The 441,233-nt window shown below is 57.3% G+C and carries 458 protein-coding genes, 7 tRNA genes, 1 other RNA gene, 113 pseudogenes and 2 riboswitches (1 of these 581 running past the window's edge); of the genes and pseudogenes, 327 read left to right on the forward strand and 252 right to left on the reverse strand.

Going from position 1 to position 441,233, the window contains the following annotated elements; translation table 11 throughout:
• Positions 1–44 precede the first annotated feature (44 nt).
• The 21 genes and pseudogenes from aceE (at position 45) to tolQ (ending at position 21,896) form a co-directional block, all read left to right on the forward strand.
• Positions 45–2,710 (forward strand): annotated as a pseudogene (aceE, locus tag GKE73_RS10575) (pyruvate dehydrogenase (acetyl-transferring), homodimeric type).
• Positions 2,711–2,822: 112 nt separating this feature from the next.
• Positions 2,823–4,457: pseudogene (aceF, locus tag GKE73_RS10580) on the forward strand (dihydrolipoyllysine-residue acetyltransferase).
• A 111-nt stretch (positions 4,458–4,568) separates the two neighbouring features.
• Positions 4,569–6,352: pseudogene (gene lpdA / locus GKE73_RS10585) on the forward strand (dihydrolipoyl dehydrogenase).
• 361 nt (positions 6,353–6,713) lie between these two features.
• Positions 6,714–7,340 carry an MCP four helix bundle domain-containing protein gene (locus GKE73_RS10590; RefSeq protein ID WP_230370005.1) on the forward strand — a complete coding sequence of 209 codons (627 nt, stop codon included), beginning with the start codon at positions 6,714–6,716 and terminating at the stop codon, positions 7,338–7,340.
• Entirely contained in the window at positions 7,337–7,678 is a 342-nt protein-coding gene (locus GKE73_RS10595; RefSeq protein ID WP_230370006.1) for a methyl-accepting chemotaxis protein, read from the forward strand. Before GKE73_RS10590 ends, GKE73_RS10595 begins: the two co-directional genes overlap by 4 nt.
• Positions 7,566–8,333: a methyl-accepting chemotaxis protein gene (locus GKE73_RS10600; protein ID WP_230370007.1), complete on the forward strand. Its 768-nt coding sequence runs from the start codon at positions 7,566–7,568 to the stop codon at positions 8,331–8,333. The genes GKE73_RS10595 and GKE73_RS10600 overlap by 113 nt, the downstream gene beginning before the upstream one ends.
• Positions 8,334–8,448: 115 nt before the next feature.
• Positions 8,449–10,197, forward strand: a complete 1,749-nt coding sequence (locus GKE73_RS10605) for an autotransporter assembly complex protein TamA (protein WP_230370008.1) — start codon at positions 8,449–8,451, stop codon at positions 10,195–10,197.
• Entirely contained in the window at positions 10,197–10,931 is a 735-nt protein-coding gene (locus tag GKE73_RS10610) for a hypothetical protein (RefSeq protein WP_230370009.1), read from the forward strand. The genes GKE73_RS10605 and GKE73_RS10610 overlap by 1 nt, the downstream gene beginning before the upstream one ends.
• Positions 10,932–11,102: 171 nt before the next feature.
• Positions 11,103–11,657 (forward strand): hypothetical protein, encoded by a 555-nt coding sequence (locus GKE73_RS10615; RefSeq protein ID WP_230370010.1) that lies wholly within the window; start codon positions 11,103–11,105, stop codon positions 11,655–11,657.
• Positions 11,645–12,052 (forward strand): hypothetical protein, encoded by a 408-nt coding sequence (locus tag GKE73_RS25735; RefSeq protein ID WP_376767332.1) that lies wholly within the window; start codon positions 11,645–11,647, stop codon positions 12,050–12,052. Before GKE73_RS10615 ends, GKE73_RS25735 begins: the two co-directional genes overlap by 13 nt.
• Positions 11,973–13,744, forward strand: a pseudogene (locus tag GKE73_RS27005) (translocation/assembly module TamB domain-containing protein). The gene GKE73_RS25735 and the pseudogene GKE73_RS27005 overlap by 80 nt, the downstream one beginning before the upstream one ends.
• On the forward strand, positions 13,741–14,028 hold the full coding sequence (locus GKE73_RS23315; protein WP_280954881.1) for a translocation/assembly module TamB domain-containing protein: 288 nt from the start codon (positions 13,741–13,743) through the stop codon (positions 14,026–14,028). Before GKE73_RS27005 ends, GKE73_RS23315 begins: the two are co-directional and overlap by 4 nt.
• A gap of 54 nt (positions 14,029–14,082) precedes the next feature.
• An RNA gene (gene rnpB, locus GKE73_RS10630) (RNase P RNA component class A) lies at positions 14,083–14,439 on the forward strand.
• 207 nt (positions 14,440–14,646) lie between these two features.
• Positions 14,647–15,654: a tRNA dihydrouridine synthase DusB gene (gene dusB, locus GKE73_RS10635; RefSeq protein WP_230371464.1), complete on the forward strand. Its 1,008-nt coding sequence runs from the start codon at positions 14,647–14,649 to the stop codon at positions 15,652–15,654.
• Positions 15,655–15,666: 12 nt separating this feature from the next.
• Entirely contained in the window at positions 15,667–15,903 is a 237-nt protein-coding gene (locus GKE73_RS10640) for a helix-turn-helix domain-containing protein (RefSeq protein ID WP_230370012.1), read from the forward strand.
• Between the two features lie 71 nt (positions 15,904–15,974).
• Positions 15,975–17,545 (forward strand): annotated as a pseudogene (purH, locus tag GKE73_RS10645) (bifunctional phosphoribosylaminoimidazolecarboxamide formyltransferase/IMP cyclohydrolase).
• Between the two features lie 366 nt (positions 17,546–17,911).
• Positions 17,912–18,184: pseudogene (locus GKE73_RS10650) on the forward strand (lipid IV(A) palmitoyltransferase PagP); the annotation flags it as partial.
• A 152-nt stretch (positions 18,185–18,336) separates the two neighbouring features.
• A complete protein-coding gene (locus GKE73_RS10655) occupies positions 18,337–19,122 on the forward strand; it encodes a hypothetical protein (protein ID WP_230371560.1) in 786 nt (261 codons plus the stop codon).
• Positions 19,123–19,210: 88 nt separating this feature from the next.
• Positions 19,211–20,493 (forward strand): annotated as a pseudogene (gene purD, locus GKE73_RS10660) (phosphoribosylamine--glycine ligase).
• Positions 20,494–20,610: 117 nt separating this feature from the next.
• A pseudogene (locus GKE73_RS27010) lies at positions 20,611–21,202 on the forward strand (L-threonylcarbamoyladenylate synthase).
• A gap of 124 nt (positions 21,203–21,326) precedes the next feature.
• The gene (tolQ, locus tag GKE73_RS10670) at positions 21,327–21,896 is read left to right on the forward strand and encodes a protein TolQ (protein WP_446686329.1); all 570 of its coding nucleotides are present in this window, start codon (positions 21,327–21,329) and stop codon (positions 21,894–21,896) included.
• Between the two features lie 44 nt (positions 21,897–21,940).
• On the opposite strand, the gene GKE73_RS10675 is transcribed toward tolQ, so the two are convergent.
• Both GKE73_RS10675 and GKE73_RS10680 read right to left on the reverse strand, forming a co-directional pair.
• The gene (locus GKE73_RS10675; protein ID WP_230370013.1) at positions 21,941–22,204 is read right to left on the reverse strand and encodes an Lrp/AsnC ligand binding domain-containing protein; all 264 of its coding nucleotides are present in this window, start codon (positions 22,202–22,204) and stop codon (positions 21,941–21,943) included.
• Positions 22,186–22,383 (reverse strand): Lrp/AsnC family transcriptional regulator, encoded by a 198-nt coding sequence (locus GKE73_RS10680; protein WP_230370014.1) that lies wholly within the window; start codon positions 22,381–22,383, stop codon positions 22,186–22,188. Before GKE73_RS10680 ends, GKE73_RS10675 begins: the two co-directional genes overlap by 19 nt.
• Positions 22,384–22,864: 481 nt before the next feature.
• On the opposite strand from GKE73_RS10680, the gene phoB reads away from it, so the two are divergent.
• The 4 genes and pseudogenes from phoB to tal all read left to right on the forward strand — a co-directional run bounded on the left by phoB (position 22,865) and on the right by tal (position 26,038).
• Positions 22,865–23,554, forward strand: coding sequence for a phosphate regulon transcriptional regulator PhoB (gene phoB / locus GKE73_RS10685; protein WP_230370015.1), 690 nt, complete (start codon positions 22,865–22,867; stop codon positions 23,552–23,554).
• Positions 23,555–23,561: 7 nt separating this feature from the next.
• Positions 23,562–24,065: a phosphate regulon sensor protein PhoR gene (locus tag GKE73_RS10690; protein WP_230370016.1), complete on the forward strand. Its 504-nt coding sequence runs from the start codon at positions 23,562–23,564 to the stop codon at positions 24,063–24,065.
• Positions 24,028–24,882 (forward strand): phosphate regulon sensor histidine kinase PhoR, encoded by an 855-nt coding sequence (phoR, locus tag GKE73_RS10695; protein WP_230370017.1) that lies wholly within the window; start codon positions 24,028–24,030, stop codon positions 24,880–24,882. Before GKE73_RS10690 ends, phoR begins: the two co-directional genes overlap by 38 nt.
• Positions 24,883–24,972: 90 nt before the next feature.
• Positions 24,973–26,038 (forward strand): annotated as a pseudogene (gene tal, locus GKE73_RS10700) (transaldolase).
• A 90-nt stretch (positions 26,039–26,128) separates the two neighbouring features.
• Here the strand turns inward: tal and GKE73_RS10705 are convergent.
• The 3 genes from GKE73_RS10705 to GKE73_RS10715 form a co-directional block, all read right to left on the reverse strand.
• Positions 26,129–27,148: a sodium:calcium antiporter gene (locus tag GKE73_RS10705; RefSeq protein WP_230370018.1), complete on the reverse strand. Its 1,020-nt coding sequence runs from the start codon at positions 27,146–27,148 to the stop codon at positions 26,129–26,131.
• Between the two features lie 96 nt (positions 27,149–27,244).
• Positions 27,245–27,391 (reverse strand): hypothetical protein, encoded by a 147-nt coding sequence (locus GKE73_RS10710; protein ID WP_230370019.1) that lies wholly within the window; start codon positions 27,389–27,391, stop codon positions 27,245–27,247.
• Between the two features lie 31 nt (positions 27,392–27,422).
• A complete protein-coding gene (locus GKE73_RS10715) occupies positions 27,423–27,770 on the reverse strand; it encodes a hypothetical protein (RefSeq protein ID WP_230370020.1) in 348 nt (115 codons plus the stop codon).
• 317 nt (positions 27,771–28,087) lie between these two features.
• Here GKE73_RS10715 and GKE73_RS10720 point away from each other — a divergent pair.
• Both GKE73_RS10720 and ampD read left to right on the forward strand, forming a co-directional pair.
• Positions 28,088–28,318: pseudogene (locus GKE73_RS10720) on the forward strand (GNAT family N-acetyltransferase); the annotation flags it as partial.
• An 84-nt stretch (positions 28,319–28,402) separates the two neighbouring features.
• Complete coding sequence (gene ampD, locus GKE73_RS10725; protein WP_376767425.1) at positions 28,403–28,957, forward strand: 1,6-anhydro-N-acetylmuramyl-L-alanine amidase AmpD; 555 nt, start codon at positions 28,403–28,405, stop codon at positions 28,955–28,957.
• A gap of 91 nt (positions 28,958–29,048) precedes the next feature.
• Here the strand turns inward: ampD and GKE73_RS10730 are convergent, their stop codons facing one another.
• The 6 genes from GKE73_RS10730 to GKE73_RS10750 all read right to left on the reverse strand — a co-directional run bounded on the left by GKE73_RS10730 (position 29,049) and on the right by GKE73_RS10750 (position 32,578).
• Entirely contained in the window at positions 29,049–29,198 is a 150-nt protein-coding gene (locus GKE73_RS10730; protein WP_230370021.1) for a hypothetical protein, read from the reverse strand.
• Entirely contained in the window at positions 29,195–29,443 is a 249-nt protein-coding gene (locus tag GKE73_RS10735; RefSeq protein ID WP_312854562.1) for a methyl-accepting chemotaxis protein, read from the reverse strand. The genes GKE73_RS10730 and GKE73_RS10735 overlap by 4 nt, the downstream gene beginning before the upstream one ends.
• Positions 29,418–29,798: a PAS domain-containing protein gene (locus tag GKE73_RS23330; RefSeq protein WP_280954882.1), complete on the reverse strand. Its 381-nt coding sequence runs from the start codon at positions 29,796–29,798 to the stop codon at positions 29,418–29,420. Before GKE73_RS23330 ends, GKE73_RS10735 begins: the two co-directional genes overlap by 26 nt.
• Complete coding sequence (locus GKE73_RS10745) at positions 29,785–30,372, reverse strand: PAS domain-containing protein (RefSeq protein WP_230370022.1); 588 nt, start codon at positions 30,370–30,372, stop codon at positions 29,785–29,787. Before GKE73_RS10745 ends, GKE73_RS23330 begins: the two co-directional genes overlap by 14 nt.
• A gap of 342 nt (positions 30,373–30,714) precedes the next feature.
• A complete protein-coding gene (locus GKE73_RS25745) occupies positions 30,715–31,242 on the reverse strand; it encodes a KUP/HAK/KT family potassium transporter (protein WP_376767334.1) in 528 nt (175 codons plus the stop codon).
• A complete protein-coding gene (locus tag GKE73_RS10750) occupies positions 31,226–32,578 on the reverse strand; it encodes a potassium transporter Kup (RefSeq protein ID WP_376767335.1) in 1,353 nt (450 codons plus the stop codon). Before GKE73_RS10750 ends, GKE73_RS25745 begins: the two co-directional genes overlap by 17 nt.
• 367 nt (positions 32,579–32,945) lie before the next feature.
• Between GKE73_RS10750 and GKE73_RS10755 the strand changes: the two are divergent.
• Positions 32,946–34,650, forward strand: a pseudogene (locus GKE73_RS10755) (proline--tRNA ligase).
• Positions 34,651–34,655: 5 nt separating this feature from the next.
• Positions 34,656–35,240 (forward strand): annotated as a pseudogene (locus tag GKE73_RS10760) (transglycosylase SLT domain-containing protein); the annotation flags it as partial.
• A gap of 127 nt (positions 35,241–35,367) precedes the next feature.
• Here GKE73_RS10760 and GKE73_RS10765 read toward each other — a convergent pair.
• Complete coding sequence (locus GKE73_RS10765) at positions 35,368–35,703, reverse strand: MarR family winged helix-turn-helix transcriptional regulator (RefSeq protein ID WP_230370023.1); 336 nt, start codon at positions 35,701–35,703, stop codon at positions 35,368–35,370.
• 14 nt (positions 35,704–35,717) lie between these two features.
• On the opposite strand from GKE73_RS10765, the gene GKE73_RS10770 reads away from it, so the two are divergent.
• A complete protein-coding gene (locus GKE73_RS10770) occupies positions 35,718–35,885 on the forward strand; it encodes a hypothetical protein (RefSeq protein ID WP_230370024.1) in 168 nt (55 codons plus the stop codon).
• 262 nt (positions 35,886–36,147) lie between these two features.
• Here GKE73_RS10770 and GKE73_RS10775 read toward each other — a convergent pair whose 3' ends face one another.
• The 4 genes from GKE73_RS10775 to GKE73_RS10790 form a co-directional block, all read right to left on the reverse strand.
• Complete coding sequence (locus GKE73_RS10775; RefSeq protein WP_230370025.1) at positions 36,148–36,678, reverse strand: RDD family protein; 531 nt, start codon at positions 36,676–36,678, stop codon at positions 36,148–36,150.
• Positions 36,679–36,833: 155 nt separating this feature from the next.
• A complete protein-coding gene (locus GKE73_RS10780) occupies positions 36,834–37,163 on the reverse strand; it encodes a DUF3106 domain-containing protein (RefSeq protein ID WP_230370026.1) in 330 nt (109 codons plus the stop codon).
• Positions 37,156–37,497, reverse strand: a complete 342-nt coding sequence (locus tag GKE73_RS10785) for a DUF3619 family protein (RefSeq protein WP_230370027.1) — start codon at positions 37,495–37,497, stop codon at positions 37,156–37,158. The genes GKE73_RS10780 and GKE73_RS10785 overlap by 8 nt, the downstream gene beginning before the upstream one ends.
• Positions 37,494–38,057 (reverse strand): RNA polymerase sigma factor, encoded by a 564-nt coding sequence (locus GKE73_RS10790; RefSeq protein WP_230370028.1) that lies wholly within the window; start codon positions 38,055–38,057, stop codon positions 37,494–37,496. Before GKE73_RS10790 ends, GKE73_RS10785 begins: the two co-directional genes overlap by 4 nt.
• 222 nt (positions 38,058–38,279) lie before the next feature.
• On the opposite strand from GKE73_RS10790, the pseudogene ilvB reads away from it, so the two are divergent.
• From ilvB to ilvC, 3 genes and pseudogenes are all read left to right on the forward strand, one after another.
• A pseudogene (gene ilvB / locus GKE73_RS10795) lies at positions 38,280–40,045 on the forward strand (biosynthetic-type acetolactate synthase large subunit).
• An 11-nt stretch (positions 40,046–40,056) separates the two neighbouring features.
• Positions 40,057–40,547, forward strand: a pseudogene (gene ilvN / locus GKE73_RS10800) (acetolactate synthase small subunit).
• Positions 40,548–40,603: 56 nt separating this feature from the next.
• Positions 40,604–41,620 (forward strand): ketol-acid reductoisomerase, encoded by a 1,017-nt coding sequence (gene ilvC / locus GKE73_RS10805; protein WP_230370029.1) that lies wholly within the window; start codon positions 40,604–40,606, stop codon positions 41,618–41,620.
• Positions 41,621–41,695: 75 nt separating this feature from the next.
• On the opposite strand, the gene asd is transcribed toward ilvC, so the two are convergent.
• Complete coding sequence (asd, locus tag GKE73_RS10810; protein WP_230370030.1) at positions 41,696–42,535, reverse strand: archaetidylserine decarboxylase; 840 nt, start codon at positions 42,533–42,535, stop codon at positions 41,696–41,698.
• A 165-nt stretch (positions 42,536–42,700) separates the two neighbouring features.
• Here asd and pssA point away from each other — a divergent pair.
• The 18 genes and pseudogenes from pssA to GKE73_RS10910 all read left to right on the forward strand — a co-directional run bounded on the left by pssA (position 42,701) and on the right by GKE73_RS10910 (position 56,055).
• Positions 42,701–43,463, forward strand: a pseudogene (gene pssA / locus GKE73_RS10815) (CDP-diacylglycerol--serine O-phosphatidyltransferase).
• Positions 43,464–43,657: 194 nt separating this feature from the next.
• Positions 43,658–45,456: pseudogene (locus GKE73_RS25750) on the forward strand (2-isopropylmalate synthase).
• 339 nt (positions 45,457–45,795) lie between these two features.
• Positions 45,796–46,428: a dethiobiotin synthase gene (bioD, locus tag GKE73_RS10835; protein ID WP_230370032.1), complete on the forward strand. Its 633-nt coding sequence runs from the start codon at positions 45,796–45,798 to the stop codon at positions 46,426–46,428.
• An 80-nt stretch (positions 46,429–46,508) separates the two neighbouring features.
• Positions 46,509–47,132 (forward strand): SCO family protein, encoded by a 624-nt coding sequence (locus tag GKE73_RS10840; protein ID WP_230370033.1) that lies wholly within the window; start codon positions 46,509–46,511, stop codon positions 47,130–47,132.
• Positions 47,133–47,181: 49 nt separating this feature from the next.
• A complete protein-coding gene (locus GKE73_RS10845; RefSeq protein ID WP_230370034.1) occupies positions 47,182–47,781 on the forward strand; it encodes a flagellar brake protein in 600 nt (199 codons plus the stop codon).
• Between the two features lie 205 nt (positions 47,782–47,986).
• Positions 47,987–48,628 carry an ATP phosphoribosyltransferase gene (gene hisG, locus GKE73_RS10850; protein WP_230370035.1) on the forward strand — a complete coding sequence of 214 codons (642 nt, stop codon included), beginning with the start codon at positions 47,987–47,989 and terminating at the stop codon, positions 48,626–48,628.
• A 16-nt stretch (positions 48,629–48,644) separates the two neighbouring features.
• Positions 48,645–49,950, forward strand: a pseudogene (gene hisD, locus GKE73_RS10855) (histidinol dehydrogenase).
• A gap of 194 nt (positions 49,951–50,144) precedes the next feature.
• Positions 50,145–50,738 carry an imidazoleglycerol-phosphate dehydratase HisB gene (gene hisB / locus GKE73_RS10860; RefSeq protein WP_230371467.1) on the forward strand — a complete coding sequence of 198 codons (594 nt, stop codon included), beginning with the start codon at positions 50,145–50,147 and terminating at the stop codon, positions 50,736–50,738.
• Positions 50,735–51,388: pseudogene (gene hisH, locus GKE73_RS10865) on the forward strand (imidazole glycerol phosphate synthase subunit HisH). Before hisB ends, hisH begins: the two are co-directional and overlap by 4 nt.
• Before the next feature lie 12 nt (positions 51,389–51,400).
• Positions 51,401–52,116 (forward strand): annotated as a pseudogene (gene hisA, locus GKE73_RS10870) (1-(5-phosphoribosyl)-5-[(5-phosphoribosylamino)methylideneamino]imidazole-4-carboxamide isomerase); the annotation flags it as partial.
• An 89-nt stretch (positions 52,117–52,205) separates the two neighbouring features.
• Positions 52,206–52,973, forward strand: coding sequence for an imidazole glycerol phosphate synthase subunit HisF (gene hisF / locus GKE73_RS10875; protein WP_230370036.1), 768 nt, complete (start codon positions 52,206–52,208; stop codon positions 52,971–52,973).
• Between the two features lie 77 nt (positions 52,974–53,050).
• Positions 53,051–53,413, forward strand: a pseudogene (hisI, locus tag GKE73_RS10880) (phosphoribosyl-AMP cyclohydrolase).
• A gap of 145 nt (positions 53,414–53,558) precedes the next feature.
• On the forward strand, positions 53,559–53,885 hold the full coding sequence (locus GKE73_RS10885; RefSeq protein WP_230370037.1) for a phosphoribosyl-ATP diphosphatase: 327 nt from the start codon (positions 53,559–53,561) through the stop codon (positions 53,883–53,885).
• A gap of 19 nt (positions 53,886–53,904) precedes the next feature.
• Positions 53,905–54,231, forward strand: a complete 327-nt coding sequence (locus GKE73_RS10890) for a histidine triad nucleotide-binding protein (RefSeq protein WP_230370038.1) — start codon at positions 53,905–53,907, stop codon at positions 54,229–54,231.
• Positions 54,232–54,282: 51 nt separating this feature from the next.
• Complete coding sequence (gene tatA / locus GKE73_RS10895; protein WP_230370039.1) at positions 54,283–54,489, forward strand: Sec-independent protein translocase subunit TatA; 207 nt, start codon at positions 54,283–54,285, stop codon at positions 54,487–54,489.
• Positions 54,490–54,504: 15 nt separating this feature from the next.
• Positions 54,505–54,987: a Sec-independent protein translocase protein TatB gene (gene tatB / locus GKE73_RS25755; protein ID WP_376767336.1), complete on the forward strand. Its 483-nt coding sequence runs from the start codon at positions 54,505–54,507 to the stop codon at positions 54,985–54,987.
• Positions 54,984–55,714: pseudogene (gene tatC, locus GKE73_RS10905) on the forward strand (twin-arginine translocase subunit TatC). Before tatB ends, tatC begins: the two are co-directional and overlap by 4 nt.
• Positions 55,711–56,055: a DUF2069 domain-containing protein gene (locus tag GKE73_RS10910; protein ID WP_230370040.1), complete on the forward strand. Its 345-nt coding sequence runs from the start codon at positions 55,711–55,713 to the stop codon at positions 56,053–56,055. Before tatC ends, GKE73_RS10910 begins: the two are co-directional and overlap by 4 nt.
• 59 nt (positions 56,056–56,114) lie before the next feature.
• On the opposite strand, the gene GKE73_RS10915 is transcribed toward GKE73_RS10910, so the two are convergent.
• From GKE73_RS10915 to GKE73_RS10965, 11 genes and pseudogenes are all read right to left on the reverse strand, one after another.
• A complete protein-coding gene (locus GKE73_RS10915; protein WP_230370041.1) occupies positions 56,115–57,407 on the reverse strand; it encodes a methyl-accepting chemotaxis protein in 1,293 nt (430 codons plus the stop codon).
• A 7-nt stretch (positions 57,408–57,414) separates the two neighbouring features.
• On the reverse strand, positions 57,415–57,747 hold the full coding sequence (locus tag GKE73_RS10920) for an MCP four helix bundle domain-containing protein (protein ID WP_230370042.1): 333 nt from the start codon (positions 57,745–57,747) through the stop codon (positions 57,415–57,417).
• 60 nt (positions 57,748–57,807) lie between these two features.
• Positions 57,808–58,605 carry a TatD family hydrolase gene (locus GKE73_RS10925; RefSeq protein ID WP_230370043.1) on the reverse strand — a complete coding sequence of 266 codons (798 nt, stop codon included), beginning with the start codon at positions 58,603–58,605 and terminating at the stop codon, positions 57,808–57,810.
• Positions 58,606–58,618: 13 nt separating this feature from the next.
• The gene (locus tag GKE73_RS10930; RefSeq protein WP_230370044.1) at positions 58,619–59,290 is read right to left on the reverse strand and encodes a hypothetical protein; all 672 of its coding nucleotides are present in this window, start codon (positions 59,288–59,290) and stop codon (positions 58,619–58,621) included.
• Between the two features lie 186 nt (positions 59,291–59,476).
• Positions 59,477–60,100, reverse strand: coding sequence for a hypothetical protein (locus GKE73_RS10935; protein WP_230370045.1), 624 nt, complete (start codon positions 60,098–60,100; stop codon positions 59,477–59,479).
• The gene (locus tag GKE73_RS10940; RefSeq protein WP_230370046.1) at positions 60,090–60,962 is read right to left on the reverse strand and encodes a hypothetical protein; all 873 of its coding nucleotides are present in this window, start codon (positions 60,960–60,962) and stop codon (positions 60,090–60,092) included. Before GKE73_RS10940 ends, GKE73_RS10935 begins: the two co-directional genes overlap by 11 nt.
• Before the next feature lie 15 nt (positions 60,963–60,977).
• Positions 60,978–61,628 carry a PilW family protein gene (locus tag GKE73_RS10945; RefSeq protein ID WP_230370047.1) on the reverse strand — a complete coding sequence of 217 codons (651 nt, stop codon included), beginning with the start codon at positions 61,626–61,628 and terminating at the stop codon, positions 60,978–60,980.
• Positions 61,625–62,056: a prepilin-type N-terminal cleavage/methylation domain-containing protein gene (locus GKE73_RS10950; RefSeq protein WP_230370048.1), complete on the reverse strand. Its 432-nt coding sequence runs from the start codon at positions 62,054–62,056 to the stop codon at positions 61,625–61,627. Before GKE73_RS10950 ends, GKE73_RS10945 begins: the two co-directional genes overlap by 4 nt.
• Entirely contained in the window at positions 62,034–62,498 is a 465-nt protein-coding gene (locus tag GKE73_RS10955) for a type II secretion system protein (protein ID WP_230370049.1), read from the reverse strand. The genes GKE73_RS10950 and GKE73_RS10955 overlap by 23 nt, the downstream gene beginning before the upstream one ends.
• Entirely contained in the window at positions 62,492–62,782 is a 291-nt protein-coding gene (locus tag GKE73_RS10960) for a hypothetical protein (RefSeq protein WP_230371468.1), read from the reverse strand. The genes GKE73_RS10955 and GKE73_RS10960 overlap by 7 nt, the downstream gene beginning before the upstream one ends.
• A gap of 35 nt (positions 62,783–62,817) precedes the next feature.
• Positions 62,818–62,922, reverse strand: a pseudogene (locus GKE73_RS10965) (prepilin-type N-terminal cleavage/methylation domain-containing protein); the annotation flags it as partial.
• 276 nt (positions 62,923–63,198) lie between these two features.
• Positions 63,199–63,263, forward strand: a riboswitch (Fluoride riboswitch).
• 89 nt (positions 63,264–63,352) lie between these two features.
• Here GKE73_RS10965 and GKE73_RS10970 point away from each other — a divergent pair.
• Entirely contained in the window at positions 63,353–64,627 is a 1,275-nt protein-coding gene (locus tag GKE73_RS10970) for a voltage-gated chloride channel family protein (protein WP_230370050.1), read from the forward strand.
• A gap of 105 nt (positions 64,628–64,732) precedes the next feature.
• On the opposite strand, the pseudogene GKE73_RS25760 reads toward GKE73_RS10970, so the two are convergent.
• Positions 64,733–66,136, reverse strand: a pseudogene (locus GKE73_RS25760) (L-serine ammonia-lyase).
• Positions 66,137–67,332: 1,196 nt separating this feature from the next.
• Here GKE73_RS25760 and GKE73_RS10980 point away from each other — a divergent pair.
• The gene (locus GKE73_RS10980) at positions 67,333–68,262 is read left to right on the forward strand and encodes a J domain-containing protein (RefSeq protein ID WP_230370051.1); all 930 of its coding nucleotides are present in this window, start codon (positions 67,333–67,335) and stop codon (positions 68,260–68,262) included.
• Positions 68,263–68,338: 76 nt separating this feature from the next.
• Here the strand turns inward: GKE73_RS10980 and GKE73_RS10985 are convergent, their stop codons facing one another.
• The 14 genes and pseudogenes from GKE73_RS10985 to rsmI all read right to left on the reverse strand — a co-directional run bounded on the left by GKE73_RS10985 (position 68,339) and on the right by rsmI (position 79,864).
• Positions 68,339–68,818, reverse strand: coding sequence for a hypothetical protein (locus GKE73_RS10985; RefSeq protein WP_230370052.1), 480 nt, complete (start codon positions 68,816–68,818; stop codon positions 68,339–68,341).
• On the reverse strand, positions 68,819–71,737 hold the full coding sequence (locus tag GKE73_RS21695; RefSeq protein ID WP_230370053.1) for a DUF927 domain-containing protein: 2,919 nt from the start codon (positions 71,735–71,737) through the stop codon (positions 68,819–68,821).
• A gap of 1 nt (position 71,738) precedes the next feature.
• Positions 71,739–72,095 (reverse strand): hypothetical protein, encoded by a 357-nt coding sequence (locus GKE73_RS10995; RefSeq protein ID WP_230370054.1) that lies wholly within the window; start codon positions 72,093–72,095, stop codon positions 71,739–71,741.
• Between the two features lie 10 nt (positions 72,096–72,105).
• On the reverse strand, positions 72,106–72,348 hold the full coding sequence (locus GKE73_RS11000) for a hypothetical protein (protein WP_230370055.1): 243 nt from the start codon (positions 72,346–72,348) through the stop codon (positions 72,106–72,108).
• Positions 72,341–72,718: a hypothetical protein gene (locus GKE73_RS11005; RefSeq protein WP_230370056.1), complete on the reverse strand. Its 378-nt coding sequence runs from the start codon at positions 72,716–72,718 to the stop codon at positions 72,341–72,343. The genes GKE73_RS11000 and GKE73_RS11005 overlap by 8 nt, the downstream gene beginning before the upstream one ends.
• A 660-nt stretch (positions 72,719–73,378) precedes the next feature.
• The gene (locus tag GKE73_RS11010) at positions 73,379–73,810 is read right to left on the reverse strand and encodes a helix-turn-helix transcriptional regulator (protein WP_230370057.1); all 432 of its coding nucleotides are present in this window, start codon (positions 73,808–73,810) and stop codon (positions 73,379–73,381) included.
• A 54-nt stretch (positions 73,811–73,864) separates the two neighbouring features.
• The gene (locus GKE73_RS11015) at positions 73,865–74,857 is read right to left on the reverse strand and encodes a hypothetical protein (RefSeq protein WP_230370058.1); all 993 of its coding nucleotides are present in this window, start codon (positions 74,855–74,857) and stop codon (positions 73,865–73,867) included.
• Positions 74,858–74,982: 125 nt separating this feature from the next.
• Positions 74,983–75,552: a recombinase family protein gene (locus tag GKE73_RS11020; protein ID WP_230370059.1), complete on the reverse strand. Its 570-nt coding sequence runs from the start codon at positions 75,550–75,552 to the stop codon at positions 74,983–74,985.
• Positions 75,553–75,879: 327 nt separating this feature from the next.
• Positions 75,880–76,344 carry a hypothetical protein gene (locus GKE73_RS11025; RefSeq protein ID WP_230370060.1) on the reverse strand — a complete coding sequence of 155 codons (465 nt, stop codon included), beginning with the start codon at positions 76,342–76,344 and terminating at the stop codon, positions 75,880–75,882.
• Complete coding sequence (locus GKE73_RS11030) at positions 76,344–76,823, reverse strand: ImmA/IrrE family metallo-endopeptidase (RefSeq protein ID WP_230370061.1); 480 nt, start codon at positions 76,821–76,823, stop codon at positions 76,344–76,346. The genes GKE73_RS11025 and GKE73_RS11030 overlap by 1 nt, the downstream gene beginning before the upstream one ends.
• Before the next feature lie 252 nt (positions 76,824–77,075).
• Positions 77,076–78,002 carry a tyrosine-type recombinase/integrase gene (locus GKE73_RS24790; RefSeq protein WP_376767338.1) on the reverse strand — a complete coding sequence of 309 codons (927 nt, stop codon included), beginning with the start codon at positions 78,000–78,002 and terminating at the stop codon, positions 77,076–77,078.
• Positions 77,936–78,304, reverse strand: a complete 369-nt coding sequence (locus GKE73_RS23360; RefSeq protein ID WP_280954887.1) for an Arm DNA-binding domain-containing protein — start codon at positions 78,302–78,304, stop codon at positions 77,936–77,938. The genes GKE73_RS24790 and GKE73_RS23360 overlap by 67 nt, the downstream gene beginning before the upstream one ends.
• Before the next feature lie 526 nt (positions 78,305–78,830).
• A tRNA-Leu gene (locus GKE73_RS11040) sits at positions 78,831–78,915 on the reverse strand.
• Positions 78,916–78,968: 53 nt separating this feature from the next.
• Positions 78,969–79,864 (reverse strand): annotated as a pseudogene (rsmI, locus tag GKE73_RS11045) (16S rRNA (cytidine(1402)-2'-O)-methyltransferase).
• On the opposite strand from rsmI, the gene GKE73_RS11050 reads away from it, so the two are divergent.
• The 6 genes and pseudogenes from GKE73_RS11050 to GKE73_RS11070 all read left to right on the forward strand — a co-directional run bounded on the left by GKE73_RS11050 (position 79,859) and on the right by GKE73_RS11070 (position 82,518).
• Positions 79,859–80,710, forward strand: coding sequence for a penicillin-binding protein activator (locus GKE73_RS11050; RefSeq protein WP_280954888.1), 852 nt, complete (start codon positions 79,859–79,861; stop codon positions 80,708–80,710). The pseudogene rsmI and the gene GKE73_RS11050 sit on opposite strands and share 6 nt — an antisense overlap.
• A 17-nt stretch (positions 80,711–80,727) precedes the next feature.
• Positions 80,728–80,976 (forward strand): penicillin-binding protein activator, encoded by a 249-nt coding sequence (locus tag GKE73_RS23365; RefSeq protein WP_280954889.1) that lies wholly within the window; start codon positions 80,728–80,730, stop codon positions 80,974–80,976.
• A gap of 2 nt (positions 80,977–80,978) precedes the next feature.
• Complete coding sequence (locus tag GKE73_RS11055) at positions 80,979–81,314, forward strand: YraN family protein (RefSeq protein ID WP_230370062.1); 336 nt, start codon at positions 80,979–80,981, stop codon at positions 81,312–81,314.
• A gap of 26 nt (positions 81,315–81,340) precedes the next feature.
• Positions 81,341–81,929, forward strand: a pseudogene (locus GKE73_RS11060) (phosphoheptose isomerase).
• Positions 81,929–82,333 (forward strand): BON domain-containing protein, encoded by a 405-nt coding sequence (locus tag GKE73_RS11065; protein WP_230370063.1) that lies wholly within the window; start codon positions 81,929–81,931, stop codon positions 82,331–82,333. Before GKE73_RS11060 ends, GKE73_RS11065 begins: the two are co-directional and overlap by 1 nt.
• On the forward strand, positions 82,333–82,518 hold the full coding sequence (locus tag GKE73_RS11070; RefSeq protein ID WP_230370064.1) for a BON domain-containing protein: 186 nt from the start codon (positions 82,333–82,335) through the stop codon (positions 82,516–82,518). Before GKE73_RS11065 ends, GKE73_RS11070 begins: the two co-directional genes overlap by 1 nt.
• Positions 82,519–82,591: 73 nt before the next feature.
• Here the strand turns inward: GKE73_RS11070 and GKE73_RS11075 are convergent, their stop codons facing one another.
• The 6 genes and pseudogenes from GKE73_RS11075 to GKE73_RS11095 form a co-directional block, all read right to left on the reverse strand.
• A complete protein-coding gene (locus GKE73_RS11075) occupies positions 82,592–83,836 on the reverse strand; it encodes a sensor domain-containing phosphodiesterase (protein ID WP_230370065.1) in 1,245 nt (414 codons plus the stop codon).
• A 166-nt stretch (positions 83,837–84,002) separates the two neighbouring features.
• A complete protein-coding gene (locus tag GKE73_RS23370) occupies positions 84,003–84,131 on the reverse strand; it encodes a Tim44 domain-containing protein (RefSeq protein ID WP_280954890.1) in 129 nt (42 codons plus the stop codon).
• On the reverse strand, positions 84,110–84,577 hold the full coding sequence (locus GKE73_RS11080; RefSeq protein ID WP_230370066.1) for a Tim44 domain-containing protein: 468 nt from the start codon (positions 84,575–84,577) through the stop codon (positions 84,110–84,112). Before GKE73_RS11080 ends, GKE73_RS23370 begins: the two co-directional genes overlap by 22 nt.
• A gap of 7 nt (positions 84,578–84,584) precedes the next feature.
• Positions 84,585–84,899: a hypothetical protein gene (locus GKE73_RS11085; protein ID WP_230370067.1), complete on the reverse strand. Its 315-nt coding sequence runs from the start codon at positions 84,897–84,899 to the stop codon at positions 84,585–84,587.
• Positions 84,900–84,958: 59 nt separating this feature from the next.
• A pseudogene (gene tsaA / locus GKE73_RS11090) lies at positions 84,959–85,660 on the reverse strand (tRNA (N6-threonylcarbamoyladenosine(37)-N6)-methyltransferase TrmO).
• A 202-nt stretch (positions 85,661–85,862) separates the two neighbouring features.
• On the reverse strand, positions 85,863–86,474 hold the full coding sequence (locus tag GKE73_RS11095; protein WP_280954891.1) for a GNAT family N-acetyltransferase: 612 nt from the start codon (positions 86,472–86,474) through the stop codon (positions 85,863–85,865).
• Between the two features lie 193 nt (positions 86,475–86,667).
• Between GKE73_RS11095 and mnmG the strand changes: the two are divergent.
• The 15 genes and pseudogenes from mnmG to glmS all read left to right on the forward strand — a co-directional run bounded on the left by mnmG (position 86,668) and on the right by glmS (position 101,274).
• A pseudogene (mnmG, locus tag GKE73_RS11100) lies at positions 86,668–88,559 on the forward strand (tRNA uridine-5-carboxymethylaminomethyl(34) synthesis enzyme MnmG).
• A complete protein-coding gene (rsmG, locus tag GKE73_RS11105; RefSeq protein ID WP_230370068.1) occupies positions 88,556–89,182 on the forward strand; it encodes a 16S rRNA (guanine(527)-N(7))-methyltransferase RsmG in 627 nt (208 codons plus the stop codon). The pseudogene mnmG and the gene rsmG overlap by 4 nt, the downstream one beginning before the upstream one ends.
• Positions 89,179–89,968 (forward strand): annotated as a pseudogene (locus tag GKE73_RS11110) (ParA family protein). Before rsmG ends, GKE73_RS11110 begins: the two are co-directional and overlap by 4 nt.
• A 4-nt stretch (positions 89,969–89,972) precedes the next feature.
• Positions 89,973–90,831 (forward strand): annotated as a pseudogene (locus tag GKE73_RS11115) (ParB/RepB/Spo0J family partition protein).
• Between the two features lie 243 nt (positions 90,832–91,074).
• Positions 91,075–91,287: a hypothetical protein gene (locus GKE73_RS11120; RefSeq protein ID WP_230370069.1), complete on the forward strand. Its 213-nt coding sequence runs from the start codon at positions 91,075–91,077 to the stop codon at positions 91,285–91,287.
• Positions 91,288–91,297: 10 nt separating this feature from the next.
• Positions 91,298–92,107 (forward strand): F0F1 ATP synthase subunit A, encoded by an 810-nt coding sequence (atpB, locus tag GKE73_RS11125; RefSeq protein ID WP_230370070.1) that lies wholly within the window; start codon positions 91,298–91,300, stop codon positions 92,105–92,107.
• 63 nt (positions 92,108–92,170) lie between these two features.
• Complete coding sequence (atpE, locus tag GKE73_RS11130) at positions 92,171–92,458, forward strand: F0F1 ATP synthase subunit C (protein WP_230370071.1); 288 nt, start codon at positions 92,171–92,173, stop codon at positions 92,456–92,458.
• 51 nt (positions 92,459–92,509) lie between these two features.
• Positions 92,510–92,980, forward strand: a complete 471-nt coding sequence (locus GKE73_RS11135; RefSeq protein WP_230370072.1) for a F0F1 ATP synthase subunit B — start codon at positions 92,510–92,512, stop codon at positions 92,978–92,980.
• Between the two features lie 7 nt (positions 92,981–92,987).
• Positions 92,988–93,524: a F0F1 ATP synthase subunit delta gene (locus GKE73_RS11140; RefSeq protein ID WP_230370073.1), complete on the forward strand. Its 537-nt coding sequence runs from the start codon at positions 92,988–92,990 to the stop codon at positions 93,522–93,524.
• Positions 93,525–93,532: 8 nt separating this feature from the next.
• Positions 93,533–95,076 (forward strand): annotated as a pseudogene (gene atpA, locus GKE73_RS11145) (F0F1 ATP synthase subunit alpha).
• 41 nt (positions 95,077–95,117) lie between these two features.
• A pseudogene (atpG, locus tag GKE73_RS11150) lies at positions 95,118–95,985 on the forward strand (F0F1 ATP synthase subunit gamma).
• Positions 95,986–96,027: 42 nt separating this feature from the next.
• A complete protein-coding gene (gene atpD, locus GKE73_RS11155; protein ID WP_230370074.1) occupies positions 96,028–97,422 on the forward strand; it encodes a F0F1 ATP synthase subunit beta in 1,395 nt (464 codons plus the stop codon).
• 15 nt (positions 97,423–97,437) lie between these two features.
• A complete protein-coding gene (locus GKE73_RS11160; protein ID WP_230370075.1) occupies positions 97,438–97,860 on the forward strand; it encodes a F0F1 ATP synthase subunit epsilon in 423 nt (140 codons plus the stop codon).
• Positions 97,861–97,942: 82 nt separating this feature from the next.
• Positions 97,943–99,315, forward strand: a pseudogene (glmU, locus tag GKE73_RS11165) (bifunctional UDP-N-acetylglucosamine diphosphorylase/glucosamine-1-phosphate N-acetyltransferase GlmU).
• Positions 99,316–99,449: 134 nt separating this feature from the next.
• A pseudogene (glmS, locus tag GKE73_RS11170) lies at positions 99,450–101,274 on the forward strand (glutamine--fructose-6-phosphate transaminase (isomerizing)).
• 291 nt (positions 101,275–101,565) lie between these two features.
• Here the strand turns inward: glmS and GKE73_RS11175 are convergent.
• The gene (locus GKE73_RS11175) at positions 101,566–101,730 is read right to left on the reverse strand and encodes an RNA polymerase sigma factor (RefSeq protein WP_230370076.1); all 165 of its coding nucleotides are present in this window, start codon (positions 101,728–101,730) and stop codon (positions 101,566–101,568) included.
• Positions 101,731–101,879: 149 nt separating this feature from the next.
• Between GKE73_RS11175 and GKE73_RS11180 the strand changes: the two genes are divergently transcribed.
• Positions 101,880–102,773, forward strand: coding sequence for a 2-hydroxyacid dehydrogenase (locus GKE73_RS11180; protein WP_230371469.1), 894 nt, complete (start codon positions 101,880–101,882; stop codon positions 102,771–102,773).
• Positions 102,774–102,844: 71 nt separating this feature from the next.
• Here GKE73_RS11180 and GKE73_RS11185 read toward each other — a convergent pair whose 3' ends face one another.
• Positions 102,845–103,411, reverse strand: a complete 567-nt coding sequence (locus GKE73_RS11185; RefSeq protein ID WP_230370077.1) for a TetR/AcrR family transcriptional regulator — start codon at positions 103,409–103,411, stop codon at positions 102,845–102,847.
• 105 nt (positions 103,412–103,516) lie between these two features.
• On the opposite strand from GKE73_RS11185, the gene GKE73_RS11190 reads away from it, so the two are divergent.
• The 8 genes and pseudogenes from GKE73_RS11190 to GKE73_RS11215 all read left to right on the forward strand — a co-directional run bounded on the left by GKE73_RS11190 (position 103,517) and on the right by GKE73_RS11215 (position 108,427).
• Positions 103,517–104,017, forward strand: coding sequence for an HPP family protein (locus tag GKE73_RS11190; protein WP_230370078.1), 501 nt, complete (start codon positions 103,517–103,519; stop codon positions 104,015–104,017).
• Positions 104,018–104,272: 255 nt separating this feature from the next.
• Positions 104,273–104,737 (forward strand): contractile injection system protein, VgrG/Pvc8 family, encoded by a 465-nt coding sequence (locus GKE73_RS23375; RefSeq protein ID WP_280954786.1) that lies wholly within the window; start codon positions 104,273–104,275, stop codon positions 104,735–104,737.
• Positions 104,725–104,796 (forward strand): annotated as a pseudogene (locus GKE73_RS24795) (hypothetical protein); the annotation flags it as partial. The gene GKE73_RS23375 and the pseudogene GKE73_RS24795, both read left to right, overlap by 13 nt.
• A gap of 37 nt (positions 104,797–104,833) precedes the next feature.
• On the forward strand, positions 104,834–105,772 hold the full coding sequence (locus GKE73_RS23380) for a type VI secretion system Vgr family protein (RefSeq protein ID WP_280954892.1): 939 nt from the start codon (positions 104,834–104,836) through the stop codon (positions 105,770–105,772).
• Complete coding sequence (locus GKE73_RS11200) at positions 105,730–106,320, forward strand: type VI secretion system Vgr family protein (protein ID WP_230370079.1); 591 nt, start codon at positions 105,730–105,732, stop codon at positions 106,318–106,320. The genes GKE73_RS23380 and GKE73_RS11200 overlap by 43 nt, the downstream gene beginning before the upstream one ends.
• A gap of 184 nt (positions 106,321–106,504) precedes the next feature.
• Positions 106,505–106,768, forward strand: a complete 264-nt coding sequence (locus GKE73_RS11205; protein ID WP_230371470.1) for a DUF2345 domain-containing protein — start codon at positions 106,505–106,507, stop codon at positions 106,766–106,768.
• A 261-nt stretch (positions 106,769–107,029) separates the two neighbouring features.
• The gene (locus tag GKE73_RS11210) at positions 107,030–107,971 is read left to right on the forward strand and encodes a hypothetical protein (protein WP_230370080.1); all 942 of its coding nucleotides are present in this window, start codon (positions 107,030–107,032) and stop codon (positions 107,969–107,971) included.
• Positions 107,972–107,974: 3 nt separating this feature from the next.
• Positions 107,975–108,427, forward strand: a complete 453-nt coding sequence (locus GKE73_RS11215; protein WP_230370081.1) for a hypothetical protein — start codon at positions 107,975–107,977, stop codon at positions 108,425–108,427.
• A gap of 215 nt (positions 108,428–108,642) precedes the next feature.
• Here GKE73_RS11215 and GKE73_RS11220 read toward each other — a convergent pair.
• The 3 genes and pseudogenes from GKE73_RS11220 to GKE73_RS11230 form a co-directional block, all read right to left on the reverse strand.
• Positions 108,643–110,045: pseudogene (locus tag GKE73_RS11220) on the reverse strand (transposase).
• Between the two features lie 200 nt (positions 110,046–110,245).
• Entirely contained in the window at positions 110,246–110,650 is a 405-nt protein-coding gene (locus GKE73_RS11225; protein WP_230370082.1) for a hypothetical protein, read from the reverse strand.
• A gap of 82 nt (positions 110,651–110,732) precedes the next feature.
• Positions 110,733–110,891 (reverse strand): hypothetical protein, encoded by a 159-nt coding sequence (locus GKE73_RS11230; RefSeq protein WP_230370083.1) that lies wholly within the window; start codon positions 110,889–110,891, stop codon positions 110,733–110,735.
• Between GKE73_RS11230 and GKE73_RS11235 the strand changes: the two genes are divergently transcribed.
• On the forward strand, positions 110,884–111,165 hold the full coding sequence (locus GKE73_RS11235; protein WP_230370084.1) for a hypothetical protein: 282 nt from the start codon (positions 110,884–110,886) through the stop codon (positions 111,163–111,165). The two genes, GKE73_RS11230 and GKE73_RS11235, sit on opposite strands and share 8 nt — an antisense overlap.
• Before the next feature lie 4 nt (positions 111,166–111,169).
• Here the strand turns inward: GKE73_RS11235 and GKE73_RS11240 are convergent, their stop codons facing one another.
• Positions 111,170–111,562 carry a hypothetical protein gene (locus tag GKE73_RS11240; RefSeq protein ID WP_230370085.1) on the reverse strand — a complete coding sequence of 131 codons (393 nt, stop codon included), beginning with the start codon at positions 111,560–111,562 and terminating at the stop codon, positions 111,170–111,172.
• Between the two features lie 829 nt (positions 111,563–112,391).
• On the opposite strand from GKE73_RS11240, the gene istA reads away from it, so the two are divergent.
• The 12 genes from istA to GKE73_RS11295 all read left to right on the forward strand — a co-directional run bounded on the left by istA (position 112,392) and on the right by GKE73_RS11295 (position 121,311).
• On the forward strand, positions 112,392–113,009 hold the full coding sequence (gene istA / locus GKE73_RS11245; RefSeq protein WP_230369460.1) for an IS21 family transposase: 618 nt from the start codon (positions 112,392–112,394) through the stop codon (positions 113,007–113,009).
• Between the two features lie 107 nt (positions 113,010–113,116).
• Entirely contained in the window at positions 113,117–113,620 is a 504-nt protein-coding gene (locus tag GKE73_RS11250) for a Mu transposase domain-containing protein (RefSeq protein ID WP_230370086.1), read from the forward strand.
• Positions 113,621–113,660: 40 nt separating this feature from the next.
• Positions 113,661–113,879 carry a hypothetical protein gene (locus GKE73_RS11255; RefSeq protein WP_230370087.1) on the forward strand — a complete coding sequence of 73 codons (219 nt, stop codon included), beginning with the start codon at positions 113,661–113,663 and terminating at the stop codon, positions 113,877–113,879.
• Entirely contained in the window at positions 113,872–114,276 is a 405-nt protein-coding gene (locus GKE73_RS25765; protein ID WP_376767339.1) for an ATP-binding protein, read from the forward strand. Before GKE73_RS11255 ends, GKE73_RS25765 begins: the two co-directional genes overlap by 8 nt.
• Positions 114,255–114,608, forward strand: a complete 354-nt coding sequence (locus GKE73_RS25770) for an ATP-binding protein (RefSeq protein ID WP_376767340.1) — start codon at positions 114,255–114,257, stop codon at positions 114,606–114,608. The genes GKE73_RS25765 and GKE73_RS25770 overlap by 22 nt, the downstream gene beginning before the upstream one ends.
• A gap of 174 nt (positions 114,609–114,782) precedes the next feature.
• Positions 114,783–115,487, forward strand: coding sequence for a DUF6791 domain-containing protein (locus GKE73_RS11265; RefSeq protein WP_312854430.1), 705 nt, complete (start codon positions 114,783–114,785; stop codon positions 115,485–115,487).
• Entirely contained in the window at positions 115,487–115,984 is a 498-nt protein-coding gene (locus GKE73_RS11270) for a hypothetical protein (protein WP_230370089.1), read from the forward strand. The genes GKE73_RS11265 and GKE73_RS11270 overlap by 1 nt, the downstream gene beginning before the upstream one ends.
• Positions 115,981–116,523 carry a ubiquitination-like system serine protease family protein gene (locus GKE73_RS11275; RefSeq protein WP_230370090.1) on the forward strand — a complete coding sequence of 181 codons (543 nt, stop codon included), beginning with the start codon at positions 115,981–115,983 and terminating at the stop codon, positions 116,521–116,523. Before GKE73_RS11270 ends, GKE73_RS11275 begins: the two co-directional genes overlap by 4 nt.
• A 2,527-nt stretch (positions 116,524–119,050) precedes the next feature.
• Positions 119,051–119,509: a TonB-dependent receptor plug domain-containing protein gene (locus GKE73_RS21700; RefSeq protein ID WP_230370091.1), complete on the forward strand. Its 459-nt coding sequence runs from the start codon at positions 119,051–119,053 to the stop codon at positions 119,507–119,509.
• Positions 119,510–119,529: 20 nt separating this feature from the next.
• Positions 119,530–119,676: a hypothetical protein gene (locus tag GKE73_RS11285; RefSeq protein ID WP_230370092.1), complete on the forward strand. Its 147-nt coding sequence runs from the start codon at positions 119,530–119,532 to the stop codon at positions 119,674–119,676.
• A 140-nt stretch (positions 119,677–119,816) separates the two neighbouring features.
• On the forward strand, positions 119,817–120,479 hold the full coding sequence (locus GKE73_RS11290; protein WP_230370093.1) for a TonB-dependent receptor domain-containing protein: 663 nt from the start codon (positions 119,817–119,819) through the stop codon (positions 120,477–120,479).
• A gap of 19 nt (positions 120,480–120,498) precedes the next feature.
• The gene (locus GKE73_RS11295) at positions 120,499–121,311 is read left to right on the forward strand and encodes a porin family protein (RefSeq protein ID WP_230370094.1); all 813 of its coding nucleotides are present in this window, start codon (positions 120,499–120,501) and stop codon (positions 121,309–121,311) included.
• Between the two features lie 30 nt (positions 121,312–121,341).
• Here GKE73_RS11295 and GKE73_RS11300 read toward each other — a convergent pair whose 3' ends face one another.
• The 4 genes from GKE73_RS11300 to GKE73_RS11315 are packed head-to-tail and all read right to left on the reverse strand — an operon-like array spanning position 121,342 to position 122,887.
• Positions 121,342–121,590 carry a hypothetical protein gene (locus GKE73_RS11300; RefSeq protein ID WP_230370095.1) on the reverse strand — a complete coding sequence of 83 codons (249 nt, stop codon included), beginning with the start codon at positions 121,588–121,590 and terminating at the stop codon, positions 121,342–121,344.
• A gap of 49 nt (positions 121,591–121,639) precedes the next feature.
• Positions 121,640–121,894 (reverse strand): hypothetical protein, encoded by a 255-nt coding sequence (locus GKE73_RS11305; protein WP_230370096.1) that lies wholly within the window; start codon positions 121,892–121,894, stop codon positions 121,640–121,642.
• A gap of 35 nt (positions 121,895–121,929) precedes the next feature.
• Positions 121,930–122,181: a hypothetical protein gene (locus GKE73_RS11310; RefSeq protein ID WP_230370097.1), complete on the reverse strand. Its 252-nt coding sequence runs from the start codon at positions 122,179–122,181 to the stop codon at positions 121,930–121,932.
• Positions 122,182–122,188: 7 nt separating this feature from the next.
• Positions 122,189–122,887, reverse strand: a complete 699-nt coding sequence (locus tag GKE73_RS11315; RefSeq protein WP_230370098.1) for a glycosyltransferase family 87 protein — start codon at positions 122,885–122,887, stop codon at positions 122,189–122,191.
• Positions 122,888–123,277: 390 nt separating this feature from the next.
• On the opposite strand from GKE73_RS11315, the gene GKE73_RS11320 reads away from it, so the two are divergent.
• The 7 genes and pseudogenes from GKE73_RS11320 (at position 123,278) to GKE73_RS11345 (ending at position 128,501) form a co-directional block, all read left to right on the forward strand.
• Positions 123,278–123,454: a hypothetical protein gene (locus GKE73_RS11320; protein WP_230370099.1), complete on the forward strand. Its 177-nt coding sequence runs from the start codon at positions 123,278–123,280 to the stop codon at positions 123,452–123,454.
• Positions 123,451–124,116 carry an FtsH protease activity modulator HflK gene (gene hflK, locus GKE73_RS11325; RefSeq protein WP_230370100.1) on the forward strand — a complete coding sequence of 222 codons (666 nt, stop codon included), beginning with the start codon at positions 123,451–123,453 and terminating at the stop codon, positions 124,114–124,116. The genes GKE73_RS11320 and hflK overlap by 4 nt, the downstream gene beginning before the upstream one ends.
• Before the next feature lie 97 nt (positions 124,117–124,213).
• Positions 124,214–124,342, forward strand: coding sequence for a hypothetical protein (locus tag GKE73_RS23385; protein ID WP_280954893.1), 129 nt, complete (start codon positions 124,214–124,216; stop codon positions 124,340–124,342).
• Positions 124,343–125,221: a protease modulator HflC gene (gene hflC, locus GKE73_RS11330; protein WP_230370101.1), complete on the forward strand. Its 879-nt coding sequence runs from the start codon at positions 124,343–124,345 to the stop codon at positions 125,219–125,221.
• Positions 125,222–125,332: 111 nt separating this feature from the next.
• Positions 125,333–126,582 (forward strand): annotated as a pseudogene (locus tag GKE73_RS11335) (NRAMP family divalent metal transporter).
• Positions 126,506–127,591 (forward strand): TerC family protein, encoded by a 1,086-nt coding sequence (locus tag GKE73_RS11340; protein WP_230370102.1) that lies wholly within the window; start codon positions 126,506–126,508, stop codon positions 127,589–127,591. Before GKE73_RS11335 ends, GKE73_RS11340 begins: the two are co-directional and overlap by 77 nt.
• Positions 127,592–127,661: 70 nt before the next feature.
• A complete protein-coding gene (locus GKE73_RS11345) occupies positions 127,662–128,501 on the forward strand; it encodes an undecaprenyl-diphosphate phosphatase (protein WP_230370103.1) in 840 nt (279 codons plus the stop codon).
• A 78-nt stretch (positions 128,502–128,579) separates the two neighbouring features.
• Here GKE73_RS11345 and arsB read toward each other — a convergent pair whose 3' ends face one another.
• From arsB to GKE73_RS11380, 9 genes and pseudogenes are all read right to left on the reverse strand, one after another.
• Positions 128,580–129,647 carry an ACR3 family arsenite efflux transporter gene (arsB, locus tag GKE73_RS11350; protein WP_230370104.1) on the reverse strand — a complete coding sequence of 356 codons (1,068 nt, stop codon included), beginning with the start codon at positions 129,645–129,647 and terminating at the stop codon, positions 128,580–128,582.
• 136 nt (positions 129,648–129,783) lie between these two features.
• Positions 129,784–130,545: an ArsA-related P-loop ATPase gene (locus tag GKE73_RS26555; RefSeq protein WP_446686350.1), complete on the reverse strand. Its 762-nt coding sequence runs from the start codon at positions 130,543–130,545 to the stop codon at positions 129,784–129,786.
• Between the two features lie 171 nt (positions 130,546–130,716).
• Positions 130,717–131,531: pseudogene (locus GKE73_RS26560) on the reverse strand (TRC40/GET3/ArsA family transport-energizing ATPase); the annotation flags it as partial.
• A gap of 131 nt (positions 131,532–131,662) precedes the next feature.
• Entirely contained in the window at positions 131,663–131,827 is a 165-nt protein-coding gene (locus GKE73_RS26565) for an arsenic metallochaperone ArsD family protein (RefSeq protein WP_446686330.1), read from the reverse strand.
• Between the two features lie 107 nt (positions 131,828–131,934).
• Positions 131,935–132,222, reverse strand: a complete 288-nt coding sequence (locus GKE73_RS25780) for a low molecular weight phosphatase family protein (protein ID WP_376767341.1) — start codon at positions 132,220–132,222, stop codon at positions 131,935–131,937.
• Positions 132,207–132,398 (reverse strand): arsenate reductase/protein-tyrosine-phosphatase family protein, encoded by a 192-nt coding sequence (locus tag GKE73_RS25785; RefSeq protein ID WP_376767342.1) that lies wholly within the window; start codon positions 132,396–132,398, stop codon positions 132,207–132,209. Before GKE73_RS25785 ends, GKE73_RS25780 begins: the two co-directional genes overlap by 16 nt.
• An 18-nt stretch (positions 132,399–132,416) precedes the next feature.
• A complete protein-coding gene (locus tag GKE73_RS11370; protein WP_230370105.1) occupies positions 132,417–132,620 on the reverse strand; it encodes an ArsR/SmtB family transcription factor in 204 nt (67 codons plus the stop codon).
• Positions 132,602–132,784 carry a helix-turn-helix domain-containing protein gene (locus GKE73_RS11375; RefSeq protein ID WP_230370106.1) on the reverse strand — a complete coding sequence of 61 codons (183 nt, stop codon included), beginning with the start codon at positions 132,782–132,784 and terminating at the stop codon, positions 132,602–132,604. The genes GKE73_RS11370 and GKE73_RS11375 overlap by 19 nt, the downstream gene beginning before the upstream one ends.
• Before the next feature lie 89 nt (positions 132,785–132,873).
• Positions 132,874–133,260 carry a winged helix-turn-helix transcriptional regulator gene (locus tag GKE73_RS11380; protein ID WP_230370107.1) on the reverse strand — a complete coding sequence of 129 codons (387 nt, stop codon included), beginning with the start codon at positions 133,258–133,260 and terminating at the stop codon, positions 132,874–132,876.
• Between the two features lie 270 nt (positions 133,261–133,530).
• Here GKE73_RS11380 and GKE73_RS11385 point away from each other — a divergent pair, with 270 nt between their 5' ends.
• A complete protein-coding gene (locus tag GKE73_RS11385; protein ID WP_230370108.1) occupies positions 133,531–134,022 on the forward strand; it encodes a flavodoxin family protein in 492 nt (163 codons plus the stop codon).
• A gap of 88 nt (positions 134,023–134,110) precedes the next feature.
• Here the strand turns inward: GKE73_RS11385 and mnmH are convergent, their stop codons facing one another.
• Positions 134,111–135,175 carry a tRNA 2-selenouridine(34) synthase MnmH gene (gene mnmH, locus GKE73_RS11390; protein ID WP_230370109.1) on the reverse strand — a complete coding sequence of 355 codons (1,065 nt, stop codon included), beginning with the start codon at positions 135,173–135,175 and terminating at the stop codon, positions 134,111–134,113.
• Positions 135,176–135,228: 53 nt separating this feature from the next.
• Between mnmH and selD the strand changes: the two genes are divergently transcribed.
• Positions 135,229–135,984, forward strand: coding sequence for a selenide, water dikinase SelD (gene selD / locus GKE73_RS11395; RefSeq protein WP_280954894.1), 756 nt, complete (start codon positions 135,229–135,231; stop codon positions 135,982–135,984).
• A gap of 1 nt (position 135,985) precedes the next feature.
• Positions 135,986–136,273 (forward strand): AIR synthase-related protein, encoded by a 288-nt coding sequence (locus GKE73_RS23390; RefSeq protein ID WP_312854432.1) that lies wholly within the window; start codon positions 135,986–135,988, stop codon positions 136,271–136,273.
• Positions 136,274–136,346: 73 nt separating this feature from the next.
• Here the strand turns inward: GKE73_RS23390 and GKE73_RS11400 are convergent, their stop codons facing one another.
• The 4 genes from GKE73_RS11400 to GKE73_RS11415 form a co-directional block, all read right to left on the reverse strand.
• Positions 136,347–136,964 carry a cation transporting ATPase C-terminal domain-containing protein gene (locus tag GKE73_RS11400; protein ID WP_230370110.1) on the reverse strand — a complete coding sequence of 206 codons (618 nt, stop codon included), beginning with the start codon at positions 136,962–136,964 and terminating at the stop codon, positions 136,347–136,349.
• Positions 136,961–137,251 carry an HAD-IC family P-type ATPase gene (locus tag GKE73_RS11405; protein WP_230370111.1) on the reverse strand — a complete coding sequence of 97 codons (291 nt, stop codon included), beginning with the start codon at positions 137,249–137,251 and terminating at the stop codon, positions 136,961–136,963. The genes GKE73_RS11400 and GKE73_RS11405 overlap by 4 nt, the downstream gene beginning before the upstream one ends.
• Before the next feature lie 140 nt (positions 137,252–137,391).
• Entirely contained in the window at positions 137,392–137,712 is a 321-nt protein-coding gene (locus GKE73_RS11410) for a hypothetical protein (protein WP_230370112.1), read from the reverse strand.
• Between the two features lie 47 nt (positions 137,713–137,759).
• Positions 137,760–138,878 carry an HAD-IC family P-type ATPase gene (locus GKE73_RS11415; RefSeq protein WP_230370113.1) on the reverse strand — a complete coding sequence of 373 codons (1,119 nt, stop codon included), beginning with the start codon at positions 138,876–138,878 and terminating at the stop codon, positions 137,760–137,762.
• A 174-nt stretch (positions 138,879–139,052) separates the two neighbouring features.
• On the opposite strand from GKE73_RS11415, the gene GKE73_RS11420 reads away from it, so the two are divergent.
• Positions 139,053–140,066, forward strand: a complete 1,014-nt coding sequence (locus GKE73_RS11420; RefSeq protein WP_230370114.1) for a nucleoid-associated protein — start codon at positions 139,053–139,055, stop codon at positions 140,064–140,066.
• Here GKE73_RS11420 and GKE73_RS11425 read toward each other — a convergent pair.
• Both GKE73_RS11425 and GKE73_RS11430 read right to left on the reverse strand, forming a co-directional pair.
• Positions 140,026–140,358 (reverse strand): type 2 periplasmic-binding domain-containing protein, encoded by a 333-nt coding sequence (locus tag GKE73_RS11425; protein WP_230370115.1) that lies wholly within the window; start codon positions 140,356–140,358, stop codon positions 140,026–140,028. The two genes, GKE73_RS11420 and GKE73_RS11425, sit on opposite strands and share 41 nt — an antisense overlap.
• 59 nt (positions 140,359–140,417) lie before the next feature.
• A complete protein-coding gene (locus GKE73_RS11430) occupies positions 140,418–141,029 on the reverse strand; it encodes a LysR family transcriptional regulator (RefSeq protein WP_230370116.1) in 612 nt (203 codons plus the stop codon).
• A gap of 110 nt (positions 141,030–141,139) precedes the next feature.
• Between GKE73_RS11430 and GKE73_RS23395 the strand changes: the two genes are divergently transcribed.
• The 3 genes from GKE73_RS23395 (at position 141,140) to GKE73_RS11440 (ending at position 142,266) form a co-directional block, all read left to right on the forward strand.
• Positions 141,140–141,364 carry a hypothetical protein gene (locus GKE73_RS23395; protein ID WP_280954895.1) on the forward strand — a complete coding sequence of 75 codons (225 nt, stop codon included), beginning with the start codon at positions 141,140–141,142 and terminating at the stop codon, positions 141,362–141,364.
• A gap of 34 nt (positions 141,365–141,398) precedes the next feature.
• Positions 141,399–141,746, forward strand: a complete 348-nt coding sequence (locus GKE73_RS23400; protein ID WP_312854433.1) for an FMN-dependent NADH-azoreductase — start codon at positions 141,399–141,401, stop codon at positions 141,744–141,746.
• Between the two features lie 112 nt (positions 141,747–141,858).
• Positions 141,859–142,266: a DnaJ family domain-containing protein gene (locus tag GKE73_RS11440; RefSeq protein WP_230370117.1), complete on the forward strand. Its 408-nt coding sequence runs from the start codon at positions 141,859–141,861 to the stop codon at positions 142,264–142,266.
• 32 nt (positions 142,267–142,298) lie between these two features.
• Here the strand turns inward: GKE73_RS11440 and hemF are convergent.
• Positions 142,299–143,208, reverse strand: a pseudogene (gene hemF, locus GKE73_RS11445) (oxygen-dependent coproporphyrinogen oxidase).
• A 164-nt stretch (positions 143,209–143,372) separates the two neighbouring features.
• On the opposite strand from hemF, the gene GKE73_RS11450 reads away from it, so the two are divergent.
• Entirely contained in the window at positions 143,373–143,936 is a 564-nt protein-coding gene (locus GKE73_RS11450) for a glutathione S-transferase family protein (RefSeq protein WP_230370118.1), read from the forward strand.
• Positions 143,937–143,940: 4 nt separating this feature from the next.
• Here the strand turns inward: GKE73_RS11450 and GKE73_RS11455 are convergent, their stop codons facing one another.
• The 9 genes from GKE73_RS11455 to GKE73_RS11490 form a co-directional block, all read right to left on the reverse strand.
• Positions 143,941–144,921, reverse strand: coding sequence for a patatin-like phospholipase family protein (locus GKE73_RS11455; protein ID WP_230370119.1), 981 nt, complete (start codon positions 144,919–144,921; stop codon positions 143,941–143,943).
• Positions 144,861–144,998, reverse strand: coding sequence for a hypothetical protein (locus tag GKE73_RS11460; protein ID WP_230370120.1), 138 nt, complete (start codon positions 144,996–144,998; stop codon positions 144,861–144,863). The genes GKE73_RS11455 and GKE73_RS11460 overlap by 61 nt, the downstream gene beginning before the upstream one ends.
• A 13-nt stretch (positions 144,999–145,011) precedes the next feature.
• On the reverse strand, positions 145,012–145,248 hold the full coding sequence (locus tag GKE73_RS11465) for a DUF2789 domain-containing protein (RefSeq protein WP_230370121.1): 237 nt from the start codon (positions 145,246–145,248) through the stop codon (positions 145,012–145,014).
• 102 nt (positions 145,249–145,350) lie between these two features.
• A complete protein-coding gene (locus tag GKE73_RS26570; protein ID WP_280954896.1) occupies positions 145,351–146,007 on the reverse strand; it encodes a VIT1/CCC1 transporter family protein in 657 nt (218 codons plus the stop codon).
• The gene (locus GKE73_RS23405) at positions 145,938–146,522 is read right to left on the reverse strand and encodes a VIT1/CCC1 transporter family protein (protein WP_280954897.1); all 585 of its coding nucleotides are present in this window, start codon (positions 146,520–146,522) and stop codon (positions 145,938–145,940) included. The genes GKE73_RS26570 and GKE73_RS23405 overlap by 70 nt, the downstream gene beginning before the upstream one ends.
• 89 nt (positions 146,523–146,611) lie before the next feature.
• Positions 146,612–147,346 (reverse strand): alpha/beta hydrolase, encoded by a 735-nt coding sequence (locus GKE73_RS11475; protein ID WP_230370122.1) that lies wholly within the window; start codon positions 147,344–147,346, stop codon positions 146,612–146,614.
• 184 nt (positions 147,347–147,530) lie between these two features.
• The gene (locus tag GKE73_RS11480; RefSeq protein ID WP_230370123.1) at positions 147,531–148,406 is read right to left on the reverse strand and encodes an ATP-binding protein; all 876 of its coding nucleotides are present in this window, start codon (positions 148,404–148,406) and stop codon (positions 147,531–147,533) included.
• A complete protein-coding gene (locus GKE73_RS11485; protein WP_230370124.1) occupies positions 148,376–148,879 on the reverse strand; it encodes a hypothetical protein in 504 nt (167 codons plus the stop codon). The genes GKE73_RS11480 and GKE73_RS11485 overlap by 31 nt, the downstream gene beginning before the upstream one ends.
• Positions 148,876–149,583, reverse strand: coding sequence for a response regulator (locus tag GKE73_RS11490; RefSeq protein ID WP_230370125.1), 708 nt, complete (start codon positions 149,581–149,583; stop codon positions 148,876–148,878). Before GKE73_RS11490 ends, GKE73_RS11485 begins: the two co-directional genes overlap by 4 nt.
• 173 nt (positions 149,584–149,756) lie before the next feature.
• On the opposite strand from GKE73_RS11490, the pseudogene GKE73_RS11495 reads away from it, so the two are divergent.
• A pseudogene (locus tag GKE73_RS11495) lies at positions 149,757–151,825 on the forward strand (carbon starvation CstA family protein).
• Positions 151,818–152,006 (forward strand): YbdD/YjiX family protein, encoded by a 189-nt coding sequence (locus GKE73_RS11500; protein WP_230370126.1) that lies wholly within the window; start codon positions 151,818–151,820, stop codon positions 152,004–152,006. The pseudogene GKE73_RS11495 and the gene GKE73_RS11500 overlap by 8 nt, the downstream one beginning before the upstream one ends.
• Before the next feature lie 163 nt (positions 152,007–152,169).
• Here GKE73_RS11500 and GKE73_RS11510 read toward each other — a convergent pair.
• From GKE73_RS11510 to GKE73_RS11520, 3 genes and pseudogenes are all read right to left on the reverse strand, one after another.
• Positions 152,170–153,106 (reverse strand): annotated as a pseudogene (locus GKE73_RS11510) (homoserine kinase).
• A gap of 12 nt (positions 153,107–153,118) precedes the next feature.
• Entirely contained in the window at positions 153,119–153,445 is a 327-nt protein-coding gene (locus tag GKE73_RS11515; RefSeq protein ID WP_230370128.1) for a DUF2782 domain-containing protein, read from the reverse strand.
• Positions 153,446–153,472: 27 nt separating this feature from the next.
• Positions 153,473–154,197, reverse strand: a pseudogene (locus GKE73_RS11520) (LOG family protein).
• A gap of 17 nt (positions 154,198–154,214) precedes the next feature.
• On the opposite strand from GKE73_RS11520, the pseudogene polA reads away from it, so the two are divergent.
• Positions 154,215–156,979: pseudogene (gene polA, locus GKE73_RS11525) on the forward strand (DNA polymerase I).
• 69 nt (positions 156,980–157,048) lie between these two features.
• Here the strand turns inward: polA and GKE73_RS11530 are convergent.
• The 8 genes and pseudogenes from GKE73_RS11530 to arsC form a co-directional block, all read right to left on the reverse strand.
• Positions 157,049–158,584, reverse strand: coding sequence for a DHA2 family efflux MFS transporter permease subunit (locus GKE73_RS11530; RefSeq protein ID WP_230370129.1), 1,536 nt, complete (start codon positions 158,582–158,584; stop codon positions 157,049–157,051).
• Positions 158,585–158,618: 34 nt separating this feature from the next.
• Positions 158,619–159,766, reverse strand: a pseudogene (locus GKE73_RS11535) (HlyD family secretion protein).
• A gap of 14 nt (positions 159,767–159,780) precedes the next feature.
• Positions 159,781–160,080, reverse strand: a complete 300-nt coding sequence (locus GKE73_RS11540) for a TolC family protein (RefSeq protein WP_230370130.1) — start codon at positions 160,078–160,080, stop codon at positions 159,781–159,783.
• The gene (locus GKE73_RS11545; protein WP_230370131.1) at positions 160,028–160,360 is read right to left on the reverse strand and encodes a TolC family protein; all 333 of its coding nucleotides are present in this window, start codon (positions 160,358–160,360) and stop codon (positions 160,028–160,030) included. The genes GKE73_RS11540 and GKE73_RS11545 overlap by 53 nt, the downstream gene beginning before the upstream one ends.
• Before the next feature lie 130 nt (positions 160,361–160,490).
• A complete protein-coding gene (locus tag GKE73_RS11550; protein ID WP_230370132.1) occupies positions 160,491–161,039 on the reverse strand; it encodes a TolC family protein in 549 nt (182 codons plus the stop codon).
• On the reverse strand, positions 161,021–161,212 hold the full coding sequence (locus GKE73_RS11555; protein WP_230370133.1) for a hypothetical protein: 192 nt from the start codon (positions 161,210–161,212) through the stop codon (positions 161,021–161,023). The genes GKE73_RS11550 and GKE73_RS11555 overlap by 19 nt, the downstream gene beginning before the upstream one ends.
• A 97-nt stretch (positions 161,213–161,309) precedes the next feature.
• The gene (locus GKE73_RS11560) at positions 161,310–161,804 is read right to left on the reverse strand and encodes a MarR family transcriptional regulator (protein WP_230370134.1); all 495 of its coding nucleotides are present in this window, start codon (positions 161,802–161,804) and stop codon (positions 161,310–161,312) included.
• Between the two features lie 116 nt (positions 161,805–161,920).
• Positions 161,921–162,271: an arsenate reductase (glutaredoxin) gene (gene arsC, locus GKE73_RS11565; RefSeq protein WP_230370135.1), complete on the reverse strand. Its 351-nt coding sequence runs from the start codon at positions 162,269–162,271 to the stop codon at positions 161,921–161,923.
• Positions 162,272–162,445: 174 nt separating this feature from the next.
• On the opposite strand from arsC, the gene GKE73_RS11570 reads away from it, so the two are divergent.
• The 6 genes from GKE73_RS11570 to GKE73_RS11595 all read left to right on the forward strand — a co-directional run bounded on the left by GKE73_RS11570 (position 162,446) and on the right by GKE73_RS11595 (position 166,979).
• Complete coding sequence (locus GKE73_RS11570) at positions 162,446–163,711, forward strand: multidrug effflux MFS transporter (protein WP_230370136.1); 1,266 nt, start codon at positions 162,446–162,448, stop codon at positions 163,709–163,711.
• A gap of 77 nt (positions 163,712–163,788) precedes the next feature.
• Entirely contained in the window at positions 163,789–164,331 is a 543-nt protein-coding gene (locus GKE73_RS11575) for an iron transporter (RefSeq protein ID WP_230370137.1), read from the forward strand.
• Between the two features lie 81 nt (positions 164,332–164,412).
• Positions 164,413–164,727 (forward strand): cupredoxin domain-containing protein, encoded by a 315-nt coding sequence (locus GKE73_RS11580; protein ID WP_230370138.1) that lies wholly within the window; start codon positions 164,413–164,415, stop codon positions 164,725–164,727.
• 283 nt (positions 164,728–165,010) lie between these two features.
• Positions 165,011–165,607, forward strand: coding sequence for an FTR1 family iron permease (locus tag GKE73_RS11585; RefSeq protein ID WP_376767429.1), 597 nt, complete (start codon positions 165,011–165,013; stop codon positions 165,605–165,607).
• 2 nt (positions 165,608–165,609) lie between these two features.
• Positions 165,610–166,767 (forward strand): 4Fe-4S binding protein, encoded by a 1,158-nt coding sequence (locus GKE73_RS11590; protein ID WP_230370139.1) that lies wholly within the window; start codon positions 165,610–165,612, stop codon positions 166,765–166,767.
• Entirely contained in the window at positions 166,737–166,979 is a 243-nt protein-coding gene (locus GKE73_RS11595; protein ID WP_230370140.1) for a hypothetical protein, read from the forward strand. Before GKE73_RS11590 ends, GKE73_RS11595 begins: the two co-directional genes overlap by 31 nt.
• Before the next feature lie 16 nt (positions 166,980–166,995).
• On the opposite strand, the gene ybaK is transcribed toward GKE73_RS11595, so the two are convergent.
• Positions 166,996–167,478, reverse strand: a complete 483-nt coding sequence (ybaK, locus tag GKE73_RS11600) for a Cys-tRNA(Pro) deacylase (RefSeq protein ID WP_230370141.1) — start codon at positions 167,476–167,478, stop codon at positions 166,996–166,998.
• 174 nt (positions 167,479–167,652) lie between these two features.
• On the opposite strand from ybaK, the gene GKE73_RS11605 reads away from it, so the two are divergent.
• Complete coding sequence (locus GKE73_RS11605) at positions 167,653–168,081, forward strand: Hsp20/alpha crystallin family protein (RefSeq protein WP_230370142.1); 429 nt, start codon at positions 167,653–167,655, stop codon at positions 168,079–168,081.
• A gap of 255 nt (positions 168,082–168,336) precedes the next feature.
• Complete coding sequence (locus tag GKE73_RS11610) at positions 168,337–168,894, forward strand: hypothetical protein (protein WP_230370143.1); 558 nt, start codon at positions 168,337–168,339, stop codon at positions 168,892–168,894.
• Between the two features lie 318 nt (positions 168,895–169,212).
• Here the strand turns inward: GKE73_RS11610 and GKE73_RS11615 are convergent, their stop codons facing one another.
• The gene (locus GKE73_RS11615; protein ID WP_230370144.1) at positions 169,213–169,935 is read right to left on the reverse strand and encodes a hypothetical protein; all 723 of its coding nucleotides are present in this window, start codon (positions 169,933–169,935) and stop codon (positions 169,213–169,215) included.
• Between the two features lie 720 nt (positions 169,936–170,655).
• On the opposite strand from GKE73_RS11615, the pseudogene metX reads away from it, so the two are divergent.
• The 5 genes and pseudogenes from metX (at position 170,656) to GKE73_RS25810 (ending at position 173,764) form a co-directional block, all read left to right on the forward strand.
• Positions 170,656–171,799 (forward strand): annotated as a pseudogene (gene metX / locus GKE73_RS11620) (homoserine O-succinyltransferase MetX).
• Complete coding sequence (gene metW, locus GKE73_RS11625; RefSeq protein ID WP_230370145.1) at positions 171,796–172,401, forward strand: methionine biosynthesis protein MetW; 606 nt, start codon at positions 171,796–171,798, stop codon at positions 172,399–172,401. The pseudogene metX and the gene metW overlap by 4 nt, the downstream one beginning before the upstream one ends.
• A gap of 75 nt (positions 172,402–172,476) precedes the next feature.
• Positions 172,477–172,623: a hypothetical protein gene (locus GKE73_RS25800; RefSeq protein WP_376767343.1), complete on the forward strand. Its 147-nt coding sequence runs from the start codon at positions 172,477–172,479 to the stop codon at positions 172,621–172,623.
• A 64-nt stretch (positions 172,624–172,687) separates the two neighbouring features.
• Positions 172,688–173,299 (forward strand): MFS transporter, encoded by a 612-nt coding sequence (locus tag GKE73_RS25805; RefSeq protein ID WP_376767344.1) that lies wholly within the window; start codon positions 172,688–172,690, stop codon positions 173,297–173,299.
• Between the two features lie 3 nt (positions 173,300–173,302).
• Positions 173,303–173,764, forward strand: a complete 462-nt coding sequence (locus GKE73_RS25810; RefSeq protein ID WP_376767345.1) for an MFS transporter — start codon at positions 173,303–173,305, stop codon at positions 173,762–173,764.
• Here the strand turns inward: GKE73_RS25810 and wrbA are convergent.
• On the reverse strand, positions 173,739–174,341 hold the full coding sequence (gene wrbA / locus GKE73_RS11635) for an NAD(P)H:quinone oxidoreductase (protein ID WP_230370146.1): 603 nt from the start codon (positions 174,339–174,341) through the stop codon (positions 173,739–173,741). The two genes, GKE73_RS25810 and wrbA, sit on opposite strands and share 26 nt — an antisense overlap.
• 89 nt (positions 174,342–174,430) lie before the next feature.
• Between wrbA and GKE73_RS11640 the strand changes: the two genes are divergently transcribed.
• Genes GKE73_RS11640 through GKE73_RS23410 form a run of 3 tightly spaced genes read left to right on the forward strand, consistent with a single transcriptional unit; the run spans position 174,431 to position 175,642 of the window.
• The gene (locus GKE73_RS11640) at positions 174,431–174,667 is read left to right on the forward strand and encodes a YhjD/YihY/BrkB family envelope integrity protein (RefSeq protein ID WP_376767430.1); all 237 of its coding nucleotides are present in this window, start codon (positions 174,431–174,433) and stop codon (positions 174,665–174,667) included.
• 5 nt (positions 174,668–174,672) lie between these two features.
• Positions 174,673–175,467 carry a YihY family inner membrane protein gene (locus tag GKE73_RS11645; protein WP_230370148.1) on the forward strand — a complete coding sequence of 265 codons (795 nt, stop codon included), beginning with the start codon at positions 174,673–174,675 and terminating at the stop codon, positions 175,465–175,467.
• A gap of 40 nt (positions 175,468–175,507) precedes the next feature.
• Positions 175,508–175,642, forward strand: a complete 135-nt coding sequence (locus GKE73_RS23410) for a hypothetical protein (protein ID WP_280954898.1) — start codon at positions 175,508–175,510, stop codon at positions 175,640–175,642.
• Here GKE73_RS23410 and GKE73_RS11650 read toward each other — a convergent pair.
• The 3 genes and pseudogenes from GKE73_RS11650 to GKE73_RS11660 all read right to left on the reverse strand — a co-directional run bounded on the left by GKE73_RS11650 (position 175,594) and on the right by GKE73_RS11660 (position 178,749).
• Positions 175,594–176,445: pseudogene (locus tag GKE73_RS11650) on the reverse strand (DUF3025 domain-containing protein). The gene GKE73_RS23410 and the pseudogene GKE73_RS11650 sit on opposite strands and share 49 nt — an antisense overlap.
• A complete protein-coding gene (locus GKE73_RS11655) occupies positions 176,397–178,055 on the reverse strand; it encodes a sensor domain-containing diguanylate cyclase (RefSeq protein ID WP_230370149.1) in 1,659 nt (552 codons plus the stop codon). Before GKE73_RS11655 ends, GKE73_RS11650 begins: the two are co-directional and overlap by 49 nt.
• The gene (locus tag GKE73_RS11660) at positions 178,045–178,749 is read right to left on the reverse strand and encodes a hypothetical protein (RefSeq protein WP_230370150.1); all 705 of its coding nucleotides are present in this window, start codon (positions 178,747–178,749) and stop codon (positions 178,045–178,047) included. Before GKE73_RS11660 ends, GKE73_RS11655 begins: the two co-directional genes overlap by 11 nt.
• A gap of 136 nt (positions 178,750–178,885) precedes the next feature.
• Between GKE73_RS11660 and cysG the strand changes: the two genes are divergently transcribed.
• The 15 genes and pseudogenes from cysG to GKE73_RS11735 all read left to right on the forward strand — a co-directional run bounded on the left by cysG (position 178,886) and on the right by GKE73_RS11735 (position 191,927).
• A complete protein-coding gene (gene cysG, locus GKE73_RS11665; protein WP_230370151.1) occupies positions 178,886–180,316 on the forward strand; it encodes a siroheme synthase CysG in 1,431 nt (476 codons plus the stop codon).
• 134 nt (positions 180,317–180,450) lie between these two features.
• Positions 180,451–180,759, forward strand: a complete 309-nt coding sequence (locus GKE73_RS11670) for a PTS sugar transporter subunit IIA (RefSeq protein ID WP_230370152.1) — start codon at positions 180,451–180,453, stop codon at positions 180,757–180,759.
• Positions 180,746–181,015, forward strand: coding sequence for an HPr family phosphocarrier protein (locus GKE73_RS11675; protein WP_230370153.1), 270 nt, complete (start codon positions 180,746–180,748; stop codon positions 181,013–181,015). The genes GKE73_RS11670 and GKE73_RS11675 overlap by 14 nt, the downstream gene beginning before the upstream one ends.
• 23 nt (positions 181,016–181,038) lie before the next feature.
• A pseudogene (ptsP, locus tag GKE73_RS11680) lies at positions 181,039–182,781 on the forward strand (phosphoenolpyruvate--protein phosphotransferase).
• 62 nt (positions 182,782–182,843) lie between these two features.
• Positions 182,844–183,968, forward strand: coding sequence for a glycosyltransferase family 4 protein (locus GKE73_RS11685; RefSeq protein ID WP_230370154.1), 1,125 nt, complete (start codon positions 182,844–182,846; stop codon positions 183,966–183,968).
• Between the two features lie 51 nt (positions 183,969–184,019).
• Positions 184,020–185,771 carry a lipid A export permease/ATP-binding protein MsbA gene (msbA, locus tag GKE73_RS11690; protein ID WP_230370155.1) on the forward strand — a complete coding sequence of 584 codons (1,752 nt, stop codon included), beginning with the start codon at positions 184,020–184,022 and terminating at the stop codon, positions 185,769–185,771.
• Positions 185,772–185,866: 95 nt separating this feature from the next.
• Positions 185,867–186,328: a hypothetical protein gene (locus GKE73_RS11695; RefSeq protein ID WP_230370156.1), complete on the forward strand. Its 462-nt coding sequence runs from the start codon at positions 185,867–185,869 to the stop codon at positions 186,326–186,328.
• Entirely contained in the window at positions 186,310–186,648 is a 339-nt protein-coding gene (locus GKE73_RS11700; protein WP_230370157.1) for a hypothetical protein, read from the forward strand. The genes GKE73_RS11695 and GKE73_RS11700 overlap by 19 nt, the downstream gene beginning before the upstream one ends.
• 127 nt (positions 186,649–186,775) lie before the next feature.
• Positions 186,776–187,135: an O-antigen ligase family protein gene (locus tag GKE73_RS11705; RefSeq protein WP_230370158.1), complete on the forward strand. Its 360-nt coding sequence runs from the start codon at positions 186,776–186,778 to the stop codon at positions 187,133–187,135.
• 144 nt (positions 187,136–187,279) lie between these two features.
• Positions 187,280–187,891 (forward strand): hypothetical protein, encoded by a 612-nt coding sequence (locus GKE73_RS11710; RefSeq protein ID WP_230370159.1) that lies wholly within the window; start codon positions 187,280–187,282, stop codon positions 187,889–187,891.
• Positions 187,879–188,505 carry a glycosyltransferase gene (locus GKE73_RS11715; RefSeq protein WP_230370160.1) on the forward strand — a complete coding sequence of 209 codons (627 nt, stop codon included), beginning with the start codon at positions 187,879–187,881 and terminating at the stop codon, positions 188,503–188,505. Before GKE73_RS11710 ends, GKE73_RS11715 begins: the two co-directional genes overlap by 13 nt.
• A 165-nt stretch (positions 188,506–188,670) precedes the next feature.
• Positions 188,671–189,738 carry a glycosyltransferase family 4 protein gene (locus GKE73_RS11720; protein WP_230370161.1) on the forward strand — a complete coding sequence of 356 codons (1,068 nt, stop codon included), beginning with the start codon at positions 188,671–188,673 and terminating at the stop codon, positions 189,736–189,738.
• Positions 189,726–190,415: a glycosyltransferase gene (locus GKE73_RS11725; protein ID WP_230370162.1), complete on the forward strand. Its 690-nt coding sequence runs from the start codon at positions 189,726–189,728 to the stop codon at positions 190,413–190,415. The genes GKE73_RS11720 and GKE73_RS11725 overlap by 13 nt, the downstream gene beginning before the upstream one ends.
• Positions 190,409–190,936 (forward strand): glycosyltransferase, encoded by a 528-nt coding sequence (locus GKE73_RS11730; RefSeq protein ID WP_280954899.1) that lies wholly within the window; start codon positions 190,409–190,411, stop codon positions 190,934–190,936. The genes GKE73_RS11725 and GKE73_RS11730 overlap by 7 nt, the downstream gene beginning before the upstream one ends.
• A 163-nt stretch (positions 190,937–191,099) precedes the next feature.
• Complete coding sequence (locus tag GKE73_RS11735) at positions 191,100–191,927, forward strand: hypothetical protein (protein ID WP_230370164.1); 828 nt, start codon at positions 191,100–191,102, stop codon at positions 191,925–191,927.
• A gap of 2 nt (positions 191,928–191,929) precedes the next feature.
• On the opposite strand, the gene GKE73_RS11740 is transcribed toward GKE73_RS11735, so the two are convergent.
• From GKE73_RS11740 to GKE73_RS11805, 15 genes are all read right to left on the reverse strand, one after another.
• Positions 191,930–192,328, reverse strand: a complete 399-nt coding sequence (locus GKE73_RS11740) for a polysaccharide deacetylase family protein (RefSeq protein ID WP_230370165.1) — start codon at positions 192,326–192,328, stop codon at positions 191,930–191,932.
• Positions 192,310–192,888 (reverse strand): polysaccharide deacetylase family protein, encoded by a 579-nt coding sequence (locus GKE73_RS11745; protein ID WP_230370166.1) that lies wholly within the window; start codon positions 192,886–192,888, stop codon positions 192,310–192,312. Before GKE73_RS11745 ends, GKE73_RS11740 begins: the two co-directional genes overlap by 19 nt.
• Positions 192,889–192,953: 65 nt before the next feature.
• On the reverse strand, positions 192,954–194,009 hold the full coding sequence (locus GKE73_RS11750; protein WP_230370167.1) for a glycosyltransferase: 1,056 nt from the start codon (positions 194,007–194,009) through the stop codon (positions 192,954–192,956).
• Positions 194,002–194,367, reverse strand: coding sequence for a glycosyltransferase family 9 protein (locus GKE73_RS23415; RefSeq protein ID WP_312854434.1), 366 nt, complete (start codon positions 194,365–194,367; stop codon positions 194,002–194,004). Before GKE73_RS23415 ends, GKE73_RS11750 begins: the two co-directional genes overlap by 8 nt.
• Positions 194,367–195,083 (reverse strand): putative lipopolysaccharide heptosyltransferase III, encoded by a 717-nt coding sequence (gene rfaQ, locus GKE73_RS23420; protein WP_312854435.1) that lies wholly within the window; start codon positions 195,081–195,083, stop codon positions 194,367–194,369. Before rfaQ ends, GKE73_RS23415 begins: the two co-directional genes overlap by 1 nt.
• A 410-nt stretch (positions 195,084–195,493) precedes the next feature.
• Entirely contained in the window at positions 195,494–195,670 is a 177-nt protein-coding gene (locus GKE73_RS11760; RefSeq protein ID WP_230370168.1) for a hypothetical protein, read from the reverse strand.
• A 112-nt stretch (positions 195,671–195,782) separates the two neighbouring features.
• Complete coding sequence (gene aroB, locus GKE73_RS11765) at positions 195,783–196,895, reverse strand: 3-dehydroquinate synthase (protein ID WP_230370169.1); 1,113 nt, start codon at positions 196,893–196,895, stop codon at positions 195,783–195,785.
• A gap of 4 nt (positions 196,896–196,899) precedes the next feature.
• Positions 196,900–197,448, reverse strand: a complete 549-nt coding sequence (aroK, locus tag GKE73_RS11770; RefSeq protein ID WP_230370170.1) for a shikimate kinase AroK — start codon at positions 197,446–197,448, stop codon at positions 196,900–196,902.
• A gap of 36 nt (positions 197,449–197,484) precedes the next feature.
• Positions 197,485–198,504, reverse strand: a complete 1,020-nt coding sequence (locus tag GKE73_RS11775; RefSeq protein WP_312854565.1) for a type IV pilus secretin PilQ — start codon at positions 198,502–198,504, stop codon at positions 197,485–197,487.
• On the reverse strand, positions 198,458–198,994 hold the full coding sequence (locus tag GKE73_RS11780; protein WP_376767346.1) for an AMIN domain-containing protein: 537 nt from the start codon (positions 198,992–198,994) through the stop codon (positions 198,458–198,460). Before GKE73_RS11780 ends, GKE73_RS11775 begins: the two co-directional genes overlap by 47 nt.
• Entirely contained in the window at positions 198,949–199,587 is a 639-nt protein-coding gene (locus GKE73_RS11785) for an AMIN domain-containing protein (protein WP_230370172.1), read from the reverse strand. The genes GKE73_RS11780 and GKE73_RS11785 overlap by 46 nt, the downstream gene beginning before the upstream one ends.
• A complete protein-coding gene (locus GKE73_RS11790; RefSeq protein ID WP_230370173.1) occupies positions 199,584–200,102 on the reverse strand; it encodes a pilus assembly protein PilP in 519 nt (172 codons plus the stop codon). Before GKE73_RS11790 ends, GKE73_RS11785 begins: the two co-directional genes overlap by 4 nt.
• A gap of 10 nt (positions 200,103–200,112) precedes the next feature.
• The gene (locus tag GKE73_RS11795; RefSeq protein ID WP_230370174.1) at positions 200,113–200,733 is read right to left on the reverse strand and encodes a type IV pilus inner membrane component PilO; all 621 of its coding nucleotides are present in this window, start codon (positions 200,731–200,733) and stop codon (positions 200,113–200,115) included.
• Positions 200,730–201,326: a PilN domain-containing protein gene (locus tag GKE73_RS11800; RefSeq protein ID WP_230370175.1), complete on the reverse strand. Its 597-nt coding sequence runs from the start codon at positions 201,324–201,326 to the stop codon at positions 200,730–200,732. The genes GKE73_RS11795 and GKE73_RS11800 overlap by 4 nt, the downstream gene beginning before the upstream one ends.
• Positions 201,326–202,438 (reverse strand): pilus assembly protein PilM, encoded by a 1,113-nt coding sequence (locus tag GKE73_RS11805; protein WP_230370176.1) that lies wholly within the window; start codon positions 202,436–202,438, stop codon positions 201,326–201,328. The genes GKE73_RS11800 and GKE73_RS11805 overlap by 1 nt, the downstream gene beginning before the upstream one ends.
• Before the next feature lie 260 nt (positions 202,439–202,698).
• Here GKE73_RS11805 and GKE73_RS23425 point away from each other — a divergent pair, with 260 nt between their 5' ends.
• The gene (locus GKE73_RS23425) at positions 202,699–204,084 is read left to right on the forward strand and encodes a penicillin-binding protein 1A (protein ID WP_280954900.1); all 1,386 of its coding nucleotides are present in this window, start codon (positions 202,699–202,701) and stop codon (positions 204,082–204,084) included.
• Positions 204,085–204,086: 2 nt separating this feature from the next.
• Entirely contained in the window at positions 204,087–204,833 is a 747-nt protein-coding gene (locus GKE73_RS23430; protein WP_280954901.1) for a penicillin-binding transpeptidase domain-containing protein, read from the forward strand.
• Positions 204,834–205,232: 399 nt separating this feature from the next.
• Here GKE73_RS23430 and GKE73_RS11815 read toward each other — a convergent pair.
• Both GKE73_RS11815 and GKE73_RS11820 read right to left on the reverse strand, forming a co-directional pair.
• Positions 205,233–205,307, reverse strand: a tRNA-Arg gene (locus GKE73_RS11815).
• A 14-nt stretch (positions 205,308–205,321) separates the two neighbouring features.
• Positions 205,322–206,251, reverse strand: a pseudogene (locus GKE73_RS11820) (polyprenyl synthetase family protein).
• Between the two features lie 247 nt (positions 206,252–206,498).
• Here GKE73_RS11820 and rplU point away from each other — a divergent pair.
• From rplU to tpx, 10 genes and pseudogenes are all read left to right on the forward strand, one after another.
• Positions 206,499–206,810 carry a 50S ribosomal protein L21 gene (gene rplU, locus GKE73_RS11825; RefSeq protein WP_230370177.1) on the forward strand — a complete coding sequence of 104 codons (312 nt, stop codon included), beginning with the start codon at positions 206,499–206,501 and terminating at the stop codon, positions 206,808–206,810.
• Between the two features lie 13 nt (positions 206,811–206,823).
• Entirely contained in the window at positions 206,824–207,099 is a 276-nt protein-coding gene (gene rpmA, locus GKE73_RS11830) for a 50S ribosomal protein L27 (protein ID WP_230370178.1), read from the forward strand.
• A 145-nt stretch (positions 207,100–207,244) separates the two neighbouring features.
• Positions 207,245–208,392: pseudogene (gene obgE, locus GKE73_RS11835) on the forward strand (GTPase ObgE).
• 195 nt (positions 208,393–208,587) lie between these two features.
• Positions 208,588–209,646, forward strand: coding sequence for a hypothetical protein (locus tag GKE73_RS11840; RefSeq protein ID WP_230370179.1), 1,059 nt, complete (start codon positions 208,588–208,590; stop codon positions 209,644–209,646).
• Between the two features lie 320 nt (positions 209,647–209,966).
• Positions 209,967–210,686 (forward strand): DMT family transporter, encoded by a 720-nt coding sequence (locus GKE73_RS11845; RefSeq protein ID WP_230370180.1) that lies wholly within the window; start codon positions 209,967–209,969, stop codon positions 210,684–210,686.
• A gap of 179 nt (positions 210,687–210,865) precedes the next feature.
• Positions 210,866–211,366 carry a pyridoxal phosphate-dependent aminotransferase gene (locus GKE73_RS23435; RefSeq protein ID WP_280954902.1) on the forward strand — a complete coding sequence of 167 codons (501 nt, stop codon included), beginning with the start codon at positions 210,866–210,868 and terminating at the stop codon, positions 211,364–211,366.
• On the forward strand, positions 211,353–211,724 hold the full coding sequence (locus GKE73_RS23440; RefSeq protein WP_280954903.1) for an aminotransferase class I/II-fold pyridoxal phosphate-dependent enzyme: 372 nt from the start codon (positions 211,353–211,355) through the stop codon (positions 211,722–211,724). The genes GKE73_RS23435 and GKE73_RS23440 overlap by 14 nt, the downstream gene beginning before the upstream one ends.
• The gene (locus GKE73_RS23445; protein ID WP_312854436.1) at positions 211,672–211,929 is read left to right on the forward strand and encodes an aminotransferase class I/II-fold pyridoxal phosphate-dependent enzyme; all 258 of its coding nucleotides are present in this window, start codon (positions 211,672–211,674) and stop codon (positions 211,927–211,929) included. Before GKE73_RS23440 ends, GKE73_RS23445 begins: the two co-directional genes overlap by 53 nt.
• Positions 211,930–212,076: 147 nt before the next feature.
• Positions 212,077–212,343: a carboxymuconolactone decarboxylase family protein gene (locus tag GKE73_RS11855; RefSeq protein WP_230370181.1), complete on the forward strand. Its 267-nt coding sequence runs from the start codon at positions 212,077–212,079 to the stop codon at positions 212,341–212,343.
• 123 nt (positions 212,344–212,466) lie between these two features.
• Positions 212,467–212,966: pseudogene (gene tpx / locus GKE73_RS11860) on the forward strand (thiol peroxidase).
• A gap of 66 nt (positions 212,967–213,032) precedes the next feature.
• Here tpx and GKE73_RS11865 read toward each other — a convergent pair.
• A complete protein-coding gene (locus GKE73_RS11865; RefSeq protein WP_230370182.1) occupies positions 213,033–215,228 on the reverse strand; it encodes a methyl-accepting chemotaxis protein in 2,196 nt (731 codons plus the stop codon).
• On the opposite strand from GKE73_RS11865, the gene GKE73_RS11870 reads away from it, so the two are divergent.
• The gene (locus GKE73_RS11870; RefSeq protein WP_230370183.1) at positions 215,227–215,772 is read left to right on the forward strand and encodes a hypothetical protein; all 546 of its coding nucleotides are present in this window, start codon (positions 215,227–215,229) and stop codon (positions 215,770–215,772) included. The genes GKE73_RS11865 and GKE73_RS11870 overlap by 2 nt on opposite strands.
• Before the next feature lie 198 nt (positions 215,773–215,970).
• Here the strand turns inward: GKE73_RS11870 and GKE73_RS11875 are convergent.
• Positions 215,971–216,514, reverse strand: a pseudogene (locus GKE73_RS11875) (gamma carbonic anhydrase family protein).
• 160 nt (positions 216,515–216,674) lie between these two features.
• Here GKE73_RS11875 and GKE73_RS11880 point away from each other — a divergent pair.
• Positions 216,675–218,710 (forward strand): annotated as a pseudogene (locus tag GKE73_RS11880) (M3 family metallopeptidase).
• 232 nt (positions 218,711–218,942) lie between these two features.
• Here the strand turns inward: GKE73_RS11880 and GKE73_RS11885 are convergent.
• The gene (locus GKE73_RS11885) at positions 218,943–219,116 is read right to left on the reverse strand and encodes a hypothetical protein (protein WP_230370184.1); all 174 of its coding nucleotides are present in this window, start codon (positions 219,114–219,116) and stop codon (positions 218,943–218,945) included.
• 484 nt (positions 219,117–219,600) lie between these two features.
• Between GKE73_RS11885 and GKE73_RS11890 the strand changes: the two genes are divergently transcribed.
• The 4 genes and pseudogenes from GKE73_RS11890 (at position 219,601) to GKE73_RS23455 (ending at position 222,943) form a co-directional block, all read left to right on the forward strand.
• Positions 219,601–221,226 carry a phosphoethanolamine transferase gene (locus GKE73_RS11890; RefSeq protein ID WP_230370185.1) on the forward strand — a complete coding sequence of 542 codons (1,626 nt, stop codon included), beginning with the start codon at positions 219,601–219,603 and terminating at the stop codon, positions 221,224–221,226.
• Between the two features lie 82 nt (positions 221,227–221,308).
• Positions 221,309–222,112 (forward strand): annotated as a pseudogene (xth, locus tag GKE73_RS11895) (exodeoxyribonuclease III).
• A gap of 233 nt (positions 222,113–222,345) precedes the next feature.
• Complete coding sequence (locus GKE73_RS23450) at positions 222,346–222,699, forward strand: acid-shock protein (protein WP_280954905.1); 354 nt, start codon at positions 222,346–222,348, stop codon at positions 222,697–222,699.
• Between the two features lie 37 nt (positions 222,700–222,736).
• Positions 222,737–222,943: a hypothetical protein gene (locus tag GKE73_RS23455; protein ID WP_280954906.1), complete on the forward strand. Its 207-nt coding sequence runs from the start codon at positions 222,737–222,739 to the stop codon at positions 222,941–222,943.
• Positions 222,944–223,105: 162 nt separating this feature from the next.
• Here GKE73_RS23455 and GKE73_RS11905 read toward each other — a convergent pair whose 3' ends face one another.
• The gene (locus tag GKE73_RS11905) at positions 223,106–223,894 is read right to left on the reverse strand and encodes a ferredoxin--NADP reductase (protein WP_230370186.1); all 789 of its coding nucleotides are present in this window, start codon (positions 223,892–223,894) and stop codon (positions 223,106–223,108) included.
• Between the two features lie 419 nt (positions 223,895–224,313).
• On the opposite strand from GKE73_RS11905, the gene GKE73_RS23460 reads away from it, so the two are divergent.
• Positions 224,314–224,640, forward strand: a complete 327-nt coding sequence (locus GKE73_RS23460; protein WP_280954907.1) for an isocitrate/isopropylmalate family dehydrogenase — start codon at positions 224,314–224,316, stop codon at positions 224,638–224,640.
• Position 224,641: 1 nt separating this feature from the next.
• Positions 224,642–225,316: an isocitrate/isopropylmalate family dehydrogenase gene (locus GKE73_RS11910; RefSeq protein ID WP_312854437.1), complete on the forward strand. Its 675-nt coding sequence runs from the start codon at positions 224,642–224,644 to the stop codon at positions 225,314–225,316.
• Positions 225,317–226,068: 752 nt separating this feature from the next.
• Here GKE73_RS11910 and GKE73_RS11915 read toward each other — a convergent pair.
• The 3 genes from GKE73_RS11915 to GKE73_RS11925 form a co-directional block, all read right to left on the reverse strand.
• Complete coding sequence (locus tag GKE73_RS11915; protein ID WP_312854566.1) at positions 226,069–226,884, reverse strand: glycosyltransferase family 4 protein; 816 nt, start codon at positions 226,882–226,884, stop codon at positions 226,069–226,071.
• A 48-nt stretch (positions 226,885–226,932) separates the two neighbouring features.
• Positions 226,933–227,154: a hypothetical protein gene (locus GKE73_RS11920; RefSeq protein ID WP_230370187.1), complete on the reverse strand. Its 222-nt coding sequence runs from the start codon at positions 227,152–227,154 to the stop codon at positions 226,933–226,935.
• A gap of 247 nt (positions 227,155–227,401) precedes the next feature.
• Positions 227,402–227,770: a UDP-2,3-diacylglucosamine diphosphatase gene (locus tag GKE73_RS11925; RefSeq protein ID WP_230370188.1), complete on the reverse strand. Its 369-nt coding sequence runs from the start codon at positions 227,768–227,770 to the stop codon at positions 227,402–227,404.
• 201 nt (positions 227,771–227,971) lie between these two features.
• On the opposite strand from GKE73_RS11925, the gene GKE73_RS11930 reads away from it, so the two are divergent.
• The 6 genes from GKE73_RS11930 to GKE73_RS11955 all read left to right on the forward strand — a co-directional run bounded on the left by GKE73_RS11930 (position 227,972) and on the right by GKE73_RS11955 (position 230,975).
• On the forward strand, positions 227,972–228,241 hold the full coding sequence (locus GKE73_RS11930; RefSeq protein WP_230370189.1) for a PepSY domain-containing protein: 270 nt from the start codon (positions 227,972–227,974) through the stop codon (positions 228,239–228,241).
• 97 nt (positions 228,242–228,338) lie between these two features.
• Positions 228,339–228,587 (forward strand): cytochrome b/b6 domain-containing protein, encoded by a 249-nt coding sequence (locus tag GKE73_RS11935; RefSeq protein WP_230370190.1) that lies wholly within the window; start codon positions 228,339–228,341, stop codon positions 228,585–228,587.
• The gene (locus GKE73_RS11940; RefSeq protein ID WP_230370191.1) at positions 228,584–228,883 is read left to right on the forward strand and encodes a cytochrome b/b6 domain-containing protein; all 300 of its coding nucleotides are present in this window, start codon (positions 228,584–228,586) and stop codon (positions 228,881–228,883) included. Before GKE73_RS11935 ends, GKE73_RS11940 begins: the two co-directional genes overlap by 4 nt.
• A gap of 72 nt (positions 228,884–228,955) precedes the next feature.
• Entirely contained in the window at positions 228,956–229,618 is a 663-nt protein-coding gene (locus GKE73_RS11945) for a response regulator (RefSeq protein WP_230370192.1), read from the forward strand.
• Positions 229,615–230,151, forward strand: a complete 537-nt coding sequence (locus tag GKE73_RS11950) for a sensor histidine kinase family protein (RefSeq protein WP_230370193.1) — start codon at positions 229,615–229,617, stop codon at positions 230,149–230,151. Before GKE73_RS11945 ends, GKE73_RS11950 begins: the two co-directional genes overlap by 4 nt.
• On the forward strand, positions 230,082–230,975 hold the full coding sequence (locus tag GKE73_RS11955) for an ATP-binding protein (RefSeq protein ID WP_230370194.1): 894 nt from the start codon (positions 230,082–230,084) through the stop codon (positions 230,973–230,975). Before GKE73_RS11950 ends, GKE73_RS11955 begins: the two co-directional genes overlap by 70 nt.
• 140 nt (positions 230,976–231,115) lie before the next feature.
• Here GKE73_RS11955 and GKE73_RS26575 read toward each other — a convergent pair whose 3' ends face one another.
• From GKE73_RS26575 to GKE73_RS11975, 4 genes are read right to left on the reverse strand one after another with little or no spacing between them, the layout of a single operon-like run.
• Positions 231,116–231,313, reverse strand: coding sequence for a hypothetical protein (locus GKE73_RS26575; RefSeq protein ID WP_230370195.1), 198 nt, complete (start codon positions 231,311–231,313; stop codon positions 231,116–231,118).
• 20 nt (positions 231,314–231,333) lie between these two features.
• Entirely contained in the window at positions 231,334–231,501 is a 168-nt protein-coding gene (locus GKE73_RS11965) for an AAA-type ATPase lid domain-containing protein (RefSeq protein ID WP_230370196.1), read from the reverse strand.
• A 22-nt stretch (positions 231,502–231,523) separates the two neighbouring features.
• Entirely contained in the window at positions 231,524–231,754 is a 231-nt protein-coding gene (locus GKE73_RS11970) for a sigma 54-interacting transcriptional regulator (RefSeq protein ID WP_230370197.1), read from the reverse strand.
• On the reverse strand, positions 231,724–232,269 hold the full coding sequence (locus GKE73_RS11975; RefSeq protein ID WP_230370198.1) for a sigma 54-interacting transcriptional regulator: 546 nt from the start codon (positions 232,267–232,269) through the stop codon (positions 231,724–231,726). The genes GKE73_RS11970 and GKE73_RS11975 overlap by 31 nt, the downstream gene beginning before the upstream one ends.
• 364 nt (positions 232,270–232,633) lie before the next feature.
• Here GKE73_RS11975 and cydP point away from each other — a divergent pair, with 364 nt between their 5' ends.
• From cydP to GKE73_RS12035, 14 genes and pseudogenes are all read left to right on the forward strand, one after another.
• Complete coding sequence (cydP, locus tag GKE73_RS11980; protein ID WP_230370199.1) at positions 232,634–232,816, forward strand: cytochrome oxidase putative small subunit CydP; 183 nt, start codon at positions 232,634–232,636, stop codon at positions 232,814–232,816.
• A complete protein-coding gene (locus GKE73_RS11985) occupies positions 232,809–233,846 on the forward strand; it encodes a cytochrome ubiquinol oxidase subunit I (protein ID WP_230370200.1) in 1,038 nt (345 codons plus the stop codon). Before cydP ends, GKE73_RS11985 begins: the two co-directional genes overlap by 8 nt.
• Positions 233,803–234,384 carry a cytochrome ubiquinol oxidase subunit I gene (locus tag GKE73_RS11990; protein WP_230370201.1) on the forward strand — a complete coding sequence of 194 codons (582 nt, stop codon included), beginning with the start codon at positions 233,803–233,805 and terminating at the stop codon, positions 234,382–234,384. The genes GKE73_RS11985 and GKE73_RS11990 overlap by 44 nt, the downstream gene beginning before the upstream one ends.
• Positions 234,384–235,124, forward strand: a pseudogene (gene cydB, locus GKE73_RS11995) (cytochrome d ubiquinol oxidase subunit II); the annotation flags it as partial. The gene GKE73_RS11990 and the pseudogene cydB, both read left to right, overlap by 1 nt.
• Positions 235,125–235,218: 94 nt before the next feature.
• Entirely contained in the window at positions 235,219–235,521 is a 303-nt protein-coding gene (locus tag GKE73_RS23465) for a cytochrome d ubiquinol oxidase subunit II (protein WP_312854438.1), read from the forward strand.
• Between the two features lie 10 nt (positions 235,522–235,531).
• The gene (locus GKE73_RS12000) at positions 235,532–235,918 is read left to right on the forward strand and encodes a NifB/NifX family molybdenum-iron cluster-binding protein (RefSeq protein ID WP_230370202.1); all 387 of its coding nucleotides are present in this window, start codon (positions 235,532–235,534) and stop codon (positions 235,916–235,918) included.
• A gap of 20 nt (positions 235,919–235,938) precedes the next feature.
• Complete coding sequence (cydX, locus tag GKE73_RS12005; protein ID WP_230370203.1) at positions 235,939–236,046, forward strand: cytochrome bd-I oxidase subunit CydX; 108 nt, start codon at positions 235,939–235,941, stop codon at positions 236,044–236,046.
• Between the two features lie 297 nt (positions 236,047–236,343).
• Positions 236,344–236,916, forward strand: coding sequence for a hypothetical protein (locus tag GKE73_RS25820; RefSeq protein WP_376767347.1), 573 nt, complete (start codon positions 236,344–236,346; stop codon positions 236,914–236,916).
• 342 nt (positions 236,917–237,258) lie between these two features.
• Positions 237,259–237,486 (forward strand): ATP-binding protein, encoded by a 228-nt coding sequence (locus GKE73_RS25825; RefSeq protein ID WP_376767348.1) that lies wholly within the window; start codon positions 237,259–237,261, stop codon positions 237,484–237,486.
• A gap of 7 nt (positions 237,487–237,493) precedes the next feature.
• Complete coding sequence (locus tag GKE73_RS26580; protein ID WP_230370205.1) at positions 237,494–237,796, forward strand: response regulator; 303 nt, start codon at positions 237,494–237,496, stop codon at positions 237,794–237,796.
• Positions 237,797–237,802: 6 nt separating this feature from the next.
• Complete coding sequence (locus GKE73_RS26585) at positions 237,803–238,015, forward strand: response regulator transcription factor (protein WP_230370206.1); 213 nt, start codon at positions 237,803–237,805, stop codon at positions 238,013–238,015.
• Between the two features lie 277 nt (positions 238,016–238,292).
• Positions 238,293–239,465: pseudogene (locus GKE73_RS12025) on the forward strand (AMP-binding protein); the annotation flags it as partial.
• A 93-nt stretch (positions 239,466–239,558) separates the two neighbouring features.
• On the forward strand, positions 239,559–239,903 hold the full coding sequence (locus GKE73_RS12030) for an AMP-binding enzyme (protein ID WP_230371474.1): 345 nt from the start codon (positions 239,559–239,561) through the stop codon (positions 239,901–239,903).
• 358 nt (positions 239,904–240,261) lie between these two features.
• On the forward strand, positions 240,262–241,500 hold the full coding sequence (locus GKE73_RS12035) for a phosphoribosyltransferase family protein (protein WP_230370207.1): 1,239 nt from the start codon (positions 240,262–240,264) through the stop codon (positions 241,498–241,500).
• Positions 241,501–241,504: 4 nt separating this feature from the next.
• Here GKE73_RS12035 and GKE73_RS23470 read toward each other — a convergent pair whose 3' ends face one another.
• Together GKE73_RS23470 and GKE73_RS12040 are read right to left on the reverse strand one after the other, a co-directional pair.
• Complete coding sequence (locus tag GKE73_RS23470) at positions 241,505–241,645, reverse strand: FAD-binding oxidoreductase (RefSeq protein WP_312854567.1); 141 nt, start codon at positions 241,643–241,645, stop codon at positions 241,505–241,507.
• 5 nt (positions 241,646–241,650) lie between these two features.
• Complete coding sequence (locus GKE73_RS12040; protein ID WP_280954909.1) at positions 241,651–242,019, reverse strand: FAD-binding oxidoreductase; 369 nt, start codon at positions 242,017–242,019, stop codon at positions 241,651–241,653.
• 65 nt (positions 242,020–242,084) lie between these two features.
• Here GKE73_RS12040 and GKE73_RS12045 point away from each other — a divergent pair, with 65 nt between their 5' ends.
• On the forward strand, positions 242,085–242,348 hold the full coding sequence (locus tag GKE73_RS12045) for a hypothetical protein (RefSeq protein WP_230370208.1): 264 nt from the start codon (positions 242,085–242,087) through the stop codon (positions 242,346–242,348).
• A 63-nt stretch (positions 242,349–242,411) separates the two neighbouring features.
• Here the strand turns inward: GKE73_RS12045 and GKE73_RS12050 are convergent.
• The 8 genes and pseudogenes from GKE73_RS12050 to GKE73_RS12080 all read right to left on the reverse strand — a co-directional run.
• A pseudogene (locus tag GKE73_RS12050) lies at positions 242,412–242,735 on the reverse strand (FAD-binding oxidoreductase); the annotation flags it as partial.
• Positions 242,736–242,885: 150 nt separating this feature from the next.
• Positions 242,886–244,817 carry a sodium:solute symporter family transporter gene (locus tag GKE73_RS12055; protein WP_230370209.1) on the reverse strand — a complete coding sequence of 644 codons (1,932 nt, stop codon included), beginning with the start codon at positions 244,815–244,817 and terminating at the stop codon, positions 242,886–242,888.
• A 2-nt stretch (positions 244,818–244,819) separates the two neighbouring features.
• Positions 244,820–245,008: a hypothetical protein gene (locus GKE73_RS12060; RefSeq protein ID WP_230370210.1), complete on the reverse strand. Its 189-nt coding sequence runs from the start codon at positions 245,006–245,008 to the stop codon at positions 244,820–244,822.
• Complete coding sequence (locus GKE73_RS12065) at positions 245,001–245,285, reverse strand: DUF485 domain-containing protein (RefSeq protein WP_230370211.1); 285 nt, start codon at positions 245,283–245,285, stop codon at positions 245,001–245,003. The genes GKE73_RS12060 and GKE73_RS12065 overlap by 8 nt, the downstream gene beginning before the upstream one ends.
• Positions 245,273–245,407, reverse strand: a complete 135-nt coding sequence (locus tag GKE73_RS12070; protein WP_230370212.1) for an aldehyde dehydrogenase family protein — start codon at positions 245,405–245,407, stop codon at positions 245,273–245,275. Before GKE73_RS12070 ends, GKE73_RS12065 begins: the two co-directional genes overlap by 13 nt.
• A gap of 5 nt (positions 245,408–245,412) precedes the next feature.
• Entirely contained in the window at positions 245,413–245,835 is a 423-nt protein-coding gene (locus GKE73_RS25845) for an aldehyde dehydrogenase family protein (protein ID WP_376767349.1), read from the reverse strand.
• Positions 245,832–246,536: an aldehyde dehydrogenase family protein gene (locus tag GKE73_RS25850; protein ID WP_376767350.1), complete on the reverse strand. Its 705-nt coding sequence runs from the start codon at positions 246,534–246,536 to the stop codon at positions 245,832–245,834. Before GKE73_RS25850 ends, GKE73_RS25845 begins: the two co-directional genes overlap by 4 nt.
• A 212-nt stretch (positions 246,537–246,748) precedes the next feature.
• Positions 246,749–247,924 (reverse strand): annotated as a pseudogene (locus tag GKE73_RS12080) (NAD(P)H-dependent flavin oxidoreductase).
• A 307-nt stretch (positions 247,925–248,231) separates the two neighbouring features.
• Between GKE73_RS12080 and GKE73_RS12085 the strand changes: the two are divergent.
• The 6 genes from GKE73_RS12085 (at position 248,232) to GKE73_RS12100 (ending at position 251,134) form a co-directional block, all read left to right on the forward strand.
• Positions 248,232–248,399: a LysR family transcriptional regulator gene (locus GKE73_RS12085; RefSeq protein WP_230370213.1), complete on the forward strand. Its 168-nt coding sequence runs from the start codon at positions 248,232–248,234 to the stop codon at positions 248,397–248,399.
• Between the two features lie 140 nt (positions 248,400–248,539).
• A complete protein-coding gene (locus GKE73_RS23475; RefSeq protein WP_280954910.1) occupies positions 248,540–248,860 on the forward strand; it encodes a LysR substrate-binding domain-containing protein in 321 nt (106 codons plus the stop codon).
• On the forward strand, positions 248,761–249,180 hold the full coding sequence (locus GKE73_RS12090) for a LysR substrate-binding domain-containing protein (protein WP_280954911.1): 420 nt from the start codon (positions 248,761–248,763) through the stop codon (positions 249,178–249,180). Before GKE73_RS23475 ends, GKE73_RS12090 begins: the two co-directional genes overlap by 100 nt.
• A gap of 157 nt (positions 249,181–249,337) precedes the next feature.
• Complete coding sequence (locus GKE73_RS25855; RefSeq protein WP_376767351.1) at positions 249,338–250,048, forward strand: NAD(P)/FAD-dependent oxidoreductase; 711 nt, start codon at positions 249,338–249,340, stop codon at positions 250,046–250,048.
• 23 nt (positions 250,049–250,071) lie between these two features.
• Positions 250,072–250,626 carry an NAD(P)/FAD-dependent oxidoreductase gene (locus GKE73_RS25860; RefSeq protein ID WP_376767352.1) on the forward strand — a complete coding sequence of 185 codons (555 nt, stop codon included), beginning with the start codon at positions 250,072–250,074 and terminating at the stop codon, positions 250,624–250,626.
• Between the two features lie 202 nt (positions 250,627–250,828).
• Positions 250,829–251,134 carry a hypothetical protein gene (locus GKE73_RS12100; protein ID WP_230370214.1) on the forward strand — a complete coding sequence of 102 codons (306 nt, stop codon included), beginning with the start codon at positions 250,829–250,831 and terminating at the stop codon, positions 251,132–251,134.
• 61 nt (positions 251,135–251,195) lie between these two features.
• Here the strand turns inward: GKE73_RS12100 and ubiT are convergent.
• The 4 genes and pseudogenes from ubiT to GKE73_RS12125 form a co-directional block, all read right to left on the reverse strand.
• A pseudogene (gene ubiT, locus GKE73_RS24815) lies at positions 251,196–251,632 on the reverse strand (ubiquinone anaerobic biosynthesis accessory factor UbiT).
• Positions 251,633–251,657: 25 nt separating this feature from the next.
• Positions 251,658–252,557: pseudogene (locus tag GKE73_RS12115) on the reverse strand (U32 family peptidase).
• Positions 252,558–252,589: 32 nt separating this feature from the next.
• Positions 252,590–253,605: pseudogene (ubiU, locus tag GKE73_RS12120) on the reverse strand (ubiquinone anaerobic biosynthesis protein UbiU).
• Between the two features lie 117 nt (positions 253,606–253,722).
• Positions 253,723–254,103: a SirB2 family protein gene (locus GKE73_RS12125; RefSeq protein WP_230370216.1), complete on the reverse strand. Its 381-nt coding sequence runs from the start codon at positions 254,101–254,103 to the stop codon at positions 253,723–253,725.
• 161 nt (positions 254,104–254,264) lie between these two features.
• On the opposite strand from GKE73_RS12125, the pseudogene GKE73_RS27015 reads away from it, so the two are divergent.
• From GKE73_RS27015 to GKE73_RS12160, 8 genes and pseudogenes are all read left to right on the forward strand, one after another.
• A pseudogene (locus GKE73_RS27015) lies at positions 254,265–255,059 on the forward strand (exodeoxyribonuclease V subunit gamma); the annotation flags it as partial.
• A gap of 138 nt (positions 255,060–255,197) precedes the next feature.
• Positions 255,198–255,785, forward strand: coding sequence for a hypothetical protein (locus GKE73_RS27020; protein WP_512698925.1), 588 nt, complete (start codon positions 255,198–255,200; stop codon positions 255,783–255,785).
• Positions 255,773–255,934 carry a hypothetical protein gene (locus tag GKE73_RS12135; RefSeq protein ID WP_230370217.1) on the forward strand — a complete coding sequence of 54 codons (162 nt, stop codon included), beginning with the start codon at positions 255,773–255,775 and terminating at the stop codon, positions 255,932–255,934. Before GKE73_RS27020 ends, GKE73_RS12135 begins: the two co-directional genes overlap by 13 nt.
• Positions 255,909–257,384, forward strand: coding sequence for an exodeoxyribonuclease V subunit gamma (locus GKE73_RS12140; protein ID WP_230370218.1), 1,476 nt, complete (start codon positions 255,909–255,911; stop codon positions 257,382–257,384). The genes GKE73_RS12135 and GKE73_RS12140 overlap by 26 nt, the downstream gene beginning before the upstream one ends.
• Positions 257,385–257,394: 10 nt before the next feature.
• On the forward strand, positions 257,395–257,664 hold the full coding sequence (locus tag GKE73_RS12145; RefSeq protein WP_230370219.1) for a UvrD-helicase domain-containing protein: 270 nt from the start codon (positions 257,395–257,397) through the stop codon (positions 257,662–257,664).
• Between the two features lie 11 nt (positions 257,665–257,675).
• Positions 257,676–258,245, forward strand: coding sequence for a hypothetical protein (locus tag GKE73_RS12150; RefSeq protein WP_230370220.1), 570 nt, complete (start codon positions 257,676–257,678; stop codon positions 258,243–258,245).
• Between the two features lie 46 nt (positions 258,246–258,291).
• Positions 258,292–259,278: a UvrD-helicase domain-containing protein gene (locus tag GKE73_RS12155; protein WP_230371475.1), complete on the forward strand. Its 987-nt coding sequence runs from the start codon at positions 258,292–258,294 to the stop codon at positions 259,276–259,278.
• Between the two features lie 5 nt (positions 259,279–259,283).
• Positions 259,284–259,766, forward strand: a complete 483-nt coding sequence (locus GKE73_RS12160; RefSeq protein ID WP_230370221.1) for a hypothetical protein — start codon at positions 259,284–259,286, stop codon at positions 259,764–259,766.
• 212 nt (positions 259,767–259,978) lie between these two features.
• Here GKE73_RS12160 and GKE73_RS12165 read toward each other — a convergent pair whose 3' ends face one another.
• Complete coding sequence (locus GKE73_RS12165; RefSeq protein ID WP_230370222.1) at positions 259,979–260,404, reverse strand: hypothetical protein; 426 nt, start codon at positions 260,402–260,404, stop codon at positions 259,979–259,981.
• Positions 260,405–260,558: 154 nt separating this feature from the next.
• Between GKE73_RS12165 and GKE73_RS12170 the strand changes: the two genes are divergently transcribed.
• The 11 genes and pseudogenes from GKE73_RS12170 (at position 260,559) to GKE73_RS12215 (ending at position 265,970) form a co-directional block, all read left to right on the forward strand.
• Positions 260,559–261,026, forward strand: coding sequence for a PD-(D/E)XK nuclease family protein (locus GKE73_RS12170; protein WP_230371476.1), 468 nt, complete (start codon positions 260,559–260,561; stop codon positions 261,024–261,026).
• Entirely contained in the window at positions 260,993–261,358 is a 366-nt protein-coding gene (locus GKE73_RS23480; RefSeq protein ID WP_280954912.1) for a hypothetical protein, read from the forward strand. Before GKE73_RS12170 ends, GKE73_RS23480 begins: the two co-directional genes overlap by 34 nt.
• Positions 261,300–261,635, forward strand: a pseudogene (locus GKE73_RS23485) (polyphosphate:AMP phosphotransferase); the annotation flags it as partial. The gene GKE73_RS23480 and the pseudogene GKE73_RS23485, both read left to right, overlap by 59 nt.
• Before the next feature lie 326 nt (positions 261,636–261,961).
• Positions 261,962–262,480, forward strand: a complete 519-nt coding sequence (locus GKE73_RS12180) for a hypothetical protein (RefSeq protein WP_446686331.1) — start codon at positions 261,962–261,964, stop codon at positions 262,478–262,480.
• Positions 262,481–262,521: 41 nt separating this feature from the next.
• Positions 262,522–263,049, forward strand: a complete 528-nt coding sequence (locus GKE73_RS12185; RefSeq protein ID WP_230370223.1) for a transporter substrate-binding domain-containing protein — start codon at positions 262,522–262,524, stop codon at positions 263,047–263,049.
• Between the two features lie 22 nt (positions 263,050–263,071).
• The gene (locus GKE73_RS12190) at positions 263,072–263,209 is read left to right on the forward strand and encodes a hypothetical protein (RefSeq protein ID WP_230370224.1); all 138 of its coding nucleotides are present in this window, start codon (positions 263,072–263,074) and stop codon (positions 263,207–263,209) included.
• On the forward strand, positions 263,166–263,351 hold the full coding sequence (locus tag GKE73_RS12195) for a hypothetical protein (protein ID WP_230370225.1): 186 nt from the start codon (positions 263,166–263,168) through the stop codon (positions 263,349–263,351). Before GKE73_RS12190 ends, GKE73_RS12195 begins: the two co-directional genes overlap by 44 nt.
• 198 nt (positions 263,352–263,549) lie before the next feature.
• Positions 263,550–264,209 (forward strand): AAA family ATPase, encoded by a 660-nt coding sequence (locus GKE73_RS12200; RefSeq protein ID WP_230370226.1) that lies wholly within the window; start codon positions 263,550–263,552, stop codon positions 264,207–264,209.
• On the forward strand, positions 264,197–264,601 hold the full coding sequence (locus GKE73_RS12205) for an exodeoxyribonuclease V subunit alpha family protein (RefSeq protein ID WP_230370227.1): 405 nt from the start codon (positions 264,197–264,199) through the stop codon (positions 264,599–264,601). Before GKE73_RS12200 ends, GKE73_RS12205 begins: the two co-directional genes overlap by 13 nt.
• The gene (locus GKE73_RS12210; protein ID WP_230371477.1) at positions 264,558–264,947 is read left to right on the forward strand and encodes an ATP-binding domain-containing protein; all 390 of its coding nucleotides are present in this window, start codon (positions 264,558–264,560) and stop codon (positions 264,945–264,947) included. Before GKE73_RS12205 ends, GKE73_RS12210 begins: the two co-directional genes overlap by 44 nt.
• A gap of 123 nt (positions 264,948–265,070) precedes the next feature.
• On the forward strand, positions 265,071–265,970 hold the full coding sequence (locus GKE73_RS12215; RefSeq protein WP_230370228.1) for an NUDIX hydrolase: 900 nt from the start codon (positions 265,071–265,073) through the stop codon (positions 265,968–265,970).
• A 197-nt stretch (positions 265,971–266,167) separates the two neighbouring features.
• Here GKE73_RS12215 and GKE73_RS12220 read toward each other — a convergent pair whose 3' ends face one another.
• The 5 genes from GKE73_RS12220 to GKE73_RS12235 all read right to left on the reverse strand — a co-directional run bounded on the left by GKE73_RS12220 (position 266,168) and on the right by GKE73_RS12235 (position 269,191).
• Positions 266,168–266,992 carry a GGDEF domain-containing protein gene (locus tag GKE73_RS12220; protein ID WP_230370229.1) on the reverse strand — a complete coding sequence of 275 codons (825 nt, stop codon included), beginning with the start codon at positions 266,990–266,992 and terminating at the stop codon, positions 266,168–266,170.
• 44 nt (positions 266,993–267,036) lie between these two features.
• On the reverse strand, positions 267,037–267,792 hold the full coding sequence (locus tag GKE73_RS12225; RefSeq protein WP_230370230.1) for a cache domain-containing protein: 756 nt from the start codon (positions 267,790–267,792) through the stop codon (positions 267,037–267,039).
• Positions 267,793–267,999: 207 nt separating this feature from the next.
• Positions 268,000–268,566 (reverse strand): extracellular solute-binding protein, encoded by a 567-nt coding sequence (locus GKE73_RS12230; RefSeq protein ID WP_280954913.1) that lies wholly within the window; start codon positions 268,564–268,566, stop codon positions 268,000–268,002.
• Positions 268,566–268,850, reverse strand: coding sequence for an extracellular solute-binding protein (locus tag GKE73_RS23495; protein ID WP_280954914.1), 285 nt, complete (start codon positions 268,848–268,850; stop codon positions 268,566–268,568). The genes GKE73_RS12230 and GKE73_RS23495 overlap by 1 nt, the downstream gene beginning before the upstream one ends.
• Before the next feature lie 264 nt (positions 268,851–269,114).
• Positions 269,115–269,191, reverse strand: a tRNA-Arg gene (locus GKE73_RS12235).
• A gap of 140 nt (positions 269,192–269,331) precedes the next feature.
• Here GKE73_RS12235 and GKE73_RS25865 point away from each other — a divergent pair.
• Positions 269,332–269,664 (forward strand): hypothetical protein, encoded by a 333-nt coding sequence (locus tag GKE73_RS25865; RefSeq protein ID WP_376767353.1) that lies wholly within the window; start codon positions 269,332–269,334, stop codon positions 269,662–269,664.
• 65 nt (positions 269,665–269,729) lie between these two features.
• Positions 269,730–270,074 (forward strand): c-type cytochrome, encoded by a 345-nt coding sequence (locus tag GKE73_RS25870; protein ID WP_376767354.1) that lies wholly within the window; start codon positions 269,730–269,732, stop codon positions 270,072–270,074.
• A gap of 193 nt (positions 270,075–270,267) precedes the next feature.
• Here the strand turns inward: GKE73_RS25870 and GKE73_RS12245 are convergent, their stop codons facing one another.
• Together GKE73_RS12245 and GKE73_RS12250 are read right to left on the reverse strand one after the other, a co-directional pair.
• The gene (locus tag GKE73_RS12245; RefSeq protein ID WP_230370231.1) at positions 270,268–270,723 is read right to left on the reverse strand and encodes an Ivy family c-type lysozyme inhibitor; all 456 of its coding nucleotides are present in this window, start codon (positions 270,721–270,723) and stop codon (positions 270,268–270,270) included.
• Between the two features lie 43 nt (positions 270,724–270,766).
• Positions 270,767–272,739: pseudogene (locus GKE73_RS12250) on the reverse strand (UvrD-helicase domain-containing protein).
• A 148-nt stretch (positions 272,740–272,887) separates the two neighbouring features.
• On the opposite strand from GKE73_RS12250, the pseudogene GKE73_RS12255 reads away from it, so the two are divergent.
• Positions 272,888–273,710 (forward strand): annotated as a pseudogene (locus GKE73_RS12255) (symmetrical bis(5'-nucleosyl)-tetraphosphatase).
• On the opposite strand, the gene GKE73_RS12260 reads toward GKE73_RS12255, so the two are convergent.
• Both GKE73_RS12260 and mutM read right to left on the reverse strand, forming a co-directional pair.
• Complete coding sequence (locus GKE73_RS12260) at positions 273,683–274,465, reverse strand: lysophospholipid acyltransferase family protein (RefSeq protein WP_230370232.1); 783 nt, start codon at positions 274,463–274,465, stop codon at positions 273,683–273,685. The pseudogene GKE73_RS12255 and the gene GKE73_RS12260 overlap by 28 nt on opposite strands.
• Before the next feature lie 40 nt (positions 274,466–274,505).
• Positions 274,506–275,319, reverse strand: a pseudogene (gene mutM, locus GKE73_RS12265) (bifunctional DNA-formamidopyrimidine glycosylase/DNA-(apurinic or apyrimidinic site) lyase).
• 226 nt (positions 275,320–275,545) lie between these two features.
• Here mutM and GKE73_RS12270 point away from each other — a divergent pair.
• The 12 genes and pseudogenes from GKE73_RS12270 to ychF all read left to right on the forward strand — a co-directional run bounded on the left by GKE73_RS12270 (position 275,546) and on the right by ychF (position 282,396).
• On the forward strand, positions 275,546–275,824 hold the full coding sequence (locus GKE73_RS12270) for a hypothetical protein (protein WP_230370233.1): 279 nt from the start codon (positions 275,546–275,548) through the stop codon (positions 275,822–275,824).
• 7 nt (positions 275,825–275,831) lie between these two features.
• Positions 275,832–276,347, forward strand: a complete 516-nt coding sequence (locus GKE73_RS12275) for a tetratricopeptide repeat protein (RefSeq protein WP_230370234.1) — start codon at positions 275,832–275,834, stop codon at positions 276,345–276,347.
• Positions 276,348–276,349: 2 nt separating this feature from the next.
• Positions 276,350–276,844, forward strand: a complete 495-nt coding sequence (locus GKE73_RS12280) for a tetratricopeptide repeat protein (RefSeq protein ID WP_230370235.1) — start codon at positions 276,350–276,352, stop codon at positions 276,842–276,844.
• Complete coding sequence (locus tag GKE73_RS12285; RefSeq protein WP_230370236.1) at positions 276,807–277,289, forward strand: tetratricopeptide repeat protein; 483 nt, start codon at positions 276,807–276,809, stop codon at positions 277,287–277,289. The genes GKE73_RS12280 and GKE73_RS12285 overlap by 38 nt, the downstream gene beginning before the upstream one ends.
• A pseudogene (locus tag GKE73_RS23500) lies at positions 277,246–277,599 on the forward strand (lipoprotein insertase outer membrane protein LolB); the annotation flags it as partial. The gene GKE73_RS12285 and the pseudogene GKE73_RS23500, both read left to right, overlap by 44 nt.
• A gap of 49 nt (positions 277,600–277,648) precedes the next feature.
• Positions 277,649–277,825, forward strand: coding sequence for a lipoprotein insertase outer membrane protein LolB (locus GKE73_RS24820; RefSeq protein WP_230370237.1), 177 nt, complete (start codon positions 277,649–277,651; stop codon positions 277,823–277,825).
• A gap of 57 nt (positions 277,826–277,882) precedes the next feature.
• A pseudogene (gene ispE / locus GKE73_RS12295) lies at positions 277,883–278,735 on the forward strand (4-(cytidine 5'-diphospho)-2-C-methyl-D-erythritol kinase).
• Between the two features lie 11 nt (positions 278,736–278,746).
• Positions 278,747–278,821, forward strand: a tRNA-Gln gene (locus GKE73_RS12300).
• Positions 278,822–278,909: 88 nt separating this feature from the next.
• A pseudogene (locus tag GKE73_RS12305) lies at positions 278,910–279,894 on the forward strand (ribose-phosphate pyrophosphokinase).
• A 58-nt stretch (positions 279,895–279,952) separates the two neighbouring features.
• Positions 279,953–280,579 carry a 50S ribosomal protein L25/general stress protein Ctc gene (locus tag GKE73_RS12310; RefSeq protein ID WP_230370238.1) on the forward strand — a complete coding sequence of 209 codons (627 nt, stop codon included), beginning with the start codon at positions 279,953–279,955 and terminating at the stop codon, positions 280,577–280,579.
• A 69-nt stretch (positions 280,580–280,648) separates the two neighbouring features.
• Positions 280,649–281,238: pseudogene (gene pth / locus GKE73_RS12315) on the forward strand (aminoacyl-tRNA hydrolase).
• A gap of 67 nt (positions 281,239–281,305) precedes the next feature.
• Positions 281,306–282,396 (forward strand): annotated as a pseudogene (gene ychF / locus GKE73_RS12320) (redox-regulated ATPase YchF).
• 119 nt (positions 282,397–282,515) lie between these two features.
• Here the strand turns inward: ychF and GKE73_RS12325 are convergent.
• Positions 282,516–282,947, reverse strand: coding sequence for an acyl-CoA thioesterase (locus tag GKE73_RS12325; RefSeq protein ID WP_230370239.1), 432 nt, complete (start codon positions 282,945–282,947; stop codon positions 282,516–282,518).
• A gap of 259 nt (positions 282,948–283,206) precedes the next feature.
• On the opposite strand from GKE73_RS12325, the gene GKE73_RS12330 reads away from it, so the two are divergent.
• The 5 genes and pseudogenes from GKE73_RS12330 (at position 283,207) to GKE73_RS12345 (ending at position 286,733) form a co-directional block, all read left to right on the forward strand.
• Positions 283,207–283,986, forward strand: a complete 780-nt coding sequence (locus tag GKE73_RS12330; RefSeq protein WP_230370240.1) for a transporter substrate-binding domain-containing protein — start codon at positions 283,207–283,209, stop codon at positions 283,984–283,986.
• Positions 283,987–284,053: 67 nt separating this feature from the next.
• On the forward strand, positions 284,054–284,509 hold the full coding sequence (locus GKE73_RS12335; RefSeq protein ID WP_245393843.1) for an amino acid ABC transporter permease: 456 nt from the start codon (positions 284,054–284,056) through the stop codon (positions 284,507–284,509).
• A 5-nt stretch (positions 284,510–284,514) separates the two neighbouring features.
• Entirely contained in the window at positions 284,515–284,712 is a 198-nt protein-coding gene (locus GKE73_RS21705; protein ID WP_245393844.1) for an ABC transporter permease family protein, read from the forward strand.
• 16 nt (positions 284,713–284,728) lie between these two features.
• Positions 284,729–285,876, forward strand: a pseudogene (locus tag GKE73_RS12340) (trans-sulfuration enzyme family protein).
• 77 nt (positions 285,877–285,953) lie between these two features.
• Positions 285,954–286,733: a ferredoxin--NADP reductase gene (locus GKE73_RS12345; RefSeq protein ID WP_230370241.1), complete on the forward strand. Its 780-nt coding sequence runs from the start codon at positions 285,954–285,956 to the stop codon at positions 286,731–286,733.
• Between the two features lie 5 nt (positions 286,734–286,738).
• On the opposite strand, the gene GKE73_RS12350 is transcribed toward GKE73_RS12345, so the two are convergent.
• From GKE73_RS12350 to GKE73_RS12380, 7 genes and pseudogenes are all read right to left on the reverse strand, one after another.
• Positions 286,739–287,749, reverse strand: a complete 1,011-nt coding sequence (locus tag GKE73_RS12350; RefSeq protein WP_230370242.1) for a Wzz/FepE/Etk N-terminal domain-containing protein — start codon at positions 287,747–287,749, stop codon at positions 286,739–286,741.
• A gap of 121 nt (positions 287,750–287,870) precedes the next feature.
• A complete protein-coding gene (locus GKE73_RS12355) occupies positions 287,871–288,395 on the reverse strand; it encodes an Orn/Lys/Arg family decarboxylase (protein WP_376767434.1) in 525 nt (174 codons plus the stop codon).
• Between the two features lie 36 nt (positions 288,396–288,431).
• Positions 288,432–289,072, reverse strand: a pseudogene (locus tag GKE73_RS12360) (lysine decarboxylase); the annotation flags it as partial.
• Positions 289,073–289,079: 7 nt separating this feature from the next.
• Positions 289,080–289,442: pseudogene (locus GKE73_RS12365) on the reverse strand (hypothetical protein); the annotation flags it as partial.
• Positions 289,363–289,755, reverse strand: a complete 393-nt coding sequence (locus GKE73_RS12370) for a PLP-dependent aminotransferase family protein (RefSeq protein ID WP_230370245.1) — start codon at positions 289,753–289,755, stop codon at positions 289,363–289,365. The gene GKE73_RS12370 and the pseudogene GKE73_RS12365, both read right to left, overlap by 80 nt.
• A 31-nt stretch (positions 289,756–289,786) precedes the next feature.
• Positions 289,787–290,122, reverse strand: a complete 336-nt coding sequence (locus GKE73_RS12375; RefSeq protein WP_230370246.1) for an Orn/Lys/Arg decarboxylase N-terminal domain-containing protein — start codon at positions 290,120–290,122, stop codon at positions 289,787–289,789.
• Between the two features lie 501 nt (positions 290,123–290,623).
• On the reverse strand, positions 290,624–292,033 hold the full coding sequence (locus tag GKE73_RS12380; RefSeq protein WP_230370247.1) for a phospholipase D-like domain-containing protein: 1,410 nt from the start codon (positions 292,031–292,033) through the stop codon (positions 290,624–290,626).
• 405 nt (positions 292,034–292,438) lie between these two features.
• On the opposite strand from GKE73_RS12380, the pseudogene GKE73_RS12385 reads away from it, so the two are divergent.
• From GKE73_RS12385 to GKE73_RS25875, 5 genes and pseudogenes are all read left to right on the forward strand, one after another.
• A pseudogene (locus tag GKE73_RS12385) lies at positions 292,439–293,683 on the forward strand (hypothetical protein).
• Positions 293,683–294,600 (forward strand): annotated as a pseudogene (locus GKE73_RS12390) (glutamate synthase central domain-containing protein); the annotation flags it as partial. The pseudogenes GKE73_RS12385 and GKE73_RS12390, both read left to right, overlap by 1 nt.
• A gap of 250 nt (positions 294,601–294,850) precedes the next feature.
• Positions 294,851–296,620 (forward strand): glutamate synthase large subunit, encoded by a 1,770-nt coding sequence (gltB, locus tag GKE73_RS12395; RefSeq protein ID WP_230370248.1) that lies wholly within the window; start codon positions 294,851–294,853, stop codon positions 296,618–296,620.
• A 2-nt stretch (positions 296,621–296,622) separates the two neighbouring features.
• Complete coding sequence (locus GKE73_RS12400) at positions 296,623–296,886, forward strand: GltB/FmdC/FwdC-like GXGXG domain-containing protein (protein ID WP_230370249.1); 264 nt, start codon at positions 296,623–296,625, stop codon at positions 296,884–296,886.
• 90 nt (positions 296,887–296,976) lie between these two features.
• Positions 296,977–298,392 (forward strand): annotated as a pseudogene (locus tag GKE73_RS25875) (glutamate synthase subunit beta).
• 201 nt (positions 298,393–298,593) lie between these two features.
• Here GKE73_RS25875 and GKE73_RS12410 read toward each other — a convergent pair.
• From GKE73_RS12410 to rfbB, 20 genes and pseudogenes are all read right to left on the reverse strand, one after another.
• The gene (locus GKE73_RS12410) at positions 298,594–300,009 is read right to left on the reverse strand and encodes a mannose-1-phosphate guanylyltransferase/mannose-6-phosphate isomerase (protein ID WP_230370250.1); all 1,416 of its coding nucleotides are present in this window, start codon (positions 300,007–300,009) and stop codon (positions 298,594–298,596) included.
• Positions 300,010–300,285: 276 nt separating this feature from the next.
• A complete protein-coding gene (locus tag GKE73_RS12415; RefSeq protein ID WP_280955193.1) occupies positions 300,286–300,561 on the reverse strand; it encodes an SIS domain-containing protein in 276 nt (91 codons plus the stop codon).
• Between the two features lie 419 nt (positions 300,562–300,980).
• Positions 300,981–301,604 (reverse strand): glycosyltransferase, encoded by a 624-nt coding sequence (locus GKE73_RS12420; RefSeq protein ID WP_230370252.1) that lies wholly within the window; start codon positions 301,602–301,604, stop codon positions 300,981–300,983.
• Positions 301,585–302,208 carry a glycosyltransferase family 4 protein gene (locus GKE73_RS12425; RefSeq protein ID WP_230370253.1) on the reverse strand — a complete coding sequence of 208 codons (624 nt, stop codon included), beginning with the start codon at positions 302,206–302,208 and terminating at the stop codon, positions 301,585–301,587. Before GKE73_RS12425 ends, GKE73_RS12420 begins: the two co-directional genes overlap by 20 nt.
• Positions 302,209–302,786: 578 nt before the next feature.
• On the reverse strand, positions 302,787–303,608 hold the full coding sequence (locus GKE73_RS12430; protein ID WP_376767355.1) for a glycosyltransferase: 822 nt from the start codon (positions 303,606–303,608) through the stop codon (positions 302,787–302,789).
• Between the two features lie 331 nt (positions 303,609–303,939).
• Positions 303,940–304,914, reverse strand: a complete 975-nt coding sequence (locus tag GKE73_RS12435) for an EpsG family protein (protein ID WP_230370255.1) — start codon at positions 304,912–304,914, stop codon at positions 303,940–303,942.
• Between the two features lie 79 nt (positions 304,915–304,993).
• Positions 304,994–305,644 (reverse strand): hypothetical protein, encoded by a 651-nt coding sequence (locus tag GKE73_RS12440; protein WP_230370256.1) that lies wholly within the window; start codon positions 305,642–305,644, stop codon positions 304,994–304,996.
• Positions 305,645–305,649: 5 nt separating this feature from the next.
• Complete coding sequence (locus tag GKE73_RS12445) at positions 305,650–306,096, reverse strand: hypothetical protein (RefSeq protein WP_230370257.1); 447 nt, start codon at positions 306,094–306,096, stop codon at positions 305,650–305,652.
• A 105-nt stretch (positions 306,097–306,201) separates the two neighbouring features.
• Entirely contained in the window at positions 306,202–306,669 is a 468-nt protein-coding gene (locus tag GKE73_RS12450) for an acyltransferase (protein ID WP_230370258.1), read from the reverse strand.
• Positions 306,666–308,135, reverse strand: coding sequence for a hypothetical protein (locus tag GKE73_RS12455; protein WP_230370259.1), 1,470 nt, complete (start codon positions 308,133–308,135; stop codon positions 306,666–306,668). Before GKE73_RS12455 ends, GKE73_RS12450 begins: the two co-directional genes overlap by 4 nt.
• Positions 308,136–308,219: 84 nt before the next feature.
• On the reverse strand, positions 308,220–308,945 hold the full coding sequence (locus GKE73_RS12460; protein WP_230370260.1) for a glycosyltransferase family 2 protein: 726 nt from the start codon (positions 308,943–308,945) through the stop codon (positions 308,220–308,222).
• Positions 308,938–309,270 carry a cupin domain-containing protein gene (locus GKE73_RS12465; protein ID WP_230370261.1) on the reverse strand — a complete coding sequence of 111 codons (333 nt, stop codon included), beginning with the start codon at positions 309,268–309,270 and terminating at the stop codon, positions 308,938–308,940. Before GKE73_RS12465 ends, GKE73_RS12460 begins: the two co-directional genes overlap by 8 nt.
• Positions 309,267–309,551, reverse strand: coding sequence for a glycosyltransferase family protein (locus tag GKE73_RS12470; RefSeq protein WP_230370262.1), 285 nt, complete (start codon positions 309,549–309,551; stop codon positions 309,267–309,269). The genes GKE73_RS12465 and GKE73_RS12470 overlap by 4 nt, the downstream gene beginning before the upstream one ends.
• A 62-nt stretch (positions 309,552–309,613) precedes the next feature.
• Positions 309,614–310,009, reverse strand: a complete 396-nt coding sequence (locus GKE73_RS12475) for a sugar phosphate nucleotidyltransferase (protein WP_230370263.1) — start codon at positions 310,007–310,009, stop codon at positions 309,614–309,616.
• Entirely contained in the window at positions 310,002–310,640 is a 639-nt protein-coding gene (locus tag GKE73_RS12480; RefSeq protein ID WP_230370264.1) for an HAD family hydrolase, read from the reverse strand. Before GKE73_RS12480 ends, GKE73_RS12475 begins: the two co-directional genes overlap by 8 nt.
• Positions 310,633–311,265 (reverse strand): PI-PLC domain-containing protein, encoded by a 633-nt coding sequence (locus GKE73_RS12485; protein WP_230370265.1) that lies wholly within the window; start codon positions 311,263–311,265, stop codon positions 310,633–310,635. The genes GKE73_RS12480 and GKE73_RS12485 overlap by 8 nt, the downstream gene beginning before the upstream one ends.
• Positions 311,266–311,859: 594 nt before the next feature.
• Positions 311,860–312,405 carry a dTDP-4-dehydrorhamnose 3,5-epimerase gene (gene rfbC / locus GKE73_RS12490; RefSeq protein ID WP_230370266.1) on the reverse strand — a complete coding sequence of 182 codons (546 nt, stop codon included), beginning with the start codon at positions 312,403–312,405 and terminating at the stop codon, positions 311,860–311,862.
• 15 nt (positions 312,406–312,420) lie between these two features.
• Positions 312,421–313,291, reverse strand: a pseudogene (gene rfbA, locus GKE73_RS12495) (glucose-1-phosphate thymidylyltransferase RfbA).
• A pseudogene (rfbD, locus tag GKE73_RS25880) lies at positions 313,281–314,230 on the reverse strand (dTDP-4-dehydrorhamnose reductase). Before rfbD ends, rfbA begins: the two co-directional pseudogenes overlap by 11 nt.
• Positions 314,197–315,261 (reverse strand): annotated as a pseudogene (gene rfbB / locus GKE73_RS12510) (dTDP-glucose 4,6-dehydratase). Before rfbB ends, rfbD begins: the two co-directional pseudogenes overlap by 34 nt.
• A 522-nt stretch (positions 315,262–315,783) precedes the next feature.
• On the opposite strand from rfbB, the gene GKE73_RS12515 reads away from it, so the two are divergent.
• The 9 genes and pseudogenes from GKE73_RS12515 to GKE73_RS12560 all read left to right on the forward strand — a co-directional run bounded on the left by GKE73_RS12515 (position 315,784) and on the right by GKE73_RS12560 (position 323,839).
• Positions 315,784–316,758, forward strand: a complete 975-nt coding sequence (locus GKE73_RS12515) for an MraY family glycosyltransferase (RefSeq protein ID WP_230370268.1) — start codon at positions 315,784–315,786, stop codon at positions 316,756–316,758.
• 172 nt (positions 316,759–316,930) lie between these two features.
• Positions 316,931–317,218, forward strand: coding sequence for a co-chaperone GroES (gene groES / locus GKE73_RS12520; RefSeq protein ID WP_230370269.1), 288 nt, complete (start codon positions 316,931–316,933; stop codon positions 317,216–317,218).
• A gap of 43 nt (positions 317,219–317,261) precedes the next feature.
• Positions 317,262–318,908, forward strand: a pseudogene (gene groL, locus GKE73_RS12525) (chaperonin GroEL).
• A 147-nt stretch (positions 318,909–319,055) separates the two neighbouring features.
• Positions 319,056–319,803, forward strand: a pseudogene (locus GKE73_RS12530) (Nif3-like dinuclear metal center hexameric protein).
• Positions 319,804–319,926: 123 nt separating this feature from the next.
• Positions 319,927–320,513, forward strand: a pseudogene (gene petA, locus GKE73_RS12535) (ubiquinol-cytochrome c reductase iron-sulfur subunit).
• A 14-nt stretch (positions 320,514–320,527) separates the two neighbouring features.
• A pseudogene (locus tag GKE73_RS12540) lies at positions 320,528–321,867 on the forward strand (cytochrome b).
• An 18-nt stretch (positions 321,868–321,885) separates the two neighbouring features.
• Positions 321,886–322,640: pseudogene (locus tag GKE73_RS12550) on the forward strand (cytochrome c1).
• Between the two features lie 147 nt (positions 322,641–322,787).
• Positions 322,788–323,387: a glutathione S-transferase N-terminal domain-containing protein gene (locus GKE73_RS12555; protein ID WP_230370272.1), complete on the forward strand. Its 600-nt coding sequence runs from the start codon at positions 322,788–322,790 to the stop codon at positions 323,385–323,387.
• An 8-nt stretch (positions 323,388–323,395) separates the two neighbouring features.
• Positions 323,396–323,839 carry a ClpXP protease specificity-enhancing factor gene (locus tag GKE73_RS12560; RefSeq protein WP_230370273.1) on the forward strand — a complete coding sequence of 148 codons (444 nt, stop codon included), beginning with the start codon at positions 323,396–323,398 and terminating at the stop codon, positions 323,837–323,839.
• 138 nt (positions 323,840–323,977) lie between these two features.
• Here the strand turns inward: GKE73_RS12560 and GKE73_RS12565 are convergent, their stop codons facing one another.
• The 3 genes from GKE73_RS12565 to glnK are packed head-to-tail and all read right to left on the reverse strand — an operon-like array spanning position 323,978 to position 325,659.
• Complete coding sequence (locus GKE73_RS12565; protein ID WP_312854441.1) at positions 323,978–324,913, reverse strand: ammonium transporter; 936 nt, start codon at positions 324,911–324,913, stop codon at positions 323,978–323,980.
• An 11-nt stretch (positions 324,914–324,924) separates the two neighbouring features.
• Entirely contained in the window at positions 324,925–325,293 is a 369-nt protein-coding gene (locus GKE73_RS23520) for a hypothetical protein (protein ID WP_280954919.1), read from the reverse strand.
• Between the two features lie 27 nt (positions 325,294–325,320).
• Positions 325,321–325,659: a P-II family nitrogen regulator gene (gene glnK / locus GKE73_RS12570; protein ID WP_230370274.1), complete on the reverse strand. Its 339-nt coding sequence runs from the start codon at positions 325,657–325,659 to the stop codon at positions 325,321–325,323.
• A 264-nt stretch (positions 325,660–325,923) separates the two neighbouring features.
• On the opposite strand from glnK, the gene GKE73_RS12575 reads away from it, so the two are divergent.
• The 8 genes and pseudogenes from GKE73_RS12575 to GKE73_RS12610 all read left to right on the forward strand — a co-directional run bounded on the left by GKE73_RS12575 (position 325,924) and on the right by GKE73_RS12610 (position 330,232).
• A complete protein-coding gene (locus GKE73_RS12575) occupies positions 325,924–326,211 on the forward strand; it encodes an accessory factor UbiK family protein (protein ID WP_230370275.1) in 288 nt (95 codons plus the stop codon).
• A gap of 6 nt (positions 326,212–326,217) precedes the next feature.
• A pseudogene (locus tag GKE73_RS12580) lies at positions 326,218–327,721 on the forward strand (YifB family Mg chelatase-like AAA ATPase).
• Positions 327,722–327,874: 153 nt separating this feature from the next.
• Positions 327,875–328,213 (forward strand): hypothetical protein, encoded by a 339-nt coding sequence (locus GKE73_RS12585; protein ID WP_230370276.1) that lies wholly within the window; start codon positions 327,875–327,877, stop codon positions 328,211–328,213.
• Positions 328,214–328,336: 123 nt separating this feature from the next.
• Positions 328,337–328,564 (forward strand): SPOR domain-containing protein, encoded by a 228-nt coding sequence (locus tag GKE73_RS12590; RefSeq protein WP_312854568.1) that lies wholly within the window; start codon positions 328,337–328,339, stop codon positions 328,562–328,564.
• Positions 328,565–328,588: 24 nt separating this feature from the next.
• Positions 328,589–328,816 carry a hypothetical protein gene (locus tag GKE73_RS12595; RefSeq protein ID WP_230370278.1) on the forward strand — a complete coding sequence of 76 codons (228 nt, stop codon included), beginning with the start codon at positions 328,589–328,591 and terminating at the stop codon, positions 328,814–328,816.
• A gap of 25 nt (positions 328,817–328,841) precedes the next feature.
• Complete coding sequence (locus tag GKE73_RS12600) at positions 328,842–329,201, forward strand: DsbA family protein (protein ID WP_230370279.1); 360 nt, start codon at positions 328,842–328,844, stop codon at positions 329,199–329,201.
• A gap of 82 nt (positions 329,202–329,283) precedes the next feature.
• Positions 329,284–330,106 (forward strand): annotated as a pseudogene (locus GKE73_RS12605) (undecaprenyl-diphosphate phosphatase).
• 49 nt (positions 330,107–330,155) lie between these two features.
• Positions 330,156–330,232: transfer RNA gene (locus tag GKE73_RS12610), tRNA-Met, on the forward strand.
• Between the two features lie 217 nt (positions 330,233–330,449).
• Here the strand turns inward: GKE73_RS12610 and purB are convergent.
• The 3 genes and pseudogenes from purB to ffh form a co-directional block, all read right to left on the reverse strand.
• A pseudogene (gene purB / locus GKE73_RS12615) lies at positions 330,450–331,820 on the reverse strand (adenylosuccinate lyase).
• Between the two features lie 71 nt (positions 331,821–331,891).
• A complete protein-coding gene (locus GKE73_RS12620) occupies positions 331,892–332,791 on the reverse strand; it encodes an ATP-grasp domain-containing protein (RefSeq protein WP_230370280.1) in 900 nt (299 codons plus the stop codon).
• Positions 332,792–332,841: 50 nt separating this feature from the next.
• Positions 332,842–334,195, reverse strand: a pseudogene (ffh, locus tag GKE73_RS12625) (signal recognition particle protein).
• 204 nt (positions 334,196–334,399) lie between these two features.
• Between ffh and GKE73_RS12630 the strand changes: the two are divergent.
• Together GKE73_RS12630 and GKE73_RS12635 are read left to right on the forward strand one after the other, a co-directional pair.
• Positions 334,400–335,125 (forward strand): cytochrome C assembly family protein, encoded by a 726-nt coding sequence (locus GKE73_RS12630; RefSeq protein WP_230370281.1) that lies wholly within the window; start codon positions 334,400–334,402, stop codon positions 335,123–335,125.
• Between the two features lie 52 nt (positions 335,126–335,177).
• A complete protein-coding gene (locus GKE73_RS12635) occupies positions 335,178–335,552 on the forward strand; it encodes a ComEA family DNA-binding protein (RefSeq protein ID WP_230370282.1) in 375 nt (124 codons plus the stop codon).
• Positions 335,553–335,638: 86 nt separating this feature from the next.
• Here GKE73_RS12635 and GKE73_RS12640 read toward each other — a convergent pair whose 3' ends face one another.
• Both GKE73_RS12640 and GKE73_RS12645 read right to left on the reverse strand, forming a co-directional pair.
• Entirely contained in the window at positions 335,639–335,950 is a 312-nt protein-coding gene (locus tag GKE73_RS12640) for an FAD-binding domain-containing protein (RefSeq protein WP_312854569.1), read from the reverse strand.
• 4 nt (positions 335,951–335,954) lie between these two features.
• Positions 335,955–337,046, reverse strand: coding sequence for a cryptochrome/photolyase family protein (locus GKE73_RS12645; protein ID WP_230370283.1), 1,092 nt, complete (start codon positions 337,044–337,046; stop codon positions 335,955–335,957).
• On the opposite strand from GKE73_RS12645, the gene GKE73_RS12650 reads away from it, so the two are divergent.
• The 8 genes and pseudogenes from GKE73_RS12650 to yacG all read left to right on the forward strand — a co-directional run.
• Complete coding sequence (locus tag GKE73_RS12650) at positions 337,045–337,221, forward strand: hypothetical protein (RefSeq protein WP_230370284.1); 177 nt, start codon at positions 337,045–337,047, stop codon at positions 337,219–337,221. The genes GKE73_RS12645 and GKE73_RS12650 overlap by 2 nt on opposite strands.
• Before the next feature lie 243 nt (positions 337,222–337,464).
• The gene (locus GKE73_RS12655) at positions 337,465–338,496 is read left to right on the forward strand and encodes a porin (protein ID WP_230370285.1); all 1,032 of its coding nucleotides are present in this window, start codon (positions 337,465–337,467) and stop codon (positions 338,494–338,496) included.
• Positions 338,497–338,742: 246 nt separating this feature from the next.
• Positions 338,743–340,459 (forward strand): annotated as a pseudogene (pilB, locus tag GKE73_RS12660) (type IV-A pilus assembly ATPase PilB).
• A gap of 16 nt (positions 340,460–340,475) precedes the next feature.
• Positions 340,476–341,702 (forward strand): annotated as a pseudogene (locus GKE73_RS12665) (type II secretion system F family protein).
• A 17-nt stretch (positions 341,703–341,719) separates the two neighbouring features.
• Positions 341,720–342,568: a prepilin peptidase gene (locus tag GKE73_RS12670; protein WP_280955195.1), complete on the forward strand. Its 849-nt coding sequence runs from the start codon at positions 341,720–341,722 to the stop codon at positions 342,566–342,568.
• On the forward strand, positions 342,558–343,166 hold the full coding sequence (gene coaE, locus GKE73_RS12675; RefSeq protein ID WP_230370287.1) for a dephospho-CoA kinase: 609 nt from the start codon (positions 342,558–342,560) through the stop codon (positions 343,164–343,166). Before GKE73_RS12670 ends, coaE begins: the two co-directional genes overlap by 11 nt.
• Positions 343,167–343,208: 42 nt before the next feature.
• Positions 343,209–343,967 carry a cell division protein ZapD gene (zapD, locus tag GKE73_RS12680; protein WP_312854442.1) on the forward strand — a complete coding sequence of 253 codons (759 nt, stop codon included), beginning with the start codon at positions 343,209–343,211 and terminating at the stop codon, positions 343,965–343,967.
• A gap of 5 nt (positions 343,968–343,972) precedes the next feature.
• Positions 343,973–344,145, forward strand: a pseudogene (gene yacG / locus GKE73_RS12685) (DNA gyrase inhibitor YacG); the annotation flags it as partial.
• Positions 344,146–344,237: 92 nt separating this feature from the next.
• Here the strand turns inward: yacG and GKE73_RS12690 are convergent.
• From GKE73_RS12690 to tsaE, 3 genes and pseudogenes are all read right to left on the reverse strand, one after another.
• Positions 344,238–345,140, reverse strand: a complete 903-nt coding sequence (locus GKE73_RS12690; protein ID WP_312854443.1) for an N-acetylmuramoyl-L-alanine amidase — start codon at positions 345,138–345,140, stop codon at positions 344,238–344,240.
• Entirely contained in the window at positions 345,070–345,372 is a 303-nt protein-coding gene (locus GKE73_RS23525) for an AMIN domain-containing protein (RefSeq protein ID WP_312854444.1), read from the reverse strand. Before GKE73_RS23525 ends, GKE73_RS12690 begins: the two co-directional genes overlap by 71 nt.
• Before the next feature lie 66 nt (positions 345,373–345,438).
• Positions 345,439–345,918: pseudogene (gene tsaE / locus GKE73_RS12695) on the reverse strand (tRNA (adenosine(37)-N6)-threonylcarbamoyltransferase complex ATPase subunit type 1 TsaE).
• A 104-nt stretch (positions 345,919–346,022) separates the two neighbouring features.
• Here tsaE and GKE73_RS12700 point away from each other — a divergent pair.
• Positions 346,023–346,265, forward strand: a complete 243-nt coding sequence (locus tag GKE73_RS12700; RefSeq protein ID WP_230370290.1) for a hypothetical protein — start codon at positions 346,023–346,025, stop codon at positions 346,263–346,265.
• A complete protein-coding gene (gene queG, locus GKE73_RS12705; RefSeq protein WP_230370291.1) occupies positions 346,255–347,004 on the forward strand; it encodes a tRNA epoxyqueuosine(34) reductase QueG in 750 nt (249 codons plus the stop codon). Before GKE73_RS12700 ends, queG begins: the two co-directional genes overlap by 11 nt.
• A 48-nt stretch (positions 347,005–347,052) precedes the next feature.
• Here queG and GKE73_RS12710 read toward each other — a convergent pair whose 3' ends face one another.
• Complete coding sequence (locus GKE73_RS12710; RefSeq protein ID WP_230370292.1) at positions 347,053–347,514, reverse strand: GNAT family N-acetyltransferase; 462 nt, start codon at positions 347,512–347,514, stop codon at positions 347,053–347,055.
• Between the two features lie 4 nt (positions 347,515–347,518).
• Entirely contained in the window at positions 347,519–347,935 is a 417-nt protein-coding gene (locus tag GKE73_RS12715) for a MaoC family dehydratase (RefSeq protein ID WP_230370293.1), read from the reverse strand.
• A 251-nt stretch (positions 347,936–348,186) separates the two neighbouring features.
• On the opposite strand from GKE73_RS12715, the pseudogene GKE73_RS12720 reads away from it, so the two are divergent.
• From GKE73_RS12720 to GKE73_RS23545, 11 genes and pseudogenes are all read left to right on the forward strand, one after another.
• Positions 348,187–348,935 (forward strand): annotated as a pseudogene (locus GKE73_RS12720) (electron transfer flavoprotein subunit beta/FixA family protein).
• A gap of 3 nt (positions 348,936–348,938) precedes the next feature.
• A pseudogene (locus GKE73_RS12725) lies at positions 348,939–349,872 on the forward strand (electron transfer flavoprotein subunit alpha/FixB family protein).
• 219 nt (positions 349,873–350,091) lie between these two features.
• Positions 350,092–351,875 (forward strand): annotated as a pseudogene (locus tag GKE73_RS23530) (acyl-CoA dehydrogenase).
• A 349-nt stretch (positions 351,876–352,224) separates the two neighbouring features.
• Positions 352,225–353,357, forward strand: a pseudogene (carA, locus tag GKE73_RS12750) (glutamine-hydrolyzing carbamoyl-phosphate synthase small subunit).
• 25 nt (positions 353,358–353,382) lie between these two features.
• Positions 353,383–353,547, forward strand: coding sequence for a LysE family translocator (locus tag GKE73_RS12755; RefSeq protein ID WP_230370296.1), 165 nt, complete (start codon positions 353,383–353,385; stop codon positions 353,545–353,547).
• Positions 353,523–353,621, forward strand: a pseudogene (locus GKE73_RS23535) (leucine efflux protein LeuE); the annotation flags it as partial. The gene GKE73_RS12755 and the pseudogene GKE73_RS23535, both read left to right, overlap by 25 nt.
• Positions 353,622–353,724: 103 nt before the next feature.
• Complete coding sequence (locus GKE73_RS23540; RefSeq protein WP_280954922.1) at positions 353,725–354,033, forward strand: LysE family transporter; 309 nt, start codon at positions 353,725–353,727, stop codon at positions 354,031–354,033.
• A gap of 27 nt (positions 354,034–354,060) precedes the next feature.
• A pseudogene (carB, locus tag GKE73_RS12765) lies at positions 354,061–357,275 on the forward strand (carbamoyl-phosphate synthase large subunit).
• Positions 357,276–357,434: 159 nt separating this feature from the next.
• Positions 357,435–357,911: a transcription elongation factor GreA gene (gene greA / locus GKE73_RS12770; protein ID WP_230370297.1), complete on the forward strand. Its 477-nt coding sequence runs from the start codon at positions 357,435–357,437 to the stop codon at positions 357,909–357,911.
• A gap of 53 nt (positions 357,912–357,964) precedes the next feature.
• Positions 357,965–358,135 carry a DUF4149 domain-containing protein gene (locus GKE73_RS12775; protein WP_230370298.1) on the forward strand — a complete coding sequence of 57 codons (171 nt, stop codon included), beginning with the start codon at positions 357,965–357,967 and terminating at the stop codon, positions 358,133–358,135.
• A gap of 70 nt (positions 358,136–358,205) precedes the next feature.
• On the forward strand, positions 358,206–358,337 hold the full coding sequence (locus tag GKE73_RS23545; RefSeq protein ID WP_280954923.1) for a hypothetical protein: 132 nt from the start codon (positions 358,206–358,208) through the stop codon (positions 358,335–358,337).
• A 109-nt stretch (positions 358,338–358,446) separates the two neighbouring features.
• Here GKE73_RS23545 and yhbY read toward each other — a convergent pair whose 3' ends face one another.
• A complete protein-coding gene (gene yhbY / locus GKE73_RS12780) occupies positions 358,447–358,773 on the reverse strand; it encodes a ribosome assembly RNA-binding protein YhbY (RefSeq protein WP_245393846.1) in 327 nt (108 codons plus the stop codon).
• A 150-nt stretch (positions 358,774–358,923) separates the two neighbouring features.
• Between yhbY and GKE73_RS12785 the strand changes: the two genes are divergently transcribed.
• From GKE73_RS12785 to glmM, 4 genes and pseudogenes are all read left to right on the forward strand, one after another.
• A complete protein-coding gene (locus tag GKE73_RS12785) occupies positions 358,924–359,541 on the forward strand; it encodes an RlmE family RNA methyltransferase (RefSeq protein WP_230370299.1) in 618 nt (205 codons plus the stop codon).
• 79 nt (positions 359,542–359,620) lie between these two features.
• Positions 359,621–361,528 (forward strand): annotated as a pseudogene (gene ftsH, locus GKE73_RS23550) (ATP-dependent zinc metalloprotease FtsH).
• 103 nt (positions 361,529–361,631) lie between these two features.
• Positions 361,632–362,479, forward strand: a pseudogene (folP, locus tag GKE73_RS12800) (dihydropteroate synthase).
• Positions 362,480–362,595: 116 nt separating this feature from the next.
• Positions 362,596–363,934: pseudogene (glmM, locus tag GKE73_RS12805) on the forward strand (phosphoglucosamine mutase).
• A 71-nt stretch (positions 363,935–364,005) separates the two neighbouring features.
• On the opposite strand, the pseudogene alr reads toward glmM, so the two are convergent.
• A pseudogene (alr, locus tag GKE73_RS12810) lies at positions 364,006–365,080 on the reverse strand (alanine racemase).
• Positions 365,081–365,188: 108 nt separating this feature from the next.
• Here alr and GKE73_RS12815 point away from each other — a divergent pair.
• Positions 365,189–365,821, forward strand: coding sequence for a DedA family protein (locus tag GKE73_RS12815; RefSeq protein WP_230370301.1), 633 nt, complete (start codon positions 365,189–365,191; stop codon positions 365,819–365,821).
• 83 nt (positions 365,822–365,904) lie between these two features.
• Here GKE73_RS12815 and GKE73_RS12820 read toward each other — a convergent pair whose 3' ends face one another.
• Positions 365,905–366,231, reverse strand: a complete 327-nt coding sequence (locus GKE73_RS12820; protein ID WP_230370302.1) for an FKBP-type peptidyl-prolyl cis-trans isomerase — start codon at positions 366,229–366,231, stop codon at positions 365,905–365,907.
• 343 nt (positions 366,232–366,574) lie between these two features.
• On the opposite strand from GKE73_RS12820, the pseudogene GKE73_RS12825 reads away from it, so the two are divergent.
• Positions 366,575–367,192 (forward strand): annotated as a pseudogene (locus GKE73_RS12825) (DUF2189 domain-containing protein).
• Between the two features lie 26 nt (positions 367,193–367,218).
• Entirely contained in the window at positions 367,219–368,169 is a 951-nt protein-coding gene (locus GKE73_RS12830) for a D-2-hydroxyacid dehydrogenase (RefSeq protein WP_230370303.1), read from the forward strand.
• A 56-nt stretch (positions 368,170–368,225) separates the two neighbouring features.
• Here GKE73_RS12830 and GKE73_RS12835 read toward each other — a convergent pair whose 3' ends face one another.
• Positions 368,226–368,705, reverse strand: coding sequence for a DUF1841 family protein (locus tag GKE73_RS12835; RefSeq protein WP_230370304.1), 480 nt, complete (start codon positions 368,703–368,705; stop codon positions 368,226–368,228).
• 124 nt (positions 368,706–368,829) lie between these two features.
• Here GKE73_RS12835 and GKE73_RS12840 point away from each other — a divergent pair, with 124 nt between their 5' ends.
• A complete protein-coding gene (locus GKE73_RS12840; protein WP_230370305.1) occupies positions 368,830–369,324 on the forward strand; it encodes a glutathione peroxidase in 495 nt (164 codons plus the stop codon).
• Between the two features lie 71 nt (positions 369,325–369,395).
• Here the strand turns inward: GKE73_RS12840 and trmB are convergent.
• From trmB to GKE73_RS12855, 3 genes and pseudogenes are all read right to left on the reverse strand, one after another.
• Positions 369,396–370,076, reverse strand: a pseudogene (trmB, locus tag GKE73_RS12845) (tRNA (guanosine(46)-N7)-methyltransferase TrmB).
• 35 nt (positions 370,077–370,111) lie between these two features.
• Positions 370,112–370,615, reverse strand: coding sequence for a Rossmann-fold NAD(P)-binding domain-containing protein (locus GKE73_RS12850; protein ID WP_230370306.1), 504 nt, complete (start codon positions 370,613–370,615; stop codon positions 370,112–370,114).
• Positions 370,519–371,016: a Rossmann-fold NAD(P)-binding domain-containing protein gene (locus GKE73_RS12855; protein ID WP_230370307.1), complete on the reverse strand. Its 498-nt coding sequence runs from the start codon at positions 371,014–371,016 to the stop codon at positions 370,519–370,521. Before GKE73_RS12855 ends, GKE73_RS12850 begins: the two co-directional genes overlap by 97 nt.
• A gap of 49 nt (positions 371,017–371,065) precedes the next feature.
• On the opposite strand from GKE73_RS12855, the gene GKE73_RS12860 reads away from it, so the two are divergent.
• The 4 genes and pseudogenes from GKE73_RS12860 to GKE73_RS12870 all read left to right on the forward strand — a co-directional run bounded on the left by GKE73_RS12860 (position 371,066) and on the right by GKE73_RS12870 (position 373,830).
• Entirely contained in the window at positions 371,066–372,094 is a 1,029-nt protein-coding gene (locus GKE73_RS12860; protein WP_230370308.1) for a CDP-6-deoxy-delta-3,4-glucoseen reductase, read from the forward strand.
• A gap of 178 nt (positions 372,095–372,272) precedes the next feature.
• On the forward strand, positions 372,273–372,410 hold the full coding sequence (locus tag GKE73_RS12865; RefSeq protein WP_230370309.1) for a DUF3149 domain-containing protein: 138 nt from the start codon (positions 372,273–372,275) through the stop codon (positions 372,408–372,410).
• A gap of 156 nt (positions 372,411–372,566) precedes the next feature.
• Entirely contained in the window at positions 372,567–372,992 is a 426-nt protein-coding gene (locus GKE73_RS23555; protein ID WP_280954924.1) for an arginine deiminase family protein, read from the forward strand.
• Positions 372,940–373,830: pseudogene (locus GKE73_RS12870) on the forward strand (arginine deiminase family protein). The gene GKE73_RS23555 and the pseudogene GKE73_RS12870 overlap by 53 nt, the downstream one beginning before the upstream one ends.
• 48 nt (positions 373,831–373,878) lie before the next feature.
• Here the strand turns inward: GKE73_RS12870 and GKE73_RS12875 are convergent.
• Together GKE73_RS12875 and GKE73_RS12880 are read right to left on the reverse strand one after the other, a co-directional pair.
• Positions 373,879–374,438 (reverse strand): annotated as a pseudogene (locus GKE73_RS12875) (adenine phosphoribosyltransferase).
• A gap of 87 nt (positions 374,439–374,525) precedes the next feature.
• A pseudogene (locus GKE73_RS12880) lies at positions 374,526–375,821 on the reverse strand (NCS2 family permease).
• 165 nt (positions 375,822–375,986) lie between these two features.
• Here GKE73_RS12880 and gmk point away from each other — a divergent pair.
• The 11 genes and pseudogenes from gmk to GKE73_RS12940 all read left to right on the forward strand — a co-directional run bounded on the left by gmk (position 375,987) and on the right by GKE73_RS12940 (position 385,555).
• The gene (gmk, locus tag GKE73_RS12885; protein ID WP_230370310.1) at positions 375,987–376,613 is read left to right on the forward strand and encodes a guanylate kinase; all 627 of its coding nucleotides are present in this window, start codon (positions 375,987–375,989) and stop codon (positions 376,611–376,613) included.
• 65 nt (positions 376,614–376,678) lie between these two features.
• Entirely contained in the window at positions 376,679–376,885 is a 207-nt protein-coding gene (gene rpoZ, locus GKE73_RS12890; RefSeq protein ID WP_230370311.1) for a DNA-directed RNA polymerase subunit omega, read from the forward strand.
• Positions 376,886–376,908: 23 nt separating this feature from the next.
• A pseudogene (locus tag GKE73_RS12895) lies at positions 376,909–379,064 on the forward strand (RelA/SpoT family protein).
• 5 nt (positions 379,065–379,069) lie between these two features.
• Positions 379,070–379,273 (forward strand): sulfur carrier protein ThiS, encoded by a 204-nt coding sequence (gene thiS / locus GKE73_RS12905; RefSeq protein ID WP_230370314.1) that lies wholly within the window; start codon positions 379,070–379,072, stop codon positions 379,271–379,273.
• On the forward strand, positions 379,273–380,085 hold the full coding sequence (locus GKE73_RS12910; RefSeq protein ID WP_230370315.1) for a thiazole synthase: 813 nt from the start codon (positions 379,273–379,275) through the stop codon (positions 380,083–380,085). The genes thiS and GKE73_RS12910 overlap by 1 nt, the downstream gene beginning before the upstream one ends.
• A 136-nt stretch (positions 380,086–380,221) precedes the next feature.
• Entirely contained in the window at positions 380,222–380,434 is a 213-nt protein-coding gene (rpsU, locus tag GKE73_RS12915; protein ID WP_045845443.1) for a 30S ribosomal protein S21, read from the forward strand.
• A 118-nt stretch (positions 380,435–380,552) separates the two neighbouring features.
• Positions 380,553–380,999 carry a GatB/YqeY domain-containing protein gene (locus tag GKE73_RS12920; RefSeq protein ID WP_230370316.1) on the forward strand — a complete coding sequence of 149 codons (447 nt, stop codon included), beginning with the start codon at positions 380,553–380,555 and terminating at the stop codon, positions 380,997–380,999.
• Between the two features lie 67 nt (positions 381,000–381,066).
• A pseudogene (gene dnaG / locus GKE73_RS12925) lies at positions 381,067–382,820 on the forward strand (DNA primase); the annotation flags it as partial.
• A gap of 99 nt (positions 382,821–382,919) precedes the next feature.
• Positions 382,920–384,838, forward strand: a pseudogene (gene rpoD, locus GKE73_RS12930) (RNA polymerase sigma factor RpoD).
• Positions 384,839–384,869: 31 nt separating this feature from the next.
• Positions 384,870–384,945, forward strand: a tRNA-Ile gene (locus tag GKE73_RS12935).
• Positions 384,946–385,066: 121 nt separating this feature from the next.
• Positions 385,067–385,555: a site-specific integrase gene (locus tag GKE73_RS12940; RefSeq protein WP_230370318.1), complete on the forward strand. Its 489-nt coding sequence runs from the start codon at positions 385,067–385,069 to the stop codon at positions 385,553–385,555.
• Here the strand turns inward: GKE73_RS12940 and GKE73_RS25890 are convergent.
• The 5 genes and pseudogenes from GKE73_RS25890 to GKE73_RS12970 all read right to left on the reverse strand — a co-directional run bounded on the left by GKE73_RS25890 (position 385,542) and on the right by GKE73_RS12970 (position 388,109).
• Positions 385,542–385,939 (reverse strand): annotated as a pseudogene (locus GKE73_RS25890) (very short patch repair endonuclease). The gene GKE73_RS12940 and the pseudogene GKE73_RS25890 sit on opposite strands and share 14 nt — an antisense overlap.
• A gap of 27 nt (positions 385,940–385,966) precedes the next feature.
• Positions 385,967–386,829, reverse strand: a pseudogene (locus GKE73_RS25895) (NgoMIV family type II restriction endonuclease).
• Positions 386,829–387,665 (reverse strand): annotated as a pseudogene (locus GKE73_RS25900) (DNA cytosine methyltransferase); the annotation flags it as partial. The pseudogenes GKE73_RS25900 and GKE73_RS25895, both read right to left, overlap by 1 nt.
• 12 nt (positions 387,666–387,677) lie before the next feature.
• Entirely contained in the window at positions 387,678–387,800 is a 123-nt protein-coding gene (locus GKE73_RS12965; RefSeq protein ID WP_230370321.1) for a DNA cytosine methyltransferase, read from the reverse strand.
• Positions 387,801–387,812: 12 nt separating this feature from the next.
• Positions 387,813–388,109, reverse strand: a complete 297-nt coding sequence (locus GKE73_RS12970) for a hypothetical protein (RefSeq protein ID WP_230370322.1) — start codon at positions 388,107–388,109, stop codon at positions 387,813–387,815.
• A 157-nt stretch (positions 388,110–388,266) separates the two neighbouring features.
• Here GKE73_RS12970 and GKE73_RS12975 point away from each other — a divergent pair.
• Positions 388,267–389,274 (forward strand): annotated as a pseudogene (locus tag GKE73_RS12975) (IS1595 family transposase).
• Here the strand turns inward: GKE73_RS12975 and GKE73_RS12980 are convergent.
• Positions 389,268–389,705 (reverse strand): hypothetical protein, encoded by a 438-nt coding sequence (locus tag GKE73_RS12980; RefSeq protein WP_230370323.1) that lies wholly within the window; start codon positions 389,703–389,705, stop codon positions 389,268–389,270. The pseudogene GKE73_RS12975 and the gene GKE73_RS12980 sit on opposite strands and share 7 nt — an antisense overlap.
• Positions 389,706–389,865: 160 nt before the next feature.
• Here GKE73_RS12980 and GKE73_RS12985 point away from each other — a divergent pair, with 160 nt between their 5' ends.
• Positions 389,866–390,546, forward strand: coding sequence for a tyrosine-type recombinase/integrase (locus GKE73_RS12985; RefSeq protein WP_312854571.1), 681 nt, complete (start codon positions 389,866–389,868; stop codon positions 390,544–390,546).
• 785 nt (positions 390,547–391,331) lie between these two features.
• Here GKE73_RS12985 and GKE73_RS12990 read toward each other — a convergent pair.
• Positions 391,332–391,556: a hypothetical protein gene (locus tag GKE73_RS12990; RefSeq protein WP_230370325.1), complete on the reverse strand. Its 225-nt coding sequence runs from the start codon at positions 391,554–391,556 to the stop codon at positions 391,332–391,334.
• A gap of 226 nt (positions 391,557–391,782) precedes the next feature.
• On the opposite strand from GKE73_RS12990, the gene GKE73_RS12995 reads away from it, so the two are divergent.
• The 3 genes from GKE73_RS12995 to GKE73_RS13005 all read left to right on the forward strand — a co-directional run bounded on the left by GKE73_RS12995 (position 391,783) and on the right by GKE73_RS13005 (position 393,500).
• Positions 391,783–392,415 carry a hypothetical protein gene (locus tag GKE73_RS12995; RefSeq protein WP_230370326.1) on the forward strand — a complete coding sequence of 211 codons (633 nt, stop codon included), beginning with the start codon at positions 391,783–391,785 and terminating at the stop codon, positions 392,413–392,415.
• Between the two features lie 216 nt (positions 392,416–392,631).
• Positions 392,632–392,859, forward strand: a complete 228-nt coding sequence (locus tag GKE73_RS13000; protein WP_230370327.1) for a hypothetical protein — start codon at positions 392,632–392,634, stop codon at positions 392,857–392,859.
• Positions 392,844–393,500, forward strand: a complete 657-nt coding sequence (locus GKE73_RS13005) for a hypothetical protein (protein WP_230370328.1) — start codon at positions 392,844–392,846, stop codon at positions 393,498–393,500. The genes GKE73_RS13000 and GKE73_RS13005 overlap by 16 nt, the downstream gene beginning before the upstream one ends.
• A gap of 584 nt (positions 393,501–394,084) precedes the next feature.
• On the opposite strand, the gene GKE73_RS13010 is transcribed toward GKE73_RS13005, so the two are convergent.
• Positions 394,085–394,255, reverse strand: a complete 171-nt coding sequence (locus GKE73_RS13010; protein WP_230370329.1) for a hypothetical protein — start codon at positions 394,253–394,255, stop codon at positions 394,085–394,087.
• 171 nt (positions 394,256–394,426) lie between these two features.
• Between GKE73_RS13010 and GKE73_RS13015 the strand changes: the two genes are divergently transcribed.
• Positions 394,427–394,759 (forward strand): helix-turn-helix domain-containing protein, encoded by a 333-nt coding sequence (locus GKE73_RS13015; protein WP_230370330.1) that lies wholly within the window; start codon positions 394,427–394,429, stop codon positions 394,757–394,759.
• Between the two features lie 212 nt (positions 394,760–394,971).
• Here the strand turns inward: GKE73_RS13015 and GKE73_RS13020 are convergent, their stop codons facing one another.
• Positions 394,972–395,244: a helix-turn-helix domain-containing protein gene (locus GKE73_RS13020; protein WP_230370331.1), complete on the reverse strand. Its 273-nt coding sequence runs from the start codon at positions 395,242–395,244 to the stop codon at positions 394,972–394,974.
• A gap of 550 nt (positions 395,245–395,794) precedes the next feature.
• On the opposite strand from GKE73_RS13020, the gene GKE73_RS13025 reads away from it, so the two are divergent.
• Both GKE73_RS13025 and GKE73_RS13030 read left to right on the forward strand, forming a co-directional pair.
• Positions 395,795–396,106, forward strand: a complete 312-nt coding sequence (locus GKE73_RS13025) for a hypothetical protein (RefSeq protein ID WP_230370332.1) — start codon at positions 395,795–395,797, stop codon at positions 396,104–396,106.
• Between the two features lie 14 nt (positions 396,107–396,120).
• Entirely contained in the window at positions 396,121–396,627 is a 507-nt protein-coding gene (locus GKE73_RS13030) for a hypothetical protein (protein ID WP_230370333.1), read from the forward strand.
• Positions 396,628–397,171: 544 nt separating this feature from the next.
• On the opposite strand, the gene GKE73_RS13035 is transcribed toward GKE73_RS13030, so the two are convergent.
• From GKE73_RS13035 to GKE73_RS13080, 10 genes are all read right to left on the reverse strand, one after another.
• Complete coding sequence (locus GKE73_RS13035; protein WP_230370334.1) at positions 397,172–398,026, reverse strand: hypothetical protein; 855 nt, start codon at positions 398,024–398,026, stop codon at positions 397,172–397,174.
• 1,123 nt (positions 398,027–399,149) lie between these two features.
• Positions 399,150–399,470, reverse strand: coding sequence for a hypothetical protein (locus tag GKE73_RS13040; RefSeq protein WP_230370335.1), 321 nt, complete (start codon positions 399,468–399,470; stop codon positions 399,150–399,152).
• On the reverse strand, positions 399,467–399,799 hold the full coding sequence (locus tag GKE73_RS13045; RefSeq protein ID WP_230370336.1) for a hypothetical protein: 333 nt from the start codon (positions 399,797–399,799) through the stop codon (positions 399,467–399,469). The genes GKE73_RS13040 and GKE73_RS13045 overlap by 4 nt, the downstream gene beginning before the upstream one ends.
• A gap of 195 nt (positions 399,800–399,994) precedes the next feature.
• A complete protein-coding gene (locus tag GKE73_RS13050) occupies positions 399,995–401,281 on the reverse strand; it encodes a DEAD/DEAH box helicase family protein (protein ID WP_230370337.1) in 1,287 nt (428 codons plus the stop codon).
• Positions 401,282–401,332: 51 nt separating this feature from the next.
• Positions 401,333–402,262: a type I restriction endonuclease gene (locus tag GKE73_RS13055; RefSeq protein ID WP_230370338.1), complete on the reverse strand. Its 930-nt coding sequence runs from the start codon at positions 402,260–402,262 to the stop codon at positions 401,333–401,335.
• Positions 402,259–403,602: a restriction endonuclease subunit S domain-containing protein gene (locus GKE73_RS13060; RefSeq protein ID WP_230370339.1), complete on the reverse strand. Its 1,344-nt coding sequence runs from the start codon at positions 403,600–403,602 to the stop codon at positions 402,259–402,261. Before GKE73_RS13060 ends, GKE73_RS13055 begins: the two co-directional genes overlap by 4 nt.
• Positions 403,599–403,889, reverse strand: coding sequence for a hypothetical protein (locus tag GKE73_RS13065; protein ID WP_230370340.1), 291 nt, complete (start codon positions 403,887–403,889; stop codon positions 403,599–403,601). The genes GKE73_RS13060 and GKE73_RS13065 overlap by 4 nt, the downstream gene beginning before the upstream one ends.
• Before the next feature lie 8 nt (positions 403,890–403,897).
• On the reverse strand, positions 403,898–404,830 hold the full coding sequence (locus GKE73_RS13070; RefSeq protein WP_230370341.1) for an HsdM family class I SAM-dependent methyltransferase: 933 nt from the start codon (positions 404,828–404,830) through the stop codon (positions 403,898–403,900).
• Positions 404,776–404,997, reverse strand: coding sequence for an N-6 DNA methylase (locus tag GKE73_RS13075; RefSeq protein ID WP_230370342.1), 222 nt, complete (start codon positions 404,995–404,997; stop codon positions 404,776–404,778). Before GKE73_RS13075 ends, GKE73_RS13070 begins: the two co-directional genes overlap by 55 nt.
• Positions 404,998–405,114: 117 nt before the next feature.
• Entirely contained in the window at positions 405,115–405,435 is a 321-nt protein-coding gene (locus GKE73_RS13080; protein ID WP_230370343.1) for a type I restriction-modification system subunit M N-terminal domain-containing protein, read from the reverse strand.
• Between the two features lie 475 nt (positions 405,436–405,910).
• Between GKE73_RS13080 and GKE73_RS13085 the strand changes: the two genes are divergently transcribed.
• On the forward strand, positions 405,911–406,471 hold the full coding sequence (locus GKE73_RS13085; RefSeq protein ID WP_230370344.1) for a recombinase family protein: 561 nt from the start codon (positions 405,911–405,913) through the stop codon (positions 406,469–406,471).
• 260 nt (positions 406,472–406,731) lie between these two features.
• On the opposite strand, the gene GKE73_RS13090 is transcribed toward GKE73_RS13085, so the two are convergent.
• From GKE73_RS13090 to GKE73_RS13125, 8 genes are all read right to left on the reverse strand, one after another.
• The gene (locus GKE73_RS13090; protein ID WP_230370345.1) at positions 406,732–407,565 is read right to left on the reverse strand and encodes a hypothetical protein; all 834 of its coding nucleotides are present in this window, start codon (positions 407,563–407,565) and stop codon (positions 406,732–406,734) included.
• Positions 407,566–407,568: 3 nt separating this feature from the next.
• A complete protein-coding gene (locus tag GKE73_RS13095) occupies positions 407,569–408,480 on the reverse strand; it encodes a hypothetical protein (RefSeq protein WP_230370346.1) in 912 nt (303 codons plus the stop codon).
• Between the two features lie 982 nt (positions 408,481–409,462).
• On the reverse strand, positions 409,463–410,176 hold the full coding sequence (locus GKE73_RS13100) for a hypothetical protein (RefSeq protein WP_230370347.1): 714 nt from the start codon (positions 410,174–410,176) through the stop codon (positions 409,463–409,465).
• 358 nt (positions 410,177–410,534) lie between these two features.
• On the reverse strand, positions 410,535–410,900 hold the full coding sequence (locus GKE73_RS13105; protein ID WP_230370348.1) for a hypothetical protein: 366 nt from the start codon (positions 410,898–410,900) through the stop codon (positions 410,535–410,537).
• 47 nt (positions 410,901–410,947) lie between these two features.
• A riboswitch (cyclic di-GMP riboswitch) is annotated at positions 410,948–411,031 on the reverse strand.
• 511 nt (positions 411,032–411,542) lie between these two features.
• Positions 411,543–411,968, reverse strand: coding sequence for a phasin family protein (locus GKE73_RS13110; protein WP_230370349.1), 426 nt, complete (start codon positions 411,966–411,968; stop codon positions 411,543–411,545).
• Between the two features lie 165 nt (positions 411,969–412,133).
• Positions 412,134–412,289 carry a lipoprotein gene (locus tag GKE73_RS13115; RefSeq protein ID WP_230370350.1) on the reverse strand — a complete coding sequence of 52 codons (156 nt, stop codon included), beginning with the start codon at positions 412,287–412,289 and terminating at the stop codon, positions 412,134–412,136.
• Positions 412,290–412,423: 134 nt separating this feature from the next.
• Positions 412,424–412,813 (reverse strand): gamma-glutamylcyclotransferase family protein, encoded by a 390-nt coding sequence (locus GKE73_RS13120; protein WP_312854572.1) that lies wholly within the window; start codon positions 412,811–412,813, stop codon positions 412,424–412,426.
• 9 nt (positions 412,814–412,822) lie between these two features.
• Positions 412,823–413,512, reverse strand: a complete 690-nt coding sequence (locus GKE73_RS13125; RefSeq protein ID WP_230370352.1) for a M24 family metallopeptidase — start codon at positions 413,510–413,512, stop codon at positions 412,823–412,825.
• A gap of 752 nt (positions 413,513–414,264) precedes the next feature.
• On the opposite strand from GKE73_RS13125, the gene GKE73_RS13130 reads away from it, so the two are divergent.
• Genes GKE73_RS13130 through GKE73_RS23565 form a run of 5 tightly spaced genes read left to right on the forward strand, consistent with a single transcriptional unit; the run spans position 414,265 to position 416,337 of the window.
• Positions 414,265–414,531, forward strand: a complete 267-nt coding sequence (locus GKE73_RS13130) for a hypothetical protein (RefSeq protein WP_230370353.1) — start codon at positions 414,265–414,267, stop codon at positions 414,529–414,531.
• 57 nt (positions 414,532–414,588) lie between these two features.
• Positions 414,589–414,762, forward strand: a complete 174-nt coding sequence (locus GKE73_RS13135) for a hypothetical protein (protein ID WP_230370354.1) — start codon at positions 414,589–414,591, stop codon at positions 414,760–414,762.
• A gap of 8 nt (positions 414,763–414,770) precedes the next feature.
• Positions 414,771–415,133 carry a PDC sensor domain-containing protein gene (locus tag GKE73_RS13140; RefSeq protein ID WP_230370355.1) on the forward strand — a complete coding sequence of 121 codons (363 nt, stop codon included), beginning with the start codon at positions 414,771–414,773 and terminating at the stop codon, positions 415,131–415,133.
• On the forward strand, positions 415,130–415,420 hold the full coding sequence (locus GKE73_RS23560) for a hypothetical protein (RefSeq protein ID WP_280954925.1): 291 nt from the start codon (positions 415,130–415,132) through the stop codon (positions 415,418–415,420). The genes GKE73_RS13140 and GKE73_RS23560 overlap by 4 nt, the downstream gene beginning before the upstream one ends.
• Positions 415,330–416,337 carry a methyl-accepting chemotaxis protein gene (locus GKE73_RS23565; RefSeq protein WP_280954926.1) on the forward strand — a complete coding sequence of 336 codons (1,008 nt, stop codon included), beginning with the start codon at positions 415,330–415,332 and terminating at the stop codon, positions 416,335–416,337. Before GKE73_RS23560 ends, GKE73_RS23565 begins: the two co-directional genes overlap by 91 nt.
• A 12-nt stretch (positions 416,338–416,349) precedes the next feature.
• Here the strand turns inward: GKE73_RS23565 and GKE73_RS13155 are convergent, their stop codons facing one another.
• Complete coding sequence (locus GKE73_RS13155) at positions 416,350–416,616, reverse strand: hypothetical protein (protein ID WP_230370356.1); 267 nt, start codon at positions 416,614–416,616, stop codon at positions 416,350–416,352.
• A gap of 261 nt (positions 416,617–416,877) precedes the next feature.
• On the opposite strand from GKE73_RS13155, the gene GKE73_RS13160 reads away from it, so the two are divergent.
• Entirely contained in the window at positions 416,878–418,146 is a 1,269-nt protein-coding gene (locus GKE73_RS13160; protein WP_230370357.1) for a tyrosine-type recombinase/integrase, read from the forward strand.
• Between the two features lie 545 nt (positions 418,147–418,691).
• Here the strand turns inward: GKE73_RS13160 and GKE73_RS13165 are convergent.
• Positions 418,692–418,910, reverse strand: coding sequence for a hypothetical protein (locus tag GKE73_RS13165; RefSeq protein ID WP_230370358.1), 219 nt, complete (start codon positions 418,908–418,910; stop codon positions 418,692–418,694).
• A 237-nt stretch (positions 418,911–419,147) separates the two neighbouring features.
• On the opposite strand from GKE73_RS13165, the gene GKE73_RS13170 reads away from it, so the two are divergent.
• On the forward strand, positions 419,148–419,753 hold the full coding sequence (locus GKE73_RS13170; protein ID WP_230370359.1) for a recombinase family protein: 606 nt from the start codon (positions 419,148–419,150) through the stop codon (positions 419,751–419,753).
• Between the two features lie 107 nt (positions 419,754–419,860).
• On the opposite strand, the gene GKE73_RS13175 is transcribed toward GKE73_RS13170, so the two are convergent.
• Positions 419,861–420,220: a hypothetical protein gene (locus tag GKE73_RS13175; protein ID WP_230370360.1), complete on the reverse strand. Its 360-nt coding sequence runs from the start codon at positions 420,218–420,220 to the stop codon at positions 419,861–419,863.
• A gap of 311 nt (positions 420,221–420,531) precedes the next feature.
• On the opposite strand from GKE73_RS13175, the gene GKE73_RS13180 reads away from it, so the two are divergent.
• The 8 genes from GKE73_RS13180 to GKE73_RS13215 all read left to right on the forward strand — a co-directional run bounded on the left by GKE73_RS13180 (position 420,532) and on the right by GKE73_RS13215 (position 426,677).
• Positions 420,532–421,035 carry a KilA-N domain-containing protein gene (locus tag GKE73_RS13180; protein ID WP_230370361.1) on the forward strand — a complete coding sequence of 168 codons (504 nt, stop codon included), beginning with the start codon at positions 420,532–420,534 and terminating at the stop codon, positions 421,033–421,035.
• The gene (locus GKE73_RS13185) at positions 421,032–421,355 is read left to right on the forward strand and encodes a hypothetical protein (protein ID WP_230370362.1); all 324 of its coding nucleotides are present in this window, start codon (positions 421,032–421,034) and stop codon (positions 421,353–421,355) included. Before GKE73_RS13180 ends, GKE73_RS13185 begins: the two co-directional genes overlap by 4 nt.
• Positions 421,276–421,884, forward strand: a complete 609-nt coding sequence (locus GKE73_RS13190) for a KilA-N domain-containing protein (protein WP_230370363.1) — start codon at positions 421,276–421,278, stop codon at positions 421,882–421,884. The genes GKE73_RS13185 and GKE73_RS13190 overlap by 80 nt, the downstream gene beginning before the upstream one ends.
• 481 nt (positions 421,885–422,365) lie before the next feature.
• Positions 422,366–422,509, forward strand: coding sequence for a hypothetical protein (locus tag GKE73_RS13195; protein WP_230370364.1), 144 nt, complete (start codon positions 422,366–422,368; stop codon positions 422,507–422,509).
• On the forward strand, positions 422,506–423,096 hold the full coding sequence (locus GKE73_RS13200; protein ID WP_230370365.1) for a BRO-N domain-containing protein: 591 nt from the start codon (positions 422,506–422,508) through the stop codon (positions 423,094–423,096). Before GKE73_RS13195 ends, GKE73_RS13200 begins: the two co-directional genes overlap by 4 nt.
• A 26-nt stretch (positions 423,097–423,122) precedes the next feature.
• Positions 423,123–423,551 (forward strand): hypothetical protein, encoded by a 429-nt coding sequence (locus tag GKE73_RS13205; RefSeq protein WP_230370366.1) that lies wholly within the window; start codon positions 423,123–423,125, stop codon positions 423,549–423,551.
• Between the two features lie 1,338 nt (positions 423,552–424,889).
• Positions 424,890–425,978, forward strand: coding sequence for a DUF262 domain-containing protein (locus tag GKE73_RS13210; RefSeq protein WP_230370367.1), 1,089 nt, complete (start codon positions 424,890–424,892; stop codon positions 425,976–425,978).
• A complete protein-coding gene (locus GKE73_RS13215; RefSeq protein ID WP_230370368.1) occupies positions 425,979–426,677 on the forward strand; it encodes an MAE_28990/MAE_18760 family HEPN-like nuclease in 699 nt (232 codons plus the stop codon). It begins immediately after the preceding gene.
• 689 nt (positions 426,678–427,366) lie between these two features.
• Here GKE73_RS13215 and GKE73_RS13220 read toward each other — a convergent pair.
• From GKE73_RS13220 to GKE73_RS13285, 14 genes are all read right to left on the reverse strand, one after another.
• Entirely contained in the window at positions 427,367–428,926 is a 1,560-nt protein-coding gene (locus GKE73_RS13220) for a T6SS phospholipase effector Tle1-like catalytic domain-containing protein (RefSeq protein ID WP_230370369.1), read from the reverse strand.
• A 15-nt stretch (positions 428,927–428,941) separates the two neighbouring features.
• The gene (locus GKE73_RS13225) at positions 428,942–429,283 is read right to left on the reverse strand and encodes a hypothetical protein (RefSeq protein ID WP_230370370.1); all 342 of its coding nucleotides are present in this window, start codon (positions 429,281–429,283) and stop codon (positions 428,942–428,944) included.
• Positions 429,284–429,595: 312 nt separating this feature from the next.
• Positions 429,596–430,243 (reverse strand): hypothetical protein, encoded by a 648-nt coding sequence (locus tag GKE73_RS13230; protein WP_230370371.1) that lies wholly within the window; start codon positions 430,241–430,243, stop codon positions 429,596–429,598.
• A gap of 2 nt (positions 430,244–430,245) precedes the next feature.
• A complete protein-coding gene (locus GKE73_RS13235; protein WP_230370372.1) occupies positions 430,246–430,524 on the reverse strand; it encodes a hypothetical protein in 279 nt (92 codons plus the stop codon).
• A complete protein-coding gene (locus tag GKE73_RS13240; protein WP_230370373.1) occupies positions 430,506–430,796 on the reverse strand; it encodes a hypothetical protein in 291 nt (96 codons plus the stop codon). Before GKE73_RS13240 ends, GKE73_RS13235 begins: the two co-directional genes overlap by 19 nt.
• Positions 430,793–433,120, reverse strand: a complete 2,328-nt coding sequence (locus tag GKE73_RS13245; protein WP_230370374.1) for a DUF927 domain-containing protein — start codon at positions 433,118–433,120, stop codon at positions 430,793–430,795. The genes GKE73_RS13240 and GKE73_RS13245 overlap by 4 nt, the downstream gene beginning before the upstream one ends.
• Positions 433,121–433,202: 82 nt before the next feature.
• Positions 433,203–433,478, reverse strand: a complete 276-nt coding sequence (locus GKE73_RS13250) for a hypothetical protein (protein WP_230370375.1) — start codon at positions 433,476–433,478, stop codon at positions 433,203–433,205.
• Positions 433,472–433,837: a hypothetical protein gene (locus GKE73_RS13255; RefSeq protein ID WP_230370376.1), complete on the reverse strand. Its 366-nt coding sequence runs from the start codon at positions 433,835–433,837 to the stop codon at positions 433,472–433,474. Before GKE73_RS13255 ends, GKE73_RS13250 begins: the two co-directional genes overlap by 7 nt.
• Positions 433,837–434,289, reverse strand: a complete 453-nt coding sequence (locus GKE73_RS13260; protein WP_230370377.1) for a hypothetical protein — start codon at positions 434,287–434,289, stop codon at positions 433,837–433,839. Before GKE73_RS13260 ends, GKE73_RS13255 begins: the two co-directional genes overlap by 1 nt.
• Entirely contained in the window at positions 434,286–434,525 is a 240-nt protein-coding gene (locus tag GKE73_RS13265; RefSeq protein WP_230370378.1) for a helix-turn-helix transcriptional regulator, read from the reverse strand. Before GKE73_RS13265 ends, GKE73_RS13260 begins: the two co-directional genes overlap by 4 nt.
• Before the next feature lie 184 nt (positions 434,526–434,709).
• On the reverse strand, positions 434,710–435,465 hold the full coding sequence (locus GKE73_RS13270; protein ID WP_230370379.1) for a hypothetical protein: 756 nt from the start codon (positions 435,463–435,465) through the stop codon (positions 434,710–434,712).
• Positions 435,466–435,514: 49 nt separating this feature from the next.
• Positions 435,515–436,726, reverse strand: a complete 1,212-nt coding sequence (locus tag GKE73_RS13275; RefSeq protein ID WP_230370380.1) for a tyrosine-type recombinase/integrase — start codon at positions 436,724–436,726, stop codon at positions 435,515–435,517.
• A gap of 177 nt (positions 436,727–436,903) precedes the next feature.
• A tRNA-Ser gene (locus GKE73_RS13280) sits at positions 436,904–436,992 on the reverse strand.
• 80 nt (positions 436,993–437,072) lie between these two features.
• Positions 437,073–438,326, reverse strand: coding sequence for a dicarboxylate/amino acid:cation symporter (locus tag GKE73_RS13285; protein ID WP_230370381.1), 1,254 nt, complete (start codon positions 438,324–438,326; stop codon positions 437,073–437,075).
• A gap of 341 nt (positions 438,327–438,667) precedes the next feature.
• Between GKE73_RS13285 and GKE73_RS13290 the strand changes: the two genes are divergently transcribed.
• From GKE73_RS13290 to GKE73_RS13300, 4 genes are all read left to right on the forward strand, one after another.
• The gene (locus tag GKE73_RS13290; protein ID WP_230370382.1) at positions 438,668–438,862 is read left to right on the forward strand and encodes a hypothetical protein; all 195 of its coding nucleotides are present in this window, start codon (positions 438,668–438,670) and stop codon (positions 438,860–438,862) included.
• The gene (locus GKE73_RS23570; RefSeq protein ID WP_280954927.1) at positions 438,855–439,178 is read left to right on the forward strand and encodes an aminotransferase class I/II-fold pyridoxal phosphate-dependent enzyme; all 324 of its coding nucleotides are present in this window, start codon (positions 438,855–438,857) and stop codon (positions 439,176–439,178) included. Before GKE73_RS13290 ends, GKE73_RS23570 begins: the two co-directional genes overlap by 8 nt.
• A gap of 14 nt (positions 439,179–439,192) precedes the next feature.
• Positions 439,193–439,684 (forward strand): aminotransferase class I/II-fold pyridoxal phosphate-dependent enzyme, encoded by a 492-nt coding sequence (locus GKE73_RS23575; protein WP_280954928.1) that lies wholly within the window; start codon positions 439,193–439,195, stop codon positions 439,682–439,684.
• A gap of 134 nt (positions 439,685–439,818) precedes the next feature.
• Positions 439,819–439,995, forward strand: coding sequence for a hypothetical protein (locus GKE73_RS13300; protein ID WP_230370383.1), 177 nt, complete (start codon positions 439,819–439,821; stop codon positions 439,993–439,995).
• A 76-nt stretch (positions 439,996–440,071) separates the two neighbouring features.
• Here the strand turns inward: GKE73_RS13300 and GKE73_RS13305 are convergent, their stop codons facing one another.
• The 4 genes in view from GKE73_RS13305 to GKE73_RS13320 are tightly spaced (at most 51 nt apart) and all read right to left on the reverse strand, a layout consistent with a single transcriptional unit that may run on beyond the window.
• On the reverse strand, positions 440,072–440,350 hold the full coding sequence (locus tag GKE73_RS13305; protein ID WP_230370384.1) for a barstar family protein: 279 nt from the start codon (positions 440,348–440,350) through the stop codon (positions 440,072–440,074).
• Positions 440,341–440,790: a ribonuclease domain-containing protein gene (locus GKE73_RS13310; protein ID WP_230370385.1), complete on the reverse strand. Its 450-nt coding sequence runs from the start codon at positions 440,788–440,790 to the stop codon at positions 440,341–440,343. Before GKE73_RS13310 ends, GKE73_RS13305 begins: the two co-directional genes overlap by 10 nt.
• Before the next feature lie 51 nt (positions 440,791–440,841).
• Positions 440,842–441,087 (reverse strand): aspartate/glutamate racemase family protein, encoded by a 246-nt coding sequence (locus tag GKE73_RS13315; RefSeq protein WP_230370386.1) that lies wholly within the window; start codon positions 441,085–441,087, stop codon positions 440,842–440,844.
• 40 nt (positions 441,088–441,127) lie between these two features.
• Positions 441,128–441,233: the final stretch of a glutamate racemase gene (locus tag GKE73_RS13320; protein ID WP_230370387.1), read on the reverse strand. It continues 290 nt past the right edge of the window; the window shows 106 of its 396 coding nt (coding positions 291–396); its start codon lies off the right edge, out of view — the gene reads right to left on this strand; it ends in the stop codon at positions 441,128–441,130.

Genomic DNA, 441,233 nt, shown 5'->3' on the forward strand with positions numbered 1-441,233 from the left:
GTTACGTCCGGTGACCCGAGGTCACATTGATGTGAGGATGAGAGATGGCTGCAACCTTCCCTGACGATATTGATCCGCTGGAAACCCGGGAATGGACCGAAGCACTGGAATCGGTGCTGGACGCCGAAGGGGCCGAACGTGCCCACTTCCTGCTGGATACCCCGGTTGAGCGCACGCGCCGTCGTGGTGCCTATCTGCCGTTTGATGCCACCACCGCTTACGTCAACACCATTCCGGTGGGCAAGGAGAAAAAATCTCCGGGCAACCACGAAATGGAACATCGCATCCGTTCCATCAACCGCTGGAACGCCGCGGCCATGGTGTTGCGCGCCTAAAGCAAGAAAAACCGGAGCTGGGCGGCCATATCGCCAGTTACCAGTCGTCGGCGACGCTGTACGACGTTGGCTTCAACCATTTCTGGCGTGCGCCGACCGACGAACAGGATGGCGATCTGCTTTATCTGCAGGGCCACATCGCGCCGGGGATTTATGCTCGCGCCTTCCTCGAAGGCCGTCTGAGCGAAGATCAGCTGGACAGTTTCCGTCAGGAAGTGGCCGGTAATGGCCTGTCGTCTTATCCGCACCCGTGGCTGATGCCGGACTTCTGGCAGTTCCCGACCGTATCCATGGGCCTTGGCCCGCTGATGGCCATCTATCAGGCCCGTTTCCTCAAGTATCTGGAAAGCCGTGGTCTGGCACGCACGCCGGGCCGCAAGGTGTGGTGCTTCTGCGGCGATGGCGAGATGGACGAACCGGAATCGCTGGGCGCCATCTCCATGGCGGCCCGTGAAGGTCTGGACAACCTGATTTTCGTGATCAACTGCAACCTGCAGCGTCTGGATGGCCCGGTGCGCGGCAACGGCAAGATCATTCAGGAACTGGAAGGCGATTTCCGCGGTTCCGGCTGGAACGTCATCAAGGTGATCTGGGGCAGTCGCTGGGATTCGTTGCTGGCGATGGATAGCAAGGGCCTGTTGAAGAAACGCATGGAAGAATGCGTGGACGGCGATTACCAGACTTTCAAATCCAAGAACGGTGCCTACGTGCGCGAGCATTTCTTCGGCAAGTATCCGGAGTTGCTCGAGATGGTGGCGCACATGTCGGACGACGACATCTGGGCGCTGAACCGTGGCGGCCACGATCCGCACAAGGTCTACGCCGCCTACCATGAGGCCACGACCAACGCCAACGGCCGTCCGACCGTGATTCTGGCCAAGACCATCAAGGGTTATGGCATGGGCTTGTCCGGTGAGGCGCAGAACATCGCCCACCAGGCCAAGAAGATGGATATGGACAGCCTGCGCAAATTCCGCGACCGCTTCGGTATCCCCATCTCGGATGAAGACCTGCCAAACGTGCCGTTCTATCGTCCGGCCGAAGACAGCCCGGAAATGCAGTACATGCGGGCGCGACGCAGCGCGCTGGGCGGCTACATGCCATCGCGTCGGCCGATCAAGGCACCGCTGGCGGTGCCGGGCCTGCACGTGTTCGACAGCCAGCTGGGCGATTCCGGCGAGCGCGAGTTCTCCACCACCATGGCGTTTGTGCGCATGCTGGGGTTGTTGCTGAAAGACAAGAACATCGGCAAGCAGATCGTGCCGATTGTGCCGGATGAATCGCGTACCTTCGGCATGGAAGGCATGTTCCGCCAGTATGGTATCTGGTCTACCCAAGGCCAGAACTACGTACCGCAGGACGCCGACCAGCTGATGTTCTACAAGGAATCCAAAGACGGCCAGATGCTGCAGGAAGGCATCAACGAGCCGGGCGCCATGTCGAGCTGGATTGCCGCGGCCACCAGCTACGCCAACAACGGCATCCCGATGATTCCGTTCTACATCTACTACTCGATGTTCGGCTTCCAGCGCATTGGCGATCTGGCCCGGGCGGCGGGCGACATGCGTGCGCGCGGCTTCATGCTGGGCGGCACCGCTGGCCGCACCACGCTGAACGGCGAGGGTCTGCAACACGAGGATGGTCATAGCCACATTCAGGCCGGGCTGATCCCCAACTGCCTGACCTACGACCCGACCTTTGCCTACGAACTGGCGGTGATCCTGCAGGATGGCCTGAAGCGCATGTATATGGAACAGGAAGACGTGTTCTATTACATCACGCTGATGAACGAAAACTACCACCACCCGGCCATGCCGCAAGGTGCCGAGGAAGGCATCCTCAAGGGCATGTACCTGTTGCAGGATGGCGGTGAGGCTGCCGTCAAAGTACAGCTGCTGGGTTCCGGCACCATCTTGCGCGAGGTGATGGCGGCGGCCGACCTGCTGCGTAACGACTTTGGCATTGCCTCCGATATCTGGAGCGTTACCTCCTTCAACCAGTTGCGCCGCGACGGCATGGAAACCGCGCGTTACAACCTGCTGCATCCGACTGAAGCGGCACGTCCGTCGTTTGTCGAGCAGCAACTGGCGGGGCGCAGTGGCCCGTTTGTGGCCGCAACCGATTACGTGCGCAATTACGCCGACCAGATCCGCGAATACGTGCCGGGCCGTTACGTGGTGCTGGGCACCGACGGTTTTGGCCGCTCGGACAGCCGCAGCAACTTGCGTTCGTTCTTCGAGGTGGACCGTTACCACGTGGCCGTCGCCGCGTTGTCGGCATTGGCACGCGAGGGCAAGCTGGACGCCGCGCGGGTGCAGGAAGCGATTAGCAAATACGGCATCAACGTCGACACGCTGCCGTCCCGGAAAGCCTGATCGGGCCGGGCGTTCGGCCAACCCCGTTACGCACGGGTTGGCCGAAGCCGGGTTTCCTAGCCAATAGCATGAACGGTGGCCGCACAACGGCGACCGTAAGGGATGCACAGATATGAGTAATGTGATCGAACTGAAAGTGCCCGATATCGGCGGGCACCACAATGTGGACGTGATCGAAGTGTTTATCCAGCCGGGCCAGACCGTGGCGCTGGACGATAGCCTGATCACGCTGGAAACCGACAAGGCCACCATGGAAGTGCTTACCGAGCAGGCGGGTGTGGTCAAGGAAGTGAAAATTGCCGTTGGCAGCAAGGTGTCGGAAGGCGATGTCATTGCCCTGATCGAAGTGGGTGCGCAGGTACAGGCGGCTCCGCAGGCCGCCGCTGCCCCGGTCGCCGCTGCCGTGGCGGAAGTGGCAGTGGCTGCGTCGCCTGCCCCGGTGGCAACCGGCCGGGTGGAAGTGCATGTGCCGGATATCGGCGGCCATCACGATGTGGATGTGATCGAAGTGGCGGTCAAGGTGGGCGACGAGATCAAGCTGGACGACAGCCTGATCACGCTGGAAACCGACAAGGCCACCATGGAAGTCGCTAAGCGACGGCGGCCGGGCGTGTACTGGAAGTCAAAACCAAGGTGGGCGACAAGGTCAGCGAAGGTGATCTGATCGTAGTGCTGGAAGCGACTGGCGCGGCCGTTTCGGCCAACCCTGCCGCTGTGGCCGCCCCGGTCAGCGCGGCACCTGCTGTCGTGGCAGCACCGGTTCCGCCGTCTGCCCCGGCACCGGTGGTGGCTCCGGCCCCGGCGGCTGCAGTCATTAACGAAGCTTTGCCAAGGCCCATGCTTAGGCCCGTCGGTGCGCAAGCTGGCGCGCGAATTGGGCGTCGATCTGGGGCGTGTGTCCGGCACCGGGCGCAAGGGCCGCATTACCGAAAGCGACGTCAAGGCCTTTGTCAAAGGTGCGTTGCAGAACCCGGCAGTGGTGGCGCCTGCCGCCGCAAGCGGTTCTGGCATTGGGCTGGACCTGCTGCCGTGGCCGAAGGTGGATTTCGCCAAGTTTGGTCCGATCGAGAGCCAGCCGCTGTCGCGCATCAAGAAGATTTCCGGTGCCAATCTGGCGCGCAACTGGGTGATGATGCCGCATGTCACGCAGTTTGACGAAGCCGACATCACCGAGATGGAAGCGTTCCGCAAGAGCATGGCGGAGGAACTCAAGGCCGAGGGCGTCAAGCTCACCCCGCTGGCGTTCCTGATCAAGGCGGCCGTCAAGGCGCTGCAAAAGTATCCGGAATTCAACGCCAGTCTGGATGGCGACAATCTGGTGCTCAAGCATTACTTCCATATCGGTTTTGCCGCCGATACGCCAAACGGGCTGGTGGTGCCGGTGGTGAAGGATGCGGACAAAAAGTCGCTGACCGAAATTGCCGCCGAAACCGCCGCGCTGGCCAAGAAGGCCCGCGACGGCAAACTGCTGCCGACTGACATGCAGGGCGGCTGCTTCAGTATTTCCAGCCTGGGCGGCATTGGCGGCACGGCCTTTACGCCGATCATCAATGCGCCGGAAGTGGCCATCCTCGGGGTTTCCAAGTCCTCCATCAAGCCGGTGTGGAACGGCAAGGAATTTGCCCCGCGCCTGATGATGCCGCTGTCGCTGTCCTACGATCACCGCGTCATCGACGGCGCCTCTGCCGCGCGCTTCACCGTCTATCTGGGCACGCTGCTGTCCGATGTGCGTCGTTTGATGCTGTGACGGGGTTGTCCGGCCTGTCTGGTCAGCTTCAGACGGGCCGGTTGCCTGCGCAACAGAGCCGAATTTTGGCGGAGGGTCGTTGAGGCCGCCCGCCCTACATGGATGTGAGCCATGAGTAATCTGATTGAACTGAAAGTCCCGGACATTGGCGGTCATAGCAATGTGGACGTGATCGAAGTGTTCGTCAAAGCCGGGGATGTCATCGCCAAGGACGACAGCCTGATCACGCTGGAAACCGACAAAGCTACCATGGAAGTTCCGGCCGAAGCGGCTGGCGTGGTACAGGAAGTGAAAATTGCCGTGGGTGGCAAGGTGTCAGAAGGTGACGTGATCGTGGTGATCGACGCCGCCACCGCGGCAACGGCCAGCCCGGTTTCGGCCAACCCTGCCCCCGCGCCGCAGCCAGTTTCTGCGCCACCCGTAGCGGCACCGACCGCCGCCAGCCATAGCGGCAGTGCCGATCTGGAGTGTGACGTGCTGGTGCTGGGCGGTGGCCCCGGTGGCTATTCCGCCGCCTTCCGTGCGGCCGACCTCGGCCTGAAGGTGGTGATTGTCGAACGCTACGCCACGCTGGGTGGCGTGTGCCTGAATGTGGGCTGCATTCCGTCCAAGGCGCTGCTGCACAACGCGGCGGTGATCGACGAAGTGAAGCATCTGGCCGCCAACGGCATTACCTTTGGCGCGCCGCAGATCGATATCAACCAGCTGCGCGGTTACAAGGAAAAGGTGATCGCCAAGCTGACCGGTGGTCTGGCTGGCATGGCCAAGGCACGCAAGGTGCAGATCGTGCGCGGTATCGGCCAGTTCCCGGACCCGCACCATGTTGAAGTGCAGCTGACTCAGGGCGATGGCAAGGACGTGAGCGGCGACAAGCAAGTGGTCAAGTTTGCCCAAGCCATCATTGCGGCTTAAGCAGCCGCGTGGTGAACCTGCCGTTTATTCCGCAGGACCCGCGCATTGTCGATTCCACCGGCGCGCTGCAACTCAAAGCCGTGCCGCAAAAGATGTTGATCATCGGTGGTGGCATCATCGGGCTGGAAATGGGCACGGTGTACTCCACGCTGGGCGCCCGTCTGGACGTGGTGGAAATGATGGACGGTCTGATGCAGGGCGCCGACCGCGATCTGGTCAAGGTATGGCAGAAGATGAACGAACACCGCTTCGACCGCATCATGCTCAAGACCAAAACCGTGGCGGTGGAGGCCAAGGACGATGGCATTTATGTCAGCTTTGAAGGCGAAAACGCCCCGACCGAGCCGCAACGTTATGATCTGGTGCTGGTGGCGGCCGGACGTGCGCCCAACGGCAAGCTGATTGCCGCCGAACGGGCTGGCGTGGCGGTGGGCGAGCGCGGTTTTATCGACGTGGACAAGCAGCAGCGTACCAACGTGCCGCACATCTATGCCATTGGCGATATCGTGGGTCAGCCGATGCTGGCGCACAAGGCGGTGCATGAAGGCCATGTGGCGGCAGAAAACTGCGCTGGCGAGAAGGCCTATTTCGATGCGCGGGTGATTCCGGGCGTGGCCTATACCGATCCGGAAGTGGCGTGGGTGGGCGTGACGGAAGAAAGCGCCAAACGCGACGGCATCAAGATCGAAAAGTCGGTCTTCCCGTGGGCCGCGTCTGGCCGTGCCATTGCCAATGGCCGCGACGAAGGCTTTACCAAGCTGATTTTCGATGCCGAATCGCACCGCATCATCGGTGGTGCCATGGTCGGTACCCACGCTGGCGACATGATCGGCGAGCTGTGTCTGGCGATTGAAATGGGTTGTGATGCCACGGATATCGGCAAGACCATTCACCCCCATCCGACGTTGGGTGAATCAATCGGCATGGCGGCAGAAGTGGCGCACGGTAGCTGCACGGATTTGCCACCGCAGCGCAAGAAATAACCTCGCGCCTTTTCCCGGCAGCATGACATCGGCCCTCCCGCTATGGAGGGCCGATTTTTTTTGTTCGGTCTGCGTGGACCGGTTGGCCTGACCTGCTCTGGTAAGCCGGTTTGAGTGGCTCGTTACCGGCTACATAGCCCAAATTTTCAAATTTTTCATTAAAAAATCACATTCATTGATAACAATCAATGCTGAAATTTGATATGGTAACGCACCTCGCATTATCCGATGCGAATAAAAACCAAGATAGTTATCTAAAAAATAATAAATTGTTACGAATCGCGGTCTGGACGGTACTAAGTACCGTGTCATGGCAGGCCGCACTGGGGTTGCAACGTTCACTTGCTAGTTAGGAGAGGGTATGTCTATTGCTCACCGCATTACGCTGACGCTGTTGATTGCGTTGCTCGCATTGGTGGGGATTGGTGGCTATGGTATCTGGGCCATTGGGGCGGCACAGGACCGGTTCGAGTTTCTGCAGAGTAATGTTACGCCCAGCATCAAGCTGCTGATTGACGCGCGTTCGGCGGTGAGTAATACCCGCGTGCAAGTGCGTAACCATCTGATTGTCAGCAGCCCGGCCGACAAGGAAAAGCTGAAGCAAAGCATAGCCGAATTGAAAGCCAAGTTTGACAAGAAAACGGCGGAATACGAGCCGCTGGTGATGAGCCCGGAAGACAAGCGGCTGTTGGAGCAGGAAAAGGCCAACATGAAGCTGTTTGAGCAGAGGGTTGATGCTCTGTTGGCCAAGTCCTACGCCAACGATACGGAAGGCGCCCGGGCCTTGCTGATGAGCGATGACTTCAATGCCACGGCCAAGGCGCTGACCAAGGGGCTGAATGATCATATCGACTACAATTTCCAGCTGGGCGAGCAGTTGCGCAAGGAAAACGCCGCGTCGTACCAGCGCGCCAAATGGACTCTGATCAGCGCGGTGATTGTGTTGCTGCTGATTGTGGCGGGCCGGGCTACAAGCTGGCGACCATGATTTCCCATCGTATGGAACGTTTCTCCGCGCTGATGACAGAGATCAGCCAGTCGCTGGATTTTACCCAGCGCATGAAAATCACCACCTTGGACGAACTGGGCCGCTCGGCCGATGCGTTCAACAAATTGCTGGATAAACTGCAGACCAACCTGAAGGCCATTTACGACGAGGCGCAGCAGGTGGGCTTAAAGCGCATCGCAGGCGCTGTCGCAAACGGCAGATCAGGTGTCGACCGCTGCTGCGGCGCAAAGCGAGGCTTCGGCCAACATGGCCGCCACGGTGGAACAGATGACGGTGAGCGTCAACCACGTGGCCGACCAGACCCGGCAAACGCATGATCTGTCGGCCGAAGCCGGTCAGCTGGCCAAGGAAGGCTCGGAGATCATCAATCAGACCATTCAGGACATGCACGAGATTGCCCAGTCGGTGACTGTTTCGGCCAAGAGCATTCAGGAGCTGGAAGCCTTTAGCGGGCAGGTGACTACCGTTGTCGGCATCATCGGCGAAATTGCCGACCAGACCAACTTGCTGGCGCTGAATGCAGCGATTGAGGCCGCGCGTGCCGGTGAGCAGGGCCGCGGCTTTGCCGTGGTGGCCGACGAGGTACGCAAGTTGGCCGAACGCACCACCAAATCGACGCAGGAAATTTCCGGCATCATCTCGACCATGCTGGAGCGCTCGCATCAGGCGGCCGAGCAGATGCAGGCGGCGTCCGAACGCGCCACCTCCGGCGTGAGCCGTACCGATGCGGCCAACGATGCCATGCGTCGCATCGGCATGACGTCGGACGATACCGCGCACCGCGTCAGCGAGATCAGCGCCGCCATCAGCCAGCAGGGCGAGGCCAGCAACAATATCTCGGTGCAGGTGGAAAAGATTGCGCAGATGTCGGAAGAATCCAGCGCCGCTGCCCAGCACACGGCCGCCAGCGCGGTGCGATTGGACGAATTGGCACAACGCCAGATTGCCGAGTTGTCCAATTACAAGTTGTAAGAGGTTGTTCCGGTAGTTCGATCGGAGTTTGTCGGCGGGAGTTTCTCCCGCCGTTTTTTATGACACCCTGCCTCGTCAGGCTGAACGAGTTTCTATAACATCGGTCCGAAGCCTGATGAAACGGATCATGTCACCCCGCCATTTCTTTTTCCCTTTACTGCTGCTCATTGCCACCGCGCCCGCCCGGGGCAAGGTGAGCTATGAGGTGCGCATCGACGCGCCCGCCGCGCTGGCGTCACTACTGCAGGATCAACTCGACCTGCTGAATAACCGTGACGACCCGGAGCTGGACGAGGGGCAGCTGCAGGCGTTGCTGCACGATACGCCGGACGAGGCGCGCAAGCTGCTGGAAACCGAGGGCTATTTCCATGCCGAGGTGACGGTGCAGACCGAGTCGGCCCATCATTATCTGGTGACGGTACGGCCGGGCGAGCCGGTGCTGGTGGACGACGTGACGGTGCGGCTGCTGGGGCCGATCCGTGACGAGGAGGATTACCAGACCCGGCTGGCGGCGGTGCTGGAAGCCCGGGATCTGCCGATGGGCGCGCCGTTCCGCCAGAGTGACTGGGACAGCAGCAAGCGCCGGGTGTTGCGTCTGCTGACGGTTGACCGTTTTCCGCTGGCGAAGTTGGCCGTGCATCAGGCCAATATCGACCCGCAGACCGGCCGTGCGCAATTGAGTGTGGATATCGACAGCGGACCGCGCATCGAGTTCGGCCAACTTAGCGTGCAGGGCATGCGCCGTTATCCGGTCAAGGTGGCCAGCGGGTTGGCGGACTTTCATGAGGGCGACGGCTATTCGCTGCAAAAGCTGGCCGATTACCAGTCGGCGCTGGAGCAGGCGCCGCATTTCTCCTCGGCCATCGTCAATGCCGACATGAGCAAGATCGAAAACAACCGCGTGCCGGTGGAGGTGGAAGTGACCGAGTTCCCGCGCCAGAAGCTGGAGCTGGGCCTGACTTACGACTCCGAGGAAGGGCCGGGGGTGCGGCTGGGTTACGACTACTACAACATCTTTCGCCGTGGTCTGACCGGTTCGGTACTGCTGGACTGGAAGCAGAACGAACAGAACGTCTCGTTTGGCCTTGCCTTGCCGCGTCAGGCCGATGGCTATGGCCATTCCGTCACGCTGGCGCTGAAGGATACCGATGTGCAGGGCGTGCAGACCCGTGCGCTGGATACCGGGATCTGGCGCGTGCGCACGCGCGGCAAGATCGAGGCGCGCGTCGGGCTGGAATACCTGCAGGAACGCGAACAGGTGGATGGTGTCATCGACAACAACACCCGCGCGCTGGTGGGGGTATTCGGCTGGACGCGGCGTGACGTGGACGATGTGCTGCGTCCGCGCAGCGGCACCTTGCTGGACGTCAACCTGTCCGGCACGCTGGGCAATGCGCTGTCCAATACCAGCTACGTGCGCGGTTACAGCCGGGCGGCGGCGTACTGGACGCCGGTGCCGCGCTGGGGGACCCGGGTCGGGCGGCTGGAGCTGGGGCAGGTGTGGGCCAAGGATGTGGATCAGGTGCCCTCCACCCGGTTGTTCCGCGCCGGTGGCGCCAACAGCGTGCGCGGCTACGATTACCAGAGTCTGGGCGTGGCCGGGCCAAATGGCTCGGTGCTGGGCGGCCGGGTGTTGGCCACCGCCAGCGTGGAATACCAGATACCGGTGGCGCGTGACTGGGCGCTGGCGTTGTTCAGCGATGCCGGTAATGCCGCGCGTAACTGGAACAGCTTTCAACTGGAACGCGCCAACGGTATCGGCGCGCGCTGGATGAGCCCGCTGGCGCCGCTCTCGTTTGATCTGGCCAAGAGCGAGCGCGATCACAAAATCCGCTGGCACATGAGCCCGGGGCTGGTGTTCTGATGACGACGTTACCCGATTCGGCCAACCCCGGGAACGCCAGCCCGGCACCGGGCGACGCGCCGCCCCCGGCGCCGACGGCCAAACCGCGCCGCTGGCGCCGTTATGTGCTGCTTGCCGCCATGCTGTTGTTGGTGTGCAGCCTCACGCTGGCCTGGCTTACCGCTAGCCGCGCCGGTTTCGTCCGGCTGTGGCAAGGCATTGGCCGCTTGTCTGGGCAGGCGCTGACGGTGCAGACGGTACACGGCACCCTGTGGTCCGGCTTTCGTCTGGATGGCGTGCGCTGGCGCAGCCAGTTTACCGATGTCGATATCGAAAACCTGACGCTCAACTGGCAGCCGTCGGCCCTGTGGCATGGTGAGCTGTGGCTGCGCGAGCTGAATGTCGGCCATGTGCGGCTGACCAGCCGCAGTGATCCGAATGCCCCGCCGCTGACGGCCCCCAGCTCACTGGCCTTGCCGCTGACCGTACGGCTGGAGCGCTGGCGGGTGGCCAGCCTGACGCTGCAACCCACCGATGTCAGCCTGTATGACTTGCAAGGCCGCTACCGTTACGACGGCCAGCAGCATGATGTGCAACTGACCCGGCTGGGCTCGCCCGGGGGCAGGCCAGTGGCCGCTGGCAACTGGGCGCCGCCACACCGTTTGCCACTCATGGCGCGTTGCGCCTGCAGGGTGAACTGGAAGGCGTGGCGCTGTCGGCGCAACTGGGCGTGTCCGGTTCGTTGCTGGCTCTGACCACCAACGGCCAGCTGCAAGGCCGTGGCATGCTGGCCACGGTACAGGGGCAATGGCAGCCGTTTGCCCCGCTGCTGTTTCACAAGTTTTCCCGACTGGATGTGCGTGTTGGTGGCATCAACCCGCAAGCCATCCTGCCAAGTTGGCCGAAAGGCCGCCTGAGCCCTGGCTTTGCAGGCGCAACCGGCGGCGGGCGACCGGCTCAAGGGCGGGCTGGCGTTGCTCAACGCCGAGCCGGGCGATCTGGGCAGTGGCCAACTGCCACTGTCGTTACTAGTCGGCGATTTTCAGGCCGATAGCCAGACGCTGCGCTGGCAGAACCTGCGTGCCACGCTGGCGGGCGGCAGCGTGGCGCTCTCCGGCGAACTGACCGGGCGGCGCCTCAACCTGCAAGCGCTGATCAGTCGGCTGAGTTTGCCCGCGCTGCACCGCGCTGCACCGGCGGATACGGTCAGTGGCCAGTTGCATGTGGCTGGCCCGCTGAACGCGCCGCAACTGGAAGCCAGATTGCAAGGCAGCCGTTTGCAGGCGCAGGCGCGTGTCGGATTGGTGCGTAGCGGGCGCGAGCCGCACTTGCGGGTTTCGCTGCTGGAACTGCGCGACGGCCCGGGCAGCCTGAGCGTCAACGGCGAGCTGGGTTTGGCCGGTACGCGTCGCTTCAGCGTGCAAGGCTGGCGCATCTCAGCCCGGCGCGCTGGCAGTCCAATTTGCCCGTGGGCGACCTGAACGCCACGCTGGTGGGCAGCGGCCAGTTGGCCGAACCGCTGGCCGCCAAACTGGCGCTGCAATTTACGCCCAGTCGCTTGTCCGGCGCGCCACTGGCCGGGCAGGCGCGGCTGGTGCTGACACCGGGACGCTTGCAGCAATTGAATGCCGATCTGCATCTGGCCAGTAACCGGTTGCAGGCCAATGGCGCTTACGGCAAGGCTGGCGACCGCTTGCGGCTGCTGATCGATGCGCCAGCGCTGGGGTTGTTGGGCCCGGGTTTTGCTAGGCGTGGTCAAAGGTCAGGCCGAGCTGGCCGGTACGCCAGCCCTGCCGCTGGTTTCGGCCAACCTGCGCGCCAGCCAGTTACGCTTGCCGGGGCAACTGGCGGTGGCGTCGCTGGCGCTGCGCGGTGAACTCAAGGCCGATGCCGCCAGCCCGTTCCAGTTGCTGCTGGATGCCAGCGGCGTGCAGAGTGGCCGTCTGGCGGTGGAGCAGCTGCACGCCCGGGCGGATGGTCAGCGGCTGCATCATCGCCTGCAACTGGATGGCCGCTTCCGTCTGGATGCTCATGCCTACACGCTGGCGCTGGCGGCCAGTGGCGGCCTGCCGGCGGCGTCGAGCCAATGGCGCGGCACGCTGGAAAAACTGACGCTGACGGGTACGCCGGGGGTGCGCTTGCTGGCCCCGGCGGCGCTGGAAATTGGCCCGGCGCGGCAGCGTCTGGCCAATGCCCGTTGGGTGGCGCTGGGTGGCAGCGTGCAGTTGGCCGAATGGCTGCGCAGCGCCAACGGCAATGTCTCCAGCCGTGGTCAGGCCAATGGCCTGCATCTGGCGGAACTGGCGGCGTGGTGGCCGCTGCCGCTGCAACAGTCGCTGGTGCTGGATGGCGACTGGTCGTTTGGCTACGGCCCGCTCGGCCACCTGCAGCTGCGCCGCAGCGCCGGGGATGTGTGGCTGCCGGGCCAGTCGAATCACCCGTTGGCGCTGGGGTTGAAGCAGGCCGCGCTGGCACTGCAACTGGGCAACGGCCGCGCGGCGGCCACACTGGCGCTGGATAGCCAGTACGGTACGCTGGCGGCCAACGGCTCCCTGCCATGGCGCGGCACGTTGCCCGATGGTCGCACCCCGCTGGCCGGTACGTTGCAGCTCAATCTGCCGTCGCTGGCGGTGCTGGCGGTGCTGGCGCCGTTGGCCGGACCATCGTTGCAACTGGGCGGCCAGCTTTCGGCCAACCTTGCCTTCTCCGGCCCGCTGGCCCAGCCACAATTGCAAGGGCTGAGTGGGCAGCAGCTGCTGTTGGCCGATCACAAGACCGGCATTCGGCTGGGCGATGGCCAATTGCAGGGGCGGCTGGATGGCCGCTTACTGATTCTGGAACGCCTGCGTTTTGGCGGCGGCAAGGGCGAGGTGGTGGCCAACGGCGTGCTCGATCTCAAGGACAACGTGCCGGACGCCACTGTGCGCGTCACGCTGACACGCTTTAGCGTGTTCGATCGGCCCAACCGCCTACTGGTGGTCTCCGGCGTAACCGATCTGGCCTTCGTCAACCGCAAGATTTCCCTGAGCGGCCACCTGCGCGCTGATCAGGGCCGCGTGGATCTGCCCAAGCAGGGCACGCCGACGCTGGGTGATGATGTCATCGTCAAAGGTCGTGTGGCGGCCGAGCCTTCGGCGTTTGCCAGCCTGCCAATCACCGTGGCGCTGGATCTCGATCTGGGCGATCGTTTCCGCTTTACCGGCCGGGGCTGGATGTGGAACTGACCGGCATGGTGCGCGTCACCTCCAGCCCGGGGCAGGCACCGGCGGCCCGCGGTCAGGTCAAGGTGGTGAAGGGGCGCTACAAGGCTTATGGTCAGGAGCTGGACATCCAGACCGGGGTGATCACCTTTGCCGGGCCGCTGGATAACCCGACGCTCAACGTGCGCGCCAACCGGCGCTTGTCGGCGGTGGGCGCCGGGGTGGAAGTGACCGGCTCGGTTTCGTCGCCGCGCGTGCGGCTGGTGGCGGACGAAGCCATGTCGGACAAGGACAAACTGGCCTATCTGGTGCTGGGCCACGCTGCCAGCAGCCAGCGTGACGACAACGCGCTGGCGGCCTCGGCATGATGCTGGCCGGTTCGCTCAACGAGCAAATCGGCCTGTTCGATGATCTGGGCGTGGCCAGCCGCAAGGAGCGCACGCTGGCCAATGGCACGGTCAGTCCGGCCGAGCAGGTGGTGACAGTCGGGCGGCAGCTGACCCGCGAACTGTATCTGGGCTACGAATACGGCGTTACCAGTGCGCATCAGGCCGTGAAGCTGGCTTATCAGTTGAGCAAGAGCTGGTCGCTGGTGCTGCGCGCGGGCACGGTGGGGTCGGCGGAAACGCGTTATACCCTGCGTTTTGACTGAGCAAGGCGTAATCGCTTGCCGCGCCTCGGCCCGAATAGGGTAGAATCGCGCCGGGAAGTCAGCCAGACAGTCGCCGCGCCTTCGGGCGGGGAGGAAAGTCCGGGCTCCGCAGAGCAGGATCTTGGGCCTTAACAGCCGGGCGCCGTGAGGCGACGGAAAGTGGAACAGAGAGCTGAACCGCCGATGGCTCCTTCGGGAGATCAGGTAAGGGTGAAAAGGTGCGGTAAGAGCGCACCGCGTCCGTGGTAACACGCGACGGCAGGCTAAACCCCATCCGGAGCAAGACCAAATAGGGGGGCGCTAACGTGGCTCGCGTTGTCCCCGGGTAGGTTGCTTGAGCCTGTCGGTAACGGCAGGACTAGAGGAATGACTGTCCAACGACAAAACCCGGCTTATCGACTGACTTCCCACCCCTTTCCCACGGCCGCTGATGCGGCCGTTTTGCATGGCTGAGCGGCTGATTTCTTTCAGCTATCGACCCTGCTCAAAAAATAAGCAAAAAGTTTTTTACCCCCCGCGCAAAAAGCTATACAATGGCGGCCCTTTCTTGCGCTATGCCCCTGACTCAAAATGCGAATTGGTCCGTACACGCTTAAAAACCGGCTGATCGTGGCACCCATGGCCGGGGTAACGGATCGGCCGTTTCGCATGCTCTGCAAGAAGATGGGAGCAGCCATGGCGGTGTCGGAAATGATCACCTCCAACAAGGCGTTGTGGACCACGGCCAAGACCTTGCGGCGGGCCGACCACAGCGGCGAAGTGGAGCCGATTTCGGTGCAGATTGCCGGTGCCGATCCGGCGCAGATGGCCGAGGCGGCGCGCCTGAACGTCGAGCAGGGCGCGCAGATCATCGACATCAACATGGGCTGCCCGGCCAAGAAAGTCTGCAATGTGGCCGCCGGTTCGGCGCTGCTGCGTGACGAGGCGCTGGTGGCGCGCATTCTGGAAGCGGTGGTCAAGGCCGTGGATGTGCCGGTCACGCTGAAAACCCGCACCGGCTGGTGCCGCGAGCACAAGAACGCGCTGCGTGTGGCAAGGTTGGCCGAAGACTGCGGCATTGCCGCGCTGGCCTTGCATGGCCGCACACGGGAAGACCTGTATCACGGCGAGGCAGAGTACGACACCCTGCGCGCGGTGAAACATAGCATCGGCATACCGCTGATCGCCAATGGCGACATCGATACGCCGGAAAAAGCTAGGTATGTGCTGGACTACACCGGCGCCGACGCCATCATGATCGGTCGCGCCGCGCAGGGCCTACCATGGATATTTCGTGAAATTCAGCATTATCTCGATACCGGCGAGCGCTTGCCGTCGCCCGCGGTAGAGGACATCCGCCATGTACTGCTGGAACATCTGGACGATCTGTACGGGTTTTATGGCGAATACTCTGGTTGCCGCATCGCGCGCAAACATATCGCCTGGTACACCAAGGGACTGCGCGGTTCCAACGAGTTCCGTCAGGCGATGTACCAGCTGGAAAGCACCGCCGATCAGCGTCAGGCGGTAGCTATTTCGACCGGCTGGCCGCGCAATCGGAGCGGCTGGAATACGTGGAAGGGCACCACGCCATGGCGCAGGGTGTCAGTGCAGTCTGACGAGGTGGGGCGCCAAGGCGCCGGATAAAGAACAATAACCATGCAGAATAACGAACATATCTCGCAGTCGGTTCGACTGGCGATGGAGCAGTATTTCCGTGATTTGGATGGCGAATTGCCATCTGCCATTTACGACATGGTATTGGCGTGTGTGGAAAAGCCGCTGCTGGAAGTGGTCCTGACGCACACGCAGGGTAACCAGACCCGGGCGGCCGAGTTATTAGGGCTTAACCGCAATACCCTGCGTAAAAAAATGAAGTCTTATGATTTGATATGAAGATAAATGGGCCGCCCCACAAGGACGGCCCGTTTTTTGTTTTTGAACTTTGTGACGAGCGGTAGAAAAACATGACCAAGATCGAACGTGCGCTGATCAGCGTATCCGACAAGACCGGTGTTCTGGAATTTGCCCGGTGCACTGGCCGGCTTCGGCGTAGAAATCCTTTCCACCGGCGGCACCGCCAAGATGCTGGCGGAAGCGTTCCGGTGACCGAGGTCTCCGACTACACCGGTTTCCCGGAAATGCTGGATGGCCGCGTCAAGACCCTGCACCCGAAAGTGCATGGCGGCATTCTGGGCCGTCGCGATCTGCCGGAGCATGTCGCCAAGATGGCCGAACACGGCATCGGCAACATCGATCTGGTTTGCGTCAACCTCTACCCGTTTGAAGCCACCATCGCCAACCCGGACTGCACGCTGGAAGACGCCATCGAGAACATCGACATTGGCGGCCCGACCATGGTGCGTTCCGCAGCCAAGAACTGGGCGCACGTAGCCATCGTGACCGATGCAGCCGATTACCCGACGTTGGCCGAAGAGCTGAAAGCCAACGGCGGCAAGCTGTCCAAGGCCACGCGCTTTAGCCGGCCAAGAAAGCCTTTACCCATACCGCTGCCTACGATGGTGCCATCTCCAACTACCTGACCAGCCGGCCGAAGGCACGCTGTCCGGCAAGCCGGAACGCGTGGCGTTCCCGAACCGCCTGAACGCCCAGTTCGTCAAGGTGCAGGACATGCGCTACGGCGAAAACCCGCACCAGTCCGCCGCGTTCTACCGCGATCTGGACCCGGCGGCTGGTTCCATTTCCGGCTACCGCCAGCTGCAGGGCAAGGAGCTGTCGTACAACAACATCGCTGACTCCGATGCCGCCCGGGAAGCCGTCAAGACCTTCGACGCCCCGGCCTGTGTCATCGTCAAGCACGCCAACCCGTGTGGCGTGGCCGTAGCCGCCGATACGCTGTCGGCCTACAAGCTGGCTTTTGCCACCGATACCACCAGCGCCTTTGGCGGCATCATCGCCTTCAACCGCCCGGTAGATGCCGCGACGGTTGAAGCCGTGACCGGCCAGTTCTTGGAAGTGCTGATTGCCCCGTCCTTCACTGAAGAAGCCAAGGCCATCATCGCTGCCAAGAAAAACGTGCGCGTGCTGGAAATCCCGCTGGAAAGCGGCGCCAATCGCTACGAGCTGAAGCGCGTGGGCGGCGGCGTACTGGTACAAACGCCGGATATCCGCAATGTCAGCCTGGACGAACTGCGCGTGGTCACCAAGCGTCAGCCGACCGAACAGGAACTGAGCGACCTGCTGTTTGCCCGGCGCGTGGCCAAGTACGTCAAGTCCAACGCCATCGTGTTCTGCAAGAATGGCCAGACCGCCGGTATCGGCGCCTACCAGATGAGCCGCGTGGATTCCACCCGTATCGCCGCCCGCAAGGCGCAGGATGCCCTTGAGCCTGCAAGGCGCGGTTGCCTCCAGTGATGCCTTCTTCCCGTTCCGCGACGGTATCGACGTCATCGCCGAACAGGGCATCAAGGCCATCATCCAGCCGGGTGGCTCCATGCGTGACGAAGAAGTGTTTGCTGCCGCCGACGAACATGGCATCGCCATGGTGCTGACTGGCGTGCGCCATTTCCGTCACTAAGTCGTCGGTTATCGGCCGCCGCTGTGGCGGCCAGAATGTGAACAGCCGTGTTGGCGGCCTCGTGCAGAGGCCGCCAACGGCAGTTTGGCAGCATGGTTTTTGCAAGGTGGGGAAACTCTTGGCAACCTATTGCCGTATCAATCTGACGCTGGCCGCTGCGCTGGCCATGACCGCCAGTAGCCCGGCAAGGGCAGAGGGCGACACCGCCTCGGCGCCGGTAGCGCAACAGTCGTCGATGGTCAGCACCGCCAGCAGCTGGTGGGATGGCCTGCGTGACACCGCGCGGACAACCTGGCGTTCCGAGCAGTACGAACTGTATGTGCCGCTGCATACCGGCACAACCGCTCGGCCTACACGCGCGAGAAGATCGACAGTTACAACGAAAACCCGTGGGGTCTCGGGGCGGGCAAGTACCGCTTTGACGACAACGGCAACTGGCATGCCCGGTATGCCATGGTGTTTGCCGATTCGCACCACAAGATGGAACCGATCGCCGGTTATGGCTACCAGAAAATCTGGCGCCCCGGCGGCGACTGGCGGCTGGGTCTCGGCTTTACCGCCGGCGTGACCGCCCGTCAGGATTATAGCTATGCGCCGATTCCGGTGATCCTGCCGCTGGTGTCGATCGAATATGGCCGGGCGGCGTTGCAGTCCACCTATGTACCGGGTGGCAAGGGCAACGGCAACGTGCTGTTTACCGGCTGCGCTGGCAGTTCTGAATCAGGCGCTGCTGACCGATGCCTCGCCCACGACTCAAATCCAGACTGTGGTGGGCGGCGTGTTTCGCGCTGGTGGCGGGGCTGGTCGGCTATCTGTACTGGATGCCGCCGATGGTCCCGGCCATGGCGGCTCCGAGCCCGACAAGGTTGGCCGAACAGGCGCAGCGGGCCTATCGGCAGCAGCACGCCATGCGCGCGGCCTCGGCTCCCGGCGAATGGCAACTGGCCGCGCTGGATAGCCAAAGCGGCGAACAGCTGCGCTATCTCGGCCGTTTTGCCCCGCCGCTGCCGGTAACGGACGCGCAGGGCGGACAATGGCTGCTGGGCAGTTTCAGCGCCAATACCGAGGCTTCGGCCAACGCCGGGGAAGACAGCTTTGCCACCCCCGGTGTCAGCCGTCTGCTGCTGTGGCAGTTGCAGGGCGGGCGCTATGTGCTGCGCTCCGAGCGGCAACGCCAGTCAGGCAGCCAGGGCATGGCCCCGGCGGTGCGGATGCTGCAACTGGGGTCGCATGCCCGGGGCTGGGTGGTGGAAAGCCGCTATCTGCACATGGGCTATCAGTGGGCACAGGCAGAATTTTTCCTCGCCGCTGGCGGCGCCATCTTGCCTATGGGGCAGCTGGTAACGCGGGCGGATAACCGTGGTGCCTGTGTCGACGGCGCCGTGGAGTGTGCGCCGCCGACTGACCTGCAGGCACAGTGGCGGCTGGCCACACGGCCGGGCCTGCCGTTTTATCCGCTGGAAGTGCAGTGGTCCGGCATGCTTAACGGGCAGCGCATCGCGCGCCACCTGTCGCTGTTGCCGGAGCGCCACAGCCGACGCTATCCGTTTCCGGAAGCGTTGAATGTCAGTTTTTAGCCCGTACCCGCAGGGGTGCGGCAGATTAGAATAATCGCTTAGCTGTTCGCTCTGGCGGACACGGCAAACTCAACAAGGAACAAGCAACATGAAAGTTCTGGTAATCGGATCCGGTGGTCGTGAACATGCCCGGCCGGCGTATTGCCAAGTCGCCGCGTGTTTCCAAGGTTTTTGTCGCGCCCGGTAATGCCGCGACTGAGCTTGACCCCAATCTGACCAACGTGCCGATCACGGCAATTCCCGAGCTGATCGAGTTTGTCCGCACCGAAAAAGTGGAACTCACCGTGGTTGGCCCGGAAGCCCCGCTGGCTGCTTAAGCGTGGTGGACGCCTTCCGCGCCGCCGGGCTGAACATCTTCGGGCCGACGCAGTACGCCGCCCAGCTGGAAAGCTCCAAGGATTTTGCCAAAGCCTTCATGCAGCGCCACGGCATCCCCACGGCCGGTTATGAAACCTTTACCGATGCCGCCGCCGCCCATGACTACGTTGGCCGAAAAGGCGCGCCGATCGTGATCAAGGCCGATGGCACGGCCGCTTAGAGGGCGTGGTGGTGGCGATGACGCTGGACGAAGCACATGCCGCCATCGACGACATGCTGGTGGGCAACAAGATGGGCGATGCTTAAGCGCGCGCGTGGTGATCGAAGACTTCCTGCAAGGCGAGGAAGCCAGCTTCATCGTCATGGTGGACGGCGAACATGTGCTGCCGATGGCCACCAGCCAGGACCACAAACGCCTGCTGGACGACGATCAGGGCCCCAATACCGGCGGCATGGGTGCCTACAGCCCGGCACCGGTGGTGACACCGGACGTGCACAACCGCGTGATGCGCGACATCATCCTGCCAACCGTGCAGGGCATGAAAAAGGATGGCCATCCTTACACCGGTTTCCTCTATGCTTACTTGATGATCGATCAGGACGGCAATCCGTTCACCATCGAATTCAACTGCCGCTTTGGCGACCCGGAAACCCAGCCAATCATGGCGCGCCTGAAATCCGACTTCACCGTGCTGCTGGAAGCCGGCGTAAACGGCACGCTGGATCAGGTGGAAGCCGATTGGGATCGCCGCGTGGCGCTGGGCGTGGTGCTGGCTGCGGCTGGTTATCCGGAAGCGCCGAAAAAGGGCGACGTGATCAGCCATCTGCCCAAGGAAACCGAAGAAACCGTGGTATTCCATGCTTCGGCACGACCTTCAACGCCGACAAGCAGCTCATCACCAATGGCGGCCGCGTGCTGTGTGTGGTGGGCCCGGGCGACAGCGTGAAAATGGCACAGGGCAAAGCCTATGCCGTGGCTGACCACATCGAGTTTGCTTAAACAAGCAGCTGCGCCGCGATATCGGCAACAAGGCACTGCACCGCGCCAAGTAAGGCGGACGGCACTGGCCCGCTGGACCATGCCTGCGCCGGTTTTTTACCGCGCCGGGCGTGATGGCCGTGCCGGGGAGGGGCTACAATAGCCCCTTTATTTTTGCTTGTGATGATCCGATGACGTCCGTGCGGCCCACTCCACTTTCCCGCCAGCGCCTGCCCAAGGCCGGGTTACAGCAGCAATTGCGTGGGCAGTTGCAGGCCGGAGGAGTGATTGCCTATTCCACCGAATCCTGCTTTGGCCCGGGCTGCGATCCGCTCAATGTGCAGGCCATTCGCCGCGTGCTGGCGATCAAGGCGCGCCCCAATTACAAGGGGCTGATCGTGATTGCCGCCAGCATCGAACAAATCCGCCACCTGATCCAGCCGTTGTCGGCGGCACAGTATGCGGAACTTGCCCGCTACTGGCCCGGTCCTTATACCTTTCTGCTGCTTAGCGGCGCGGCGGGTGCCGCCCGCACTGCGTGGCCGACACCACAAAATTGCCGTGCGCGTGACGGCGCATGGCGAGGCGGCGGCGTTGTGTCGCTGTGTTGGCATGGCGCTGGTGTCCACGTCGGCCAACCGTGCCGGGCAGAAATCGCTGAAGACGGCGCGGGCTTGCCAACGCGAGTTCGGCCAACGTGTGCTGACTTTGCCGGGGCGCATTGGCAAGCGGCGCAAGCCGTCCAGCATTATCGATTTTGAAACCGGCCGCGTGCTGCGCTAGGCCGCCTCATTCAACAAGGACATATCGTGCAACAGATTTCAATCCTGAGCCTGATCCTGAACGCCAGCGTGGTGGTGCAGATCGTCATGGCCGGGCTGGCTTTGGTTTCCGTGCTTTCCGGGCGTTGATCTTCAACAAGATCGTGGTGTTGCGCGCGGCGCGGCACGGCAGCGATGAGTTTGAACGGCGTTTCTGGAGCGGAGTGGACCTCAACCGGCTGTACGAGGACGCCAACCGGCGTAACGATACGCTGGGCATGGAGCGCATCTTCCAGTCCGGCTTTGCCGAATTCCTCAAACTGCGCGGCCGCTCCGGGGCCGAGCTGTCCGACATCATGGACGGCTCCCGCCGCGCCATGCGTGCCGCCGCCCAGCGCGAACTGGACGAGCTGGACAGCCACACGCCGTTTCTCGCCACGGTTGGCTCGGTCAGCCCGTATGTCGGCCTGTTTGGCACGGTGTGGGGCATCATGCACGCCTTCATCGGGCTGGGTAACGCCGGGCAGGCCACCTTGTCCACGGTGGCACCGGGGATTGCCGAAGCGCTGATCGCCACGGCCATCGGCCTGTTTGCCGCCATCCCGGCGGTGGTGGCCTACAACCGCTTTGCCAGCGATGTCGACCGCATGACTTCGCGCTTCGATACCTTCATGGAAGAGTTTTCCAACATCCTGCAGCGTCTGGCCACGCGTTAAGCGCCTGACGCGCAGCTAAAGGTTGGCCGAATTCGGCCAACCTTTCAGTCGTGTTCCGGCAGGGTCGGCAGCCGGGCCGGTACCGGCATGTCGATAATGATCGACGTCTGGGTGTCGCCATACTGCATCAGCCGCGCAATCAGCGCCTGCAGCGACGACATGGTATCCACTGCCACGCGAATCATCAGCCCGCTGCTGCCTGTGATCGACGCACACTCCACCACCTCCGGCATATTGCGGATCTGCTCCACCACCGCGTAGTACTCCGGGTTCTTCACCGTCAACTCGATCAGGCAACGAATCGGCAAGCCCACCCGGCGGTATCGATTGCCGCGTGGTAGCCGGTAATCACCCCGGCGCGCTCCAGTTTTTCCACCCGCTCGGCCACCGCCGGGGCAGAAAGGTTCACTTGCCGTGCCAGTTCGGCAAAGCGCATGCGGGCGTTGGCGTGCAGCGCCAGCAGGATTTTACGGTCGTACTTGTCCATGCCTTCGTTTCAAAAGTTATTAGTGGTTACAACCGTTGAAAATAAGGTAATGATGGCAAAAATACAATGTTTATACATTAAACAATCGCCCCTCACGCCGTAGAATCTCGCCCTATCAAGACGGCGGACGGCACTGTCCGGCTGCTCGCTGTTTTCCACTTGGAATGGTTGTCGCGCCTTCATCCCGTTGATGACCGCGCACACTGTCCTGGTGATCTCTTTGTCCCCGGTCTCACGTCAGATCAATACATTGACTACGACCCTTAAGGGCCTGTCCATTGGACAGGCCCTCTTTTCTTTGTCCTTGCTCCATCCCGTTTTCCTGCTGCTGCCGTTACACTGTGAGCGTGGCCTTGTCCGTGCTAGCCAGCGCACCCATCACGGCATCAATGACAGAAACTTGGAAATTTCCAAGAACTGTCATATTTATGTAATCGCCCGTTTTTATCCTTGCCACAATTGCGAACGGGAATGGACCCTTATGGCTGCAAACATTTTGCTTGTAGAAGACGAACCGGCGATTCAGGAACTGATTGCGTTCAACCTGACTCAGGCTGGGCACCATGTGCTGCGTGCCAGTACCGCCGAGGCAGCGCTCACCCCGGTGAAAAACGCCTTGCCCGACCTGGTATTGCTGGACTGGATGCTGCCGGGCGCCTCCGGTGTGGATATTGCCAAGCGCCTGCGTAACGACGAGCGCACCAAACATATCCCGATCATCATGCTGACCGCCCGCTCCGACGAGCAGGACAAAGTCACCGGGCTGGAAAGCGGTGCCGACGATTACATCACCAAGCCGTTTTCCCCGCGTGAGTTGCTGGCGCGCATCAAGGCGGTGTTGCGCCGTCGCGCCCCGCAGATGACGGATGACGCCGTGGAAGTGCGCGGCCTGCGGCTGGACCCGATCACCCACCGCGTGACCGGCCACGATGGCACCGTGGAACTGGGGCCGACCGAATTCCGCCTGCTGCATTTCTTCATGACGCACCCGGAGCGCGTGCATTCGCGCGCCCAATTGCTGGACCAGGTGTGGGGCGATCACGTGTTCGTGGAAGAGCGCACCGTCGACGTGCATATCCGCCGTCTGCGCAGCGCGCTGGAACCGACCGGCCACGACGAACTGATCCAGACGGTACGGGGAACCGGTTACCGTTTCTCCATTCAACAGTGAGACGGCTTTGCGCGAATTTCTGCAAAATTCGGTAGGGTGGCTGGTGGGCATCATCCTGCTGGGGCTGGGCTTCTGGGCCGGTTCCGGCGCGGTCAATGCCCTGCTGGTGGTGGTGCTGTGCCCGGCGGCGTGGCTGACCTTTCACCTGTACCACATCGCCCTGATGCTGCGCTGGCTGCAAAACCCGGTGGCCGAACGCGTGCCGGACGGTTTCGGCTCGTGGCATACCGTGTTCATGACGCTGTATCGCATGATGCGCAGCCAGAGTCAGAGCCAGCGCAAGCTGACCAATGTGCTGGAACGCTTCATCAACGCCGGTGAAGCCATGCCGGACGGCGTGGTGGTGCTGGACGAGAACGACCGCATCGAGTGGATCAACCCAATGGCGGTGGAACATCTGGGCCTCAACCGCAAGGAAGACATCGGCAACCAGATTCTCAACCTGATCCGCCAGCTAGGCGTTTCACACCTACATGAAAACCGGCAGTTTCAGTCAGCCGCTGCTGCTTAACTTCCTGCAACCGCGCGAAATGCTGATTTCCATTCAGCTGGTGCCGTTTGATTCCACGCGCAAACTGCTGCTGTCGCGTGACATCACCCAGCTGGAACGGGTGCAGACGGTGCATCGCGACTTCGTGGCCAACGTGTCGCACGAATTGCGCACTCCGCTGACCGTGGTGGGCGGCTTTCTGGAAACGCTGATGGACATGCCGCAGGTGGATGAATCCACGCTGCGCCAGTTTCTGCCGATGATGATGGAGCAGTCGCGGCGCATGCAGAGCTTGGTGGAAGACCTGCTCACCCTGTCCAAGCTGGAAAACAGCCCCAAGGCGGTGGCTTCGGAAAAGGTCAACATGCAGGAGATGCTGGATACCTTGATGGTCGAAGCCGAAGGCTTGTCGCAGGGGCGTCATCAGATTCGGCTGGAGAAGCTCAGCGCGCAGTGGCTGTGGGGTAGCAGTCAGGAGCTGCATTCCGCCTTTGGCAATCTGGTGTCCAACGCGGTGCGTTATACGCCGGAAGGCGGCACAGTGACGATCAGCTGGCAGGAGGAGGGCGACAAGTTGCGCTTCTCGGTGAGCGATACCGGCATCGGCATTCCGCGCGAGCACATTCCGCGCCTGACCGAACGCTTCTATCGCGTCGATCGTGGCCGTTCACGCGGGAATGGCGGCACCGGGCTGGGGCTGGCCATCGTCAAGCACGTGGTGGCGCGCCATAACGCCCGGCTGGACATCAAGAGCGAACCGGACAAGGGCAGCACCTTCAGCGTGATCTTCCAGAACGAACGCAAGGCCGAACCGGACACCGTGGCCGCCGACGATTAAGCCACCGTACCAACGCACATCTTGGCGGGCCGGTTCCGGCACGTTAGGATGTGCGATTATGTTTTTGTCGTAGCCTACCCGGATTCCTCCATGACCCGACTTCTTTCCATTCGTCCGTTCGGCCAACGTGTCTGGCTGGACAACCTGTCGCGCGAACTGTTGTCCTCCGGCGCGCTGGCGCGCCTGCTCGAGCAAGACGGCATTGCTTAAGCGTGACCTCCAACCCGGCCATTTTCTACAAGGCCATCCGGTCCGATAGCAGCTACCAGCAGGATCTGACCCGCCTGAAAGCGGATGCCTCGCTCAGCGCCGAGGCGCGCTACGAAGCGCTGGTGGTGCCGGACATTCAGGCCGCGTGCGATCTGCTGGCGCCGCAGTACCAGCAAAGTGGCGGCGACGATGGCTATGTCAGTCTGGAAGTTTCGCCGGAACTGGCGCATGACGAAGACGGCACACTGGCCGCCGCGCGCCGCTTGTGGCGCGAGATCGACCGGCCCAATGCCATGATCAAGATTCCGGCCACGCCTGCCGGTATCCGCGCCTTCCGCCAGCTGACGCGCGAGGGGATCAACGTCAACATCACGCTGCTGTTCAGCCTGCCGCAGGTGGAAGCGGTGTGGGACGCTTATCTTGCTTAAGCCTGCAGGCGCGTCTGGCCGATGGCCAGCCGTTGGTCGGCATCAAGGCGGTGGCCAGCTTCTTCCTGTCGCGCATCGACAGCCTGCTGGATGGCAAGTTGGCCGAAGCGTTGCAAGGCCAGACGGCCATCGCACTGGCCAAGACGGCGTATGGCCGCTATCTGGCGCGTTTCCATGGCGAGGAGTTTGCCGCCCTGCGTGCCGCTGGCGCGCGGCCGCAATACCTGCTGTGGGCTTCCACCGGCACCAAGAATCCGGCCTATTCGGATGTGTTGTATGTTGCCAGCCTGATTGGTGCCGAGACGGTGAACACCGTGCCGGATGCCACGCTGGCGGCATTCCGCGACCATGGCGAGGCGGCGGCGACGCTGGCGCAAGACATGGAGCAGGCCCCGGCGTTATTGGCGCAGGTGGAAGCAGCCGGTATCAATCTGGCGCAAGTGGGTGACGAGTTGCAGCGCGATGGCCTGCGCCAGTTTGAAGTGGCATTTGCCGACCTGCTCAAATTGACGGCGTGAGCCGACGTCGCACACTAAATAAAAAAGGGAGGCCAATGCCTCCCTTTTTTGCGTGTTGCGCCGCTTCGGCCAACCCTGTCCGGGGTGTGATCAGGCGTGCAATGCAATGCTCAGGTAGAGCAGATACAGCGCGCCGTTGACCAGCACATGCCACACGCGCACGCCACCGGCGCGGCTGGCGACAATACGCAGCCAGATCGTGGCGGCGAGCGTGATCATCAGGCTTAAGCAAACACTTCGGTGCGCGGCACCCACGGTGTCAGCGCAATGCCGATGGCATAGCAGCGTGCCCTGAAACACCATGGCGCCGGTGATATTGCCAAAGGCCAGCGTATCCTTGCCCTTGCGAATCCACAAAATGGAGTTGATCTTTTCCGGCAGCTCGGTGGCGATCGGAATGATCATCAGCGACAGCAGCAGCGGCGAGATGCCCAACAGGCCGGATGCGTTTTCCACCCCGGCGATGAAGCCCTCCGCACCGCCTACCAGCAGGCCAAGGCCCAGCGCCAGTTGGGCAATGATGGTGAACCAGTTCACCGGCAGGCCGATTTTCTGCAGGAACATGTCGTGATCGGCTTCGGTGGCGTGGCCTTGTTCCACCAGCTGGCTGGACGCGCGCAGCGTCACCAGCACATACACGAAGTAGGTCAGCACCAGCAGCACGCTGATGGCACCGCGCAGCATGGCGAGCGGGCCTTCATGTGGCACGAACATGGCGAGCGCGGACAGGCTGTAGGAGGCGAGGAAGAAGTGCAGGTCGCGCAGAAACCCGGTGCGTTCCGGACGGATATGACCCGCGGCCTTGCGGCGGCGGAACACGGCCATGCCCATCATGAAGGTGGTCAGCGTGGACAGCATCAACGGCGCGCCCAGAATTGCGCCGACGCCGATTTCCTGATTGACCTGCGCGTTGGCCGAACTGCCCATGATGGCGAGAATCGGCACCAGCGTTTCCGGCATGGCGGTGCCCACGGCGGCAAACAGCGAGCCGGTAACGCCTTCGGAAATATTCAATTTCTGCCCAAGGTGTTCCGGGGCATTGGTAAAGCATTCTGCTGCGATCAGGATGACCAGCAGCATGACTAACAATTCGCCAAAGGTAAAAAGCATGGTGGGTGCGGTGGAGAGGACAAAGGTCTATTCTACCGCACCTGACCGGCATCTCGCTGATCTGCCCGCCGGGCAGCAGCGCGTGGCGAGCGGGCGTTAGCTGGCCGGTTGCTGGCGCCGGGCGGCCATGCGTGCGCCAGCGGCCTGTTTTTCCTCGTCGTTGAGCAGGCGTTCAGCGGTGGGGATCAGCCAGGCTTCTTCCGAGGCGGCGTGTTCGCGGTATTGGCGCACGAACTCTTCCACCTCGTTGGCGTTCAGGCTGGTGATCTGCTCGTCACGCAGGGCCAGCAGGTCGTCGCGGATGGCGTTCCAGCAGGAGTGCAGGTAGCCGTGCTCGGCCGCCAGTTGTTCCAGTCGCGGTGCGCCAGCTCACGCGCCAGCAGCAGGGGAAACAGTTCTTCTTCCTCATCCAGGTGATGTGCCGGGCTACGTCGAAATAGCGGATGGCGCCATCGATGGTGTTCTTGGCGGCTTCGTCAACGCCATGCTGGGCCACATAGCCGGGCAACTTGTCGAGTTGGTCGCAAAATCGGCGGATCTTGTCATGACACGCCAGCAGCATCTCCAGCGGTTGCTCGAACGAGACAGCGGCGGTGTTGCCAAGGTTGTGCAAAGTCAGCATGGGAAGCTCCTGCGCAAGGGGGGATGCGGCAAGCTTGACGCATCGCCATATCAAAAACCATGATACCGCTCAAATAAATTGGCGACGTCACCTTAAGTGTAGCCGCTGCCCGTGGCTGAGGCCGGGATTGGGCAAGGCATGTTTTCAGGAAAGGATTAACGGCAATGGAGTTGCCCTTCACCGTCCGCGAATTGGATCTCACGGACGCACAGTTGGCCGAACCGGCCTGGCGCATCCAACTGGCGGCGCATCAGGTCGAAGCCGACTGGCTGGCTTACCCGGCACTGCCGGTACTGTGGCCGACACTCAACGACGCCATGGCTTGCCATCAGCGCGTATTGGGGGCTTTTGAAGGCACCGACTTGCGTGGCGTACTGGTGGTCAGCGAGCGGCCGGAAGGTGGCTGGCACATTGAGCGCACAGTGGTGGACCCGCAACATTTTCATGCTGGCTGGGGTTACCGGCTGCTGAATGTGTTGTTGGCCGACGCGGACGAGGTGACGGTGGACACCGGTGCGGCCAATAGCGCCGCGCTGGGGCTGTATCACAAGGCCGGTTTCGAGCCGGAACAGCGCTGGCATGGACCGGATGGGCTGGTGCTGTGGCGCCTGCATTACCGTCGGCCCACCACATTGCCCAGCCTGACCCTGCTGCCGGATGGCTGGATTCAGCAGGCGCGCTGCGTGCCGTCGCCCAATTGTGACGAGCGCAGCGAAGGCGTGCAGCCGGAACTGCTGGTCATCCACAACATCAGCCTGCCGCCGTACCGCTATGGCGGCAAAGGCGTGGAGCAACTGTTTACCAATCGGCTCAACCCGGCCGAACACCCGTTCTACGCCACCATCGACGGCTTGCGCGTGTCCTCGCATTTTTTCATCCGGCGTAATGGCGAGTTGGTGCAGTGCGTGTCGGTGCACCGCCGCGCCTGGCATGCCGGTGTTTCCAGCTGGCAGGGGCGTGAGCGCTGCAACGATTTTTCCATTGGGGTGGAGCTGGAAGGCTGCGATTTCGAGCCGTTTTCAGCCGCCCAGTACGGCATGTTGACGGCGCTGGCCAACACGCTCAAGGCGGCGTTACCACTACGCGCCATGACCGGCCATGAACACATCGCGCCCGGTCGCAAGACCGACCCCGGCCCGTTCTTTGATTGGCCACGGGCACGGCGCGCCATTGATTTGCCGGGCTAAGCCCGGTCAAAGGTTGGCCGAACGCCGTGCGTCGCCACCCAAGACACGGCTGGCGGAACCGAAACGGCGCGGCCTAGGTGGCGGGCAGTCGTTACTGCTTGATGGTCTTGGAGAGTTCCTGCACCACATCCACCACCTTGTGGGCGCCTTCACGGATCTTGTGGATGGCGGCGTCGGCATTATTCGCCAGCTGCACCCCTTCTTCCACTTCGGCCAGACTCTGCTCCATGCTGTGGATCACCGCCGGCTTTCTGCCCGGATGGTGCCGATCATCTGGGAAATTTCCGACGTGGAGTTGGCGGTTCGCTCCGCCAGTTTCCTCACTTCATCCGCCACCACGGCAAATCCGCGGCCCGTTTCACCGGCGCGAGCCGCTTCGATGGCAGCATTCAAGGCCAGCAGGTTGGTCTGGTCGGCAATCTCGCGAATGGTGTTGACGATCGAGGTGATCTGATTGGTTTTATCGCCCAGTGCTTTGCACCTGATTGGAGGACGTGGTGACGTGTTCTTCCAGAAAACGCATTTTGCTGATGGCCTGCAAAATCACCTCCTGTCCGCTGGCGGACAGGTTTTCGGTTTCCATCGAAATCTGGTAAGCCGTCTGGGCCGTGTGTTGCTCGGCCTGGAAGCGTTGCATCTGCGCGGTCACGTCCGAGGCGAACTTGATCACCCGATAAGGCTTGCCGTCCTTGCCAATCACCGGGTTATAGGTGGCTTCCAGCCAGACGGTGCGCCCGCCGTTACCGACGCGCTGGAACTGGCCGGAAAAGAAGTCGCCATGATTCAGGCGGCTCCAGAATTCGCGGTAGTCATTGCTTTGCGTGTATTCAGCCGAACACAACTTGCTGTGATGGCACCCCTTGAGCTCTGCCGAGGGAATAACCCACCACCTTGAGGAAGTTGTCGTTGGCGTTCAGGATGTTGCCGTTCATGTCGAACTCGATCACGGCCATCGAGCGATTAATGGCTTCCACCAGACTCTCGGTCTGTGCGGCCGCTTCCACGCTCGCGGTTACGTCACTGGCAATTTGCACGATGCGGCTGACGGCGCCGTTGCCGCCTTTCACTGGCGCAAAGCTGGTGTCCAGCCACAGGTTTGTCCCGGATTTGGTCAGGTGCTGGATACGGGCGCTACAGGCTTGCCCCAAACGTAGCTGTTGCCACACTTGCTGGTAAGCGCTGCCTTGGGCGTATTGCGGCGCGCACAGGCGGCTGTGCGCCATGCCGCGCAGCTCGGTTTCGGCATAGCCCATGAGCTGGCTGAAGTTGGAGTTGGCCGAAACCAGAGTACCGTCAGTCGACCATTCCGCCACAATCATGCAGTGCTGCAAGCTTTGCCACAGCGCTTGCTGGGCGTGCAGCTCACTTGTGGTGGTTGCCAGTTGTTCTTTCAATGCCTTGGTTGCGCCAAACATTTCGGTGTTCCTTGGTGATAAACGGCTGAACTAAGCAGTAAACGGTGAGTTTACGCCGTCTGCTCCGGCCATATTTGGCCAACTGTCGTTGCCATGATCTGCGTCAGGGAGGCGGCGGGCGCGTGAACCATGGCGCACGGCCTCGCGGTGTAGCAGCGGCCAGCGTTGTTCCGGGCTAAACAGACGGGGTGTGGTGATACGACTTGGCTGCTCGGGTAAAGTTTTTCAAGACACGGCCTGTCAGTTCTGCCCGTTGGCAGCGTAGTGCGCGTCGGCATGAAAAAACCCGCCGGGCGAATACCTGACGGGTTTCTTGCTAACAGCTTAAAGACGCGTGTGGCGTTACAGCTCGATCTGGGCGCCCAGTTCCACCACGCGGTTGGTAGGGATCTGGAAGAAATCGGTGGCGCGCAAGGCGTTCTTGCTCATCCACACAAAAATCTTCTCGCGCCACTGCGCCATGCCTTTGCGTTCGGTCGAGACCAGTGTTTCGCGCGACAGGAAGAATGACGTATCCATCAGCTCGAACGACAGCCGTTCGGCGGCACAGTAGGCCAGTACGTCCGGAATGCTCGGGTCTTCCTTGAAGCCGTAACGGGCAATCACTCGCCAGAACGAGGGCGACAGCTGCACCACTTCCACCCGTTCCTCGCGCGCCACGTACGGGACATCCTCGGTGCGTACCGTCAGCAGTACGATGCGTTCGTGCAGCACCTTGTTGTGCTTCAGGTTATGCAGCAGCGCATGCGGTACGCCTTGCAACGTGCTGGTGAGGAACACCGCCGTGCCTTGCACCCGGGTCGGCGGATAGGCTTCCAGATTTTCGATGAAGCTTTCCAGCGGCAGCGCCTGTTCATGCAGCCGTGCCATCAGCACTTCCCGGCCTTTTTCCGGTGGTCATCAACACGAAGATCCCCAGCCCGATAACCAGCGGCAGCCAGCCACCGGAGAACAGCTTGAGCACGTTGGCGCTGAAGAACACCATGTCGATCAGGCCAAACAGCGTTGCCACACCCAGCGCCATCGGCATCGACCAGTGCCAGTTAGCCCGCGCCACCACATAAAACAGCACGGTGGTAATCAGCATGGTGCCGGTCACGGCAATGCCGTAGGCCGAGGCCAGCGCATCGGACGATTTGAACAGCACCACCACCACCAGCACGGCAACCAGCAGCCCCCAGTTGATGAAGGGCATGTAAATCTGGCCGATTTCCTTTTCCGAGGTGTGCAGGATCGCCATGCGCGGGCAGTAGCCCAGCTGAATGGCCCGGCGGGTAAGCGAATAGGCACCGGAAATCACCGCCTGCGAGGCAATCACCGTGGCCAGTGTGGCGACGATGACCAGCGGGAACAGCGCCCAGTCCGGCGCCAGCAGGAAGAACGGGTTCTTGATGGCTTCCGGCCGGGCGATCAGCAGCGCCCCCTGACCAAAGTAATTGAGCACCAGCGGCTTAAGCACCAGACTGAACCAGGCCAGCCGGATCGGTTTTTTGCCAAAGTGGCCCATGTCGGCATACAACGCCTCGGCCCCGGTCAGCGCCAGCACCACCGACCCCATGGTGAGGAAAGCTCCCAAACCATGATGGTGGACAAAGTTGATGGCACAGTACGGATTCAGTGCGGCGAGGACGGCCGGGTTCTGGGCGATATGCAGCAGCCCGAGCAGCGCCAGAATGGTGAACCAGGTCAGCATCACCGGGCCAAACAGCGCGCCGACACTGGCCGTGCCAAAGCGTTGCAGCATGAACAGCCCCATCAGCACGCCAATCGACATGGGCAATACCCACATCTTCAGTTCCGGCGTGATCACTTCCAGCCCTTCGGTGGCGGACAGCACGGAAATGGCCGGGGTGATGATGGCATCGCCATAGAACAGCGCCGCGCCAAACAGCCCGAGCATCACCACCTTCCAGCGCGCGGCATGGGAAGAATAATGCCGTGCCAGCGCCATCAGCGACATGATGCCGCCTTCGCCGCGGTTGTCGGCGCGCAGGATGAAGGCGACGTACTTGAGCGATACGACGAAGATGAGCGACCAGAAAATCAGCGAAAGAATGCCCAGAATGTTTTCTGGAGTGGTGGCAATGCCGTGCCCGGTGAAGCACTCGCGCAAGGTATAAAGCGGACTGGTGCCAATATCGCCGTAAACCACGCCTAGGGCGGCCGGGGTTAGCCCGGCCATTGCCTGCTTGTTGTGATCTTGCATGGTGTATCTGCTGTATTCGGTTTGTATGACTGAAGCAGCCTGCCGCATGGCAACCGTGTATTGCCGCGGGGTTATGGTGCGTTGCACCGGGCGGGCTGACGAGCGCGAAGCTTACTCCTCTCCTTTGACGTGAGCCAAGGAAAAGCAGGTGCCGCCGGACCATTGTAGCCGTGCTGTCGGCGGAAAACGACAGCCGCTCAATAACTTGCTTGCCAAAATCCGGCGCTTTGGTTAAGCCTCCGGCATGGTGCTGGCCGCCCTTTATCCGGGCGGATCAGGGCCGCGAACTGGCACCTTGCTGCACCGCCGGGCCGGAAACGTTACAATCATGGGTATTTACCCGCTGAATTGACCAAGGATGTTTTCCATGCGCGCTTCGCAGTTTTTCATCTCCACCCTGAAAGAAGCTCCCGCCGATGCCGATATCGTCAGCCAGAAACTGATGTTGCGCGCCGGTTTTATCCGTAAAGTGGCTGCCGGGGTGTATTCCTGGATGCCCATGGGACTGCGGGCATTGCGCAAGGTGGAAAACATCGTGCGGGAAGAAATGAACCGGGCCGGTGCCATTGAACTGTCGCTGCCGGTGGTGCAGCTTAGCCGGGCTGTGGCAGGAAACCGGGCGTTGGGACAAGATGGGCGAGGAGCTGTTGCGCTTCAAGGACCGTCACGACCGCGACTTCGTGATCCAGCCGACCTCGGAAGAAGTGATCACCGACGTGGTGCGTGGCGAACTGCGCAGCTACCGTCAGTTGCCCAAGAACTTCTACCAGATCCAGACCAAGTTCCGCGACGAACGCCGTCCGCGTTTTGGCGTGATGCGTGGCCGCGAATTCATCATGAAGGACGCCTACTCCTTCGACCGTGATGTCGAGGCCGCTTACCGCAGCTACGACAACATGTTCGCCGCCTATCGCCGTATCTTCGACCGTCTGGGCCTGACCTACCGCGCGGTGGCGGCAGATACCGGTGCCATCGGTGGCGACCGGTCGCACGAATTCCGGTGATTGCCGATACCGGCGAAGACGCCATCGTTTACTGCCCGGCATCCGACTACGCCGCCAATATCGAGTTGGCCGAAGCCCGGCTCCGGCTGGCGAGCGCCCGGCGCCTTCGGCCAACCTGCAAAAAATCCACACGCCCAAGGTCAAGACCATTGCCGAGCTGGTGGATTTCCTCAAGGTGGATATCCGCCAGACCGTCAAGGCGGTGGTGGTGGAAGGCGATGAAGACGAAGCAGTGCTGATGCTGCTGCGTGGCGACCACGAACTGAACGAAGTGAAGGCCGAGAAGATCGCCGGTATCAAGTCCCCGCTGACTTTTGCCAGCCCGGCCGCCATCAAGGATGCGTTTGGCGCCAACCCGGGCTCGCTCGGCCCGGTCGGCTTCAAGGGCCGTATCATTGCCGACCGCACCGTGGCCAAGATGGCCGACATGGTGGTCGGTGCCAACGAGGATGATCATCATCTCACCGGCGTGAACTTTGGCCGCGATTGTCCGGAACCGGAAGTGCTGGACATCCGCAACGTGCTGGAAGGCGATGCCAGCCCGGACGGCAAGGGCACGCTGGCCATTCAGCGTGGTATTGAAGTTGGCCACGTGTTCTATCTGGGCACCAAGTATTCGGCTGCCATGAATGCCACCTTCCGGATGAAGACGGCAAGCCCAAACCGTTTGAAATGGGCTGCTACGGCATTGGCGTGTCGCGTATTCTGGGTGCCGCTATCGAACAGAACCATGACGACAAAGGCATTATCTGGCCGGATGCACTGGCACCGTTTACCGTGGTCATCTGCCCGGTGGGCTATGACCGCTCGGCCGAGGTGAAAGTGGCCGCCGATGCGCTCTACGCCGGGTTGGCCGAACGTGGTGTGGACGTGATTCTGGACGACCGTGGCGAGCGTCCGGGCGCCATGTTTGCCGACTGGGAACTGATCGGCGTACCGCACCGTGTCACCATTGGTGACCGTGGCCTGAAAGAAGGCAAGGTGGAATACCAGACCCGTCGTGCCGGTGAAGCCACGGCGGTGGCGGCTGACGCCGTTCTGGATCATGTACTGGCACAACTGGGGTAAACATCATGCGACGCGGATTAGCCATCTTGCTGTTGGGGCTGCTGGCGAGCAGCCCGGTCTGGGCCGGTGCCCAGCGGGAAGAAGCGCTGTCTGCGAATGTGGCGTCCGCCATGTCGCGCAGTATTGCCGACGTGAACGCGCCACGGCTGGTGTTTGACGACCCGCGCGAAGGCCGGGCATGGTTGGCCGAAATGTCGCGCCGACTGGAAAAACGCCTGCCGGATAGCTGGATGCGCGAGCGGCTGCTTACCGCCATTCATTACGAGGCCACCCGCGCGGGCCTCGACCCGCAGCTGGTGTTGGGGCTGATTCAGGTGGAAAGCGGTTTCAAGAAGTACGCGTTGTCCGGTGCTTAGGCGCGCGTGGCCTGATGCAGGTAATGCCGTTCTGGGTGCGCCAGATCGGCACCCCGCAGCAAAACCTGTTCGATCTGACCACCAACTTGCGCTACGGCTGTACCATCCTGCGCCATTATCTGGACATGGAGCATGGCAACCTGTTTCGGGCGCTGGGGCGTTACAACGGCAGTCTGGGGCGGGCGGAATACCCCAATCTGGTAATCGGCGCCCTGGAAGCGCCAGTGGAACTGGAATGCCGGAGCGTCACTGAAAACTGCCGAAGCGGCAACAGCCCGTACAACTGAGCAGCCTCCTGCCATTGCCCATAAAAAAACCACCGTATCAGCGGTGGTTTTTTTGTCTCTGCTGTATGTGCTACTTAGTCTTCGTGAGCCTGCAGCAGTTTTTTCAGAAGACCGGCCAGTTGCGCACGTTCTTCCGCGTCCAGTGTCTCGATCAGCTCTGCTTCGGCCGCCAGATGATGGACGACGGCATCTTCAATCACGGCCAGCCCCTTGTCGGTAAGCGTCACGATCACGCCACGACGGTCTTCCGGATCGGGTGATCGGGTCACCAACGCGGCTTCTTCCAGTCGGTTGATACGGTTGGTCAGGGCGCCGGAGGAGATCAGCACCATGCTTTGCAGCTGGTTGGGCGAGAGCTGGTACGGCGGGCCCTTGCGTCGCAGGGCAGCCAGTACGTCGAATTCACCCACGTTGAGGTGATGACGTGCCGGTCTTGCAGCACGCGGCGCGTAATGAAGTATTCCAGACGCACGATACGGCCGACGACTTCAGTCGAAGAGGCATCAAGGTCTGGGCGCACGTCACGCCAAAGGGCAACGATGCGGTCTATCTGGTCCGGTTGTTCTTGCATGCGGTGTGGTGTCCCTGCTGAATCAATAACAAAATGGTTATTTTTTTCAGAGAGTAGCACAGCCTTTTTATTTTTTTTGTTTGATGTAAAGAATGTTCTGCGGAATATAAGTTGATTCCGCCCAGCGGAAAAGGCGGGAAGCCGCCTGTTCGCTTCACATATTTGTAAAATGTATGCCTGAACGGCGATTTTCTGCCAATTTAAACAAACTGGCAGAAAAAGGCGGTGTTTTTACAACACTTTGGCTAAATTCTGGTTTGCCACCTGTCCTGCCCGACGCTGTTCAGTGCGATTCAACGCGCCGCACGCGGACGCTTGGGGAGCAATATCTGGCGGGTACCGGCCAGCCGGTCATGCAAGAACAGGCCATCCTTGTCCGGTACGCGGCAGCAAACGGCATCAAGCACCACAAGGCGGATAACCACAACGTCACCGGTTGGTGGCCGTAACTGCGTGCCCAGCTCAGGTAGGACACAACCGGCAGGCCGATAAACAAGGCCAGCGCCACGCCATAACGCACGGCAGCCTGACGCCAGCCGATCAAGGCACCGTGCTGATCAACCAGTTTCAGTCGCCAGGCTTTCATCGCTACGGTTTGGCCATTTTTTACCCAGCAATAACCAAAATAGCCGAACAGGGTTGTTACCAGCACCAACTGGAACAGGATATCGAGCCAGGCCGATTTGCCGAGTCCTGCCTGCACCGCGGTGAGTACGGCAGAAACGGTCAGCAGCAGGGCGCCAACCAGCAACAGTTCGTATAACAGGCTGGCCAAGCGGCGAGCCAGACTGGGCGTTACGTAAGAATCAGTCATGCCTAAACAGGGTCGAGTTAGGGGAGGGCGGACCGCGCTAGCAAGCGGCGCTGGCGCAGCATAGTAGCCTTGTCGGCCGATGTGCAAGTACGGCGTGTGGCAACCGGCCTATCGCGCCGTGCCAGCGGTGGCGTAACGTGTTTTCAGCCGCTCAATCACCTTGAGCCGTTGTGGTGCTTAAGCAGACTTTGCAGTTTTTTCCAGTTTTGCCGGATCTGTTCGCGTTGGGCAGCGCTCAGGTTGGACCACGCTTTCAGGCGTTGGCGAAACCGGGGCTGTTCTTCCGGGCTGAGTTTGGCATAGCCTTTGGCCAGTTGCAGCAGCCAGTCTTGCTGGCTCGCCGGATAGCTGGACCATTCTTGCTCCAGCGGTGCCATGGCGCTGCGTTGGTTGCTGTTCAGCTGTGCCCATGGCGTATTGGCATAAAGGTTGGCCGAAAGCAGCAGCAAACCGCTGACGATAGGCCAGCAGAACCGTTTATTCACGCAGGCCATCAGAGAACTGGGGGTCCAGAAACGCATCCAGCGGTAGCTCCTGTGACAGCACGCGCGTGTCCACCGACTCTTCCAGCAGCAAGGATTCACTCAACCAGAACCCCATGCCGGTGAGTAGCGCCAGACTCAGCGCCACGGTCCCGCGTCGAACCAGCAAGGTATGGCGCAGAACCCAGAGCGAAACTTTCTCGGCCAACGCCGCTGGCTGCTCATGACGTTGCTCGAACTGCTGCATTGCACGTTGCCGTGCCGCGGCCAGACGGTCTTGCTGGCGCTGGCTCAGTGGCAGCGAATCGTCCTGCGACGAAGGCATTGAACGTGTCATAGCGTGATTCCCTTTTCGGCCAACATGGCAGCCAAAGCGTGCGTGGCACGAAAGCAGTGGGTTTTCACGCTCCCTTGCGAACATCCCATGATCTGGGCGGTGGCTGCCACATCCAGACCTTCCCAATAACGCAGCAAGAACGCTTCACGTTGACGTGGTGGTAGCAGCTGTAGCGACGCCTCGATTAGCGTGGCCACTTCCTTGCGCGCGAGCCAGGTCTCGGGATTGCTGCCCTCGTCGCGCGCGCCCTCCAGCGACTCCAGCGGGTCCACTGTTTCGCCATCGTCGTGCAAGGGAACGAGAGAAGACAGCAGCGTGGTCCAGAAGCGGCGAACCTTGCTGCGGCGATAGTAATCGCGGATGGTGTTTTGCAGGATGCGCTGGAAAATGAGGGGCAGTTCTGCCGCCGGGGCATGAGGATAGCGGTCCGCCAGCTTGAGCATGGCATCCTGAACAATGTCCAGAGCATTGTCTTCCTGCTGAACGGCATATAACGCCTGTTTGAACGCGCGTTTTTCCACCGACGCAAGAAAGTCGGCCATTTCTTTATGGTTTGCCATGTGCGCATTTCGAGAAAATGCCAACACAAGATGTTAGCAGAGCGGCAAATCTTCGACCAGTCTGTCAAATTTTCCTGTTTTTACCGTGGTTTATGGCCTTTTTGCACCTGCACAAAATCACTTGACCTGACTCTTGCCTATACGCTAAGGTCAATGATTACAACGGGATGAAACGAAGCTGACACTAATGTTGGCTTCAAATGAAAAGACAAAGAGGCAAAGATGCAGATATCGGGCGCGGAAATCGTAGTCCGTAGCCTGCAGGAAGAAGGAGTCGAATTCGTATTCGGCTACCCCGGCGGCGCGGTTCTCGACATTTATGATGCCATCTTCCGGCAGGACAAATTCAAACACGTACTGGTGCGTCACGAACAGGCCGCCGTCCATGCGGCGGACGCCTATTCGCGTTCCAGTAACAAGGTGGGCGTGGCGCTGGTTACCTCCGGGCCAGTGCAACCAATGCCGTCACCGGTATTGCCACGGCCCACATGGACTCCATCCCGCTGGTGGTGCTGTCCGGTCAGGTGGGAACCCCGGCGATTGGCCGGATGCTTTCCGAGAAGTCGACATGGTGGGTATCACCCGTCCCTGTGTTAAGCATAATTTCCGGTGAAAGATGTCAACCAATTGGCATCGACCATCAAAAAAGCGTTTTACATCGCGCAAACCGGCCGTCCCGGCCCGGTGGTCGTAGACATCCCTAAAGATGTTGCACAGGCTTTGACCGAGTTTTCCTATCCGGAAAGCGTACAGATCCGCTCCTACGTGCCCGCTACCCGCGGCCATCCGGGGCAGATCAAGAAAGCCGTCAATCTGCTGACCAGCGCCAAGCGTCCGTTCATCTATATCGGTGGCGGCGCGGTACAAGGTAATGCCTCGGCCGAAGTGACCGAACTGGTCCGCATGCTGGGTGTGCCCTGTACCAATACCCTGATGGGCCTTGGCGCCTATCCGGGGTCGGACAAGCAATTCCTCGGCATGCTGGGCATGCACGGCACTTACGAAGCCAACATGGCCATGCAGTACGCTGACGTGGTGTTGGCGGTCGGTGCGCGCTTTGATGACCGCGTGATCAGCGTGCCGTCACACTTCCCGGCTCAGCCGAAAAAAGTTATCCACATCGATGTCGATCCGTCCTCCATCTCCAAGCGGGTGAAGGCCGATGTGCCGATCGTGGGCGACGTCAAATACGTGCTGCGGGAAATGATCGACTTGCTCAATCAGTCGGGACACAAGCCTAATCCGCGTTCGCTGGCAGCTTGGTGGAAACAGGTCGAAGAATGGCGTAGCCACAATTCGCTGCTGTACACGCCGTCCACCGAACTGATCAAACCGCAGTTCGTGGTAGAAAAACTGTACGAAATCACGGGTGGCAAGGCTATCATCGCCTCCGACGTGGGCCAGCACCAGATGTGGGCGGCGCAGTACTACAAGTTTGACAATCCGAAACAGTGGCTCAATTCCGGCGGTCTCGGTACCATGGGCTTTGGTTTGCTTAAGCAGCCATGGGCGCGCAACTGGCCAATCCGGATGCAACCGTTGCCTGTATCACCGGCGAAGGCTCCATTCAGATGAACATCCGGGAGCTGTCCACTTGCAAGCAGTACCACACACCGGTCAAGGTGTTGTCGCTGAATAACCGCTATCTGGGCATGGTGCGCCAGTGGCAGGAATTCTTCTACGGCACGCGTTACTCGGAATCCTATATGGATGCACTGCCGGACTTCGTGAAGATTGCCGAGGCTTATGGTCATGTCGGCTTCAAGATCGAAAATCCGTCCGATGTAGAGCCGGTGCTGCGTGAAGCCTTTAGTGCCAAGTTGAAAGAACGTCTGGTATTCATGGACTTCCGTACCGACCAGTCAGAAAACGTGTTCCCGATGGTGCAGAACGGCAAGGGTCTGGACCAAATGGATCTGCCTGCGCATATGCAGAATATCCAGCTGACTCCTTTCGAGAATAATCGCGACTACGGCAATATGTGCTGAGGTTGGGCGGCATGAGACATATACTTTCTATTCTTCTGGAAAACGAAGCGGGCGCATTATCCCGCGTGGTGGGCCTGTTTTCGGCCCGGGCTTACAACATTGACTCACTGACAGTGTCGACAACTGAGGACCCGACGCTGTCGCGCATGACGATCGTTACCCACGGTTCCGAAGAAGTCGTCGAGCAGATCACCAAGCAGCTCAACAAGCTGATCGAGGTGGTCAAGGTGATAGACCTCAATGAATCCGAGCACATCGAACGAGAGATGATGCTGATCAAGGTGCGCGCTACCGGTAAGGACCGGGAAGAAATGAAGCGCATGGCGGATATCTTCCGTGGTCGCATCATCGATGTAACGGAAAAGACTTACACCATCGAGCTGACTGGTACGAGCGACAAGCTCAATGCCTTTATCGAGGCAATTGACCGCACAGTGATCCGGAGACGGTCCGTACCGGCGCATCCGGCATCGGTCGCGGTGAGCGGATTCTGAAAATCTGAAAGTGAAATCCAGCCGGACTGCCTGCGAGGTGGTCCGGACAACAGGGGACAACCAAATGAAAGTGTTTTACGACAAGGACGCTGATCTTTCCATTATCAAGGGCAAGAAAGTGGCCATTATTGGCTATGGCTCACAAGGTCATGCCCATGCTCAGAACCTGAAAGAGTCCGGTGTGGACGTCATCGTGGGTCTGCGTAAGGATGGTGCGTCCTGGAAAAAGGCAGAAGCTGCTTACCACAAGGTCAAGGAAGTTGCTGAAGCAGTCAAGAAAGCCGATGTCGTGATGATCCTGCTGCCGGACGAGTCCCAGCCGGAGGTTTACCACAAAGAGATCGAGCCGAACATCAAGAAGGGTGCTGCACTGGCCTTCGCTCACGGCTTTAACGTGCATTACAACCAGATCGTTCCGCGCGAAGACCTGGATGTGATCATGATCGCTCCGAAAGGCCCGGGTCATACCGTTCGTTCCGAATTCGTGAAGGGTGGCGGTGTACCGTCGCTGATCGCTGTGTATCAGGATAAATCCGGTAAGGCACGTGACGTGGCCCTGTCTTATGCGGCAGCCAATGGCGGCACCAAAGGTGGCGTGATTGAAACCAGCTTCCGTGAAGAGACCGAAACCGATTTGTTCGGTGAACAGGCTGTTCTGTGTGGTGGCGCAGTAGAACTGGTGAAAGCCGGTTTCGAAACCCTGACCGAAGCCGGTTATGCTCCGGAAATGGCTTACTTCGAATGTCTGCACGAACTGAAATTGATCGTGGACCTGATGTACGAAGGCGGTATCGCCAACATGAACTACTCCATCTCCAATAACGCGGAGTATGGCGAGTACGTGACTGGCCCGGAAGTGATCACTGCTGCTTCCAAGGAAGCGATGAAAAAGGCTCTGTATCGCATCCAGTCTGGTGAATACGCCAAGATGTTCATCCTCGAAGGCAAAACCAACTACCCGGCCATGACTGCGCGTCGTCGTCTGACTGCCGATCATCCGATCGAAAAAGTCGGTGCCGAGCTGCGTGCGATGATGCCGTGGATCGCCAAGAACAAACTGGTTGACCAGTCCAAGAACTGATCGCTAGTGTGGCAATGCAAAAAGCCGGGAGTTTCTCCCGGCTTTTTTTATGTCATCAAGGCTCAGAAATCTGTTTCAGTTAGCCATTGCTTCGCCCATGCGTACCGCGCGGGCCGGTGCCCAGTCGGGATTGAATTGCAATGACCCTTGCGGGAACAGTAGTACCACGGTTGAGCCGAGCAGGAAACGCCCCATCTCTTCCCCTTGTCTGAGCGTGATATTCTGCGTTCGATAATCCCAGTGACGCACGCTGGTGCTGCGTGGCGGGTTGATGACGCCGTGCCATACGGTTTCCATGCTACCGACAATGGTGGCGCCCACCATGACCAGTGCGAATGGCCCTTGTGCGGAGTCAAAATGACAGACGACGCGTTCATTGCGGGCGAACAGGTTGTCCACGCCACGGGCGGTGGCAGGGTTAACCGAGTACAACTCGCCGGGTACATAACTCATTTCCAGCAGGCGTCCATCGCACGGCATGTGAATGCGGTGGTAGTCCCGCGGGCTGAGGTAAATGGTGGCGAACAGGCCGTTGTCGAATTGCCGCGCCATGGCCGAGTCGCCAGCGAGCAAGGTGGTGCTGCTGTAGTGTTTGCCTTTGGCCTGGAACAGCTGGTCGTGCTCAATGCGTCCGAACTGGCTGATGGCGCCATCCACCGGGCAAGTCAGTTGCGCCGCAGACAACGGGCGTGCGCCTGGTCGCAGGGCGCGGGTAAAGAAGTCATTGAAGCTGGCGTAGGCGCTGGGGTCGGTGTTGGCTGCCTCCGTCATGTTGACATCGTAGCGGGCGATGAAGCGGCGGATCATCCATTGTGTCAGCGCTCCGGCCTGTTGGCGCGCCATGAAACCGAATAGGCGCGTGATGAGCCGCTTGGGCAGCACGTGCTGCAGCTGGACGAAAAGTCGCTCGGACACGAGTCGTTCCCCATAATCAATCAAACGAGCAAGTATAGCGGATTCGCCGCGCGGTCGCGGGGTGAGGTGTTGCCCGCGAGATCAGTCGCTCGCGTTACAATAGCGTTCTTGTTGAGATCAACCGCAATGGTGCGCTGGTGCCATTGCCTGGTGCGGAAAGTAACGATGCAGACTCCCGACTCCCATGGGTCAGAAAAGCCGACGCTACGCCGTCAGAGCATTTATCTGTTGCCCAACCTGTTTACCCCCGGCCGCGTTGTTTGCTTATTTTTATGCTGTGGTTCAGGGGATGAACCACAATTTTGAGTATGCCGCCGTGGCGATTTTCATTGCCATGATTTTTGATGGCATGGATGGCCGGGTGGCGCGCCTGACGCACAGTCAGAGTGCCTTTGGTGCCGAGTTCGATAGCTTGTCCGATATGGTGAGCTTTGGTGTGGCGCCGTCACTGGTGGCTTATGAATGGATGTTGCGTGGTCTGGGCAAGCTGGGCTGGATGGCGGCGTTTGTTTATTGTGCTGGGGCCGCTTTGCGTCTGGCGCGCTTCAACACCATGATCGGGATTGCCGACAAGCGCTGGTTTATCGGTATTCCCAGCCCGGCGGCGGCGGCTCTGGTGGCTGGGTTGGTATGGATTTGCCATGAGTACGGTTATAACGATCTGCAAATCCTGCCGTGGGTTGCCTTGGCGTTTACCGCCTTTGCCGGTGTCAGCATGGTGACCAATATCAAGTTCTGGAGCTTCAAGGATCTGCATGTGCGCCGGAAGGTGCCTTTCATTGCACTGCTTTTGGTGGTGGTGCTGATCCTGCTGTTCGTTTCCAAGCCGCCGTTGGTGTTGTTTGGCTTTTTTGTCTGCTATGCCCTGTCTGGTTATCTGATGGCATTATGGCGCAAACTGCACAAGCCTGCCGTGGTTGCTCAGTAGTCGTTGGCGTAGAGGATACGAAAAGCGGCGAGCAGCCGCTTTTTTTATGTTCGCTGTCTTTTATTAGACATAATGTCTAATAAAATTGATGTGGACATGCTGCTTTGGCTAATTTCTAATTATTTTATTTGATTTGTTTGACAACTTGTCGCTGATTTGGGTAGTCTGACATCAATACGCAGCAGGAGACCGGTATGCAATTGGACATTGAACGACTGATCGAAGACTTTGGTGGCCCGGGTACGTTGGCCGAAGCCCTGAGTCGCTCGTTTCCCGATGAGCCGGTGTCCCGTGCAGCAATCTACAAGTGGAGAGAGCGTGGCAGTCTGCCGCTTGTCCAGCTCAACAAATTAGCCCAGTTGGCGGCCAGCCGGGCAAGAAGTTTGATTTCAACGACTATCTGACCGGTGCTTCGGCATCGCGGGCCGGGGACAAGAGAGGATTATTGACATGGGCGATCGTCTGTTTATTTTTGATACCACCTTGCGCGATGGCGAGCAGTCGCCGGGCGCTGCGATGACCAAAGAAGAAAAAATCCGCATTGCCCGCCAGCTGGAACGTCTGGGGGTGGATATCATCGAAGCTGGCTTTGCGGCGGCCAGCCCGGGCGATGCCGATGCAATCCGTACCATTGCCGGTGTGGTCAAGAACTCCACTATTTGTAGTCTGGCGCGTGCCAACGAACGCGATATCCGCGCGGCCGGTGAGGCGATTTCCCCGGCGGCACGTGGCCGTATTCACACTTTTATCGCCACCAGCCCGATCCACATGGAAAAGAAGCTGCGGATGAGCCCGGAGCAGGTGGTGGAAGCGGCGGTCAAGGCGGTGAAGTTTGCCCGTGAATTTACCGATGATGTCGAGTTTTCCGCCGAAGATGCGCTGCGTTCCGAGCTAAGCATTCCTCAAGCAGATTTTTGCCGAGGTGATCAAGGCCGGTGCTACCACGATCAACGTGCCGGATACCGTCGGTTACTCCTTGCCGCGTCTGACCGAAGCGTTCTTCCGCGATTTGATTACTCATACGGCGGGTGGCGATCAGGTGATCTGGTCGGCGCATTGCCACAATGACTTGGGCATGGCCGTGGCCAACTCGCTGGCTGCTGTAATGGGTGGCGCGCGCCAAGTCGAGTGCACCATTAATGGCTTGGGTGAACGTGCCGGGAACGCCGCGCTGGAAGAAATCGTCATGGCGGTGAAGACCCGTCACGACGTATTCGGCGTGGAAACCGGCGTGGATGCCACGCAGATTGTGCCGTCGTCCAAGTTGGTGTCTACCATTACGGGCTATCCGGTGCAGCCGAACAAGGCCATTGTTGGCGCCAACGCCTTCTCGCATGAATCCGGTATCCATCAGGATGGCGTGCTCAAACACCGCGAAACCTACGAAATCATGTCGGCCGAAAGTGTCGGCTGGGCGGCGAACCGCCTGACGCTGGGCAAGCTGTCCGGCCGCAATGCCTTCAAGACCAAGTTGGCCGAACTGGGTATCGTGCTCGATAGCGAAGAAGCGCTGAATGCCGCGTTTGCCCGCTTCAAGGACCTGGCTGACCGCAAGCGCGAGATTTTTGACGAAGACTTGCACGCGCTGTTGTCCGAAGGGACTGGCGCCGTCGATCACGATCACTACAAGTTTGTCTCGCTCAAGGTGTGCACCGAAACCGGTGAACAGCCGGTGGCCACCATCGTGTTTGCCGAAAACGGTGCGGAAAAGCAGGCCGAATCCAATGGCTCCGGCCCGGTCGACGCGGCCTTCAAGGCTATTGAACAGGTCGCCAATAGCGGCGCCGAGCTGGAACTGTATTCGGTTAACGCCATCACCAAGGGCACCGAATCGCAAGGCGAAGTGACGGTACGTTTGTCGCGCGATGGTCGCATCGTCAATGGTCAGGGCGCTGATACTGACATCATCGTGGCTTCGGCCAAGGCTTATCTGTCGGCCTTGAACAAGCTCGCCAGCAAGGAGGAGCGCGTCAAGGCGCAGGGTGACGTTTGATTTACCGTGGATAAAGAGGCTGGCAGGCGGGAGCGTTGACGGAATTTTCCATCCCGGTTCCGTAACCAACTGATCTGGCTAGCTTCTTTGTCGACAACAAGGTTTCAGGCATACCGTCTGTTGAAACCAGCTGCCCACAAGGCCGCCCATATTTTGCCCCGGCTCACAAGGCCTGCGAGGCTGACAGCCGACCCAAGAGGCTTCGTCGCAGGTTGCCGGAACAGGAAAAGCGGGGAACGATACCCCGCTTTTTGTTTTTTTCGTCCACAACGGACGTGTCATGCCGTGTGGTTGCAGGGTGATCACCGCGGTGTGGCAAGAGAAGGAAAGCACCAGTTTATGGCACAAGGTTTTTTCGTTACCGGAACCGATACCGAAATCGGTAAAACGCATGCATCGGTGCAGTTGATTCAGCAATGGCGCCAGCAAGGCAAGCATGTGCTGGCGATGAAGCCGGTGGCTTCTGGTTGCGAGATCATGGCCGACGGCCGCTGGCAGAATGATGATGTGGAACGACTGGTGGCCGCGAGTGGGCAGACCGATCGCGATGCCATGAATCCGTATCGTTTTCTGCCGCCGATTTCACCGCATATCGCCGCCCGTGAGGCTGGCGTGGAAATTTCACTGGAGCGCATTGTCCAGCACTATCAACAGTTGGCCGAACAGGCTGACATCGTGTTGGTGGAAGCAGCCGGTGGCTGGCTGGCGCCGTTGTCCGATAGCCTGCGTATGCAGGACATGGCCCGCGCATTGGGCCTGCCGGTGATTCTGGTGGTGGGCATGAAGCTGGGGGCGATCAACCATGCCCTGCTGACGGCTCAGGCCATTCGGGCTGCCGGGCTACCGCTGGCTGGCTGGGTGGCCAATCGCGTGGTGCCGGATCAACTGGCCTACGAGGCCAATCTCGCCACGCTCAAGGCGCAGATTGCCGAGCCCTTGTTGCTGGAAATTCCGTATCAGCCCGTTGTCTGAGCGATGCGGTTTGGCCATCCGGTGGTTGGCCGAACCGTAGCGTCACTGCACTGTGCTTGCCGCTGGACAAGGTCGCCAGTATGCTGACGCCCCATCGCATTGTTGCTCGATTGGTGTTTGCCGTGCTCGCTAAACTGTTGCGTTATCTGGCCGCTGTGCTGCTGTCCCTGTCGTTGCTGGCGTGTACGCCGTCACTTGACCTCAAGGGCATGGATATTTCCGACAAGGCCATGGGGGGCGATTTCACCCTGACCGATCACACCGGGCAGGCGCGCAGCCTGGCTGGCTTCAAGGGCAAAGCCGTCGCCCTGTTTTTTGGCTATACTCACTGCCCCGACGTTTGTCCAACCACCATGTTGGAATACGCGGAAGCAATGAAAGTGCTGGGTGCCGAGGCCGATAAAGTGCAGGTGTTGTTTGTCTCGGTCGACCCGCAACGTGACACCCGCCAGGTTTTGGCCGGTTATGTGCCGCATTTTGACCCGCGCTTTCTCGGGCTGACCGGATCGGCCGCCGCCATCGACAAGGTCAAGGCGCAGTATCAGATCGTGGCGCAAAAAGTGCCAGCCAGTGGCGGGAGCTATACTGTAGACCACAGCGCCGGTTCGTATCTGTTTGATCGACAGGGCAAACTGCGGGTATATGAGGCGTACGGTACGCCGTCTACCGTATTGGCTCATGATCTTCGTGAGTTATTACGATAAACTTGGTGCAATCGCATTTGCAGCAGACATTAGGGAAAGTTGGACCACCGTGAGTGCAGACCCGATCACCGGCAGTTCATCCGGCGCGAACCAGTCGCTGGATTTGAGCCAATACACGCTTTCGACGCCGGTTGAAGTTGCGCATCATCTTTCCACCATCGCCAAGTCCGGGCAGATGGTGACGGTGTTTTCCAATAAAGGTAAAACCTTCATCCTGACCCGCCTGCTGGAAGTCAACCTCAAGGAGGGCACGCTGGTGCTCGACTGGGGTGGCGATCCGGCCACTAACGAACAGTTGCTGGCTAGTGATCGCAACGTTGTGGTCTGCTCGCCCGACGGCGTCAAAACCCAGTTTGTTACCGGGCAGGCGCGGCGCGTGCAACTGGACAGCGGCCCCGCTTTTGAAGTGGACCTACCGGATCAGGTCATCAAACTGCAGCGCCGCGAATTTTTCCGTATCCAGACTCCGGTCGCCAATCCGGTGATCTGCCGTATCGCCGATTATCCGACCCAGCCTCTGGATCTCCCCCTGTTTGACATTAGCCTTGGCGGCATGAGCCTGTGGCTGCCTTCCACCTCCACGCCGGGTTTTGACCGGGGCAGCAGTATTTCCAGTGCTCGGTCGATCTGCCGACAGTGGGTACGCTGAGCATCGGGCTGGAAGTGCGCCACCATGTGCATACCCGTTTGCGTTCCGGGCAGGATGCCACGCGCGCCGGTTGTGCCTTTTTGCGCTTGCGGTTTAGCAATGGAAACGCTGGTTCAGCGTTATGTCGGCATACTGGAGCGCGAACGGCGGGCTCTGGTGGGCTGATGTGGCATTAAACGATTTCCAATTTTTCTAGAAGTAAATCATGAAGCTGACTATTGCCCTGTCCAAGGGGCGTATCTTTGAAGAAACCCTGCCACTCCCGGCCGCCGCTGGCATTACCCCGGCAGAAGACCCGGAGTCCTCCCGCAAACTGATTATTGGCACCAACCACGAAAATGTCCGGTTGGTGATTGTGCGGGCGTCGGATGTCCCCACCTATGTGCAGTACGGCGCGGCGGATTTGGGCATTGCCGGGCGCGATGTGTTGATCGAGCATGGCGGCACCGGCCTGTACCAGCCGCTGGACCTGAATATCGCCAAATGCCGGATGATGGTGGCCACCGAAAACGGTTTTGATTACGACGCAGCGGTGAAACGCGGTGCCCGTCTCAAGATCGCCACCAAATACCCCAAGATTGCGCGTGAGCATTTCGCGGCCAAAGGCGTACACGTTGACATCATCAAGCTGTATGGCTCGATGGAACTGGCCCCGCTGGTCGGTCTGGCCGATGCCATCGTCGATCTGGTGTCAACCGGCGGTACGCTGCGGGCGAACAATCTGGTCGCGGTGGAACACATCATCGACATCAGCTCGCGGCTGGTAGTGAATCAGGCAGCGCTGAAACTCAAATACGACTCCATCCAGCCGGTGCTGGAGGCGTTTGCCTCCGCCATCCCGGCGTAAGGCAACGGACCCCGTCATGCTGAAACTGTCTTCTTCCCAAGCCGATTTCGACTCCCGTCTCAAGGCGCTGCTTGCCTTTGAGACCGCGCAGAATCCGGCGATTGATGCGGCCGTGGCGGCCATTTGTGACGACGTCAAAGCCCGTGGCGATGCGGCGGTGGTGGACTATACCAACCGTTTCGACCACATGCAGGCGGCAAGCATGGCCGACCTGACGTTGTCGCGTGAGCAGTTGCAGGCCGCTTATGAGCGTCTTTCGGCCAACGTGCGCGAGGCGCTGGTGGCAGCAGGCGAACGTGTGCGTCGCTACCATGAAAAGCAGCTGGCACATTCCCTGGAGCTACGAAGACGAAGACGGCACGCTGCTGGGTCAGCAGGTGACGGCCCTGGACCGTGTCGGCATCTACGTGCCGGGCGGCAAGGCTTCCTATCCCAGCTCGGTGTTGATGAATGCCATGCTAAGCCAAAGTGGCGTGGGCGAAATCATCATGGTGGTGCCGACGCCAAGTGGCGAGCGCAATGATCTGGTGTTGGCCGCCGCCTACATTGCCGGTGTGGACAAGGTGTTTACCGTGGGCGGCGCCCAAGCGATTGCCGCGCTGGCTTACGGTACCGAGAGCATCCCGCAGGTCGACAAGATCACCGGGCCGGGCAATGCCTATGTGGCCGCCGCCAAGCGCCGGGTGTTTGGCGTGGTGGGGATCGATATGGTGGCCGGGCCATCGGAGATTCTGGTTGTGTGTGACGGTTCGACGCCTACCGACTGGATCGCCATGGACCTGTTCAGTCAAGCCGAACACGACGAGATCGCCCGAGCCATTCTGCTGTGCCCGTCGGCCGAATTCATTGCCGAAGTGGAACAAAGCATTGCCCGCCTGCTGCCGGACATGCCGCGTCGCGCCATCATCGAGGCCAGCCTGGGTAATCGCGGTGCCTTGATTCAGGTGCGTGATTTGCAGGAAGCCTGTGCCATCGCCAACTATATTGCACCGGAGCATCTGGAGCTGTCGGTGGCCGATCCGGATTCCTGCCCGGGGCAACTCAAACATGCTTAAGCGCCATCTTCATGGGGCGCTTTACCTCGGAATCGCTGGGTGACTACTGTGCTAAGCCCGAACCATGTGTTGCCAACCAGCCGCACGGCGCGTTTTGCCAGCCCGCTGGGTGTGTATGACTTCCAGAAACGTACCAGCCTGATCCGTGTCTCGCATGCCGGGGCGCAGAAACTGGGTCGTATTGCCAGCGTTTTGGCGCATGGCGAGGGGCTGACGGCACATGCGCGCGCTGCCGAACTGCGTCTGGACGACGGAAGTCAGCACTAAAATTGCTTGGGCCGGACAGGGTGCTTAAGCCATTAGCTTACACCGTTGCCTCATGCTGGGCGGTAGCCCAAAAGTTGTTTACAGGGTACGATTGGGGCCTGTTAGCCCTGCCGGGCGTGGCCGATGTGCTGAGCCGATGACCCGGACAAGAACGTCGGCGTTCCTGTCGCCCCGCAACCTATTTGTCTGAAATCATGCGTACCGCTACTGTTACCCGTAATACGCTGGAAACCCAGATCACCGTCACCATTAATCTTGATGGCAGTGGCAAAAGCCATTTTGATACCGGTGTGCCTTTTCTCGAACACATGCTGGATCAGATTGCCCGTCACGGGCTGATCGATCTGGAGATCGTGGCCAAGGGTGATCTGCATATCGATGCCCACCACACGGTGGAAGACATCGGCATTACGCTGGGGCAGGCGTTTGCCAGTGCCGTGGGCGACAAAAAAGGTATCCGCCGCTATGGCCATGCCTATGTGCCGCTGGACGAAGCGTTGTCGCGCGTGGTGATCGACCTGTCCGGGCGTCCGGGGCTGGTGTACAACGTGGCGTTTACCCGTGCCGCGATCGGCCAGTTCGACGTTGACCTGTTTGGCGAATTTTTCCATGGCTTCGTCAATCACAGCATGACCACCTTGCACATCGATAACCTACGTGGGGTCAACAGCCACCATCAGGCAGAAACCGTTTTCAAGGCGATGGGCCGTGCGCTGCGCATGGCTTGTGAGCACGATGAACGCATGGCGGGCGTGACGCCATCCACCAAAGGGACGCTGACCGCATGAAAGTCGCTGTCATCGACTATGGCATGGGTAACCTGCACTCGGTGCTGAAATCGGCGCAGTACGTCAACGATATTGGTGCCGAGATTTTCCTGAGCCGCGACCCGGAAGCCATCGTCAAGGCCGACAAGGTCATCTTCCCCGGTCAGGGCGCCATGCCGGACTGTATGCGCGAACTCAACGCCTATGGTTTGGCAGATGCCGTGCGCGAAACCACCCGCACCAAACCGTTCTTTGGTATCTGTGTGGGGGCGCAGCTGTTGTTTGAACACAGCGAAGAAGGCAACACGCCGGGCCTTGGCCTGTTTCCGGGCAATGTGGTGCGTTTTGCCGATAATCTGCGTGATGCCCATGGTGACCGGCTGAAAGTGCCGCACATGGGCTGGAATCGCGTCTATCAGGTGGCACCGCACCCGTTGTTTGCTTAAGCATCGCCGATGGCGAACGCTTCTATTTTGTTCATAGTTACCACTTCGCGCTAAGCCAACCCTGAGCTGACGTTGGCCGAAAGCGAGTACCCCGATCGGTTTTCCTGTATCGTCGGGCGTGAGAACATCTTTGCAACCCAGTTCCACACCGAAAAGAGCCACTCAGCCGGTCTTCAGATGATGAAGAATTTCCGGCCCGGGATGGCAGTGTTTAACTCCAAGTGATCTCATAGCACCATGCTGCTCATACCTGCTATCGACCTCAAGGATGGTCAATGCGTGCGCCTCAAACAGGGCGTGATGGACGATGCCACCGTTTTTTCCGATAACCCGGTGCAAGTGGCGGCCCACTGGCGTGATCAGGGTGCCCGTTAGGCTGCATCTGGTGGACCTGAACGGCGCCTTTGCTTAAGCAAGCCCAAGAACCGGCGGTAATCCGCGACATCCTGGCCGAAGTTGGTGAGGACATGCCGGTGCAGCTGGGTGGTGGCATTCGCGATCTGGATACCATCGAGAAATATCTCGACATGGGCCTGTCCTACGTCATCATCGGTACCGCCGCGGTGAAAACCCCCGGCTTCCTGCACGACGCCTGTGATGCTTTCCCCGGTCAGGTGATCGTCGGTCTGGATGCCAAGGATGGCATGGTGGCGATTGATGGCTGGGCCAAAATCACCAACCACAAGGTGGTGGATCTGGCCAAGCGTTTTGAAGACTATGGCGTCAACTCCGTCATTTACACCGATATCGGCCGTGACGGCATGATGTCTGGCGTCAACATTGACGCCACGGTGACGCTGGCGCAGGCGCTGACAATCCCGGTCATCGCCTCCGGTGGCCTGACCAATCTGGATGACGTGCGCCAGCTGTGCGCCGTCGAGGCGGAAGGTGTGGCCGGTGCTATTACCGGCCGCGCCATCTACGAAGGCAGCATTGATTTTGCCGCCGCACAAACCCGGCCGACGAACTGTCCGAGGTTTGATTCCACAACCCTCAAGGTTGGCCGAACAGCGTTTCGGCCAACCTTTTTCTGTTTTCTGACATGACTCTGGCTAAACGCATCATCCCTTGTCTCGACGTGACCGCCGGTCGCGTGGTGAAAGGCGTCAACTTTGTCGGCCTGCGCGATGCCGGTGACCCGGTGGAAATTGCCCGGCGTTACAACGAGCAGGGCGCCGATGAGCTGACTTTTCTCGACATCACCGCCAGTTCCGACGCGCGCGACATCATCTTGCACGTGATCGAATCGGTGGCCGAGCAGGTATTCATCCCGCTGACGGTGGGTGGCGGCGTGCGCAAGGTGGAGGATATTCGCCGTCTGCTGAATGCCGGGGCCGACAAGGTCAGCATCAATACGGCGGCCGTGACCAATCCTGATCTGGTCAAGGAAGCGGCCGACAAGTTTGGCAGCCAGTGCATTGTCGTCGCGGTGGACGCCAAGGCGGTCACGCCGGAAAACGATCGCTGGGAAGTGTTCACCCACGGCGGGCGTAACCGCACCGGCATTGATGCCGTCGAGTGGGCGCAGAAGATGCAGGAGCTGGGGGCGGGTGAGATCCTGCTGACCAGCATGGACCGTGATGGCACCAAGATCGGCTTCAACCTGCCGCTCACCCGTGCCGTTTCCGAAGCCGTTGGCATTCCGGTGATCGCCTCTGGTGGTGTTGGCAACCTGCAGCACTTGGTGGACGGGGTCAAGGAAGGCAAGGCCGATGCCGTGCTGGCGGCCAGTATTTTCCACTTTGGTGAATACACGGTGCGTCAGGCCAAAGAAGCCATGCGCGACGCCGGTATCGAAGTACGCTTGTAACGGTTGATTGCGCCGTGTCGGCGGCGTGGCGATGACCAGGGATGGATGAATGAATTGGCTTGATGAAGTGAAATGGGATAGCCTTAAGCTTGGTTCCGGCCATTGCGCAGGACGCCAGCAGCGGCCGCGTGTTGATGGTGGCCTGGATGGATCGCGAGGCGCTGGAAAAAACCGCTGAAACCGGTTTTGCCCATTATTTTTCCCGTTCACGCGGGCGCCAGTGGCAAAAAGGCGAAGAATCCGGCCATGTGCAAAAGGTCTCGGAGCTGCGCCCTGGACTGCGACGGCGACGTGATCGTCATGCAGATCGAACAAGTGGGCGGCATTGCCTGTCATACCGGACGGGAGAGCTGCTTTTATCGTAGTTACTGGAACAAGGCCAGTGGCGTACTGTGGATGCTGTACTCAAGGACCCGTCCGACATTTACCACACACATTGAATTGAGAACCGTCAACGCAGGAGTGGGGAAGCACGTTAAAATGGCCACCGGTATGCATGGCCCGTGCTATGGTGCCACCATCGGCGGCTGACGCCTGCTGTAATTGCCCTATATTTCAGTGGCTTGACGGCCAGAAGGATTAATCATGACACCTGATGTGCTCAAAACTCTTGCCGATACGCTGGAAGCCCGACGTGAGGCCAGCCCGCATTCGTCTTATGTGGCGTCGCTGTTTCACAAGGGTGAAGATGCCATTCTGAAAAAAGTGGCTGAAGAAGCCGCTGAAACCATCATGGCCTCCAAGGACAAGGACAAACTGCATCTGGTGCGGGAAACCGCCGACTTGTGGTTCCACTCGATGGTTCTGCTGGCGTTCCATGGCCTGCGTCCGGAAGACGTGATCATGGAGCTGCACCGCCGTGAGGGCATTTCCGGTATCGATGAAAAAGCCTCCCGTCCGACTGCGGACTGATCTACGGGACGTACTAAAGATGAGTGATTGCATTTTTTGCAAGATCGCCGCGGGCGAAATTCCGGCCAACAAGGTGTACGAAGACGAGCACGTGTTTGCTTTTCACGACATTCGGCCAATCGCCCCGGTACATTTCCTGATCATTCCCAAGCAGCACGTCGAGTCGCTGGCGCACTGCGGCCCGCAAGACGAAGCCATGCTGGGCAAGATCATGGGACTGGTCCCGCGTTTGGCCAAGGAACAGGGCTTGGGGCACGGTTTCAAGACCGGCATCAACACCGGCAAGGGCGGCGGTCAGGAAGTGTTCCACCTGCACGTCCATGTCTTCGGCCATCAGGCCGATTGACCGATTCGCGGGCCATGGTGCCCATGAACGTATCAAGCAAAGGAAGTTAGCATGGGTTCTTTCAGCATCTGGCATTGGCTGATTGTTCTGGTGGTGGTGGCCATGATCTTTGGCACCAAGAAGCTGCGTAACATCGGTGAAGATCTGGGTAGCGCGGTCAAAGGCTTCAAGGACGGCATGAAGGGTGAAACCGAAAAGCCGCAAGACAAGCCAGCGGAAAACGGTCGCATCATCGACGTCGATCACGACAAGAAATAAGCCACAGGTTACCGCGTGTTTGAAATCAGCTTTGGCGAATTGCTCCTGATCGGTGTCGTGGCGCTGGTCGTGCTGGGGCCGGAACGTCTGCCGACGGTGGCCCGTACGTTAGGCGCTCTGGTGGGGCGCGCGCAGCGCTTTGTCGCCAGCGTCAAGGCCGACATCAGCCAGCAAGCCAATCTGCAAGGGCTGGAGTCGTTGCGTAGCGATATTCAGGAGGTGGCAACCAGTTTCAAGACCCAGCTGGAAGGCGAAGTACACGAAGTGCGCGAGGCCATGGTGCAAAATGCCATGACGACAGCGCCAGCCACCAGCCCGACCGCAGAAGCTGCTGTGGCAGCACCTCAGCCCGAGCCGTTGCCTGAGGCGGTGGATGTTGCCATCGCTGGCGACACGTTGGCCGAAACGCCTGCGCCGGGCAAAGACGACAATCAGCTGGATCTGTTTGATTCCCCGGCATCCACTGCCACAACGCCTCCGGTTCCTCCCCGCGCATGAATGAACAACCCTTGCTGGAGCACCTGATCGAGTTGCGTACCCGGCTGGTGCGCGCCCGGCGGGCATGATCATTGTGTTCCTCGCCCTGTTCCACTGGTCGGGCGATATTTATCATTTGCTTGCCAAACCGCTGCTGGATGCCCTCCCCAAGGGCACCAACATGATTGCCACCGATGTTACCGCGCCGTTTTTTGTGCCGGTCAAGGTGACGATGCTGGTGGCGTTCCTGATTTCCTTACCCAATAGCCTGTATCAAATCTGGGCGTTTGTTGCTCCCGGCCTGTATCAGCATGAAAAAAGGCTGATCTTGCCGCTGGTGGTGTCCAGCGTGCTGTTGTTCATCACCGGCATGGCCTTTGCCTATTTTCTGGTGTTTCCAGTGGTGTTTGGTTTCATGTCGGCGGTGACGCCGTCTGGCGTCAGCATGATGACCGATATCGACAAATACCTGTCGTTTGTCCTCGGCATGTTTGTCGCCTTTGGCATGACCTTCGAGGTACCGGTGGTGGTGATCTTGCTGGTGCGCATGGGCGTGGTTTCCATCGAAAAACTGCGTCAGGCGCGGCCGTATGTGATTGTCGGTTCCTTTGTAGTGGCTGCCATCGTGACGCCGCCCGATGTGTTGTCGCAAATCATGCTGGCCGTGCCGCTCTGGCTGTTGTACGAGTGCGGCGTTTTCACGGCGGCCTTGCTTGGCCGTTCAGCATCACGAATTGAGTCTAAATGAGTCGAAAACTGTTTCATTACGGTGCCGTTGCCAGCCTGATTGCCCTGATTCTGCTGACCTTGCTGTGGGAGCTATGGCTGGCGCCGCTGCGGCCGGGTGGTTCCCTGATGGCGCTCAAGGCGGTGGTGTTGTTGGCGCCGTTGATGGGTATCCTCAAGGAGCGTGTTTACACCTATCAATGGTCCAGCATGTTCATTTTGGCGTTCTTCATGGAAGGCGTGATGCGGACTTGGGCCGACCATGGTCTGTCGCACTGGTTGGCGGCGGGCGAAATCGCGCTGACGACCTTGTTCTTTGTCTGCGTGTTGGGATTTGTTCGTTCGTTCCGTCAGGCCGCCTGATTCTCGTAGCCATGAAAAAACCCGCCAATGGCGGGTTTTTTGTTGTCTGGCTGTGACGTTCAGGTGCGGAAACGATTCAGGCTGTTATCCAGTTCCGATGACAGTTGTTTCAACTGTTGCACCAGCTCGCCGGTTTGCTGGATGGCCGAATGGGTATCAACACTCATCTGGCTGATACGTTCCATGTTTTGGGCGACGCCATGGCTGGACTGGTTTTGTTGCTGCATGGCCTGTGCCATATCCACCACCTTGGCCATTGAGTGGCGTGACAGTTCGCTAAGTGCCCGCAAGGCCTCGGCTACCTGTTGCGTGCTGTGTACGCCAGTGTCTATGCGGCCATTGGCTTGTTGCATGCTCTGATACGCTTGCTGGGTTTCATCCTGTACATCCTGAATGCGCGAGGCGATTTCTGTCGTGGCCTTGCTGGTCCGTTCGGCCAACTTACGCACCTCATCGGCTACCACGGCAAACCCACGCCCTGCTTCTCCGGCGCGAGCGGCTTCAATGGCGGCATTGAGCGCCAGCAGATTGGTCTGGTCAGCGATATCGTGGATCACCTTGACGATGTCGCCAATTTCACTGGAGCGCTGGTTCAGTTGGCCGATAGCCTGCGAGGTTTCTGCCAGGCTGGCGGCAATTTGCTGGATTTCGCCAGCGGCCTTACCGGCCAGCTCGGCACCATGGGTTGCATCCTGCATCGCATCGCGCACTTGGCTTTCCACGTTCTGGGCGGTGTCTGCCATGGTGTGCAGACTGCTGCTCATGTCCTGAATGGCGTGTGTGCTGGTGGCGGCTGCTTGTGCCTGCTGCTCCGCCGCGGTGGCCACCTGACCGTTAAGGCGGGTGAGCTGGTCGGTGGCTTGTACCAGACGGGCTGAATGGCCATGCGATTCGTGCACCAGCGAGCGCACGGTATCCACCAGCGTGGCAAGTGAATGACCCATGCTGCCCAGCTCATTGCGGCCATAGTCGGGGATCGACAACGTCAGGTCGCGGGTTTCGGCCAACCTCTGGCTGGTGGCCCGCATGTTGGAGAGCGGTGCCTGGATGGAACGGGTGATCCAGCTTGCCAGTGCCAGGCTGGCCAGTAGTGCCAGAATGCCACTGAGCCACAGCTCGTGTTCAACCTGGCTCGAGGCCTCATCGATCTGCGTTTGCAGATGTTGAATGGCCTGATTGCCCGCCTTGAGCAGATCCTTGAGCACGGTTTCCATGTGATGCACGTGCTCCTTGTAACTATTCAAGGCCGTATTGGCCTCGGCGGTAGAGGTAATCCGGCCGCTTTCCACTTGCGACGATACGGCATTAAAGCCAGCGCTGTAGCGTGCCAGCAGCAATTTCAGCTCGGTCATTTGCTGGTTAAGCAGTGCCCGTCAGAGTATGTTGCTGTGCCTCGTCCAGTGCCTGTTGTGCCTGCGTCAGGGTGTGCTGCCATTTGCGCAGATACTCCGCGCGTTTATCCGGGCTGGCGATGTTGATGAAATAGTCTTTTTCGTAACGGCGCAGATTGCTGACGTGGGTTTGCAGCTCGACGGTATGGCTGAAGAACGCCAGATCCTGCGACACCACTCTGGTGACGCGCTGATCAATATGGTTAAGCCCGAACTGGGCAATACCGCCGGTAATGGCCAAGGCGGCGATGATCAGGGCGAAGCCGAGGGTGATTCGTGCCGCGATCGAGAGGTTACGCATGATGGGGTCCGTGGTAGGTGACCGCGATATTTAAATACGGTCTTTATAATTGAAGCGAAATTATCGACCAGTCAGCTGCAATGCTTCAAGAGTGTTACAGTATGTCGCGTGACAAATTACGTCCAATGGCAGCTGCCGCCAGTCAGCCAATAACTGGGCAAATCGCCGCAGATTGGCCGGTTCATTCGGTTGTTGCTGTGCCCGGCTTAGCCGGATGTCCGGCGCGTCGGTTTCCAGCACGATGCTGGTGAGCGGCAAGTTGACGGCCAACTGTTGCAGGCGGGTGGAGCCACGGTAAGTCATCGCCCCGCCAAAGCCCAGTTTGAAGCCCAGCTTGATAAAGGCATCGGCTTGTTGACGACTGCCATTGAACGCGTGGGCAATGCCGCCCGACACCGGAATCTGGCGCAGGTATTTGAGAATACGGTCCTGAGCGCGGCGCACGTGCAGCAGTACCGGCAGATCGTAGCGGCGCGCCAGTTTCAGTTGTTCCACAAACAGGGCCTCCTGCCGCACCGGATCCAGCTCCGGCAGATAGAAATCGAGACCAATCTCGCCAACCGCCACCGGCGCGTGTTCGGCCAACCTGTGTTCCAGTTCGGCTAGATGATCATCCAGATGGTATTCAATATAGATGGGGTGCAGGCCAAACGCCAGCCAGCAACCGTAGCGTTCACGCATCTGCAAGGTGCTGGCAAAGTTGCTTTGCGCTACCGCCGGGACCACGATCTGGCCGATACCGGCCGCCTGTGCGCGTGCCACTACGGCATCGCGCTCGCCATCAAATTCAGCGGCGTCCAGATGGCAGTGCGAGTCGATCAGGCTCGGCACCTCCAACCGGCTGGCAAATGCTGTCATGGCATTTGCCACGTTACCCCCAGCAGGGTCTGCCAACCTGCCTGATGGGAGCCATGGGTTTCCGCTGCCCAGCGGCTGCGCCCGCATCCAGCGACCATTCACGATTCAGCGGGTGCGACGCGACCAGCATCAGGTTTGCCTGTTCCAGTTGCCAATGCGAGTTGGCCACCTCATGCCCCAGACTGTAGCGCCGTTGCGTATCGGCCTCGCTTGCCCAGCCCAGCAGTTCGATTTTCTGGCCATGCCACGTGGTTAGCGGCCACTCCAGATTCAGCACCATCATTTTGCCGGGAGCCGTATTGCCAACGCGCTTTGCCAGACCTACCGAAAGCGAGCCGTTGTTGGGCAGGTCCACGCCGTAGCGCGCCAGCGCCATGTTGTGCGACGAACTGCTGCCCAAGCTCCAGATCGGTTCATTGGCCAGGCTAAGCGAAACCCAGCCTGCCGGAGCCGGGATGGCCCAACCGGCTTCACCATCCTGCAGGAAAAAGCTGCCAATAGCCGTATCGTGGCGGGCATCGATTGAGGCCTGCAGGCGCGAAGAGGCACCCGAGGCAGTTTGCCGGGTCATCACATCAACGCTGGCCGACAGGCTGGATTCTGCTCCGGCGTGGGCCGACAGCAACGCGCCCAGCATCAGCAGCATTGCCTGTCGACTTGGCAGCAAACTCAGGTACGGCTTCACGGCAACTCCCGGTGTGGATGTGTCGCTGCATTGTTATCCCGCCGCGAGCCAAGAGCAAGCGCTGCGACGGTAAGTGGTGGTAATAAAAATCCCGCGCCTATTACGGGCGCGGGAGGGTGGATGAGAACAAGTTTGCGCAACCAAATATCAAAGCATTATCAGAGTTAAACCCAGCTAATACTCGGCTTATAAATATTTGGCAAACTTTAATGAGAAAACAGTGGTTGGTACGGTACCAGCTCCAGCCGTAGCATTAGCCGAGAATATTTTGATATTACCGTTCATCTCTGTCACGACATTCGGATTGGTTACCACCAAATCGCCGGTAATGGAAATGGCGCCATTACCTGTTACCTTGCCGGATGGCGAGCCCGTGCCTCCTCGCGCAGTATTAGCAATAATATTCCCATAATAGCTGGTGGGGGTGACTGTGTTGCCAGTCGTTTTGTTCCCGTTAATTGTCATGTTCCCGCCGCTATAGAAAAGAATATTGCCAATTGATGAGTTCTGTACGGTTGTAGAATTTGGGAAGCAGCTTTGTTGTTGCAGATATAGCAGATAAGTCAAATACCAGTAATTATAGGTATTGCCATACGAGGTACAAGCGGCACTAACCTGCGTGCTGGGTGGCTGGCTGCATAACTGATTCGGAATATTTACGCCAGTGCGATTACACGTTAAGTCCAGAGATTTTGTCGGCGGCAAGGGTGTGGGTGTTTGCGGCGTCGCTGTCGAGTAACGGTAGTACTCAAAATTTGGCGCATAGTAAGTATTTGGCGTGGTCGAATTATTGCCATCATCAGTAACCATTGTCCCCGTAGCGATGACGGTGTTGACGAAGTTTGCGCCAAATTGCTTGATAATGACATTGCCGTCGAAATAGAGTACGCTTAACAGGCGGTGTTCCGGTAATTGTCCAAGTGCCAATATTATTGGTTGTATCGTAGCTGTAGGTATACCAATTGCTGGCCGGGCAGGTATTGCTGCTCAGGAGTTGGGCACTGCAGGCACTACTATAGGTGCCACTGGTATTGGCAGAGGTAAAAATGTAGTTGGCCAGTGGTTTCAGTGTTACCGGTTCCGGATAAGAGAAATCGCTAATGCCATAAAACTGGATGATGGCCGATACATTAGGATTACTTTCCAGTGACGAGATGGTATCGCCACCACTACCAACACCAATACTCACGGCAGTGGTTGCCGTGAGGGTGGCATTGCCTTGCATGTTCAATCCACCGGCAAAGATGGTTCCCGGCAGGGCAGTGGTTCCTAATGCACCTGAGAAAACCGTTCTGACGGTGCTTTTTGCATTGCCACTTTGGCCTGTTACATCAAAGCAATAGTTTCCTGCCGGACACGATGTTGTCTTGTTAATGGTGATTCCATTAATTGATGACAAGGTAATGGAGTTGATGGCGCTGATTGTTGGTTCCGGGCTGCCTTGCAAGAATTTGCTCAAGGCTTGCACTCCTGTCCACGCTTTTATTTCAGCTTGGGTTTGGGCGTGAGACGTCATCTGGGCATCTTGTGCACCACGAATGTAGTGCATAACCCCCATGGTAATGGCGGTGAGCGATAGCCCGGTGAGCAAAACGATCAACAGCGTGGCAAAACCCTGTTGCTGACGGAATGAAGTGGTGGCTGGCCAAAACCGGATGCGTGGTGTTGTCATGATGTCCGGCCTTTACTAATGGAAGTTGACCAAGCAGGTGGTGGAGCGCACTACCTGATTCCCGGCATAACCCGTGGTGTTCAGCGTCACGGTATAGCCACCAGACGCATACGTTGCGCCACTGGCCGTAATGCCAAAAGGCGTACAGTTTTGCTGGCTGACGGCGATAGTGGTGCTGGCCGCCGTTGGGGCACTGGGAATGGTGGGCGAGGGGGCGCTAATCAATACCGCCTGCGATGCCGAACCAGAAGATGGCAATGCTGGCGGCGATGAGCAGCTATAGCCGCCCGAGGCGGTACTACCGTAATAAAACAGCAGATTGGCTCCGCTGGCAGTCAGAGCCTGACAGTGTGTGTTATCGCCATAGTTCCAGATCACACCTTGCAAATTGGTGCCCGAGGCCAGTGTTGAAACCACGCCGGTAGAGCTGATGGTCCGGGCGGAGGCATTGCCATAGCCAGCGCCTTGCAAGAAGCGATCGGCTGTCAGCAAGCCCACGGCAATCTGGCCATCGATATTGGCGCCCAGTTTGCTTTCGGCCGTGGTTTTGGCGGTGCTTTTGTATACCGATAACATCGCCATGACCGTGATCAGCGCCAAGACCATGCCAACCATCAGCTCAATGATGGATAGCCCGCGTTGCTGGTGGTAGCTAGGAGTTTTCATTGTTGTGACGAGTCAATCTTGATTTGGCCACCAAACAACTGGTTGGCGGTGTTATCCCCTGAGACCGTGCTGACACTGGGAACGCTCACGGTCACTGATCCAGACGCAATTGTCGTACCGGACGCGCTTTGTGCCGTCAGCGTTGCGGCACTGGCTTGCAACACGCATGGCGTACTGACCGTGGATGAGGCAATACTGATGTTGGCCGAAGCCGCACAGGTGGTCGTTTGCAGGTTGAAGCGCATCTGACCAACCGCCGGGTTCTGGCTATTCATGTAACGCTGGGCGACGGAAGCACGTCCGGATACGTAAGCCAACCCGATGCCCAGAATCGCCATGATGATGAGCGTGATCAGGGCTTCCAGCAGGCTCATGCCCTGTTGATGCTGTAAGGTTGGCCGAACGCTAATGCAAGGTGCCGGATGCATTGGTGCCTCCGTTGGCGGAAACGGTATAAGAAAGACTGCTGGTGCTCATGCCATTGTTGTCCAAGTTCAATTGCGATGTGCTTGGGCAGGTGCTGGCGGCAGGCGTGCAAAGGCTGGTATCCGTCGCTGCATTGCCCGACCAGATCGGGGTAGTGCTGGGGGTCGTACAATTGGCCGCGCCCTGATATACCTTGAGCGTGTTGCCGTTGGTAATGCATAAGGTGGCCGCGGTTGTCGGTGCCGTGACGCCAGCCGGATTACGCAGTGCCAAGGCTCGCGTTCGCTCATAGGCCTGCAATAGCTGGCTTTCGGCCTGTGCGATGTGGGCATTTGCCACCCACGCCCGGCCCAATGGGGCGCCAACCAGCAACAGCAACGCCATGATGGCCAGCGTGACCATCATTTCGATCAGCGTAAAGCCTGCCTTCGGTCGTTTTACCATGATGTCAACCCGCCGCAGGCACTGCCTCCAGAGATGGTTCGCGTATTGGTGTTGTCCGTGGTCAGCACGCACGTGGCGTTGACGCCGGTTCCGGTAGCAGTGAGGGTATAACTGGAGGATGCCACACTTACTGTGTAACCAAAAAACGCACTCTGCGATGGTGCCCACGGTTGGGTGGTGGTGCCGGAGGCAACATAGCTGGTGGCGGATGTTCCCGATGCGGCTGTTGGATATTGCAGGGTGCGCTGGTAAGTATTCTCCAGCGACAAGCTGAGGGCGACCAGATCGGCCCCGGCCGCTTGGGCATGGCTACGTTTTACATAGTTCTGATATGCTTAAGCAGGGCAATGGCTGCAAGGATTGCCACGATGGCAACGGTGATCATCATTTCGATCAGGGTGAAGCCGCGATAATGTGCTTTCATGGTGTTCCGCTGTCTCCCGTGAGGTCTCTGTGGGTATTGTGTCATGCTTATCACTCTTGGGGCCGATTGGGCGCATAACGCGCCTTCTGTTATGCCAGACAGTCAATCATCTCATTCAAATATAGCATTGGTATTTCGCAATAGTCTGGCCAAGCATGATTTTTGTCTAACATTATGGCTCTCCGGTGCTTCGGTAGCGGGTTTGATGGGGCCGATGTCGACAATATTGCACCATCGTTTGGCAAAATTGGCTTGTACGTGAGATAGCAGGTAAAATTCGCGGCAGGAGATGGCATGCCTCCTCACTAACCGCCCTTGGGGCTGATGATGCCTACACGGATTCCCTGGATACACAGGGGGTGTAGCGCACTGCTGTCAGCCTGTTACGTGTCTAGGTTTGTTTCTCAAAACACCATAACACCGGACACGCATGAAACCTTCCAAATCGCTTGAGCCAATCGAGTTGTTGCCCTACATCGGCAAATGGCTGTTGCTTGCCAGTGCTGTCGCGATTCTTGTCGGCTCTGCTTCGGCTTTCTTTCTTTTTGCGCTGGATTGGGCCACGACGACCCGGGTCGCTCACCGCTGGCTTATCTGGCTGCTTCCCATGGCTGGCTTTGCCGTTGGCTGGCTTTATTTGCGTTTCGGCCAACAAGTGGAGGCGGGCAATAATCTGCTGATCGACGAAATCCATGATCCTAAAAAGATCATTCCATTGCGCATGGCGCCGCTGGTGTTGGGCGGTACCGTACTGTCCCACCTGTTTGGTGCATCGGTAGGGCGTGAGGGCACGGCGGTGCAGATGGGCGGGGCGTTGGCGGATCAACTGACCCATGTTTTGCGGCTAAAACACGAGGATCGCCGCATTATCCTGATGGCGGGTATCAGTGCCGGTTTCGCATCGGTATTCGGCACACCATTAGCCGGTGCCATCTTCGGGCTGGAAGTTCTCGCCATCGGTCGTTTGCGTTATGACGCGATTTTGGCCTGTACGGTGGCGGCCATCATCGCCGATCAGGTCAGCCTGTTGTGGGGCGTGCGGCATATCCACTACGCCATTCCTTATGTGCCGCCGGTCGCTCTTTGGCCGTTGCTGGTGATGGTGATAGCGGGAGCGCTGTTTGGCGTGACCGGCAAAGTATTTGCTGAGTCAACACATCGCCTGAGCGGCTGGGTAAAGGCACGGGTTTCCTACGCTCCGCTGCGGCCATTGTTGGGTGGTATCGTGATTGCGACAACCGTCTGGTTTATGGGCGCAGACCGCTACATCGGCTTGGGCATTCCTACCATTGTGGCCGCGTTTCAGCAGCCGCTAGCGCCCTATGATTTTGCTGGCAAGATGTTGTTTACCGTTGCTTCGCTGGGCAGCGGTTTCAAGGGCGGCGAGGTGACGCCGTTGTTCTACATCGGCGCCACGCTGGGTAATGCGCTGGCACCGCTACTGGCCATGCCAGTGCCTTTGCTGGCGGGCGTCGGATTTGTGGCGGTATTTGCCGGAGCGGCGAATACGCCAATTGCCTCAATCCTGATGGCGCTGGAATTATTTGGCCCCAACGTTGGGGTCTACGCCGCCATTGCCTGTGTGGTCAGCTATCTGTTTTCCGGGCACTCCGGCATTTATCGCTCACAGCGCATCGGTCAGGCAAAACATCGTGGTACCCCCGAGGGTATCAAATTAAGTGAACTGCCTGCTTACCGTAAGTAATCGGAACAGGTAGCGATGTCCTCTGATCGTCCAAGAGTTGATAGCTTCCCAATCCGGTAAGTTGGACCAGTAATTCGGATTTGAAATGACGGCGTAACGGCTGGCTCAGCACTCCACCACGTTGACCGGTACTTCGATCACATTGATGGCCGGGCCGCCTCGCGCCGTTTCCTTGTATTTGGTGCTCATTTCGCGCCCGGTATCACGCATGGTCTTGATGACACGGTCCAACGAGACATAGTGCTGACCATCACCGCGCAATGCCATGCGTGCAGCATTGATCGCCTTGACGGCCGCCATGGCGTTACGCTCAATACAAGGGACTTGAACCAGCCCTCCTACCGGGTCGCAGGTCAGCCCAAGATTGTGTTCCATGCCGATTTCGGCGGCGTTCTCCACTTGCTCGGGTGTTCCTCCCAGTACTTCTGCCAGTGCACCGGCCGCCATCGAACAGGCGGAACCGACCTCGCCTTGGCAGCCGACCTCCGCCCCGGAGATGGAGGCATTCAGCTTGAACAGGATGCCGATGGCTCCAGCCGTCAGCAAATAGCGCACAATCCCATCTTCATTGGCGCCGGGGACAAAGCGCGCATAGTAATGCATGACTGCCGGAATGATGTTAGCCGGGCACCATTGGTAGGCGCGGTCACTACACGACCACCGGCGGCGTTTTCCTCATTTACGGCTAACGCGTACAGGTTGACCCAGTCGATCACCGTCAATGGATCGCGGAGCGATGCCTCGGGCGTTGCCAGTAGTTTTTGATACAGGCCGGGCGCTCGTCGTTTCACTTTCATGCCACCCGGTAGTATGCCTTCACGTTCGCAGCCTTTCTTCACACAGCCCTGCATAACCGCCCAGATGTTGAGCAGATCGCGACGAATCTCTGCCTCGGTCCGCCACGACAGCTCGTTTTCCAGCATGATCTGGCTGATGGATTTACCTTGTTGTTGGCACAGCGCCAGCAATTCGGCGGCATTGCTGAACGGATGTGTCAGCTGGGTAACGCCGAGGAGGCGTGAAGCCTGCTGCGATGGCGGCTTCATCCACGACGAAGCCGCCACCTACTGAATAGTAGGTGCGCATCGACAGTATATTGCCTGCGCTATCGTAGGCTTTGAAGATCATGCCGTTGGGGTGATAGGGCAGTGATTTTCGCTTGAGCAGGATCAGGTCATTGTTTTCATCAAACGCAATATCGTGCTGGCCCAATACCTTGATTCGTTTCCCGTTCCGGATATCGGTCAGTTTCTGCGGGACGGTATCTGTATCAACCTTGTCTGGTAGTTCACCAATCAGTCCCAGTAGCACGGCGCCATCGGAACCGTGTCCCTTGCCGGTTGCCCCGAGTGAACCGTACATTTCGCTGCGGATGCGGCTCACGGTATTCAGCAGGCCATCTTTTGCCAAACGCGAAACAAACTGGTGTGCCGCACGCATCGGCCCGACGGTATGGGAGCTGGAAGGGCCAATGCCGATCTTGAATAGGTCGAAAACACTGATAGCCATAGTGGTCGCTTGTCTTAAGCTGCAGCAGGTAAACGGGGTAGTTGAGTCAGGATAACATCAAATAACGCAACCTCCGTCATGCGATTTGATCGCGCTGTTGTGCGCTATCGGCCGTGCCTGTGAAGGGTAAAAATAGCCTGAGCTTCAACCGCTTGCCGAGGGGGCGTCATGGTTGGCCGAACAGTGTTTTGACCGGCGTTTTTTTGTAATGTGTGGCTAACGAACGGATATCGGCGATGGAAACCTGACCAGAAGAGGGCAATGCTTCACCGACGCTGTGGTTCCAAAAGATATGTGCTTGAACGGGCGGTGCGCATTAAGTGCTGAAGGACGCTTTGTGTGCAGCGGAGAAAAAGTACACAAAAAGGCTGGATGTTGCCGCACTTAGTTGGACGCTACAGGACAACGAAAAACCCGCAAAGCCTTGTGCTGTGCGGGTTTTATGGATGTTCTTGGACTACTTTGGACTTGCTGGTGGTGCCGGGGACTCTATCGAATTATTCGCTGTAAGCCTTATGGAATAAGGACTCTTGCACTGTGATTTTCAAAAAGGTACACAAAAAGGTACACACTTAAGCGCCACTGGTGGCTGGCGTTTGCTTAATCAAGATGCGTCGTAGTCTGCACGAGTCCCCTCCAAGCAGCCAGGGCAAATGATCAATCGTTGGTGGCATATCCTCTCAATCTGGAAAGCGAATGCCAGCCCGGATGACAAAAATTTCAACCCAACCCCTTTTCTCCTCATCCTGCCAAGGTTTAGACCCCCCCCCTATGAATTTTCAGAAAAAAAAGACAGCCATTTAGGCACGCGGTACTTGGCATGGCTCATGGCCTAAGGAATACACCCCCATACCCGTCCTGCCATCCATCCTCCCCCATGGCGACGGCTGACGTTTGCTCACTCGCCCGGCACCGGCAATCCATCGCGCTGCATGGCATACCGTTCATGCTTGACGGCACCCCGGCATCCCTTCAAAAAATGGTAGTGACGGTAGTAACATAGTGACGAATGATGTAACACGATGAATGTAAACAATATTACTGTCGTCACCACGTAGTGACATTTTGGGGTGTCACTATGGTGACGTGGTTAGACAGGGCAAAAATGGCACGAACGGGCACAGGGGACTCAGCCGATCACGACACAACAAGTGCTATGCTATAAGCATTCTATACAGCGTTTTTCGGTTTACCCGATGCCCAAGATTTTTACCCACTACGATAATTTGAAGGTATCCCGTGACGCCCCTCAAGAAGTGATTGAGGCCGCGTTCCGGTCGTTGGAACAGAAGTACGCGCCCTCAAAATTCCAAGGTAGCCGGGAGGTCGCAGAACGAATGCTTCTGATTCGGCGGGCTTACGAGGTGCTATCTGACCCAGAGTTACGTCAGGAGCACGATGCGTGGATTAGACGAGAGGAACGAACGTTAGCAGAGGCTGAGGCTCATCACGCTGCCGGGCAGGCAAGAAACCTTTCACAAAGTCAGCCGACTGAGATCAAACGGGCCATGCCACGGCGGAACAACAACTCGCCACTTAGATTGTTCAAACGAAATTTTGCTGAACATTGGCATTATTACGCTATGGCACTAGGGCTAGGCTATGTCGTGCTAGCCAATTTCACAGGGGTTATGCCCAGCTGGACCGATACGCCCGCCTACAGCCAGCAGCCGTTGCAGGCATTCAAACAACAACCGGCACCTGTCATCCACTATCAACGCCCAGTGTCTACGCCGTATGGCTACCCATGGCCCAAAGAGGCTGATTATCTGGCAGGAAGCACGCAACTTAACCAGTCTGGTCTGTCATCGGTAACAGTGGACAATACGCTTTCCGCTAACGACTATCACGTAAAGCTGGTGTATCTCGATGCACCACAGGCTTACCCTGTTCGGGACATGTATATCCCGGCACATGCCATGTTCAAGGTGGAACGGATTAATGCCGGGCACTATGACTTGCGGTATAGAAACCTTGATACAGGGGAACTCGTGCGCTCGGACCCGCTTACCTTGTACGAAACCTATGTCGATTCCACCCGTACATTTCAGAACCTGAAAGTCACGTTGTATAGCGTTGCACATGGAAATATGCAGACGCACCCGATCAGAGAAAAAGAGTTCTAACCATCGAATGCTTGTAGGTAGTGCCGCGTATGCAGCAGGTTTGGTATGTGCCCCCGAGCGACCGACACCCGCACGGCTACAACGCGGGCAATGACACGGCACCCGGTATCGGCACCACCGCTAACACCGCCTCGCCGTAGGTCCGTCGCGCCCAGCCTATGGCCCGGCTCTGGCTGGCCGTGGGCAACAGACACAACCACACCAGCCGACCGCCTTGTATCTCGATGCGGTGCAACCAACACCGGCCAACCCGCACCCCGGGCAATGGCGCAAAGCAACAACACCTCGCCGCCTCATCGTGGCTTGGCTCCCTAGCCAGTTCCTCACAGTGCCCACGCTGTAGCGACAGGCAGCCACGGCAACGCATCGGCACAGACGGCTCAGTCATCCCCCCGACAAGCTCTTGCACGTCGTCGCCGCAATAAGGCAGGGCAAGACTATCCGGCACACCCGCCTGTCCATCAGCACAAACCGCCACGGTATCGGCGTGGCGGCTCTCGGGACACACAGGGGACGGCTGGCTTTCGATACCCTCAAACCATTTGGCCGAGGTCACTCATGCGGCGGCCTCCGGTGTATGGCCATCATTTCCGGCATCAAACAGATTCGAGGTGACGCAATACACCTTGGCCCGCCCGCTCTTGCTGTACTTGGCCTCGGGGGTTGTCCGCACCTGTAGCATGTAGCCTGCCCCTTTGGTCGTTTCCAGTGCCCCTGCCGCCTGTATCAGCTTGCACACACGGCTCACGTCTAACCCGGCGCAGACTTCATTACGGAAACTTTCCGGCAGGACGTAATAACGAATCACACCCGATATCTTGTCTTTCAGGCGGTAGCCGCAGCGGGCAATCGTCTTGGGCGCATGGTCATCCGGGTCTGCAACCTCTCCATCGCTCTCGTGCAAAATGGACTCATTCGATAGCCGGGTGAAACGGGCCTCACCATGCTGTTCAAAGAAAAGCCGCACCTTGGACAGCATCTCCTCATCCTCACGGTTGCCAGCCGTGCCACGGATATTGAGCCAATCCGCAAAACACACCCTTGCCGCCGCCCATGCCGTGCCCGGTGGCCAACCTGTTACATGCCATAGGCTGGCCAGTTCCCCCGCTACCGCCACGAGCGCAAAACGTGACGCTGCCCGGTGTGTCTGCCCATGGGCATCGGGTGGCAACACCTCATCGCAGAACCGTGTCATTTGCTGCCGGATCACCATCCCCAGTTGGCTACGTTCCTGTACCAATCGCCCGATATAAGCCCGAGCGGGCGTTCCGTAGTACCGGGCAATACTGGTTTTCAGGTGGTCAGCCAGTGCCTTGCCACTCTCCATGCCGTGCAACGCATCAAACAGGCCCAGCGATTGCCCGGCGTCGGCCTGTACCGCCAACATGCGGATTTCCATCCCGGCTTTCATTTCCTTGCGGGCCTCGGCCATGTGTGCGGCCAACGTTTTTTCGCCCGAGGAGAGAAACAACAGCCGCCACTCGGCCACGTTGCCACGGCTGCCGCCTCGATCATTGGCACGGTTCTTACCTCGGCCATTACCAAGCATGTAAACCGTTTCACCGATGATGCGCGGGTCACATTGGTGGATTTCATCCAGTGGCAACAAGCAATCACTGTAGGCGGCGGCAATGGCTTCAATGGCGTTGTCGGTGGCTCGCCAAGTCTGTAGATAGCCCGGCGTACCGAATACCGAGGCGGCTACCTGTAGCAAGGTGGTTTTGCCCTGTGAGCTATCGCCATAGAAGTGGAATCCACCCGACTCGCCGCCGATCACATCCAGCAGCGGGCCAGCAAAGGCTACCGACACGGCAAACGCCAACCGGCTATTTCCCACGCAATACTGACCGACATGTTGCTGCCAGTCCTGTAAGGTGCCCGCGCTTTGCATCACCTCACGCTGCTTGTTGCTGGCCTGAAACACCAGCGATTCACGGCTATCCCCCACTTGGCTGTCAGGCAACAGGAACGCCCCATCATGCCACCCCAAGCGCGGCACGATCGTGGCTCGTTCCACACCATCAAAACGGCACAGATACTCTAGCAAGCGCTGCTTGGCCTTCGGCCCGGCCCCGATCAAAAGGCCACGGCTCATTAAGCCTTTGACCACCTCGGCCCCTTCACTGGTGGCCAATAGCTCTGCCGGGATATTCCACTCTTTCACGGCACCATCCGGGTCAGCAAACCGCACCAGCAGGCCCCAGTTGTCTCCGCTCTTGTCTCGCGTGCGGGCAATGATTTCCAGCTTGCGGCAGACCCACAACGGGGTATCCATCTCCTCAGTCTGAAACCAAACGCCGGTATCGGTCAGGCGGAAGGGACTGCCTAGTGGCTTGGCCCCTTTGGGGCGTTTGGGTGCCGTTGCTTGGGCTTTGCTGGTGGCTGCAACCGGCTCATCAGGTACAGCCACCGGCTCAGGGTTGGCCGAAGCCACCAGCCACTGCCCACTGGCCTGCAACAAGGCGATATGCGCCGCTGTCCAGCCACGAGCGAGGGCGTCGGCGGCATCATCCCCAGCGTCCCACTGCCCACCGTCCAGCAGAACCGGCTGGCCATCCGCTAGACCGACAGAAAACCCGGCAAAGCTGGCCATGTTGACCCGATCAACACGGGCGGCTCCGGCCTTGTCCAACGCCAACTGCACCGCCTCGGCAGCCGATTCCCCGGGCGCGTCGTTATCGCGCCAGATCAGACAATGCCGACCGGCCAGCGGGGCAAAATCGGCTTTGCTTACCGCCTCGGCCCCATTCATCCAGCAGACGGCCACATGGTCAGGCAACAGCGTGCCCGCTGCATCAGCGGCTTTTTCACCCTCGGCAATGACGACGGGGGCATCTGGGCGTGACGCCAACCGATCAAGGCCATACAAGGGCCGGGGTGCCGGTAAGCCTTTCCAGCGCCATTCGACCTTCTTCGTTGCCACATCCTGCCATACCGACAGCGGGTAATAATCCTTGCTACGGCCATTGGCCCCCGGTTCCAGCCGCGCGATAAACACCAGCGGCAACCCTGTGGCATCGTTGTAGCGCCATACCTGCACCAGCTTGCCCGGGTGTTTGGGCTTGCGTCGTGGCATACGCCCCAGCAGTTCGGCAGGTATTGGAAGGACGGGTACAGAATCGGGAGCCTTAGGGGCTGGCAGTGGGGCTGGCTCGGTGGTTGCGCTGGCCTCGCCAGCCATTACCCCAAACAATCGAGCCAGGTCTTTGCAGGCGTCGCCCTGCCCGTACCCCTTGAGGTACGCCACCAGTGACACCACGTCGCCCCCTCTGTCGCCCGAAGCGAAATCGGCCCACACCCCGCTGTTGGCGTTAATACTAAACGAGCCAAAGGCATCATCGTTGGCCCTGCACGGGTTGAGCATTTGCAACTCGTGGCCATGCTGTTGCCAGCGTACCCCAGCCCAATCCAGCACGCGCGTTAGCCCCGCGAGTGCGGCCTTGTTTACCTCGGGAAACGGCAATTTATTAGCCACGTCAATACTCCTCGCAGGAGGTGGAGGCCAAATCAAGCGCTAGTGCCGCGCCATCGACCAGATCACCCACCAAGGCCGCCAGCGGGCTGGTGTCATGGCGGTTGGCCGATGCCATCAGACACAGTGAATCCGCCATAAGCGGCAGCAACGGGGCCAGAAACCCGCATAGCGCCGCGCGTGCCATATTGGACTGCTGTTCAACGCTGTACCCTTGCAACCTCTGCACTGTTTCGACATACCCCAGCAGTTCAAGGGCGTAGTCTCTGCCATCGTGGAAAGCCGCCACCGCACCGGGTAGACCCGAATCAAAAGGCAAGCCGGGGGCCTGCCAGTTAAGGCATGTTTTGTTTTCAGTCATGATTTAACCCTTACGGTTTGGCTTGTGTGACGATCTCGGATGCCGCTTCACGGGCGCAGTCGATGGTGTTAGCCACGTCAAACGCGCGCGTCTCACCCAAGGTGCAAAGCTGGCGGGCTTGATGCGACATTTCATCACCATTGGATTCAAGCAACTTACGAATGGCCGTGAACAGCGAGCCAAATTGCTGCATGGCCTCAATACTGTTTTCAGCAGCGAAAATCAGTTCTCGGGTGGCGTTCAAGTTACTCATGGCAACCCCCTGTGATGCTTTCAGGAGATTTCGTGCGGATTTGCTCGTGTATCCATTGCTGGTTGGAAACCGCCGTACCGGAATCATTGGCCACGGCCAGAGCATCGCCCATCACGCGCAACATGCTGCCAAGCTTGGGCAATATCTCAGCCTCGTCACCGATGCCGCGAGGGTAGTTGCTGACCAGTTGACCAAGCCCTTGCAGTGCGGCGGCAACGTCGTCTTGCATCACTTGAACGGTGCTCTCCAGCACGCTCAGATCATGCTCGGAAACGGTTGGCGCGGAGCAGGGGACACCCGGCTGGCGGCGTGGTTCGGCATGCAGCGCGGCGTAGCTTTCCATCAGCGTAGCGATCAGGTTGGCGTCCATCACCGCACCTCCGCAATCTGAAAGCCCACAGCGGCGGACTGAATACGGACGGCGCGGCCCGTGCGAGCCGGTGTAGGCAGGCGATGATGTGTGCCTCGGCCATCGTGGCGGAGATACCAATAGTGCGAATAATGGGGGAATGGTGGCGCGACAGGGCGCGGGCGATGCTAGGCATGATAAGCCTCCTATGTCTGGATTCAACCAGCCTTCCCGAGACCAATCGGGGGTGGGCCAGCATGTGATCAGATTGGTCTACCGGGACATAGGAACCGGCGCGTGCAAGCACGCTCCAATCACCGCTGGCCCATAGAAGAGGGCATGCCAATGGTGAGTAACGGACGTAAAAAATGCCGCGTGGCGGCTGTCCGCCTATGTCGATCGGGAGACCAATCCCGGCCCCGCTATTGAACGGGACAGGTGCATTCTGTTCAAGATTGGCCGATGCGTCAACACCAGCCATAGCTGTCAGGTCGTTAGACCAACCATCGCCGGGATTGCGGCCATGATCTTTGTCATCCAATGCCCGCAAGGCCGAGGTCATCAAGAAAGGCCGGGCCTTCTTGCACGATTCTTTTTGCACTTGGTCAAATACTATTGGGCACTTTATAAACATGCGGCCAAGCGCTTCGTGAGCCTCAGACAAGCGTTCGTCACGGGACGTCATGCTGCATCACCTCCCGCGCGATCTGCCAGCCACTTTTTGACCAAATTGGAAGGCCGGGCCACGGCACGCGCCCCCAGCTTGACCGGATTAGGAAATTGCCCAGCCTTAGCCAGACTGTAGACGGTTGACTTGCTCAGACCAGTGACAGTTAGAACCTCGGGCAAACGCATCATGTAAAGATCAGCGCTTGCGTCTTTAGCACTTGGGATTGCTGGTGTTTCGGCCTTCTCAGCCAGAAATTTATCGACATCTTCGCGCCGGTAGAGGCACTGTCGGCCAACGCGAATAGGTCGCGGGCCTTTGCCCGACACGGCCCACTGATTCAGGGTAAATACGGACACGCCCAACTCGGTGGCCAGCTCGGCACGGGTCAGGGGGGATATTGAGATTCTTGCATACGTTATCCATTCAAGGGCAAAGCCGTCCAAGGCGGTACGGCAATACGTATGCTACGAACTTAACTTAAGTGAGGAGATGCTAGCTTAAGATTTACTTTGATTCATTTTATTGATTTGACTTACCCGTGCTTCACTTATTCCAAATTCTATGGTTATAGTTTTTTTAGCCGTACCTGCTTTGATTGCATTCATCACCGCATCCTTGTCAACACCTCGACTTCTTGGCTTTTTCGCTGAATCTGATTTCTTTTTTATTAACTCGTTGGCACGTCCGTTATCTTGTATCTGTATGCCAAGCTCATCAAAAAGTGTGCTTACATATTTTTCTGGCAGCTTACGGTTTATTTTTGATCGTTCATGCGCTTCTAGAAAACGCATCTTAGTAATAGCAACTTTGGCATCAGACAGTAAGAGAAATGCAAAATCTCTGCATTCTTGCTCTGAATCATCGCCTATGCCCGGCAATGCAAGAGTTGTTGGTGGAATAGATGCACGGCATAGCCAATACAAGCCTAGGCCAGAGTATTTCATCGCCATCACCGCATAAATCAATGATTCTGGCAACATTCTCACCAATTTAGCAATTTTTTGAGGATAGTGATTAGATATCGACTTATGTACTAACTCAATCAAACTTGGTGGTCTGCCTACATCAACAGGGCAAGAATCATCCCCTATTCTAGAAAAAAACGATGCAAACATTCGCTCGTCTTCCAAGTCATTATCAATTAGTTCATGGCAGACGAGACTATCAAGCTGTTGTGCCCTCAAAACTACACCAGCCAACTCTATAGATATTATTTTTATTGCTTCTAATTGCTGAAGATATATTCTTTCTATTTTTTGTAGTTGCTGAAGATTTATGACTTCTAGTTCTTTTGATTGCTGATAGAACATTTGCCACCTCTTATATCCTGCATGGTATGCACCACCAAGCTCACGAAGAGCAATTGCAACTGGTGAGCCGTAATCCATGCAACTAAGCATCCGGCTATCAGCAATTTGAGACTCTAATTGTTCAATATCCCATTCGAGCGGAGATTGTTGCCACTTGGGCAGAGGAAAGGGGTAATCCATCTATCACGCCTTCACGCGATGCCCTCAGATATGGAAAAACCACGCCAACAGGCGAAGGGGTCCTGTTTTCGGCCCGTCGGCCTAGGCGTGGTTTGTAAGGGGAATAGTACCGATATGGATTCAGTCTAGCCAGACTTCGCTATTCGGTGGACCGTCGCACGGTCAATGCCATACTGCCGCGCCAACTCGGCCCGGCACTCACCAGCAGCATAGCGGGTGCGTAGCTCGGCCTTTTGCTCATCGGTTAGTTTGGACTTGCGGCCCTGATAGGCACCCTCTGCACGGGCGCGACGGATACCCTCTTGCTGGCGTTCTCGCCGCAAACCATGCTCAAACTCGGCAAAGGCGGCAAACATGGTCAGTGCCAGCTTGCCCGCCGGGGTGCTGGTGTCGAATTGCTGCTTTAGGATAACAAGACGTACACCCTTGTCAGACAGGGCTTGAATGTTGGCCAGCACGTCCAGAGCATCACGGCCCAGCCGGTCCAGTGCGAATACGGCCAAGGTGTCGCCCTCGCGCAAATATTCCAGCATGGCGGCAAATCCGGGGCGGCTTTCGCCTTTTGTTGTGCCGCTGGTGGCTTCATCGACAAATTCACGTTCAATGTCGAATCCGGCCGCACGAATAGCGGCCCGCTGGTTTTCAATGTGCTGGTCTTCGGTCGATACGCGAAGGTAGGCAATTGCTTTGGTCATGGCATCAAACCGTTGCATTAGGGTATATGTTGAATTTTGCAACGCATAACCCATTTATGCAACATATTTTGCAACGGTTTTTGCTGGGGTGTTGCACCGTTGCACAGGGATTACCCTATTGCAACACAAGTGTTGAGTCGATTGGAAAGTTTGTGCTCAAAGAAGGCGAACATAGGTATGTGTACCAATGCTGCGACATTTAAAGATTAGACATGTAAAGCCCCGATCCAGATAGGGCTACTCATCATAATAATGAACGTTGGTTTGGGGGAGATGAAACGCGGCGTAAGTGGAGTGACTGAGTGGGGTATGTGTCTTGGTCGATAACTAATCGTTAGATTTTGAGAATACGGTTTTGACTACGGTTAGAGCCTCTTTACAAACATCTGTCCAGAGGACGCCACTACCCCCATCGTCCTTTTTTCCATTTTCCAGTTTTCCATCAGATCGGAATACTTGTTTCATTAGGTTCCAGACGATCATAGTCGGCGGAATGATGAGTGCTGATCCTAGCAATAAAATGTGCCAGTCGAATTTTTTATCAGGGTGCAACCATATCCAGCAGATTACCGATGACACAAATGTCATAAACCCGATAACCATGATGCCAGCAGCGGCCAATGCCGCCATGAAAAGCCATTCTCGATGATCATGGCGCTGTTGGTATAAGCGGCTCTGAGCGTTAAACGCTTTATCTGATTCAGTAGATGATTGAGTATAACCAGGTGCACGAAGTGGGCCTGTGACATGATCAGGCGTATCACCTGACAGGTCAGGGTTATCTCTATCCATCAGCGCTCGATAATGCCCAAATTAGCTGCCCGATATTGCATTGCGGCACGGGAAACGCCAAACATTTCGGTCAACGCGGGCAGTGTAGTTGCGTGACCATTTTGAATGACGTAATGAACAGCATCTGTAGGCATCAATATAGAAGCCGCAAAATGGTTGGCATCACGTTCTAACCTAGATGCACTCATAGAGTAATGAGATCGATCGTCTCGGAAAAACTTCTGACCATCTTCTCTAAGGTGACCAAGGGCATAGTGCCCCAATTCGTGGGCTATCGTGAAGCGTTGGCGAACGGGGGCATCCCATTCATTGACGCGCATGATAGGACGTCCATCCTCTAGATGAATTTCCCCGCTAGTCTCCCCCATGAACTCATAGCGGACTTCAACCCCCATTGCGGAGGCAATCGCTTCGACGTTCACAGGTAAGTATCCGTCCCAATATTTCCCTAAGACGGCAGAAGCACGTGTAGCTACCATGTGTCCACCCTCCTTGAAGTAAAATTGAAATTTCAGAAACCGCGCGATTCTACAGAGCAAAACTGCCACTATCAAGGCAAACGAAAAGCACGGCTCGTGATGAGCAGTGCTTTTAGTCAACCTGAATATAGAGAATGGGGGCTTTGATTGTCAATCGAAAATGATGGTTTGGAATGTGCGTGCTTCACGCGTCAATCTGGCTTGAGTCCATGGTGGCTCCTGTTCCTGTGATCCGATTGAGCTATGTCTTTACTAGCTATGGATTGAGCTACCCTGTTCGCGTTTGAAGTTAACTTGTCGCACATTAGCCCCCTTCTGACTATCCAGAAAATCCGCCCACCACTGCATCATCTTCCGGCGTTCATCCAAGTATTCGGCGCGATGATAGGCCGCCCGCACCTTGTTGCGCTCGGCATGGGCAAGCTGGCGCTCGATCACGTCGGGGTCGAATCCCTCCTCATTAAGGGTTGTAGATGCTAAAGCACGGAAACCGTGTGGCGTGGCAATGCCCTTGTAACCCATGCGGCCCATGGCATAGCTCAGGGTGTTTTCGCTCATTGGCTTGGCGTGGTCTGTCATAGCTGGAAATAGCAAAGCACCACGCCCTGTTAGCGACTGTAGACTGGACAGCAGGGTCAACGCTTGACGCGATAGTGGCACGATATGTGGCGCTCTCATCTTCATACGCTCGGCAGGAATGCGCCATTCGGCGCGATCAAGGTCGATTTCCTCCCACCTTGCAGCCCTTAATTCACCAGGCCGAACAAAAGTCAGCATCAGCAAATGCATGGCAATACGGGTTGGCTCATATAGATTGGCCACAGCCAAGCGCCTGTAAAACTCCGGTAGCTCTGCTCGTGGTAGGGCTGGCATGTGTTCAACCTTGGACGTCGTCAGCGTGCCAGAAAGGGATTGTGCAGGGTTGGTATCCAGTCGCCCTGTCTGTACTGCATAACGCAATACTGCACCGATACGTTGCAGTACGCGACTAGCTGTCTCGATTGCCCCACGACTTTCGATTTTACGTATTGTGGTGAGTATCTGCGGAGCCGTTATATCACTAACTGCGATCTTACCCAGATCAGGGAAGGCGTCATTCTGTAATGACTCGATCACGCGACGGGCATGATCTGGTGTCCAGCGAGCAAGTTGTGTTTCGTACCATTCCAAAGCCAGCAATTCAAAGGCATTGGCATTAGCGGCCTGTGCGGCTGCTTTGGCCTCTTTTTTGCCACGCCGGGGTTTATGCCATTTGTCAGTAAGTGGCGGGCCTTTGTGGCTTTTTCTCTTGCCTCAGCTAATGACACTTCCGGGTACTTCCCTAGTGCCAGTTTTGCCGCTTTGCCATTGAAGCGGTAGCGGAATAGCCACCGCTTGCCACCGGCTGGTGTGACTTCCATATACAGGGCGTCACCGTCTGGCATGTGATATGGCTTTTCTTGTGGCTTCGCTTGCCTGATTACCGGGTCGGTAAGGGGCATGATGTGTACCTCTACTGTGTACCTTTTACCAAAGCAGGCTGGCACCGTCAGGCTGGTGCAAGGGCACCCGCCGCGCCCGCCTTTGGCGGTACTGACTCTATCTTGCAGGGTGTTGGTTCCGGTCGATTGCGGATTTATATCGCGTCACCATAGTGACAACCCAAAATGTCACTACACGAAATCATTAAAAAACCGTTTAAAAACAATGCCGTCACTATGTCACTACCGTCACTACGCATTTTTAGACGGGTTGGAAAAAGCATAGACAGCCGTAGGCCGGTATAGACAGGTGCCACCCGGCGTGGAGGCATATACACACATTTTCTAACCAGTGTATGAATTGAAAAAGGTGCTAGGGACAGGTGTGTACCTTTTTTCGGACCATTTTAAAAAGGTACACAAAATGGTACACAAAAAGGCTGGATGTTGCCGCACTTAGTTGGACGCTACCGGACAACAAAAAACCCGCAAAGCCTTGTGCTGTGCGGGTTTCATGGATGTTCTTGGACTACTTTGGACTTGCTGGTGGTGCCCGGGGACGGACTCGAACCGTCACACCTTGCGGCGGGGGATTTTGAATCCCCTGCGTCTACCAATTTCGCCACCCGGGCCAGCAGAGGATCGCAGTCTACCCAAAGTTTTTAGGCTTGTAAATAGCCCAACACTAGCTGTTTTTCATTTCCAGTGCGACGTCATACAGGATCTTGCGATTGGCACCGGTGAGCTGGGCAGCGAGCGTGGCGGCCTGTTTGGTAGGTAGTTCGCTCGCCGGGATTTTCAGTGTGCGCAGGGTTTCGTCGGGCAGGGCATCGTCCTGGTTGTCGGCTGGCGGCGCGGCATCAATGATCAGTACGATTTCGCCACGCTGCTGGTTGCTGTCGTCTTTCACCCATTCCAGCATGTCGCTAAGCCGGGAGGCGCTGGAAGGTTTCGAAGGTCTTGGTGAGTTCACGGGCCAGTACCAGCGGGCGTTCCGGGCCGAGTACGTCCACGATATCCTGCAGGCTGTCGAGCAGGCGGTGTGGGGCTTCATAGCAGATGGTGAGATGGTTGGCCGAAAGCCATTGGCGCAGGGTTTTTTGCCGTTCGCCGGATTTGGGCGGCAGAAAACCGTGGAACAGGAAGGCGGGTGTGGTCAGCCCACTGGCGGACAAGGCGGTGATCACCGCCGAGACGCCGGGAATCGGGCGGGCAGGCAGGCTTCCGGCGTACCGCGTCGACCAGCCGTGCGCCGGGGTCGGAAACGGCCGGGGTGCCGGCATCGGAAACCTGTACGACGATCTGCCCTTCTTCCAGCCAGCGGATGACTTGTTCTGCCATACTGCGTTCATTATGCTCGCGCAGGCTGACCAGTCTGTTGGCATGAATGCCGTAGGCCGATAGCAGTTGTCCGGTGACGCGTGTATCTTCGGCGCAGACGACATCCGCTACGCTGAAGGCCGCCAAGGCGCGGGCCGTGATGTCCGCCAGATTTCCAATGGGCGTGGCCACCACATATAATGTGCCGCGACTAAAACTTTCTCGCGCAGATTCAAGCGACTGGGCAAACGAAGTATGCAAAGACTGGCTCCGCTGTTGGTTGGCGTCATGATGACATGGGTAACGGCTGCGCTGGCGCAGACACCGGACTATATCATCCAACTCAATGATGCGCCGCTCAAGACCTTGAGCGAATTACAGGCTCACCCTCCGGCTCCTGCGCCGAACAAGGCTCATTCTCTTCCGAAAACCACGGCAGGCCATGCGCCCCGTACGGCCAAGGCACGGATTGGCTTGTTGTTGCCGACCGAGTCACGCTTACTGGGCGAAGCCGCCACGGTGGTGCGTAGCGGTTTTGAAGCGGCCGCGGCGACGGACCAGTCGGCGGAGGTCATGATTGTGGATGCGTCCGAACACAATGTTGCCAGCCGCTATCGTCAGGCGGTGGCCGCTGGCGTAACGGTGATGGTGGGGCCGCTGTCGCGTAGCTCCATCGCCGCCGTGGCACCGCAGGTGACGGTGCCGACCTTGGCGCTGAACTCGCTGGACAAGGACATTACCCCCAACGCCAAGTTGTATTCGCTGTCGCTGACGGTAGAGGGTGAGGCCAGACAGATGGCGCGTGTGATGCATGCAGATGGCCGTCGCGCTCCTCTGGTGATACTGGATGACGATGCGTTGTCTCGGCGCCTGCAGCAGGCTTTTGCCGAGGAGTGGCGTGCGCTGACCGGCATGGTTCCGGCGAGCATTGTGGACACGGATCGTAACCCGTTGGAAGTGCTTACCGCGGCGGCGGCTTACCGATGGCGTCTTCCGGCGCTGGAGCCTTTGCGGGCGGCACAGCTTAAGCCTCAACTGGCGACAGATCAGGCGGTGTATGCCACTTCGCAGGTCAATACCCGCGAACCGGATCAGCGGCTGGCTTAAGCATTCGTTTCATCGACATGCCATGGTTTCTGATGGCGCAGCATCCGGCGGTCAAACGTTATCCGCGTCCGACGCAAGCCATGACGTTGCAAACGGAACGGCTGTACGCGCTGGGGATTGATGCCTACCGCATGGCGGTGCAACTGGCGCGCTCGCGCAGTTCGGCCAACTTGCGGCTGGATGGTGTGACCGGCGATTTGCGTGTTGGCAAGAATCGGGTAGTGGAACGGCAGCTGCCGGTTTCCATCATGGGCAGTGGTAACTAACCATGAACCCGACCGGACAGTTGGCCGAAGACCGGGCCTTGCTCTTCTTGCAGCAGCAAGGCTTGCAGTTGGTGGAACGCAACTGGCATTGCCGCGGTGGTGAACTCGATCTGGTGATGCGTGATGGTGGCAGCTGGATTTTTGTCGAGGTGCGCCATCGTGCGGATAATCGCTTTGGTGGCGCGGCGGAAAGTATTACCCCGGCCAAACAAAAGAAACTCATGCACGCGGCAGAGGTCTATCTGGCTAGCAAGGCGATTCAAGCCCCCTGCCGTTTCGATGCCGTACTGACTGTTGGCAACCAGCCGCCGGTGTGGCTCAAGAATATATTTGCGTAGCGGTAGTGGCTACTTCAAGGATTGTTATGGACCTGATTGATCGCGTTAACGGACATTTTCTGGAAAGCATTGCCGCCAAGCAGGACGCCATGGTGTTGTCGCCGCTGGTGGCCGCTGCGGCCGAGCGCATGGTGGAATGCCTGATGAACGAAGGCAAGATTCTGGCATGTGGCAATGGCGGCTCGGTAAGCGATGCCCAGCATTTTGCCGCAGAAATGGTGGGGCGTTTCGAGAAGGAGCGGCCGGGTCTGGCTGCCATTTCGCTGGCGACCGACACCTCGGCGCTGACCGCCATTGGTAACGATTACGACTTCGACATGGTGTTCTCCAAACAGGTGCGGGCACTGGGGCATACCAATGATCTGCTGCTGGCCATTTCGACCTCAGGTAATTCGGCCAACGTGATCGAAGCCGTTTATGCCGCACACGAACGTGGCATGGGCGTGATTGCCTTGACGGGCAAGGATGGCGGCAAGATTGGCGAAATCCTGTCGCCGGAAGATATTCACCTGAACGTGTTAAGCTAACCGTACCGCGCGCATTCAGGAAGTGCATATCCTGTTGATTCACGCTTTGTGCGATGCCATCGACTACATGTTGCTGGGAGGTGAGTAATGAATAAACGCACGCTAACGGTATTACTGCTGGCGGCTGGTTTTTCCGGCACGCTGACCGCGTGTTTTCCGCTGGTGGCTGGCGGCGCGGTCGGGGCGACCATGGTGGCGACAGACCGTCGCACCAGTGGCGCTTATGTGGATGACCGGGCGATTGAGCTGAAGGCCGCCGATCTGATCGGCAAAAAGCTGCCCTCTGCGCACGTCAATGTCACCAGCTTTAACCGCGCCGTGTTGCTGACCGGTGAAGTGCCGTCGCAACAGGCGCGCCAGCAGGCCGATCAGATCGCGCGCGGCACGCCTAACGTCCGCCGGGTTTACAACTATACCGACGTTGATGCCGCCGCTGGCCTTGGCAGCCGCAGCAACGATACCGGATTACCAGCAAGGTACGTACCCGCCTGATGGAGGGCAAGGGTTATGCCCCGACCGATATCAAGGTGGTGACTGAGCGCGGTGTGGTCTATCTGCTGGGCTTGGTGACGCAGGCGGAAGGACAGGCGGCGGCGCAGGTAGTCAGCCAGACCGCAGGCGTGCAGAAGGTGGTGACGTTGTTTGAAACCATTCAGGAAATCACACCGAGCAACTGAGCAACGCGTTTGCTAGCCATAACAAAAAAGGACCGCCATGCGGTCCTTTTTCATTGTCTTGAGTCTGGCCCGCTTAACGGCTGGTGCGTTTGACCAGTACGTCGGCGCACAGCACGTGCATGGCTTCATCGATTTCGATGGCCATGGAAAGGGTGATGCAAGAGCGGGTATCCGTCATCGACAGATACGGTTCGCTCATATACAGCACACCCGGCTGGTCGATGGCGTGCTGAAAATAGGAACGCCGTGACCAGACGGCGCCGGTGGTATCGGCCAGCGGGGCAAACTTGGGCGCGGTGCTCTTGGGTGCTTGCTGGCTGTTGAGGTTGCGGCCGAGCTGACGGCCTTCGCTATCCAGCAAGAAACAGCGAATCACATCCGGCATGGCCAGCATGGGCATGGCCGCTTGCTCGAAGGGCGTGCCTTGCATCAGCGCAATGGCACTTTGTACAAACGACTGGCGCGCCAGTTCGATCTGACGTCGGGTGATCTTGCGTTTGAGCAGGTTGCGTACCATCAGCTCATCCCAGCGCGAGTCGATGCGCGGCGTGATGGCGGTGTCTTGGTCCGGAACGGGCGACGGGCGGGCAATGAAATAGCCCTGCACCAAATCACAGCCCGATTCCAGTGCCACCAGCACATCCGTTTCGGTCTCAATGCCTTCTTCGACGACCAGCGCCCCTATTTCGTGCATCAAGTGCACCAATCTGGGGAGTAGATTACGCGTACGGGGCTGCGAGACAGCACTGCGCAGCAAATGGCGGTCAAACTTGACCAGATCCGGTTCCAGTTGGCAAACCCGGTCCAGATTGGAATGGCCAACACCAAAGTCATCAATGGCAATCAGAAAACCCGCTTTTTTCAGCAGGTTTACGCTTTCGATCAGCGCCTCATCCACCTGCAATACATGTTCCAGCACTTCCAGCACGACGCTGCTAGGCTCCAGACCAAGGTCCCGAATGGTGTTGAGCAGGGTGGCGGCGCGTTCCGGCCGCGAGAGCGAGGCGGCGTCAACGTTGAGGAATAGCCAGCGGTCGGCGTTGTAGGGCAGCTGGGTAAAGCGGTTGGCATGGGCCTGACAGACAGCCATGTCCAGCGCGTGGCGCTGTTCCGGGGTGGTTACCAGAGCATATGCATCGGCCGGGGAGAGCGGGCTGGTGTGTTGTTCTGCGCGCAGCAGCGCTTCCACGCCGACGGTGCGGCGGTGGGCAAGGCTATAAATAGGTTGAAAATGGCTGCCGAGGGTCAGTCCGGCATGCTCGAACGGTGTCATGGCCATGCATTCCTTGCTGGTGTCCGGGCGGGTTGGGCCCGCCATTACCTAATGATGGTAGCAAGCATTATTCCATGCCGCGGCAATGCCGACAAAATCGCCGCAGGAGATGGCCTGTGGGCTGCTTGGGATTACCGGGCGCGGAACTGGCGTGGCGCATGAAAAACGGGCCATGTCTGGCCCGTTGTGCAGTTGGCTAAATACGGTGGAATCAGCCTTGCTGAATCCCGGCCACCAGCCATTTGCCGTTGGTTGTGGCGTCCTTGATGTAATGCCAGGTTTCGCTGAACGATTCTGCCGGAGCGTTGACCGATTCGCTTACCGTGCCGCTGAACAGCACGCTGGCAATGTAGCGGCTTCTTCGGTAGCGTCAAGCAGCTGGCAATCCAGTTGCGGGAAGTCGGCAACATCGCCGTTGCTGGCAATGTCGGCACGCAGTGCATCAAACAGCTCGGCGGTCATGTACTTGCGTACTTCTTCCAGACTTTCCGGCGTGTTGAGGCTTTGCAGGTGCAGGAAGGTTGCCTTGGCTTGACGCAGGAAGTGCGGCGTCTCGGTGCCATCCGGCAAGCGGCTCAGGTTGGAAGCCGGTTGTGGAGCGCCATAGCTGCCGCCCAGACCGGAACCGATCTTGGGAATGCTGTCGAAGCGTGTCGGCTGATTGTCCATGCCTTGTGGCATCGGCATCGGCTGTGGTGCCGGGGCGTTGTTGGCGGCTTTACGGCGGAACAGCATCATGCCGCCCACCAGGAGCAGGCCGAGCAGGGCAATGGTGCCCCACGGCATGCCGGAGCTAAGCCGGTTGGCTGGCGGGGGCCGAAGCGTGGCCGTTATTCATGGCCGAGCCGAGCAGGTAACCGGCGGCGGCACCGGCAGCCCCAGCGGCGATGGCGGTACCAACGCCCGGGCCTTTGCGCGGTTGCGCCTGTTGCGGGGCGGCCATCGGTTGTGGCGGAACCGGGGCGGGGCGTTGATAGTTCTGGGCGGGAGCCGCACGGCGCATGCCAAAGCTGCCGCCTTTACCCAGACGGGCCGCATCGGCAAAAGGGCTGGCCAGTACCGAGGCCATGGTGAAGGCGAGCAAAACCGTCTTCGCGCGCTGTGTCATAGATCAATTTCTCCGTTGAGATGAGTGTGATGCCTTGCTGTGACAGCGGCATGCCGGAATTAGTTCAGGGTGGCGGGCTGGATTTCAAGTACGGTGACGTTTTGCCCGTCGATGCGAAAGCGGACGTTGAGGTCGTAGAGCCGCACGCCGTAGAGGCGTTGCGGATCATGCTGGTAGGCCGGGCGCGGGTCCTGCGCCAGCACTTGTTCAATAAAGATTGCCAGCTCGGGGTAGCGTTGCTGCTGCAGGAACACCTGTTGTTGTGCCGTGGTACTCCACGTGACGGTGAGCGTCGGAGGCGGCCCGTCGACAAACCCGGCGCGCGCTTCAGGGCGAGATTCGACAAACGGAATATAGGGCTTGATGTCCAGTACTGGCGTGCCGTCCAGCAGGTCGGCGCTAACTGGTTGCAGGCGTACCCCGTGCGTGGTGTCGATGCCGGTTAATTCCACCAGCGACAGCCCGATGGGGTTGGGGCGATGGGTGGAGCGGGAGGCAAACACGCCTACTTTGGCATTGCCGCCCAGACGTGGCGGGCGCACCAGTGGTTGCCAGCCGCGTGTGGCGGTTTCGTGAAACACGAAGCTGATCCAGATATGGGAAAACGCCTCCAGCCCGCGCACGCTGTCCGGATGGTTGTACGGCGGCAGTAGTTCCAGCTCCAGCCGGGCCGTCCGCACCAGCGTTTACTGGCGCGGAATGCCGAATTTTTCGCGATAGGGCGAGTGGATGACGCCAATGCTGGCAAAGGTGTGAGACATGCTCACTATTGTAGCGGCAAATGCCGGTGGTTGGCCGAACACCCTTTCGGCCAACCCTGATGAGGGGGGTTAACCGATGAAGTGCTTGTTGTACTTGGCCGCCAGACGGCTCATCGGCAGCAGCATGAAGAAGTCAGCGCAGTTGAAATCCGGGTCCCAAGCCGGTTCGCCGCAGACAAACGCGCGCGCAGGTAGCCCTTGATCAGTGCCGGCATCGGCGCTGGCGGCGCATCGTCCTGAATCCGGTCGAGCGGCAGCGCCAGATGCGGGAAGACGCGCCATTCGGCCGGGGCCGGTGTTTGGCTTCCAGTTGGCGGTACAGGCTGACGGCCTGATGGCCGCCGTCGCTCAACGAGACACTGGCGCAGCTTACCAGATATTGGCCGCCCTGACGCTGCACGTAGTCGGCCAGGCCGGACCAGAGCAGGGCGATGACGGCGCCGGAACGAAAGTCCTTGTGAACGCAGGAGCGACCCATCTCGATCAGGCCATCGCGCAGATGTTGCAGGCGAGACAGGTCGAATTCGTGTTCGGAATACAGCCGCGGCGCCCGGCGGGCGGCTTGTGGCGAGAGCAGGCGGTAGGTGCCGACCACCATGCCGCTGGCCGGGTCTTCCACGATCAGGTGGTCGCACAGCGCATCGTACTCGTCGGTGTCGATACCCCGGTCGCGGGAATCCAGCAGCGCGCCCATTTCGTTGGCAAAAACTTCAAAGCGCAGTTTCTGTGCGCGGCGAATGTCGTCGGTGCTTTCGGCCAACCTTACTTGCAGGCGATTTTCGCGGCGTGCGGCAACTCGTTCATTTAGCTGCATGTTTTGTCTCCCTCGAAACATGCACTCATGCTAAAGAGCGTGTTTGACGCTGACATGTCGATCCCATGACCAATGGATGACGTTGCCTTGAAGCCCGTGTTACCGAGAGGGTTTGCAAATCAATCACTTAACCCCGTGCCGGGTTTTGGCGTAAAATGACCGGCTTTCCGTTTGGTTGCTCCTTCCTCAGGCCATGATTTATCCGACAGTCTTTGACGTGATAGTGGTGGGCGGCGGTCACGCTTGCACCGAAGCTGCTCTGGCGGCGGCGCGCATGGGGCGCCGTACGCTCCTGCTGACCCACAATATCGAAACGCTGGGTCAGATGTCGTGCAATCCGTCGATTGGCGGCATTGGCAAAGGGCATCTGGTCAAGGAAGTGGATGCCCTCGGCGGCGCCATGGCCTTGGCTACCGATATCGGCGGTATCCAGTTCCGCACACTCAATGCCTCCAAGGGTCCGGCCGTACGTGCCACTCGCGCGCAGGCCGACCGTATCCGCTACAAGGCGGCGATCCGCCACATGCTGGAAAACCAGCCCAACCTGATGCTGTTCCAGCAGCCGGTGGATGACCTGCTGGTGGAAGGTGATCGCGTTGCCGGTGCCATTACTGCTATCGGCATTACCTTCCGTGCCCGCACGGTGGTGTTGACGGCTGGCACGTTCCTGTCCGGCAAGATCCATGTCGGGCTGGAAAACTACACCGGCGGCCGCGCTGGCGATCAGGCGGCCAGTACGCTGGGCGCCCGCCTGCGTGAACTCGACCTGCCAGTGGGGCGGCTGAAAACCGGCACGCCACCGCGCATCGATGGCCGCACCATTGATTTTTCCGTGATGGAAGAACAGCCGGGCGATACGCCAGAGCCAGTGTTTTCCTATCGTGGCAATCGTGCCATGCACCCGCAACAGCTGCCGTGCTGGATTGCACATACCAACCAGCAGACGCACGACATCATCCGTTCGGGCTTCGACCGTAGCCCGATGTTTACCGGCAAGATCGAAGGCGTCGGCCCGCGCTATTGCCCGTCCATTGAAGACAAGATCAACCGCTTTGCCGACAAGGACAGCCATCAGGTCTTTTTGGAACCGGAAGGGCTGGATACCCACGAGTACTACCCCAACGGCATCTCTACCAGCTTGCCGTTTGATATCCAGCTGGCGGCCGTACGCTCGATCAAGGGCATGGAGAACGCCCATATCCTGCGTCCCGGCTACGCCATCGAATACGACTATTTCGATCCGCGCGGCCTGAAATCCACGCTGGAAACCAAAACCATTCAGGGGCTGTTCTTTGCCGGGCAGATCAACGGTACCACCGGCTACGAAGAAGCCGCCGCGCAAGGCCTGCTGGCCGGGCTGAATGCCGCGCTGTATTCGCGCGATCAGGACGGCTGGTGTCCGCGCCGCGACGAAGCCTATCTGGGCGTGCTGGTCGATGACCTCATTACCAAGGGCGTGGCTGAGCCTTATCGCATGTTCACCAGCCGCGCCGAGTTCCGCCTGCAGCTGCGCGAAGACAATGCCGATCTGCGCCTGACCGAAGTTGGCCGAAAACTCGGTCTGGTGGGCGATGCGCAATGGGATGGTTTCTGCCGCAAACGCGATGCGGTCGAAGCGGAAAAGGCGCGGCTGAAAAGTTCGTTCCTGCATCCGTCCCGCCTCAGCGACATGGCCGCGGTGGAACAACTGCTGGGCAAGGCCATCGAGCGCGAATACAGCCTGCATGATCTGCTCAAGCGCCCTAACGTCAGCTACGATCAGCTGATGACGTTGGCCGAAGCCCCGGTGTCGATGACGCCGTGGTTGCCGAGCAGGTGGAAATTCAGGTCAAATACCAAGGGTATATTGATCGCCAAAACGAAGAACTGGCACGGCGCGACAATCTGGAAGACGTGCGCTTGCCAGCCGATATCGACTTCAGCCTCGTCAAGGGCCTGTCCAAGGAAGTCCAGCAGAAGCTCAACCAGCAGCGTCCGGAAACGCTCGGTCAGGCTTCCCGCATTCAGGGGATTACCCCGGCGGCGGTGGCCTTGCTGATGGTGCACTTGAAACGGGGCTTTGCCGACGCAAAGAAAACTGCATGACACAACTCGCCGAATTGAACCAAGGTCTGGACGCGCTGGCGCTCGGCCTGTCTGAAGCGCAACGGGAACAGCTCACTGGCTATCTGGCGCTGCTGGGCAAATGGAACCAGACCTACAACCTGACCGCGGTGCGTGACGCCGACCGCATGGTCAGCTATCACCTGCTCGACAGCCTGTCGCTGGTGCCGCATCTGGACGGTGGCACGCGCCTGCTGGATGTCGGTTCCGGTGGTGGCATGCCGGGCATCCCGGCGGCCATTGCCCGCTCGGATCTGCAAGTGGTGTTGCTCGACTCCAACCACAAGAAAACCACTTTCCTGCGGCAGGCAGTGATCGAACTCAAGCTGGCCAATGTGGAAGTGATCACCAGCCGGGTCGAGGCCTATCAGCCCGAACAGAAGTTTGACCGTATTACCAGCCGGGCATTTTCCGAGTTGGCCGAATTCGTCAAACTCACCCGCCATCTGCTGGCGGAAGGTGGCCAGTATCTGGCGATGAAGGGCGTCTATCCCTACGAAGAAATTGCCCTGTTGCCCGACTTCGTGGCCGTGTCCGAAGTCCTGCCGGTACAGGTGCCGGGTTTGGATGCCGAACGGCATCTGGTGAGAATGGTGGCCAAATGAACGCGTGCGTGATCGCGGTAGTCAACCAGAAGGGCGGCGTCGGCAAGACGACCACCGTGGTCAACCCGGCTGCCGGTCTGGCCGAGCTGGGGCGGCGAGTGCTGATTGTCGACCTCGATCCGCAGGGCAATGCCACCATGGGCAGCGGCATCGCCAAACAGGCGCTGCAACAGTCCGGTTATCAGGTCTTGCTGGGTGATGCCACGATCGAACAGGCGCGGCAGCCCGCCAAGCAGGGCGGCTACGACGTCCCCTTTTAAGCCAACCGCGATCTGGGTGGCGCCGAACTGGAACTGGTCAACGAGTTGGCGCGCGAGGCTCGGCTGAAAAATGCCATCACCGCCGTGGCCGATCAGTACGACTACGTGCTGATCGATTGCCCGCCATCGCTCAACCTGCTCACCCTCAATGGTCTGGTTGCTGCCGATAGTGTGCTCATCCCCATGGTATGCGAATACTATGCGCTGGAAGGACTGTCCGATCTGGTCACCACCTTGCGCAAAGTGCGCGTGGCGGTTAACCCGAAAATCGAAATCATGGGTCTGCTGCGTACCATGTTTGATAGCCGCAGCAAGCTGTCTCAACAGGTGGCCGAGCAATTGGCCCGCCATTTTGGCGACAAGGTGTTCGATACCGTGATCCCGCGCAATGTCCGTCTGGCCGAAGCGCCCAGTCATGGCTTGCCGGTGGCTGATCTACGATCGCACCTCCCGTGGTGCACAGGCCTATCTTGCGCTGGCGCAAGAATTGATCGGCCAGCTTGAACTCACAACCCCTTCTGTCTGACACCATGAGCAAACTCAAAGGACTCGGGCGCGGTCTTGACGCGCTGTTTTCCTCTGCCGATCCGGCGGATGACCGACTCACCACCCTGTCGGTGGATGTGATTCGCCCCGGTAAATATCAGCCGCGCAGCCGCATGAGTGAAGCGGCGCTGGATGATCTGGCCGCCTCCATCCGGGCGCAAGGGGTGATTCAGCCGGTGGTGGTGCGTGAAATCGGGTTGGGCACTTACGAGCTGATCGTAAGGCGAGCGCCGCTGGCGTGCGGCGCGCAAGGCAGGGTTGGCCGAAGTGCCGGTGGTGATCAAGTCCGTAGCCGATGAAGCCGCACTGGCGATGGCGCTGATCGAAAACATCCAGCGCCGGGAGTTGGACCCAATCGAAGAAGCGCAAGGCATCAAGCGCCTGATTGATGAATTCGGCCTGACCCATGATGCCGCGGCCCAAGCCGTCGGTCGCTCGCGCAGTGCCGTATCCAATTTGCTGCGCCTGCTGGCGCTGCCCGAACCGGTGCAAGCCATGCTGCATCAGGGCGAGCTGGAAATGGGGCATGCCCGTGCTTTGCTGGCCTTGCCGGTTGTCGATCAGCTGGATGTGGCACGCGAAGTCGCAAGCAAAGGCTTGTCGGTACGTGATGTTGAACGCCGGGTGCAGCAACAGGAGTCAAGCACACCACGCACGGCGGCCCGTCAACAAGCGGTCGATCCGGATGTGGCTCGCCTTGCCGAGGAAGTTTCTGCTACTCTTGGCGCCCGCGTTTCCATCCGCCATGGTGCACGCGGCACCGGACGTCTGATTATTGACTACGCCTCGCTGGACGAGTTGGATGTCATCCTGGAAAAACTTCAAGGAAAATCAAAAAGCTGAACTGGCTGTGTCACTGTCCGATCCCGGATGTTTGGTTGACGCAGATCATGCCCTAAGCCTATAATCGGTCGATTTTTTAACATTGTCGGACATGATCAATCCGGAAGTCAGGCGCATTGTGCGCCTTCAGGTGACGCTCACAGGCGTTGCCATGCTGATCGGTGCCATTGTCGGGCTAGGCTCGGTTGCGGTGCCGGTATCCGTCCTGTTGGGCGGGCTTTCGGTTATTGTGCTTAAGCGCTGGTGTATGCCAAGATCGCCTACTCCAAGCGCCATGTGGCTCCGTTAGTGTTAATGCAGGCGCATTTCAAAGCAGAAGCCGTGAAGTTTGTGCTCACGATCCTAATGTTTGGTGCGACCTTGGTGTTTTTCAAGGATTTATCTGTAGCCGGATTGTTTGGTGGCTTCTTTGCCGCCGTTTCCGGCTACTGGTTTGGGCTTCTAATCAAAAATTGAGAAAAGAGCGATGGCAAGCAACGCAACAGAGTATATCAAGCACCACTTGACGTTCTGGAACTCGGACCCGTCTGCCGGTTTCTGGAGCCTTCACGTTGATACGTTCTCCATTTCCCTGATCCTCGGCTTCATCTTCGTCGGCGTTTTCGCTCTGGTGGCTCGTCGCGCCAGTCTGGAAGCCCCGGGTCGTTTGCAGTTGCTGGTGGAATCGATCATCGAAATGGTTGATACCCGTGTCAAGGAAATCTTCCATGCCAAGAGCAAAGTTGCAGCGCCGCTGGCCCTGACGATTTTCTGCTGGGTTTTCCTGATGAACGCCATGGATATGCTGCCGGTTGACCTGCTGCCGTGGATTGCTCAGAACATCGGCGCAGCCATGGGTCATGACCCGCACCATGTTTACCTGCGTGTTGTGCCGTCTGCCGACGTGAATGCCACCTTTGCCATGTCGCTGTCGGTGATGATTTGCATCATCGGTTTCTCTATCAGCGCCAAAGGTCTGGGTGGCTGGGGTAAAGAGCTGCTGACCGCTCCGTTCCACGCTCACAACCCGGTACTGGCCGCTATCCTTGCGCCGATCAACTTTGTGTTCCAGATGATCGAATTGCTGGCCAAGCCGATCTCTCTCTCTCTTCGTTTGTTCGGTAACATGTATTCCGGCGAGCTGATCTTCATCCTGATCGCTCTCTTGCCGTGGGGCTTCCAGTGGATGCTGGGCGCACCGTGGGCGATTTTCCACATCCTGGTGATTACGCTGCAGGCTTTCGTGTTCATGATGCTGACCATCGTGTACCTGAGCCCGGCTGTTGAGTCCCACTAAGTGATAACGATTTTTTAAACCCTTTTATCAACCATCCTTGCATTAAGCCTTAGGAGATAATAAATGGAAGCACTCGTTTCTCAGATCCAGTCGATGACCGCTCTGGCGGCAGCCCTGATCATTGGCCTCGGCGCTATCGGTACCGCTCTGGGCTTTGCCATTCTCGGTGGCAAATTCCTCGAGTCCTCCGCACGTCAACCGGAAATGATCCCGGTTCTGCAAACCAAGCTGTTCATTATTGCTGGTCTGCTTGACGCGATCTCCATGATCGGTGTTGGTGTTGCCATGCTGTACACCTTCAACAACCCGTTCCTGTCCGCTGCTGTAGCTGCTCTGAAAGCCGCTCAATAATCTGTTCAGCGTAAATGGTTGTTGTAGACACCACACTGGAGGAAAACAAGCGTGGAATTTAACGTAACACTACTGGGCCAAGCGATTACTTTCGCCATCCTGGTATGGTTCACCATGAAGTTTGTTTGGCCTCCGCTTACCAACATGATGGATGAGCGCGCCAAGCGTATTGCTGATGGCTTGGCCGCTGCAGAACGTGGCAAGCAAGATCTGGAAGCTGCTGAAAAACGCGTTGCGGACGAACTCCGCAAGGCCAAACAGCAGTCCACGGAAATCGTGATGGCTGCTGAAAAGCGTGCCAGCCAGATCGTGGATGAAGCCAAGGATGTGGCGCGCACCGAAGGTGCCCGCATCGTGGCTGAAGCCAAGGCGGATATTGATCAGGAAGTGCTGCGAGCCAAGGAAGCCCTGCGTGCGCAGGTAGCAGAACTGGCCGTAACGGGTGCAGAAAAGATCCTGCGCAAAGAGATCGATTCGGCTAAGCACGCTGATCTGCTTGCCTCCATCAAAGCGGAGTTTTAATTAACTCATGGCAGAACTCATTACCGTAGCTAGGCCCTACGCCGAAGCGGTATTCAGCCTCGCCACCGAGCAGAAGCGACTGGGTGACTGGTCGGAGTCACTCGCGTGGCTGGCTGCCATGGTGAACAACCCGGACGTGGCCGAGGTGGTCACCAACCCGAAACATACCGCACAAGAGGTTGAGGCGCTGATGCTGGACGTGCTCGGTGAGCGCGGCAACGATGACGTAAAGCGTCTGATTGCTGCCCTGATCGAAAACAACCGTCTGACGCTGCTGCCGGAAATTGCCCAACAGTTTGAGCTCCTCAAGGCCAAGGCGGATGGTGTGCTGGATGCAGTTGTTGAAAGCGCCTTCCCGTTGACCGACGAACAGAAGTCCGAGCTCACCGCTACGCTTTCCAAGAAATACGGCAAGTCCGTACGTCTTGATGTGCGTGAGAACTCCGACCTTATCGGTGGAGTACGGGTGCTGATCGGTGATGACGTCATCGACGCTACCGTTCGCGGCAAACTGCACGCAATGGCGGCAAGCCTCAAGAATTAGGAGAGATCATGCAGTTGAACCCCTCTGAAATCAGCGATCTGATCAAGGCCAAGATTCAGAACCTGGCTGAAGGCGCTGAAACCCGTACCAAAGGTACGGTGATTTCCGTGACCGACGGTATCGTTCGAATCCACGGTTTGGCAGACGTGATGCAGGGTGAAATGCTCGAGTTCCCGGGCAACACCTTTGGCCTCGCCATGAACCGGAGCGCGACTCTGTTGGCGCCGTGGTTCTGGGTGAGTATGAGCACATCTCCGAAGGTGACGAAGTCAAGTGCACCGGCCGCATTCTTGAAGTTCCGGTTGGTCCGGAACTGGTAGGCCGCGTAGTTAATGCACTTGGTCAACCTATCGATGGCAAAGGCCCGATCAACGCCAAGAAAACCTCCCCGATCGAAAAGATCGCTCCGGGTGTGATTGCGCGTCAATCGGTAGACCAGCCGATGCAAACCGGTCTGAAGTCCATTGACTCCATGGTGCCGATTGGCCGTGGTCAGCGTGAGTTGATCATTGGTGACCGTCAGACTGGTAAAACCGCTGTGGCTCTGGATGCTATCGTCAACCAGAAAGGCTCCGGCGTTATCTGTATCTACGTTGCCGTAGGTCAGAAAGCTTCGTCGATCGCCAACGTGGTTCGCAAGCTGGAAGAGCACGGCGCAATGGCTCACACCATTATCGTCGCTGCAACTGCTTCCGAAGCTGCTGCCCTGCAATTCATCGCCCCGTACTCCGGTTGCGCGATGGGTGAATACTTCCGCGATAACGGCGAAGATGCCCTGATCGTGTACGATGACCTGTCCAAACAGGCCGTGGCTTATCGTCAGATTTCGCTGCTGCTGCGTCGTCCGCCGGGTCGTGAAGCTTACCCGGGTGACGTGTTCTACTTGCACTCCCGCTTGCTGGAACGTGCTTCCCGCATCAACGCCGACGAAGTTGAAAAACTGACTGGCGGCGCGGTGAAGGGTAAAACCGGTTCGTTGACGGCTCTGCCTATCATCGAAACCCAGTGCTGGTGACGTATCTGCATTCGTTCCGACCAACGTAATTTCGATTACCGATGGTCAGATCTTCCTGAAACCGACCTCTTCAACGCAGGTATCCGTCCGGCCATCAATGCCGGTATCTCGGTATCGCGCGTGGGTGGTGCGGCGCAAACCAAGGTGATCAAGAAACTGGGTGGCGGTGTACGTCTGGCTCTGGCTCAGTATCGTGAATTGGCTGCCTTCTCGCAGTTTGCTTCTGATCTGGACGAAGCAACCCGCAAGCAGCTGCAACACGGTGAAATCGTGACCGAGCTGATGAAGCAGAAACAGTTCTCTACCACGGATACCGCCTCCATGGCGTTGACCCTGTGGGCAGCGAACAAAGGTTACTACGAAGATGTACCGGTGAAAAAAGCTCTGGCATTTGAAGCAGCCTTCCTCGCTTATGTGCGTGCGAACCATGCTGATGTTCTGAGCAACACCAATGCGTCCGGTAACCTGTCTGCCGACGATGAGAAGGTACTGGCCAAGGCGATGGAATCGTTCAAGGCTGGCTACAGCTTCAACTGAGTCTTTCGGCCAACGTAGTAGTTATCTGAAAGGTTCAGGAAATGGCAGTCGGCAAAGAGATTATCACCAAGATCCGAAGCGTGCAGAACACGCAGAAGATCACGCGCGCGATGCAGATGGTGTCAACCTCCAAGATGCGCAAAACGCAAGAGCGTATGCGCGCTGCCCGTCCTTATGCCGAGAAGGTGCGTACCGTTATGGCGCACCTTGCTCAGGCTAATACGGATCTTGAGCACCCACTTCTGTCCCGCCGTGATGTTGTTAAACGTGCTGGCATTATCATTGTGACTTCTGACAAAGGCCTGTGCGGCGGCTTGAACGTAAATACGCTCAAGAAGCTCTACGCCAAGGTCAAGGAGTTGCAAGATCAGAACGTCGAAGTTGACGTTTGCTGCCCGGGCCAAAAAGGCCCGGCGGCTGCCCAGCGCGCGCATCTCAACGTTGTGGCTAGCGCAGTCCAATTGGGCGATGTGCCCAAGATGGAAAAACTGATTGGTCCGCTTACAGTGCTGTTTAAACAGTATGCGGAAGGCGAGCTGGATGCGGTTTACATGGTGTACTCCAGCTTCATCAATACGATGAAGCAAGAGCCGACCATGGAGCAATTGCTGCCGCTGAGCCCGGAACACATGGTGGTGGAACATTCTCACTCGTGGGATTACCTCTACGAGCCGAATGCAGTCACCGTGATGGAATTCCCTGGTTAAGCGTTATATCGAGTCTGTTGTGTTCCGTGCTGTGGCCGAAAACATGGCGTCCGAACAGGCTGCCCGTATGGTGGCCATGAAGGCAGCAACCGACAATGCCGGTAATGCGATCAAGCAACTACGTCTTGTGTATAACAAGTCGCGTCAGGCAGCGATTACCAAAGAACTGTCCGAGATCGTATCCGGGGCCGCCGCGGTATAACCGTTGCCGCACTGTAAACGTTTATTGAGTTAGGAACCGATAATGAGCCAAGGCAAAATCGTACAAATCATTGGCCCGGTGGTCGACGTGGAGTTTCCGCGCGACGCCATGCCAAAGATTTATGATGCCCTGAAGCTGGTTGACGCAGATCTGACGCTTGAAGTTCAGCAACAGCTGGGCGACGGTGTGGTGCGTACCATTGCAATGGGTAGCTCTGACGGCCTGAAGCGTGGCATGGCTGTTGCCTCTACCGGAGCGCCGATCTCGGTGCCGGTAGGTACTGCCACCCCGGGTCGTATCATGGATGTATTGGGTCAACCGGTGGATGAAGCCGGTCCGGTAGGCACGGAAGAACGTCGTGCCATTCACCAGATCGCGCCGAAATTCGACGAGTTGTCCAGTGCCACCGAACTGTTGGAAACCGGTATCAAGGTAATTGACTTGCTCTGCCCGTTTGCCAAGGGTGGTAAGGTTGGTCTGTTCGGCGGTGCCGGTGTAGGCAAAACCGTGAACATGATGGAGTTGATCAACAACATCGCCAAGGCACACTCGGGCTTGTCCGTGTTTGCCGGTGTGGGTGAGCGTACTCGTGAGGGTAACGACTTCTACCACGAGATGAAGGACTCCAACGTTCTGGATAAGGTAGCAATGGTCTATGGTCAGATGAACGAGCCGCCGGGTAACCGTCTGCGCGTTGCCCTGACCGGTCTGACTATGGCCGAACACTTCCGTGACGAGAAGGATGAAAACGGTAAGGGTCGTGACGTGCTGTTCTTCGTCGACAACATCTACCGTTACACCACGGCCGGTACCGAAGTGTCCGCTCTGCTGGGTCGTATGCCGTCTGCCGTGGGTTACCAGCCGACGCTGGCTGAGGAAATGGGCCGTCTGCAGGAACGTATTACTTCCACCAAGACCGGTTCGATTACCTCGATCCAGGCCGTATACGTACCTGCCGATGACTTGACTGACCCGTCTCCGGCTACCACCTTTGCCCACTTGGACGCTACCGTGGTGCTGTCGCGTGATATCGCTTCGTTGGGTATTTACCCGGCTGTCGATCCGCTCGACTCCACGTCCCGTCAGCTGGATCCGCTGGTGGTGGGTGACGAGCACTACACGGTTGCCCGTGGCGTGCAGACCACCCTGCAAAAGTACAAGGAATTGCGCGACATCATCGCCATTCTGGGTATGGACGAACTGTCTGAAGAAGACAAGCTGGTGGTATACCGCGCTCGTAAGATTCAGCGTTTCCTCTCCCAGCCGTTCCACGTTGCTGAAGTGTTTACCGGTTCTCCGGGCAAATACGTGCCGCTGCGTGAAACCATCAAGGGCTTCAAGGCCATTCTCAGCGGTGAGTACGACCATCTGCCGGAACAAGCGTTCTACATGGTTGGCTCGATTGAAGAAGCCGCAGAGAAAGCCAAGACCCTTTAATTAAGGAGAGGGCTTATGGCCAAGATGCATGTGGAAGTGGTCAGCACCGAACAACTCATCTATTCCGGTGAGGCAGAATTCCTGGTGGCTCCGGCCGAGGAAGGCGAAATCGGTGTGTATCCGCGACACGTGCCGCTCCTGACCCGTATCAAACCCGGTGTACTGCGCATGACAGTGCCCGGGAGCAAGGACGAAGTACTGGTGGCGGTGTCTGGTGGCATGATGGAAGTGCAACCGACCCTCATCACTGTTCTGGCTGATACGGCGATCCGCGGCGAGGATCTCGACGAGGCCCGCGCCAATGAGGCGAAACGTGCGGCTGAGGAAACTCTGAAGCACGCCGCTGATGACCTGGATACGGCAAAAGCCCACGCAGCGCTGGCTGTGGCAATTGCCCAACTCAAGGCGTTGGATTACCTCAAGAAGCGTGTCCACTAAAAGCGCGAGAGCGAATCGTGTATAGTTGCAGGCTGCCACTTTTGTGGCAGCCTTTTTCCTTTTTTGGCAAAGCTGAATTCGTATGGATCGTCTGAGTGTTGTCATTCTCGCTGCCGGTAAAGGCAAGCGCATGTATTCCTCCCTGCCCAAGGTGCTGCATCCTGTGGGCGGTAAACCGATGCTGGCACGGGTTATCGAAACGGCCCGTTCCTTGGAGCCGCAACAGCTGGTAGTGGTTTATGGCCATGGTGGTGAGGCAGTACGTCAGGCGATTCAGGATCAGGATATTGTTTGGGTTGAGCAGGCGCAGCAGCTTGGTACTGGCCACGCGCTGAAGATGGCGTTGGCGGCGCTTCCTGTCGAGGGTAGGACCCGGTGCTGTATGGTGATGTGCCGCTGACACGTGCCGAAACCTTGCAGTCCTTGCTGGATGCAGCTGGCGACGGTATGGCGGTACTGACCGATGAGCTGGCTGATGCCAGTGGTTATGGCCGCATGGTGCGCGATGCGGCAGGCAAGCTGGTCGCCATCGTCGAGCATAAGGACTGCACGCCGGAGCAACTGGCCATTCGTGAAATCAACACCGGCATGATGGTGTTGCCCAACCGCTATCTGGCCGACTGGCTGGGCGCTTTGCAAAATAGCAATGCCCAAGGCGAATACTATCTGACGGACGTGTTGGCCTTGGCGGTACAGCAAGGGCTGACGGTGGAAAGTGCCCGTGTGGTGGCTTCCCGGGAGGCTGCTTAGCGTCAACAACAAGGTACAGTTGGCCGAACTGGAACGTGTGTTGCAAGCCAATCAGGCACGTGCGCTGCTGGAGGCTGGCGTGATGCTGGCGGATCCGGCGCGTCTGGATATTCGTGGCGAACTGTTACACGGCATGGATGTGTCTATCGACGTCAACTGCGTGTTTGAAGGCCGGGTTGAACTGGGTGATGGCGTCAAGATCGGGCCGAATTGCGTTTTGAAAAATGTTACGGTGGCGGCGGGTACGCAGATTGCAGCGTTCTCACATCTGGAACAGGCCGAGGTCGGCGCCAACTGTTCCCTCGGCCCGTATGCCCGTTTGCGTCCGGGTGCCACTCTGGCCGATCAGGTGCATATCGGTAACTTTGTCGAGGTCAAGAAAAGCCATATCGGCGAGGGCTCGAAAGTTAATCATTTGACCTATGTGGGCGATGCCAAGGTTGGCCGAAACGTCAATGTTGGTGCCGGTTCGGTCACCTGTAATTACGATGGCGTGAACAAGTTTACCACCGTGATCGAGGACAACGTTTTTGTCGGTTCCGGTACCATGATGGTGGCTCCGGTGACGTTGCAGGCCGGTTCGACTATCGGTGCCTAAGCTCGGTCATCAGCAAGACGGCTCCGGCCGGTGAACTGACGGTGGCGCGGGCCCGCCAGACCACCATCCCGGGCTGGTCGCGTCCGCAGAAAAAGACCGAACGTTAAGCAAGCCAGCCTGTCGTGTCTTCTCTGCTGAAGAGGGATGGGCGGCTCATCGTCGTTAAGATCGCATCCGCCATGTTGGCGGGGGTTGGCTGACTACTATTTTTGCAGGGCGTGAATGCCCAAGGATAACGATTATGTGTGGCATTGTTGGAGCGATTGCAGGGCGTAATGTCGTGCCGGTATTGGTAGACGGACTCAAGCGCCCGGAATACCGCGGTTATGATTCGGCTGGCATTGCCGTTGTTGTTGACCATGCCATTCATCGCGTGCGGCGTGTCGGCCGTGTGGCGGAAATGGAAAATGCCGCGCAGGAAGAAGGTCTGAGCGGTACGGTAGGGATTGGTCATACCCGCTGGGCGACGCACGGTGGCGTAACCGAACCGAATGCCCACCCCCACATTTCGCACGGTGAAATTGCCGTCGTGCATAACGGCATCATCGAAAACCACGAAGCGCAACGTGAACGCCTGAAACAACTGGGCTATACCTTCGAGTCGCAAACGGATACCGAGGTGATTGCCCATCTGGTGCACCATTACTTCAGCCAGTCTGGCGACTTGTTTATGGCGGTACGTCAGACCGTGCGTGAGCTGGTCGGCGCTTATGCCATCGGCGTGATTGCGCTCAAACAGCCTGATCGTCTGGTGTGTGCCCGCATGGGATGCCCGCTGTTGATTGGCCGGGCGAAGGCGAAAACTTCATCGCCTCCGACGTATCTGCCATCATTTCTGCTACCCGCCGGGTGATTTTCCTGGAAGAAGGCGATGTCGGTCTGCTGACTCGTGAAGGCGTGACGCTGATCGACAAGAACGATCAACCCATCGAACGGCCGGTACACGTTTCCGACGTCTCGTTGGCGTCGCTGGAGTTGGGGCCGTACAACCACTTCATGCAGAAGGAAATCCACGAGCAGCCCAAAGCGCTGTCCGATACCATCGACGCGGTGCTGGAGGCCGGTTTTTCGGCCAACCTGTTCGGGCCACGTGCCGCAGAACTCTTACCGCAGGTGGAAGGCGTCAAGATTCTGGCATGTGGCACCAGCTACTATGCGGCCTTGACTGCCAAGTACTGGATTGAGGCCCTTGCCGGTATTTGCTGCGATGTGGAAATTGCCAGCGAGTACCGCTACCGCGAGGCCTATGCGCATCCTCAGCATCTGGTGGTGACCATTTCCCAGTCCGGCGAAACGCTGGACACCATGGAAGCGCTCAAATATGCCAAGCATCTTGGCCATCGCAGCGCCCTGTCGATTTGCAACGTGCGCGAGTCCGCCATCCCGCGTGCGAGCGAACTGGTGTTCTATACCCGCGCCGGTGCCGAAATCGGCGTGGCCTCGACCAAGGCATTTACCACCCAGCTGATCGCCTTGTTCGCGCTGGCGGTCACGTTGGGTAAGGTGCGCGGCCGCATCAGTGCCGAGCAGGAAGCCGTGTATCTGGATAACTTCCGTTGTTTGCCGGGTAGCGTGCAGCATGCGTTGAATCTGGAGCCGCAGATCAAGGCGTGGGCGGACAAGTTTGCCGCCAAAGACAATGCCTTGTTCCTGGGGCGTGGCCTGCATTACCCCATCGCCCCGGAAGGCGCGCTCAAGCTCAAGGAAATTTCCTATATCCACGCTGAAGCCTATCCGGCGAGCTGAAACACGGCCCACTGGCGTTGGTGGATGAGCGCATTCCGGTGGTCGTGATCGCACCAAATGACAGCTTGCTGGAAAAAGTGAAATCGAACATGCAGGAAGTGCGCGCACGCGGCGGCGAGCTGTTCGTTTTTGCTGATCTGGATAGCCACTTCAACGCGTCGGAAGGCGTGCATGTGATCCGGACCCCGCGTCACGTCGGCATACTCAGTCCGATCGTACACGCCATCCCGGTACAGTTGTTGGCTTACCATGTCGCCTTGGCGCGTGGCACCGATGTGGACAAGCCAAGGAACCCGGCAAAATCTGTAACCGTTGAATGATCGTTTGTGTGGTGGGGTTGACTAGAGCAAATAAAGTCTGTCGGATCCGAATAAAGTTCGTCGGAGTTTGAAGGAAGAGAAGGGGCCTCTGGCCCCTTCTGCTTTTTGACGGCGCGGATGTACTGAGACACGAGAAGTGAGCTCGTGAGGAGGAGCGGCTTTTCGGCCTTAGCGGACGCTCCATCAAGTGGTGAAAACGACTGCTATACACATAATTTCGGACATCCCCGGGTGGGAATTATTCATTGTGGGGAACTGGAGCTTTCTGGGTTGGGTACTCAGTTCCACTCATCATTTCATTGACGATGAGGAAACAGCCACATCAGAACCCCGCATGTACTCCCGTACAAGCTCCCGTGCCCGATGCAGGCGACTCTTGATGGCTCCTTGCTGCTCATCCGGGCGCTCAGCAATTTCGGCAATCGTCAGTTCTTCAAAGTCACGCAGCAGTAGCACTTCAAGGTAGTGCCTGAGCCTCTAGATTGAGAAATTCCATAAAATATTGCCTATCGCAAGTACAATCTATCGTCATATATGGCGAGAAGTCTTAATGTTAGTGCGCCTGATTTTCGAGAAACCCAATCCAAGGTCTTGCTTTGACTTCCATGCCCTCTTTCACGCTACTGCTGGACGAAGCCATTGAGCTGCCCGAACCGTTGCATGCCAAATTGGCCACCCGCTTCACCGTTGCCCCGTGGCATGCTGCCGACGCTACCACCCGTGCCCAAGCCGATACCCTGCTGCTACACAGCCGCGTTGGCGAAGCTGACCTTCAGGCGCTGGCGCAATGCCGCTATATCGGAGTGCGCGCCCATAACACTGACTACGTGCCGATTCCGCTGCGTCGTGACGGGCTACTGGTGCAAGGCATTCCACAGTTCGGTACCGAATCGGTGGCCGAACATACGCTGGCACTGATCTTTGCGCTGGCCAAAAATCTGCGAAAAGGCCATGAGCAGACGGTTAACGGCGCTTGGCGTAACGGCATGCAGCTCAACAGCAAATTGTCCGGTAAGACGCTAGGCATCGTCGGTTATGGCAAGATCGGCCGGTGCGTGACACAGATGGCGCGCGCGTTCGGCCTGCAGGTGTTGGTGGCGGCCAAGCCCGGGGCACCGGCCAAAGACGGCATGTTGCCGCTGCAACAACTACTGCAGCAGGCCGACATCGTCAGCCTGCACACATCAACCAAAGCCGACACCACGCCGGTATGGGACGCGGCGTTGCTGGCGCAGTTAAAACCGGGTGCGCTGCTGATCAACACCGCGCGCGGCTCTCTAATCGACTACGATGCGCTGGGCCAAATGGTCCTAAACGGCCGCATCAGCGGCGTGGGCCTGGACGTGTACCCGGAGGAGCCGCCGCAGTTGGAGTGGCTGAACCACCCGCGCGTGCTGTGTAGCCCGCATGTGGCCTACGCCACCGACAGCACGCTAGCGGCGATGAACGGCGCGCTGGTGGAGCTGGCGTTGGCTTGGGCGGCCACACAAGCAGGCTGATCTTTCTTTTTGCGGCGCCAGCATGCTGGCGTACCCGGCCTGACCCACACAGTTGCAGCACGGCGTAAGGTTCATCCCTGTTCTGAATTACTCCCGCTCTGCAACAAAGCCGCTGCTGACCGTTTCGCTGCCCGGAGGATGGGTTCGCTACAGCCCATGACCTGCATCGCCACAATCAGCCCTTCACCTATCAAGAAGAGTTGATCTGCCAGCAAATCCGGGCTGGATGCCCCTGCCCGGGTGCACAAGGTTCTGAGATAGTCCCGCACCCGTTGTTTGTGCATGTTTGCGATGACATGGGGTGCCGCGTCATGATCTGCATATTCAGCAGCCGCATTAATGAATGTGCAGCCGTGGAAGCCTGCTTCCTTTCCCCAACTTTCCAGATAACTCAGATAGGCCATGAGTCGGTCCGTAACGGGCATGGCTTCTACATGGCACTGCATGCGCTCAAAAAACTGAGCATCACGTAAGTGGAGGGCCGCATCAATCAGATGATCTTTGCTGGGGAAATGGCGGTAGAGCGTGCGCTTTGTCACGTCGGCCGCGCTACTGAGCTGGTCGACTCCCGTCGCATGGAATCCTTGTCCGTAGAATTCGTGAAGCGCAGCGGTGACGATTTGGTCGGCGGTATTCATGACACTGATTCTAACCGGACAAAATCAAAAAGGATACCGATCGGTTGACATGCAAGTATACCGATCAGTATCTTTTGCTAACCAACCACAATCCGGAGTGACTCCTTGCAACTCAAACTAAGTGTCACATCAAACGCGCCACCCGTGCCATCCATCCACTTTTCTTCCATGTCCATGCTGGGTGCCTTTATGGCTATTGGCATCACTGCCCGGCTTAGCCAGCGCTCTGGACTGCCATGGCTGATTGCACCATTCGGTGCCAGCTGTGTACTGGTATTCGGTTTGCCGGATTCCCCCCCGGCACAGCCTCGCAGTGTCATTGGCGGTCACTTGATTACCAGCCTTATTGGCCTGCTGGTGCTCTACTTCATTGGCGATGCCTGGTGGGCGCAAGCACTGGCCGTGGGGCTTGCACTGGGTGGAATGCAACTAACCCGCACCGTGCATGCACCGGCCGGGGCCAATCCCTTGTTGGTGATGGCGACACATCCCGGGTTTGGTTTTTTGTTTGCCCCGGTTTTATCAGGTGCATTGGTGATTGTTGCCGTTGCTTATGGCATCAATAATCTGAGAGTCCGCAGCAGTTATCCGCGGTATTGGGTATGAATGAGGGGTGGGCCTGTCCGAAATTCTGAGTAAACCAGTCATTGCTTGTGTGCTTGCGGAAAGACAGCATTGGCCGACAATTTGCCACTGCCACATCTTGCTTCTCCCCCCCTCGGCACGCCTTTGAGTGCATTTCGTCCCCTCCGTACAAACACCTACTCTCGCCACGGTGTCTTGCCCCAGCCATGTCGTCGGCATAAACTCGCGCTTTCAACCGTTCGTGAACACTCACGTCACCCGACGTGACAAGACTCCATGGATCTGTCTGCCCTGCTCGCCAGCTTCGCCAGCGCCTTCACCCAGCACCAGCGCCTGCTCACCCTGCAGCTCGAGGCCCCATCGCTCAGCGCCGAATCGTTGTTGCCCCACGCGCTGGACGGCCGCGAGGGCGTCTCCGAGGCCTATCTCTATCAGCTCACCTGTCTGTCTCCCGATACCCATCTTGAACTCAAGTCGCTGCTCGGCCTGACCGCCCGGCTGGGGGTACAGGAGGCCGATGGCCGGGAGAGTATCCGCTGTGGCGTCGTCTCGCGCGCCGAGTTGTTGGGCGCCGATGGCGGTTTCGCCAAGTATGCGCTGACCCTCGAGCCGCCGTTTGCCCTGTTGCGCCACCGCCGGACTTCACGGGTGTTTCAGGATCTGACCGTCCCGGAGATCGTGACGCAGATCCTCCACGAGCATCAGGCCAATAATGCCGTCTTTGCCCGGTGCAGACGCTGAGCTTTCACACCCAGCCAGCCGCTCCCCGCCGGTATTGTCTGCAGTACCGCGAGAGCGATTTCGATTTCATCGTGCGGCTGTTGCAGGAAGAAGGCTATGCCCTGGCGTTTCGAGCACCACGACGGGGAGACGCCACAGGTGGAACTGGTGGTGTTCGACGATCCTTACAGCCTGCCCGCCGCGCCGTTGGAGCGGGTGCGCTATCACCGTCGTGATGCCACCGAGGACGAAGACGGGCTGACCGACTGGTCGGCCAGCCGTCAGGTGGTCGCCAGTCAGGTGGCGTTGGCCAGCTTTGACTACCAGCCGGTGGCGACCCAGCACAGCCTTGACCAGAGCCGTATCGATCAGGGGGCACGCGGCGAGACGCTGCAATCCACCTTGCAGGACTACGATCCGCAATCGCTCCACTATGCCAATGACGCCGATCAGCTTGGCCAGTATGCCCAGCTGCGCCAGCAGGCACACGATGCCCAGTGCCAAGACCTTCAGCGGCAGCGGGTCAGTCCGTGGTCTGTGTGCTTAAGCCAATGGTTCCGGCTGGATGATCATCCGGCGCACGAGGGGGACAGCCGTGAGCAGCGTGAATTCGTGGTTACCCGGCAGACCTTCCGGGCGCGTAACAACCTGCCCGTCGACCTGCAGGGGGCGCTGTCCGGCCTGATCGGCCAACCCGAGGCGGATGCGGCCAAGTCGCCGTTCGAGACCGAATTCACCGCCCAGCGGCGCGGTCTGCCGCTGACGCCAGCGTATGCACACAGCGAGCTGGCCCGACCGACCTCCCGGGGGGTACAGACCGCCACGGTGGTCGGCCCGGCGGGTGAGGAGGTGTATACCGATGCCCGGGGGCGCATCAAGGTGCAGTTCCACTGGCAGCGGCCAGACGAACACCCGACCCTCGGCGCCAATCTCGATGACCAGTCCTCCTGCTGGCTACGGGTGGCCATGCCCTCGGCTGGGGGCACCAGTTCATTCCGCGCATCGGTCAGGAAGTGCTGGTCGACTTCATCGAAGGCGACATCGACCGCCCGGTGATTGTGGGCGTGCTGTACAACGGTAGTCATGCCACCCCGGCCTTTAGCGGCGCCGGTGCCTTGCTTACCAACAAGACCCTGTCCGGCATCAAGTCGAAAGAACATCAGGGTGGGCAATACAACGAACTGCTGTTCGACGACACCCCCGGCGAAGTGCGGGCCAAACTCAGCAGCGAATCCGGCAAGACCCAGCTCAACCAGGGCTTTCTGACCCAGCCGCGCACGAACGGCAAAGCCCAGCCGCGCGGTAACGGCTTCGAACTGCGGACCGACCAGCACGGCGCGATCCGCGCCGCCCACGGTCTGCTGCTCACGACCGAGGCACAGAATGGGGCCGCTTCCCCACAGCTGGCACGGGAGCACGTACAAAGCCAGCTCGATGCCGCCCTCAACCTGAGCCAAAGCCCGGCCGACACCGCCAGCGCCCAGTTGGCCGACCGCATGGAAACCGGGCCGGAGGCCATCAATCCGGACAACAGCGCCGCCGGAAAGAAAGACAGCGGCCACCTGCAACACCACGTCGCGGCCCTCAAAGCCCGGGAAGCTTAAGCAGCAACACCGATAAAGAGGGCAAGACCGCCAAAGACCAAAGCGGTCAGCAACCGTTACTCATCCTGTCCGGCCCGGCCGGTATCGCCAGTGCCAGTGAACAAAGCCAGACCCTCAGCGCTTAAGCACCAACCTTAACCTGATCGCCCAGCGCGACAGCAACCACACCACCGGTCGCCGCTGGCTGCACAACGTCGGCCAGCACATCAGCCTGTTTGTGGCGGGGGTGAAGGACAAGGTGGCGCTGAAGCTGATTGCGGCCAAAGGCAAGGTACAGGTGCAGGCACAGAGTGGGGAGATGGAGCTGACGGCGGACAAGGATGTCACCGTTACGTCGTGTAAAGGCAAGGTCACGATTGCGGCCAAAGAAGAAATCCTGCTGACCAGCGGGGGCGGCTATATCCGGCTGAAGGGGGGAACATCGAGATTCACTGCCCGGGCACGGTGAGTGTGAAGGGCGCCAGTCATAGTTTGTGTGGGCCGACGCGTCTCACAACGCCAATTGGGCTACCTATATTCCCTGAACATGATGAAAGTCTGACATTCGTTGATGAGGTTACTAAGAAACCATTAGTCGGGAAGCCCTACGAAGTCTATATGGAAAATGGATGGGTATTTAAGGGCATAACTAATGAAGACGGCCAAACTGAGCGTATCAATACATCACGGCCTCTGAGGATCATTAAAGCTATTGTTCGGAGTTAAGGTCATGGCGACTATCCCACTAGATAAAGAAGACATTGGAACAAATAAAAAAGATCTCAATAAATCAACTGTCGTTGTTCCTGTTTGCCATGATTGCGGATGTGATTATGGAGAGATATTCGCATGTACCCGGTATGGTAAAAACTACGGCCCGAAGTATTCGGGAGACATGCCTATTTCAAGTTACCCACGCTGGGCTCAGTTAATAAAAAGCGAGAAGGCGACAGAAGAAGAAAAGCGTATTGTTTGTCGCATGTCACCAAATGAAGGGAACTTGGATGCAATCCAAGCCTACGATAGTGAAGTACTCACTGCTGGCGCGATGCAAAAAACCATAAACAGCAATGGGTTCGGTCAATTCCCTGAGTTGGTGAATAAGTTCAAGGAAAAAAAACCCGAGCTATATAAGTCACTATTCGAGAATTGTGGTTGGACTGTTGCTGTGGAAAATTCAAATGCTCGTATGTACTGGAACAGTATAACAGGAAAAGAGCTTAAATCTACATTACGTGATGCTAAGAAATATAACTCAGTTACCTACAAGAAAACCGATAAATATGAGTCAAAACCGTTGGCCGCTATTCTGAAAGCTATTCGCCATGATGATTTTATGGATTTCCGGGTTGATGACTTTATCCAACAACTGAAAGAAGTGCTTAATAAGAAAATAACAATTGACAACAACAAGTATAAGATTTCTTCATTTGTTAAATCTGAATTGGGGCGTGCCACCGTCCTTGATCAATATGTCAATCGTCCAGGTTTGGTTGCTAGCGATCTTAAAAAATCGATAACGGCCTTCCTGCTCAAGTACAAAGATGTTAAAAGCGATCCGGCGACATGGGGTACGAGCCATGAAAAATATGAGATGGAGTTCATAGAGCATTACGGAAATAATAGACAGGGTACGGACATGGTAAAACGCTTCAAGAAACTAAAAGGATAATATATGCGTATTGGAGTAATGCTCGCACTAGTATTATCTCTTGTCATTCCTCCTGCCCGGGCAAAACAGGTTGGTTTTGTACGATTTGTTTCAGTGCCTATCAAGAATAAACTTGTACTTCAGCTCATTGACAGAAAATATGACATTCATATTTTTTTCAAGAAGAAAGACATCTTCATTTCAAGGTATCGTAATTACACGGTAGAAAGTGATGTATCTGACGTCGCGGACCAACATAACAAGATAGCTGCAATTCAGTTTTCAACCTATGACATTGCTTCCGATTCTGCGCGCAGCGACTTCCATGAGGTTGTCAAATGTGCCTTCGTGGATATGCCACATGGGCGCGTCTTATTTGAAAGTGACTCGCAGATGTGCGATGGCGAATGGAAAACACCGATGCTATGGCAAGACGCATCCGGACGGTATTTAGATTTCTATAAGTTGCCGAGATAAGGTAAGTGCTAGTTATCCCTTTGGGATGGCGCTGATGGATAGTAATGTCATTTTGGCCAAGTGATGGATACTCGATCAATATCATTGAGAATAACAGTTTCTCGGCGATTCTGTTGAAAAACCTGGTAGCACAGCCGATTCCTGTGGATGTAGAGGCCATTTTTCATGGATCTAATCGTAAAAACGGTCTAAAAAGACCGCTTTTCTAAGCTATTTCATCTCATTTCGTTTCCAGCAGGCGCAACTTGCCCACCAAGGGGGTGAATCGGGCTGGCCAGCTTGGCCAATCGACGCAAATTCTGGGCAATGGCGGCCGTGGTAAATTCGTCTTGCGCACCCGACAGCCCCCGAAGGCGAAGTCTGTCGAGCTTCAGGATCCGCTTGAGGTGTGCGAACAGCATTTCCACTTTCTTACGTTCGCACCGAGATTGCTGATACCCCTCAGTTTCACGGAGGCGTCGGGCAACATCGCGAGCGTTCTCATGGATGCTGCGGGCAATCTTCCGGAAAGTCATATTCGGACAGCACTGCGGCTTCATCGCGCAATCCTTACAGTCCGACTGGCTGGCTCGGTAAATGATGGTGTCGGCCTGTGTGACGTGGCTGCGCGGATTTTTGAATGGGCGCCAGTTGCTCCGCAGTGGTTTGCCTGCCGGACAACGATATTCGTTTGCTTCAGCGACCCATGTGAAGTCGCTGTTTGAGAAAGTGTCATCCTTTCGCGCGCTCTTATCCCAGACTGGCATGTGCGGCTCAATTCCTTTCTCCTCGACCATCCAGCCCAGCATGGGGGCGGTGCCATAAGCCGTATCGCCAATCAGCCGTTTGGGACGCAGTTCGAAGCGCTCCTCAACACGATCGACCATGGTCTTGGTAGAGTCGACCTCTGCCGTACGATGGTAAGCGTGGCTTCGACATCTAGGATGACACCATGCGCGGTGTCGATTAGGTAATTGGTCGAGTAGGCAAAGAAGGCGATCCCACCAGTAGCGGCAGTCCAACGGGACTGGGGATCGCTCAAGGAGGTCTTCCGCGTGACAGGTTGCGCCTCGGCGTCAGCATCGAGGGCGGCTAAATACTCCCGGACCGCTCGTTTGTTGTGCGCAGGATCCCGCCAATTCACTTGCTCACCCGGAGCAATACTCAGGTCATGGCTTGCGTCGGCAGCAATCAGGCTGGCATCGACCGCAAAGCCTTCTCCTTTGATCAGCCCTGCAGCCATGCAACGAAGAACAACCTGGTCAAACAGCCAACGGAACGTCTCGCTTTCCCGAAAACGCCCGTGCCGATTCTTGGAGAAAGTCGAATGGTTGGGCACCGCATCTTCCAGTGCCTAAGCGGCAAAACCAACGGTAGGCGAGATTGAGATGGACTTCCTCGCACAACCGGCGTTCAGAGCGAATGCCATAGCAATAGCCGATGATAAGCATGCGAATCATCAATTCCGGATCGATGGACGGCCGTCCGGTGTGACTGTAGTGGTCAACCGGTGGTGGCGTAGTTGGCTTAGGTCGAGACAGCGATCGATGCCGCGCAAGAGGTGCTTTGGGGGGATGTGGCCTTCAATGTTGAAGGAATAGAACAATCGCTCCTGACCACCTGTCTGCTGCCCCATCATATCGACACCTCGGCGTCTCAATGCACTAGGCATAGTTTACCGCCGCATCAGAGGAGCCGGGAGTTTTTCAACACAATCCGGCCGAAGCGGTCACTCGACAGGTAAGTGTGAAGCGATAGGTTTACACGGAATACCGGACACGTCCGGCCTAAGGAAAAGGTAAGGGGCGCGCCGAAGGCTCGTCTCTCTTGACTGCGGGGTTAGGCGAGCTCAAAAAACGATTTGTCATAGTTGATTTGTCCACGTAAAACATACCGTGCCTCTGCCTCAAGAGCAGCGCCCGAAGACAAGATTGCATTAGTAATGATGAACACTCTGTAAGGCTGAGTGCCGATAAAAACGCGAACAATGACTGTATCGCCTCTCTCGAATAGCTCCCGCTCGATTTCGGCAGTAAATATTAGTCGCTCAAAGAGGTTGCTAGGGCGCTGATACGTGCCGTTATGCGCCTTGAGTTCAGCCTTTCGCTTAGTCCCTGATTCTTTATCAACGAGCCACAGGTCGAACCCCTTGTCTTCGGGTTGCTTGTTCTCGAATGAGTAAGTGTCATGGCTGAACTCATTGAGCAGGTACAATCTCGCGATGTCTTCGATTTTTCGGGTCACGGCATATTCGCCTAACGTCTGAATTCAGCGGCCTACGCGGCTTTTCGCGCAGGTCCGGTGGAATGATGGGTTCGGCCCCATTTCACTCGACAACTTTGGGCGCCGGTTTGTCGGAACCTTGCTGCTGCTTGTCCATTCCGCCGAGGACATAGCCAGCCACACCGCTGAGAATTGAGGCGACGCCCTCAGCCGTTAGTTTGCCAAGTGCGGCCAAGAGAATTGTTGCAAGGATGATGAGCACCGCTGCCGCCGAGCCGAAGGAAGTTACCGCGCTCGAACATGAGACCAAAGGACTTCGCCTGGCCTTGACCAGCGCGGAAAAACGCGATTCCACCGACAACGGTGAAGCTCATGATCACAAGGGCGAGGACAATCACAATTGCCCAGACGACAGTTTGTGTATCGGTCATGAATTGCTCCTACGCAAGAAAACAGAAAGACGGATCAGCGGCCGGATAACTGATGGGGCCGAACGTTGGAATTCAGCGGCCGCCGAAGGCGGTCCGCTGCAATGACGGGTTAGACCTCTTCATCGGATTTTCCATATTTCTTCTCTACATCTCGTTTGATGGCGCCAGAAACTTTCTTCAGCTTTGCTAGCGCGGAGTAGTAGTACAATTTGTCGACAGAGAGCTTGTCACCTATGGCTCCTCGCGCTTTCGCGCCTGACTTCTCCAGATAGAGCGCGTTAATGACGTTGTTGTTGTGCACTACGAGGTCGCGGGTTGCCGCAACTTCAAAGTAGTCAGCGAAGCTGGGATCATTCTTGACACTCACGAGCTTCGCAAGGTACGCCATGTAAAGGCTTGGCCGCTGTCGGAACACGTTTGCCACGTGATCTGAAAGTACGCGCTGAACCAACTCTTCCTTGTCTTCCGCGGCCATAAGGTCTTTTGCCGAAACACCGGGCAAGCGGGGATTCCCTGTACCGCTTCTGTAATGCGTTGCGGGTAGTGCTGCAGGAAGACGATAAGGACATCCGCAAGGAAGGACTCAAACTGCGAGACAGAACTGACCAAGAACGCCTCAAATAGACCACTTGATGTGTAGTGGTCGTATATCTCTTTGAGTTCAGCGTCAGTCCGTCTTGCGAATTTCTTCCTGTCAATGGATGGCACGTAGTAACGTCGATCCGACTTTGATTTGCTGCCTTCATATCTCGCGCGAGCCTCCTCAAGCAGGGGTTGAGCTTGCTCTAGAAAGATGTGCGCGTTGTTCAACTCGCGGACGATCTTGTTCTGTAGGGAGTAAATTTTTCGAGCGAGCGCTTCGTTTGGCATATGAGGTCTAACGTTTGACGTAAGGGGCCGCCGTAGCGGCGAAGCCGCGAAGGGAACCCACAAGCGCAGCTTGTGGGCGGTGACTCTCGACGGAATTGTTAGGCAGCGGGGCATGAGCTTTGGGCGGAAACAGTGCTTTTAACTCAGAGAAATCATCTGCGGCCTTCGCTGCGATTTCGGACCACGCCCGCGCAAAAGCTGGACGGTTTAGATTTGTACGAATTCCATCTCGCCAAAACTCCCACGTTTCATCCGAGATTCGGCCTGTCTTGTGGAGAAACGCCTGCTCGTTGCACAGATCAAAGTAGTGGTACATCTCATCGAAGTGCGAGGCGTACTCTTGATTGTAAAACAGCGTGCAAAAGTGACCAGGTTTCCGGGGTGATCAGCGTCCAATTTTGACCACCCCGGGTGTGCCACACTTCCGCCTTTTAGGCGGAGGTCTACCCGGAGTGCTTTGCATGGAATCCATCGGCAAGATTCGTCGCCGACACCTCGTCAACGGCGAGAGCATCAGTGCCATCGCCCGATCTCTCAACCTTTCCCGCAACACCGTCAAGACATACCTCAACACTACCGCCGAACCCACCTACCAACGGCAACGTCAACCCAAACCGCAACTGGGTGCCTTTCAGGCAACACTGGAGCAGTGGCTTGAGCTCGACCACTCTCTGCCCAAAGCGCAGCGCCGTACGGCTCGCCGATTATTCGAATTCCTACAAGCTGAAGGCTATCGCGGGGCCTACGACAGCATCCAGCGCTATGTCCGGGCCTGGAATGCGAGTGCTACAAAGATCGTCAGAACACAGGCTTTTGTCCCGTTGTCATTCGCTCCTGGTGAAGTGGGTCAGTTCGACTGGAGCTACGAACATGTGGTGCTCGGTGGTGTTACCCAGACCATCAAACTAGCCCATTTCCGTCTGACCTACAGTCGGCAGATGTTTGTCGTTGCCTATCCGCGCGAGACCCGGGAGATGGTGTTCGATGCCCATCGCCGCGCCTTCGCTTTCTTCGGTGGGGTCCCGCACAAGATGGTCTACGACAACCTCAAGACCGTGGTGGAGACAGTGTTTGCTTAAGAAAGAGCGCCAGTTCAATCGCCGCTTTCTGGCGCTGGCGAATCATTACCTGTTTGAGCCGGTAGCCTGCACGCTTCAGGCTGGGAGAAGGGCCGGTCGAGAATCAGGTGGGCAATATCCGTGAATGGCTATTCACTCCGACGCCGCGCTTTGCTGACTTCAGCGGCTTGAACCAGTGGCTGGAACAGCGCTGTCGAGAACTGGCGGGACGACGTCATCCCACGCAAGAGGCCACCATTGCGGATGTACTGAAGGTGGAACGCCCTCATCTGCGACCGGTCACCATGCCGTTCGACGGTTACGTCGAACATCTGTTGCGCGTCTCCAGCACCTGTCTGGTCTCGGTGGATCGCAACCGTTATAGCGTCCCCGCCGAATGGGCTAAGCAAGGTCGTTTCGGTACGTATCAATGCTTAAGCACGATTCGTATCGTGGCCGATGGCCGGAGCTGGCCTGCCATGTTCGCCACTTTGGCCGGGACCAGATGGTCTGCGAGCCCGGCATTACCTGTCGATACTGGAGACGAAACCTGGTGCCCTCCGTCACGGGCGGCCATTCATCGAATGGGTCCTCCCTCCCGCTATCGAAGCGGTTCGTCAGCAGGCCCTTAAACAGCCCGGGGGAGATCGTGCCTTTGCCGAGCTACTGCTGGTGGCGCGTGAATCCGGCCCGGAGACGCTGGAAGTGGCCTGCCAACTGGCGCAGAAATATGGTAAGCCCAGCACGGCAATTGTACTGAACGAGTTACGGCGATTGACCCGCCCCCCTCGAGTGGCCGTGGTGGAGACACCCGACACATTGAGCCTCCGTGAGGAGCCGGTGGCGAATTGCGACCGCTACGATACCCTGCGGGAGGTGGCGCATGTCTGAGTCCTCCCATCTGGCCCGACTGCAAACACTGCGGTTGTACGGCATGGCCGAAGCATGGCGCGAATTGCAAGCAGAGGTTCACCGGCACCCCCTTTCGGGAGAGGCGCTGCTGCGACGATTGCTCGATGCAGAACAAGCCGACCGACAGGCACGCAGTCTGAGCTATCAACTCAAAGCAGCGCGCTTCCCGGTGCACCGTGACCTGAGCGGCATTGACTGGTCAGAGACCCCGCTGGAGTCAGCCCGTATCAAGCAACTGGCGAGTGGCAGCTATTTGGATACCGCGCACAACCTGATCCTGGTGGGAGGCACTGGAACCGGTAAAACCCACCGGCGACAGCCTTGGGTATTGCGGCCATTCATCAGGGCAAACGGGTGCGGTTCTACAATGCGGTAGACCCGGTGAACCAGTTGGAGAAAGAGAAACAGCAGGGTAAAACGGGACTGCTGGCACGCCAACTGGTACTGATGGATGCCGTGATTCTGGATGAGCTGGGCTACCTGCCATTCCCCGAATCGGGTGGGGCGTTGCTGTTTCACCTGATCAGTCAGTTGTATGAGAAGACTTCGCTGATCATCACGACCAATCTGAGTTTCGGGGAGTGGGTGAGCGTGTTTGGCGATGCCAAGATGACCACTGCGCTGCTGGATCGGGTGACGCACCACTGCGACATTCTGGAAACCGGAAATGACTCTTACCGGTTCAAGCAGAGGAGGAAAAACGGCTGATTTGCCTGGTCAAATTTGGACGCTGTTTGCTGGTCAAAATTCGACGCTGATTGACACCCGAAGGGCCTTTTGGCCCGAACATCGTCTATACGGTGACCTACACCACGCCGAGCGGCATCGAGCGCCGCATGGTTGAGGGTGATCATGTCGAGCTCGAGAACGGGATGGTGTTCAATGTCGGCAATACGGATAAGTCGTAGTTCGGATCTGCGGCGCCTTCAGGATGAGCGCTATGACGTCGAGCTCGTCCAAGGTGTGGCGGTTCACCTGCTCGTCCATAACGTTCCCTACGTTAACCGCGAGAAACGTGTCTGCTTTGGCACTCTGGTGTCGCCGATCATCGATCTCGATCCCTGTGGCGTCACACGCGGTCCATTGCAGAATCACCAGACATGGTGGATTGGCGAACAGCCTTGCTCACGTGATGGGGTTCCTATGGACAACATCGTATGCGAAAGCCAGACACGCGAGCTTGGTGACGGTATCACGATCAACTTTGGCTTCTCTCAAAAGCCATTGAACAACGTACCGTACGCGGACTACTACGCGAAGATGACGCGCTATATCGACATCATTTCTAATCCTGCTATGGCGCTCGACGAAACGGTGAGCCCACGTACTTGCCAGTTGATCCGGGATGAAGAAGGCGGGAGTGTATTCCGCTACGCCGATACGGCATCTACACGCTGCGGTATTGGAGCGGCTTCAGTAAAGCTGGCTATGGACAAGGTAGCTATCATCGGAGTCGGTGGAACAGGGGCGTACATCCTTGACTTGGTCGCTAAAACGCACGCTCGCGAAATCCATCTATTCGATGGTGATCAATTCAAACAGCATAACGCGTTCAGGGCCCCGGAGCGGCGATACCAGAAACATTGATGGCCAAGCCATACAAGGTCGAATACTTCGCCGACATCTATGGGGGCATGCGAGAGGGGGTCATCTCGCATCGGGATTACATTGCTGCCGATAACATCGACGATCTCGCTTACTTCGGGTTTGCATTTATATGCGTAGACGAGCCGCCAGCTTGCAAAGTTATCACCGATGGACTGTTACGCCTTGGTGTCCCGTTTATTGTCGTCGGCATGGACGTCCGTGCCGCGCCCAACGGCGAGCTGACAGGCCAGGTCAGCACAACCTTGGCGACCCGTGAAGTAAACGCGCACCTACCGCTCTATGTGTCGTCGGCGCAGGGGCAGGCAAACAATCTTTATGAGTCGGAGATTCAAGTCGCGGATCTCAACGCGCTAAACGCTACTCTGGCGGTCATCCGCTGGAAGAAATACTGCGGTTTCTATCGAGATGGCATCGAAGACGTGAATTCGACTTATGCCATCGATGTCCACGCTTTAACAAAAAATGGGCCGCGATGAAAACAGCCAGTATTAAACCTCAATTCGTCGAGTTCATTCCGTCGTCGCTGGATCAAGGTGTACTTTACGTCTCTGAGAAGTACAAGACGGCTACTCACCTGTGCGCATGTGGGTGCGGTACGAAGATCGTTACCCCGCTGCGCCCGACGGAGTGGACGCTGATCAAGCGGGGCAACTGTGTGTCACTCAGACCATCGATCGGAAACTGGAATTATCCTTGCCAAGCGCACTATTGGATCCGAGACAACAGGGTGGTTTGGGCGGGAACGATGACAAGGGAGGAGATCGATACTGGTAGGAAAATCGATCGTGTGCGCAAGGACAAATATTTTGGTGGGAAATTAACAAAACCGTCCGTGGTTGTTACTTCGGAACCATTGGGACCAAAAGCAGATGATGTTGGCTTAGCAGAGCGGCTTGTTGGCTGCGCTGAAGCGCTGGCTCAAGGGGCTCGGTTTCTAGTCGGTAGGTTCCACCAAATTCCCGGAGAAAAACCATGGCGATGGATTTCCCTCTTATTAATATTGACTCGGCGCTAAGCGCGCTGGCCGAGCACGAGATCACTGCCCAAGTTGTCGATGCGTACGTGTCCGCATACGCTTATAAGAACTTTGACAATATCCAGAAGAGGCTCCCCTTCGTGCTCGAACTATGTACGCATGAGCAGGCGACATGGCAAAAGCTCGTTGCTTTCGCACCTAATCGATACTGGAGCCGCTTAAGCAAAATCAGGGGGTTCTGGTGTTTGATGCGACGGTAGACTGTGGCTTTACACGGACCTATCGGTATCGGCCAAGGGCTTTATTCATGGTAAGCTGACGAGTCGATCTGGACCTTCCTTCGCGACGATAATGCACTATACGAGGTTTTGAATACGGTCAGCGCAAGGTGCATTTTTGACTCGTGGATCAAGCATAAGGATGCCGTTACGGATCTACCCACTGAGTTCGTTACAGGTAGATTGAACAATACCAGTGTGGAAAAAGCGGTCCTTTTCTCAAGGGGTGAAGGTTGCGTCGTTTGTGGGGCGCAAGCAACTTGCTACGCTGCAACTACCACAGGAACGAGCGCAGCTGCATTGCTCGTACAATTACCGGTGTGCAAAGAGCACTTGGAAACGGCAAAGGCGTATCCGACGATATTCGAATTCCTGGTATCACTTTTCCGACTGGAAGTCGATTGGACCGCAGTTCAGAAATGGGATGCTATCCCAGATGAGCTCATCCCGGTTGTTCATGAACTGGTAGCAGCGGACCTTGGCGCCTCTGTCGGGCAGGTTAAGAGAAGGCCACGTGGATGGGAACTGGAGATGCTACTCCCAACCGGGTGGCGATGGTTGCTGCGGCTCAACACATTCACGGATTTTTGCTACCTGCTTTTCGAGCCGGCCAAGAGAAGCCGGTCTATAAGGCGGATTCAGCACCGCACCATCCAGAGCTCAAGTTCTTCCCCAACCACGAGCATTCCCGCCCTGATCGCAAGTCGGACAGGGTATCACCCAGCTTTTTGTATGGCCATCCGCTATTTGACTTGAAGAGACTTAAGTCCGTAGGTGACTCACTTGGTGCGTAGAGGAGGCCGGGTGATGCGGAAGGATGGGGGGAGCCATCCGTATCCGGCCAACATAAGTAAAGTGGGCGGACACACGCTACACAGCATCGCTCCTTATTCAATCGAACCGAGAGGATGACCCTATGGAAAAAGCATGCCATCCGCACGACCCTCGCCGACTTATTGACGTTGAGGAGTACCGACATATCTTCGGGCGGCCTCGAATTGATACCCGTGGTCAGCGGCTTCAAGACGACCGTGAGCGAGCGAATTGTCCAGCCTGTAGGCAGAACCTGAACGATGTCGGTGGCACCACGCCCGGCACATTTGCCACGTTCTCGCATTTTCGAAATAGTGCGTATTGTCCACTCAAACAAATTCATGCTTACCCCATATCTCACGCTTCCGGACATCAGGCCAGAGCCGGAAGTCGCCACACGGTTGAGGCGAGCATTTCGGGCACATTGGCGTTGGCATTGGGCAGAAATCAACCGGTTGGTCACTTGGCTGTCCATCGAGGAGTTCCTGACGTTGCTCGCAGATGCGGACCAGCGTGATCTATGGGCATACTGCCGATTGCGTGAACTGGACATCCCCTATGTGCTTGTGACACGCGCTGATTTTGAGCCGACAAAAAGAAGGATGGTTCACCGGCTCGGCCAACTTGGCGACGCTTTTACTATTCCTCTGGGGTTAGAACGTTTGATGACTTGTGGATTCAACCACCAGCAGAGGTTCGCTTGCTCCGCGCGACCTTCCGCCCCAATGGCACACGAGGGGCGCGACCGAAGCAAGAGCACCTAATCGCAGCAGAGGAAAAAGACCGCTGTAACTTCTTGGTTGGTCCTGAACCCGTGTTAAACGAATTTGTAATCGCAAAAGTTGAGGCTTGGTTTGTAGCGCATCGATGGCCAGAAGCCGTGCAAGTGGCCTGACTTAGCCGCAAGCCGGTACCCACGCTAGGCCCACCTCCTGTGGCGACTGACTTTGTTCAGTGTCTTGGGAGGCAGGTTCTCCCCACGCGGAGGCTCGACAGACTTTAGTGTGAAGTTTGTTTCATTGAAAATCAATGGCTTACGTTAATTCTGTCCGACGAGCTTTATTTGCTCTAGTCAGGGTGGCGTTGTTTACGAACAATAAAGTTGGTGCGTAGACAATGACACCTTGTCACACCCAGTGACATTTGATTATAGCCCGGCAAGTTGAACCTGCCGGGCTGTTTTCATTTGATGGCATTGCCTGCTCAGATGGCCGCATGCCTAGGTGGCATATCGTTTCCGGCGCATGGATAGCAGGCGGTGTTATCTCTTCTTTGCCTGCGTCTGGCCATCTCTTTCTCAGTGTCTCGTGCCCCCGGTGCGACAATATGTCGCACGGTTAGACGCGACACTTTCTTTACACTCCTTTGCTGAAACGGCTCTGACGTTCAGGCAAAGGGTGTGGCGTTGTCACTCTGCATCTTTTCCATCGTGGTGAGCCGGACATAACAATTGCCGGGTACACCGGCCAGATTTCGTGCTCACTTGGAAAATGATGATGCAACAAAAACGCAAGACTGTCGTATTGGCCGTGGTTGGCGCTATGTCGGTGTATGCACAGACGGCATTTGCCGCAGATGAGACCAAAAATAGTGTGCAGGTGATGCCTGAAGTCGTTGTATCGGGAACCCGAATCAACGACGTCACTACGGGTACAAAGCAAGACAATAAACAGTTATCGGCTAAAAAAGCGCGCACCAGTGACAGCATGCAGTTGCTGGCCGATATTCCCGGTATCAGCAGCAAGGCGGCTGGCGGGGTTTCCAGCCTGCCAGTTTTGCACGGGTTGGCCGATGATCGCTTGCTGGTCAAAACGGATGGCATGAGCCTGATTTCATCGTGCCCTAATCACATGAATTCACCGCTGTCCTATATGGATGCGAGCAAGGTAGACAGCGTGCAGGTCTTGACCGGTACGGCTCCTGTCAGTGCTTAAGCGGCGATAATATCGGCGGCGTGATTGTTGCACGTAGCCATGTGCCATTGTTTGCCGAACCGGGGCAAATGCTTACCACCGGTGAGATCGGCGCGTTTTATCGTAGCAATGGCCATGCAACGGGGGCTAATGTTGACGCTACCCGGCTAGTGATCATTTCAGCCTGAACTATACCGGCTCCACCACCCGGGCCGACGATTATGATGCCGCCAGTGCCTTCAAGGCTTCCGGTCCGGCGGCGACCGGGCGTGGCTGGCTGGATGGCAAAACCGTTGGTTCCAGCGGCTATAAAACTGAAAATCACGAGATGACCTTTGCGTGGCGTGACAGTAGCCAGTTGCTGGAATTCAAGGCTGGTATTCAACGGACTCCTTATGAGGAGTTTCCGAATCAGCGCATGGACATGACGGACAACAGCAGCAACCAGGCCAGCCTGCATTATCTTGGGCAATTCGGCTGGGGCGATCTGGATGCCCGCATCTATAACCAGTATGTTCGTCACAGCATGAACTTTGGTGACGACAAGCAATTGGTTTACGGCATCTATAAAAATGGCATGCCGATGGAAACTTCCAGCCATACCTTAGGCGGCACGGTGACGGCCGATATCGCGCTGAGTGATCAACATCGGCTGAAAGTGGGTGGTGAGGTTGTCCAGTATCGCCTGGATGACTGGTGGCCAGCCGCTGGCGGCATGGGCGGAATGGGGCCGAATACGTTCTGGAATATCAACGATGGGACCAGAGACCGCTTCGATATTTTCTCGGAGTGGCAAGCGGACTGGACGCCGGAATGGCGCAGCACGCTTGGTGCCCGACTCAGCCAGATCAACATGAATGCGGCTGATGTCGCAGGCTATAACACGGGCATGATGTATGGGCCCGATGCCGCTGCCTTCAACGCCCGAGATCACCACAAGGTGGATCGCAACATCGATCTGAGTGCTGCCTTGCGTTATCTGCTAAGCTAATACCACACAGCAGTACGAGTTGGCCTATGCCCAGAAAACCCGTTCGCCCAACCTGTATGAGCGGTACAGCTGGTCATCTACGCCGATGGCGGCTGTCATGAACAACTTTGCCGGAGATGGTAATGGCTACGTGGGCAACGTAAACCTGAAACCTGAGGTCGCTCATACCATTAGCGCAAATGCGGCGCTGCATGCTGCCAATGAAACAGACTGGAGCGTGAAGTTCTCGCCGTATTACACGTATGTTGAGAACTATATTGATGCGGAACGATGCGGCACTGCTACAACTTGCGGCGGGTTAGCCAACCTGACAGCAACCAATAAATATGTGGTGCTGCAGTACGTCAACCAGAACGCCCAACTGTATGGTTTTGATTTGAGTGGTCAGTTGCGTCTGGCCAACCTGGCTAGCTGGGGCAAGTTTGATGCCACGGCCCAGATCAGCTATACCCGCGGCGAGAACCTGACGACTGGCGACAATCTCTACAACATCATGCCGCTGAATGCCAAGCTGGCGGTTGTGCAGACGCTGGGCAAATGGAGCAACACGGCCGAGCTGGTGGCCGTCCGCGCCAAAGATTTTGTCTCGGAAACGCGCAATGAGATCAAGACTCCGGGGTACAGCCTGTTTAACCTGCGCAGCCGTTATAGCTGGAAACAGGTGACGGTTGATGTTGGCGTCGATAATGTCTTCAACCGTTATTACGTGCAGCCGCTGGGTGGCGCCTACGTGGGGCAGGGCATTACGATGGGTATCAACAAAGTGCCTTGGGGCGTGGGTGTTCCGGGCCGGGCGCGGTCGTTCTATACCGCGGTTAGCTACAAGTTTTAACCCGCTTCTGGCATGACATGCCGGGCTTGCTTACCGGGGAACGTCCCGGATGAGCAAGCCCGGTTTTGTTGTTACTGTCTCAGCGGCACGAATCGGGCACGCTTGGTTGTTGGGGCGGGCAGGTGCACATGACGCGTACAGTCTGGATGCCTGCCCCAGTAGGCCAAGAAAAACCAGCACCATCACGCCAAAACTTGTCGTGTTGATGTGCCGTCTGGTGCTGCCAACGATCATGGCCCCACGCAAGGCATCGACCAGATAGGTGAGTGGCGTGAACACCGCGATGGTCCTTAGCCCGCCAGCTGGCCTGCACCAGTCCGTACACTGGCTAGGCCGTGGCGCTGCTCAACAGGCTGGCACGACGTTGGGTGGTGGATTGGAAGATCGAGTAGATCAATAGCCCCCAGATCGCCACCGTTGCCACGCAGAGTGGACGGAAGCTTTCCGTGTAATCCGAGCGGATCAGCCCCATCACGACAATCATGGTGCCCGCACCACGCGCGATAAGCGCGGACCGATCGGCTTCGCTCCGTTCCCCTTCATACAAGCTGCGGCCGAGCAACACGGTGAGCGGCAGAATCAATGCGCCGAAGTAATGCGTTTCGGAGATGGGCGGAATCAGCAGGCTCCGGGGCGAGGAAGGCGCTTAGCCAGCGCCAGCTCGTCGAAGCGTGATCTGGCGAATTGCGCCGCCCTGAGCATGGTTAGCAGCATGACGAGCGCGCAGCCTGCGACCAGATGTTTGCTGGTTGCCGGGCTTACGTTGGCCGAAAGGAAAAGGGCCTCCAGCGATTGGTTGCGCGGTTTTCTGGCATCCAGCAGTTGTTCATACAGTGGGGTGGCCACCGAGCGTTCGGTATTGGACATCATGGCTTACTTAGCCAACGACATCGACCCAGCGATCAATGTTGTGGAGGTTCTGGCTCCAGCCCAGAAACAGGCTGGGCACGATCAGGCTCATCAGCACCAGAGCGGCACCTGTGGCCATCAGTGTTTTCCACTGCCGCCGCCAGCAAAAATAAAGAATCAGGACGATGGGAAAGACCTTGATCAGGCTGGCGGCGGCCGGCTCATGCTTAACGGCCACCGGCCGTTTCTGGAAGTGGAAATAGAATGTTGCCACCATCAGGGCAAACATGAAGATCGAGGCCTGACCACGCTGTGCGCCTGCCACCAGCAATACGCACAATGAAATCAACGGCAGGCTGTAGAGCAGGGTTTTGTGCCGTTCTTGCAGCCGGGGCTTGAGTAACGCCATCGACATCAGGGACACGGCGGCGATGGATGCCACTTCCAGCAGATACCAGAGTAGAGCTCCCACGGCCAGCGGCAGCTGGGCAAAGGGAACCATCAGCAGGGCAAAAGCGGGTGGATAGACATATTTCCAGCCTCTGACATTTTGCGCGGAATAAAGATCGGAATGATCGAGTATCGCCTGCCCGGCAGCGGTATAAACGGTGTAGTCGGTGCGCTGTATGTCTGACCAGGCAATGCGGTAGATGCAGGAAAAACCGATGCCAATAATCAGCAGCGTTACAAAAGACAGTAAAACACGACGTGTTTTTGTCTGTGACATGCAGGATATTAATGTTGCCATGTTTTTTAATGGGCAATTAGCGAGATATTGATTCGCTTTTTTATAGCATGACTATTAACTGTATCGGTGGCTTTGTAACGCAACTCCAACATAACGGTTACTTATTGTCATGGATTATCTCTGTCCGCTGCCTTTTATGGCGTCATGTAACAATGCTGCTTCGTCACAACATTTATACCTTGCTGTTACAAAACATAAACATTCCTTTTTTATTTCCTGTGCTATTTTCTTTCGTTAATTATTTTTATGCTTTTTTAATTTCCTGACGTAGTTTTTCGGCCAACCTTATTGGTGCGTCAGGGCGCTTGCATAGTCGTTGAAGTTTATTTTTCAGGTTGTGTGGCAGTATTCATTCAAAAAGCGATCAGCATGTCTTCAGAACAGCCTCACGGCCAGTCTCAGTTTTCCACCGAATCATCAAATCGTAGCGATGTGCCCTCTCCCTTGAACAAGCTAAAGCAGCGTCTGGATTATTACCTGCAGTTGCTGGGCATGCGCGGCAAGGGGCTGGTGTTGCTGGGCTGGATTATTGCCATTACCGGGTGAGCGCCGGTATTTACAAGGTGCAGCCGGATGAGCAGGGCGTGGTCATCCGCTTGGGTAAATGGGTGGATACCACCGGGGCGGGGTTGCACTATCACCTGCCATGGCCGCTGGAAACGGTGATCTTGCCCAAGGTGACCCAGATTAATCAGATTCGCCCGGCCAATTCCTACGATGGTGCGCCCACCAGTTCGCCCGATTCACGTGAAAAACAGATGCTGACCGGCGATGAAAACATTGTCGAAGCGGACTGCGCGGTGTTTTGGCGGATCAAGGATGCGGGGCAATTCCTGTTCAAGGTCAATAATCCGGAAACCTCGTTGCGCATTGCCTCGGAAAGTGCATTGCGCGAGGTGGTGTCGCGTACGCCGATTCAGGCGGTGATGTCCAACCATCGGCAACAGGTGGCGGATGAAACCCGCAATCTGCTACAGCAGCGGCTGGATCAGGCGCAAACCGGCATTCTGGTGACGCAAGTGCAGTTGCAGCGTGTCGATCCGCCTTCTGCCGTGATTGATGCATTCAACGACGTGCAACGCGCCCGGGCCGATCAGGAGCGGGCCCGGAACGAGGCGCAAGCCTACAGCAATGACATTTTGCCGAAGGCGCGTGGCGAGGCGACGCGTATCCAGCAAGAAGCCGAGGCCTACAAGAGCCGGTGGTGAATCTGGCGCAGGGTGAGGCGAAACGTTTCGACTCGGTGTACCAGAGCTATGCCCGGCAGCCAAGGATGTCACCGCGTGGCGTCTGTATCTGGAAAGCATGGATGAGGTGCTGAAGAAGGCCAGCAAAGTGATGATTGTGGATTCTTCCGGCAAGGGCATGAGCGGCGTGGTGCCTTATCTGCCGTTGCAGGACAAGGCCAAGCAGGCGGGCAAGGAGGGGCGCTAAATGGAAAAGCGTTGGCACGGTTTGGGGCTGCTGGCCGGTGTGGCGGCAATCTGGGGGCTTTCTTCCACCCTCTATACCTTATCGGAAGGGCAAAAGGCGCTGATTATCCGTTTGGGTGCGCCGATTGATGTCGATGCCCAGCCCGGGCTGAAGTTCAAGATGCCGCTGGTGGATAGCCTGCAGTTTTACGATACCCGGCTGCAAACGCTGGCGCCGCCGCCGGAGCAAGTGATTCTGGGCGATGAAAAGCGGCTGGAAGTGGAAACCTATACGCGTTACCGCATTGCCAACCCCTTGCGTTTTTATCAGGCCTTACGGACGGAAGAGCAGGCCAAGCTGCAACTGGGGCAACTGGTGAGTACCTCGTTGAGACGCGAACTGGGTAAGGTGATGCTCAAGTCGCTGCTGTCGGAAGAGCGCAGCCGGATTGTGGAGCAAATCCAGTCCGAGGTGATGGAACGCGCCCGGCCACTGGGCATTGAGGTGACCGAGGTCCGTTTGCACCGTGCCGACTTGCCGCTGGAGACCAGTCAGGCCATTTATGACCGCATGAAGTCGTCGCGCCAGCAGGAGGCCAAGGAGCTGCGGGCGCAGGGGGTGCAGTGGGCGCAGGAAATCCAGTCCAAGGCGGAGGCGGAACGCACGGTGATTCTGTCGGAAGCGCAGCGGCAAAGTGCCATTATCCGGGGTGAGGGTGATGCCGCCGCCAACCAGATTCTGGCCCATGCCTTCAGCAAGGACCCGAAGTTCTACAAGTTTTATCGCTCATTGCAGTCTTATCGGCAATCGTTGGCCGAATCGGCGCCAACGCTGGTGTTGTCACCCGATTCCGCACTGTTACACGACTTCAGGACAGGGTGGCTGGGAGCCAAGCGTTGACCTCGCTGCCGCGGCCGGTGGATAGCCTGTGGCGCTCGTCATGGGCGCTGCAGCTGAAACGCTTTGCCGCTGCCTTGGGCCCCGGTGTCGTGGTCATGTTGGCCGATACCGATGCTCGGCAGCGTCATCACCGCCTCGCAAAGTGGCGCGCAATGGGGCTATCGGCTGCTGTTTTTGCAGTTTCTCATCATCCCGCTGTTATTCATTGTGCAGGAACTGACGGTGCGGCTGGCGCTGGCAACCGGCAAGGGCTACAGCGAGCTGATCCTGTTGCGCTGCGGACGCTATTGGGCGCGCCTGTCCACGCTGGCACTGGTGGTTAGCTGTTTTGGTGCGCTGCTGACGCAGATGAGCGGGCTGGCGTCGGGCAGCTGTTTGGCGTGCCGGTATGGATGACCGTCAGCCTGCTGGCGGGTGCGCTGTTTCTGATGATTTGTAGCGGCAGCTATCAATCGGTGGAGCGTATTGCGCTGATTCTTGGCGTTTTTGAACTGGCGTTTCTGGCGGTAGCGTGGCGAGCCCATCCTGATACGCGGCAGATGTTCGGCCAACTTCAGCAGATTCCGTGGTCCAACGCCGACTATCTGTATCTGCTGGCGGCCAATCTGGGCACCAGCGTGATGCCGTGGACGGTGTTCTATCAGCAGTCGGCGCTGATCGACAAAGGGCTGGATCTGACCGATCTGAAATCGGCCCGGATCGATACCTTGCTGGGTGCGGTGTTGTGTCAGGTCATTACCGTGGCGGTGCTGATTGCCGCCGCGGCGGCGTTTGCCGCGCATGGTCGCGGCGTGTCGTTGCAGAGTATTCCGCAAATTGCCGCCGCGTTTACCGCCGTGCTGGGCGCCGATACCGGGCGCATGCTGTTTGCGCTGGCACTGAGTGGCGGCGCGTTGGTGGCCACCATCGTGGTCTGTCTGTCTTCGGCCTGGCGCTGGGAGAGGCCGCTAGCCAAGCGCCATTCGCTTGAACTGCAGCCACGGGAAGCGCCGTGGTTCTACGGCGCGTTCGGCATGATGTTGCTGCTCAGTGGCGTCGTGGTGGCCAGCGGTATCAATCTGGTCCGGCTGTCCATCGCCACGGCGGTGCTCAACGCCATGATGCTGCCGCTGGTGCTGGGCTTCCTGTTCTGGCTGGCTTGTCGCGAGTTGCCGGAAGCTCATCGTCTGAAAAACAGCTATCTTAGGCGTGGTGGCCACGCTGTTTTTGCTGACGGCCAGCATCGGCGTGTATGCCGGTGTTGCCGGGGCGTTCAATTAGCCGATTTTTACAGGGATACTGCCGATGGAGTTGGACAGCCTTACCCATTCGCTGGGCATGGGGATACAGGTCTTCTTTCTGGATCTGATCCTGAGTGGTGACAATGCGCTGGTCATTGCCATGGCCTGCCGCGCGTTGCCGCGGCACCTGATGAAAAAGGCCATGATTCTGGGCACCGGTTTTGCCATTGTGTTGCGCATCATGCTGACCACGATGGTGGGTACCTTGATGCAGGTGGCGTTCGTCAAGCTGATGGGCGCGGCGCTGCTGTTGAGCATTGCCATCAAACTGATTCTTGGCGATGACGAGGAGGCCAAGACCGAGTATGCCGCGGCCGATCAGCTGTGGTCTGCTGTCATGGTGGTGGTGATGGCTGATCTGGTGTTGAGCCCGGATAACGTGGTCGCGCTGGCGGCCGCGGCGCAAGGCAGCGTGCTGTTTCTGGTGCTGGGCCTGCTCTGCAGCGTGCCGCTATTGATGTATGGCAGCTTTTTCATCACCCGCTTGCTGGATAACTACCCGATTCTCATCCCGGCCGGGGGCGCCATGCTCGGCTGGATTGCCGGGCAGGTGGCGGTGACTGACCCGCTGATTGCCGACTGGATCAATACCCAGTCCCCGGCCTTGACCGTGGTCATCCCGGCCTTGTGCGTGCTGTTTGTGCTGGGCGAGAGCCGCATTATGCAGCAGACGCGGGTAGGGTTGGCCGAACCGCCCGCGCTGGGATGGTTTGACGGAATCGTGTCGCGGCTGTCACGTCTGGGAACGGCGGAGAACGAGGTTGCCAGCCAGCCGGTGCTGGTATCGGAGGCCGCCAGCGCGTCCATCGAGCCGAGCCTGCCAGCGCTGGCTGTGGCATTGCCGCTGGCCTCCCCCGCACTGGTGCCGTCTGGTGATCAGCCGTCGGAGGTGCCGCCGTCTGTCGCCGAGCCTGTTGCGCGGCCGCGTCGGGAGCTGCGGCAGAACTCGCCGGAACTGGTGTTCCTGTTGCGGATCGTGGTGGGGCTGGCGGTCGTTGTTGGCGTGTGTGTGCTCGGCTGGCTGGTTTATCATCTGATCAGCCGGGGCTTTTTGCCGACGCCAACACATCCGCACCGGCGTAATCACTAACGGGCGGTGCTTAAGCCGTGGCGCTGTGCCGATACCGCTGAACGATTTAACTCTTACCTGACGAACCTGTATGGACTTCTTGCAAATTCTGGTCTTGGCGATTGTCCAAGGCGTAGCCGAGCTGCTGCCGGTTTCCAGCTCCGCCCATGTCATCGTGGCCGAAAAATTGATGGGCCTTGACCCCACCTCCCCGCAAATGACCTTGCTGCTGGTGATGCTGCATACCGGCACCATGTTTGCCGTGATTGCCTATTTCTGGGCGTCGTGGCGTAAAACCTACTTCGCGTCGACGCAGGCGTTCCGGCGCAATGCGCGCTATGTGGTGATGGCCACCGCCGTGACCGGCGTGGTGGGGCTGTCGCTGATGCAGGTCATCAAACATGTGGTGATGGGTAATGCGTCCTCGTTTGAAATTGAACAGCTGTTTGGCAATTCCAGGCTGATGGCGGCGGCGCTGGCGGCGGCGGGTGTGCTGATTATCGTGTCTTCGCGGCTGAAGCCGGATGGCCACGATGTCGCGGCCAAAAGTGCGCTGTGGATTGGCGCGGTGCAGGGGCTGTGCCTGCCGTTTCGCGGCTTTTCCCGTTCCGGCGCGACCATTTCCACCGGGCTGGCATTAGGGGTTTCGCGCCGCAATGCCGAAGAATTCAGCTTTGCGCTGGCCGTGGTGCTGACTCCGGCGGTGATCGTCAAGGAAGTCTGGCGGCTATACAAGGCACAAGCGGCCAGCACGCCGATGCACGCTGGCGAGCTGGTTCATCTGTTGACTCCCGGCCTGATCGGCATGGTATTGAGTTTTGTCGCCGGGCTGCTTGCCTTGCGCTGGTTGTCCCGCTGGCTGGAGCAGGGCCGCTGGCACCTGTTTGGCGGCTATTGCCTGCTGGCCTCGCTGGTGGTGCTTTGGGTGTAAAGCGCCAGCGTATGGTTTGCACCGATGAAAAAGAGGCCCGTCCGGGCCTCTTGTCATGTGTACGGCTACGGCCTGTGCTCAGGCGCGTTCGTACCACGGTTTGCTGGCATTGACGAGGCGTACCACCAGCAACATCACCGGCACTTCGATCAGCACGCCCACTACCGTAGCCAATGCCGCGCCGGACTGGAAACCAAACAGGCTGATGGCCGCGGCGACAGCCAATTCAAAGAAGTTGGAAGCGCCGATCAAGGCCGAAGGGCAGGCAACATTGTGTTTCTCGCCCAGCGCCCGGTTCAGACCATAGGCCAGCGCCGAGTTGAACAGCACTTGGATCAGAATCGGCACGGCAAGCAAGGCGATGACCAGCGGTTGCTGCAGGATGGCTTGGCCCTGAAAGGCAAACAGCAACACCAGTGTGGCGAGTAGCGCGCTGATCGACCACGGGCCGATTCTGGCCATGGCGGCGTCAAACGTCGCCCGGCCCTTGGCCAGCAGGGCGCGGCGCCAGAGCTGGGCCAGCAGCACCGGGATGATGATATACAGCACGACCGACGTCACCAGCGTGGCCCACGGCACGCTGATTGCGGAAATGCCGAGCAGCAGGCCCACCAGCGGGGCGAAAGCCACCACCATGATGCCGTCGTTGAGTGCCACCTGCGACAGGGTAAACAGCGGATCGCCGCCAGTCAGACGGCTCCAGACAAACACCATGGCGGTGCAGGGCGCAGCTGCCAGAAGAATCAGCCCGGCGATGTAGCTGTCCAGTTGTGCCGCAGGCAGCAGCGGGGCAAACAGATGGCGGATGAACAGCCAGCCCAGCAAGGCCATGGAAAAGGGTTTGACCAGCCAGTTGACGAACAGGGTCACGCCGATGCCGCGCAGGTGTTGGCGTACCTCATGCAGGGCGGAGAAATCCACCTTCACCAGCATCGGAATGATCATTACCCAGATCAGCAGGCCAACCGGCAGGTTCACCTTGGCCACTTCCAGTTGGCCGATGGCTTGAAATAATTGCGGCAGCCATTGCCCCGGGGCAATCCCGGCGACGATGCAGATTGCCACCCGTGCACTCAGATAGCGTTCGAAGAAGCTCATCGAGGCGCTGGCGGCCCGTTTGGCGGTGACTTCACATTGGGCAGACATGAATAAGCGGTTTCCTGAGAGTTAGTGGGAGGCGGTAAGCCATGGCGCGGCAGATGGGTGGAACATGCGGTGGCAGCGAGGCCGCCACCGCCGTTGCGGGCGCTATGGCTGTATGGCCATCATGCCTGATCGCCGCTTACCAGCTGGCGCAGGCGCTCCACGCCGACAGGCTCTTCGCGCAGCAACGGTACCACTGCGTAGCGCTGGGCATGCTGGCTGGCCACTGCCTCGATTTCCTTGCGTTCGTTGCGCGCCCGGCGGCGCAGCAACGGCGAGTGCACGGTGGTGGCGGCCACGCTATTGTTGATGACCCGTGCCCATGGCTCGATCTTAGGCGCGGCGCAGATCGGCCTGCAAATTGGCGGCTTCCAGCACCGGCGTGGTTTCGGCCAACGTAACCAGCAGCACCTTGGTCTGTTTCGGGTCCTGCAACTGCATCATCGGCGTAACGTAGTGCACGTTGCTGGCCCCCATCTGGCGCGTGATCTCGCGGTGATAGGCGCCGGTGGCATCGAGCAGCAGCAGGGTATGGCCGGTGGGAGCGGTATCCATGACCACAAACTTCTTTTTGAGCTTCGCGGATCACGCGTGAGAAGGCCTGAAATACGGCGATTTCCTCGGTGCAGGGCGAACGCAGGTCCTCCTCCAGCAGCGCGCGGCCCTGGTCATCGAGTGCCGCGCCCTTGGTGGCGAGCACATGCTGGCGGTAACGCTCGGTTTCCGCATGCGGATCGATGCGGCTGACGGTCAGGTTGGCGAGCGAACCATTCAGCGTTTCCGTCAGGTGCGCAGCCGGATCGGAGGTGGTGAGGTGCACCGGCAGGCCGCGGTGAGCCAGTTCCACTGCCACCGCGGCGGCCATGGTAGTTTTGCCCACGCCGCCTTTGCCCATCAGCATCACCAGCCCGTGGCCGTCTGCCGCGATGTCATCCACCAGCGCCGACAGGCTGGGGACGTGCAGCGCCGCTGGCTCGTCCGCCGGGTCGGCATCGCTGGCGGTGCTGTCGTTCAACAACTGCCGCAGCGCGTCCAGTCCGACCAGATTGAAGGCCTTGAGTGCCAACTGGTCACAGGGGAGTGGTTGGAGGGCTGCGGGAATGTCGGCCAACGCGGCTTGCTCGCGCGCGGCGATGGCGGCGGCCAGTGCATCCTGCCCGGCTTCTTCGGCGGGCAGCACGCCATTGATGATCAGATATTGCTGCGACAGGCCAATGGCGGCCAGTTCCTCGTGGGTGCGGGCCACTTCACGCAGCGTGGCCGCTTGGGCGCGCGCTACCAGAATCAGCCGCGTGCGCTGTGGGTCGGCCAACGATTCGACCGCCGCCTTGTATTGGCTGCGCTGTTTTTCCAGTGCTGCGAGCGGGCCCAAGCAGGACGCATCGCCTTTGCCTTCTTCCAGAAAACCACTCCACGCGCCGGGCAATTGCAGCAAGCGGATGGTGTGCCCGGTGGGGGCCGTATCGAAAATGATGTGGTCGTACTCGCGAGTCAGCGCCGAGTCGGTCAGCAAGGCAGTGAACTCGTCAAACGCGGCAATTTCCGTGGTGCAGGCACCAGACAACTGTTCCTCGATACCCTTGACCACGGTTTCCGGCAATACGCCGCGCACCGGCCCGACGATGCGGTCGCGATAGGCTTGTGCCGCCGCCTGCGGGTCGATTTCCAGCGCGGCCAGATGCTCGACGGCCGGGATGGCGGTGATCTGATTGCCGATGCGGATGCCAAATACCTGTCCTACATTGGAGGCCGGGTCGGTACTGACCAGCAGCACGCGTTGGCTTCGGCCAACTGGATGGCGGTGGCGCAGGCAATCGAGGTTTTGCCGACGCCACCTTTGCCGGTGAAGAACAGAAAGCGTGGTGGGCGGTCGAGAAAGTGCAGCATGAGCGAGGCTCCCGGTTGGGGTTAGCAGCAATGACTACCAGAACAACATCCGCCCTCGGCGGGTTTTTCCGTCACGGCAAACTGGCTGATTGCCTACCAGCGCGCCAATTCGGCCCGACGCGGATAGCGGCTTAAGCCAGCGCCACGGCACCGTCCAGCAGAATCAACGGCAGGGCGTCCGGCCCGCTGCGCTCGAGAAATGCCTTGACCACGGGCTGCTCGGCAAAGACCAATGGCTGCTGCGCCAGATTGAAGCGTTCGATCTGCGCGCCGTGTTGGGTGGCCCAGGGCGACATCGGCGGCAAAGGTGACCAACGCCCTGGTCCACCTCGGTACCGCAGACGCCGCTGCTGCAGCATAGTGCCGGGTCAAAAACCTGAATCGTTGTCATGGCAGGATTCCTTTAGGCGGTAAGAGTGGCAATCTGGTCCATGGCCGCTTTCAGGGCGGCCTTATCATGTTGCAGCGTATCCAGCGGCAAGGCCAGAAACGCTTCGATGCGCGCACGCAGGGTGCGGTAGGCACTCAGGAAGGCCGCATCGATTTGTTCATCGCTGCCGCTGGCGTGTGCCGGGTCATCCACGCCCCAGTGGCTGCGCAGTACCGGCCCAGATAGGCCGGGCAGGTTTCGCTTACCGCGTTGGCGCACACGGTGATGACGATATCCGGCGTGGCTTACAGGTTGTCCCACGATTTGCTGTGATAGCCGGTGGTGGCGATGCCTTCGCGCGCCAGCAGTGCCAGCGAGCGCGGATGTACGTAGCCCGCTGCTGGCTGCTGACCGCTCATGGCGTGCCAATTGGCCGGTGCCGGGTGGTTGAAGGTGGCTTCGGCCAGAATGGAGCGGCACGAGTTACCGGTACACAAAAAAGGATGTTCATGCGTTCAGCCCTCGGTGGTGGATGGCAGCGGTGGCAGTAGTGCCGGGGCACAGCAGGAGGCGGCGCGTAGCTCGGCACAGTGCTCGGGGTGTCCGGCGCAGCATTCCTCGGTCAGGTAGGCGATCAGCTCCAGCATCAGGCTCAGGTTGGCGCGGTAGCGCTGGAAGCGGCCTTCCTGCTGGACGGTGATCAGCCCGGCATGCAGCATGCCTTTGAGATGGAACGACAGGTTATTGGCCGGTAGCGCCAGGTGCTGGCGATCTGTCCGGCGACCATGCCTTCCAGCCCGCATTTGACCAGCAGGCGATAGATGTCCAGCCGGATGGGCGAGGACAGCGATTCAAAAATTTGCGTGGCGCTTTGCTTTTCCATATTTCAACTATACAAGTTTTATTGAAATGATGTCCAGCAGACGGCTCCGGCGCGTGATGCGTTGCGAGTAGCCCCGCCGTCAGACGCGGTTATTGCCCGTCGTAGCGCTGCTGCGCTTGCAATACGGCTTCGATATGTTGTTCCGCCCAGTCGGTCAGCGTATTGAGGGTTTCGGCCAACGTTTGCCCCAACGGCGTCATCGCATACTCGACGGAAATCGGCGTGCTGGCCAAGACGGTGCGGGTGATGAGTCCATCACGTTCCAGCCGTTTCAGGGTTTGTGACAGGACTTTTTGCGATAGCCCTTCGATACGGCGCAGCAGCGCATTAAAGCGCATCGGCTGCTCGGTCAGTATTCCCAGAATCAGCACGGTCCATTTGTCGGCGATGCGGTCGAGCACAAAGCGCGTGGGGCATTGTTTGCAGTAGGGGTTCCGAGCCAGCTTACTGGCATCCGGCGCGGTCTGCTCGGGCATGGTGGTTTCCTGCGGGTAACTTGGTGACATTGGAGTGCGTTCTTTACGCCTGCGGCAGGCTTTGCTAAAAAGGTATCTGTTGGATACGTAGTATCTTTTTAACACCAAAAGATGGCTGATACCAAACCGGGCGTGGGCTTACCTGCCGCGCGTGGCACTATCTTGATTTCAACCCGAAAGAGAGCAAACCATGACGTCGATTGCTATCGTGTATTTCAGCGGCTATGGCCATACCACCAAACAGGCGGAAGCCGTGCAGGCGCGGCCGCCGTGGCCGATACGCAGGTGAAGCTGTACCCGATTGATGCCAACGGTGATTTGCCGGAAGGCGCGCTGGAGGAAATCGGCGCGGCGGATGCCATCATTTACGGCAGCCCCACCTACATGGGTGGCCCGGCCCGGCAGTTCAAGAAGTTTGCCGATGCCAGCTCCAAGGCCTGGTTTACCCAAGCCCGGAAAGACAAGATCGCCGCCGGTTTCACCAACTCCGCCTCGGTCAATGGCGACAAGTTTGCCACCATCGAATACTTCTGGACCCTGTCGCAGCAGCATGGCCAGATCTGGGTGGGCACCGGGCTGTTGCCGTCCAATACCAAGGCCCATGGCCCGGCAGACATCAACTGGACTGCCGGTTTTGGCGGGCTGCTGGCCGTGTCGCCGTCCGATGCGTCGCCGGACGAAGCGCCGCGAGATGGCGATCTGGCCACGGCCAAGCTGTTCGGCCAACGTCTGGCCGAAGTGACGGCACGTTTTAAGCGCTAAACCTGCGGGTTAACGCTGGATAAAACATCGCCCCCGACGGTCAGGCCGTGCGGGGGCGATGGTGTTTTTGGGGTTGGCCGAACAGCGTTTAGTTGGCGATCAGCTGTTGCAGCAGGCGCTGCACTTCGCCATTCATGTCGGTGGCGTTGGGATGGAAGGTAAACACCGGGGCTTCGGCCAACCCGGGGTAGAGCTGGCCGTTGCTGCGGCGATAGGCCGGGTCGTAGTGTTGCTCGATCAGTTCGCGGAACAGCGTCGCCTTGTCCTGCTGGTCGATCAGCTGATGCCAGCGCTGGATGGTCTGGCGGCCGAGCAGCTCGGTCAGCCGTGTCAATTGCGCCTTGAACGCCTGTGGCTGTTCCAGCAATTCGGCATAGTCTTCGCACAGGAAGGCAACACGTTCATCCATATTCACCTGTACGCGCACGCCATCGGCGGCATGCAAGGCGTCCATCAGGGCAGCGGGCAGATGAACCAGTCCGATGCGCTTGCTTTCCGACTCGACAAACACCGGGCGGGCCGGGTCCAGTTGCGCCAGCCGGTGTGCCAGTTGCGTATCAAACCATTTCTGGCTGGGCTGCGGCTGGCCCGGCACCGCACCCAGCAGCGAGCCGCGGTGATTGGCCAGCGCTTCCGTGTCCAGCACCTGTGCCCCGCTGGCAGCCAGAGCGTGCAGCAGCCGCGTTTTGCCGCTGCCGGTCAGGCCGCTGATCACGCAGTAGCGGTAGCGCCCGGGCAGGGTGTCCAGATCGGCCAGCACCTGATGACGCCACGCCTTGTAGCCGCCATCGAGCTGGTAGGCTTTCCAGCCGATCAGCCGCAGCCAGCTGGTCATCGACCCGGAACGCTTGCCGCCGCGCCAGCAGTAAATCAGCGGTTTCCAGTCTTTGGGCTGGTCGGCAAACAGCGTTTCCAGATGGTGGGCGATGTTTTTCGCTACCAGCGCGGCCCCCACCTTGGTGGCTTCAAACGGCGATACCTGTTTGTACATGGTGCCGACCAGTACCCGTTCCTCGTTACTCAGCACGGGAGCGTTGATGGCACCGGGGATGTGGTCTTCGGCAAATTCCAGCGGCGTGCGCACGTCGATAATGCTGGAAAACTGGTCAAGATCAGCCAGCGTGGCGATCGTTGACGCGGCAGGGTTTTTCATCGGACAACCTGAGGGTGATAATGGTAACTTTGCCGGAACTGCAAGGAGCAAGCATGGAACCGATTCGTTTGACGCAATTATCCCACGGTGGGGGATGCGGCTGCAAAATATCCCCGGCGATTCTGGCGCAGATGCTGAAAACCCTGCCGCAAGCGGCCTTGTTTCCCGATTTGCTGGTGGGCACGGAAACCGCCGACGATGCCGCCGTGTATCGGTTGAATGACCAGCAGGCGCTGGTGGCGACCACTGACTTTTTCATGCCGATTGTCGATGACCCTTACGACTTTGGCCGCATTGCCGCCACCAACGCCATCTCCGATGTGTATGCCATGGGCGGCACGCCGATTCTGGCGCTGGCCATTGTCGGCATGCCGATCAACACCCTGCCGGTAGAAGCGATCCAGCAAATCATGGCCGGTGGCGCCAGCGTGTGCGCGCAAGCCGGGATTCCGCTGGCTGGTGGCCACTCCATCGACTCGCCGGAACCGATTTATGGTCTGGTGGCGCTGGGGCTGGTGCACCCGGACAAAGTACGGCGCAACAGCGCGGCACAGGCGGGCGATGTGCTGATTCTGGGCAAACCGCTGGGCGTGGGGATTCTTGGCAGCGCCATGAAGGCCGGACTGCTGGACGAAGCCGGTTATCGCCAGCTGATCGATACCACCACCCAGCTCAACCGTGTCGGCAGCACCCTGTCCGACTTGCCCGGTGTGCACGCCATTACCGATGTCACCGGGTTTGGCCTGCTCGGCCACTTGCTGGAAGTGTGCCGCGGCGCCGGGCTTGACCGCCCACCTGCAAGCAGGTGATGTGCCGCTGCTCAGTGCCGCCGAAGGATTTGCCCGTCAGGGGATCGGCCCGGGGGCGATTGGCCGCAATCTGGCCAGCTATGGCGAACAGGTCAGCTTTGACGAGGCCGTGCCGGACTGGCTGCGTCGCATGATGGTGGATGCGCAGACCAGCGGTGGCTTGCTGGTGTCGGCAGCCGCTGACGAGGCCGACGCGGTGCTGGCTCAGTTCCACGCTGCCGGTTTTGGCGCGGCGCGCGTCATTGGCCATCTGGCCGAGGGTGCCCCACGGGTAGTGGTCAACGCCTGAGCCGGGCAACAGGTTTGGTGGTAAATGGACAAGGCCGTTCCTGTCGGGAACGGCCTTGTTGCGTTGGCGCTGGCTACGACGCCTGACGCCCGGCGCGTAGGCCCGCCAGCCACTTCACGCCTTCATAGGCCAGCAGGCAGAGCACGCCGCTGGCCAGCGCCAGCAGCATGTGCGGCCAGCTTGGCACATGAAAACGGAACAGCTGTGCCAGCCACGGCCAGCGCGTCACCAGCAACAGGAAGGCGCCGGTGCCCAGCAGGATGGTCCAGCCGGTGCGCGACAGCCCGGCCAGCCCGGCCAGCGGCCCGACCCGCGTGGAGCGGCAGCTGACGATGAGGATGGCGTTGGCGACGATCAGTAGCACAAACGCCAGCGCGCGCGCTTCGCCTTCGGCCAACCCTTGCGCCAGCATGCCGAAATAACCGATGCCCACCAGCAGCGTGGTGATCAGCCCTTGCAGCAGGCTTAACAGCACGTTGCCGCCGGACAGCAGGTGTTCACTGCGCCGCCGCGGCGGTTGTTGCATGACGCGATCCGGGGCTTCGGCCTCGAACACGATGGAGCAGGCCGGGTCGATGACCAGTTCGAGAAAGGCAATGTGGATCGGGGCCAGCACCAGCGGCAGGCCGAATAGCAATGGCAGGATGGACAGCCCGACGATGGGCAGGTGCACCGCCAGCGTGTAGATCATGGCCTGACGCAGGTTGGCGAAAATGCGCCGCCCCGGCGGATGGCGGCGACGATGGTGGTGAAATCGTCCGAGAGCAAGACCAGCGAGGCGGCCTCGCGTGCCACGTCGGTGCCGCGCTTGCCCATGGCGATGCCGATATGCGCCGCCTTGAGCGCCGGGGCATCGTTGACGCCATCACCGGTCATGGCCACCACTTCGCCGTTGGCCTTCATCGCTTCGACAATCGCCAGTTTCTGCTGCGGCGTGACGCGGGCAAAAATGCTTACCTCGCGCAGTTTTTCGGCCAACCTTGCGGCGGGCAGGGCGCCCAGCTCGGCGCCGGTCAGCAGGTGCTGATGGGGCAGAGGCGGCGCGGGCGATGGCGCGGGCGGTACGCGGGTGGTCGCCGGTAATCATCACGGTGCGGATGCCAGCCTGATGGCATTCGTCAATCGCTCAGCGGCACTTCGCGCCGTAACGGATCGGCCAACCCGATCAGCCCGACCCATTCAAAATCGAAATCGTGTTGCAGGCTGGGGGCGCTGTCGCCGCTGTAGCGCGCTTTGGCCACCGCCAGCACGCGCAGGCCGTCGTCGGCCAGTTGTTCTGCCTGCTGGCTGACACGCGCGCTGTCGGCGGCGCTCAGGTGGCACAGGTCGGCGATGGCTTCCGGCGCGCCTTTGGCCGCGACCACCCGGTGTGCCGCTGGCGTGCCATCCCAGACGTGCGACATGGCCAACAGCTCAGGCGACAGTTCGTACTCCCACACCAGACTCCAGTCCGGGTGCAGGTGTTCGGTATTGGCCAGATACTGGCTTAAGCGAAGCGGTGGAAAGCCTGTTCCATCGGGTCGTGCGGGTCGATTTCGCTGGCCAGCACCGCGTACTCCATCAACTCGTGATAAGGCTCCGGCAGGTCCTGGCGCGCCTCGTCCAGCGTGTTGATCTGTAAACGCTGCTCACCGGCCACCAGCGCAGCAATTTCCATGCGGTTTTGCGTCAGCGTGCCGGTCTTGTCGACGCACAGCACGGTGGTTTGCCCCAGCGTTTCGATCACGTTCAGCCGCCGTGTCAGCACCTGCTGGCGGGCGATGCGGCGCGCGCCCAGCGCCAGAAACACGATGAGGATGACTGGAAACTCCTGCGGCAGCAGGCTCATCGCCGTGGTAATGCCGGACAGCAGCGCTGCCAGCCAGTCGCCACGGCTGTAGACGTACAGGCCGGTGACCAGCAGGCACAACGCGAGGCCAATGACGGTGATCTGGCGGGTGAGGTGGCCCATTTCCTGTTGCAACGGCGAATCGGCCATTTCCACGCTGGCCAGCGAGTGGCCGATCTGGCCGAGCGCGGTGTGCGCGCCGATGGCCGTGACGCGCACCACGCCCTGACCGCTGACCACCAGCGTACCGGTGCTGACGCGGTGGTTGTCGGCCGCGTCGTTGTCGCTGGCGGCAAATTTGCTCACCGCGATGGATTCGCCGGTGAGCAGCGATTCGTCGATGGCCAGCTCGTGGCTTTCCAGAATGATGCCGTCGGCGGGAACGCGGTCGCCCTCCACCAGCAGCAGAATGTCCTCGCGCACCACTTCACGGCCGGGAATGCGCTGCGGCGCGCCATCCCGCAGGACCAGCGCGCGCGGGCTGGAGAGATCGCGCAATGCCGCCAGCGCCTGTTCGGTGCGCCGCTCCTGCAACACCGTGATGGCGATGATGATGCAGACGAAGCCCAATAGCAGCAGCGCCTCGGCCGGGTCGCCCATCAGCAGATAGATGCCGCTAGCGCCCAGCAACAGCAGAAACATCGGTTCGCGCAGCACCTCCAGCAGCAGCGCCCAGAGCCCGCGCGACGCACTGGCAGACAGTTCGTTCCAGCCTTCCGTGCGCTGACGTTGTTCGACCGTGGCCTGTGACAGGCCGTTAAACGGAGGTGTGCTCATGACGGCTGTGTTCCTGATGGGAGGTAGCCAAGCATCGCGCACCCGGCGCAAAAATGCCAGCCGTTGGCCGTGGGCGAGGGGTGTGCAAGTTGTGTCAGAATAGCGCCCTGTAAACCGTGCGGCCCGGCCTGAATGTTTGCCGGGCGGCCGTATTGGGGCGGGAAGGATGTTGATATGTTGATTGGCGAATCGCGGGTGGAATGTCTGGCGGTGCATCGGGTGGGCAACCCGGCGCGGGACGAGGGATTGCAGTTGTCCGAGCGTACCGCCGTGGTGAATGACGAGGTGTCGTCGCTGATTCTGGATGGTTATCTCAAGGGCATCGTGTCGGACAAGAAGAAGTTTCAGTTCTTTCACGATACCGACCTCAACCTGAACGAGGTGTATCACTACTCGCGCCAGTTTTTCCGCGGGGAGCTGGGTTTTCTGGAGCTGTCACAGCGGCTGGCGCGCCATCTGTACGCCCGCTCGCAGCATCCCAACATCAGCGCGGGCGACGTGCTGGTGATTTTGTTCAGCGGCCTGAGTGACGCGCACAGCACGCAGCGCGCACTGGGGGTGTTCAAGGCCGAGATTCGCGATGATTTCCTCAAGGTGATCGAATCGGAATCGGTGTTCGACCTGCAGCACGTGTCCGGCATCAATCCGCGCCTTATCGACAAGGGCGCACTGATTCTGGAACAGGACAGCACCGTGTACGCGGTGGACCGGCTGGGGCAGCAGGCCAAGTTCTGGCTGGAGGATTTCCTGCACGCCCGGCGCGTGCCGGATGTGCAGTCCAGCAGCCAGATGATGACGCGCGTGCTGGAGCAGTTGTCCGGCGACATCGCCGACCCGGTGCAGCAGGGCCGCTTCAAGGATGAGTTTCTGGCGTTGTGCCGCCGCGATGAGGAGGTCTCGGCGCATGAGCTGTCGGCGGTGGCCGAGCGCTTTGTTGAGCCCGCTTCCGTTGGCGAGGCGTTTGACAGCGCCGCCCAGTCCTACGGCTTTGCGCTGGATGAACAGGCGCGCTTCCCTGCCCACAGCATGGCGCGGCGTCTGGAACGCAGCCTGTGCAAGGTGGGTATCGGCCACGGTCTGAGTCTGTTGTTGCCACCGGACATGAGTCTGCAAGCGGTCAACGCCGAACGCGCCAGCGATGGCGAACTCACCCTGACGCTGACGCTGTTTCCGCAGTCGCCGGATTGACGCCAACGCGGCGCCGTTCAGGCTGACAAGGTTGGCCGAATATCCGGTTGCGAATAGGCCGGGTGATCGGCTTAAGCACCAGTTCCTGTACCAGAAAATCGATAAACGCCCGTACCGCTGGCGATAGCCCGCGCCGGGTAAGAAACGCCGCATGCAGAATGCCCCACGGGCTTTCATACTGCGGCAGCAGCCGGATCAGCCCTGCGCGATGGCTTGCTGGCAAACCGGAAACGGCAACGCCGCCATGCCGATGCTTAAGCCAGCGCGGCATCCAGCAGCACGGTGAGGTCATCGGTCATCAAGCGCGGGCTGTCCACCTGCACCGTGTAGGTGTGGCTTAAGCCGGGTCCATCAGCGCGATGTGGCCGCGCCCATCCGGCTCATGGTCAGTACCGGCAGGGTGCCCAGCTCGGTGGGGTGTTGCGGCAGCGGCGCGTTGCCCAAGAGCGTCGGGCTGGCCACCAGAATGACCCGGCTGATGCCGAGCTGGCGCACCACCAGATTGGCGCTGTCGTCGATGACATGGCGCACGCGGATGGCCACGTCGATCCCTTCCTCGATCAGATCCACGCGCCGGTTGGTGGCTTCCAGCCAGATGCGCACCTGCGGATGCGCCGCCATGAAGCGCGGCAGAATCGGGCTGAGCAGGGTATTGGCCAGCAGTTCCGGGCAACTGACGCGCACCAGACCGCGCGGTTCGGCGGTGATGCGGGCGATGGCGTCTTCGGCTGCTTCGGCTTCGGCCAACATGGCCTGACAATGGGCGTAATAGCTGTTGCCCACGTCGGTGAGCGCCAGCCGCCGGGTGGTGCGTTGCAGCAGGCGTACGCCCAGCCGTTCTTCCAGTTCGGCCACGCGGCGCGACAGCCGCGATTTGGGAATGCCCAGCACGCGGCTGGCCGCCATGAAGCCGCCGTGTTCCACCACTTTGGCAAAGTAGAGCAGGTCGTTGAGGTCTGGCATGAGGATTGTCCTATTGGTGGAACAATGTTTCCTTTTTTGCCAGTCTAGTCATGATTGGGCACAAAAACTACCATGGCTTCACTTGCTCATCACTCACGAAAGCCAACACCATGAAACTCCTGCACCTTGATTCCAGCATTCTGGGCCAAAACTCCGTATCGCGTTTGCTGACGGCTGCACTGGTGGAAGCCGTGCGCCAGCGTCATGCCGACGTCAACGTGACCTACCACGACCGGCCGCCGAGCCGATCGCCCACCTGTCCGGTGAAATCATTGGCGCCAACTTCACGCCGGAAGCCGAATGGAACGACACCCAGCGCCGTGAAAGCGCGCTGAGCAACAGCCTGATCGAAGAATTCCGGCCGCCGATGTGGTGGTGATCGGTGCGCCGATGTACAACTTCTCCATTCCGTCGCAGCTGAAAAGCTGGATTGACCGTGTTGCCGCCGTTTACCGCACCTTCAAATACACCGAAAACGGCCCGGTTGGCACGGCCGGTGGCAAGAAGGTCGTGATCGCTTCCTCGCGTGGCGGCGTGTACTCCACCGAACAGGCTCAGGTCATGGACTTTCAGGAAGATTACCTGCGCACCGTGCTGGGTTTCCTTGGCGTGACCGACGTGGAAATCATCCGCGCCGAAGCGGTGAACATGGGCGAAGACAAGCGTGCCACCGCCATCCACGCAGCCAAGGATGCCATCAGCAAACTGGCGATTTAACTCTGATCCTCGAGTGTTTGCTCTCGCTTGTACGAGGGATGACCGCACCGCTTCGCTGTGAAGCGGTGTTTTTTTGTCTGTCGCGGCGGCAAGCGCAAGGCCGGTTCACGCTATGATTAAAGCGTTGGGCAAGGTCGTGGTGTGGAGGACGCAAGGCATGGATATTCTGGAACTGATTGGCGAGCAGCGCATCAACGAGGCGGTGGAACGTGGCGATGGCGAGCATCTGGCCTGTGCCGGTCAGCCGCTGGATCTGGAGGAAAACCTGCTGGTGCCGGTCGAGCAGCGCATGGCTTTTCGCATTCTGAAAAACGCCTACTATATTCCGCCAGAGCTGGAAACGCGCAAGGAAGCGGTGGAACTGGCCATGGCGCTGGTGGAGGAACCAGATAACGATGCCTTTGAGCGCGGGCGGCGCAAGCTTGCCTTGCTCAATCACCGCCTCAGCGCCGCAGGACTGCCGCCGGTGACGCTGGACGAGCGCTATGGCGCCGCGCTGTTGGAGAACCTGTCGCGCTAAGGGTTGGCCGAAGTGCGACAGACCATGGTTAGTTATACCCAGTCGCGCGCGGGCAGAAATTCTTCATACAGCCGCGCTTCAGCGCTGCCCGGTTGCGGTGTGTAGCCGTATTCCCAGCGCACCAGCGGCGGCAGCGACATCAGGATGGATTCGGTGCGGCCGCCGCTTTGCAGGCCAAACAGCGTGCCACGGTCCCACACCAGATTGAATTCCACGTAACGGCCCCGGCGATAAAGCTGGAACTGGCGTTGTGCCTCGGTCCACGGCGTGTCCCGGCGACGCGCCACGATCGGCAGGTAGGCATCGAGATAGCCATTGCCCACCGCCTGCATGAACGCAAAACTGCGCTCAAAGCCCCAGTGCGTTGAGGTCGTCGAAGAACAGCCCGCCCACGCCACGCGCTTCATTGCGGTGCTTGAGGTAGAAATATTCGTCGCACCATTTTTTGTAGTCCGGGTAGACGTTGGCGCCAAACGGTGCGCACAGGTCGCGCGCTACCGTGTGCCAGTGCACCACGTCTTCGGTGTGCGGGTAGAACGGTGTCAGGTCGAAGCCGCCGCCAAACCACCATACCGGTTCGGCCCCGTCTTTTTCCGCGATGAAAAAGCGCACGTTGGCGTGGCTGGTGGGAACATGCGGGTTTTCCGGGTGGATCACCAGCGAAACGCCCATGGCTTCGAAGCGTCGGCCAGCCAGTTCCGGGCGATGGGCGGTGGCCGAGGCGGGCAGGGCATCGCCGCTGACATGCGAGAAGTTGACTCCGGCCTGTTCGAACACGCCACCGGCGGTGAGGACGCGGGTGCGCCCGCCACCGCCACTGGTGCGTTGCCAGTTGTCTTCTACGAAGCGAGCACGGCCATCGGCGCGCTCCAGCGCGGCGCAGATGCGGTCTTGCAAGTCGAGCAAAAAGGTTTTGACCTGGTGGGCGTGCGGGTGGCTCATCAACCTGTCCTGAGATAGAAAAAAGCGGACTGCATTGTAGCAGACGCCTTCGGTCGTTTTCGGCCAACCTTGGCGGCCGGATGGCCGCATCATTTGCCACAAGGAGACATACACATGATCACGCTCTACACCGGGGTACGCCCAACGGCCGCAAGGTTTCCATCATGCTGGAGGAACTGGCGCTGCCGTATCAGGTGCAACCGGTGGACATCACCCGCAACGAGCAGTTTGCCCCGGCGTTTCTGGCCATCAGTCCCAATAACAAGATTCCGGCACTGGTGGATAGCGACGGGCCCGATGGCCAGCCGCTGGCACTGTTCGAATCCGGCGCCATCCTGATCTATCTGGCGGAAAAGACCGGGCGGTTGTTGCCGGACGGCGCTGCGCGCTATGCCGTGTTGCAGTGGCTGATGTTCCAGATGGGCGGATTTGGCCCGATGCTGGGGCAGGCGCATCATTTCCTGCGCTTTGCGCCGGAGCCGCTGCCGTATGCCCAGCAGCGCTACCGCGCCGAGGCGCGGCGGCTGTATGGCGTGCTGGAGCAACAGTTGGCCGAACAGCGCTTTGTGGCGGGCGATTACAGCATTGCCGACATTGCGCTGTTTCCGTGGGCGGCACGCCATGAATGGCAAGACATCGATCTGGCCGATTTCCCGCAGGTGCAGCGCTGGTATCACGACGTCGCGGCGCGCCCGGCGGTGCAGCGCGGCATGGCGGTACCGGCCTGAGCCGTTAGCCCCACATGCTGGCGAGGTCCACCGTCGAGCGCTGGCCGATGGCATCGAAATGCTCGGCCAGCCAGCTTTTGGCCTGTTGGTAGCCCTGATCGTGCAGGCGCGTGAGCAGACTGGGATCGGCAGCCATCTTGGTGCCCGGCCCCAGCTGGCTCATCAGGTCCGAGGCTTCGATCAGGTGAAAACGGGTGGCCAGCAGCCGCTCTTCCAGCGTCACCGGTTCCGCATCCCGGCTCTTGCCAAACAGCCGGTGCAGTGCTGACGACTCGCGTTCCTGCTGGCTGCGCGCGGCATAGCGGGTGACGTTGGAAAACATCCGCATCTCGCGCAGGAAGTTGGCGCTGAAGGCCAGTTCCAGCGTGCGCTCGCGGATGGCGTCCACGCTGCGCGGTGTTTCGTCGTATTGCTGTGGACTGAGCAGCACCAGCAGCATGTCGTGGCTGCGGCATTCGTAAAACAGCGGGAACACCGCCGGGTTGGCCGAATAGCCGCCGTCCCAGTAGGGTTCGCCATCAATCATGATCGCCTGTTGCAACATCGGCAGGCAGGCCGACGCCAGCAACATGTCCTCGGTCAGTTCCCGGGTCTTGAACAGCCGCAAGCGTCCGGAATTGGCCTGCGTGGCGGCGATGAACAGCTTGATCGGGCATTCGGTGCGCAGGCGCGGAAAGTCGATCAACGCTGACACCACCTCGCGCAGCGGGTTGAGATTGAGCGGATTGAGCTGATAGGGCGACAGGTAACGCGTCCATTGCAGCATCAGCTTGGCGCTGGGCAGCAGGGCTACGCTTTCGCCGTCAATCGACGTGGTCGACATATCCAGCGGCTGGCTGTTGGCCACCGCGCGCCAGAAGCTAACCAGCGCAATGCGTGCGCCCCGTCCGCCCTTGAGCAGGCCATCGGCCATTACGACGGCGTTCATGGCACCGGCGCTGGTGCCGCTGATGCCTTCAAATTCCAGCCGGTCGTCTTCCAGCAACGCGTCCAGTACCCCCCGGTGAAGGCGCCGTGCGCGCCGCCACCTTGCAGGGCCAGATTGATGGTCTTGCGGGTCATGGGCTTGTCCTTGTCAGCTTGATCGCAATCGGGCGTCCAGGCTATCGATCACTTCAGCCCAGTCGGCGTCGTCGTCCAGTTCGGCACTGAGAAATTCCTGTTGTGCCGCCGTCCAGAACGGGGCTTCGGCCAACCGGGTGTGGTTATCCAGTGGGGCATGTTGGCCGATGAAGGCTTCGATGGCCGCATGGTCGGAAGGTAGGCCCAGTTGATCGAACAGGGCGCTTAGCGGGTGGATCGGGGATTCCATGGCTTCTCCTTGCAACACACCAAGAGGTTCACACACTTACGATATAAGCGTTGTCTGCCCGGCTTGCCGGTAAAACATGCACAAGCGCGCGGCGGTTATCGCTTAGCGGAATGGAAAGGGGTTGTTGCCATGATAGCGCATCAGGCGCCTGTCATGACGCCAAACAACCGGCCGATGCCGAAGGTGACGCTCGCCGCCGGGAGGCCGATAAGCAACTGGCGCAGTCCGGACAGCAGCGGGTGGCGGCCGGTGAACACGGTGATCAGCGCGCCGAGTAAAAACAGCCCGCTGCTGGCCGCAATCATGCTGGCCGACACGATATGTTGTGGCGCCACCAGAAATACCGGTAGCGCCGGAATCAGCGCACCGAGCAGAAACACCGCAAATGACGAGGCCGCCGCCCGCCCGGGCCGAGCCGCCCAGATCATCCGGGTTGATGCCCAGTTCTTCCCGCACCAGCGTATCCAGGCTGCTGTGCGAGTCCTGCATCACCCGGCTGGCGATGGTGTCGGCTTCCTCGGCGCTGAATCCCTTGGCCTGGTAGATCAGTGCCAGTTCTTCCTTTTCCTCGTGCGGCGCGTTGACCAGTTCTTCCGCTTCCGCCGCGATCTGCTGTTCCATCAGCTCGCGCGAGCTTTGTACCGAAATCCATTCGCCCATCGCCATCGAGCACGCCCCGGCCAGCGTGCTTAAGCCAGCGCGGCGGTGAGCAGGGCCGAAGGCGACGTGCTGGCGCCAGCCACCCCCATGATCAGGCAAAAGGTGGAAACCAGCCCGTCATTGGCACCCAGCACCATGGCCCGCAGCGTATTGCCGCCGCCGGCACCATGGCGGCCTTCCAGCCGGGCATAGCGCGCGCCGTCCCAGCCGCCGCTGGCGTGGCTGGCCAGTTGTGACAGCAGGCGCGCGTGCGAGCGCTCCTGTGCGGGCAGATCGGTGTGGTCGGTTTCCGGTTGTTGGTCGTAGATGTGGCGGTTGAGGGCTTCGCTTGATGCCACGGTGGGCAAGATCAGGCGCGCGCCAAAGCGTTTGGCCGCCCAGATCAGCAGCCGCACGCGCCAGCGTAATCTGGGGCGTTGCCGGGTACCACCAGCGTGTTCGATGCGGCGTTGCCAGAAATCGGCGTGGGCTTCTTCGACCTTGGCGAGCCGTGAGTAGAGTTCGGCCAACTCCGGCTGGTTTTCCGCCTGTGCCATGACGCGGTACAGCGCGGCGCCTTCCTGTTCATTTTGCAGGTTGCTGCGATAGCGACGCAGGTCGGCACGTTGACTCATGGCTCGGTTCCGGTTGGGCAAGGGGGCTGGCTCTAATCATAGGCCAGCCTTGGCCCGCAGCGGAACGGTATCGACGGAGGGTGACGGGATCAGGCCGGAGCCAGTGCGCCCCAGTGCGTGTTGCTGGCGGGGGTGGTGTTCAGCGCCGGGCGGCTGAAGAAGCGCTGACTGCGCTCCAGCACCTGATTGCGTTCGTTATCCACCATTACCATGTGGTAGCTGTTGTTGAGCGGCATGTACTCGACCGGGCCGCCCAGATGCTGTTGCAGGTAACGGGCGGAACGCGGGCTGGTGATGTCGTCTTCGGCGGCATGGACAATCAGCGTGGAGCAGTGGATATCGGCCAGCCGCGGTTTCAGGTGGCGACGCAAGCGATCCACTTCGCGGATGCAGGCCAGCGGCACATACGGATAATGAAAACGCTCGCCGCGTTCGAAACGTTGCTGGATGATCTTGCGCAGCCGTACGTTCTTGATGCCAAACGGTTCGGCTTCCGGCACGCGCATGCGTTCGGCCAACCCCGGAATACGGTAGACGATATGGCGGGCCCGGGTCAGGCGTGGCAGGCTCCAGCCATCCAGAAACATTGGCGGCGCATACAGTGCCAGTCGGCCGCTATGCTGTTCCTGACGCGCCACTTCCAGCGCCACCAGTCCGCCCAGACATACCCCGGCCAGATGCACGGTGCCGTGCTTTGCTTTCAGCGCGCGGTAGGATTGGGCAATCGCCTCCACCCAGTCTTGCCAGCGGGCGCCGAGCAGGTCATCCGGCATGCCGCCATGTCCGGGCAGTAGCGGAGTGTGGGTAACGAAGCTGTCTTCCAACGTCTTGCCTAATGAGCCCAGATCGTAAACGGTGCCACCCAGTGCCGTGTACCAGCAAGGCGGCAGGACGTGTGGAAGCCATAGCGTTGATTCCAATCATGAAGATGACTGGAAGTATGGGGAATGGCTTATGTACTCACTATCGTGGTCGTGTGCCGTCTGTGTGACGGCGTGTGACCAGTGTTTAATCGGCGCTTTGCGGCGGGAAGTGCACGGTGATGATGAAACGGGCACCACCCAGCGGGCTGGTTTGCACCTCGGCATGGCCGCCGTGGTGTTCCGCGATCAGGCGCACAAACGACAAGCCCAAACCATAGCCGCCGGTGCTGCGGTCGCGGCTGCGGTCCAGCCGCAGGAACGGGTCAAAAATGCGCTCGCGGTCGTCCTCCGGAATGCCCGGGCCGTCATCGTCCACACATATGGTCAGGCCATATTGCTCGGTTTGCACACTGAGGTGCACGCTGTGATTGGCGTACTTGAAGGCGTTGAGCAGCAAGTTGCGGCTGGCGATGTACAGCAGCTTGCGGTCAAACCGGCCCTGCTGGTGTGGGCAGTCCAGCGTCAGGGTCAACGGCGCGGGCTTGAGCGGCGTCACCAGATCGATCAGGTCGGCAAACCAGTCGTACAGATCCACCGTTTCCCAGTGCAACTGGAATTCACCCCGGGCCAGCTTGGTGTAGTCCATGCTGGCACTCACCAGTTGTTCCAGCTCCTGAATGTCACGCTCCATACCCTCGTGGTAGCGCTGCCACTGTTCCGGGTCGTCCTCTTCTTCCAGCATGGTCAGGCCAAAACGCAGGCGGGCAATCGGCGTGCGGATTTCGTGTGCCACCGCATGCGCCAGCGCCTGCCGGGTTTCCATCTGCCGCTCCAGACTGGAGGCCATGCTGTTGAATGCCAAGGGCAGCGGGGCAAACAGACGGCTTTTCGATAGCGGCGAGCGGGCGTGGAAGTTACCCTCGGCAAAAGCCTCGGCCGTAGTGCGTACAGCCAGCAAGTCTCGCCACAGCGGGCGCAGGTTGAAATAGATCAGCAGGCCGAGCACCGTGCCGCTGAACAATATCCATAACAGCAGGATTTCAATGTCGTCAGTGACCCAGTTGGTGTCGCTGGTCTGCTCGTCCAGCGGCCCCAGTTGCAGCAGGCGCTGATCATCGGGCAGACGGGCGTAGAGTAGCGACTCGTCGTAATCCGGTAGGTCTGCCCCTTCAGCAGGGCCACTTGTCCTTCTTGTGACAGATCATCCGGAATGCCGGGAATCAGTTTCACCGGGTAGCGAAAGGCCCGTGCTTCCTGTGCCAGAACCGCCGACCAGCTTTGGTGTGGCTGTTGTTGCAGGTTATTGCGTAACAGCGCCACCGTGCCTTCCATGAACTGGCGCCGCCGTTCGGTATCGCTGCCCTGATACAGCCGGGTAACGAAAAAGCCGAAGCCAATGATGATCACCAGCTCCACCACCATCACCACCAGAAAGTAGCGGGCAAACAGCGAGGTCAGGGTTGGCCGAAACCGGGGGCGGCGCAGCTTGCTCATTCCCAGTCGCTCTTGGAGAACAGATAACCCTTGCTGCGCACGGTCTTGATGCGGGTCGGTGCGTCCGGGTTGTCGTGGAGTTTCTTGCGCAAGCGCGAAATGCGCGCGTCGATCGAGCGGTCCAGCCCGTCAAAACCAATGCCGCGCAAGGCATTCATGATGTCGTCGCGCGACAGGATTTGCCCGGCGTGGCTCGCCAGCAGCCAGAGCAGGTCGAATTCGGCCGTGGTCAACTCCAGCGGCTCACCGGCCAGTTGCGCTTCGCGCGTGGCCTGACTGATGACAAATTGACCAAACCGCAGCGTTTGCTCATCCGTCACCGTTTCCACGCCGTCCTCACCCTGACCTCGGCGCAGCAAGGCGCGAATGCGGGCCAACAGGCGGCGCGGTTCCACCGGCTTGGCCAGATAATCATCGGCCCCCAGCTCCAGCCCCAGAATCTCGTCCACATCCTCGTCACGCGCCGTCATGATCAGAATCCGGCCGGTGTAATGCGGGCGCAACTCGCGGCAGACATCAAAGCCTTCCTTGCCGGGCAGCATGATATCCAGCACCACCAGGTCGGGTTGTTGTTCCGGGATAAACGCTGTTGCGCTGTCGCCACGCCCATGCAGCGTCACACGGTAGCCATGTTTGGCCAGATAGGCCGCCGTCAGTTCAGCCAGCCGGTTGTCGTCTTCAACGATCAGGATATGCGGAGCCATGCATTACCGCCTCGAAATAGTGTTGGCCTAATGTTACCACCTGCATAAAACACACGGTTTGGCTTGTGTTTCTCCGGTGATACCGGGAAAATCGCGACCATAATTATATTCTGCCGGTTATTGCAACAGCGAGGGCTGTTATACGTCGTTAAAAAAGAACGGGACTTGAACACATGCAACGCTTAAAAGAGTGGGCGATCTGGCTGACAGTCGCCACGGCGGGGGCCGCGGCTTTTGCCGTGGTGGCCCTGAATCGAGGAGAGTCGGTCAACGCCATCTGGCTGGTGGTCGCCGCCGTATCGGTGTATTCCATTGCCTACCGCTTCTATAGCCGTTTCATTGCCAACACGGTGATGGAGCTGGATCCCCGCCGGATGACCCCGGCGGAAAAACAGAACGATGGTCTCGATTACGTTCCCACCCACAAATGGGTACTGTTTGGTCACCATTTTGCAGCCATTGCTTAGGCGCCGGGCCGCTGGTCGGGCCGGTTCTGGCGGCACAAATGGGCTATCTGCCGGGCACGTTGTGGATTCTGGTCGGCGTGATGCTGGCCGGTGCGGTACAGGATTTCATGATCCTGTTCCTGTCCATGCGCCGCGACGGCAAATCGCTGGGTGAAATCATCCGCATGGAAATGGGCCCGATCCCCGGCGTCATTGCTTCCATCGGCATCATCATGATCATGGTGATTCTGCTGGCTGTGCTGGCGCTGGTAGTGGTCAAGGCGCTGGCCGACAGCCCGTGGGGCACGTTTACCATTGCCGCAACCATTCCTATCGCCCTGTTCATGGGTATTTACAGCCGCTACATCCGCCCGGGCAAGATCGGGGAAATCTCGGTACTTGGCTTTGTGCTGCTGATGCTGGCGATTGTCTATGGTGGTGATGTGGCCAAGAGCGAAGTGCTGGCCCCGCTGTTTACCCTGAAGGGCACCACGCTGGCCCTGGACGCTGATCGGCTACGGCTTCATCGCCTCGGTTCTGCCGGTATGGCTGCTGCTGGCCCCGCGCGATTATCTGTCCACCTTCCTGAAAGTGGGCACCATTTTCGGCTTGGCGGTGGGTATCGTCATCGTGGCGCCGCAACTGCACATGCCTGCACTGACCCGCTTTATTGACGGCAGCGGCCCGGTCTTTGCCGGTAACCTGTTCCCGTTCCTGTTCATCACCATCGCTTGTGGTTCCGTTTCCGGTTTCCACGCGCTGGTGTCTTCCGGTACCACGCCGAAGATGATCGAGAACGAAAGCCGGGCCCGCCTGATCGGCTACGGCGCCATGCTGATGGAAAGCTTTGTTGCCATCATGGCGCTGATTGCCGCCTGCGTGCTGGACCCGGGCATCTACTTTGCCATGAACAGCCCGGCTGCCGTGATCGGCAAAACCGCGGAACACGCTTCGCAAGTGATTTCTGCCGGGGCTTTGTGGTGACGCCGGACATGCTGACCCAGATGGCTGCCGATGTCGGCGAGAAAACCATTCTGTCGCGCGCCGGTGGTGCTCCGACGCTGGCCGTGGGCATGGCGCACATCCTGTCCAATGTGATTGGCGGTAAGACCCTGATGGCGTTCTGGTATCACTTTGCCATCCTGTTTGAAGCGCTGTTCATCCTGACCACCATCGATGCCGGTACCCGTGTGCTGCGTTTCATGATTCAGGATTTGCTGGGCATGTTCATCAAGCCGCTGGCTGACACCGAATCCTGGGCGGCCAACCTGATCGCTACCGGTCTGGCCGTGCTGTCGTGGGGCTACTTCCTGTATCAGGGCGTGGTCGATCCGCTGGGTGGTATCAATACCCTGTGGCCGCTGTTCGGTATTGCTAACCAGATGCTGGCAGCGATTGCGCTGATTCTCGCCTCGGTGGTACTGATCAAGATGCAGAAGGTCCGCTACCTGTGGGTAACGGCCGTACCGACCGTATGGCTGCTGATCGTGACGCTGGTGGGTGGCTGGCAGAAGCTGTTCTACCCCAATCCGAAGATCAGTTTCCTGGCGCACGCCAACAAGTTCTCGGCGGCGGCGGCGGATGGCAAGGTACTGGCCCCGGCCAAGAGCTTGGTACAGATGCAGCAGATCGTGTTCAACGATTATGTCGATGCCACGCTGACCGGCTTGTTCATGGTGGTTGTACTGGCTATGCTGGTATTCTCGGTAGGCGTGGTGCGTAAAGCACTGGCCGTGCGCTGGGTCACCACCAAGGAAAGCCCGGCAGTATTCCGCGAGGAAGGCTCCAATGCGTAAATTCTGGCAACGGCTGGTCGAAACCACGCGTCTGATGGTGGGTGTGAAGGATTACGACACTTATGTGGCCCGCCGTCGCCGTTTCAACCCTGAGGCGAAGGTCATGACGAAAGAAGAATTCTTTCGCTACTGCCAAACGGCCCGTTACAGCGGCAAGAGTGCCAATCGCTGTCCGTGCTGATTTGCTAAGGGATTGATACACAAGCCGTCCGGTTGTACCGGGCGGCTTTTTTGTTGCTGCCTTGTGCCAGTAGGAAAGCACCGTGGTTCACGCTAGCAGCATAAACCAACGGCCACGTCCTCGCGGAAGTGGCCGTTGTCACGGGGCAGGGATGGAGGCGGGATTACAACCAGAAATCCGTGCGCACGCGGTGATCTTCCACCAGTTTCTGGAACACCTTCGGGTCCTTGGTGAAGGTGAGTTCGCCGTCCATCGGCTTGTACTTGTCCAGCAGCCGTGAGGTCCAGAAGCGCACCCCGGCGGCCCGCAGCATGACCGGCCATTCCTGCTGTTCCATATCGCTCAACGGCCGCACGGACTGGTAGCCTGCCAGCAAGGCACGGGCGCGCTCGCCATCAATCTCGCCAGCGTGCGGGCCCAGTCGTTGACGGCAATCGCGACGTCGTACAGCAGAATGTCGTTGCAGGCGTAATAGAAGTCGATGAAACCGGCGATATTGTCGCCATCGAGCAGCACATTGTCTTTGAACAGGTCGGCGTGGATGACGCCGCTGGGTAGGTGATCAAAGCGGTGGCGGTCCTGAAAGTGGATTTCTTCACGCAGGCTGGCCGCATCGGCCGGGTCCATGAAGGCATACACTTCGCTGGCTGTCAGGCTCCACCAGCGCGGCCCGCGCGGGTTGCGCATCTTGAGCGGGAAGGTGGTGCCTGAGCCTTGTGCATCTGGGCCAGCATTTCGCCCACCGCCCGGCACTGGGCGACGTTGGCATCGTCGACGTCGCGGCCCTTCAGGCAACTGACCAGACACGCCGGTTTGCCGCACAAGAGTGAGGCAAAGTTGTCGGTGTAGTCGGCAATCGGTGCCGGACAGGCCACGCCATGCCGTACCAGATGGCTCATCAGCTTCAGGTAGTAGGGCAGCTCGTCCAGTTTGAGGGTTTCAAACACCGTCAGCACATAGCGGCCATGCGTGGTGGTGACAAAGTAATTGGTGTTGGTGACGCCAGCGGCAATGCCTTTGAGTTCGACCAGTTCGCCCAGCGAATAACGCGTGAGCCACTGTTGCATCTCGCTTTCCGTCACGGTGGTGTAAACCGACATGTCGCCCCCGATTTAGAAGCGGAACAGCACCCAGCGCGGAATCACTACGCGCTGTGCCGGATCGATCTGCTTCATGTTGCCCGAACCGTCATCGTCGATCAGGTAGTAGGGAATGCCGTGCGACGGGGTCACTTTCATCATGTAGAGGTGACCATTGAGGCGGTATTCCTCGATCTTGTCGCTGCCTTTCTGGATGATGCGCACTTCCGGCTCGGCCGTGGCGGCGTTGTCCGGCGTGATGGTCGGTGGCGGCGGCACCACGGCTTTGGCCGGGGCAGCGGTATCGGCCCGTGCATAACCCGGGGGCAGTAAGGCGAGTATGGCGATCAGGCGGCGCATGGCGTTTTCCTTGAAGGCTAGAGTAGGTTACAGGTTCAGCAGTTGTTCGCGCTCTTCCGGCAGCGCCTCGAAACCGCGAGTTTCGTAGTGTTTGAAGATGGTTTCCACGATCTGGTCCGGATCATCAATCAGTTGCACCAGGTCCGGGTCGGCGGCATTGATCATGCCCTCACTGACCAGCCGGTCTTTGATCCAGTCCAGCAATCCGTGCCAGAAGTCGCTGCAGCACAGGATGATGGGAATGCGCTCTTGCCGGTCTGGATCAGCGTCAGTGCTTCGAACATTTCGTCCAGCGTGCCGAAGCCGCCGGGCATTACCACATAAGCGATGGCGTGTTTGACGAACATCACCTTGCGGCTGAAAAAATGGTTGAACTTGACGGACAAGTCCTGGTATTCGTTGGGCTTCTGTTCGTGCGGCAGTACGATATTCAACGCCACCGACGGGCTTCTGCCGTAAAATGCGCCTTTGTTGGCGGCCTCCATGATACCCGGACCGCCGCCGGAAATAACCGAAAACCCCGAATCCGACAACAAACGGGCGACTTCTTCGGTCAGCTTGTAGTACTTGTGGTCACGCGGTGTGCGTGCACTACCAAAAATGCTGACGGCAGGGACGATGCCTTGCAGTTCTTCGGCCGACTCGACAAACTCCGACAGAATCTTCAACACGTGCCACGCCTCGCGCGAGCGGAAGCTCTGCATCATGGCGTAATTGTCACTGGTCTGCGGCAACTTATCGGACAAGCTCATAGATTTTTCTCGCCTTTATGAAAACATTGTTATTGATTGACGGCTCTTCTTATTTGTACCGCGCGTTTCACGCCATGCCCGATTTGCGCTCTCCCGATGGTCAGCCAACCGGTGCGATCTATGGCATGGTCAACATGCTGCGTCGGCTGGAGAAGGAAGTGCAGTTCGATTATAGCGCCTGCATATTCGACGCTAAAGGCAAGACCTTCCGTGACGAGCTGTATCCGGACTACAAGGCTCAGCGTCCGCCGATGCCGGAGGAGCTGGCCGCACAGATTACGGCGGTGCACGAGGTGGTGCAAGCGTCCGGTTGGCCGATGCTGGTGGTGGACGGTGTGGAGGCCGACGATGTGATCGGCACGCTGGCGCGTCAGGCCGAGGCGGCGGGGATGAACGTCATCATTTCCACCGGCGACAAGGACATTGCCCAGCTGGTGTCGCCAGCGGTGACGCTGGTCAACACCATGACCAATGAAACCCCGGACGAAGCCGGTGTGCTGGAGAAATTCGGCGTGCCGCCAGCGCTGATCATCGACTACCTGACGCTGATTGGCGACAAGGTGGACAACGTGCCCGGCGTGGAGAAATGCGGGCCGAAAACCGCGCTGAAATGGTTGCAGCAGTATGGCGATCTGGCCGGGGTGATGGCAGCGGCTGGCGAGATTGGCGGCAAGGTGGGCGAAAACCTGCGCAGCGCCTTGGACTGGCTGCCCAAGGGGCGGGAGCTGATTACCATCAAGTGCGATGTCGACCTGCATGCGGATCTGCCGCGCGGGCTGGATGGCCTGTTGCACGGCAGCAAGGACAAACCGCGCCTGGCCGGATTGTTTCATGCCTTCGGCTTTCGCACCTTCTACCGCGAAGTGACCGAAGGGTTGGCCGAAACCCCTGTCGTTGCCACGCCGGTAGCGGAGGTGGCCGTGGGCGATACGGCCGATATGTTTGGCAGTGCGCCAGAGGCCAGCGCGCCGCTGGAGCGCCACTATCAGACCATTCTGACCGATGAGCAACTGACGCACTGGCTGGAAAAATTGTCCGGCGCCAAGGTAGTGTCGGTGGATACCGAAACCACCAGTCTCGACCCGATGCTGGCGCAGATTGTTGGCCTGAGTTTTGCGGTGCAGGCTGGCGAAGCGGCGTACCTGCCCTTGGCACACCTGTACGCCGGCGTGCCCACGCAGCTGCCGCGTGAGGCGGTGCTGGCACGCTTGAAACCGTGGCTGGAAGACGCCCGCCACGCCAAGCTGGGACAGAACCTCAAGTACGATCGCCACGTGCTGGCCAATCACGGCATCACCCTGCGCGGGGTGGCAGACGATACCATGCTGGCCTCGTACGTGATTGAAAGCCACGAGCGCCACAATATGGATGATCTGGCGCGCCGCCATCTGGGTGAAACCACCGTTACCTATGAGGAAGTTTGCGGCAAGGGCGCCAAGCAGATCGGTTTTGCCGAAGTGGATATCGACATTGCCACGCGCTACGCCGCCGAGGATGCCGACATCACCCTGCGGCTGAACGATGCCTTGGCGCCGCAGCTGGTGGGCGCGTTGCAGCAGGTATACCGCGACATTGAGCTGCCGGTGGCCGAAGTGTTGTTCCGCATGGAGCGCAACGGCGTACTGATCGACCGGCAAAGGTTGGCCGAACAAAGCCACCAGCTGGGGACGGAAATGCTGCAACTGGAACAGCAGGTGCACGCGCTGGCCGGTCAGCCGTTTAACCTCAACTCACCCAAACAGCTACAGGAAATCCTGTTCGGCAAGCTGGGTATCCCGACCAAGGGCGTGCGCAAGACGGCATCCGGCGGCTACTCCACCGATGAATCAGTGCTGGAAATGCTGGCGCTGGATCACCCGCTGCCCAAGCTGATTTTGCAATACCGCGGTCTGGCCAAGCTCAAGTCCACTTATACCGACAAGCTGCCGACGCTGATCAATCCAGCCACCGGGCGGGTGCATACCAATTACTCGCAGGCGGTTGCCATTACCGGGCGTCTGGCCAGCTCCGATCCCAATTTGCAGAACATTCCGGTGCGTACCGCCGAAGGCCGCCGCGTGCGCGAGGCGTTTATTGCCGAACCGGGCAACGTCATCGTGTCGGCCGACTATTCGCAAATCGAGCTGCGTATCATGGCGCATTTGTCCGGCGATGCCTAAGCATGCTCAAGGCTTTTGCCAGTGGCGAGGACATCCACCGCGCCACGGCGGCCGAGGTGTTTGGCGTGGGGCTGGCCGATGTCAGCAGCGAACAGCGCCGCGCGTCCAAGGCGATCAACTTTGGCCTGATTTACGGCATGAGCGCCTTTGGTCTGGCGGCCCAGCTGGGCATCGAACGCACGGCGGCGCAGCAGTATATCGACCGCTATTTCATGCGCTATCCGGGCGTGGCCGAGTACATGCAAACCACCCGCGAACGGGCGCGTGAACAGGGCTACGTGGAAACCGTGTTCGGCCGTCGGCTGTATCTGCCGGAGATTCGCGCCAGCAACCCGGCGCGCCGGGCGGGCGCCGAGCGGGCAGCGATCAACGCGCCGATGCAGGGCACGGCAGCCGATCTGATCAAGCTGGCGATGATCGCCGTGCAAGGCTGGCTGGACGAGAGCCAGCTGGCCAGCCGCATGATCATGCAGGTGCACGATGAACTGGTGCTGGAGGTTCCGCAGGCGGAACTGGCTTTGGTGAAGAAGAAACTGCCGCAACTGATGGCCGGGGTGGCCGCGCTGCGCGTGCCATTGTTGGCCGAAGTGGGCGCGGGCGAAAGCTGGGAGGCGGCGCACTAGCCTTTCGGCCAACCTGTCAGATAAAAAAACCGCCGGGCAGATCCGGCGGTTTTTTACTGTGCGGCGTGGTTAATGCGCGCCGTCGCCACCGGCACCCGCTGGGCGGAACGGCGGGCGGGCAAACCAGACCAGCGCAATCAGCAGTACAAACAGGATGCCGGAGCCCCAGAAGATTTCGTTGGAGCCGAGCAGATAGCCCTGCCGGGTAATTTCCTGCGCGGTCAGTGCGCTTTGCTGTGAGGTGCTCAGGCCGAGGGCATCCAGCGTGCGGAACCACAACAAGGTGGCCTGATCGTAGCTGCTGATGTGTTCTGTCAGGCGCACATGGTGCACCGCCTCGCGCCGGTCCCACAGTGTGGTGGCCACCGAGGCGCCGATACTGCTTACCAGAATCCGCAAAAAGTTGGACAGGCTGGAGGCACTGGCGATCTGGTCCGGACGGATGCCCGCCAGGCTGATGGTGGTCAGCGGCATGAAGAAGCAGGCAATGCCGATGCCCTGTACGATCTGCGGCATCACCACGTAGACAAAGTCCATGTTGGGGGCAAAGGTGCTGCGCCAGAAGAAGCACAGTGCGAACACGGTAAAGCTGATGGTCACCAGCCAGCGCATGTCCAGCCGGTGCGCATTCTTGCCGATGATCGGCGACAGGATCACCGGCAGAATGCCGATCGGCGCGGCGGCCAGCCCGGCCCAAGTGGCGGTGTAGCCCATCTGCGTTTGCAGCACCAGCGGCAACAGCACGATGGTGCCGAAATACAGCATGAAGCCGATGCTGATAGCCACCACCCCGACGGTAAAGTTGCGGAAGCGGAACAATGACAGATCGACGATCGGGTGTTTCTCGCCCAGCTCCCAGATCACCAGATAGGTCAGCGACAGCGCCGCCACCACCGCCAGAATGATCACCTCGCTGGAGTTGAACCAGTCCAGTTCCTTGCCACGATCCAGCACCATTTGCAGCGCACCCACGCCGACGATCAGCAACAACAACCCCAGCTTGTCGATCGGCAATTGCAGGATGTTGGTTTCACGTGCCTTCAGTTCGCGCCAGGCCACGCCTGCGGCCAGCAAGCCCACCGGCACGTTGATGAAGAAGATCCAGCCCCAGTGCCAGTTATCGCTGATCACCCCGCCCAGAATCGGGCCGAAGATCGGCGCGACAATCACCGTCATCGACCATAGCGCCAGCGCCATGCCTTTCTTTTCCACCGGATAACAGGCTAGCAGCAGGCTTTGCGAGAGCGGAATCATCGGCCCGGCGACGGCGCCTTGCAGCACGCGAAAACCGATCAGCATTTCCAGACTGCTGGACATGCCGCACAGCCAGGAAGTGAGCACAAACAGCAAGGTCGAACTGACAAACAGCTTGACCTCGCCCACGCGCTTGGCCAACCAGCCGGTCAGCGGCACGGCAATGGCGTTGGCCACCCCGAACGAGGTGATCACCCAGGTGCCCTGACTGGTGGCAGCACCCAGGTTGCCGGAAATGGTGGGCAGCGCCACGTTGGCGATGGTGGTATCCAGCACCTGCATGAATACCGACATCGACAGCGCCAGCGTCACCCACACCAGACGCGAGCCGGAGAGGGGCGGATGGTTCATCAACGCGCTTCCTTAATCGAGGCTATGACAGCGCTTACTTGGCGTTGGCCGCCAGCAACTGGTTGACCAGCGCATCGGCTTCGGTCAGGTCCGGCGTTAGCGCGCGGGTTTCCTGTACCGGTGCCTGACGCGGACTTTCGGCCAACGTCGGGCCATCCTGCTTGGAAATATCGACCGTGGCTTCCACCGACAGGCCGACGCGCAGCGGATGTTGTTTCAGCTCCTTGGCATCCAGGCTGATACGCACCGGTACGCGCTGTACCACCTTGATCCAGTTACCGGTGGCATTCTGTGCTTAAGCAACAGCGAGAAGGCGCTACCGGTCCCGGCCGACAGGCCCAGCACCTTGCCGTGGTAAATCACCTTGCTGCCGTAGAGGTCGGATTTCAGTTCCACCGGCTGGCCGATGCGGATATTGGAAAGCTGCACTTCCTTGAAGTTGGCGTCGATCCACAGGTTTTGCAGCGGAATGACCGCCATCAGCGGGCTGCCAACGGCAATGCGCTGCCCTACCTGCACATTGCGGCGGGCAACGTAACCGGCCAGCGGCGATTTCACCTCGGTGCGCTTCAGCGCGAGCCAAGCGTCTTTCAGCCGGGTGGCGGCGCGTTGCACATTGGGGTGGTGTGCCAGCGTATCCTGCCCCACCAGCGCTGCCGTGGCTTTTTGTTGTTCCTTGGCGGCATCCAGTGCTGCCTTGGCAGTGGCCACCGCGTCGCGGGCGTGGCCCAGTTCTTCGGCCGACATCGCTTCGCTGCCTGCCAGTTGTTCGCGGCGTTTCAGGTCAGCCTGCGCGCGCGTCAATTCGGCATCGCGCTGGGCAGTGAGCGCCGCCAGTTGCTGGGTGTTGGTCATCAGCTGGCGCGTTTCACGCACGGCCTGAATGAAATCATTGCGCGCGCGGTCAAAGGCCAGCTTGGCATCGTTGGCGTCGAGCGCCACCAGCGTTTGCCCGGCTTCCACGCGGTCGGTATCGTCGCTGCCAACCTTCACTACCGTACCGGCCACTTCCGGCGTGATCTGCACCATGTGGCCGGAAACATACGCGTCGTCCGTGCTTTCCTGATGGCTCAGGACCAGTGCCCAGTAGGCGCCATAACCGATGGCCGCCGCAGCAAATACCGAAGAAGCCAATACCAGATTACGTTTGCGGCGTTTTGCCGTTTCGAGTTCTTTATCCATGATGTGTGGTGTTCTCAGCGTGCGGGTGGGGCAGGATGACGGGCGGCAAAACTACCGCCCAAGGCGGTATGCAGGGCAACCCAGGACAAACGCTGGGCCGCTTCCGCATCCAGCCGGGCCGACTGTTGCATTAATTGGGTTTCTTGGGCGTCGAGCAGCGACAGCTTGTTCACCAGCCCGGCGCGCAGGCGTGCCATGGCCGCTTCGGTGGCCTTGCTGGCGCTGTGTTCCGCCTGCCGTACCGATGTCAGCTGTTGCTGGCTACCTTGCCAGTTGGACAAGGCATCGGCGGCCGAGCGCAACGCTTCCAGCACGGTCTGGTTGTAGCTTAGCCACCGCTTCATCGTAGCCAGCCTTCTCGCGCGCCAGATTGGCGCGCAGGGCGCCGGAGTGGAAGATCGGCAGCGACACCGCCGGTGTCACGCCCACGATCTTGGCGCCACGATCAAACAGATTGCTGGTTTCCAGTGCTGAGAGGCCAATGAACGAACTCAGGCTTACGTTGGGATAGAACGCCGCCTTGGCCGCCTTGACCGATTCGCTTAACGATTCCACGCGTGCCCGTTGCGCGGCAATGTCCGGACGGCGGCCCAAGAGGTCGGCGGTCAGCTCGTTTTGCGGCAGCGCCGGTGCCTACGTCAGTGGCGCCGCATTCAGCTGCTTCAGTGCATCCGGGGCCTGCGCGGTGAGTGCCGCCAGCGCATGGCGGGCATTTTCGCTGTCGTCATGCAACAGGCTGGCTTGCTGTTGCAAGCGATTGATCAGGATCTCGTTCTGGCGCAGGGTGTCGCCCGACAGCAGTCCGGCGTTTACCCGCGCCTTGAGCAGCGCCTGCCGGGTTTCGGCCAACCTTAACCGCTGGTTGAGCAAGCGTGCCTGTGCCCTGGCTGTGTTGCAGCCCGGTGTATTGGGCAATGACCGCTTGCGTCAGCACCAGCCGGGTTTGTTCGCCTTCGTATGCCACGGCGCGCTGGTTGCCCAGCGCGGCCGCCACTTCCGCACGGTTTTTGCCCCAGAAGTCGATTTCCCAATTGGCATTGAGCGACAAGGTGTACAGGTTCTGGTAGGAGCCAGCCAGCGGGGGCGGCAGTATTCCGTACAGCGAGTAACGTTCACGACTGCGGCTGGCATTGGCGTCCACTTGCGGGCCGAGCGTGCTTTCGTTCAGGCCGACGATGCTGCGCGCCTGACGCAAGCGGCTGTCGGCCATTTTCATACTGGGAGAGTTGGCCAGCGCCTGCTCTACCAGCTGATTCAGCGTCGGATCCTGCAACGGTTGCCACCAGTTGTCCTGAATGGCCTAAGCATGCTGGCCTGACTCAGTTGCAGTTGTTTGGCATCCAGCGGTTTGGCGGGTGGGGTGTCCTGCCCGAAACTGGCACAACCGCCCAGCATGGCGGTCAGCACCAGTACGCTGGTGGAGCGTGGCCAATGGGATTTGTTCACCGTATTGATCTCCATGGACCCATCTGGTTTATTTGATGGTGTGATAGTCACTAACGTTATTATTTGGGTAATAAAAAACCGGGGCGGGTGCAGCAGCTCATCCGCCCAATCGGGCCAGCAGCTTGCGCATCAGCCCTTCCAGCTGTTGTTGTTCTTCCAGACTGAAATCTGCCCACAGCTTGCGGTGGTTGTCGCGCGCCAGCGGGAGTTGGCTTTCGACAAACTGCACGCCTTCCGGGGTCAGTTCCAGCAAAATCTTGCGCCGGTCTTCGGCACTGGGAATACGCGCGGCCCAGCCGTTTTTGACCAGTTCATCGGCAATACGGGTGGCATTGGTGCGCGAGGAATCCAGCGTGTCGCTGATGTCCGAGGGGTAAAGCGATTGCTTGGGGCAGGCATACATGGCCAACAGTGCCATCCACACCGTTTCGTTCAGTCCGTGTGCCTTCAGGCTTTCGTTCAGGTAGCCGGTCAGTCGCGGCATGATGTGGTAGTACAACCGGGTCAGGATGACTTCCTGACGCGGCACGCCGGGAAAGCGGCTTTCTACCCGTTCAATGGCCTGTTCCAGCTGATGGAAAGATTTGTTCATACGGGTATTTTAATAACTTACGTTACTATTTTGCAAGTTATTATTTTGACAGGAAGCAATTGTGCACGCAGAATGGCGGCCCCACTACGCTCTTGGTCAGGTGGGGCCGCGCTGCCTCAGGATTCCAGCAAGGCCAGTACGCGTTCTGGCGGGCGGCCGATTACGGCGTGTTCGCCAGCCACGGCAATCGGCCGCTCCAGCAGCCGCGGATTATCGGCCAGCGCGCGGATCAGTTGCTCCGGCGTGAGCGTGATGTCATCCAGATCCGGGGCGCTGTATTCCTCTTCCTTGCGCCGCATTAATTGGCGCGGTTCCAGTTCCAGCAGCTGTAGCAGCCGGGTAAGTTCTTCCACTCCGGGCGGGGTTTTCAGGTAGTCGATCACTTCTACCTCGGCGCTGGCATTTTCCAGCAGGCTGAGGGCCTCGCGCGATTTGGAACAGCGCGGATTGTGATATAGGCGAATCATGATGTGCTCCGTCGGATGGGGGGCGGATTTTGCTGGGAAAACCATTGTAGCGGCAAGCCCCGGCTTGCTATAACGCCACAGGAGACAGCCCAACTTGCTGGGGGTTGTCATCCGGAAATTGCCGGTCCCCGCTGTGCGGCGACTGGCGTGTGTTCATCTGTTTAGTAGAGTTTCATGCCGCATTCAAGTCGCCGTCATTTTGGTCTGGCCCTGTTGTTGGCCGCGCTGTCCACGCTGGGGCCGTTTTCCATCGACACCTTTTTGCCTGCCATGCAGGCGATCGGCCTCACTTTGGCCGCCACGCCGTTGCAAATGCAGCAGGCGCTGACGGTTTACCTGTTCTGTTATGCGCTGATGATGCTGTGGCACGGCTCGATTTCCGACGCCATCGGCCGCCGTCCGGTGGTACTGGTGACCACGCTGCTGTTCAGTCTGGCGTCGCTCGGCTGTGCCTTGTCCAACTCGCTGGCGAGCCTGCTGTTGTTCCGCGCGCTGCAAGGCTTGTGTGGCGGCGCGGGCTTGGTGGTGGGGCGCGCCATCATCCGCGACAAGCTGGACGGGCACGAGGCGCAGCGCCTGATGTCGCATGTCACCATGCTGTTTTCGCTGTCGCCAGCCATTGCGCCGGTGATTGGCGGCTGGTTGTTTGGTCGGCTCGGCTGGCATTCCATTTTCTTTTTCATGGCGCTGGTCGGGCTGCTGCTGTTTGTCATGAGCTGGTTTGCGCTGGCGGAAACCCATCACGCCTCACGGCGCCAGCCGCTCAAGGTGCGTTATCTGTTGGCCAACTATCTGCAGGTTGGCCGAAAGCGCGAATTCCAGCTGTTGACCGCGGCGGTGTCGTGCAATTTTGCCGGTTTCTTCTTGTATATCCCGGCTGCGCCGGTGTTTCTGATTCAGCATTTGCACCTGCGGCCAGATCAGTTCTTGTGGATGTTTGGTCCAGCGGTGTCCGGCATCATGTTTGGCGCGTTTCTGTCGGGCCGCATGGCCGGGCGGCGCAGTTCGCGCGAGATCGTCAATATCGGTTATGCGCTGATGTTCACGGCGGCCACCGTCAATCTGCTCTACAACCTGACGGCCGGTGCGAGCATGCCGTGGGCGGTATTGCCGCTGGCCTGTTACACCACCGGCATGTCGCTGGTGGCGCCGTCGATCACGCTGAACCTGATGGACCAGTTTCCCTCGCTGCGCGGCACCGTGTCGTCGTTGCAGGGCTTTTTGCAGACCATGATGTCCAGCCTGGTGGCCGGGGTGGTGTCGCCTCTGGTGTGGGGCAGCCCGTTGACGCTGGCGCTGACCATGGCGCTGTTTTTGCTGGCCGGTTTTGTTTTTCGCACGCGCTATCGGCAGTTGGTGGCGCGGGCGCCTAGCGTCGTAGTTCACGGCAAGTTGAGCCCGCCTTGGCGGGCTTTTATTTTTATTGCAAAAGAGAATTAATCTCAGTAAGATTCTCGTTATTGATTGAGAACCCCGCTATTTCCTTGTTTGCTTGCCTTCTCCGGAAAGGAAAACCGATGTCTTGCTTTGCTTCCAAACTGGTCGTTGCCGCGCTGGCCCTGTCGGCGTCCACGGTGTTTGCCAAGGAGTACCCGATTGGCAAACCGGTCATCAAAAATGGCATGGAAGTCGGTGCTGTTTACCTGCAGCCGACCAAGATGGACCCGGAAGGGATGATGCGTAAGGCGGAGCAGTCGGATATCCATCTGGAAGCCGACATTCACGCCGTCAAGAACAACCCCAACGGGTTTGAGGAAGGCGCCCGGCTGCCGTATCTGGTGGTGAAGTACGCCATTACCAAAGTAGGCGGTCATGGGGTGATTCAGGGCGACATGATGGCGATGGTGGCCAACGATGGCCCGCACTACGGCGACAACGTGAAGTTGCAGGGGCCGGGCAAGTACAAGATGAAACTGACCGTGTTGCCGCCTTCGGCCAACCCGCATGCGCATTTTGGCCGCCATGTGGACAAGGAAACCGGTGTCGGCCCGTGGTTCAAGCCGTTTGAGCTGAACTATGACTTTACCTATGCCGGTATCGGCAAAAAGGGCGGTTACTAAGCGTCGTGTACGACGGTTATTGCTAATGCCGAAAACAGCGCCGGATGGCCGGTGCTGTTGGCCACCTGATAGGAGAGTGCCATGAAAACCTGGACGTTTTTACTTGCCACGCTGTTGTCCTGTTCTGCCACGGCGGCCGACGACATGCCCACGTTCCGTCTGGACATGAAGGACGGCAAGCTCACGCTTACGCGCATCACGGTGCCAGCCTTAAAAGAAGTTTCGCCCGGAGGTGGTGAACTCCGGCCGAACGCTTCAACCGAGTTTGAGAGCACCCCGTTGCGCAAGGAAAAGGTGTTGGGGCCGGGCGCGCAGTCGGCGCTGGTGTTTCAGCCGCTGAGTGCGGGCGAGTACAAGTTTTTTGACGAGTTTCATCAGGTCACCGGCCGGGCGTGATTGTCGCCAAGTAACCGGCAGGTGTGACAGGTAAGCCGTTTAGGGAGGTAAGAAAGCCGCATGGGACAGATTCTTTTCATCGTCTGGCGTGAGAGCGTGGAAGCCTTGTTGGTGGTGGGCATTCTGCATGCCCGGATGAACCAGAACGAGGAGGGCGCGGCCGGTAAACGCTATTTGTGGGGCGGCGTGGCGCTGGGGCTGGTGCTGGCCACGGTACTGGCGGTGGGCTTGTTTGCCGCCGGCAGCCCTGTTTGCCGGGGCGCAGGATGTGTTCCAGACCGTGATGGTGTTTGTGGCGGCGGTGCTGATCGTGCAGATGGTGCTGTGGATGCGCGAGCACGGGCGCACCTTGAAGAAAAAACTGGAATCGGGGTTGGCCGAAAAGGCGGCCAGCTCCAACTGGTGGGGCGTGACCGTGCTGGCGGCGCTGGCCATTGCGCGTGAAGGCAGTGAAGCCGTGGTGTTTTTGTACGGCTCGCTGACGACGGCGGACAGCGCCTCGCTGCCGGGTATTGCGCTGGCGGGTGTGGCCGGTCTGGCGCTGGCGTTTTTTACTTTTTACCTGTTGCAACTGGGTGGCAAGATTCTGTCGTGGCGGCTGTTCTTCCGTATTACCGAAGTCATGTTGCTGTTGCTGGGCGCGGCGCTGTTCCTGACCGGCGTCGAGAAGTTGATGTCGATGTCGCTGTTGCCGACCCTGATCGATCCGCTGTGGGACAGCTCGGCCTTGCTGGATGACATGTCGCCGTTTGGTGGCGTGGTGGCCTCGCTCACCGGCTATCGTGCCCATCCGGCCTTGATGAGCGTGCTGGCATACGCCGGGTTCTGGCTGGGCGTGTGGGTGTTGTTCCAGTGGCGTGCGCGCCGCACCGGAGCGTGAACATGGCACTGGCCGCCGTCGGGGCGTGGTTACGCGATCACGCCCGCGCCTTGCGCTGGCTGCAATGGGCCGTGGTGCTGATCTACGCCTTCTTGCTGATCGTGCCCGCCTGTTTGCCGCTGCCGGATGATACTGCGCGCATGGTGAATAACCTGACGGTACTGGCGCAGTTTGTCTTCTGGGGCGTGTGGTGGCCGTTTGTGCTGCTGTCGATGCTGCTGTTTGGCCGGTTGTGGTGTGGCGTGCTGTGCCCGGAAGGGGCGCTGTCGGAATGGGCGGCCAAGCGTGGCCGCGGCTGGCCGATTCCGCGCTGGATGCGCTGGGGCGGCTGGCCGTTTGTGGCTTTTGCGCTGACGACCATTTATGGCCAGTTGGTCAGCGTTTACCAGTATCCCAAGGCCGCGTTGCTGGTGTTGGGCGGCTCGACCGTGGCGGCGGTGATCGTCGGTTTTTTCTACACCCGTGGCAAGCGCGCCCGGTGTCGCCACTTGTGCCCGGTCAACGGGGTCTTTGCGCTGCTGTCCAAGCTGGCGCCGATGCACTATCGGGTGGATGAAGACGCGTGGCGCGCGGCGGCCAAACCCGGTCGGCTGATTCCGATTCAGGCGGTGGATTGCGCGCCGCTACAACCGTTGCGCCACATGAAGGGCGGCAGCGGCTGCCACATGTGCGGTCGTTGCAGTGGCCACCGCGACGCCATCGCCCTGAGCTGGCGCTCGCCGGACGAGGAAGTGGTGCAGGTGGCGGCAACAGAAGCCGATGTCTGGCAGACCTTGCTCATCGTCTACGGCCTGCTGGGCGTGGCCATCGGCGCTTTTCACTGGACCATGAGCCCGTGGTTTGTTGCCCTGAAGCAAGGGTTGGCCGAATGGCTGGTGGAACGCGACTGGATGTGGCTGCTGGACACCAACGCACCGTGGTGGCTGCTGACGCATTACCCGGAGCACAACGACGTGTTCAGCTGGCTGGATGGCACGGTGCTGATTGGCTACGTGCTGGCAACCGCGCTGGTGCTGGGCTCCGGCCTGCTGCTGTGTCTGGCGCTGTCGGTACGGCTGGCCGGGCGCTGGCAATGGCAACGGCTGCATCATCTGGCGCAAGGGCTGATTCCGCTGGTACTGGCGTCGGCGTGTTTCTCGGGCTGTCGGCCACCACGCTGACGCTGCTCAAGGCCGAAGGCTTGCCGGTGCTGTGGGCCAATCCGGTGCGGCTGGTGTTGCTGGTTTCGGCCAACCTTTGGGTATTGTGGCTGTCGGCCCGCATTATTCGCCGCTGGTGTCGCGGCGCACGTGCGGCGTTGGCGCTGTTGCCGGTGCTGGCGGCGCTGGCGCTGATCGACGCCGCCCGGGGCTTCATGTTCTGGTGGTGGTAACGCCAGCCCGCTGCCATCAGGCGGCGGCGTTGACCAGCGTCGGGTTCAGCACTCGCATCAAATCCTGCGGCGTCATCTCCACCAGAAAGCCGCGCTTGCCGCCGTTGATGTAAATCCGTGGCAGCTCGGCAATGCTCGCTTCCATATACACCGGCATGGCGTGGCGCGTGCCAAACGGGCTGGTGCCGCCCACCTGATAACCGCTGTGCTTGTCGGCGGTTTTCGGGTCGCACGGGCTGACTTTCTTTGCCCCGATCTGCTTGGCCAGCATGCCGATGCCTACTTCGCAGTCGCCGTGCATCAGCACGATCAGCGGTTTCTTCTGCTCGTCTTCCATGATCAGCGTCTTGATCACCGCGTGCTCCTCCACGCCCAGCTCGCGCGCCGACACCCGCGTGCCGCCCTTGTCCTCGTACTTGTACAGATGCTCGACAACGGTCACCTGATGCTCACGCAACACGCGGATCGCCTGCGTGACCGGCGTTTTTTCCTTGGCCATCACTCCTCCTGCCCACTACTTACCCACCGGGTTTAGCGCCCCGGCACGGCTGACTGTCAAAGCTCGTCATTCTAGCGCCTCGTCTGGCCTTTGGGCGGCCGTTATCTATACTTCAGACGGGTTGCTGATTACGGTTTGCCCGCTTCACATCGTTAATTGACAAGGAGTTTCGAGATGAACGAACTGATTCGCCGGTCTGGTCTTGAGCCGTTGTTCGATGATGTATTCAAGGGTTTTTTTGTGCGCCCGCTGTCGCTGGTAGGCAAGGACGACCTCACCAGCGGCATCCGGCTGGATGTAAAGGAAGACGATAACGCCTACACCATCCATGCCGAACTGCCCGGCGTGAAAAAAGAGGATATTCAGGTACAGGTGGACGGCAACCGCGTCTCCATCTCCGCCGAGGTGAAACGCGAAAGCGAACAGAAGGAAGGCGAAAAAGTGCTGCGCTCCGAGCGCTACTACGGCCGGGTCTCGCGCACGTTTACCCTGCCGGTGGATATTGACGAAAGCGGCGCCACGGCCAAATCCAACGAAGGCGTGTTGGAACTGGTGCTGCCGAAGAAAACGCAGGCATCCACGCATAAACTGACGGTGGAGTGAGCGCGGAAGGTATCAGGTGTTAATGCTGCAAAGGCTGGCGATTAAGCCCTTTTTGTATTGGGGGTGTGGAGGAGATCTTAATCTGCCGACTCCTCGTCGTAACGGATAGCAGCAGCGTTGAAGCATGATGCCGCTTTTATCGTGCTCTATGATATCATTGTTATGACACTGAAATATTTTTTGTTGGAATATATGTCTTTCCCAAAATTTTGGCGTAAGTCTTTCTGTTGCTGATATTAATTATTAGGGGCGTTGGTGAAATCTGTGCTTGTGGATGATTTAATTAAGACAATAAGAGATGCTTGGAAAAGCCCGGGGACATCGTTGTATGTTTTGCATGTCACTATTTTTCACGTAATCGCGATTTCTATTGGCGCTTTACTGTTTTTTTCTCAAGTTTACTTGCCAGACTCAGTTTATGTTTTTGCATCAAAATACTTTGACTGTACAACTCAAGATAACAAAATATTGTTTTACTATTTTGCAGTAGTGGCAAGGTTGTCACTTTGTTTTACGTTGCTTTGTGTGGTTCGCTATCTATACAAATATGGTAAGAAAGTATTCTTGTTTAATTCGCATCCGGGCGCCATGACTATGCTTATGGCCGCGGTGGTGGCTTTGCTGATTTCTGTATTATTGGTTTATTCTTCTTGCAGCTATGAGCCATTGTGCAAGGTGAAAAAAATTCATAAAATGATTTATGAGTTCATTGCGGGATCATGGTACGCTCATTTATCAGTTATGCTTGCCTTATTCGCATGGATTAACTTTTTTGGAAAATTATCGAAGGTGGTCAGTAAAGTATGGCGGTGATTTCCAATATAAAAATCAACCAAATCTACGTAAGTGCGCCAGTTATTCATCACACTGATGGCAGATCTCTGGCCAACACCATTCGCGTATCTTCCAATTAGTGCTAGCTACCCTATGACCGAAAGTGGCCGAGAGTAGTCAGAGCCGCCCCCTTGTGGCAGTTTACGACCCGTAGCTGTCATCTAGTCGACAAGCATTCTATGACTGGTCTAGGTTTGAAAGCAGTAGCTAGTCGTTGCGTTGTCTGCAGACAGTCTAGTGGATTCACATTGCCGAGAATTGTCCCGGCATGATTTAGGAGGGGGTAGCTCATGGGCGTCAGTGAACTTTGAGCAGTGCTAATAATTTAGCAACTACAGGAGAAAATCTGTATGACTCCACCCAAGTATCTGTCTTAATAAGCAAACCAAGAGATAGTAGGCCCGTTAGGATAAAGCGGTTGTGATGGTTTCCTTCTAACGACAGCCACTGTTCAGCAGGAAAGTTCGCGGCTCTTTCACTTTCCATGCGTCCTTTTTGAGCTTCCCCTACAGGAAAATTAATTGCATGGTACTGAAAGCTTTCATACAAAAACTTGATCTCATCTGCAGAAATGTCGCGAATAACTCTTGAGAGCACAGAGGCTTCGTCATGGCGTAATTTGTCGTCAACAACGCTTTTACATATTGCGGCAGTAAGATATTTCAGCTTTTCTTGCTCAAGAGTTTGCGTGAGCGTCAACAATGCCTCATTGACAAACTTAAACTGTGCATCGGTCAAGTTTTTAATATTATCTTGGTGCTGGTGCAATTCCTGTTCGATGCGTCTTATTTCTGATTCAATCCGCTGTTGGTAGCGCCCATTCGCAAGTGCATTTGCAAGTACAGGTAGCATCACGACACCCACAGGGGCATAGACTGCAGCAGCAGTTGCTCCAAAACCAGTTAGGGCTGCTTGTGCCGCAAAGTTGCCAGCAACTTTCTCAGCTATAGATGGCTTTTCCATTGATTTGATCCATGCTTCATACTGACCAGAGAACATCATGCCTAAAGCCAATAGCATTGGCTACGGATCCGTGATGTAAGTACCCAGCCGCTCCTGCCAGCCTTTTGATCTCGCTATGTACTGAACAAGCGACTTACTTTGCCGGGGAAGGCGAAGTGATTGAGCCCCCCCTTATAGGGCCCCAACCTGATGAGATTGCAGTCCGCCCCATAAAACCAATGGCAGGTCTGAAGTCCATTTCCCTTAAAATCAGTCACCGACCGCTTTGGCCGAGAACCGGAAGTCCGCCTCTCGGATGTCATCAGGCCGGTAGGGGCCGATAGGAGCCATCTCCCTTTCGGCCAACCTTATATATCCTCAACTCATCCCCTGTCTCATGTCCAGTACATCGACATAATTTCCGGGCGTGATCGTATCAGAGCGTATGAAACCCCAAAGCGTAGAGCAGCAGGAAGATGGCGGAGCTGATGATCAGCGCCTGGGCGAGCGTGACGAAGAAGGCGCGCAGCGATTGGCGCTAGCTGGTTGAGCAGCCAGCGGGCAACGGTGTAGACGACCGCGGCCAGCAAAAAGAGTCGGAACAGCCGTCCAAACATGGCGAGGGGGAAGAAAAAAGGTGGTGGCCGGATTATCCGGATGGCAAGAAACGTGCGCAAGCGGTGGTTATGGATATAATTGTGGCTACCGAGGAAGCCTTGTAAGCCGATATGGACCCCTGCAGCGAGAATGGCCACAACGGCCCTAAGCAGGTGACAAACCAAAAGGCGATAATTATTCATGTCCAATACCGATACCTCGGTCGGCCTCGTTACGGCGCAAACGGCCGTGTTCGATACGCCGCTGGAGTTGGTCAGTGGGGCCGTGTTACCCGGCTACCAGCTGACGTATGAAACCTATGGCACGCTCAATGCGGAGCACAGTAACGCCATCCTGATCTGCCATGCGCTGTCGGGCCACCATCATGTGGCCGGTCGTTACCATGTCAACGACAAATCGGCTTAGCTGGTGGGACAACATGGTGGGGCCGGGCAAGCCGATTGATACCAACCGCTTTTTTGTGGTGGGGGTGAACAATCTGGGCGGTTGCCATGGCAGTACCGGGCCGTCGTCCACCAACCCGGAAACCGGCCATGCGTGGGGCGCGGATTTTCCGGTGGTGACGGTGCCGGACTGGGTGCAGTCGCACGCGCGGCTGGCTGACCGGCTGGGGATTGCGCGCTGGGCGGCGGTGATTGGCGGCAGTCTGGGCGGCATGCAGGCGTTGCAGTGGAGCATTGATTTCCCCGAACGCGTGGCGCATGCGCTGGTGATAGCTTCGGCGCCCAAGCTGTCGGCGCAGAACATTGCCTTCAACGACGTGGCGCGTCAGGCCATCATTACCGATCCGGATTTTCATGGCGGCAATTTCTACGCGCATGGTGTGGTGCCGCGCCGTGGTTTGCGGCTGGCACGCATGCTGGGCCACATTACTTATCTGTCTGACGACGGCATGGGCGAGAAATTTGGCCGCATGTTGCGTTCCGGCGATTACCAGTTTGGCTATGAGGTGGAGTTCGAGATTGAATCCTACCTGCGCTATCAGGGCGACAAGTTCTCTGATTATTTCGATGCCAATACCTATCTGCTGATGACCAAGGCGCTGGATTATTTCGACCCGGCCAAGGATTTTGGCGACGATATCGTCACGGCCTTGCAGCGTGCCAGCGCCAGCTTCATGGTGGCGGGCTTTACCACTGACTGGCGTTTTTCGCCGGAGCGCTCGCGTGAAATCGTCAAGGCGCTGGTGGCGGCGGACAAGAAGGTGGTGTACGGCGAGATTGAATCGGTGCACGGCCATGATGCTTTCCTGATGCTGGACCCGCCTTATATCAACCTGATGCGGGCGTATCTCAACCGTGTGGCAGCGGAGGTGGCTGCATGAGTACATCGACACTGAAACCGTTGCGCCCCGATCTGCAACTGATTGCCGACTGGATTGCCCCGGGCAGCCGCGTGCTGGACCCGGGCTGTGGTGATGGCGCGTTGTTGGCGTACCTGAAAACCCACAAGCAGATTTCCGGCTATGGCGTGGAAATCGACGTGGACAACATCGTGCATTGCGTGGAAAACGGCGTGGAGGCGATTCAGGGCAACCTGGAAGCCGGGTTGGCCGAATTTGGCGATGGCCGCTTCGATCACGTGGTGCTGTCGCAAACCATTCAGGCCATGCGCAATACCGAGCAGATTCTGCTGGAAATGCTGCGCGTGGGGCGCGAGGCGATTGTTACCTTCCCGAACTTTGGCTACTGGCAAAACCGCGTGCAGATTTTGCAAGGCCACATGCCGGTGTCGGAAACCATTCCGTTTGAGTGGTACAACACGCCCAACATTCACTGGTGCATGCTGGGCGATTTTGAACGGTTGTGTGCCAAGAACGGCATCCGCGTGATTGAGCGGGTGGTAATGGATAACGGCAAGCGCATCCATTTCCTGCCCAATCTGCTGGGCAGCCCGGCGTTTTACCGGGTGGCGCGCGAAGCCTGATGGCGTAATCCTGACAGGGCGGCGTTAAGCCGCCTTTTCCTTTTTCGGCCAACCTTGGCCGGTTTGACGGATGTGATGAGCGATTCAAAACTCGATTGGCGCCGCGAGATTTTCTCGCGCACCATGCTGACCTGTATTTTCACCGGTTTCAGTTCCGGCCTGCCGCTGTATCTGTTGATCAATCTGGTGCTTACCGGCTGCGTACCGAAGGCGTGGATTTGAAGCGCATCGGCCTGTTTGCGCTGATCGGCCTGCCCTACACCGGAAGTTTCTCTGGTCACCGTTGATGGACCGCTTCGTGCCGCCGCTATTGGGGCGACGGCGGGGCTGGATGTTGCTGATGCAGTTGGGGCTGTTGGCCACCATCGCGCTGTTTGGGCTGTTTCGGCCAACCCGGATTTGTGGGCGATTGCCGCGCTGGCGCTGCTGGTGGCGTTTTTGTCGGCCAGCCGAGGACATTGTGCTGGATGCCTTCCGCCGCGAGATTCTGACCGACCGCGAGCTGGGGCTGGGCAATACGCTGCACATCAACGCCTACCGTCTGGCCGGGCTGGTGCCGGGCTCGCTGTCGCTGATTCTGGCCGACCATCTGCCGTGGGGCAGCGTGTTTGTGGTGACGGCGCTATTCATGCTGCCGGGGGTGTTGATGACGCTCTGGGCGCAGGAGCCAACCGTGCGTGGCACGCCGCCCAAAACCCTGCGCGAAGCGGTGGTGGAGCCGTTTCATGAGTTTTGGCATCGGCAGGGGGCTCGCGGTGCGCTGGTGATTCTGGCGTTTATCTTTCTCTACAAGCTGGGCGACAGCATGGCGACTGCGCTGGCTACGCCGTTTTACATGGACATGGGCTTTGCCAAGTCGCAGATCGGCATCGTGGCCAAACATGCCGGGCTGTGGTAAGCGGTGATCGGCGGGCTGCTGGGCGGGGTATGGATGCTCAAGCTGGGCATCAACCGGGCGCTGTGGCTGTTTGGCGTGGTGCAGGTATTGTCGATTCTGGGTTTTGCCCGGCTGGCGAGCTTTGGCCATTTTGCCCATGTTGGCCCGGCCGAGCTGTCGCGCCCGGCGCTGGTGATCGGCTTCGAGGCATTGGGCGTGGGGCTGGGGACGGCGGCGTTTGTGGCCTATATCGCCCGCACCACCCACCCGGCTTATACCGCCACCCAGTTTGCCTTGTTCACCAGCCCGGCTGCCGTGCCGCGCACGCTGGCCAACGCCGCCACCGGTTATCTGGTGGACGGGCTGGGCTGGAACGGCTTCTTTCTGCTGTGCACCGTGCTGGCGTTGCCGGGCATGGCGCTGTTGCTAAAAGTGGCGCCGTGGCGTGATGCCGACCGCACTAGCGCAACGGTGCGGCAAGCCTGAGCGCCATTTCGGCCAACCTTTTACCCTGAGCGATGGCCAGCTGTTTTTCCTCGGCGGAAATCGGGCGGTCGTTCTGGGCACCGGCCACGTGGCTGACGCCGTAGGGCGTGCCACCGGTTTGCGTGCTGGAGAGTTCTGCCTCGCTATACGGCAGGCCGACCAGTACCATGCCGTGGTGCAGCAACGGCAGCATCATCGACAGCAGCGTGCTTTCCTGTCCGCCATGCTGTGACGCCGTGCTGGTAAAGACACAGGCCGGTTTGCCTGCCAGCGCGCCCTGCATCCATTCCGGCGTGGTGCCGTCGAGAAAATATTTCACCGCCGCCGCCATGTTGCCAAAGCGGGTGGGGCTGCCCAGCGCCAGACCAATACATTCCACCAGATCCTGACGTTCGACATACGGCGCACCGCTGTCCGGTACCGCCGGTGCGCTGGCTTCGCACACGGTGGACACTTTGGGTACGGTGCGCAAGCGCGCCTGCGCACCCGGTACGCTTTCGATGCCGCGGGCGATCAGTCGGGCCAGTTCGCGCGTGGCGCCGTGCTGGCTGTAATACAGCACCAGAATATCCTGCATGACACATCCTTGATCCGAGTGGTTATCCGAGCCGGATGATAAAGCATTCCCGCTTGTGCTGAGGCGCATTTGACATTACCTTGCCGTGCATGAACCTGCCGCAACGATTCGACGCCCAACTGGGCTTTTCCCGCTTTCTGCTCCGCCGCATGGGTGACCATCGTGTCATGCAGGTGGCGGGCAGCCTGACCTTTACCACGCTGCTGGCGCTGGTGCCGTTACTCACCATCGCGCTGACGGTGATGTCGGCGTTTCCGGTGTTTTCCGATTACAGCACGCGCTTCAAGGTGATGCTGCTCTCCACGCTGGTGCCGGAATTCGGCTAAACAAGGTGATTTCGGTCTACATGCGCCAGTTTGCCGACAACGCGGAAAAGCTCACGGCGGCGGGCATTATCATGCTGGGCGTGACGGCGCTGATGCTGATGTCCACGGTGGAACGCACCTTCAACGCCATCTGGCGCGTCCGACGTGGCCGACCGCTGTTGCAGCAAAGCATGGTGTACTGGACGGTATTGACGCTAGGGCCGGTGGTGCTGGCTTACAGCCTGATGTCGTGGCGCTGGCTGTTCAAGCTCACGCATTTCGAGCGCAACCTGCCGATGCTGGCGCACGCGCTGGAAACCGGCGGCTCGATCGTGCTGACCGCGCTGGTGCTGTCGCTGATTTTCCGCATTGTTCCCAACCGCTTTGTGCCGTTCCGCCATGCTGCGGGCGGGGCGCTGCTGACGTCCATCCTGCTGGAACTGACCAAGGTGGGCTTCGGGTTTTATATCGGCAAGGTGGCGTCTTACCAGCTGGTGTACGGCGCCTTTGCCAGCGTGCCGATTTTCCTGTTGTGGGTCTACTGCCTGTGGCTGGTAGTGCTGGCCGGAGCGGTGTTTACCGCGTCGCTGTCCCATTGGGACGGCCAGGCCGGCAGCGTCATCTGGCGCCGCGTCGGCGTTTTCTGGATGCGCTGGAGTTGCTGTTGCTGCTGGATGAAGCGCAACAGCAGGGGCGGGCGCTGGCACCGCTGGAATTACGCCAGCGGGTACAGGTGGGCTATGACGAGTTGGGGCTGGTGCTGGACCGGCTGGCGCGCCATGGTTACGTGCAAAAGGGGCAGCGCGATGCCCGGGTGCTGATGAAAAAGCCGTCGGCCATCACCCGGCCGAACTGTTCGAATTGTTTGTCTATCGTGCCGACCCGGCTAACGGCGATGCCGTAGGCGAGGGGGTGGAAGAATTATTGCGCCCGCTGATCGGCACGCTTCAGGCCGTCACGCTGGCCGACTTTGCCCGTCGGCTGGGGCGAAAGTAATCCGTATTGGCGTAAAACGCCGGGTTATCGTTGTCCGGCCACCAGCCGGGAATGCCCAGCAGTGGCAGCGGCCACAGCTCGCGTGGTGTGGCCAGCCAGTGGTCATCGGCCAGTCGCTGTGCCAGCGCATGATCCAGCTGCTGGCGTTGCTCGGTCAGAGGTTGGCCGAAAAAGTCCGGCGCCACCGGCATTACCAGTGCCTTGCCGCACCAGCCAATATGCGGTTGCAGGCCTTGTTCAAAAATGGCGTGGCCGAGCGTATGCACGCCGATGCGCTGCCCCCAGTCTGAACGCTGACCGACAAACAGCGTTTGCCACTGCATGCCATCCAGTGCCTGACTCAGGGCTGGATCGGCACAGGCCACAATCACTCCGCATTCATCCAGCAGCGTGGCCGCATCGCGTAGCGGGCCGCGTCGTGTTTCGCCCCGTTGCATGGCGCGCAGATGACGCGCGTTGAGCGCCTGTTTGCTCGTTTACCATGCCAGCCACGCCAGCGCATTGAACCAGTCGTGCCAGTTTTGCGTGCGCGTGGGCACTTCGCCGGTGTGGGCGATATGCAGTTCGTAGTAGGCGCTTGGTTGCAGATCACAGACAAAGCGCAGGCCGGGCAGGACGATGCCGTGCGCCTGTGCGGTGCTCAGCAGTTGGTCATAATCCGCCTGTTGGGGCCAGTGCTCGCCATCCAGCCGGCGGCTGCCGCGCGGATGGGCTGGTAGAGCGGGTGCGACAGGTAAGTGCGATGCCAGGGCGGTCACGTGTTTTCCACATCCAGCGCGCGGCTGAAGGTATCGCCACCACACACCCGGTTACGGCCATGGTCCTTGGCCTGATACAGCAGTTTGTCGGCGCGGCGCAGCAAGTCGTCGATGGCGACATCGCCCGGCTGCAACGCGGTCAGCCCGATGCTGACGGTGTAATGCACGGCTTGGCCATTGATGGTCAGGGCCGAGTTCTCCACTTGCTGGCGCAAGCGTTCGGCCACCGGCAAGGCATCGGCCAGATCGGTATCGGGCAACAGCCCGGCAAATTCCTCACCGCCCAGTCGTCCGGCCAGATCGCTGGCGCGCAGCACGGTTTGCAGCACGCTGGCAAAGTGGTGGATGACCTGATCACCCACGTCATGGCCATAGCGGTCGTTGATGTTCTTGAAATGGTCCAGATCCAGCATCATCACTGTCAGCGGTTGCTGATAACGCTGGCTGCGCTTGATTTCGCGTCCGGCCAGATCAAGAAACTGGCGGCGGTTGTTCAAGCCGGTGAGGCTGTCCTGCGTGGCCAGTTTATACAGTTGTTTTTCGTGCAGATTGCTCTGCAGCGCAATGGCGGTCAGGTGCGTACTGCGGTAGGCCAGATCGAGTTCTTCCGGCGTGGGGCGGCGCGGTTCCTTGTGATAGATGCCGAAGGTGCCGAGCAGATTATGTTCGCTGGTAAAGATGGGGATGGACCAGCACGCGCGCAGGCCGAATTCCCCAACGGTTTTACTGGCGAATTTGGCCCACAGCGGGCTGGTGGCGATGTCATCCACAATGATCGGCCGTTTCCAGTAGGCAGCGGTACCGCATGATCCCACTTCCGGGCCGATGGCAATGCCATCCACCATGGCACTGTAGTCGGGTGGCAGCTTGGCTCCCGACGCCATTTTCAGGTGCGTGCCTTCGTCGTCCAGCCGCATGATGGAACAGATGCCATGCGGCAGCTGGGTTTCGATCATCTGGCAAATCTGTTTGAGGATGTCCGGCAATGGCTGGTTGTTGGCGATCATCTCCATCACCGCGTTTTCCTCGGTCAGCAGCCGGTTGGTCTGGCGTGTCGAGGTGATTTCGCGGTCCACGCACAGAATGCTGGTGAGCACGCCATTACGGTCAAACTCCGGGAACAGCCGACTCTCGAAAATATAGCGGCGGTTGTCCCGGAACAGCTCGGTTTCAAAGCTGCGGGCTTCCCGTGTTTCGATCAGGGTACGGGCTTCCTGCTCAAAGCGCCTTACCAGCTCGTCCGGCCAACCTTTATCCCCAATGTGCTTACCAATGTGTTCTTCGCGCGGGATGGGCGAATAACGGTTGATGCTGCGGTTGATGAACTGGCAGCGCAGGTCCAGATCGTAGCGGGCGATGATGTCTGGCGAGTTTTCCACCAGCGTGCGGAATTCCTGCTCGCGCCTCAGCAGCGAGGCTTCGGCCAACTTGCGCGCACTGATGATCTGGCACATGGCCACGATATGGGTGATACGGCCCTGAGTACGCAGGCAGTGATTGCGCTGCTCCAGCCATTCCCAGCTGCCGTTTTCGTGACGGATGCGAAATTCCGGGCTGGTGGCGCTGTCTTCATGCAAGGCCGGGTTGCTGAGCAGGGCGCTGGCCTGCGCGCGGTCTTCCGGGTGCAAGCGTTCCAGCCAGTCGTTAAACGACAAGCGGTTGCATGGCGCTAATCAGCCCCAGCAGATTGTGCAGCGCCAGACTGGAGCAATCCAGCCGTTGGTTGTCCAGATCGAATTCCAGCATGCCCAAGCGAGCGCCCTTTAGCGCCAGACGCAGATGCTCGTCTTGCTGTTGTTGCAGGTGTTCGGTACTGATGTCGCGCAGCAACAGCAGCTGCCATGCGGCATCTTCCGGCAGCCCGTAGCCGGCCAGCGCCTGAACCGTCAGCATGGGCGTGGCCGGGTTGACGGCTGACGACACGGCGCCGCTGAGGGTGGCGCCGATGGCGAGGCGCTCGTTCAGCAGTTGGCTGATCAGCTCGGCGGGCAGCCCGGTTTGCTGCAGCGTGTTAGGAAGTTGGCCGAACAAGGGCTGACAGCCCTTGCTGGCGGCAATGATCTGGCCCCATTCATCCAGCGCCAGCAGCGCGGCCTCGGCGCGGCTCACCTTGAGGCGCAGCGTTTGCCGGATGTGCTGTTGCTGTCGGCGCTGCTGCAAGGCAGCACCCAGCACCACGCTGGCCAATACCAGCAGCAGTCCGGCCAGCCACCACAACGGCGTCGGCAGGCCAAGACCACCGGCCCAGGCTGGACCGGGCGCAAGCAACAGCAAGGCAAGGACGCGACCGGTCTGGCCGGGGCGGCTAAGGAGAGAGCGGTGTGCAGTCGTATTCAAACTTTTGTCCATCGGCGTTCAATCCGGCTTACAGGCATCAGGCATGCCAGCCTGTCTCAGCAATCAGCTTACCATCCCTTCACACGAAGAAGCGTCGTTTTTGCTCAACAATTACAGTATGCTTGCGGGCTAAATGTGGAGTGTGCCGATGGATTATTTTCCCGTCTTTGTGAAATTGCAGGAAGCGCCGTGTCTGGTGGTGGGCGGTGGCGAGGTGGCCTTGCGCAAGGTGCGTTTGCTGCTGGAGGCGGGGGCGCGGCTCACCGTGGTGGCACCGCAACTGGTGCCGGAACTCGCCAGCCTGGCGGCACAGGGCCAACTGGCCTATCACGCCGGGGTTTTCGAGCCACAACATACCGTCGGCATGCGTCTGGTGGTGGCCGCCACCAACCGGCGCGACATCAATCGGCAAGTGTCCGAAGCAGCGCAGCAGCGCGGTATTCTGGTCAACGTGGTGGACGATCCGGAGCTGTCTACCTACATCACTCCGGCGATTATCGACCGTTCCCCGCTGGTGATCGCTGTCTCCACCGGTGGCGGCGTGCCGGTACTGGCGCGTCTGATCCGTGCCCGGCTGGAAAGCCTGATTCCGGCCGGTTTCGGCCAACTTGCGCGCTTTGCCGCGCGTTTTCGCGAGCGGGTGAAACAGCGCTTTGATAATGTCGAGGCGCGCCGGGCGTTCTGGGAATCGGTGCTGGAAGGGCCGGTGGCCGAAGCCGTGATGCACGGCAATGAAGCCATGGCCGACAGCGAAATGGAAAAAAGGTTGGCCGAAGCTTCCAGTAAACCACTGGGCGCCGTCTATCTGGTGGGTGCCGGGCCGGGCAACCCCGATCTGCTGACCTTCCGCGCCTTGCGGCTGATGCAGCAAGCCGACGTGGTGCTGTACGACAATCTGGTCGCCAGCGAACTGCTTGATCTGGTGCGGCGTGACGCCGAACGCATTTACGTTGGTAAAGCGCGCGCCAACCACACGCTGCCGCAGGAAGACATCAATCTGCTGATGGTACGGCTGGCACGCGAAGGCCGCCGGGTGTTGCGCCTGAAAGGCGGCGACCCCTTCACCTTCGGCCGCGGTGGCGAAGAAATCCAGACGCTGGCCGAGCACGACATCCCCTTCGAAGTGGTTCCCGGCATTACCTCTGCCAGCGGTGCGGCCTCCTACGCCGGGATTCCGCTGACCCATCGCGATTACGCCCAGTCGGTAACCTTTGTCACCGGCCACAAGAAAGATGGCACCATCCAGCTGGACTGGCCCGCGCTCACCCGTCCGGACCAGACCGTAGTGGTCTACATGGGGCTGACCATGGCGGCCGATCTTTGTCAGGCGTTCATTGCGCATGGCAAGGCGCCCGATACGCCTGCCGCCGTGGTGGAATGGGCCACCACCCAGCGGCAACGCACGGTGATCGGCACGCTGGAGAGCCTGCCGCAGGTGATTTCGCGCTACGAAGTTCGCTCGCCTGCGCTTATCATAGTGGGCGAAGTGGTGAATCTGGCGGACAAGCTGTCTTGGTACCGCCGCGTCGAGAACCGGGCTGCTACAATGCAGGTTCCGGAAGGCCAAGAGCACGACTGAGCCCGACAACAGCGTGCATAACGAAAAGAAACAGGCATGGTAGGCGTACTGATTATCTCGCATGGCGACCGGGCGAAAGCACGGTGGCCTGTGCGCGGCATATTCTGGGTCGTGAGCCGGAGAATCTGGCGGTCATGGCCGTCGACAAAGCGGAAGATCCCGATCAGAAATTGCTGTATGCGCAGAATCTGGTCGCCCAATTGGATCAGGGCGATGGTGTGGTGGTCCTCACCGACATGTACGGGGGAACCCCGGCCAATATTGCCAGTCGTTTAATTACTCCGGGCAGGGTGGAAGCCGTGGCCGGTGTCAGTCTTCCCATGCTGGTGCGGGTGCTGTGCTACAGCAGTCAGCCACTGGAAATCGTGGTCAGCAAGGCGATTACCGGCGGGTTGGAAGGTGTCCTTTACATTATTCCGTGGGATGGGAATGCTTCAAGCTGAAGTGGAAATCATCAACAAGCTGGGATTGCATGCCCGCGCATCCAGCAAGTTCACCCAGTTGGCCAGTCGTTACAAGAGTGAAGTGTGGATTACCCGCAATGGCCGTCGCGTCAACGGCAAAAGCATCATGGGCGTGATGATGCTGGCCGCCGCCAAGGGGGCGCAGGTCACGCTGGATGTAAACGGCGAAGATGAACAGGAAGCCCTGACGGCATTGGTCGACCTGATCAACAACAAGTTCGACGAGGCTGAATGAATCAGCCCTGAGGGAGGGGTCACATGAGCATCATCCTGCACGGCGTGGCGATCGGTGGCGGCATCGCCATCGGGCGTGCCCATCTTATTTCCCGCAGCATGGACGATGTGCCCCACTACGGGCTGGAAGATGCGGAAATTGCGCCAGAAATGGCCCGCTTCGATGAAGCGGTGCGCGTTACGCGCAAAGAGCTGGAAATGCTCTGGGGCAGCATCCCGGAAAACGCCCCGGCCGAACTGGGCGCGTTCCTCTCGCTACATATCATGCTGCTTGGCGATGCCACCATTTCGCGCGAACCGCGAGAGATCATCGCCCAGCAGCATTGCAATGCCGAATGGGCACTGAAGCTGCAATGCGATGCGCTGGTGTCACAGTTCGACGCCATCGAAGAAGGCTACCTGCGCGAACGCAAGAACGATGTGCTGCAGGTGGTCGAGCGTATCTTCAAGAATCTGGATGGCCACTCGCTGCAATTGCTTAGCTCCTGGTGATCTGGTCGATGATGCCATTCTGGTGGCGCACGATCTGTCGCCTAGCCGACATGGTGTATTTCAAAGAGTCCAATTTCGCCGCCTTCATCACCGATGTGGGAGGGGCTACATCCCACACTGCCATTCTCGGCCGTAGCCTTGATTTGCCCTCGGTCATCGCCTTGCATCACGCGCGCGAGCTGATTCGTGAAGAAGAACTGATCATCGTCGATGGTCAGCAGGGCGTGGTGATCATCAATCCGGTGGATACGGTGCTGACCGAATACCGCTAAGCGCCTGCGCGGCTGGCGGGATGCCCGGCGCAAACTGTCCTCGTTGCGCAAGGCCAATGCCAAGACGCTGGACGGGACGCCGATTGAGCTGGTCGCCAATATCGAGCTGCCGTCTGATGTGGATGACATTCACCGCTCGGGCGCCATGGGCGTGGGCCTGTTTCGCAGCGAATTCCTGTTCCTTGGCCGCGATACCCTGCCGACCGAAGATGAACAGTACGAGGCCTATCGTCGCGTAGCCGAGAACCTCAAAGGACTGCCGGTTACCATCCGGACCATGGACCCGGGCACCGACAAGAACCCCAAGTGGCTGAATCACGGTGTGGCCGACAACCCGGCGTTGGGCCTGACCGGTATCCGCCTGTGTCTGGCCGAGCCGCAGATGTTCCGTGCACAATTGCGGGCGCTGTTGCGCGCTTCGCGTCACGGCAAGATCAAGGTGATGTTCCCGATGATCAGCTCCTTGCCGGAGCTCAAACAGGCATTGGCGCAGTTTGAATACGCCAAGCAGGAATTGCGCGACAACGGCCAGTCTTACGCTGAGGATATTGAAATCGGTGCCATGATCGAAATTCCTTCCGCCGCACTGGTGGTGGGCAGTTTCCTCAAGCACATCAACTTCCTGTCCATTGGCACCAATGACCTGATCCAGTACACGCTGGCCATCGATCGCAATGATGATTCGGTCAGCCACCTGTATGATCCGGTGCATCCGGCGGTGCTCAAGCTGATCCTGCACACCATCAAGACCGCCACCAAGGCCGGTATACCGGTATCGGTGTGCGGAGAAATGGCGGGCGACCCCAGCCTGACCAGGTTGTTGCTCGGCATGGGGCTGCGCCGCTTTTCCATGCACCCGGCCAATTTGCTGGCGGTCAAAAGAGTGGTTCTGGATACCCATCTGGATAGTATCGGAACCGTGGTTGGACGCATGCTTCGCACCGAAGACCCTGATAAAATCGCCGATCTTTTGCAACAACTGAACGCCGTGGCAGACGCCTGATTTGCGCGCTGACGGCTGCTGACCGGCTGGTAGCCATGACCGGTCATGGAATCTGATATCGAATGACCCGTCTTGCGATTGTCCGCCAAAAATACAACCCCGCCGGTGGTGCCGAACGTTTTGTCAGCCGGGCGCTGACGGCGCTTAGGGCGCAAACGGATCTGGAGGTCTATCTGATTGCCCGTCGCTGGGAAGCTATCGACGGTATTACCCATCTTTCGGCCAACCCGTTTTATCTGGGCAATGTCTGGCGCGATTGGGGGTTTGCCCGGCGCGCACGTGTCTTGTGGCAGCGTGAGCAGTTTGACCTGGTGCAATCGCATGAACGGATTGCCGGATGCGATATTTATCGGGCTGGCGATGGCGTGCACCGGCGTTGGCTGGAATTGCGGCGCCAGACGCTATCGTTCTGGCAGTGCCTGGCGTTATGGGCCAACCCTTACCATCACTATGTGCAGCGCGCCGAGGCCGCCATGTTCCGTGATCCGGCGCTCAAGCTGGTGATCTGCAACGCGGAGATGGTCAAGCGCGAGATTCAGCAGCTCTTTGGCGTTCCCGACGAACGGCTGGTGGTGATTTATAACGGTGTCGACACCACACAATTCCATCCCTCGCTGCGGGCAACATTCCGGGGCAGCATGCGTCAACAGTGGCAGATACCTGCTGAGGCTCCGCTGTTGCTGTATGTCGGATCAGGCTTTGAGCGCAAAGGCGTAGCTCGTGCGCTGCAAGCCATACAGCCATTTGCCGAGCTGTATCTGGTGGTGGTTGGGCATGACAAACATGCTGACCGTTACCATCAACTGGCGGCAGATCTGGGCGTCGCCGAGCGGGTTCGTTTCGTTGGTGCCCAGCAGGACGTCAAGCCGTTTTATGGTATGGCGGATGCCTTCATCCTGCCGACCCTGTATGATCCGTTTCCCAATGTCTGTGTCGAAGCCCTCGCCAGTGGCCTGCCGGTATTGACGACGCCCACCTGCGGCGCGGCAGAGCTGATCGTGTCAGGCGAAAACGGCGGCGTAGCCGACGCACTGGATGAGGCTGGTTGGCAACAGCTGGTTCGTGACTGGCTGGCGGCCAAGTCCCGGTGGACACATTGGCAAGCAGCTGCCCACCATACGGCAGAGCCGCTGACGCTGGATGCCATGGCTGACCGGTTGCTGGCAGCGTACCGCCGGTTGCTTTAACTTTTTTTGCTGTTTGCCCCTTTGTGGGGTGCAGCGCAGGACTGAACAACAATGCCAAGCCCCGGTTTCCAGAAAAACTGGATGTTATACAAGCGGTTGCTGACATATTTGCGGCGCTACTGGAAGGTGTTTTTCGCCTCGCTGGTATCCCTGTCCATTGCCGCATCGACTGAAGCCGCTTTTGTCTCGTTGATGAAGCCGCTGGTTGACCACGGTTTTGTCGGCAAAGACCTTCATGCCATTTACTGGATTCCGCCTGCCATTGTCGGGCTATTTGTCCTGCGTGGCGTCACCAGCTTCATTAATGAATATTCCACGAGCTGGCTAACCGGGCATCTGGTACAGACCTTGCGACAGGAGATGTTTGTACGCCTGCTGCGCCTGCCTGTACCGTACTACGACGACAACATGTCCGGACGCCTGATGTCGCGTATTACTTATGATGCCGATCAGGTGACCGTTGCTGGCTTCAACATCATTACGGTGTCGGTGAAAGACGGGATTACCGTGTTGAGTCTGCTGGGCTACCTGCTGTATCTGGATTGGCAACTGACGCTGATCTGCTTCACCGTTTTCCCTGCGGTTGCGCTTTGTATCCGTATTGTCAGCAAACGGTTGCGTAAACTGTCGCACCAAAGCCAGTTACAAATCGCCCAAGTCACTCAGATACTGAACGACAGCATTACCTGTCAGAAACTGGTCAAAATCTATGGTGGTGAAAGCTATGAGGTGGGCCGGTTTGACAAGGCTTCTGCCGATTTGCGGCGAAATGCCGTTAAGCAGGTGTCTGCCTCGTCCATTTCTACCAGCCTGACACAGTTGTTCATCGCCATCGCACTGGCATTTGTGCTCTATTTTGCCGCCCTGCGCGCGCAGCAGAATGTTCTCTCTGCCGGGGCCTTCATGGCGTTTTTGTCGGCCATGACCATGTTGTTTGCGCCAATCAAGCGGATCGCCAATATTTCCCAGTCCTTGCAAAAAGGCTTGGCAGCAGCGGAGAGCGTGTTTGCCTTTCTGGATGAAACAACGGAAAACGATCATGGCACGCGTCAACTCGCGTCCCCCAAAGGACAGATCACGTTCCAGCAGCTGTCGTTCCGGTACCCGCATGCAGAAAAATGGGCGCTTGAAGATATCAATCTGGTGATTCAGCCCGGTGAAACCGTTGCGCTGGTTGGGGCTTCCGGTAGTGGTAAAACCACGCTGGTCAGCCTGCTGCCTCGTTTTTATGACCCGACGCAAGGGCAGATTTTGCTGGATGGTCTCCCGGTTGAGGAGATTAGGCTGGCCTCCCTGCGAGAGCATATTGCGCTGGTTAGCCGAGAAGTGGTGCTGTTCAATGATACCGTTGCCGCCAACATCGCCTATGGGCGGATGGGAAATGTGTCGCGTGATGAACTGATGGCCGCGGCGCAAGCGGCCAATGCCTTGGAGTTTATTGAAGCCATGCCGGACGGCTTTGACACTGTTATCGGTGAACATGGCGTCAAACTTTCTGGTGGTCAGCGCCAGCGTCTGGCTATCGCTCGCGCCTTACTGAAGAATGCGCCTATCCTGATTCTGGATGAGGCAACCAGCGCACTCGATACGGTGTCGGAACATCTAGTGCAGGAAGCCTTGGAAAAACTGATGCAAAACCGCACCACGATCGTGATTGCTCACCGCTTGTCGACCATTGAGAATGCGGATCGGATTGTTGTGATGAATCATGGGCGGATTGCAGAAATCGGCACACATCAGACATTGTTGGCCGCCAAGGGGCTATATGCCAATCTGCATAAAATTCATTTCCGGGAATCTTGAGGTCGGGCATGCTTCAGCGGTTGATGACAGGGTTTGAGAACAAGCGGTGCCTTTTTCTGTGTCTGTGTAGTGCCCGGTTATGTCTGGTGTGGCCGGTGCCCAGTGAGGTGATGGGCTTTCACCGTAATTTACCGTTATATCTGAGTGTCTTGGCGGCACTGTCTTGTGCCCCGGACTGGTCCAGCTGGTTGTCCTTTTCGCCAGCAAACCGTTTGCCGGTCATCAGCTTCGCCTTATTGAGCGGCGTGGTCTTGATCGTCGGTCTTGCTTTTTCCGGCAAGGGATTGGGGTTTCTGCAGGTATTTCATGTCAAGTGGCTGCGCCCGGTATTTATGGCTGGTGTGGCATGGGTGCTTTTCTCCGAGGTAGATAAACGCCGGATACGTATTTCACGTTCTTGGCTGTTTTTTGCTGTCGTTCTCGTTTTGTGGTGTGTGCTTAAGCGTTGCACTTGGGGCGCTTTCTCTGGACCGCTTGGCATACTGGTCACTTCCCATGGCAGGAAAACTGGTATTCCTATTCGCGCATGGAATTATCGGTGCATGTCAATCTGGTGATTTCCCTGCTGATGGCTGAACTGGTCGTGCGTGCCATACGCAAACAGCGCTGTATGCCGGTCAATAGCATGTGGCTGCTTGGGATGTTGCTGGTCGCCGTATCCAGCCTGTTTTCCCTAGCCACGCGTAATGCCTCGATCGGTTTTCTGTCCATGACGATGTCCATTACGTTGATGGTCTTGCTGGTGAAGTTCCGGACGACGGCATGGTGGAAAATACTGGTCTATGCGCTAGCTGGCATGTCTCTTGTCTCGGTGCTGGGCTGGCTCTCCGGATATCTGATCCTCGCTGGCAAAGCTTGCGCGAGACAGCTCCCTTAGCTTGGGATATCGAACATCATTCGACCCGGAAAGATCGTGATCGCTACCCAGCTCCAGTGATGAGCAATGGCCAGCCCGTGGATATTTCCGCCTACGAGCGCATTGCCGGATCAAGGTCGGTTTGCTGTTGGTTGCCAAGGAACCATGCGGCCATGGCATTGATGGGTTGAACTTTCACCATCTGGTGGAGAAGTACTATGGCCCCAGTGCCACAACGTCACAAAGCCATTCCGGGATCATCAATTTCCTGCTGGCGAATGGGGTGGTGGGAACATTGTTGCTGGTTATTTTCCTCGGCTCACTGGTGCGGCTAGGCTGGCTTGGATTTTACCGACGGGACAGCCTGCCGGGATTTTTCCTCACCATGCTGGTGCTGGGCTTCTTTTTCCGCGGGATGTGGGATGATATCTGGCGTGATTCCATGCTGGAGGAGTTTGCCTTTCTGACCATGTTCCTGTTTTGTTGGTGCCGAGGCATCCATGTCTGATGCGACAGACTGCGCGGTTATTTCATCAGAGAAAGTCTGAATATGTCGTTAGCTCATGGGGAGGCTCAATCGCGGCAGCTGCTATTTGCGCTGGTATTGACTCCCGTTGATCTTTGTCAGAAGTTTATTGGCTGGTTGCTGGACATGCCCTGTCATGAGGACATCGTGCTGCTGGTGTCACCGGCAACTTACGATGCCGTGAACTGGCCAGCCAGGTGGACGGTAAAGGTTGTCGATGGCCGGGAGCCGTTACGGCAGGCGCTAGCCGGGGGTGCGCAAGCGGCGGCAGTGATCTCAGGTTCGCTCGCCGATCATCGTATCGTTGTCCGTCAGTTTGCCTTCCAGCCGCAACACCCCATGTTGCTGGCATTACATTGGCCCGGTGCCCCGGTTGCTCGTTCTTTGGTTAACCATTGGCGCTTCAACAAGGCGACTGATGTCAATTTGTTTGTCGATCTGGATGCCAAGGCTTTTTCCGGCCAACCCGGTTATCTGGGGGTCAAGAATCCTGTTGTACTGACCCGGCCCGAGGCAGAGGGTATTTCGGTGAGCCAGTGCCTGCGTTATACGCTGGATGCCCTGTTAGGCTACCCGCAACGGGCCTTGGATCATCGCGTCGTACGCGACTATTCCGATCTGAAGCTGTCCTACATTACCCATTTCTATTGCAACCAGAACGACATCAGTTCGGTAACCCGCCTGCTCGAGCGTTACGCCGCGTATCCGGAAGATGTGCGAGCCCGGTGCAGTTTGTGATCGTGGATGATGGCTCGCCCATTCAATATCAGATTCCACAATTGCCGATCAACCTGACCTGGATAAAGGTGGATCAGGATATTCGCTGGAATCAGGCGGGGGCCCGTAATGTCGGTGTGGTGTATGCCCGGGCCGATACCATCTTGCTGACCGATCTGGACCATGAGGTGCCGGTTGATTCAATGCGCAAGCTGATCGCGCGGGGTAGCTGTGGCAAACGGCTTTACAAGATGTACCGGGAAGAGCCTGATACCGGGCGTATCTACAAGGGGCATTCCAACTTTTTTGTCATGTCGCGTGGCCGTTTCTTTGAATGTTTTGGCTATGACGAAGAATTTGCTGGCCATTACGGTGCGGAAGATCAGCGGTTTGTGAAATACCACAAGGCCCGTGGGACGTTTCAGTGTTATCTGCCCAAGTCCATCCGCTGTTTTGAGCGGCAGGATATCGACCGCAAGCGCTCCTATCATTCGCTGGCCCGCGATTTGTCTTTCAACACGCCGGTCGATAGCCGGAAACGCCGGGAGTTGGCCGAACAGGGAATGGGACACGGGCATAGCCGCATGTTCCTGAATTTCACCGGACCATTCTCATGGATCAATGGCTGGGCTTGACGGTGCCACGCCCGCTATGTCGCCACTGGAAGTGGCTGTCGATCTGGCGCCAGATCATGCCGCGCTTTTAGGATTGAACGGTAAGGAGTTATCCATGCGCCTGGCGCATATCGAATCATCAATGGATTGGGGCGGCCGAGAGCTGCGTATTGTCGAGCAATCCGCTTGGCTGAATCAGCATGGTCATCCCACCGGATTATCGCGCGCCCCGGTGCTGCCATTCTGGAGCAGGCACAGCAGCGGAACGTGCCTGTGCATGCCATGGAAATCCGGGGTTCGGCCAACCCTTCCACCCTGCTGGCGCTCAAACGTTTTCTGCGCTCCAACCAGATTGAGTTGCTGGATTGCCACGGCAATCGTGACAGCACTTACGGCGCCTATATCAAGTGGCTAACCGGCTTGCCGGTGGTGCGTTCGCGCCATGTCACGGACCCGATCCGTGTTGATGCCTTGCGCCGCTTGATCTGGCAAAAGGGTAACGATGGCATCATTGTTACCGCTGGCAAGATTCGCCAAATGCTGGGCGATGCCGGTTTGGCCCCGGCTGATAAAGTCTATGTGGCTGTTGCCGGTGTCGATGAAGAGCGTTTCAGCCCTGCGCGGGATGGCCAGGCATTACGTGCCCAACTGGGAATTCCAGCTGACCATGTTGTGCTGGCCAATGTCGGCATGATCCGCCCGGACAAGGGCCAGCTATTTTATGTGCAGGCATGCCGTCAGTTACTACAACAGCACGGCAACCTGACCTGCATTCAACTGGGGGCAGCAACCGGTCAGACCGAGGGCTATCGTCAGGAAGTCCTCGCCGCCGCCGGGGAAGACCTCACTCGCGAGCGCATCCGTTTCCTTGGCTATCAGTCGGATATTGAGAACTGGCTGGCGATGGCGGACATCGTCGTGGTGGCCTCGGTCGCCACCGAGGCACAGACCCGTCTGGTGGCGCAGGCTTTCCTCATGCAAAAGAACATCGTTGCCACCACCGTGGGCGGCTTGCCGGAAATGATCGAGCACGAGCGCACCGGTCTGCTGTGCACGCCCGGGCAGCCACAAGCGCTGGCTGATGCGGTGCAGCGGTTGCTGCAGGATAAAGGGTTGGCCGAACAGCTGCGTACCAATGCCTATAGCCATGCCCGGCAGTACATGTCTTTTGATTACATGATGCACGGGATGCTGCAAGCCTATCAGGCCGCGGCTCGCCGAGCTGGACGGAGCCTTACGGCATGCGCCGCTTGAAGATTGTTCACCTGATCGATCTGGCCAAGGTCGGTGGTGTGGAAAGCATGTTTGCCGACTTCATTCAGGCCACGCCGCCCAGTGGGCTAGAAGTTGAACATTACACCATTGTCGATAGCCCCGAGCTGGCCCCCAGATTCCGCGACAGCGTGGCTAAACACAGTCGTTTGCTGGCTTCACCCAAAACCTTGGGTCCATTCAAGTTGCCGCGCCGTCCGTACTGGATGCGTGCCCGGCGACGACTGGCGCTCATCCGGCGTTGTCGGCCTGATCTGGTGATTGCCCGGAACCAGTTTACCGATTTCCGTGTGGCGGCCCTCAAACTGGGCTGCCCATTGATTTATTACGAACATGGCATGAGCTGGTATGACCATTCGCCACGTCAACTGGCTGGCTTCCTGCCATACGTAACGGGGGCGATTGCGGTATCACAGGCCGCTCGTCGCATGCTGGAGCTTAAGCACCACCTGCAAGTCCCGATTGATGTCTGCCTCAACCCGCTGCCGACTCGTTTACTCCCTCCTGCCACGGCTGCTGGCCGCACCTTGCCAACGAATCGACCGTTGCGTTTGGGTATGGCCGCACGGCTGGTGCCGCTCAAGGCCGTAGGCCTATTGATTCTCGCCGTCAAAAAACTGCGGGAACAGGGTGTGCAAGTGGAAGCCCTGGATTGTTAAGCGAGGGGCCAGAACGTCCTGTTCTGGAACGACTGATCCGGCAGCATGATTTGGCAGATTCGGTACGTTTGCTGGGGCTGGTCGATGACATGCCCGCGTTTTACCAAAACATCGACCTGTTCGTGATGACTTCCATGCACGAAAGCCTGTCGCTGGTTTGTCTGGAAGCGATGGCATGGGGGCTGCCTGTCATTGCGCAATGTGTGGACGGTATTGTCGAGGTGGTCCCCAACGGTCAGGCTGGGATGCTGTTACCGGCAACACTGACGATAGCCGAGTACGCCGCACTCACTGGCGCCAGCACGGCATTTGCCCGCCAAGTGTATGACCCTCTCCGTGATCAACTTGTAGTGAGCCAGTTGTTATCTCCTGATGATATGGCCGATGCTGTTGTCCGCTATCGGGAAAACACAGATTTATATATGTTACATAGCAAGTCTGCCCTATCACTGAGTAAAAAATGGCCCGGCCACTCTGATTTTATTGGGTGTATCTATACTTCTCTGTTGCGCTATCTGTAATGCTTTGCATCTCGAGAGATATTAAATTAATTATATTGGTGAGTGAAATATGGGTATAAGTAGTGTTTTCCCGCCGCCAAAAATTATTCGCACTTTATTTAAGCAGATATATCGATATTCTCATCCTAGATGTATGAGACATAATGAAAATTTGTGGCCATATGTGAAGATTAAGCGGGATGAAGTCGGGGGTATTTGTGATGTGTCGATATATGGGCGTAAATTCCCTTTTGGGACTTGGTCTGATCTCCATGAGGTGCATGATTCATTATTAATTGTGGCCTCAGGTCCTTCTGTTGCTGAAGTGAATTTCAGCTATTTTGAAAATACCCCCATGATGGCTGTTAATGGTGCTTATGCCCTCGCTCTCAATGGTAAGGTGAAGTTTAAATATTTTCTGGTTGTTGATATTGATTTTGTTAAGAGTAGAACGGAAATAGTTAGAGCAGCACTTTCCAATCCAGATTTAATCTTCTTTGTGTTGCTCCCGGTGTTGAAGTCAATTCTTGATCAAATTCCATCTCAAGAGATTCGATGCACAATACTTGTTGTGGAGGATTACTATGAGCCAATTTTCTTGAAAGCACCCTCTAGAAATGAGGTGAGTGACTCTGATGCTCATGTGTCATTAGAGGATGGTGAGCCTTTCTTCTCTCTTGATGCAAGGAAAGGTGTTTTTGATGCTGGAACCGTGGTGTTCTGGGGCATGCAGCTAGCTGTCACTATGGGAGCAAAAAATATTGGGCTTATCGGTGTTGATATGAATAATTTTTCCTCCCCTCGATTCTATGAGAACGAGAAAGATATCCAGCCGACAAGGCTGGATAAGTTGTTCTCCAGTATAATTTCTCCTAGGTTCTGTGCTGCCGCAGATATGCTGAAAAAGCGTGGAGTCAATCTTTATAATCTATCAATGTGCAGTGCTTTAAGTGAAGCACATATACAGAAGATCAGTATTGATAACTTCAAAAAAATAGCTGGTATATCGTAAGATTACTTGTTGATAAAGTAATCTCGGTATTCCTTCAGGGTCATCCCTGTGCATCGGTCAGAAAGATGAATGAAAAGCTCTTCCGGGTCATGGTAGAGTTGCTCGATAGATTCTTTGTCCTTGAATGACGGACTGCCTCCGGGCATGAATTCTGAAGAGTGCAGCATGAACTCGATGTAATCACTTCCCCGAGCTAGAAAGTGATTGGCTAAACAAATCATTTCTTTAGCATTTCCGCCCTTAGGACGGAGCCAACTCATTGATCGAGGTTTTTTCTTTCCCCTTACTTTATTGACTGCCGTTTTTATTCTTTCAACGACATAAGAATGCTTGGGCAGTATTGTCATTGGTACTTGTAGTAGGTTTGTATTTCCCTCTTTGGCTATATCGTGCGGATGCATGAAATAGGCTTTTCGTAGGAAGTTAGTGTAGTTTGTTCCACCGTGCCCATCTGGATCACCTTTAGTGAGGCTCCAGTCCACTCCGGTGTTACCGAGCAGTCTACAAGGTATCCATATTCGCGGAGCAATTCTGCATACGTTGCATTAAATGCCCATCGGCCTGCCCTGTGGCTGATCATCTTCTGGCCAAAAGTGTCTTGCAGTAGATCCGTTAAACTGCTTATCTTTCTGCGCATTACCTCCACTGGATACTCAATCAAGTAAGGCGTGTATTGAAAGTCATCTCTTGTTAGTGCGTATTCTGGTGGGCTATTCCATGCATGTAGATGCATGCCCACTTCTCCTGTTCTTTTTTCTAATACGGTTCTGGCAAAATTTTTAAAATAGGTGTCGCTTGCCATTTCGTAGTTTGTTAAATAAGTTGGTTTAAAACCGTACTTTTCACAAAGATCCTGAAATCGGGGTAGATACTTTGCATTTTCACAAGTTATATTGTGAGGGCTTTGCCAGAGATTGTCGCCCTCAGTGTCAATCGTAATAATGAATGCGGGATTTTTCATTTTTAATCGAGTGAATAAATGCTTAAAGGGAAAGATACTGATTAACGATCTTGTCAATGCAGAATCTATCCCAGTGTGATTGGGTGATTACCGGGGGGGGCTTGTGTGATCGCATCAATAGCAATGGCGAGGCTGGTTGCATTACACTCCGCCAGACCTCTACTCAAGGTCCCAGTTAGAATTTCCCGAGGTCCGAAAGGGCAATCAGTACTGACCACTGGTGTGTTGCATATGAGTGCTTCAACTATAGTATTTCCGAATCCCTCGCTGTCGGAGCTGACTATTAGCGCCTCAGCAGACCGCAGGTATGGGTAGGGATTACTCTGGAAACCAGCCAGGATGACGCGGCTTTGTAAGCCTAGGGTGCTGATCTTCTCAATAATAGATTGTTCTTGGGCGGCAGTTCCCTGCCCAATGAGCACAAGTTTCCCTTGATAATGGCTTTGAGCAAAAGCCTCCAGTAGTCGGTCATGACGTTTTACCGGATGGAAACGCCCCATGTGAACAATAAAGTGTTCATCCTGCAGAGGGCAGGGGTCTTGTGCCTGACGTTGTATTGCTACTGGGTCAAATGGATTGAAGATGGTTCGAATGCTGTTTGGTTGGCATTTTGCGCGGTGAATCAGATCCTGCCCTATCCCTGATGAAACGGTAATCCAATTGCGCCCCTCGTAGGTGCGCTGTAGTTGTCGCTGTTTAAGCCAGCGTTTCAGCCCATGTTTGTGTGCCAGCTGAGTGCTGGCGACAGCTCCGTGCAAACACATCCGGGCATCTTGTAGATATTGGCTGTGTGCGACAATACGATCAGTTTTCGGCAGATTCGAGATGGCGAGGTCAATGGGACGATGAGCAAAGTGTTTGACAATAACCTGGTCGAGTTGTCTTGCACGTCGATATATCTCGGTTTGCCGCCGCAGCGGTCCGCGATAGTTATCGATTACTTTGATGAGTTTCACTCCATCGGGGATGGCATAGGCTTGTTCCTCGCGTAAGGAGAGTATGGTGACATCATGTCCTTGTCTGGACATGGCTCCTGCGAGCGTAAGCACGACTTTTTCCGCTCCTCCATAAGCCAGACCATCGATGATGAAAACGATGGTCCTCACTTTACCGTCAGGCATTTTCTGGTGCATTGGCTAGCAATTCTTCACAGGCCGATAGCACGGCGCTTTCAGGTATGTGCGATAGATAGCGTTCATGTGTGGCGGTGGTGACCGCATCAGGGTCAATCAGCGGACCATAATCCGCAGCATTAATAAGGCGATAGCGGGTTTTCCACGGGCGCCATTCGTTGATTTTGCTCGGTCCAAACAGGGCAACTGTATCTTTCCCCAAGGCTGCCGCCATGTGCATGGGAACCGAGTCGACGCCAACAAACAGTCTGGAGCCATCAATTACCGTTGCCAGCTCGGGCAAACTGAGCTGCCCTGCCAACGATATGATACGTGGTGATCTCGCATGGTTCAGGATCGACTCCACTAGTGCCTGTTCTTGTGGTGCTTAAGCGCTGCTGTTAACACGATGGGCCAGCCCCTTTCGGCCAACTGCTGTAGGACATGACCAAAACGATCATCTTCCCAACATTTGAAAAACCAGCGTGAAGCAGGATGTACCGCTATATATGAAGTGGTAATGCCTTTTGCTGCCAGAATATTGGCAATATGTTGTCTATTGGTCTGGCTAATACAAAGTCGGCAACGCGCTTCATCATCCGTTGGCGTAATGCCGATGACAGATAGCGCCAGCAGATTTTGTTCGACTGTATGGCAGCTATTACTTTCGGCCAACGGTGCCAGATCGCTAAAACAGCGTTTCCAGATGGTGCCCCGTCTTTTGGGGTAATCAAATCCGATTGCGATTTTGGGGTGCAGCCAGTGCGCTAAGACTGCACCAAACCATTGATCTGATAGGTGAATCACCCAGTCGTACTGCTGCGACGCGAGCTTCTTGATCAGTTGCAGTTGGTGCCGGAGCCGAACCCATCCATGCAGGCTCTTGTCTAATCCCCATGTCTGCTCAATGTCAGGATTGGTTTGCAGCATTGGCAAGGTTTCCTGATAGACCAACATGTCGATTTGGCAATCGGGGAATCGGCTTTTCAGCGTGCGAGCTACCGGAGTGGCGAGTAGCACATCGCCATGATGCCTCAATTTAATGAGTAAAATACGTTTGGGGGGACTGGCTGTATGGCGCACAGAAATACTGGTCCTAATGAACGAATATTCGTGCCACTCTCTGTTTAGAGCCTTACGAGGTTTGAACCACTCTAACCCGGTGGCTCAATAAATATCGGAACTGGCGACTAAACGTGGCAGACGAGGGGGATATCCCCAATAATCTGCCATTTTATACATAAAGTCGGTTTAGGACTGATTATTTAGAATTATTTAGACCGAGACTAGTGTAGTGCGTGGAAGAGAGGATTGGATGGATCCAGGGCGGCGACCATGCTCCTGGATGGTTTGCCATACTGCCTGGTTCTGCAGCGGCACGCTCACTTCCTTTGCCAAGCGAGAATAGGCTTTGCTATCTTCGGCATGCGAATAGGCCCGCAGCAATGTCAGTTTGGCCGGAAGATTGTTGGGTTCTTCCTTGAGAGTGTCTTTCAGGACCCGTACGGCATCACCGACACGTCCGTATGCCGGAAAACTTCTGCTTCACCGACTGGATCAATCTGGCGCTGGCGCGGTGGCTTGTAAGTGACTTTTTTCCATGCCTTGCGGACACCATAGTACGCAACCATAAGACTGAAGCTGAGTGCCAATGCCGTGATTGTATCCACCTTGTGTCCCTTCTTGTCCGACTCGCAATACGGTGATTATTGCGGGCAGCGGGGGCGGGCACAATCCGTAAAAATCCTTAATGCGGATAGTGTTTCTGGATAAAGTCTCCGATTATGACTGGCGCGCGCTCTGCTCCGTGGCAATAATGTGGCGGCCAGTCAGCAATTTCGTCATGACGGATTTCGGGAGCCCCGGCTGAATGATTGCGTGCCCTAATGCCTTGAGGAGCACATAGCGGATAGTTCCTGATTCAACTTTTTTGTCATGGCCCATCAGCTCCAGCCATTGTGCTACCCCGAGGTCTGGAGATTTGATAGGTAGCCCGGCCCGGGAGATCAGGGTTTCCACGCGCAACACGTCGTCGGCTGTAATCCAGCCCATGGCTGCCGAGGCTGCTGCCGCTAGGACCATTCCGGCTGCGACGGCCTCGCCATGTAGCCACGCGCCATAACCCAAGCCGGTTTCAATAGCATGCCCGAAGGTGTGGCCTAAGTTAAGCAACGCACGTATGCCAGATTCTTTTTCATCCTGCTGGACGATATTCGCTTTCATTTCACACGAACGTCGAATGGCATATTGCAACGCATCAGGGTCTTGCGCCAGCAACGCTTCCATGTGCTCTTCCAGCCACGAGAGAAAGCTGGCGTCGCCAAGCAGGCCATACTTGATGACTTCGGCCAACCCTGCTGACAGTTCGCGAGTCGGCAGCGTTGCCAGTAGTTCGGTATCGGCAATGACGACTTTGGGTTGGTAAAACGCCCCGATCATGTTTTTGCCCAAGGGGTGATTGATGGCAGTTTTACCGCCAACCGATGAGTCCACTTGCGCCAACAGCGTGGTCGGGATCTGTATGAATGGTGCTCCCCGTTGGTAACAGGCTGCGGCGAACCCTGTCATGTCGCCAATCACTCCCCCCCGAGGGCAATCAGCGTAGTTTTTCGTTCGCAGTGACCACGCAGCAGTGCGTCGAAAATGAGATTCAGTGTTTCCCGGTGTTTTGTGATCTTCGCCATCGGGCAGAATGATGGGGGTTACTTCAACGTCATGTTCGGCCAACTTCTTCTGAAGCCGGACGAGATACAGTGGCGCCACCACCGTGTTGGTGACGATGGCAACCTTGGGGATCGGCAGATGAGGTAGAAGTAACTCGACCTGATCCAGTAGCCCCCGGCCAATATGAATCGGATAGCGAGTGTCGGGCAGGGTGAGGTCGAGGGTAATCATTGCTTCAAATTCCGTGCTGATGGGGGCGTGACTGCAATTGGGTAAGCAAGCGTGAGACCAGGATGTTCACATTTTGCTGGGAGGTATCGACGACCACATCGGCAATTTCCCGATAGAGTGGATCGCGTTCCTGAAACAAGGCTTCCAGCTTCGCGCGTGGATCTGCTGTTTGCAGTAGTGGACGACTCTTGTCGTGCTGGGTACGCAATAAAATGTCGTCAATCGAGGCACGTAAATAAATCACCGTGCCATGTCTTGCTAATTGCAGCCGGTTTTCCTGGCGCAGGATGGCGCCACCACCGGTAGCCAGAACTATATTGTCCAGCTTGACTAGATCGGCAATGGCACGACTTTCCCGGTCGCGGAAACGCTGCTCACCCTCGATTTCGAAGATGGTCGAGATTTTGACGCCAGCTCGGGCTTCTATTTCTTGGTCAGAATCATAGAAGGTTTTGTCCGTTTTGCGGGCAAGCGCGCGCCCTACGGTGGTTTTCCCCGCGCCCATTAAGCCAACTAGAAAAAAATTGCCTGCCAGTTTTTCCATGGCAGGCATTGTAGCCGAAGCTGGCGCAATCTGTCTTTGCAACGCTTATCGATTGTAAGAGTTGATGTCGTCAACAACCTTCGGTGTAATGAAAACGAGCAGCTCGGTACGTTTGTCATATTCAGCCTTGTTGCGGAATAGCGCGCCAAGGAACGGAATATCACCAAAGAACGGTACCTTATTGACGGTTTTGTCGACCTGTTGCTGGTAGATACCGCCAATTACGACCGTCCCGCCATTTTCTACCAATACTTGCGTTTGGACTTTCTTGGTGTCAATTGCAGGTTCCGTGCCGACGTAGGTTGTGCTTGGCGTATCCTTGTTGATCTGGATATCGAGTAGCACATGGTTATCCGGTGTAATTTGCGGCTTCACCTTCAGACTCATGACGGCTTTTTTGAACGAGGTAGACGTGGCACCGCTGGAGCTGGCTTCCTGATAAGGAATTTCCGTACCCTGTTCGATATTGGCTTCCATCCGGTCGGCTGTCATCACGCGCGGGCTGGAGATGACCTTGCCTTTTTCTTCAGTTTGCAGCGCATTCAATTCCAAACCAATCAGTGCCGACTTACCTGCACTGTACAGGGCGGAAATGGTGCCTCCTGTCGTAGAGTTGATTGGCAAGTTGACGCCATTGCCTACGGTATAGGTCGTGCCGTTATTCAAGGCCGTACGGTTATTAATGGTGGTTGCCAGAGGGTTACCACTGATAATGCCGTTACTAGTTGCCCGGTCATAGGAAAGTCTTACCCCCAGATCACGGCTCCAGTTATCGGTTGCTTCAACGATACGCGCTTCAATCAGTACCTGTTTGACTGCTACATCGGTCTTGCTGACCAAGTCTCTGATTTTATCGATAACGCTAGAGACATCATTGATGATCAGCGTATTGGTCTTTGGATCAATCAGCGCGCTGCCACGACTGGAGAGAATGCCTTCTTTCTTCGGCCCGGTGGTATTTTCACCATCAAGGATTTTTTTGAAATCTTCGGCCGAGCGGTAGCGCAGTACAAACGTTTCAGAACGGGTCGGCTCTAGGGTGGTCAGTTGCTGACGCGCTTCCAGTGCGTTGTTTGTCCTGTGCCATCATCTCACTGCTGGGGGCAATGTGGATAACATTGCCGTTGCGGCGCTGATCCAGCCCTTTGGCCTGCAGGATTAGATCAAGAGCCTGATCCCATGGAACGTCTTTCAGACGCAGGGTAATGTTCCCGGAGACCGAATCACTGGTAACGATGTTAAGGCCGGTGAACTCGGCAATCACCTGAAGCACGGTGCGCACTTCCACATTCTGGAAGTTCAATGACAGCTTGTTGCCTTTGTAGCGCGGCTTCAGATTGAAGTCCTGATTGGCTGTGTTTTCTGCAGCCATTTTACGTACTTCAATGACTAGCTTGCGTTCGCTTTGGTAAGACGAGAAATCCCAATCGCCATGTGGTTGGATGACAATCCGGCTGTTACGGCCTTTGTTGCTCGCCTCAACACGAGTGATCGGCGTGGCAAAGTCCGTCACATCCAGTCGACGTTGTTGGCTGCGAAGCAAATTCGCTCCCATGACGTCAATGACGATATTTTTCCCTTCACGGCGTACGTCGGTTGGCGTTCCCTCTGCTTAACCAGTGCAATTTCAACCCTGCCCTCGCCATTGCTGCCACGACGGAAATCAAGTCCCAGTGGCGGATTGCCATAGGATTGAGGGGTGTCATCCGGCATGTAGGACGACGTTGTATCTTCTTGTGGGGCTGAGTTGTGCGTTACTTTGTTCAGATCGCCGTTCAGCTTGACGGTCAGTTTATTGCCATTAACCGTTGTGCTGTATGCCGCGTTCTTTGCCAGATTTAATACCAAGCGTGCACGACCATTAGCGGCCACGGCGATAGCTGATTTGACCACCGGGTTACTGAAGTTGACCGCTGGTTTGGATAGCTTGACCGTAGTGTTGGCAAAGTCAAAAGCAATGCGGGGCGGGTTGGCAATCGAGAAGCTGTTGGGTTTGATGGCCGGACCATCGAAAACTACCTGTAACAACTGTTCATCACCATCGCTCTTGGCGACATCAATACTGGTAATGGCCGCTCCGGCCTGCGCCAAGCTGAATGCAAGCGCCAGCCCCAATCCCGATAAGAGTTTTATGGAGTGTTTGGTCATGGTTTCTGCCCTTGTTCATCAAGGTACATGCTGGTAGCGCGCTGTACCCATTCCCCGTTCAGGTCTTCTACTGTTTCTGAAAGCTCGATTTCCGTTTCGGTGATCCGTTTGACTCGACCGAAGTTGGGACCGACAAAGTTACCAGACTGCACTCGATACACGGCATTGTCAGGTGTTTTGATCAAGCCAAAGTTCATGTTGCCGCGCTTGAGGGTGCCTACCATCTTTAGCTTGTCAAGATCATATTCTTCCAGTGCTTCGCGTGGTCGTTTGAAGTCGGGAGCATTGGCACCTAGTTGCCGCTTGGCAACCAGCAGCTTTTGCGGATTGAATGGATCCAGCATGTTGAACGCCTGATAACTAAATGGGGCGTAAGGCTGAACTTGCGGCATGGGTTCTATTTGCCCGCGTAAGTTCTTGCTGGAGTCATGCATCCATTGTTTCAAATCATCATTGTCACGGCTGACGCAGCCCAACAATGTCAATGACAGGGCGCAGGCGAATATTTTTTTCATGGTTTCGCCCTTACTTTTTAGCGGGTTGGCTAGCTGCCGCTACGCGTTCTTGTGGTTCCAGCGCACGATAAGTTTTGGCGATGGCATCCATTGTCAGCCGTGGTTCCTTTCCCGCGCCGGGATTGAGGCTGATTTCGCCTATCGTGACAATTCGTGATAGCTGGGCGACATCGCTGACAAATGCGGCCAAGTCGGAGTAGCTACCGCTGAGCTTGATGGTAATCGGTAGCTCCGCCATCTCTGCTGTTTTGACTTCAGGGTTGGGTTTGAATAGTTCGAACTGTAAGCCCCTGCCAGTACCCGCCTGGTTGATTTCCGTCAACAATTTGTCCATATCGGATTTGGTCGGGAGCTGGCGTAATAGCGCACCAAAGGATTGCTCAATTTCCTTTAGTTGCTTCTGTAAGGCTTCCAGATTAATGGCCTGGCGCTTTTTGTCTAAGAATGTCTGTTTCAGCTGTTCTTCTTTTTGCTGGGCTCCGTGCAATTGATCCAGTTGATCACTTAAAACGAAGAAATACCCCAGCACAATGAAGGCCGTGGCGAACAGAGCCAAGATGAAACCTTGTGCAGGCAGTGGCCAGTTAGGTATGTCCTTGGGGTCTAGATTGCGAAATTCATCAAGCGTCATGGCTGTTTGGCTCCCTGCGGTTGCGGCGCGGTGGGTGCTTGTGGGGCGACCAAGGGTTGTCGTAGGTTGGTAGTCAGCGTGAATTCGTTAACGCGTTGGTTGTTGACGATTGAGGCTTTGACTTCAACAACCGTGGCTGGGCCGAATGTCTCGGATTCGGCCAAAGTACGCATATAGTTGGATACCACGGCGCCAGACAGCGCATAGCCTGTCAGTGTGAAGAGGCTGCCACTCTGTTTGACGCTTTTCAGGTAAACCCCGTCCGGGGTCTGGCGAGTGAGCTGATCGAAAATATGTACGGACTCATTACGGCCCGCCTGCAGTTTTTCCACCAGCTGTTTGCGCGCCAGTAATTCATCCCGTTGTTTCTTCAGGGCCCCGATATTCTTGATCTGTTGATCCAGCTTGGCGGTTTCCTGTTGCAGGAACTGGTTGCGTTCTTCCTGAGTGGAGATTCGTTGACTCAGAATGGCATAAGAACCGCCCACGAGCAGCAAGGCAGTGACCAATGTCGCGCCCAGCAATATCTGGAAGCGCAGGCGATGAGCGGCTTTCTTCTGCTGGCGATGGGGTAAGAGGTTGATGCGTATCATCAGTCAAACCTCCTCATGGCGAGTCCGCTGGCAACAAGCAAGGCTGGAGCATCCATCAAAAGCTCTTTGAGTCGAATGGCGCCGGAATGAACCATGGTGGTAAACGGGTTGGCGATCATGGTGCTGATTTGCGTGCGTCCGGCTACCGCGTCATCCAGCCCGGTCAGCATGCTGCAGCCGCCTGCCAGCAGAATGTAATCGACACGGATGTATTGGGAGACGCTGACTGTGGTGTAGAAAAACTGTAGCGCACGTTGGATCTCTTGGGACAGTGCGTCGACGAATGGGTGCATCAACTCCGACTCATACCCCTCGGGGAGTGTCATGTTGCGTTTGCCGTGTTCTGCCTCGTCCAGACTGATGCCGTAGCGGCGCTGGATGTCACGAGTCAGTTGCTGGCCGCCAAATGCCTGTTCCCGGTAATACAGCTGCTGTCCATTGCGGATAACGTTGCAGTGAATCTTGGTGGCACCGATATCGAACAGTGCAAAAGTCTGATTCAAGCCGTGATCCGGCAGTTGGCGCTGGACTTGTTCGAACGCCGTCATCATGGCGAATGATTCGACATCGACGATGTGGGCGTGCAGACCGGCCATTTCGACGGCGGCAACCCGTTCTTCCACTTTTTCTTTACGTGCGGCGCACAACAAGACCTCGAGGTCTTCTGCGCTGGCAGGAGATGGCCCCAATACCTGATAGTCCAGATTTACCTCTTCCAGCGGGAACGGGATGATCTGATTGGCTTCAGATTCGATCAGTCCTTCCATGTCGTCTGACTGACTGATAGGCACCAGCAGTTTCTTGTAGATCGCCATGGAGGTAGGAATGGCAACGGCGACGTTCTTGGTGGAACTGCCAAGCCGTTTCCAAGCCTTGCGGATCGTGTCGGCAATGCTCTCGATTTCAACAAGATTACCTTCGCTTACCGCATCTTTGGGTAGCGCCTCTATGACGTACCGCTCAATCTGGTAATTCTTGCCTGCGCGAGTCAGCTCGACCAGTTTGACGGCGGTACTGCTGATATCAAGACCGAGCAACGGAACGTTCTTGGATTGACGCAATCCAAGTTGCTCAAGCCACTGGGTTCCGAACCCCAATTTGTCGGATAGCATCGATTAGTCCCCGATGATCTAATACGACATAAAATTGCTGTCGTTATCAATCGTTGTCTTGTTGACCGCTCAAGACGGTATAATCCGCTTTCTTGCGGAAGCCCATTGTAATTATGCTCAGACGACTACTTGCGATTTTGGCCGGTCTTGTTATCGGTGGCGTGGTGCTTGTTGCTGGCGCCATGACCATCGCAATCATCATAACTTACCCACGTTTGCCAAGTCTTGATGCATTGACCGATTATCGTCCAAAAATTCCATTGCGGGTATATTCCGCAGACAACCAACTGATCGGTGAATTTGGCGAAGAGCGCCGCTCCTTCACCCGAATACACGAAGTGCCACAGCTGATGAAGCAGGCCATTCTCTCTGCTGAGGATGAGCGCTTCTACCAGCATAGCGGGGTGGACTATGTTGGCGTGCTGCGAGCGGCGGTCGGCAACCTGGTCTCCGGGCATGCGCGTTCTGGTGCCAGTACCATCACCATGCAGGTGGCGCGTAACTTCTTCCTGTCCAGCGAAAAGACCTTCTCACGCAAATTTAATGAAGCCTTGTTGGCGTTCAAGATTGAGCACACGCTGTCCAAGGATCAGATTCTGGAGTTGTACTTCAACCAGATTTACCTCGGCCAACGTGCCTATGGCTTTGCGGCGGCAGCGCAGGCCTACTATGGTAAGTCTCTGAATCAATTGACGGTTTCCGAGATGGCAATGCTGGCTGGTCTACCCAAGGCACCATCTGCTTATAACCCGATCGTCAATCCGGCGCGGGCCAAATTGCGTCAGCAATATGTATTGCGTCGCATGCGAGAGCTGAATTTCATTACGGCCGATCAGTATGAAGTGGCGCGTAATGAACCGCTGAAGTTGGCTCGCCCCACCATGGATGTGAGCCAGCCTGGCCAGTATGTTGCGGAAATGGTTCGTCAGGCGATGTACGAGCGCTATAAAGATGCTGCCTATACGCAAGGTTTCCGCGTGTTTACCACGCTGGACAGTGAGCACCAGCGTTGGGCCTATGACGCCTTGCGCGCCGGGTTGATCGATTACGATCGCAAGCAAGGCTATCGCGGGCCGGAAAGTTTTGTTGACGTGGCGGGCATGGAAGGTGACGAGCAAGCTGAAGCCCTGGATGATGCACTGTCTGAAATTCGCGACAGTGGTGACATGCAGGCGGCGATTGTGTTGTCGGCGAAGCCCTCTGAGGTGCGTGCTTACATGCGTGGCGGTCGGGTGGCTGTGATCAAGGGCTCCGGGCTGGATTTTGCTCGCCGGTCGCTTGGTGGTCGCGTTTCGGCCAACCAGCAATTGCGCCGCGGTGCGGTCATCCGCGTGCGGGCAAACGCCAAGGGCTATTGGGAAATCGTACAGATGCCGGAGGTGGAAGGGGCTTTTGTCTCGGTTGATCCGCGAACCGGTGCGGTTCGTGCTCTGGTGGGGGGCTTTGATTTCAACCGTAGTGGTTTCAATCATGTGGTACAGGCTTGGCGCCAACCGGGTTCAACCTTTAAGCCGTTTATTTATTCAGCCGGGATTGAACGTGGCATTACGCCAGCAACCTTCATCAATGATGCGCCGCTGACGGTGCCTTCTGACGTGGGTGGCCAGAAGTGGGAGCCGAAAAACGATGATGGCAAATTTGCTTAAGCATGATCTCGATGCGCCGCGCATTGACACTGTCCAAGAACCTGGTGTCTGTGCGGGTGTTGATGGCGGTGGGAACGGACTATGCCCAGCAGTACATCCAGCGTTTTGGTTTTTCGCCGAAGCAGCATCCGGCTTACCTGACCATGGCGCTGGGGGCAGGGGCAGTGACGCCGTTGCAGATGGTGGAAGGCTATTCGGTGTTTGCCAATGGCGGCTACCGTGTCAAAGCCTACTTTATTGACCGGATCGAAGATCCTTCCGGTCATGTGCTGGCGAAAACCGCTCCGTCAGTGGCCGGGCAGAGCGCGCCGCAAGCCATTGATCCGCGTAATGCTTTTATCATGACGTCGATGATGAAAGATGTGGTGCGCTACGGTACGGCGAACAAGGCGATGAGCCCGGGGCGCATGGATTTGGCGGGTAAAACCGGTACCACCAGTGATTTCAAGGATGCTTGGTTTGTTGGTTTCAACCCGGCGCTGGTAGCGGCAACTTGGGTAGGCTTTGACAAACCGCGTACTCTTGGCCGTTACGGCTATGGTGGGACGGCAGCGTTGCCAATCTGGATGAACTACATGGCAAACGCGCTCAAGCATGTGCCGGAAGTCGACTTGCCGGTGCCGTCCGGTGTCGTGGTCAAGGCGGGGGCCGGGTTGCATGGTGGCGATGAATACTTCTATGAGGAATTCCAGAAAACCAATCCGGATCTGCAAATCGATAATCACGGTGTAGTGCCCTGGTGGGCGTAATCGTGATGCTTCGGCACCGGATGGCGGTGCAGACTCCGGTGACGCGCCTGCAGCTCAGGATGCGGTGGAAAATGTTAAGGATTTGCTGTTCTGAGTCTTTATGCTTGATGTGGAGTAGATGGCGCTAACTGCTGTCGCACGAAAAATGCCCCGGTTACATTCCGGGGCATTTTTTTGTCTGATGCTGTGGCGGAGCCGTTTAAGGTGAAGGCGCACATTTGGTTCTAGGCGGGGGTGAGGCACCTTTTTCTGGCAATCTTAAGAAGTACACAAGATGGTATGCAAAAGGTTGAATGTTGCCAGCACTTAGCTGGGCGCGACCGGGCAACAAAAAACCCTCAAGCCTTGTGCTATGCGGGTGTTGGCGATGCTTTAGAGACGGTGTGATACGTGTGAAGTTGGTGCCCCCGGCGGGAATCGAACCCACAACTGCCCCTTAGGAGGGGGCCATTATATCCATTTAACTACAGGGACGGCCTGACGGTGAGTTAGGCGTTTCGATCAACCGACAATTTGGCCAATTCGATCAGTGCGCGTTTGGTTTCGCTGTCCGGTAGGCATTGCAACGCCCTGGATGGCTTGCTCGGATACCTTGACCGCTTCGCCGTGGGCGTAGTCCAGCGCGCCGCAGGATTGTACCGCAGCAAGTACCTCGTTGAAACGATCGCGGCTGGCGTTTTCCAGTGCGTGGCGTACGGTGTTGGCCGCTGTTTCGTCGCCGTGCAGCATGGTGTAGATCAGTGGCAGGGTGGGTTTGCCTTCGGCCGGTCGTCACCCGTGCTCTTGCCGATGGTTTCGGCGTCACCGGAGTAATCCAGCACATCGTCGATGATCTGGAAGGCGGTGCCCAGATACATGCCGTAGTCGGCCAGTGCCCGGGTGTGTGCGGTATTGGCGCCAGCAATCAGTGCACCCACGCGTGCGGCGGCCTCGAACAGTTTGGCGGTTTTGCTCTGGATGACCTGCAGGTACTGTTGTTCGCTGATGTCGGTGTTGCCGATGTTCATCAGTTGCAGCACTTCACCTTCGGCGATGATGTTGGTGGCTTCGGCCATGACTCGCATGATTTCCATGTTGTCGGTGTCGACCATCATCTGGAAGGCGCGGGTGTAGAGGAAGTCGCCGACCAGTACGCTGGCAGCATTGCCGAACAGGGCGTTGGCGGTTTCGCGGCCACGGCGCATGCCGGATTCGTCGACCACGTCGTCGTGCAGCAGGGTGGAGGTGTGGATGAACTCGATCATCGCGGCGAGCTCGTGCAGATGCGGGCCGTTGTAGCCGCAGGCCTTGCTTACCAGCAGTGTGAGCACGGGGCGCAGGCGCTTGCCACCGGAGGTGATGATGTATTCCGCAATCTGGCGGATGAGAACAACGTCCGAATGCAGCCGGGTGCGGATCACGCGGTCTACGGTCTGCATGTCGTCGGTAATCAGTGTACGGAAGAGCGGAGGAGTCACGGTTTCAACCAGATTGTTCGTATTAGGCACACCTTGAAGGGCGGAATCTTAGCAGAAAAGGGGTGGAATTTGCCATGTGTGGCCGCTTTTGTACGGCGGGGATGCGGATAAACCAATGAAATCATTGACAAGTTGGCGTGCGGTCCGTATAGTTTCGCGTTCTTCACGCCATATGTTGTGAAGAACTTCTTTTCTAGGAGCTAAGCGAATGTATGCGGTCGTAAAAACCGGCGGTAAACAGTACAAAGTTGCCGTTGGCGAAAAACTTAAAGTAGAACAGATACCTGCAGACGTCGACAGCCAAATCGTACTTGAAGAAGTGCTGATGATTGCTGACGGTGAACAGGTTGTTGTGGGTGCCCCGCGCGTTGCTGGTGCCGCCGTCAAGGCTACGGTAGTAGCTCACGGTCGTGGCGAGAAGGTTCGCATTTTCAAAATGCGTCGCCGCAAGCACTACCAGAAACATCAGGGTCATCGTCAAAACTTCACCGAAATCCGCATCGACGAGATTTCGAAGTAAGGAGTAAACAGTCATGGCACACAAAAAAGCAGGCGGTAGCTCCCGCAACGGTCGTGACTCCGAAGCCAAACGCTTGGGCGTTAAGGTTTACGGTAGCGAACTGATTCCGGCAGGTTCTATCATTGTTCGTCAGCGCGGCACCAAGTTCCACGCTGGTGAAAACGTAGGTCAGGGCAAGGACCACACCTTGTTCGCCAAGGTTGACGGCTATGTCCAGTTCACCGTTAAAGGTGCTCTGCAACGCAAGATCGTCAACGTGGTTCCGTACACTGGCGTAGACGGCGAATAATCGCTTTCCGTCAGATACGAAAGCCCTATCCTTTGAGATAGGGCTTTTTTTGTTTCAGCCGAGGGGCGAGGCGTGAGGGCTGGTTTCGGCCAACCCTGACGCCTAACTCCTCGTCAGGTGCAGAGGGAAAACATGAAATTCATTGATGAAGCCCGGATCGAAGTGTTGGCTAAGCAAGGGCGGGAATGGCGCGGCCAGTTTCCGTCGTGAGAAATTTATTCCGTTTGGTGGCCCGGATGGTGGCGATGGCGGTCGTGGCGGCAGTGTGATTGCCGTGGCGGACGAAAACATCAACACGCTGGTGGAGTACCGTTTCGTCAAGAAATACCGGCGCAGCACGGTGAGCGCGGACGCGGTGCCGATTGCTACGGCAAGGGCGGTGATGACATCGAATTGCGCATGCCGGTGGGCACGGTGATTTCTGATCTGGATACCGGCGAGCTGGTGGCCGACCTGACGCACCACGGTCAGCGCGTGGTGGTGGCCAAGGGCGGCAAGGGTGGTCTGGGCAATATCCACTTCAAGTCGTCGACCAACCGCGCGCCGCGGCAGTGTACGCCGGGCGAGCCGGGGGAAAACCGTAACCTCAAGCTGGAGCTGAAAGTGCTGGCGGATGTCGGTTTGCTGGGCATGCCAAACGCCGGTAAGTCGACGCTGATCCGTGCGGTGTCGGCAGCCAAGCCGAAGGTGGCGGATTATCCGTTTACCACGCTGCACCCCAATCTGGGCGTGGTGCGCATGGACGATACCAGCAGTTTTGTCATCGCCGATATTCCTGGGCTGATTGAAGGCGCGGCCGAAGGCGCCGGTCTGGGGCACCGTTTCCTCAAGCATTTGCAGCGTACCGGGTTGTTGCTGCACGTGGTGGACATTGCGCCGTTTGATCCGGATGTCGATCCGGTGCGCGAGGCGCGCGCCATTGTGGACGAGCTGAAAAAGTACGACGAAGAGCTGTTTGGCAAGCCGCGCTGGCTGGTGCTCAACAAGGTGGACATGTTGCCGGAAGACGAGCGCGAGCTGACGGTTTCGGCCTTTCTGGAAGCCTATGGTTGGCCGAAAACCCAGCCCAATGACGAATTCGGTTTCGACATTAGCGCGCCGCGCGTGTTCAGCATCTCGGCCTTGAATCATGAGGGGACGCGCGAGCTGGTGTTCGCCATCAATGATTATCTGCAAGTGGTGCGCGCGGCGGCGCGGGCGGCGGCCGATGAGGCGGAGCAGCAGGCAGCACAGGCCAAGGCGGCGCGCCAGACGGTGATTACCCCGACGGCACCGTCGGACATCGGCGAGTAAGTCGTCGACCGGCAGGCTTGGCGTAGTGCCGGGCCTGCCGGTCATGTTGTTGTCGCTTTCCATCTGCTATGGTGCCGTTTCATCTGCCGTGTTCTTGCGGCAGAGCGGCAAATGCCTGCGTCAGTCGGGCATTTTTCTGGCTTGATCCGGTCTATCCTTGTTTGCCCTGTGGCATGTGAACACGAGAGGAACGCTATGTCCCGCTGGTTGGCAACTGTCTCGCCGGAACGCGTAGAGCGCCAGGCGCTGGGGCCGCGCGGCCATCATCTGCGCTTGCGGCCACATGCGCGGCCGGAGGCGTCGCGGCTGGTGCTGACGCAGGAGGAGCGACAGCTGGTGGCGCAGTGGCTGACGTCGCGCGCCGAGCGGGTGCGCTGGAGCCGCCTGCTGGCGGTGAGCAGCCAGCCGATGTTGGCCGAAGATCTGCTGCGGCGCCTGCTGGAAGCCGGTTGGTGCGAGGTGGAACTGCATGCCGAGGCGGGCATGGCTGAGGTGGATTTGCAGCCGTACTGGGTCAACTGGTGCGATGCCTACGCCTTGCGCAGTCTGGTGGATGGGCCGGAGGTTCCGGCGTCTACCGAGGTGGTGGCGCTATGGCGCGGTTGGCAGCCGCGCCAGCCACAGTTGGTCAGGTTGGCCGAAAGCCCGGCGGCCAATCTGCATTCGTCCACGCTGGAGCGGCGGCTGAAACTGGCGCAGGCGCTGGATGACTGGTTGTCGGCCGGGCGCTGGGGCAGCGAGCGGCAGTTTTCCGTGCAGGCACTGGGCCGCCAAAAAGCTTTCAACGAGGCGGATCGCCAGTGGTTTGCCGAATTTGGCATCGATCTGGAAGCCTGCGGGGTATCGCGCGGCACCCCGCATGTGTTTTTGTCCGGGCCGCTGACATTGTGGGCGGGGGCGGAACGGTTGGTTTCGGCCAACCTGCTGCAAGCCGGCGTGGCACTGCCGCCGGAAGCACTGTTGAGCGTGACGGTGTTGGACGGCAGCGTGCGCGCAGTGCGCGTGGTCAGCAGCCTGAGCGTGTTTCAGCAGTTGACCGAGGAAGCCTTGCCGATTCTGACGCTGTGGTTGCCGGGCCACCCGCACCGCCGCTGGCAATTGGCGCTACAGCATCTGTTGGCGGCGTTGCCTCTGCCGGTGCAGGTGGCGTGTGATCTCGATCCGCGTGGCGTGACCATGGCGTGGGAGGTGGGGCAGCTGGTCAGCGCCGCCGGACGTAGCTGGCAGCCCGGAAGATGGCGGCTGAGGATTTGACGCTGGCACATGGTGCGCAACCGTTAACCGCTGATGATCAGCGCCAGCTGGTGGCTCTGGCTTAGCCAAGCGCTGCCTGCGCCGTTGGCGGGATTGGTGGCGGCCTTGCAGGAGCGCCAGCTCAAGGTGACGCAAGAGGCGTTGTTTGGCTAGCGCGGCGGCCTGATCGGCCCGGCTGTTGCTGTGCCGCACGGTGCGCGGTGGTTGCGGCGCAGCAAAAAAGGGGTTGTCAGCCGCTGGCTCACATGGCATGTTGCCTGCCCATGACCTCTCGACTCTCTGCTTCGTCTAGCGCGTATTTTCTGCTCGTTCTCACCTCCTTGCTGTGGGCCGGTAATTTTGTGGTGGCGCGCGCCATCCACGCCAGTATTCCGCCGATGACCCTGTCGTTTGCCCGCTGGGTGATTGCCTTGCTGGTGCTGTTGCCGCTCGGGCTGCGCCCGGCCGTGCGCCAGTTTCATTTGTATCGCCCTTACTGGCGCCGCATTTTGCTGCTGTCGCTGCTGGGTATTACCGCCTTCAATTCGCTGGTGTACTGGGGGTTGCAATTCACCAGCGCCACCAACGGCGTGTTGCTCAATTCGTTTATTCCCATCCTGATTGCGCTGTTTGGCGCGCTGTTTTTCCGCATGCCGATGAACTGGAAGCAGGGCGGGGCGATCCTGATTTCGTTTTTCGGGGTGTTGACCATCGTGGCGCATGGCGATGCAGAGCGTTTGCTGGCGCTGGATATTAACCGTGGCGATGCCATTGTGTTTAGCGCCATGGTGGCGTGGGCGTTTTATACGCTGCTGTTGCGCGGCCTGCCCGGTGGCGTGGACCGGCTGGGTTTGCTGACGGTGCAGGTGGCGCTCGGGCTGCTGGGCATCCTGCCGTTTTTTGTCTGGGAAGTGGCGCATGTGCCGCCGCTGCATCTGGATTTGCCAGGCTGGGCAGCCTGCCTGTATGTTGGCACCTTGCCTTCGGTGGCGGCCTATTACTGTTACAACCTGGGGTGGCACGTGTTGGCGCGGCACGCGCCTACAGCTTTATCCATCTGATTAGCCCTTTGGCGCCGTGCTGTCCATGCTGTTTCTGGGTGAGGCGATTCACGCCTATCATCTGTTTGGTATTGGCGCCATTCTGGCCGGGGTGTGGTTAGCCACCCGTGTTGGCCGCTAAGGTTGGCCGAACTCATTATCCGGCGCCGCTGCGACGGTGCCCACAGGAAGAAAAAGTCATGAGCCGTTTCTGGAGCCCGATTGTTCACCAGCTGACACCGTATGTGCCCGGCGAACAGCCCAAGCTTGGCAATCTGATCAAGCTCAACACCAACGAAAACCCGTATGGCCCGTCGCCCAAGGTGCTGGCGGCCATCAGGGAGGCGGCGGCTGACAGCCTGCGCCTGTATCCGGACCCAAACGCTGAAGTGCTGAAGGACAGTATCGCCAGCTACCATGGCGTGAAGCGTGAGCAGGTGTTTGTCGGTAACGGTTCGGACGAGGTGCTGGCGCATGTGTTCCGTGCGTTGCTCAAGCATGACGCGCCGTTGCTGTTCCCTGACATCAGCTACAGTTTTTACCCGGTGTATTGCGGGCTGTTCGATATCCGCTATCAGACCGTGCCGCTGAGCGACGCCATGGAAATCCGTGTGGATGACTATCGCCAGCCGTGCGGTGCCATTATTTTCCCCAATCCGAACGCGCCGACCGGCCGCCCTCTTGCCGTTGGCCGACATTGAAGCGCTGTTGCAGCAGCAACCGGATGCGGTGGTGGTGATCGACGAAGCCTACGTCGATTTTGGCGGCGAAAGCGCCATCGCTCTGGTGGACCGCTATCCCAACCTGCTGGTGGTGCAGACCTTGTCCAAATCGCGCTCGCTGGCCGGTTTGCGCGTTGGTTTCGCCGTGGGCGATGCCGCGCTGATCGAGGCGCTGGAGCGGGTGAAGAACAGCTTCAACTCCTATCCGCTGGACCGGCTGGCGATTGTTAAGCGCGGTGGCATCGTTTGCCGACGAGGACTACTTCCGCCAGACCTGTCAGGCGGTGATCGCCACCCGTACTACGCTCTCACAGCAACTGACGGCCTTGGGCTTTGAGGTACTGCCGTCGGCGGCCAACTTCATCTTTGTGCGCCATCCCGCACACGATGCCGCCAGCCTCGCCGCCGAGCTGCGTGCCCATTCCATCATCGTCCGCCACTTCCGTCAGCCGCGCATCGAGCAATATCTGCGCATCAGCATCGGCTCCGACGCCGAATGTGCCGCGCTGGTGCAGGTTCTGACGGAACGGGTGGGTGCTTAACCTGACAAGGAGCCAAGATCATGAGTGAACAGGATAAACAGAACGGTATTGCCATGCGTACCCGCGTGATGAGCGAAGCGTTTGTTACGCGCGCCATGAGCAATCAGGACGCCTTCTCGCGGCCGCTGCAAGACTGGCTGAACGAACATGCCGGGGCAGTACCGGCAGCGCGGTGGTATCGAGCTGAAAACCCGCAGCCTCGTCACCTGCGCCATGCTGGCGGCCATGGGCCGCAGCAACGAGCTGCGCGGCCATATCCGCGGAGCGGTCAACAATGGCGCCAGCCTGATCGAAATCCGCGAAGTGCTGTTGCAGGTGGCGGTGTATGCCGGTGCTCCTGCCGCGGTGGAAGCCTTCCGCAACGCGCGCGAAGTGCTGGCGGAAATGGGCCTGTCGCTGCCGGACGAAGAATAATCGTCCACCGCCGGACAAGGTTGGCCGAATCCTCTTCGGCCAACCTTGCTGGCATCAGGGTTGTAATCTGCCTAAGCCATGCCTCACACTTAGGGGATCTTCACCCCCGATAAGGACTGACTCATGGCAACTGTTACCTTGCGCGGCAACCCGGTTCAGGTCGCTGGCACTTTGCCCGCCACCGGCACGCCAGCCCCCGCTCTCACCCTGACGGCAGCGGACCTGTCCGATGTAACGCTGGCCGCGTTTGCTTAAGCAAGAAAAAAATCCTCAATATTTTCCCGAGCATCGATACCCCCACCTGCGCCACCTCGGTGCGCAAGTTCAACGAAAAGGCCGCCAGTCAGGCCGACACCGTGGTGTTGTGTATTTCCGCCGACTTGCCGTTTGCGCAAAAGCGCTTCTGCGGCGCCGAAGGCATTGCCAATGTGCAGATGCTGTCCACCTTCCGCCATCCGGAATTTCTGCCGGACTGGGGCGTACAGTTGGCCGAAGGCCCGATGCTGGGCCTGACCGCGCGCGCGGTGGTGGTGCTGGATGCCGATAACACCGTCAAGCACAGCGAACTGGTGGCCGAGATTGGCCGAGAACCCAATTACGACGCGGCACTGGCGGCGCTGTAAGCGCCAGCGTGACGCAGCAAGCAAAAACGGGGCGAATGCCCCGTTTTTTGTAGGTGACGCGCAGGATCAGGACGCCGCGTTGCCACTGTTCAGCCGAAACCAGCTCAGCGCCTGATTGAGCTGCTGTGCCGAATCGGTCAGTTGTTGCATGGCGGGCGAAGCCTGCTGCATCTGGCTGTCGATGGTATTGGCCAGATGCGCCACTTCGTGGCTGTGCTGGCGGATGGTGACGCCTACCGCGGCTTGCGCGGCGCTGGAGCGGCTCATCTGCTGCATCAGTTGCCCCACCTGCGCCAGCGTGCGGTCCACCTCGTTCAGCGCGTTATCCAGCGCCTGCTGGGTACCGAGATTGTCCTGACTGGCGCGCTCGGCGGTGTCGATGGCATCGCTCAGGCCGTGGGTGGCGGTATCCACCTTGGCCAGCGTGTCGAAGATGCGCGCCGTGGCGGCGGCCGTCCGTTCCGACAGCTTGCGCACTTCGTCGGCCACCACGGCAAAGCCGCGGCCTTGTTCACCGGCGCGGGCCGCTTCGATGGCGGCGTTCAGCGCCAACAGGTTGGTCTGGTCGGCCACATCGCGGATCAGGGTGCTGATCTGGCTGATTTCGCCCAGCGATTGGTGCAGCGTGCTCATTTCCGTGGCCGCGCCGTGGATACGGTTGGCCAGACGCTGCATCGCCCGGGCGTTGCCGTCGCCCAGTTGGCGCGCTTGCTGGGCACACTGGCTGGCTTGCTGCGTGCCCTGTTCGGCCTCGCTCAATTGTTGGGCCACCTCGCTGGCCAGCTCCGCCACTTGGCTGGCGGCATGGTGGCTCAGATTGGATTTGCCGGTTTGTTGCTGGCTGGCATCGGCGGCCTGGCTGGTCAGCAGGTGCAGACGCTGGCTTTCGCTGTGGTTCTGGCTGGCATGCTGGCGCACCTCGTGCAGCAGGTCGCTCAGCCGGTCGAGAAAGCGGTTGAGGCGCCCGGCGGCGTGGCCCAGTTCGTCCTGACCGCTGTCTGGCAGGCGGGTGGCCAGATTGCCCTGGCTCAGCGCATCGGCCGCTTGCACCATGTCGTGCAGCTGGCGTTTCAGCAAGCGCGCCATGGCCAGTTGCAGCAGGATGACGCCGATGCTGGCTAGCGCCAGTGGCCCGAGCGTCAGCCAGCCCAGCCGCTTGAGTACGGCGTGCATGCTGGCCTGTGCTGTGGCCTGACGGGCGTCGGCCTGTTGCAGTTGACGGTCAATCAGCTCGGCCAGCGGTTGCAGGCTCTGGTTATAGGCTTGTTCCGGAATCGCCAGCGCGTCTTGCGGCGCGGTCTGGGCAATGGTCAGCGCGCTGCTCAGGTTGCGTTGGTAGTCTTGCCACAGTTGCGTGGCTTGCCGGGCGAAGGCGTTGCCTTGCGCGCCCGGCAGTGCCTGCCGGATGTGCGCAATCAGCTGTCCGGCGCGGCGGTGGGTGGTTTGCAGGCGGCTGGCGGTATCGGGTTGTAACGGGTCGGCACGCGACAGCGCCAGCACGCTGGCCTTGAGCTGATACAGGTTGGCCGAAAGCTCCTGATGCTGGCGGTAGCTGTCAAACTGACCGGAAAGCGCCAGCAATTGCTGGCTGGTGAGGGAAATCACCACCACCAGACTCACACCGGTAAACAGAATAGCCAGCCATAAGCGCTTGACCAGGGGACATAGCGACAACCTCGCTGAGGAACACCCCGGCAGTCTAGTGAGCGCGCGTGACAGTCGTGTTACATGACACGTTCGTGGTACGAGCTCCGCGCGGTGCTGCTCCTGACGGCGCTGGTAATGCTCGTCTGCACGGCGGAAGAACACCAGTTCGCGGTCGGTCATACGGCGCACTTTGGTGGCTTCGATCGTGGCCGTGTGCGCCAGCAGGCTGGTTTGCTCGGCCATGTCGCGGATCAGGTGGCCGATGTGGGTGATGTCGAGAATGGACTGGCTGACGCGCTTCATCTCGCCCAGCGTGTCCTGCACCTTGCTCAGCAAAGGACTGGGCAGCGGTGTTTCGGCCAACGTTTGCGCCGGGATGTGCGCTTCCGCCACCAGATTGTCGGCCAGCTTGCTCAGCCATTGCACCACCTGGCTGCTTTGTTCGCTGTACTGGATTTGCAGGCGGGTCTGTTCCACCACGCGCGTGCTGAGGTCCAGCACCTGCCGACTCTGGCCTTCGCTTTGCAGGGCCGATTCGTGCACGTCCTGCATCACCGCCAGCAGCTTGTCGAGCGCCCTGGTTGATGTGGCGCGCCGCGCGGCCCAGTTCATCATGATTATGGCCGGGCAGACGGGCCTGAGTGTCGCTTACGGCCAGCCGGTCGGAGGCGATGCACATTTGCTGAATGCGCGATTTGAGCTGTTTGCTGACGGCCAGTTGCAACAGGATGACGGCAATACCGGTGGCCAGCAGCGGGCCAAGAATGGCAAACAGCAAGCGTGCCACACTGGCTTCCATGGCGTTTTCGGCGGCGGCCAGCCCGGTGTGTTCGGCGGCCAGTTGCTGGTCGATGCGCGCAACCAGCGGCACGATATCCAGTTTGTACGCCGCTTCCGGAATATTGATGGCGTCCTCGGGCGAGGTTTCGGCAATCTTCAGCGAGCTTTCGATCTGGCGCGTGAACTCGGTCCAGTGGTGCGCCAGCGCGTAGTCGAAGTCGCCGCGCTGGTCGACGGGCAGAGCGCTGACAATCTGGTTGCGCAAGCGCTGTACGGTTTGTGCGGTTTTTTCCAGCTGCGTGGTGGTGCTGTCCAGCATCGGGTCCGCGTGCGACAGTTCCAGCACGCTGGCTTTCAGCTCGTTCAGATGGGTCGATAGCGCCTGCCGCGCACGGTATTGGCTAAATTGCTGGCTCAGTGCTTGCAGCTGAAAGGCGGTGAGCGCAAGCACCAGTAACAGGCTGCACGCCGTGAAAGCGATGGTCAGCCACAGTCGTTTGGCGAGGGTCATGGCAGGCGGACGTAACGGGAGAAAGCGGCTACGCTACGTCAGCACTGTGACATGGCTGTGACAGGATCAGTCCAGATTGGCCTTGTGCTTGTTGGCGACGCGCACGTAATGTTCGGCCGAATAGCGGAAGAATGCCAGCTCCTGCTCGTTGAGCGGGCGGACCTTTTTCACCGGATTGCCCAGATACAGAAAGCCCGATTCCAACCGTTTGCCCGGCGGCACCGAGGCTGTAAACGCCGATCAGCACGCGCGGTTCGATCACCACACGGTCCAGCACGATGCTGCCGATGCCCACCAGCACCTCGTCACCGATGCTGCAACCATGTAGCGTGACGTGATGACCAATGGTAACGTTCTTGCCGATGGTCAGCGGAGCGCCCTGCGGATCGTCGTCACGTTTGTGGCTGACGTGCAGCATGGCAAAATCCTGCACATTGCTGCCCTCGCCAATGGTAATGGTGTTGACGTCGCCACGAATCACCGCGCACGGCCAGACCGAGGCGTTTTCGGCCAACTTGACGTCGCCGATCACCACGGCGGCCGGGTCGATGTAGCAGCTATCGTGAATGTCCGGCGAAATGCCATCGTAAGGGCGGATATTGCGATTCATTAAAACGTCCTTATGTTAAGAAGCAGTTTGCAGAAATCTGGCAGCGCCTAACATGTCCGGCCATGCCCTGCCGTAGCTGTTGCCCGGCACCACGCTGCCTGGCTGGCGCCATCAGTCTGCCCATCATACCGCCAACGGCCCGTTACAGGATGCCCACACCATGAATGATAATCCGCTTGTTGATTTTGCCGGTCTGCCCCGTTTTGCAGACATCCGGCCCGAACACATCACCCCTGCTGTCGAGCAACTGTTGGCCGAAGCCCGCCAGACCGTGGCGCACCTGACGGCGGCAACCGATACCCCCAGCTGGTGTAATTTCATCGAACCACTGACCGATGCCACCGAGCGCCTGTCGCGCTGCTGGGGCGTGGTGGGCCATCTCAACGCTGTGGTCAACACCCCGGCGCTGCGCGATGCCTACAACGCCAATATTCCGAAAATTTCCGAATTCTGGACCGAAATGGGCCAGAATCTGGCGTTGTTCAACCGCTTCAAGGCACTGGCGGCCGCGCCGGACTATGCCGGTTACAACGCTGCACGCAAGAAGATCCTCGACAACGATCTGCGCGATTTCCGTCTGTCCGGCGCCGAATTGCCGGAGGCGCAAAAAGCGCGCTTTGCCGAAATCCAGAGCAAGTTGGCCGAACTGTCGGCCCGTTTCGAGCAAAACGTCATGGACGCCACCGATGCCTTTAGCCTGTATCTGGACGACAAGGCCAAACTGGCTGGCGTACCGGACGATGCGCTTGAGCTGTTTGCCGCCGCGGCAGCCGCAGATGACAAGAGCGGCTACAAGATCACGCTGCAGTTTCCGTTCTATTTCCCGGTGATGCAGTACGCGCATAACCGCGAACTGCGCAAGCAGCTGTACGACGCCTATGCGATGCGCGCCTCCGAGTTTGGCCGGCCGAACACGACAACACCGCCGTGATTCGCGAGAAACTGCAGCTGACGCGCGAAGAAGCGCAACTGCTCGGCTTTGCCAATTATGCCGAGCTGTCGCTCTACACCAAGATGGCGGAAAGCCCGGCGCAGGTGATCACCTTCCTGCGTGATCTGGCGCACCGTGCCAAACCGTTTGCCGTCAAGGATCGGCAGGAGCTGGAAGCCTTTGCCCGCGCAGAACTGGGGCTGGATACTCTGGAAGCGTGGGACATCGCCTACGCCTCGGAGAAGCTGCGCGTGTCGCGTTATGCCTTCTCCGAGCAAGAAGTGAAGCAATACTTCCCGGAAAGCAAAGTCTTGCCGGGGCTGTTCGGCGTGGTGAAAACCCTGTACGGCGTGGAAGTACGCGACAGCAGCGCGCCGGTCTGGCATCCGGACGTGCGTTTCTTCGATATTCTCAAGGATGGCGCACTGGTCGGCAGCTTCTATTTCGACCTGTACTCGCGTGAAGGCAAGCGCCCGGGCGCGTGGATGGACGACGCCCGTGGTCGTCGCGTCAAGGGCGATACCGTACAAACGCCGGTGGCCTATCTCACCTGCAACTTCACCCGCCCGGTGGGCGACAAACCGGCGGTGTTCACCCACGACGAAGTGATCACGCTGTTCCACGAATTTGGCCATGGCCTGCACCACATGCTCACCCGCGTGGATGAGCTGGGTGTTTCCGGCATTAACGGCGTGGAATGGGATGCCGTGGAACTGCCCAGCCAGTTCATGGAAAACTTCTGCTGGGAATGGGACGTGCTGCAAGGCATGAGCGCCCATGTGGAAACCGGCTTGCCGCTGCCGCGTGAGCTGTTCGACAAGATGCTGGCGGCCAAAAACTTCCAGAGCGGCATGATCACCGTACGCCAGCTGGAGTTTGCCCTGTTCGACATGCTGCTCTACACCGATTTTGATGCCGAGCACGGTAACTGGTTGCAATTGCTCGATCAGGTCCGTCAGGAAGTGGCCGTGAACGTGCCGTTAACTTATAACCGCTTCCCCAATAGCTTCAGCCACATCTTCGCCGGTGGTTATTCGGCAGGCTATTACAGCTACAAGTGGGCCGAGGTTCTATCGGCCGATGCCTATGCGGCCTTCGAGGAAGCCGGTGGTGCCAACGCGGCAACCGGCCAACGCTTCTGGGACGAAGTGCTGGCCGTGGGCGGTAGCCGCTCCGCGCTGGAATCGTTCCGTGCTTTCCGTGGCCGTGATCCGCAAATCGACGCACTGCTGCGCCATTCCGGCATGGTGGAAGAGGCCGTGTGACATTGCACAAAAAATAATCGATCAAGCGGGAACTCCCCGCAATCCGGTCGGCTCTAATTTATTGCTCCGGGTAATCTCCAGAGCAGCAAGCGAGCCAGACCTTATCCTTGCCCGCGATGGACATTGATAACGCGTCTTTGATCCGCCTCCGGTCACACCGGGGGCGTTTTTTTATGCGGGCAAGGTTGGCCGAAACGGTGGTGTCAGCGCGGCACCACGGTGGCCGATGTGCTTAGCGCGGTGGCTCGTCCGGCGCTTTGTGCGGCGGCTGGTGGGTTCGCTCGGTCGGAAATGACGGGGTAGGCAGGGCAAACGGTGGGGCAATCGGGGCCAGAGTGGCGTGTGACGGATGAACAGGGCGGTGTGCCAGTGGCGGCATCCGCTTGACGGTGGAAGACAATTTCATGCTCCGGTAACCATAACGCCTTCATTCTAGACTGATTTGCCGGTTTTTCATGATTTGATCATATCCATGGCTGGATGCTGGCTAAAAACAGGGCTTTTCTATCGTGGCTAGGGTTGGAATCTGTCGTTTTGATCGGATAAGCCAGCCGTGCCACTGCGGTTAAGGCCGTGTTAAGCCTGATCTGCCATGCTGTCAGGGCATGAGCAGCCGAAATCGTCAGCCAAGACATTTGCGGGTAACGAGTGGCTCTCTATAATGCCCGCTGCGTGGCATGGAGCCATGGCCGTGTCAGCCGGATGTCTTAGGCGTGGCGTTTAGCAGGGATATTTATCGTTTGTCGATCAGCATGCCTGCGGGCATGGCGTCGGCCAGACATTCGATCAACGCCGCCGTGCGGTCGTGTGCCGCTTTTTTCATTCAGTCCGGAACCGCCAGCCCTCGTGCTGGTCTGTTGGGTTTCGGCTCTCCAGCGTCTGCTTATTACATGAAGTTTCTGAACCGACCTTTGTCTCCCGAACGCCTGACGCTGCTGTTGTCACTGGCGCTGCTGGTGTTCTACAACGTACCGTTCTGGCGCGAAATGCTGCGTATTCTTGGTCCGCTGGACGGACATGGCGTCAAGGTGCTGGCCGAGTCATTCTTGCTGCTGCTGGCGTTCCTCAATTTTGTGCTGGCGTTGTTTGCCCGGCCATATCTGCTCAAACCGGTATTCAGCGTGCTACTGGTCAGCACCGCTTTTGTCACCTATTTCATGAACCAGTACGGGGTGATGATCGACACCCACATGGTACAAAACGCCATCCAGACCGACGGCCGCGAAGTGCGCGACCTGCTGACGGTGAAGATGGCGCTGTTTGTGCTGGTGCTGGGGGCGTTGCCGGTGTGGTGGCTGTGGAAAACCCCGATTCGCTACCGCGCGCCGCTGAAGGAAGTGGGCGTGCGCCTGCTGACCGTGCTGCTGTCGGCCGGGGTGTTGTTTGGCGTGGCCATGGCCGGTTATCAGGATTTTGCCTCGTTGTTCCGCAATAACCGCCAGCTCAAGACCATTGTTACGCCGAGCAACTACATTCAGGCTACTTACGGTTATTACCAAGACCACGTAAATACTGGCCCGATCGTGATTGCGCCCTATGGTGCTGACGCCAAGCGTGCGGTCAACTGGAACCAGCATAAACGCAAGACCGTGTTCGTCATCGTGGTGGGGGAAACCGCACGCGCCGATCACTTCTCGCTCAACGGTTATGGCCGTGAGACCAACCCCAAACTGGCCAAACAGGCCGGGCTGATCAACTTGTCCAACGTGCATTCCTGCGGCACCGAAACGGCCGTCTCCGTGCCCTGCATGTTCTCCGGCATGGGGCGTGCCAATTACGCCGGTGACAAGGCGGTACGACAGGAAAACCTGCTGGACATCCTCAAGCGTGCTTACTTCAATGTTATCTGGCGCGACAATAATTCCGGCTGCAAAGAAGTGTGCAACCGGGTGACCTATCAGGATCTGGCGGATGCCAAGGATGCCAAACTGTGTACCAGCGATGAGTGCTGGGATGAAGTGCTGTTGAACAACCTGCAAGGCATGATCGAGCAATCCGATCGCGACGTGGTGCTGGTGCTGCATCAGAAAGGCAGCCACGGCCCGGCGTATTACAAACGCTATCCGCCAGCGTTCGAGAAGTTCAAGCCGGTGTGCCAGAGCAGCGATCTGCCGCGTTGTACCCAGCAGCAAATCATCAACGGCTTCGATAACACCATTCTTTACACCGATACCATGCTGTCCGGCGTGATCGATTTTCTGCGTGCCAACCAGCAGAAATTCAATACCGGCATGATCTACATGTCCGACCACGGCGAATCGCTGGGGGAAAACGGCATGTACCTGCACGGCACGCCATACATGTTTGCGCCAGAAGCGCAGAAGCATATCGGGGCCATGATGTGGTTCTCCGACAGCTTCCGTCAGGACGTGGGGCTGAACCAGCAATGTCTGGAAAGCCGCAAGGCGCAGGCCTATAGCCATGACAACCTGTTCCACTCGGTGCTGGGGCTGATGGGCGTGCAGACCAAGGTTTATGATCGTCAGCAGGACATGTTTGCCAGCTGTCGCAAATAGACATCACGCTGGAAAATGACTGACAACAAGGCCGTCACCGGTTAAGGTGGCGGCCTTGGTTTTGGGGAAAAGGAAACTGTCGATGCGCTTAGCCACCGGAATGTCAATTCGCTCAAGGTTCGTCTGCCGCAAGTGTTGCAATGGTTGGCCGAAACACCGGTCGATGTGCTGTGCTTGCAGGAATTGAAAATGGACCACGACGCCTTTCCACTGGCCGCCATCGAGGCAGCGGGCTATCGCGCCGCCCTGGTTCGGCCAGAAAACCTACAATGGCGTGGCGATTCTGGTGCGCGAGGCGCATCAGCTGGAACAGGTGCAGCCGGGCATTCCCGGCTACGACGATGAGCAGCGCCGGGTAATTGCCGCCACCGTCAACGGTGTGCGCGTCATCTGTGCCTACTTCGTCAACGGCGAAGCGGTGGATTCGCCCAAGTATCAGTACAAGCTGCAATGGTTGGCCGCGCTGGAGCGTTACGTTGCCAGCGAACTGGCCAGTTATCCCCAGCTGGCGCTGCTGGGCGATTACAACATCGCCCCGGAAGACCGCGATTTGTATGATCCGGAAGGCTGGGCCGAACAGGTCTTGTGTTCCACCCCGGAGCGCGAAGCATTCCGCCGCCTGTTGGATCTGGGGCTGACCGACAGCTTCCGGTTGTTCAATCAGGAAGACAAACAATACAGCTGGTGGGACTACCGCGCGATGATGTTCCGGCGCAACAAGGGCGTGCGTATCGACCACATCCTGATTACCGCCGCGCTCAAGGCACGTGCGCAGGATTGCATCATCGACAAGGCGCCGCGCAAGTGGGAACGCCCGTCTGACCACACGCCCGTCGTCCTGACCCACGGCCGACTGATCCGGCCTGTATCGCTTTCTTCGGGGTAACAGGTTGGCCGAAACCGTTGCCCGGTTACCCGTTTGCAGATCATCGCCAGCCAGCTTTCGGCCAACCCAGCCAGCTGGCCTGCCGCTTTTTCGGCCGTTGTACGCGGCGTTACATCCCCCTTACACAGACCTCACAGATTCCGTGCGGCAGCAGGGCTAGGATACGACTCATAGACACACCACATATGAGTGTCTGGAGATTTCCTCCTCATTCCTTTCTAGGAGTACCGAACATGAAAAAGCTGCCCCTGATTCTGCTGAGTACCGTATTTGGTTTGACTTCCGTTGCCGGTTTCGCGGCGACTCCGGTGGCTGCTTCTGCCCCGGCTGCCAAAGTGGCTCCGGCCGCCAAGAAACATCCGGTTGGCATTCACCACGCCAAGAAGGCCGTGAAGAAAACTGAAAAGTCTGCTTCCGCTCCGGCTCAGAAGGCTCAGGCCGCCAAGGCTGAATCGTCGGAAGCCGCCAAGGCTCCGGCCAAGAAAGCCGTGAAGAAACACGTTGCCAAGAAACACCACACTGTGAAGAAGGCCAAGGTTGCTGCTTCCGCTGCTGCACAAAAAGCCCAGGGCTGCCAAGAAGGCTGAAGCCTCTGAAGCTGCCAAAGCCCCGGCCAAGAAAGCTGTGAAGAAGCATGTTGCCAAGAAACATCACGCCGTGAAGAAAGCCAAGGTTGCTGCTTCCGCTGCTGCACAAAAAGCCCAAGCCGCCAAGAAGGCTGATGCCTCTGAAGCTGCCAAGGCCCCGGCCAAGAAGGTTGTGAAGAAACACGTTGCCAAGAAACATCACGTTGTGAAAAAGGCTAAGGTAGCTGCTTCGGCTGCCAACTAATCAGCCGGGCCAACGCGTTATCCGGTTGGCCAGTTGGTAAAAAGGGGAGACAGTTTGTCTCCCCTTTTTTCATGCGGCGCTGCCTGACGTGCCCGATGTTTCGCAGGCGCGAAACAAAAAAGGCTGGCAGCAAGCCAGCCTTTTTCAGCAGCGTATCAACGCTTATTTTTCTACAAATGCGCGCTCAATGGCGTAGTCGGCCGGTTCGCCCATGCGCGGCGACTCCTTGAAGCCCATGCCGTTCAGCATTTCGCACAGATCGTGCAGCATCACCGGGCTACCGCAGATCAGTGCACGGTCGGTGGCCGGATTCAACTGCGGCAAACCGATATCGGCACACAGCTTGCCGCTGGACAGCAGGTCGGTCAGGCGGCCCTGATTGCGGAACGGCTCACGCGTAACGGTCGGGTAATAAATCAGCTTTTCACGCACCAGATCGCCGAAGTACTCGTTATTTGGCAGCTCTTTGGTGATGTAGTCGTGATAACCCAGTTCGCTCACCCAGCGCACGCCGTGGGTCAGGATTACCTTGTCGTAGCGTTCGTACACGTCCGGGTCTTTGATGATGGACATGAACGGTGCGAGGCCGGTACCGGTCGACAGCAGATACAGGTTCTTGCCCGGCAACAGGTTGTCTTGAACCAGCGTGCCGGTAGGTTTCTTGCTGATGAGGACGGTATCGCCCACTTTCAGGTGTTGCAGACGCGAAGTCAGCGGGCCGTCCTGAACCTTGATGCTGTAGAACTCCAGATGCTCTTCATAGTTGGAGCTGACGATGGAGTAGGCACGCATCAACGGTTTGCCGTTGACTTCCAGCCCGATCATTACGAACTGGCCGTTGATGAAGCGCAGACCGGCGTCGCGGGTGCAGGTAAAGGTGAACAGGGTGTCGTTCCAGTGATGGACGGAGAGGACACGTTCGGCGGTAACGTTAGACGAGGGAGAGGACATATATCTTGCTGCTCACTATCCAAAGAATCGAGAGAATGACGAGTTGATGCAGATTCTATCCGGTTTGGCGCATCTCTGCTCAAGGTTGCGGGCCGTTCTCAGGTTATGAAAGGACACGATGTCTGACACGACGCGCGACCATGGGCGTGCGACCCCAAGCGGGGCAGGGTGTTGTGTCATGGAAAACCATATTTAACAGCATGTTACCTTAAACAAAGAGTGGCCACGAACGATTTATTTTTGCTGATGTTATTCCTCGTTATTCTTAAATGCACGAAAAATTGCGCCGAAATGTTTTGTTGCCACACGCTTGGAATGTTTGTTCAGCTTGTCTTTCTCCGGCTTGTTTCCAGCATTTTTCCCTGACACGGGCCGCTAACTTGGTAACATCAGCAAAGATCAAACAGGTGGGAGGAACTATGAAGCTGTGTGTAATCGAGGGGGATGGCATTGGCCGTGAAGTCGTACCGGCGGCGCTCACGGTATTGCACGCCGTGTTGCCACAAGTGGAAATCGTGCGGGCTGAAGCCGGTTGGCAAACTTTCCAGCAGACCGGTACGGCGTTGCCTCCTGCCACGCTTGACTGTGCCGGGGACTGTCAGGCTGTGCTGTTTGGCGCAGTCAGTTCACCGTTGCAGAAGGTTGCCGGTTATCGTTCGCCCATTGTGCAACTGCGCCGCGAGCTGGGTTGCTATGCCAATATTCGGCCAACCCTGACGTTACCGCTGGCCGGTTGCCGTGCTTAACGTGGATCTGATCATCGTGCGGGAAAACACCGAAGACCTGTATGTGGGTGAAGAGCAGAGCGATGGCAATGTGGCGGTGGCCATCAAGCGCATCAGCCGGGAGGCGTCGCTGAGAGTGGCGCACCGGGCGTTCGAACTGGCCCGGCGTAATGGCCGCCAGCGGATGACGGTGATCCACAAAGCCAACATCATGCCGCTGACCGATGGCCTGTTCCGCGATTGTGCGCGTGAGGTCGCGCGTGACTATCCAGAAATCATCGTGGACGAACTGCTGGTGGATGCGGCGGCCCTGAAGTTGGCGCAGGCGCCGGAACAGTTCGACATGTTGTTGGCCCCCAATTTGTATGGCGACATCTTGTCGGATCTGGCAGCGGCCTTTGGCGGTGGTCTGGGCTTGGCCGCTTCGTTGAATCTGGGAGATACTGCGGCCATTGCCGAGCCGGTACATGGTTCAGCACCGGATATTGCCGGTAAGGGGGTTGCCAATCCGGTGGCGGCGATGCTGAGTGTTTCCATGTTGCTGCGGGATTGGTGGCAGAAGCCTGAACTGGCGCAAAAAATCGAGCACGCCGTGCAGCAGACCCCGGCTGCGGGGATTGCGACGCCGGATTGTGCGGTGCCCGGAGTTTCCACCAAGGTGCTGACCGATGCGGTATTGCAGCGCCTGGCAGATTGATGATTGTCAGTAAACGGAAGAGGGCGGCACCTGATGGCGCCGCCCTCTTTGTATGACATAAAGAACGAAAAGTAACCGACAACTTCTGCTCTGGCGAGCCATCGATAGCCAACGATGCCGACTCCACCAGAGTCGTTACCAAAGATCAGGCTGTATGACACAGCATCACGGTTAATCATCCAAGCTCCCCGTTTTGCCCCTGATTCCATCGCCATTACTGGTTGGAACGAAACCGGGCATCACGTGAGAACCACTTACCCTCGACGGGCATGTTCAGGGGCATCGCCCCTTACCTATCCGTGTACGATCTGTTGTAAAGCTGATTTAACTTTTCGCGTCAGGCTGCGGAAGCCTTGTTGTTCATGCATCCTTGATGGACGCTAGGTGGTGCCCGGAAGTCGCGTTACAGCGGCTGACCTGATTGGACTGCTTCTCGCAGTCGGGTCTGGACACCGATCGGGTAAACAAGGCTGCCACAAATTCGCCACTGACTCATTCGATGCCCTCCATGTTGTTGCCCAGTTCCAATATAGATCACTTGCAACGCGTTGCAAGAAATTTTTTTCACGGGATCTGGTCTGGTGTTTCTCAATACAAACCTTGACTGATATGGGCCAGCAATCCCGGCGAATTGGGGTGTAAATGCTGCTCGAACTGATGTGCCGCGGCGGACCATGAATAGCGCTCGGCCACGCGCCGCACATGGGCGCGATCTATTTTGAGCGCCTCCAGACAGGCCCTGGCGCAGATCCTCATGGAGTATGCCTAACACCGCTATCGCCGATTACGTCGAGAGGGCCTGCAACCGGATAGGCGGCGACCGGCGTGCCGCAGGCCATGGCTTCGAGCAACACCAGACCAAAGGTATCGGTCAGGCTGGGAAAGACGAACACATCGGCTGCACGATAAAAACGGGCGAGCTCCTGCTGTGGAAATACCCCGGCGAAGTGAACGTCTGGGTAGTCGCGTTTGAGGCGCGGCAGTAGCGGGCCGTCACCAACGACCCACTTGCTGCCGGGCAGGTCCAGCTTGAGGAAGGCTTCGATGTTTTTTTCCACTGCCACCCGGCCGATGTAGACAAAGCGTGGCGGGGCGGAGTCGTCCAGCCGTGTTCGTTCGCCCGGGCTGAACAGTTCGGTATCCACGCCGCGGCTCCACAACACGACATTCTTGAAACCTCGGGCGCTGAGGGCCTTGGTGATACTGGGTGTGGGCACCATGACGGCCTGGGCGGCGTTGTGGAAGCGCCGCATCCAGGCGTAACTGAGTGCCAGTGGCAGGCCGCTGCGGGCCTGAATGTATTCCGGGAAACGGGTGTGATAGGCGGTGGAGAACACCAGTTTGTGACGCAGGCAGTAGCGGCGGGCGGCCAGCCCGAGCGGGCCTTCCGTGGCAATGTGGATGGCGTGCGGCGAGAAGTCTTCGATGCGGGCCGCCACCTGACGGTAAGGCAGGATGGACAGGCGGATATCCGGGTAGGTGGGGCATGGCAGGGTTCGGAACTCCAGCGGCGTAATCAGTTCCACCTTGTGCCCCAGCTGGATCAGTTCGCGTACGGTTTCGGTCAGCGAGCGTACTACGCCGTTGACTTGCGGTTGCCAGTGCGTCGGTCACGATCAGGATGCGCATGCTTGCTCCGGTTGTGGGGTGTCAAGGTTGGCCGAATCGTTGTCCTGCGCGGCCGGTTGCGGGCGGAGTGTGGTCCAGTACACCACTTCCAGTTGACCATCCGGGTGTTCGACCAAGGCGGACAGGCTTTCGACCCAGTCGCCGCTGTTGCCGTACAGGATGCCGTCGATGTGGCGGATTTCGGCTTTGTGGATATGGCCGCAGATCACGCCGTCAAAACCGCGGCGCCGTGCTTCGCCTAAGCCAGAATGGTTTCGAAGTCGCTGATGAAATTGACGGCATTCTTGACCTTGTGCTTGAGGTACTGCGATAGCGACCAGTAAGGCAGCCCAAGCTTGCTGCGACCCCAGTTGAAGCCACGATTGAGCTGCAGGATCAGGGTGTAGAGCGTGTCGCCGACATATGCCAGCCACTTGGCGTACTGGATGACGCCATCAAACTCGTCGCCATGCAGTATCAGTAGACGCTGGCCGGTGGCAGTGGTGTGTTCGGCCTCCGGCGGATGGCGATGCCGCCGAAGTCCAGCCCGGTATATTGCCGCGCGGCTTCGTCGTGGTTGCCGGGGACATAGATGACCTGTGTGCCTTTGCGTGCCTTGCGCAGCACTTTTTGCAGCACATCATTGTGGTGCTGCTTCCAGTACCACGATTTTTTCAGCTGCCAGCCGTCCACGATGTCGCCGACTAGATAGAGATAGTCCGATTCGTGATGGCGCAGGAAATCCAGCAGGTGTTCGGCCCGGCAGCCCGAGGTGCCGAGATGGACGTCGGAAATCCAGATGGCGCGCAAGCGCCGTGGGGTTTGAGAGGGCGTATCAGGCGGCATGTCGAGTGTCCGTAAGCCCTGGGTGACGCGAGTCATGCTGCATGGCCCGGTGACAGCTTGATGAGCATTTGGTGACGGCAGAATGACGCTTTGCTGGAGGGTAGATGAAAGAATTTACAGGGTTAAGGTAGCGTTAAGGCTGGGGCGGTTAAATGGCAGCCGTACACAGGACGTACCCCAACTTACGCAAGGAGATTTCCCATGAAAAAACTGATTCTGACCGCCGTTATGGCTGCTGTTGTTGCCCCTGCCGCTTTCGCTGCCGCTAACTGCCCGGCTCACCCGAAAGACCAGTGGATCAAGCAAGACGTGTTCAAGAAACAACTGACCGACCAAGGCTACAAGATCAACAAGTTCAAGGTAAGTGGCGAATGCTACGAAATCTACGGCAAGAACAAGGACAACAAGAAAGTAGAAATCTACTTTGACACCGTGTCCGGCAAGCCGGTCAAGAGCGAAGTGCAGAACTAATCATTGCTGCGCGGGCTTTGGGGCGGGCAGCCTGCCGCAAGCCGTTTGCCCAAGTCGATATGGTCGGCTTGGGCAAACGGCTTATTGGAGAACGAAAATGACAACAACAGTAGAACGCATCAAGGTTTGGGACGGTTTTGTCCGCGTGTTTCACTGGACGGTAGTGAGCTGCGTGCTGGCTAACCTGTTCCTGCTGGAAAGTGGCGAAGCTCCGCACCGCTGGACGGGTTACCTCGCCACCGGCTTTGTCGTGGCACGCCTGGTCTGGGGCTTTGTCGGCAGCCGTTATGCCCGCTTTGCCGACTTCTTCCCGACGCCGCGCCGTCTGGCCCAGCACTGGGCATGAAGGCCGGTCGGCCGGATACGCATCCGGGCCACAATCCGCTGGGCGCGCTGATGATGCTGGCGCTGATGGCGTTGATTCTGGCGCTGGGCGTAACGGGCTATCTGCTGGGCACCGATGCCTATTGGGGCGACGAAACCATGGAAGGTATCCACGAGGCACTGGCCAATACCCTGATGGGGCTGGTGGGCTTGCATGTGCTGGCGGCATTGCTGATGAGCCATCTGAGCCGCGTCAACCTGATCAAGGCCATGGTGACCGGGGTGAAAGAGCGCAAGTTGGCCGAAAAACAGGGCTGAGGTTTGCTGTATGGCATGGCCTCGCCAGTTGGCATACAGTGCGGCATAACGCGTAACCCGGAAGAATGACCCATGCGGATTTTGGTACTGGAAGATGATGCACTGATCGGTGATGGCCTCAAGGTGGGACTGACCCAATTGGGCTTTGCCGTGGACTGGTTCCGTAACGGCAAGGATGGGCAGGCGGCATTATCCGCCGCGCCGTACGATGCCGTGGTGCTGGATTTGGGCTTGCCCGGTATGGATGGGATGCAGGTTCTGGCCGCCTGGCGTGCTGCTGGCATGGACGTGCCGGTGCTGGTGCTGACGGCGCGTGATGCGTTGCAGGACCGCGTGGGCGGGCTGGATGCCGGTGCCGATGATTATCTGGTCAAGCCGTTTGCCTTGTCCGAAGTGGCGGCGCGCTTGCGCGCCTTGTTGCGCCGCCGCCATGGTCAGAGCACGCCGCAACTGACGCATGGCAAGCTCAGTTATGACCCGGTGGGGCGCTGTGCCACGCTGGATGGGGCGCCGCTGGAACTGACCGCGCGCGAACTGGCGTTGCTGGAGCTGTTGCTGAGCCACAAGGGACGCGTGCTGCCGCGTGAACTGATCGAAGAAAAACTGTACGGCTGGGATCAGGAGCTGGATAGCAATGCGGTGGAAGTGCACGTCCACCACTTGCGCAAAAAGCTGGGCAGTACCTTCATCCGTACCCTGCGCGGCATCGGTTATACGCTGGGAGATCCGGCATGAAGGGGCTTACCAGTCTGCAGGGCCGATTGGCCGTGCTCTTGCTGGTGTCCGTGCCACTGATCTGGCTGATGGCCACCGGCTTTGCCGTGTATGCCGCCCATCATGAAGTGGATGAGCTCTACGATACCCAGTTGACGCTGTTTGCCCGCCAGTTGCTGACCGTACAGCTCACCGGCGAGGATGACGAGCGGCCCCCCACGCTTCCCGACACCAAGCATCTGATCGGCCGCGGTGACGCGGGCGGCACGGACGATGACGACATCGGTGTGGCGGTCTGGGACCAGCATGGCGCGTTGTTGCTGGCCGATGGCAAGGGCAAGCGCTTTACCTACGATCCGGAACGGCGTGGCTTCTTTACCATTAGCGGCAAACATGAGCACGACTGGCGGTTGTTCTATCTGCTTAAGCGCCGGATGGTTCACGTCTGGTGGCGGTGGGGCAGCGCCAATCCTTGCGCCACGAGGTGGTGTCCAAAGTCATTCAGGCGCAGGTGGTGCCATGGCTGTTTGGCCTGCCGGTATTGCTGCTGTTGATCCTGTGGGCGGTACGGCGCGGCCTGCGGCCACTGCAAAGGTTGGCCGAAAGTCTGCGTCTGCGTCAGCCGGGAGACCGTACGCCACTGCCGGAAAGCGTGCCAAGCGAGACCCTGCCGCTAGTGCAGTCGCTCAATGCGCTGTTCAACCGCGTGGCGGAAACGCTGGAACGCGAGCAACGTTTTACCGCCGATGCGGCGCATGAATTACGTACGCCGCTGGCGGCGCTCAAGGTGCAGGCCGAGGTGATCGGCCTGATGCCGGACGATGCCAGCCGTCAGCGCGCGCTGGCCCAGTTGCAGCTGGGGATCGACCGCGCCACGCGGCTGATCGAGCAATTGCTCGCTCTGTCACGGCTGGACCCGATGTCGGCGCCAGCGGCCGCCCAGCCGATCGACTGGGCACGCCTGAGCGAACGGGTGCTGAGTGACGTGCAGCCCGCCGCGCAACAAAAGCACATCACGCTGGCACGAAACCTGCTGGTAGATGCCGGTGCGGTACTGCCGCTGACCGGGGACGACACCCTGATCGGCCTGTTGTTGCGCAACCTGCTGGATAACGCCATCCGCTACTCGCCGGATGGGGCTGAGGTGGTGCTGGAGTTATCCGCCGAGCGGGTAGCGGTTATCGACAACGGGCCGGGCATCGACCCGCAGTGGCTGGCAAGGGTGCGCGAGCGCTTTTTCCGGCCGCCGGGGCAGGATGTCGCCGGGAGTGGTCTGGGCTTGTCGATTGTGGAACGTATTGCCGAATTGCACGGTCTGACTCTCGACCTGAACAACCAACCCGCTGGCGGCCTGATCGCCAGCCTGCACCGCCGCTGAGGCGGTGCGACAATCGGTCGCATTTTTCTTTTTGCTTCAAACCATTAGTCTAATCACATGACGGGGCCTGACCAGTCCCTCTCCAAGTGTTGCGGCCCGTCTTGACCTGACGGGCCTTTCTTTTTTGTGCCTCCGTTTTGTCAGGGTTGGCCGAATCGCTTAAGCGGATTACAGCGGTAACGACTTGCCCAGTTTGCGGTACAGCGTGCGTTCGGAAATGCCCAGTTGCCGCGCCGGGCTGCTCTATCCTGAGGATATTGGAGGAAGGCCCAGCGCAGGTAGCGCTGCTCCAGTTGCTCCAGAGGAATCAGCGGACACTGGAACGGGTTTTCGGCCAACGTGGCCGGGTCGGTGGCGCTTAATGCCGGTGCTCCGGTTCAATCAGCTGGCCATCGGCCAGCAGGCTGGCGCGCTCAATGATGTTGCGCAGTTCGCGAATGTTGCCGGGGAAGTCGTAGTTCATCAGTTGCGCCAGTGCGGCGGGAGACAGGGCCAGATCGCGCTCCGGGGCCACCCGCTGCAGCATGGCTTTTGCCAGCAGTGGAATGTCATCGCGCCGCTGGCGCAGCGCCGAGCAGTTCGATCGGGAAGGTGGCGAGGCGGTAATAAAGATCGGTGCGGAATTCCCCGGCCCGGACCATCTCGGTCAGCGGACGGTGGGTGGCGGAAATCAGGCGGAAGCTGGCCTTGACCGGCTCCACGCCACCCACCCGGCGGAAAGTTCCGGATTCGAGCAGGCGCAACAGTTTCACCTGCTGGGCCAGTGGAATATCGCCCACCTCATCGAGGAACAGCGTGCCACCGCTTGAGCGGCTTCCACCAAGCCCTGCTTGCGCTGGGTGGCACCGGTAAAGGCGCCTTTTTCATGGCCGAACAGCTCGCTCTCCAGCAGGCTCTCGGTCAGGCTGGAGCAGTCGACTGGCACAAACGGCTTGTGATGGCGCTGGCTGGCATCGTGGATGGATTTGGCCAGTTCTTCCTTGCCGGTGCCCGATTCGCCCAGCAGCAACACGGCGGCATGGCTGCGCGCCACCCGGCTGGCCATCAGCAGCATGCGGCGGAAGGGCGCCGATTGGCCGACCAGCTTGTCCGGCGAGGCCTCGCTGCTGGTGTGGGGAATCAGCTTCATGCGTTCGATGAAGTAGGTGACATCGCCGTTGGCATCGGAAAACGGCGACAGCTCGACATCGACGTGTTGTGCGCCACTGGAGGTGTGGTGCACATGCAATACCCGTTGCGGCTCGCCGCTGGCCAGTGTGGCGGCCAGCGGGCAGGTCTCACCCGCCGGTCGCAAGGGCGCTCGTAGCTGTGCGACAGCTCGTAGCAGCTGTGGCCGATGGCATCCTCGCCAAACGCCATGCGGTAGGCGTGGTTGGCGTGCAGGATCTGGTACTGACGATCGATCAGGATACAAGGATCGTCTAGCGCATCGATCATGTTGCGTAGCGATGCCAGGTTATTGGCGTTCGAGGGTGGTGTCATGACATTAATGGCGGGATTGAACTGACAGATTTGTCAGTTTACGGATGGATTGTAGCGTATTGCCCAAGGTAAACAGGTGTTTTCCAGCAAAAATTGGCCGAAATGTTGGCCGAATGATGCTGGCACGCCAGTTGCAGTAGATGGTGGGAGTCACTTTTATGAAAAAGGGTTTATCTGTGAAGCTGTCAAATCGCTATGCCAGAGAGATCGTGGCGGTATTGCTGGTCAAGCTGGTGCTGATCGTGATCATCAAGCTGGTCTGGTTTTCCGGGCCGCATGATGTGACGGATGAAGCAGTAGCGGCTCGCTTGGCTGCTTCACCGGATGCGCCCTCTGTGGAAAGGAAAATGCATGACTGATGCGCTAGTCGACCTGTCGAGGCTGCAGTTTGCCGTGACAGCCTTGTATCACTTCCTGTTTGTGCCGCTTACGCTGGGCATGGTCTGGATGCTGGTCATCATGGAGTCGGTGTATGTGATTACCGGCAAGCAGATTTACCAGGACATGACCCGCTTCTGGGGGAAATTGTTCGGTATCAACTTTGCCACGGGGGTGACGACAGGCATCACCATGGAGTTCCAGTTTGGTACCAACTGGGCGTATTACTCGCATTATGTCGGTGACATTTTTGGCGCTCCGCTGGCCATTGAAGGATTGATGGCATTCTTTCTGGAATCCACCTTCATCGGGATTTTCTTCTTTGGCTGGAACCGTCTGTCCAAAGCCAAGCATTTGCTGGTGACCATTCTGATGGCGGTCGGCTCCAATCTGTCGGCCTTGTGGATTCTGGTGGCCAATGGCTGGATGCAGGACCCGGTTGGCTCCAGCTTCAACTACCACACTATGCGCATGGAAATGGACAGCTTTGCCACCTTGCTGTTCAACCCGGCGGCGCAGGCCAAGTTCGTGCATACCGTCAGTGCCGGTTATGTCGTGGCTTCCTGTTTTGTTCTGGGGGTGTCCAGCTGGTATCTGCTGCGCAATCGTGATGTTGCCTTTGCGCGTCGCAGCTTCCGCGTGGCGGCAGCCTTTGGTTTTGCCTCGGCCTTGTCGGTGATCGTGCTGGGCGATGAATCCGGTTACACCGTGGGTGAATCGCAGCAAACCAAGATGGCCGCGATTGAGGGGATGTGGCATACCGTTAGAGCACCGGCCAGCTTTACGCTGTTTGCCATTCCGGATCAGGAGGCCAAAACCAACCATTACGCCATTGAAATTCCCTACGTGATGGGGCTGATCGGCACGCGTTCGCTGGATAAACAGATTCCGGGTATCCATGAAATCGTTGCCAAAAACCGTGGGCGTATCGAGAACGGCTTAGCTGGCGGTGATTGCGTTGGAAGCCTTGCGCAAGGATCAGAACAATCCACAGCTGAAAGCCGCGTTTGAGGTGCACAAGGCAGATCTGGGCTTTGGCCTGTTGCTGAAGAAATACGTGGCCGACGTGCGTCAGGCGACCCCGGCCATTATGGATCAGGCCGCGTGGAGCACCATTCCTAACGTTGCCCCGATGTTCTGGAGCTTCCGTGTGATGGTGGCTCTGGGCTTCAGCTTCCTGCTGTTGTTTGGTCTGGCATTGTGGTTCTCGCTGAAAAATACCTTTGCCGAGAAACGCTGGCTGCTCAAGTGGGCGCTGTACTGGATTCCGATGCCGTGGCTGGCCGCCGAGCTGGGCTGGGTGGTGGCCGAGTATGGCCGTCAGCCGTGGACGATTTACGGCATTCTGCCGACGCATCTGTCTACCTCCAGTCTGACGCCTACCAGTATTGCCATGTCGCTGACCGGTTTTGTGCTGTTCTATACCGGTTTGCTGGTAGTGGAAATGTTCCTGATGGTGAAGTACGCCAAGATGGGGCCGTCCAGCCCGGGAACCGGTCGTTATGCCCTGGAAAAACCGGCGCGTGCTGAGCTGAAAGGAGCGCATTAATGGATTACGCAACCCTGAAACTGATTTGGTGGCTGCTGGTAGGGGTTCTGCTCCTCGGTTTTGCCATCATGGATGGCCACGACATGGGTGTGGGCACGCTGCTGCCGTTTGTTGGTCGCAATGACGTGGAGCGTCGTGTGGTGATCAATACCGTTGGTCCGCACTGGGATGGTAATCAGGTGTGGTTCATTACCGGTGGCGGCGCCATTTTTGCGGCTTGGCCGGTGGTGTACGCGACGGCGTTTTCCGGTTTTTACTGGGCCATGCTGGCCGTGTTGTGGGCGTTGTTCTTCCGTCCGGTCGGCTTTGATTACCGCAGCAAGATCGCCAACCCGACCTGGCGCAGTACACGGGACTGGGGCCTGTTTGTTGGGGGCGCCGTACCGCCGCTGATTTTCGGTGTGGCGTTCGGTAACCTGTTGCAAGGGGTGCCGTTCCATTTTGATGAAACCTTGCGGCCGTTCTATACCGGCACGTTCTGGGCGCTGCTGAATCCGTTTGCCTTGTTGGCCGGGCTGGTGAGCACTTCGATGATCACTTTCCACGGTGCCAACTATCTGATGATGCGCACGGAAAAAGAGGTCTACCAGCGTAGCCGCACCGCTTCACAACTGTTTGGCCTGCTGACGGTTGTGACCTTTGCCCTGGCTGGTGTCTGGGTGTGGAAGGGGTTGAACGGTTACGTCATCACCAGCGTGATCGACCCTAACGGCTTCCCTGACCCGCTGCAAAAAACCGTGGCGGTAGGGCAAGGGGCATGGATGACCAATTACGCGCGTTATCCGCTAACCTGGTTGGCGCCCTGGGCTGGGGATTCTGGCCGCGCTGGCCGGGGTGCTGTTTGCCCGCTTGCAGCAGCTTACCAAAGCCTTTTGGTCATCCGCGTTGTCGATGGCCGGGATTATTGCCACGGCCGGGATTTCCATGTTCCCGTTCATCATGCCGTCCTCGTCCGATCCGCGCTCCAGCCTGACGGTGTGGGATGCCGTGTCGTCGCATTTCACGCTGGTGGTCATGCTGGTGGCCGCTGTCATCTTTACCCCGATCGTGATTGCCTACACCAGTTGGGCGTACAAGGTCATGTGGGGCAAGGTGACGGAAGACGATATTCGTGCCAATGACCATTCGGCCTATTGAGGACCGGGCTATGCTGATTGCCGTATGTGCTCAGAATGGTCACAGCGTCACGCCGCATGCGGGTAAATGCTGCCGCTTCGTACAGGTGGAACTGGATGAGCAGGATGGCCGTTGCGTCCGCTCGGAGCTGTTGCAGATCCCCGCGACGCAGCGTTTTCAGCTGCATCCCGATCTGGCCGATCATCCGTTGCGACATGCTGCGGTCCTCATCGCCGGGTCGATGGGCGATGGCTTGGCCTTGCGGCTCAAGGCCAGCGGGATTGTTCCGGTCGTCACCACGGAGAGCGACCCGGTCTCGGCGGCGCAAGCCTGGTGGCGTAAAGCGGTGACGACGCTGGAGGTTTGCCCGGCCGTGTCGGGCCATGCGCTGGATGGCAGCAGTGGTTGTCACCACTAACCGATTAAAGGAGTCAATAAATGTGGTACTTTGCCTGGATGCTGGGATTGCCGCTGGCCCTGTTGCTGGCCGTGGTCAATGCCGTGATTGAAGAAAACCTGAGAGTGGACGACGACATTTCTGCCTGAAAGCAGTGATGGGGGTTCACCCCAAGCCGGAACAGCTGTTCCGGCTTTTTTTATGCCTGTTGTTCGTGTCGCGCGCCCGCTTGGTGGCCGTATCGATGACATGCCCGTGTGGTAGCCGGAGCAATGGAATGCGACAAAATGTCGCGGTACAGCGGCGCGTCGGCAATGGTAAAGTAGCCGACATGATGCCCTCCTTGCCGCCCCTGTCACCGCCCCGTTTTGCCGCCGATTTGTCGCGTTCCGTCACCCTGCTCGGTTATTTGCGCAGCCTGATGCTGCTGGTTAAGCGGTGGCGCCTTGCTGGTCTGCTGGGCTTGGGGTGTGGCATTGCCATGGGGCTTGCTGGGGCAAGCGCTGTTGACGTTGTTGCTGGCGCACGGCGGGTTGTCGCTCTGGTTGCGACGTGGCGGGCCGGTGCGGTTGATCCTGCAACTCGGTCTGTTGCTGGATGTGCTGACGCTGACCGAGTTGTTGGCGTTCAGCGGCGGCGCGGCTAACCCGTTGGCGTCGTTGTATCTGCCGCCAGTGCTGCTGGCTGCATTGTTGTCTCCGGGCTGGTTTGCCCGGGCTTTGGCCGTACTGACTCTGGTGCTGTATGGGCTGTTGTTTGCCCTGGCACCTGCCCGGCCGGTGGCGGGGCATGATGCCGCTTACGCCTTCAATCTGCATTTGATCGGCATGTGGCTCACTTTTGCCTTGTCGGCACTGTTAATTGCCGGTTTTGTCTCCGGCTGGCGCGGCAGTTGGCCGAACGCGAGGCGGCGCTGGCGGCTGCCCGTGAAACCCAGTTGCGTGAAGAACAGCTGCTGGCGGTGGGCATGCAGGCGGCCGGTGCGGCGCATTCGCTTTCCACGCCGATCAATACCCTGACCTTGTTGGTGGACGAATTGGCAAGCGAACATGCCTCGGTACCGGGTCTGGGCGACGATCTGGCGTTGATGCGCGGGCAGTTGAGTTGTTGTCGTGAGGCACTGGCCCGGCTGAAGCATGGCTCGGAGCCGCAACAGGCGGCCGCGCCGCTGTTTGCCATGTTGGCCGAACGCTTGTCAGGCTGGCGCTCGCTGCGGCCGGATGTGCGGCTGCACTGGCAACCGCCGCAGGGCGATGACCCGCCGGTACGGCTGGAGGCGGCGTTCTGGTTAAGCGCTGTTCAATCTGATCAACAACGCGGCGGACGCCGGTGGCGGCGAGGTGGAGGTGTCTGGCTAGCTGGTGGAGGGCGAGTTGCAGCTGGATATCATCAACCGCGAGGGCTGTCTGACGCCGCAACAGCTGGAGCGCGCCCTGCGCCCCTTGGCTTCCGACAAACCGGCTGGCATGGGGCTGGGGGTGATGTTGAGCCACGCCACACTGGCCCGGTTGGGCGGGTCATTATCGCTGGATAACCGGCCGCAGGGCGGCGTGCATGCGCGTGTCAGCCTGCCGTTGACAAGGGAATGAGAGAGCGATGGATTTTTTGCTGATTGACGACGACGAGGCTTTTTCCACGGTGCTGGCGCGTTCGTTGCGGCGCCGTGATTTCACCGTGACGGTGGCCTGTGATGCCGAATCGGCGCTCATGCAGGCGGCGGATAATCCGGAGCGGATCGTGCTTGACCTGAATCTGGAAGGGGATAGTGGCCTGCGGCTGTTGCCGTTGTTGCGCGAGGTGTGTCCGCAAACAGAGATTGTCGTGCTGACCGGCTACGCCAGCATTGCCACGGCGGTGGAAGCAACCAAGCTGGGGGCGGTGCAGTATCTGGCCGCTTAAGCATCGGTGGATGAAATTCTGGCGGCGTTTGCCCAGTGTTCGGCCAACCCTGACTTGCCGGTGGCGCCGCAGCCAATGTCGCTACGACGCCTCAGTTGGGAGCACTTGCAACGGGTGCTGGCCGAGCATGATGGCAATATCTCAGCTACCGCACGAGCGTTAAACATGCACCGCCGTTCGGTGCAGCGCATGTTGGCCAAGAAACCTGTAAAGAGCTGATGGCTTGGGTTGGATGTTTATTTTTCGATGGTTTTTCTGATTTTTTCCGGATTTTATCGTGGTTTAACCGGTTTTAGCTGCTTTTGTATTTTTCTTTTTATTCTCACGACATAGGTAAGTTGACGTAAACGTCAACTTTGCTGCCATCAGCCAAGCTTTACAACCTTCATCAAAAAATATGATTGGAGTAAATGGTCTATCCCTTCTACTGTCAATGGTTACTGCCGCAACCATGATGATAAAGGGAGAATAAACTATGCTGCTGCGCGGACAAATGATGGACCAACCGTTGCTGATCTCCAGTTTGCTGAAACACGCTGAAACCTACCATGGCGACAGCGAAATCGTTTCGCGCACGGTGGAAGGTCCCATTCATCGCTACACCTATCGCGATGCTGCCAAGCGCAGCCGTCAGCTGGCCAATGCGCTGGCCGCGCTGGAGGTGAAACCGGGGGAATGTGTCGGCACGCTGGCGTGGAACGGTTATCGTCATTATGAAATCTACTATGCGGTATCCGGCTCGGGTGCTGTGTGCCATACGGTCAACCCGCGACTGTTTGCCGAACAGATTGCCTACATCATCAACCACGCCGAAGACCGCGTGCTGATGTTTGATCTGTCCTTCTTGCCGGTGGTGGAACAGATCGCCGCCGAACTCTCCACCGTTAAGCATTTTGTGTTGATGACCGACCGTGCCCACATGCTCGGCGGCAACTTCCATCGAGAATCTGCTGTGCTATGAAGACCGGTAAACAGCCATAGCGACCAGTACGAGTGGCCGGAGTTTGACGAAAACACCGCCTCCAGCCTGTGTTACACCTCCGGCACCACGGGCAACCCCAAAGGCGTGCTGTACTCGCATCGTTCGACCGTGCTGCACGCCTACGCCAGCTCGCTGCCGGATAGTCTCGACATCTCGGCCGAAGGTGCGGTGATGCCGGTGGTGCCGATGTTCCACGTCAACGGCTGGGGCCTGCCGTACAGCTGCACCCTCAACGGTGCCAAGCTGGTGCTGCCGGGGCCGAAGATGGATGGCGTCAACCTGTATGAACTGATCGAAAGCGAACAGGTAACCATGACCGCCGGGGTGCCGACGGTCTGGATGATGCTGTTGCAGCACTGCGAAAAGAATCATCTCAAGATGCGCAGCCTCAAACGCGTGATCGTGGGCGGTTCGGCCGCGCCGGAGAGCATGATCGACAAGTTGGCTGAACACGGCGCCGAACTGCGCCAACTGTGGGGCATGACGGAACTGTCGCCGTGCGGCACCACCAGCACGCCGAAGTTCAAACACCGCGGTGCCGACGAGCAAACCCTGCGCAACCTGCACACCAAGCAGGGTCGGCCGATTTTTGGCGTGCAGATCCGCATTGTCGACGACGAAGGCAAGGCGCTGCCGCATGACGGCGTGGCCTTTGGCAACCTGCAAGTGAAGGGCCCTTGGGTACTGGGGCAGTACTTCCGCCGAGATCAGGACGACAGCCACACTCCGGATGGCTGGTTCAATACCGGTGACGTGGTGACGATTGACCCGGATGGCTACATGAAGATCACCGACCGTACCAAGGACGTGATCAAGTCGGGTGGCGAGTGGATCAGCTCGATCGAACTGGAAAACATTCTGGTGGGCCACCCTGCCGTGGCCGAAGCGGCAGCTATTGGCGTGTTCCATCCCAAGTGGGACGAGCGCCCGTTGATGGTGGTGGTGCTCAAACCGGGTTGCAGCGCCAGCCGCGACGAACTGATTGCGTTCTACGAAGGCAAGATTGCCAAGTGGTGGACGCCGGATGATGTGGCGTTTGTTGACGAGCTGCCGCACACCGCCACCGGTAAGCTGCAAAAGATGAAACTGCGCGAGATGTTCAAGGATTACCAGTGGGCCAACTGATTGAGTTTAATAAAATAAACCGTTGGACACTCTAGAGCTTTTGCGCTAAATTGAGGGCCGCACCAAAACCGTAAGGTTTTTGTGGTGTTAGCCCCTCGAAGCATCGCGCCAGCTGGTCTGGTGGGGTGTTTCTTCCTCGTGTTGGCCCCTGTGGCGAAGCCATCAGGGGATTTTTTTTGCCCGCTGTCCGGGCTTGTCTGCCTTGCCCCGGCGCTTGTCTCGCGCTGCCTCCATGACAAAATGATCGATGGCCGTTGCGGTGTGTCTGGCGCAACGGCTGTTATTTTTGTTAGCTTGCTATACCAAATAAGCCGCATCGCAAACGTGCTGCGGTTTTCTTGGTGAAGGATGGCTTGCCATGGAACCCGTCTGTACCCGATTGACCTGTTTATACGACGCAGCCCAACTGGAGCACGTCATCACCCGTATGGCGCAGCAGCTGGTGCCGTTACTGGCGGGACATGCCCATGTCGCGGTGATTGGCATTTTGCGTCGGGGCGCGCCGCTGGCGGACCGGCTGTGTGCTGCCTTGCAGCAGCATGGCCTGTTGTCCGAGCCGCTGCGGCTGGATCTGGCGATCAAACGCTACGCCGATGACCTGACCTTGCTCTACCCGGAAACCCGGCTGACTGAAAACACCGCCCATACCGAGCTGGACCTGACTGGCCATGCGCTCCTGGTGGTGGATGATGTGCTGTATAGCGGCCATTCGTTGTGGCGGGCGCTGGACTATTTGCTGCGCAAACAGCCGGTGGCGATTTATACCGCCATGTTGGCCGATCGCCATGTAACGCGGTTGCCGCTACGTGCCGATGTGGTGGGGCTGCATCTGCAAGTGGCGCCGCCGGATATTGTCGAATGCCATGTGCCGCCGTACGAACCGGCCCGGCAGATTGTGCTGCGTCAGCCGCTGCCCGGCATCAACGGCCATGTCTTGGCCGCAAGAGGAACCATGATGCGTTTTCAGAATCGGGAACAGGCGGCGCAGCTGCTGGCGGCCGAGTTGACGGCATGGCGTGGCAAGCATGCGCTGGTGCTGGCCATTCCGCGTGGCGGCGTGCCGATGGGGCGCATTGTGGCCGATGCGCTGGAGGCCGAGCTGGATGTGGTGCTGGTACGCAAGATCGGCGCACCGCATAACCCGGAGTTTGCCATTGGCGCCGTGAGCGAGTCGGGCTGGTCGCAACTCAGTGACGATGCGGTATTGGCCGGGGCAAGCGAGCGTTATGTGCAGCAGGAAAGGGAGCACCAGCTTGAGGTGATACGGCAACGCCGGGCGCAATATCGTCTGGTACGGGAGCCGATCAGCCCAACCGGGCGCAACGTGATTGTGCTGGATGATGGTTTGGCCACCGGTGCCACCATGCTGGCGGCGTTGCACGCGGTGCGGGCCAGTCGGCCGCAATGGCTGATCTGCGCGGTGCCGGTGGCTTCGCTTGAGGCGCTGGCACAGGTACGCCGTCAGTGTGATGAGGTGGTGTGCTTGCATGCCACGGCGGACTTCCACGCCGTGGGCCAGTTTTATCTGGATTTTCCGCAAGTGGAAGACAGTGCTGCGCTGGCGGCGCTGGCGGGGCGCCCGGCGGCGGGCGAGTAAATTATTACAGCCACTTGCCGGGGTTCATCAAACCGGCCGGGTCGAGCGTGGCCTTGATCTGGCGCATCAGCGTCAGGGCGACCGGGTCTTTGTAATGCTGCAGCCAGTGCGGTTTGAGTTGGCCGATGCCATGCTCGGCCGCCAGCGTGCTTAAGCAAACTGGTACACCGTGTCGTAGACGATGGCGTTGACGCGTGCTTCGTCGGCGAACAAATCGGCGTTGTCGGGGCGGGTGTAGCTGATGTTGTAGTGCAGGTTGCCATCACCGGCGTGGCCGAAAGCCATGATGCGCACGCTTGGGAAAGCAGCGCGCAGTGCGGTTTCGCAGTGTTCCACAAAGGCGGGAATGGCCGAGGTGGGCACCGCGATGTCGTGCTTGATGCTCGGGCCGTCGCGTTTTTGTGTTTCCGACATCGCCTCGCGCAGCTGCCATAGCTGTTGCCGTTCGGCCTCGTTCTTGGCCACCACGCCATCCACCATGTCGCGTTCGGCCAACCATTGCACCAGTTGTTCGGCCAACTGCGCTCGCCGCTATCGGACAGTTCAATCAGCAAGGCCCACGGTGCCTGAAACGGCAGCTGCCCGTGGTGGTACTGTTCCAGCAAACGCTGGCAGACGTCCGACAGGATTTCGAAGGTGGTCAGGCGGTCGCCAAAGCGGTCTTTCAGCGCATTGAGCCAGTCGATGGCTTCGCTGGCGTTGCGTACGCCCACCAGCGCAGTGGCGTGGGCGGTGGGCCGCGGAAACAGCTTGAGCGTGGCGGCGGTGATCAGCCCCAGTTGGCCTTCGGCGCCGATGAACAGCTGTTTGACGTCCAGCCCACTGGTGTCTTTGCGCAACCCGCTTAACGCATGCAGGATGCTACCGTCCGGCAGTACCACTTCCAGCCCCAGCGTCAGTTCGCGCATGGTGCCGTAGCGCAGCACTGCCAGCCCACCGGCATTGGTGGAAAGGTTGCCGCCGATTTGGCAGCTGCCTTCACTGGCCAGCGACAGCGGGAACAGCCGGTTGATGCTGGCTGCGGCTTGTTGCACTTCGGCCAACGTGGCGCCAGCTTCCACCGTGAGAGTGTGATTGGCGGCATCCAGCGCGCGCACCTGGCGCAACCGGCGCATGGCCACCACCAGCTGGCGGCCGCTGGTGTCGGGCGTGGCCGCGCCACAGGTGGAGGTGTTGCCACCTTGTGGCACGATGGCGACCGCATGCTGACGGCACAGTCTGACCAGTGCCGCCACTTCGGCGGTGCTACCCGGCTGGGCGACGGCCAGCGGCTGGCCCTGATAGCGGCGGCGTACATCCAGCGTGAAAGGAGCGGTGTCGGCTTAGCTGCGTCAGCAGCTGGGCCCGATGATCTGGGCCAGGCTGGAGAGGAAATCGTCCACGGTTTACTCCGGAATATCCGGTGACATCAGCTGGTCCGGATGCTGCCAGCCGGGCAGGGCGCTCAGGCGTTGCAGCCAGGCGCCGATGTGCGGCCACTCGGCGATATCCAGTCCGGCATCATGCAGCCACCACAGATAGCCACTGGCGGCGATATCCGCGACGGTGGCGTTCTGGCTTACCAGCCATGAACGATGGCTGAGTTGACCGTTCAGCGTGGCGAGGTCGGCGCGTACTTGCTGTTCCAGCCAGCCGAGCAGTTCGGCACCAGCGTCCGCGCCCGGACGGCGCAGGCGGCGCAATTGCGGCAGGTAAATTCCCAGTCGTGAGGCTTCCCAGTACAGCCATTCGCGTATTGTCTGGCGCTCGCCCGGCGCACCGGCCAGTACGCCTTCGTTTTCGGCCAACCATTCCAGAATGGCGTTGGATTGCACCAGCGGTACATCGCCTACCATCAATACCGGCACCTGTTGCCAGCGGCTGATGGCCTGAAAATCCGCCGGGCGCTCGTGGCGTGGCAGGCTCAGATCGATGTGACGGTAGTCATGGGACAGGTCGGCCAGCATCAGTGCCAGCCGTACCTTGTAGCTGTGGCCGGAACGGCGGTTGCCGTAAAGAGTGAGTGTCGTCATGGTGTGGATGAATTTTACGGTTGCACAGGGGCTCAGCAGCGACGCGAGCCCAGCCAGGGCGGCGATAAACGCCAGCGGTACGGAAAACAGCGCCGGGTTAGCATAGGGAAACAGCGGCCGTGGCTGTTGCAGTATACCCACCCAGACGGCTGGCCCGGTAATGATCAACAGCAGCGCGGCCACCATGCCGGTCAGGCCGCCCCACAGCACGCCACGGGCGCTCAGGCCACGCCAGTGCAGGGCCAACAGCAGCACCGGGAAATTACAGCTGGCGGCAATGGCAAAGGCCAGACCAAACAAAAACGCGATGTTCTGATGCTGGAACGGCACCGATAGCGCAATGGCAAGGGCACCCAGTGCGAGCACGGCGCGGCGTGACAGCGTCAACTGGCGTTGCGGGCTGGCGGCTTGCCCGGGGTAGCAGAGGGCGTACAGGTCATGGCTGATGGCGCTGGCGCTTACCAGTACCAGACCGGCTACCACCGCCAGAATCGAGGCAAACGCCACTGCCGAAATCAGCCCCTTGAGCGTGTCGCCGCCCAACTGCGCCGCCAGATGGATGGCGGCCATGTTGTTGCCGCCCAGCAGTTTGCCGCTGGCGTCATGCAGTGCCGCGAGCGGCGTCAGCATGGCCAGTGCGCCATAGCCGATCACGATATTGAGGGCAAAGCACAGCGCCACCAGTGCCGTGGCCCAGCCGACCGACTGGCGCGCGGCGCGATCATCCGCCACGGTGAAAAACCGCATCAGCACATGCGGCAGGCCGAGCAGGCCAAGCGTGATGCCCACGCCCAGCGACAATACCTCGACCGGGTTGGCCAACTGTTTGCTGGGCAAGAAAGCCGCCTCGCCGCGCAAGGCGTGCACCGCCTCGAACAGCGCGCTGGGCTGGTAATGGAAGGTGCGCAGCACCCCGCCCGCCAGCAGCAGGCTGCAGCCGAGCATCAACAGCGCCTTGAGCATCTGCACCCGGTGGTGGCCAGCATGCCGCCAAGGCTGACATACAGCACCATCAACAGCCCGACCAGCGTGACCGACGCCAGATACGGCAGGCCAAACAGCAGCTCGATCAGCGGTAGCTTCGCCCACCATCTGCACGATCAGGTAGCTCAGGGTGACGGTCAGCGAACCGGTGCTCGCCACCAGCCGCACCCGCCGATCGTCAAAGCGCCGGGTGAGCACGTCGACCACGGTGTAATGGCCGAGCGCGCGCAGTTTTTCGGCCAACAGCAACAACAGCAGCGGCCAGCTTACCAGTGTGCCGACGGCGTAGACCAGCGAATCGTAGCCCTGCCCCAGATACATGCTTAAGCCGCGCCCAGAAACGCCGCCGCAGACAGGTAATCGTTAACCAGCGCGATGCCGTTGAGCCAGCCGGGTAAGCGGCCACCCGCCGTGTAAAAGGCATCGACCGAAGCGGTGCGCCGTGCCGCCCAGCCGGTGATGGCCAGCGTGCAGGCGACAAACAGCAAAAAGAAGGCAACAGCGCTAGTCATGCGCGCGCTCCTTGTCGTGGTTGGCGCGCGGTCGGCTGACGTAGCGCAAGGTAACGGCCACACAGTGCACAAACAGCAGCAGCCCCAGCACGATGGAGCGCGGCCAGCCTGCTACATCGCCTTGCAGCCAGTGCGGCGCCAGCGCCACGAGCAGGTAATAGAAAACGACTGGCAGTAACAGGATAACGGTTAGGCGTCGGGTCATAAGGGTGGGGCAGGTTGGCCGAACAGCGGTTTCGGCCAACCTTGCGTGCGGGCAGCGGGTTATTTCTGCCAATAGGTTTTGACGTTGACGAATTCGTACAGGCCAAACTCGGACAGCTCGCGGCCGTAGCCGGAAGCCTTGACGCCGCCAAACGGCAGACGCAGATCAGAGCTGGTGTGGCGGTTGATGAACACGCTGCTTAAGCTTCGATGTCGCGCGCCAGTGCCCAGCCGCGTTCCACATCGGCTGTGTAGATGGCCGCGCCCAGACCAAACGGCGTGTCGTTGGCCAGCCGGATGGCGTCGGCTTCGTCGCGTGCGCGCAGAATGCTGGCAACCGGGCCAAACACTTCCTCGTGGTAAACGCGGCAGTCGGCATTGACGTGATCGAGCACTGTTGCCGGATAAAAGAAGCCCGGCGACGACGGCATTTGCCCGCCCGGCGCAGCGTGGCGCCATGGTGGGTGGCATCCAGCACCTGTGCATGCAGGGCTTCGCGCAAGTCGGCACGGGTGAGCGGCGCCAGCGTGGTGGCCGGATGGCGCGGGTCGCCGGGGCAGAGCACGCGCTTCGGCCAGAAAGGCGTCGACGAACGCGTCTGCCACGTCCGGTACCACAATCATGCGTTTGGCGGCGTTACAGCTTTGGCATCGCGGAAGCGCGAATGGGCGGCCTCCTGCGCGGCGGTGCCGACATCGGCATCGGCCAGCACGATGAACGGGTTGCTGCCGCCCAGTTCCAGCACGGTTTTCTTCAGATGCTTGGTTACGAGGCTGGCAATGACGCGGCCGGTTTGCGTGGAGCCGGTAAAGGCCACCGCGTCGCTCAGGCGGATGGCGTCCTCGACCTGATCATGCTCGATCCAGACCACGTCCAGCACCGGCAGTCTGGCCGCCTGCACGATGTCCAGCAAACACTGGGTACTTTGCGGGACCGATGGCGCCGGTTTGACCAGACAGGCATTGCCCGCCATCAGCGCCGGGATGGCAAAACGCAGCACCTGCCAGATCGGGTAATTCCACGGCATCACCGCCAGCACGGTGCCTAGCGGTTCGAACGCCACGCCGCTGCGGCTGGCCTGTGTGGCGATCGGCTGTGCGGCCAGCAGGCCCGGCGCCAGTTCGGCGTAGTAGCGGATTAACTGCACCGATTTATCGATTTCCGCCAGACACTCGCTGGTGCGCTTGCCCACTTCCAGCGTGACCAGATCGGCCAGCTCCTCGCGGGCGGCCGACAAGCATTCGGCCAGATGCAGCAAATGTGTGGCGCGCTCGGCAACCGGCAGGCGGCCCCGGTGCGCGTTGCGCCGTCTGCAGCCGGGCAACGGTGTGGCCCAGCGTGGCGGCTTACCAGAGCCGGGCGTGTGAAAACCACCTCTCCGGTGGCAGGGTTACAGCTGGTAAAGGCAGTCATGGCCAGATGAGTGTGAGGCGGCCTGACAGCAATCGCCAGTCAGGCCGGGTGGATCAAGTCGCTACTCTAGCAAAAAAGCCCCGGACAGACATCCGGGGCTTGAGGCAAATTGTTGGCGGGATTTCAGCCTTGCGGCAGATCGGCCGGTTTTTCGCCGCTGAGGAAATAGCGGATGGTTTCCTGTACCGAGCGCATGGCTTCGCCAAACGGCAGCGGATCGGCGCCGCGGAAAAACAGGCCCTTGCTCACTTCGCCACGGAAGGCGGCGGACAGCTTGAGGTCGATGCAGAACTGGCCGACCTTGGCCAGCCCGTCACGCAGCCCGCACACCGACAGGCAGTTGAGCCCTTGCGTGCAGCGCCGTGGGTCGGCCTTGGCATTGGCCTGCAAGGTGGCTTCGCGCCGCAGGTAGCTTTTGAGGAACGGCGTGAGCACGCCGCGCGCCTACAGTCCGGCCACGCTCATGAATTCGACAATATCTTCCGGCCGCGCTTCGGCCAACGTGCGTTTGAAGTTGGGGTGGGCATCGCCTTCGCGGGTGACGGCAAAGGCGGTGCCAATCTGCACGGCGGAGGCGCCAAAACCCTGCAAATAGGTTTTCACCTTGTCGAAGCTGTTGACGCCACCGGCCACGATCAGCGGCAGCTTTTCGCTTTCCAGTTGCAGCGTCTTGAATAGCTCGAAGGTTTCTTCCAGCACGCGCTGGAAGCTGAAGCGGTCGCTGTCGATGTCCTGCATATGCGCCGCGCCCAGATGGCCACCGGCATGTTTGGGGTGCTCGATCACGATGGCATCAGGCAAGCGGCCTTTTTTCATCCAGCGTTTGAGCACGATATTGATGCCGCGTGCTTCGGACAGAATGGGAATCAGCGCCACATCCGGGTAATCGCGGGTCATGTCCGGCAAATCCAGCGGCAGCCCGGCCCCCATGACCACGGCCTGAGCGCCCGATTCGCATGCCTGACGCACCATGGCGGCGTGGCTGTCGACCGCCTTCATCACATTGACGGCCACCAGCCCGTGGCCGTCGGCGCGCGCCAGCGCACCTTTGACTTCGCGGTCGAGGGCAATCAGGTTGAGCCGCTCCAGTGCCGCCTGATCGTGGACGGCTTTGGCCGACTGTTCCATCAGGTCGGCGTGCAGGTGGCGCAAATCGACGCTGGCAATGGTGCCAACCGCGCCTTCGCGCGCCACGCTACCGGCGAGGCTTTGCGCCGAAATGCCCACGCCCATGCCACCTTGCACGATAGGTAACAGTTGGCGGCCGCGGAGAATAAGAGGGGAAAACGGGTGTGTCATCAAGGAGGGCCAGCAGTCAAACGGGAACGCTCATGCTAGCTTGCGGGGCGCTTTGGCGTATTGATGTGAGTCAATCCGATCAGGACGCCCGGCGGGCGTCGATCCGGTTGTCGTGTGCGCTGCAATATCTTGCATTAATCATCTTCTACTATTGAATAGATTGATGTAACCTGTTTAAAGAATATCTACTTAATAAACCTGTCGGTATACGGTGCGATCCGGCGTCGGGGACGGCGACGCAAGCGTTCGGACTGCATCCACGGGCCGACACTGGGACGTTTATCCTATGGATACTTTAAAAGCGCTCATGGTCTTCATGACGACGGCGGAGAATGGCAGTTTCTCCGATGCAGCCCGCAAGCTGGGGGTATCTCCGGCTGCCATCAGCCAGAGTATTGCCCGGCTGGAGCAAGAGCTGGAGGTTCGGTTGTTCAATCGCACCACTCGCCAGCTGACTCTTACCGAAGATGGCTAAGCGCTTTTATGCGCAATGCCGTGGCCCGGTGAACAACCGGACTCTGCCATCAACCAGCTCAAGGCTAGTCGTGACGAGCCACTTCCATCTGCGCGTGAGTATGCCCAACTCGTTCGGTTTAGCGTTTCATCCTGCCGATCATGGGCGAGTTCTGTGATCGTTACCCCAAGGTGCGAGTGTTCTTCGGGCTGGATGACCACTTCAGCGACCTGATCGAAGACGGCTACGACGTCGGCGTGCGTACCGGCATGATGCCGGATAGCCGCATGGTGGCGCGCAATCTGGCGCAGATTCCGCTCTACGTGGTGGCATCGCCGGAATACTGGGACAAGCACGGCTTAAGCCGAGCAATCCGGAAGAGTTGTCCAACCACGACTGTATCAATTTTCAGTTCCCCACTTCCGGACGGTTGTGCAAATGGGAATTTGACGACCATGGCGAGCGCATTCCGCTGGATGTGAACGGTACCTATACCCTGAATGAGCAGGAAGCGGTGTGCGAGCTGGCGCGTCTGGGTATGGGCGTGGCGCAGTTGCCGGGGCATGAAGTAGTGTCTTATATCCGCAGTGGCGAACTGGAAGCGGTGCTGACCGATTTCGTTTCGCTGGAGCGTTCCATCTATATCTGCTTCCCGCATCGTGATCACATCGCGCCGCGTACCCGGGTGTTTGTCGATTTCGTGGTAGAGAAACTGGCTGACCACCCGGACATCATTGCCGATCTGCCGGGGCTGGATTTGTCGGCCAAACGCAAGGCGGCATCGGTGGACAGTGGCATCTAGCCAATCATTTTCTGCCCGCTGTGGTGAAAAAGCCCGACATGGTCGGGCTTTTTTTGTGTCATGCCATTAGAGCGTTGCCGGGCGCTATGTTGCCGTGTATTGTCATATATGATCAAATTTGCTTGAGCTGTTTGTGGGCGAGAGAGGAGCATTCCGCATGACACAAGAGATGACACATACCCGGTCTTACTATGCCGCTTCGGCCAACCCTGCTGCACCGCGACCAGCCCTGCAGGGTAGCCATCAGGCGGATGTCTGTGTGGTTGGTGCTGGTTTTACCGGGCTTTCCACCGCCTTGCATCTGGCCGAGCAAGGCATGCGCGTTATCGTGCTGGAGGCGGCCAAGGTGGGCTGGGGGGCCTCCGGGCGTAACGGCGGACAGATCGTCAATAGTTACAGCCGTGACATGGATGTGATCAAAAGAAGACATGGCGAGGCGGCGGCGCGGGCCTTGGGCGACATGGCTTTTGAAGGTGCGCGCATCATCCGTGAGCGTGTGGCCAAGTACGGGATTCAGTGTGATCTGAAAGATGGCAATGTCTTTGCCGCGTTCACCGCCAAGCAGATGCAGGAGCTGGAGACGAAAAAGGCGCTGTGGGAGCGTTATGGTCACACCGGGCTGGAGCTGGTAGACCGTGCCGGTATGGCGCGGATTGTCAGCTCCGACCAGTATCAGGGGGCGTTGCTCGATCACTGGGGTGGACACTTGCATCCGCTCAATCTGGCCTTGGGCGAGGCGGCGGCGTTCGAGTCGCTGGGCGGGCAGATTTTCGAGCAGTCGGCGGTGCTGCGTATCGACAGGCGGGAGCCTGCGGTGGTGTATACCGCCGAAGGGCAGGTGACGGCGCGCTTTGTGGTGCTGGCTTAAGCAATGCCTATCTGGGCAATCTGGTGCCGGAGTTGGCCGAAAAAAGCCTGCCGTGCGGCACGCAGGTGATTACCACCGAACCGCTACCGGCGGAGGTGGCGCAGGCGCTGCTGCCGGGTGGTTACTGCATTGAAGATTGCAACTTCCTGCTGGATTACTACCGGCTGACGGCAGACAACCGCTTGCTGTATGGCGGCGGCACGGTGTACGGCGCGCGTGATCCGCATGACATCAAGCAACTGATCCGCCCGAAGATGCTGAAAACCTTTCCGCAGCTGGCGGACGTCAAGATTGATTTCGCCCGGACCGGCAATTTCTCGCTGACGTTGACGCGTCTGCCGCAGGCCGGACGGCTGGGGTCCAACATCTACTATTCGCAAGGGTGTAGCGGCCATGGCGTGACCTATACCCATCTGGCCGGGCGCTTGTTGGCCGAGGCGATCAGTGGCCAGAGCCAGCGTTTCGACGCCTTTGCCAGCCTGCCGCACTATCCGTTCCCGGGCGGACGGTTATTCCGCGTGCCGATGCTGACGTTGGGCGCGTGGTGGTATGGCGTGCGCGACCGGCTGGGGGTCTAGCGCGGTCAAGTAAAAGGTTTTGTGTCCTCTGTGCTCATTCTGGCGCGACCGTGGTCGCGCCATTTTTTTCGTTGTATTGCCGCAGAGGGGCTGGCTTACATTTGTTCATGATTGCCCATGGTGGCCACACAGTTGCTTTACGCCTGCTGGCGATACTGACTTCACCGCAGCAACAGGGCTGCTGATCACGTGGAGAATGAACATGGCAACACAGGTAAAGTGGCTGGGCGTGCTGGCTTTGGGGCTGTCGATGCTGGCGCAGGCCGCGCCGTGGCAACCGGTGGCAACTCCGCAAACGCGTATTGCACAGGGTGTCCGGCAAGGGCAGCTGACGCGGCCGGAGGCGCAGCGCCTGCGTCAGGAGCACCGGCAGCTGCATCATGAAGCGCGGGTATTCCGCGCCGATGGCCATCTCAGCCCATGGGAACGGGCCCAGTTGCGCCATGACCGGCGGCATTTTCAGCACGACCTCTATCGGGCGCGGCATAACGCGCGCTGGCGTGGCTGAGTGCTGGCGCCACAACGACAACGGGCCGTCGATGACGGCCCGCTGGTGGTGATGGCAGAGCTCAGGCCGCCATGAAACGTGCCAGCGGCGTGTGACTCCAGTCCACGCTGTCGAGCAGGTTTTTGACGATCAGGCCCAGTTCGGTATCGCCTTCAATCACCAGTTTGCGGTTGAAGAACAGCGTGTCCGGGTCTTCTTCGCGCCGCATCATGCGGGCAAAGTCCACTAGGTTGGCCGAAAGCCGCAGGTCTGGCGCGCCGTGACCGCCATCCAGAGTAAAGCGCTGGGCGTTGGCGGCAAATTGCAATTGCAAGTCGGCGTCACGCACCTCGACGGCGAAACGCTTGCCGTCCAGCAGGCTCATGTCGGCTTAAGCAGGATGCCACGCTGTACCAGTTGGTTGAGGGCGGTGACCAGCGCCCAGGACGGTGGCGTGCTGGGCAGGCGGCGTACCAGCGTGGCCAGCAGCGGTGGCAAGGTAAAGTCAGAACGGTTCATCATGCTTCTCCCATGGCACGGATGCTTAAGCGGTGCCGTGCCAGTAGCCGTCAATCAGCTTGCCGGGCGCCACGCTGGCCAGTTGCGGCAGGACATCTTCCGGTTGTTGGATGCCTTGCAGTACCTGATGGAAAGCCTGCACCACGGCGGCGGTATCCTGCCATTGCGGGCTGATGCGCACGGCGGTGATGCCCATGTCGGCCATGTCGTCCAGATGTGCCAGCAAGGTGCTGCAACCATCGGACAAGGTCTGGATGCCGTTGATGGTGAGGGAAGGCTTGCGCTTCGCGCGTGGCCAGCGTCATGCCGTCCGGATGGTCCAGGGCAGCGGAACTGGCAGTCGTCCTTGTTAAGGTTGTAGTGGCGGGCGGTAAAGCAGCGCGCGGAGAACGCCAAGGGTAGCTTGCCCCGTGCAAACACCTCGGTTTCGATGGCCAGCCCTTGTGCCCGGCTGGCACCCAGCACTTCGGCCAACAGCGTGCGCGGCATTTCCACTGGCGGTAGCCAGCGATAGGCGCCGAGCGAGTGCATCAGCGCCAGCGTTTCGGCGTTGTAGATATTGAGTGTGCTGCTTCGGCGACAAACGGCAGGTGCTGCTCATGGGCCAGCCGCACAGCGCCCAGATCGTTGGCTTCGAGGTGCAGCGTGCCTTGCTCGATCAGCTTGCGCAGGCGTTTGAGATCGGATTCGCTCTCGATCAGTGCCGGCTGGCGAGCACGACTCTCTTGCCCTGATCGGCCAGCTCCTGAGCGATGGCCAGCCAGTCGGCGGTGCGCAATTGCTGGCGGCGCGAGCACACCACTTCACCCAGATACACCGTGTCCACCGGCCAGTCGGCCACTTCACGATAAAAACGGAACATTTCCTCCTTCGGCCAGAAAAACAGGACCGGGCCGAGCGCGAGGTTAATAGCATGTGCAGTCATGATGATTTCTTCCGGCAGAAAGGTGGCGCGGGTTATTTCCACGGCCGGTTGTAGGCGCCCAGCGTTTGCTGCTGGCCTTCTGCCAGCTTGCCCAGCGCCTGTTGCCAGAGCGGTTGTACGTTGAAGTGCTGGGCATCGCGCGCGGCGCTGTCCAGTGGCGGCGCGCAGGGTGCGGGTGACTTGCGCCACATAGGCCGGGCTGCGCTGGCGGCCTTCTACCTTGATGGCGGACACGCCGATTTCGATCAGTTGCGGCAGCATGGTCAGCACGTTCAGGCTGGTGGGCTCTTCCAGTGCGTAATAGGTGTCGCCTTCAACTTCGAAGCGGCCTTTGCACAAGGTGGGATAGCGGCTTCGTCACCGTGGTACTGGTCGATCAGGATGCCGTTGAGGCGGGCGTTGAGCGAGCTGGCGCCCTGTTCCCAGCGCACGTGTTTGGCGGGTGAGCAGACGCCGTGGGTATTGGGGGATTCGCCGGTGGCGTAGCTGGACAGCAGGCAGCGGCCTTCCACCATCACGCACAGGCTGCCAAAGCCGAAGACTTCGATTTCCACTGGCGTGTGTTCGATGACGTTTTTCACTTGCGCCAGCGTCAGCACGCGCGGCAGCACCACGCGCTGGATGCCGAACAGCTGGTGTGCCAGATTCACGGCTTCGTAATTGGTGGCGGAGCTTTGCACCGACATGTGCAGGCGCAGTTGCGGATGGCGGCGCCCCTGGCGTAAGCCATCAGGCCAAGGTCGGCCAGAATGACGGCATCCACGCCCAGATCGGCCGCTTCGTCCACCGCGCGTTGCCAGCGGCTGATATCGCCGCCCTGAGCATAGGTATTGATGGCCATCAGCACCTTGCGTCCGCGCTCGTGGGCGTAGCGGATGCCGGTGCGGGCGGTGGTGTCGTCGAAATTGAGCCCGGCAAAGTTGCGGGCGTTGGTGTCGTTTTTCAGGCCGAGGTAGACGGTGTCGGCACCGTTATCCACCGCAGCCTTGAGTGCAGGCAGGCTACCTGCCGGGCACACCAGTTCCGGCACGGTTCGGGAGGCTAGCATGGCAATAAGGCCTAGTAGGGAAAATGCGCCGACAGTAGCAGCTTCATCTTCCCGAGCCATTGTTTTGTATCAAGTTTCGGCCAACCTCGCCGGTGTGGCTGGCCCGCCCGCCGTCAGTCAGAGCGGCCAGACCAGCTTGGTTTTGGCCACCAGCACGATGTAGCTCACCACCAGTAGCGCGGCCGCACAGGCGACCAGCTGCACGGTGCGCGTCTTGCCGCGTTTGAGCGCCACGGTGCCCAGCCCGATATACAGCAGCAAGGCGCCAATCTTGGCCAGAATCCACGGCGTTTGCAGCACGGCCCAGTGGCCGAGCCACAGCAGGCCGAGCGCGCAACTGAGCAGCAAGGTATCGATCACATGCGGCAGAATGCGCAGCGGTCGCCACGCCAGTTTTTCTGGCCGTAGCCATAGCAGCAGGCCACGCAGGGTAAACAGCAGGATGGACAGGTAGGCAAAGCCCATGTGGGCGTGTTTGAGCATGGGATAACTGAGCATGGGGGTGACCTTGAGTGTGTAAGGGGTGGTGACGGTTATTGTTTGCCATGACAATGGGTAGCCGATGATACACTGACGTCCTGTCTTGCTTCCTTGTTCCCGACATGCTGTTTCTTTATCAGTCCAACCGGCTGGAGCAACTGGGTCAACTGCTCACCGGCATGGTCCGCACGTTGCCGTTGTCCGACCCGTTTGCGCCGGAAACCATCATCGTGCAAAGCCGTGGCATGGGGCGCTGGATTACCCTGCAGTTGGCCGAACAGGCCGGTATTGCCGCGAACATGGATTTTGTCCTGCTTAACGGCTTTTGCCGGCGGCTGATGCAAAAAGTGATGCCGGATTTACCGCGTAAATCCGGCTTCTCGCCGGAAGTGCTCACCGGCGCCTGATGGCGCTGCTGCCGCAGCTTGAGGGCGAACCGTTTACCCCGCTGCGCCGCTATCTGGAAGGTGGTGAAACCGCCTGTTTCGAACTGGTAAGTCAAGATCGCCGATATTTTTGACCAGTATCTGGTGTTCCGCCCGGACTGGATTCGCGCCTGGGAAGGGCAGCCTGCTCGATCTGGGCGATGACGAAGCCGGCAGGCGGCGCTGTGGCGGCAACTGGCCGCGCAGGATGCCAGCCGCCACCGCGTGCGCATGCTGGACGAATTCTTCAGCCAACTGACCCCGCAACACCTGCCGGAACGCATCACCCTGTTTGGCATTGCCAGCCTGGCGCCGATGTATCTGGCCATGGTCAAAAGGTTGGCCGAACTCACCGACGTTTGCCTGTTCACCCTCAACCCGTGCGAAGCCTACTGGGGCGACATTGTCGATAGCCGACGCAAGCTGCGCCTGCGCGAGCAGGGCGATTTGTTTGCCAGCGAAGGCCATCCGCTGCTCGCTTCGCTGGGCAAACAGGGGCGCGACTTTTTCGAACTGATCGCGGCCGATAGCGAACTGGACGCCCGCACCGGCTTTGCCGAACCGGTCGGCAACAGCCTGCTGGCGCGTTTGCAGCGCGACATCCTGCAACTGAACGACCCGCAGGCCGCGCCGCAAGCGTTGGCGCCGGATGATGATTCGGTGGAAATCCACGCCAGCCATGGCCCGATGCGCGAGCTGGAAGTGCTGAAAGACCGCCTGCTGGCGCGCTTTGCCGCCGACCCGACTCTCACCCCGGCCGACATCGCCGTGCTGACGCCGGACATCAACGCCTACGCGCCGTATATCGACGCCGTGTTTGGTAAGCGCGAACAGGTGCCCAATATTCCGTACAGCATTGCCGACCGGCGCGTGGAGCGCGAAGAACCATTGTTGGCCAGCGTTGCCAACGTGCTGGATCTGGTCGATTCGCGCTTTGCCGCCGATGCCGTGCTGGCGTTGCTGGATACCCCGGCGCTGCTCGAACGCTTTGGCCTTGGCGCTGACGACGTGCCGTTTATCCAGCAGTGGGTGCGCGACACCGGTATCCGCTGGGGACGCGACGCGGCACACAAGGCCGCGCTTGGCTTGCCTACCGATCCGCTGTTTACCTGGCGCTGGGGCCTGGATCGGCTGCTGCTGGGCAGCGTGCTGCTTCGGCGGCGCTGGCCGGGCAGGGCAGTCCGCTGTTTGCTTAAACTTGTTACCGGCGGCTGGTGCGCAGGGCGGGTTGGCCGAAACACTGGCACGCTTTGCCAGCTTGTATGGCGCGCTTGAGCAACTGGCGCACGATTGGGCCGTGCCCGCCACGCCTAACACTGTGGGCGCAGCGCCTGTTGGGTGCCATCGAAACGCTGTATGTCGCCGGGGACGAGCACGAGGCGGCGCTGGCGGTATTGCGTGAAGCGTTGGCCGAACTGGCTTAGCGATGCACAACTGGCGGCGTTTGAGCAGCCGGTGGCGCTGCCCGTGGTGCGCGACTGGCTCAGCCGCCGCCTGACGCTGGCCTCGCCCAGCGGCTTTTTGTCCGGTGGCGTTACCTTCTGCGCCATGGTGCCGATGCGCTCGATCCCGTTCCGCCTGCTGTGCCTGATCGGCATGAACGACGGCGCCTATCCGCGTGACGAGCGCCCGGTCAGCTTTGATCTGGTGGCGCGTCACCCGCGGCGGGGCGACCGCTCGCGCCGCTTCGACGACCGCTACCTGTTTCTGGAGGCCATCCTGTCGGCCCGCCAGACGTTGTACCTGTCGTACGTCGGCCAGTCGGCGCGCAGCAACGAACCGTTGCCACCGTCGCCATTGCTCTCCGAATTGCTCGATACCTTTGCCGCCATGAGCGGCGGCGATGTCAGCGCCCGGCTGGTGGTGCGCCATCCGCTGCAACCGTTTGCCCCCGCGTGTTACGACGGCCGCGCGCCGCAACTGGCCAGCTTCGAGCCGACCTTTGCCGCCGCGCTGGCACAGCCGCCCGCCAGCCCGGCGCCGTTTGCCGTGCCACTGCCGACGCGGGCCGCCAGCGGCGTGGTCAATTTGCATGATTTCATCCGCTTCTGGAAAAACCCGGTGCGCGCGTGGTTGGCCGAACGGCTGGCCATCCGCCTGATCGGCAGCGACGACGAGCTGCCGGTGCGCGAGCCGTTTGCGCTGGAGCGCGAGGCGCGGCAGGACGTGCGGCGGCAGTTGCTGGAGGCCATGTTGCATCGCCAGCCGCTGGCACCGGTGCAACAACGGCTGGTGGGCGCCGGGCTGCTGCCGCTTACCGCGCTCGGCCTGGCTCGACGACGAGATGGCGGTCAGCGCCCGATTTGCCGCGCGTCTGCTTCGGCGGCGTTGCGCGACGACACCCTGCCGCCGCAACCGGTGACGCTGACGCTGGCCGGGCTGACGCTAACCGGCGAGCTGACCGGGTTGCGGCCACAAGGCTGGTTGAGCGTGGTGCCGCGCATGATGAACGCCAGCGAGCGTATCGAACTGTGGCTGACCCATCTGATCCTGTGCGCCACCCGCCCCGCCGGGGTCGATTGCAGCAGCGTGCTGTGCCACGAAGGCGGCAATCTGACGTTGACTGACGAACCTGCGGCGGCCGAGCTGCTGACGCCATGGCTGGTGCGCTGGCAACAGGGCCAAGACCAGCCGTTGCCGTTTTTTGGCCGCACCAGCTGGGCCTATGCCGAAGCGCTGGCCGCCGCGCCGGATCTGCCACAGCAGGCGTTGCAACAGGCGCAGTCCAAGTGGGATCCGGCCTTTCTGCCGGACGGCAGCATGGCACAAAAAGACGAGCGATTGCGCTGGCGTTTCGCCATCAGGCGCCGCTGGACGACCCGTTGTTTGCCCTGTTGGCCGAAACCCTGCTGCTGCCGTTGGCCCAGCGTTTAGGAGCCAGCGCATGAGTATGCCTGCCGCCCAACCTCTGGACGCCTTGCAGTGCCCGCTGTCCGGCGTCAACCTGATCGAAGCCTCGGCTGGCACCGGTAAAACCTGGACCATTGCCGCGCTCTACCTGCGGCTGTTGCTGGAAGCCGCCAGCGGCGAGCCGCCGACGGTAGACCAGATTCTGGTGGTGACCTACACCAAGGCCGCCACGGCCGAACTGCGCGACCGGCTGCGTCAGCGGTTGGCCGAATTTGCCCGTGTGCTGGATGGTGAACTCGCTTAAGCGACGCCTTCTTGCAGGCGCTGGCACAGCGTTTCCCGGCTGGCCAGCCGCGCGAGCTGGCGCGTCAGCGCCTGACCGCCGCCATCACCGGTTTTGACGCCGCCGCCATCTACACCATCCACGGCTTTTGCCAGCGTGTGCTGACCGATGCTGCCTTTGAAAGCGGCCAGACCTTTGCCGCCGAACTGGTGACCGACGACGAGCGCCGCCTGAGCGAAGCGGTAGACGATTTCTGGCGGCGGCGTGTGGTAACCGACCCGCTGCTGGCGCGCGTGCTGGCCGAGTCGGGCGACACGCCGGATGGCTGGCTGGCGGACATCCGGCCGCATCTGGCCAAATCCTATCTGCGGTTTTCCAGCCCGGCGCCCGGTGTACTGGAGCAGGCCCGGGCGCAGGTCACGGCCGCCCTGGCAAAGGTTGGCCGAAAACCCGGCACAGTTGACGACCGCCGCGGAGTTGTTGCTCACGACCCAAGGCTTCAAGGCCAATATCTATGGTCCGGCCACGCTGGCCCGGCTGATCGACAGTTTGCAAACCTTGCTGGCGGCGCCGGACACCGTGCCGGTGCTGTCCAGTCATGAGCGCAAGCTGCTGGACAAGTGGCGGCCGGGCACTCTGGCGCGCGGCATGAAAAAAGGTACGACGGCGCCCGAGCATCCGTTGTTCGAGCGGGTGGAACAGTGGCTGACGGCGTGGGATGCGTACCTCAGTGCCGTGGCGCACGCGGTGGCGCGGCTCAAGCTGGAATTGATCGACTGGGTCAACGCCGAGCTGGCGCGGCGCCGGGTGAGCGAGCGCACGCGCAGTTTCGACGATCTGCTGACCGATCTGGCCGCCGCGCTGGAGCACCCGGACACCGGCCAGCTGCTGGTCAATCACGTGGCGCGCACCTTCCGCGTGGCGCTGATCGACGAGTTTCAGGATACCGACCCCACCCAGTACGGCATTTTCCGGCGCTGCTTCATTCAGCGACCGGCGGCTGAGGCCATACCGGTGTTTCTGGTGGGCGATCCCAAGCAGGCGATTTACAGCTTCCGCGGTGCCGATATCTTTGCCTATCTACAAGCGCGCGACGATGCCCGGCACCATTACACGCTGGATACCAACCGCCGCTCCGATGCGCCGCTGGTGGCCAGCGTCAATGCGCTGTTTGCCCGCCCGCTGCCGTTTGTGCTGAAAGATATCGACTACCAGCCGGTGCAGGCCAGCCCGTCTTCCGGTGCGCAGCTGGAGATCGACGATGACGTGGCGCCGTTCAGTTTTCAGGCCCTGACGTTTGACAGTGACAAACCGGCGAGCAAACAGTTGGCCGGTGATCTGGCCGCCGAGAGCACCGCCAACGAAATCGCCCGCCTACTGCAGCTGGCGCAACAGCAGCGAGCCTCCATCGTCCAGCACGGGCAGCGCCGCGCGCTGAACGGCGGCGACATCGCCGTGCTGGTGTCTACGCACCGGCAGGGCGACCGCATCCGTCAGGCACTGGCGGCGCGTGCGGTGCCAAGCGTGGCGTTGACGCAGGAAAGCGTGTTTGCCAGCCGCGAAGCGGGCGAGTTGCTGGCCGTGCTGCGAGCCTGGGCGGAGCCGAGCAGCGATGGCTGCGGCGCGCGCTGGTAACCGAGTTGATGGGGCTGAACGCCGCCGAACTGTGCGCACAGGTGGAAGATGAAAGCGCCCGGGAACACCGCCTGCTGACCAATGCCGCCGATCACCAGCGCTGGCTGGAACACGGCTTCATGGCGGCGTGGCGTCATTTCTTTGCCCGCGCACAGTTGGCCGAACGGCTGTTGCCGCTACCGGATGGCGAGCGGCGGCTGACCAACCTGTCGCATCTGGCCGAGTTGATTCAGCAAGAAAGCGAACAGCGGCAAGGCATGGCACCGCTGTTGAGCTGGTTGGAAAGCAAGGTCGCCCGGCCGCCCAGCGGTGAGGACGCGGTACTGCGGCTGGAAAGCGATGCGCAGCTGGTGAAGATCGTTACCCTGCACACCTCCAAGGGCCTGCAATACCCGGTGGTGTTCTGCCCGTTTCTGTGGGATGGCGCGCTGGAGCGGCGTGACACCGCCTTCTGGCGCTACCACGACGAGCAAGACCAATCCGGCTGACGCCGGAAGTACTGGCCGATGCCAGCGTGCGCGAACAGGCGCGGACCGAAACGTTGGCCGAAAAACTGCGCCTGCTGTACGTGGCGCTGACGCGGGCGCAATACCGCCAATATGTGGCGTGGGGCTGGGTCAAGGACATGCAGACGGCAGCCTTGTCGTGGCTGCTGCATGGCGAGCAGGCGAGCACCTTGCCGCAACTGGAAGAACTGGAGCTAAGTGCCGCCGATATCGGGCGCGGGGTGCAGCAGTTTGTGCACAAACAGCACGGCGCTGCCGGTTTGCTGGCGGCGGATGCCAGCCTCAATCCGCTGCCCTCGCTGGCGCACACCCGGACTTATGCGGCGCAGCGCTTCGAACGGCCGTTGTATACGCCGTGGCGGGTGAGCAGTTTCAGTGCGCTCACCAGCCGCCTGCATGGCGCGGCACAGGCCGAGCGGCCGGATCACGACCGGCTGGGGCCGGAAGAAACCGCTACCATGGCCGAGTCTGGCGTGCCGGATCGTTATGCTTTCCCGCGTGGCAGCCGCGCCGGTACCTGTCTGCACGCCATGTTCGAGCGGCTGGATTTTGCCGCCAATGAACACACCATCGCCCAGGTGGTAAGCGACATGCTGGCCAGCCACGGTTTTGCGGAACACTGGCAGTTAAGCGGCGGTCGATCTGGTTACCTCCACGTTGCACGCCGAGCTGGATGCTGGCGTGCGGCTGGCCGATGTGGCCCCGGGCAAACGGCTGGTGGAGCTGGAGTTCACCTTACCGGTGCAGCGGCTGGAACTGAAAGCGCTGATTGCCGTGCTGACCGATCCGGCCCATGGTCTGGCCGAGCCGCTGCGGGCCGCCGCCCGCCAGCTCGATTTTGCCAGCGTGCAGGGCTATCTCAAGGGCTTCATCGATCTGGTGTTCGAGGCGGACGGACGCTTGTATCTGGTGGATTACAAATCCAATCACCTCGGCTCACGGCCGGAGGATTACCATCGTGCGGCGCTGGACGCCTCGATGGCCAAAGAACATTACTATTTGCAGGCACTGATCTATTGCGTGGCGCTAAAGCGCTATTTCCGGGCGCGCGGCGTGGCGTTCGGCCAACGTTTTGCCGGGGTGCGCTATCTCTACCTGCGCGGCATCGGCCGGGCGATCACGGCATTTGGGCCGCGCGCCCCAGTGACGCCTTGCTGGAAGCGCTGGATCGGGTGTTTGGCAGTTGAAACATTATTACGGGGAACGGCATGTTTGAATCGGCAGAGATTGGCCACTGTATAGACAAGGACACCTTTCGCGAACAGGTGCCCGCGTTGCGCGAAGCCTTGCTGGAAATCCAGTACGAACTGAAGGAAAAAGCCGACTTTCCGGTGCTGATCCTGATTCACGGTTTTGATGGCGCCGGGCGCGGCGAAACCATGAACCTGATCAATGAGTGGCTGGACCCGCGGCTGATCCATACGGTGGCGTTTGGCGAACCCAACGACGAGGCGCGTGCCCGGCCATGGATGTGGCGCTTCTGGAACCAGCTGCTTAACCAAGGGGCGCATCGGCATGTTCTTTGGCTCGCATTATTCCGACACGCTGTTCGACCGGGTATTTGGCCGCAGTGACCGCGATGCCTTCGACAGCCAGATTTTCGACATCCTGCGCTTCGAGCGCATGCTCAGTCAGGACGGCGCGCTGGTGCTCAAGTTCTGGTTTCACCTGTCCAAGGAAAAACAGTACAAACGCCTCAAACAGCTGGAAAAAGACCCGGCCACCAGCTGGCGCGTGACCGACACCGACTGGGAACATCACGAGCGCTACGACAAGATTCGCAAGCACGCCGAACACATGCTGCGTCTGACCAATACCGCCGATGCGCCGTGGATACTGGTGGAAGGCGAAGATGCCAACTATCGCAGCCTCACCGTCGCCACCACGCTGCTCACCGCCATCCGCAAACGGTTGGATCAGCCGTCGGCCCCGGCAGAAGAGATCGACGCGCCGCCGCTGCTGGCACCGATCGACAACAAGCTGTTGCTGGACACCTTGCAGCTGGAGCAGAAGCTGGACAAAAACAGTTATCTGGCCCGCCTGCAACTGTTGCAGGGTCGGCTTAGCCATCTGACGCGCGACGAGCGCTTCAAGGAGCAGTCGCTGGTGCTGGTGTTTGAGGGCAATGACGCCGTTAAGCAAGGGCGGCACCATCCGGCGCATTACTCAGGCGCTGGATGCCCGCAGCTACCGTGTCGTGCCGATTGCCGCACCGTCCGAGGAGGAACGCCTCAAACCGTGGCTGTGGCGCTTCTGGCGGCACATTCCGGTGCAAGGGCGGCATTACCGTGTTCGACCGCTCCTGGTATGGCCGCGTGCTGGTGGAACGTGTCGAAGGCTTTGCCCGCGAGGCAGACTGGATGCGTGCCTATTACGAGATCAACGACTTTGAGCACCAGTTGTCGGAAAACGGCGCCATCGTGCTCAAGTTCTGGCTGGCCATCAGCAGCGAGGAGCAGTTGAAACGCTTCAAGTCGCGCGAGGATACCGGCTTCAAGCGGTTCAAGATCACCGAAGAAGACTGGCGCAATCGCGAAAAATGGGACGCCTACAAACTGGCGGTGAGCGACATGGTCGATCGCACCAGTACCAACAAGGCACCGTGGACGCTGGTGGAAGCCAACAACAAGTATTACGCCCGTCTCAAGGTGCTCACTACCGTGTGTGAAGCATTGGAGGCCCGGCTTGCGCGCTGACCGCTATCTGGCTGTTGCCGCCGTGTTGTGGGCCGTACTGTGTGGCACGCTTCCGGGCGGTCAGTCTGCGTGCCGGTTTGATGGTGGATACCGGCGCGCCCTACACCTACGCGCCGGATACGCCGCAGGCCAGCCTGTACCGCAGCGCGCTGGAGCAGATCACCCGCCAAAGCGGCATCCGCTTTCAGGTGGATTACTATCCTGCGCCACGCATCCAGCAGCTGTTTGAAGTGGGCAAACTGGATGTGGAAGTGGGCGTGCATCCCAGCTGGCGTACCTTGTCGCCGGTGGGCGGGTTTTATACCGAGCCGATCGGCACGGTGGAATACATGCTGTGTTTTCATCCCGGCCAATGGCGTCAGGTCAACCATCCGGCCGATCTCAAAGGCTGGATCGTCGGCACCCTGCATGGCCAGCGCTATCCGGAGTTCGACGCCGCCTTTGCCAGCGGGCTGTTGCGCCGTGACGACGCCATGACGGAAAACGAACTGATCAGCAAATTGCGGCTGGGGCGCAACAACGTGGCCATTCTCGATCGCCATCAGGCCGAGTGGCTCAGCCACCAGTAAGCCGACCGGCGCTGCGAACCCGGTGCTCGGCGCCGGTTCCTCGCCGGTTATGCTGCGCATCCATCCGCAGTTCCGCCAACTGGTGCCGGTGCTGAACCGCGCCATCCGTCAGCTCAATGCCGAAGGCCGCCTCAAGGCCATTTTTCAGCGCTATCACTGAGAGCGGGGACGTTACACCATGTCGATGCCGGAGGCTCTTCTTCCCTTCCCAACTGGCCTTGCTGTTCCGACGGCTCGATCCGCAACTGGACGAGCGCGTGCTGGCGCTGGTGCACGAACTGAGTTCGGCCAACCTTGCTTAGCCATGTCTGCCTGCCGCTGGCCCATCGGCCGGAACGTCAGGCCCTGCAGCGCTCGCCGCTGGTCGGCCGCCCCGGTGCCTACACCCCGCTGGTGCTGGACGAGGCTGGCTTACTGTATTTTGCCCGGCACTGGTTTGATGAAGCGCGGCTGGCACAGGCGTTGATCGCGCTGGCGCAAACGCAGATAACGCTGCCGCCTTGGCACAAGTTCGGCCGGTACTGCAGGCGTTGTTTCCCTCCGCCGCGGCGAACGGGCCGGATCGGCAGAAACTGGCGGCGGCGCTGGCTGCACGGCAGCGGCTGCTGGTTATCTCCGGCGGCCCCGGCACCGGCAAGACCACCACCGTGGTGCGCCTGCTGGCGATGCTGGCCAGCCCGGCCGAGCGGCCACTGGTCATGAAAATGGCGGCCCCCACCGGCAAGGCCGCGGCACGCCTGACCGAATCGGTACGCGCCGCGCGCGCGGGCCTGCCGGTAGCCGAGCCGGTGCGTCGCCAGTTGCCGGACAGCGCCGAAACCCTGCACCGCCTGCTGGGCCTGCGCCCGGGCGTTGCCACGCCGCGCCATCATGCCGGCAATCCGCTGCCGCTGGATGTGCTGGTGGTGGACGAAGCTTCGATGATCGACCTCGACCTGATGGCGCGCACGGTCGAGGCGTTGCCGTCACAGGCCCGGCTGATCCTGCTGGGCGACCGCGACCAACTGGCCTCGGTGGAAGCCGGGTCGGTGCTGGGCGATATCTGCGCGGCGGTAACCTATCGCCCGTCCACGCTCGGCTGGTTGCAGGAGGCGGCGGGCGACAGCTTAGTTCCAGCGAGAGTCCTCCCTCGGCGCTGGCCGACTGCGTGGCGCTGTTGACGCATAGCCACCGTTTCAGCGCCCAGTCCGGTATCGGCGAATTGGCGCGCTGGGTGAATCAGGGCGATGCTGCCCGGTCGCTGGCGGTGTTGCAATCGGCGCAGTGGCCGGAGGTCAGCCTGCAAGCGACGCTCGACGACGAGCAACTGCTCCAGCGTCGCCAGCCGTACTGGCAGGCGGTGACGGCTTCGGCCAACCTAGCGGACCTCCAGCAGGCATTTGCCGCCTTCATGCTGCTGGCGGCGGAACGTCGTCAGGTAGATGACATCAACCGGCGCATGGAAGCGCAATGTGAAGCCGCGGGCCTGAAGGAGCCGGGGCGCGTCTGGTATCTTAAGCCGCCCGGTGATGATCAGCGAAAACGATTACGGGCTGGGGCTGTTCAACGGTGATATTGGCTTTGTCGTGGCGCGCGCCGACGGCCTGCGGGTGGCGTTTCCCTCGGCCGACGGTGGCTGGCGCGAGTTCGCGCCCGGGCGCCTGCCCGCGCACGACACGGTGTTTGCCATGACCGTCCACAAGAGTCAGGGGTCGGAGTTTGACGAAGTCTGCCTGCTGCTGCCGGACACGCCAACGCCGTTGCTCAACCGCGCACTGGTGTATACCGCGCTGACCCGCGCCCGCCAGCGCTTTGTCGTAGCTGGGGCGGCCAGCGTCTGGGAGCAGGGGGATTCAATACGCCCCGGTACGCCACTCCGGGTTGGCCGATCGGCTGCGCTGAACGCTGCGGGTGCGTGATTCGCGCCACAGTTTTGGGAGCGCCGCCGGGCGCTATTGTTACCGTATTGTCATAAATATAGGCAAGCCGCGCCGCGCAGCCTAAGATGGCGGCTTTGCCCAATCCTGCGTGGAACACAGCACATGCAAGTCGATGCCGTACTAGGCTATCTGCAACAGATTACCCACTATGACCGCAGCGCTTTTGCCCCGTTACAGATCGGCGCGCACACGCTGGGCGCCATCAACCCGGCGTGGCAGCAACGCTTGTTGGCCGAAGCCGATGGCCTGTTTCAGGCGCGTGCCGGTGTCATTCACTGTCTGGCCGAGGGCGGTTACCCGGCGATCAGCCGGGCATTGATGAGCGCGGCACGGCGCTGGCGCGATGCCGGTTGGCTCACCGGCTGGCGTGATGAAAATTTCACCGCATTCTTGCCCGATGGCACACCGTTTTTCGAACTGGAACGGGCCGCCTTCCGCCCGCTGGGCCTGACCAGCCGCGCCGTGCACCTCAATGGCCTGACCCGATTGCCAAATGGCGATGTCGCCATGTGGATCGGCCGCCGCAGCCCGCACAAGGCGGTTGATCCCAATCGCATGGACAACATGATGGGCGGTGGCATTGCCGTTTACGAATCCATTCCGCTGGCTTTGCAGCGCGAAGGCTGGGAAGAGGCGGGTATTGCCGCCCAGCGTTTACAAGGACTGTCGGCCGCCAGCCTGTTGCTGGCCGAACGCCCGGTACAACGCGGCCTGCACCGCGAGTGGCTGTATGTGTTTGATTTGTGGTTGGCCGAAGGCGAGCAGCCCTGTAATCAGGATGGCGAAGTGGCCGAGCATGTCTGCCTGCCGTTGGCCGAAGTGGAGCAACTGATCGTGGACGAGCGCTTCATGATCGATGCGGCCCTGGTCGCCGTCGATTGCATGGCACGCCCGGGCTATTGGCAACAACACACGCCACGCATCAACGCCGCCCTCGCCGTCGCACGGCACGACCCGCAGCTGGCCATCCCGCGGCAGTCGGCCTGTTGGGCCAACGCTTGATCGATATCAACACCGTCCATGGCGATTGGATTAGCATGGAACATGAAGCTGGTGGTACGGTTTACGCCTTCTGTGACGGTGCTGCCAGCGCTGTCATGTAGTGACTGTTCATTGTTTGATCCTTTCTTCAGGCTGGTTCACACCAGCCTGTTTTCTTTGGCGGCGTAGAAACCGCCGTGGATCGTCCCACCCCGTGGTTAGCTGTTCATCGGCGGGTGATACAGTGCAAAAGTGTGCCGACCATGGGTTTTGGCCTCATACATGGCCTGATCGGCATGCTGCACCAGCTCCTCGGCGGTATTGCCATCTTGCGGGAAACGGCTGATACCGACACTGGCCCCGATCAATAGCGATTGGCCACCAATCCGCATCGGCTGGCTCAGGTTGTCGAGAATCTTCTGTGCAATGGCCGCAAGATGGTTGGCTTCGCCAACGCCTTGCAACAACACGATGAACTCATCGCCGCCCAGACGTGCCACCGTGTCCTCGCTGCGCAGCGCATGCAGCAGGCGTTGTGCCGCCGTATGCAGCACCTGGTCGCCCACGGCATGCCCCCACTGGTCGTTGATATCCTTGAAGTGATCCAGATCGACAAACAACACGGCCAGTTGTTGTTCACGCGGGATGGCCTCGCGCATCGCCTGCTCGAGTTGCTGGAAGAACAGCATGCGATTGGGCAAACCGGTGAGGGAATCGTGGCGCGCTAGGTGGGTCAGTTCCTGTTGGCGGTCATACAAATTGCTCATGTCCGTCTTCAGTTGCTGGCGCATCTGGTCGAAGCAACGGGCCAGAATGCCGATCTCGTCACCGCGCTTCAGCGGCAGTTTCTCCATGGACTGGTCACTGGAAAAGCGCGTGGCGGCACGGGCGAGCATGTTCAGCGGCCGGGCCAGTGCACGGGCAAATGCCACGGCCAGCACGATGGATAACAGGCTGAAAGCCAGCACCATGTGTACGATGCGCCGCCCCAGCGCATCGGCCCCCATCAGCACGTCGGATAGCGGGCGTGACAGGCCGAGCACCAAAAACTGTTGTTCACGTTGGCCGAACGGTTTACGGACAAAAGTCAGTACCGGCCTTGTGCCTGCTTCGGGTCATCCACGCCGTTCACCACCACGCTGTCAGTAGTGTGGCGGAACAATGGCTCCGTTGCGCGGAAGCTGTCCTGAATCAATATCCGACGGCCCTTGTCAAAACCAAAGGTCTGCGCGGCATCCGGGTGGATCAGGAAGTCCCCCCAGTGGTTGGTCAGATACAGCTGGTAATGGCTGGGCAAGTCGGCTTGTAATAGTCGGAAAAGGTTGGTCAGGCTGACATTCACGACCAGCACGCCACCCACCTTGTCGGCGGTGGTCAGCACCGGCGTGGCCACTTGCAGCGTGGGTTGGCCTTCGGCCGCATGGGCGCCGTCTTCATGGTTGATCATCAGCCGCGACAGATAGACCTCGCCCGGGCGTAGTTGCAAGGTCTCGAACACGTAGGGGTAGTGGCCTTTTTCCTGCAACTGGTCGCCATCGATGCGCATGAGTCGTGGGCCATCGCGGTCCACCCGCACCTGTTCCATGCCGTTCGGTTCGGCACTAATCAAGCGGATCTGCAGATATTCCGGGTGAGCCTTCAGCACCGAGGCAAATACCGGGGCCAGACGGTCTTTCAGCCCCTGTTCTCCTTCGCTGGTTTGCAGGCTGATAATCACCGGGGCGGCAGGCAGGGTGGACAACACGCGGGCATCACTGGCGATGTCGTTGATCGCCGTGGACAAGCGTCGGCTCAACAGCTGGGTGGAGGTCAGCAGATTGCGCTGCGCCGCACCCACCAGCATGGCGCGGTTGGCCGAATAGGCGTAGTAGCCGGTCAGGCCGGAGGCGAGAATACCAATGCTTAAGCCAACAGGATCGCCAGTTTAATGGTCAGGCGCGCATGTTTCAAAAGCTCCCGTGGCGATCGCCCGAGATAATCTTGTACCATAAGGCCTCGCGGCGCTCGGCATCCTCCACCGGTTCCAGCCAGATGATGCGAGCATTGTGTGTCAGTTCGGGGCTGGCACTGATAGTGTTGGCCAGCCCCGGCGTTGGGTCAATAGGCCGCTGACACGTTTGTCGAGCATATGGTTGATCCAGTTATGGGCCAGTTGCCGGTTGTGGGCTGACCGCGTCATCGCCCAGCAGTCCAGCCATGCCAGCGCCCCTTCCTTGGGAATCACATAACCCACGTCAGCGCCCGCCTGACGCAGCTGCGTCAATTGCTGGGTGCCATAATTGGCAAACATTAGCGCCACCTTGTGCTGCATAAACAGCTCGGTCGCTTCTTCCGGCAGATTGTAATAGCTCAACACGTTGCGGCGTAACTCGATCAGCCGCTGCGTAACCTGTTTCATCTGCGCATCGTGCAATAAAAACGGTGTGCGGATGCCAAGCGTCAGTGCGGTGAACGAAAAATTGTGCTGGGCGCTGTTGAAGGCCAACACCTTGTGGCGGTAGCGCGGATTCCACAGTTCGGCCATCGACTGGGGTGGCGTACGAAACTGGCGCCGATCATAGATCAGCCCCATGGTGGAATAGGTGTAGGGGATGGCATAGACCTGACCGTTATGCATCAGGCCGGGAATGGAAGAGGGGGGCGAAAGCGCGGTAACTGCCGTCGGGTATTGGGCAGGACGGCTACATCCAGCGGCTGTAGTAACCCTTCGCGGGTATAGCGCTGCATCTCGGCCGTGTTGGCGGCAACCACATCAAATTGCTGGCCCTTGGCCGCGTGCATCTTGGCCCAGAGCGCTTCGTCGGAGTCGACGAAGGTAACATTGACCTGCACCTTGTACTGCTGCTCAAACTGTTTGACGACATCGCTGTCGGCATAGCCCGGCCGAGCCAATACGCGCAACGTCTCGACGGCAGCGGCTTACTGCCAGCATAACAGGCAGCACGCCAGCACTCCCCCAAGTTTGCTGTAGATGCGCGGTGTCACCACGGTAGTCTCTTCAAAATGCTTTATTGGCCTTATCGCCAGCCAGTCTAATGGAAAACCGGCCGATCAATGGGGGAAATATACACTTTATTGAAAGTGATGCGGCGGATTTGATACAGCGGATGGTGGCAGAAAGCAAAAGGGGCAGTACCGTAGTGGCACTGCCCCTTGTGTATCCTATGGTGCACCCGATTGGAATCGAACCAACGACCTTCAGCTTCGGAGGCTGACACTCTATCCAACTGAGCTACGGGTGCACGGCTGCTTTCTCAAGCAGGCCGGATGATAGCGCAAAGCTCTTGCCCGAGTCCAGCACAGGGTTTTTTGCCTTGCATGGCCGGTTACCGTATAATTGGCCCATTTTGATTGTCATTTATTTTTTCAGGCGAGGCTCAGAATGAGTAATGAGAACGGAATGGCTCCCGGTCAGATCATCAAGGTTCTGGTTGGCGTCGTTGTCTTTCTTGGCGTAGCGATCTTCCTGCTGGTCAAGTTGGCCACTAGTGGCTACAACGTGGATGCCGAAGTGATGACCAAAGAGGCTGTGGCCTCCCGCCTGAAACCGGTCGGCGAGTCCAAGGCCAGCGATGCTCCTCCGGGAATGCGCACCGGCGAACAAGTGTTCAAGGCCATTTGTATTTCCTGTCACGGTGCTTACCGGCTGGTTCGCCGAAATTTGGTGACGCTGGTGCCCGGGGCCCGCGTATTGCCAAGGGCTGGGATATGCTGACGCAACACGCGCTGCAAGGCTTTAACGCCATGCTTAAGCCAAAGGTGGTGCAGCCGATCTGACCGATGACGAAGTTAAACGTGCCGTTGCCTATATGGGCAATGCCGGTGGTGCCAAGTTCACCGAACCGCCGGTGGGTGGTGCTGCCGCGGGTGGTGCTCCGGCTGATCCGGCTGTTGTCGGCAAGAAGATTTATGAAAGCGTTTGCGTTGCCTGCCACGGTAGCGGCGCTTCCCGCTCCGAAATTTGGCGACAAGGCCGCTTGGGCTCCGCGTCTGAAAGTGGGTCTGGACGAAGTGCAGAAGATTGCTACCAAAGGCCTGAACGCCATGCCGCCTAAAGGTGGTTTCGGTGGTAGCGATGCAGAGTTCCGTGCTGCGATCGAATACATGGCCAACGCTGCCAAGTAAGCTGATCGGATAGCCAGACAAAACGCCGCGATGTTTCGCGGCGTTTTTTATTGTTTGGCCAACCTTGATGCTTGATGCGTCAGGTTGGCCGAAAGGTTGGTTTATTGGCCAAACAGCTGGCGCAAGGCCGCTTGTTCATCACCATTGGGTTGGCCAAACCACATCGGGTTGCTGCCATCCGGTTGATAGATGCCTAAGCCAGACGCTGGGTGGTGGGCGAATAGATGATCACGTAGTTATGCGAGCCGCAGTTATGCGCTTCGCAGCGGTTGCCGCTGATATAAACCTGGTTGCCGACGTTGACCGGCGACATCGGGCCTTCCGGCCCGGCAAGTTCCGGTACCTGATTGGCGCGCAGGGTTTTCTTGAATGCCGTGCGGAAGGTCTTGTCGCCCTTCAATACATCACTCAGATACGGACAGTTGCCGCGATAGCCGTTGGCGGCGGAGGGAACCTGGCAGTTGAGCGCCTGAGTGGCTTTGGCAGAAGCCGCCCGGGCGGACAGCGGAGCGAGCAGGGCGGCGGTAATCAGGGTGCAAAGGCCGAGGCGATGCTGGCGTGTCATGGAAATCTCCGTGGTTGGGCTGGCGTGTGCACAGTGCGGCGCCAGCGTCCCTCCATTGTGCATGACATTGCGCGGTTTGCGCACGCTCAACTATCCCGTTTTGATGTCTTGCTATCGAGCGTGGCCATCAGGTTGGCCAGCTCTTGCCTTCGTTCTTGCTGACGATCGGCTCGGCACCGGGTTTGCCAAAATGGCGGATATCGTCGCCGTTGATTTCCTCGATGAAGCGCGACGGCTCGACAAACTGCCATTCCCCGGCACGCTTGCGTTTGACGCAATAACTGAGCGTCAGGCTCTTCTGCGCCCGGGTGATGCCGACATACATCAGGCGCCGTTCTTCCTCGACCATGTCGTTATCGATCGACTCGCTATGCGGCAGAATGCCTTCTTCGGTGCCCACCAGAAACACATGCGGATATTCCAGCCCCTTGGAGGCATGCAGCGTCGACATTTTTACCGCATCCACGTCACCTTCATCGCGCCCTTCCAGCATGGTGATCAGGGCGATGGTCTGGGTCAGTTCAATCAGGTTCTTGCCGTCGGCCTCGCCCTTGCGGTCAAGCCACGCCACCATCTCCGGGACGTTTTTCCACTTGTTCTCGGCCATGCGCGGGCTGTCTTCGCTGTCATACAGCCAGGCTTCGTAACCGATGGCCTGCATCATTTCCTGCACCAGCGCCCCGGCCGGTTCGCGCGTGGCGCGGTATTGCAGCTGGTTGATGAAGTCGCAGAATTGTTCCAGCGGTTCCAGTTGCGCTTTTTGCACCAGCAGGCGGAAGCCTTCCTCGTGCGCGGCGGCAAACAGGCTCTTGTGGCGTTCGCCAGACCAGCTGCCGAGTTTTTCCAGCGTGCTGGCCCCGACGCCGCGTTTGGGAGTGGTGAGCGCGCGGATGAAGGCCGGATCGTCATCCGGGTTGGCGATCAACCGCAGGTAGGCGATGACGTCCTTGATTTCCGGTTTGTCGAAGAAGCTCTGGCCGCCTGCCATCTGGTAGGGAATGCGCTGATTGCGTAGCGCCTGCTCGAAAATCCGCGCCCGGTAGTTGCCGCGATAGAGAATGGCGTAATCCTTGAAGGCGGTGCGGCACTCAAACTTGTGTGCCAGCAGGCGCTGCACCACGACTTCTGCTTCGTGCTCCTCGTCCTTGCATTGCACCACGTGGATCGGTTCGCCCAGCCCCAGATCGCTCCACAGCTGTTTGTCGAACAGTTTGGGGTTGTTGGCAATCACCGAGTTGGCGGCGCGCAGGATACGCACGGTAGAGCGGTAGTTCTGTTCCAGTTTGATGATGTTGAGCTTGGGAAAGTCGCTTTGCAGCAGCCGCAGGTTTTCCATGTTGGCGCCGCGCCGGCATAGATGGACTGGTCATCGTCGCCAACGGCCGTGAACATGCCACGCACGCCGGTGAGCAGTTTCACCATCTGATACTGGCAGGTATTGGTGTCCTGATATTCGTCGATGAGCAGGTAACGCAGCTTGTGCTGCCATTTTTGCAGCACTTCTTCGTTTTGCCGGAACAGTTGCACCGGCAGGCGGATCAGGTCGTCAAAATCCATCGCCTGATAGGCGTTGAGCGTGTCCTGATAGGCAAGGTAGGTGGTGGCGCAGACGCGCTCCCACTCGTTTTCGGCCTGTACCAGCCGCTCCTCGGCGCTCTGGAAGTCGTTTTTCCATAACGAAATCTGGCTTTGTACCTTGCGGATTTCATCCTTCGAGGTGGTTTTCAGCAGGTCGGCAATGATCTTGCTTAGGCATCGAACGCATCCAGAATGGAAAACTGTGGCTTGTAGCCGAGGTGCGCGGCTTCCTGTCGCAGGATTTGCATGCCAAGCGAGTGGAAGGTGGACACCGTCAGTCCACGCAGTTCCACTGGCGTGAGCAGTTTGCCGATGCGCTCCAGCATCTCGCGCGCCGCCTTGTTGGTAAAGGTGATGGCGGCGATGTGGCGGGCCGTCATGCCACCCTGACGAATCAGGTAGGCGATTTTGTGCGTGATCACACGGGTCTTGCCAGAGCTTGGCACCGGCCAGCACCAATAACGGGCCGTCGAGATACTGGATGGCCGCGCGTTGCGGCGAGTTGAGCTGAGGTGCGGACATGGCTTTCTGACGGGAGGAATGGGTGGCTAGCACAGTGAGGTGGCCGGGATCGCAAAGCGGTAACTCAGGCTGGGCATTGTAGCATTGCGGTATCATGGCTACCAAAAGTGGAGGCGGTTGGCTCCGCTCGTGCGTTCAAGGACTCTACATGGCAATTTATGCAATCGGCGACATTCAGGGCTGCTTTGGCCCGTTTCAGCAACTGCTGGAAATCATCGACTTCAATCCCGGCAAGGACACGCTGTGGCTGACCGGTGATCTGGTCAACCGCGGGCCGCAGTCGCTGGAAGTGTTGCGCTGGGTGTTCCGTCATCAGGACAACGTGGAAATGGTGCTGGGCAACCACGACCTGCACTTGCTGGCTGTGGCGGAGGGGTTTGGCAAGATTCACAACGATGACACCTTGATGGACATCCTTAACGCCGCTGATGGCAAGGTGCTGCTGGATTGGCTGCGCTGCCAGCCGCTGATGCTCAGCGGGCATGGCTATGCCATGGTTCATGCCTTAACCTGTTGCCGGAATGGAGTATCGACAAGGCGCTAAGGTTGGCCGAAGAAGTGGAAGATGGCTTGTCTGGCCCGCATTATCGCGATTTCCTGTCGCGGCTGTATGGCAACAAACCCACGCGCTGGAGTGACGAGCTGAAAGGCGTGGAGCGCTTGCGCGTCATCGTCAACGCCATGACACGCATGCGCTTCATTACCCGCAGCGGAGAAATCGACCGGCTTACAAGGGCGAACGCGACAAGGCGCCGGATAACCTGATTCCCTGGTTTGCCGCACCGCATCGGCGCAGTCACAGCATGCCGATCATCTGCGGCCACTGGTCGGCGCTGGGGTTGTATCTGACCGACGATATTGCGGCCATCGATACCGGTTGTCTGTGGGGCGGCAGCCTTACGGCGCTACGGCTTGAGGATCGGCAGCTGTTTTCGCTACCGTGTCAGGCGTATCGGGCAGTGGTAGCCTGAGGCTCTTGCTGATTTCGAGGCGCGCCAGCTCGGAGAGCTGAAAACGGTTGTCGAGGCCATTGATGCTTCCCTTGAGTGGCTGGCCGTAGGTCAGCTCCACTTCCATGGCCGGTACGGCCAGCATCTGCCTCAGACTTTGCCAGAACGTGGTGTCGCTTAGCGTAGGCCGCTGCCGTGGTCAATTCGCCGTCCGGCAGCTGATAGCGTAATGCCACCGGCTGCACCGTGCCTTTGGCCAGCAGTGCGGCTTCAAACAACGATGACTTGAACGGCAGTAGCCCGCGGCCATCGGAGGTGGTGGCTTCCGGGAATACCGCCATGCAGCCGCCCTTGGCCAGTGCTTCGGCCAACTGCTGGTTGACCCGGCTGGCATCGCGCCGGTTGCTGCGGTCGATGAACAGCGTGCCGCCCACCTGCACCAGCCAGCCGATCACCGGCCAGTCGCGAATTTCCCGTTTGGCCACAAAGCGCGACACCGTCACGCTGTTGAGGACGAAGATATCCAGCCAGGACACGTGATTGGCCACCAGCAGCGTATTGGGCGGATAAAAGCCGGGATTGAGGCCGTTGACCTTGAGCGAGATGCCCAGAATCTTTAACAACTGTGCCGACCAGCGCCGCGTAACGACGGCACGTTCCGGTTGCGCCAGCCGCTTGTAGCGCGTGGCCACAATCAGAATACCGCGGGTCAGGTGCAGGCCAAGGCGACACAGGCGGGTGAGGCGGACAAGGTACGGAGTGGTGGTAGACGTCAAAGTACGTGGCACTTATGGCAAAAATGAGTAGACGCCAACTCTAGCACGGCTGGCAGAGCGGGCAATAGTAGGAACTCCGCTGTCCCCGGCGCAGATGGCGAATCGGCGTACCGCACTGGCGGCAAGGCTGCTCGGCGCGGCCATACACCATGTAGGTTTGCTGGAAATAACCCGGTTTGCCATCGGCATGCACAAAATCGCGCAATGAGCTGCCGCTTCAATGGCACGTGCCAGCACCCGTTTGATTTCGGCGGCGAGGCGGTCGCAATCGCGGCGGCTAAGACGCTGGGCAGCACGGGTTGGCCGAATGCTTAGGCATGAAACAGCGATTCGTTGGCGTAGATATTGCCCACGCCTACAACAACATGGTTATCCATCAGCATCAGCTTGATCGCGCTGTCTTTCTTGCGGCTGGCGGCGTACAGCGTGGCGCCGTCAAAATCGTCGGTCAGCGGCTCCGGCCCCAGTTTGGCCAACAACGGATGCTGTTCCAGCGGGCCGATATGCCACAACATGGCACCAAAACGCCGTGGGTCGCGGTAACGCACCGCCTGTTCGCCAAGGACAAGATCGACATGGTCGTGTTTTTCCGGCGGAGTATCCGCCGCCACCACGCGCAGGCTGCCGGACATGCCCAGATGGACCAGCAGGCAGCCGCTGTCAAAGCCGATGATCAGATACTTGGCACGGCGCGTGACCGAGCGTACCGTGAGACCTGTCAGGGTAGCCGCCAGATCCGGCGGCACCGGCCAGCGCAGCCGACTGTCGCGCACAATGACGTCGCGGACGGTGGCTCCGGTCAGGTGTGGCGCCACGCCCCGCCGGGTGGTTTCCACTTCGGGTAGTTCTGGCATGATTGAATGTGGACTCTATACAAGGTGAACGCCGGAATAAAACGGCAGTTGAAACTGTTTCGCGTCGGCCACGACCGGCCAAGCGAACGTGCTATTCTACGCCATGCTTTGCCTGCGGCAATGCCATTGCCGGGGCGTCCCGCTGCGGCAGTTGTCCTGCCGTGAAATGATTGGACCCGGTGCGTGAACCGGTAGCTTATTAACAGGCTCCTAAATTTTGATGCGAATGAAAACGCTGAACCGAACCCTTCCGCTGTTGTTGGTCATGTTGTTGTCGGCTTGTGCCAGCTTCAAGCTACCGTCTGCCACCGCGCTTACCAGCACCCAGCAGTCTGCTGCGGACAACGATGGCAGCAACGTGGCCGACACTGATCCGCGCTTGCCGCGCGTGGAATTGACGCCGGATATCGTGTACGGCGTGGTGGCGGGCGAGATTGCCGCTCAGCGTGGTGCCGTAGGGTCGTCGGCGTTGACGTATCTCGATCTGGCCGAGGCAAACGCGTGATCCGCGCATGGCGCAACGGGCGGCGGAACTGGGGCTGTTCTCCGGCCAGCTCAAAGTGGCGTCCGATGCGCTGGAGCTGTGGGTTGAGCTCGACCCCAGTTCCCAAACGGCGCGTGAGCAACTGTTCATCGTGCTGCTGCGCTCCGGCAAGTTGGCCGAAAGCCAGCCCTTGGTGGAAGACCTGCTCACGCGTGAACCGGAGCGGGCACGGGCCATCTTTGTCCAACTCGCGCGCCTGACCTCATTGCAAAGCGACAAGCAAGGCGCCTACCAGTTAGTCAGCCAGTTGGCCGAGCGCTATCCCGATTTGCCTGAAGCGCGCTTTGCCCTGATTGCGGTGGCGGCAGAAGTGGGGGATAACGCCACCATTCAGCACGAATTTGACCGTCTGGCCGTAATTGCGCCCAAGTGGGATCTGCCGGTGGCCCGGCAGACCGATCGCCTGCGCCACCAGAGCAATGCGCAGGCGCTCAGCTTCCTGCAGCAGGAGCTGGCGCGTATCCGCAGGCTTCGCTGGAACTGAAAATGGCCTATCCGCGCCTGTTAGTGTCGAGCCGCCAGTTCGAGCAATCGCGCATCGAGTTTGAAAAACTGCTCAAGGACAATCCGACCAATCCCGATCTGCTCTATGGCGCCGGGCTGCTCGCTTTCCAGTTCCGCGACTTTGCCGTGGCACAGCGTGATCTCGTTGCCGCGCTCAATCAGCATCACCCGGAAGCCGACTTCATCCGCTTCACTCTGGGGCAGATTGCCGAAGAGCAGGGCGATACCTCACAGGCCCTCAACTGGTACGAGATGGTAGGCGCTGGTCAGCAGTTTCTGGCCGCTCAGGCGCGAATTGCCCTGATCGACGCCGAAGCAAGCAGGATCAGGCGCTGGCGCGGCTGGCAACGCTGGGCAGCACGGAAGACGAGAAGATTCAGCTGGTGCTGTTGCAATCGCAGATTGCCCGCAGCAGCAAGCAGCACGGGCTTACGAACTGTTGCGCAAGGCCGTGCAGCAGCATCCCAAATCTCCTGATCTGTTGTATGAACGGGCGCTGGTGTCCGATTCGCTTGGCCATGCCGCCAATGCCGAACGCGATCTGCGTCTGGTGCTCAAGGCCAAACCCAATGATCCGCAGGTACTGAACGCACTGGGCTACACGCTGGCCAACCGTACCACCCGCTATCAGGAAGCCTTGGGCTACATCAATCGTGCCCTCAAGGCCGAACCGGCCAACCCGATGATTCTCGACAGCCTCGGCTGGGTGCAGTTCAAGCTCGGCCATCTGGCGGCTGCACGGCAGGCGCTGGAACAGTCCTATGCCAAACTGCCGGATGCGGAAGTTGCCGCGCATCTGGGCGAAGTGTTGTGGCAGCAAGGCCACAAGGACGAGGCGCGTCAGCTATGGGACAACGCCTTGCGCGCTCATCCGGGGCATGAGGTGTTGCTGGATACCTTGCGTCGGCATCCGCAACCATGAACTGGGGTGCGTTGTGTTTGGCCTGCTGTTGGTCAGCGGCTGTGCCAGTCATGAAACGGTGTTTCGGCCAACCTTGCAAAGCCAGTCGCAAGATGCGCCGTTTGCCGTGAGCGGCCGCTTGTCGGCCAATCTGGATGGCAAAGGCCACGTCGCCAATTTTGAATGGAGCCACCAGCCCGGCCATGACGAGCTGTCGGTCAATTCGCCGCTGGGCAATACCGTGGCGCGTGTGGTGCGCGATGTCGATGGCGTCACCTTGTTTGCCGATGGCAAATCATGGCAGGCCGACGATGTCGAAAGCCTGACGCTCCAGACGCTGGGCTGGCCGCTGCCGCTGGCGAATCTGGTGTGGTGGATTCGTGGTCTCCGCTGCGCCCGGTGTCGACTATGTCCGCGGCGAGGATGGCTCGTTGCAACAGCAAGGCTGGACCATCCGTTTCGTGGCGGATGCCAATTCCGGTTTGCCCTATCCCAAGCGGGTGGAACTGCTGCGCGACAGCCTGACCGTGCGGCTCATCACGCAGGACTGGCACTGAACAACCTTTCTGGAACAGGTGCGTCCTGTCCTGATCTGACGATTTCCCGAAACCACCATGTCTGCCACTTTTCACTCTTTCCCCGCCCCGGCCAAACTCAACCTGTTGCTGCATGTCGTCGGCAAACGGCCGGATGGTTATCACCTGCTGGAAACCGTGTTCCGCTTTATCGATCTCAACGATACCGTCGAGTTGGCGGTGCGGCCGGATGGTGTAATCGAACTGCTCAATCCAACTGACGGCGTACCGCCGGACGAGGACCTGACCGTGCGGGCCGCCAAACTGTTGCAGCAACATAGCGCCTGTCCGCTGGGTGTCTCGATTCGCCTGACCAAACGTATCCCGATGGGCGGCGGTTTGGGCGGTGGCAGTTCCGATGCCGCCACCGTGTTGCTGGCTCTCAATCATCTGTGGGGGACGGGTGTGCCACGCCAGACGCTGATGGAATTGGGGTTGCGTCTTGGTGCCGATGTGCCGGTGTTTATTTTCGGGCGCAATGCGCTGGCGACCGGCGTAGGCGAAAAACTCAATGAAATCAATTTGCAACCGGCCCTGGTACGTGGTGATTCACCCGGGCGTACACGTGCCGACAGCAAAAATTTTCCAGAATTTTTCGCAGCAGGTGTTGACAGGGCAAGGCCGCATCAGCATAATGCGAATCCTCCAAACGACGCAGCAACGACGAAACGACCTGCAGTCGGTTGTAGTGAAGATGTACCCAGCGGTAAATAAAGTACTGAGCGAGTTAAGTAAGTACGGTTTTCCGCTGATGACTGGCTCCGGGGCTTGTGTGTTTCTGGAGTGTAAGTCAAAAGACGAAGCCGACAAAGTTTATCAGGCTGTGTCGAAAGAATACGACGGATTTGTTGTAAAAGGGCTAGATAGCCATCCGTTGATCGACATGGTTTGAAAATCAGTTACTGGGGAGTCGCCAAGTGGTAAGGCACCGGATTTTGATTCCGGCATTCGTAGGTTCGATCCCTACCTCCCCAGCCAAGACTCTTCTCTCCATAAGAGGGAGCGTAAAAAGCGTGTAAGGGATACTTACACGCTTTTTCTATATCCAGCTAGGACAAATCGAATCATGGCGGCATACGACAGTTTGATGGTATTCACCGGGACCGCAAACCCGGAACTCGCTCAGAATGTAGTCAAGCATCTGGACATTTCTCTCGGCCGCGCCGATGTGAGCAAGTTCAGCGATGGTGAAATCGCCATCGAATTGCTGGAAAACGTTCGCGGTCGCGACGTGTTCATCCTGCAATCGACCTGTGCACCTACCAATGACAATCTGATGGAAATCCTGACCATGGCCGACGCGCTCAAACGTGCTTCGGCCGGTCGTATTACCGCCGCCATTCCGTATTTTGGCTACGCGCGTCAGGACCGTCGTCCGCGTTCGGCCCGTGTACCTATCTCCGCCAAGCTGGTGGCCAACATGCTGATGACCGCCGGTATCGACCGCGTGCTCACCGTAGACCTGCATGCCGACCAGATCCGGGGCTTCTTCGACAAGCCGGTGGATAACGTCTATGCCACGCCGGTGCTGCTGAAGGACATTCGTGCCCAGCGCATCGAAGACCTGATCGTCGTCAGCCCGGACGTAGGCGGTGTGGTACGTGCCCGCGCCATGGCCAAGGCGCTGAATACCGATCTGGCCATCATCGACAAGCGTCGTCCCAAAGCCAACGTGGCCGAGGTGATGAATATCATCGGTGACGTCAAGGATCGCACCTGTCTGATCGTGGATGACATGATCGACACCGCCAATACCCTGTGCAAGGCCGCTTCTGCGCTGAAAGAGCGCGGTGCCGCACGCGTACTGGCTTATGCTTCCCATGCGGTGTTCTCTGGCCGGCCATTGACCGCATTGAAAATTCCGATATCGACATGGTTGTGGTAACGGACACGATTCCGCTGACGGCCAAGGCCAAAGCTTGTCCGAAGATCCGCGTGGCTTCCATTGCTTAAGCCTGTTGGCCGAAACGCTGCGCCGTATCAACAACGAAGAGTCGGTATCTTACCTCTTCAACGAGGAACTGGTTTCGACAGGCGCCTGCCTGCCGTAACATTCGGGCCGCTGGTCGCGGCGCCCGGGTGCTTTTAATCTGACGACGGAGTATTTACATGTCTTATGAACTGATTGCTGCCAAGCGTGAAGAGTTGGGTACTGGTGCGAGCCGCCGCCTGCGTCATGCTGGCAAACTGCTTACTGTGGTTTACGGTGCCAACCAAGAAGCCGAATCCATCGTGCTGGAACACAACCCGGTGTACTACGCACTGAAAGACGAAGCTTTCCACAGCGAAATCCTGACCCCGGTTATCGACGGTCAGAAACAGCCGGTACTGCTGCGTGATTTCCAGAATCACCCGTACAAACAGCAAGTGATGCACGTTGACTTCCAACGTGTTGATCCGAACGAAAAGATCCACGTTAAGGTTCCGTTCCACTTCATCAATGCCGAAGTTTCTCCGGCTGTGAAGGATGACGGCAGCAACATCACCCACGTGATGACCGAAGTTGACGTACGTGCGCTGCCAACTAGCCTGCCGCACTTCGTTGAAGTTGATCTGTCCGCTCTGGCTACTGGCGCTACCATTCACCTGGCTGACCTGAAGCTGCCGGAAGGTGTTGAATTCACCGCTCTGGCTCGTGGCGAAAATGCTGCCGTTGTAATGGCTACTGCTGTCAAGGGCGCGGCGGCTGCCGAAGAAGCTCCGGCTGCTGAAGCTGGCGAAGCGGCTGCTGAATAAGCGTTTTATTGCCTTATCAAGCTCGCTGTGGTCCTTGCGGTCCGCGGCGGGCTTTTTTATTGGAATGCAATCATGTCCGGGATCCGTTTGGTAGTCGGGCTGGGTAATCCCGGTGCCGAATACGAAAAAACCCGTCACAATGCCGGTTTCTGGCTGGTGGATGAACTGGCGTGGAAATACAAGGCGGCCTTGCGTGCCGAGAGCAAGTTTTTTGGCGAGGCGGCGCGTGGGCAGTTGCTTAAGGCGGGGGCGATATCTGGCTGCTCAAGCCGATGACTTTCATGAACCTGTCCGGGCAGGCGGTGGCAGCACTGGCCAAGTTCTACAAGATTACGCCCGAGCAGATTCTGGTGGTGCATGACGAACTGGATCTGCCGCCGGGCACGGCGCGTTTCAAGCAAGGTGGCGGCCACGGCGGCCATAATGGCTTGAAAGATATCATCGCCAAACTGGGCGGCCCCAATTTCTGGCGCTTGCGTCTGGGTATCGGCCACCCCGGAGACCGCAGTGAAGTGGTGAACTTCGTATTGAAGAAGCCACGGGCGGAAGAGCAGACCCAGATTGACGAGGCGATTGCCAAGGCTTTGCAGGTGATGGATCAGGCGTTATCTGGCGACATGGCCAACGCCATGAAAGCGCTGCATACCGCCGCCAAATGACATCGGCTGAAGCGTATTGCTTTCGGCCAACCTTTTGCTATTCGAACATTCCTAGAGGGATGCTGACATGAGTCTCAAATGCGGTATCGTCGGGCTGCCCAACGTCGGCAAGTCCACGCTGTTCAATGCCTTGACCAAGGCTGGTATTGAAGCCGCCAACTACCCGTTCTGCACCATTGAACCCAACGTGGGGATCGTGGAAGTGCCGGATGCGAGGTTGGCCGAACTCTCCAAAATTGTTAATCCGCAACGTGTGCAGCATGCCATCGTCGAGTTTGTCGATATTGCCGGGTTGGTTGCCGGTGCGTCCAAGGGTGAAGGTCTGGGCAACAAATTCCTGGCCAACATCCGCGAAACCGATGCCATCGTCAACGTCGTGCGCTGTTTTGACGACCCGAACGTGGTGCACGTGGCTAAGGTGGACCCGATCTCCGATATCGAAGTGATCGGCACCGAACTGGCGTTGGCCGACTTGATGACCGTAGAAAAGGCCATTGCCCGCGACGTGAAGAAGGCCAAGTCTGGCGACAAGGATGCGCAGAAGCTGGTAGCACTGCTGGAAAAACTGCAGCCGCACCTGAACGAAGGCAAGCTTAGCGCGTAGCCTGGGGCTGGATGCCGACGATCAGGCGCTGCTCAAGCCGCTGTGCCTGTTGACCATCAAGCTTACCATGTATGTGGCCAACGTGGCTGAAGACGGTTTCAGCAATAACCCGCACCTAGAACGCCTGCAGGCGCTGGCCAATGCCGAAGGTGCGCCGGTCGTGGCGCTGTGTGCCGCGATCGAAAGCGAAATCGCCGATCTGGACGACGCCGACAAGACCGAGTTTCTGGCCGAAATGGGGCTGGAAGAGCCGGGCCTCAATCGCCTGATCCGCGCCGCTTACAAGCTGTTGGGCTTGCAGACGTACTTCACCATGCGGCGTCAAGGAAGTACGTGCCTGGACGATCCACGTTGGTGATACTGCCCCGCAAGCGGCGGGTGTTATCCACACCGATTTCGAGCGTGGCTTCATCCGGGCGCAGACCATTTCCTATCAGGACTTCATCACCTATGGTGGTGAAGCCAAGGCCAAGGAAGCTGGCAAGATGCGGGCAGAAGGCAAGGAGTACGTCGTGCAGGATGGCGATGTGCTGAACTTCCTGTTCAACGTCTAAGCCTGCAACCTTGCGCCGCCGTCCGGTCGCGCAAATGACAAAACCCCGCCTAGGCGGGGTTTTTTGTTATCTGCCACAGACGGCTTGAGTCTGGTGTGCGCCACGACGGTGGCGTTCTTTCAGTGCTCCGGCAGTTCGCGCTTGCTACCGTCCTGATGCAGGGCTACATAAGTGAGTATGGCCTCGGTGACTTTGACGGTGTGGGCTTCGGCCAACTGTGGCTGGTGGGTGGAGTAGACCTGCACGTCAATCGTGATGGAGGTTTTACCGGTTTTGATGATTTCGCCGTAGAAGCTGATCACATCGCCGATGGCAATCGGGTGCTTGAATTGAAACGAGTTGACGGCAACGGTGGCGACCCGTCCTTTGGCACGTTGTTGCGCCACAATGGCACCGGCGAGGTCGACTTGTGACATGACCCAGCCGCCGAATACATCGCCATGCGCGTTCAGGTCGGAGGGCATGGGGATGACGCGCAGGACCGGCTGTCGGTCGGGCAGGGTGGTAAACGCTTGTGGGTCGTGGCTGGATTGTGTGGACAGCATATTCATGATGACAAGATGTGTGGAAGTAAATACGGTGCCCCATAGTATAGCAAGTTGGTTTACCTAATCGCGGTCATCGCACAGGTCTGGAAGGCGTGTGATTAGTCTCTGGTGCTGACGGGGTTGCTCGTTGTTTCCCGACATTGCAGGTTGGCGTGGTGGCAAATGGTGGGCTGTAGATTATGGCTTCCACAATGTTTTGCCTTTATGTTAAAGTTTGTTTTGTTATTTTATCTGTTTTCTAAATTTCTAATTGGAATATAAAATGAACAAAATTGGCATCATGCTGGCCCTCTTGGGGGCATCGCTTCATGTCTACGCTGCCGATTTGCTGGATACGGTGCAGCAGCGTGGCTCGTTGAAAATTGCGCTGGAAGGCACTTATCCACCGTTCAATTTCAAGGACAAGAATCAGCAGTTGACCGGCTTTGAAGTCGAGCTGGGTAGTGCGCTGGCGCAAAAGCTGAAGGTCAAGCCGGAATTCATCACCGGCGAGTGGAGTGGTTTGTTGGCCGGTTTGCAAGGCGGCAAGTTTGATGTGGTGTTGAATCAGGTGTCGATCACCGATAAGCGCAAGACTGTTTTCGATTTTTCCCAGCCGTACACCATTTCCAGTGCACAGCTGATTGTGCGCAAGAATGAAACGCGGGCATTCCGCAGCCTGGCCGATCTGAAAGGCAAGCGCATGGGGGTGACGCAAGGCAGTAACTATGCCGAAATGGTGAAGGCCGCTGGCGGCATCGATATCAAGTTTTACCCCTCGTCTGAAGAAATCTTCCGCGATCTGTCTTTGGGACGGATTGATGCGGCGGTGAACGATAGCCTGCTGATTCCGTTTGAAATCCAGAAAGCACATTTGCCGCTGAAAGTTTGCGCGCCGGTGGGAACGACCACGGAAATGGGGATTCCGTTCAGCAAGGGCAATCCCAAGTTCAAGCAGGCGCTGGACAATGCCCTGACGGCCTTGCACAAGGATGGTACCTTCCGCAAGATCTCGGTGAAATGGTTTGGTATTGACGTGTCGCGTGCACCCGCTAAACGTTGAGCGATAGCGTAATTGTGGATGACGCCTCCACGCGAGTGGAGGCGTTACTGTTTCAGAAAGTGACTGTATGGCATGGCTTGAACTGGCGCGCGAAGCGCTTCCGGTATTGATGACAGGGGCGCTGTATACACTGATGTTTGCCGTGGTTTCCATGGTGCTGGGCCTGACGCTGGGGTTCGTGGTGGCGTTGATACGTTTTGCCGCCGTGCCGCTGTTGGCGCCGCTGGTCAGTGTGTATGTCAGCCTGATGCGAGGCACGCCGCTGCTGGTGCAGATTTTTGTCATTTACTATGGCTTGCCCAGCGTAGGCATCGAATTCCAGCCCATTACGGCTGGCATCCCGGCCCTGACACTGAATGTGGCTGCCTATTTGTCGGAAAGCATGCGCGGCGCGCTCAATGGCGTCGATCGCGGACAGTGGGATGCGGCGCTGTCGCTGGGGTTGACCCGGTGGCAGTCAGTGCAGTGCGTGATTGCGCCGCAAGCGCTGCGTCTGGCCGTGCCCAGCCGGCCAATAGCCTGATTTCGTTGATCAAGGACACCTCGCTGGTGTCGATCATCACGGTTTCCGAGCTGATGATGGTAACCAAGGATCTGATTGCGCAAACCTTCCAGCCCTTGCCGCTGTACCTGTTGGCGGCCGCGATATACTGGGCATTGAGTGCAGCATTTGAACAGGTGCAGCAACGCGTGGAACGACATTTTGCCCGGGCGCTGCAGCACTGATAATGAGATAAATACAATGAAATTTGCCACCAAGACCATTCACGCTTACTATGACAGCCACGAGCATAATCGCGCGGTGATGCCGCCGATCTATCAGACCTCGGTGTTCGAGTTTGATCATGTCGGTGAAGACATGCAGTTTGCCTATGCCCGCAGTGGCACGCCAACTCGGGTGGCACTGGAGAACTGTCTGGCCAGCCCTGGAAAATGCAACGCATGGTTTGGCGTTTTCCAGTGGCATGGCGGCCATTGATGCCGTCTTGCGTGCCACACTCAAGCCGGGTGACGAAGTGATCGCCGTGGCTGATCTGTATGGCGGAGCCTATCGCCTGCTGACCAAGGTGATGCAGCCCTGCCGGCATTACTGTCACCTTTATCGATCTGACCGACCCGCACAGGTTGGCTGAACACCTGAGCGAGCGTACGCGCCTGTTGTGGCTGGAATCGCCAACCAACCCGCTGCTGGGGCTGGTGGATATTGCCGCGCTGTCCGCGCTGGCACATCAGCATGGCGTCAAGGTGGCGGTGGACAACACCTTTGCCACGCCGTATCTGCAAACACCGCTCGATCTGGGCGCAGATATCGTGGTGCATTCCGCCACGAAATACCTTGGCGGTCATTCCGATGTGTTGCTGGGGCTGGTGGCCGTGTCGGACGATGAACTCTTCAAGGCCATCAAGTTTATCCAGAATTCCGCCGGTGCCGTGCCGGGGCCACAAGATTGTTTCCTGACGTTACGCGGTATCAAGACGCTGCACCTGCGCATGGAACGTCACTGCGACAATGCCGAAAAAGTTGCCGCGTTTCTGGCTGCTCATCCACAGGTGGAAAAAGTCTTCTTCCCCGGCTTGCCGGAACATCCCGGCCATGACGTCGCCCGGCGCCAGATGCGCCGCTTTGGTGGCATCGTGTCGATCTGGCTGAAGGACAATACCCGTGCGGCGGCCGACCGTTTCGCCAGCCGGTTGCAGCTGTTTGCGCTGGCCGAATCGCTGGGCGGCGTGGAGTCGCTGATCAACCACAGCTACACCATGTCACATGGCAGCATGCCGCCTAAAGAAAAGGCCCGCTTGGGGATTCGTGAAGGTGGTTTGCGCTTGTCGGTTGGGGTGGAAGACATCGACGACATCCTGGCCGATCTGGCACAAGCACTGCAGGCGTGATGCCGTCGCTACCGATATCTTTTCAGAGGGGCGTAATCCGGCGATAATTATCCGACTAAATTAGTAAGGTAATTATCATGGCGGCCCCGGCTGAAGAGAAATTCACCACCGAACGCATCATCGCGTGGCATCGTTGGCATGACAAGCTGCTGAGTTTCCGGCTGACCCGGCCAGAAGGTTATCGCTTCACGCCCGGCCAGTTCGCTCGCTTAGGCTTGCCGCTGGGCAACGGTGGCTTTGTCTGGCGTGCTTATTCCATGGTTTCGGCCAACTGGGATGAACATCTGGAGTTCTATTCCATCGTCGTCCCGGACGGCTTGTTTACCTCGCGTCTGGCACTGCTGGGTGTCGGCAGCGAAGTGCTGCTGGACAAGCACGCCAATGGTTTCTTCACCGTGGATCGTTTGCCGGATGGCAAGGACCTATGGCTGCTGGCGACCGGCACCGGGCTGGCGCCGTATCTGTCCATCTTGCAAGACCCTGACGTATGGCAGCGCTTTGGCCATATCGTCTTGGTGCACGGCGTGCGCCAGCGCGATGATCTGACCTATCAAAATGAAATCCGTGCATTGACCACCCATGAATTGTGGGCTGAGCACGGACACAAATTACGCTACCTGCCGGTGGTGACGCGCGATGCGCCCGATGGCGTACTGAACCAGCGCCTGCCAGCGCTGCTGGCCAATGGCGAACTGGCGCGTTCGGCCAACCTGCTTTTGTCGCCAGCGTCATCGCGCTTCATGATCTGCGGCAACCCCGCCATGGTAGAGGCAACACACCGCCAATTGATGTCCATGGGCTATCAGTTAAGCCGCCTGCGCGCCCCCGGCCAGATTGTGTTGGAGAACGGCTGGTAGCTCGCTTAGCGGCGCAATGCTGCTTTGATCTGCGCAATCTTCTCGCGACTTTCACCATCCTGCGTGAGGCGTTGCCATGATTCCAGCAACAGTGCCAGTAGCACGGACGCAAACAGGCCACCTGCCGTGCTCAAGGCGATGATCAGATTGCGTTTGGGCTTGACCGGTAAGGTCGGTTGGCTGGCAGGAATCGCTGATAACTCAATACTTGCTTGATCGCGCAGCAAAGGCAGTTGTTCTGCAATTTTCTGCTCCAAGGACTGCAGCGTCATCCATTTCTGCAGGACTGCGGTTTGTGCTGTATTAGCGGGATAAGCCATTTTCTTGCCAACCAGCGTGTCCAGCGTATTTTTCAGACTAGTGGTATCGATTTGATTGACTTTCACTGTGGTGTTGCTGGTATTGCTGAAGGCATAACGTAGCAAAGTCAGTTCTGCCTGCATATCTGCCAAGGCTTTGGCATCTGGCCAACGTTCTGTTGCAGTCTCGACCGAAATAGCCTCTTTCAGTTGTTTCTCTAGTTGTTGGATATCGGCGTGGTTACGTTTTTTTAGTAGCGTCAGTAGCTGATACTGGTTGGCCGATGGGGTCACGCCGCTAATCAGGTTGGCTTGCCTAACGGCTTCCGTGGCTGAATTAGCTGTTTGCTTGGCCAGCGCCGGGTCGCTCGATTGGACTTTGATGGCAATCTGCCCGGTTTTATTGTCCATTGCGACCTCAACACCACAATGTTTTTCTTTGGACTGGCAAGCCGGTAGCGTAGTCAGCAGATCGGCCGAGGTACTTTGAGCCAGCGTCAGCATTGCATTGTTAGGTGCAGACATCGCCAACACCGCACTGGCTTCATATTGCTTTGGCAGCAAATAGGACACACCGGCAGACACTAAAAAAGCGCTGGCCGTGATGCCGATCAGCAGGCGTTTATGCTTGGCCAGTGCCAGCAAAATATCCAGGAGCGAAATTTCGTCTTCTTCTATTGATGAAGATGGATGCATGCGTGGCGTATCGGGAGTCATGGCAAAATGTGGTTTATGCAAAGTGGGAAAAGAATTCTAGCATTGAGTGTCCTAGTGAGCAGAAACAAAAACAGCCGCCAAGAGTATGACGGCTGTCCTATCGTTTCCATGCTTCAGACGGTTATTTGACGCAATCCACGCAATACACTTTCTTGCCGTCTTTTTCCACGGCCACCAAACCATGTACATCGGTTTCAAAGCCCGGTAGCTCGCGGTTGAAGTCCTGAGCAAAGCGCAGGTAATCGACAATCGTACGGTTGAAGCGTTCGCCCGGAATCAGCAGAGGGATGCCCGGCGGGTACGGGGTCAGCAGTACCGAGGTGATGCGGCCTTCCAGCTCGTCTACCGGTACGCGCTCGATCTCGCGGTGCGCCATCTTGGCAAAGGCATCGGCCGGACGGATGGCAGGTTCCATTTCCGAGAGGTAGATCTCGGTGGTCAGTCGCGCGATGTCGTGCTTGGTGTACAGCTGGTGAATGCGCTGGCACAGCTCCTGCAGGCCGACACGCTCATACTGCGGGTACTTGGCGACAAAGTCCGGCATGGCACGCCACAGCGGCTGGTTCTTGTCGAAGTCGTCCTTGAACTGTTGCAGCAGCGAAATCAGCGTGTTCCAGCGGCCCTTGGTGATGCCGATGGTGAACATGATGAAGAAGCTGTACAGCCCGGTCTTTTCCACTACCACGCCGTGTTCGGTCAGGTATTTGGTCACGATGGCCGCCGGGATACCCATTTCCGGAAGCTGCCATCCAGATCCAGCCCCGGTGTCAGGATGGTGGCCTTGATCGGATCGAGCATGTTGAAGCCGTCTTCGATCCCGGCAAAACCGTGCCGGTATCGTCCGGCTTGAGCATCCAGTCTTCCGGATCGCAAATGCCATCGTCCGACAGTTCGTCCGGGCCCCAGACCGGAACCACCAGTCGTGGCCGTATTCTTCGTCCACCTTGCGCATGGCGCGGCGGAAATCCAGTGCTTCCACCAGCGATTCTTCCACCAGTGCCGGCCACCGGGCTGTTCCATCATGGCCGCCGCCACGTCGCAGCTAGCGATAATGGAATATTGCGGGCTGGTGGAGGTGTGCATCAGATAGGCTTCGTTGAACCAGGCGGTATCCAGCTGACGGTTTTGCGGGTCCTGTACCAGAATCTGCGAAGCCTGGCTGATACCGGCCAGCAGCTTGTGGGTGGACTGAGTGGAGAAGATCAGGCTGTCCTTGCAGCGCGGACGGCCTTCGCCAATGGCATGGAAGTCGCCATAGAAGTCGTGGAAGCTGGCGTGCGGCAGCCAGGGCTTCGTCAAAGTGCAGCGTGTCCACTTCCCCATCCAGCAGCCCCTTGATCTCTTCCACGTTGTACAGGATGCCGTCGTAGGTGGACTGGGTAATGGTGAGGATGCGCGGCTTGAGCTGGGGATTCTTTTCCAGCGCTTCGCGGGCAAAGGGGTTGGCCAGAATCTTTTTCTTGATGTTTTCCAGCTGGAATTCCGACTTGGGAATCGGGCCGATGATGCCGTAGTGGTTGCGTGTCGGCATCAGGAATACAGGAATGGCACCTGTCATCATGATGGCGTGCAGGTTGGACTTGTGGCAGTTGCGATCTACCAGCACGATGTCGTTAGCCGGCCACACAGCTGTGCCAGACGATCTTGTTGGACGTCGACGTGCCGTTGGTGACGAAGAACAGGTGGTCGGCATTGAAGATGCGCGCGGCGTTGCGTTCCGAGGCGGCAATCGGACCGGTGTGGTCCAAAAGCTGGCCCAGTTCGTCCACCGCATTGCAGACATCGGCGCGCAGCATGTTTTCACCAAAGAACTGGTGGAACATCTGGCCCACCGGGCTCTTCAGGAAGGCGACGCCACCGGAGTGGCCGGGGCAGTGCCAGGAATACGAACCGTCGTTGGCGTAGTTGACCAACGCACGGAAGAACGGCGGTGCCAGCGTGTCCAGATAGCTCTTGGCTTCACGAATGATATGGCGTGCCACAAATTCCGGCGTGTCTTCGTGCATGTGAATGAAACCATGCAGCTCACGCAGGATGTCATTCGGAATATGTCGTGCGGTGCGAGTTTCGCCATAGAGATAGACCGGAATATCCGGGTTGCGCTACGAATTTCCGCAACAAAACTGTACAAATCGCCCAGCGCCGCTTCGGCCGAGTCTTCCGTCTGGAATTCCTCGTCGTCAATCGACAGGATAAAGAAGCGGCGCGACTTTGCTGTTGGGCAAATGAGGTCAGATCACCGTAACTGGTGTAGCCGATGATGCCCATGCCTTCGGCTTCGATGGCTTCCGCCAGTTCGCGAATACCCGAACCGCTGGTGTTTTCCGAACGGAAGTCTTCATCGATGATGACGATGGGAAAATGAAAACGCATACCTGAGTCCTTAGTCTGTCAAAACTCGGACACCTCAGGCAGTGTAGGCCGTATGGCTGAACTATGGGCGTACCCTCGGCCGTACCGTCCAAACAAACGGTACAGGCCTTGACGGGCCGGGCACCTGTAACGCCGGGATTGGCCTGCAATGTCTGCAGTGTCACTCGGTGCGCGTTGGGGCACAGGTCTGTACGCACGGACTGCGCCGGTTGCTGCCGACTATCTGCCGTCGCCCGGAGGCTGGCCTTGAAGCGCGGTTAAAACAGGGGCGCTTTGCGCCGCGGTCCGCACCGGGCGAGGGCGTAATTGCGCCTCACCTTCACGTCAGCTTCTACCGGAGAACTACCCAAGAAAGCGCGCATTGTAGCGGATAACGGCGCTTAGTGTGGCATAGCAATGTTTCAGTCTGAAATTGCGCCACTTTTTTGCCCGGCTGTGAGCCATGGTGTCAGCCCCTGTGTGCTCGAGGCCTGCACCGGCAGTGGGATAAGCTACTGTTTTTCAGGAGGGTTCGTCGGATGGCGGTTTGCTCGCCACCTCTGCGCCAGAATTGGGCATGGACTGTTGTTTTTTGCGCATTCTGGTGCGGTACAGGCCCAAGGCTTTGATGGCAACCGCCCCTCCCGAGACGCAGAGGATAAACGCCAGCGGCCCAGCTACCAGATACGGGAACGCTACGCTGAGGGCCGCCAGTCCCAGCAGCACCAGTCCAATGGTGAGAAAGGCGGCGGCCTCGCTGGCATCCACGGTGCGCGTGCCACGTACCACGGCGCCCAGTGCATCGCTGATACGTGCCGCTTGGCGGGCGGCGGCGCTGGCTCCGCTCAGTGCTGCCGCGTGGGCTGCCGAGCGGCTAAGGCGGCGAGTTGGCCGTGGCCGTTGCTGGCGCAACGTGGGGCGTTGATCCTGTCCGGCCAGAACCACCTCGGTGGCATGGGTCAGATCGTCCAGAAACTTTTCGGCCAACTGTCCGGCAAGGGCTTCGTCTTCAATCGCCAGATCAATCTCGCGGTTGGTCAGCCAACTGGACAGGTTGAGGTTGGTGGAGCCGATGCGTGCCCAGCGCCCATCCGCCACCGCTGTTTTGGCATGGATCATCGGGCCGTTCCACTCGAACACACGCACGCCAGCGTCCAGCAACGGGCGATAGAGTGTCCGCGACAAGGTGGCGACCCAATGATTGTTACTGGAGCCCGGCACCAGCAGGCGCACATCCACACCATCGCGTGCCGCCTGTTTCAGTGCCGATAGATACATGCCGGTGCCGACAAAATACGCATCGGTCAGCCAGAGCGTCTTGCGGGCAAAGCTCGCAATCAGCAAGTCCAGCCGCATCATCTGGGCCGTGGAAGGCGTCGTGGCAATCAGGCGCGCGGCCACCTTGCCCTGTGTGGGGGAGGGCTGATCCCATTGCAGCCAGTGTTCGGCCAACCCGGGACCTGTGCTGGCCCAACTGTCGGCAAAGGCCGCCACCGCCTCGCGAACCAGCGGGCCGGTCAGCTGCAAGCCGGTATCGCGCCGTGGCGGGATGCCGTGTTGTGGATCGCCTTGCCAGAGCGTGCTGATGCAGAGGCCAGACACAAAAGCCGTTTGCCGGTCTACCACGATCAGTTTGCGGTGATTGCGCCCCAGCAGACTGAGGCCACCAGTGAGTCTGGGCGGATTGTAGGCGCGCACTTCCACGCCCGCTGCCAGCAGCGGTTTGAAAAAGCCGCGTAAATGTTCACGCCAGCTGCCCAGCCAGTCATATAGCAGGCAGACCTGAACCCCCGCGCGCGCCTTGTCCATCAAGAGCTGGCAGATACGTTGACCGAACGCATCGTTGGCCACGATATACATCTCGATGAACACCGATTCGCGGCAGTCGGCGATGGCTTGTTCCCGGTGCAGGAAAGTTCTCGCTGCTGTCAAACAACAGGGTGATCTGGTTGCCGCCGACCAACGGCGCCCCCGCTGAGCGGGAAAAGGCCTGATCGGCTAATTGCCGGACAAAATCCAGCGAACTGGCGGTGTCTGTTGCATCAAACATCATGAAGATAATCGGATTTTGTCAAACAAAATTCAAAAATCGGAAATCTCAGGATTTTTGCCTGAGGCCATTTGCACCACATCACGTCGTTTTTTTGAATTTAAATGTCACAAAAATGGAAAATTTTTGTCTTTTTTGCACGGGTTACCCCGGATTTTTTACTGCAAAATCGCCATTAACCGCATGATTTATATGGGATACCGTGCCGCGCAAATACGGGTTGCGGGTCAAGGTACTTGCCCTTACAATCGAAACATTTCGTTTCACATTATAAGCAGGACAAAGATATGGACAGACAGCGCTGGTTACAGGGTACCCTGTACCGCCCGGATTTTGAGCAGGACAGCTGCGGTTTCGGTCTGATCGCCCAGCTGGACGACAAACCCAGCCACTGGCTGGTGAAGACCGCCATTTCATCGCTGGCCAAATTGACCCACCGTGGTGCCGTGGCTGCTGATGGCAAGTCCGGTGACGGCTGTGGTCTGCTGTTCCGCAAGCCTGACGGCTTTTTGCGTGAAGTGGCACACGAAGCCAATATCCCGCTCAAGGCCGTGTACGCGGCCGGTCTGGTGTTCCACCATCCGGAAGAGCAAGTCGGTCAACGCAGCCTGCGCCGTCTGAAAGAATACCGGAAGCGCAAGATCTGGAAGTTGCCGGTTTCCGTCAGGTGCCGGTTGATCTGGCGGCCTGCGGCGAACAAGCCATGGCCACGCTTCCCAGTATCGTCCGGGTCTTTGTCAACTGTCCATTCGGCATGGACGAGCTGACCTTCCAGCGCCGTCTGTACATGGGCCGTCGCCAGGCAGAAAAAGCCAACAAGGCGGATGACCCGTATTTCTACCTGCCGACGCTGTCGCCGCACACCCTGTCGTACAAGGGTCTGGTGACGCCGGATAACCTGCCCAAGTTCTTCCGGACCTGAACGACCCGCGTTTCGAATCCAGCCTGGCCGTATTCCACCAGCGTTTCTCCACCAACACCGGCCGCAGTGGAAGCTGGCTCAGCCGTTCCGCTTCCTTGCCCATAACGGTGAAATCAATACCGTGCAGGGTAACCGCAACTGGGCGCGGGCACGTGAGCGCATCATGGAATCGGCACATCTGGACATGGAAGCCGTACGCCCGATCGTGCAGACCGACGGTTCCGACTCCATGAGCCCTGGACAACATGCTGGAAGGCCTGCTGATGGGCGGCATTCCGCTGTTCCGCGCCTTGCGCCTGCTGGTGCCGCTTACCGGCAGAATGTGGATTCCACCGACAAGGATCTGCGCGCCTTCTACGAATTCAACTCCATGCACATGGAGCCGTGGGACGGCCCGGCCGGTATCGTGTTGACCGATGGCCGCTACGCCGCCTGCATGCTGGACCGCAACGGCCTGCGTCCGGCCCGTTGGGTGCTGACCAACGACAACATCCTGACCATCGCTTCCGAAGTGGGCGTGTGGGACTACAAACCGGAAAACGTGGTCAAGAAGGGCCGCGTCAAACCGGGCCAGCTGTTTGCTGCCGACCGGCTACTGGCGAACTGTTGATGCCGGAAGAAATCGACGCGCAACTGAAGTCCGCCAAGCCGTATCGCCAGTGGATCAAGGATTCGGCCAACCGCCCGGAATTCTCCAGCGAAGATGATTGTAGCTTGGTGCCGGTACCGTCTGACGAGCTGCTCCGCTTGCAAAAGCTGTTCAATTTCAGCTTTGAAGAGCGTGACCAGATCCTGCGCGTTTTGGCTCAGGATGGGCAGGAAGCCGTCGGTTCCATGGGCGATGACACGCCGATGGCCGTGCTGTCGCAAAAAGTGCGTTCGCCTTTCGATTACCTGCGCCAGCAGTTCGCTCAGGTGACCAACCCACCGATCGACCCGATCCGCGAAGCCGTGGTGATGTCGCTGAACTCGGTCTTTGGCCCGGAACGCAACATGTTCGACGAAACCGCCGAACACGCCAAACGCCCGGAAGTGCGCTCGCCGGTGCTGTCGCACGAGAAGTTCACCAACGTTACCACGCGCTCGGAACCGTATCTCAAGTCCACCACGTTTGACCTGTGCTACGACCCATCGGAATTGTCCCTGAAAGACGCCATCCTGCGCCTGACCCGCCACGTAATCGAGGCGGTGGAAGAGGGCACGGTGATCGTGGTGCTGTCGGACCGCAACATCTGTGAAAACCGCTTGCCGATTCATGCGCTGCTGGCTACCGGTGCGGTACACCATGCACTGATCGACTCTGGCCTGCGCTGCAAGACCAATATCCTGGTAGCCACCGGTACGGTACGCGATCCGCACCAGATGGCCTGTCTGATCGGCTATGGTGCCACCGCGGTTTATCCGTATCTGGCCTACCAAAGCATCATCGAACTGGTTAATTCCGGTGAAGTTCAGCTCAAGCTCAACGAAGCGCTGCAGCACTACCGCAAGGGCATCAACAAGGGCTTGCTGAAAGTGTTGTCCAAGATGGGTATTTCCACCATCGCTTCCTACCGTGGCGCGCAGCTGTTTGAAGCCATCGGTGTGCATGAAGACGTGGTGGAACTGTGCCTGAAGGGCACGGTGTCGCGGATTTCCGGTGCCAGCTTCGACGACTTCGAAGACGATCAGAAGAAACTTGCCCGCTACGCCTTCAACCCGATGCGCCCGATCACCCGGTGGTGGTCTGCTCAAATACGTGCACGGCGAGGAATACCACGCGTACAACCCGGACGTGGTGATGCTGCTGCAAAAAGCAGTGCAGAACGACGACTTCAAGTCTTACCAACAATACGCCGATCTGGTGAACAACCGTCCGGTGGCGATGTTCCGCGATCTGATGAAGCTGAAGTTGGCCGAAAACCCGATTCCGCTGGAAGAAGTGGAACCGCTGGAGGCCATTCTCAAACGCTTCGACTCCGCCGGGATGTCGCTGGGTGCGTTGAGCCCTGAGGCGCACGAAGCCTTGGCGACCGCGATGAACCGTCTGGGCGGCCGCTCCAACTCTGGTGAAGGTGGTGAAGATCCGGTGCGTTATGGCACCGAGAAAATGTCCAAGATCAAGCAGGTGGCTTCTGGCCGCTTTGGCGTGACCCCGCATTATCTGGTCAATGCCGAAGTGCTGCAGATCAAGGTAGCCCAAGGCGCTAAGCCGGGTGAAGGTGGTCAGTTGCCGGGCCACAAAGTTTCTGGCCTGATCGCGCGTTTGCGTCACGCCAAGGAAGGCGTCAGCCTGATCTCGCCGCCGCCGCACCACGATATCTACTCGATCGAAGACTTGGCCCAGCTGATTTTTGACCTGAAACAGGTCAATCCGCAGGCGCTGGTGTCGGTCAAGCTGGTAGCTGAACCGGGTGTGGGTACCGTGGCCGCCGGTGTGGCCAAAGCCTATGCCGATCTGATCACCATTTCCGGTTACGACGGTGGTACCGGTGCGTCCCCACTCACCTCGGTGAAATATGCCGGTACGCCGTGGGAACTGGGCCTGTCGGAAGCACAACAGGTGCTGCGTGCCAACGGTCTGCGTGGCCGCGTACGGGTACAGACCGATGGCGGTTTGAAGACTGGTCTGGACGTGATCAAGGCGGCGATTCTGGGCGCCGAGTCGTTTGGTTTCGGTACCGGCCCGATGGTGGCGCTGGGTTGCAAATACCTGCGTATCTGCCACCTCAACAACTGTGCCACCGGTGTTGCCACTCAGGAAATCAAGCTGCGTTCCAAGTACTTCTTGGGTCTGCCGGAAATGGTGATGAACTACTTCCTGTTCATCGCCCGCGAAACCCGCGAATGGATGGCCCGCTTGGGCGTGCGTTCGATGGAAGAGCTGATCGGCCGCATGGACCTGATGGAACTGCTGGAAGGCGAAACCAGCAAGCAGAAGAAACTGGACCTCAAGCCGTTGCTGAATCTGGGCGACGTACCGGCCAGCGAACCGCGCTTCTGCCTGACCGACTCCAACCCGTCGTTCGACAAAGGCGAGTTGGCCGAACAGATGCTGCAAGATGCGCTGCCAGCCATTCAGCACAAGCAGATGCTGGAGCTGTCTTACAACATCGAAAACATTCACCGCTCGATCGGTGCACGGCTGTCCGGTGAAATTGCCCGGGTACACGGTGCCGAAGGCCTGCCGTTTGGCTGCCTCAAGGTCAAATTCAAGGGCTCGGCCGGTCAGAGCTTCGGTGTGTGGAACGCCTCTGGCCTGCATCTGGAACTGGAAGGCGATGCCAATGACTACGTCGGCAAGGGCATGGCTGGTGGCCGCGTAACCATCTATCCGCCGAAGGATGCCGGTTACGACAAGAGCGACTCCATCATCATCGGTAACACCTGCTTGTATGGTGCCACGGGAGGTCAGCTGTTTGCCGCTGGTAGCGCGGGCGAGCGCTTCGGGGTGCGTAACTCCGGTGCTCTGGCTGTGATCGAAGGTGCTGGTGACCACTGCTGCGAATACATGACCGGCGGTACCGTGATCGTGCTGGGTGAAACCGGCTACAACTTCGGTGCTTAAGCATGACGGGCGGTTTTGCCTTTGTCTACGATCCGAAAGAGCGCTTTGCCTACCGTTATAACAATGAGCTGATCGACATTCATCTCATCAATAACGAGTCGATGGGCATGTACCGCGCCTTCCTGCTGGAAAAGATCGCCAAGCACGCTGAACTGACCGGTTCGGAAACCGCGCGCGCCATGCTGGAAAACTTCGAGGACTACGTGGACTACTTCTGGCTGGTTAAGCCGAAGGCCGCCACGCTCGATAGCCTCTTGAAGGATTGACCATGGGCGGGGGCTTCCCTCGCCTGTCTCAATGGAAACAACACGGGATAACGGCCAACCCCCGCTATCCCTGCAAGACAGGAAACGATCATGGGTGACGTATTCCAGTTCATGAAACTGCCCCGCAACCCGGCGAAAAAACCGACGCCATGGTGCGCAAGGTGCAGTTCAAGGAAATTTATCAGCCGCTACAGGGCAGCGAAGCAGCCGATCAGGCCGACCGTTGTCTGTCCTGTGGTAACCCGTACTGCGAATGGGAATGTCCGGTACACAACTACATCCCTAACTGGCTCAAGCTGGTGCATGAAGGCCACCTGTTTGAAGCGGCGGAGATGTCGCACAAGACCAACAGCCTGCCGGAAATCTGCGGCCGTGTCTGCCCGCAAGACCGTCTGTGCGAAGGTGCCTGTACCCTCAATCAGGGCGGCTTTGGCGCCGTTACCATCGGTAGTATCGAGAAATACATCACCGACGAAGCCTACAAGGCTGGCTGGCGTCCGGACATGTCCAAAGTTGTTTGGACCGACAAGAAAGTTGCCGTCATCGGCGCCGGTCCTGCTGGCCTTGCCTGTGCCGACATCCTGGTTCGCAACGGCGTCAAGCCAACGGTGTATGACCGCTATGAAGAAATCGGTGGTCTGCTGACTTTTGGCATTCCGGAATTCAAACTGGAAAAAACCGTGGTGCAACGCCGTCGCGCCATCATGGAAGAAATGGGCGTCACCTTCCAGCTGAATACCGAAATCGGTAAAGACATCCAGATCGAAGAACTGCTGCAGCAGTACGATGCCGTATTCATGGGCATGGGTGCCTACAAGTACATGAAGGGTGGTTTCGAAGGCGAAAACCTGCCGGGCGTACTGGAAGCGCTGCCGTTCCTGATCAACAACGTGCGTCAATGCATGGATACGCTGCTAAGCTGGTGATGCGGCCATCTCCATGAAAGACAAGCGCGTAGTGGTGCTGGGTGGTGGTGACACGGCGATGGACTGTAACCGCACTTCCATCCGCCAAGGTGCCAGCCGAGTGATCTGTGCCTATCGTCGCGATGAAGCCAACATGCCCGGCTCCAAGCGCGAAGTGACCAACGCCAAGGAAGAAGGCGTGGAGTTCCTGTGGAATCGCCAGCCGATGGGCATTGAACAGCTACCTAACGGTGCACTCGGCCTCAAGTTGGCCGAAACCCGTCTGGGTGAGCCGGATGCCAAAGGCCGCCGCAGCGCTGAAGTGATTCCGGGTAGTGAGCAAGTGATCGAGTGCGATCACGTTATCATCGCCTTTGGTTTCCGGGTTGAAGCCGCTGATTGGTTTGAGCGCCAAAATATTGCCTCCGACGAACGAGGTCGTACTATTGCCCCGGCTCGTGCACTCTACAAACACCAAACCAGCAACCCGAAAGTGTTTGCTGGCGGTGATCAAGTCCGCGGAGCGGATCTGGTTGTACGTGCGGTGTATGAAGGACGCCAGGCGGCGGAAGGTATCTTGGGGTATCTGAAGGTTTGGTAAACTAAAAAATTATCTTGCCTGATAAAAAAACCCGCCTTTAGGTGGGTTTTTTTATGGCTATGTCCCAATTACGAGTTGGTAACTAAGCTGAAGCAAGTACGAAGCGCTCGATGTAATCGAACACATTGGATCGTGCTTCTTCCCGGCGCGATAGACCTTCCGTGCCGGGGGCATACCCGGACACCCTCTTGGATCTAGGCATCAAGTGCGTCCGTATCTATCTTTCAGACGCACGATATCGTCCTCACCCAGATAGGCACCGGATTGCACCTCAATTAACTCCAGCGGAATCTTTCCGGGATTCTCCAGAGAATGCACTTCACCAACAGGAATGTATATCGATTGATTTTCTGTCAGCAGAAGATCTTCCTTACCATGCAAAACTTTTGCCGTACCAGAAACAACAATCCAGTGTTCAGCACGATGATGGTGCATCTGAACAGACAAGCGTGCGCCCGGATTGACCGTAATCCGTTTTACCTGATAGCGCTTTCCAGCATCTACTCTGTGATAGCTGCCCCAAGGGCGATATACCCTGCAGTGCTGTTCGGCCTCTCTTCTGGCACTAAGCTTCAAGACTTCAACAATATTTTTGACATTTTGGCTTTGCCCTCGGCGAGTTACCAGCACAGCATCTTCGGTATTCACAACGATAAGGTCGTCGACACCATGCACGGCGAGGAGACGGCCTTCATTGCTATACAAGTAGCAGTTATGGCTGGCTTCGCTGATAACATCTCCATGAAGTACATTTCCAGCTGCATCATGTTTCGAAACTTCCCATAAAGCATCCCAAGAACCGACATCACTCCAGCCAGCTTGCAGGGGTAAAACAACGGCGTTGGCAGTCTTCTCCATCACCGCATGGTCTATCGATTCGGTGCGGCAAGCCGTAAATGCCTCCGCATCCAGTCGCAAGAAATCGTGATCAACCGTCGCCGATTCCATGGCCAGCTTGCTGGCTAGAAGAATATCTGGTGCATGGGTAGCAAGTTCAGCTAATACAGCAGAAGCCTTAAATAAGAACATCCCGCTATTCCAAAGATAAGAACCAGAATTCACATATTGCTGAGCGAGCGCTAGATTAGGCTTTTCAACAAAGCGGTTAATCAACATGCCCACAGCAGTTCTATCAACAGGTCTGCCCAGTTCAATATAGCCATAGCCTGTTTCCGGGTGAGTAGGAACAATCCCGAAAGTAACTAACGCACCGTTCGATGCGAGATCGCGAGCCTGAGTGATTGCATTTTGGAAAGCTGCTATATCCTGAATGACATGATCTGCAGCTAGAACTAGCAATAGCGGATCATCCTCTTTCTGCAAAGCAGCCAGAGCCGCAACTGCAACTGCAGGCGCAGTATTTCGGCCTGCAGGTTCCAAGATGATGGCCGAGGGGGCGATCTTAATCTCCCGCAGTTGCTCCGCTACAATAAATCGATGTTCTTCATTGCACACCACAGTAGGGCTATCTAAGTCAGGAATACCCACCATACGCTGCAAAGTACTCTGCAGCATGGTCTCTTTATTACAAAGACTCAGGAACTGTTTGGGAAACATGCCGCGAGAAAGTGGCCAAAGGCGACTGCCAGAACCACCAGATAAAATTATTGGGATCATAATTAGATGAAATCAGAAGAGTTGATAAATTCTACTAATGATTTTAGATTTTGTTGTACTGGCTGTCCTGCTCCCCGTAGGCCACTACTTCAGACGACAACTAATCTCTGGGGAGGGCTGAAGGAGCGGGCTGTGCCCTCTCCCCGATTCTATTCTGCACCCATGGCTGCGATCTAATCAACTTCAGCGCAGACCATATGACCAATCAAAATGTGGCATTCTTGGGTGCGAGGGGTGTGGTGACTAGGAACACGAATAACGTGATCAACCTTATCCTTAAGCTCTCCGCCCCAAGCCACACAGTGAAATTGATGTCACCTGCAGATCCTTGCAGGCTTCAAAATCACGTAGCATATTTGGGGATTTGCCTGACGTGGTGATACCTACAAACACGTCGCCCGGACGAGTTTGTGCTTGCAATTGGCGAAGGAATAATTTTGCATAACCGTAACCATTGCCAATAGCCGTAATCATAGAAGTCTCTGTAGAAAGTAATAGTGCAGGCAATCCTGGTCGATAAAATTCAAAGCGACTAGCGAACTCGGCAGCCAGATGCTGTGCATCACAGCTGTACTACCACCATTTTCTGCGAAAATTGCGCTGTTGCCACATCTAACGGCATGAACAATAATATTTTTATATCGGAAATATTATAAAAATGTGTTTCGTCTAGAAAAAATTCCTGCTTTACGCTAATGGATTTGTAAATTACTTCTTCTAAACGTTGAATAAGCAGCACGAACATCCGTTTTTTTAATTAATATATTTTATGATTTTACTGTTTTTTCGAATTAAAATATTTAATATCTTCATTGCAAGTCAAAGGTGGTAACTTCCTGGTTCGCCGGAGGTAAATATGAATCGAAATAGGCTTGAGGAGTGCCAGCGCAAATGTTGCAAACTCCGTCCGGTTGCGCGGCGTGCATCATGAGTGATACATACTTCTGGTACAATAACTATTGGGCGATTATTTAAGTTGAAGCGACGGCAAATGTCTGTGTCTTCCGGTACATAAAGAAACGTGTGTCAAATCCGCCAATGTTTCTGAAGTCTGAAGATCTGAAGAGCAGAAACATTCCAGCAGCCCAGTCAATTTTAATATGCTGTCCATCTTGTAATTCGTAGTCTGGCTCTAATCGATGTCCTCTAATTTTAGAGATGACTCTTTTGAATATCCGGCTTACTGTTGGATAGTGTCTGGCGCTGTCTTCTGTATTCCCATTTACTCCTAAGACTCTAGGGGCAACTACGCCAGCCCCGGTAGCCTTGTGAGCAGTAATCAACGAAGAAAATACATGTGGGTTACAGCGTACATCAGGATTTAGTACTACAAACCAGTCACGATTTGTATACAAATTGGCCATGTTGTGGTTTTCACCAAAACCAATCGGTTTTTTGTTGCGAATAACTTTAATATTACTTGCAAAGTTACTGATAAAAGATTCATCTTCTGGAATGTTGAGCGTTAGCAAGACCTCTGCCCCATTGTTAATTAGCGGGGATAAATCCTGTAGTAAATTCTTAATTAATAGCCCTTGGCCGTGGCTCACAATTGAGATCGCAAGTGTTGTTGGGTCAAATGGTTGATTGTTCACGTAGTTTTTTCTCTAAGGCTGATATGTGATCGCTAGATCTAATAGCTGTTTGATAGGCTTCATATGCGGCAATTGCATTAAGCTTATCAATGTCGCGGCTAAGTCTATTGTAGCTGCTTGGTAGTATGCAAAGTCTGGCCATTTCTGTAATAGAAGATACTCTCAGCCCTCCATGGTGCCAGATACTTTTTGGTAGGCCACTAAATGCCTGTGCTGTACCTATGACTGGAATGCCAGCTGCCCAAGCTTCAATCGTCTTAAGTTTAATGCCTGCGCCACGCGATAAAGGTGCCAATAATGCCATTTCAGTGAAGTCAGTAATATTTTGGTAGTATGAGCTTACGATAATTTGAATATTTTTTAGTTCTGGATGTTGTTTAATTATTTCCGTAATAAATGCGTCACTACCGTAACCTGCAATATGGAAAATAGCTGGTAGAGAGGTTTCGTTTTTAATTTCTTTCAACAACTCGGCACAGGTAAGAAGGAAATCTTGCGCGCCCTCGCAGTTCTCTGCTCGTGTCCAATTTCCAATTAATAGCCAGCGGTTCGGTATTGGCTTGAGTTTTCGTGCGCAAGCCGGGTGATCGATTACTGAAATCATGGTTGAGTGAGCGCTGTGCAAGCGACGTAGTCGCGTGGCATCACTGAAGGAGAATGTGACGTTGAATTGTGCCCGGCTTAGTGCCATACGTTCAAGTGCGGCGCAACGGCGAGCACCCGTGGAAATGTCGCGATGGCTATCGTGTTTTAGGCTCGGGACATCGTGCCATACCGAGGATGCGTTGACAACCAGCAAATGCACTTAAGTAAAGGTATGCTGCGTGGTGGTTGAATACCACTACATCCGGTTGCATACGCCAACGGGCCCAAAGGCAGCGTAGATACAGCCATGGAGAGGCCCGCAGCAGGAACTCCAGCCATACCGGCCCGAGCGACGCGCCCAAAATACAAACAGTCCGGCAGGTAATGTTAACAAGGCAAAGCCTAATAACGTGATGCCATGAGTGGCTGGGTTCAGCGACAGTTCCTGCACAGTGCTGTGTTCTCGCCATCTCGCGAGCATTCCTTGCGTCGCGGAATTACCACCTGACGGTGTGTCTGAGCGTATCGCGTTGACGAATAGAATTCGCTGGCCTTTTAGCATGTCCGTCAAGTTTAGTTCTGGTTCCATTCTCTCGTTCAAGTGTGGTCTCCCGAATCTGTCAACCCAAACGCGGCGTATACTGAACGCAATTCACGGGACTGTATCGCAGCCTCACGAATGGTGTCGTTCAGAAGTTGTTGTAATGACAAGTCCGCTGATCGCAGCTGCACCACTGCCTGCTCCATCTCTTCAAGTGAACAACTCTGTACCCAGCCACTTGCTTGCGCAAATTCGAAACCATGCAGTGCTTCGTGACTTGCCAGCACCGGGCACGCATTGGCCAAGGCATCTATCATCTTGACCTTGACACCGCTGCCGAGGTGCATCGGGCAGACCATCGCATCGGCCATGCTGAGGATGTCATCGAGTGATTCCACAAAACCGGCAACGTTAATGCCGCGCTCTGTGAGTATATCGAGGTTGTACTCTTGTTTTATCCAGTCACTAACGCTACCAATAATCATTAAACGCACCGCTGCGCCAGTCCATTTATCGGCAAGAAATGAGCAAGCCAAACGGTTTTGCTGGCCTGCCGAACCGAGAAATACTGCCGACGGTGTTTTAGAACGTGACTGTCGTTCAGTGACAGTTTGTAGTCGATCGGCCAGTGACTGAACAAGCGGATTTACTACTCTGCAGTCTTCTGGGCCTCCGTAGATTTGCTGCATACGTTCACAGTCATAGGCTGAAAGTGTGAATACAACATCAGACGATTCAATCGCTTGCGCCTCGGCACGGTACGCGGCACGTAGCAACTCTCCCGCAAGGCCTCCGCGGAGTGCGGCTTCTCCTGCATAGTAGTCGTACTCACAGTTGTGGCTCTGCGTGAAGACATAGCAGCCTCGCTTTTTAGCCACCGCGGCGAGAGGGCCAAATAGCATTGAGTCAAAAATAACTGCCGCAGGCTCTACACGTTCTAGCGAACGTTCAAAGTCGGCTATAGCACCCGCATGGACTCCTGCAATGTGCCCATGCTTGAGTCGCGCGAAGGTGCGAACTTTTCGAATGAGTCCCCTGCCATTAGGCAATGGCACCGGTGAGTTACACAGCTAGCGCGGTTTAGTGCCGCCGTGTGATATCGGTTGATTATGCTATGTGCCTGCCCGCCACCAGTAGCAAGTGCGCCAGTACGGGTAACGAGCAGAACACGAGGATTGGATTCTGGTAGTGTCATTTCGGGAGTGGACGTTAGCGGTTCAGCAAACCAATGTTGATCATATAGCGGCTTGTATACACGACTGCGGTAAGTACATACCACGCGATACCAATACGGCACAGGCGCGGTTTCATGGGAGCGCTAATAAGTAAGACTTCAAATTGTTCAAAATAGGCACCAAGGCGAACAGCGATCTCAGGCACTTGAAACTCCGCAGCGGCCAAAACCAAACCAACGGAATAGAACTGCCAGTATATGTTGTTGCTAATGGTTAGCGTTAGTGAGCTCAGAATTATTAGAATTCGTTTTATCCAGCTTAAGTAGATATCCTGGGTGGAACGAAATCCCTCAAACTCTACATAAAACATCAGCTTGGATAGCAAGGCCTCATCCACGAGCATGTAACTAAATAATAGTACAGTTGCGATTAGTACCACTCTCATCACTACACCCGATCTCATGAACTGCATCATGGCCACTGGTACAACTGAAGCAAGGTGAACGAGTGGGGTCGCCAGTACTGCTAGGTAGGCCAAAAAATTCTGTTTCTTTCGGTGGGAAACATACAGTAATACTGCTGCCAACATGATCTTCATTGCCAACGCCTGACGGATAGCCCCCATGCTATTGGATAATAAATAAGTTAGATCATGTAGAGCTGCAACTCTCAGACCACCTAGGTAAGCAATCAACACGAATAATAAACAGTCGAGTGCAGCAATCCAGAAAAACGGATATGGAAAAATATCCGAAAGGTAAGTCGATGGTAGACAAGCTAGCTGCCAAAAAAATTCCTGAGCATTAATCGAGCTAAGGTCGCATTGGCTCAAAACTGCAGTATAGTTTTCAATGTCAGAACCAAGAGAAGTTCTCGTTCCAATGCAAAACAGCCTAATGCAAGTAATTATTACCAGTGCAATGCTAAATTCGCTTCGTGGATTAAATATTATCAGCAAGAAGAGTAGTGAGCCATATATATATAAAAAATCAATAATTGTACTGTCCATTTTCTCCAATCTCAATATGGATTAGCCTGGTGTTTTGGATTTTCTTTATGTTTTTCAAAATTATACTGCTGAGTGAATTTTAAAAAATAGTTAATTTTATCAATATTCTTTTAATTAACCAAGATATTCTGCTGCGTCCAGTTGGAACTGGGTTAAACTTCATAATCATGGATCGACATTTAAGGTTTGGTTCGTAATCAATAAGAAAGCCTTGTTGATATAGATTAGAGCAAGCATCAACATCTTCAGCCTCTCCCCATGCTAAATTTTTATCAAATGGTGAATGGTGAATATTACCCTTATTAAATATCATGATGCCACCATCAACATAAGCAACCCGCTTTTTTGCTAGCAGTAAATGATCATCTATTGTGGTACATGCAGCTAATGTTTGTCTTGGTGATGTACGGGCAGTATCATAAGAACCAATTGATATATAGTCAAGAAATCGTCTTTCTTTCCCTTTGCAATTAACAATTACACTGGGTGCCAGTACATCAAAGCAATTTTTTGTGAGAATCAGCAGGAAATGGCCTTCAAATTCTATTCTGGTATGGCTAATTACAACAATACTGTATTTTGCATATTCAAAAATCTTGTTTTTCTTATCAGCAATGGGGATTCTGTTTGCCTCTAATACCTTGTCGTAGGCAATAGTACGCAGCTCAATGTTATCGGTCAGGAGTCTTAGTTCGCTTGCAAAGTCTTCACTAATGTTTCCACAAATCAATATTTCTATGGCCGGTTATGGGGCCGTCTTTGTTTTCCTATTGATGCAATTGCATTTTTGAGAAGGATGGAATCCTGTTCTCCTCCACCATAGACAATGCCGAATGTTACGCCAGTATGTGAGAAATTATTTTCTGTTTTTCTGGCGACAATAGTCCCATTTTGGTTGTCGACCTCTAAAATATGAAAATTTTCCGAAACAGATTTGAAAAATTCTTTTCGAACTTGCCAGAAATCAATTTCTTTTGTAGAGAAAATACCTGTTTTGCTTGGGCTAGATTCAACCAAAAGCATTCCATCGGGCTTAAGAGCCCAAGTGGAATATTTAAACGCATGACGCAAGAGACCTTGTTGTTTTAGCTGATTTACGTTAAGTGTTATTTCAGTAAATTTACTTTTAAATGTACGTAAAGTATGGAGGCTCTCTCGGTTGTTTGCAAAGAATTTAGTCATCTTAATTGATCATTCGTGCGGGGACGGCCAGCATATACATGGCCGGATAAACAGTTTTTTGTAACAACAGCGCTTAAGCACCTATTACTACGGTGTTTTCAATTATTACACCGGCATGATATTAACTCGGCCACCCAGCCAACAATTTTCTCCAATTTCTATATTATCTATTTCAACCCCAGAGTGCTTAATTAGACTTGATGAGTCGTATCGATGCTTAGTGTCCACTACCATTAGGTCTGGGCCAGATATTGTTCCCTTACCTATCCTGAGTTCACCGAATATAATCAATTTCGCTCCGTTGGCTAGATATACTTCATTTTCAATTACAATTTTTCCATCGGATAGTGCAAAATCAATAAACATATTTTTTATGTGAACGTTATCTCCAATTTCTAAAGTTCCGCTGCCAAGTACTTCTAGCCCATCTATCATTGAGTTTGACCCAATATTAATTTTCGGATTGTCCCGGATCAAAATTTTACCAATAATTCTAGTGCCTCTCTTTATGCTGATACAGGGGTTTAGTAACATTGCGATGCACATCTGCATTGCTCGAATTATTTTTTTCATGGCAATAGAGTTCTTTTGTCTTTATAAAATGATTTGATTTTGAGGAAAAGTACTACTACACAAAGGAGTGCCGCAATCACTGAGATTATTCCTTGGTAGAAAAATCGATGAATTAAGGCAAAAAAAGCTAGCATAAAAAAAATATTTTCTTTCCAAAAGGGGGGGGATTTTGAGGAAAATGTAAATCTATAATCGACAGAGATGTATACATATGCGGTCAGCCGGGCAATAAATACAGCTATTGGATAGCCGTTCAAGCCTGCGAATAGTGTTGCAATTAAAGAACCAAAAACAAGAGCTAATGAGCAGAGCGTGTTATGGATTAGTGCTTTTCTATTCTTTCCAGCCTTTTTGAAAGCCATTCCTTTTGCAACTAGTTCGCTTTGCAATAACGAGGCGGCATATATAAAAAACAATGCATATGGGTCTAGAGTATGTAAATTAAGAATGTCTTGAAATTCGTGGGAGAATCCACCGGCAATAAGTGTCTCTAATGCAAAAAAAATTATATATATATGCCTGAATTTTTTTAATGCAATCTCGGAACCGCTGTTATCCTCGGTATAGCCTGTATGGATATTGGTAACTATTGATTGAATAAAAAATGCCGATAGTCCTATGATGGCTTGGTAATAAAGCATAGGTCCAACTCCGGTGGTCCCAACATTTCTTACCAAGAAATATACTGCTAGCCAAGGTGCTAGAATTGAAAATGCGGATTCAAGCATGTTTGGCAAAAGAAATCGCCGAATATGAATCCAAGACTTCAATATTGTAGAATATTTGGGTGTTCTTAGTTTTGGCGGGTCATTCAGCAATGGTTTTATGTAGCGAGACAATATTATTGGAACTACGCAACCATATCCTAGGCTAATATAGGCAATAGAGCCGGATAGGCCGTAATGAGCGATCAGTATTGAGCCAAAGAAAAAATTTACAAACAATGAAAGAATTACCAAGATGGAAGTTTTGGGCGATACAACACCCATTGCTTTTCCGAAAAACAATGCAAGTTGCGACATTGAAGTAAAAACAATGGCAGAGAAGAAAAGTGGTGCTCCAGTCAGATTGAAAATCTGATCAAGACGAAAAATTGTAGATGCTGCATAAGTTACAATCAGGACAATGGTAAGGAGTGTTAGATAAAAAAACAGAGGGGTTATTATATATATCTTACGGTATTTAACAGATTTAAAAATTTTTCTGGAGTATATTAAATAGAATAAACTGGCCGATGAGCTTGCAAAACCGGCGCACATGGTGAGTGTTGATCTGAAATATGATAATAGATCAAAATCTGAATGACTGAGTAATCGACTTGCCCGGTAAGTAAATACAAAGAAAAATACCTTTAGTGCGACATCGATAATAATAAATGAATGTCTTCGAAGCATAATCAACACTACACCGATTTTTATTTGCAATGAACTGCACTGAGATTGGTGTTCTGCCAATCGGCGCCACATTGTCTTCCATCATTTAATTAAATTGACTGTGATTTCAATTTGTCAAAGAAAGGTATGCGGAGCTATATGCTATCTCTAGCATTTTTATTGATGTGCAAGGTATAAGTCAAGGTCTTCTGGTGTCCCAATTCCGTGCATTGCTTCTGGCAAAATGTCAAAAGTAATTATTTTTTTATTATTTTTAATCAAGTAGTTATATGCTGGACACGTATAGTATTCGTTGTTGACGCGATCTTGATGGAGAATCATTTCAATCGCAGCATCTACAAAGTCACTACCCTTTGTAAAGAAGTATATTCCTACAGTTGCAATCGCTGAAATTGGATATTTTTCACGAACCTCTTGAACTACTCCATTCTGATCAATTCTCGCAAATGACCATTTCGGGTTTTTGCTAAAATCATTGAAAGTAAGTATTGAGCCATCAGCGCCACGCTCAATGCAGTCCATGATGAATTTTTCTGGATCAAAATCTACAATTTGATCGGAATTTGCTATCAATAATGGCTGATCATTATTGATCAACTTTCGCGCATGTAAAATCGTACAGGCTGTTCCTTCCGTCAAGTTGTCGATTGAAATAAATGTAGCATTAAATTGACTTTGTATTTCTCTCACCAACGCAATTTCGGCGTCTAAATGTGCTTGACGTGCCACTAAAATAAAATGGGCATTGGGGCAGGTCAAATTTTCCAGTACTCTAACAATCATTGGTTTGCCTGCAACATCAATAAATGGCTTTGGTTTGCTATAGCCCGCTTTAGAAAAACGACTACCGGCGCCTGCCATAGGTATTAAAATATTAATCATTAGGCTCTCCCATGTATTTGTCATTTTCCGCGCCGAGGTACTTGACCACAGTGGTGCTTGTATCTTCAAGGACTTCGAAATCAGTTGCTTCATTTGGTTCAATTACTATGATGTCGCCTTTGCAAAATTCAACACCATTCATTCGTACCCTACCTGACATGATTACTGTTATTTCTGTTGCTACTTTGTGAAAGTGCCGATCTTCATAGTCGCCTGTATGATACTCTTTGACCGCTACTTCAACCTCTTTTGTTTTAATTAAATTTGGTTCAAAATTTCCAATAAACCATCCTTTTGTCATTTTGCTCAACTTCGTAGTTTTCATGGCATGCCCTTCCGCTCGAGATGTGCTTCATATTCTTTAATTTTTTGTGGAGTATAGAGTGTGTGATATTTATTTACTTTTATCGGTGTTGACCGAATCTTCTTTCCATCTAATATCATTTCATTAAGAGTGGGTGCAATGAAGAAATTTCCATTAACGTGTGAATCTTTTTGAATCATTCGTTTGGTTGATTCTATGAAATCGCTCCCATGTCGAAAATAGTAAAGGCCTGCTATTGCATTACGGCTAATTGGACGCTTCTCTGCCGTTTCTATTACCAAGCCATCTTCATTTAAACGTACATAAGACCAGCGAGGATGAACCGATTCAAAGGTAACAATGCTTAAGCATCTGCATCTCCAAATCGAGCTATTAAGTTATGTAAAGGTTCGTCAAATATCTGATCAGGATTCGCAATGAGAAGCGGTTGTGAATTTTCGATGTAGGAGATTGCCATCAGAGCGCTGCATGCAGCACCTTTTGTTTCGTTCTCTAATTTAATTATTTTGGATTTGTTGTTTGTGATTATATTTAGAGTGCTATCCAAATGAAATTTGCGACAATCTGCATTGTTAATTACAAATATAAATTGAACATTCTTGCCTGCTGATTCAAGATTTTTAAGGACATGTTCGATGACGGTTTTTTTGCCAATTTCAATTAATGGGCTTGGGAATGGGTACTCTGTCTCTGAGAAGTGTTGGCTTTTTGCGGCCATTGGAATCAGTACATTAATCATTAAACGTCTCCTCGATGCGAGAAATATGATCTTTTATGTTTTGATAATTAACTTCTTCAACCTCGTCGACTTCCATCACCCAAGCACCACTGGCTCTAGCAGCTTGAATTCCCTTTTCGTTATCTTCAATAATAAGACATTGTTTTGGCTGCAAATTCAGTTTTTGAATGGCCTTTGTGTAAATTTCTGGATCGGGTTTTCCTATTTTGACATCCTGATTAGATAGATAGAAATCAAGATATTTCATCAACGATGCTTGCTCCATCATCATTTTTACAGTTTGACGAATAGAGTTCGATGCAACGGCTAAGCTGTATCCATCTTGTTTTAGTCGAGAAAGAGCATACTCATGAAAAAATCGTGGCTTGCATTGCGCAAAGACCATTTCCATGGTGTAGGCTTGCTTTATTTCATTAATAAACTCGTGCAGCTCGATCGGTAGACCTCGTTCTAGGCTTAGCATTTCCAGTTTTTTCTTTGTCGGTAGGCCATCATAAGTTACAAGATGGTCATAACGACTAATTTCCATGCCAAACAGCCCCAGTGCTTTGTTTAGTGCTTGGTAATGCCAATCCTTGGCTTCAATTAAAACGCCATCCATGTCAAATATGATCGCTTTAATTTTAGCCATTAAAATACTCCTGTGCGCGATCTGGAAAGTCTGTGCAAAGCATCAATCGATCCTTACCAATAATAGACTCCAAGTTTTTGTAGTGCTTCCACTCTTGATGGTAGTCACGCTTATGTAAGTCTGGAGAAACGATACAAATTTTTTTTCCATTATGTAAATGATGATGAATAGTATCATCGGTTATCCAATGGCAATGAAATTCGTCAAGCCATATTCCGTCTGCAAGCTGATAGTATGAAGGGCTTTTTTCATATTCGCTTTGACGTGTATAGGTTTTGAATTGGTGTTTGCAATAATGCAAACCATCAGGTACTGCCATATCAAAAACAAAGTAGTTTCTTATATTGAAGGCGTGGATTAGTCGATGCAACTCAGTCTGTAATCCATCTGCTTTTATATTTAATGCTAAAGTTGGCTCCGAATTATATTGTTTATATATGTCAAAAAATGTCTCGACAGTAATGGCGGATTCGTCCGGCATATTGTGTGAAATTACTAGCACTCCATTGCGATCTCTGATATCTGTTTCTGTACCATACCCTTGTTCAAAGCTACGAACAAATGCAGGAGTGTGATTCTTTTCGGAAGTGTTTTTCCAAAATCCACGATGAGAAATAATTATCATGTTTCTTTAAGCATTTCTGGGTGGGTTTAAGGTTTTATAAACAGTTTGCTTCAATTTCTATTTTTATGCAGATCATATTTTCATGATTATAAATCATTTTTATTTATTTGCGTGCCGGGTGGTTAATTTGACTTGTAAGATAATAAAGTCAAAGCGTCGGCATGGTTTGCCGAAGTTTAAGCTTAAAAAAATATTAAAATAAGTAATCAGCAAAGGAATTTTATGTTTTTGTGCTTGCATGATCTCGAGAGATTTTGGGTGTTATTTGAGTGTTTCTCTTTCTCTCTCAAGTTCATTATTGTTCAATGGTTTGCTAAGTGATTTAATATAATGCCTTTTCATGCGAAGGCTGTGACGGAGGTATTGACGCATCGTTATGTGAGCGTATTGTTTTTAGTCTATTTATATTTTGTCATCATGAGCGAGTCGGATGAACGAACTGACTGGGCTAATTAACCATGCATTTAGATTGAATGCATGTTGAGAGAATTTTCGTCTTTCATAAATAATGAGCGTTGGTCACTATTCTGATTTGTTGCTCTTCATAGAGTGTGCTGGCTATCAGTAAAATCTGAATAAGACTATGCGGTAATTTTAGCTATGAATTTGGGCCGATAATGATTGTGCGGCTTGATCCTTGGCTGACAGAATGGGTTCTGTTCCTGTTGGCCAATTAATAGCAAGAGTTGGGTCGTTCCATGCAATTGATCGCTCTAACTCTTGATGCCAATAGTCTGTTGTCTTGTATAAGAACTCGGCTTGCTCTGATATAGTGATAAAACCATGAGCAAAACCTTCGGGAATCCACAATTGGCGTTTATTGTCGGCGGAGAGTGTGATCCCAACCCAATCTCCGTAGGTCGCTGAGTTGCGGCGGATATCCACCGCAACATCGAAAACTTCTCCTAGGGTGCAGCGTACTAGCTTACCTTGTGCATGGGGGGGCAACTGGTAGTGTAGCCCGCGCAGCACACCCTTGCTGGAGCGGCTGTGGTTATCCTGGACAAATTCAACCTTGCGGCCAATGGCCTCTTCAAAGCGCTTCTGGTTGAAACTTTCGAAGAAAAAACCACGGTCGTCACCGAATACGGCAGGTTCAATGATTTTGACGTCCGCAATGGCGGTATCGATGATTTTCATGAATGGCTAGCTTTCTTACTTCAGTAGCTGCAGCAGGTATTGCCCGTAGGCATTTTTCTTCAGCGGTTTTGCCAGCTGTTCCAGTCTGGCGGCATCAATCCACTGCTGCACGTAGGCAATTTCTTCCGGTGCAGGCCACTTTCAGCCCTTGGCGGTTTTCCACAGTGGCAATGAACTGACTGGCTTCCAGCATGGATTCGTGGGTGCCGGTATCCAGCCGGGCATAGCCACGGCCCATGGTCTGCACATCCAGCTGGCCTAGTTGCAGGTAGTGGTTGTTGACATCGGTGATTTCCAGCTCGCCGCGCGGTGAGGGGCGGATGGACTTGGCGATGTCGACAACCTGATTGTCGTAGAAGTACAGGCCGGTGACGGCATAGTTGGATTTCGGTACGACCGGTTTTTCCTCGATGGACAAGGCCTTGCCCTGAGCGTCGAATTCCACCACACCGTAACGTTCAGGGTCCTGTACGTGGTAGGCAAACACACTGGCGCCTTGTTGCTTGGCGTTGGCCGCTTTCAGTAGTTTGGGAAAGTCATGTCCATGGAAGACATTGTCCCCAAGCACCAGTGCTGACGGCGCTCCAGCTAAGAAGCCTTCGCCAATGATGAAAGCCTGTGCCAGCCCGTCTGGACTGGGTTGTACTGCGTATTGCAGGCTGATGCCCCACTGGCTGCCGTCGCCCAGCAACTGTTCGAAGCGCGGGGTGTCTTGCGGGGTAGAGATGATCAGGATGTCGCGAATCCCGGTCAGCATCAGCGTGCTGAGCGGGTAGTAGATCATCGGCTTGTCGTAGATGGGCAGCAATTGTTTGCTGACTGCCAGTGTGGCGGGGTACAGGCGGGTGCCGCTGCCTCCCGCTAGAATGATGCCTTTACGTTTCATCTGCTAGCGTCCTGCATCCGGAATTGAAGATCTGCTGGAACACCTGTTCCACACCGTTTTGCCATGATGGCATGATCAGGTCGAACGCGCCTTGGATTTTACTGCAATTTAGCCCGGAGTTGCCGGGGCGCTTCGCCGGGGCCGGATAGACGCTGCCGGGAACGGCATGCAGGTTTTCCTGTTTCAGTTGCAGTGCGACACCGTAACGTTCTGCCAGTGCAAGCAGGTATGCGGTATAACCATGCCAACTGGTGCTGCCGCTGCTGGTCAGGTGATAGGTGCCAAGCAACTGCTTGTCCTTGCAGGTTTGCCACTGTTTGATGATGTGAGCGGTCACATCGGCAATCAGTGCAGCGGGTGTGGGCGCGCCAATCTGGTCGGCCACCACATTCAGGCTGTCGCGTTCACGCGCCAGACGCATGATGGTCTTGAGGAAGTTGCCGCCATGAGCGCCCACCACCCAGCTGGTGCGCAGGATGATGTGGTCTGCACCACTGGCACGGATGGCCTGCTCACCCGGCATTTGCTCAAGCCATATACGGACTGCGGGTTGGTGGCATCACTCTCTTCATAAGGCGTGGTCTTGTTACCATCAAACACATAGTCGGTGGAGTAGTGCAGCAGCAGGGCATTTTTTGCTGCGGCCCAGTCGGCTATCGCGGCCGGTGCGGCTGCATTCACGGCATGGGCCAGTTCGGCGTCACTCTCGGCCTTGTCCACGGCGGTGTAGGCTGCCGGGTTGACGATGATGTCCGGTTGGTATTGCTCCAGCCCTGCGGCAATGTCAGCCGGGCGGGACAGGTCCAGTCGCTGGCGATCCGGGCAGATGCACTCGCCCAGCATGGCCAGTGAGCGTCGCAGCTCGAAGCCCAACTGGCCGTTGATGCCGGTAATCAAGATGCGGCTCATGCCTTGTTCCCGTAGTGTTGTTCCAGCCATTGACGATAATTGCCGCTGGTGACGTTGCTGACCCAGTTCTGATTGTCCAGATACCACTCTACGGTTTTGTGAATGCCGCTTTCAAATGTTTCTGCCGGTTTCCATCCCAACTCGCGTTCCAGCTTGCGTGCATCAATCGCATAGCGGCGGTCATGGCCGAGGGCGGTCCTGTACGTAGGTGATCTGCTCGGCATAGCCTGTGCCATCGGCCTTGGGGCGCAGTGTATCCGAGGATGTCGCAAATGGTGTGCACCACATCCAGATTGGCTTTTTCGTTCCAGCCGCCAACATTATATGTTTCACCGGGCGACCTTGTGCCAGCACGGTGCGAATGGCGCTGCAATGGTCTTTTACATACAGCCAGTCGCGGATTTGCTGACCATCACCGTAAATGGGCAAGGGCTTGCCCGCCAGCGCATTCAGGATGACCAGCGGAATCAGCTTTTCCGGGAAGTGATAGGGGCCGTAGTTGTTGCTGCAGTTGGTGGTCAGGACCGGCAGGCCGTAGGTATGGTGCCGGGCACGTACCAGATGGTCCGACGCAGCCTTGCTGGCCGAGTACGGGCTGTTGGGTTCGTAACGGTTGGTTTCGCTGAACGGTGCGTCACTGGCGGACAGGGTTCCGTAGACCTCATCAGTGGAAACGTGTAGGAAACGGAAGGCAGTCTTGGCCTCGCCTTCCAGTGCGTTCCAGTAAGCCCGTACGGCTTCCAGTAGGTTGAAGGTGCCTACCACATTGGTCTGGATGAAGTCACCCGGGCCGTGAATGGAGCGGTCAACGTGTGACTCTGCGGCGAAATTGATGACAGCTCGAGGACGATGCTCTGCCAGTAGGGTCCCAACTAGGGCGCAGTCACCAATGTCCCCGCGAACGAATACATGGCGCGGGTCATCCTTGAGTGACGACAAGGTATCCAGATTGCCTGCGTAGGTAAGCTTGTCCACGTTAATGACAGGCTCATCATTTTTTGCAAGCCAGTCCAATATGAAGTTGCCGCCGATAAATAAGCGCCGCCAGTGATGAAGAGCATGTGAGATATCTGTATGTATTGTATGCGTGATCAGGCTGGAGGGTGGTGTCTATGCGTTGCCAGCGATCGCGTTCTTAATATTCTGCATGAAGCGTGCAGAATGATGCATAATGCTTACATTTACAAGTCATTGCCATTTTTTTGATTTATTGCTACTGGCGACTAGTGCCCCTGATGTCTCTGAGTTGAAATCGGTTAGTATTTTCTCATGGTTTTGATTGGTGGTGGCACCAAAATTCAGGGTAGAATTTTGTGCAATTAATTTGCTGTGAGTTGTATAAATATTCTCTTCTTAGGATTTGTCGAATCCGTGAGGTGCGAAGTGGGGGGGGTGTTTGTGCTGCCAAGGAGCGATCGGTTGTGTTGTTTAGCCTGTTCTGCTGTGCATTTATAGTTTCACTGACCGTTACCGTTGTTCTGATCCGTAGTGCACATTTGCATGCGCGCTTTTCCATGGATAGCGATTTGTCTGGCCCACAGAAATTCCACGTCAGGCCTACCCCGCGCGTTGGAGGGGTTCCTGTGCTGGCTGGCCTGTTGGCTGCTCTAATCATGGGGTGGCTGAGAATAGGGGAGGATGTCGCTCTCTTTGTTGCATTGCTTTTGGCTGGCTTGCCGGTTTTTCTTGCCGGATTAGTTGAAGATCTGACTAAACGGGTCCGACCTTTATACCGCCTGATCTTTGCATTTGCTTCTGCTGGCTTGGCGGCATGGTGGGGGGGGGCGATCTTGTCCAGCCTAGGCGTGCCAAGGGTTGATACGGTATTGGCGGCTGTTCCAGCTTTGGCAGTGCTGCTGACCATTTTTGCCGTTGGTGGTGTCTGTCATGCTACCAATATTATCGATGGTTATAACGGGTTGATGGGTGGAGTGGCTATCGCCATCCTTGCTGCACTGGCGTACGTTTCCTTTGCCGTGGGGGATATGCCATTGCTCGTGATTGCAGTTTCCATGGTTGGCGCTTTGTTCGGGTTTCTGTTGTGGAACTTCCCTAAGGGGCTGATTTTTGCCGGTGATGCCGGGGCCTATTTAGTGGGGTTCCTGTTGGCCGAAATTTCAGTGCTGCTGGTGGGGCGTCATCCTGGCGTGGTTTCCCCTTGGTTTCCGATGCTACTGATGATTTATCCGGTGTTTGAGACGTTGTTTTCGATTTATCGTCGCAAAAAACGGCAAGCTGCGGCAGGGCTGCCGGATAGCATGCATTTTCATCAGATGGTGTACAAGCGTTTGGTGCGCTGGATGGTGGGGTCACGAGAAGCCAAATATCTGGTACGTCGCAATAGCCTGACTGCGCCGTATCTGTGGGGAGTCGCCCTGTTTTCCATCATGCCTGCAGTCTTGTTCTGGCGTGTTCAGTGGCTGCTGCAGTTGTGCTGCGTGCTATTCATCTTGTTGTACCTCTGGCTGTATCGTCGCATTGTTCAATTTCGTTCTCCTCGTTGGTTGGTGCTGCATAGACGAGAAGATGTCTCTAGTGGTGAGTCCGTTAAGCCCTAGTGGCAATGTCGGGCTGCCCTACTATTTGAAAAATCAATCGAGGGTCGACTCTTGAAAACCCTTGTGACCGTCCCTATTATTGGCACTCGTTAGGTTTGAGTGCTAATTCGCCTCAAGCCGCCTGCTGATTAGTTGTTACTTTCAACAGCCACTGCTTTTTTAGGAGAGACAAATGGCAATTCGTCCTTTGCACGACCGTGTTGTGATCAAGCGCCTTGAGGCAGAAGAAAAAACCGCCTCTGGCATCGTTCTGCCGGGCGCTGCTGCTGAGAAGCCGGACATGGGCGAAGTTCTTGCCGTGGGTAACGGCAAGGTTCTGGAAAACGGCGAGCGCCGTCCGCTGGAGCTGAAAGTCGGTGACAAAGTGATTTTCGGCAAGTATTCCGGCCAGACCGTCAAGGTTGACGGCGATGAAGTCCTCGTTATGCGCGAGGAAGATGTAATGGGTATCGTTGAGTAATTCCGACCTTTTGCATATCAACTGAATTCTGGAGATGTAAAGAATGGCTGCTAAAGACGTAAAATTTGGTGATTCCGCTCGCACCAAGATGGTGGTGGGTGTCAATGTTCTGGCTGATGCCGTTAAAGTGACTTTGGGCCCGAAAGGCCGTAACGTGGTTCTGGATCGCTCCTTTGGCGCTCCGACCATCACCAAGGATGGCGTGTCTGTCGCCAAGGAAATCGAACTGAAAGACAAGTTCGAAAACATGGGCGCGCAAATGGTCAAGGAAGTGGCTTCCAAGACCTCTGATGTCGCTGGTGACGGTACGACGACGGCTACCGTTCTGGCTCAGGCCATCGTTCAGGAAGGCATGAAGTACGTGGCCGCTTAAGCATGAACCCGATGGATCTGAAGCGCGGTATCGACAAGGCTGTGGCTTCTCTGGTCGGTGAAATCGCCAAGATCGCCAAACCGTGTGCAACGGCCAAAGAAATTGCTCAGGTTGGTTCCATTTCGGCCAACTCTGATACCGATATCGGTGACATTATCGCCAACGCCATGGAAAAAGTTGGCAAAGAAGGCGTGATCACCGTTGAAGACGGCAAGTCGCTGAACAACGAGCTGGATGTGGTTGAAGGTATGCAGTTCGATCGTGGCTACCTGTCGCCGTACTTCATCAACAATCCGGAAAAACAGATTGCCGCTCTGGACAATCCGTTCGTCCTGCTGTTTGACAAGAAAATCTCCAACATCCGCGACCTGCTGCCGTTGCTGGAACAGGTTGCCAAGTCCAGCCGTCCGTTGCTGATCATCGCCGAAGACGTGGAAGGCGAAGCACTGGCTACGTTGGTGGTGAACACCATTCGCGGCATCCTGAAAGTGGTGGCTGTCAAGGCTCCGGGCTTTGGCGATCGCCGCAAGGCCATGCTGCAAGATATCGCTACTCTGACTGGCGGTACCGTTATTGCGGAAGAAGTTGGTCTGACGCTGGAAAAAGCTACGCTGGAACAGCTGGGTCAAGCCAAGCGCATTGAAGTGGGCAAGGAAAACACCACCATTATCGATGGCGCCGGTGATCTGGCCGCGATCCAGGCTCGTGTTGCTGAAGTCCGTCAACAAATCGAAGCAGCTACCTCTGACTACGATCGTGAAAAACTGCAAGAGCGCGTAGCCAAACTGGCTGGCGGCGTGGCAGTGATCAAGGTTGGCGCAGCGACCGAAGTCGAAATGAAAGAGAAAAAAGCTCGCGTAGAAGATGCTCTGCATGCTACCCGTGCAGCAGTGGAAGAAGGTGTAGTACCGGCGGTGGCGTTGCTCTGCTGCGTGCCCGCTCTACGCTGGAAAGCCTGAAAACCGATAACGCCGATCAAGATGCTGGCGTCAAGATCGTACTGAAAGCGATCGAGGCTCCGCTGCGTCAGATCGTGAAGAACGCAGGCGACGAGCCGTCTGTCGTGGTGAACAAGGTGTTGGAAGGCAAAGGCAACTTCGGTTACAACGCCGCCAGCGGTGAATACGGCGACATGATCGAAATGGGCGTGCTGGATCCGGCCAAGGTAACCCGTTCTGCTCTGCAGTATGCGGCATCCGTTTCCGGCCTGATGCTCACCACCGATTGCATGATTGCCGAACTGCCGGAAGACAAGCTGCTCCGATGGGCGACATGGGTGGTATGGGCGGCATGGGTGGTATGGGCGGCATGATGTAAGCCGTTTCGGCCAACCTTTGTTGTAGTGAAAACCCCGCAATTGCGGGGTTTTTCATTTTGGGCAACATGATGGCGTTACTGGCGATAGTTCCGCATATTGCCGCACAATATTTGCCGACTAACTGGCAACGTGAATGAAGGATGATGATGAAGCTGACTGAGTTGGTGGGGATGATTGATGCGCAACTTCAGCCGTGGCAATTCAAGGACTACGCGCCCAACGGTTTGCAAGTAGAAGGCAAGGAGGAGGTGAAGACATTGGTGACCGGCGTGACGGCATCCATGGCCTTGATCGATGCCGCTATTGCCAGCCAGTGCCGATGCCATCTTGGTACACCACGGTTATTTCTGGAAAGGGGAAGATGCGCGCGTTGTCGGCATGAAACGGGCGCGCCTGGCAAAATTGCTGGCCCATGGCATCAGTCTCTTGGCCTATCACTTGCCGTTGGATGCCCATCCGGTGCTCGGGAATAATGCGCGTCTGGCTGAGGTGCTGGGCTTTGCTGTGGCCGGTCAGTGTGGCGAACAGAATCTGCTGTGGCATGGCAGCGTTGATCAAACGCTGACTGCGCAGGAGCTGACGCAACGCATTAGTGGCCGACTCGGGCGTGATGCCATCTTGCTGGGCGAAGCCAGTTGGCCGGTGGAACGCGTGGCATGGTGCACCGGCGGGGCTCAAGGCTTCTTTGATGATGCCATTGCCCCGGGGGTGCAAGCCTTCATTACCGGCGAAGTGTCGGAGCAAAACTATCACATGGCACATGAGCGTGGCGTGGCGTTTATTGCCGCAGGGCACCATGCCACCGAGCGTTACGGCATCCGGGCGTTGGGTGAATGGATCGCGGGAAATGCTCATGTCAAAGTCAAGTTTGTCGACGTTTTCAATCCCGTTTGAGCTATGTCCATGCTGCGAGTGCGACAATTTGTCACGTAACCGCTTCAAGTCCCCCCCCGTATTCAGGTAGAATCAGGAAGTTTTAAGTTTGAAGCTCGGTTTCCACGTTTGAGGATGACTGTAATGAGTGAACAACAAGTCGATACGGGGCGCCGTCGGTTTCTGACGGTAGCAACCAGCGCTGTTGGGGGTGTGGCAGTAGCGGGCGTCGCGACGCCGTTTCTGATGAGTTTTTTCCCGTCTGAGCGGGCCAAGGCTGCAGGTGCGCCGGTTGAGGTGGACATCAGCAAGCTAGAGGCTGGCCAGAAGATCAACGTCGAATGGCGCGGCAAACCGGTGTGGATTCTGAATCGCACGCCGGAACAGCTGAAGAACCTGCCGAAGAACGACCCGAAACTGGTCGATCCGAAGTCTGAGGTTGAACAGCAGCCGAAGTATTGCCAGAACGAGAATCGTTCGATCAAGCCTGAAGTGCTGGTCGCCGTGGGTATCTGTACCCATCTGGGCTGTTCTCCGACGCACCGTCCGGACATTGCGCTAGAGCGGATCTGGGGCCCGAATGGCTGGGCGGCTTCTACTGCCCGTGCCACGGTTCCAAGTTTGATCTGGCTGCTCGGGTGTTCAAGGGCGTTCCGGCTCCTAAGAACCGGAAATCCCCCCCGCACAAGTATCTGTCCGACACCCGCCTCCTGATTGGCGAAGACAAATAAGCTGAGGGCGAAAAATGAGCAAAGGACAAAAGCTGCTTAACTGGGTTGACGCGCGGTTCCCGCTGTCGTCAATGCTGAAAGAGCACGTACTCGAGTATTACGCACCTAAGAACTTCAACTTCTGGTATTTCTTTGGTTCGTTGGCCCTGCTGGTTCTGGTCATCCAGATCGTAACCGGTATTTTCCTGACCATGAACTACAAACCGGATGGCTCGCTCAATGCGGCCGGTGTTCCGGTGGCGTTTGCTTCGGTGGAATACATCATGCGTGATGTGGCGGGTGGCTGGATCATCCGCTACATGCACTCCACTGGCGCGTCCATGTTCTTCGTGGTCGTGTATCTGCACATGTTCCGTGGCCTGATCTATGGCTCCTACAAGCAGCCGCGCGAACTGGTGTGGGTGTTTGGTGCCCTGATCTTCCTGTGTCTGATGGCTGAAGCCTTCATGGGCTATCTGCTGCCTTGGGGCCAGATGTCTTTCTGGGGCGCGCAGGTGATTGTTAACCTGTTCGGTTCCATTCCGGTGATCGGTCCGGACCTGTCGGTGTGGATCCGTGGTGACTTCGTGGTATCGGATGCAACGCTGAACCGTTTCTTCGCTCTGCACGTGATTGCTGTGCCGCTGGTGCTGCTGGCTCTGGTCGTTGCTCACCTGATTGCGCTGCATGAAGTGGGTTCCAATAACCCTGATGGCGTAGAAATCAAGCAGAACAAGGATCCGGTGACCCATCGTCCGGTTGACGGTATCCCGTTCCACCCGTACTACACCGTTAAAGACGTGCTGGGTGTGGCGGTTTTCCTGATCGTGTTCTCGGGCATCGTGTTCTTCCTGCCGGAAATGGGTGGTTACTTCCGGAACACCCGAACTTCGACCGAGGCTGACCCGCTGAAAACCCCGCCGCACATCGCGCCGGTATGGTACTTCACCCCGTTCTACGCCATCTTGCGTGCTATTCCGTCCTTCCCGGGTACCCGGTGTGGGGCGTACTGGGCATGGGTGGTGCCGTAGTGATGATTGCGCTGCTGCCGTGGCTGGATCGCTCGCCGGTCAAGTCGATTCGTTATCGCGGTCCGAAGTTCAAGTTCATGCTGACCTTGTTCATCATCAGCTTTATCGGCTTGGGTATTCTGGGCGCGATGCCGTCGACCAACGTACGTACGGTGATTGCCCAGCTGTTCTCGTTCATTTACTTCGCATTCTTCCCGGGTATGCCGTTCTACACCAAGAATGATGTGGGCAGTGTGCCGGTTCCGACTCGTGTGACTGAAACCAATGCCAAGCGCAAACTGACGTTTGTTGTACTGGTTGCAGTGACGGTGATCGGTGCCACGCTGTTTGCCATGAACGTGTAACCAAGGGAGAGGATTAAAATGAAAAGCAAAATCCGTCACCTGATCGCGGCCATGGCTTTCGTGCTGCCAGTATCGGCAACCATGGCCAACACAGGGTTGAAGCTGGATAAGGCTCCGATCGATATTCAGGACACTGAATCGTTGCAACGTGGTGCACAGGTATTCGTCAACTACTGCCTGTCTTGCCACTCGGCCAGTGCCATGCGGTACAACCGTCTGATGGATATTGGTCTGTCGGAAGAGCAGATCAAGAATGACCTGATGTTGGCTGGCGATAAAATTGGCGACCAGATGAACGTGGCCATGGACAAGAAAGATGCCAAGGCCTGGCTGGGGGCTCCCCCGCCGGATCTGTCGCTGATCGCTCGTTCTCGTGGTGCTGACTATCTGTACACCTACCTGCGTGGCTTCTATCGTGATCCGACCCGTCCGACCGGCTGGAACAACCTGGTGTTCGACAAAGTGGGCATGCCGCACATTTTGTGGGAATGGCAAGGCGATCAGGTTCTGAAGGTAGGCAAGAATGCCGAAGGTGAGGAAGAGAAGACTCTGCAGCTGGTGAAAGCCGGTACCATGACCAAGCTGGAAAACGGCAAGGCCAACACGGTGGAATTTGACCGCCGCATGGCCGACCTGACCAACTTCCTCGTGTATCTGGGAGAGCGCAGGTTAAACGCCATCAGATTGGTTATGTAGTACTGATGTTCTTGGGCCTGCTGCTGCTGCCGTTGGCTTATTTCCTCAAGAAAGAATACTGGAAAGACGTGCATTAAGACGTCTTGCAGTCAAAGAAAGGCGGGGCTTTCCCCGCCTTTTTTATTTTGTAAATCAGGCTGTTAGTTTGCTTTACTGGAAATCAGGTAACGGCAAATGATAAAATGTTCCATTACTTGTCTTATTTTCAAGGATTTTCGTAAGCCATGATGACCCTTTACTCTGGAATTACCTGCCCGTTCAGTCATCGCTGCCGTATTGTGCTGTATGAGAAGGGGATGGATTTCGAGATCATTGATGTAGATGTCCATAACAAGCCGGAAGATCTGGCTGTGATGAACCCCTACAACGAAGTTCCGGTGCTGGTTGAGCGTGATCTGATTCTGCATGAATCCAACATCATCAACGAATACATTGACGAACGTTTTCCGCATCCGCAATTGATGCCTGATCCGGTGATGCGTGCCCGCGCCCGTCTGTTCCTGTACCGTTTCGAAAACGAGTTGTTCAATCACGTCAAGGTGCTGGAAGCTGGTGCGACCGGCAAGGAAGCCAGCAAGGCCCGTGAGGCGATCCGTGATGGTCTGACTACCATTGCTCCGGTTTTCGCCAAACAGAAATTCATGCTGGGTGATGATTTCACCATGATTGATGTGGCCATCGCTCCGCTGCTGTGGCGTCTGGAGCATTACAACATCGATCTGGGCAAGAGCTCTGCTCCGATCTTGAAATACGCTGAACGCATTTTCCAGCGCCAGTCGTTTATCGATTCGCTGACCCCGTCTGAAAAGGCCATGCGTAAATAAGGATAGTCATGAGCACCAGCACCAAACCGTACCTGATCCGTGCCTTGCATGAATGGTGTACGGATAATGGCTACACGCCGTACATCGTGATATGGGTTGATGAACAGACCAATGTGCCGCGCGAGTTCGTGAAAGATAACGAGATCGTGTTGAACATTGCCCATACGGCCACCAAGAATCTGCATATCGACAATGACTGGTTGTCGTTTTCTGCCCGGTTTGGCGGTGTGTCGCGCGAGATTCTGGCACCGGTTGGCAACATCATGTCGATATTTGCCCGTGAAACGGGTGAGGGTATGGGCTTTGAAGTGGAGGCTCCGGCCCCGGCGGCGCTGGCCCCTGTTGGCTTGAGGCCGGTTGAGGACTCTGTTGTGGAGAACACCACACCTGAAGGCGATGATTCCAAACCGCCTCGTCCTTCTGGCAAGCCGAGCCTGCGCATTGTGAAATGATCGGTATATCAGTATGGTGCATTGAAAAAACCGGCTTCGGCCGGTTTTTTTATGGCCGGGGTTGGCCGAAAAAGAGGGGCGCATGATGCGCCCCCAAGTCCCTTACCACAACAAGAAAATCGTTATTGGCTGTCTGGTTTACTCTACACGTTCGCCATGCAGTACCAAGTCCAGACCTTCGCGTTCTTCGTCTTCGGCCACACGCAGGCCCATGATCACATCAATGATCTTGAGCAGGATGAAGGTGACGATAGCGCAGTACACCGCCGTGACACCCACACCCAGTGCCCGGGTAGCTAGGCTGCCATCCGCCCCGCCGATTTCTTTTACGGCAAACACACCGGTCAGCAGCGCACCCAGAATACCGCCAATGCCGTGTACACCGAATGCATCCAGCGAGTCATCATAGCCCAGCGCATGTTTCAGGGCGGTTGCCCCCCAGAAGCAGACCAGACCAGCGGCCAGACCAATGATCAGTGCACCTTTGACATCTACAAAACCAGCTGCCGGGGTGATGGCTACCAGACCTGCCACAGCACCGGAAGCAATGCCCAACACCGACGGTTTCTTCTTGGTGATCCATTCGATCAGCATCCATGCCAGTGCAGCCATGCCGGTTGCGACTTGGGTGGTGACCATGGCCATCCCTGCACGGCCGTCGGCTGCACCTGCGGAACCGGCGTTGAAGCCAAACCAGCCAACCCACAGCATGGAAGCGCCAACCAGAGTCAGGACCAGATTATGCGGAGCCATGGCTTCCCTTGCCGTAGCCAACGCGTTTGCCCAGTACCAGAGCAGCAACCAGACCAGCAATGCTTCAGCATTGATATGCACAACCGTACCACCGGCAAAGTCCAGCACGCCCTTGTCAGCCATCCAGCCGCCCGGAGCCCATACCCAGTGAGCTACCGGTACGTAAACCAGCAGAGACCACAGCGTCATGAAAACCAGCATGGAGGAGAACTTCATGCGTTCGGCAAAGGCGCCAGTGATCAGGGCCGGAGTGATGATGGCAAATGTCATCTGGAACATCATGAACACCGATTCCGGAATGGTTCCGGCCAGCGGGTGCACAGTCAGTTTGCTTAAGCATCTTTCATGAAGGCCATGCCATCAAGGAAAACACGATCCAGGCTGCCCAGGAACGGTGAGCCTACGGTAAAGGCCAGGCTGTAACCAATTACCACCCACAGCACGGTCATCAGGGCGGTGATGGCAAAGCTCTGCATCAGTGTGGCCAGTACGTTTTTCTTGCGGACCATGCCACCGTAAAACAGGGCAAGGCCCGGAATGGTCATGAACAATACCAGCGCGGTAGAAATCAGCATCCAAGCGGTATCGCCGGAATTGATCACTTTGGCAGAGGCCAGTGCCGGGCCGGTCGGCCCTCCCGCCAATACCGGTAGGGCCATGCTCGACAAGCCCGCCCCTAGTGCAGCAAGTGTTTTCTTCATTGTCAGTTCCCCTAGTGCCAGATTCGGTTAAACCGCATCGTTACCGGTTTCGCCGGTACGGATACGAACCGCTTGTTCAAGGTCGTATACAAAGATTTTGCCGTCACCGATCTTGCCGGTGCGGGCCGATTTTTCGATGGCCTCGACCACCTGATCAAGCAAGGCATCGTCAATGGCGATTTCCAGCTTGACCTTGGGTAGAAAGTCCACCACGTACTCTGCGCCGCGATAGAGTTCCGTGTGGCCTTTTTGACGGCCGAAACCTTTGACCTCGGTCACGGTGATGCCTTGCACGCCGATGGCAGACAGGGCTTCACGCACTTCATCAAGCTTGAACGGCTTGATAATGGCGGAGACTAGTTTCATGTGCACTCCTTTCAGACGTATGCTGGTGTTGTTATGTCCTGCTGATCGTGACATTGCATGAACCGTGCCAGATGTGAAGAACACGAATATTGGTGGGGTTTTATCGCCTCGTACCCTGCGCAATCCGTGACTTATGCTGTGGCGAGCACTTGATTGGGGCGGTGACGCTGGCGGGTGTGCACTGATCTAGTGCTTTACGCGGCACTGCGGTGCCGGTTCCTTTTTGCTACACTCAATCCGCTAAATGATGACAAGGAGTGTCCCATGTTCAGCCAGAAGCTGTTTGAAGAGATCAGTTCCAAAATCAGCGAAACCATCGCAGCCAGCCCGGCCAAGGATATTGAGAAAAATATCAAGGCCATGATGGCTTCCACCTTTGCCAAAATGGATTTGGTGACGCGTGAAGAGTTTGATGTGCAGCAGGAAGTGTTGATCCGTACGCGCGAGAAGCTGAGCTTGCTGGAAGAGCGCTTCGCCAAGCTGGAAGCAACGGTGTTCCCTGATAAGGCGGAAGAGCAAGTGGAAAGTCAGGCGGCGCAGGGTCATTCCTGATACATCATGACACTCGCTGTCGTCACTAGCCGGGCACTGGCCGGATTGCAAGCTCCCGAAGTTGCTGTTGAGGTACATCTGGCCAATGGTTTACCGGCTTTCAATATCGTCGGGCTCGCTGATACCGAAGTAAAGGAAAGCCGGGATCGGGTGCGAGCGGCGATTTTGACCAGCGGTTTCGATTTTCCCGCCAGAAAAATCACGGTAAATCTGGCGCCCGCCGATTTGCCCAAGGACTCAAGCCGGTTTGATCTGCCGATTGCCTTGGGTATTCTTGCTGCCTCTGGTCAAGTGCAATGCCCAAGGTTGGCCGAATACGAATTTGCTGGCGAGCTGGCATTGGGGGGTGAATTGCGCCCCATTCGTGGCGCTTTGGCGATGGCGTGCCAAGCCAAAGAGGACAGGCGTGCCTTTGTTTTGCTTAAGCTGGCAGTGCGGGAGAGGCCAGTCTGGTTGATGGCGTGCAGGTTTATGCTGTCAATTCTTTGGCCGAAGTGGCGGCGTTCCTTAACGGCTTGACCACGCTGGATACCGTTTCCACCAGTGCCTGGGTGCATCAACCTATCTATCCTGATCTTGCCGATGTCAAAGGTCAGGCGACGGCACGTCATGCGCTGGAAATTGCGGCGGCAGGTTGTCATAGCCTGTTGTTGATGGGCCCACCGGTACTGGTAAATCCATGCTGGCTGCGCGATTGCCGGGGATTCTGCCGGATATGTCGGATGAGGAAGCGCTGGAAAGTGCAGCCTTGCAGTCACTAGGTACGCGCGGATTTGATCCGGCAGGCTGGAAAGTCAGGCCTTACCGTACGCCGCACCACACGTCCTCGGCGGTGGCATTGGTTGGCGGTGGCGCCGATCCCAAGCCCGGCGAAATCAGTCTGGCGCACAATGGTATTTTGTTTCTGGACGAATTCCCGGAATTTGACCGTAAAGTTCTGGAAGTATTGCGTGAGCCGCTGGAAAGCGGTGTCATCCATATCTCGCGTGCAGCGCGTCAAGCTACGTTTCCGGCGCGCTTTCAACTGATTGCGGCGATGAATCCGTGCCCGTGTGGCTATCAGGGCCATCCTTCCGGCCGTTGCGTGTGCACGCCGGAGCAAGTCAATCGTTATAGAAGCAAATTGTCCGGTCCCTTGCTGGATCGGATCGATTTGCACGTCGATGTGCCTAGTGTCCCGACGGATGAATTACTGGCCGCTGCGGCTGGCGAACCCAGCGACTTGGTGCGCGCAAGGGTTTGCCTAGCACGCGAACGGCAGCTTGCACGACAGGGCAAGCCGAATAGCGCCTTGCAAGGGCAGGAACTGGACGAGTTCTGCCGGGCCGATGCCGAGGCACTGGCCACGTTAGGACAGGTGCTGGACAAATTGGCGCTATCGGCGCGCAGTTATCACCGTATCCTGCGGGTGGCCCGTACGGTGGCAGATGTGCAAAATGCCGATACGGTTGGCCGAAAGCACATTCTGCAGGCAGTACAATTGCGCCGGGCCGCATGGAATGAACGCTAATGTGTCGTGTTTTTCTGCGTCACTTTCATAGATAATAGCTGGATAAACTCAATTAATCGGTAGTTCTGCATGGCAAATCGTGATTTGAAGCATACAACACGCTCCCCGGCTCCCCGTGGGCGTTCCACGGCCAGCAAAAGTAGCGGTGGCGGAATGATGGTTGGAGTGGTCATCGGCCTGATTGTGGGTATCGCCGTAGCGGTTGGCTTGGCGATGTATCTGAACCGCTCGTCTACGCCGTTTGCCAGCAGTGACAAGGGCGGGCAGAAGAATGCCCAGACGACACCGCCAGCCGAGGTGCTGGCGCCGGGTACCAAGATTGCCGACGCCACCCCCGCTCCGGCTCAGCCAGCCGCAACGCCTGCACCGGCTGCTGTGGAGTCGAAGCCCGTTACCGCGCCGCTTCCGACGCCTGCGGCCCCTCCAAGCGTAGCCGCGACCCCAGTTAAACCTCCGGTGGCAGCCAAGCCTGCGGCGGCAGCTCATGCTTAAAGCAAGGATGATCACCGCTTCGATTTCTACAAGATTTTGCCGGGACAGGTCGATGCCGTACCAGCGGATTCCGCTGCGACGGGACGGCAAAAGGAACCTTCTAGTGCGGCGCCAGCCAAACGGGTGTATTTGCAGCTGGGAGCTTTCCAGAATCAGGATGATGCCGATAACCTCAAGGCCAAACTCGCCTTGTTGGGAGTGGAGGCCAAGATCCAGTCGATCAGTGTGCCGGACAAAGGGATGGTGCATCGGGTACGGGTCGGGCCGCTAAATCGACAGGATGATGTTGATCGTATGCGCGCCCAGTTGCGACAGGATGGCGTGAACGCTGTCGTCGTCAAAGCCGAATAAGTGTTGAATCCAAAAGGAATAGTAATGAAAAAGTGGTGGTTGATGGCCTTGTTGCTGGCCAGTGGCATGGCTAATGCAGCAATTGAACTGGGTAAGGATTATGTGCTGCTACCGCAGCCGCAGGCCGTGGCCAATCCCAAAAAGGTAGAGGTCATCGAGTTCTTCTCTTATCACTGCATTCATTGTTATGAGCTGGAGTTAAGCTCTGACCGCATGGGAGAAGAAGCGCCCGGCAGATGTCAACTTCCGTAAGGAACAGATCGTCTGGCAAAAACCGATGGAAGGCTTTGCCCGCCTGTTTGCCACAATGAATGCGACCGGGACACTGGCCAAGCTCAATCGCCCGGCGTTTGAGGCTGTGGTCAAGAACCGTATCAACTTGGCTGATGCGTCTGTATTGACCGGCTGGATCAGGAAGCAGCCCGGTATTGATGCGGCCAAGTTCATGCAGGCTTATTCGTCGTTTAGTGTGAATGCACAAGTGGCGCGTGCTGTGAAGATTACCCGTGATTACAATATCGAAGGTACGCCGACCTTTGTGGTAAATGGCAAATACGCCATTCAGCCAGCTGCGCCGGAAAGAGTGCTACAGGTGCTGAACGAACTCATAGCCAAGGCTCGGGCAGAAAAGAAATAAATCAGGTTTAGCCTGCATGAATGAAGGCAGCGGTGACGCTGCCTTCATTTTTACTATCTTCAATCGGTTTCAAGGGACAAACATGGATTTGCTGTTGTTGGCCAAGGCATTGATTCTTGGCGTGGTAGAGGGGCTGACGGAGTTTTTCCCTATTTCCAGTACCGGGCACTTGATCGTGGTGGGCGACCTGATCAATTTCAATAACGGCTCGAGCAAAGTGTTTGAAGTGGTTATTCAGCTTGGGGCAATACTGGCTGTGGTTTGGGAATATCGTGCGCGTTTCTTGCATGTGGCCGGTAATTTTTCCAAAGAAGAAAGTTCGCGTCGCTTCGTGTTGAATTTGATGATCGCTTTTATGCCTGCAGCGGTATTGGGCTTTTTGTTTATCAAGCTGATCAAGCTGTATCTGTTTAATGCGGTCAGTGTGGCGCTGGCTTTCATTATTGGCGGGATCATTATTCTGTTTGTCGAGCGCCGCCCACAACGTGCTCGTGTACAGCATGTGGATGACATGAGCTGGCTGGATGCGCTGAAGGTGGGCTGTGCGCAGGTGTTTGCCCTCATCCCCGGCACTTCACGTTCCGGTTCCACCATCATTGGCGGTATGCTGTTTGGACTGGAGCGCAAGGCGGCCACCGAGTTTTCTTTCTTCTTGGCCGTGCCGACCATGTTTGCGGCAACTATTTATGATGTGTTCAAACACCGCCATTTGTTTACCAGCGCCGATATCCCGGTGTTTGGCGTGGGTTTTGTCGCGGCCTTCGTCAGTGCCTTCTTTGCCGTACGTGGGTTGATCCGCTACGTGTCACACCATAATTTCAATGCGTTTGCCCTGGTACCGTATTGCCTTTGGTCTGATGATTCTGGCGACCTGGTATTGGGGTTTGGTGAGCTGGGCCGAGTGATCGCCTTGACAGCATAGCCTGCTGCCTATATGATGCACTTCTCAACGGACGCGGGGTGGAGCAGTCTGGTAGCTCGTCGGGCTCATAACCCGAAGGTCGTAGGTTCAAATCCTGCCCCCGCAACCACAAGTCATTCAAAATAAAAGCTACCCGTGGGTAGCTTTTATTTTATCTATTGCTCGTCCCCATTCTCTTAATCACCTTCTGGCATGAGTTTGTAGCAGATTGTCTGCGTTTTTCCATTTGCGGCCCTGTCGCCATGATCGGTTTCGGCCAACCGTGGGCATGAAAAAGCCGCCCGAGAGGGCGGCTTGCAACGGCATCGTCAAAATGATGCGTTGGCTCAGATGCGCTTGGCCAGTTCTTCCGCTTTGCCAACATAGCTGGCCGGGGTCAGTTCGAGCAGGCGTGCTTTTTCGGCTTCCGGAATTTCCAGTCCTTTGATGAAGGCCGCCGGGGTTTCGCGGGACACGCCGCCTTTGCCGCGCGTCAGTTCTTTCAGCTGTTCGTACGGGTTGGCAATGCCGTAACGGCGCATCACGGTCTGAATCGGTTCGGCCAACAGCTCCCGGTGGCGTCCAGGTCAGCAGCCAGCGCAGCCGGGTTCGGTTCCAGCTTGTTCAGGCCTTTCAGGCAGGCATTGAAACCGAGCATGGTATAACCGAAGCCTACGCCCATGTTGCGCAGTACGGTGGAGTCGGTCAGGTCGCGCTGCCAGCGTGACAGCGGCAGCTTCTTTTACCAGATGACCGAGAATGGCATTGGCCATGCCCAGGTTGCCTTCCGAGTTTTCAAAGTCGATCGGGTTGACCTTGTGCGGCATGGTGGAGCTGCCGACTTCACCTTTTTTGACCTTCTGCTTGAAGTAACCTTGCGAGATGTAGCCCCACACGTCACGGTTCAGGTCGATCAGGATGGTGTTGACGCGTTCCAGATTCTGATACAGCTCGGCCATGTAGTCGTGCGGTTCGATCTGGATGGTGTACGGGTTGAAGGTCAGTCCCAGACCGCTGACGAAGCGGCCACACAGGCTTTCCCAGTCAACGTTCGGGTAAGCAACGAGGTGGGCGTTGTAGTTACCCACGGCGCCGTTGATCTTGCCCAGAATTTCCTGATTAACCAGTTGTTCGCGCTGGCGTTTCAGGCGATACACCACGTTGGCCAGTTCCTTGCCCATGGTGGTCGGCGTGGCCGGTTGGCCATGGGTGCGGCTCATCATCGGCATGGCTGCCAGTTCGTGTGCCAGCTGTTGCAGGCGGCTGAGTACTTCTTCCAGCGACGGCAGGATGACGGTATTGCGTGCCGTTTTCAACATCAACGCGTGCGACAGGTTGTTGATGTCTTCCGAGGTGCAGGCAAAGTGGATGAATTCGCTGGCGGCCATCACTTCCTGATTGCCGGACAGACGTTCTTTCAGCCAGTATTCGATGGCTTTTACATCGTGGTTGGTGCGTGCTTCGATGGCTTTGACTTCTTCGCCGTGTTCAACGCTGAAGTTGGCGATTACGTCGTCAATTTCGCGGATGGTGGCGTCGGAAAACGGTTTGACTTCCTCGATGCCCGGTTCGGCAGCCAGCATCTTGAGCCATTCCAGCTCTACCTTGATACGGAATTTCATCAGACCGAACTCCGAGAACAGGTTGCGCAGTGCAGCAACCTGGCCGGAGTAGCGGCCATCCAGAGGGCTAAGAGCGGTCAGCGTGGTCAGATTCATGACGGAGTAGTTCCAAACGTTGGAGTGCTTAAGCGGGTTTCACTTTAAAAACAATCAGGGTTGGCCGAAACTCAACGGGTCAGCCGCGCCGCCAGACCGGCGGCCAATTGCTGCGCGGCCGTTGGCTGAAAGCGGAAGAAGAGTTCCGGTTCAATCATTTCCAGTTCCATGATGGCGAGTTGGTAAGCGTTATCGCGGATGGCATCGACCCGCGCATACAGCACGTCAAATGGCACGGCGGCAACGGCGGCTTCGGCGAAAGCAATTTCTTCCGGCGTGGGTAGGTGCGGATGCACGCTGCCACCGTGGTCATCCTGCACGCGGAAATCACCGGATTTCGGCGTTTTGCGAATGGCATGCGTGACCTTGCCATCAAGCACCATCAGCGACAGCTCGCCATGTTGCAGTACCTGTTGCTGAAACGGCTGCAGCATCAGGGCTTCGTGTTGCACCAGCTCGGCAAAGGTGCATTCCAGCGGCTCGCAGGCATCGTCCCGCAGGCGGTAGGTATGGCGCGCGGCACCGGATACCGTCGGCTTGAGGATGGCATCTGCCCAGCCACATGCCTCAACAACCTGGCGCAGCGTGCGCGGGTTACCCTGTTCAATGTAGTGCGTCGGTACGATGTTGATGCCGTTTTCGGCCAACCTTGCCAGATAGTGCTTGTCGATGTTCCAGCGGATCAGCTCGGCGCTATTGAACAGCCGGGTTTGCTGCGACACCCGTTCCAGCCATGGGGCAAATTCACCATAGCGGTCAAAATAATCCCACGTCGTGCGGAACAGCACTGAGCGCGTCTGGCTCCAGTCGAAGCGCTGGTCATCCCAGTTAAGGCGGGTGGCCTTGAGCCCCTGCTGTTGCAGGGCACTCAGCACCAGTCCATCTTCCTGATGCACCTGTCGGCTGTACCAATCCTGTTCATCGAGTGCCAGCAATTTGGCATCGGTCAACACGACAACATCGAACACCATGCGTTACCTCAAATTCAAGAAAAACGGCGAGGTTTGGCTCGCCGTCGGGCTTACATGCCGGGCATCATGCCCTTCATGCCGCGCATCATCTTGGCCAGTCCGCCCTTGGAGAACTGTTTCATCATCTTTTGCGTCTGCTCGAACTGGCTGAGCAAACGGTTCACTTCCTGTACCGTAACGCCAGAACCCGCCGCGATACGACGCTTGCGGCTGGCCTTGATCAGTTCCGGTTTGTGGCGCTCAGCTGGTGTCATCGAGTTGATGATGCCCTCGATGCGGCGCATGGCGTTTTCCGCTTCGGCACCTTGCACACCCTTGGCCAATTGGCCGATCTGGCCCGGCATTTTTTCCAGCAGGTTGGTCATGCCGCCCATTTTTTTCATCTGCTGCATCTGCGCCTTGAAGTCTTCCAGATCAAATCCTTTGCCGGATTTGAGCTTCTTGGCCATCTTGGCGGCTTCTTCCTGATCGATGCCTTTTTGCACGTCTTCGATCAGCGACAGCACATCGCCCATGCCGAGAATACGGCTGGCGATCCGGTCCGGGTAGAACGGTTCCAGTCCGGAAACCTTTTCCCCCACACCGATAAACTTGATCGGCTTGCCGGTGACATGGCGTACCGACAGCGCGGCGCCACCACGGGCATCACCGTCCATTTTGGTGAGGATGACACCGGTCAGCGGCAAGGCCTCGTTAAAGGCCTGTGCAGTATTCACCGCATCCTGCCCCTGCATCGCATCGACCACAAACAGCGTTTCCACCGGATTGATGGCGGCATGCAGCTGCTTGATTTCGGCCATCATGGCTTCGTCAATCGCCAGTCGGCTTAAGCGGTATCCACCATCACAACATCGAAGAAATGACGTTTGGCGTGGTCAATGGCGGCGGTGGCAATGTCAACCGGCTTCTGGCTGCCGTCGGACGGGAACCACTCCACGCCTACCTGTTCGGCCAACAGCTTCAACTGCTCGATGGCGGCGGGGCGATACACGTCGGCAGAAACCACCAGCACTTTTTTCTTCTGGCTTTCCTTCAACAGCTTGGCCAGCTTGCCCACCGTAGTGGTTTTACCGGCACCCTGCAGGCTTACCATCAGCACGATGGCTGGCGGTACGGCGGCCGGGTTGAGCGCATCGTTGGTGTCGCCCATCAGGCGCACCAGTTCTTCGTTGACCACGCCGATCAGGGCTTGGCCCGGCGTCAGGCTGCCCATAACCTCCCGGCCAAGGGCGCGCTCCTTGATCTGGGTGATAAAGGTCTTGACGACGGGCAAGGCCACGTCGGCTTCCAGCAGCGCCATGCGTACCTCGCGCAAGGCGTCCGGATGTTGGATTCGGTCAGCCGCGCTTGGCCGCGCAGCGTTTTCATCACGCCGGACAGGCGGGAAGTCAGGTTGTCTAGCATGTGGCGTCCTTACTGTCTGCCAACGGGGAGCAGGTTGGTGTAGACTCTCAAACTGTTAATTTTATCACGACCCACCGGCTTAACGCCCGCAATTGATTGCCTATCACACATGACCGGATTCCCGCTCGTCCTGAACCTGTTGCTCATTCTGGCCTATGGTGCCTTTTCCGGCACTTCATCGGGCACTGGCGCGGTGTCGCTGTTTTGCCACGTGCGCCGCGGCTCGAACATACCTTGCTGGGCGTGGTGTTGCTGCTGCACGCCTTGGCCGTGTTGCAGCCGCTGGCTGGCGGCCCGTGGGTGTCGCTTGGGGTTGGCCGTGCCTTGTCGGTGGTGGTGTGGCTGATGCTGGTGATTTACTGGACCTGCAGCTTTTTCTATCGGGTGGAAGGGCTGCAGATCTTCATGATGCCGCTGGCCATGTGCACCTTGCTGTTTGCCTTGCTGTTTCCCGGTAGTCATGTTGTGCATGATCTGTCCAACCCGGCCTTTGTTCTGCATATTCTGGTGTCGATGATGGCTTACAGCCTGTTTGCCATTGGCGCCTTGCTGGCGGTGTTGATGCTGGTGTTGATCAAGGCGCTGCACGACAAGCGCGGGTTGCCGCTGGTGCGCCAGTTGCCCCCGTTGCTATCGCTGGAAAAAATGATGTTTCAGGTGATCGGTGTGGGTTTCCTGTTGCTCACCGTGTCATTGTTGACGGGCATTGTGTTTTCCGAAGAGGTGTTTGGCAAACCGGCCGCGTTGACGCATAAAACCGTATTCGGCGTGTTGTCGTGGGGCTTGTTTGGCGCCTTGCTGCTGGGGCGCAAGCTCAAAGGCTGGCGTGGTAAAGTGGCCATTCGCTGGACTCTGGCCGGTTTCGCTGCCTTGATGTTGGCGTATATCGGTACCAAAATGGTGCTTGAACTAGTTTTGCACCGTTATTAATTCTTTGTCATAGTGTAACGGTTACCCACGTTTATCCAAGAAGGAGCTGGAAATGAAGAAGCTGCTTGCCCTGTTTGTCAGCCTGTTGTTCCTTTGTTCTGCAGCCTTTGCCGCGGTTAACCTCAATACGGCGACGCAAGAACAACTGGACGCGCTCAAAGGTGTCGGCCCGGTCAAGGCCAAGGCCATTATTGATTACCGCACCAAGAATGGCCCGTTCAAAACCGTGGATGACCTGAAAAAGGTGCCGGGTTTTGGTGATAAAACCCCGGAGAAACTGCGCAAGGATATCTCCGTGTCCGGCGCTACCACGCTGCCCGCTGCAGCTCCGGCTGGCAAGGCTGCCGCTAAACCAGCCGTAGCCCCGGCGGCTAAGCCGACAAATCTGCCGCCAAGCCGGGCAAGGCAGAAGCCTCCAAACCGGTAGCCAAAAAGAAATAATCCTGACCGTCTTGTCAGACGTAAAAATGCCCCGTAAACCGGGGCATTTTTTATGGTTTCGGCCAACCTGTGTTAAGCCGGTGTTTTGCCAAACAGTGCCAATGCTTTTTCCCGCTGGACGGCATGATCTACGATCGGTTGTGGGTAGTCGCGCCCCAGAGCGAACCCCAGTGGCAACTGCCGAGCCATCCACGGCGCATGAATACTCTTATTATCCAGTGCGCTCAGTTCTGGTACGTAGCGGCGTATGAACTTGCCCTCAGGGTCAAATTTTTGCGACTGCGTGACCGGATTGAAGATGCGGAAGTAGGGCTGTGCATCACAACCGGTGGAGGCGGCCCACTGCCAACCCCCATTGTTGGCGGCCAGATCAAAGTCCAGCAGCTGGTCAGCAAAATAGCGTTCCCCCCCAGCGCCAGTCGATCAGCAAGTCCTTCACCAGAAAGCTGGCCGCAATCATGCGCAACCGGTTGTGCATGTAGCCGCTCTGGTTCAATTGGCGCATCGCGGCATCCACCAGCGGGTAGCCGGTTTGCCCCGCGCACCGGGCGTCAAACCAGTCCTGATTATTTGGGTAGCCCAGATCACGGTATTCCGCTTTGAAGCTCTGCCGCGCAACGTCCGGGAAATGCCACAAAAACTGCTGATAGAACTCGCGCCAGATCAGCTCGTTCAACCAGCACAGTGCGCCTTCGCTCCCATCGTACCGGGCAAATTGCACCAGCTTGCGTATCGAGATCGTGCCAAAGCGCAGATGGGTCGACAGGTACGATACGCCCTTCGTCGCTGGGAAATCGCGCCACTCTTTATACCAGCGGATACGCTGGATGAAGTCGGCAAACAATTGCGCCGCGCCGCGCGGGCCTGCTGCCAGTTTGAGTTCCTCCAGATGGACGTTGCCAAAGCCCAGTTCGGCCAACGTGGGCAAAGGCGTCGCGTCCAGTGGATAGAGGCGCGACGGCAGATCATCTATGGCATAAGTGCTAACCGCCGTTGTTGACAACTTTTTCAGCCACGCGTTCTTATAAGGTGTGAACACGGTATAAGGCTTGCCGCTGCCCGAGAGTACCTCGTTACACTCAAAAATCACCTGATCCTTGCTCAGGTGCAGTGTTCGCCCTTGTTCGGCCAACCTTGTTGCGACGGCCGTATCGCGTGCCCGGGCATCGGGCTCGTAATCCGTGTTGGCGTACACATCGGCTGCACCAAGTTGTGCTGCCAATCTGGGAATCTCCTCCACCGGGTCGCCCACCAGACAATACAAATCGCTACCGGCAGCCATCAACTCCTGTTTCAGCTCTGCAATCGTCTGCCAAATAAAACCCACCCGCCGGTCATCAGCAGCACACCGATCAAGAATGCGACGATCAAATACAAACACACACAACACCGGCAAACCCGTTTGTACGGCGTGAAAAAGCGCAGCCTGATCGTCAAGCCGCAAATCGCGGCGCAGCCAGCACAAGGAGACAGATGGCATGGTCAACAAAGATCCTGAAGTTGGTTGGAATGATGAAAACGTCTTGCTACCCCAGTTCAGACTGGCTGATGAGATTCGTCTTTTGGTGTTTTCACAACACTTTTATCGCCTTGTTGTATTTATGTTGCAACAAGTTTTTTGTGCGAAAATCAATAAAACATATAAAAATCAATAACTTGTTTTGTTTTTGCTGCAATGACACCCAAAACACGGCAAAGCAGGTGTCCAGTGCTTTTGTATTTTCACAACGAAGGACTTATATTTCGGACAGCAACTACCGAAGTAGGTAGTGGATAAATGTCCGGGTTGCCGGTTCGCTGGCAGATCAACAGGACTAAATTAACTGACTTCGAAAGGAATTAGCGATGAACAAGAAGCTGATCGCCGCTGCCCGGCTGTACTGCCGACTGCCGCTGCCATGGCCGATGTAACCCTGTACGGTACCATCGAAGCTGATATCGAAAATGGTAAAGCCTACAACTACGGCTTCTCCAAAGCTGACGGTAAGCTGAAATCCGGTACCAACATCGACGATACCGGTTCCCTGATCGGTTTCAAGGGTACTGAAGATCTGGGTAACGGTCTGAAAGCCATCTGGCAAGTTGAACAAGGCCTGAACATTGATGGTTCTACCGCTTACCAAGGTAATGCTTATGGCAACACCTTTGCTACCCGCGACTCGTTCGTAGGCCTGGAAGGTGGTTTCGGTAAGGTTCGCTTGGGTAAACTGAGCACCAACCTGAACTCCGACATGGAAGCTCCGGATGCGTGGCTCTATGGTAAAGGTGTTAACGGTCTGACCTACAGCTCCATGAATGTACTGGACGGCCGTCTGAACAACGCCATCCGCTACGACTCTCCGGAACTGTACGGCTTCAAAGCTACCTTGGCTTATGGCTTTGGTGAGAAAAATATCTCCGCGACCAACGACAAGACCCAGCCGGAATACAACGTAGGCCTGGCTTACCAAAATGCCGGTTACTTTGCTAGCTTCGGTTACGTAGCAGCCCGCAACCAGCTCGATAATGCTGGTGAAACCAAGACTGCCAACTACTGGCGCTTGGAAGGCGGCTACAACGCCAACAACCTGTTGGTAGCTGCTTACTACGGCAAGTCTAAAGCTTATGCTGGTGGTTCTGCTCTGACCCAATATGTTGATCTGGTGCCGGGTGTATTGGCTGACGGTCAACAACTGAAAACTACCGAATATGGCGTAACTGTTGGCTACACTCTGGGTGCTTTCACTCCGAAGTTCTCCTATGGCCGTGTTTCGGACATCAAAGTTGATGGCGAAAAGCAAGACGAGAAAATCAACCAATACGTAGTTGGTGTTGACTATGCTCTGAGCAAGCGTACTACCGCTTACACCTCTCTGGGCTTCGCTCATCACAAGGCTGATGGTCTGGAAAACGAACGCACCTTCGCTGTTGGCGTACAACACAAGTTCTAATCTGTTCGCAGATTACACTTGAAGAAAAAGGCTGCTTCGGCAGCCTTTTTTGTTTCTATCGTTTACTCGGGGAGCCATGGGCTGATTGCCTGTTGCCTCCCATGTTTATCCCGTGTGGATTCGACGCTCTTGGCGTGCGTTGTGGCAGCGTTTCGGGTAAAGTCGAAAGCTCGTAATGTTCAATGTGTGGTGTTAACAGGGCAATGGTGTCATTGTCCTGTCTGCTGACGGGGTGGTTTGCGCGCTATGGAAGTTTCTGCTGGTATTTCCGGCCTTGGACGGGCGCTGGTTCAGAATAACATGTTGCTGTTGCAGGACGCCGAGGCGATTCATCGTCAGGCTGTTGCCTCTAATATCAGCTTTGTTGAGCAACTGATCATCAGCAAGAAAATGGCGGCAGAAGATGTGGCGAGGTTTGCTTCGCGTACCTTTGGCTATCCGCTGCTTGATTTGTCCGCCATGGATGTCGAGCAGTTACCAAAAGGGCTGGTGGACGACGAACTGGTGGCTAGCTAGGCGTTTGGTGCCCTTGTTCAAACGCGGCAGCAAGCTGTATATCGGTACGTCCGATCCCACCCAGACTTCGGCTTTCCACGCCATCACCTTTAAAACCGGCATGACGGTAGAGGTGATTGTGGTCGAGGACGATAAACTGTCCAAGGCCATCACCAAACTCAAGGAAGACGCCACCGTAGCAATCAAGGCGTTGGAGGATGAGGACTTTGGTGAACTGGAGTTTGCCGACCCGGATGCACCAACGGCGAGTAGCGCGGATGCCGCTCAGCCGGATGTGGACGACGCACCTATCGTCAAATTCATTCATAAAATCCTGTTGGACGCAGTAAATGCGGGCGCTTCCGATATCCACTTTGAGCCTTACGAGAAGTTCTACCGCATTCGTTACCGGATTGACGGGGAACTGAAAGAAATTGTGCAGCCGCCATTGCTGTTGAAAGAAAAGATGGCCTCCCGGATCAAGGTCATTTCACGCCTGGATATTTCGGAAAAGCGTGTGCCGCAGGATGGTCGCCTGAAACTGGTGATTTCCAAAACACACGCTATCGACTTCCGGGTCAGTACCTTGCCTACGCTGTTTGGCGAAAAAATCGTGATGCGGATTTTGGACTCGTCCGCCGCCTCGCTGAATATCGAACAATTAGGCTTTGAGCCCGAGCAGAAAAAACTGTTGTTGGATGCCATTGCCCGACCCTATGGCATGGTGTTGGTGACCGGGCCAACGGGTAGCGGTAAAACCGTGTCGCTCTATACGTGTCTTAATATTCTCAACAAGCCGGATATCAATATTTCCACTGCCGAAGATCCGGTCGAAATCAACCTGCCCGGCATCAATCAGGTTAACGTTAACGAGAAAGCTGGTTTGACCTTTGCCTCGGCGCTGCGTGCTTTCTTGCGGCAAGATCCGGATGTCATCATGGTGGGGGAAATCCGAGATCTGGAAACCTCGGATATTGCGATCAAGGCGGCTCAAACCGGTCACTTGGTGTTCTCCACACTCCACACCAACAACGCGCCAGCGACATTGACTCGCTTGATCAACATGGGGGTGGCACCGTTCAACGTGGCCAGTTCGGTATTGTTGATCATGGCGCAGCGCCCGGCGCGCCGATTGTGCAGCCATTGCAAGGCACCGGTGGATATCCCGCATGAAGCGCTGTTGCGTGCGGGGTTCAAGGAAGAAGAGCTGGATGGTAGCTGGACATCCTATGGTCCGGTTGGCTGTGATGCGTGTCGGGGAACCGGTTACAAGGGGCGTACCGGTATTTATGAGATCATGCCCATTACCGATGCCATGACGCGTCTTATCATGAAAAATGGCACAGCCGTGGATATTGCCGATTTGGCCTTGCGGGAAGGTATGGTTGACTTGCGCCATTCTGGGTTGCTCAAGGTGAAGCAGGGGGTGACTTCACTGGCCGAGATTGAAGCGGTGACCAACGATTAAGAAAGTCGGACAGTAAATGGCTACGATAACCAAGAAGGAAGCCGCTCCGGGTTTTATCTGGGAGTGGGAAGGCAAAGATCGTGCGGGCAAGGTGATCCGTGGTGAATTACGGGCGGAAACCGAAAACGTTGCCAAGACACAGTTGCGCTTAAGAGGGCGTGTCGATCATCAAGATCAAGCGTCGCCGGGGCGGTTTTGGCCGCAAGATCACTGAAAAAGATATCACCTTGTTTACCCGGCAGCTGTCGACCATGATGCGCGCCGGGGTGCCGCTGTTGCAGGCGTTTGATATCTCGGCCAAAGGGCATGGCAATCCAGCCGTGACCAAGATGCTGCTGGAGGTTCGGGCTGATGTGGAAACCGGTCTGTCGTTGGCCGAAGCCTTCCGCAAGCGTCCTCTTTATTTTGACAAGTTGTTCTGCAACATCATCGCCGCTAAGCGAAACCGGTGGTGTGCTGGATTCCTTGCTGGACAAGCTGGCCACCTACAAAGAAAAGGTCATGGCGATCAAGGGCAAGATCAAGTCGGCCTTGATTTATCCTTCTGCCATTGTGGCCACCGCGTTCATCATCACCGCTGTCATCATGATTTATGTGATTCCGGCCTTCAAGGATCTGTTCTCCAGCTTCGGTGCCGACTTGCCCGCGCCGACGCTCATGGTGATCTGGCTGTCAGATAAATTCATCGCCTACTGGTGGTTGATCTTTGGTTCAATATTTGCCGCGATCTTTGGTGTGACCTATGCCTTCAAGCGCAGTCCAAGGATGCAGGAACAGATTGACCGAGTGGTTCTCAAGCTGCCGGTGGTGGGCGATATCATCCGCAAGGCCACTATCGCTCGCTGGAGCCGTACCACGGCAACATTGTTTGCTGCTGGTGTGCCTCTGTTTGAGGCGCTGGAGTCGGTCGGCGGGGCGGCGGGTAATCAGGTGTATGCCGAGGCAACCAAGCAGATCCAGTCGGATGTGCGCTCGGGCTCCAGCCTCAACTACTCGATGCAGCGTACCGGTCTGTTTCCCAATATGGTGTTGCAGATGACCTCGATTGGTGAGGAATCTGGCTCGCTGGATCAGATGCTGGACAAGGTGGCCGAGTTTTACGAAGAGGAAGTGGATAATGCCGTGGCGTCGCTCTCCAGCTTGCTGGAGCTAAGCCATCATGGTGATTCTCGGCGTGCTGATCGGCGGTCTGGTGATTGCCATGTATATGCCAATCTTCAAGATGGGGCAGGTGGTGGGTTGAGCATGGCGGATTTGGGTATGTTCTTTTCGGCCAACCCTGCACTGTTGGTCGTGATGGTTTTTGTGAGTGGATTGTTGCTTGGCAGCTTTCTCAATGTGGTGATCCATCGTTTGCCAAAGATGATGGAACGGGCTTGGCAGCAGGAGTGTGCGGATTATCTGGGACAGGCTCATGCCGAGCTGCCCGACTATAATTTGTTGACGCCGCCGTCACATTGCCCCATGTGCAATGCCCCGGTGCGGCCATGGCAGAATGTGCCGGTCTTGAGCTATCTGTTGCTCAAGGGGCGTTGCGCCAGTTGTCAGTCTGCCATCAGCCCGCGTTATCCGCTGGTTGAACTGGCTACCGGGCTGTTGTTTGCCGTGTTGGCCTGGCATTTTGGCTGGACGATCCAGTTGCCTGGCTATCTGCTGTTGACGGCGGTTCTGGTCGCGCTGACCTGTATTGATGCAGATACGCAATTGCTGCCGGATAGTTTGACCTTGCCGTTGTTGTGGGCCGGTTTGTTGTTCAACCTCTGGAGCGGTACGGTGCCATTGAGTGATGCCGTGCTCGGTGCGGCAGCGGGTTATCTATCCTTGTGGCTGGTGTATTGGGGGTTCCGGCTGGCAACCGGCAAGGAGGGCATGGGCTTTGGTGATTTTAAGCTTTTGGCCGCTCTGGGCGCTTGGTTAGGCTGGCAGATGCTGCCGTTAGTGATTCTTTTGTCCTCGTTGGTTGGGGCGATCATTGGCGTGGCGTTGATTCTGCTGGCGCGCTTGGGGCGTGGGCAGCCTTTGCCATTTGGCCCTTATCTGGCGGTGGCGGGGTGGATAGCCTTGTTGTGGGGGCATGACATCGTGGCGTGGTATCTGCATGCCTATTAGTGTCGTCGGACTGACCGGCGGCATCGGCTCCGGTAAAAGTGCGGCGGCTGAGCGCTTTGCCGAGCTTGGCGTCACGGTCGTGGATGCGGATGTGATTTCCCATCAGTTGACCGCTGTTGGCGGTGAGGCCATGGCTGCAATTGCTGAGGAGTTTGGTCCCACGGCCTTGCTGCCGGATGGTTCCATGAATCGCCAGTCGATGCGAAACATGGTGTTCGGCCAACCTGAGCGCCGAGCCCGGCTGGAGGCCATTTTGCATCCGCGTATCTACGCCGAATGTCAGCGTCAGCTGCTACGGGCGACTGGGGGGTATGCCATTCTGGTGGTACCGCTATTGTTTGAGAACCCGCTGTACTTGCAGTCATTAAGCCGGACACTGGTGGTGGATTGTGACGAAGCGGTGCAAGTTGCCCGCGTGATGCAGCGTAATGGCTTGTCTGAATCGATGGTGCGTTCCATCATGGCGGCGCAGTTGTCCCGGCGGGAGCGTTGTGCTCGAGCGGACGATATTATTGACAACAGTGGCTCTCTGGAGGCTTTGAGGCTTCAAGTTGATGCCAAACACCGTTATTATCTGGGCAATCTTGTTAAACCCTGATGGCAGGGTTTGTCTCCAGCCACCAAGAAGGGCAGACGTGCCGTGATCAGTTTCGAGTTTCCTGTTACAGAGCGAACCCGCATTTTGCTTCGCCTGGAATGTCTCTACGCTCGTCTGGCGCATTTTGTCAGCAAGGATCAGGCATACGATCACCATGCCGCACTCTTGGTGTTGTTCGAACTGATGGAAACGGCGTCGCGTGCCGATCTCAAGGCAGATTTACTGCAAGAGCTGGAGCGTCAGAAACAAATTCTTGAGGCGCTGCGCGATAACCCCAATGTCGCCGAAGATACGCTGGAAGGCATTCTTGACGATATTGAGCGCACCTCCTCACATCTGCTGGCCATTACCGGGAAATTCGGACATCACCTGCGCGAAAACGAATGGTTGATGGCGATTAAACAGCGCGCGGGTATTCCCGGAGGGACTTGCCAGTTTGACCTGCCGTCCTATTATCTGTGGCAGCAGATGCCCGCCGAGAAACGCCGTCAGGATCTGGAACGTTGGGCGGCACCGCTGATGCCCACCGCTGAAGCGGGGCGTATTTTGCTGAAATTGCTACGCGACAGTGGCAAGACCCATCACTACATGGCCAAACATGGTGCGTTTCAGCAGATGTCCGGCGGCACGCTGGTGCAGTTGATCCGGGTAAATTACGACGAGAGCCTAGGGGTGTTGCCCGAGCTGTCCGCTAATAAATACGCATTGAACATCCGGTTTATCAGTGCTGTGACCGGCGAGAGCCGCGCACGCCAGACCGATCTGGATGTCGAATTCTCTCTCACCAATTGCAAGTTCTGAAGTCCATGGCAGATTCCCCTCTGGTTGTGCATTGTCCTACTTGTCAGGCGCCGGTCCGTTGGGAGGTCGCGAGTCGTTATCGCCCCTTCTGTAGCGAGCGTTGCAAGTTGATTGATTTGGGGCAATGGGCCACGGAAAGTTATCGGGTGCTTAAGCCGAGGAGGAGCAGCCGGACAGTGAGTGGCAACCGCTTAGCACTGTCTTGATGCGCCAATCAAAAGGGCCTGCAACATGCAGGCCCTTGTGCGTTAAGGTTGGCCGAAAACCACGTCAGGCACGTGCCGCCAGTGCAGCTCCTTGCGAGAAGTAAGACTTCACCCCGCTGAAAATGGCATTGGCCATTTGCTGCTGGAACTCGCTGTCGATCAGCCGTTGCTCTTCTTCCGGATTACTGATGAAGGCGGTTTCCACCAGAATCGATGGAATGTCCGGCGCTTTCAGTACGGCAAAGCCAGCCTGTTCAACTTGCCCTTTGTGTAGCCGGTTTAGGCTGCCCACCTGATTCAATACCGTCTTGCCGAGCTTCAGGCTGTCGTTGATCGTGGCGGTTTGCGTCAGGTCCAACAGGGTATGAGCCAGATAGCGATCCTTGCTGCCGATTTTTACCCCGCCAATCAGGTCGGCGTTATTTTGCGACTGCGCCGTGGCGCGGGCAAAGACACTGGTGGCGCCTTTTTCTGACAGGGCAAATACCGATGAGCCCCGCGCGCTGCGGTTGAGGACGGCGTCGGCATGGATGGAAATGAACAAATCGGCATTCAGGCGCCGCGCTTTGGCCACGCGGACCCCCAGCGGGATGAACACGTCTTCCTCACGGGTCATAAACGCGCGCATGTTGCGTTCGGCATCAATCAGACGGCGCAATTGTTTGCCTATTCTGAGCACGACGTCTTTTTCGCGCGTGCCGGATGGGCCGATCGCCCCGGGATCTTCGCCGCCGTGACCGGGGTCCAGCATGACGATGATCGGGCGGCTGCTGCTGTTTTTCTTGGGTTTGACCTGTGGTGCGGGTTGTTCCAGTTTGCCCTTGTTATAGTCTTCCAGCAGCGTGAGCAGGGGATCTTCCTGCTGACCGTTGGCCGGATACAGGTCAACCACCAGCCTATGCTTGTATTCCGCCACCGGCGCCAGCGTAAACGATTGTGGTTTGACGTCGGTTTTCAGGTCCAGCACCAGCCGTACCGTATCGGCATTGAACTGGCTTAACACGGGCGGCCTTGATATAGGGGTCGGCTGCACTGATCTGGCCACCGATATCCTTGAGGATGCTGTTGAGTTGCACCCCTTCCAGATCGATCACCAGCCGATCAGGTTTGACCACGGTGAACTGGCGAAACTTGATGGCACTGCTGGCTTCCAGCGTGATGCGGGTATAGCTAGCGGCAGGCCAGATGCGCAGCGCCACGATCTGGCTGTTGGCGGCCCAGCCTTAGACGGCTGACGCTCAGCAGGAAGGTGGCGGCGGCGGTGCCTAGCAGGCGTCGGCGCAGGGGGTCGAAAGTCGAGTCAGGCATGACTGTCCGGTTTGTGAGCTTGCATGAAAACGATAAGTGCGACCATTGCCTGATACCTCAAGTTCCGGGTGAGGTCTGCTGGCGGCAACAGTTGACCGGCTTTGTCGGGCCATTCCACCAGACAGAGCGTGCTTGGGCCAAAATAGTCGCGGAAGCATCTTCCCATTCCTCTGGGTCGGCAAAACGATACAGGTCAAAATGGTGCACGGTGAAATCAGAGAAAGGATAACTCTCTACCAGCGTGTAGGTGGGGCTTTTTACCTTGCCGTGATAACCCAAGCGAGCAGGCCGCGCGTAAAGGTAGTTTTACCCGCCCCCAGATCGCCTAACAGATAAATGACGGCACCGGGCTGCAAGGCAGCGGCCAGCTGCGCCCCAAGCCGTAATGTGGCGGCTTCATCCGCCAGGCTGCCGCTGAGAATACTGCTATCATCCATGGGCATGACTGAGAACTCCCACCAAATGGTCGATTATCCCGAATTGGCGCGCCAAATCAAAGTCTGGTCACAAGAATTGGGCTTTGGTGCCGCACGCATTACCCGTGCCAGCCTGCTTAGCCGAGGCGGAGCAGCGTTTGCTGTCCTGGCTGGAGCACGGTTATCACGGCAGCATGGATTACATGGCGCGCCATGGGGCGTTGCGGGTTCGGCCTGCCGAATTGGTGCCCGGTAGTCTTTCGGTGATTTCCCTGCGCATGCCGTATTGGCCCGCCGCCGCCAAAGCTGCCGAGGCGGTACTGCAGGATGGCTTAAGCCTATATTTCGCGTTACGCCATGGGGCGTGATTACCACAAGGTGCTGCGCAATCGTCTGCAGAGGTTGGCCGAAAAGCTGGAAGAAGTGGTGGGGGCTTATGGCTACCGGGTGTTTACCGATAGTGCGCCACTGGCCGAGGTCTCCTTGGCGGCACAAGCCGGGCTGGGCTGGCGTGGCAAGCACACGTTGCTGCTCAACCGTGAGGGCGGATCGCTGTTTTTCCCGGGTGAGATTCTGACCGATCTGCCATTGCCTGCCGATGAGGCGGATAGTGGCCACTGTGGCCGCTGTACGCGTTGTCTCGACGTGTGCCCGACGGGGGCGATTGTTGAGCCGTATACCGTGGATGCGCGCCGTTGTATTTCTTACCTGACCATAGAACTGAAAAGTGCCATTCCGGAGGCGTTGCGTCCGCTGATTGGCAATCGGGTCTATGGTTGTGATGATTGCCAGCTGTATTGCCCGTGGAACCGCTTTGCCGTTCCGGCGCAGGAGGCGGACTTTGCCGTGCGCCACGGGCTGGATAACCTGTCGCTGGTGGAGCTGTTTGGCTGGAGCGAAGTGCAGTTTCAGCAGCGCATGGCCGGTAGCGCCATCTATCGCATCGGTTACCACAAGTGGTTGTCCAACCCGGCCGTCGGCCTAGGCAATGCTCCAACTTCCGCCGAGGTGGTATCGGCCTTGCGTCAGCGGCTGGAGATGACTGAGCCGATGGTTGCCGAAGTGGTGCGCTGGGCGTTACGGCAACATGGTGTGACCGAGTCATAAAAAAAAGGAGCTGAAAGCTCCTTTTTTCGGCCAACCTTACTTGCCGTCTTACTCCAGCGGGCGCGTGAAGTGAAACGAACTGATGCTGAATCCCTTGCGGAAATACAGCTTGTGCGCCGCCGTGCGCCAGGTTCCGGAATCCAGAGCCATGAAGCGACAGCCACGCTGGCGGGCCAATTGTTCACACCAGTCGATCAGCGTACTGCCCACGCCTTGCGAGCGTTGGCTTTCATCCGTTACCAGATCATCAATGTACAGGCGTAAGTCTTCGTAGGTGTTTTCATACACCCGATAAAGTGCCAGTCCAGCCAGCGAACCTTCTGGCCGCTGGGCCGCGACCAGCCGTGCGCCGTGCGAGAACACCCGCTCCATCTTGGCGGCGTACTCCTCTGCCGAAGTCGGCAGGTGAGGGCGCAGCTGCTGGTGTAGCGGCAAAGCCCGGCGCAACAGTGTCGGCTCAATGACGGCCCCGGCGTCGTCGGTGATGCGAACAATCGTTAGCGAATTCATGGTCTTAGCCGCGCGACGGAGCGATGCAGAGCGATTCGCCTTCCAGTACCACGTTGCCTTTTACCGGGCACTGGGTGGCCAGTTTCACGCGCTTCTTGGCCGGGTCCAGCTCGCTTACGGTAACGCGGGCCGTCAGCGTGTCACCAATCTTGACCGGAGCCTTGAATTTGGTGGATTGCGACAGGTAAATCGTGCCTTCACCCGGCAGGCGGGTGCCGATCACCGTGGAGATCAGGCTGGCCGTCAGCATGCCGTGAGCGATGCGGCTCTTGAACATGCTTTGCTCGGCGTATTCCTGATTGATGTGAACCGGATTGTCATCGCCGGAAACGGCGGCAAACAGCAGGATATCTGCTTCGGTAATGGTCTTGGCATACTCGGCGCTATCGCCGATTTTGATGTCTTCAAAGTAAATCGTCATGACAATTCCCTTGGTTTGACGTATAAAATGGTGCGCTGCAATGTAGCACAGATTAGGGTAAGTGCTGTCCTAAATGCAAATTGCACAGAATTGACGTACTATCGCAAACAAGTTGTATTTTTACCACTGTATTCGCATTGTACGCCAATCAAACGCTCGTTTAAAAAGGTGTTGAGGCATAATTCAAACAAACACCACGGCCGCAGGTGCCTTCCGAGTTCGATTAACCCAGAGATGTTTGCTGGAGGATTATGAAAGTTCTAGTCGCTGTGAAACGCGTTGTGGATTACAACGTGAAGGTTCGGGTCAAAGCCGACGGCACCGACGTCGACATTGCCAACGTCAAGATGTCGATGAACCCGTTTGATGAAATCGCGGTGGAAGAGGCGGTTCGCCTGAAAGAAGCAAGGCCAGTGAAGTTGTCGTGGTCTCGCTGGGCGTGAAACAGTGCGAAGAAACCCTGCGCACGGCATTGGCCATGGGCGCCGATCGCGCCATTCTGGTGGAAACCGATGCCGAGCTGCAGCCGCTGGCCGTTGCCAAACTGCTCAAGGCCGTGGCCGACAAGGAACAGCCGCAGCTGATGATTCTTGGCAAGCAGGCGATTGATGACGATGCCAACCAGACCGGCCAGATGGTTGCCGCCTTGCTGGGTTGGGGGCAGGGCACTTTCGCTTCCAAAGTGGATATTGCTGGCGAAACCGTCGATGTGACGCGTGAAATTGACGGGGGTCTGGAAACCGTCAAGCTGCGTTTGCTTAAGCCGTGGTGACGACCGACTTGCGCCTGAACGAGCCGCGCTATGTCAAGCTGCCTAACATCATGGCTGCCAAGAAGAAGCCGCTGGACAAATCCACGCCTAGCTGATTTTGGTGTTGATGTGACGCCGCGCCTGAAGACGCTGAAGGTGGCTGAACCTGCCAAGCGCTCTGCAGGGATCAAGGTGGCCAGCGCTGCTGAGCTGGTTGCAAAACTGAAAAACGAAGCAAAGGTGCTGTAAGCCATGGCTATTCTCGTTATCGCTGAACACGACAACCAGAGCCTGAAAGCAGGCACCCTGAATACTCTCTCGGCTGCTGCCAAACTGGGTAGCGATGTCCACGTCCTCGTGGCTGGTCAAGGCGCAGCTGCCGCTGCCGATGCGGCCAAGTCGCTGGCTGGCGTTGCCAAGGTTCTGCTGGCTGATGCGGCGCAATATGCCCACGGTCTGGCTGAAAACCTGGCGCCGCTGGTTGTGGATCTGGCCAAGGGCTACAGCCACGTACTGGCTCCGGCCTCGTCTTTTGGCAAGAACTTGCTGCCGCGCGTAGCTGCCTTGCTGGATGTGGCGCAGATCTCCGAAATCGTTGCGGTTGAGTCGGCTGACACCTTCGTGCGTCCGGTCTACGCCGGTAACGTATTGGCTACCGTGCAATCGGCCGATGCCATCAAGGTGATCACCGTACGTACCACTGCTTTTGAAGCGGTGGGTCAAGGTGGTTCGGCGGCGGTGGAAACCATTGCGGCGGCTGCTGATGCCCAACTGTCCAGCTTTGTTGGTCAGGAGCTGACCAAGTCGGACCGCCCGGAATTGGGCGCTGCCAAAATCATCGTATCGGGTGGCCGTGCCTTGGGTTCGGAAGAGCAGTTCAAAGCTGTCATTGAGCCGCTGGCCGACAAGCTGGGTGCTGCTGTTGGTGCTTCGCGTGCCGCTGTCGATGCCGGCTATGCGCCGAACGACTACCGGTAGGGCAAACCGGTAAAGTGGTGGCTCCGCAGCTGTATGTGGCGGTGGGGATTTCCGGTGCCATCCAGCACTTGGCTGGTATGAAGGATTCCAAGGTGATTGTGGCAATCAACAAGGACGAAGAGGCACCGATTTTCCGGTGGCCGATTACGGTATCGTGGGTGATCTGTTCACGGTCGTGCCGGAGTTGATGGCTGAGTTGTCGAAGTAAGTACGATCTGCGGAGCCATCTTGGCTCCGTTTTCCCAGGTTGCCACGATGCGGCCGGGTATCAAAGAAAAGAAACCGGCCATGACTGGTTCGCCTTTGGAGGAGTGGTTGTCACTCCCGGTGCAAAAACCGGGGGTGGAACCCTCGTGTTCAAACGGCGGGCGACATGGTCGGTTTTTTCATGACGCAACGATACGGACAAATAACAGAGGAGTGATCGATGATTTATAACGCACCGGTCAAGGACATTCGCTTTGTACTCAACGAACTGGCCGACTTGTCGGCAATCTGCGCCCTGCCGGGCAATGAAGATTGCTCGGTTGAGCTGGTTGACGCCATTCTGGAAGAGGGCGCCAAGTTCGCCGAGGGTGTTCTGGCCCCGATCAACAAGCAAGGTGACAAGGGCGCCAAGTGGAACGACGGTGAAGTGACCGCGGCCCCGGGGTTCAAGGAAGCATGGCAGCAATATGTTGAGGCTGGCTGGGTAGGTTTGCGTGCCCCGGCTGATTTTGGTGGTCAAGGCATGCTTAGCGCTGGTGGCTCTGGCCGCTGAAGAAATGTGGTGTTCGGCCAACCTGGCGTTTTCGCTGGCCCCGATGCTGACCTTGGGCGCGATTGAAGCGATCAACCATCACGCATCGGACGAACTGAAGGCCATTTATCTGCCGCGCATGTCCACCGGCGAGTGGACCGGTACCATGAACCTGACCGAACCGCAGGCCGGTTCCGATCTGGCTCAGGTACGCAGCAAGGCGATTCCGCAAGACGATGGTACCTATCTGGTGTCGGGTCAGAAGATTTTCATTACCGGGGTGAGCACGACATGGCGGACAACATTGTCCACCTGGTGCTGGCCCGCCTGCCGGATGCGCCAGCTGGCGTGAAGGGTATTTCGCTGTTTATCGTGCCGAAGTTCCCTGGTGAATGCCGATGGTTCGCTGGGTAGGCGCAATGACGTACGCTGCGTATCGCTGGAACACAAGCTGGGTATCCATGGCAGCCCGACTGCGGTGATGAGCTTTGGCGATAACGGTGGTGCTGTCGGCTATCTGGTTGGCCAGCCCAACAAGGGTCTGAACTACATGTTCACCATGATGAACCATGCTCGTCTGGGCGTGGGCGTCGAAGGGATGGCTGTTTCCGAGCGCGCCTACCAAAAGGCCGTGGAATATGCACGCGAACGCGTGCAGTGCCGTGCCATCGGCTCGGCTGATCCGGCTGGAGTGGCCATCATCAAGCACCCGGACGTTCGTCGCATGCTGATGACTATGAAGTCGCAAGTGGAAGCGCAGCGCGCCCCGGCTTGCTACGCCGCTGCCGCGCTGGATCGCGCGGCTCGCCATCCGGTGCCGGAAGAGGCTGCACGTAACCAGGCGTTGCTCAACTTCCTGATTCCGATCGTCAAGGGCTGGAACACCGAACAGGCCAATGAAATTACTAGCCCTGGCGGTACAGGTGCATGGCGGTATGGGCTTCATCGAAGAAACCGGTGTGGCTCAGTACTATCGTGATGCCCGCATCACGGCCATCTACGAAGGTACGACCGGTATTCAGGCGATGGATCTGGTGGGGCGTAAAACGGCCAGCGAACATGGCGTGACCGCACGCACCTTGTTGGCCGAAGTGCATGCTACGGCAGCCAAACTGGCCGAAGCGGGTTATGCCAGCATCGCCGCCAATCTGGATGCGGCTGCCAAGGAAGCAGAACGTTGTGTAGCCTTCATTCTGGAAACCTTCGGTAGCCAGCCGCAACTGGCTGCTGCCGGTTCCGTGCCGTTCCTCAAGCTGATGGGGATTGTGCTGGGTGGCTGGCAACTGGGTCGTGCCGCCTTGATCGCCAAGGCCAAGTTGGCCGAAGACGACGCTGATGCCGACTTCCTCAACGCCAAGATCGTGACCGCGCGCTTCTTTGCCGAACACCTACTGCCGCAAGTGGCTGGTTTGGCGACTGCCATCGTGGCAGGTGCTGACAGCGTGCTGGAATTGGGCGACGACCAGTTCTGATACTAGCCTGAAGGTGACGCATGCAATGGCCGGGCCGGGTGCCCGGCCATTTTTTATGGTGATAAGGTTGGCCGAAAACGATCGGTAGTGTCTATTGATAGTTGGTGTGCGTGTGTCGGCGGCGTATCATGACAATGACAGATGATGGAGTGCGCCATGGCGTACAACAGTCGTCCGTTCAATATCTTAGCCGCAGATTGCCCAAAAAACGGGCAATGTCTATTGTGTGATAAGGGCAAAAACGGTATTATAAAAAGGTTTATCCAACGGGACATGCGCAACAGGCGCGGTGTCCCGTTATTCACATAAAAGCTGCGAAAAACAGAGCAAACGTAACAGGAGCCAGCCAGTGTCAACCGTACCAGCGATTCTTGTCTTGGCTGACGGTACCCTCTTCCGGGGCAGTGCCATCGGTGCATCCGGCCATACGGTCGGCGAGGTGGTATTCAATACCGCCATCACCGGTTATCAGGAGATCCTTACCGATCCTTCCTACACCAAGCAAATCGTCACCCTGACTTATCCTCATATTGGTAATGTCGGCGCGAATTCCGAGGATACCGAATCCCGCGCCGTTTTTGCGTCCGGTCTGATCATCCGTGATCTGCCGCTGCTGCACAGTAACTTCCGTGCCGAAGTGTCCTTGCCGGATTACCTCAAGCAAAACAATGTCGTGGCCATTGCCGACATCGATACCCGTCGCCTGACCCGTATCCTGCGTGAAAAGGGCGCTCAACCTGGCTGCATCATGGCTGGCGAGATAGACGAAGCCCGCGCGCTGGAGTTGGCCAAAGGATTTGGCAGCATGGCCGGTCAGGATCTGGCCAAGGTCGTGACCTGCCAGCAATCGTACCCATGGAACGAGCGCGAATGGAAACTGGGTGCCGGGTATGGCACGCAGACCGACAGCCGTTTCCATGTGGTGGCCTACGACTTCGGCGTTAAGCACAACATCCTGCGCATGTTGGCCGAACGTGGCTGCAAGCTGACTGTAGTACCGGCCACCACGCTTACCAAGGATGTACTGGCGCTCAATCCGGACGGTGTGTTCCTGTCCAATGGCCCCGGTGACCCGGAGCCGTGCGACTACGCCATTACCGCCATCCGTGAGATTCTGGAAACCCGCCTGCCGGTGTTTGGCATCTGTCTTGGCCATCAACTGCTTGGTCTGGCCACCGGTGGCAAGACCAGCAAGATGAAGTTTGGCCACCACGGTGCCAACCATCCGGTGCAGGATCTGGACTCCGGCCGCGTGATGATCACCAGCCAGAACCACGGCTTCCGGTGGATGAAACCAGCCTGCTTACCAATGTCCGCGTGACCCACCGTTCGCTGTTTGACCAGACGGTACAAGGGATTGCCCTGACCGACCGTCCGGCATTCTCGTTCCGGGGGCACCCGGAAGCAAGCCCGGGGCCGCACGATGTGGCGTACCTGTTTGACCGCTTCATCGCCCTCATGAGCGAGCGCAAACCGTCCTGACCTTAAAGTAAGCACGGAGATCATCATGCTAGGCATTACCGACCTGACCACGTACCTTATCGGCACCATCATCATCGTGTTGCTGCCGGGACCCAACTCCATGTACGTGTTGTCAGTGGCGGCGCAGCGCGGGATACGCGCCGGGTTTGTACGGGCGCCTGCGGGGTGTTTACCGGTGACTTTATCTTGATGACGCTGGCAGCCTCTGGTGCGGCCGGTATGCTCAAGGCCAACCCGGCTCTGTTTGGTGTGGTCAAGTATGCCGGTGGTGCCTATCTGACGTGGCTGGGCATCCAGATGTTGCGCGGCGCCCGGAAGAGCTGGCGCCGTCGCGCCGAGCCGATATCGGAACCGGCGCGTCAGGTGGATGATCGGCTTACCGTTCGTCAAAGCCTTGGCGATCAGCCTGATGAACCCGAAAGCCATCTTGTTCTTCGTGTCTTTCTTTGTGCAATTCGTCGATCCGGGTTACCCCTACCCGGCGTTGACCTTTATCGCCCTGGGCGGCCTGCTGCAACTGTGCAGCGCCTTGTATCTGGCCACGATCATCATGGCCGGAGCCAAGTTGGCCGAAGCGTTCCGCCGTCGACGCAAACTGTCTGCCACCATGAGTGGTGGCGTTGGTGCGCTGTTCCCGGGTTTTGGGGCGAAGCTGGCTGCGGCCAGCCTGAACTGAATACTGAAAATTGACTGAGCGATAACGATGCCGAAACGTACCGACCTACAGAGCATTCTCATTATCGGCGCTTAAGCCCCATCGTCATTGGGCAGGCGTGCGAATTTGACTACTCCGGCGCGCAAGCCTGCAAGGCGCTGCGGGAAGAGGGGTTCAAAGTCATTCTGGTGAACTCCAACCCAGCCACCATCATGACCGACCCGAACATGGCCGATGTTACCTACATCGAGCCGATCAACTGGCAGGTGCTGGAAAAAATCATCGCCAAGGAACGTCCGGATGCGATCCTGCCGACCATGGGCGGCCAGACCGCGCTGAACTGCGCCCGGATCTGGGCAAACATGGCGTACTGGAAAAATATCAGGTTGAGCTGATTGGCGCGACGGAAGACGCCATCGACAAAGCCGAAGACCGTGGCCGCTTCAAGGAAGCCATGGCCAAGATTGGCCTGTCCTGCCCGCTGTCGTTTGTCTGCCATACCATGGAAGCCGCGCTGGATGCACAAGCCAAAGTAGGCTTCCCGACCCTCATCCGTCCGTCGTTCACCATGGGCGGCTCCGGCGGTGGTATCGCTTACAACAAGGAAGAATTCCGGCGATCTGCGAACGCGGCTTTGAAGCCTCGCCGACCCACGAATTGCTGATCGAACAATCGGTACTCGGCTGGAAAGAGTACGAAATGGAAGTGGTGCGTGATCGTAACGATAACTGCATCATCATCTGCTCGATCGAAAACTTCGACCCGATGGGCGTGCATACCGGCGACTCCATCACCGTTGCGCTTGCGCGCAGACGCTGACCGACAAGGAATACCAGATCATGCGTAACGCCAGCCTGGCGGTACTGCGTGAAATCGGCGTCGACACCGGTGGTTCCAACGTGCAGTTTGCCGTTAATCCGGCCAACGGCGAGATGATCGTAATCGAAATGAACCCGCGCGTGTCGCGCTCGTCGGCGCTGGCGTCCAAGGCCACCGGCTTCCCGATCGCCAAGATCGCCGCCAAGCTGGCCGTAGGTTACACGCTGGACGAATTGAAGAACGACATCACCGGCGGTGCAACCCCAGCTTCGTTCGAACCGTCCATTGACTATGTTGTCACCAAGATTCCACGTTTCGCCTTCGAGAAATTCCCGCAGGCCGATGACCGCCTGACGACCCAGATGAAGTCGGTGGGTGAGGTGATGGCGATTGGCCGGACCCTGCAGGAATCGATGCAAAAAGCCCTGCGTGGTCTGGAAACCGGTTTGTCTGGTCTGGATTCGCGTTCTAGCGTGGAAGAAACCATTCGCCACGAAATGAGCTCGCCGGGGCCGGAACGTATCCTGTATGTGGCCGATGCCTTCCGTATCGGCATGTCGCTGGAAGAAATCCATGCCGTCTGCAAGATCGACCCGTGGTTCCCTGGCTCAACTCGAAGATCTGATCGCCGAAGAAAAGGCGCTGTCGACTCGCAAGCTGGAAAGCCTGAGCTTCGACGAACTGCGTCGCCTGAAGCGCAAGGGTTTCTCTGATCGCCGTCTGGGCGAACTGACCGGTACCGATCAGGCTGCCGTGCGTGCCCGTCGCTGGGCGCTGAGTCTGCATCCGGTATACAAGCGTGTTGATACTTGCGCGGCCGAATTTGCCACTTCGACCGCCTACATGTACTCGTCGTATGAAGAAGAGTGCGAATCCCGTCCGTCCGACCGCAAGAAGGTCATGGTGCTGGGTGGTGGCCCGAACCGTATCGGTCAGGGTATCGAGTTTGACTACTGCTGTGTGCATGCCGCTCTGAGCCTGCGTGAATCCGGTTTCGAGACCATCATGGTCAACTGTAACCCGGAAACCGTATCGACCGATTACGACACCTCCGATCGTCTGTACTTCGAGCCGCTGACGCTGGAAGACGTGCTGGAAATCTGCCGGGTGGAAAAACCGTTTGGCGTGATCGTCCAGTACGGTGGCCAGACCCCGCTGAAACTGGCGCGCGCGCTGGAAGCCAACGGGGTGCCTATTATCGGCACCAGCCCGGACATGATCGATGCCGCGGAAGACCGCGAGCGTTTCCAGAAACTGCTCAATAGTCTGGGTCTGAAACAGCCGCCGAACCGCACCGCGCGTGCGCCGTACTGAGGCCATGAAGTTGGCCGAAGAAATCGGTTATCCGCTAGTGGTGCGCCCGTCCTATGTGCTGGGTGGCCGTGCGATGGAAATCGTGCATGAACCGGCCGATCTGGAACGCTACATGCGTGAAGCAGTGAAGGTCTCCAACGACAGCCCGGTGCTGCTGGATCACTTCCTGAACAACGCTATTGAGGTGGATGTTGATTGCGTGTCCGACGGCGAAACCGTGGTGATTGGCGGCATCATGCAGCACGTGGAACAAGCCGGTGTGCATTCCGGTGACTCCGCCTGCTCGTTGCCACCTTACAGCCTGCTTAGCCGCCATTCAGGACGAAATCCGTCGTCAGACGATTGCCATGGCGCGCGCGCTGAACGTGGTTGGCCTGATGAACGTGCAGTTTGCCGTACAGGGCGAAACCATTTTCGTGCTGGAAGTGAACCCGCGTGCCTCGCGTACCGTGCCGTTCGTGTCCAAAGTGACCAGCGCACCGCTGGCCAAGATTGCCGCACGGGCGATGGCTGGTATTTCGCTGAAAGAGCAAGGTTTTATCAGCGAAGTGATCCCGCCGTACTTTGCCGTCAAGGAAGCCGTGTTCCCGTTCATCAAGTTCCCGGGCGTGGATACCATTCTGGGGCCGGAAATGAAGTCGACCGGTGAAGTGATGGGCGTGGGCCTGAGTTTTGCCGAGGCATTCGTCAAGAGCGAGCTGGCTGCCGGTGACCGCCTGCCCAAGTCGGGCAAGGTGTTCCTGTCGGTGCGTCAGTCCGACAAGGATGGCGCGGTGGAAGTGGCACGCGAACTGGCGCGTCTGGGCTTTGGTTTGTGCGCCACACGCGGCACCGCCAAGACGCTGGCTGCCGCCGGTATCGAGGTGCAGGAAGTCAACAAGGTGACCGAAGGCCGTCCGCATATCGTCGATATGGTCAAGAACGGTGAGGTCGCTTTGGTGATCAATACCGTGGACGAAAAACGTCAGGCCATTCAGGATAGCCACTCCATCCGTCGCTCGGCCTTGCAGATGCGTGTGCCGCAGTACACCACGCTGGCCGGTGCCCGTGCCGTATGCATCGGTATGGCCAATGTCGAAGAGTTTGGTGTGTACAGCATTCAGGAGCTGCACGCGTCGATCAAGCACTAAGCTAAGTTGTTGATGGGTAAATCGTCTTCGGCCAACCTTTGAACCGCAGGCGATTTACCGTTACAATCTTCGCATTGACCCGCAACATCCAAGCCGCCGTCCCGTACGGCGGCTTGTGCTTTTGATATGGCGGGGGTCCCGCCAGTGGAGAATTCTCGAATGAACAAAGTACCGTTGACCGTGCGTGGCGCGGAGCTGCTCAAGGATGAGCTGCAACGCCTGAAAAGCGTGGAACGTCCGGCGGTGATCGAGGCCATTGCCGAAGCCCGCTCGCATGGTGATTTGTCGGAAAACGCCGAGTACGATGCCGCCAAAGAACGGCAGGGGTTTGTCGAAGGCCGCATCGCCGAACTGGAAGGCAAGCTGTCCAACGCCTTGATCGTCAACCCGGCAGAGCTGCACGCGGAAGGCCGCGTGGTGTTTGGCACCACGGTGGACCTGATGGATCTGGAAACCGAAGACGAAGTGACCTACCAGATCGTGGGAGATGATGAAGCCGATATCAAGCAGGGCAAAGTGTCGGTGAATTCGCCGATCGCCCGTGCCCTGATCGGTAAGGAAGAGGGCGATGTCGCCGAGGTCATGGCACCCGGCGGGATTCGCGAATATGAAGTGCTGAACGTCAAATATATCTGACAAGCCAGATGACGTGCGGGCCGCACGTTTTTTTCGGATGGAAGAGGTGATTCGTGGACGGACTCAGATCCATCGCTAAGACATTCTGGATTGGCGGCATGTGGGTGATCGGCCTGATCGTGACCCCGGCGCTGTTTTCCAATCTGGACAAGGTGACCGCTGGCATGGTGGTAAGCTTAAGCTGTTTGCCGCCATTGCCCGGGTCGGACTGGTGTGTGGCGTGATTCTGTTGATTGGCGAGGTGATGCGTCATGGCGTGCGTGGCATGAAAGAAGCTTCTGGCTCATCGTTGCCATGTTGATCTGCACCATCATCAACCATTTTGCCGTGTCACCGATTATTGCCAACCTCAAGCTGCAGATGAATCATGCCGCCGAGGGGCTGTTTGGTGGTGGTTTTGCCACCGGCATGCCATTTCCAGCCTGATTTATCTGGTACAAAGCCTGATGGGGCTGGCTTACATTCTGAAGGGCGAGCGTTAGTTAAACAGCCAATAAAAAAGCGGTGGAGATTCCACCGCTTTTGCTGTCACCGCTCAGGGCTGGGCTTTGAGCGCTGTCTTGCTCTTGGGCAGCTCGATGCGCTGTTTGTCGCTCGGGCGCCATAGCACCAGTTGTTTGCCGATATGCTGAACCGGCGCGGCGCCCAGATCGTCGCAGATTTTTTCAAACAGTGCGACGCGTGCGTCACGGTCATCGCCCAGTACGCGGATCTTGATCAATTCGTGGGCATCAAGATTGATGGCGATTTCACGCATGACCGATTCGGTCAGGCCGTTGTTGCCGATCATGACGACCGGATTGAGCGTGTGTGCCGAGCCTTTGAGATACTGGCGCTGGAAAGTCTGAAGTTCGATTTTCATGGACGGGCTGATTTCAAATCAAAACGGGATTTTACTCGAGTTTGCTCCGTTCCCCAATGTTTTGCCATAAATCAGTCAGAAAACAACAAGATAGGACTGTGTCGCTGGCGTGGTCGCTATCGTGAAGGATAGGCAGGATTACACTCTCTCATGGCTAGAAGCAAAAGCAGCAACGCGTGGATGCAGGAGCATGTGCATGACCATTATGTGCACATGGCGCAAAAAGATGGGTATCGTGCACGGGCGGCCTACAAGCTGCTGGAAATCAATGAGAAAGACAAATTGATTCGCCCCGGCACGGTCTTGGCCGATTTGGGTTCAGCCCCGTGCAGCTGGTCACAAGTGGCGGCGCGTATCGTGGGTGACAAGGGCAAGGTTTTTGCTCTGGATATTTTGCCCATGCCTCCTATTGCCGATGTCTCCTTTATTCAGGGCGATTTTCGCGAACAGGAAGTGCTGGATGAATTTGTCACCTTGTTGGGCGGGCGTCAGCTGGACCTTGTAATTTCCGACATGGCCCCCAATATCTCCGGCATGAGCGCCATCGACCAGGCCAGAAGTTTTTTGCTGTGCGAGCTGGCGCTGGAGTTTGCCCGGGATCACCTCAAGGTTGGCGGCAGTTTTCTCGTCAAGGTGTTTCAGGGCAGTGATTTTCAGCCGTACTTGCAAGCCATGCGTGAACTTTTCTCCGAAGTGGTTACCCGAAAGCCCAAAGCCTCGCGTGATCGCTCCAGCGAAATTTATCTGCTCGGTAAAGGGCGACGCTGACATAACCCCGGTCGGGGGTTACAATCGAAACTGGTAAAACAGGCAACCGGAAAGTCAGGGCACAGAGGAGTCCGCTCTAGTGAACAATATCGGCAAAAACATCGCCATCTGGGTCATCATCGGTTTGGTACTGATGACGGTATTCAACCAGTTCAACAAACGTCAGGATACCCAGAATCAAGTCGAGTATTCGCAATTCATCAGCGATGTCGAGTCGGGCAAAGTCCAGTCTCTGACTATCGAAGGTCACCCGTTGCGCGGGCAATGGCTGAAGGGCAAGCGAGCCGATGGCTCGACCTTCTCCACCTATGCACCGTATGACCCGCAGCTGGTGGATGATCTGATCAAGAACAATGTGCGCTTCTCCGCCAAGCCGGAAGAAGAGCCGTCCATGCTGATGAATATCTTCGTCAGCTGGTTCCCGATGCTGCTGCTGATCGGTGTCTGGGTATTCTTCATGCGCCAGATGCAAGGCGGTGGCAAGGGTGGAGCGTTCTCGTTCGGCAAGAGCAAGGCACGCATGCTCGATCAGGAAACCAACTCCATCACTTTTGCCGACGTGGCAGGCTGCGACGAAGCCAAGGAAGAAGTGAAGGAAATCGTCGATTACCTGCGTGATCCTTCTCGTTATCAAAGCTTGGGCGGTCGTATTCCGCGAGGCATTTTGCTGTGCGGCTCGCCGGGTACGGGTAAAACCTTGCTGGCCAAGGCGATTGCCGGTGAGGCCAAGGTACCGTTCTTCAGCATTTCCGGTTCCGACTTTGTGGAAATGTTTGTCGGCGTGGGGGCGGCGCGTGTTCGTGACATGTTTGAACAAGCCAAGAAGAACTCGCCTTGCATCATCTTCATTGATGAAATCGATGCGGTGGGTCGCCAACGTGGCGCTGGCTTGGGCGGCGGTAATGACGAACGCGAGCAGACCTTGAACCAGTTGCTGGTGGAAATGGATGGTTTTGATACCAACACCACCGTCATCGTGATTGCTGCTACCAACCGTCCGGACGTACTTGATCCGGCGTTGCAACGCCCGAGCCGTTTCGACCGCCGGTCGTGGTGCCGCTGCCGGATATCCGTGGTCGCGAACAGATCCTGACCGTGCACATGCGCAAGGTACCGATTGCGGCCGATGTCGAGCCTTCGGTTATCGCCCGTGGTACGCCGGGGTTCTCTGGTGCTGATCTCGCTAACCTGGTTAACGAAGCTGCCTTGTTTGCCGCGCGCCGTAATAAGCGCTTGGTGGACATGGAGGATTTCGAGTCGGCTAAAGACAAGATCATGATGGGCGCGGAGCGCAAGTCGATGGTCATGTCCGAGGAAGAAAAGAAAAACACGGCTTATCACGAGTCTGGCCATGCAGTAGTGGCCAAGCTGTTGCCGAAGTCTGATCCGGTACACAAGGTCACCATTATTCCGCGCGGCCGCGCCTTGGGCTTGACCATGCAATTGCCGGAACAGGATCGCTTTGCTTACGACCGTGGTTATCTGCTGGATCGCATTACCATTCTGTTTGGTGGGCGTATCGCGGAAGAGTTGTTCATGAACCAGATGACAACCGGTGCCTCGAATGACTTCGAGCGCGCCACGCAGATGGCCCGCGACATGGTTACCCGTTACGGCATGTCGGACAAGCTGGGGCCGATGGTGTATGGCGAGAACGAGGGCGAAGTGTTCCCTGGGCCGCTCCATCACCACGCACAAGAACCTGTCCGAAGCCACCATGCAGCAGGTGGATACCGAAATCCGCCGCATCATCGACGAGCAATACGCACTGGCCCGTCAGCTGCTGGAAGATAACCGTGACAAGGTAGAGGCGATGACCGCGGCGCTGCTGGAATGGGAAACCATTGATGCCGAGCAGATCAACGATATCATGGATGGCCGTCCGCCGCGTCCGCCGAAGCCGGGTAGCAGTTTCCCGGCCAAACCGGATGACAAGCCGACCGGCCCGGCCCCGGAGCCGAGCATCGAGCCGATTCCGGCTGCCTGATAGCAACCACAACATGACAGGGTGACAGCGCAGGCTGTCACCCTGTTTTTTTGTTGGCATGGTGGTGACCGCTGCTGTTTCAACTTTCAAGAATGCTGAGTGTATGAGTACTTTTATCTGTGGGCGTTTTACCCTCGATCTTTCCCGTCCGCTGGTGATGGGTATCCTGAACGTCACGCCGGATTCATTCTCGGACGGCGGCCGTTTTAACCGGCTGGATGCTGCCGTGGCACGTGCTGAAACTATGTTGGCCGAAGGGGCCGCTATTTTGGATATCGGTGGTGAATCGACGCGTCCGAATGCCCCGGCAGTCAGCCCGCAGGAAGAGATCGATCGCGTGTTGCCGGTGCTGGAACGCCTAGTGGCATTGAACGTGCCGTTGTCGTTGGATACTCGTCGTGCGGCGGTAATGAAAGCTGCGCTGGACCCGGGGTGGTTGATCTGATTAACGACGTATCGGCACTGGAAGACGATGGTGCATTGCCGCTGGCGGTGGCGTCGCAGGCCGGTATTTGCCTGATGCACAAGCAGGGTAATCCGGACACCATGCAGCAAAAGCCGGTTTATCAGGATGTGGTGGCGGAAGTGGGCGATTATCTGGCGCGACGCGTGGCATTGTGTCTGGAACAGGGTATTGCCCGCGAGCGTTTGTTGGGCGATCCGGGCTTTGGGTTTGGCAAGACGCTGGAACACAACCTGGCCTTGCTGGCGCGCTTGCCCGAGGTGGAGCAGCGCTGTGGCGTACCACAGCTGGTGGGGATGTCGCGTAAATCGATGCTGGGGGCGATCACCGGCGAGCCGACGCCGGTTGAACGACTGGGCGCCAGCGTGGCGGCGGCGCTGGAAGCCGGGCGGCGTGGTGCCAAGGTGATTCGGGTACATGATGTCAAGGCTACCCATCAGGCGTTACAGGTGCTGGAGGCGGTAAGGTTGGCCGAAACACAGGCCTGATGTTTTCGTCATGAGTATTGGCCTTTGGGCTAGTGCCCATTAAGCTGGCGGTTTGGCAGGCATGGCCGGGATGGAACGTCCCGGCGCGTGCGAGATGGCGCAATAGGGATAAAGCAATGAGTCGCAAATATTTTGGAACCGATGGTGTCCGGGGTGAAGTGGGGCAGTTTCCAATTACTCCGGAGTTTGTACTGAAACTGGGCTATGCCGTTTACCGCGTGCTGGTTGACCATGACAAGGCACATCGTCCGACGGTATTGATCGGTAAGGACACGCGTATTTCCGGCTATATGCTGGAAGCTGCGTTGCAGGCAGGCTTTACTGCCGCTCGGCGTGAATGTGCTGTTGACCGGGCCGTTGCCAACTCCGGGGATTGCCTACCTCAGCCGTGCGTTGCGGTTGGAAGCTGGGGTGGTAATTTCGGCTTCGCACAATCCGTATCAGGATAACGGCATCAAGTTTTTTGCCGAGGGCGGTAACAAGCTGGACGACAGCGTTGAGCTGGAAATCGAAGCGATGCTAGACCAGCCGATGCAAACCAATGCCTCGGCCGAGTTGGGCCGCGCCCGGCGTATTGATGGAGCCGCTGAACGCTACATTGAATTCTGCAAGAGCACCTTCCCCAATGACCACGACCTGAAGGGCCTCAAGCTGGTGGTGGACTGTGCCAACGGTGCCACTTATCACATCGCGCCCAAGGTGTTTCATGAGCTGGGTGCCGAAGTGGTGGTGCTGGGCGGCGAGCCTGACGGCTACAACATCAACGACAAAGTGGGCGCGACTTATCCGCGCACCTTGCAAGCGGCCGTGTTGCAACACCAGGCCGATTACGGCATTGCGCTGGATGGCGATGGCGACCGTCTGATCATGGTGGATAGTGATGGCAAAGTGTACGACGGTGACCAGTTGATCTACGTCATCGCCAAGGCCCGCGCGGCGCGTGGTGAGCTCAAAGGCGGCGTAGTGGGTACTGTCATGACCAATCTGGCGATGGAGCTGGCGCTGCAGAAGCAGGGCGTGGCATTTGCCCGGGCCAAGGTGGGCGACCGCTATGTGCTGGAACTGCTGCATGCACAGGGCTGGCAGGTGGGGGGCGAGGCCTCCGGCCACATCCTGTGTCTGGACAAGCATTCCACCGGTGATGGCATCATCTCCAGCTTGCAGGTGCTGGATAGCCTGCGCAGCCTGGGCATGGGGCTGGCCGAGGCCTGCCGCGACTGGACGCCGTTCCCGCAAACGCTGATCAACGTGCGCCACAATGGTTGCGACTGGAAAGCTGCGTCGGCAGCATCGCTGCAAGCGGCGGAACAGGCATTGGCCGGTCACGGCCGGGTGGTGTTGCGTCCTTCCGGCACCGAGCCGGTGGTGCGGGTGATGGTGGAGGCGGACGACAAGGATCTGGCTCGCCATTGGGCACAGGAAATTGCCCACGCCATTGAGCAGGCGGCCGGTTAACCCAGCCTTGTTTGGCGTAAAAAAGGCCGCTGTCTGACAGCGGCCTTTTTGCTGGCGGAATCTGGTAAAAATCAGCCGCGTATCACACGCGGGACACGCGGTGCCACGGCACACATCAGTTCGTAGCCGATTGTCCCCGCTCCGGCGGCGACATCCTCGATGGCCAGCCCATCCCCCCCACAGCACCACTCGGCTACTAAGGTTGGCCGAAGGAATGGGGGTCAGGTCGACCGCCAGCATGTCCATGGATACCCGGCCGACAGTACCAGTGCGCACGCCGTCGATCAGCACTGGGGTGCCATTCCGGGCAATGCGTGGATAACCGTCGGCGTAGCCGCAGGCGACAATGCCGATACGCATCGGATGCTCGGCGGTGAATTGCATGCCATAGCCGACCGATTCGCCCGCTTGCAACTGCTGGATGGCGATGATGTCAGCCGACAGCGTCATTGCCGGTTGCAGCCCCAGTCCAGTGCCATTCACTTCGGCAAAAGGGGAGCAGCCGTACAGGGTGATCCCCGGCCGGACGATGCTGCCGTGCGTGTGCGGATGGCGGAATACAGCGGCCGAGTTGGCCGCGCTGATGGCCAGCCCGGATGCCTCGGCCACCGGCTGAAAGCGTTGCCATTGCGCGGCCACGCCACGTTCATCGTCGGCAGTGGCAAAGTGCGTCATGATCGTGGTGAGCCGGCCGCGGGCAGCGTCTGTAGGGCCGAGGCGGCTGCCAGTGCCTGTTCCGGGCGGAAACCCGGTGCGGTTCATGCCGCTGTTGATCTTGAGCCAGACTTCCACCGGTTGCGGCAGTGAGCCTTCGGCCAACCAGGCCATCTGTTGCTCGTTATGGATGGCACCGGCGATACCGTATGCCGACATCGCTTCCACTTCCTGCCGGTCAAACGGGCCTTCCAGCAAGGTAATCGGATGCTTGAGCCCGGCGTCACGCAGGCGTACGGCTTCTTCCAGATTGAGCAGGGCATAGCCGTCGGCCACATCGGCCAGCGCCCGGGCGGTTTCCAGCACGCCATGGCCATAGGCATTGGCCTTGATGACGGCAAGGGCGCGTTGTCCTGCGGTTTGTTGTCGGGAATGTTGGTAGTTGTGGCATATGGCGGAGGTGGAAATCTCCACCCGGATGGGGCGTGTCATGTCAAAAAGTCTGCGGGAGAGGTGTGCTATTATAATCCCCCGATACTCTATTCGGACAGCACGCCCGCCCGGTCTGGCTTAACCTGGCCGACCGGTTGACGGATTACCATGGATATTCTGCAGATACTTCTCGATTTTTTCACCGGGTACGGCTATCTGGCCGTATTTCTGGTCCTCCTGTTGTGTGGCTTTGGCGTACCGATTCCCGAAGACATCACGCTGGTGGTTTACGGCATCATTTCGGCGCTGGGGCATGCACACGTGCATACCATGGTGGCGGTGGGGCTGGCCGGGGTGTTGGTGGGCGACGGCGTGATGTTTGCGGCTGGCCACTTTTATGGCAACCGGGTTCTGCAGTTTCGGCCCATTGCCCGCATCCTGACGCGTGAGCGCTTTTGCGCGGTGCAGGAAAAGTTTGAAAAATATGGCAATTGGGTACTGTTTGTTGCCCGTTTCCTGCCGGGGCTGCGCTCGCCCATTTTCATCACCGCTGGCATGACCCGGCGTATTTCCTACTGGCGTTTCCTGTTGCTGGATGGTTTTGCCGCCCTGATTTCCGTGCCGGTGTGGGTGTATCTTGGGCATTACGGCGCCAGCCAGCGCGCGTGGCTGCTGGAGATGGTGCACCGTGGTCAGGCGGGGGTATTGATCGTTATTGGCGTGATACTGACCGGCGTCTGGCTGGTGTATCTCAAACGGCGCAAAGCCCGTATGGCCGCGAGCAAAGTGACCAAGTCTTAACACTTGGCCCCGGACATGTCATGAAAAAAGCCACCCGTACCTGTGGGTGGCTTTTTTGTTGCCGTGGTTGGCCGAAGTGCGGCTTAACCCAGTTGCAGCAGTTCTACTTCGAAGACCAGCGTGGCGTTTGGCGGAATTACGCCACCAGCGCCACGTGCGCCGTAGCCTAGTTCCGCCGGGATGGTCAGCTTGCGCTTGCCGCCCACTTTCATGCCTTGCACGCCTTGATCCCAGCCCTTGATCACATAGCCGGAACCCAGCGGGAAGCTGAACGGCTGGAAGCGGTCCTTGCTGGAGTCAAACTTGGTGCCATCGGTCAGCCAGCCGGTGTAATGGACGGTTACTTCCTGACCGGAGGTTGCTTCCGCGCCTTCGCCTACGACCAGATCCTCAATAATCAGTTCGCTCATGCTCGATCCTTGCTTGCTCAAATGGATAACCGCCGGATTGTAACAGCGCGCTGTTGATTCGTCGTGGTGTCTTCCCTTGCTCGTTATGGACGGTTGGCGGGCAAATGGCAAGGTCGACAAGGTGTGGTTGTCTTATGCTTTCAATGGCTTATAACGGAACTGTGTTGCCATGCGCTGTTACAAGGAGGTTGTGATGAACCTGATCCATGTGAGTGTTAATCACCCGCGCCCCATCGTCCATCGGGCTGACCTGTTGCAGCCGTGGGAATGGTTGCGGCTGGGCTACCGCGATTTTCGCCGTGCCGCCGCCGACGCGTTGTTATACGGTGTGGCGTTTGTGCTGATGGGGCTGTGGCTGACGTTTTATCTGGCCGATGCACCGGTCGTGGCGATAACGCTGGCCACCCTGTTCCTGTTGGCTGGCCCGTTTCTGGCCATTGGGCTATTTGATCTGGCACGCCAGATGGAATCATTCGATGGCCGGGGCAAAGCCCGGTTGATGCACAGCCTGACGGCCTGGCGGGCCAACTTTTAAGCATTGACCTTGTATGCCGCCTTGCTCACCATGCTGGTGTTTGCCTGGTTTCGCCTGTCGTTGCTGATGTTTGCGCTGTTTTTTGATGCCGCCACGCTGGTGTCGCTCGATAGCCTGCTCGGCAGTCTGCAGCGGCCCGGCAATTTCGGTTTTCTGCTGGCGTATTTCGGCCTGGGTTTTCTGTTTGCCGCCGTGGTGTTTGCCGTTAGCGCGGTATCGATTCCCATGATGCTGGATCAGGATGTGGACACCTTTACCGCCATGGTCGCCAGTGTGCAGGCGGTGTATCACAACTTGCTGACGATGGCGCTGTGGGCCGTTATGATTGTGGCTCTCACGGCGGTTGGGTTTGCCACCTACTTTGTGGGCCTGATCATCATCATGCCGGTGATCGCCCGGCCAGCTGGCACGCCTACCGCGCCCTGATCACTTTTGAGCGCTGACCATTCCTGATGAGCCATTCCATCGTATTTCTTGACCGGGACAGCCTGCCTGTCCCGGTGCCTGCCTTTGGTTTCCCTGCCAATTATGTCGAGCACGCTAGCACCACGCCGGAACAGATCGTGGCCCATGCCGGACAGGCCGACATCATCATTACCAACAAGGTGCCGTTTACCCGTGCGACGCTACAGCAATTGCCGCAGCTGAAAATGTTGGCCGTGGCGGCGACCGGGGTGAACCACATTGATCTGGACGCCTGCCGCGAGCAGGGCGTGGCGGTGGCCAATATCCGTCATTACGGCGATGACACGGTGGCGGAACACGCCTTCATGCTGATGCTGGCGCTGATGCGCAATCTGCCAGCGTATCAGCGCGACGTGGCCGCTGGCGTGTGGGAACAGGCCAAGCAGTTTTGCCATTTTGGCGCGCCGATTCGTGATTTGCAGAGCGCCACGCTGGGGATTCTTGGCTCTGGCGGCATCGGTCAGGCGCTGGCGGCGCGTGCCCGTGCCTTTGGCATGATCGTGCAGTTTGGCGAGCGCAAAGGGGTGGAATCGGTACGACCGGGTTATGTCAGCTTTGAGCAACTGCTGGAAACCTCCGATGTGCTGTCGCTGCATTGCCTGCTCACCGCGCAAACCCGCCATATGATTGGCGAGGCAGAATTGATCCGCATGAAGCCCGGCGCGGTGCTGATCAATACCGCCCGCGGTGGCTTGGTGGATGAAGAGGCGCTGGTGGCGGCGCTGAAGTTCGGCCAACTTGGCGGGGCGGGGTTCGATGTTTTGACTACCGAACCGCCGAGTGCGGGCAATCCGCTGCTCAAGGCGCGCTTGCCGCACCTGATTGTGACGCCGCATGTCGGCTGGGCCAGCCGCGAGGCCATGCAGCGTCTGGCGCAGCAGCTGGTCGACAATATCACCTCGTTCGTGCAAGGCGGCACCGATCACCGCGTGGTATGAATGTACGGTGAGCCGGAATGAACACAGGGGCCGTTGGCCCCTGTTTCGTATTGGCGTCAGTCCGGAATTTCGTTGGGATTCAGTAAGCGTTCATCTTCTTCCCCCATGCCCAGCTTGCCGCGCACGCAGGTGATGTAACGATTGACATCCGGGCCGCCGCCGTAGCGCTGGGCGTGCCAGATCATCTCTCCCAGACACTCCATCATTTCATGCTGGGCACGGTGTTCATCGCCGTGACGCAACGCCAGTTGCGCATACAAAGACCGGATGCCAAACGGCTGGTCGATGGAGCGCTGCTCCTCGATGGCCATGTGCAGGCTCATGTGCAAGAACGGGTTGGTTTCGCCCATCTCCGGCGTCCATTCTCGCTCCAGATAACTTTCCGGCGCATCCAGCATGGCATGGTATTCCGGGTGAGCTATAAGAATGGATAGGACAATATTTTCCGGGTCCGTCAGCGGTTGCTGCTGTTTGTGCTTGCTCCGGGTTTCAAAGAAAAAACGGCGGGCATCCTGACGGCTGGGAGAAAACAACATGGGGCATCCCTTGAGGCGGTTGAAACGGGGAAAGGCTGGTGCCGAGGGCGATGGTCCATCGGCGTGACCCGATCGCTGGATTGATCGCTGTCCTGATCCGCCATTATACGAAACGGAGATAGCCATGACCACGCTTTACGACTTTTCCGCTCAACTGCTGGATGGTGCGCCGGTGTCCTTGTCCGATTGGTCCGGCAAGGTGGTGCTGGTGGTGAATACCGCCAGCGAATGTGGGTATACCCGGCAGTATCAGGGCTTGCAGGAGTTGTACCAGCTCTTTGCCGCGCAGGGGCTGGTGGTGCTGGGGTTTCCCTGCAATCAGTTTGGCGGACAGGAACCGGCGGATAACCGCATGATCGGCCAGTTCTGCCAGCAACGCTTTGGTGTGACGTTTCCGTTGTTTGCCAAGGCCGATGTCAATGGACCGCAGGCTTTGCCGCTATGGCGTTGGCTGACGCAGGCGGATACGCCGCACCCGCATCCGGTGAAATGGAATTTCACCAAGTTCCTGCTTAACCGCCGGGGGCGGTTGGTCAAGCGCTTTGAACCGGCGGTGGAGCCTTACGAGTTGATGGATGACATCAGCGCCTTGCTGTTACCGCTGTCACACGTGGCCTGACGTGATTTCGGCCAACCTTGAACCACCAAGGTTGGCCGAACGGAGACTACCGGTTTACCGAGACTGCCGGTTTAACGACGGCGGAAGATGATGTCCCACACGCCGTGCCCCGGGCGGATGCCACGCTGTTCAAACTTGGTCAGCGGACGATATTCCGGGCGGGGCGCATAGCCATCGGCCGTGTTTTCCAGATCGGCGTTGGCGCTCAATACTTCCAGAATCTGCACCGCGTAATCTTCCCAATCGGTGGCAGCGTGCAGATAACCACCCGGCTTCAGCTTTTTCACCAGCTTTTCCACCAGGGGCGGCTGAATCAGGCGTCGCTTGTTGTGGCGCTTTTTGTGCCACGGGTCGGGGAAGAAAATGTGCACGCCATCCAGGCTGCCATCGGCCAGCATGTGGTCGAGCACTTCCACCGCGTCGTGGCGGATCAGCCGCAGATTGGACAGCTGCTGTTCGGCAATCAGCTTGCACAGGTTGCCCACACCCGGGCCGTGCACTTCGATGCCCAGATAATCCTTGTCCGGATTGTTGAGCGGCAATCTCTGCCGTGGCGCCGCCCATGCCGAAGCCAATTTCCAGAATCTTGGGGGCTTCGCGTCCAAAGGCGGCGGCGAGGTCAATCTGCGCCGGTTGGTAATTAATGCCCCAGCGCGGCATGCCTTCATCCATGGCCCGCTGCTGGGCGGCAGACAAATGCCCCGGCGCAGCACGAAACTCTTGATGGGACGCGGGAAAGCGGGATTTTCCATGGGATGTAAACGGATCAATGACAAAGAACGCGATGTTACCGAATCTGGCCGCCCGAGGCGAGCAAAGCCGCCCTGAATTCGTCGCTATCAGGCAGCTGATCCAGCAGGGTTTGCACCGAGGGATACGCCAGCTCTACGCCCAGCTCGCGTTTGAGCCGGTTGTTACACAAGCGGCGCGATTCGGCCAGAAACGACCACAGCATCGGCGATACCCGGCGCCGCACTTCTTCGCGCGGGTAGCAGGGCGGCACGGCAACGTGCAGTTTTTCGGCCAACCTTGCATACCATTGACCTACCGGCAGCGGCTCGTCATCACAGGCGTTATAGATGCGCAGGCCTCCACCGTGACAGTGCAGCGTGGCAATGCACAGGCGCGCCAGATCATCGGCATGAATGTGGTTGCTCAGGCTGTCTTCTTCTGGCCGGATCAGCGGGGTGGCACTTAACAAGCGGCCGATCGGCAAACGCTCGGCGGCGTAAATGCCGGGTGCGCGCAGGATGCGGACTTGCGCACCGGTGGCGATGGCAAAGGCACGCAAGGCGTGTTCCGCATCCAGCGGCGCCGGGCCCGGTCGCTGCCCGGATTGGTCGGCGCCGTTTCATCCAGCCAGTTGCCATCGGCATTACCATACACGCCGCTAGTGCTGATATAGCTAACGCGCTGTGGTATCCTCAGACCTTTTGTCAGTGCGTACAATAACTTGCGTGTGCGCGGGTCGGTCACGCCATGGTTGGGCGGTGGCGCCGTGATCAGCACATCGTCGGCCAATCCGGCCAGACGGCGCAGGCTGTTGGCATCATCAAGGTTGGCCGAAACCGGCACGGCACCGCCCAGACGGGCTCGTCGCGCGGCAGCCGCGTGATGGCATAACGCCAGCACGCGCCAGTGGGTGGTGAGGTAAGGCATGGCCCGCATGGCGATATCGCCCGGCTTAAGCAATCAACAGTGTACGCATCTGCACATTCTAGCCAGATTGTAGAGGAACGAGATGACTTCTCAGGTCAAAGTGCTCCCGAGCGGGCATACGTTCAGCGTGGAAGCGCACGAAACCATTCTTGACGCCGCGCTGCGGCAGAACATCGGCTTGCCGTACGGTTGCCGCGACGGCGCCTGCGGTGCCTGCAAGGGCAAAGTGCTGGAAGGCGACGTCTGCCGGGACGGCTATCAGGAAAAAGCCTTGCCGGAAAACGAGCGGGTACAGGGCTATGCGCTGTTCTGCTGCGCCCGGCCGCAGGGCGATGTCACCATCGAAGCGCGTGAAGTGAGCGGCGCCGGTGACATTCAGGTCAAAACCCTGCCGTGCCGCGTGGAAAAAATCGAGAAAGTACACGATGTGGCCGTGCTCAAGCTCAAGTTGCCCGTGTCCGAGCGCCTGCAATTCCGTGCCGGTCAGTACATCGATATCCTGATGAAGGATGGCAAGAAGCGCAGCTTCTCCATCGCCAATGCACCGCATGATGACGCCTATCTGGAGTTGCATATCCGCCATCAGCCCGGTGGCAGCTTCTCCGAATATGTCTTCAACCAGATGAAAGAGCGCGAAATCATGCGCTTCAAGGGGCCGCTCGGCTCGTTCTGGCTGCGAGAAGAGTCCGACAAGCCGATCATCCTGCTGGCTAGCGGTACCGGCTTTGCCCCAGTCAAGGCCATCATCGAACATGCCATCCACAATGGCGTACAGCGGCAGATGGTGCTGTATTGGGGCGCACGTACACTGGCCGACCTCTACATGGCCGAACTGGCCGCCAGCTGGCAGGCACAGCATGCCAACATCACCTTCATCCCGGTGCTGTCGGAAGCCCTGCCGCAAGATAACTGGGTGGGCCGCACCGGCTTTGTCCATCAGGCCGTGCTGGACGATTTCGACTCGCTGGCTGGCTATCAGGTCTATGCCTGTGGCGCCCCGGTGATGGTGGAAGCCGCTCATCACAGCTTTATTCAGGAACGCGGTTTGCCGGAAGACGAGTTCTTCTCCGACGCCTTTTTTCTGTCCAAGGATAGTGGCGCTAGCAAGTAAACCATTTACTGGCCCAAGACCAAGCCTCCGTCATAAACGGGGGCTTTTTTTTGCCCTGTGACGGCTTTTTTCCCCTCCGATCAGTTAGTTGACCTGCGTCAATAACCTTTGTTTGTGGGTGGTTATTATGACCATCAGTTAAACGTTAACGGCGTTGATTGGCCGGAAGGGAGTCTTGATGGAACTGCTAAACCAGCTTCTGTCCGATGATGTCGGACTGCTCAGCATCATCACGATTGTGGTGGCATCTATCGTTGTCTGTGGTGCTATTTTGATCGTTGCCAAAAAGGTCAAGAACGCGGGACCGAATGATTAATTGCTAGGGCGTCTAGCAAGCCGGGTGTTTTTCCTCTTGATGTGTGTGTTGGTGGATACGGTGGTGGGCCGTATCCATTTTTTTTGCCTGTTCGCCAGCAAGAGCCAGACATGGTTGCCCACCTGACCGGCATTGCCTGCCTGACGGATTCTGAGGATGATGGAGCAAGGTATTCTCGGAGAATCTGCCATGGCAACGTTGGGTGTGCATTCGGAATGTGGTCGCTTGCGCGCGGTGCTGGTGTGTCGGCCCGGGCTGGCGCATCGCCGTTTGACGCCCGGTAACTGTGCCGCTCTGCTGTTTGATGACGTGATCTGGGTGGCGCGGGCGCAGCAGGACCACGCCGTCATGGTGGCGCAGATGCGTGCGGCGGGTATCGAAGTGCTGGAGTTGCACGAGGCGCTGACCAGCGTGCTGGACGACCCGGTGGCACGTAACTGGCTGCTGGCACGCAAAGTCGATGAAGATTTCGTCGGCATCGGCATGCAAGCCGAGTTGCGAGCCCTGGCTGGACGCCATGCCATCCGGCATGTTGGCCGACTATCTGATCGGCGGCATCGCCAAATACGAACTGCCGTTTGAGGCAAGGGAATTGTTTGGCGGTTATCTCGATCGTTCCGATTTTGTCTTGCCACCCCTGCCCAACAGCCTGTTCCTGCGTGATCCCAGTAGCTGGATTTATCAGGGCGTCACACTTAACCCGATGTTCTGGTAAGCGCGCCAGCGCGAAACCCAGATTCTGCAGTGCATTTACCGCTTTCACCCCTATTTCGCCGGTCAGGTAAATGTCTGGTGGGGCGACTGTGATCACTATCACGGCCTTGCCACGCTGGAAGGCGGTGATGTCATGCCAGTGGGCAACGGCGTGGTGTTGATCGGCATGGGCGAACGCACCAGTCCGCAGGCCGTGGTGCAGCTGGCCAAGCGGCTATTGGGGCAGCCGGGCGGTGCCAGCCGGGTGATTGCCTGCCAGTTACCCAAGACGCGTTCGGTCATGCATCTGGATACCGTGCTCAGTTTTCTCGATGTCGACCTGCTGTCGGTGTTTCCGGATGTGGTGGAGCAGATCGCTTGTACCAGTATTTTTGCCGACCCGGAGCATAACGGTGTGCGCTTTGAGCGACACGGCGGTATCAGACTGATTACATTGTTGCAGCAGGTGCTGGGGTTGGCCGAAATCCGCACCATCGAGACGGGGGGCGATGTTTACCAGCGTGAGCGGGAACAATGGGATGATGGCAACAACGTGCTGGCGCTGGATCGCCGCGTGGTGCTGAGTTATGACCGCAACACGCACACCAACCGCCGCATGCGCGAACATGGCGTCGAGGTGATCGAGATTCCCGGTTCGGAACTGGGACGTGGGCGTGGCGGCAGCCACTGCATGGCCTGCCCGTTGAGCCGGGAGGCCATCGTCTAGCGGGTTAGAGAGAGGTTCGGCCAACCTTGGCAGGCTGGCCCCGTCAGCTTAGTGGCCGTCGTAGCTGCAGACGGTAAACAGCGGCAGGCCGCTATCTCGCACCAACTGCGCACCGCCCAGTTCGGGCAGTTCGATGATGGCTGCCGCCTCCAGTACATTGGCGCCCAGTTTTTGCAGCAATTTGTAGTTTAAGCCATCATGGTGCCGCCGGTGGCAATCAGGTCGTCGATCAGCACGACACAGTCACCCGGTTTGCAGGCATCGGTATGCATTTCCACCGTGGCATTGCCGTATTCCAGCTCGTACTCTTCCTGAATGGTGGTAAACGGCAGTTTGCCCTTCTTGCGGATGGGCACAAAGCCGACATTTAGCTCATGTGCTACCACTGACCCGATGATGAAGCCGCGGGCGTCCAGACCCGCGATCAAATCGACTTTTTCCTGCATGTAACGGTGTACATAGATGTCGATCAGGATGCGAAAGGTCTTGGGGTTTTGCAGCAGCGGGGTGATGTCGCGAAACATGACGCCGGGGCTGGGCCAGTCCGGCACGGTGCGTATCCAGTCCTTGAGGTAGCTGGGATAGTCGAGATTGCTGATGGTTTCCATGGCGCGCATTTTACCATTGCCGATATCTTTACGTAAAAAAACCTCCCGCTTGTGGCGGGAGGTATCTTTCCAACGGGCAGTTCGACGTTAGTGGAAGAAGGCCAGTTTGAAAATCCAGAGAGCGGCAATTACGATTACCGCCGGTTTCAGGTCGGCAAAGCGGCTTAGCCAGAAGTTTGATGACAGCATAACTGATAAAGCCGAATGCTACACCATCCGCAATGGAAAAGGTAAATGGCATGGCCAGCGCAGTCATTACCGCCGGAGCAGATTCGGTCAGGTCATTCCATTCGATTTCGGCCAACCCTCGCGTCATCAGCACGGCGACATAGCACAAAGCCGGGGCCGTGGCGTAGGCCGGTACGGTGCTCGCCAGCGGCGACAGCCACAGGCAGGCGAGGAACAGCAACGCTACCACCAGCGCCGTCAGCCCGGTACGGCCACCCACGGCGGTGCCGCTGCCGATTCGATGTAAGCCGTGGTGGACGATGTGCCCATCATGGCGCCAGCGGTGATGGCGACCGAGTCGGCCAGCAGCGCGCGCTTCAGGCGCGGCAGCTTGCCATCCTTGTCCAGCAGATTGGCGCGGTGTGCCACGCCAACCAGCGTGCCGGTGGTGTCGAACAGGTCAACGAAGAAGAAAACAAAGATCACGCCCAGCAGGCTTAAGATTCAGCGCCGCATGCAGGTCCATGGCCATGAAGGTGGGCGCCATGCTCGGCACCGGCGCCAGAATGCCGTCAAACTTGGACAAGCCCAGCACAATCGACAGCGCCGTCACCAGCAGAATCCCGATGATGATGGAGCCCGGAATCTTGCGGTATTCCAGCGCCACAATCACGAAAAAGCCCATGATGGCGAGCAGGGTAGTGGGGCTGTGGATATCGCCCAAGGTAATGTAGGTGGCCGGATGCGGAGCAATGACACCGGCGTTCTTCAGCGCGATGATCGCCAGAAACATGCCGACACCGGCAGAAATGGCAAATTTAAGCGACTGCGGAATGGCGTTGACAATGGCCTCGCGCACTTTGAACAGGCTGATGGCGAGGAATACGATGCCAGAGATGAAAACCGCCCCCAGCGCCGCCTGCCATGGAATGCCCATGCCTTTGACCACGGTAAAGGTAAAGTACGCGTTCAGGCCCATGCCCGGTGCCAAGGCGATAGGGTAGTTGGCAACCAGGCCCATGATGGCGGTGCCTAGCGCGGCGGCCAGACAGGTGGCAACAAAAACCGCCTTCAGGTCCATGCCCGTGGTTGACAGGATGGACGGGTTGACCAGCACGATATAGGCCATGGTCAAGAAGGTGGTGAAGCAATCACTTCGGTTCTAACCGATGTGCCGTGCTCTTTCAGCTTGAAAAAGCTTTCCAGTAGTTGCATGACGACGATGCTCCCTCGGCGCGAGTTCTGAGATAGGAAAGCGAGTAATTTTATTCGGTGTGAAGATATTTTGCGAAATCTTGATATGAAGATAATTTGCGGTCTGACGAAGCATGCCTGCCTGTGGTATTCTGAAAAATTAGCTTTGCTAGGTAATTTTCAGTCATGTCGCAAACCATAGGGACAATTTTTATTGTAGTTGCCCCCTCTGGGGCCGGTAAGACCTCACTGGTGGCCGCGCTGCTGGCGGCCGAGCCGACGGTGGAACTGTCCGTGTCCTATACCACCCGTGCGCCGCGCGCCGGAGAGGTAAATGGTCAGCATTACCATTTTGTCGATCGTGCCACCTTTGAACGCATGATAGCTGATGGCGACTTTCTGGAATACGCTGAAGTCTATGGCAACTATTATGGCAGCAGTGCCAGCTGGTTGAAGGGGCGGCTCGATAGCGGTCGCGACATCTTGCTGGAAATCGACTGGCAAGGCGCGCAGCAGGTTCGCAAGGTGTTTCCGGATGCATTGTCCGTGTTCATCATGCCGCCGTCCATGCAGGAACTGGAACGCCGCCTGCGCGGTCGGGCGACCGATAGCGAAGAGGTTATTGCCCGGCGCATGGCGGAAGCCCGTGCCGAGATCGCCAAGGCGACCGAATACGACTACATCCTGGTCAACGACAATTTTGAAAGCGCCTGTGCCGATCTGGTCAGCATCGTGCGGGCAGCACGGCTGACGCGTGCCAAGCAGCAGGTCAAGTTGGCCGAAACCCTCGCCACCATGCGCGACGGCCGCTGATCGGCTTGGTGGCTGGGTACAAATTCGTTATAGTTTTCCCAAATTAAAGACTCTGAGGATTTCTCATGGCCCGCATTACCGTTGATGATTGCCTGGATCGCATCCAGAACCGTTTTGACCTGACTCTGGCTGCTGCCTACCGTGCGCGCCAGGTTGCCTCGGGTGCTTCGCCGTTTGTCGAAGCTGGCCGTAACAAGCCGACTGTCGTTGCGCTGCGTGAAATCGCTGCTTACCACGTTGGCAAGGAAATTCTCAACCGCAGTAAGGCCTGATTGTCGCTGGGCGGAGTTATTGCATGGACACCGGGATTGAGGCATCAATCGATTACGATGCGCTGATAGCTGGCGAGGCAGCCGCTTTTTTCGAGGCGGCGGAGCGTTATCTCAAACCGGATGATGTGCAGATGCTGCGCCGGGCGTTTTCCCTCAGCCGGGAAGCGCATGAAGGGCAGTCGCGCAAGAGTGGCGAGCCCTACATCACCCATCCGCTGGCGGTTGCCACGATGCTGACCGACTGGCGTCTGGATGCGCAGGGGTTGGCGGCGGCATTGTTGCACGATGTGCTGGAAGACACCGGTGTGGGCAAGCCCACGCTGATCGAGAAGTTTGGCAAAGTGATTGCCGATCTGGTGGATGGCCTCTCCAAACTGGAGCGGCTGGAATACCAGACCAAGGAAACGGCGCAGGCGGAGAACTTCCGCAAGATGGTGCTGGCGATGGCGAAGGATATCCGCGTCATCATCGTCAAGTTGGCCGACCGGCTGCACAACATGCGCACGCTGGACTCCATGCGTGAAGACAAACGCCGTCGCATTGCGCTGGAAACGCTGGAAATCTACGCGCCAATCGCTAATCGCATTGGCCTGAACAAAGTGTACCGCGAGCTGCAGGATCTGGCGTTCAAGCACCTGCATCCGCATCGTTATGGCGTACTGTCCAAGGCGGTCAAGGCGGCGCGTGGTAACCGCCGTGAAGTGGTCAACAAAATCCTGCAGGCAGTGAGCCAAAAGCTGGTGGAAAGCAGCATCGAGGCTACCATTCTCGGGCGGGAAAAGAACCTCTACAGCATCTACAAGAAAATGCAGGAAAAGCACCTGTCGTTTTCCGAGGTGCTGGATATTTATGGTTTCCGCGTCGTTGTAGACGACATTCCGCATTGCTATCTGGCGCTGGGCGCCTTGCACAGCCTGTACAAGCCCATTCCGGGCAAGATCAAGGATTACATCGCCATTCCCAAAGGGAATGGCTACCAGAGCCTGCACACCACCTTGTTCGGTCCGTATGGCACGCCAGTGGAAATGCAGATTCGCACGCGTGAAATGAATAGCGTGGCGGAAGCAGGCGTTGCTTCGCACTGGATGTACAAGAGCGGCGATGCCGGACTCAATACCGCGCAGCAGCGTACGCACCAGTGGTTGCAGAGCATTCTGGATATGCAGGAAGAAAGCGACGACGCCGTCGAATTCCTGGAGCATATCAAGATCGACCTGTTCCCGGACGAGGTTTACGTGTTCACCCCCAAGGGCAAGATCATGGTGTTGCCGCAGGGGTCGACGCCGGTCGACTTTGCCTATGCCGTGCACACCGACATCGGCCATCGCTGTATTGCCGCCCGGGTCAATCATGCACTGGTGCCATTGCGTTCCGAATTGCGCAACGGCGATACGGTAGAAATCATCACCTCGACCCAGGCCAAGCCGAATCCGTCCGGCTGACGTTTGTGCAAAGTGGCCGTGCCCGTTCTGGTATTCGCAACTACCTCAAGGGGCTGCAGCAGACGGAAGCCGCGAGCCCTGGGGATAAATTGCTGAAACAGGCTGTTGGCGCCTTGTCTGCCAAACCGGTGGTGTTGACCGATGCCTTGCGCCAGCTATACATGGCCGAGTACGGCGAAAAACTGCATGACTTTGCCGAAGTGTTGACGGAAATCGGCACGGGCCGCCTGTTGCCGGTGGTTGTGGGGCGCCGCATGCTGGAGTTGGCAGGCGAGCAACTGGGCGAAGACGTGCGTGTCGCACCGGTCACCATCCGCGGGAATGAGGGTGGTACGGTACAGTTGTCGCCGTGCTGTAATCCGATTCCCGGTGACGACATTCTTGGCGTGATTACCAAGGGTCAGGGGCTGGTGATCCACCGGACGCACTGCCCGAATGTGCAGCGCGTGGACCACGAAAAATTGCTGGAAGTGAACTGGGATGCGCAACGTGACCGCATGTTTGGCGTCAGTGTCAGCGTGCTGGCACGCAATGAGCGCGGGGCGCTGGCGGATATCGCCGCTGCCATTTCGCAGGCTTCGGCCAACATCGAAAGCGTGGACACGCAGGACACGCATGTCGGTGATGGTTTTATCCATATCCATTTCCGCTTGCAGGTGGAAGGTGTCGAACATCTCGAGCGTGTGCTGAATGGCGTCGGCCAATTGCAAGTGGTTCAGCAGGCAGAGCGGAGGTAACGACGATGCCGTGTTTACGCATTAATGGCGAGGAGCGGCAGGTGCCGTCCGTCTCGACCATCGCCGATCTGGTCGTAGCGCTGGAATTGACCGGCAAGCGCATGGCGGTAGAAAAGAATGGCGAGATTGTGCCGCGTAGCCAGTATGTGCATGCCGCGCTGGTAGACGGGGATGAACTCGAAATTGTGGTAGCTGTCGGCGGAGGCTGATGGCGAGTGGGAAGGAGTTGCAAGTGAACGATCAACTGGTCATTGCAGGCAAAAGCTATGGTTCGCGCCTGCTGGTGGGAACCGGTAAGTACCGGGATTTTGAACAGACGGCGCAGGCGCTTGATGCGGCCGGGACCGAAATCGTCACTGTGGCTATCCGTCGTGTCAATCTGGGGCAGAATCCAAATGAGCCAAATTTGCTCGACTTTCTGCCTAAAAACCGGTATACCTTGCTGCCCAATACGGCGGGGTGCTATACCGCAGAGGATGCGATCCGTACCTTGCGTCTGGCGCGCGAGCTGCTGGATGACCACCGTTTGGTCAAGCTGGAAGTGCTGGGCGATCCGAATACCTTGTTTCCCAATGTGCGGGAAACGCTGAAGGCTGCCGAGGTGCTGGTCGCCGAAGGTTTCGACGTCATGGTGTATAGCTCTGACGATCCGATCATTGCCAAAGAGCTGGAGCAGATTGGCTGCTGTGCCGTGATGCCGCTGGCCAGCTTGATCGGTTCCGGGATGGGAATTCTCAACCCGTGGAACCTTAAATTGATTATTGAGCAATCCAGTATTCCGGTACTGGTGGACGCCGGGGTGGGTACCGCCTCCGACGCTGCCATTGCCATGGAGCTGGGTTGTGATGGCGTGTTGATGAATACCGCGATTGCTGCCGCAGCCGATCCGGTGCTCATGGCCCATGCCATGAAACTGGGGGTTGAGGCAGGTCGTGCCGCCTATCTGGCCGGTCGTATGCCAAAACGTTTTTACAGTGCAACACCAAGTTCTCCGAGTGAGGGGGTGATTTCTTCCCGCTAGGCGTGGTGCGTAAAGCGCCACAAAATGCCAGCAGGAATAGTGTCAGACTTTCCCAAACAGCCTAACGTTGTTAAAATGCCGCTTTTAAAAGCGCAGGGAAGCCCTGTGCTTACGAAATTTAAGGACACTTAAAGTAATGCCGAACATTCGCGTAAAAGAGAATGAACCGTTTGAAGTGGCCATGCGCCGTTTCAAGCGCGCTGTAGAAAAGACTGGTCTGTTGACCGAACTGCGTGCTCGCGAGTTCTACGAAAAGCCGACCACCGAACGTAAGCGTAAGCATGCTGCTGCCGTGAAGCGCCACTACAAGCGCATCCGCAGCCAAATGCTGCCGCCGAAACTCTACTAAGCGTTTCAACAGGCAATACCGCAGGACCGCAGGCATCGCCTGCGGTTTTGCCATTTGTACTCCCCGTTTTCATGCTGCTGGGGTTGTCATCCAGTAGCACCTTCCACGTGAGCATGTCATGAGCCTCAAAGTTCGCATCAGTGATGATATGAAGTCCGCCATGAAGGCGAGAGAATCCGACCGCTTGGCCACTATCCGTTTGTTGATGGCGGCGATGAAGCAAAAAGAGGTGGATGAACGTGTCGAACTGGATGATGCGGCCATCGTGGCGGTAATCGAAAAGATGCTCAAGCAGCGTCGTGATTCCGTGGCGCAGTATCAGGCGGCTGGCCGTCAGGATCTGGCCGACAAGGAATCCTTCGAAATGAGCGTGCTGATGGCGTATATGCCGCAGCAATTGTCCGATGCGGAAATCGACGAATTGGTGGCCAAGGCCGTGGCCGATAGTGGCGCGTCATCGATGCAGGAGATGGGCAAGGTGATGGGGCTGCTCAAGCCGCAATTGGCCGGTCGAGCCGACATGGCCAAGGTCTCTGCCCGTATCAAGGCGCAGTTGGCCGGGTGAGGCATCTTTCCGGGCTGGCTCGCGTTGCCGCGGCGTTTGATGTTGTTGACTGACAGGTGACTCCGCCTTGATTCCGCAGGATTTTGTCGATCAGCTGTTGTCCCGCGTCGACATTGTCGACGTGGTGGATCGTTATGTACCGCTGAAAAAGGCGGGGCAGAATTATCTCGCGTGCTGCCCCTTTCACAAGGAAAAATCGCCCTCATTTACAGTGAGTCCCAGCAAGCAGTTTTATCACTGCTTTGGGTGTGGCGCACATGGCTCGGCCATTGGCTTTGTTATGGAGTATCAAGGGCTGGGGTTTGTTGACGCGGTCAAGCTGTTGGCTGATGGCGTGGGCATGCCGGTGCCGGAGGTGCGTTCGGCCAACCCTGAGGCGGCGCGCGAGCGGCGTGAACGCCAGCTGTCACTGGAAGAAGCCTTGCAGATTGCTGCCGGTTATTACAAGCAGCAATTGAAGTTGTCTCCGGTGGCGGTGGGCTATTTCAAAAGCCGTGGTCTGACTGGCGAAATTGCCGCACGGTTTGGTTTGGGGTATGCGCCGGGTGACTGGCAAAATCTGGCGGCGGTTTTCCCTGATTATCAGGATGCCCGCTTGCTGGAAAGCGGCCTGGTGATCGAGGCGGAAGATACGGGGCGGCGTTATGACCGCTTCCGTGATCGCGTGATGTTCCCGATCCGTAACCAGCGAGGCAGCATCATCGGCTTCGGCGGTCGCGTACTCGGGCAGGGTGAGCCCAAGTACCTCAACTCGCCGGAAACGCCGCTGTTTGAGAAAGGCCATGAATTATATGGCCTGTATGAAGCCGAGCTCGCCATCCGGGAAAAAAACCGGGTGTTGGTGGTTGAAGGCTATATGGACGTGGTGGCGCTGGCGCAGTTTGGTATTGGCTATGCCGTGGCCACGCTGGGGACGGCTACCACTGGCGATCACGTCAAAAAATTGTTGCGCCATGCCGATCAGGTTTATTTCTGTTTTGATGGCGACAAGGCCGGGCGCAAAGCGGCCTGGCGTGCGCTGGAAAACAGCCTGCCGCAACTGGTGGATGGCAAGGCGCTTAATTTTCTGTTCTTGCCGCCCGAACATGATCCGGACAGTTATGTCCGGGAATTTGGCGCGGCAGCATTTGAACAGCTATTGGAAGAGCAAAGCCTTCCGTTGTCGGTTTACTTTACACGCGAGCTTACCGGCCGTGTGGACATGAATACGCCAGAAGGCAAAGCCGACCTGATCCGTCAGGCGGCGCCGCTGCTGGCACAGATTGCCGCTCCGGTGCTGGCCTTTATTATCCGTAAAAGGTTGGCCGAACTGGCCGGGATGGAGGTCGATGAACTCGACGCCCTGACTGGCGGCCAGAAAAGAACGGAGCGCAAAGGCAAGCGTGAATATCGCCTGCCGGATGAATCGTACCGTCAGATCAACACGCCCATCATCAAGAAGCAGATCAAATGGCTGCTGATGAACCCGGCGTGGGGGAACGATGTACGTTTGCCGGACAGCATGCCGCTGTCCGATGACCTTGCCTGCTTTGCCATGTTGGCCGAAAGCGTACAAGGACACGACCAGCCGCCCAATACGGCGCAATTGATGGAGAGCCTGCGTGGCACTCCCTATGAAGCGTTGGTAGACAGTGTCCTGCAACAGGCCATGCAAGACCCGGTGGAGTTTGCCGATCCGGGGGAGGACGACCGCAAATTGTTTCAGGATGGCAACCAGCGCCTGTTAAACATGCTGCGGGAGGCCCGGTGGAAAGGTTGAAGCAGAAGGAGCAGAACGAAGGTCTGACTCCGGAAGAAAAAGTACTTATCAGGGAACTGTTGCGGGAACTGTTTGCCTTAGCCCCAAGTAAGGGCGGGCGGCGACCACGTGGTGGTGTTATAATCAACTGTTTTTTTCGGCTTTTTCAAGCAGGAAGCGAAATGGCGGCCTCTCCCGAAAATCAAAAGAATGTACAGGACACTCCGCAGGAAGTAATGAGCCTGGAAGAGCAGCGTAAACGCTTGCGCCAGCTGATTGCCCTGGGAAAGAACGTGGGTATCTGACCTACGCGGAAATCAACGACCATCTGCCCGAAGATGTGTCCGATGCTGAACAGATCGAAAACATCGTCACGATGATTTCCGGTCTGGGCATTCAGGTGTATGACGAAGCCCCGGATGCCGAAACACTGCTGATGTCTGATTCGACGCCAGCCGTGGCTGACGAAGATGCCGTGGAAGAAGCCGAAGCGGCACTGTCTTCGGTAGATTCCGACTTTGGCCGCACCACCGACCCGGTACGCATGTACATGCGCGAAATGGGCTCGGTCGAACTGCTGACGCGCGAAGGCGAAATCGAAATCGCCAAGCGCATCGAAGACGGCCTCAAGTTCATGATCCGGGCTATTTCCGCCTGTCCGGGAACGATTGCCGAAGTGCTGGAACTGATCGAACGCATTGGCCGCGACGAGACACGCGTGGACGAAGTAGTGGACGGCTTCATCGATCCGGATGCAGAAGAAGACGTGCCGCTGGCCGAGCATGTTGAAGAAGAGGCGCTGCTGGACGATGAGGACGAAGAGGATGACGCTGACGAAGCCGTGGATGAAGCGGCGGAAAACAGCGCCAATCTCGAAGAGCTCAAGATGCAGACGCTGGAGTACTTCGCTGACGTGCGGATGCTGTTCGACAAGCTGGTGAAGGTACTGGCCAAGGAAGGTGCGCAATCGCCAGCTTATATCGAGTTGCAGGAAGCGATCACCGCCGAGTTCATGAACGTGCGCTTCGCTACCCGCCAGATCGAAAGCCTGTGCGAGTCGCTGCGTCGTCGCGTGAAAGAAATCCGTACCTACGAGCGTGATATTCAGGACATCTGCGTGACGCGCGTCCGCATGGACCGCGATCACTTCATCAAGACCTTCCCGGGTAACGAAATCAATACCCAGTGGGTGGAAGATGAAATTGCCGCTGGCAAGCCGTGGTCCGAAGCCCTGACTCGTTTCCAGTACGCCATCATCGAGAAGCAGACCAAGTTGGCCGAACTGCAGGACAAGGCCATGCTGCCGATCAAGGCGCTGAAAGAAATCAACCGCCAGATGTCGGCGGGTGAATCCAAGGCGCGGCGTGCCAAGAAGGAAATGATCGAGGCCAACCTGCGTCTGGTGATCTCCATTGCCAAAAAATACACCAATCGTGGTTTGCAGTTCCTCGACCTGATCCAGGAAGGCAACATCGGCTTGATGAAGGCTGTGGACAAGTTCGAATACCGCCGTGGTTACAAGTTCTCCACGTACGCTACCTGGTGGATTCGTCAGGCCATTACCCGCTCCATCGCTGACCAGGCGCGTACCATCCGTATTCCGGTCCATATGATCGAAACGATCAACAAGATGAACCGGATCAGCCGTCAGATTCTGCAGGAAACCGGCCACGAACCGGACCCGGCAGAGTTGGCCGAACGGATGGAAATGCCGGAAGAGAAGATCCGCAAGATCATGAAGATTTCCAAGGAGCCTATCTCCATGGAAACCCCGATTGGTGACGATGATGACTCCCACTTGGGTGACTTCATCGAGGATCAGAACAACCTGGCACCGTCCGATGCGGCGATGTATTCCAGCCTGAAGGACGCGACCAAGGAAGTGCTGGATACCCTGACTCCGCGCGAAGCCAAGGTATTGCGCATGCGCTTCGGCATCGACATGAATACCGACCACACGCTGGAAGAGGTCGGTAAACAGTTTGATGTAACGCGTGAGCGTATTCGCCAGATCGAAGCCAAGGCTCTGCGCAAACTGCGTCATCCGACCCGTTCGGAACGTTTGCGCAGCTTCCTCGATAACGAGCCTGGCGGGCAATAAGGCAAAACTTCTGCTATAATCCGCCGCCACAGGGCCTTTAGCTCAGTTGGTTAGAGCAGAGGACTCATAATCCTTTGGTCGCGGGTTCGAGCCCCGCAGGGCCACCAATAAAATCAAGGCTCTCAGCGATTTTTCTCGCTGAGAGCCTTTTCTTTGTGCAATCCCGTGTGCAAAATTCGTGCACACGGTGGGTAAACGAAGGCGCCGTGTGCAATTTGGAGACGCTGCATGGGTATCACTCAACTGAAAAACGGCAAGTTTCGGCTGCAGATTCGGCGGAAAGGGTTTCCGACTGTCGACAAAGTGTTCGAGTCGGCAGAGGGGGCTCAAGCAGCAGAAGCGGCGGCGGCGAGAAAGCAGAAACCGGTTCAAGACGATATAACGCTGAATGAGCTGTGTGAGCGATACCACGACTCGCGAGAATTCTCTGAGAAAGCAGAAAACACCCAGAAGACAGAGCTCTGTCGCATCAAGCCGGTGCTCGCGACGCTCGGCGAATATTCGCTGAAAAATCTGGAGCAAGATACCTCGGCCATCTACGACTACATGGACAAGCGCTCGAAAGAGGTGTCGCCCCGGACAAAAGAAAAAATCTCGGGAACCACGATACGCCTAGAAATTGCAGCACTGTCAGCTCTCGTTGCTTTTGCTAAAACGCGCAAATTGCGGAATTATGTAGCAACCGCACAAACGGCAGGAGCAATTAATCTTCCATAAACGCGGATAGCTTTGCGGACAGCATTACCGGGTAACGTAACTCACATTCCCATACGATCAATACGGACCAACCAAGCTGAGTCAGCTTCGCCAGATTGGCGATATCACGCATTTTATTCCGGTCAATTTTTGGGAGCCAATAGGCTTGATTTGATTGAGGACGCCTTGCCCCTTCTTTGCAGTCGTGGCCATGCCAGAAGCATCCATGGATCAGGATTACTTTCCGTCTACCAATGAAAACGATATCTGGCTTCCCGGCAGATCCTTCCGGTGAAGGCGATAGCCGGGATATCCGAGCTGCCGTAGAGTCCGGCGCACAACCAGTTCTGGATAAGTGTCCTTGCTGCGGATGTGCCGCATGTTTTCACTGCGGCTCATCCCCATTTACATTCGCCTCAGCAAAGTCCGCGTTCAAACGGCAAGGTCAAGCGGCAGATCCGAAATGTCTTTGAGCCGTTTCCCATTGACCATCGTGTTTAGCAAGTCTTCGGCATCATCATAGCCAAGGGCTTTGACTGTAGCCATCAGCTCGTACAAGGCAAAATGGTATACACAATCGATATCACCGGTTCCAAGTGCAATGGAAGCCAGCCTGCTCGGGGCAGGTTCTGCCGTGACGACCATGATATGTGGCAGATGACCTTTTCTGTTTCGCATCAGGTTCAAGGCTTCAGAACGGGAGTTTTGCGCACGGTCACTGCGGATCGTCCACTTGCACGAAATGCTTGCATGCAGAAGAGGGTTACTGCTGTTTTTCTTCCGAAGGCTGGCAAGGGTTGTCACGCTATCATCAACCAAAATGCCGGATGCGTTGATCGCCAAGTCATCTTCCGTTGCACGTTCTACAACGATGTCCGGGGTAATCGTGTAATCGCTACCCAACGCAGCCGCCAGTTCGGAATCATTCTTTGATGCTCTATCCAATGCAATTAAATGCGCATATTGCTGATATTTGGCGATTGCCAACCGGTTCCGGCCTGATACCTGATGTACATCCCATGTGCCGGGCGCAGATGGCCAAGCTTTAGAAATGTATTTTTTACGTAATCAGCGCAGATACTTTCGAATTGATTGCCCGCAGTTTGCCCGGCCAACCGTTCGCCAATGGTTTCCGCCTTGAGCAATTCGGCTATGCCCTTGGCAATGGCTATGCTGGGCTTGTTGGAGCTGTCCGCATTACTGACGATGCCCTTTTCGTTGGTAATCAGCGTCGATTCCAAAAGTGCGGCATGAAATTCCTTGCGGGCATCAAAAAATTGAACAGGGTTCGTCATTACGCCACCTTGAAGATGCGTTTTGCAGAAAGTGCAGCGTATATTTGTCTGGCTACAGCCGCTGCGACGAGGGGCGGGAAGGCATTGCCAACCTGGCGGTAGGCTGCCGTTTTCCGCCCAAAAATTTTCCAGTCGTCCGGGAAGCTCTGGATGCGGGCCGTCATGTGCGGCGTTAGCCGGGGCATGCCGACAAAGTCATGGGCAGGCGCTTCATCCCACAAACCCATTCCATCGACGCCAAGCGCCGCCCATGCCCGCTTCGCGCGAGTGGGGCCGAGGTCGGGGCCTCCGTGTTTCTTCGACCCGCCAACTAGCGTTGGAGCAATGGCATTTGCTTGCTCACGCCAGCGGTCAGCACCCAGCCAGCCATTGGCTTTCATCAGATCGTGCAGCAGCTCCCCTACGGTCAAAGGTTCTGTTTTCAAAGGTTCCGGCCAAGTAAAGCCGGATGCCAAATCCTTGCGAAGCCCAACGAATATGACGCGAGGACGCAGTTGTGACACACCATAATCCGATGCGTTAAGCAGCCGCCAGCCCTGGCACATACCCCAGCTTTTTAAGCTGTTTTTCGACGCTATTGCGATAGTCGTCAAATACCGCGTCCAGTAGCCCTCGAACATTTTCTAACATGACGGCCGGGGGCGGCACTCGTCAACCAGCCTTATGGCTTCAGGAAACAGATTGCGTTCATCATTTTCGCCTAGCTGTTTGCCTGCTTTTGAGAAAGGCGGGCAAGGGACACCGCCTGCGAGCAAATCAATGCCTTGATACGGACGGCCATCAAATGCACGCAAGTCGCCTTCAATTACATTCCAGTCCGGGCGGTTGAGGCGGAGCGTGGCGCACGCTTACGCTTCAATTTCAACCAGCGCGGAATGTTCGAAACCCGCCATTTCAAGACCCAAAGCCTGACCGCCTGCTCCTGCGCAAATTTCCAAGGAGGAAAATTGTGTCTTATGTGTTTTGTTCATGTTGTTGAGCCTTTAGCTATTCGAGGTTAGGTTGAGGTTGGTCTGCTTACTTCCGCCAAACTTTCCCTTCTCCGCGCCGCCTCTTGGTTTGCTGGCTTCAAAGTGGATACGTGCCAGCGTTGTGCGGTAATCAAGGCCCGATTCGGCCATATCGCCCATCAGGGCAGCAATAATCGCCAGATGCGGGGGAACCTCGCCATGGGTGGCGTAGTTCGTGATGGAGTTAGGCGTTTGCTTGATTAGCTCGGCAAACCCTTTTACGGTCAGCCCAGCCTTGCCTAGCTGTCGCCTGAATTCGTCGTAAGTCATGGCGGGAATCATAGCAGATCCAGAAAGTGATACACAGCCATTAATTTATCATACAAATCAAATTGTGTGTATAGCAAAACAAATAGTGTGCTTTCGGTTTGCGCCACATAGTTGTATGTGCATAATTAACACATAGTTCTATGTGACTGAGGCTGCCATGACCCAACACTTCCTGCTTTCCGCCCAAGCCCGCTCGATGTCGCTGCGCAAGATTTTTTCGCTGGGAGAAGATGAAGCGTTCGAGATGTTCCGGCAGAGCCGTTGGGGCCACCATGACTCGATCTGCCCGGACTGCGGCAGCATCGCCAAGCACTACTTCATCAGGAGCCGCCGCCAGTGGCGCTGCCGGGATTGCCATCACACCTTCTCGGTCACGTCCGGCACCATCTTCGCCAGCCACAAGCTGCCGCTGAAACACTACCGGCTGCGATTTCCATCTATTGCAACGCCGTCAAGGGGCTGTCGGCGCTGCAACTATCCCGTGACCTCGACGTGCAGTACAAGACCGCTTTTGTCCTGGCGCACAAGATCCGCGAATCGCTACTGGTTCAGCGTGATGAAAGCGAACTGGATGGCGACGTGGAAATGGACGGCGCGTATGTCAACGGACATGTCCGCCCGAAGAACAAGAAAGAAGACCGTGTGGACCGACGCATGGCCGAGAACCAGAAAGCCGACAAGCGGTGCGTGTTCGTGATGCGCTCACGCGGCGAACCCGGCGAGGGTGGCAAGCGCACGCTGACCTTCGTCATGAACAGCGAGAACCAAGGCAGCGTACTCAAGCTGGCGGGCCGCTATCTGCGCAAAGGGACGGCGGTGTACGCCGATGAAGCGAGCGCCTACGATCCGCTTGCACGCTTACTTCGCTACCCAGCGCGTCAATCACCAGGTCGAATACCGCTCCGACGCGGGTGTGACCACCAACATGGCCGAAAGCTATTTCTCGCGCTTCCGTCGCATGCAGTACGGCCAGGTTCACAAGTTCGGCATCGCGTATCTGAATAACTACGCAAACGAGGCGGCATACCGGGAAGACAACCGCCGCATGAGTAACGGCGAAATGTTCGGGGATATTCTGATGAAGTGCGCAGAGACGCGCACTTCACGGGATTTCTGCGGCTACTGGCAGGGGAACAAGCGCCAGATCGAGCAAGTGATTCACTGAGGCAGATCGGCCAGCTTCCAGATAATGCCGGTCTCGTCCCGGCCAACAACCGTAACCACGCCGGAACTCGCTGCCCGGCGCAGCACACCGTCCAGACAGTGGTGGACACCGCTTTGATGTTCCGCATTGATGCCTTTGCGCGTCAGCACTGCCAGCGCAACTTGCACCGTGCTGGCCTGACCGCCCAACTTCCGCAACGCTTCCAGCATGAGCCGGTGGCCTTCTCCATGCGCGAAATACTTATTCCGCTGCCGAACCGGCTTACTCCGGATGGTGCGCAGGTCATATTCGGGGTCGAACAGCTTGATGGTGGCGTCCAGATGCTGCAAATCATTCTGTAATCGGGTGATTTCCTGCTGGTAGTGGGCGATCAGACCGCCGACTTCCGACCGCTTGGCAACCAGGCCGGTGATGACGTGAGATTCAGCCATGACAATATCCCTGCCGATGTTGAAAACAGAGATATTTTTGGGCGTGCCGCCCCGCTAGTCATGTGCGGTTGCTACATAATTCCGGCAAATTGGTTAGAGAAAACTTCGTCACTCATCTCAGTCGACCCGCAACAAAGAAGCGGAGGCGGCGAGTGCCGCCATCAGAGTTGGGAAAAGTGCAGGTGTATGCCCGGGCTTCCGGCCCAAACATCGCAAAAGCGGCGCGTTTCCTCGCAGCGCTGCGACACCGGGCTGCCGTCCGGGCGAGCTAAAAGAACTGCGCAAAGAAGACTTGCGACTAGAAAAACGAGAGCTGACATTCAGAGACACAAAAAACGGCACCTACCGCAACGTACATATCACGAGTGACGCCGCACAGATGCTGTATCTGCAGCTAGTCGACACTCCGGACGACAGTGCGTTCGTATTCTGTACCCGAGCCAGAACGGGGGCCTGGGTGCCCTACAACTACTCGTACGGCGTCAAGCTGCTTAGAAAAGAAAGCGTTGTCGCCCCGGATTTTCGCATGCATGCCGGTCGCCGTGAGTTCATCTCGCGGGCTATCGAGAGCAACGTGCCCTATGCAACTATTCGCAAGCAAACGGGGCACAAAAGTACGCAAGCTCTCGAAATTTATGATGAAGGTCTCTCGACAGCTCCGGAGATTCGCGCAGAGCTCGACCGCTTAGCTGACAAAGTGCAACAAGAGAGCCTAGTGGGCGCGTTCGAAGCACTCTGCACAACTGACGAACAACGACAGAAAGTGCGGGAATGGCTGGGTGAAGACAAGAAGAATTGGGTCTCATTCGATGGCATGGCAAAGCGCAAGTCAGAAAGATAACTGAGTTACCCAAGTCCCGGGAGTTGCTCTGGAGCCAAGAAAAGCCCGGCTCAACCCGTGCACGTTACACCGACCCACGATACACCAAAAGAAGACCGGGCATCGAGCGTGATGCCCGGTCTTGAGTTAAAAAATTCCTTAAGAGATACAGCCACTTCTCGCTATCTGACCGACCAAGGTCAGAGGTCGTGTACTCCGCGGCCAAGCGGAGTACACGGCACATCACCACAACGGGCCGCCAAGCCCACCACACACATTTTCCACCGCTGGCAGTTTTCGAGTGCACTATTGTGCATTCCGTTTGGCTTGAGTGATTAGTTCTCGCCATCCAGTCAGACTCTACTTTCCGCCGCTCCCCCTCTTGCGCTCATCTTCACCAGTGCCACCTGGTGCAAGAGCCGTCAGAGGTTCCCACGTTAGCTGACCGTGTCGAAACCACGATTTAGGAATACGTCGTCTCTGGTTCAAAGGCATCGCATACGCTTACCCGGTTGCCCGGTTTCGGCGCCTCGATGTTCCATAGCAGGCGCTTACCTGCCTTCGAACCGTCATCAACGAATCACCCCAAAGAGGGGCATATCCAAGGTTTCTTACCGCGATAAAGGGGACTCTCACCCCTAGTTACGTGCTTGAGCTATCCAGCGACCCTCCCATTACGGAGGTGCCACCGCTTCCGTGTTTCCCCTCTGCGGTCTGACGCATTTCTGCGCCCTCAGCAGCCCACACGCGCGGTCTCTGTCACGCCGTTCATTTCCAAACGTCCCAGAGCCCGGATTTGCACCGGTTCACGAATCAACAGGGTTGGTCTGCGTTACCGCAGTTCCCGTTTCCGTGTCGCCCAACACCGCCGCATGGCGGATTGGGTCGAAGGTGGCATGTCTGCCACCAGCGCCCGTTTCAGCCGCACCAGCCAGCATTACCCGGCATGCAGCTAAGGCAGTGTACGAAGGGCTGGCAACCCTTCGCGCGTCTTTCGACATGTGTGTGTTTTGCAGTTTGGCGGTCTGCACTATGCCTCCTTGGCAAAGAGACATAGTGCAGACTGCCATGCGTGCGAGTCAGCCAGACCTTCGCCCTGGTTGCCTGCCCTGCAAACACGTCTGGCCTCTTTGCGTATAGCGCTCACTTCTCGCATGTTTCATGGAACATCATTATGTTTCCTTCTCTTTAGCCAAATCACACTGTACTGGCGCGGCGCCGAGCTATACGAAGTATCACCTTTCATCTGGAAATCTCATGCCCGCCACCACCCCCGTTGCCCGCAGCAAGACGGTCGCCTTGGCCCGCGTCATCGACTGTGCCCCCAAGGGCTACACGCGTTACACCTGTGGAACCGTGTCATCCAGCAAGGCTAATGCGTTGGCGCAGAAGTTTCATGAGCGCTACGGTATCGGATGCACGCCAGCCCAACGCTTGACGCGGCGGAAGAAAGGCATGGCGAACGCCTTGCTGGTGATGTACTGGCCGGAACAGACCGAGTCAGTGGAATGGCTTTTGCTGGCAACGCATGGGACCGGGCTGGAAGGTGAAACGCTGCGCGAGATAACCGATAAACCCCGGCTGACTTGGCTGGGGTATGAACTGTTCCGTCGGGCGGAACATGGACGCACCGCTTGGAGCTGGCGACGGCCCAAGGAGGAGATGCAAGAGCATTTCGCCATGATTGCCGAGCTGTGCAACAAGCGACATGAATCGGCCTTGACCGCCTATTTGCAGAGGCTGGCCAACCAGCCTGGGTTTCATGGCGTGCGAGAACAGTCCCGGCGCTTGTTCGAGGAATCCCGGCGGAGAGGCTATCGTGGCGAGCTGCCGTTCCTATTCCATGTTCAGAAGATATCCCATGGTGAGCGGCTACAGCTACATTCATGACAAATGAAAGACGGCTTGGAGGGGGCAGGTTACAATTCCGATGACTCGAAAGAGAAGTCGTCGGTAGGTGAGCAAGGTGAGTGCTCTTGCGCGTGGTCATTGCTTCTTTCTGTTTGCCGTCGAGTGCGATGATGTGGGACAAGATGTGTTGAAACAGTTGGATGAAACACTGGCGTCGTCTCTACTTGCAAGCCTAAGTAACTGAGAAAACATGACATGAAAAACTATATTTGGGGTTTGATTTTTTGCCTGACGCCGATTGGTGCAATAGCTCAGGATGCTGTTGTAAACACTGACTCAAAGAAAGTTGAGGCTACCGCCGCAGATGTGCAGTGGCCCCCGGGCGTCGCCACTGACCAGAATCCGTTCAAAAAGAATTTGCGGCCAAAGCAGGTAGCCGGGCTTTACTGTTTCGCCCGAACGAAAACATGCCTGATGTCGTGAATGAAGCGCTGTTGAAAACCATGGCTAATACCGGCAAGCTCCCTAAAAAGGCTGCCGAATTAATTGGCTACCTCCCCAAACTGAAAGTTCTGCCGTGCGCCCGTGGTTGTGAAGGTGACGACTATGAGAAGGCTGTTAAGGAATTCATTAAGGGCTATAACGGGGATGGCAAGCGCTTCAAACTACGGGGTGAAATGATTGTTCAGGTGCGTTGGTATAACACCCGCCCTCGGTATCAGCGCGGCCTTCCCTATGGTGAAGACCGCTTTGGTGTCTCGTTCATTATGGAGGGTAAGCTAGTTTCCCTCGGCCGCAGTTCTGGAATTGGCTCGGATACCACGGCGCCGGAACTTGCCAAGTACCTTGGCGCTCGCTTAGGTGCCGAGCTGGGCTTGGCCGCGGGTATTGGACTGAAGCCTAGCTTCTTGCTTAAGGCGGAGCCCGGCATGCTTACCGACGTAGGGGCTGTTATGGGTAAGATAAATCGCACCGTTGTATCGGCACTGGGCTCCGAGGATGTGACCTCGCGAATCGAGCCGGTGACGGATGCTAACAAACAACTGCTGCCTGCTATCGATGGTATTCAACCGGGGGAAATTGACCCGATTAATGAAGTTAGGTACCTCAACTTGCTTCTGTGAACCGGTAGTTTTGCAAGCTATTTGGTGAACGGCTGACGTTTCATTCCTAGAGGTATCCACATATATGGAGACGGGTACCATTCACCGGTCTCCATATTGACCCACCCCCCTCCCGGCACTTTACGGGCTATGGCTGCAGCGGGTGGCGCAGAGTACGGCCATTTTGGGAAGTCTGGCTCCCTGTTCCGCCGCCTTGCCCTCTGCATCCTGCCCTCCGTAGCCGAAGAGACGCAAACCTTTTGGCTGCTTGTTAGTGCTGTCAAAGGTTGTGATATCTCTTCGGGCCAAGACAGTTTTCAACCCATGCGCTCGCCCACCGCCACCATTTTTTCAGGCTAACTGGTTCGGTTGCTATCGTATCGGGTGATTAGGCGTTATACGAAATCAAACTATTCAAATCGTTTTCGGACAGCAGGTACATTGGGTCAGTCAATGTAAACGCTATCAGGCTGTTGATGACGTAGATAGCGCTGAAGACAGGGGTGCTACCTGTCAGAGTGTCAAAGTCCTCTTCGCTCGTCAATGTATTCTCAATAATACCAAGTGCTTGCCTTGCTTCATTCAAGAGTGCGATGAACTGTGTCTTAGTCGTCGACGCTTAAGAAGCCAACGCGTTGATAGAACTCGGCAAAAGTCAGGATATTTAGGGCGGTCGAGCGCCTTTGAAGCGCAATCCGAATGGCACCGTAGAGCACTTGCTTGGCCGTGCAAGACAGACCTTCAGTATCCAGTGCATTGGGTCGGAAACTAAACATGATATGGCTCGTTAAAGAGGGTAGAAATAGCAAGGCTACCTATCTTCAACAGGCATGGAAAAAGTATTGCCTCCAGCAATGGGGTATTGCTGGAGGCAATGGCTGCCGGGATGGCACGGCGGTTTGCCTATACGTCGTTGGGCATGTGCCCGACCATAGAGGCAACTCATCATGCAAGAGGTCAGGAAACAGAAAGGCCAGCGACTGCGCGTGGCGTTAAAACAGGTGCTGCGTAAGAAGGGAGAACGTATTTCGAGCCCGGCGGCTCGACTGGGCATCAGCCAGAGCTATCTGTCGCAACTGCTGAATGGCGATAAGCCCATGGATGGCATTGATGACGACCTGCTGCGCCAGTTCGCCGCCTACCTCGACGTACCGGGCGTAGCAGGCTTCATTCTGGCGGAGCGATTGACCGCGGCCGATTTTCTGGCGACATCTCCGTCGCTGGGGGAACGACTCAGCCGAGGCAATGATGCCGGTTGGCCAGTCATCAGCCGCTATTGAATCCGGGATGGAGAAAGAGGCGTTGGATGCACTTCCGGAGAAGGTGCAGTTGTTGCTGGTCCTGTTGTATCAAAAGGCGTACGGGGTCGAGTTGCTTAACCCCTCTCGGGGCTGGTGGTTCGGCGGTGGGCGAGGTGTGTAGGACAGAATACTGTTTTCTCGCACTCCCTCTTTGAGGGAGTGTTTTGTGAGTGCTTGGTGTAGCTCTAGGGCTAAGGCTTGTCCTGCATGGATGCAATCAGATGCTTGATGCGTTCACGGTCATGCCTTGCTACGCGACCGAAGGTGAGTATCAGGTCAGCAAGTTCAGCATCTTCGCAATAGAAATATGCTGTAGGCACAGAGAGCACTTGTGCCAGCTTGACCGCGATGCCAAATGGCGGCTCATGGGCTCCTGTTTCGTAGCGGCTAATCCTTGCACTTGCAGTTCCCTCATCAAGGCCAATTTCAATGCCTAGCCGGTCCTGAGGAATGGCCCGCTTCACGCAAGCGATGGCCAAAGACGGTAGCTGGCTGTTTTCTTACCATCCTACGATATTCGTAGGGATGGCCTTGTAATATCTCTACGTAATTCATACAATCAAACGTCATTAATGGGTGGCCGACGACTGCATGTTGTGCGGTGGACGCCCGCTCCCAAATCGAGCCAGCCGCCGGGTTCAGCAGCGTACGTGCCCCCAACCTAGGTGCTTTTGCTCAAGTCGCCGGTTTATCGGCTACCTCTCTTGAATAGCTGAATATGTTTGAACTCATCATGGCTGGGGTGAACCTCCTAGGGTGGTCTGCCGCAATGGCATTCAGTATCACACTTCACTTATCTCAGACGTATTACCCGAGCGTTAACCTGAATGACGTCGATACAGTGACCGCGGTTAGCGCCTATAAGGGAGGTCCGTGGTTCTCGACGTGCAATGCTGAGGGTGTGGCAGTCCCATATTCACGGGATTGGCCAGAAACTGTCCGCCGGGGAGACAGGAAGTTGTACTGCCTCCAGAGCCGGACAAGACGGTTGGGCAGGCCTACATCTTTACGAAGATGAAATGCAAGGACAAGCCGGAAGAGCGCGTGCTACTTGTAGACCAAGATTACCGGGCCGTCACGCGCCTCGCCGAAGGCCATACACTGACGGCGCAGAGCTTCTACGGCCTGAAGCCTGACCAGCGCCCGAAGTGGTTTGGGCAAGTCATCCAGCGTGTCGAACGTGCGGCATCACAGAATCCGAGTGCGAAGCAGGTGCTCGACGACATCGCAGCTTACGAGTCACAACTCCAGAACGAAGCTGCAGCGTCAGGTAGCCATCAAACAGTGCAAGCGGACGTCGCCAATAAAACAATCCCACCTAACTGAGGTGAATATTTATCGTGAAAAAGAAAATTGCATTTTATTTTGCTCTTTCTTTTGTGGTCATTCATAACGCCCAAGCGGAGGATGGTGACTGGATTTTTGTGACTAGAAAAGTTGAGTCGCCAGTGGTTGAGCGTGCCATGGCGATGGCAGAGGCCATGCGCCCATCAGACGACTTCATGAGCCAAGGCAAGTGGGCTCATGCACCACTGCGTGATATTCCCGGCGGTGGGGAAGGGTATTATGCATTAAAACAATCCGGCTCCATTGTTAAAATGGGGAAGGGCCGTATTGCATACATTGCAACATTCAAACATATAAATGGAAGTGATGAATCTTTGGGACGGTACTTTGTGGAAACAAAAGATTGCAACCGTAAAAAAGGGCGCGTATGGTTTGGCGACGTGGAAGGAAATGCCAACGGAAACTGGGGGAGTTTCGCAATTGGTGATAACACGATGAATAGCCATATTGCAGGCATTTTATGTAATTCATACGCATTGACAAAAAATAATAAAAACTAAATTGCAAGTTATAATTATTCATTGCCGGGTTTATGGAGGATAGGTTGCATGGAGTACCTCACCAGTCAGCCTATTTTCTTGGCCCCATCTCTTATCAAGACATTCCGGAAAAATAAATCGACTCCTCGATTTTTTTGCCTACGTCTGTCGAAAAATAGCCTGCTGCACTTGGTTCTTGATGCCGCCGAGCGTACTTCGATGAAGGTGCGTCTCAGAGAGGAAGGCGACAAATTGGCAGAGGCTGAGGTGGCATGCCATGTGTCACCCTGAGAGAGCTTGCGGCCGGGCACGTTTACTCGGAAGGCTGGTTTGTGCCCCAAGCTTTGCAAACAACCATAAGTTTGGTGCCATCCTTCGAGAAGTAATAGGCGCTGACCTGACTACAGCTCGGTGTGTCCTCATGCTTCAGCTTCTCCGAGGGCGCGGATGAGACTGGCTTTGAAGTTGCGTAGGTGAGATTCATAGCCTGACAGTTGGTACAGCCGCTGAACCGGTAGCCACAGGGGGCATGAGTGACTGGCGTAGAAACTGGCCAACCAGCCCATCAGCCCATCGTAGCGCACGACCTCTTTGTCGACAGCCGTCCAGTGCCAGGCCCAAATAGCTCCGCAACGGATTCTGTGACCCGCAGTAACAGTATGTCGCTGCCCTTAACGTTCTCCCCGGCCTCTCCATCGACAAAGCTCACGGCCAGTAGCTTGGGGACCTCAAGGTTCAGCTGATTGACGCGCAATCGCATCTGGGCGAAGCTCAAGCGTAGCAGGCTGGCCCGGATGGCTTTGTGGGTGTCCCGGCTGTAGCTTCCGCCCATACGTGTGGCGAACTGGTAAAACGAGGTGCGGATGTGATGGGTGCCTTCTTCAGCGGAGAGTGGTCTCTCTCGATAGTAGTCCGAGGCACGTTGCATAGACCGGCGGTCGAACTGGCAGAGTTCATACCCACTGAAAATCAGCGTCACATGCTGAAAGGTCGCAATCTCCTTGTCCGCCACCGGGAGAGTCTGGTCACCGGCCAGCACCTTAGTGTTCTCAGCCTGAATACGGCGACTGGGGGAGAAGAGCGCAGAACGCAGAAAAGCACTGGGTAGGGCGCTGGACATGGCGGACCAACTGGGGAGGTAGACATCGGTGCCCCGGCGAGTTGCCTGACGGCGACGTGCCGTTCGCACTTCTTCCATGGTGGCCTCCTTAGGGAGCTCGGCAATGGCTGGTTCGATGGCTTCCTTTTTTGCCTTACGCTCGATGTTTCTCGCTATGCTGTCAAAACACTCAGCTGCTTCCATGAAGGTCGATTGATAGTCAGGTGCCTCGGTAAGTGCGGCATTAGCCATCTTGGTCGCCTTCATATGCAGTTCAGCGACCCGTTGCTGAATTGTATTGGGAATCGCTCGCTTAGCCATTTTGCTGTTTCCCCTTCTGAACAAAGAGCGCCATCAATGCCCGAATCATCTTGGAGCCTGTTGTGCCTCGTGTTTCGCAAGCCTCGTAGAACTGCTGATGAAGCAGGCGAGGAACGCGAACAGCAAGCTGGAGCGTGTTAGTGGCGTGACGAGAAGTTGTTTGGCGGTTCATAACCTGCACTCAGTGATTGAGACCCATGTGTATATATAAAAATGACCACCATGATTTCGTCAAAAGTAGCCTTCATTGGGCCATCTTGAGAAAAGTGGCTCTAAATGCAGATGGATTTATTTTTTCAGGGGAGGGAACTTGGCCGCTGCATCGCTTTGCTTGAACTTGGGGTCTGCATCGCTTTCGCTTGGGGTCTGCATCGGTTTGACTTGAGGGCTACATCGCTTTGACTTGAGGTCTGCATCGTTTGCGGCTCAGCAAAGTAGAAAAAGCCATTGGGATGAGGGGGATTCTCGTGTGACGATACGCCCGCCTAGTAGTTGTAGAATTTTTAGTATCGTTAGCTTGGTTAGCCGGGTTTGGACGCTGGCGAGGTGCCGCTGGATTGAAGCGCTTCCGGAGGCACTGGACGGGAGGCGACTGGCTTGTGCTTGGGATGCCTCTCCGTGCTGAGTGCGGGAGAATGCGCGGCACTATGCTAACAGAGCGCCGCTAAAGCAACAGCCTTTGGCTGCCCGACAATGTGTAAATTTGACTTGGTGCGGCAGTGGCATGGCAGCTCGTGTGTCCATTGAGTATTGAGGCTGGCAACGCTCTGGTGTGGCAGTGGGCAACCGGGGGAGGGCGGTATGACATGGAAAGTTTGAGCTTCGCCCTCCTGTTATCTCCGGGGGGACGCGGCTAGTTCGGCCTGGCGGTCTCGGGCAATGGCTCGAGGGGCCGGGACGGATACGTAGCGCCCGGCCCCTACGGGGGCGGCAACCGGGGCAGCTGGCTGGGACGCGCAAGTGAGTCACCGTTTGCTGCCGACCCCCTCCGCTGACCTCGGCAACAGTCTCCCCGCCGTATCGACTCCATGCCAAGCCGTTACCCGTGTGACCGGGTTCTGTACGGGAAGAAACATAAAAAAAGGCACTCATCGCAGAGTGCCTTGGCTGAAAGGGGGATTGGCTAGAGCCGGGGTTGATTGCCTGCTTTGGCCCGCAGCGCCTCGTACAGCTGCGCAGGGCCGAGCAGGGTGTCTTTCAGCCCATCGCGGATGCGTTCTGAGCCCAGCGCCCGGGTACTCATGCTGGTATGCGCCTCAAAGGCGTCCATGATGGCGTTCAGCAGGGCGTCTTTCAGGTCGGGCGAGTTGGCAAACTGCTCCTTGCTGTTGTTGGCAGCTTGCTGGATGAGGGTGGTGTTCTCCAGCAGCTTGCCCTTGAGCACGCCATTCACATAGACCAGTTGGTCATCATCGGTCAGCTCACCCTCAAACAGGCCGTTCACCTTCTGGATGATTTCCTCCGGAAGGCTTTTTCCTTGTCCTGTACCATGCCGCTGCCCGTGGCATCCATCGGTGGCAGCTTCGGTGTTTCGCCATGATTCAGGTTGAGCGGTAATGTGTCGGTATTACGCAGCGTGTAGTGGGTGAGGACCACCTTGGACAGGTCTACCGTGTCGCGCTCGCGCCCGAAATCCAGCAGCGGAATGAGCCGTTTGTAGAACAGGAAGCGCTTTTCGATGTCCGTGTTGCCGTAGTCGAAGATTTGCGACAGGAAGGCATACAGACGGTTGAAGGCGCCCATGTCCTGCTTGAACAGGATAAGCGCGGCCATGGCATCCTTGGCGGCCTGGATGCTTAGCGCTGTCTTGTTGGCTCTCGGCGTGTGCCTTGTCCGCCTGGGCAAGCTTGTAGCGCTTCAGCAGGCGGTCGGCCACCGGCGCAATCGCCGCATTCAGTTGTGCCCGGGTGCCATTCGGGTCCATCTCCACCTTGGCCACGCGGTCCACTTCAAAATCATCGTAATGGCTTAGCTGCATCCAGCTTGGCGCGCAGGTCGTACACCGTGTTCGGGTCGGTGGTGGCTTCCAGTTCTGCCGTGGTGTGGTAGGTCTTGAACGCCTTGAGGATTTCCGCCGCGTCGTTGACGAAGTCGAGGATGTAGGTGGTGTCCTTGCCCGGGTAAGCACGGTTCAGGCGCGACAGCGTCTGCACCGCCCTGGATGCCACCCAGCATCTTGTCCACGTACATGCCACACAGCAGCGGCTGGTCGAAACCGGTCTGGAACTTGTTGGCCACCAGCAGCAGGTGATAGTCCGGTTCGGCAAAGGCATCGCGAATGTCGCGGCCTTTGAGGCCGGGGTTCAGGTCCTTGCTGGTTTCGCTCACCGGGTCAGGGAAGCTGTCCGGGTCATCGACCTCGCCCGAGAAGGCCACCAGCACGCCCAGCGGGTAGTGTCTGGATTCGATATAGCTGCGGATGGCCTTTTGCCAGCGCACCGCCTCTTTGCGACTGGCCACCACAATCATGGCCTTCGCCTTGCCTCCCAGCAGGGGCTGTACATTCTCGCGGTAGTGTTCCACCACCACCTGAACCTTCTGCGCGATGTTGTAGGGATGCAGCCGGACCCACTGCATGATGCCCTTCATCGCTTCGCTCTTTTCGACTTCCTTCTCGTCGTATTCCTTGCCGTTGTTGGCCAGCTTGAAGGCGAGTTTGTAAGGGGTATAGTTTTTCAACACATCGAGGATGAAGCCTTCCTCAATCGCCCTGGCGCATCGAATAGACGTGGAATGGCTGTGGCAAGCCATCCGGACCGGCTTACCAAACAACTCCGTGGTCTTTTGCTTGGGGGTCGCAGTGAAGGCGACATAAGTCAGGCCGTCGCTGCCCGCCCGCGCGGCCATCTGTGCCGCCAGCAGGTCCTCGGTGCCCACCTCGCCACCGTCCTGCAGTTCGGCCAACTCTTCGGCCGATAGCAATTGCTTGAGCTTGGCAGCAGCCTCGCCGGTTTGCGAGCTGTGTGCCTCGTCGGCAATCACCGCGAAGCGCTTGCCCTCGGTGGCCGACAGTTCCTGTACCGCCTTCAAGGCAAACGGGAAGGTCTGGATGGTGCAGACGATAATCTTCTTGCCATCCTTCAACGCCTGCGACAGCTGGGCGCTCTTGCTGCCGTTGTCGTTGCTGATGCTGGCTACCACCCCCGTGGTGCGCTCGAAGTCGAAGATGGCTTCTTGCAGCTGGGCATCCAGTACCGTGCGGTCAGACACCACCAGCACGCTGTCAAACAGCTTGTGATGCTCGGCATCGTGCAAATCAGCCAGGGAAGTGCGCGGTCCGGGCAATCGAATTAGTCTTGCCCGAGCTTAGCCGAGTGCTGAATCAGATAGCGCTGGCCGGGGCCGTTGGCCAAGACATCGGCCACCAGCTTGCGGGTGGCGTCCAGCTGGTGATAGCGCGGGAAAATCACGTTGGCCAGCTGCTTCTTGTCGTTGCGCTTGCCAATCAGGTAGCGGCCCGAGGATGTCGAGCCAGCTATCGCGTGCCCAGACTTCCTCCCACAGATAAGACGTCGCATAGCCGTGCGGATTGGGCGGATTGCCTGCGGCCCCCTCATTACCTTGGTTGAAGGGCAGGAAGCGGGTCGCGGTGCCATCCAATCGGGTGGTCATCATCACTTCCGTCTGGCTGACGGCGAAATGCACCAGCGCCCCACCTTGGAAGCTCAACAGCGGCTCCACCAGCCCGCCCTTGGGGGCGGGATTGCGGTCGAAGCGATACTGGTCCACCGCATCCTGGACGCTTTGGGTAAAGTCAGACTTCAGCTCCACCGTGGCGGTAGGGATGCCGTTGACGAACAGCACCAGGTCAATGGCTTCCTTTGCATCGTTCAAGGAGTGATGCACCTGGCGCACCACCCGCAGCCGGTTGGCGGCGTAGCGTTCTTGAATGGCCGGGTTGAGGGCCAGCGCCGGTTTGAACTGCACCAGCTCCAGCGGCTTGGTCAGCCCCAACATCTCCACGCCACGGCGCAGCACATCCAGCGCGCCACGCTCGTTCAGGTTCTTGCGCACCCGTTCGGCCAACCTTACCGCCAACTGCGGCCCATGGGTCTTGGCCAGTCGCTGATAACTGTCAGCCCGGGTTTCCTCAATCCAGGCCAACAGGTCAGGCAGGAAGAGGGCGTTTTGCCGGTCGTAGTGAGTCGCGTCGCCTTCGGCGTATAACCAGCCTTGCGCAGCCAACGCTTCGCAAATGGCGGTTTCGAAGTGGTGTTCCTGATGCAGATTGCTCATGCGGCGACCTCTTCAGCAACAAGGTTGCGGACGTCGATTTTACCGGTGACGGCGGCGGAAATCAGGGCGCTGCGGCGTTCTTTTAGAAGCTCGATGGCGCGGGTGGCTTCGGCAGTCAGCGCGTCGAGCTTAGCGACTTCATGGTCAAGAAAGGCGGCGATGGCGAATTGTTCTTCGTTGGGAGGAGTTGCAATCCAAAAATTAATAGCATGGCTAATATTGAATTGTTCTTGTGCGGCACCATACTGAACGACTTCAACTTGGTACCTTACCATCCGGCTATTCATGGCATAACTTAGCCATACCGAATTGAAGTTGCCTCTTCGCGTGAGCATGACTGAGGCGCAGTTACCCCCGGCGCAACTTTCTGGAACTACTGCAGTAATGCCGGGGGCGCCGACTCGGACAGTGAGCAAGTCGCCAGCCTCAAGCTTAGTTTTGGTTTGCCTGTCGCTATCTTCGGGACTAATCCTCCTTGAGGTTTCTGTTGAGATTTTCCCTTCAGAAATATCTCCCCCGTAGATAAATGGCAAACCATCATCCGATACATACTCACTTGGATTTACCACAATGCCAACTGTGATGAAAGGGGAGATGGTCTTGAGGCGTTTTACCACCCAATGCTTTGGTACCTCTCCCAACCACTCCACCCCAGAGTCCTTCATAGGCACATCCGGATTCAAGCCCTTGGTCACGGCGTGCGAGATGGTGGCCTGGCGCTTTTCGGCCAACAGGGTGAGGAGTTTTTCCTGCTCGGCAATCAGGGCGTCAATCTTGCCGGTTTCGCGGTCGAGGAAAGAGGCGATGGCTGTTTGTTCATTTTTATCGGGCACCGCTAGGTAGAAGTCGCCAATTTGAGCTTCATTTAGTGAGGGGACAGCGCCGGGGTTCGCAATCAAATCAAATCGCACAAGATTAAGTGCATATCGGACAAAATCAATATGACTAGATATTTCTTCAACTACAAAACCCATCATATTGTTATCGATACATGCGGCCTGACCAAGCTTTCTGATTCTCCCTAAAAGTAAGGCCGCACCAACTTTGGCGAAAACCGAGGTGCCCGCAGGGAAAACAAATGCGCCGAGACGTTCAGCTGTATTATATGAAATTGTGTTCTCACCTCGAAGCAAAATTCCATTGTCACCTGCTTGACCCAGCGCGTTCACCTTGTGAAAAGAAAGCTCTTCAGAATCAAAACCTTGTTCAGCATGTGGAAAGCCCGAGCCACCTTTCAGTTTTCCTAGATGCTTAATAGGAGTGACTACCCAATGTTCCGGCACCTCACCTAGCCATGGTACGCCGCTGTCTTTGTACTCCGGATAATGTGGCAAGCTCATTCGGCCAACTCCCCGAGCATGGCCATGATGTTGGCCGAAACGGCTTTCAGGTCTTCGTCGATTTCTTGCAGGCTACGCGGCGGCTCGAACACGTAGAAATGGCGGTTGAACGGGATTTCGTAGCCCACCTTGGTCTTGTCGTGGTCTATCCAGGCATCCGGTGCATGGGGTAGCACCTCGCGCTCGAAGTAGGCTTGCACGTCTTCGGTCAGTGGTACATTTTCGGTGTCGCGCAGGCTGCTGTCCGCCTGCGGTTTGCCTTTCTGCTTGCCCTTCTGGCCCAGCACCACATTGCTTAAGCCTCGTCGCGCAGCGGGCGTTCGACGGTGATGGTGGTGTAGCCGAATTCCTCGTTGCGGAACACGCGCGAAATGGGGACGACTTTGACCTTGCCACCCTCGGGGGCGGCAGGGGCGTGTTCACCACTCAGTAGCAGCTGGCTATCCAGTTCATTGCCTTGTTTGTCCAGCACGGTGGCCTGGTCAGCTTCGGCAAACTCACCAAACAAACGGGTGATGGTGGCGATGTGGTCGTCGCTCAGTTCCTTGCGCTTGCTGCCCGGGCTCTTGCGCATCTTCTGCCAGAAGCTGCTGGCGTCGATGAGCTGTACCCAGCCTTTGCGGTCGTCCTGCTTCTTGTTGGAGAGGATCCACACGTAGGTGGAGATGCCAGTGTTGTAGAACATATCGGTCGGCAGGCCGATGATGGCTTCCACCAGGTCGTTCTCCAGCACGTAGCGGCGGATTTCGCTCTCACCCGAGCCAGCGCCACCGGTAAACAGCGGTGAACCATTCAAGACGATGCCGAAGCGGCTGCCGCCATCGACGGCCGGGCGCATCTTGGATATCAGGTGCAGCAGAAACAGCATGGAACCATCAGATACGCGTGGCAGGCCAGGGCCGAAGCGGCCATCGAAGCCCTTTTCGGTGTGCTCCTTGCGCACCTCCTTCTCGACCTTCTTCCACTCCACGCCAAACGGTGGGTTGGACAGCATGTAGTCGAACTTGCGGCTGCTATGGCCATCATCCGATAGGGTGTTGCCCACCACAATATTGCCCACGTCCTGACCCTTGATGAGCATGTCCGCCTTGCAGATGGCGTAGGACTCGTCATTCAGCTCTTGGCCAAACATGGTCAGGCGGGCGGCCGGGTTGTGCTCCAGCAGGTATTCGCTTACCACCGACAACATGCCGCCCGTGCCCGCTGTCGGGTCATAGATGGTACGCACCACCGCATTGCCGGGGTGAGCACGTCATCGTCCTCGATGAACATCAGATTCACCATCAGGCGAATGACCTCGCGCGGGGTAAAGTGCTCCCCGGCGGTTTCGTTGGAGATTTCCGCAAACTTGCGAATCAGCTCCTCGAACACCAAGCCCATCTGGGCGTTATCCACGGAGTCCGGGTGCAGGTCGATATTGGCAAACTTCTCGGTGACCAGATAGAGCAGGCTTCTTGGCCAGCCGTTCGACCTGGTGTAGAAGTCGAAGCGCTCGAAGATGTCGCGCGCCGCCTAAGAGAAGCCCTGAATGTAGCTGTACAGGTTCTGACGGATGTTGTCCTGGTCGCCCAGCAGCTTGGCCAAATCCAGCGGCGAGGTGTTGTAGAAGCTCTGGCCCGCCTTACGCAGCAGGAACGGGTCCGGATTCAGCCCCAACTTGGTCTTGGCGTCGTTTTCCGCCAGCACGTCCGCCTTTGTCGTGGCCAGTACACAGTCCAGACGGCGCAGGACCGTGAAGGGCAGAATGACCTTGCCGTACTCGGATTGTTTGTAATCGCCACGCAGCAAGTCGGCGACGGACCAGATGAAGGAAGATAAGGTTTGGTGGTTCATGGCTTTATTTGGCGAAAAGCTGAGCGAAACATTGCGTCAGCCTATTCGGATGTGGGTGTTCATGAAATTTGAATAGATTGCGGTCGATTCTACGGCGGCAGGCTTAACGGTGCAAAGTGTCATAAGCCAAGGTCCCGCAGCGAGTTTGATACGCCGGTTTGCTACCGCGTTACCTCTGTTGCCCCGCTGTGCAGGACAAAGTGCCATGCCTCTGCTGACGCATACCCCGGCCATCCAGATGCCCGCCGCTCATCAAATCTTGATGGCTGGCCTGCGCCTGTTCGCACCGGTATAACGACTAACATGCAAAAGGCATGAAAATGAGCTTAAGCACTGGCGTTCAGGCCGGGGTGGGTCACGTCCAGAAAACGATGGATTTCTGGACGCGCGCCACTTCATCATCGCCACGCTGCGCTATACCCCTTTGGATGTTCAACATCCGCTCCAACAATCAGCATCCGGAAAAGGGGATGGAATGGCAGTTATTGGATACGCGCGGGTCAGCACTTTTGAACAGACACTCGACCTGCAACAGGATGCTCTGCAAGACGCTGGAGTCACTTGCATCTACGCAGACAAAGCAAGTGGCAAGACGGCCGACCGGCCTGAGCTGGTCCATTGCCTCTGGGCATTGAGGAAGGGCGACACACTGGTAGTGTGGCGACTTGACCGACTGGGACGGAACTTGCAAGACCTTATCCACATCGTCAATGACCCGGAGGCCCGAGGCGTCAAGTTCAAGTCGTTGAAGGAATCGGTTGATACTGGTGGTCCGGCAGGCAAGCTCGTGTTTCACCTGTTCGCGGCACTGGCAGAATTCGAACGAGAACTCGTTAGAGAGCGGACCCTCGCAGGCCTCGAGGCAGCCAGGGCCCGTGGTCGCAAGGGTGGCCGTCCGCCGCGACTGGACAGCAAACAGCAGCGCGTTGCCTTGGCCATGATGAAAAACAGGGAAATGTCGGTAGCAGAGATTGCGCGCCACTTCGGCGTGTCACGTTCCACCCTCTATAACCTGCACGCCGCGAGCAGGCGATAGTCGACTACCACGTGTCCCATTTGGACACTTCCAACACGTGACCTGAACAGAGCCACGGGCGTACGTGATTCATGGATTTGCGCATCTAATGGTAAGCCCACGGCACAACTCAGGTGCTGCTACTTGCACACCTGACCATGAATGGCGGAAATCGACCCATTGCTGCCGTTGTCGTATTTGGAAAGCAGGCGTTCAGGAACGTGGAGGTAACCGGCCTTGCGCGGTTTTTCGCGCAAAGTCCGTATTGACTGACCGCAGGGTTAGGCGGCACTTGCACTACCTTTCGATCGAATGCCTTGCAGCTCGCGGTAGTAGCTGGCTAATCTCTCCGACTCCGAAGTCGCTTCGGGCGCAAACCAGGAGATCGCGGCGCGAAACGCAGACACAAAGGCCAAGAAATCGACGGCCCCTATCGTCTTGTAGAAGTTGATGGGGCTACCGTAGTCGCTGTCTTTGAAGGAGCCATGCGTAATGCCATGGCGATTCGTCCCATCGATAAACGGATACTTTTCTGAGTCCACATACAACACGTTGTTCGTGAAAGATGCAAACGAATCCATCATGGAAACGATTTCGCCCGTTACTCCAATGTTCTTCTCTATCGACTCGCGTTTACAATCCGCCGCTAGTGCCGAAAACACTCCGCGAACGCTCTTGCTGGATAAGCCGCGACTGGCCAAGAGTTCTCGCCCGGCGCCTTCGATTACGGGAACCAGACCTGCGACTGCGACATGATGAAGACCAAGGAAATGAGCCTCAATTGATTCGGCAATTGTTTCTTTGTACTCGGCAATTACCGGAGTAATTGGGTAGCGACTACATACCATAGCTGCTAGGCCATTCGCCCCATATAAATGTGCTAGCCACTGTTCAAGATCGCCTTGGCTAAACCCATTCCCCTTGCGAAGAATTTCCGCCGCCATGGAGCTAAGGAATCCCATCGCGGCATAGGGCGGAAGGAACCAGCCAACGCTTGAGAATGCGTTCTCGAAGTGCGAAAGAGTTCCGCTAGCCATTGCTGTGCCGCTTACGTTTGAATTTAGGAGCCTGCCGGGCTTGTCGCGCAGGCTCCCTCGAATGATGAGTTGGGCCACATTTCATTCCACGTCCCCAGCAACCTCTCTTAGCACGGCAATAATCTGAGCGCCAAGGGCTAACGCTTCCCGGGCCTGCTCATCTGAGACACGCTGGGCATGAATGGCGGCATTGCAAATTTGCGTTACATACCGAAAGGCCTTCTTTAAGTATGCAGACTGCTTGTTTTGCGAGATGAAGAGATCAAAGAGTTGGTTTATACCAAGAAACTTAACGGCATCTTCCTTACCCGCAGTGGGTGTCGTGCATTTGCCGAGAATATTTCTCAGCAGACGTTCAATGTCTATTCGTGTCCTAGCCAAGGCGAGCGTAGGGTCTTCACTCTGGAGAAGAATTCGCTCTTCAACCTGCTGAGCTGTTTGCTTCGTGTCTATTGGTGCTTGCGCTTCGACTATCTGTCGGGCTTTTCGGAGCTCGGCCAGACCGAGAATGTTTACCGTGACTTGATTCGTCATTCCACCAATAGTGTTCACGTTGGTAGATAAGACAGACATACTGTTGCGGACTTCGGCCTTGAACTCCCGAAGCTCTTCCTTCGCTTTCTCCACCTCCCGCTCAAGCTCTAAGAAAGTGCCTATTTTGATTTTCGTAAAGAATGGCAGAAACAGAAAGAACAGCCAGAGCAGCACATAGAGGGTGTCTCCAACGAGCAGCCTCCGATCTGGCGGAAAGCCAACATTGGCGGCAAAGCCAAGCAAGAAGTAGAAGGACACCAGCCATGAAAGCGCTGGCAATCCCCACAGCGGCATCTTCTGTTCAGGCTTTTCGCTCATATGTAGTAGGGTTCCTATGTGGTCCAACAGATATTTAATGGAACTACTAATCTGCATATTGATAATCGTAAAAGATGGCAATTCCAAGTAACTGCTTGGTTCATTTAGGGGCGATGCTGGCAGACTGTCCGCATATGCCATGATAGTACGGACCGACGAAAAATCGGTATGCCGAAGGAAAGAAGATTATGGCGAATGGCAGCAATGGACAGTTTTTGAAGTTCTGCTCATGGCCGAGAGCTGACTACTAGTCAGAGGCAGGAAACGACCCAAAGCAGTGTTTGCCCACACGGAAAGGCGGACGCTAACGTTTGAAATCAGCCGCCTGCTTTAGCGGGCAGCTTGAAGGACTTGTGAGGTGGTGAACCTACGAGCTATTAACTCGCAAGCGCCTCCAGCTAGGCGCGCTCCGGCCCTCGAAGAGGGCGAATTCGAGCGAAGGGGTCGCTTGCTTTTTATGTGTTTTTTACCTTGTACCCGATATGACATAAAAATAGCCCCGCAGAGGTCCATAAAAAACCAGCGACCAGACGACCAACGGATTCACCACATATCTGAGAAGCTAACAGGATGAGGCTGCAAATAGCACTGCAGCGGCCAGCATCATTAGATAGTGTCCGTAAGCCGAAAAAATAGCTTAACCCGAGGAAAATTCCAAACGCCCCTAACAAAAGCAAGGAGATTCCCATCGGTTTGTAATTTATCTTGCGACCGGGGGATATGCCGCTTTCAGTTTTCTCTTTGAGAAAAAAGTAAGAGCCAGCAAGAATGCTATAAAGCCAGCGAAAGCGAAAGAGCTGACAAACTCATGAGCATGGAGCAACACTGTGAGTGCCACACCACCCGCAAGAACAATCACTATTTGTAGGATGATGCGTATGGCTTGCATTTAAACAACCTCACATGGAGCTATCTGTACATGGCCGTACGTTCGAGTGACCACTTTCCGGCAAACGGTCAAGCGACAGCCACAGGCCGAAAACAGCCTGCCGCTGATGGCTGCAGGCGACCCATTTGCGATACCCCAGTTTCAAATTGGGCAGCTCGAAAGCTGACATTCTGCTCAGGACTAGGTTGAGATTACGCTGACCTCTAAAATCCGCCTTTTGAGTATGCGACAGTTCTAAGACGCCGATGGCTTAATGGCATTACACGGTGCCAACGCTTCACGCAGCTTCGTCATTGCATCGCTGTGGGCGGCTTCTACCCACTCGGGCTTGAATTCCATTGCCAAGGCCATCCTCTTGATGTCCTCAAGAATGGCGTCGGAATTTTTAACGGCCTCATAGTATTCAGTAACGGCAGCTTCTGCCGCCACGGTGGCTTCAAAGATTCCTGCTCCGTTCAAACAATCAAGCATCACAGAACCAACGACCGATTCACACTTTTCGATGACATGCAGTAAGTATTTGTCAAAGGCAACGAATGTAATTTTTCCATTCCGATTTTTAACTTCCGGTTCCGCAAGAATCATTGGAAAGTTGCCATCAAAATGAGCAGCAGACGTGACGTCCAACCCGCGATGAACAACCGCATTGCGCAGCTCACGAATATAGGAGTAGTTCGCTTCTCCGTCTTGGAATCCATCAAAAACAAAGCGCGAATACAACTGCTCTTCAAAGTTATTTGGCTGCAGCGTAGTCGTTTCGCGGAACAGTTCGGTCGCTGCAAGAAGATTTAAAAAGTAGCCAGAGTAATGGACCCTCATGTCCGTCTGGTCAGTGACGGAGAGCGGTGTGCGGAAAGAGAGTGCGGAACGCAGCGCAGTCTTTCTTGCGGACATGTACCACGATAGCGAATACAACATGTCTCGGTTGGCGATGCTCAAGGTTGCCATTGGCTCTCCCTGTAGACGCTAAATATCAAATAGGCCAAAGATTGTAGCTACGAACTAGACTGCCCGACTGCAGTCCATCGGTCTTACTACTTTGAAACCTCTTCGGACCTCATGCAGGGCCAGTTTGATGCAATTTCGCGGCGTGCAAGAACAGCGCCCACGATGGCCTCGGAAGCTGTCGCTAGAATGCTGGTGCGAGAGAGCTGGCAAAGCGGGACGGCCGTCAAAGTAACATGGCGGCCGACCCGGGCTGGTTAGTCGGTGTCCCACTGCTCCGGAAGTTCGCCTAAAGCCTCAATGAATCGTTCGGCAAGGTCCGCTGCTGTGCAGAAGCCTTCTTCTTCGTCCTCGCCGCCAGCTAGCGTACGTAGTGCGTTCCACCGGGGTCAATGAGTTTGTAGCAGACTTCGTAGTCATCCAGAACAGAGACGAAGGTCTTGAAGGACTCATAGTCTGCGAAGAGTTGAGTGGGCCACATCTCTGTATCAACGATGCTTAACTTCCATTGCGGCGGAGATGGTCGCGAAGAGCGCCCAGCCGGCACTTGAGGGCGGTTACCTCCTTGAAAAATGATGTCTTTATCATCGAGCTTGAGCGGGGTAAACATATTCGTCGTAGGGTTATAGCCCCCGGCGACTTTTACTGCGTCGTATGTACTTTGCGCGGATTCGAGGTTAGAGAGTACGGCTTTTGGGGGGATGTACGTGTAGGAGAAGGTCGTCATTCTGTTTCCTGTGGCTGTGAAACAGGACAAACCCATGTGGCTCGTAGATTGGCAACCTGTCGACCTGCCCTTCTGGGGTAAGGTACATGGCTTTGCGTCCCACGCTTCCGAGTGGTTTGCCCTGATAGTCTTGTATATTATTATCATGGCATAAACAATGACGCAAGCCGTCCTATTATGGGTCGGCTGTGTATGTCGCTGAAGTCCTCCGCTCTGCGCTGGTGTGATTTACTAAGCCAGCACTTAAGCAGATTTATGTTCGATTCGTGTTCCGAGTTGGGACTCGTGAGTCATCTTGCTGCAGGTTAGTGATTGTCATTGCCTTTGGGGGCTCCTCATCCAAATGTTGCACATGCATCCTTTGTGCAACATTTCTGCACATGGTGTATTTTGTGCATTGTTGTGTGCAATTTTTAAAATCATAACTAATTGATTATTTTATATTTTTTTATATAAAACATGAAGAAAAGTAACTCATAATCCTTTGGTCGCGGGTTCGAGCCCCGCAGGGCCCACCAAGTAAAATCAAGGACTTGCCGTGTTAGCGGCAAGTCCTTTTGTTTTTCCTCGTTGTCAGTCTGTACAACTTGCCGCTCTGAAACAAAAAACCGCTACTTGGCGGGTTTGGCGCTACAAGGTACATCAGGCTTTCGGGGTAACGGTTTTGCTTGCTTTCTCCGTTTCTTTAGCAACGCTTTCCATTGCCTCGTTCACGGATTTATTGATCGTGCCCGGGTTTTCTTCTGCTAAGTGAGTCAGTTCGCCTTGCGTACCTGACAGGATCTTATATAGATCGCGAGAACTGGCGAGTGATTCGTCAATTGACTGACTGAGTAGTTGGTTGAATTGGGACATAGCTTCACCGGGATCAGAGATGCCTGCGAGCGCCTTGGCGGTTTTGCGCTGCTGTTCCAACAGATGTCTGGAAGAGGCAAAACCGAAACGCGTCAGCCTCTCCCAGCTGTTCAGTGATATTTGGCCAAAGTGCAGACTGGCGTCCAGATAGCCTTGAGAAAGCCGCTGTAGTTGTTCGTTGCTGTTTGACATGATGACACCTTTCTCTTCCATGGTAATGCAGGGTTTGTCGTCCTCATTCTTTATAGGCTTATTTGCTTAAAAGAGAAAAAACAATAACCATCATGAACGATGGGCTTTCACTTCACCGGACGTGGATGCATGGCTTGGCTACACAGATGGCGTGAGGAAGATGCTCATGGAAGAGGTTGTTGTGACTTAATGTCCGTGTGGCCAGCGGTCTCCACCATCACGACCATCGTGATGATCACCCCAGCGGCCATCGCGGTGATAGCCGTCTTCCGGCACGACTACACAAGCGCTTAGAGAGGCCGTCAAGATGGCCAATACGATTGCAGCAAAATAGCGTTTCATCATGTCCTCCCAAGGTATCCATGCTCTGTAATTGCAAAGCCGAGTCGACTGGCTTTGGTTTCTAAGCAATACAATTCCAGTCTAGACCACGCGCCGGGTGAGAAGAGTAGAACGGGGATATGCGAGGATAAAATCTAGGCGATAGGCTGTCTAAGTGCGCCCAGAAGAGGGCGATTAGGCTTACCGATTTTCAGTCGCCATATAAATCCAGGCCTGCCAGAGGCCAAAGTAACAAGCTGCCGCTTATAGTTGACCACTTCGTAACTATCGGCCTGGTGCAGTTCTGGTTTGCTTACGAGCAAGGCCATACCGTTCACTTGATCAGCGGGGTTGCCGGTCAAAGCGATAATGGGATGATGGGTTTGGCCGCTGGTAGCAATGACCTGAGGGTCGGTGATTTCCAGCATGGTCAGCGTGAAGCTGGGTAACTGGTCGGCAAAGCCTTCCATCAGGCGGCCAAAGGTCGCCTGCTGAACTTGTGGTAGCTGTAAGGTGCCGTAGGAAAACAGCCACTGGTCTGGTATGGGGGGTGCTCATGCTTCGGCGCTCGTCGTCTCGCGAATCAACAGGTCTTCATAGAAAGCACCATAAGGCAGGGTCGGGTGGCGAATCTGAATTTCCAGAATCCACAAGCCGGTGTCTGGGCAGGCGGCAAAGTCTCCCAGATTGCCTGCCTGATAAATGGCATGTGGGAAATCGGAAACCCGATGTCCCTTGATCTCCAGATTCAGTTGCCAGCCCATGGCTTCGGCTTGTTTGGCGGCGTATTGGTAAAGTTCTGAGCCTGCACACCCATCCTGCAACCATTTGTCTCTGACTGTCTGCCAAAGCTGACGCGCGGCCATGGCGCAATCCTGCATTTGCGTATCATGGCCTACCACAAAAGTGTCGCCAGCATCGCCTTCATGGCCATCCCAGACGACGCCCAAGTCAATGAAAAAAATATCGTTTTCGCCTAGTACGTTGTCTGGGTCAATGCGTTGATTGAACGTTTTTTGAGTGGTGTGACCGAAGCGCACGATGATGCCATGCCAGATACGTTCCATCCCCATCTGTTCCAGCGTTGCCTTGGCCAAGTCTTTGGCTTGCCGCTCATTCATGCCGGGCCGGATCTGCTTTGCAATCAACTGTACGGCCTCAACGGTTTTATTACGGGCGTGCAGCATCTTGGCCGGGGAAAAGGTCGGGCCAACGGCTTGTTGGGGGAGGGCTACGGCAGTCATGGCAATCTCGCGTGGTGGGGGGGGGATCAAGTTAATGGTTTTATCATAATTGGATGGTCCGGGACACAATACGTATGAGCAGGTGCTACGACGCGCGCCGGTGACGCCACACACAAGGGCGATGCGGTCATGGGTTGGCCGAAAAAGAGGTGGATAACCGGTGTGGTTGGCGAGATGTGATACCGAATGGTTATTGACGGTGTTGATCGCTGGTGTTGTTACCTGCATGGCGGTAATGTGTACAAGGTTATGAAATGCGTCATGTTCAAGGGCGCATTTTGGCGAATATGACATGCCAAAATTGCCCGGTCGGGTGCCTGTATTTTTGGGGCGGGGCATGAGTGCTATTTTCACAAACTGAGTTGTCCAAAATTTATTCCGGCTAGTATCCAGTCGTGATAGAGTTATCACTCTATAGTGGTGCCGCCTTTGTCATGGTGCTTACCCGTACCCGTAGCAGAAAGCCTCGCGGAGTGGGTGGGTTGTGCCCTGTTTTTTACGGATTGCAAGTCAGCTTGATGATGTCCCGAGTGGCAAGCTGACTTGCAATCCAGAAAAACTAAAAGAGATGACCGTATCGGATAACGGTGAACACTAGCTGAATTTGTAGTGTATTCCGGTGCTTCTGGTGCGGTGTCTTCTTTTATTCAGGGACAGGGAGACCCAATGAGTGCAATAACGGCAAAAATCAAAAAGGTTGGCTTGCAGTCGGTTCAGGGGCGGATTGCCTTGGCTGCTTAAGCAGTGCGTTGGTGATTAGCTCCGTCGTGCTGCTGGCGATCAATGTTGGTTCATCGATGATGACGCAGAACATGATCAATGGCCGCATGAACGACCTGATACGCGTCGAAACTGAAGCCAAACTGAGCAACCTCGCGTCCGCTCAGGCCGGTGCTATCCAAGCGCGCTTTGACCGGCTCTCGACGCGGCACGCACGATGGCACACACCTTTGCCCTGTCCAAGGGCAGTTTGCCCATGGGGCGACCCCAACTCAATGCTATTTTGCATAACGTGCTGATTAGCAATCCTGAATTCAATGGGACCTACTCATGCTGGGAACCGAATGCCATAGACGGTGCCGATAACCGCTATACCGGCCCAGTGCAACGGCAATAATCCACAAACCGGTCGTTTCACTCCTTACTGGACCCGCAGCGAAAGCGGTGCAATCGCGGTGCAGCCGCTGGTTGAGTATGACTCCGATGCCCTGCATCCGAACGGTGTGCCCAAAGGTGGCTGGTATGCTTAAGCCCGAAAATGACGGGTAAGGAAAGCGTACTGGGGCCTCTGCCATATGTGGTGCAGGGCAAGAACGTGTTCCTGGCTACCATGTCGGTGCCCATCGTGATCAATGGCAAATTTGTCGGTGTTGCCGGTGCCGACTACAACCTCGACTTTGTGCAGAAGATCAGTCAGGAAACCAATAAGTCGCTCTACGATGGCAAGGGCAAGCTGCTGATTGTCAGTGATCGTGGTCTGGTGGTTGCCGACAGCTCCAATCCGGACCTGATCGGTAAACCGTTTACGCCGGAAGTAGGCGAACAGAACGCACAGGGACTACTCAACGAAATCAAGGCAGGTAAAGCCAAGACCGGGTGGACGATGCTTCGCAGACCATGAATGCACTCGCGCCGATCCCACTGGGCAAGACCGGCAAGCCGTGGGCCGTGCTGATTCAGGTTCCCAAAAAGGTGGTACTGGCGCAGGTAAACGAGCTGAACCACGACATCACCACGCGCTCGGTCTTTACCACCATGCTGCAAGTTGGCATTGGTGCTTCGGCATCATCCTATTGGCCAGCCTGTTCCTGTGGCGGATGTCGGCCAGGATTGCCAAACCGATCAGCGAAGCTGCTGATATTGCACAAAATATCGAATACGGAATTTTTGACTCGCGCCTTACCGTGACGTCCAACGACGAAGTGGGTAAGCTGGCTTTTGCTCTCAACAGCATGGCTGACAGCTTGCAGGAAAAGGTCAGGCTGGCCGAACAGATCAGCGAAGGGAATCTGGATTGCAGCGTCAATCTGACATCGCCGTCCGACCAACTGGGCAAGGCGTTGCAGAAAATGGTCGAGAACCTCAATCGCATGATCGGCAATCTACAGAACGAAGCGCGGGCCATCGACAAAAACGCCAAAGATATGTCGGCGTTGAGCCGGGAACTCTCTGCGGGGGCTGGTAGTTCGGCTGCCTCAATTGAGGAAATCAGCACGGCGATGGCGGAGATCAGTTCCCAGACCAAGAGCAATGCCGATAATGCGGTTCGTGCCAGAACGATCTCACAGTCGTCGCATACGGCAGCGGTTAATGGCGCACGCGATATGAGCGAAATGCTAGCGGCGATGCAGGAAATCAAGGCGTCTGGCGACAATATCACCTCGATCATTCAGGCCATCAACGATATTACCGAGCAGACCAACCTGCTGGCACTGAATGCTGCGATTGAAGCCGCACGGGCGGGTGAGTCAGGCCGTGGTTTTGCTGTCGTTGCCGACGAGGTCCGTTCGCTCGCTATCCGTAGCGCCAACGCGGCTCAACAGGTGGCTAAACTGGTGCAGTCTTCCAGTGCAAAGACTGCCGTAGGCGTCAATGTGGCCAATAAGACTTCCGAATCGTTGAAGCAGATTGTTTCCAGTGCCGAAGAACTGTCCTCGCTGGTTGAAAGTATTTCACTGGCTTCACAGGAACAGGTGATTGGCATTGAGGAAATTACTCAAGGTCTGCATCAAATCGATAACGCCACCCAGTGCGGTCAGTACGCATGCCGAGCAATGTGCAAGTACGGCTGTCCAGCTCACTTCGCAGGCGAAGCTGGTGCATGACCTGATCAAAGATTATCGCGTCAAGACGTAAGGCGCATTTGAAGCTGACAGCCCAGCCACTTGCTTAGCATCTGGCTGGGCTGTTTTTTTGCTGATGATTTTCTTCATCGGAAATGATTGGATTTGGGCTGTTGATGAAGGACGGGAGGAGAAGCCAACCAGAATGCGGGTGATTTTGCCCCGGAATCTGGCGTCTGATAGTGGTTGTTGATTGTCGAACGGTGGTGCTGACAAAGGCTGCGGATCCAGTGGTCGCGAAGTTACCTTACTGATTTGCACCGCGCCCTTTCCTTAGCTGGTATTCCACTGGTGCAGGAAAATGCGATGTGCTGTGCGGCCATACCTCAGCGCTTTCCCAGAACTGTGCCAAGCCTTGTGGGAAAAACAAAAAAGCCCTTGATTTCTCAAGGGCTTAATTGCTTTTGGCGGAGAGAGTGGGATTCTCTTTCCATTAACCGTAATTGCCTGAATGCCTTGATTTTCTTGCATTTAACCAATAAATTTGGGTAACTTTGTTGGGTAAGTTAAGAGTTCAGCACCATGAGTTTCGAGAACTTGGAACGTATTGGAGAGACCTACTACGCCTCCATGCACGTTCCCCCTGATGTCCGAGAGGCACTGGGTAAACGTCGCCTTCGTAAGTCACTCCGCACCAAGGATAAGCGCACCGCAATCCACCGAGCCAGACTCGTGATCGATCAGTGGTGGAGCGAGATACACGCAGCCCGAAAATCCCTCACGAACACTCCTGATCAGCAAACCCTAGACGCCCTTGCTTGGCGTGAGGAGTTATTTGCTTTGGCTTCTGATCCTGACCAGCAGGAGGCACTGGAGTATCGCCTGAGTGATGTTGCAGAGAAGATCGAACAGAAGGCAGGCATTGAAGCTGCCCAGACGTTCTATGGCATTGCCACGGGCAAAGTAACCCCCGTCCATCCCCTCATTGAGAAATGGAAAGCCTACTCAGCCAAGAGCGTTAAGCCTAAGACCTTGGCGATGTACGCGGCTGATGTGGAGAGAATGGCCGAGAAGATCGAAACTCTTGAAGACTTTACCAAGGGCGGTGTCAGGGCTTGGCTATGGGGACTGGCAGAGGTGACGGCTGGAGGTTTGGCCGAGGCCACTCAGCGACGGATTCTCAACGGTCTTTCCAACTTCTGGCGCTGGTGCCATGCCCAAGGCTTGATCGACGAAGACGCATCCAACCCAACCATCGGCGTTGCTCTGCACAAAGGGGCCGGGCCAAAGATACAGCGCATTCCCTTCACTGCCGTTCAGATTGTTGATCTCTGGAAGAAGGCAGTATCGAAGGGTGACCCAGCCTTGGCTGATCTGATCTATCTAGGTGCTTACACTGGGGCACGGATTGAGGAGCTATGCTCTCTTACCTGTTCTGATATCTCACCTGATTGGCGGTTCTTCACCGTGCGAGACGCCAAGACCAGCGCAGGGAATCGAGATGTCCCTATCCATTCCAAGCTACTTCCAGTCATCCGGCGTCTGTGCAACGAAAGCAAGGATGACTTCTTAATCCCGAGTACAGCAAAGAACAGCCACGGCAAGCGGTCTGATCCACTGGGTAAACGCTTTGGACGATTGAAGGATGAACTGGGACATGGCCCCGAGCGTGTCTTCCATTCAATTCGGAAAACAGTGGCGACAATGCTGGAGAATGCAGGTGTGTCAGAGGGTGTCGCTGCTGACATCTTGGGACATGAGAAATCTACAATTACCTATGGCCTGTACTCTGGAGGAACGTCCATCGAGAACAAAACAAAGGCTATCGAGAACCTGAAGTACAGCTGGTAATCAGTGGGGGAAAAATTCCAGCAAAAATTTGTGAGAGGCTACCTCGAACAATGCTGACGGCAAAATCCCCCCCTATGCCACCAGCCTTCGAATTTGAATCAAGCGCATTCCAATTGCTGTAGACAACTGGTGGTGCCCTTGCTTTCTGGCTGAGTAAGAAAATCAGACTAGGTTTCGGTTCTTCCCATACCCTCCACTTCTCGCAACGCTCAACCGAGTCGCTGCCGAGTGGTGATGAGCAAATGCCCAATGCACAACGGATAAAAACACGCAGATTTGTATGTTTTCCGAGTGCACACTCTTCCCTGCCCATAATGATGGACATTGCATAATCCAAATAGGATTGACGCATTGTCTGTTCCACCGAGAGAGGCAGAGCTTCCATCGATGGATCAATGAGTCCAAGAACGAGGCGTTTCATCATTCAGATACAGGTTTCCAAGCTGTGCTGCCTAACGGATGCTGTCTGTTCACACCCGCAGGTTGGAGGCGGCGACCTCCGTGAAAAGGGAAGTTAGTGCAGAACTACGGTTTGGAAGATCGAGCTACTTGTCATTAGCTACCCCTCCTTTAGGTTGGCAAAGCATGATGAGAACCCAGCTAGCAAACACATCGAAAACGATACGCAGCGCCAGCACCTTTGCTGCTACCAAATCGCTTCTGTAATAAGCCTCAATACAGTCAATAAACCGCTGTGGATTGGCTTGGTAAATCGTAGCCATCACGACAGCGAGTTGTAGTAGTGCAAGCTTCAGTTGTTTCAATGTCAGCCTCTATGAATCCGAGGTGACGCACTTCCCATTTACTTCATCCGGCACAGCATGACGGACAAAAACCATATTGGGTGTATGGTTCGTAATTCAAGCTCAGTGGTAAGGCCACAAGGTATACCTATATGGTCTTGTCGAAACATAGCCTAAAGCTAGTCCATTAGGGTTGACTTCCTATTTTGGACTACATAGTATTGGCCCTGTTACTTTTTGGACTAGGGTCAAAGCGTCATGACATCCCACACCAGCAGCCATTCCATCTACTATGGTCGTGTATCTACCAGTGAGCAGAACAGCAGCCAGCAACGAGCAGAAGCTGAAGCACTGGGCTGTAATGACTGCTTCTTCGATGAAGGTGTCTCTGGTTACCACGTAGCACCGGCAGATCGCCCAGAGTGGCTCAAGGTGATGGCTGCTCTACGTCGCGGGGATACGCTGTATGTCCGCTGGCTTGACCGCATCAGCCGCCGTTACGATGAACTGCACAACACCATGCAGGTACTGATGCAGCGTGGGGTGACCGTGAGATGCACCATGAATGGGATGGTGTTTGATGGTGCCACTGATGATCCGATTGCCAAGGCGACTCGTGATGCTGTCCTAGCCTTCATGGCTGCACAGGGTGAAGTGGACTATGTGAACCGCAAGGAGATGCAGCGCAGAGGCATCCAGCTTGCCAAGGAGGAAGGCCGCTACACTGGCAGGCCCAAGTCAGTGGATGACGCTGCTGTGGCTGCTTGGAAGGCTGAGACTGGAGCCACCATCAAGGCCACTGCAGAACACTTCGGGATCGGTGAGAGCAGTGTGAAGAGGGCGCTGAAAGCATCACGCGCTTAGTGGGTCGCTGGGACAACTTGCGGACATTCTGTCCGGTCGGCCTGAGGGCTGACCTTGGGAAGTTCGTGAGCTTGTCCCTGCGTATCTGTCTTTGCGGAGTCTCTTGTTTACTTGACTTGGCGAGACTCCCATGCAGCATCCAGAGCGTTGGCTATATCAGTGAATATCGTACCGCTCAACGGGGCGCAGTTCTCTGAGTAACCGGAACCATTTACATTGAGGATGGTTTCGTTTGTTTTGGTGTCGATCAAGTCAGTCGATATCTGATCGAACCAGAACCCTCCACCAAAGCAGCGATTGGCCCAGTCATAGGGGGCATACCCATCAATTTTCAGAATGTACCGCGCTTCCGCTTGATTAAATGCCTCCACCCTATTTTGTGAAGTTTGCTCTGCAACACGAGTTCGTGAACTCCAACGAAGAACCTTAAAACCCTTCTGGGTAAGCCTGTTCTGTATTTCAATCACCCATGGTGCACTCGGGGCATCTAGGGCGATAACGCGTGGGCCTTGTACTTTATCGGTGCTGATTTGAATGACTCTCCCTGAGGCGCACCCCATAAGGGAGATACTGAGAACTCCGATTCCAAGAAAGCGAGCATATCTAGTCATTAGTCACCTGAGCATGTGCAATGTATGTGGCAATTTTCATGCCTTATATGTGAATTAATTTTACATTAAATTACATTGGTATTTCCACCAAGACCAACGCTCTCGCATCCGTAACCGTAACCGTCAACACCACCACCATCCCGCAGGTTACCTACAAGGGCCAGTCAGTGCTGACCTCTGCGGTAATCGCTGCGGTACACGAGATCAATACGGCCAAGCGTGATCCTCAGATCGCTAAGAACACCAACAACACCAACAACACCAACAACACCAACAACACCAACAACACCAACAACACCAACAACACCAACAACACCAACAACACCAACAACACCAACAACACCAACAACACCAACAACACCAACAACACCAACAACACCAACAACACCAACAACACCAACAACACCATCATCACCCGCGACTACCAAGGGATGACCTTCCAGTTCCGCGAGGATGGCTACTTCAACATGACCAAGGCGGCGAAGCATTTTGGCAAACGTGTGCAGGACTTCTTCGACAATATGTACGTCAACGAATACATCGCTGAACTAGTCCTCGTTTTCAATCACGCTGATCGGCGTGAATTGATTCAAGCCAAACGCGGTGGTAATCACGGTGGAACCGGGGTCACCCCAAGCTGGCCGTGTTCTTCGCTCGTTGGCTGGACGTGAAGTTCGCTGTGTGGTGCGACATGGTTATCGATGACCTGCTGCGTGGTAAGGCCGAGGTGACCATCACCAAGCCGGAAGAGAGTGCTGTCTTGGCCTTGCCCAAAGACCTTCCATCTGCGCTTCGCGCTCTGGCTGACTCGGTGGAGCTGCAAGAGAAGCTCAAGGCCCAGACCGTAGAACAGGCCAAGCAGATCGACCATCTGGCCAGCCTGATGACGGTCAACAACTTCCTCACCAAGCATGACTACCAACACCAAACTTCTCGTAATCGCCGGTATCACCATCAAGACCGACTCCGAAGGCCGCTACTGCCTGAATGACTTCCACAAGGCAGCTGGCGGTGAGGAACGCCATTCCCCTTGGCGCTTCCTGCGCCTAGACACGACTGCTGAACTGATTGATGAACTGCAATCCACCACATCTGGTGGTTTGGAACCTGTTGCCGCAAAAGCAGGACGCTACGGTGGCACCTTCGTAGCCAAGGAACTGGTCTACGCATACGCCATGTGGATCAGCCCGTCGTTCCACCTCAAGGTCATCCGAACCTTCGATGAGTTGCACACCAAGGGCATCGTGATGACTCAGGCAGTGGTGGTACTTCAAAAGGCAGGCAACCGATACCCCAGAGACCACCAAAAGGATGGCACCAATGCTCCAGACCGTCGGGACGATGCTCACTGGAGACCCTTGCCAGTCAAGGCTTCTAGATCGGTTGCCCCATGCTTGGTCGGTTGCCCTTTAGGAGGAGGAGCCGAAATTGCCAGTCAACGTCCATCATGTGACTGGATGGCTTCTTCACCCCACTACTCCCTTGAGTGTCCCATGTCGAATGACGGGGATCGGGAGTAGACATGGACACCGACTCTGGATCACACCTGACTGACCACCACACCAGCAGACAGGGCCAGAGCATCGGTTGCCCGCTAGGAGTAACACATAGATATCCAGAGGTAACCCAAAGAGGTCTCTGAGATTTCACTAGGAGATAATAACCATGAGAAATAAACCTAGAGAAAGACTCTCTAGGTCAACCTGAGGGAAACCCAAGGTCACCTCTCAGGTTATCTCCCGGTTGCATCCTTGGGTCATCCTCAGGTCTACCCTGTGTCTGTCTTGGATTGTGGTCGTTACTGATCACACATCACTGTCTGGTCTTCAGTTCACTTGTCTTGCCCATGTTGGTGGTCGATGCCTGACTCGCATCGTCTTCAGCAAGATCACGACAAGTCCGATGCCCTGGACAACTTCAGGACATCCACCTGCATCCCCCCTTGCTGTGTCCTGCGGCCAGTTCCAGTGCTGGTCTATGTGTTCCCCTCTGCTGTACCCCTTGGCCATCTCCGGCCTTCATCAATCATCAGCCCGTTTTGTTGAATCCGTGCATTGCCGTGTCAGTTCCCTATGGTTTGGGGTGCTGATGGCTGACATGGAGGAGACCTTGCGCGGCTTCAACCAAGTGGAAACAAACCAATGAACATCGAAGTAACTACCTTTCAACAGAACACCCATGAGCTGACTGCCAGTATCCGCGTGATCCGTGATGCCAACGGTGACCCGTGGTTTATCGCCAAAGATGTCTGCGAGACGCTGGGACTAGGGAACCCTACCAAGGCTCTGCTTGCACTGGACGATGACGAGAAAAAGACTGAAAAACTTTCAGGCTTTCGCGGCAGCAGTGTGAACCTGATCTCCGAGTCTGGGATGTATGCCCTTATCGTTCGCAGTAACAAGGCCGAGGCCAAGAGGTTCCGCAAGTGGGTCACGTCTGACGTACTGCCAAGCATCCGTAAGCACGGGGCGTATGTGAAGGGAGCAGAGCAACTCTCTCCAGAAGCACAGACAGAGTTCTACCGAATTGTACAAAACCAGCTGACACATGCTCTCCAGCGCCACGACAGGCTGACTCAGCATGACCACTGGCGTACGCCAGTACAGCAGCAAGCTCGTTCCAAGATAGCGGCGGCCAAGGTCGCTGAACAGCTGGGTCTTCCGCTCCATCTTGTGGAAACATGCGCAGACTCTGGGGTGGCCAATACTCTGCAGGCTCTCGCTGCCAAGTAGCCCCAGAAACGACGAAGGACACCGCCTTGGTGTCCCTTCAGTCCTGCCCTCTAGTAGCTGCTATACAGCCTTCTCTGGGGCTATCCTGCCATATTCATCAGTATGGACAGTCCCCCAGCCAGCAACGAGATACTACCGGCTACGATTGCAGCACGAACACCTGTCATAAACCGTCTGGGATTGAAGGCCCACTCACGGTCACCCCATGGAGTGCTAATAGCCCCCTCAGGGCCATTGATGAACAGTTCGATCTTGCCTACCCGCATGAAGTGCCACAAGAGGCCATCAGTCTCAATGGAGAAGGAATTGAATTCGATTTTCATGTTGAGCTGTCTCCTAAAGCGAATGCAATGGGACGCATAGAATACATGATTTTATATCAAATTAAACACTCACTTTTAAGCAACAGTTGCCAATTGGAAACTATTCCAAAGATGGAAGAATGGTGGGGTTAGGGGTATTGGATCACGACAACGACGATGTGCCCCTTCATCACCTCCTGCCGACCAAGGTGAGACCTTTATGTTACGAGAAGACAGGTAGGGGCAACGTAAACGCTTATGACGGGATTGGGAGCGCGTAGGATACGCTTGGAAAACTTGGGTAACTGTATTGGGTAACTCGCCCAAAAGAGAAAACGCCCTAAGTCTTTAAATTCAAGAACTTAGAGCGTTTTTTGTATTCTGGCGGAGAGTGGGATTCATAAAAACTGAGCAAAGCCTTGTCAATAGCCGATCTAGTTTTCAAAAAACCAAAAGTTATACGTAAAGTTATACACATTTCGGAAAGTACCCCCCCTTTGTGGCCGTCAATTCGGCCCATTGTCTCCGGCTTCCATGGGATTGTTTTCGCAAACACCCGACCACGCCCAGATCGGGCGCACCGAACCCCCACTTTGGGACAAGTAGACGTGTTAAGGCTGGTGTTAACCGTTAACAGACCATTGGAGCCAATCCGGCCTGTAATCCGCGCCGTTGCTGGCGCTTGCCAAGTCGCATGGCTTTAACATTTTTCTGACGGGGGATTTTTTCTGTCCGTGCGAGGATGCGCGGTGTCAGGCCTTGCAGGTCAGTAGGGATTGGATACCCCCCCTGTCCATCGTCCATGCCGGGTGCACAAGGCCGCCACCTATTAGCCTAAGTGTAGTTTTCCTGTGCTCAAGTGTTTACCCTAGGCATGGATTGGCCACTATCGGCCAGATGCAGCCATTGCAAAGATATGAGGCCAAGGCCACAAGCTCGGCCAGAACGGACGATTCTGCAAGGAAGTCCAGAGGTCCGCTACTGTTAAGGGTTGTCTGATGCCAGCCCTCACGCCCAGACCGGTGGACACGCGTCAGCATTGACGGGCAGGCGTCGGACAACCCTTAACAACTGCAGCCGTTCGCCAAGTCGCGAACTGACCGGTTGAACGTCTGCTCCAGCCAAACATCTGACGTTCGCCCATCAACTTTCAGTCATCACTTCGTCGACCACCGTTGACACTTAAATACCAACAAATCTCAGCGCAACTCAACCTGAGCGGCTCCGGGTGCAGAAGACACTCCTTGCCTATGACCCTCCCGCCACTGAGCTGGTATCTGCAACTATCTACAACGCGATACCGCCCTAGGACAGCACATCCCACTGCCAGCAATGCTAATTAATCGGGCCACTGAAGTGGCACACTGATGCCATTGTTCCGCTATTTCCATTCTGGAATGATCGATTGACCATATGCTATGGTTCTAGTCGATAGAAATTAGCTATACGGCAAGGCCACGGTCGATACAGCCGCCATCCAAAGGGTAAGCCATGAACGACGAAAAACCGATTTTTGAGCCGGAACTTGATTCCGACGCCCCAGATCCGGATGAAGTACCCATCCGTGACCGTAGAGTTGTTACCCAGCCATACGACTTGGCTGTCGACTCCTTGGTAGAGCAGATCAAGGGGGGGACCATTTTTCTTAGGCCGCTCTCGGAACGCCCGAGTTTTCAGAGGCGCTATGTCTGGACAGACGTTCTCGCGTCCCGACTGATCGAATCGATACTACTTAATGTGCCCATTCCGCCGTGCTACTTATCACAGAACGATGATTTCGAATTAGATGTCATAGATGGCCAGCAGCGTCTTTTTTCATTGTACCGCTACCTAAATAACCAGTTCTCTCTTACCGCTTTGGAAGTACTTGCCGAGCTCAACGGAAAGCGGTTCTTTGAAATCGAGCACAAGTTGCAACGACAAATACGGACGCACACACTACGATGTGTGCTGATCACAAATGAATCACACCCTGAAATTAAGTTCGATATTTTTGAGCGACTGAATACCAATACTGCGCCTCTGAATGCACAAGAACTTAGGAACTGCATTTATAGAGGCGCGCTTAATTCCCTTATTAAGGAACTTGTTGAAGATAAGAAGTGGCTTGAAGTCCTAGGTAAGAAGGAGGCCGACCGGCGAATGCGAGATGAAGAGCTAATCCTTCGATTCTTCGCATTTCATATATCAGGCATTGACGGCTATAGAACCCCTCAAAAACATTGGCTGAACGCAGTCGCGAAAGAGGGGAGAGGATATTCGCCAAACAGGATTTCCGATCTTCGGGATGTTTGGAATAAAGCCATCAGCAATTCTCTGATTTGGTTTGAACCAAGAGCTTGCTTTCGTCGTGAAGGGTCACGAGTAATAAATCGCGCATTATTCGATTTGGTTTCGTCATTTGCCTCGCAGATATCAACGGCCGACGCTGAAAGGATAAAACCTCAATTCTTGGTTCGGTTTAACCAGCTTCTTGACAACGGCAATTTTCAAGATTTGATAAGTCGTTCGGTGGACCACACTAGCCGAACTAAACGCAGATTTGAAATGTGGGAAGATGCAATAGGTGGGCTAGTTTGAATGGCTAGATTTACTGCAGCTTATTCTTCATTTATTGTGCGGCTTGCTGAAGTTGAGATTCTACGTCACTCAGCCGCACAAAAAGAACGGAAAGATCCAATTTCGCTTCGAAACGAAATAAATGCTCTTTCTCGGGGAGCCATCATTCTCCTTTCCAGCCATCTAGAAGCCTACGTGAAGGAGCTCGGCGAGCTAGCGATAGATTCGCTGACAAAGAACAACATCCTACGAAGTGGCCTTTCGGACAGTTTTTTTTATCACATTTCAAAGGATTTTATAGACGAGATCAAGGACACTGCGGAACCGGAAAAGATTAGTGGAAAGATTTTTGAATTCTTGGCCAGCGATCACGTGCTATGGTCCAAGAGCGGACCATTTCCAATTCAAATTCCAAGTGAAAGGTTCAATAAGGGATTCTCGAATCCCTCATATCAGAAGATCAAGGCGTACTTCAACAGATTTGGCTATTCGTCGTTTCAGCATGACTTGTCGGCCCACCTTCGAGGCGATTATCTATCGGTTGTGAACATGATTAACCATCTAGTAGACATCAGAAACAAAATCGCACATGGCGATCCCACAGCGACTAAGACCCCTCAGGAGGTACGCGATATCGTGATGTTTGTACGCCGCTTTTGCCAGGTAACGGATTCTATTTTTGCAGCCTGGTGGCGGTCTAACTTCTGCTCCATTAGATGAGAGCCAGTGTTATGGTATCGATATTATCTAAAATCATGTCATCAACCAGCTTCAAATGTCTAAGCCATGCTTAGCTGAAAGGCGAGTATTGCTACCTCTTGCTGGTCAACTCCCAAATTCCTATGGCTGCTCAACCTTGGAAGCGGCCCCTGAGCCAAAACGAGCTTGAACGGCGGTATTGGCGCGGGAGCAGTCGCACACCAGCCTCGCACTGACGGGCCGCTTTGGCCGAACAACGGCGGTTTCGCGGGAACATCCAAGATGACGGCTTTGGGTCGCAAGCGGCCCTCTCTCCACCCTGCTAGTCTCCCTCGATCAGTGAGTGGACAGCCTCAGATTTATGGTTAAAACACTGTGATTTTTGCCACTTTTTAGCCGGTTTTTTAGAGGTTTTTGCCTTCATATAGCCAATCCAATGACGTCATTTTTCTGTGTTTGAAACCCGGAAACCATTGTCTGGCTTAGGTTTTAGCCATCTTAGCCACTGCCTTGCCCTGCCATCCGGTACGGCTCCCCCCTAATTTTGTAATTTCGCGCAAAAATAAATTGTCATAGGCAATACGGTCTCGGTAAGCGATTTCCACAAAGGATTTACCCCCCTATCCGGCAGCGTGTGTTTCGTCACGTCCCTCTAACTAGCCGTTTATCGTCAATACGTATCCAGTTTGGCCAGCAGTGAAAGGGCTCTGTTATACCGAGACCCCCTCGTCTATTGGGGGCTGATTTTGTGCCATTTCTTCAGCTTTATGCATAAAGATGCCGCGCTGGTCGTACAAAGAGCAGGGCCAGTAGTGGAAGGCTGCTACAGAGTCATGCAAATAGTTCTCAAAGAAATCACTTAACTCTACCTGTAAGCCTTCAGAGTTATCCCATGCACTCAAAATAAGTTTTTCATAATCTGTTTGATCTCTAGGCTCGGTCTCATGGCCACGAGTCGTAAACGGGTTACGCATAAACTCAACCTGCTTAACTAGCCTTTTATGCTCAGCGATTAGTTCCTTGGACTGTTCCTCTGATGATTTCATTTCGGCCAGTTTCCATTGTTGTTCATTTCGTTCTCGCCTTTCCTTGGCTTCAGGCGTAGCTAGGCACTGATCACAATTCACTTCATCCTTAAAACTACCTAGTAAGCGGGTTTGATCGTTATTTTCTACATCGCTACGCCATTTAAAGAATACTGGGCGATGAGCCATGATTCCTTCCGTAATACTCTTTGCTGATTGGTCAATATTCGAAATATAGTTGTGATATTTATCAATAACTTCCACGCTTGATGGGTAAAACTCATTGGCAAGTTTTTTGTCATTTCTTATTGATGAAATTGGTCTGATGGGAACGTTAGCCTTAATAGCCTCTAGATACATTTCTCTTAGCGTAATTCTTGAATATTCTTCACTACGCCCTTGTTCATCTGGGAAATATCCCCCCCCGATGTCTGAATGTACTCCCGGGTAAATAACTTCCATACTGTTTGACGGGTAGCTGCCTTGGAAGGCGATAGAGTCCAGCGGGAAGGCTTTCCTGAGTTCATGCGCGGCAACAAGTTGTACGCAACGGTTGACCGTATTGGGGATTCTGAGCTCGCTCGCCCAACTCCAGTGTCCTCCCGGCCAGCCTACGGATGCCACTGTATCAAACAGCCCAAGGAAGTTGATGCGTAGCGGTAACCTGTTGCCATATGATGGCAACGTCCAAAAAACATCATAGCCTTCGACTTCGCATCGCTCATTCAGGAGCTTGTGCACAAAGGCTCTGGCCAGAGTCGCTCCACGGGAGAAGCCAAAGATATTCACATCAATCATTTTTACATGAGGGATCGCCGCGCCGGTATATTTTTCATTTAGTCGTTTTTCAATGTACAGCAAGGCATCTTGCAGGCGCATTTCTCCACCTTTCCCCGTGCCTAGGCCCGCGGCGCCACCTTTGTCTTCACCAACCTCTGGATTGTCTTTAGGCTTGTATGGTGTTCCTACGCCAGTAATATATCGATAGAAATTCTCGTCATAGACCGGATTTGAATCCCGACGGGCCATAAATAGTCTGGCAATATTAGATTTATTATTAGGACTAATGTTAAGGTTGTTTCCAGTGCCGTCGAAGAAAATATTAAAATTAGGAAATAATCGGCAATCAAGCCGATCTTCTATGTTAGTGTAACCATGCTTTCTTTCGTATTCCTTCGATATTGCCTTTTTGTAGGCCGCTTCCAGCTCTTCATCTGTGATATATGGTCCTGATTGTCTAAGCATACTGTTTATTCCTTTTTAGTATTCCCTGCAATCGCCACTGCTGTATTGAAGTTCCACTGTATCCATGTCTCTAAAAATAACGCATAGGGTATCTTCGCTTTTGAATTTATTCCGATAGTCTTTTGATTTAACAATAATTGGGTTACGCTGTGGTAGCATAATTAAAGACTCTTTCTGTGTGTCAGGCTTTATTATCTTACCTGGTAGAGTTATGCCTTTTCCTACATTGACTGGATCACCTAGTTCGCCACTCCACACCCATTTGACTTTGACCGGCTTTCTATAGTCGGTGAGATTGAAGCAGCAGAGGGATGCATTTCCCCCCATTTTTTCTCCCTGGAACTCTGGCAGCACCAAGATTCGCCCCCCAGTTTCCATCTACCCAGAACTCACCAACATTTCGGGTAACATAGTTGATCCCAACAATGTCCATGCGGATACCATCACGTAGATAGGGGTCTGCATTGCCTAGGCTGCTACAGCCTACGACAGTCAGTGCTATCAGCACGCACGCCATCGTTTGCTTAAACGTTTTGTCCATAGTATTGCGCGTTCTTTCTGCCCTTCGGCTTTGCTGATGCTGTAATGAGTCTCATATGTCAGTTTGAGGTATTGGTATCACCTAAGGAGACAGGGCAAGCTTGACTCTCTGAGAGTGCTAATTTCACGCTATAGTTTTAATTTTAATGGAATTGAATGGTAATCATGGTTATGCATTTTGGCTACTGCGGGTGATCGCGGATGAACCTGTCCGGCCAACCTTTCCGCCTCGGCGCGTGGCAATCCGCCGTCGTACTCCAGAATGGCCGCCCGTTCCTCGAATGCTTCCCGGTCGTGCTCAGGATCAGGCGGGGTGTGGTGCCGGGCAAGGTGGGCATCCAGTGTGGCCACCAGCTCGGGCACCGGTACGTGGTCACGGTCGATCTGACGGCGCAGTATGTCTAGCCACTCCACGCGGTCGGCCTCGGGCCATCGTTCCCGTTGGCAGATCAGGTTGGTACGCTCCAGCAGGTCGGCGGGCAGGGTCGGCGCGGGTGTCGCTTGTCCGGTGGCCAAAGCGGTGACGACACCAGCCGTCAGGTCACCCACCGGGGTGAAGGTTTCCCCGGCTTTTGGGGTGTTTTCTTCACTCTTTCGGGGTGACTGTTTTTTGGTGGGAACAGTGGGAACAGTGGGAACAAAGTCCTGAAACCCTTGCTGCATAAGGCTTTCCGCTGTTCCCACTTTTTGTTCCCCCTCTGCTCTGTTCCCACTCAAGGGGGAACAAACCGGCGATTCCTCGCCCACCGCCAGCACGCTATCAAGCCAGCTATCCATGATTATTCCTCCCCTTCCAGTGCGGCATTGGTCATCACGTAGACATTGACGGTGGCGGAGTCCATCGCCTTGATGCGCTTCTTGCGGGTGTTGCGCTGCTTGTTGCCGTCAATGTCACCGGCCAGCATCCAACCGGCCTTGATGAGTGAGCGGGCGGCGGCTGTGTGATTGAACCCCTTGCACAGTTCCCGCTTGAATGGCTCGGTCAGCACCCAGAAATGAATGCCGCCCTTGTCATCGGTGAAGGTGAAGCCTGCCCGGTTCAGGTGGCGGGCCAGCACTTCCGGTGCGGCGTCGTGCGGCGGGAAGCGGGTGGAACTATGGGCCTGCATGAAGGCAGCCACCGGGCGAACAGGGCGCGGTCATCGGCGGCTTGCCCGGTGTTGTTCTCGGCCAGCCATTCACGGAAGCAACGGCGGGCCGCGCGGAAGGCTTCGCCAGCCTGCCAGCCGGTCACCCCATAACGCGTAGCCAACTCTCCGGCAAAAGCCACCAGAGCAAAGCGTGCGGCCACGCGTCCCACCTCCTCGGCGGCGCCGTCAGGGATGCTCATATGCGCCAGCACCTTGGCCACCGGGCACGGACTTCGGCACGGAGGGTCTGTTGCTCGTCAGGAGAGGCCAGCTTTTCGAGGAAGGCTTGACCGGCGCTGCCGTAGTAACGGCGGGTGTTGCCCTTCATGGCATCGGCAAAGGCTTGGCCGCTGGGGTGGTGGTGCAGGGTTTCCAGTGTTCCCATGCCCGCTCCAGCATCGGCAGGAATGGCAGGCAAGCGGGCCATCTGGCCACCCTTGGCCGTCTTACCGGCTTCGGCCATGTGCTGGGCCAGATCAATCTCACCCGCCGACAGCAGCATGACACGCCATGTCTGGGCCGGGCGATTGCCGCCTTCCTTGGTCATGCGGGCCTTGGCTTGGCCGTTGGCGATCAGGTAGGCGGCCCCACCGGCATCAGCCGCCGCAATCTGCACCAGTTCATCTAGTATCAGCAGGTTGTCGTTACGCCCCAGACATAGCGCCTCAAGGCCGTTCTGGGTGGTGCGCCACTTCTTGGCAAAGCGGTCAGGGTTGCCCCACACGCTGGCGGCAGGGTCTAGCAGGGTGGAGGTCTTGCCCTTGCTGGTGGTGCCGACATAGTGGAAGCCACCGCCCGATTCCCCGGCCATATCGGCCAACACACCAGCAAAGGCCACCGAAATGGCAAACACAATGCGCGAGTTACCGGCCGCCATGGCCGCGATGTGTTGCTGCCAGTCCTCCAGCGTCCCGGCGCACGCAAAGTCGCCACTATCCGCCCCCTGATAGATCACGCCTTCGCCATCCTGTTGGCCATGCACGGAGGTGGGTAGCACATAGCGCAGATCGTGCCAGCCAATACGGGAGACACAGCGCAGCCGTTCCGTGGAGTCCGGGCGGTAATTCAACACGTAATCCACCAGCTTTTGCCGGGCCTTACCGTTGGTGGACAGGGTTAGTCCACCTCGCGCCAGTTCGCGACGAAACTCGGCGGTATCACTGGCGGCCAGCATTTCCACCGGGCAGGCCCAGCGGTGCGGGTGGCCGTCGTTGTCGCGCCACTCCAGCAGGCGGCCCCAGTTGCTTTGCTCGGCATCGCGGGTTTCGCCCAGGATATGCAGCGGGGAACAGAGCCACCACACGGCATCATTGGCCTTTTTGTCATCGGCTTTTTCGACCCAATACACGCCATCACGCTGGCCGGGAATGCCCTCGACAAGGAAGAACGGCGAGCCGTTTTCGGGCGGTTCGGGCGGATTTTCGGCCTCCGAGTGGGAACAAGCGGGAGTGGGAACAGGAAAGTGGGAACAGCTGGAAGCCCCGCCAGATAAGGGTTCCGGCGGTTCTGTTCCCACTGTTCCCACTGTTCCCACCATTTTTAAGTCACCCCGGAGTACCTGCTGTTTGACCTCCTCCATGCCAGCCAATTGGGCCAGATCGTTGAAGTCAGACGGCAGCTTGTCGCCATGCTGCTGGCGGTAGGCCTCCACCTGCTCAGGGGTGAATACCGGAATGACAGAACGTCCACGCGGTACCAGTGCCATGGCGGCCTTGCTGGCGGCTTGCTGGCCGGTCAGGCTGGTGTCGGAATCCCCACACACCAGCACGGCTACGTCAGCGGGAAGGGTGGCGGCCAGTCGCTCGGCCACGGCTATCAGGTTATGGGCATTGAACGCCACGACAACGGGTAGGCCAGTGGCTTGGTGCAGACTGCAGCCAGTCGCCCAGCCCTCACACACCAGCACGATGGTAGCGTCCTTGAGTCGGCCCAACACCAGCGAAGCGCCTTTGACCCGGCCACCGGTCAGGAAACGCTTGCCGCCATCGGCACCGATGATCTGCAAGTTGACCAGTACGCCAGCCACCCGTAGCGGGATTAGCAGCATGTCGCGCAGCTGGGTAATACCCACCGGCACAATGCCCTTGGCCAGCAGATAAGGATGGTTGGCCGAAACCTCATGCCCCTTACCCCACAAGGCGGCGGCCTTCGCTTTGGCGTCCTCATGCTGCCGGGTAGCCAGTGCCTCCGCTTCGGCTAGAGCGGCGGCGCGTTCCGCTTCCAGCTTGGCCCGCTCCTCGGCGCTGGGTGGCTGATAGGGTTGCTCAGGCCGGTAGCCGTGCTGAATGGCCAAGGCAAACAGGCTGGCGATGGTCACCTTCCCACCGGGCTTGATGCTCTTCCAGACACTCTTGGCGGCCTTGGTCTGGTAATTGTCGGCGCTACGGCTCCAGTCATCCCACAGGGTGAAACCAGCTTCGCCCAACTCGCTCTTTACGGCCATACCCATCTGCACCCAGCTATCCCGGTCGTGGGCGGGCAGGTGGCGCAGGGCACTGGCAATGTGCTCCATGGTGCTACTCATAACGTGCCTTTCGGACGTAGTTTGCCCAACCCATGACGGCACTCAGGCGGCCATGGCAGGCGGTCTATTCAGTGGGGGATGGTTAGCGGTTCAGTCCGGCCAGTAGTTCCGGCGCTCGCTCGGCAATGCGCTGATACAGCGCGGCCACGGCATCGTTGCCCGGATGTTCCAAGGCTTCGGACAGGCACCCGGCAAACACGCTGGCGAAGGCTTCCAGCACGGCACTGGCGGCCTCAAGGCGGTCTTGCTCGTTGGGGTAGGCGGACGGGTGCAAATGCTCATTGACCAGCAATAACAGGCGATGCGCCGCGGCTTGGCCGTCGTACTCGGCGGCGTGGAGTTGGTTAGCGGTCAGCATGTGGCGGCCTCCTTGGTGGCAAGGCGGATTTGCTCGTGCTGCCACAGCTGATTAGCCACCGGTGTGGCGGTTCCATTGGCCACGTCTAGCACGTCACCCAGCACGCGCAACAGTTGGCCGATCTTTGGCATGATCTCGGCCTCATCGCCAATATCGCCGGGGTAGTTGTTGACCAGTTGGCCAAGCCCTTGCAGTGCGGCGGCAACGTCGTCTTGCATCACTTGAACGGTGCTCTCCAGCACGCTCAGGTCATGCTCGGAAACGGTTGGCGCGGAGCAGGGGGCACCCGGCTGGCGGCGTTGTTCGGTATGCAGTGCGGCGTGGCCTTCCATCAGCGTGGCGATCAGATTGGAGTTCATTACCGCACCTCCACGATCTGAAAACCGGAAGCGTCCGGCTGTACGCAAACGGAACGGCCCGTGCGGCCAAGGTGCAGGCGGGCAATGGCTTGAGCCTCGGCCAAGGTAACGGCGAAGGCGAGCGTTTTTACAATGGGGAAATGGCGCGACAAGGCGCGGGTAATGCTAGGCATGGTGGCCTCCTTCTTGAGCGTTAAGCTCGATCCCTCGCCGCCAAGCGGGGTGCCGAGCACGTAGCAGGATTGGCGGACCGGCAAGAAGGAACCGGCGAACCCGAAGGTTCTCCCACCACGGCCCGACATAGAAAAGGACGCACCAATGGTGTGTAACGGACATAAAAAATGCCGCATAAGGCGGCTGTCCGCCTTCTTGTTCAGGCCGCCAAGCCCGGCCCCGCTATTGAACGGGACAGGCGCATTATGGCGTGGCTGGTGTGGGGTGGCAAGCATCATGCGGCCTCCTGCTCGGCGCGGTAGTTCACCGGGTCGGCCAGCCAGCGGTGCAGCTCACGATTGCTATACATCGTGCAGCGGATGCCCAAGCGGATAGGCTGAGGGGCGCGGCCTTCACGGCTCAGTTGTCGGAAGGTCTCACGGCATACAGGGGAGAATGGTTTAAACGCGCCCCACCGGCTCAGGCCATCAACCGGCAGGGTATTGGGTGTGGTGTTCTTTGCATCGGCAGCCATCAATATGCCTCCTTAGGCATTTGTTTTGACGGCTGCATCATGGATTGCCGCTGTGGGTGTCAGGCAAGAGCTTTTTTCTGACAGGTTCTAGTTGTAATGCTGTACAGGTATCGTGGTCGAATATGTACAGACATTTGCGTCAGAAAAGAAAAAACCCTGATAAATCAGGGATGTCAGGTAGGTGTCAGGTTCGCTTCTTTAAGCCGAAGTGCTCAGAAACTAATTTGCCAAGAACGTGCTGTTCTCTTGCGTCACACTCTAATTCTTCTTGCAGCCATGGGCGAATTTTCTTGTCGAGTGGGGGAGGGTTTTCGCTGTAGCTAGGGAACTCATCAGGGAATTGGCTAATAGCTCTGTATATTTTTTCGCCCGTACATCCTCTAATCTTATTCTCAATCAGCAGTGGGGTGGATTGTTGCCGATCATTTTCCAGTACTGCGCTGGATGATTTTGGGGCTTGTTTTTGCGGGATAGAAACATTCTGTTTGCGCTCGGCATATCCATTTTTCAAATACCAATCCAACAGCGCTTTTCTGGTTATCAATGTTTCAATTGTTGCTATCCGTCCTGCATCGCTCAATTCGAGAGAGTCTGCGTCAACAGGTTGTGCATACTCATCAAATTGTCCCTCCCAGATATAAACCTTGATTACTACCATTGAGCCTTCGCATATGGCCTCGCACATTGCGCGCAGAACCATTGCGGCATGTTTCCAGTTTGGATGTTTTCTTCTTCGGATATAGTTGAGCCAATCTGCCGGGTCAATCTCTAACGGGTCAATGCCAACAGTGAGCATGGCAGCCTCATAAAGCGCGAAGGTCTTTCTATCATTCCAATGGGAAAGGTCAGGATTTCCGACTCTTGAATGAAGCTGTTTTATCTTGCTCATCACGCCCCCTTTGAGCGTTTCCCTTGTTGGGGTGCCGCGCCAGCCGGGCAAGGGTTTCCCGGTTTTCGATTGGCCGATCTAGGCGCGGCAAAGCTGGTGTTTATGCTCGCTTGCGGAGCGGCGTTACCTTGGCTGTCTTGATACCGTCCAGATAATTACTCCAGTCGCGCATCATGACGGCTCGCTGCTCAAGGTATTTTGCGTGGTTGTAGGCGGCGCTTACGGCATTGCGTGGCGCGTGGGCCAGTTGCAGCTCGATGTGTTCATGCGGGTAGCCTTGTTCGTGCAAGATCGTCGAGGCGATACCCCGGAAGCCGTGGCCGGTCATGCGGCTGTGGTAGCCCATGCGGTATATGGCATAAAGCAGGGTGTTGTTGCTCATGCTCTTGCCTTCGCCTCGCTCGCTGGGGAATAGCAGTGGGCGGTTGCCTGATAGCGTCCTGATATTTTCCAGAATGGATAGCGTTTGCTCTGTCAGCGGCACGATGTGTTCTTCGCGCATCTTCATACGCTCGGCTGGTATCCGCCACTGCCGGGCCTCAATGTCGAACTCCTCCCACCGTGCGCCGATCAATTCACTGGTACGCACAAAGGTATGTGCCATCAGTTGCAGGGCGAGGCGGGTCAGCGGCTGGCCGTCGTAGGCGTCGATCTGGCGCAGTAGCTCCGGCAGTTCCTTGGCGCTCAGGCGGGCGTGGTTGGTGGTCTTACCAGATTTAAGCGCATCAGACGGTCGCACGTCGGCAGCGGGGTTGCGTTCGGCAAGGCCATGGGCCACGGCGTAGCGCATGATCTGGCCGCAGGTCTGGAATGCTCGCTTGGCTATGTCCAGTGCGCCACGGGCTTCTATCTTCTTGACCGTCATCAGCAGTAGCGGCGCTGTGACTTCGGTAATCGGCTTGGCACCGATCACAGGGAACACGTCGGCTTCCAGACGTCGGATGACGTACTTGCTATGGTTTTCCGTCCGGCCATCCTTCCAGTCGTTCCACCATAACCGGGCAACAGCCTCGAAACTGTTTTCGGCGGTCAGCTTGGCCGTCAGCTTTTCTTCTTGCCGATGCTGTGAAGGGTCGCGGCCTTGCTTTACCAGTTCTTTGAGGCGGTCACGCTCGAGGCGTGCGGCTTTCAGGCCGACGTCAGGATAGACGCCAAGCGATAGCATCCCGGCCTTGCCATTGAAGCGGTAACGGAATCGCCACCACTTTGAGCCATTGGGTTGGACGTGCAGCACTAAGCCCTCGCCATCGGATAGCGTGTACGCCTTCTCTTGCGGCTTGGCGGCCTTGATTACCGGGTCTGTCAGCTTCATGACGTGGGCCAATGTGTATAACATTTTGTTAGGTCATTTTAGTTATACACATTGTTATACACAAATTTGGGTGTTCCCAGCGTTGGCGAGCATTGGCTACGGATAACAAAAAACCCCGTAGAAGCTAGGTTCTATCGGGGTTTCGTGGGCATTGCTGGGTGTTGCTAGTTGTATCTGTGGCGGAGAGAGTGGGATTCGAACCCACGTGCGGCAGAACCGCCCACTGATTTCGAGTCAGGGCCGTTTGGCCTCTCCGGCATCTCTCCGTCTCAGTGAGTGGCGAATTCTAAGCAAGCTGCTTTTGTTTGTCAAACATTGCTTTGCCAGAAGTTCGCCGGGTGTGCGATTAGCGATGATGCGGGTGCGGGGCTTCACCGTGTTTCAGTTCACCTTCCCATTTGGCGACAACGGCGGTGGCAATGGAGTTGCCGACGACGTTGGTGGCGGAGCGGGCCATGTCGAGGAAGTGGTCGACTCCCAGCAGGAGCAGCAGGGCTTCCGGGATGTGGAACTGGGACAGGGTGGCCGCAATTACCACCAGCGAGGCGCGTGGCACGCCTACCATACCCTTGGAGGTGAGCATCAGGATCAGCAGCATGGTGACTTCTTGTCCCAGCGACAGATCAATGCCGTACGCCTGAGCGATGAACAGGGTGGCGAAGGTGCAGTACATCATGGAGCCATCCAGATTGAAGGAATAGCCCATGGGCAGCACGAAGCTGGCGATCTTGTTGGAGCAACCGAAACGTTCGACTTGTTCCGTGATTTTTGGATAAGCCGCTTCCGAGCTGGCGGTGGAGAACGACAACAGCAGCGGTTCGCGTACCATTTTCATTAGGGTGAGCACGCGGCGGCCGAGGAAGATGCTGCCCATCAAGACCAGCACAATCCACAGTACGCCGATGGAGAAGTAGAACTCGGCCATGAATTTGCCGTAGGTAGCCAGAATGCCGAGGCCTTCCTTGGCGACGATGGCGGCAATGGCGCCAAAGACGGCAACCGGAGCGAAGTTCATGACGTAGCCGGTAAGCTTGAGCATGACGTGCGAGACGACGTCCATCAGGTCAACCAGCAATTTGGCGCGTTCGCCCAGCGCGGCGGAGGCACAGCCGAAGAACAGCGAGAACACGACAATTTGCAGGATTTCGTTGTTGCTCATGGCTTCGAACACGCTTTTCGGGATGGCGTGGGTGACAAAGTCTTTCAGCGTGAGCGCGCCTTTTTGTACGCCGCTATCGGCGGCGATGTCCGGCAACGGCAGGTTGAGGGCGACGCCCGGTTGCAGCAGGTTGACCATGATCAGCCCCAGCGTCAGCGAAAGCAGCGAGGCGGAGATGAACCACAGCATGGTTTTGCCGCCGATACGGCCGACGGTTTTGGCATCGCCCATTTTGGCAATGCCCACGACCAGCGTGGAGAACACCAGCGGCGCAATGATCATTTTGATCAGGCGCAGGAAGATGTCGGTCAGAATGGAGATGTTGTCGGCAAAGCTTTTGATTGCTTGCTCGCTACCGGACATTTCTCGCCATAGGTAGCCAACCAGAATCCCGAGAACCATCCCGATGAGGATGAACGATGTGATTTTCTTGGACTGCATCAATATGTCCCTGTCGTAAGAACGCGTTGGGTTGCGAACATGCTTGTGCCGGGGGAGACATTGACAGGGGGCGGGCAAAGAGCTGCCGATGAAGTGGCAACGCTGTCATGGCATCGTTTCCTGACACGAAGCAACTGTCCCTTGGCCTGGTAATGCGGTGGTCTCGGCTGGGTTGGCCGAAGGCAAGGTGACGGAACGGGCGGGTTACGCGCCTTTCCGTAATGACATCGGGCGCGATTATAAGAAACGGGCTGGCGCTTGTATCCGTGGGAAATCAGCTATTTCCTTTACGCGTCGGAACGTGTAGGCAGCTGACATATTGGTGGGTTTTTGACATCGGCATGTGGGGGCTTTCGCCCGGTGCATGGCTGGAGGACAAGGCGGGCGTCCTGCTACACTGGGGCTGGTATGCGATCACGCCAAGGTTGGCCGAACAGGCTGACAACGGTGACGTGGTGGCCTGTCGGCCCAGCCGGTCGGCATGTTTTTCGATTATCCCCGAGGTGTATTGTGAAATTGTCGCAACGCATGAATGACATCGCCCCGTTTCAGGTGATGGCCATTCTGGAGAAAGCCAAGGCCCTGCAGCAGCAGGGCAAGGATGTGATTCATCTGGAAGTGGGCGAGCCGGATTTCGCCACGCCCGCCGCCATTGTCGAAGCGGGCCGCGCCGCGTTGGCCGAAGGTCACACCTTTTATACCGCCGCACAGGGCCTGCCGGAGTTGCGCGCGGCGATTGCCGGTTTTTATCAAAGCCGCTACGGCGTCACGGTCAATCCTGACCGTATCATTGTCACTCCCGGTGCCTCGGGTGCCCTGATGATTGCCCTGTCATTGCTGGTTGATGCTTAGGCGATGGCTTCCTGATGGCGGACCCGACGTATCCGTGCAATCGCCACTTTGTCAGTTTGCTGGATGGCGTGCCGCAAACCGTGGCGGTCGGGCCGGACAGCCGCTATCAACTCACCGCGCAGCACGTGGCCGACCATTGGGTGGCTAACACCGTTGGCGCCATGGTGGCCAGCCCGGCCAACCCGACCGGCACGTTGTTGACGGCAGAGGAGATCGCCCAGCTGGATCAGGTCTGTCGCCGCAAGGGCGGGGCCTTGATCGTGGATGAGATCTACCACGGCCTGACCTACGGTGTGGAGGCAGAAACCGCGCTGGCCGTCGCGCCGGAGTCGTTTGTCATCAACAGCTTCTCCAAATATTTCCAGATGACCGGCTGGCGGCTGGGCTGGCTGGTGGTGCCGGAGGCGTACATCGAGCTTAAGCAATCCGGTTGGCGCAAAACGTCTTTCTCTGTCCATCCGCTCCGGCGCAAAAGGCCGCGCTGGCGGCGTTCCAGCCGGAGGTGATTGCGGAACTGGAACTGCGCCGCGCCGAATTTGGCTAAGCGCCGCGATTTCCTGTTGCAGGCTTTGCCACGGTTGGGGTGGAAGCTGCCGGTACAGCCAGAAGGGGCGTTTTACCTGTATGCCGACGTCAGCCGGTGTCTGACGACAGCTTTGCCTATTGCGAGCGTCTGTTGAACGAAGGACTGGTGGCGATTACCCCGGGGGCCGATTTTGGCAGCTATCGTGCCAATGCCCATGTCCGCGTGGCCTATACCACGGGCGTGGAAAGGTTGGCCGAAGCGGTGGAACGCATCGCGCGGCTGACCCGCTGATCTGCTGGCACGACAAAAAACCGCGCTCCATGGGGCGCGGTTTTTTTGCGGCTAAGGCTGCAGAGGTTGGCCGAACTCAGTGGTGGATATCCAGCGTGACATCGCCGCGTTCTTCCGCCACGGTTTGCAGAATCTCCAGTACGGTGGCGTAGGTATCGGCACCCAGCGCCTGTCGGCTGGCTTCGGTATCGCGCCAGATGATCTCGAACGGGCCGACCACATCATTGGCCAGCACGTCATACAGCGCATCCAGATTGCGGCCAAAGTGCGTTGGCAGCGGCAGTTGCGCGGCCATGGCCTCATACAGCTGTGGCAGTGACTGGATATGGCGCAGTTCGCAAACCTTTACCGGCATGGCGCAACCTCGATGAAGCGGTTGTAATGATCAACGGTGACAAAACGTTGCCCGCGCGGCGAGAACACCAGACGATAGGCGCCGCGCTTGCCTCCTTTATAGTTCAGATCCGCCTCTTGCCATTGCCCTTTGGGCAAGCGTTTTTCGAAATTGCCGAAGCGGTCGCCACCAATGGATTTGCCTTGCAGTCCCGGCACGCTCCACAGGTTACGCCCCGGCTGCCAGCCCGCGGCCTTGGCCTGACGCTTGGTGACAAAGCTATCCGGTAGCTTGCCGCTCTGATTGAGCGACTGCACCACTCGGGTCAACTCGACGCTGTCCAGCGTATTAGCTTGTTGATTGACACGGTTGGCAACATCGCTGCATTGCGGCAAGGCCGGGGCGGCGGGGGCCAGCAGGCAGCTTACCAGCCAGAACAGTAAACGCTGGACGCGCAACATGAGTTACTCCAAGGTGACCGACTCGACCGGATAAGCATGGCCGATCAGCGCCTACAGGCGTGACGCCATGTCTTGTGGGTCGGTAGACGTGGTGATGAAACGATAATAGTGGCGGCCCCGGGCATCGCTGCCACGTTGCCGCAGTAAGAAATTCACCCGCCGGGCAATGGCCTCGGCCGGGTCGTACAGCGTGATTTCCGTGCCCGTCATCTCGCGGATGACCGGGGCCAGAAACGGATAATGGGTACAGCCCAGCGCGATATGGTCGATGTGCTCATCCAGCAGCGGTTCGATCACATCGCTGACCACGCGGTGCGTGACCGGGCTGTCCAGATCGCTAAGCTTCCACCCGTTCCACCCAGCCGTGTCCGGCGCGGCGCAATACCTCCACGCCACCGGCATGGGCCTCCAGCAACGCCTGCACCCGTTCGCTTGCCGGGGTG

This window comes from Paludibacterium denitrificans, assembly GCF_009707705.1.
In the GTDB taxonomy this organism is placed as follows: Bacteria; Pseudomonadota; Gammaproteobacteria; order Burkholderiales; family Chromobacteriaceae; genus Paludibacterium_A; species Paludibacterium_A denitrificans.

What these genes read in the sequence shown, in the direction of transcription:
- GKE73_RS10590 (WP_230370005.1), top strand. Translation starts at nt 6,714, where the DNA reads ATGTCTATTGCTCACCGCATTACGCTGACGCTGTTGATTGCGTTGCTC.
- GKE73_RS10595 (WP_230370006.1), top strand. Translation starts at nt 7,337, where the DNA reads ATGATTTCCCATCGTATGGAACGTTTCTCCGCGCTGATGACAGAGATC.
- GKE73_RS10605 (WP_230370008.1), top strand. Translation starts at nt 8,449, where the DNA reads ATGAAACGGATCATGTCACCCCGCCATTTCTTTTTCCCTTTACTGCTG.
- GKE73_RS10610 (WP_230370009.1), top strand. Translation starts at nt 10,197, where the DNA reads ATGACGACGTTACCCGATTCGGCCAACCCCGGGAACGCCAGCCCGGCA.
- GKE73_RS23315 (WP_280954881.1), top strand. Translation starts at nt 13,741, where the DNA reads ATGATGCTGGCCGGTTCGCTCAACGAGCAAATCGGCCTGTTCGATGAT.
- dusB (WP_230371464.1), top strand. Translation starts at nt 14,647, where the DNA reads ATGGCCGGGGTAACGGATCGGCCGTTTCGCATGCTCTGCAAGAAGATG.
- GKE73_RS10640 (WP_230370012.1), top strand. Translation starts at nt 15,667, where the DNA reads ATGCAGAATAACGAACATATCTCGCAGTCGGTTCGACTGGCGATGGAG.
- GKE73_RS10680 (WP_230370014.1), bottom strand. Translation starts at nt 22,383, where the DNA reads ATGGACAAGTACGACCGTAAAATCCTGCTGGCGCTGCACGCCAACGCC.
- phoB (WP_230370015.1), top strand. Translation starts at nt 22,865, where the DNA reads ATGGCTGCAAACATTTTGCTTGTAGAAGACGAACCGGCGATTCAGGAA.
- phoR (WP_230370017.1), top strand. Translation starts at nt 24,028, where the DNA reads ATGAAAACCGGCAGTTTCAGTCAGCCGCTGCTGCTTAACTTCCTGCAA.
- GKE73_RS10705 (WP_230370018.1), bottom strand. Translation starts at nt 27,148, where the DNA reads ATGCTTTTTACCTTTGGCGAATTGTTAGTCATGCTGCTGGTCATCCTG.
- GKE73_RS10715 (WP_230370020.1), bottom strand. Translation starts at nt 27,770, where the DNA reads ATGCTGACTTTGCACAACCTTGGCAACACCGCCGCTGTCTCGTTCGAG.
- GKE73_RS10745 (WP_230370022.1), bottom strand. Translation starts at nt 30,372, where the DNA reads ATGTTTGGCGCAACCAAGGCATTGAAAGAACAACTGGCAACCACCACA.
- GKE73_RS25745 (WP_376767334.1), bottom strand. Translation starts at nt 31,242, where the DNA reads ATGGCACGGCTGCATGAACAGGCGCTGCCGCTGGAAAGCTTCATCGAA.
- GKE73_RS10750 (WP_376767335.1), bottom strand. Translation starts at nt 32,578, where the DNA reads ATGCAAGATCACAACAAGCAGGCAATGGCCGGGCTAACCCCGGCCGCC.
- GKE73_RS10775 (WP_230370025.1), bottom strand. Translation starts at nt 36,678, where the DNA reads ATGACTGATTCTTACGTAACGCCCAGTCTGGCTCGCCGCTTGGCCAGC.
- GKE73_RS10785 (WP_230370027.1), bottom strand. Translation starts at nt 37,497, where the DNA reads ATGACACGTTCAATGCCTTCGTCGCAGGACGATTCGCTGCCACTGAGC.
- GKE73_RS10790 (WP_230370028.1), bottom strand. Translation starts at nt 38,057, where the DNA reads ATGGCAAACCATAAAGAAATGGCCGACTTTCTTGCGTCGGTGGAAAAA.
- ilvC (WP_230370029.1), top strand. Translation starts at nt 40,604, where the DNA reads ATGAAAGTGTTTTACGACAAGGACGCTGATCTTTCCATTATCAAGGGC.
- bioD (WP_230370032.1), top strand. Translation starts at nt 45,796, where the DNA reads ATGGCACAAGGTTTTTTCGTTACCGGAACCGATACCGAAATCGGTAAA.
- GKE73_RS10840 (WP_230370033.1), top strand. Translation starts at nt 46,509, where the DNA reads ATGCTGACGCCCCATCGCATTGTTGCTCGATTGGTGTTTGCCGTGCTC.
- hisG (WP_230370035.1), top strand. Translation starts at nt 47,987, where the DNA reads ATGAAGCTGACTATTGCCCTGTCCAAGGGGCGTATCTTTGAAGAAACC.
- hisB (WP_230371467.1), top strand. Translation starts at nt 50,145, where the DNA reads ATGCGTACCGCTACTGTTACCCGTAATACGCTGGAAACCCAGATCACC.
- hisF (WP_230370036.1), top strand. Translation starts at nt 52,206, where the DNA reads ATGACTCTGGCTAAACGCATCATCCCTTGTCTCGACGTGACCGCCGGT.
- GKE73_RS10885 (WP_230370037.1), top strand. Translation starts at nt 53,559, where the DNA reads ATGACACCTGATGTGCTCAAAACTCTTGCCGATACGCTGGAAGCCCGA.
- GKE73_RS10890 (WP_230370038.1), top strand. Translation starts at nt 53,905, where the DNA reads ATGAGTGATTGCATTTTTTGCAAGATCGCCGCGGGCGAAATTCCGGCC.
- tatA (WP_230370039.1), top strand. Translation starts at nt 54,283, where the DNA reads ATGGGTTCTTTCAGCATCTGGCATTGGCTGATTGTTCTGGTGGTGGTG.
- GKE73_RS10910 (WP_230370040.1), top strand. Translation starts at nt 55,711, where the DNA reads ATGAGTCGAAAACTGTTTCATTACGGTGCCGTTGCCAGCCTGATTGCC.
- GKE73_RS10915 (WP_230370041.1), bottom strand. Translation starts at nt 57,407, where the DNA reads ATGACCGAGCTGAAATTGCTGCTGGCACGCTACAGCGCTGGCTTTAAT.
- GKE73_RS10920 (WP_230370042.1), bottom strand. Translation starts at nt 57,747, where the DNA reads ATGCGTAACCTCTCGATCGCGGCACGAATCACCCTCGGCTTCGCCCTG.
- GKE73_RS10925 (WP_230370043.1), bottom strand. Translation starts at nt 58,605, where the DNA reads ATGACAGCATTTGCCAGCCGGTTGGAGGTGCCGAGCCTGATCGACTCG.
- GKE73_RS10935 (WP_230370045.1), bottom strand. Translation starts at nt 60,100, where the DNA reads ATGGTTACTGATGATGGCAATAATTCGACCACGCCAAATACTTACTAT.
- GKE73_RS10940 (WP_230370046.1), bottom strand. Translation starts at nt 60,962, where the DNA reads ATGACAACACCACGCATCCGGTTTTGGCCAGCCACCACTTCATTCCGT.
- GKE73_RS10945 (WP_230370047.1), bottom strand. Translation starts at nt 61,628, where the DNA reads ATGAAAACTCCTAGCTACCACCAGCAACGCGGGCTATCCATCATTGAG.
- GKE73_RS10950 (WP_230370048.1), bottom strand. Translation starts at nt 62,056, where the DNA reads ATGCATCCGGCACCTTGCATTAGCGTTCGGCCAACCTTACAGCATCAA.
- GKE73_RS10955 (WP_230370049.1), bottom strand. Translation starts at nt 62,498, where the DNA reads ATGGTAAAACGACCGAAGGCAGGCTTTACGCTGATCGAAATGATGGTC.
- GKE73_RS10970 (WP_230370050.1), top strand. Translation starts at nt 63,353, where the DNA reads ATGAAACCTTCCAAATCGCTTGAGCCAATCGAGTTGTTGCCCTACATC.
- GKE73_RS10980 (WP_230370051.1), top strand. Translation starts at nt 67,333, where the DNA reads ATGCCCAAGATTTTTACCCACTACGATAATTTGAAGGTATCCCGTGAC.
- GKE73_RS10995 (WP_230370054.1), bottom strand. Translation starts at nt 72,095, where the DNA reads ATGACTGAAAACAAAACATGCCTTAACTGGCAGGCCCCCGGCTTGCCT.
- GKE73_RS11000 (WP_230370055.1), bottom strand. Translation starts at nt 72,348, where the DNA reads ATGAGTAACTTGAACGCCACCCGAGAACTGATTTTCGCTGCTGAAAAC.
- GKE73_RS11005 (WP_230370056.1), bottom strand. Translation starts at nt 72,718, where the DNA reads ATGGACGCCAACCTGATCGCTACGCTGATGGAAAGCTACGCCGCGCTG.
- GKE73_RS11015 (WP_230370058.1), bottom strand. Translation starts at nt 74,857, where the DNA reads ATGGATTACCCCTTTCCTCTGCCCAAGTGGCAACAATCTCCGCTCGAA.
- GKE73_RS11020 (WP_230370059.1), bottom strand. Translation starts at nt 75,552, where the DNA reads ATGACCAAAGCAATTGCCTACCTTCGCGTATCGACCGAAGACCAGCAC.
- GKE73_RS11025 (WP_230370060.1), bottom strand. Translation starts at nt 76,344, where the DNA reads ATGGATAGAGATAACCCTGACCTGTCAGGTGATACGCCTGATCATGTC.
- GKE73_RS11030 (WP_230370061.1), bottom strand. Translation starts at nt 76,823, where the DNA reads ATGGTAGCTACACGTGCTTCTGCCGTCTTAGGGAAATATTGGGACGGA.
- GKE73_RS23360 (WP_280954887.1), bottom strand. Translation starts at nt 78,304, where the DNA reads ATGCCCCTTACCGACCCGGTAATCAGGCAAGCGAAGCCACAAGAAAAG.
- GKE73_RS11050 (WP_280954888.1), top strand. Translation starts at nt 79,859, where the DNA reads ATGCAAAGACTGGCTCCGCTGTTGGTTGGCGTCATGATGACATGGGTA.
- GKE73_RS23365 (WP_280954889.1), top strand. Translation starts at nt 80,728, where the DNA reads ATGCCATGGTTTCTGATGGCGCAGCATCCGGCGGTCAAACGTTATCCG.
- GKE73_RS11055 (WP_230370062.1), top strand. Translation starts at nt 80,979, where the DNA reads ATGAACCCGACCGGACAGTTGGCCGAAGACCGGGCCTTGCTCTTCTTG.
- GKE73_RS11065 (WP_230370063.1), top strand. Translation starts at nt 81,929, where the DNA reads ATGAATAAACGCACGCTAACGGTATTACTGCTGGCGGCTGGTTTTTCC.
- GKE73_RS11070 (WP_230370064.1), top strand. Translation starts at nt 82,333, where the DNA reads ATGGAGGGCAAGGGTTATGCCCCGACCGATATCAAGGTGGTGACTGAG.
- GKE73_RS11075 (WP_230370065.1), bottom strand. Translation starts at nt 83,836, where the DNA reads ATGGCGGGCCCAACCCGCCCGGACACCAGCAAGGAATGCATGGCCATG.
- GKE73_RS11080 (WP_230370066.1), bottom strand. Translation starts at nt 84,577, where the DNA reads ATGCCGTGGGGCACCATTGCCCTGCTCGGCCTGCTCCTGGTGGGCGGC.
- GKE73_RS11085 (WP_230370067.1), bottom strand. Translation starts at nt 84,899, where the DNA reads ATGACACAGCGCGCGAAGACGGTTTTGCTCGCCTTCACCATGGCCTCG.
- GKE73_RS11095 (WP_280954891.1), bottom strand. Translation starts at nt 86,474, where the DNA reads ATGCAGCTAAATGAACGAGTTGCCGCACGCCGCGAAAATCGCCTGCAA.
- rsmG (WP_230370068.1), top strand. Translation starts at nt 88,556, where the DNA reads ATGACACAACTCGCCGAATTGAACCAAGGTCTGGACGCGCTGGCGCTC.
- atpB (WP_230370070.1), top strand. Translation starts at nt 91,298, where the DNA reads ATGGCAAGCAACGCAACAGAGTATATCAAGCACCACTTGACGTTCTGG.
- atpE (WP_230370071.1), top strand. Translation starts at nt 92,171, where the DNA reads ATGGAAGCACTCGTTTCTCAGATCCAGTCGATGACCGCTCTGGCGGCA.
- GKE73_RS11140 (WP_230370073.1), top strand. Translation starts at nt 92,988, where the DNA reads ATGGCAGAACTCATTACCGTAGCTAGGCCCTACGCCGAAGCGGTATTC.
- atpD (WP_230370074.1), top strand. Translation starts at nt 96,028, where the DNA reads ATGAGCCAAGGCAAAATCGTACAAATCATTGGCCCGGTGGTCGACGTG.
- GKE73_RS11160 (WP_230370075.1), top strand. Translation starts at nt 97,438, where the DNA reads ATGGCCAAGATGCATGTGGAAGTGGTCAGCACCGAACAACTCATCTAT.
- GKE73_RS11180 (WP_230371469.1), top strand. Translation starts at nt 101,880, where the DNA reads ATGCCCTCTTTCACGCTACTGCTGGACGAAGCCATTGAGCTGCCCGAA.
- GKE73_RS11185 (WP_230370077.1), bottom strand. Translation starts at nt 103,411, where the DNA reads ATGAATACCGCCGACCAAATCGTCACCGCTGCGCTTCACGAATTCTAC.
- GKE73_RS23375 (WP_280954786.1), top strand. Translation starts at nt 104,273, where the DNA reads ATGGATCTGTCTGCCCTGCTCGCCAGCTTCGCCAGCGCCTTCACCCAG.
- GKE73_RS23380 (WP_280954892.1), top strand. Translation starts at nt 104,834, where the DNA reads ATGCCCTGGCGTTTCGAGCACCACGACGGGGAGACGCCACAGGTGGAA.
- GKE73_RS11210 (WP_230370080.1), top strand. Translation starts at nt 107,030, where the DNA reads ATGGCGACTATCCCACTAGATAAAGAAGACATTGGAACAAATAAAAAA.
- GKE73_RS11215 (WP_230370081.1), top strand. Translation starts at nt 107,975, where the DNA reads ATGCGTATTGGAGTAATGCTCGCACTAGTATTATCTCTTGTCATTCCT.
- GKE73_RS11235 (WP_230370084.1), top strand. Translation starts at nt 110,884, where the DNA reads ATGAGCACCGCTGCCGCCGAGCCGAAGGAAGTTACCGCGCTCGAACAT.
- istA (WP_230369460.1), top strand. Translation starts at nt 112,392, where the DNA reads ATGGAATCCATCGGCAAGATTCGTCGCCGACACCTCGTCAACGGCGAG.
- GKE73_RS25765 (WP_376767339.1), top strand. Translation starts at nt 113,872, where the DNA reads ATGTCTGAGTCCTCCCATCTGGCCCGACTGCAAACACTGCGGTTGTAC.
- GKE73_RS11265 (WP_312854430.1), top strand. Translation starts at nt 114,783, where the DNA reads ATGTCGGCAATACGGATAAGTCGTAGTTCGGATCTGCGGCGCCTTCAG.
- GKE73_RS11270 (WP_230370089.1), top strand. Translation starts at nt 115,487, where the DNA reads ATGGCCAAGCCATACAAGGTCGAATACTTCGCCGACATCTATGGGGGC.
- GKE73_RS11275 (WP_230370090.1), top strand. Translation starts at nt 115,981, where the DNA reads ATGAAAACAGCCAGTATTAAACCTCAATTCGTCGAGTTCATTCCGTCG.
- GKE73_RS11290 (WP_230370093.1), top strand. Translation starts at nt 119,817, where the DNA reads ATGACCTTTGCGTGGCGTGACAGTAGCCAGTTGCTGGAATTCAAGGCT.
- GKE73_RS11310 (WP_230370097.1), bottom strand. Translation starts at nt 122,181, where the DNA reads ATGATGTCCAATACCGAACGCTCGGTGGCCACCCCACTGTATGAACAA.
- GKE73_RS11315 (WP_230370098.1), bottom strand. Translation starts at nt 122,887, where the DNA reads ATGTCACAGACAAAAACACGTCGTGTTTTACTGTCTTTTGTAACGCTG.
- GKE73_RS11320 (WP_230370099.1), top strand. Translation starts at nt 123,278, where the DNA reads ATGTCTTCAGAACAGCCTCACGGCCAGTCTCAGTTTTCCACCGAATCA.
- GKE73_RS23385 (WP_280954893.1), top strand. Translation starts at nt 124,214, where the DNA reads ATGGATGAGGTGCTGAAGAAGGCCAGCAAAGTGATGATTGTGGATTCT.
- hflC (WP_230370101.1), top strand. Translation starts at nt 124,343, where the DNA reads ATGGAAAAGCGTTGGCACGGTTTGGGGCTGCTGGCCGGTGTGGCGGCA.
- GKE73_RS11340 (WP_230370102.1), top strand. Translation starts at nt 126,506, where the DNA reads ATGGAGTTGGACAGCCTTACCCATTCGCTGGGCATGGGGATACAGGTC.
- GKE73_RS11345 (WP_230370103.1), top strand. Translation starts at nt 127,662, where the DNA reads ATGGACTTCTTGCAAATTCTGGTCTTGGCGATTGTCCAAGGCGTAGCC.
- arsB (WP_230370104.1), bottom strand. Translation starts at nt 129,647, where the DNA reads ATGTCTGCCCAATGTGAAGTCACCGCCAAACGGGCCGCCAGCGCCTCG.
- GKE73_RS26555 (WP_446686350.1), bottom strand. Translation starts at nt 130,545, where the DNA reads ATGCTGATGGGCAAAGGCGGCGTGGGCAAAACTACCATGGCCGCCGCG.
- GKE73_RS26565 (WP_446686330.1), bottom strand. Translation starts at nt 131,827, where the DNA reads ATGTCGCCCTGGGCCACCCAACACGGCGCGCAGATCGAACGCTTCAAT.
- GKE73_RS11370 (WP_230370105.1), bottom strand. Translation starts at nt 132,620, where the DNA reads ATGCTGCATGCCGGGCTGATCACCGTCCAGCAGGAAGGCCGCTTCCAG.
- GKE73_RS11375 (WP_230370106.1), bottom strand. Translation starts at nt 132,784, where the DNA reads ATGGAAAAGCAAAGCGCCACGCAAATTTTTGAATCGCTGTCCTCGCCC.
- GKE73_RS11380 (WP_230370107.1), bottom strand. Translation starts at nt 133,260, where the DNA reads ATGCCCGAGCAGACCGCGCCGGATGCCAGTAAGCTGGCTCGGAACCCC.
- mnmH (WP_230370109.1), bottom strand. Translation starts at nt 135,175, where the DNA reads ATGAAAAACCCTGCCGCGTCAACGATCGCCACGCTGGCTGATCTTGAC.
- selD (WP_280954894.1), top strand. Translation starts at nt 135,229, where the DNA reads ATGGAACCGATTCGTTTGACGCAATTATCCCACGGTGGGGGATGCGGC.
- GKE73_RS11400 (WP_230370110.1), bottom strand. Translation starts at nt 136,964, where the DNA reads ATGATCTACACGCTGGCGGTGCACCTGCCCATCGTCGGGCTGTCCATC.
- GKE73_RS11415 (WP_230370113.1), bottom strand. Translation starts at nt 138,878, where the DNA reads ATGAGCACACCTCCGTTTAACGGCCTGTCACAGGCCACGGTCGAACAA.
- GKE73_RS11420 (WP_230370114.1), top strand. Translation starts at nt 139,053, where the DNA reads ATGTTGATTGGCGAATCGCGGGTGGAATGTCTGGCGGTGCATCGGGTG.
- GKE73_RS11425 (WP_230370115.1), bottom strand. Translation starts at nt 140,358, where the DNA reads ATGACCTCACCGTGCTGCTGGATGCCGCGCTGGCTTAAGCATCGGCAT.
- GKE73_RS11430 (WP_230370116.1), bottom strand. Translation starts at nt 141,029, where the DNA reads ATGCCAGACCTCAACGACCTGCTCTACTTTGCCAAAGTGGTGGAACAC.
- GKE73_RS23395 (WP_280954895.1), top strand. Translation starts at nt 141,140, where the DNA reads ATGAAACTCCTGCACCTTGATTCCAGCATTCTGGGCCAAAACTCCGTA.
- GKE73_RS11440 (WP_230370117.1), top strand. Translation starts at nt 141,859, where the DNA reads ATGATTAAAGCGTTGGGCAAGGTCGTGGTGTGGAGGACGCAAGGCATG.
- GKE73_RS11450 (WP_230370118.1), top strand. Translation starts at nt 143,373, where the DNA reads ATGCTGGAGGAACTGGCGCTGCCGTATCAGGTGCAACCGGTGGACATC.
- GKE73_RS11460 (WP_230370120.1), bottom strand. Translation starts at nt 144,998, where the DNA reads ATGACCCGCAAGACCATCAATCTGGCCCTGCAAGGTGGCGGCGCGCAC.
- GKE73_RS11465 (WP_230370121.1), bottom strand. Translation starts at nt 145,248, where the DNA reads ATGGAATCCCCGATCCACCCGCTAAGCGCCCTGTTCGATCAACTGGGC.
- GKE73_RS23405 (WP_280954897.1), bottom strand. Translation starts at nt 146,522, where the DNA reads ATGAGTCAACGTGCCGACCTGCGTCGCTATCGCAGCAACCTGCAAAAT.
- GKE73_RS11485 (WP_230370124.1), bottom strand. Translation starts at nt 148,879, where the DNA reads ATGAGCAAGCTGCGCCGCCCCCGGTTTCGGCCAACCCTGACCTCGCTG.
- GKE73_RS11490 (WP_230370125.1), bottom strand. Translation starts at nt 149,583, where the DNA reads ATGGCTCCGCATATCCTGATCGTTGAAGACGACAACCGGCTGGCTGAA.
- GKE73_RS11500 (WP_230370126.1), top strand. Translation starts at nt 151,818, where the DNA reads ATGCGTAAATTCTGGCAACGGCTGGTCGAAACCACGCGTCTGATGGTG.
- GKE73_RS11515 (WP_230370128.1), bottom strand. Translation starts at nt 153,445, where the DNA reads ATGCGCCGCCTGATCGCCATACTCGCCTTACTGCCCCCGGGTTATGCA.
- GKE73_RS11530 (WP_230370129.1), bottom strand. Translation starts at nt 158,584, where the DNA reads ATGAACCATCCGCCCCTCTCCGGCTCGCGTCTGGTGTGGGTGACGCTG.
- GKE73_RS11560 (WP_230370134.1), bottom strand. Translation starts at nt 161,804, where the DNA reads ATGAACAAATCTTTCCATCAGCTGGAACAGGCCATTGAACGGGTAGAA.
- arsC (WP_230370135.1), bottom strand. Translation starts at nt 162,271, where the DNA reads ATGATTCGCCTATATCACAATCCGCGCTGTTCCAAATCGCGCGAGGCC.
- GKE73_RS11570 (WP_230370136.1), top strand. Translation starts at nt 162,446, where the DNA reads ATGCCGCATTCAAGTCGCCGTCATTTTGGTCTGGCCCTGTTGTTGGCC.
- GKE73_RS11575 (WP_230370137.1), top strand. Translation starts at nt 163,789, where the DNA reads ATGTCTTGCTTTGCTTCCAAACTGGTCGTTGCCGCGCTGGCCCTGTCG.
- GKE73_RS11580 (WP_230370138.1), top strand. Translation starts at nt 164,413, where the DNA reads ATGAAAACCTGGACGTTTTTACTTGCCACGCTGTTGTCCTGTTCTGCC.
- GKE73_RS11585 (WP_376767429.1), top strand. Translation starts at nt 165,011, where the DNA reads ATGGTGTTTGTGGCGGCGGTGCTGATCGTGCAGATGGTGCTGTGGATG.
- GKE73_RS11590 (WP_230370139.1), top strand. Translation starts at nt 165,610, where the DNA reads ATGGCACTGGCCGCCGTCGGGGCGTGGTTACGCGATCACGCCCGCGCC.
- ybaK (WP_230370141.1), bottom strand. Translation starts at nt 167,478, where the DNA reads ATGGCCAAGGAAAAAACGCCGGTCACGCAGGCGATCCGCGTGTTGCGT.
- GKE73_RS11605 (WP_230370142.1), top strand. Translation starts at nt 167,653, where the DNA reads ATGAACGAACTGATTCGCCGGTCTGGTCTTGAGCCGTTGTTCGATGAT.
- GKE73_RS11615 (WP_230370144.1), bottom strand. Translation starts at nt 169,935, where the DNA reads ATGCTATTGGCTTTAGGCATGATGTTCTCTGGTCAGTATGAAGCATGG.
- metW (WP_230370145.1), top strand. Translation starts at nt 171,796, where the DNA reads ATGAGTACATCGACACTGAAACCGTTGCGCCCCGATCTGCAACTGATT.
- GKE73_RS25800 (WP_376767343.1), top strand. Translation starts at nt 172,477, where the DNA reads ATGAGCGATTCAAAACTCGATTGGCGCCGCGAGATTTTCTCGCGCACC.
- GKE73_RS25805 (WP_376767344.1), top strand. Translation starts at nt 172,688, where the DNA reads ATGGACCGCTTCGTGCCGCCGCTATTGGGGCGACGGCGGGGCTGGATG.
- wrbA (WP_230370146.1), bottom strand. Translation starts at nt 174,341, where the DNA reads ATGCAGGATATTCTGGTGCTGTATTACAGCCAGCACGGCGCCACGCGC.
- GKE73_RS11640 (WP_376767430.1), top strand. Translation starts at nt 174,431, where the DNA reads ATGAACCTGCCGCAACGATTCGACGCCCAACTGGGCTTTTCCCGCTTT.
- GKE73_RS11660 (WP_230370150.1), bottom strand. Translation starts at nt 178,749, where the DNA reads ATGGACAAAAGTTTGAATACGACTGCACACCGCTCTCTCCTTAGCCGC.
- cysG (WP_230370151.1), top strand. Translation starts at nt 178,886, where the DNA reads ATGGATTATTTTCCCGTCTTTGTGAAATTGCAGGAAGCGCCGTGTCTG.
- GKE73_RS11670 (WP_230370152.1), top strand. Translation starts at nt 180,451, where the DNA reads ATGGCCGTCGACAAAGCGGAAGATCCCGATCAGAAATTGCTGTATGCG.
- GKE73_RS11675 (WP_230370153.1), top strand. Translation starts at nt 180,746, where the DNA reads ATGCTTCAAGCTGAAGTGGAAATCATCAACAAGCTGGGATTGCATGCC.
- GKE73_RS11685 (WP_230370154.1), top strand. Translation starts at nt 182,844, where the DNA reads ATGACCCGTCTTGCGATTGTCCGCCAAAAATACAACCCCGCCGGTGGT.
- msbA (WP_230370155.1), top strand. Translation starts at nt 184,020, where the DNA reads ATGCCAAGCCCCGGTTTCCAGAAAAACTGGATGTTATACAAGCGGTTG.
- GKE73_RS11710 (WP_230370159.1), top strand. Translation starts at nt 187,280, where the DNA reads ATGCCCTGTCATGAGGACATCGTGCTGCTGGTGTCACCGGCAACTTAC.
- GKE73_RS11725 (WP_230370162.1), top strand. Translation starts at nt 189,726, where the DNA reads ATGCGCCGCTTGAAGATTGTTCACCTGATCGATCTGGCCAAGGTCGGT.
- GKE73_RS11740 (WP_230370165.1), bottom strand. Translation starts at nt 192,328, where the DNA reads ATGCATCCGCACGATATAGCCAAAGAGGGAAATACAAACCTACTACAA.
- GKE73_RS11745 (WP_230370166.1), bottom strand. Translation starts at nt 192,888, where the DNA reads ATGAAAAATCCCGCATTCATTATTACGATTGACACTGAGGGCGACAAT.
- GKE73_RS11750 (WP_230370167.1), bottom strand. Translation starts at nt 194,009, where the DNA reads ATGCCTGACGGTAAAGTGAGGACCATCGTTTTCATCATCGATGGTCTG.
- aroB (WP_230370169.1), bottom strand. Translation starts at nt 196,895, where the DNA reads ATGATTACCCTCGACCTCACCCTGCCCGACACTCGCTATCCGATTCAT.
- aroK (WP_230370170.1), bottom strand. Translation starts at nt 197,448, where the DNA reads ATGCCTGCCATGGAAAAACTGGCAGGCAATTTTTTTCTAGTTGGCTTA.
- GKE73_RS11780 (WP_376767346.1), bottom strand. Translation starts at nt 198,994, where the DNA reads ATGGGAGCGAATTTGCTTCGCAGCCAACAACGTCGACTGGATGTGACG.
- GKE73_RS11785 (WP_230370172.1), bottom strand. Translation starts at nt 199,587, where the DNA reads ATGACCAAACACTCCATAAAACTCTTATCGGGATTGGGGCTGGCGCTT.
- GKE73_RS11790 (WP_230370173.1), bottom strand. Translation starts at nt 200,102, where the DNA reads ATGAAAAAAATATTCGCCTGCGCCCTGTCATTGACATTGTTGGGCTGC.
- GKE73_RS11795 (WP_230370174.1), bottom strand. Translation starts at nt 200,733, where the DNA reads ATGACGCTTGATGAATTTCGCAATCTAGACCCCAAGGACATACCTAAC.
- GKE73_RS11800 (WP_230370175.1), bottom strand. Translation starts at nt 201,326, where the DNA reads ATGATACGCATCAACCTCTTACCCCATCGCCAGCAGAAGAAAGCCGCT.
- GKE73_RS11805 (WP_230370176.1), bottom strand. Translation starts at nt 202,438, where the DNA reads ATGCTATCCGACAAATTGGGGTTCGGAACCCAGTGGCTTGAGCAACTT.
- GKE73_RS23430 (WP_280954901.1), top strand. Translation starts at nt 204,087, where the DNA reads ATGATCTCGATGCGCCGCGCATTGACACTGTCCAAGAACCTGGTGTCT.
- rplU (WP_230370177.1), top strand. Translation starts at nt 206,499, where the DNA reads ATGTATGCGGTCGTAAAAACCGGCGGTAAACAGTACAAAGTTGCCGTT.
- rpmA (WP_230370178.1), top strand. Translation starts at nt 206,824, where the DNA reads ATGGCACACAAAAAAGCAGGCGGTAGCTCCCGCAACGGTCGTGACTCC.
- GKE73_RS11840 (WP_230370179.1), top strand. Translation starts at nt 208,588, where the DNA reads ATGTCCCGCTGGTTGGCAACTGTCTCGCCGGAACGCGTAGAGCGCCAG.
- GKE73_RS23435 (WP_280954902.1), top strand. Translation starts at nt 210,866, where the DNA reads ATGAGCCGTTTCTGGAGCCCGATTGTTCACCAGCTGACACCGTATGTG.
- GKE73_RS11855 (WP_230370181.1), top strand. Translation starts at nt 212,077, where the DNA reads ATGCCGGGGCAGTACCGGCAGCGCGGTGGTATCGAGCTGAAAACCCGC.
- GKE73_RS11870 (WP_230370183.1), top strand. Translation starts at nt 215,227, where the DNA reads ATGATTATGGCCGGGCAGACGGGCCTGAGTGTCGCTTACGGCCAGCCG.
- GKE73_RS11865 (WP_230370182.1), bottom strand. Translation starts at nt 215,228, where the DNA reads ATGATGAACTGGGCCGCGCGGCGCGCCACATCAACCAGGGCGCTCGAC.
- GKE73_RS11885 (WP_230370184.1), bottom strand. Translation starts at nt 219,116, where the DNA reads ATGAAATTGTCTTCCACCGTCAAGCGGATGCCGCCACTGGCACACCGC.
- GKE73_RS11890 (WP_230370185.1), top strand. Translation starts at nt 219,601, where the DNA reads ATGAAGTTTCTGAACCGACCTTTGTCTCCCGAACGCCTGACGCTGCTG.
- GKE73_RS23450 (WP_280954905.1), top strand. Translation starts at nt 222,346, where the DNA reads ATGAAAAAGCTGCCCCTGATTCTGCTGAGTACCGTATTTGGTTTGACT.
- GKE73_RS11905 (WP_230370186.1), bottom strand. Translation starts at nt 223,894, where the DNA reads ATGTCCTCTCCCTCGTCTAACGTTACCGCCGAACGTGTCCTCTCCGTC.
- GKE73_RS23460 (WP_280954907.1), top strand. Translation starts at nt 224,314, where the DNA reads ATGAAGCTGTGTGTAATCGAGGGGGATGGCATTGGCCGTGAAGTCGTA.
- GKE73_RS11925 (WP_230370188.1), bottom strand. Translation starts at nt 227,770, where the DNA reads ATGCCGCCTGATACGCCCTCTCAAACCCCACGGCGCTTGCGCGCCATC.
- GKE73_RS11930 (WP_230370189.1), top strand. Translation starts at nt 227,972, where the DNA reads ATGAAAAAACTGATTCTGACCGCCGTTATGGCTGCTGTTGTTGCCCCT.
- GKE73_RS11935 (WP_230370190.1), top strand. Translation starts at nt 228,339, where the DNA reads ATGACAACAACAGTAGAACGCATCAAGGTTTGGGACGGTTTTGTCCGC.
- GKE73_RS11940 (WP_230370191.1), top strand. Translation starts at nt 228,584, where the DNA reads ATGAAGGCCGGTCGGCCGGATACGCATCCGGGCCACAATCCGCTGGGC.
- GKE73_RS11945 (WP_230370192.1), top strand. Translation starts at nt 228,956, where the DNA reads ATGCGGATTTTGGTACTGGAAGATGATGCACTGATCGGTGATGGCCTC.
- GKE73_RS11950 (WP_230370193.1), top strand. Translation starts at nt 229,615, where the DNA reads ATGAAGGGGCTTACCAGTCTGCAGGGCCGATTGGCCGTGCTCTTGCTG.
- GKE73_RS11965 (WP_230370196.1), bottom strand. Translation starts at nt 231,501, where the DNA reads ATGCTGCAGCGGGTGGCCCCGGAGCGCGATCTGGCCCTGTCTCCCGCC.
- GKE73_RS11985 (WP_230370200.1), top strand. Translation starts at nt 232,809, where the DNA reads ATGACTGATGCGCTAGTCGACCTGTCGAGGCTGCAGTTTGCCGTGACA.
- GKE73_RS12000 (WP_230370202.1), top strand. Translation starts at nt 235,532, where the DNA reads ATGCTGATTGCCGTATGTGCTCAGAATGGTCACAGCGTCACGCCGCAT.
- cydX (WP_230370203.1), top strand. Translation starts at nt 235,939, where the DNA reads ATGTGGTACTTTGCCTGGATGCTGGGATTGCCGCTGGCCCTGTTGCTG.
- GKE73_RS26580 (WP_230370205.1), top strand. Translation starts at nt 237,494, where the DNA reads ATGGATTTTTTGCTGATTGACGACGACGAGGCTTTTTCCACGGTGCTG.
- GKE73_RS12030 (WP_230371474.1), top strand. Translation starts at nt 239,559, where the DNA reads ATGAAGATCACCGACCGTACCAAGGACGTGATCAAGTCGGGTGGCGAG.
- GKE73_RS12035 (WP_230370207.1), top strand. Translation starts at nt 240,262, where the DNA reads ATGGAACCCGTCTGTACCCGATTGACCTGTTTATACGACGCAGCCCAA.
- GKE73_RS12055 (WP_230370209.1), bottom strand. Translation starts at nt 244,817, where the DNA reads ATGTATCTGGGGCAGGGCTACGATTCGCTGGTCTACGCCGTCGGCACA.
- GKE73_RS12060 (WP_230370210.1), bottom strand. Translation starts at nt 245,008, where the DNA reads ATGACTAGCGCTGTTGCCTTCTTTTTGCTGTTTGTCGCCTGCACGCTG.
- GKE73_RS25845 (WP_376767349.1), bottom strand. Translation starts at nt 245,835, where the DNA reads ATGATTGTGGTACCGGACGTGGCAGACGCGTTCGTCGACGCCTTTCTG.
- GKE73_RS12085 (WP_230370213.1), top strand. Translation starts at nt 248,232, where the DNA reads ATGGTCTTCATGACGACGGCGGAGAATGGCAGTTTCTCCGATGCAGCC.
- GKE73_RS23475 (WP_280954910.1), top strand. Translation starts at nt 248,540, where the DNA reads ATGGGCGAGTTCTGTGATCGTTACCCCAAGGTGCGAGTGTTCTTCGGG.
- GKE73_RS25855 (WP_376767351.1), top strand. Translation starts at nt 249,338, where the DNA reads ATGACACAAGAGATGACACATACCCGGTCTTACTATGCCGCTTCGGCC.
- GKE73_RS12100 (WP_230370214.1), top strand. Translation starts at nt 250,829, where the DNA reads ATGGCAACACAGGTAAAGTGGCTGGGCGTGCTGGCTTTGGGGCTGTCG.
- GKE73_RS12125 (WP_230370216.1), bottom strand. Translation starts at nt 254,103, where the DNA reads ATGCTCAGTTATCCCATGCTCAAACACGCCCACATGGGCTTTGCCTAC.
- GKE73_RS27020 (WP_512698925.1), top strand. Translation starts at nt 255,198, where the DNA reads ATGCGCGAGCTGGAAGTGCTGAAAGACCGCCTGCTGGCGCGCTTTGCC.
- GKE73_RS12135 (WP_230370217.1), top strand. Translation starts at nt 255,773, where the DNA reads ATGGCGCGCTTGAGCAACTGGCGCACGATTGGGCCGTGCCCGCCACGC.
- GKE73_RS12145 (WP_230370219.1), top strand. Translation starts at nt 257,395, where the DNA reads ATGAGTATGCCTGCCGCCCAACCTCTGGACGCCTTGCAGTGCCCGCTG.
- GKE73_RS12155 (WP_230371475.1), top strand. Translation starts at nt 258,292, where the DNA reads ATGAAAAAAGGTACGACGGCGCCCGAGCATCCGTTGTTCGAGCGGGTG.
- GKE73_RS23480 (WP_280954912.1), top strand. Translation starts at nt 260,993, where the DNA reads ATGTTTGAATCGGCAGAGATTGGCCACTGTATAGACAAGGACACCTTT.
- GKE73_RS12180 (WP_446686331.1), top strand. Translation starts at nt 261,962, where the DNA reads ATGCCCGCAGCTACCGTGTCGTGCCGATTGCCGCACCGTCCGAGGAGG.
- GKE73_RS12195 (WP_230370225.1), top strand. Translation starts at nt 263,166, where the DNA reads ATGCCGAAGGCCGCCTCAAGGCCATTTTTCAGCGCTATCACTGAGAGC.
- GKE73_RS12210 (WP_230371477.1), top strand. Translation starts at nt 264,558, where the DNA reads ATGATCAGCGAAAACGATTACGGGCTGGGGCTGTTCAACGGTGATATT.
- GKE73_RS12215 (WP_230370228.1), top strand. Translation starts at nt 265,071, where the DNA reads ATGCAAGTCGATGCCGTACTAGGCTATCTGCAACAGATTACCCACTAT.
- GKE73_RS12225 (WP_230370230.1), bottom strand. Translation starts at nt 267,792, where the DNA reads ATGCTGGTGGGTGCGGCGCAGCGCAATCTGCTGACCTCCACCCAGCTG.
- GKE73_RS12230 (WP_280954913.1), bottom strand. Translation starts at nt 268,566, where the DNA reads ATGCATAACGGTCAGGTCTATGCCATCCCCTACACCTATTCCACCATG.
- GKE73_RS25865 (WP_376767353.1), top strand. Translation starts at nt 269,332, where the DNA reads ATGAGTAATGAGAACGGAATGGCTCCCGGTCAGATCATCAAGGTTCTG.
- GKE73_RS25870 (WP_376767354.1), top strand. Translation starts at nt 269,730, where the DNA reads ATGACGAAGTTAAACGTGCCGTTGCCTATATGGGCAATGCCGGTGGTG.
- GKE73_RS12270 (WP_230370233.1), top strand. Translation starts at nt 275,546, where the DNA reads ATGAAAACGCTGAACCGAACCCTTCCGCTGTTGTTGGTCATGTTGTTG.
- GKE73_RS12275 (WP_230370234.1), top strand. Translation starts at nt 275,832, where the DNA reads ATGGCGCAACGGGCGGCGGAACTGGGGCTGTTCTCCGGCCAGCTCAAA.
- GKE73_RS12280 (WP_230370235.1), top strand. Translation starts at nt 276,350, where the DNA reads ATGGCCTATCCGCGCCTGTTAGTGTCGAGCCGCCAGTTCGAGCAATCG.
- GKE73_RS12310 (WP_230370238.1), top strand. Translation starts at nt 279,953, where the DNA reads ATGTCTTATGAACTGATTGCTGCCAAGCGTGAAGAGTTGGGTACTGGT.
- GKE73_RS12325 (WP_230370239.1), bottom strand. Translation starts at nt 282,947, where the DNA reads ATGAATATGCTGTCCACACAATCCAGCCACGACCCACAAGCGTTTACC.
- GKE73_RS12330 (WP_230370240.1), top strand. Translation starts at nt 283,207, where the DNA reads ATGAACAAAATTGGCATCATGCTGGCCCTCTTGGGGGCATCGCTTCAT.
- GKE73_RS12335 (WP_245393843.1), top strand. Translation starts at nt 284,054, where the DNA reads ATGGCATGGCTTGAACTGGCGCGCGAAGCGCTTCCGGTATTGATGACA.
- GKE73_RS12345 (WP_230370241.1), top strand. Translation starts at nt 285,954, where the DNA reads ATGGCGGCCCCGGCTGAAGAGAAATTCACCACCGAACGCATCATCGCG.
- GKE73_RS12350 (WP_230370242.1), bottom strand. Translation starts at nt 287,749, where the DNA reads ATGACTCCCGATACGCCACGCATGCATCCATCTTCATCAATAGAAGAA.
- GKE73_RS12355 (WP_376767434.1), bottom strand. Translation starts at nt 288,395, where the DNA reads ATGTTCACCATCGGCATCACCAAGGGCCGCTGGAACACGCTGATTTCG.
- GKE73_RS12370 (WP_230370245.1), bottom strand. Translation starts at nt 289,755, where the DNA reads ATGCACGAAGACACGCCGGAATTTGTGGCACGCCATATCATTCGTGAA.
- GKE73_RS12375 (WP_230370246.1), bottom strand. Translation starts at nt 290,122, where the DNA reads ATGCGTTTTCATTTTCCCATCGTCATCATCGATGAAGACTTCCGTTCG.
- GKE73_RS12400 (WP_230370249.1), top strand. Translation starts at nt 296,623, where the DNA reads ATGACGGGCGGTTTTGCCTTTGTCTACGATCCGAAAGAGCGCTTTGCC.
- GKE73_RS12410 (WP_230370250.1), bottom strand. Translation starts at nt 300,009, where the DNA reads ATGATCCCAATAATTTTATCTGGTGGTTCTGGCAGTCGCCTTTGGCCA.
- GKE73_RS12425 (WP_230370253.1), bottom strand. Translation starts at nt 302,208, where the DNA reads ATGATTTCAGTAATCGATCACCCGGCTTGCGCACGAAAACTCAAGCCA.
- GKE73_RS12435 (WP_230370255.1), bottom strand. Translation starts at nt 304,914, where the DNA reads ATGGACAGTACAATTATTGATTTTTTATATATATATGGCTCACTACTC.
- GKE73_RS12445 (WP_230370257.1), bottom strand. Translation starts at nt 306,096, where the DNA reads ATGACTAAATTCTTTGCAAACAACCGAGAGAGCCTCCATACTTTACGT.
- GKE73_RS12450 (WP_230370258.1), bottom strand. Translation starts at nt 306,669, where the DNA reads ATGAAAAAAATAATTCGAGCAATGCAGATGTGCATCGCAATGTTACTA.
- GKE73_RS12455 (WP_230370259.1), bottom strand. Translation starts at nt 308,135, where the DNA reads ATGTGGCGCCGATTGGCAGAACACCAATCTCAGTGCAGTTCATTGCAA.
- GKE73_RS12460 (WP_230370260.1), bottom strand. Translation starts at nt 308,945, where the DNA reads ATGATTAATATTTTAATACCTATGGCAGGCGCCGGTAGTCGTTTTTCT.
- GKE73_RS12465 (WP_230370261.1), bottom strand. Translation starts at nt 309,270, where the DNA reads ATGAAAACTACGAAGTTGAGCAAAATGACAAAAGGATGGTTTATTGGA.
- GKE73_RS12475 (WP_230370263.1), bottom strand. Translation starts at nt 310,009, where the DNA reads ATGATTAATGTACTGATTCCAATGGCCGCAAAAAGCCAACACTTCTCA.
- GKE73_RS12480 (WP_230370264.1), bottom strand. Translation starts at nt 310,640, where the DNA reads ATGGCTAAAATTAAAGCGATCATATTTGACATGGATGGCGTTTTAATT.
- GKE73_RS12485 (WP_230370265.1), bottom strand. Translation starts at nt 311,265, where the DNA reads ATGATAATTATTTCTCATCGTGGATTTTGGAAAAACACTTCCGAAAAG.
- rfbC (WP_230370266.1), bottom strand. Translation starts at nt 312,405, where the DNA reads ATGAAAATCATCGATACCGCCATTGCGGACGTCAAAATCATTGAACCT.
- groES (WP_230370269.1), top strand. Translation starts at nt 316,931, where the DNA reads ATGGCAATTCGTCCTTTGCACGACCGTGTTGTGATCAAGCGCCTTGAG.
- GKE73_RS12555 (WP_230370272.1), top strand. Translation starts at nt 322,788, where the DNA reads ATGATGACCCTTTACTCTGGAATTACCTGCCCGTTCAGTCATCGCTGC.
- GKE73_RS12560 (WP_230370273.1), top strand. Translation starts at nt 323,396, where the DNA reads ATGAGCACCAGCACCAAACCGTACCTGATCCGTGCCTTGCATGAATGG.
- GKE73_RS23520 (WP_280954919.1), bottom strand. Translation starts at nt 325,293, where the DNA reads ATGAAGAAAACACTTGCTGCACTAGGGGCGGGCTTGTCGAGCATGGCC.
- glnK (WP_230370274.1), bottom strand. Translation starts at nt 325,659, where the DNA reads ATGAAACTAGTCTCCGCCATTATCAAGCCGTTCAAGCTTGATGAAGTG.
- GKE73_RS12575 (WP_230370275.1), top strand. Translation starts at nt 325,924, where the DNA reads ATGTTCAGCCAGAAGCTGTTTGAAGAGATCAGTTCCAAAATCAGCGAA.
- GKE73_RS12585 (WP_230370276.1), top strand. Translation starts at nt 327,875, where the DNA reads ATGATGGTTGGAGTGGTCATCGGCCTGATTGTGGGTATCGCCGTAGCG.
- GKE73_RS12595 (WP_230370278.1), top strand. Translation starts at nt 328,589, where the DNA reads ATGAAAAAGTGGTGGTTGATGGCCTTGTTGCTGGCCAGTGGCATGGCT.
- GKE73_RS12600 (WP_230370279.1), top strand. Translation starts at nt 328,842, where the DNA reads ATGGAAGGCTTTGCCCGCCTGTTTGCCACAATGAATGCGACCGGGACA.
- GKE73_RS12620 (WP_230370280.1), bottom strand. Translation starts at nt 332,791, where the DNA reads ATGGTGTTCGATGTTGTCGTGTTGACCGATGCCAAATTGCTGGCACTC.
- GKE73_RS12635 (WP_230370282.1), top strand. Translation starts at nt 335,178, where the DNA reads ATGAAGAAGCTGCTTGCCCTGTTTGTCAGCCTGTTGTTCCTTTGTTCT.
- GKE73_RS12650 (WP_230370284.1), top strand. Translation starts at nt 337,045, where the DNA reads ATGGTCAACAAAGATCCTGAAGTTGGTTGGAATGATGAAAACGTCTTG.
- GKE73_RS12645 (WP_230370283.1), bottom strand. Translation starts at nt 337,046, where the DNA reads ATGCCATCTGTCTCCTTGTGCTGGCTGCGCCGCGATTTGCGGCTTGAC.
- GKE73_RS12655 (WP_230370285.1), top strand. Translation starts at nt 337,465, where the DNA reads ATGGCCGATGTAACCCTGTACGGTACCATCGAAGCTGATATCGAAAAT.
- GKE73_RS12670 (WP_280955195.1), top strand. Translation starts at nt 341,720, where the DNA reads ATGTTCTTTTCGGCCAACCCTGCACTGTTGGTCGTGATGGTTTTTGTG.
- coaE (WP_230370287.1), top strand. Translation starts at nt 342,558, where the DNA reads ATGCCTATTAGTGTCGTCGGACTGACCGGCGGCATCGGCTCCGGTAAA.
- queG (WP_230370291.1), top strand. Translation starts at nt 346,255, where the DNA reads ATGGGGCGTGATTACCACAAGGTGCTGCGCAATCGTCTGCAGAGGTTG.
- GKE73_RS12710 (WP_230370292.1), bottom strand. Translation starts at nt 347,514, where the DNA reads ATGAATTCGCTAACGATTGTTCGCATCACCGACGACGCCGGGGCCGTC.
- GKE73_RS12715 (WP_230370293.1), bottom strand. Translation starts at nt 347,935, where the DNA reads ATGACGATTTACTTTGAAGACATCAAAATCGGCGATAGCGCCGAGTAT.
- GKE73_RS12755 (WP_230370296.1), top strand. Translation starts at nt 353,383, where the DNA reads ATGCTAGGCATTACCGACCTGACCACGTACCTTATCGGCACCATCATC.
- GKE73_RS23540 (WP_280954922.1), top strand. Translation starts at nt 353,725, where the DNA reads ATGATCGGCTTACCGTTCGTCAAAGCCTTGGCGATCAGCCTGATGAAC.
- greA (WP_230370297.1), top strand. Translation starts at nt 357,435, where the DNA reads ATGAACAAAGTACCGTTGACCGTGCGTGGCGCGGAGCTGCTCAAGGAT.
- GKE73_RS23545 (WP_280954923.1), top strand. Translation starts at nt 358,206, where the DNA reads ATGTTGATCTGCACCATCATCAACCATTTTGCCGTGTCACCGATTATT.
- yhbY (WP_245393846.1), bottom strand. Translation starts at nt 358,773, where the DNA reads ATGAAAATCGAACTTCAGACTTTCCAGCGCCAGTATCTCAAAGGCTCG.
- GKE73_RS12785 (WP_230370299.1), top strand. Translation starts at nt 358,924, where the DNA reads ATGGCTAGAAGCAAAAGCAGCAACGCGTGGATGCAGGAGCATGTGCAT.
- GKE73_RS12815 (WP_230370301.1), top strand. Translation starts at nt 365,189, where the DNA reads ATGGATATTCTGCAGATACTTCTCGATTTTTTCACCGGGTACGGCTAT.
- GKE73_RS12820 (WP_230370302.1), bottom strand. Translation starts at nt 366,231, where the DNA reads ATGAGCGAACTGATTATTGAGGATCTGGTCGTAGGCGAAGGCGCGGAA.
- GKE73_RS12830 (WP_230370303.1), top strand. Translation starts at nt 367,219, where the DNA reads ATGAGCCATTCCATCGTATTTCTTGACCGGGACAGCCTGCCTGTCCCG.
- GKE73_RS12835 (WP_230370304.1), bottom strand. Translation starts at nt 368,705, where the DNA reads ATGTTGTTTTCTCCCAGCCGTCAGGATGCCCGCCGTTTTTTCTTTGAA.
- GKE73_RS12840 (WP_230370305.1), top strand. Translation starts at nt 368,830, where the DNA reads ATGACCACGCTTTACGACTTTTCCGCTCAACTGCTGGATGGTGCGCCG.
- GKE73_RS12860 (WP_230370308.1), top strand. Translation starts at nt 371,066, where the DNA reads ATGACTTCTCAGGTCAAAGTGCTCCCGAGCGGGCATACGTTCAGCGTG.
- GKE73_RS12865 (WP_230370309.1), top strand. Translation starts at nt 372,273, where the DNA reads ATGGAACTGCTAAACCAGCTTCTGTCCGATGATGTCGGACTGCTCAGC.
- GKE73_RS23555 (WP_280954924.1), top strand. Translation starts at nt 372,567, where the DNA reads ATGATGGAGCAAGGTATTCTCGGAGAATCTGCCATGGCAACGTTGGGT.
- gmk (WP_230370310.1), top strand. Translation starts at nt 375,987, where the DNA reads ATGTCGCAAACCATAGGGACAATTTTTATTGTAGTTGCCCCCTCTGGG.
- rpoZ (WP_230370311.1), top strand. Translation starts at nt 376,679, where the DNA reads ATGGCCCGCATTACCGTTGATGATTGCCTGGATCGCATCCAGAACCGT.
- thiS (WP_230370314.1), top strand. Translation starts at nt 379,070, where the DNA reads ATGCCGTGTTTACGCATTAATGGCGAGGAGCGGCAGGTGCCGTCCGTC.
- GKE73_RS12910 (WP_230370315.1), top strand. Translation starts at nt 379,273, where the DNA reads ATGGCGAGTGGGAAGGAGTTGCAAGTGAACGATCAACTGGTCATTGCA.
- rpsU (WP_045845443.1), top strand. Translation starts at nt 380,222, where the DNA reads ATGCCGAACATTCGCGTAAAAGAGAATGAACCGTTTGAAGTGGCCATG.
- GKE73_RS12920 (WP_230370316.1), top strand. Translation starts at nt 380,553, where the DNA reads ATGAGCCTCAAAGTTCGCATCAGTGATGATATGAAGTCCGCCATGAAG.
- GKE73_RS12940 (WP_230370318.1), top strand. Translation starts at nt 385,067, where the DNA reads ATGGGTATCACTCAACTGAAAAACGGCAAGTTTCGGCTGCAGATTCGG.
- GKE73_RS12965 (WP_230370321.1), bottom strand. Translation starts at nt 387,800, where the DNA reads ATGAACAAAACACATAAGACACAATTTTCCTCCTTGGAAATTTGCGCA.
- GKE73_RS12970 (WP_230370322.1), bottom strand. Translation starts at nt 388,109, where the DNA reads ATGACTTACGACGAATTCAGGCGACAGCTAGGCAAGGCTGGGCTGACC.
- GKE73_RS12980 (WP_230370323.1), bottom strand. Translation starts at nt 389,705, where the DNA reads ATGGCTGAATCTCACGTCATCACCGGCCTGGTTGCCAAGCGGTCGGAA.
- GKE73_RS12995 (WP_230370326.1), top strand. Translation starts at nt 391,783, where the DNA reads ATGCCCGCCACCACCCCCGTTGCCCGCAGCAAGACGGTCGCCTTGGCC.
- GKE73_RS13000 (WP_230370327.1), top strand. Translation starts at nt 392,632, where the DNA reads ATGAAAAACTATATTTGGGGTTTGATTTTTTGCCTGACGCCGATTGGT.
- GKE73_RS13005 (WP_230370328.1), top strand. Translation starts at nt 392,844, where the DNA reads ATGCCTGATGTCGTGAATGAAGCGCTGTTGAAAACCATGGCTAATACC.
- GKE73_RS13010 (WP_230370329.1), bottom strand. Translation starts at nt 394,255, where the DNA reads ATGTTTAGTTTCCGACCCAATGCACTGGATACTGAAGGTCTGTCTTGC.
- GKE73_RS13015 (WP_230370330.1), top strand. Translation starts at nt 394,427, where the DNA reads ATGCAAGAGGTCAGGAAACAGAAAGGCCAGCGACTGCGCGTGGCGTTA.
- GKE73_RS13025 (WP_230370332.1), top strand. Translation starts at nt 395,795, where the DNA reads ATGAAATGCAAGGACAAGCCGGAAGAGCGCGTGCTACTTGTAGACCAA.
- GKE73_RS13035 (WP_230370334.1), bottom strand. Translation starts at nt 398,026, where the DNA reads ATGGCTAAGCGAGCGATTCCCAATACAATTCAGCAACGGGTCGCTGAA.
- GKE73_RS13045 (WP_230370336.1), bottom strand. Translation starts at nt 399,799, where the DNA reads ATGGCCGCGCTTATCCTGTTCAAGCAGGACATGGGCGCCTTCAACCGT.
- GKE73_RS13055 (WP_230370338.1), bottom strand. Translation starts at nt 402,262, where the DNA reads ATGAGCAATCTGCATCAGGAACACCACTTCGAAACCGCCATTTGCGAA.
- GKE73_RS13060 (WP_230370339.1), bottom strand. Translation starts at nt 403,602, where the DNA reads ATGAGCTTGCCACATTATCCGGAGTACAAAGACAGCGGCGTACCATGG.
- GKE73_RS13080 (WP_230370343.1), bottom strand. Translation starts at nt 405,435, where the DNA reads ATGAACCACCAAACCTTATCTTCCTTCATCTGGTCCGTCGCCGACTTG.
- GKE73_RS13085 (WP_230370344.1), top strand. Translation starts at nt 405,911, where the DNA reads ATGGCAGTTATTGGATACGCGCGGGTCAGCACTTTTGAACAGACACTC.
- GKE73_RS13095 (WP_230370346.1), bottom strand. Translation starts at nt 408,480, where the DNA reads ATGGCATATGCGGACAGTCTGCCAGCATCGCCCCTAAATGAACCAAGC.
- GKE73_RS13100 (WP_230370347.1), bottom strand. Translation starts at nt 410,176, where the DNA reads ATGGCAACCTTGAGCATCGCCAACCGAGACATGTTGTATTCGCTATCG.
- GKE73_RS13105 (WP_230370348.1), bottom strand. Translation starts at nt 410,900, where the DNA reads ATGACGACCTTCTCCTACACGTACATCCCCCCAAAAGCCGTACTCTCT.
- GKE73_RS13110 (WP_230370349.1), bottom strand. Translation starts at nt 411,968, where the DNA reads ATGGAAGAGAAAGGTGTCATCATGTCAAACAGCAACGAACAACTACAG.
- GKE73_RS13115 (WP_230370350.1), bottom strand. Translation starts at nt 412,289, where the DNA reads ATGAAACGCTATTTTGCTGCAATCGTATTGGCCATCTTGACGGCCTCT.
- GKE73_RS13125 (WP_230370352.1), bottom strand. Translation starts at nt 413,512, where the DNA reads ATGACTGCCGTAGCCCTCCCCCAACAAGCCGTTGGCCCGACCTTTTCC.
- GKE73_RS13140 (WP_230370355.1), top strand. Translation starts at nt 414,771, where the DNA reads ATGACGGGTAAGGAAAGCGTACTGGGGCCTCTGCCATATGTGGTGCAG.
- GKE73_RS23560 (WP_280954925.1), top strand. Translation starts at nt 415,130, where the DNA reads ATGAATGCACTCGCGCCGATCCCACTGGGCAAGACCGGCAAGCCGTGG.
- GKE73_RS23565 (WP_280954926.1), top strand. Translation starts at nt 415,330, where the DNA reads ATGTCGGCCAGGATTGCCAAACCGATCAGCGAAGCTGCTGATATTGCA.
- GKE73_RS13160 (WP_230370357.1), top strand. Translation starts at nt 416,878, where the DNA reads ATGAGTTTCGAGAACTTGGAACGTATTGGAGAGACCTACTACGCCTCC.
- GKE73_RS13170 (WP_230370359.1), top strand. Translation starts at nt 419,148, where the DNA reads ATGACATCCCACACCAGCAGCCATTCCATCTACTATGGTCGTGTATCT.
- GKE73_RS13190 (WP_230370363.1), top strand. Translation starts at nt 421,276, where the DNA reads ATGACTACCAACACCAAACTTCTCGTAATCGCCGGTATCACCATCAAG.
- GKE73_RS13200 (WP_230370365.1), top strand. Translation starts at nt 422,506, where the DNA reads ATGAACATCGAAGTAACTACCTTTCAACAGAACACCCATGAGCTGACT.
- GKE73_RS13210 (WP_230370367.1), top strand. Translation starts at nt 424,890, where the DNA reads ATGAACGACGAAAAACCGATTTTTGAGCCGGAACTTGATTCCGACGCC.
- GKE73_RS13215 (WP_230370368.1), top strand. Translation starts at nt 425,979, where the DNA reads ATGGCTAGATTTACTGCAGCTTATTCTTCATTTATTGTGCGGCTTGCT.
- GKE73_RS13220 (WP_230370369.1), bottom strand. Translation starts at nt 428,926, where the DNA reads ATGCTTAGACAATCAGGACCATATATCACAGATGAAGAGCTGGAAGCG.
- GKE73_RS13230 (WP_230370371.1), bottom strand. Translation starts at nt 430,243, where the DNA reads ATGGATAGCTGGCTTGATAGCGTGCTGGCGGTGGGCGAGGAATCGCCG.
- GKE73_RS13240 (WP_230370373.1), bottom strand. Translation starts at nt 430,796, where the DNA reads ATGAGCATCCCTGACGGCGCCGCCGAGGAGGTGGGACGCGTGGCCGCA.
- GKE73_RS13245 (WP_230370374.1), bottom strand. Translation starts at nt 433,120, where the DNA reads ATGAGTAGCACCATGGAGCACATTGCCAGTGCCCTGCGCCACCTGCCC.
- GKE73_RS13250 (WP_230370375.1), bottom strand. Translation starts at nt 433,478, where the DNA reads ATGCTGACCGCTAACCAACTCCACGCCGCCGAGTACGACGGCCAAGCC.
- GKE73_RS13255 (WP_230370376.1), bottom strand. Translation starts at nt 433,837, where the DNA reads ATGAACTCCAATCTGATCGCCACGCTGATGGAAGGCCACGCCGCACTG.
- GKE73_RS13260 (WP_230370377.1), bottom strand. Translation starts at nt 434,289, where the DNA reads ATGATGCTTGCCACCCCACACCAGCCACGCCATAATGCGCCTGTCCCG.
- GKE73_RS13265 (WP_230370378.1), bottom strand. Translation starts at nt 434,525, where the DNA reads ATGGCTGCCGATGCAAAGAACACCACACCCAATACCCTGCCGGTTGAT.
- GKE73_RS13275 (WP_230370380.1), bottom strand. Translation starts at nt 436,726, where the DNA reads ATGAAGCTGACAGACCCGGTAATCAAGGCCGCCAAGCCGCAAGAGAAG.
- GKE73_RS13285 (WP_230370381.1), bottom strand. Translation starts at nt 438,326, where the DNA reads ATGCAGTCCAAGAAAATCACATCGTTCATCCTCATCGGGATGGTTCTC.
- GKE73_RS13290 (WP_230370382.1), top strand. Translation starts at nt 438,668, where the DNA reads ATGTGGGGGCTTTCGCCCGGTGCATGGCTGGAGGACAAGGCGGGCGTC.
- GKE73_RS23570 (WP_280954927.1), top strand. Translation starts at nt 438,855, where the DNA reads ATGAATGACATCGCCCCGTTTCAGGTGATGGCCATTCTGGAGAAAGCC.
- GKE73_RS23575 (WP_280954928.1), top strand. Translation starts at nt 439,193, where the DNA reads ATGGCGGACCCGACGTATCCGTGCAATCGCCACTTTGTCAGTTTGCTG.
- GKE73_RS13305 (WP_230370384.1), bottom strand. Translation starts at nt 440,350, where the DNA reads ATGCCGGTAAAGGTTTGCGAACTGCGCCATATCCAGTCACTGCCACAG.
- GKE73_RS13310 (WP_230370385.1), bottom strand. Translation starts at nt 440,790, where the DNA reads ATGTTGCGCGTCCAGCGTTTACTGTTCTGGCTGGTAAGCTGCCTGCTG.